The sequence below is a fragment of the Tenacibaculum aestuarii genome (assembly GCF_964510395.1).
Taxonomy (GTDB): domain Bacteria; phylum Bacteroidota; class Bacteroidia; order Flavobacteriales; family Flavobacteriaceae; genus Polaribacter; species Polaribacter aestuarii.
This window is the reverse complement of sequence record NZ_CAZEFY010000003.1, coordinates 576,716-1,038,088: the sequence shown is the minus strand read 5'-3', so window position 1 is coordinate 1,038,088 and position 461,373 is coordinate 576,716. Positions and strand designations below refer to the sequence as shown.

432 protein-coding genes, 8 tRNA genes, 2 other RNA genes, 1 pseudogene and 1 riboswitch (2 of these 444 only partly in view) are annotated in these 461,373 nt (G+C 32.2%); of the genes and pseudogenes, 259 read left to right on the top strand and 184 right to left on the bottom strand.

Annotated elements, in window-relative coordinates:
• From ACKTSU_RS11030 to ACKTSU_RS10980, 11 genes are all read left to right on the top strand, one after another.
• On the top strand, positions 1 to 768 hold the 3' portion of the coding sequence (locus ACKTSU_RS11030; RefSeq protein WP_408036434.1) for a hypothetical protein. 300 nt of this gene lie to the left of the window's left edge; the window shows 768 of its 1,068 coding nt (coding positions 301-1,068); its start codon lies beyond the left edge, outside the window; its stop codon occupies positions 766 to 768.
• Positions 769 to 1,121: 353 nt separating this feature from the next.
• Complete coding sequence (locus ACKTSU_RS11025; RefSeq protein WP_408036916.1) at positions 1,122 to 2,465, top strand: anthranilate synthase component I family protein; 1,344 nt, start codon at positions 1,122 to 1,124, stop codon at positions 2,463 to 2,465.
• 83 nt (positions 2,466 to 2,548) lie between these two features.
• Positions 2,549 to 3,127, top strand: a complete 579-nt coding sequence (locus tag ACKTSU_RS11020) for an anthranilate synthase component II (RefSeq protein ID WP_408036433.1) — start codon at positions 2,549 to 2,551, stop codon at positions 3,125 to 3,127.
• 69 nt (positions 3,128 to 3,196) lie between these two features.
• On the top strand, positions 3,197 to 4,183 hold the full coding sequence (gene trpD / locus ACKTSU_RS11015; protein WP_408036432.1) for an anthranilate phosphoribosyltransferase: 987 nt from the start codon (positions 3,197 to 3,199) through the stop codon (positions 4,181 to 4,183).
• Positions 4,184 to 4,260: 77 nt separating this feature from the next.
• A complete protein-coding gene (trpC, locus tag ACKTSU_RS11010) occupies positions 4,261 to 5,049 on the top strand; it encodes an indole-3-glycerol phosphate synthase TrpC (RefSeq protein WP_408036431.1) in 789 nt (262 codons plus the stop codon).
• Position 5,050: 1 nt separating this feature from the next.
• Positions 5,051 to 5,692: a phosphoribosylanthranilate isomerase gene (locus ACKTSU_RS11005; protein WP_456243494.1), complete on the top strand. Its 642-nt coding sequence runs from the start codon at positions 5,051 to 5,053 to the stop codon at positions 5,690 to 5,692.
• A 4-nt stretch (positions 5,693 to 5,696) separates the two neighbouring features.
• Positions 5,697 to 6,872, top strand: a complete 1,176-nt coding sequence (gene trpB, locus ACKTSU_RS11000) for a tryptophan synthase subunit beta (RefSeq protein WP_408036429.1) — start codon at positions 5,697 to 5,699, stop codon at positions 6,870 to 6,872.
• 63 nt (positions 6,873 to 6,935) lie between these two features.
• Positions 6,936 to 7,706, top strand: a complete 771-nt coding sequence (gene trpA, locus ACKTSU_RS10995) for a tryptophan synthase subunit alpha (RefSeq protein WP_408036428.1) — start codon at positions 6,936 to 6,938, stop codon at positions 7,704 to 7,706.
• Positions 7,707 to 7,772: 66 nt separating this feature from the next.
• Positions 7,773 to 10,931: a S41 family peptidase gene (locus ACKTSU_RS10990; RefSeq protein WP_408036427.1), complete on the top strand. Its 3,159-nt coding sequence runs from the start codon at positions 7,773 to 7,775 to the stop codon at positions 10,929 to 10,931.
• A gap of 74 nt (positions 10,932 to 11,005) precedes the next feature.
• Positions 11,006 to 13,111 carry a DNA helicase RecQ gene (gene recQ / locus ACKTSU_RS10985; protein WP_408036426.1) on the top strand — a complete coding sequence of 702 codons (2,106 nt, stop codon included), beginning with the start codon at positions 11,006 to 11,008 and terminating at the stop codon, positions 13,109 to 13,111.
• Between the two features lie 6 nt (positions 13,112 to 13,117).
• Positions 13,118 to 13,834: a hypothetical protein gene (locus tag ACKTSU_RS10980; protein WP_408036425.1), complete on the top strand. Its 717-nt coding sequence runs from the start codon at positions 13,118 to 13,120 to the stop codon at positions 13,832 to 13,834.
• 54 nt (positions 13,835 to 13,888) lie between these two features.
• On the opposite strand, the gene ACKTSU_RS10975 is transcribed toward ACKTSU_RS10980, so the two are convergent.
• Together ACKTSU_RS10975 and ACKTSU_RS10970 are read right to left on the bottom strand one after the other, a co-directional pair.
• Positions 13,889 to 17,329, bottom strand: coding sequence for a methylmalonyl-CoA mutase family protein (locus ACKTSU_RS10975; RefSeq protein WP_408036424.1), 3,441 nt, complete (start codon positions 17,327 to 17,329; stop codon positions 13,889 to 13,891).
• Between the two features lie 70 nt (positions 17,330 to 17,399).
• Positions 17,400 to 17,723 carry a hypothetical protein gene (locus ACKTSU_RS10970; RefSeq protein WP_408036423.1) on the bottom strand — a complete coding sequence of 108 codons (324 nt, stop codon included), beginning with the start codon at positions 17,721 to 17,723 and terminating at the stop codon, positions 17,400 to 17,402.
• Between the two features lie 298 nt (positions 17,724 to 18,021).
• On the opposite strand from ACKTSU_RS10970, the gene ACKTSU_RS10965 reads away from it, so the two are divergent.
• From ACKTSU_RS10965 to ACKTSU_RS10945, 5 genes are all read left to right on the top strand, one after another.
• Complete coding sequence (locus ACKTSU_RS10965) at positions 18,022 to 20,016, top strand: urocanate hydratase (RefSeq protein WP_408036422.1); 1,995 nt, start codon at positions 18,022 to 18,024, stop codon at positions 20,014 to 20,016.
• Between the two features lie 11 nt (positions 20,017 to 20,027).
• Entirely contained in the window at positions 20,028 to 20,555 is a 528-nt protein-coding gene (locus tag ACKTSU_RS10960; protein WP_408036421.1) for a DUF4136 domain-containing protein, read from the top strand.
• Positions 20,556 to 20,636: 81 nt separating this feature from the next.
• Positions 20,637 to 20,801 (top strand): DUF5522 domain-containing protein, encoded by a 165-nt coding sequence (locus ACKTSU_RS10955; protein ID WP_274633944.1) that lies wholly within the window; start codon positions 20,637 to 20,639, stop codon positions 20,799 to 20,801.
• 53 nt (positions 20,802 to 20,854) lie between these two features.
• Positions 20,855 to 21,562, top strand: a complete 708-nt coding sequence (locus ACKTSU_RS10950; RefSeq protein WP_408036420.1) for a DUF4197 domain-containing protein — start codon at positions 20,855 to 20,857, stop codon at positions 21,560 to 21,562.
• Between the two features lie 168 nt (positions 21,563 to 21,730).
• Positions 21,731 to 21,928 (top strand): hypothetical protein, encoded by a 198-nt coding sequence (locus ACKTSU_RS10945; RefSeq protein WP_125069320.1) that lies wholly within the window; start codon positions 21,731 to 21,733, stop codon positions 21,926 to 21,928.
• On the opposite strand, the gene ACKTSU_RS10940 is transcribed toward ACKTSU_RS10945, so the two are convergent.
• Both ACKTSU_RS10940 and ACKTSU_RS10935 read right to left on the bottom strand, forming a co-directional pair.
• Positions 21,911 to 22,669, bottom strand: a complete 759-nt coding sequence (locus tag ACKTSU_RS10940) for an ABC transporter substrate-binding protein (protein WP_408036419.1) — start codon at positions 22,667 to 22,669, stop codon at positions 21,911 to 21,913. The genes ACKTSU_RS10945 and ACKTSU_RS10940 overlap by 18 nt on opposite strands.
• A 26-nt stretch (positions 22,670 to 22,695) precedes the next feature.
• The gene (locus tag ACKTSU_RS10935) at positions 22,696 to 23,478 is read right to left on the bottom strand and encodes a LytR/AlgR family response regulator transcription factor (protein ID WP_408036418.1); all 783 of its coding nucleotides are present in this window, start codon (positions 23,476 to 23,478) and stop codon (positions 22,696 to 22,698) included.
• Positions 23,479 to 23,875: 397 nt separating this feature from the next.
• On the opposite strand from ACKTSU_RS10935, the gene ACKTSU_RS10930 reads away from it, so the two are divergent.
• The 4 genes from ACKTSU_RS10930 (at position 23,876) to ACKTSU_RS10915 (ending at position 33,166) form a co-directional block, all read left to right on the top strand.
• The gene (locus ACKTSU_RS10930; protein ID WP_408036417.1) at positions 23,876 to 26,950 is read left to right on the top strand and encodes a SusC/RagA family TonB-linked outer membrane protein; all 3,075 of its coding nucleotides are present in this window, start codon (positions 23,876 to 23,878) and stop codon (positions 26,948 to 26,950) included.
• 9 nt (positions 26,951 to 26,959) lie between these two features.
• A complete protein-coding gene (locus ACKTSU_RS10925; RefSeq protein ID WP_408036416.1) occupies positions 26,960 to 28,156 on the top strand; it encodes a RagB/SusD family nutrient uptake outer membrane protein in 1,197 nt (398 codons plus the stop codon).
• Positions 28,157 to 28,597: 441 nt separating this feature from the next.
• Positions 28,598 to 31,666, top strand: a complete 3,069-nt coding sequence (locus tag ACKTSU_RS10920) for a SusC/RagA family TonB-linked outer membrane protein (protein WP_408036415.1) — start codon at positions 28,598 to 28,600, stop codon at positions 31,664 to 31,666.
• A gap of 3 nt (positions 31,667 to 31,669) precedes the next feature.
• Complete coding sequence (locus ACKTSU_RS10915) at positions 31,670 to 33,166, top strand: RagB/SusD family nutrient uptake outer membrane protein (RefSeq protein WP_408036414.1); 1,497 nt, start codon at positions 31,670 to 31,672, stop codon at positions 33,164 to 33,166.
• 61 nt (positions 33,167 to 33,227) lie between these two features.
• Here ACKTSU_RS10915 and pyrF read toward each other — a convergent pair whose 3' ends face one another.
• Positions 33,228 to 34,043, bottom strand: coding sequence for an orotidine-5'-phosphate decarboxylase (pyrF, locus tag ACKTSU_RS10910; protein WP_408036413.1), 816 nt, complete (start codon positions 34,041 to 34,043; stop codon positions 33,228 to 33,230).
• Between the two features lie 63 nt (positions 34,044 to 34,106).
• Here pyrF and ACKTSU_RS10905 point away from each other — a divergent pair, with 63 nt between their 5' ends.
• The 8 genes from ACKTSU_RS10905 to ACKTSU_RS10870 all read left to right on the top strand — a co-directional run bounded on the left by ACKTSU_RS10905 (position 34,107) and on the right by ACKTSU_RS10870 (position 39,058).
• The gene (locus tag ACKTSU_RS10905; protein WP_408036412.1) at positions 34,107 to 35,183 is read left to right on the top strand and encodes an ABC transporter permease; all 1,077 of its coding nucleotides are present in this window, start codon (positions 34,107 to 34,109) and stop codon (positions 35,181 to 35,183) included.
• 1 nt (position 35,184) lies between these two features.
• Positions 35,185 to 35,658 (top strand): TlpA family protein disulfide reductase, encoded by a 474-nt coding sequence (locus ACKTSU_RS10900; protein WP_408036411.1) that lies wholly within the window; start codon positions 35,185 to 35,187, stop codon positions 35,656 to 35,658.
• 60 nt (positions 35,659 to 35,718) lie between these two features.
• Positions 35,719 to 36,477, top strand: coding sequence for a triose-phosphate isomerase (gene tpiA / locus ACKTSU_RS10895; protein WP_408036410.1), 759 nt, complete (start codon positions 35,719 to 35,721; stop codon positions 36,475 to 36,477).
• A complete protein-coding gene (gene prmA, locus ACKTSU_RS10890; RefSeq protein WP_408036409.1) occupies positions 36,477 to 37,310 on the top strand; it encodes a 50S ribosomal protein L11 methyltransferase in 834 nt (277 codons plus the stop codon). The genes tpiA and prmA overlap by 1 nt, the downstream gene beginning before the upstream one ends.
• Before the next feature lie 5 nt (positions 37,311 to 37,315).
• Positions 37,316 to 37,591, top strand: coding sequence for an ATP-dependent Clp protease adaptor ClpS (locus tag ACKTSU_RS10885; protein WP_120186442.1), 276 nt, complete (start codon positions 37,316 to 37,318; stop codon positions 37,589 to 37,591).
• Between the two features lie 2 nt (positions 37,592 to 37,593).
• Positions 37,594 to 37,878: a hypothetical protein gene (locus ACKTSU_RS10880; RefSeq protein ID WP_274633933.1), complete on the top strand. Its 285-nt coding sequence runs from the start codon at positions 37,594 to 37,596 to the stop codon at positions 37,876 to 37,878.
• A 415-nt stretch (positions 37,879 to 38,293) separates the two neighbouring features.
• Complete coding sequence (locus ACKTSU_RS10875; protein ID WP_408036408.1) at positions 38,294 to 38,629, top strand: hypothetical protein; 336 nt, start codon at positions 38,294 to 38,296, stop codon at positions 38,627 to 38,629.
• Between the two features lie 3 nt (positions 38,630 to 38,632).
• Positions 38,633 to 39,058 (top strand): TerB family tellurite resistance protein, encoded by a 426-nt coding sequence (locus ACKTSU_RS10870; RefSeq protein WP_408036407.1) that lies wholly within the window; start codon positions 38,633 to 38,635, stop codon positions 39,056 to 39,058.
• 40 nt (positions 39,059 to 39,098) lie between these two features.
• Here the strand turns inward: ACKTSU_RS10870 and ACKTSU_RS10865 are convergent, their stop codons facing one another.
• The 8 genes from ACKTSU_RS10865 to ACKTSU_RS10830 all read right to left on the bottom strand — a co-directional run bounded on the left by ACKTSU_RS10865 (position 39,099) and on the right by ACKTSU_RS10830 (position 45,194).
• Positions 39,099 to 39,359 carry a hypothetical protein gene (locus ACKTSU_RS10865; RefSeq protein WP_028890625.1) on the bottom strand — a complete coding sequence of 87 codons (261 nt, stop codon included), beginning with the start codon at positions 39,357 to 39,359 and terminating at the stop codon, positions 39,099 to 39,101.
• A 12-nt stretch (positions 39,360 to 39,371) separates the two neighbouring features.
• Positions 39,372 to 39,785, bottom strand: a complete 414-nt coding sequence (locus ACKTSU_RS10860; protein WP_408036406.1) for a VOC family protein — start codon at positions 39,783 to 39,785, stop codon at positions 39,372 to 39,374.
• Positions 39,786 to 39,795: 10 nt separating this feature from the next.
• On the bottom strand, positions 39,796 to 40,086 hold the full coding sequence (locus tag ACKTSU_RS10855) for a hypothetical protein (RefSeq protein ID WP_274633929.1): 291 nt from the start codon (positions 40,084 to 40,086) through the stop codon (positions 39,796 to 39,798).
• Between the two features lie 3 nt (positions 40,087 to 40,089).
• Entirely contained in the window at positions 40,090 to 41,058 is a 969-nt protein-coding gene (locus ACKTSU_RS10850; protein WP_274633928.1) for a deoxyhypusine synthase family protein, read from the bottom strand.
• Between the two features lie 74 nt (positions 41,059 to 41,132).
• The gene (locus tag ACKTSU_RS10845) at positions 41,133 to 41,993 is read right to left on the bottom strand and encodes an RMD1 family protein (protein ID WP_408036405.1); all 861 of its coding nucleotides are present in this window, start codon (positions 41,991 to 41,993) and stop codon (positions 41,133 to 41,135) included.
• Entirely contained in the window at positions 41,914 to 42,852 is a 939-nt protein-coding gene (speB, locus tag ACKTSU_RS10840; protein WP_408036404.1) for an agmatinase, read from the bottom strand. The genes ACKTSU_RS10845 and speB overlap by 80 nt, the downstream gene beginning before the upstream one ends.
• 16 nt (positions 42,853 to 42,868) lie before the next feature.
• A complete protein-coding gene (locus ACKTSU_RS10835) occupies positions 42,869 to 44,260 on the bottom strand; it encodes an arginine decarboxylase (RefSeq protein ID WP_408036402.1) in 1,392 nt (463 codons plus the stop codon).
• 406 nt (positions 44,261 to 44,666) lie between these two features.
• The gene (locus tag ACKTSU_RS10830) at positions 44,667 to 45,194 is read right to left on the bottom strand and encodes a mechanosensitive ion channel domain-containing protein (RefSeq protein WP_408036400.1); all 528 of its coding nucleotides are present in this window, start codon (positions 45,192 to 45,194) and stop codon (positions 44,667 to 44,669) included.
• A gap of 97 nt (positions 45,195 to 45,291) precedes the next feature.
• Between ACKTSU_RS10830 and ACKTSU_RS10825 the strand changes: the two genes are divergently transcribed.
• The 9 genes from ACKTSU_RS10825 (at position 45,292) to ACKTSU_RS10785 (ending at position 56,018) form a co-directional block, all read left to right on the top strand.
• Positions 45,292 to 46,125 carry a universal stress protein gene (locus ACKTSU_RS10825; RefSeq protein WP_408036398.1) on the top strand — a complete coding sequence of 278 codons (834 nt, stop codon included), beginning with the start codon at positions 45,292 to 45,294 and terminating at the stop codon, positions 46,123 to 46,125.
• A 2-nt stretch (positions 46,126 to 46,127) separates the two neighbouring features.
• Positions 46,128 to 46,502, top strand: a complete 375-nt coding sequence (locus ACKTSU_RS10820; RefSeq protein ID WP_408036396.1) for a hypothetical protein — start codon at positions 46,128 to 46,130, stop codon at positions 46,500 to 46,502.
• Positions 46,503 to 46,511: 9 nt separating this feature from the next.
• A complete protein-coding gene (gene corA / locus ACKTSU_RS10815) occupies positions 46,512 to 47,576 on the top strand; it encodes a magnesium/cobalt transporter CorA (protein ID WP_408036395.1) in 1,065 nt (354 codons plus the stop codon).
• 50 nt (positions 47,577 to 47,626) lie between these two features.
• The gene (locus ACKTSU_RS10810) at positions 47,627 to 48,046 is read left to right on the top strand and encodes an HYC_CC_PP family protein (RefSeq protein ID WP_303507996.1); all 420 of its coding nucleotides are present in this window, start codon (positions 47,627 to 47,629) and stop codon (positions 48,044 to 48,046) included.
• A 105-nt stretch (positions 48,047 to 48,151) separates the two neighbouring features.
• Positions 48,152 to 51,913, top strand: a complete 3,762-nt coding sequence (locus ACKTSU_RS10805; protein WP_408036394.1) for an efflux RND transporter permease subunit — start codon at positions 48,152 to 48,154, stop codon at positions 51,911 to 51,913.
• Positions 51,903 to 53,135 carry a TolC family protein gene (locus tag ACKTSU_RS10800; protein ID WP_408036393.1) on the top strand — a complete coding sequence of 411 codons (1,233 nt, stop codon included), beginning with the start codon at positions 51,903 to 51,905 and terminating at the stop codon, positions 53,133 to 53,135. Before ACKTSU_RS10805 ends, ACKTSU_RS10800 begins: the two co-directional genes overlap by 11 nt.
• Positions 53,136 to 53,139: 4 nt before the next feature.
• Positions 53,140 to 54,843, top strand: coding sequence for an efflux RND transporter periplasmic adaptor subunit (locus ACKTSU_RS10795; RefSeq protein WP_408036392.1), 1,704 nt, complete (start codon positions 53,140 to 53,142; stop codon positions 54,841 to 54,843).
• Positions 54,844 to 54,856: 13 nt separating this feature from the next.
• Positions 54,857 to 55,303, top strand: coding sequence for a heavy-metal-associated domain-containing protein (locus ACKTSU_RS10790; RefSeq protein ID WP_408036390.1), 447 nt, complete (start codon positions 54,857 to 54,859; stop codon positions 55,301 to 55,303).
• Positions 55,304 to 55,439: 136 nt separating this feature from the next.
• Complete coding sequence (locus tag ACKTSU_RS10785) at positions 55,440 to 56,018, top strand: YdeI/OmpD-associated family protein (protein ID WP_408036914.1); 579 nt, start codon at positions 55,440 to 55,442, stop codon at positions 56,016 to 56,018.
• Positions 56,019 to 56,089: 71 nt separating this feature from the next.
• Here the strand turns inward: ACKTSU_RS10785 and ACKTSU_RS10780 are convergent, their stop codons facing one another.
• Together ACKTSU_RS10780 and ACKTSU_RS10775 are read right to left on the bottom strand one after the other, a co-directional pair.
• On the bottom strand, positions 56,090 to 56,542 hold the full coding sequence (locus ACKTSU_RS10780) for a carboxymuconolactone decarboxylase family protein (protein WP_408036389.1): 453 nt from the start codon (positions 56,540 to 56,542) through the stop codon (positions 56,090 to 56,092).
• Between the two features lie 108 nt (positions 56,543 to 56,650).
• A complete protein-coding gene (locus ACKTSU_RS10775) occupies positions 56,651 to 57,631 on the bottom strand; it encodes a GlxA family transcriptional regulator (protein ID WP_408036388.1) in 981 nt (326 codons plus the stop codon).
• 135 nt (positions 57,632 to 57,766) lie between these two features.
• On the opposite strand from ACKTSU_RS10775, the gene ACKTSU_RS10770 reads away from it, so the two are divergent.
• From ACKTSU_RS10770 to ACKTSU_RS10750, 5 genes are read left to right on the top strand one after another with little or no spacing between them, the layout of a single operon-like run.
• The gene (locus ACKTSU_RS10770) at positions 57,767 to 58,270 is read left to right on the top strand and encodes a DinB family protein (protein WP_408036387.1); all 504 of its coding nucleotides are present in this window, start codon (positions 57,767 to 57,769) and stop codon (positions 58,268 to 58,270) included.
• Positions 58,271 to 58,274: 4 nt separating this feature from the next.
• A complete protein-coding gene (locus tag ACKTSU_RS10765; protein ID WP_408036386.1) occupies positions 58,275 to 58,685 on the top strand; it encodes a VOC family protein in 411 nt (136 codons plus the stop codon).
• A gap of 8 nt (positions 58,686 to 58,693) precedes the next feature.
• Entirely contained in the window at positions 58,694 to 59,149 is a 456-nt protein-coding gene (locus ACKTSU_RS10760) for an SRPBCC family protein (RefSeq protein ID WP_408036385.1), read from the top strand.
• Between the two features lie 23 nt (positions 59,150 to 59,172).
• A complete protein-coding gene (locus ACKTSU_RS10755; RefSeq protein ID WP_408036384.1) occupies positions 59,173 to 59,598 on the top strand; it encodes a VOC family protein in 426 nt (141 codons plus the stop codon).
• Between the two features lie 18 nt (positions 59,599 to 59,616).
• Complete coding sequence (locus tag ACKTSU_RS10750; RefSeq protein ID WP_408036383.1) at positions 59,617 to 59,844, top strand: hypothetical protein; 228 nt, start codon at positions 59,617 to 59,619, stop codon at positions 59,842 to 59,844.
• 56 nt (positions 59,845 to 59,900) lie between these two features.
• Here the strand turns inward: ACKTSU_RS10750 and ACKTSU_RS10745 are convergent.
• The 3 genes from ACKTSU_RS10745 to ACKTSU_RS10735 all read right to left on the bottom strand — a co-directional run bounded on the left by ACKTSU_RS10745 (position 59,901) and on the right by ACKTSU_RS10735 (position 60,447).
• Positions 59,901 to 59,974: transfer RNA gene (locus ACKTSU_RS10745), tRNA-Arg, on the bottom strand.
• A 74-nt stretch (positions 59,975 to 60,048) separates the two neighbouring features.
• Positions 60,049 to 60,282: a putative signal transducing protein gene (locus ACKTSU_RS10740; RefSeq protein WP_408036382.1), complete on the bottom strand. Its 234-nt coding sequence runs from the start codon at positions 60,280 to 60,282 to the stop codon at positions 60,049 to 60,051.
• 12 nt (positions 60,283 to 60,294) lie between these two features.
• Entirely contained in the window at positions 60,295 to 60,447 is a 153-nt protein-coding gene (locus tag ACKTSU_RS10735; RefSeq protein WP_274633914.1) for an SsrA-binding protein, read from the bottom strand.
• 587 nt (positions 60,448 to 61,034) lie between these two features.
• Between ACKTSU_RS10735 and ACKTSU_RS10730 the strand changes: the two genes are divergently transcribed.
• The 3 genes from ACKTSU_RS10730 (at position 61,035) to ACKTSU_RS10720 (ending at position 65,610) form a co-directional block, all read left to right on the top strand.
• Positions 61,035 to 63,419 (top strand): TonB-dependent receptor, encoded by a 2,385-nt coding sequence (locus ACKTSU_RS10730; protein ID WP_408036381.1) that lies wholly within the window; start codon positions 61,035 to 61,037, stop codon positions 63,417 to 63,419.
• Positions 63,420 to 63,508: 89 nt separating this feature from the next.
• Positions 63,509 to 64,582 (top strand): PepSY-associated TM helix domain-containing protein, encoded by a 1,074-nt coding sequence (locus ACKTSU_RS10725; protein ID WP_408036379.1) that lies wholly within the window; start codon positions 63,509 to 63,511, stop codon positions 64,580 to 64,582.
• Between the two features lie 86 nt (positions 64,583 to 64,668).
• Positions 64,669 to 65,610, top strand: coding sequence for a calcium/sodium antiporter (locus ACKTSU_RS10720; RefSeq protein WP_408036377.1), 942 nt, complete (start codon positions 64,669 to 64,671; stop codon positions 65,608 to 65,610).
• 76 nt (positions 65,611 to 65,686) lie between these two features.
• Here ACKTSU_RS10720 and ACKTSU_RS10715 read toward each other — a convergent pair whose 3' ends face one another.
• Positions 65,687 to 66,697 (bottom strand): glutamine synthetase beta-grasp domain-containing protein, encoded by a 1,011-nt coding sequence (locus ACKTSU_RS10715; RefSeq protein ID WP_408036376.1) that lies wholly within the window; start codon positions 66,695 to 66,697, stop codon positions 65,687 to 65,689.
• A 197-nt stretch (positions 66,698 to 66,894) separates the two neighbouring features.
• Between ACKTSU_RS10715 and ACKTSU_RS10710 the strand changes: the two genes are divergently transcribed.
• Genes ACKTSU_RS10710 through ACKTSU_RS10695 form a run of 4 tightly spaced genes read left to right on the top strand, consistent with a single transcriptional unit; the run spans position 66,895 to position 71,265 of the window.
• A complete protein-coding gene (locus ACKTSU_RS10710) occupies positions 66,895 to 69,075 on the top strand; it encodes a glutamine synthetase III family protein (protein WP_408036375.1) in 2,181 nt (726 codons plus the stop codon).
• On the top strand, positions 69,075 to 69,542 hold the full coding sequence (locus tag ACKTSU_RS10705) for a GNAT family N-acetyltransferase (RefSeq protein ID WP_408036374.1): 468 nt from the start codon (positions 69,075 to 69,077) through the stop codon (positions 69,540 to 69,542). Before ACKTSU_RS10710 ends, ACKTSU_RS10705 begins: the two co-directional genes overlap by 1 nt.
• A gap of 2 nt (positions 69,543 to 69,544) precedes the next feature.
• Positions 69,545 to 70,039: a GNAT family N-acetyltransferase gene (locus ACKTSU_RS10700; RefSeq protein WP_408036373.1), complete on the top strand. Its 495-nt coding sequence runs from the start codon at positions 69,545 to 69,547 to the stop codon at positions 70,037 to 70,039.
• A 47-nt stretch (positions 70,040 to 70,086) separates the two neighbouring features.
• Positions 70,087 to 71,265, top strand: coding sequence for an AIR synthase related protein (locus ACKTSU_RS10695; protein WP_408036372.1), 1,179 nt, complete (start codon positions 70,087 to 70,089; stop codon positions 71,263 to 71,265).
• Positions 71,266 to 71,321: 56 nt separating this feature from the next.
• On the opposite strand, the gene ACKTSU_RS10690 is transcribed toward ACKTSU_RS10695, so the two are convergent.
• A complete protein-coding gene (locus tag ACKTSU_RS10690) occupies positions 71,322 to 71,912 on the bottom strand; it encodes a hypothetical protein (protein WP_408036371.1) in 591 nt (196 codons plus the stop codon).
• Positions 71,913 to 72,035: 123 nt separating this feature from the next.
• Positions 72,036 to 72,473 carry a hypothetical protein gene (locus tag ACKTSU_RS10685; protein WP_408036370.1) on the bottom strand — a complete coding sequence of 146 codons (438 nt, stop codon included), beginning with the start codon at positions 72,471 to 72,473 and terminating at the stop codon, positions 72,036 to 72,038.
• Between the two features lie 76 nt (positions 72,474 to 72,549).
• Here ACKTSU_RS10685 and prfA point away from each other — a divergent pair, with 76 nt between their 5' ends.
• Both prfA and rpsU read left to right on the top strand, forming a co-directional pair.
• Positions 72,550 to 73,626: a peptide chain release factor 1 gene (gene prfA / locus ACKTSU_RS10680; RefSeq protein ID WP_028890665.1), complete on the top strand. Its 1,077-nt coding sequence runs from the start codon at positions 72,550 to 72,552 to the stop codon at positions 73,624 to 73,626.
• 313 nt (positions 73,627 to 73,939) lie between these two features.
• Positions 73,940 to 74,128, top strand: a complete 189-nt coding sequence (rpsU, locus tag ACKTSU_RS10675) for a 30S ribosomal protein S21 (protein ID WP_133534602.1) — start codon at positions 73,940 to 73,942, stop codon at positions 74,126 to 74,128.
• A 75-nt stretch (positions 74,129 to 74,203) separates the two neighbouring features.
• On the opposite strand, the gene ACKTSU_RS10670 is transcribed toward rpsU, so the two are convergent.
• Together ACKTSU_RS10670 and ssrA are read right to left on the bottom strand one after the other, a co-directional pair.
• Complete coding sequence (locus ACKTSU_RS10670) at positions 74,204 to 76,345, bottom strand: S46 family peptidase (protein WP_408036369.1); 2,142 nt, start codon at positions 76,343 to 76,345, stop codon at positions 74,204 to 74,206.
• 283 nt (positions 76,346 to 76,628) lie between these two features.
• Positions 76,629 to 77,024: a transfer-messenger RNA gene (ssrA, locus tag ACKTSU_RS10665) on the bottom strand.
• Between the two features lie 229 nt (positions 77,025 to 77,253).
• Between ssrA and ACKTSU_RS10660 the strand changes: the two genes are divergently transcribed.
• Complete coding sequence (locus tag ACKTSU_RS10660; protein WP_408036368.1) at positions 77,254 to 78,462, top strand: NAD(P)-dependent oxidoreductase; 1,209 nt, start codon at positions 77,254 to 77,256, stop codon at positions 78,460 to 78,462.
• A 39-nt stretch (positions 78,463 to 78,501) separates the two neighbouring features.
• Complete coding sequence (locus ACKTSU_RS10655; protein ID WP_408026627.1) at positions 78,502 to 78,717, top strand: DUF3820 family protein; 216 nt, start codon at positions 78,502 to 78,504, stop codon at positions 78,715 to 78,717.
• On the opposite strand, the gene ACKTSU_RS10650 is transcribed toward ACKTSU_RS10655, so the two are convergent.
• The 4 genes from ACKTSU_RS10650 to ACKTSU_RS10635 all read right to left on the bottom strand — a co-directional run bounded on the left by ACKTSU_RS10650 (position 78,697) and on the right by ACKTSU_RS10635 (position 81,521).
• The gene (locus ACKTSU_RS10650; protein WP_408036367.1) at positions 78,697 to 79,077 is read right to left on the bottom strand and encodes a ribosomal maturation YjgA family protein; all 381 of its coding nucleotides are present in this window, start codon (positions 79,075 to 79,077) and stop codon (positions 78,697 to 78,699) included. The two genes, ACKTSU_RS10655 and ACKTSU_RS10650, sit on opposite strands and share 21 nt — an antisense overlap.
• Positions 79,078 to 79,141: 64 nt before the next feature.
• The gene (gene creD, locus ACKTSU_RS10645; protein ID WP_408036366.1) at positions 79,142 to 80,527 is read right to left on the bottom strand and encodes a cell envelope integrity protein CreD; all 1,386 of its coding nucleotides are present in this window, start codon (positions 80,525 to 80,527) and stop codon (positions 79,142 to 79,144) included.
• A 57-nt stretch (positions 80,528 to 80,584) separates the two neighbouring features.
• Positions 80,585 to 80,881 (bottom strand): winged helix-turn-helix domain-containing protein, encoded by a 297-nt coding sequence (locus ACKTSU_RS10640; protein WP_330487346.1) that lies wholly within the window; start codon positions 80,879 to 80,881, stop codon positions 80,585 to 80,587.
• Between the two features lie 31 nt (positions 80,882 to 80,912).
• The gene (locus tag ACKTSU_RS10635) at positions 80,913 to 81,521 is read right to left on the bottom strand and encodes a hypothetical protein (protein WP_408036365.1); all 609 of its coding nucleotides are present in this window, start codon (positions 81,519 to 81,521) and stop codon (positions 80,913 to 80,915) included.
• A 78-nt stretch (positions 81,522 to 81,599) separates the two neighbouring features.
• On the opposite strand from ACKTSU_RS10635, the gene ACKTSU_RS10630 reads away from it, so the two are divergent.
• Positions 81,600 to 81,968 carry a DUF1801 domain-containing protein gene (locus ACKTSU_RS10630; RefSeq protein ID WP_408036364.1) on the top strand — a complete coding sequence of 123 codons (369 nt, stop codon included), beginning with the start codon at positions 81,600 to 81,602 and terminating at the stop codon, positions 81,966 to 81,968.
• Here ACKTSU_RS10630 and ACKTSU_RS10625 read toward each other — a convergent pair whose 3' ends face one another.
• Both ACKTSU_RS10625 and kdsA read right to left on the bottom strand, forming a co-directional pair.
• A complete protein-coding gene (locus ACKTSU_RS10625) occupies positions 81,969 to 82,919 on the bottom strand; it encodes a transglutaminase domain-containing protein (protein WP_408036363.1) in 951 nt (316 codons plus the stop codon). It lies immediately after the preceding gene.
• A gap of 39 nt (positions 82,920 to 82,958) precedes the next feature.
• Complete coding sequence (gene kdsA, locus ACKTSU_RS10620; protein ID WP_273694014.1) at positions 82,959 to 83,777, bottom strand: 3-deoxy-8-phosphooctulonate synthase; 819 nt, start codon at positions 83,775 to 83,777, stop codon at positions 82,959 to 82,961.
• A 67-nt stretch (positions 83,778 to 83,844) separates the two neighbouring features.
• On the opposite strand from kdsA, the gene ACKTSU_RS10615 reads away from it, so the two are divergent.
• The 3 genes from ACKTSU_RS10615 to ACKTSU_RS10605 all read left to right on the top strand — a co-directional run bounded on the left by ACKTSU_RS10615 (position 83,845) and on the right by ACKTSU_RS10605 (position 87,114).
• Positions 83,845 to 84,843 carry a M28 family peptidase gene (locus tag ACKTSU_RS10615; protein ID WP_408036362.1) on the top strand — a complete coding sequence of 333 codons (999 nt, stop codon included), beginning with the start codon at positions 83,845 to 83,847 and terminating at the stop codon, positions 84,841 to 84,843.
• 168 nt (positions 84,844 to 85,011) lie between these two features.
• Positions 85,012 to 86,496, top strand: a complete 1,485-nt coding sequence (locus tag ACKTSU_RS10610; protein ID WP_408036361.1) for a S8 family peptidase — start codon at positions 85,012 to 85,014, stop codon at positions 86,494 to 86,496.
• A gap of 102 nt (positions 86,497 to 86,598) precedes the next feature.
• The gene (locus tag ACKTSU_RS10605) at positions 86,599 to 87,114 is read left to right on the top strand and encodes a DUF4136 domain-containing protein (RefSeq protein WP_408036360.1); all 516 of its coding nucleotides are present in this window, start codon (positions 86,599 to 86,601) and stop codon (positions 87,112 to 87,114) included.
• A 69-nt stretch (positions 87,115 to 87,183) separates the two neighbouring features.
• Here the strand turns inward: ACKTSU_RS10605 and ACKTSU_RS10600 are convergent, their stop codons facing one another.
• The 4 genes from ACKTSU_RS10600 to ACKTSU_RS10585 form a co-directional block, all read right to left on the bottom strand.
• Positions 87,184 to 88,248 (bottom strand): phytase, encoded by a 1,065-nt coding sequence (locus tag ACKTSU_RS10600; protein ID WP_408036359.1) that lies wholly within the window; start codon positions 88,246 to 88,248, stop codon positions 87,184 to 87,186.
• A 2-nt stretch (positions 88,249 to 88,250) separates the two neighbouring features.
• On the bottom strand, positions 88,251 to 90,998 hold the full coding sequence (locus ACKTSU_RS10595) for a TonB-dependent receptor (RefSeq protein ID WP_408036358.1): 2,748 nt from the start codon (positions 90,996 to 90,998) through the stop codon (positions 88,251 to 88,253).
• Positions 90,999 to 91,264: 266 nt separating this feature from the next.
• On the bottom strand, positions 91,265 to 91,738 hold the full coding sequence (locus tag ACKTSU_RS10590) for a hypothetical protein (protein WP_408036357.1): 474 nt from the start codon (positions 91,736 to 91,738) through the stop codon (positions 91,265 to 91,267).
• 40 nt (positions 91,739 to 91,778) lie between these two features.
• Positions 91,779 to 97,844: an alpha-2-macroglobulin family protein gene (locus ACKTSU_RS10585; RefSeq protein WP_408036356.1), complete on the bottom strand. Its 6,066-nt coding sequence runs from the start codon at positions 97,842 to 97,844 to the stop codon at positions 91,779 to 91,781.
• A 185-nt stretch (positions 97,845 to 98,029) separates the two neighbouring features.
• Here ACKTSU_RS10585 and ACKTSU_RS10580 point away from each other — a divergent pair, with 185 nt between their 5' ends.
• Positions 98,030 to 99,382: a UDP-N-acetylmuramate--L-alanine ligase gene (locus tag ACKTSU_RS10580; RefSeq protein ID WP_408036354.1), complete on the top strand. Its 1,353-nt coding sequence runs from the start codon at positions 98,030 to 98,032 to the stop codon at positions 99,380 to 99,382.
• Here the strand turns inward: ACKTSU_RS10580 and ACKTSU_RS10575 are convergent.
• The 7 genes from ACKTSU_RS10575 to trkA form a co-directional block, all read right to left on the bottom strand.
• Positions 99,366 to 100,451 (bottom strand): nucleotidyltransferase family protein, encoded by a 1,086-nt coding sequence (locus ACKTSU_RS10575; RefSeq protein ID WP_408036352.1) that lies wholly within the window; start codon positions 100,449 to 100,451, stop codon positions 99,366 to 99,368. The genes ACKTSU_RS10580 and ACKTSU_RS10575 overlap by 17 nt on opposite strands.
• The gene (locus tag ACKTSU_RS10570; protein ID WP_408036351.1) at positions 100,441 to 101,559 is read right to left on the bottom strand and encodes a hypothetical protein; all 1,119 of its coding nucleotides are present in this window, start codon (positions 101,557 to 101,559) and stop codon (positions 100,441 to 100,443) included. Before ACKTSU_RS10570 ends, ACKTSU_RS10575 begins: the two co-directional genes overlap by 11 nt.
• Positions 101,560 to 101,624: 65 nt before the next feature.
• Positions 101,625 to 101,795 carry a hypothetical protein gene (locus tag ACKTSU_RS10565; protein WP_408036350.1) on the bottom strand — a complete coding sequence of 57 codons (171 nt, stop codon included), beginning with the start codon at positions 101,793 to 101,795 and terminating at the stop codon, positions 101,625 to 101,627.
• Between the two features lie 13 nt (positions 101,796 to 101,808).
• On the bottom strand, positions 101,809 to 104,775 hold the full coding sequence (locus tag ACKTSU_RS10560) for a T9SS type A sorting domain-containing protein (protein WP_408036349.1): 2,967 nt from the start codon (positions 104,773 to 104,775) through the stop codon (positions 101,809 to 101,811).
• A 143-nt stretch (positions 104,776 to 104,918) separates the two neighbouring features.
• Positions 104,919 to 105,509, bottom strand: coding sequence for a phage tail protein (locus ACKTSU_RS10555; protein ID WP_408036348.1), 591 nt, complete (start codon positions 105,507 to 105,509; stop codon positions 104,919 to 104,921).
• Between the two features lie 284 nt (positions 105,510 to 105,793).
• Complete coding sequence (locus ACKTSU_RS10550; RefSeq protein WP_408036347.1) at positions 105,794 to 107,293, bottom strand: TrkH family potassium uptake protein; 1,500 nt, start codon at positions 107,291 to 107,293, stop codon at positions 105,794 to 105,796.
• Positions 107,293 to 108,639, bottom strand: coding sequence for a Trk system potassium transporter TrkA (trkA, locus tag ACKTSU_RS10545; RefSeq protein WP_408036346.1), 1,347 nt, complete (start codon positions 108,637 to 108,639; stop codon positions 107,293 to 107,295). The genes ACKTSU_RS10550 and trkA overlap by 1 nt, the downstream gene beginning before the upstream one ends.
• 92 nt (positions 108,640 to 108,731) lie before the next feature.
• On the opposite strand from trkA, the gene radC reads away from it, so the two are divergent.
• Genes radC through ACKTSU_RS10525 form a run of 4 tightly spaced genes read left to right on the top strand, consistent with a single transcriptional unit; the run spans position 108,732 to position 112,226 of the window.
• A complete protein-coding gene (radC, locus tag ACKTSU_RS10540; RefSeq protein WP_408036345.1) occupies positions 108,732 to 109,418 on the top strand; it encodes a RadC family protein in 687 nt (228 codons plus the stop codon).
• 25 nt (positions 109,419 to 109,443) lie between these two features.
• Entirely contained in the window at positions 109,444 to 110,757 is a 1,314-nt protein-coding gene (locus ACKTSU_RS10535) for a DUF7033 domain-containing protein (RefSeq protein WP_408036344.1), read from the top strand.
• Between the two features lie 6 nt (positions 110,758 to 110,763).
• A complete protein-coding gene (locus tag ACKTSU_RS10530; RefSeq protein WP_408036343.1) occupies positions 110,764 to 111,438 on the top strand; it encodes a YjjG family noncanonical pyrimidine nucleotidase in 675 nt (224 codons plus the stop codon).
• 41 nt (positions 111,439 to 111,479) lie between these two features.
• On the top strand, positions 111,480 to 112,226 hold the full coding sequence (locus tag ACKTSU_RS10525; RefSeq protein WP_408036342.1) for a hypothetical protein: 747 nt from the start codon (positions 111,480 to 111,482) through the stop codon (positions 112,224 to 112,226).
• 172 nt (positions 112,227 to 112,398) lie between these two features.
• On the opposite strand, the gene ACKTSU_RS10520 is transcribed toward ACKTSU_RS10525, so the two are convergent.
• Complete coding sequence (locus ACKTSU_RS10520; RefSeq protein ID WP_408036341.1) at positions 112,399 to 113,670, bottom strand: replication-associated recombination protein A; 1,272 nt, start codon at positions 113,668 to 113,670, stop codon at positions 112,399 to 112,401.
• 76 nt (positions 113,671 to 113,746) lie between these two features.
• Between ACKTSU_RS10520 and ACKTSU_RS10515 the strand changes: the two genes are divergently transcribed.
• Positions 113,747 to 114,457 carry a rhomboid family intramembrane serine protease gene (locus ACKTSU_RS10515; RefSeq protein ID WP_408036340.1) on the top strand — a complete coding sequence of 237 codons (711 nt, stop codon included), beginning with the start codon at positions 113,747 to 113,749 and terminating at the stop codon, positions 114,455 to 114,457.
• 36 nt (positions 114,458 to 114,493) lie between these two features.
• Here the strand turns inward: ACKTSU_RS10515 and rlmB are convergent, their stop codons facing one another.
• The 4 genes from rlmB to ACKTSU_RS10495 form a co-directional block, all read right to left on the bottom strand.
• The gene (rlmB, locus tag ACKTSU_RS10510) at positions 114,494 to 115,231 is read right to left on the bottom strand and encodes a 23S rRNA (guanosine(2251)-2'-O)-methyltransferase RlmB (protein ID WP_408036913.1); all 738 of its coding nucleotides are present in this window, start codon (positions 115,229 to 115,231) and stop codon (positions 114,494 to 114,496) included.
• A 76-nt stretch (positions 115,232 to 115,307) separates the two neighbouring features.
• On the bottom strand, positions 115,308 to 116,189 hold the full coding sequence (locus ACKTSU_RS10505; protein ID WP_408036339.1) for a hypothetical protein: 882 nt from the start codon (positions 116,187 to 116,189) through the stop codon (positions 115,308 to 115,310).
• A 30-nt stretch (positions 116,190 to 116,219) separates the two neighbouring features.
• Positions 116,220 to 117,668: a SusD/RagB family nutrient-binding outer membrane lipoprotein gene (locus tag ACKTSU_RS10500; RefSeq protein WP_408036338.1), complete on the bottom strand. Its 1,449-nt coding sequence runs from the start codon at positions 117,666 to 117,668 to the stop codon at positions 116,220 to 116,222.
• Positions 117,669 to 117,680: 12 nt separating this feature from the next.
• Entirely contained in the window at positions 117,681 to 120,824 is a 3,144-nt protein-coding gene (locus ACKTSU_RS10495) for a SusC/RagA family TonB-linked outer membrane protein (protein ID WP_408036337.1), read from the bottom strand.
• Between the two features lie 400 nt (positions 120,825 to 121,224).
• Here ACKTSU_RS10495 and rpsL point away from each other — a divergent pair, with 400 nt between their 5' ends.
• The 37 genes from rpsL to ACKTSU_RS10310 all read left to right on the top strand — a co-directional run bounded on the left by rpsL (position 121,225) and on the right by ACKTSU_RS10310 (position 144,889).
• The gene (rpsL, locus tag ACKTSU_RS10490; protein WP_028890722.1) at positions 121,225 to 121,605 is read left to right on the top strand and encodes a 30S ribosomal protein S12; all 381 of its coding nucleotides are present in this window, start codon (positions 121,225 to 121,227) and stop codon (positions 121,603 to 121,605) included.
• Between the two features lie 32 nt (positions 121,606 to 121,637).
• Positions 121,638 to 122,114: a 30S ribosomal protein S7 gene (rpsG, locus tag ACKTSU_RS10485; protein WP_028890723.1), complete on the top strand. Its 477-nt coding sequence runs from the start codon at positions 121,638 to 121,640 to the stop codon at positions 122,112 to 122,114.
• 6 nt (positions 122,115 to 122,120) lie between these two features.
• Positions 122,121 to 124,238: an elongation factor G gene (gene fusA / locus ACKTSU_RS10480; RefSeq protein WP_408036336.1), complete on the top strand. Its 2,118-nt coding sequence runs from the start codon at positions 122,121 to 122,123 to the stop codon at positions 124,236 to 124,238.
• Positions 124,239 to 124,243: 5 nt separating this feature from the next.
• Complete coding sequence (rpsJ, locus tag ACKTSU_RS10475; RefSeq protein WP_024740605.1) at positions 124,244 to 124,549, top strand: 30S ribosomal protein S10; 306 nt, start codon at positions 124,244 to 124,246, stop codon at positions 124,547 to 124,549.
• Between the two features lie 288 nt (positions 124,550 to 124,837).
• The gene (gene rplC / locus ACKTSU_RS10470; RefSeq protein ID WP_028890725.1) at positions 124,838 to 125,455 is read left to right on the top strand and encodes a 50S ribosomal protein L3; all 618 of its coding nucleotides are present in this window, start codon (positions 124,838 to 124,840) and stop codon (positions 125,453 to 125,455) included.
• Positions 125,455 to 126,084: a 50S ribosomal protein L4 gene (rplD, locus tag ACKTSU_RS10465; protein WP_028890726.1), complete on the top strand. Its 630-nt coding sequence runs from the start codon at positions 125,455 to 125,457 to the stop codon at positions 126,082 to 126,084. The genes rplC and rplD overlap by 1 nt, the downstream gene beginning before the upstream one ends.
• 8 nt (positions 126,085 to 126,092) lie before the next feature.
• Positions 126,093 to 126,383 (top strand): 50S ribosomal protein L23, encoded by a 291-nt coding sequence (gene rplW, locus ACKTSU_RS10460; RefSeq protein ID WP_028890727.1) that lies wholly within the window; start codon positions 126,093 to 126,095, stop codon positions 126,381 to 126,383.
• Positions 126,384 to 126,394: 11 nt separating this feature from the next.
• Positions 126,395 to 127,219 (top strand): 50S ribosomal protein L2, encoded by an 825-nt coding sequence (gene rplB / locus ACKTSU_RS10455; protein WP_028890728.1) that lies wholly within the window; start codon positions 126,395 to 126,397, stop codon positions 127,217 to 127,219.
• A 6-nt stretch (positions 127,220 to 127,225) separates the two neighbouring features.
• Positions 127,226 to 127,504 (top strand): 30S ribosomal protein S19, encoded by a 279-nt coding sequence (gene rpsS, locus ACKTSU_RS10450; RefSeq protein ID WP_028890729.1) that lies wholly within the window; start codon positions 127,226 to 127,228, stop codon positions 127,502 to 127,504.
• A 9-nt stretch (positions 127,505 to 127,513) separates the two neighbouring features.
• Positions 127,514 to 127,918 carry a 50S ribosomal protein L22 gene (rplV, locus tag ACKTSU_RS10445; protein WP_028890730.1) on the top strand — a complete coding sequence of 135 codons (405 nt, stop codon included), beginning with the start codon at positions 127,514 to 127,516 and terminating at the stop codon, positions 127,916 to 127,918.
• Positions 127,919 to 127,929: 11 nt separating this feature from the next.
• Positions 127,930 to 128,652, top strand: a complete 723-nt coding sequence (gene rpsC, locus ACKTSU_RS10440) for a 30S ribosomal protein S3 (RefSeq protein ID WP_028890731.1) — start codon at positions 127,930 to 127,932, stop codon at positions 128,650 to 128,652.
• A gap of 19 nt (positions 128,653 to 128,671) precedes the next feature.
• Positions 128,672 to 129,103, top strand: coding sequence for a 50S ribosomal protein L16 (gene rplP, locus ACKTSU_RS10435; RefSeq protein ID WP_028890732.1), 432 nt, complete (start codon positions 128,672 to 128,674; stop codon positions 129,101 to 129,103).
• Between the two features lie 13 nt (positions 129,104 to 129,116).
• Positions 129,117 to 129,308, top strand: a complete 192-nt coding sequence (gene rpmC / locus ACKTSU_RS10430; RefSeq protein ID WP_028890733.1) for a 50S ribosomal protein L29 — start codon at positions 129,117 to 129,119, stop codon at positions 129,306 to 129,308.
• A gap of 18 nt (positions 129,309 to 129,326) precedes the next feature.
• Positions 129,327 to 129,584, top strand: coding sequence for a 30S ribosomal protein S17 (rpsQ, locus tag ACKTSU_RS10425; RefSeq protein WP_028890734.1), 258 nt, complete (start codon positions 129,327 to 129,329; stop codon positions 129,582 to 129,584).
• A 1-nt stretch (position 129,585) separates the two neighbouring features.
• The gene (gene rplN / locus ACKTSU_RS10420; RefSeq protein WP_028890735.1) at positions 129,586 to 129,954 is read left to right on the top strand and encodes a 50S ribosomal protein L14; all 369 of its coding nucleotides are present in this window, start codon (positions 129,586 to 129,588) and stop codon (positions 129,952 to 129,954) included.
• A gap of 14 nt (positions 129,955 to 129,968) precedes the next feature.
• Positions 129,969 to 130,277 carry a 50S ribosomal protein L24 gene (rplX, locus tag ACKTSU_RS10415; protein ID WP_028890736.1) on the top strand — a complete coding sequence of 103 codons (309 nt, stop codon included), beginning with the start codon at positions 129,969 to 129,971 and terminating at the stop codon, positions 130,275 to 130,277.
• Between the two features lie 2 nt (positions 130,278 to 130,279).
• Complete coding sequence (rplE, locus tag ACKTSU_RS10410; RefSeq protein WP_028890737.1) at positions 130,280 to 130,831, top strand: 50S ribosomal protein L5; 552 nt, start codon at positions 130,280 to 130,282, stop codon at positions 130,829 to 130,831.
• A gap of 4 nt (positions 130,832 to 130,835) precedes the next feature.
• Positions 130,836 to 131,105, top strand: coding sequence for a 30S ribosomal protein S14 (gene rpsN, locus ACKTSU_RS10405; RefSeq protein ID WP_028890738.1), 270 nt, complete (start codon positions 130,836 to 130,838; stop codon positions 131,103 to 131,105).
• Positions 131,106 to 131,490: 385 nt separating this feature from the next.
• Positions 131,491 to 131,889, top strand: coding sequence for a 30S ribosomal protein S8 (gene rpsH / locus ACKTSU_RS10400; RefSeq protein ID WP_028890739.1), 399 nt, complete (start codon positions 131,491 to 131,493; stop codon positions 131,887 to 131,889).
• Positions 131,890 to 131,904: 15 nt separating this feature from the next.
• Positions 131,905 to 132,450 (top strand): 50S ribosomal protein L6, encoded by a 546-nt coding sequence (gene rplF, locus ACKTSU_RS10395; protein ID WP_274635084.1) that lies wholly within the window; start codon positions 131,905 to 131,907, stop codon positions 132,448 to 132,450.
• Positions 132,451 to 132,469: 19 nt separating this feature from the next.
• Positions 132,470 to 132,820, top strand: coding sequence for a 50S ribosomal protein L18 (rplR, locus tag ACKTSU_RS10390; protein WP_408036335.1), 351 nt, complete (start codon positions 132,470 to 132,472; stop codon positions 132,818 to 132,820).
• Between the two features lie 8 nt (positions 132,821 to 132,828).
• On the top strand, positions 132,829 to 133,353 hold the full coding sequence (gene rpsE / locus ACKTSU_RS10385) for a 30S ribosomal protein S5 (protein ID WP_408036912.1): 525 nt from the start codon (positions 132,829 to 132,831) through the stop codon (positions 133,351 to 133,353).
• An 11-nt stretch (positions 133,354 to 133,364) separates the two neighbouring features.
• Positions 133,365 to 133,547, top strand: coding sequence for a 50S ribosomal protein L30 (gene rpmD / locus ACKTSU_RS10380; RefSeq protein WP_028890743.1), 183 nt, complete (start codon positions 133,365 to 133,367; stop codon positions 133,545 to 133,547).
• Between the two features lie 11 nt (positions 133,548 to 133,558).
• Complete coding sequence (gene rplO, locus ACKTSU_RS10375) at positions 133,559 to 134,011, top strand: 50S ribosomal protein L15 (RefSeq protein ID WP_028890744.1); 453 nt, start codon at positions 133,559 to 133,561, stop codon at positions 134,009 to 134,011.
• A 12-nt stretch (positions 134,012 to 134,023) separates the two neighbouring features.
• Entirely contained in the window at positions 134,024 to 135,343 is a 1,320-nt protein-coding gene (gene secY / locus ACKTSU_RS10370; protein WP_408036910.1) for a preprotein translocase subunit SecY, read from the top strand.
• A gap of 4 nt (positions 135,344 to 135,347) precedes the next feature.
• On the top strand, positions 135,348 to 135,563 hold the full coding sequence (infA, locus tag ACKTSU_RS10365; RefSeq protein WP_004568721.1) for a translation initiation factor IF-1: 216 nt from the start codon (positions 135,348 to 135,350) through the stop codon (positions 135,561 to 135,563).
• A gap of 12 nt (positions 135,564 to 135,575) precedes the next feature.
• Positions 135,576 to 135,692, top strand: coding sequence for a type B 50S ribosomal protein L36 (gene ykgO, locus ACKTSU_RS10360; protein ID WP_010181906.1), 117 nt, complete (start codon positions 135,576 to 135,578; stop codon positions 135,690 to 135,692).
• Between the two features lie 106 nt (positions 135,693 to 135,798).
• Complete coding sequence (rpsM, locus tag ACKTSU_RS10355; protein WP_028890746.1) at positions 135,799 to 136,164, top strand: 30S ribosomal protein S13; 366 nt, start codon at positions 135,799 to 135,801, stop codon at positions 136,162 to 136,164.
• A 33-nt stretch (positions 136,165 to 136,197) separates the two neighbouring features.
• The gene (rpsK, locus tag ACKTSU_RS10350; protein WP_028890747.1) at positions 136,198 to 136,584 is read left to right on the top strand and encodes a 30S ribosomal protein S11; all 387 of its coding nucleotides are present in this window, start codon (positions 136,198 to 136,200) and stop codon (positions 136,582 to 136,584) included.
• Positions 136,585 to 136,718: 134 nt separating this feature from the next.
• Positions 136,719 to 137,324: a 30S ribosomal protein S4 gene (gene rpsD / locus ACKTSU_RS10345; RefSeq protein ID WP_408036334.1), complete on the top strand. Its 606-nt coding sequence runs from the start codon at positions 136,719 to 136,721 to the stop codon at positions 137,322 to 137,324.
• Between the two features lie 103 nt (positions 137,325 to 137,427).
• Positions 137,428 to 138,420, top strand: a complete 993-nt coding sequence (locus ACKTSU_RS10340; RefSeq protein ID WP_408036333.1) for a DNA-directed RNA polymerase subunit alpha — start codon at positions 137,428 to 137,430, stop codon at positions 138,418 to 138,420.
• 62 nt (positions 138,421 to 138,482) lie between these two features.
• Positions 138,483 to 138,959 carry a 50S ribosomal protein L17 gene (rplQ, locus tag ACKTSU_RS10335; protein WP_408036332.1) on the top strand — a complete coding sequence of 159 codons (477 nt, stop codon included), beginning with the start codon at positions 138,483 to 138,485 and terminating at the stop codon, positions 138,957 to 138,959.
• 145 nt (positions 138,960 to 139,104) lie between these two features.
• A complete protein-coding gene (locus tag ACKTSU_RS10330; RefSeq protein ID WP_408036331.1) occupies positions 139,105 to 139,842 on the top strand; it encodes a hypothetical protein in 738 nt (245 codons plus the stop codon).
• 82 nt (positions 139,843 to 139,924) lie between these two features.
• Complete coding sequence (carA, locus tag ACKTSU_RS10325) at positions 139,925 to 141,034, top strand: glutamine-hydrolyzing carbamoyl-phosphate synthase small subunit (RefSeq protein ID WP_408036330.1); 1,110 nt, start codon at positions 139,925 to 139,927, stop codon at positions 141,032 to 141,034.
• A 75-nt stretch (positions 141,035 to 141,109) separates the two neighbouring features.
• Positions 141,110 to 142,399, top strand: a complete 1,290-nt coding sequence (eno, locus tag ACKTSU_RS10320) for a phosphopyruvate hydratase (protein WP_408036329.1) — start codon at positions 141,110 to 141,112, stop codon at positions 142,397 to 142,399.
• 186 nt (positions 142,400 to 142,585) lie between these two features.
• The gene (locus ACKTSU_RS10315) at positions 142,586 to 143,872 is read left to right on the top strand and encodes a citrate synthase (RefSeq protein ID WP_408036328.1); all 1,287 of its coding nucleotides are present in this window, start codon (positions 142,586 to 142,588) and stop codon (positions 143,870 to 143,872) included.
• A 63-nt stretch (positions 143,873 to 143,935) separates the two neighbouring features.
• A complete protein-coding gene (locus ACKTSU_RS10310) occupies positions 143,936 to 144,889 on the top strand; it encodes an arginase (protein WP_274634244.1) in 954 nt (317 codons plus the stop codon).
• A gap of 65 nt (positions 144,890 to 144,954) precedes the next feature.
• Here the strand turns inward: ACKTSU_RS10310 and ACKTSU_RS10305 are convergent, their stop codons facing one another.
• A complete protein-coding gene (locus ACKTSU_RS10305; RefSeq protein WP_408036327.1) occupies positions 144,955 to 146,814 on the bottom strand; it encodes a hypothetical protein in 1,860 nt (619 codons plus the stop codon).
• Between the two features lie 258 nt (positions 146,815 to 147,072).
• A riboswitch (TPP riboswitch) is annotated at positions 147,073 to 147,167 on the top strand.
• 65 nt (positions 147,168 to 147,232) lie between these two features.
• Here ACKTSU_RS10305 and thiS point away from each other — a divergent pair.
• The 8 genes from thiS to moeB all read left to right on the top strand — a co-directional run bounded on the left by thiS (position 147,233) and on the right by moeB (position 154,513).
• Positions 147,233 to 147,436 carry a sulfur carrier protein ThiS gene (gene thiS / locus ACKTSU_RS10300; protein ID WP_408036326.1) on the top strand — a complete coding sequence of 68 codons (204 nt, stop codon included), beginning with the start codon at positions 147,233 to 147,235 and terminating at the stop codon, positions 147,434 to 147,436.
• 45 nt (positions 147,437 to 147,481) lie between these two features.
• Positions 147,482 to 149,341, top strand: a complete 1,860-nt coding sequence (gene thiC / locus ACKTSU_RS10295) for a phosphomethylpyrimidine synthase ThiC (RefSeq protein ID WP_408036324.1) — start codon at positions 147,482 to 147,484, stop codon at positions 149,339 to 149,341.
• A 73-nt stretch (positions 149,342 to 149,414) separates the two neighbouring features.
• Complete coding sequence (locus ACKTSU_RS10290) at positions 149,415 to 150,017, top strand: thiamine phosphate synthase (RefSeq protein ID WP_408036323.1); 603 nt, start codon at positions 149,415 to 149,417, stop codon at positions 150,015 to 150,017.
• A 31-nt stretch (positions 150,018 to 150,048) separates the two neighbouring features.
• Positions 150,049 to 150,804, top strand: a complete 756-nt coding sequence (locus ACKTSU_RS10285) for a hydroxymethylpyrimidine/phosphomethylpyrimidine kinase (RefSeq protein ID WP_408036322.1) — start codon at positions 150,049 to 150,051, stop codon at positions 150,802 to 150,804.
• Positions 150,801 to 151,448, top strand: a complete 648-nt coding sequence (gene thiE, locus ACKTSU_RS10280) for a thiamine phosphate synthase (RefSeq protein WP_408036321.1) — start codon at positions 150,801 to 150,803, stop codon at positions 151,446 to 151,448. Before ACKTSU_RS10285 ends, thiE begins: the two co-directional genes overlap by 4 nt.
• A 10-nt stretch (positions 151,449 to 151,458) precedes the next feature.
• On the top strand, positions 151,459 to 152,229 hold the full coding sequence (locus tag ACKTSU_RS10275) for a thiazole synthase (RefSeq protein ID WP_330489060.1): 771 nt from the start codon (positions 151,459 to 151,461) through the stop codon (positions 152,227 to 152,229).
• A 106-nt stretch (positions 152,230 to 152,335) separates the two neighbouring features.
• Positions 152,336 to 153,448 (top strand): 2-iminoacetate synthase ThiH, encoded by a 1,113-nt coding sequence (gene thiH / locus ACKTSU_RS10270; RefSeq protein WP_408036320.1) that lies wholly within the window; start codon positions 152,336 to 152,338, stop codon positions 153,446 to 153,448.
• 9 nt (positions 153,449 to 153,457) lie between these two features.
• On the top strand, positions 153,458 to 154,513 hold the full coding sequence (gene moeB / locus ACKTSU_RS10265) for a molybdopterin-synthase adenylyltransferase MoeB (RefSeq protein ID WP_408036319.1): 1,056 nt from the start codon (positions 153,458 to 153,460) through the stop codon (positions 154,511 to 154,513).
• Positions 154,514 to 154,571: 58 nt separating this feature from the next.
• Here moeB and ACKTSU_RS10260 read toward each other — a convergent pair whose 3' ends face one another.
• Positions 154,572 to 155,036 carry a copper resistance protein NlpE gene (locus ACKTSU_RS10260; protein ID WP_408036318.1) on the bottom strand — a complete coding sequence of 155 codons (465 nt, stop codon included), beginning with the start codon at positions 155,034 to 155,036 and terminating at the stop codon, positions 154,572 to 154,574.
• A gap of 126 nt (positions 155,037 to 155,162) precedes the next feature.
• Positions 155,163 to 156,860 (bottom strand): S41 family peptidase, encoded by a 1,698-nt coding sequence (locus ACKTSU_RS10255; RefSeq protein ID WP_408036317.1) that lies wholly within the window; start codon positions 156,858 to 156,860, stop codon positions 155,163 to 155,165.
• A gap of 118 nt (positions 156,861 to 156,978) precedes the next feature.
• Here ACKTSU_RS10255 and ctlX point away from each other — a divergent pair, with 118 nt between their 5' ends.
• Entirely contained in the window at positions 156,979 to 157,914 is a 936-nt protein-coding gene (ctlX, locus tag ACKTSU_RS10250) for a citrulline utilization hydrolase CtlX (protein ID WP_408036315.1), read from the top strand.
• A gap of 106 nt (positions 157,915 to 158,020) precedes the next feature.
• Here ctlX and ACKTSU_RS10245 read toward each other — a convergent pair whose 3' ends face one another.
• The 4 genes from ACKTSU_RS10245 to hglS form a co-directional block, all read right to left on the bottom strand.
• A complete protein-coding gene (locus ACKTSU_RS10245) occupies positions 158,021 to 158,476 on the bottom strand; it encodes a hypothetical protein (protein WP_408036313.1) in 456 nt (151 codons plus the stop codon).
• Positions 158,477 to 158,538: 62 nt separating this feature from the next.
• Positions 158,539 to 161,451, bottom strand: coding sequence for an FAD-binding and (Fe-S)-binding domain-containing protein (locus tag ACKTSU_RS10240; RefSeq protein WP_408036311.1), 2,913 nt, complete (start codon positions 161,449 to 161,451; stop codon positions 158,539 to 158,541).
• Between the two features lie 101 nt (positions 161,452 to 161,552).
• Positions 161,553 to 162,011 (bottom strand): Lrp/AsnC family transcriptional regulator, encoded by a 459-nt coding sequence (locus ACKTSU_RS10235; RefSeq protein ID WP_274634258.1) that lies wholly within the window; start codon positions 162,009 to 162,011, stop codon positions 161,553 to 161,555.
• 130 nt (positions 162,012 to 162,141) lie between these two features.
• Complete coding sequence (gene hglS / locus ACKTSU_RS10230) at positions 162,142 to 163,563, bottom strand: 2-oxoadipate dioxygenase/decarboxylase HglS (RefSeq protein ID WP_408036310.1); 1,422 nt, start codon at positions 163,561 to 163,563, stop codon at positions 162,142 to 162,144.
• Positions 163,564 to 163,962: 399 nt separating this feature from the next.
• On the opposite strand from hglS, the gene ACKTSU_RS10225 reads away from it, so the two are divergent.
• Positions 163,963 to 164,685 (top strand): hypothetical protein, encoded by a 723-nt coding sequence (locus ACKTSU_RS10225; protein ID WP_408036309.1) that lies wholly within the window; start codon positions 163,963 to 163,965, stop codon positions 164,683 to 164,685.
• A 96-nt stretch (positions 164,686 to 164,781) separates the two neighbouring features.
• Here ACKTSU_RS10225 and ACKTSU_RS10220 read toward each other — a convergent pair whose 3' ends face one another.
• The 9 genes from ACKTSU_RS10220 to ACKTSU_RS10180 all read right to left on the bottom strand — a co-directional run bounded on the left by ACKTSU_RS10220 (position 164,782) and on the right by ACKTSU_RS10180 (position 172,821).
• Positions 164,782 to 165,555 (bottom strand): MBL fold metallo-hydrolase, encoded by a 774-nt coding sequence (locus ACKTSU_RS10220; RefSeq protein WP_408036308.1) that lies wholly within the window; start codon positions 165,553 to 165,555, stop codon positions 164,782 to 164,784.
• A 62-nt stretch (positions 165,556 to 165,617) separates the two neighbouring features.
• Positions 165,618 to 166,193 carry a Crp/Fnr family transcriptional regulator gene (locus ACKTSU_RS10215; RefSeq protein WP_408036307.1) on the bottom strand — a complete coding sequence of 192 codons (576 nt, stop codon included), beginning with the start codon at positions 166,191 to 166,193 and terminating at the stop codon, positions 165,618 to 165,620.
• Positions 166,193 to 167,158: a hypothetical protein gene (locus ACKTSU_RS10210; protein ID WP_408036306.1), complete on the bottom strand. Its 966-nt coding sequence runs from the start codon at positions 167,156 to 167,158 to the stop codon at positions 166,193 to 166,195. The genes ACKTSU_RS10215 and ACKTSU_RS10210 overlap by 1 nt, the downstream gene beginning before the upstream one ends.
• A gap of 142 nt (positions 167,159 to 167,300) precedes the next feature.
• A complete protein-coding gene (locus tag ACKTSU_RS10205) occupies positions 167,301 to 167,915 on the bottom strand; it encodes a MarC family protein (RefSeq protein WP_408036908.1) in 615 nt (204 codons plus the stop codon).
• Positions 167,916 to 168,083: 168 nt separating this feature from the next.
• Entirely contained in the window at positions 168,084 to 168,590 is a 507-nt protein-coding gene (locus ACKTSU_RS10200) for a nuclear transport factor 2 family protein (protein ID WP_408036305.1), read from the bottom strand.
• Positions 168,591 to 168,609: 19 nt separating this feature from the next.
• The gene (locus ACKTSU_RS10195) at positions 168,610 to 170,586 is read right to left on the bottom strand and encodes a PspC domain-containing protein (protein WP_408036304.1); all 1,977 of its coding nucleotides are present in this window, start codon (positions 170,584 to 170,586) and stop codon (positions 168,610 to 168,612) included.
• Positions 170,579 to 170,923, bottom strand: a complete 345-nt coding sequence (locus ACKTSU_RS10190) for a PadR family transcriptional regulator (protein ID WP_047789417.1) — start codon at positions 170,921 to 170,923, stop codon at positions 170,579 to 170,581. Before ACKTSU_RS10190 ends, ACKTSU_RS10195 begins: the two co-directional genes overlap by 8 nt.
• A 16-nt stretch (positions 170,924 to 170,939) precedes the next feature.
• A complete protein-coding gene (locus tag ACKTSU_RS10185; RefSeq protein ID WP_408036303.1) occupies positions 170,940 to 171,371 on the bottom strand; it encodes a DUF4870 domain-containing protein in 432 nt (143 codons plus the stop codon).
• A gap of 622 nt (positions 171,372 to 171,993) precedes the next feature.
• On the bottom strand, positions 171,994 to 172,821 hold the full coding sequence (locus tag ACKTSU_RS10180; RefSeq protein ID WP_408036302.1) for an XRE family transcriptional regulator: 828 nt from the start codon (positions 172,819 to 172,821) through the stop codon (positions 171,994 to 171,996).
• A 106-nt stretch (positions 172,822 to 172,927) separates the two neighbouring features.
• Here ACKTSU_RS10180 and ACKTSU_RS10175 point away from each other — a divergent pair, with 106 nt between their 5' ends.
• The 21 genes from ACKTSU_RS10175 to ACKTSU_RS10075 all read left to right on the top strand — a co-directional run bounded on the left by ACKTSU_RS10175 (position 172,928) and on the right by ACKTSU_RS10075 (position 183,490).
• A complete protein-coding gene (locus ACKTSU_RS10175) occupies positions 172,928 to 173,155 on the top strand; it encodes a hypothetical protein (protein WP_408036301.1) in 228 nt (75 codons plus the stop codon).
• Between the two features lie 12 nt (positions 173,156 to 173,167).
• Positions 173,168 to 175,255 carry a hypothetical protein gene (locus ACKTSU_RS10170; RefSeq protein WP_408036300.1) on the top strand — a complete coding sequence of 696 codons (2,088 nt, stop codon included), beginning with the start codon at positions 173,168 to 173,170 and terminating at the stop codon, positions 175,253 to 175,255.
• Between the two features lie 10 nt (positions 175,256 to 175,265).
• Positions 175,266 to 175,472 (top strand): hypothetical protein, encoded by a 207-nt coding sequence (locus ACKTSU_RS10165; RefSeq protein ID WP_408036299.1) that lies wholly within the window; start codon positions 175,266 to 175,268, stop codon positions 175,470 to 175,472.
• A 7-nt stretch (positions 175,473 to 175,479) separates the two neighbouring features.
• Positions 175,480 to 176,427 carry an AAA family ATPase gene (locus ACKTSU_RS10160; protein ID WP_408036298.1) on the top strand — a complete coding sequence of 316 codons (948 nt, stop codon included), beginning with the start codon at positions 175,480 to 175,482 and terminating at the stop codon, positions 176,425 to 176,427.
• Positions 176,417 to 177,091, top strand: coding sequence for a hypothetical protein (locus tag ACKTSU_RS10155; protein WP_408036297.1), 675 nt, complete (start codon positions 176,417 to 176,419; stop codon positions 177,089 to 177,091). The genes ACKTSU_RS10160 and ACKTSU_RS10155 overlap by 11 nt, the downstream gene beginning before the upstream one ends.
• Complete coding sequence (locus tag ACKTSU_RS10150; protein WP_408036296.1) at positions 177,091 to 177,429, top strand: hypothetical protein; 339 nt, start codon at positions 177,091 to 177,093, stop codon at positions 177,427 to 177,429. Before ACKTSU_RS10155 ends, ACKTSU_RS10150 begins: the two co-directional genes overlap by 1 nt.
• Positions 177,429 to 177,599, top strand: coding sequence for a hypothetical protein (locus ACKTSU_RS10145; protein ID WP_408036295.1), 171 nt, complete (start codon positions 177,429 to 177,431; stop codon positions 177,597 to 177,599). Before ACKTSU_RS10150 ends, ACKTSU_RS10145 begins: the two co-directional genes overlap by 1 nt.
• A 5-nt stretch (positions 177,600 to 177,604) precedes the next feature.
• A complete protein-coding gene (locus ACKTSU_RS10140; RefSeq protein WP_408036294.1) occupies positions 177,605 to 178,258 on the top strand; it encodes a hypothetical protein in 654 nt (217 codons plus the stop codon).
• A 71-nt stretch (positions 178,259 to 178,329) separates the two neighbouring features.
• Complete coding sequence (locus ACKTSU_RS10135) at positions 178,330 to 178,521, top strand: hypothetical protein (protein WP_408036293.1); 192 nt, start codon at positions 178,330 to 178,332, stop codon at positions 178,519 to 178,521.
• Positions 178,518 to 178,964 (top strand): hypothetical protein, encoded by a 447-nt coding sequence (locus ACKTSU_RS10130; RefSeq protein ID WP_408036292.1) that lies wholly within the window; start codon positions 178,518 to 178,520, stop codon positions 178,962 to 178,964. Before ACKTSU_RS10135 ends, ACKTSU_RS10130 begins: the two co-directional genes overlap by 4 nt.
• Positions 178,965 to 178,970: 6 nt before the next feature.
• Complete coding sequence (locus ACKTSU_RS10125) at positions 178,971 to 179,132, top strand: hypothetical protein (protein WP_408036291.1); 162 nt, start codon at positions 178,971 to 178,973, stop codon at positions 179,130 to 179,132.
• Positions 179,125 to 179,682 (top strand): 3'-5' exonuclease, encoded by a 558-nt coding sequence (locus ACKTSU_RS10120; RefSeq protein WP_408036290.1) that lies wholly within the window; start codon positions 179,125 to 179,127, stop codon positions 179,680 to 179,682. Before ACKTSU_RS10125 ends, ACKTSU_RS10120 begins: the two co-directional genes overlap by 8 nt.
• A gap of 22 nt (positions 179,683 to 179,704) precedes the next feature.
• Positions 179,705 to 180,244 carry a hypothetical protein gene (locus ACKTSU_RS10115; RefSeq protein ID WP_408036289.1) on the top strand — a complete coding sequence of 180 codons (540 nt, stop codon included), beginning with the start codon at positions 179,705 to 179,707 and terminating at the stop codon, positions 180,242 to 180,244.
• Entirely contained in the window at positions 180,171 to 180,737 is a 567-nt protein-coding gene (locus ACKTSU_RS10110; protein ID WP_408036288.1) for a hypothetical protein, read from the top strand. The genes ACKTSU_RS10115 and ACKTSU_RS10110 overlap by 74 nt, the downstream gene beginning before the upstream one ends.
• Before the next feature lie 198 nt (positions 180,738 to 180,935).
• On the top strand, positions 180,936 to 181,172 hold the full coding sequence (locus ACKTSU_RS10105; protein ID WP_408036287.1) for a hypothetical protein: 237 nt from the start codon (positions 180,936 to 180,938) through the stop codon (positions 181,170 to 181,172).
• A gap of 216 nt (positions 181,173 to 181,388) precedes the next feature.
• Positions 181,389 to 181,892, top strand: coding sequence for a hypothetical protein (locus tag ACKTSU_RS10100; RefSeq protein WP_408036286.1), 504 nt, complete (start codon positions 181,389 to 181,391; stop codon positions 181,890 to 181,892).
• 145 nt (positions 181,893 to 182,037) lie between these two features.
• The gene (locus tag ACKTSU_RS10095) at positions 182,038 to 182,412 is read left to right on the top strand and encodes a DUF2829 domain-containing protein (RefSeq protein WP_408036285.1); all 375 of its coding nucleotides are present in this window, start codon (positions 182,038 to 182,040) and stop codon (positions 182,410 to 182,412) included.
• 38 nt (positions 182,413 to 182,450) lie between these two features.
• Positions 182,451 to 182,576 carry a hypothetical protein gene (locus tag ACKTSU_RS10090; protein ID WP_408036284.1) on the top strand — a complete coding sequence of 42 codons (126 nt, stop codon included), beginning with the start codon at positions 182,451 to 182,453 and terminating at the stop codon, positions 182,574 to 182,576.
• 14 nt (positions 182,577 to 182,590) lie between these two features.
• Entirely contained in the window at positions 182,591 to 182,794 is a 204-nt protein-coding gene (locus ACKTSU_RS10085; protein WP_408036283.1) for a hypothetical protein, read from the top strand.
• Positions 182,795 to 182,954: 160 nt separating this feature from the next.
• Positions 182,955 to 183,143, top strand: coding sequence for a hypothetical protein (locus tag ACKTSU_RS10080; RefSeq protein ID WP_408036282.1), 189 nt, complete (start codon positions 182,955 to 182,957; stop codon positions 183,141 to 183,143).
• Between the two features lie 71 nt (positions 183,144 to 183,214).
• Entirely contained in the window at positions 183,215 to 183,490 is a 276-nt protein-coding gene (locus ACKTSU_RS10075) for a hypothetical protein (protein WP_408036281.1), read from the top strand.
• On the opposite strand, the gene ACKTSU_RS10070 is transcribed toward ACKTSU_RS10075, so the two are convergent.
• Entirely contained in the window at positions 183,479 to 183,811 is a 333-nt protein-coding gene (locus tag ACKTSU_RS10070; RefSeq protein ID WP_408036280.1) for a hypothetical protein, read from the bottom strand. The two genes, ACKTSU_RS10075 and ACKTSU_RS10070, sit on opposite strands and share 12 nt — an antisense overlap.
• 289 nt (positions 183,812 to 184,100) lie before the next feature.
• Between ACKTSU_RS10070 and ACKTSU_RS10065 the strand changes: the two genes are divergently transcribed.
• Complete coding sequence (locus ACKTSU_RS10065) at positions 184,101 to 184,640, top strand: DUF4468 domain-containing protein (RefSeq protein ID WP_408036279.1); 540 nt, start codon at positions 184,101 to 184,103, stop codon at positions 184,638 to 184,640.
• Between the two features lie 310 nt (positions 184,641 to 184,950).
• Here ACKTSU_RS10065 and ACKTSU_RS10060 read toward each other — a convergent pair whose 3' ends face one another.
• The 7 genes from ACKTSU_RS10060 to ACKTSU_RS10030 form a co-directional block, all read right to left on the bottom strand.
• Entirely contained in the window at positions 184,951 to 185,382 is a 432-nt protein-coding gene (locus tag ACKTSU_RS10060) for a hypothetical protein (RefSeq protein WP_408036278.1), read from the bottom strand.
• Between the two features lie 5 nt (positions 185,383 to 185,387).
• Positions 185,388 to 185,924, bottom strand: coding sequence for a hypothetical protein (locus ACKTSU_RS10055; RefSeq protein ID WP_408036277.1), 537 nt, complete (start codon positions 185,922 to 185,924; stop codon positions 185,388 to 185,390).
• Between the two features lie 120 nt (positions 185,925 to 186,044).
• Positions 186,045 to 187,010 carry a minor capsid protein gene (locus ACKTSU_RS10050; protein WP_408036906.1) on the bottom strand — a complete coding sequence of 322 codons (966 nt, stop codon included), beginning with the start codon at positions 187,008 to 187,010 and terminating at the stop codon, positions 186,045 to 186,047.
• Positions 187,011 to 187,360: 350 nt separating this feature from the next.
• Positions 187,361 to 188,626: a phage portal protein family protein gene (locus tag ACKTSU_RS10045; protein WP_408036276.1), complete on the bottom strand. Its 1,266-nt coding sequence runs from the start codon at positions 188,624 to 188,626 to the stop codon at positions 187,361 to 187,363.
• Positions 188,627 to 188,628: 2 nt separating this feature from the next.
• Complete coding sequence (locus ACKTSU_RS10040; protein ID WP_047789441.1) at positions 188,629 to 189,051, bottom strand: phage protein Gp36 family protein; 423 nt, start codon at positions 189,049 to 189,051, stop codon at positions 188,629 to 188,631.
• A gap of 2 nt (positions 189,052 to 189,053) precedes the next feature.
• Complete coding sequence (locus ACKTSU_RS10035) at positions 189,054 to 190,562, bottom strand: hypothetical protein (RefSeq protein WP_408036275.1); 1,509 nt, start codon at positions 190,560 to 190,562, stop codon at positions 189,054 to 189,056.
• Positions 190,562 to 191,020 (bottom strand): transcriptional regulator, encoded by a 459-nt coding sequence (locus ACKTSU_RS10030; protein WP_408036274.1) that lies wholly within the window; start codon positions 191,018 to 191,020, stop codon positions 190,562 to 190,564. Before ACKTSU_RS10030 ends, ACKTSU_RS10035 begins: the two co-directional genes overlap by 1 nt.
• Before the next feature lie 170 nt (positions 191,021 to 191,190).
• On the opposite strand from ACKTSU_RS10030, the gene ACKTSU_RS10025 reads away from it, so the two are divergent.
• From ACKTSU_RS10025 to ACKTSU_RS09945, 17 genes are all read left to right on the top strand, one after another.
• On the top strand, positions 191,191 to 192,153 hold the full coding sequence (locus ACKTSU_RS10025; RefSeq protein WP_408036273.1) for an HK97 family phage prohead protease: 963 nt from the start codon (positions 191,191 to 191,193) through the stop codon (positions 192,151 to 192,153).
• Positions 192,154 to 192,192: 39 nt separating this feature from the next.
• Complete coding sequence (locus ACKTSU_RS10020; protein WP_408036272.1) at positions 192,193 to 193,137, top strand: hypothetical protein; 945 nt, start codon at positions 192,193 to 192,195, stop codon at positions 193,135 to 193,137.
• Between the two features lie 15 nt (positions 193,138 to 193,152).
• Positions 193,153 to 193,503 carry a hypothetical protein gene (locus ACKTSU_RS10015; RefSeq protein ID WP_408036271.1) on the top strand — a complete coding sequence of 117 codons (351 nt, stop codon included), beginning with the start codon at positions 193,153 to 193,155 and terminating at the stop codon, positions 193,501 to 193,503.
• Positions 193,490 to 193,921: a M15 family metallopeptidase gene (locus ACKTSU_RS10010; RefSeq protein ID WP_408036270.1), complete on the top strand. Its 432-nt coding sequence runs from the start codon at positions 193,490 to 193,492 to the stop codon at positions 193,919 to 193,921. The genes ACKTSU_RS10015 and ACKTSU_RS10010 overlap by 14 nt, the downstream gene beginning before the upstream one ends.
• A complete protein-coding gene (locus ACKTSU_RS10005) occupies positions 193,918 to 194,382 on the top strand; it encodes a hypothetical protein (RefSeq protein WP_408036269.1) in 465 nt (154 codons plus the stop codon). The genes ACKTSU_RS10010 and ACKTSU_RS10005 overlap by 4 nt, the downstream gene beginning before the upstream one ends.
• Positions 194,379 to 194,813 carry a hypothetical protein gene (locus ACKTSU_RS10000; RefSeq protein WP_408036268.1) on the top strand — a complete coding sequence of 145 codons (435 nt, stop codon included), beginning with the start codon at positions 194,379 to 194,381 and terminating at the stop codon, positions 194,811 to 194,813. Before ACKTSU_RS10005 ends, ACKTSU_RS10000 begins: the two co-directional genes overlap by 4 nt.
• A gap of 28 nt (positions 194,814 to 194,841) precedes the next feature.
• Positions 194,842 to 195,330 carry a hypothetical protein gene (locus tag ACKTSU_RS09995; protein ID WP_408036267.1) on the top strand — a complete coding sequence of 163 codons (489 nt, stop codon included), beginning with the start codon at positions 194,842 to 194,844 and terminating at the stop codon, positions 195,328 to 195,330.
• Positions 195,330 to 195,803, top strand: a complete 474-nt coding sequence (locus ACKTSU_RS09990; RefSeq protein ID WP_408036266.1) for a hypothetical protein — start codon at positions 195,330 to 195,332, stop codon at positions 195,801 to 195,803. The genes ACKTSU_RS09995 and ACKTSU_RS09990 overlap by 1 nt, the downstream gene beginning before the upstream one ends.
• A gap of 209 nt (positions 195,804 to 196,012) precedes the next feature.
• Positions 196,013 to 199,990, top strand: coding sequence for a hypothetical protein (locus ACKTSU_RS09985; RefSeq protein ID WP_408036265.1), 3,978 nt, complete (start codon positions 196,013 to 196,015; stop codon positions 199,988 to 199,990).
• Positions 199,980 to 200,393 carry a hypothetical protein gene (locus ACKTSU_RS09980; protein WP_408036264.1) on the top strand — a complete coding sequence of 138 codons (414 nt, stop codon included), beginning with the start codon at positions 199,980 to 199,982 and terminating at the stop codon, positions 200,391 to 200,393. Before ACKTSU_RS09985 ends, ACKTSU_RS09980 begins: the two co-directional genes overlap by 11 nt.
• Positions 200,393 to 204,619 carry a phage tail protein gene (locus tag ACKTSU_RS09975; RefSeq protein ID WP_408036263.1) on the top strand — a complete coding sequence of 1,409 codons (4,227 nt, stop codon included), beginning with the start codon at positions 200,393 to 200,395 and terminating at the stop codon, positions 204,617 to 204,619. Before ACKTSU_RS09980 ends, ACKTSU_RS09975 begins: the two co-directional genes overlap by 1 nt.
• Positions 204,620 to 204,630: 11 nt before the next feature.
• Entirely contained in the window at positions 204,631 to 204,939 is a 309-nt protein-coding gene (locus ACKTSU_RS09970) for a hypothetical protein (RefSeq protein ID WP_408036262.1), read from the top strand.
• Positions 204,923 to 205,243 (top strand): hypothetical protein, encoded by a 321-nt coding sequence (locus tag ACKTSU_RS09965; protein WP_408036261.1) that lies wholly within the window; start codon positions 204,923 to 204,925, stop codon positions 205,241 to 205,243. The genes ACKTSU_RS09970 and ACKTSU_RS09965 overlap by 17 nt, the downstream gene beginning before the upstream one ends.
• Positions 205,244 to 205,402: 159 nt before the next feature.
• Positions 205,403 to 206,245: a DNA adenine methylase gene (locus ACKTSU_RS09960; protein ID WP_408036260.1), complete on the top strand. Its 843-nt coding sequence runs from the start codon at positions 205,403 to 205,405 to the stop codon at positions 206,243 to 206,245.
• A gap of 127 nt (positions 206,246 to 206,372) precedes the next feature.
• Positions 206,373 to 206,828 (top strand): DUF4442 domain-containing protein, encoded by a 456-nt coding sequence (locus ACKTSU_RS09955; RefSeq protein ID WP_408036259.1) that lies wholly within the window; start codon positions 206,373 to 206,375, stop codon positions 206,826 to 206,828.
• A gap of 6 nt (positions 206,829 to 206,834) precedes the next feature.
• Complete coding sequence (blaOXA, locus tag ACKTSU_RS09950; RefSeq protein WP_408036258.1) at positions 206,835 to 207,692, top strand: class D beta-lactamase; 858 nt, start codon at positions 206,835 to 206,837, stop codon at positions 207,690 to 207,692.
• 32 nt (positions 207,693 to 207,724) lie between these two features.
• Positions 207,725 to 208,525 (top strand): TIGR00266 family protein, encoded by an 801-nt coding sequence (locus ACKTSU_RS09945; RefSeq protein WP_408036257.1) that lies wholly within the window; start codon positions 207,725 to 207,727, stop codon positions 208,523 to 208,525.
• Between the two features lie 61 nt (positions 208,526 to 208,586).
• Here ACKTSU_RS09945 and ACKTSU_RS09940 read toward each other — a convergent pair whose 3' ends face one another.
• Positions 208,587 to 209,975: a TlpA family protein disulfide reductase gene (locus ACKTSU_RS09940; RefSeq protein WP_408036256.1), complete on the bottom strand. Its 1,389-nt coding sequence runs from the start codon at positions 209,973 to 209,975 to the stop codon at positions 208,587 to 208,589.
• A gap of 165 nt (positions 209,976 to 210,140) precedes the next feature.
• Between ACKTSU_RS09940 and hutH the strand changes: the two genes are divergently transcribed.
• Positions 210,141 to 211,646: a histidine ammonia-lyase gene (gene hutH / locus ACKTSU_RS09935; RefSeq protein ID WP_408036255.1), complete on the top strand. Its 1,506-nt coding sequence runs from the start codon at positions 210,141 to 210,143 to the stop codon at positions 211,644 to 211,646.
• 130 nt (positions 211,647 to 211,776) lie between these two features.
• On the opposite strand, the gene ACKTSU_RS09930 is transcribed toward hutH, so the two are convergent.
• The 3 genes from ACKTSU_RS09930 to ACKTSU_RS09920 all read right to left on the bottom strand — a co-directional run bounded on the left by ACKTSU_RS09930 (position 211,777) and on the right by ACKTSU_RS09920 (position 216,711).
• The gene (locus ACKTSU_RS09930; RefSeq protein ID WP_408036254.1) at positions 211,777 to 212,760 is read right to left on the bottom strand and encodes a DUF6624 domain-containing protein; all 984 of its coding nucleotides are present in this window, start codon (positions 212,758 to 212,760) and stop codon (positions 211,777 to 211,779) included.
• Positions 212,761 to 212,981: 221 nt separating this feature from the next.
• Positions 212,982 to 214,019: a methyltransferase gene (locus ACKTSU_RS09925; protein ID WP_408036253.1), complete on the bottom strand. Its 1,038-nt coding sequence runs from the start codon at positions 214,017 to 214,019 to the stop codon at positions 212,982 to 212,984.
• Between the two features lie 130 nt (positions 214,020 to 214,149).
• Complete coding sequence (locus ACKTSU_RS09920) at positions 214,150 to 216,711, bottom strand: ATP-dependent Clp protease ATP-binding subunit (protein ID WP_408036252.1); 2,562 nt, start codon at positions 216,709 to 216,711, stop codon at positions 214,150 to 214,152.
• A gap of 306 nt (positions 216,712 to 217,017) precedes the next feature.
• On the opposite strand from ACKTSU_RS09920, the gene gyrA reads away from it, so the two are divergent.
• Positions 217,018 to 219,519, top strand: a complete 2,502-nt coding sequence (gene gyrA, locus ACKTSU_RS09915) for a DNA gyrase subunit A (protein WP_408036251.1) — start codon at positions 217,018 to 217,020, stop codon at positions 219,517 to 219,519.
• Between the two features lie 17 nt (positions 219,520 to 219,536).
• Positions 219,537 to 220,775, top strand: a complete 1,239-nt coding sequence (locus ACKTSU_RS09910; RefSeq protein WP_408036250.1) for a tetratricopeptide repeat protein — start codon at positions 219,537 to 219,539, stop codon at positions 220,773 to 220,775.
• A gap of 72 nt (positions 220,776 to 220,847) precedes the next feature.
• Here the strand turns inward: ACKTSU_RS09910 and ACKTSU_RS09905 are convergent, their stop codons facing one another.
• Complete coding sequence (locus ACKTSU_RS09905) at positions 220,848 to 221,621, bottom strand: C40 family peptidase (RefSeq protein ID WP_408036249.1); 774 nt, start codon at positions 221,619 to 221,621, stop codon at positions 220,848 to 220,850.
• Between the two features lie 22 nt (positions 221,622 to 221,643).
• Positions 221,644 to 222,819: an acetyl-CoA C-acyltransferase gene (locus ACKTSU_RS09900; protein ID WP_408036248.1), complete on the bottom strand. Its 1,176-nt coding sequence runs from the start codon at positions 222,817 to 222,819 to the stop codon at positions 221,644 to 221,646.
• A 161-nt stretch (positions 222,820 to 222,980) separates the two neighbouring features.
• Here ACKTSU_RS09900 and ACKTSU_RS09895 point away from each other — a divergent pair, with 161 nt between their 5' ends.
• The 6 genes from ACKTSU_RS09895 (at position 222,981) to ACKTSU_RS09870 (ending at position 227,469) form a co-directional block, all read left to right on the top strand.
• Positions 222,981 to 225,023: an HD family phosphohydrolase gene (locus tag ACKTSU_RS09895; protein WP_408036247.1), complete on the top strand. Its 2,043-nt coding sequence runs from the start codon at positions 222,981 to 222,983 to the stop codon at positions 225,021 to 225,023.
• Positions 225,024 to 225,119: 96 nt separating this feature from the next.
• A tRNA-Ser gene (locus ACKTSU_RS09890) sits at positions 225,120 to 225,202 on the top strand.
• Positions 225,203 to 225,224: 22 nt separating this feature from the next.
• Positions 225,225 to 225,299: transfer RNA gene (locus ACKTSU_RS09885), tRNA-Pro, on the top strand.
• 8 nt (positions 225,300 to 225,307) lie between these two features.
• Positions 225,308 to 225,381: transfer RNA gene (locus ACKTSU_RS09880), tRNA-Arg, on the top strand.
• 202 nt (positions 225,382 to 225,583) lie between these two features.
• Positions 225,584 to 226,774: a site-specific integrase gene (locus tag ACKTSU_RS09875; protein WP_408036246.1), complete on the top strand. Its 1,191-nt coding sequence runs from the start codon at positions 225,584 to 225,586 to the stop codon at positions 226,772 to 226,774.
• Positions 226,775 to 226,803: 29 nt separating this feature from the next.
• Positions 226,804 to 227,469, top strand: a complete 666-nt coding sequence (locus ACKTSU_RS09870; RefSeq protein WP_408036245.1) for a hypothetical protein — start codon at positions 226,804 to 226,806, stop codon at positions 227,467 to 227,469.
• Positions 227,470 to 227,511: 42 nt separating this feature from the next.
• On the opposite strand, the gene ACKTSU_RS09865 is transcribed toward ACKTSU_RS09870, so the two are convergent.
• Positions 227,512 to 228,930, bottom strand: a complete 1,419-nt coding sequence (locus ACKTSU_RS09865) for a hypothetical protein (protein ID WP_408036244.1) — start codon at positions 228,928 to 228,930, stop codon at positions 227,512 to 227,514.
• Positions 228,931 to 229,103: 173 nt separating this feature from the next.
• On the opposite strand from ACKTSU_RS09865, the gene ACKTSU_RS09860 reads away from it, so the two are divergent.
• From ACKTSU_RS09860 to ACKTSU_RS09850, 3 genes are all read left to right on the top strand, one after another.
• Positions 229,104 to 229,973, top strand: coding sequence for an AAA family ATPase (locus ACKTSU_RS09860; RefSeq protein WP_408036243.1), 870 nt, complete (start codon positions 229,104 to 229,106; stop codon positions 229,971 to 229,973).
• On the top strand, positions 229,951 to 230,955 hold the full coding sequence (locus tag ACKTSU_RS09855) for a DUF3871 family protein (RefSeq protein WP_408036242.1): 1,005 nt from the start codon (positions 229,951 to 229,953) through the stop codon (positions 230,953 to 230,955). The genes ACKTSU_RS09860 and ACKTSU_RS09855 overlap by 23 nt, the downstream gene beginning before the upstream one ends.
• A gap of 81 nt (positions 230,956 to 231,036) precedes the next feature.
• On the top strand, positions 231,037 to 231,345 hold the full coding sequence (locus ACKTSU_RS09850) for a hypothetical protein (protein WP_408036241.1): 309 nt from the start codon (positions 231,037 to 231,039) through the stop codon (positions 231,343 to 231,345).
• On the opposite strand, the gene ACKTSU_RS09845 is transcribed toward ACKTSU_RS09850, so the two are convergent.
• Positions 231,328 to 231,501 (bottom strand): hypothetical protein, encoded by a 174-nt coding sequence (locus ACKTSU_RS09845; RefSeq protein ID WP_408036240.1) that lies wholly within the window; start codon positions 231,499 to 231,501, stop codon positions 231,328 to 231,330. The genes ACKTSU_RS09850 and ACKTSU_RS09845 overlap by 18 nt on opposite strands.
• Positions 231,502 to 231,621: 120 nt before the next feature.
• Here ACKTSU_RS09845 and dndC point away from each other — a divergent pair, with 120 nt between their 5' ends.
• From dndC to ACKTSU_RS09820, 5 genes are read left to right on the top strand one after another with little or no spacing between them, the layout of a single operon-like run.
• Positions 231,622 to 232,986: a DNA phosphorothioation system sulfurtransferase DndC gene (dndC, locus tag ACKTSU_RS09840; RefSeq protein WP_408036239.1), complete on the top strand. Its 1,365-nt coding sequence runs from the start codon at positions 231,622 to 231,624 to the stop codon at positions 232,984 to 232,986.
• Positions 232,983 to 235,070 carry a DNA sulfur modification protein DndD gene (dndD, locus tag ACKTSU_RS09835; RefSeq protein WP_408036238.1) on the top strand — a complete coding sequence of 696 codons (2,088 nt, stop codon included), beginning with the start codon at positions 232,983 to 232,985 and terminating at the stop codon, positions 235,068 to 235,070. Before dndC ends, dndD begins: the two co-directional genes overlap by 4 nt.
• Positions 235,054 to 235,452, top strand: coding sequence for a DndE family protein (locus tag ACKTSU_RS09830; RefSeq protein ID WP_408036237.1), 399 nt, complete (start codon positions 235,054 to 235,056; stop codon positions 235,450 to 235,452). Before dndD ends, ACKTSU_RS09830 begins: the two co-directional genes overlap by 17 nt.
• A gap of 7 nt (positions 235,453 to 235,459) precedes the next feature.
• Positions 235,460 to 235,987 (top strand): hypothetical protein, encoded by a 528-nt coding sequence (locus tag ACKTSU_RS09825; RefSeq protein ID WP_408036236.1) that lies wholly within the window; start codon positions 235,460 to 235,462, stop codon positions 235,985 to 235,987.
• A gap of 2 nt (positions 235,988 to 235,989) precedes the next feature.
• Positions 235,990 to 237,216, top strand: coding sequence for a DNA sulfur modification protein DndB (locus tag ACKTSU_RS09820; protein ID WP_408036235.1), 1,227 nt, complete (start codon positions 235,990 to 235,992; stop codon positions 237,214 to 237,216).
• On the opposite strand, the gene ACKTSU_RS09815 is transcribed toward ACKTSU_RS09820, so the two are convergent.
• Genes ACKTSU_RS09815 through ACKTSU_RS09795 form a run of 5 tightly spaced genes read right to left on the bottom strand, consistent with a single transcriptional unit; the run spans position 237,213 to position 243,109 of the window.
• Positions 237,213 to 238,031 (bottom strand): hypothetical protein, encoded by an 819-nt coding sequence (locus tag ACKTSU_RS09815; protein ID WP_408036234.1) that lies wholly within the window; start codon positions 238,029 to 238,031, stop codon positions 237,213 to 237,215. The two genes, ACKTSU_RS09820 and ACKTSU_RS09815, sit on opposite strands and share 4 nt — an antisense overlap.
• Entirely contained in the window at positions 238,021 to 238,503 is a 483-nt protein-coding gene (locus tag ACKTSU_RS09810) for a hypothetical protein (RefSeq protein WP_408036233.1), read from the bottom strand. The genes ACKTSU_RS09815 and ACKTSU_RS09810 overlap by 11 nt, the downstream gene beginning before the upstream one ends.
• Positions 238,503 to 240,695 carry an AAA family ATPase gene (locus ACKTSU_RS09805; protein WP_408036232.1) on the bottom strand — a complete coding sequence of 731 codons (2,193 nt, stop codon included), beginning with the start codon at positions 240,693 to 240,695 and terminating at the stop codon, positions 238,503 to 238,505. Before ACKTSU_RS09805 ends, ACKTSU_RS09810 begins: the two co-directional genes overlap by 1 nt.
• A 1-nt stretch (position 240,696) precedes the next feature.
• Complete coding sequence (locus tag ACKTSU_RS09800; RefSeq protein ID WP_408036231.1) at positions 240,697 to 240,912, bottom strand: hypothetical protein; 216 nt, start codon at positions 240,910 to 240,912, stop codon at positions 240,697 to 240,699.
• 1 nt (position 240,913) lies between these two features.
• The gene (locus ACKTSU_RS09795; RefSeq protein ID WP_408036229.1) at positions 240,914 to 243,109 is read right to left on the bottom strand and encodes a DEAD/DEAH box helicase family protein; all 2,196 of its coding nucleotides are present in this window, start codon (positions 243,107 to 243,109) and stop codon (positions 240,914 to 240,916) included.
• Positions 243,110 to 243,458: 349 nt separating this feature from the next.
• Here ACKTSU_RS09795 and ACKTSU_RS09790 point away from each other — a divergent pair, with 349 nt between their 5' ends.
• From ACKTSU_RS09790 to ACKTSU_RS09780, 3 genes are all read left to right on the top strand, one after another.
• On the top strand, positions 243,459 to 243,842 hold the full coding sequence (locus ACKTSU_RS09790) for a hypothetical protein (protein WP_408036228.1): 384 nt from the start codon (positions 243,459 to 243,461) through the stop codon (positions 243,840 to 243,842).
• Between the two features lie 75 nt (positions 243,843 to 243,917).
• The gene (locus ACKTSU_RS09785; protein WP_408036227.1) at positions 243,918 to 244,352 is read left to right on the top strand and encodes a JAB domain-containing protein; all 435 of its coding nucleotides are present in this window, start codon (positions 243,918 to 243,920) and stop codon (positions 244,350 to 244,352) included.
• A gap of 247 nt (positions 244,353 to 244,599) precedes the next feature.
• Positions 244,600 to 245,574 (top strand): hypothetical protein, encoded by a 975-nt coding sequence (locus ACKTSU_RS09780; RefSeq protein WP_408036226.1) that lies wholly within the window; start codon positions 244,600 to 244,602, stop codon positions 245,572 to 245,574.
• Here the strand turns inward: ACKTSU_RS09780 and ACKTSU_RS09775 are convergent.
• Positions 245,549 to 245,788 (bottom strand): helix-turn-helix domain-containing protein, encoded by a 240-nt coding sequence (locus ACKTSU_RS09775; protein WP_408036225.1) that lies wholly within the window; start codon positions 245,786 to 245,788, stop codon positions 245,549 to 245,551. The genes ACKTSU_RS09780 and ACKTSU_RS09775 overlap by 26 nt on opposite strands.
• 83 nt (positions 245,789 to 245,871) lie before the next feature.
• On the opposite strand from ACKTSU_RS09775, the gene ACKTSU_RS09770 reads away from it, so the two are divergent.
• The 5 genes from ACKTSU_RS09770 to ACKTSU_RS09750 are packed head-to-tail and all read left to right on the top strand — an operon-like array spanning position 245,872 to position 247,640.
• Positions 245,872 to 246,288 (top strand): hypothetical protein, encoded by a 417-nt coding sequence (locus tag ACKTSU_RS09770; RefSeq protein ID WP_408036224.1) that lies wholly within the window; start codon positions 245,872 to 245,874, stop codon positions 246,286 to 246,288.
• A 1-nt stretch (position 246,289) separates the two neighbouring features.
• Positions 246,290 to 246,541 carry a hypothetical protein gene (locus ACKTSU_RS09765; protein ID WP_408036223.1) on the top strand — a complete coding sequence of 84 codons (252 nt, stop codon included), beginning with the start codon at positions 246,290 to 246,292 and terminating at the stop codon, positions 246,539 to 246,541.
• A gap of 6 nt (positions 246,542 to 246,547) precedes the next feature.
• Positions 246,548 to 246,967, top strand: a complete 420-nt coding sequence (locus ACKTSU_RS09760) for a hypothetical protein (protein WP_408036222.1) — start codon at positions 246,548 to 246,550, stop codon at positions 246,965 to 246,967.
• Positions 246,967 to 247,191: a hypothetical protein gene (locus ACKTSU_RS09755; protein WP_408036221.1), complete on the top strand. Its 225-nt coding sequence runs from the start codon at positions 246,967 to 246,969 to the stop codon at positions 247,189 to 247,191. Before ACKTSU_RS09760 ends, ACKTSU_RS09755 begins: the two co-directional genes overlap by 1 nt.
• Positions 247,192 to 247,229: 38 nt before the next feature.
• Positions 247,230 to 247,640 carry a lipocalin family protein gene (locus ACKTSU_RS09750; protein ID WP_408036220.1) on the top strand — a complete coding sequence of 137 codons (411 nt, stop codon included), beginning with the start codon at positions 247,230 to 247,232 and terminating at the stop codon, positions 247,638 to 247,640.
• 281 nt (positions 247,641 to 247,921) lie between these two features.
• Here ACKTSU_RS09750 and ACKTSU_RS09745 read toward each other — a convergent pair whose 3' ends face one another.
• Complete coding sequence (locus ACKTSU_RS09745; RefSeq protein WP_028890824.1) at positions 247,922 to 248,278, bottom strand: winged helix-turn-helix transcriptional regulator; 357 nt, start codon at positions 248,276 to 248,278, stop codon at positions 247,922 to 247,924.
• Positions 248,279 to 248,389: 111 nt separating this feature from the next.
• Here ACKTSU_RS09745 and ACKTSU_RS09740 point away from each other — a divergent pair, with 111 nt between their 5' ends.
• The 3 genes from ACKTSU_RS09740 to ygiD all read left to right on the top strand — a co-directional run bounded on the left by ACKTSU_RS09740 (position 248,390) and on the right by ygiD (position 250,461).
• On the top strand, positions 248,390 to 248,902 hold the full coding sequence (locus ACKTSU_RS09740; protein ID WP_408036219.1) for an NAD(P)H-dependent oxidoreductase: 513 nt from the start codon (positions 248,390 to 248,392) through the stop codon (positions 248,900 to 248,902).
• A gap of 19 nt (positions 248,903 to 248,921) precedes the next feature.
• Positions 248,922 to 249,497, top strand: coding sequence for a YceI family protein (locus ACKTSU_RS09735; RefSeq protein WP_408036218.1), 576 nt, complete (start codon positions 248,922 to 248,924; stop codon positions 249,495 to 249,497).
• A 133-nt stretch (positions 249,498 to 249,630) separates the two neighbouring features.
• Positions 249,631 to 250,461, top strand: a complete 831-nt coding sequence (gene ygiD / locus ACKTSU_RS09730) for a 4,5-DOPA-extradiol-dioxygenase (RefSeq protein WP_408036904.1) — start codon at positions 249,631 to 249,633, stop codon at positions 250,459 to 250,461.
• A 69-nt stretch (positions 250,462 to 250,530) separates the two neighbouring features.
• Here ygiD and ACKTSU_RS09725 read toward each other — a convergent pair whose 3' ends face one another.
• The 3 genes from ACKTSU_RS09725 to ACKTSU_RS09715 are packed head-to-tail and all read right to left on the bottom strand — an operon-like array spanning position 250,531 to position 252,266.
• Positions 250,531 to 250,959 (bottom strand): DUF2147 domain-containing protein, encoded by a 429-nt coding sequence (locus ACKTSU_RS09725; protein WP_408036217.1) that lies wholly within the window; start codon positions 250,957 to 250,959, stop codon positions 250,531 to 250,533.
• Between the two features lie 43 nt (positions 250,960 to 251,002).
• Positions 251,003 to 251,530, bottom strand: coding sequence for a KdsC family phosphatase (locus ACKTSU_RS09720; RefSeq protein ID WP_408036216.1), 528 nt, complete (start codon positions 251,528 to 251,530; stop codon positions 251,003 to 251,005).
• Positions 251,514 to 252,266 (bottom strand): Rossmann-like and DUF2520 domain-containing protein, encoded by a 753-nt coding sequence (locus ACKTSU_RS09715; protein WP_408036215.1) that lies wholly within the window; start codon positions 252,264 to 252,266, stop codon positions 251,514 to 251,516. Before ACKTSU_RS09715 ends, ACKTSU_RS09720 begins: the two co-directional genes overlap by 17 nt.
• Positions 252,267 to 252,418: 152 nt before the next feature.
• Here ACKTSU_RS09715 and ACKTSU_RS09710 point away from each other — a divergent pair, with 152 nt between their 5' ends.
• From ACKTSU_RS09710 to ACKTSU_RS09700, 3 genes are all read left to right on the top strand, one after another.
• Positions 252,419 to 253,828, top strand: a complete 1,410-nt coding sequence (locus ACKTSU_RS09710; protein WP_408036214.1) for an MATE family efflux transporter — start codon at positions 252,419 to 252,421, stop codon at positions 253,826 to 253,828.
• Between the two features lie 76 nt (positions 253,829 to 253,904).
• Positions 253,905 to 254,627 (top strand): bacillithiol biosynthesis deacetylase BshB1, encoded by a 723-nt coding sequence (bshB1, locus tag ACKTSU_RS09705; protein ID WP_408036213.1) that lies wholly within the window; start codon positions 253,905 to 253,907, stop codon positions 254,625 to 254,627.
• 55 nt (positions 254,628 to 254,682) lie between these two features.
• Positions 254,683 to 254,758 (top strand) — tRNA-His (locus ACKTSU_RS09700).
• Positions 254,759 to 254,840: 82 nt separating this feature from the next.
• Here the strand turns inward: ACKTSU_RS09700 and ACKTSU_RS09695 are convergent.
• A complete protein-coding gene (locus ACKTSU_RS09695; RefSeq protein WP_408036212.1) occupies positions 254,841 to 255,749 on the bottom strand; it encodes a lysophospholipid acyltransferase family protein in 909 nt (302 codons plus the stop codon).
• Positions 255,750 to 255,837: 88 nt separating this feature from the next.
• Here ACKTSU_RS09695 and ACKTSU_RS09690 point away from each other — a divergent pair, with 88 nt between their 5' ends.
• On the top strand, positions 255,838 to 256,485 hold the full coding sequence (locus ACKTSU_RS09690) for a rhomboid family intramembrane serine protease (RefSeq protein ID WP_408036211.1): 648 nt from the start codon (positions 255,838 to 255,840) through the stop codon (positions 256,483 to 256,485).
• A 51-nt stretch (positions 256,486 to 256,536) separates the two neighbouring features.
• Here the strand turns inward: ACKTSU_RS09690 and ACKTSU_RS09685 are convergent.
• The 3 genes from ACKTSU_RS09685 to ACKTSU_RS09675 form a co-directional block, all read right to left on the bottom strand.
• Positions 256,537 to 256,609, bottom strand: a tRNA-Gly gene (locus tag ACKTSU_RS09685).
• Between the two features lie 48 nt (positions 256,610 to 256,657).
• A tRNA-Gly gene (locus tag ACKTSU_RS09680) sits at positions 256,658 to 256,730 on the bottom strand.
• A 238-nt stretch (positions 256,731 to 256,968) separates the two neighbouring features.
• Positions 256,969 to 257,415, bottom strand: coding sequence for a GNAT family N-acetyltransferase (locus tag ACKTSU_RS09675; RefSeq protein ID WP_408036210.1), 447 nt, complete (start codon positions 257,413 to 257,415; stop codon positions 256,969 to 256,971).
• 29 nt (positions 257,416 to 257,444) lie between these two features.
• Here ACKTSU_RS09675 and ACKTSU_RS09670 point away from each other — a divergent pair, with 29 nt between their 5' ends.
• Together ACKTSU_RS09670 and ACKTSU_RS09665 are read left to right on the top strand one after the other, a co-directional pair.
• Positions 257,445 to 257,879, top strand: coding sequence for a GNAT family N-acetyltransferase (locus tag ACKTSU_RS09670; protein ID WP_408036209.1), 435 nt, complete (start codon positions 257,445 to 257,447; stop codon positions 257,877 to 257,879).
• A gap of 40 nt (positions 257,880 to 257,919) precedes the next feature.
• A complete protein-coding gene (locus ACKTSU_RS09665; RefSeq protein ID WP_408036208.1) occupies positions 257,920 to 258,801 on the top strand; it encodes an MBL fold metallo-hydrolase in 882 nt (293 codons plus the stop codon).
• A gap of 34 nt (positions 258,802 to 258,835) precedes the next feature.
• On the opposite strand, the gene ACKTSU_RS09660 is transcribed toward ACKTSU_RS09665, so the two are convergent.
• A tRNA-Met gene (locus ACKTSU_RS09660) sits at positions 258,836 to 258,909 on the bottom strand.
• 104 nt (positions 258,910 to 259,013) lie between these two features.
• Here ACKTSU_RS09660 and ACKTSU_RS09655 point away from each other — a divergent pair.
• Together ACKTSU_RS09655 and ACKTSU_RS09650 are read left to right on the top strand one after the other, a co-directional pair.
• Complete coding sequence (locus ACKTSU_RS09655) at positions 259,014 to 259,397, top strand: START-like domain-containing protein (protein ID WP_274634585.1); 384 nt, start codon at positions 259,014 to 259,016, stop codon at positions 259,395 to 259,397.
• A gap of 106 nt (positions 259,398 to 259,503) precedes the next feature.
• On the top strand, positions 259,504 to 260,334 hold the full coding sequence (locus ACKTSU_RS09650; protein ID WP_408036207.1) for an aminotransferase class IV: 831 nt from the start codon (positions 259,504 to 259,506) through the stop codon (positions 260,332 to 260,334).
• On the opposite strand, the gene ACKTSU_RS09645 is transcribed toward ACKTSU_RS09650, so the two are convergent.
• The 11 genes from ACKTSU_RS09645 to ACKTSU_RS09595 all read right to left on the bottom strand — a co-directional run bounded on the left by ACKTSU_RS09645 (position 260,331) and on the right by ACKTSU_RS09595 (position 273,901).
• Positions 260,331 to 260,888 carry a YqgE/AlgH family protein gene (locus ACKTSU_RS09645; protein WP_408036206.1) on the bottom strand — a complete coding sequence of 186 codons (558 nt, stop codon included), beginning with the start codon at positions 260,886 to 260,888 and terminating at the stop codon, positions 260,331 to 260,333. The two genes, ACKTSU_RS09650 and ACKTSU_RS09645, sit on opposite strands and share 4 nt — an antisense overlap.
• A 95-nt stretch (positions 260,889 to 260,983) precedes the next feature.
• A complete protein-coding gene (locus ACKTSU_RS09640; protein ID WP_408036205.1) occupies positions 260,984 to 261,733 on the bottom strand; it encodes a LytR/AlgR family response regulator transcription factor in 750 nt (249 codons plus the stop codon).
• Between the two features lie 9 nt (positions 261,734 to 261,742).
• Positions 261,743 to 262,579 (bottom strand): metallophosphoesterase, encoded by an 837-nt coding sequence (locus ACKTSU_RS09635; RefSeq protein ID WP_408036204.1) that lies wholly within the window; start codon positions 262,577 to 262,579, stop codon positions 261,743 to 261,745.
• A gap of 11 nt (positions 262,580 to 262,590) precedes the next feature.
• Positions 262,591 to 264,585, bottom strand: coding sequence for a sensor histidine kinase (locus ACKTSU_RS09630; protein WP_408036203.1), 1,995 nt, complete (start codon positions 264,583 to 264,585; stop codon positions 262,591 to 262,593).
• A 160-nt stretch (positions 264,586 to 264,745) separates the two neighbouring features.
• Positions 264,746 to 265,840 carry a hypothetical protein gene (locus ACKTSU_RS09625; protein WP_408036202.1) on the bottom strand — a complete coding sequence of 365 codons (1,095 nt, stop codon included), beginning with the start codon at positions 265,838 to 265,840 and terminating at the stop codon, positions 264,746 to 264,748.
• 28 nt (positions 265,841 to 265,868) lie between these two features.
• Positions 265,869 to 266,084 carry a hypothetical protein gene (locus tag ACKTSU_RS09620; RefSeq protein ID WP_274634590.1) on the bottom strand — a complete coding sequence of 72 codons (216 nt, stop codon included), beginning with the start codon at positions 266,082 to 266,084 and terminating at the stop codon, positions 265,869 to 265,871.
• 210 nt (positions 266,085 to 266,294) lie between these two features.
• Positions 266,295 to 268,472, bottom strand: coding sequence for a PepSY domain-containing protein (locus ACKTSU_RS09615; RefSeq protein ID WP_408036201.1), 2,178 nt, complete (start codon positions 268,470 to 268,472; stop codon positions 266,295 to 266,297).
• A gap of 22 nt (positions 268,473 to 268,494) precedes the next feature.
• A complete protein-coding gene (locus tag ACKTSU_RS09610; RefSeq protein ID WP_408036200.1) occupies positions 268,495 to 268,968 on the bottom strand; it encodes a DUF2271 domain-containing protein in 474 nt (157 codons plus the stop codon).
• 67 nt (positions 268,969 to 269,035) lie between these two features.
• Positions 269,036 to 270,529, bottom strand: coding sequence for an ankyrin repeat domain-containing protein (locus ACKTSU_RS09605; protein WP_408036199.1), 1,494 nt, complete (start codon positions 270,527 to 270,529; stop codon positions 269,036 to 269,038).
• A gap of 11 nt (positions 270,530 to 270,540) precedes the next feature.
• Positions 270,541 to 272,964, bottom strand: coding sequence for a TonB-dependent siderophore receptor (locus ACKTSU_RS09600; protein WP_408036198.1), 2,424 nt, complete (start codon positions 272,962 to 272,964; stop codon positions 270,541 to 270,543).
• A gap of 34 nt (positions 272,965 to 272,998) precedes the next feature.
• Positions 272,999 to 273,901, bottom strand: a complete 903-nt coding sequence (locus tag ACKTSU_RS09595; RefSeq protein WP_408036197.1) for a DUF6607 family protein — start codon at positions 273,899 to 273,901, stop codon at positions 272,999 to 273,001.
• 93 nt (positions 273,902 to 273,994) lie between these two features.
• Between ACKTSU_RS09595 and ACKTSU_RS09590 the strand changes: the two genes are divergently transcribed.
• Together ACKTSU_RS09590 and ACKTSU_RS09585 are read left to right on the top strand one after the other, a co-directional pair.
• Complete coding sequence (locus ACKTSU_RS09590; RefSeq protein WP_408036196.1) at positions 273,995 to 276,130, top strand: TonB-dependent receptor plug domain-containing protein; 2,136 nt, start codon at positions 273,995 to 273,997, stop codon at positions 276,128 to 276,130.
• Between the two features lie 11 nt (positions 276,131 to 276,141).
• Entirely contained in the window at positions 276,142 to 277,227 is a 1,086-nt protein-coding gene (locus ACKTSU_RS09585; protein ID WP_408036195.1) for an HmuY family protein, read from the top strand.
• Positions 277,228 to 277,308: 81 nt separating this feature from the next.
• Here the strand turns inward: ACKTSU_RS09585 and uvrA are convergent, their stop codons facing one another.
• Positions 277,309 to 280,101, bottom strand: a complete 2,793-nt coding sequence (gene uvrA / locus ACKTSU_RS09580; protein ID WP_408036194.1) for an excinuclease ABC subunit UvrA — start codon at positions 280,099 to 280,101, stop codon at positions 277,309 to 277,311.
• A gap of 232 nt (positions 280,102 to 280,333) precedes the next feature.
• Between uvrA and ACKTSU_RS09575 the strand changes: the two genes are divergently transcribed.
• Positions 280,334 to 280,915, top strand: coding sequence for an RNA polymerase sigma factor (locus ACKTSU_RS09575; RefSeq protein ID WP_028890901.1), 582 nt, complete (start codon positions 280,334 to 280,336; stop codon positions 280,913 to 280,915).
• A 245-nt stretch (positions 280,916 to 281,160) separates the two neighbouring features.
• Here the strand turns inward: ACKTSU_RS09575 and ACKTSU_RS09570 are convergent, their stop codons facing one another.
• Positions 281,161 to 281,811, bottom strand: a complete 651-nt coding sequence (locus ACKTSU_RS09570; RefSeq protein WP_408036193.1) for an endonuclease III domain-containing protein — start codon at positions 281,809 to 281,811, stop codon at positions 281,161 to 281,163.
• A gap of 104 nt (positions 281,812 to 281,915) precedes the next feature.
• Here ACKTSU_RS09570 and bcp point away from each other — a divergent pair, with 104 nt between their 5' ends.
• Entirely contained in the window at positions 281,916 to 282,368 is a 453-nt protein-coding gene (gene bcp / locus ACKTSU_RS09565; protein ID WP_408036192.1) for a thioredoxin-dependent thiol peroxidase, read from the top strand.
• A 35-nt stretch (positions 282,369 to 282,403) separates the two neighbouring features.
• Here bcp and ACKTSU_RS09560 read toward each other — a convergent pair whose 3' ends face one another.
• From ACKTSU_RS09560 to ACKTSU_RS09540, 5 genes are all read right to left on the bottom strand, one after another.
• Positions 282,404 to 283,180 (bottom strand): sterol desaturase family protein, encoded by a 777-nt coding sequence (locus ACKTSU_RS09560; RefSeq protein ID WP_408036190.1) that lies wholly within the window; start codon positions 283,178 to 283,180, stop codon positions 282,404 to 282,406.
• A 230-nt stretch (positions 283,181 to 283,410) separates the two neighbouring features.
• The gene (locus tag ACKTSU_RS09555) at positions 283,411 to 284,049 is read right to left on the bottom strand and encodes an alpha/beta hydrolase (protein ID WP_408036188.1); all 639 of its coding nucleotides are present in this window, start codon (positions 284,047 to 284,049) and stop codon (positions 283,411 to 283,413) included.
• A 4-nt stretch (positions 284,050 to 284,053) separates the two neighbouring features.
• The gene (locus tag ACKTSU_RS09550; protein ID WP_408036186.1) at positions 284,054 to 284,380 is read right to left on the bottom strand and encodes a hypothetical protein; all 327 of its coding nucleotides are present in this window, start codon (positions 284,378 to 284,380) and stop codon (positions 284,054 to 284,056) included.
• A 4-nt stretch (positions 284,381 to 284,384) separates the two neighbouring features.
• A complete protein-coding gene (locus ACKTSU_RS09545) occupies positions 284,385 to 285,644 on the bottom strand; it encodes a dihydroorotase (protein ID WP_408036184.1) in 1,260 nt (419 codons plus the stop codon).
• Positions 285,641 to 287,569 carry a BatA domain-containing protein gene (locus ACKTSU_RS09540; protein ID WP_408036182.1) on the bottom strand — a complete coding sequence of 643 codons (1,929 nt, stop codon included), beginning with the start codon at positions 287,567 to 287,569 and terminating at the stop codon, positions 285,641 to 285,643. Before ACKTSU_RS09540 ends, ACKTSU_RS09545 begins: the two co-directional genes overlap by 4 nt.
• Positions 287,570 to 287,690: 121 nt before the next feature.
• Between ACKTSU_RS09540 and ACKTSU_RS09535 the strand changes: the two genes are divergently transcribed.
• Genes ACKTSU_RS09535 through rlmF form a run of 3 tightly spaced genes read left to right on the top strand, consistent with a single transcriptional unit; the run spans position 287,691 to position 290,805 of the window.
• Positions 287,691 to 288,353: a class I SAM-dependent methyltransferase gene (locus ACKTSU_RS09535; protein WP_408036180.1), complete on the top strand. Its 663-nt coding sequence runs from the start codon at positions 287,691 to 287,693 to the stop codon at positions 288,351 to 288,353.
• Positions 288,353 to 289,948, top strand: coding sequence for a bacillithiol biosynthesis cysteine-adding enzyme BshC (bshC, locus tag ACKTSU_RS09530; protein ID WP_408036178.1), 1,596 nt, complete (start codon positions 288,353 to 288,355; stop codon positions 289,946 to 289,948). The genes ACKTSU_RS09535 and bshC overlap by 1 nt, the downstream gene beginning before the upstream one ends.
• The gene (gene rlmF / locus ACKTSU_RS09525) at positions 289,948 to 290,805 is read left to right on the top strand and encodes a 23S rRNA (adenine(1618)-N(6))-methyltransferase RlmF (RefSeq protein WP_408036176.1); all 858 of its coding nucleotides are present in this window, start codon (positions 289,948 to 289,950) and stop codon (positions 290,803 to 290,805) included. Before bshC ends, rlmF begins: the two co-directional genes overlap by 1 nt.
• Before the next feature lie 218 nt (positions 290,806 to 291,023).
• Here the strand turns inward: rlmF and ACKTSU_RS09520 are convergent, their stop codons facing one another.
• The 7 genes from ACKTSU_RS09520 to meaB form a co-directional block, all read right to left on the bottom strand.
• The gene (locus ACKTSU_RS09520) at positions 291,024 to 292,865 is read right to left on the bottom strand and encodes a PLP-dependent aminotransferase family protein (RefSeq protein WP_408036174.1); all 1,842 of its coding nucleotides are present in this window, start codon (positions 292,863 to 292,865) and stop codon (positions 291,024 to 291,026) included.
• A 228-nt stretch (positions 292,866 to 293,093) separates the two neighbouring features.
• The gene (locus ACKTSU_RS09515) at positions 293,094 to 293,462 is read right to left on the bottom strand and encodes a VOC family protein (protein ID WP_408036172.1); all 369 of its coding nucleotides are present in this window, start codon (positions 293,460 to 293,462) and stop codon (positions 293,094 to 293,096) included.
• A gap of 200 nt (positions 293,463 to 293,662) precedes the next feature.
• Entirely contained in the window at positions 293,663 to 294,478 is an 816-nt protein-coding gene (locus ACKTSU_RS09510) for an AraC family transcriptional regulator (protein ID WP_408036170.1), read from the bottom strand.
• A gap of 252 nt (positions 294,479 to 294,730) precedes the next feature.
• Positions 294,731 to 295,129: a DUF6678 family protein gene (locus ACKTSU_RS09505; protein WP_408036168.1), complete on the bottom strand. Its 399-nt coding sequence runs from the start codon at positions 295,127 to 295,129 to the stop codon at positions 294,731 to 294,733.
• 119 nt (positions 295,130 to 295,248) lie between these two features.
• Positions 295,249 to 297,387 (bottom strand): amino acid permease, encoded by a 2,139-nt coding sequence (locus ACKTSU_RS09500; RefSeq protein WP_408036167.1) that lies wholly within the window; start codon positions 297,385 to 297,387, stop codon positions 295,249 to 295,251.
• A 145-nt stretch (positions 297,388 to 297,532) separates the two neighbouring features.
• Complete coding sequence (locus tag ACKTSU_RS09495) at positions 297,533 to 297,877, bottom strand: tRNA-binding protein (protein WP_408036165.1); 345 nt, start codon at positions 297,875 to 297,877, stop codon at positions 297,533 to 297,535.
• Between the two features lie 300 nt (positions 297,878 to 298,177).
• Positions 298,178 to 299,248, bottom strand: coding sequence for a methylmalonyl Co-A mutase-associated GTPase MeaB (gene meaB, locus ACKTSU_RS09490; protein ID WP_408036163.1), 1,071 nt, complete (start codon positions 299,246 to 299,248; stop codon positions 298,178 to 298,180).
• Positions 299,249 to 299,348: 100 nt separating this feature from the next.
• On the opposite strand from meaB, the gene ACKTSU_RS09485 reads away from it, so the two are divergent.
• The 6 genes from ACKTSU_RS09485 to lgt all read left to right on the top strand — a co-directional run bounded on the left by ACKTSU_RS09485 (position 299,349) and on the right by lgt (position 304,729).
• Positions 299,349 to 299,903 carry an RNA polymerase sigma factor gene (locus ACKTSU_RS09485; protein WP_408036161.1) on the top strand — a complete coding sequence of 185 codons (555 nt, stop codon included), beginning with the start codon at positions 299,349 to 299,351 and terminating at the stop codon, positions 299,901 to 299,903.
• Positions 299,896 to 300,462 (top strand): hypothetical protein, encoded by a 567-nt coding sequence (locus ACKTSU_RS09480; protein ID WP_408036159.1) that lies wholly within the window; start codon positions 299,896 to 299,898, stop codon positions 300,460 to 300,462. Before ACKTSU_RS09485 ends, ACKTSU_RS09480 begins: the two co-directional genes overlap by 8 nt.
• Positions 300,443 to 301,954: a hypothetical protein gene (locus ACKTSU_RS09475; protein WP_408036157.1), complete on the top strand. Its 1,512-nt coding sequence runs from the start codon at positions 300,443 to 300,445 to the stop codon at positions 301,952 to 301,954. Before ACKTSU_RS09480 ends, ACKTSU_RS09475 begins: the two co-directional genes overlap by 20 nt.
• A gap of 108 nt (positions 301,955 to 302,062) precedes the next feature.
• Entirely contained in the window at positions 302,063 to 303,544 is a 1,482-nt protein-coding gene (cysS, locus tag ACKTSU_RS09470; RefSeq protein WP_408036155.1) for a cysteine--tRNA ligase, read from the top strand.
• Positions 303,545 to 303,793 (top strand): membrane protein insertion efficiency factor YidD, encoded by a 249-nt coding sequence (yidD, locus tag ACKTSU_RS09465; protein WP_408036153.1) that lies wholly within the window; start codon positions 303,545 to 303,547, stop codon positions 303,791 to 303,793.
• Positions 303,794 to 303,877: 84 nt separating this feature from the next.
• Positions 303,878 to 304,729 (top strand): prolipoprotein diacylglyceryl transferase, encoded by an 852-nt coding sequence (lgt, locus tag ACKTSU_RS09460; protein ID WP_408036151.1) that lies wholly within the window; start codon positions 303,878 to 303,880, stop codon positions 304,727 to 304,729.
• A 60-nt stretch (positions 304,730 to 304,789) separates the two neighbouring features.
• Here the strand turns inward: lgt and ACKTSU_RS09455 are convergent, their stop codons facing one another.
• Both ACKTSU_RS09455 and ACKTSU_RS09450 read right to left on the bottom strand, forming a co-directional pair.
• On the bottom strand, positions 304,790 to 305,152 hold the full coding sequence (locus ACKTSU_RS09455; protein ID WP_408036149.1) for a DUF2200 domain-containing protein: 363 nt from the start codon (positions 305,150 to 305,152) through the stop codon (positions 304,790 to 304,792).
• 9 nt (positions 305,153 to 305,161) lie between these two features.
• On the bottom strand, positions 305,162 to 305,488 hold the full coding sequence (locus tag ACKTSU_RS09450) for a DMT family transporter (protein ID WP_408036147.1): 327 nt from the start codon (positions 305,486 to 305,488) through the stop codon (positions 305,162 to 305,164).
• Positions 305,489 to 305,727: 239 nt separating this feature from the next.
• On the opposite strand from ACKTSU_RS09450, the gene ACKTSU_RS09445 reads away from it, so the two are divergent.
• Complete coding sequence (locus tag ACKTSU_RS09445) at positions 305,728 to 306,636, top strand: S1 family peptidase (RefSeq protein ID WP_408036146.1); 909 nt, start codon at positions 305,728 to 305,730, stop codon at positions 306,634 to 306,636.
• A gap of 58 nt (positions 306,637 to 306,694) precedes the next feature.
• Here ACKTSU_RS09445 and ACKTSU_RS09440 read toward each other — a convergent pair whose 3' ends face one another.
• A complete protein-coding gene (locus ACKTSU_RS09440) occupies positions 306,695 to 308,392 on the bottom strand; it encodes a M23 family metallopeptidase (protein ID WP_408036144.1) in 1,698 nt (565 codons plus the stop codon).
• Positions 308,393 to 308,541: 149 nt separating this feature from the next.
• Between ACKTSU_RS09440 and ACKTSU_RS09435 the strand changes: the two genes are divergently transcribed.
• The 4 genes from ACKTSU_RS09435 (at position 308,542) to rny (ending at position 310,914) form a co-directional block, all read left to right on the top strand.
• The gene (locus tag ACKTSU_RS09435; protein ID WP_274633962.1) at positions 308,542 to 308,832 is read left to right on the top strand and encodes a hypothetical protein; all 291 of its coding nucleotides are present in this window, start codon (positions 308,542 to 308,544) and stop codon (positions 308,830 to 308,832) included.
• Between the two features lie 12 nt (positions 308,833 to 308,844).
• Positions 308,845 to 309,132 carry a cell division protein ZapA gene (locus tag ACKTSU_RS09430; protein ID WP_274633963.1) on the top strand — a complete coding sequence of 96 codons (288 nt, stop codon included), beginning with the start codon at positions 308,845 to 308,847 and terminating at the stop codon, positions 309,130 to 309,132.
• A 59-nt stretch (positions 309,133 to 309,191) separates the two neighbouring features.
• A non-coding RNA gene (ssrS, locus tag ACKTSU_RS09425) (6S RNA) lies at positions 309,192 to 309,299 on the top strand.
• Between the two features lie 49 nt (positions 309,300 to 309,348).
• Positions 309,349 to 310,914, top strand: coding sequence for a ribonuclease Y (gene rny, locus ACKTSU_RS09420; RefSeq protein WP_274633964.1), 1,566 nt, complete (start codon positions 309,349 to 309,351; stop codon positions 310,912 to 310,914).
• A 60-nt stretch (positions 310,915 to 310,974) separates the two neighbouring features.
• On the opposite strand, the gene ACKTSU_RS09415 is transcribed toward rny, so the two are convergent.
• Positions 310,975 to 311,682, bottom strand: coding sequence for a hypothetical protein (locus tag ACKTSU_RS09415; RefSeq protein ID WP_408036142.1), 708 nt, complete (start codon positions 311,680 to 311,682; stop codon positions 310,975 to 310,977).
• Positions 311,683 to 311,921: 239 nt separating this feature from the next.
• Here ACKTSU_RS09415 and ACKTSU_RS09410 point away from each other — a divergent pair, with 239 nt between their 5' ends.
• Positions 311,922 to 312,416 carry a DinB family protein gene (locus ACKTSU_RS09410; RefSeq protein WP_408036141.1) on the top strand — a complete coding sequence of 165 codons (495 nt, stop codon included), beginning with the start codon at positions 311,922 to 311,924 and terminating at the stop codon, positions 312,414 to 312,416.
• A 3-nt stretch (positions 312,417 to 312,419) separates the two neighbouring features.
• On the opposite strand, the gene ACKTSU_RS09405 is transcribed toward ACKTSU_RS09410, so the two are convergent.
• The 15 genes from ACKTSU_RS09405 to ACKTSU_RS09335 all read right to left on the bottom strand — a co-directional run bounded on the left by ACKTSU_RS09405 (position 312,420) and on the right by ACKTSU_RS09335 (position 328,559).
• Positions 312,420 to 313,598 carry a gliding motility-associated C-terminal domain-containing protein gene (locus tag ACKTSU_RS09405; protein ID WP_408036139.1) on the bottom strand — a complete coding sequence of 393 codons (1,179 nt, stop codon included), beginning with the start codon at positions 313,596 to 313,598 and terminating at the stop codon, positions 312,420 to 312,422.
• Positions 313,598 to 314,986, bottom strand: coding sequence for an immunoglobulin domain-containing protein (locus ACKTSU_RS09400; protein WP_408036138.1), 1,389 nt, complete (start codon positions 314,984 to 314,986; stop codon positions 313,598 to 313,600). Before ACKTSU_RS09400 ends, ACKTSU_RS09405 begins: the two co-directional genes overlap by 1 nt.
• A gap of 17 nt (positions 314,987 to 315,003) precedes the next feature.
• Positions 315,004 to 315,609, bottom strand: coding sequence for a hypothetical protein (locus ACKTSU_RS09395; protein ID WP_408036137.1), 606 nt, complete (start codon positions 315,607 to 315,609; stop codon positions 315,004 to 315,006).
• Positions 315,610 to 315,617: 8 nt separating this feature from the next.
• Positions 315,618 to 316,391 carry a hypothetical protein gene (locus ACKTSU_RS09390; RefSeq protein WP_408036135.1) on the bottom strand — a complete coding sequence of 258 codons (774 nt, stop codon included), beginning with the start codon at positions 316,389 to 316,391 and terminating at the stop codon, positions 315,618 to 315,620.
• Positions 316,392 to 316,436: 45 nt separating this feature from the next.
• Positions 316,437 to 317,393 carry a hypothetical protein gene (locus tag ACKTSU_RS09385; RefSeq protein WP_408036133.1) on the bottom strand — a complete coding sequence of 319 codons (957 nt, stop codon included), beginning with the start codon at positions 317,391 to 317,393 and terminating at the stop codon, positions 316,437 to 316,439.
• A 90-nt stretch (positions 317,394 to 317,483) separates the two neighbouring features.
• Entirely contained in the window at positions 317,484 to 318,536 is a 1,053-nt protein-coding gene (locus ACKTSU_RS09380) for an ATP-grasp domain-containing protein (RefSeq protein ID WP_408036131.1), read from the bottom strand.
• Entirely contained in the window at positions 318,523 to 318,765 is a 243-nt protein-coding gene (locus ACKTSU_RS09375; protein ID WP_408036130.1) for a DUF6095 family protein, read from the bottom strand. The genes ACKTSU_RS09380 and ACKTSU_RS09375 overlap by 14 nt, the downstream gene beginning before the upstream one ends.
• Positions 318,758 to 319,573, bottom strand: coding sequence for an N-acetylmuramic acid 6-phosphate etherase (murQ, locus tag ACKTSU_RS09370; protein ID WP_408036129.1), 816 nt, complete (start codon positions 319,571 to 319,573; stop codon positions 318,758 to 318,760). Before murQ ends, ACKTSU_RS09375 begins: the two co-directional genes overlap by 8 nt.
• 215 nt (positions 319,574 to 319,788) lie before the next feature.
• Positions 319,789 to 322,014 carry an NADP-dependent isocitrate dehydrogenase gene (locus tag ACKTSU_RS09365; RefSeq protein WP_408036128.1) on the bottom strand — a complete coding sequence of 742 codons (2,226 nt, stop codon included), beginning with the start codon at positions 322,012 to 322,014 and terminating at the stop codon, positions 319,789 to 319,791.
• A gap of 706 nt (positions 322,015 to 322,720) precedes the next feature.
• Positions 322,721 to 323,068, bottom strand: coding sequence for a 50S ribosomal protein L19 (gene rplS / locus ACKTSU_RS09360; protein ID WP_274633975.1), 348 nt, complete (start codon positions 323,066 to 323,068; stop codon positions 322,721 to 322,723).
• Between the two features lie 126 nt (positions 323,069 to 323,194).
• Positions 323,195 to 323,869: a tRNA (guanosine(37)-N1)-methyltransferase TrmD gene (trmD, locus tag ACKTSU_RS09355; protein ID WP_408036127.1), complete on the bottom strand. Its 675-nt coding sequence runs from the start codon at positions 323,867 to 323,869 to the stop codon at positions 323,195 to 323,197.
• Between the two features lie 30 nt (positions 323,870 to 323,899).
• Positions 323,900 to 324,760: an RluA family pseudouridine synthase gene (locus ACKTSU_RS09350; protein ID WP_408036125.1), complete on the bottom strand. Its 861-nt coding sequence runs from the start codon at positions 324,758 to 324,760 to the stop codon at positions 323,900 to 323,902.
• The gene (gene ggt, locus ACKTSU_RS09345; RefSeq protein ID WP_408036123.1) at positions 324,760 to 326,439 is read right to left on the bottom strand and encodes a gamma-glutamyltransferase; all 1,680 of its coding nucleotides are present in this window, start codon (positions 326,437 to 326,439) and stop codon (positions 324,760 to 324,762) included. Before ggt ends, ACKTSU_RS09350 begins: the two co-directional genes overlap by 1 nt.
• A 5-nt stretch (positions 326,440 to 326,444) precedes the next feature.
• Complete coding sequence (locus tag ACKTSU_RS09340; RefSeq protein WP_408036122.1) at positions 326,445 to 327,032, bottom strand: acyl carrier protein phosphodiesterase; 588 nt, start codon at positions 327,030 to 327,032, stop codon at positions 326,445 to 326,447.
• A 63-nt stretch (positions 327,033 to 327,095) separates the two neighbouring features.
• Positions 327,096 to 328,559 (bottom strand): aminoacyl-histidine dipeptidase, encoded by a 1,464-nt coding sequence (locus ACKTSU_RS09335; protein WP_408036120.1) that lies wholly within the window; start codon positions 328,557 to 328,559, stop codon positions 327,096 to 327,098.
• Between the two features lie 71 nt (positions 328,560 to 328,630).
• Here ACKTSU_RS09335 and recR point away from each other — a divergent pair, with 71 nt between their 5' ends.
• Positions 328,631 to 329,248: a recombination mediator RecR gene (gene recR, locus ACKTSU_RS09330; RefSeq protein WP_408036118.1), complete on the top strand. Its 618-nt coding sequence runs from the start codon at positions 328,631 to 328,633 to the stop codon at positions 329,246 to 329,248.
• 30 nt (positions 329,249 to 329,278) lie between these two features.
• Here recR and ACKTSU_RS09325 read toward each other — a convergent pair whose 3' ends face one another.
• From ACKTSU_RS09325 to ACKTSU_RS09310, 4 genes are read right to left on the bottom strand one after another with little or no spacing between them, the layout of a single operon-like run.
• A complete protein-coding gene (locus ACKTSU_RS09325; protein ID WP_408036116.1) occupies positions 329,279 to 329,869 on the bottom strand; it encodes a CopD family protein in 591 nt (196 codons plus the stop codon).
• Between the two features lie 2 nt (positions 329,870 to 329,871).
• Positions 329,872 to 330,900 carry a ferrochelatase gene (gene hemH, locus ACKTSU_RS09320; protein ID WP_408036114.1) on the bottom strand — a complete coding sequence of 343 codons (1,029 nt, stop codon included), beginning with the start codon at positions 330,898 to 330,900 and terminating at the stop codon, positions 329,872 to 329,874.
• Positions 330,901 to 330,913: 13 nt separating this feature from the next.
• Entirely contained in the window at positions 330,914 to 331,429 is a 516-nt protein-coding gene (locus tag ACKTSU_RS09315; RefSeq protein ID WP_408036112.1) for a TrmH family RNA methyltransferase, read from the bottom strand.
• Positions 331,430 to 331,484: 55 nt separating this feature from the next.
• A complete protein-coding gene (locus ACKTSU_RS09310; protein ID WP_408036110.1) occupies positions 331,485 to 332,369 on the bottom strand; it encodes a helix-turn-helix transcriptional regulator in 885 nt (294 codons plus the stop codon).
• A 210-nt stretch (positions 332,370 to 332,579) separates the two neighbouring features.
• Here ACKTSU_RS09310 and hemA point away from each other — a divergent pair, with 210 nt between their 5' ends.
• From hemA to hemF, 10 genes are all read left to right on the top strand, one after another.
• Entirely contained in the window at positions 332,580 to 333,851 is a 1,272-nt protein-coding gene (gene hemA / locus ACKTSU_RS09305; protein WP_408036903.1) for a glutamyl-tRNA reductase, read from the top strand.
• A complete protein-coding gene (hemC, locus tag ACKTSU_RS09300; RefSeq protein WP_408036108.1) occupies positions 333,835 to 335,421 on the top strand; it encodes a hydroxymethylbilane synthase in 1,587 nt (528 codons plus the stop codon). Before hemA ends, hemC begins: the two co-directional genes overlap by 17 nt.
• Before the next feature lie 6 nt (positions 335,422 to 335,427).
• On the top strand, positions 335,428 to 335,934 hold the full coding sequence (locus tag ACKTSU_RS09295) for a hypothetical protein (RefSeq protein ID WP_408036106.1): 507 nt from the start codon (positions 335,428 to 335,430) through the stop codon (positions 335,932 to 335,934).
• On the top strand, positions 335,931 to 336,752 hold the full coding sequence (locus ACKTSU_RS09290) for a tetratricopeptide repeat protein (RefSeq protein ID WP_408036104.1): 822 nt from the start codon (positions 335,931 to 335,933) through the stop codon (positions 336,750 to 336,752). The genes ACKTSU_RS09295 and ACKTSU_RS09290 overlap by 4 nt, the downstream gene beginning before the upstream one ends.
• 18 nt (positions 336,753 to 336,770) lie before the next feature.
• Positions 336,771 to 337,733: a porphobilinogen synthase gene (gene hemB / locus ACKTSU_RS09285; protein ID WP_408036103.1), complete on the top strand. Its 963-nt coding sequence runs from the start codon at positions 336,771 to 336,773 to the stop codon at positions 337,731 to 337,733.
• Positions 337,734 to 337,798: 65 nt separating this feature from the next.
• Positions 337,799 to 339,085 carry a glutamate-1-semialdehyde 2,1-aminomutase gene (gene hemL, locus ACKTSU_RS09280; RefSeq protein ID WP_408036102.1) on the top strand — a complete coding sequence of 429 codons (1,287 nt, stop codon included), beginning with the start codon at positions 337,799 to 337,801 and terminating at the stop codon, positions 339,083 to 339,085.
• Between the two features lie 78 nt (positions 339,086 to 339,163).
• Positions 339,164 to 340,195 (top strand): uroporphyrinogen decarboxylase, encoded by a 1,032-nt coding sequence (hemE, locus tag ACKTSU_RS09275; protein WP_408036101.1) that lies wholly within the window; start codon positions 339,164 to 339,166, stop codon positions 340,193 to 340,195.
• Positions 340,196 to 340,215: 20 nt separating this feature from the next.
• Complete coding sequence (locus ACKTSU_RS09270; protein WP_408036100.1) at positions 340,216 to 340,818, top strand: TlpA family protein disulfide reductase; 603 nt, start codon at positions 340,216 to 340,218, stop codon at positions 340,816 to 340,818.
• A 71-nt stretch (positions 340,819 to 340,889) separates the two neighbouring features.
• Complete coding sequence (locus tag ACKTSU_RS09265) at positions 340,890 to 341,636, top strand: EI24 domain-containing protein (protein WP_408036099.1); 747 nt, start codon at positions 340,890 to 340,892, stop codon at positions 341,634 to 341,636.
• A gap of 29 nt (positions 341,637 to 341,665) precedes the next feature.
• Positions 341,666 to 342,568 carry an oxygen-dependent coproporphyrinogen oxidase gene (hemF, locus tag ACKTSU_RS09260; protein WP_408036098.1) on the top strand — a complete coding sequence of 301 codons (903 nt, stop codon included), beginning with the start codon at positions 341,666 to 341,668 and terminating at the stop codon, positions 342,566 to 342,568.
• Positions 342,569 to 342,576: 8 nt separating this feature from the next.
• On the opposite strand, the gene ACKTSU_RS09255 is transcribed toward hemF, so the two are convergent.
• Positions 342,577 to 345,213: a DEAD/DEAH box helicase family protein gene (locus ACKTSU_RS09255; protein WP_408036097.1), complete on the bottom strand. Its 2,637-nt coding sequence runs from the start codon at positions 345,211 to 345,213 to the stop codon at positions 342,577 to 342,579.
• A 250-nt stretch (positions 345,214 to 345,463) separates the two neighbouring features.
• Between ACKTSU_RS09255 and ACKTSU_RS09250 the strand changes: the two genes are divergently transcribed.
• Entirely contained in the window at positions 345,464 to 346,774 is a 1,311-nt protein-coding gene (locus ACKTSU_RS09250; RefSeq protein WP_408036096.1) for a dihydrolipoamide acetyltransferase family protein, read from the top strand.
• Positions 346,775 to 346,821: 47 nt separating this feature from the next.
• On the opposite strand, the gene ACKTSU_RS09245 is transcribed toward ACKTSU_RS09250, so the two are convergent.
• Positions 346,822 to 348,795 carry an alpha-ketoacid dehydrogenase subunit alpha/beta gene (locus tag ACKTSU_RS09245; protein ID WP_408036902.1) on the bottom strand — a complete coding sequence of 658 codons (1,974 nt, stop codon included), beginning with the start codon at positions 348,793 to 348,795 and terminating at the stop codon, positions 346,822 to 346,824.
• A 143-nt stretch (positions 348,796 to 348,938) separates the two neighbouring features.
• Between ACKTSU_RS09245 and ACKTSU_RS09240 the strand changes: the two genes are divergently transcribed.
• From ACKTSU_RS09240 to ACKTSU_RS09230, 3 genes are all read left to right on the top strand, one after another.
• Entirely contained in the window at positions 348,939 to 349,679 is a 741-nt protein-coding gene (locus ACKTSU_RS09240) for a DUF6263 family protein (protein ID WP_408036095.1), read from the top strand.
• Between the two features lie 208 nt (positions 349,680 to 349,887).
• Complete coding sequence (locus ACKTSU_RS09235; protein WP_408036094.1) at positions 349,888 to 350,709, top strand: hypothetical protein; 822 nt, start codon at positions 349,888 to 349,890, stop codon at positions 350,707 to 350,709.
• Between the two features lie 57 nt (positions 350,710 to 350,766).
• On the top strand, positions 350,767 to 352,485 hold the full coding sequence (locus ACKTSU_RS09230; RefSeq protein ID WP_408036093.1) for a tetratricopeptide repeat protein: 1,719 nt from the start codon (positions 350,767 to 350,769) through the stop codon (positions 352,483 to 352,485).
• A gap of 8 nt (positions 352,486 to 352,493) precedes the next feature.
• On the opposite strand, the gene ACKTSU_RS09225 is transcribed toward ACKTSU_RS09230, so the two are convergent.
• Both ACKTSU_RS09225 and ACKTSU_RS09220 read right to left on the bottom strand, forming a co-directional pair.
• Positions 352,494 to 353,177 (bottom strand): GNAT family N-acetyltransferase, encoded by a 684-nt coding sequence (locus ACKTSU_RS09225; protein ID WP_408036092.1) that lies wholly within the window; start codon positions 353,175 to 353,177, stop codon positions 352,494 to 352,496.
• Positions 353,167 to 354,057, bottom strand: a complete 891-nt coding sequence (locus ACKTSU_RS09220) for a TIGR01777 family oxidoreductase (protein WP_408036091.1) — start codon at positions 354,055 to 354,057, stop codon at positions 353,167 to 353,169. The genes ACKTSU_RS09225 and ACKTSU_RS09220 overlap by 11 nt, the downstream gene beginning before the upstream one ends.
• A gap of 201 nt (positions 354,058 to 354,258) precedes the next feature.
• On the opposite strand from ACKTSU_RS09220, the pseudogene ACKTSU_RS09215 reads away from it, so the two are divergent.
• From ACKTSU_RS09215 to ACKTSU_RS09205, 3 genes and pseudogenes are all read left to right on the top strand, one after another.
• Positions 354,259 to 355,497 (top strand): annotated as a pseudogene (locus ACKTSU_RS09215) (DUF4331 family protein).
• 86 nt (positions 355,498 to 355,583) lie between these two features.
• Positions 355,584 to 356,879 (top strand): tetratricopeptide repeat protein, encoded by a 1,296-nt coding sequence (locus ACKTSU_RS09210; protein ID WP_408036090.1) that lies wholly within the window; start codon positions 355,584 to 355,586, stop codon positions 356,877 to 356,879.
• A 12-nt stretch (positions 356,880 to 356,891) separates the two neighbouring features.
• On the top strand, positions 356,892 to 359,126 hold the full coding sequence (locus ACKTSU_RS09205) for a TonB-dependent receptor (protein WP_408036089.1): 2,235 nt from the start codon (positions 356,892 to 356,894) through the stop codon (positions 359,124 to 359,126).
• Positions 359,127 to 359,244: 118 nt separating this feature from the next.
• On the opposite strand, the gene ACKTSU_RS09200 is transcribed toward ACKTSU_RS09205, so the two are convergent.
• From ACKTSU_RS09200 to ACKTSU_RS09180, 5 genes are all read right to left on the bottom strand, one after another.
• Positions 359,245 to 360,042: an anti-sigma factor gene (locus ACKTSU_RS09200; protein ID WP_408036088.1), complete on the bottom strand. Its 798-nt coding sequence runs from the start codon at positions 360,040 to 360,042 to the stop codon at positions 359,245 to 359,247.
• Positions 360,042 to 360,569, bottom strand: coding sequence for an RNA polymerase sigma factor (locus ACKTSU_RS09195; protein WP_408036087.1), 528 nt, complete (start codon positions 360,567 to 360,569; stop codon positions 360,042 to 360,044). The genes ACKTSU_RS09200 and ACKTSU_RS09195 overlap by 1 nt, the downstream gene beginning before the upstream one ends.
• A 34-nt stretch (positions 360,570 to 360,603) precedes the next feature.
• The gene (locus ACKTSU_RS09190; RefSeq protein ID WP_408036086.1) at positions 360,604 to 361,170 is read right to left on the bottom strand and encodes a YdeI/OmpD-associated family protein; all 567 of its coding nucleotides are present in this window, start codon (positions 361,168 to 361,170) and stop codon (positions 360,604 to 360,606) included.
• Between the two features lie 3 nt (positions 361,171 to 361,173).
• Complete coding sequence (locus ACKTSU_RS09185) at positions 361,174 to 362,502, bottom strand: M28 family peptidase (protein WP_408036085.1); 1,329 nt, start codon at positions 362,500 to 362,502, stop codon at positions 361,174 to 361,176.
• 91 nt (positions 362,503 to 362,593) lie between these two features.
• On the bottom strand, positions 362,594 to 362,977 hold the full coding sequence (locus ACKTSU_RS09180) for a DUF6249 domain-containing protein (RefSeq protein WP_408027786.1): 384 nt from the start codon (positions 362,975 to 362,977) through the stop codon (positions 362,594 to 362,596).
• A gap of 138 nt (positions 362,978 to 363,115) precedes the next feature.
• Between ACKTSU_RS09180 and ACKTSU_RS09175 the strand changes: the two genes are divergently transcribed.
• Together ACKTSU_RS09175 and ACKTSU_RS09170 are read left to right on the top strand one after the other, a co-directional pair.
• Positions 363,116 to 363,700, top strand: a complete 585-nt coding sequence (locus ACKTSU_RS09175) for an RNA polymerase sigma factor (RefSeq protein ID WP_408036084.1) — start codon at positions 363,116 to 363,118, stop codon at positions 363,698 to 363,700.
• Positions 363,687 to 364,100 carry a hypothetical protein gene (locus ACKTSU_RS09170; protein WP_408027784.1) on the top strand — a complete coding sequence of 138 codons (414 nt, stop codon included), beginning with the start codon at positions 363,687 to 363,689 and terminating at the stop codon, positions 364,098 to 364,100. The genes ACKTSU_RS09175 and ACKTSU_RS09170 overlap by 14 nt, the downstream gene beginning before the upstream one ends.
• 4 nt (positions 364,101 to 364,104) lie before the next feature.
• On the opposite strand, the gene ACKTSU_RS09165 is transcribed toward ACKTSU_RS09170, so the two are convergent.
• From ACKTSU_RS09165 to ACKTSU_RS09135, 7 genes are all read right to left on the bottom strand, one after another.
• Entirely contained in the window at positions 364,105 to 365,277 is a 1,173-nt protein-coding gene (locus ACKTSU_RS09165; protein WP_408036083.1) for a nuclear transport factor 2 family protein, read from the bottom strand.
• 169 nt (positions 365,278 to 365,446) lie between these two features.
• A complete protein-coding gene (locus tag ACKTSU_RS09160; RefSeq protein ID WP_408036082.1) occupies positions 365,447 to 367,261 on the bottom strand; it encodes a DUF885 domain-containing protein in 1,815 nt (604 codons plus the stop codon).
• A 49-nt stretch (positions 367,262 to 367,310) separates the two neighbouring features.
• Positions 367,311 to 367,931 carry an SGNH/GDSL hydrolase family protein gene (locus tag ACKTSU_RS09155; RefSeq protein ID WP_408036080.1) on the bottom strand — a complete coding sequence of 207 codons (621 nt, stop codon included), beginning with the start codon at positions 367,929 to 367,931 and terminating at the stop codon, positions 367,311 to 367,313.
• A 123-nt stretch (positions 367,932 to 368,054) separates the two neighbouring features.
• Complete coding sequence (htpG, locus tag ACKTSU_RS09150) at positions 368,055 to 369,944, bottom strand: molecular chaperone HtpG (RefSeq protein WP_408036079.1); 1,890 nt, start codon at positions 369,942 to 369,944, stop codon at positions 368,055 to 368,057.
• Positions 369,945 to 370,079: 135 nt separating this feature from the next.
• A complete protein-coding gene (locus ACKTSU_RS09145) occupies positions 370,080 to 372,500 on the bottom strand; it encodes an alpha/beta hydrolase family protein (RefSeq protein ID WP_408036078.1) in 2,421 nt (806 codons plus the stop codon).
• Between the two features lie 74 nt (positions 372,501 to 372,574).
• Positions 372,575 to 373,648 (bottom strand): phosphotransferase enzyme family protein, encoded by a 1,074-nt coding sequence (locus ACKTSU_RS09140; RefSeq protein ID WP_408036077.1) that lies wholly within the window; start codon positions 373,646 to 373,648, stop codon positions 372,575 to 372,577.
• The gene (locus tag ACKTSU_RS09135; RefSeq protein ID WP_408036076.1) at positions 373,639 to 374,532 is read right to left on the bottom strand and encodes a nucleotidyltransferase family protein; all 894 of its coding nucleotides are present in this window, start codon (positions 374,530 to 374,532) and stop codon (positions 373,639 to 373,641) included. The genes ACKTSU_RS09140 and ACKTSU_RS09135 overlap by 10 nt, the downstream gene beginning before the upstream one ends.
• A 70-nt stretch (positions 374,533 to 374,602) precedes the next feature.
• On the opposite strand from ACKTSU_RS09135, the gene ACKTSU_RS09130 reads away from it, so the two are divergent.
• On the top strand, positions 374,603 to 376,405 hold the full coding sequence (locus ACKTSU_RS09130; protein WP_408036074.1) for a sodium:solute symporter family protein: 1,803 nt from the start codon (positions 374,603 to 374,605) through the stop codon (positions 376,403 to 376,405).
• Between the two features lie 67 nt (positions 376,406 to 376,472).
• On the opposite strand, the gene ACKTSU_RS09125 is transcribed toward ACKTSU_RS09130, so the two are convergent.
• The gene (locus ACKTSU_RS09125) at positions 376,473 to 377,864 is read right to left on the bottom strand and encodes a Gfo/Idh/MocA family protein (protein WP_408036073.1); all 1,392 of its coding nucleotides are present in this window, start codon (positions 377,862 to 377,864) and stop codon (positions 376,473 to 376,475) included.
• A gap of 109 nt (positions 377,865 to 377,973) precedes the next feature.
• On the opposite strand from ACKTSU_RS09125, the gene ACKTSU_RS09120 reads away from it, so the two are divergent.
• Positions 377,974 to 378,984, top strand: coding sequence for a 3-oxoacyl-ACP synthase III family protein (locus ACKTSU_RS09120; RefSeq protein WP_408036072.1), 1,011 nt, complete (start codon positions 377,974 to 377,976; stop codon positions 378,982 to 378,984).
• 53 nt (positions 378,985 to 379,037) lie between these two features.
• On the opposite strand, the gene ACKTSU_RS09115 is transcribed toward ACKTSU_RS09120, so the two are convergent.
• Both ACKTSU_RS09115 and ACKTSU_RS09110 read right to left on the bottom strand, forming a co-directional pair.
• Entirely contained in the window at positions 379,038 to 381,407 is a 2,370-nt protein-coding gene (locus tag ACKTSU_RS09115; protein ID WP_408036071.1) for a TonB-dependent receptor domain-containing protein, read from the bottom strand.
• An 86-nt stretch (positions 381,408 to 381,493) separates the two neighbouring features.
• Complete coding sequence (locus ACKTSU_RS09110) at positions 381,494 to 383,941, bottom strand: TonB-dependent receptor domain-containing protein (protein ID WP_408036070.1); 2,448 nt, start codon at positions 383,939 to 383,941, stop codon at positions 381,494 to 381,496.
• Positions 383,942 to 384,043: 102 nt separating this feature from the next.
• On the opposite strand from ACKTSU_RS09110, the gene ACKTSU_RS09105 reads away from it, so the two are divergent.
• Positions 384,044 to 384,406 (top strand): CoA-binding protein, encoded by a 363-nt coding sequence (locus ACKTSU_RS09105; RefSeq protein ID WP_408036069.1) that lies wholly within the window; start codon positions 384,044 to 384,046, stop codon positions 384,404 to 384,406.
• On the opposite strand, the gene ACKTSU_RS09100 is transcribed toward ACKTSU_RS09105, so the two are convergent.
• From ACKTSU_RS09100 to pyrR, 5 genes are read right to left on the bottom strand one after another with little or no spacing between them, the layout of a single operon-like run.
• Entirely contained in the window at positions 384,403 to 385,344 is a 942-nt protein-coding gene (locus ACKTSU_RS09100) for a ribonuclease Z (RefSeq protein ID WP_408036068.1), read from the bottom strand. The genes ACKTSU_RS09105 and ACKTSU_RS09100 overlap by 4 nt on opposite strands.
• Before the next feature lie 4 nt (positions 385,345 to 385,348).
• Positions 385,349 to 385,669: a T9SS type A sorting domain-containing protein gene (locus ACKTSU_RS09095; RefSeq protein ID WP_408036067.1), complete on the bottom strand. Its 321-nt coding sequence runs from the start codon at positions 385,667 to 385,669 to the stop codon at positions 385,349 to 385,351.
• 43 nt (positions 385,670 to 385,712) lie between these two features.
• Positions 385,713 to 386,045, bottom strand: coding sequence for a hypothetical protein (locus ACKTSU_RS09090; RefSeq protein WP_408036066.1), 333 nt, complete (start codon positions 386,043 to 386,045; stop codon positions 385,713 to 385,715).
• A 2-nt stretch (positions 386,046 to 386,047) separates the two neighbouring features.
• Entirely contained in the window at positions 386,048 to 386,980 is a 933-nt protein-coding gene (locus ACKTSU_RS09085) for an aspartate carbamoyltransferase catalytic subunit (RefSeq protein WP_299002021.1), read from the bottom strand.
• 24 nt (positions 386,981 to 387,004) lie between these two features.
• A complete protein-coding gene (gene pyrR, locus ACKTSU_RS09080; protein WP_408036065.1) occupies positions 387,005 to 387,559 on the bottom strand; it encodes a bifunctional pyr operon transcriptional regulator/uracil phosphoribosyltransferase PyrR in 555 nt (184 codons plus the stop codon).
• A gap of 235 nt (positions 387,560 to 387,794) precedes the next feature.
• Here pyrR and ACKTSU_RS09075 point away from each other — a divergent pair, with 235 nt between their 5' ends.
• Complete coding sequence (locus ACKTSU_RS09075) at positions 387,795 to 389,687, top strand: SulP family inorganic anion transporter (protein WP_408036064.1); 1,893 nt, start codon at positions 387,795 to 387,797, stop codon at positions 389,685 to 389,687.
• A 56-nt stretch (positions 389,688 to 389,743) separates the two neighbouring features.
• Here ACKTSU_RS09075 and ACKTSU_RS09070 read toward each other — a convergent pair whose 3' ends face one another.
• Positions 389,744 to 390,685 (bottom strand): hydrogen peroxide-inducible genes activator, encoded by a 942-nt coding sequence (locus tag ACKTSU_RS09070; RefSeq protein ID WP_408036063.1) that lies wholly within the window; start codon positions 390,683 to 390,685, stop codon positions 389,744 to 389,746.
• A gap of 116 nt (positions 390,686 to 390,801) precedes the next feature.
• Between ACKTSU_RS09070 and ACKTSU_RS09065 the strand changes: the two genes are divergently transcribed.
• Together ACKTSU_RS09065 and ACKTSU_RS09060 are read left to right on the top strand one after the other, a co-directional pair.
• Positions 390,802 to 391,272, top strand: coding sequence for a Dps family protein (locus tag ACKTSU_RS09065; RefSeq protein WP_028890999.1), 471 nt, complete (start codon positions 390,802 to 390,804; stop codon positions 391,270 to 391,272).
• Between the two features lie 130 nt (positions 391,273 to 391,402).
• Positions 391,403 to 393,064 carry a serine hydrolase gene (locus ACKTSU_RS09060; protein ID WP_408036062.1) on the top strand — a complete coding sequence of 554 codons (1,662 nt, stop codon included), beginning with the start codon at positions 391,403 to 391,405 and terminating at the stop codon, positions 393,062 to 393,064.
• On the opposite strand, the gene ACKTSU_RS09055 is transcribed toward ACKTSU_RS09060, so the two are convergent.
• Together ACKTSU_RS09055 and ACKTSU_RS09050 are read right to left on the bottom strand one after the other, a co-directional pair.
• Positions 393,061 to 393,840 (bottom strand): sulfite exporter TauE/SafE family protein, encoded by a 780-nt coding sequence (locus tag ACKTSU_RS09055; RefSeq protein ID WP_408036061.1) that lies wholly within the window; start codon positions 393,838 to 393,840, stop codon positions 393,061 to 393,063. The genes ACKTSU_RS09060 and ACKTSU_RS09055 overlap by 4 nt on opposite strands.
• A gap of 46 nt (positions 393,841 to 393,886) precedes the next feature.
• Positions 393,887 to 394,807, bottom strand: a complete 921-nt coding sequence (locus ACKTSU_RS09050) for an AraC family transcriptional regulator (RefSeq protein ID WP_408036060.1) — start codon at positions 394,805 to 394,807, stop codon at positions 393,887 to 393,889.
• 199 nt (positions 394,808 to 395,006) lie between these two features.
• Between ACKTSU_RS09050 and ACKTSU_RS09045 the strand changes: the two genes are divergently transcribed.
• The 7 genes from ACKTSU_RS09045 (at position 395,007) to ACKTSU_RS09015 (ending at position 405,039) form a co-directional block, all read left to right on the top strand.
• Positions 395,007 to 396,506: an aldehyde dehydrogenase family protein gene (locus ACKTSU_RS09045; RefSeq protein ID WP_408036059.1), complete on the top strand. Its 1,500-nt coding sequence runs from the start codon at positions 395,007 to 395,009 to the stop codon at positions 396,504 to 396,506.
• A gap of 53 nt (positions 396,507 to 396,559) precedes the next feature.
• Entirely contained in the window at positions 396,560 to 396,898 is a 339-nt protein-coding gene (locus ACKTSU_RS09040; protein WP_408036058.1) for a DUF779 domain-containing protein, read from the top strand.
• 93 nt (positions 396,899 to 396,991) lie between these two features.
• Positions 396,992 to 398,899 (top strand): acetate--CoA ligase, encoded by a 1,908-nt coding sequence (gene acs / locus ACKTSU_RS09035; protein ID WP_408036057.1) that lies wholly within the window; start codon positions 396,992 to 396,994, stop codon positions 398,897 to 398,899.
• Positions 398,900 to 399,110: 211 nt separating this feature from the next.
• Positions 399,111 to 400,580 carry an alkaline phosphatase PhoX gene (locus ACKTSU_RS09030; protein WP_408036056.1) on the top strand — a complete coding sequence of 490 codons (1,470 nt, stop codon included), beginning with the start codon at positions 399,111 to 399,113 and terminating at the stop codon, positions 400,578 to 400,580.
• Entirely contained in the window at positions 400,580 to 402,373 is a 1,794-nt protein-coding gene (locus ACKTSU_RS09025) for a cytochrome-c peroxidase (RefSeq protein ID WP_408036055.1), read from the top strand. Before ACKTSU_RS09030 ends, ACKTSU_RS09025 begins: the two co-directional genes overlap by 1 nt.
• A gap of 113 nt (positions 402,374 to 402,486) precedes the next feature.
• A complete protein-coding gene (locus ACKTSU_RS09020) occupies positions 402,487 to 403,248 on the top strand; it encodes a hypothetical protein (protein WP_408036054.1) in 762 nt (253 codons plus the stop codon).
• 129 nt (positions 403,249 to 403,377) lie between these two features.
• Entirely contained in the window at positions 403,378 to 405,039 is a 1,662-nt protein-coding gene (locus tag ACKTSU_RS09015) for a sodium:solute symporter (protein ID WP_408036053.1), read from the top strand.
• Here the strand turns inward: ACKTSU_RS09015 and ACKTSU_RS09010 are convergent.
• A complete protein-coding gene (locus tag ACKTSU_RS09010; protein WP_408036052.1) occupies positions 405,036 to 406,523 on the bottom strand; it encodes an NAD(P)H-hydrate dehydratase in 1,488 nt (495 codons plus the stop codon). The two genes, ACKTSU_RS09015 and ACKTSU_RS09010, sit on opposite strands and share 4 nt — an antisense overlap.
• Positions 406,524 to 406,616: 93 nt before the next feature.
• Positions 406,617 to 407,303, bottom strand: coding sequence for a (d)CMP kinase (cmk, locus tag ACKTSU_RS09005; RefSeq protein ID WP_408036051.1), 687 nt, complete (start codon positions 407,301 to 407,303; stop codon positions 406,617 to 406,619).
• A gap of 277 nt (positions 407,304 to 407,580) precedes the next feature.
• Between cmk and ACKTSU_RS09000 the strand changes: the two genes are divergently transcribed.
• From ACKTSU_RS09000 to ACKTSU_RS08935, 14 genes are all read left to right on the top strand, one after another.
• Positions 407,581 to 409,755: a T9SS type B sorting domain-containing protein gene (locus ACKTSU_RS09000; RefSeq protein ID WP_408036050.1), complete on the top strand. Its 2,175-nt coding sequence runs from the start codon at positions 407,581 to 407,583 to the stop codon at positions 409,753 to 409,755.
• A 9-nt stretch (positions 409,756 to 409,764) separates the two neighbouring features.
• Positions 409,765 to 411,597, top strand: coding sequence for a PorP/SprF family type IX secretion system membrane protein (locus tag ACKTSU_RS08995; RefSeq protein ID WP_408036048.1), 1,833 nt, complete (start codon positions 409,765 to 409,767; stop codon positions 411,595 to 411,597).
• A gap of 45 nt (positions 411,598 to 411,642) precedes the next feature.
• Positions 411,643 to 425,433, top strand: a complete 13,791-nt coding sequence (locus tag ACKTSU_RS08990) for a T9SS type B sorting domain-containing protein (protein ID WP_408036047.1) — start codon at positions 411,643 to 411,645, stop codon at positions 425,431 to 425,433.
• A gap of 4 nt (positions 425,434 to 425,437) precedes the next feature.
• Positions 425,438 to 426,391: a PorP/SprF family type IX secretion system membrane protein gene (locus ACKTSU_RS08985; RefSeq protein WP_408036046.1), complete on the top strand. Its 954-nt coding sequence runs from the start codon at positions 425,438 to 425,440 to the stop codon at positions 426,389 to 426,391.
• 67 nt (positions 426,392 to 426,458) lie between these two features.
• Positions 426,459 to 427,310, top strand: coding sequence for a 23S rRNA pseudouridine(2604) synthase RluF (gene rluF / locus ACKTSU_RS08980; protein WP_408036045.1), 852 nt, complete (start codon positions 426,459 to 426,461; stop codon positions 427,308 to 427,310).
• Positions 427,311 to 427,380: 70 nt separating this feature from the next.
• Positions 427,381 to 428,511 (top strand): tRNA guanosine(34) transglycosylase Tgt, encoded by a 1,131-nt coding sequence (gene tgt / locus ACKTSU_RS08975; RefSeq protein WP_408036043.1) that lies wholly within the window; start codon positions 427,381 to 427,383, stop codon positions 428,509 to 428,511.
• Between the two features lies 1 nt (position 428,512).
• Positions 428,513 to 429,598 (top strand): LptF/LptG family permease, encoded by a 1,086-nt coding sequence (locus ACKTSU_RS08970; protein ID WP_408036042.1) that lies wholly within the window; start codon positions 428,513 to 428,515, stop codon positions 429,596 to 429,598.
• On the top strand, positions 429,585 to 430,484 hold the full coding sequence (locus tag ACKTSU_RS08965; RefSeq protein ID WP_408036041.1) for a DMT family transporter: 900 nt from the start codon (positions 429,585 to 429,587) through the stop codon (positions 430,482 to 430,484). Before ACKTSU_RS08970 ends, ACKTSU_RS08965 begins: the two co-directional genes overlap by 14 nt.
• Before the next feature lie 101 nt (positions 430,485 to 430,585).
• Positions 430,586 to 431,539, top strand: coding sequence for an acetyl-CoA carboxylase carboxyltransferase subunit alpha (locus tag ACKTSU_RS08960; RefSeq protein ID WP_408036040.1), 954 nt, complete (start codon positions 430,586 to 430,588; stop codon positions 431,537 to 431,539).
• Between the two features lie 123 nt (positions 431,540 to 431,662).
• On the top strand, positions 431,663 to 432,082 hold the full coding sequence (locus ACKTSU_RS08955) for a hypothetical protein (RefSeq protein ID WP_408036039.1): 420 nt from the start codon (positions 431,663 to 431,665) through the stop codon (positions 432,080 to 432,082).
• Positions 432,083 to 432,253: 171 nt separating this feature from the next.
• On the top strand, positions 432,254 to 433,336 hold the full coding sequence (locus tag ACKTSU_RS08950; RefSeq protein WP_408036038.1) for an efflux RND transporter periplasmic adaptor subunit: 1,083 nt from the start codon (positions 432,254 to 432,256) through the stop codon (positions 433,334 to 433,336).
• A 23-nt stretch (positions 433,337 to 433,359) separates the two neighbouring features.
• Positions 433,360 to 436,608, top strand: coding sequence for an efflux RND transporter permease subunit (locus tag ACKTSU_RS08945; protein WP_408036037.1), 3,249 nt, complete (start codon positions 433,360 to 433,362; stop codon positions 436,606 to 436,608).
• Complete coding sequence (locus ACKTSU_RS08940; RefSeq protein WP_408036035.1) at positions 436,598 to 438,049, top strand: TolC family protein; 1,452 nt, start codon at positions 436,598 to 436,600, stop codon at positions 438,047 to 438,049. Before ACKTSU_RS08945 ends, ACKTSU_RS08940 begins: the two co-directional genes overlap by 11 nt.
• Before the next feature lie 145 nt (positions 438,050 to 438,194).
• Positions 438,195 to 439,067 carry a cation diffusion facilitator family transporter gene (locus ACKTSU_RS08935; RefSeq protein WP_408036034.1) on the top strand — a complete coding sequence of 291 codons (873 nt, stop codon included), beginning with the start codon at positions 438,195 to 438,197 and terminating at the stop codon, positions 439,065 to 439,067.
• Positions 439,068 to 439,097: 30 nt separating this feature from the next.
• Here ACKTSU_RS08935 and ACKTSU_RS08930 read toward each other — a convergent pair whose 3' ends face one another.
• On the bottom strand, positions 439,098 to 439,730 hold the full coding sequence (locus ACKTSU_RS08930) for a 7-carboxy-7-deazaguanine synthase QueE (protein WP_408036033.1): 633 nt from the start codon (positions 439,728 to 439,730) through the stop codon (positions 439,098 to 439,100).
• Positions 439,731 to 439,789: 59 nt separating this feature from the next.
• Between ACKTSU_RS08930 and ACKTSU_RS08925 the strand changes: the two genes are divergently transcribed.
• From ACKTSU_RS08925 to ACKTSU_RS08905, 5 genes are all read left to right on the top strand, one after another.
• On the top strand, positions 439,790 to 442,219 hold the full coding sequence (locus tag ACKTSU_RS08925; RefSeq protein ID WP_408036032.1) for a hypothetical protein: 2,430 nt from the start codon (positions 439,790 to 439,792) through the stop codon (positions 442,217 to 442,219).
• A 56-nt stretch (positions 442,220 to 442,275) separates the two neighbouring features.
• Positions 442,276 to 443,796: a helicase HerA-like domain-containing protein gene (locus ACKTSU_RS08920; protein ID WP_408036031.1), complete on the top strand. Its 1,521-nt coding sequence runs from the start codon at positions 442,276 to 442,278 to the stop codon at positions 443,794 to 443,796.
• 49 nt (positions 443,797 to 443,845) lie between these two features.
• Positions 443,846 to 444,406 (top strand): hypothetical protein, encoded by a 561-nt coding sequence (locus ACKTSU_RS08915; RefSeq protein WP_408036030.1) that lies wholly within the window; start codon positions 443,846 to 443,848, stop codon positions 444,404 to 444,406.
• 65 nt (positions 444,407 to 444,471) lie between these two features.
• The gene (locus ACKTSU_RS08910; protein WP_408036029.1) at positions 444,472 to 445,029 is read left to right on the top strand and encodes a hypothetical protein; all 558 of its coding nucleotides are present in this window, start codon (positions 444,472 to 444,474) and stop codon (positions 445,027 to 445,029) included.
• Complete coding sequence (locus tag ACKTSU_RS08905; RefSeq protein WP_408036027.1) at positions 445,022 to 445,390, top strand: cupin domain-containing protein; 369 nt, start codon at positions 445,022 to 445,024, stop codon at positions 445,388 to 445,390. Before ACKTSU_RS08910 ends, ACKTSU_RS08905 begins: the two co-directional genes overlap by 8 nt.
• Here ACKTSU_RS08905 and ACKTSU_RS08900 read toward each other — a convergent pair.
• Positions 445,358 to 446,047 carry a ZIP family metal transporter gene (locus ACKTSU_RS08900; protein WP_408036026.1) on the bottom strand — a complete coding sequence of 230 codons (690 nt, stop codon included), beginning with the start codon at positions 446,045 to 446,047 and terminating at the stop codon, positions 445,358 to 445,360. The two genes, ACKTSU_RS08905 and ACKTSU_RS08900, sit on opposite strands and share 33 nt — an antisense overlap.
• Complete coding sequence (locus ACKTSU_RS08895; protein WP_408036025.1) at positions 446,044 to 446,772, bottom strand: class I SAM-dependent methyltransferase; 729 nt, start codon at positions 446,770 to 446,772, stop codon at positions 446,044 to 446,046. Before ACKTSU_RS08895 ends, ACKTSU_RS08900 begins: the two co-directional genes overlap by 4 nt.
• Positions 446,773 to 446,884: 112 nt before the next feature.
• On the opposite strand from ACKTSU_RS08895, the gene ACKTSU_RS08890 reads away from it, so the two are divergent.
• Positions 446,885 to 448,066, top strand: a complete 1,182-nt coding sequence (locus ACKTSU_RS08890; protein ID WP_408036024.1) for a THUMP domain-containing class I SAM-dependent RNA methyltransferase — start codon at positions 446,885 to 446,887, stop codon at positions 448,064 to 448,066.
• 31 nt (positions 448,067 to 448,097) lie between these two features.
• Here ACKTSU_RS08890 and ACKTSU_RS08885 read toward each other — a convergent pair whose 3' ends face one another.
• From ACKTSU_RS08885 to ACKTSU_RS08830, 12 genes are all read right to left on the bottom strand, one after another.
• A complete protein-coding gene (locus ACKTSU_RS08885) occupies positions 448,098 to 449,399 on the bottom strand; it encodes a serine hydrolase (RefSeq protein WP_408036023.1) in 1,302 nt (433 codons plus the stop codon).
• Between the two features lie 10 nt (positions 449,400 to 449,409).
• Positions 449,410 to 450,837 (bottom strand): serine hydrolase, encoded by a 1,428-nt coding sequence (locus ACKTSU_RS08880; RefSeq protein WP_408036022.1) that lies wholly within the window; start codon positions 450,835 to 450,837, stop codon positions 449,410 to 449,412.
• A 45-nt stretch (positions 450,838 to 450,882) separates the two neighbouring features.
• The gene (locus ACKTSU_RS08875; RefSeq protein WP_408036021.1) at positions 450,883 to 452,325 is read right to left on the bottom strand and encodes a serine hydrolase; all 1,443 of its coding nucleotides are present in this window, start codon (positions 452,323 to 452,325) and stop codon (positions 450,883 to 450,885) included.
• A 1-nt stretch (position 452,326) separates the two neighbouring features.
• On the bottom strand, positions 452,327 to 452,761 hold the full coding sequence (locus ACKTSU_RS08870) for a MarR family winged helix-turn-helix transcriptional regulator (RefSeq protein WP_408036020.1): 435 nt from the start codon (positions 452,759 to 452,761) through the stop codon (positions 452,327 to 452,329).
• 124 nt (positions 452,762 to 452,885) lie between these two features.
• A complete protein-coding gene (locus ACKTSU_RS08865; RefSeq protein WP_408036019.1) occupies positions 452,886 to 453,431 on the bottom strand; it encodes a cupin domain-containing protein in 546 nt (181 codons plus the stop codon).
• Positions 453,432 to 453,510: 79 nt separating this feature from the next.
• Positions 453,511 to 454,317 carry a helix-turn-helix domain-containing protein gene (locus tag ACKTSU_RS08860; RefSeq protein WP_408036018.1) on the bottom strand — a complete coding sequence of 269 codons (807 nt, stop codon included), beginning with the start codon at positions 454,315 to 454,317 and terminating at the stop codon, positions 453,511 to 453,513.
• A 163-nt stretch (positions 454,318 to 454,480) separates the two neighbouring features.
• Complete coding sequence (locus ACKTSU_RS08855) at positions 454,481 to 454,753, bottom strand: DUF4242 domain-containing protein (RefSeq protein ID WP_408036017.1); 273 nt, start codon at positions 454,751 to 454,753, stop codon at positions 454,481 to 454,483.
• Between the two features lie 210 nt (positions 454,754 to 454,963).
• Positions 454,964 to 455,734 carry a pentapeptide repeat-containing protein gene (locus tag ACKTSU_RS08850; RefSeq protein ID WP_408036016.1) on the bottom strand — a complete coding sequence of 257 codons (771 nt, stop codon included), beginning with the start codon at positions 455,732 to 455,734 and terminating at the stop codon, positions 454,964 to 454,966.
• 121 nt (positions 455,735 to 455,855) lie between these two features.
• The gene (locus tag ACKTSU_RS08845; protein ID WP_299002958.1) at positions 455,856 to 456,128 is read right to left on the bottom strand and encodes an HU family DNA-binding protein; all 273 of its coding nucleotides are present in this window, start codon (positions 456,126 to 456,128) and stop codon (positions 455,856 to 455,858) included.
• A gap of 187 nt (positions 456,129 to 456,315) precedes the next feature.
• Positions 456,316 to 457,260: a methionyl-tRNA formyltransferase gene (gene fmt, locus ACKTSU_RS08840; protein WP_408036015.1), complete on the bottom strand. Its 945-nt coding sequence runs from the start codon at positions 457,258 to 457,260 to the stop codon at positions 456,316 to 456,318.
• Entirely contained in the window at positions 457,261 to 459,147 is a 1,887-nt protein-coding gene (locus ACKTSU_RS08835; protein WP_408036013.1) for a RecQ family ATP-dependent DNA helicase, read from the bottom strand.
• The gene (locus ACKTSU_RS08830) at positions 459,140 to 459,682 is read right to left on the bottom strand and encodes an ATP-binding protein (protein WP_299002966.1); all 543 of its coding nucleotides are present in this window, start codon (positions 459,680 to 459,682) and stop codon (positions 459,140 to 459,142) included. The genes ACKTSU_RS08835 and ACKTSU_RS08830 overlap by 8 nt, the downstream gene beginning before the upstream one ends.
• Positions 459,683 to 459,798: 116 nt before the next feature.
• Between ACKTSU_RS08830 and ACKTSU_RS08825 the strand changes: the two genes are divergently transcribed.
• Positions 459,799 to 460,080 carry a DUF493 family protein gene (locus tag ACKTSU_RS08825; RefSeq protein ID WP_133534358.1) on the top strand — a complete coding sequence of 94 codons (282 nt, stop codon included), beginning with the start codon at positions 459,799 to 459,801 and terminating at the stop codon, positions 460,078 to 460,080.
• 9 nt (positions 460,081 to 460,089) lie between these two features.
• On the top strand, positions 460,090 to 461,373 hold the 5' portion of the coding sequence (locus ACKTSU_RS08820) for a peptidylprolyl isomerase (RefSeq protein ID WP_408036012.1). The gene runs 315 nt beyond the window's last position; the window shows 1,284 of its 1,599 coding nt (coding positions 1-1,284); its start codon is at positions 460,090 to 460,092; the stop codon falls past the right edge of the window.

The window sequence follows — 461,373 nt, the reverse complement described above, 5'->3', positions numbered from 1 at the left end:
AAAGTAGTAACAACTTCTGCGGTTACTGATCCTTCGTATTTAACAATGTTTTCTGAAACTGAAGGGTTAATGATTTCAACTGCTGGAAGTGGAAGAAGCAAAACATACAGCTTGTCATTTTTCAATATAAATGAAGGAATAAAAGATAAAATAGAAGGAATTTCAGATAAAGTATTGTTTTCTAAGTCGGGACTTTTAGTAGATGGTGAAAATATGTTAATTGCTGACGATAAAGAGTTGAAAGTATTAAACCTTAAAGATAAATCATTAAAAACAGCAGTAACATTTGAAGATGTTATTTCAGGAATTTTAAAAGATAAAAACAACCAAATTTGGGTTGGAACTGAGAAGAGAGTAGGTGAAAAAGCACAATTTGTAAGTCTTGCAAACGATTATTCAGTAGCAGAAACAATTACTCTAGATGGGGTAAATTTGTATAAAACAAGCATGCTTACAATGAGTTCTTCTAGTAATACTATTTATTGGGTTGAGGTGAATACAGGTTCAATTCATCGTTTTAATACAGAGAGCAAAGAAGCAACAGAGTTTGTAAATCCGATAATGGATGGAGTGATGCTTATAACCATCGTAAGAGAGCATCCTACAACAGGAAAAATATATGTTTTAGGAGCAGAAGATTTTTTTGATACAGATAAAAGTATGTTAGTAATTTATAACGAAGATGCTTCTGTTTTTAAAAAGGTAAAAGGAGTAGGAAATTCACCTATAGATATAGTCTTTTCTAAAGAAGATTTTTCAATTAACTAATTTTCTTTTTGTTACGGGCTAATTTTTTTAATCTAAAAAAATTTGTCAATTCAAAATCACTTTATACATTTGCATCATAATGATGAATCAACAATTAAATAACTGGTGGTGGAAAACTCATAACTTACGTTAGTGAGACCATCTTGTTATATCTATAATACAACGAAAAGGCTTATCTCATGATAAGCCTTTTTTTTTAGCCCAACCCAACCTTCCCAAAGGGAAGGAGAAGTAAAAAAAAACAAACAATGAATAATCAAAAAGATAAAAATATAAACGAATCATTTTCCCCCTTAAGGGGAATAAAAAGGGGGCTTAAGTTTACAACAGTTTCTAAAAAACAATTGGCGGATATGGTTACGCCAGTAAGTTTGTACTTAAGAACAAGAGATAAGTATGCAAATAGTTTGCTGTTAGAAAGTTCTGATTATCACAGTAAAGAAAACAGTTATTCATTTTTATGTATAGAACCTTTGGTTACGATTAAGGCAGAAAATGACGAACTGTTATTGTTTTATAAAAAAGAAGAAAAGAAAAGAGAATCGATTCAAGGAGATTTTTATGAAAAGTTTGATGCTTACAGTAACTTGATTGAAGTAAATTGTTCAGATGAAATCAAATCATTCAATGGGTTGTATGGATATACCACATTTGATGCAGTTAAATATTTTGAAACCATAAAGTTTAACTCAAAAAAAGCACCTTCCAACATCCCATTATTACAATACAGTTTTTTCCGATTTATTGTGGCTATCAATCATTTTAAAAATGAAATGATTTTAATAGAGAATATTCCTGAAGGTGAAGAATCTAGATTGTCTGAAGTAGAAAATTTAGTGAATTCTCAATCGTTTGCTCAATATGATTTTACTTTTCAAGGAGAAGAAACTTCTAACATTACAGATGAAGAATTTAAGCAGAATGTATTAAAAGCAAAAGAACACTGCAAGAGAGGAGATGTTTTTCAATTGGTACTATCGCGTCAATTTCAACAACAGTTTAAAGGAGATGAATTTAATGTGTATAGAGCTTTGCGTTCCATCAATCCGTCACCTTATTTATTCTATTTTGATTATGGAAGTTTTAAATTAATGGGATCTTCACCAGAAGCACAAATTAAAATTGACGCAGGTCAAGCAGTAATCAATCCAATAGCAGGAACTTTTCGAAGAACAGGAGACGATGAGAAAGATAGAAAATTAGCTAAAGAATTAGCTAATGATCCGAAAGAGAATGCAGAACATGTAATGTTGGTTGATTTAGCAAGAAATGATTTAAGTAAACACGCTACTAACGTAACAGTTGAAACCTATAAAGAAGTGCAGTATTTTAGTCATGTAATTCACTTGGTATCAACAGTAACAGGTAAAATTACAGGAAACCCTATAGAAATTGTAGGAGATACCTTTCCTGCAGGAACATTAAGTGGAGCTCCAAAATACAAAGCTATGGAATTGATTGATACCTATGAAAATCAAACTCGAGGGTTTTATGGCGGATGTGTTGGTTTTATTGGTTTAAACGGAAATGTAAATCAAGCTATTGCGATTCGTTCTTTCGTGAGTAAAAACAATACCTTGTTTTATCAAGCAGGAGCAGGAATTGTAATTAATTCAAAAGAAGAAAACGAACTACAAGAAGTAAATAACAAATTAGCAGCATTAAAAAAAGCATTAGTGTTAGCAGAAGAAATATAAAATTAGAATTGAGATGTTAGTATTTAGATGTGGGATATACATGTTTTATCAATACTCAAACCTCAATACTCAATACTATAAATATGAAGATATTAATATTAGATAATTACGACTCATTTACCTACAATCTGGTACATTATGTAGAAGATATCACAGGAAAGTTACCTGATGTATATCGTAATGATGAAATTTCTGTAGAAGAAATTAAAAATTATGATGCTATTATTCTATCACCAGGACCAGGAATTCCTGATGAAGCAGGTATTTTAAAAGAAACCATTAAAACGTATGCAGGTAAAATTCCAATTTTTGGAGTGTGTTTGGGTTTGCAAGCAATTACTGAAGTTTTTGGAGGAGAGTTAGAAAATTTAAGTGAGGTTTTTCACGGAGTTGCTACAGAAATGAAAGTAACCAAGAGTGATACAGTTACCTTTAAAGATATTCCAGAAGCATTTGAAGCAGCTCGTTATCATTCTTGGATAGCTTCTCATATTAATTTTCCAGAGGAACTAGAAGTAACAGCAATTGATGAAGATGGAGGAATTATGGCATTACGTCATAAAGAGTTTGCCATTGAAGCGGTACAGTTTCATCCAGAAAGCATTCTAACACCAGATGGAAAAAAGATGCTTCAGAATTTTATAGAAAGTATAAATAATTAATGTCATTTCGAGCGAAGTGAGAAATCTGTTAAAGGAGAGTCAACTTATTCTGTAGAAAACATAAAAGAAATGAAAAAAATACTAAACACTCTATTTGAACAAAAACGATTGACCAAAGAGCAATCGAAAGAAGTATTGATAAACATCGCACAAGAAAAATACAATGCTTCACAAATAGCTGCATTTATTACCGTGTTTTTAATGCGACCAGTTTCAGTAGATGAATTGTCAGGGTTTAGAGAAGCTTTGTTGGAGTTAGCGATTAAAGTAGATTTATCTGATTTTAATACCATAGACTTGTGTGGAACAGGAGGTGATGGAAAAAACACCTTTAATATTTCAACGTTAACTTCATTTATTGTTGCGGGAACAGGTAATAAAGTAGCAAAACATGGGAATTATGGAGTTTCTTCTGCTTCAGGATCCTCTAATATGTTAGAGTTTTTAGGATATAATTTTACGAACGACGAAACTACATTGAAGAGACAGTTAGACGAAGCAAACATTTGTTTTTTACACGCTCCGTTATTTCACCCAGCGATGAAGGTAGTAGCTCCCATTCGTAGAGAATTAGGGGTAAAAACATTTTTTAATATGTTGGGGCCGCTGGTAAATCCTAGTCAACCACAAAATCAGTTGGTTGGGGTGTTTAATTTAGAGGTGGCTAGAGTGTACAATTATATGTTGCAACAATCTAACGTAAATTATGCTGTGGTACATGCATTAGATGGGTACGACGAAATATCGTTAACAGGAGATTTTAAGTTATTCACAAAAGAGGCAGAGCAACAAGTTTCTCCGTCAGATTTAGGACAAAAACAAATCGCTCCATCAGCTATTTTTGGAGGGAATACCGTTAAAGAAGCTGCGGACATATTTGTGAACATAATCAAAGGAAAAGGAACAGAAGCGCAAAATAATGTAGTATTAACCAACGCGGCATTTGCCCTAAAAACTTTCAATAAAAATAAGAGTTTTGAAACCGCTTTTGAAGAAGCGAAAGATTCGTTATTAGGATTAAAAGCAAAACAATCGTTAGAAAAATTAGTAAATTAAAATAAAAAACCGTCACTCCGAACGGACACTGAGCGTAGTTGAAGTGAAGGAACCTCTCAATAAAAGAAGAAAATAAAATGACAATACTAGATAAAATAATAGCCTTTAAAAAACAGGAAGTAGCAAAAATAAAAGCTGAAGTTGCTGTTAAAAAATTGGTTGAAAGTCCGAATTTTAAAAGACAACCAATTTCTTTGAAAAAATCATTGTTGGAGCCTTATTCAACAGGAATTATAGCAGAGTTCAAGCGCCAATCACCTTCTAAAGGAATTATCAATGACAAAGCAACGATTACTGAAGTAACTAATGGATATTTAGACGCCAATGTAGCAGCACAATCTGTTTTAACTGATACTTCTTTTTTTGGAGGTGCGATGGCAGATTTGATGGAAGCACGAGTAATTAATCAGCAAAAACCCATTTTAAGAAAAGATTTTATTATTGACGGATTTCAAATAGTAGAAGCAAAAGCAATTGGTGCAGACGTTGTATTGTTAATCGTTGCTTGCTTAACAACAGAGCAGTTAAAGAATTACGGTCAGCTAGCAACTGATTTAGGATTGGAGGTTTTGTATGAAATCCATACCCAAGAAGATTTAGATAAAATTGGAGATTTGGACAATAAAATTATAGGAATTAACAATAGAAACTTAAAAACGTTTGAAGTTGATTTAGAACACTCAATAAACTTGGCAAGTCAAATTCCAGATACGGTTGTAAAAGTTTCAGAAAGTGGAATTTCAGATCCAAGAATTATAACAGGGTTAAAAGAACATGGTTTTCATGGCTTTCTAATAGGTGAAAACTTTATGAAAACTGAAAACCCAGGACAAGCATGCCAAGAATTCATTGATCAAATTAGATAATATGAAACTAAAAGTTTGTGGAATGAAATTTATAGAAAATATTCAGCAAGTAGCTGAATTGAAACCCGATTATTTAGGGTTTATTTTCTATGATAAATCACCAAGAAATTTCGAGGGAATCATTCCGAAGCTGCCCAGAGGAATCAAAAAAGTAGGCGTTTTTGTAAATGAATATGTAGAAATAGTAGTTTCATTAGTTGAAGAATATCAGTTAGAAGCAGTTCAGTTACATGGAGATGAACCTGTAGCATATATTAAAGAGTTAAAACAACATCTACCAAAAGTAGAAATCATCAAAGTATTTGGAATTAAAGGAGAATTCAATTTTGAGCTTTTAAAGCCGTACGAAGAAGTAGTTGATTACTTTTTGTTTGATACCAAGGGGAAAGAGCGAGGAGGAAATGGGATAACATTTAATTGGCAAGTTTTAAAAGATTATAATTCAACAAAAGGGTACTTCTTAAGTGGAGGAATAGGCTTAGAAGAAGTCGGAGAATTACAATCTTTTCTTAAAAGAAAAGAATCACAATACTGCTATGCAATTGATGTGAATAGCAAGTTTGAAACCAAGCCAGGAGTAAAATCAGTAGAAAAAATAAAACAGTTTAAGGCTCATTGCCAAAAGCTAACAGCTAAAAGCTAATTATATGAAATTTCAACCAGACAATAATGGGTATTACGGACAATTTGGAGGAGCATTTATTCCTGAATTATTGTATCCTAATGTAAAAGAATTAGAAGATAATTATATAGAAATAATAGAATCCGAATCTTTTCAAAAGGAATACAAAGATTTGTTGAAGCATTATGTAGGGCGTCCAAGTCCATTGTATTTAGCAAAGAGATTGTCAGAGAAATACGGAGCTACTATTTATTTAAAGCGAGAGGATTTAAATCATACGGGAGCGCATAAGGTAAACAATACAATTGGTCAGATTTTGATAGCAAAACATTTAGGAAAAACCAAAATTATTGCTGAAACAGGTGCAGGACAGCATGGTGTGGCCACAGCAACGGTTTGTGCTTTAATGGATTTAGAGTGTGTTGTTTTTATGGGAGAAACCGATATTAAACGTCAAGCACCAAATGTAGCTCGTATGAAAATGTTAGGAGCAAAAGTAGTGCCTGCTACTAGTGGCAGTAAAACACTAAAGGATGCTACGAATGAAGCAATTCGTTATTGGATTCAGCATCCAGATACCTATTACTTAATTGGTTCTGTGGTAGGGCCACATCCATATCCAGATATGGTAGCACGTTTACAAGCGGTTATTTCAGAAGAAATGAAAGTGCAGTTGAAAGAACAAACAGGTAAAGAAAATCCTGATACCATTATAGCCTGTGTAGGAGGAGGAAGTAATGCGGCAGGTGCCTTTTATCATTATTTAGATGAAGAGGAGGTTGAATTGATTGCGGTTGAAGCAGCGGGATTAGGAGTTGATTCAGGTGAAAGCGCGGCAACTTCTCAATTAGGAGAAGTAGGGGTAATCCATGGAAGTAAAACAATATTAATGCAAGATGAATATGGGCAAATCGTAGAACCTTATTCAATTTCCGCAGGATTGGATTATCCAGGAGTGGGGCCTTTGCATGCCTATTTGCATGAAACGAAACGAGCAAAATTTATGAATGCTACTGATAAAGAAGCTTTAGAAGCAGCGTATGAATTGACAAAAATAGAAGGAATTATTCCTGCGTTAGAAAGTGCACATGCCTTGGCAGTATTACCAAAAATGAATTTACAAAAAGATCAAGTAGTTGTAGTGAATTTATCAGGTAGAGGAGATAAAGATTTAGAAACGTATATAAAATATTTAGACTAACCTGTCATTTCGAACGAAGTGAAAAACCTCACATAATTTTAGATTTAAACAACACAGAAAATAATGAATTCAATTCAACATATATTCAATCAAAAGGAAAATAATTTACTATCAATATTCTTTACAGCAGGTTTTCCAAAATTAGAAGATACTACAAAAATCATTGCCGAATTAAGTAATAATGGAGTAGATTTTATTGAAGTAGGTTTACCGTATTCTGATCCGCTAGCTGATGGACCAACCATTCAACATAGTAGTGATGTAGCACTGAGAAATGGTATGAATCTCGATGTGGTTTTTGAACAATTATCTTCTATAAAAAACACCAACAAAACTCCTTTGGTATTAATGGGATATGTAAATCAGATTATAAAATACGGAGAAGATAAGTTTTGCCAAAAAGTAAAAGATTGTGGAATTGATACAGTAATTATTCCAGATTTACCAATGGTGGAGTATGAAAATCATTACCAACAGTTATTTGATAACTATGGACTCACAAATGTGTTTCTAATTACACCACATACTTCTGAAGAACGTATTCGTAAAATTGATAACTTAACCAAAGCATTTATTTATGTAGTTGCTTCAGCTTCTATCACAGGTGCGAAAGGAGAAGTTTCCGAAGAACAAATAGCTTATTTTAAAAGAATTCAAGCAATGAATTTGCAGAGTAAATTGATTGTTGGTTTTGGTATTTCAGATAATAAAACTTTTACAACAGCTTGTAATTATATGAATGGAGCTATAATTGGATCCGCATTCATTAAAGAGTTAGATAGAAAAGGAATTAATGGAGTTGTAAATTTTATATCAACTATTAAAACTTGTTAAGAAATTGCTAATTTTTATGTAGTTATAGTCCTAAACAAGTAATTTGGTCTTTTTAAAACAAACAACATGACAAAAAAAGTATTTTTAGGACTTGCACTTTTAGCAAGTAATTTCTTGTCAGCTCAAACTACATTAATACGTAAGCCAGCGATTAGCCCAGATGCTTCTCAAATGGCGTTTAGTTATTATGGTGATATTTGGCTGTACAATTTTACTAACAAACAAACAAAGAGATTAACAATTCATAAGGGGTATGAAAGCGATCCTGTATGGAATGAAAAAGGAACCGAAATTGCGTTTTCTTCTAATAGAAAAGGAAATGATAATGTGTTTATAACTTCTGTAAATGGAGGCGTTCCAAAGCAATTAACATATTATCCAACAGCCAACACACCAACGGATTGGACAAAAGAAGGAGATGTTGTTTTTACTACAGGGCGTGTGTTAAGAGGTCCGGAGTGGGATAAACAAATGTATGTGGTAAATGAAAAAGGAGAAACGCCTCGTCGTTTGTTAACAGCCTATGGAGAAATGGCGACAGTATCTCCTAACGGGAAATTAATCGCTTTTACTAAAGGAGCATGTCGTATTTCTCGTGAAGATTATACAGGTTCAGCTCAACGTGATATTTGGATTTACAACACGGAGACAAACCAATACGATCAAATAACTACAAGTAATAAAAATGATCATTCACCTGCTTGGGATGCTGCTGGGAATCTATATTATATAGGAGCTGAGAGTGGGCGTTATAATATTTACAAACAAGCAATTTCTGCAAACGGAACAGCAAACGGAACAGCAACTCAATTAACAAAACAAACTAAAGACGGTGTTCGTACTTTCTCAGTAAGTAATAACGGAACTATTGTATACTTAAGTGGAGTTGATGCTTACAAATTAGAGAATGGAAAAGCTGAAAAAATTGATTTAAAAATTATTTCAGATAATCGTTTTGCTGAAGAAGAAACAAAAACAGTTTCTAATGAAATAAGTAATTATGCTATTTCTCCTGATGGGAAAAGTATCGCTTTAGAGATTAATGGAGAAATTTTCGTAAAAGAAAACAACAAAGAAAAAAAATACTCTAACAATGTAAGTAAGCATCCGTATAGAGATATCAATCCACAGTGGTTAAATAACAAAACAGTAGTATTTTCTTCGGATAGAGACGGACATTTTGAGTTGTTTAGCGCTGTATCAACAGATACTTTAGTCGGATTACACCGTAGTTTAAAAACTAAAGTAGCAAAACTAACGAACAGTAAAGAAGATGTTGAATATTCATTAGTTTCTCCTGATGGAAAGAAGATTGCTTACCAAGTAGGAAGGGGTGTTTTAATGATTGGAGATATTAAAAAAGGAAAAATTACGAATGCAAAAGAGTACTCTAATTCTTGGGCAGAAACTGAAGGAGTTTCGTGGAGTCCAGATAGTAAATACATAGCATATTCTCAAGAAGATTTGAATTTTGATAGTGAAATTTTTATTCAGTCAGTAGCAAATCCAGCAATAAAAATGAATGTATCAATGCATCCAAGAAGTGATCGTAATCCTATTTGGAGTGCAGATGGTAAAAAATTAGCGTTCTTATCAAACAGAAGCGGAATCAACTATGATGTATGGATGGTTTGGTTGGAAAAATCTGACTGGGAAAAAACAAAGTTAGATCGTGAAGAAGGAGCATATTATCCTGAGAAAAAAGAAGAAGAGTCAAAAGATAAAAAGGATAAAAAAGCCAAGAAAAAAGTAGAAGTAAAAATAGATGAAGATAAAATTTATGATCGTTTAGTTCAAGTTACTTCTTTACAAGATAATGAGTATAGCCCGGTGTTTAGTGCAGATAGTGAGTTTATTTATTTCTCAGCTACTGATCCTGCAACACAAAAGAGAAGCACATATAAGGTAAAATGGGATGGAAGCAAGCCTCAACTAGTAAAAGGAGTAGCTGATGCAGGTAATTTCTCAGATAATAAAGGGAAAGTTTACTTTACTTCAAGAGGAAAATTAGCTCAGTTAGATACTAAATCAGATAAAATCACCAATCTTCCTCATAGCGCAACTTATACAGTAGATATTGAAAAGTTAAATCAACAAGTTTTTGAAGAAGGAATACGTGCTTTAACAGCTGGTTTTTACGATCCTGAATTCCATGGATACAATTGGAATGCTTTAGTGAAAAAGTACAAGCCTTGGGTGTTATCAGCAACTACCCATGAAGATTATACCTATATGTTTAACTTACTTTTAGGGCAGTTAAACGCAAGTCACATGGGGTATAGAGGAAGTGCTCCAAGAAACGAAAGTGATAGAGTAGGAGTATTAGGACTAGAGGTAGAAAACACCCAAAAAGGAGTAAAAATTTTATACGTATTACCAAATTCAGTAGCTGATAAATCTAATAGTAAATTGAAAGTCGGTGATGTTATTACTGCTGTTAATGGTAAAGAGATTGAAAAGAATACTAATTTTTACAGCTTATTAAAAAACACGCAATCAAAAGAGATATTATTAAGTTTAGATGGAGGGAAAGAAGTTGTATTGCGTCCAGAAAGATCTCTTAGAAATTTACAATATGAAGAATGGGTAAATTCAAGAAAGAAGTTAGTAGATGAATACTCTAACGGTCAATTAGGATATATTCATATTCAAGGAATGAACATGCCAAGTTTTGAGCGTTTTGAACGTGAATTAAAAGCTAGTGGTTATGGTAAAAAAGGAATTGTAATCGATGTGCGTTACAATGGTGGTGGGTGGACTACTGATAGATTGATGGCGGTGTTAAATGTAGATCAGCATGCATATACAATTCCAAGAGGAGCGGTAAATAGCTTAAAGAATCATAAGAAATTTGCTGATCACTATCCGTTTAATGAACGTGCTATTTTATCGGTTAACACTAAGCCAGTGGTAGCATTATGTAACGAAAACAGTTATTCTAATGCTGAAATTTTCTCACATGCATTCAAAAGCTTAGGATTAGGAAAATTAGTTGGTCAGCCAACATTTGGCGCTGTTGTATCTACAGGAAGTAAGCGACTAGCTAACGGAATGGTTCGTATGCCTTTTAGAGCGTGGTTTGTAAAGAAAACAGGAGAGAATATGGAAAATGAAGCACCAGCAACTCCTGATTATTTAGTAAAAAATGCACCAGGATGGAAAGATAGAGGCGAAGATGCTCAATTAAAGAAAGCAGTTGAGGTATTATTACAGGATATTAAGTAAGGATACTAAAATATAAAAGTAATGAAGCGTAGAGTAAGAGAACTCTGCGCTTTTTTTATTCCTATTTTTGCAAAATGATGCAGATTACAGAACAAGAGTTGTTAGAGAAATTAAAAGTAAACTTTGGATATGATAGTTTCCGTCTAGAACAGAAAGCTATCATTGAAAATATAATAGCAAAAAAGGATACCTTGGTTATTATGCCAACAGGTGGAGGAAAATCTATTTGTTATCAATTACCAGCACTGTTTTTTGAAGGAATTACCTTAGTGATTTCTCCATTAATAGCCTTGATGAAAGATCAAGTGGATAGTTTGAAAGCTAACGGAATTCCAGCTACCTTTTATAATAGTAGTCAATCAACCGAAGAACAAGAAGCGGTTTTTGAGGCTGTCATCAATAAAAGAATCAAACTGTTGTATGTGGCTCCTGAGAGTTTGTCTTTGCTTCAAAATATATTGAATCAAACATATATTAGTTGTATTGCGATTGATGAAGCTCACTGTATTTCTGCGTGGGGTCACGATTTTCGTCCTTCTTATAAACAGTTAGCATTTTTAAAAAAATCATTACCTGAAGTTCCTATTGTTGCATTAACAGCTACAGCAGATAAAGCAACGCAACAAGATATTTTAGAGCAATTAGCGGTACCTAATGCGACGCAGTTTATTAGTTCTTTTAACAGAGAGAATATAGCGTTAGAAGTTCGTCCTGCAAATGATAGAGTACAACAAATCATTAAGTTTATTAATGAGAAACCTAATGAAGCAGGAATTATTTATTGTTTAAGTAGAAAAGCTACCGAGCAATTAGCTAATAAGTTACAGCAAAACAATATTGAAGCTCGAGCATATCATGCAGGGTTATCTTTTGAGGAAAGATCCAAAACACAAGAGGCTTTTATTAAAGATGATTGTGAAGTCATTTGTGCTACTATTGCTTTTGGAATGGGAATTGACAAGTCGAATGTTCGTTGGGTAATTCATTATAATATGCCTAAAAATATTGAAGGCTATTATCAAGAGATAGGACGTTCTGGTCGTGATGGATTACCTGCAAAAGCCTTACTGTTTCATAGTTATGCAGATGTTATTCAGTTGCGTCAGTTTATTGAAAATACAGGGAATAAGGAGGTGCAAGAGGCAAAACTAGAGCGTATGAAGCAATTTGCTGAAGCTACGGTTTGCCGAAGAAAAATATTATTGAGTTATTTTGGAGAATTAATTGAAGAAAACTGCGGAAATTGTGATGTGTGTAAGAATCCACCGCAATTTTTTGATGGAACTGTTATCGCGCAAAAAGGACTATCAGCTATTTACCGACTAGAAGGAAAAGAAGCAATGGGAACGGTGATTGATGTGTTGAGAGGAGCTAAAAATACAGCAGTCTTAGATAAAAATTATGATAAGCTGAAAACCTATGGGGTAGGTAATGACGTTTCTTGGAGAGATTGGCAACATTATTTAATTCAGTTAACGAATCAAGGGTATTGTCAAATAGCTTTTCATTTAAACAACAGTTTACAACTTACTGATTTTTCAACTAAAGTACTTTTTGATGGGGAAAAAGTACAGTTAACCACTCCTGTAGAGTTTCAAAAGGAGGTAAAAGAATCAGTAAAAGAGAAAAGAAAGAAAGCTATTAAAGATACCTTGTTTGAGCGTTTACGAAAACTTCGTTATCGAATTGCTCAAGAAGAAGATATAGCTGCCTATTTGGTGTTTAATGATGCTACACTTAAAGAAATAGAAAGAGAAAGGCCACAATCTGACGAAGAGTTTTTGGCAATAAGTGGAGTAGGACAACGAAAATTAGAGGTGTATGGAGCTGAGTTTATGGAAGAGATTAAAACTTTTTTAAACGAAAAAAAGAAAACTAAAAAGGATACTACTTTAGAAACCTTTAAGTTGTATAAAGAAGGATTAACCGTTGATGAAATCGCAGAAAGTCGCGGATTAAAACCTGCCACCATTTTTTCTCATTTATCCAAACTATATTTAGAGGGAAAAGATGTGAGTTTAGATGAATTCATTGAGGCTGATGTTTTAGCGCTAGTGGCTAATGCTAAAAAAGTACTAAAAAACGAAACGGCCTTAAAACCTTATTTTGAATTTTTAGGAGAAAAAGTTCCGTATGAAAAAATACGAGTAGGTTTAACTATTTTACAAAGGAAAAGATAGTGCATTATGAAAGAGAACCATTTTTCTATTGATGCTAATGCGGACGCTATTTCAAACTTACAAGAGAAGATTGAAGCGTTAAAAGTTAAGATTGAAGCAATTGAGACTAAGTTATTTCCTTTTGAGCAATCGTTACGAAGTGAAATTGCCGATTTGTTAATAGAAGAAAGAGAATTAACGGTTTTATATAAGGAGCAAAAGAAAGCTAAAAAAGAGAAAAGGTTAGCACAAAAGCGAAAAGGTAAAAATTACAAAGAACCTACAGGTATTGTACCCATTTCAAAAAAAGAAGTAGCAGAAAAAATAAATCAAAAAGAGAAGAAGAGATTATATAAAGAAGCAATGTTGTATGTGCATCCTGATAAATTTTCGATGCAAGAAAATGAGCAACAAAAAGCATTAGAAACAACAATAAAATTGATTGAAATATATCAAAACGGAAGCTTGGAAGAGTTAGAGGCTTTTCATGCACATATCTTTGGAGGTAATACCACAATGAATTTTAACAAAGACATTTCATTAGTTAAGAAAACAACGAGTAATGCTACATATTTAAAAAATGAGATTGAGCGTTTAGAACAACAACTAATAGATTTGTTAGACAGTTATACCTACAAAGTTTTAACAACCTATAAAAGCCCGATGTCGTTTGTTGATGAATTGAAAGCCTATTATGATGATCGGATTTTTAAACTCCGAAAACGAACTAGAACAAAGAAATAAACCTCTTAGAAATTTCTAAGAGGTTTATTATACTTATCTGCAAACATTGTTTGCTTACATGTTTCGTCTGTATTGACCACCAACTTCAAACAATGAAGCAGTAATTTGACCCAACGAACAAACTTTGGTAGCGTCCATTAACTTTTCAAAAAGATTTTGATTGTTAATGGCAGCCGATTGCATTTCAGATAAAAGTTGCTCTATTTTATCTTCATGAGCTTTATTTAAGTTCTCTTTCGTTTTTATTTGGAACTGTTTTTCTTCCTCAGTAGCTCGAATCACTTCTTGCGGAGTAACTGTTGGAGAACCTTTAGAACTTAAGAAGGTGTTTACGCCAATAATTGGGAATTCACCTGTGTGTTTTAAGGTTTCATAGTATAAACTCTCTTCTTGAATTTTAGAACGTTGATACATGGTTTCCATCGCTCCTAAAACACCACCACGTTCTGTAATTCTATCGAACTCAGTTAATACAGCTTCCTCTACTAAATCGGTCAATTCTTCGATGATAAAAGAACCTTGAATTGGATTTTCGTTTTTAGCTAATCCTAATTCTTTATTGATGATTAACTGAATTGCCATCGCACGACGTACAGATTCTTCCGTAGGTGTAGTAATTGCTTCATCATAGGCATTCGTATGTAACGAGTTACAGTTGTCATAAATAGCATATAACGCCTGCAGCGTTGTACGAATATCATTAAAGTCAATTTCTTGTGCGTGTAATGAACGTCCAGAAGTTTGAATATGATATTTTAACATTTGAGCTCTTGGATTCGCTCCGTACTTATATTTTAAAGCTTTTGCCCAAATTTTACGAGCTACACGACCAATCACGGCATATTCAGGGTCAATACCATTTGAGAAGAAGAACGATAAGTTTGGTCCAAACTTATTGATATCCATTCCTCTTGATAAATAGTATTCTACGTAGGTAAATCCATTTGCTAAGGTTAAGGCTAACTGTGTAATAGGGTTTGCGCCAGCTTCTGCAATATGATATCCAGAAATAGATACCGAATAGAAATTACGAACATTTTTCTCAATAAAATATTCTTGAACATCTCCCATTAAACGCAAAGCAAATTCCGTAGAGAAAATACAAGTGTTCTGTGCTTGATCCTCTTTTAATATATCTGCTTGAACTGTACCACGTACTTGAGCTAAGGTATTTGCTTTAATTTCAGCGTATACATCTGCAGGTAAGATTTGATCACCTGTAACACCTAATAATAACAAACCTAATCCGTCATTACCTTCAGGTAAATCTCCATTGTATTTTGGTCTGTCGATTCCTTTATCGTCGTATAACTCTTTAAGTTTTGCTTCAACCTTTTTTTCTAACTTGTGTTCTTTGATGTACTTTTCACAATTTTGATCAATTGCAGCATTCATAAAGAATCCTAATAACATCGGAGCAGGACCGTTGATGGTCATAGAAACCGATGTCATTGCATGACTTAAGTCGAAACCGGAATATAATTTTTTAGCATCGTCTAAACAACAAATAGATACTCCTGCGTTACCAATTTTACCGTAAATATCAGGTCTGTGTCCTGGATCATTACCATATAAAGTAACCGAGTCAAATGCAGTAGATAAACGCTTTGCAGGCATACCTAAACTTACATAGTGGAAACGACGGTTGGTACGTTCAGGCCCACCTTCACCAGCAAACATACGTGTTGGATCTTCTCCCGTACGTTTAAAAGGATATAATCCTGAAGCATATGGAAATTCTCCTGGAACATTCTCTTGTAAATTCCAACGTAATAAATCACCCCAAGCTTGGTATTTTGGTAAGGCTACTTTCGGAATTTGTGTATGCGAAAGCGACTCTGTATGAGTTTCTATTTTAATTTCCTTATCACGTACTTTGAACGAGTATATAGGATCTTTGTATTTTTTTACTTTCTCTTGCCAGTTTAAAATAACTTCCCAGTTATAAGGGTCAAGATTAAGTTTGATTTTATCAAATTGAGCAAATAATAATTTTACGAAAGGTTGTTCGTCTTTTTGAACTTGTTTCAGGATTTCATCTTGATCAATCCCACTTTTTGTAAGGAAAGATTCCGTTACTTCGTTTGGAATGACAGATAAGATTGTTTGATAGATTCCGTAAAGTTTCTGAGCTACTTTTTCTTGCTCATCAACTTTTTTGTCGTAAGCGCGGTTGTTTTCTGAAATTTCAGATAAATAACGTGTTCTACTAGGTGGAATTACAAATATCTTTTCAGACATCTCTTTTGTAATTTCAAAAGTAGATTGTAAATCAGCTCCAGTTTTTTCAACCAACTTATCCATAATCGCTTTGTACAACGAATTCATTCCTGGATCGTTGAATTGAGATGCAATCGTTCCAAAAACAGGCATGTCATCCATGTGAACATCCCATAAGTTGTTGTTACGCATGTATTGCTTTTTTACATCGCGTAAGGCATCTAAAGCTCCTCTTTTATCAAATTTGTTGATGGCTACTAAATCAGCAAAATCAAGCATGTCGATTTTTTCTAACTGAGTAGCTGCACCAAATTCAGGAGTCATTACATACAACGAAGTATCAGAATGTTCAATAATCTCCGTATCTGATTGCCCGATTCCCGAAGTTTCTAAAATAATTAGGTCAAACTCCGCTGCTTTTAAAACTTCTACCGCTTCATTTACATACTTAGATAAAGCTAAGTTTGACTGACGTGTAGCTAATGAACGCATATACACACGTTCGTTATTGATAGCATTCATACGAATACGGTCACCTAATAAGGCTCCACCCGTTTTTCTTTTTGATGGATCCACAGAAATTAATCCGATAGTTTTCCCAGGAAAATCAATTAAGAAGCGACGAACTAATTCGTCCACTAAACTCGATTTACCAGCACCACCCGTACCAGTGATTCCTAAAACTGGGGTTTTAGAATTTTTATTTTTTTTGTGAATGGTCTCTAAAGCTTCTTTAGCAACTTCTGGAAAGTTCTCAGCAGAAGAAATTACGCGAGCAATACTTCCTATTTCTTTTTCTGCTAACTTATCTACTTCACCGTTTAATTTGTCTCCTATGGCAAAGTCTGATTGTTGAACTAAATCGTTAATCATTCCTTGTAATCCCAATTCACGACCATCATCAGGAGAGTAAATACGAGTAATTCCATAGTCCATCAATTCTTTGATTTCCTCAGGTAGAATTACTCCACCACCACCACCAAATATTTTAATATGTCCAGCTCCTTTTTCTTGCAATAAATCGTACATGTACTTAAAGTACTCGTTATGTCCACCTTGGTACGAAGTCATAGCAATTGCATTTGCGTCTTCTTGAATAGCACAGTTTACTACTTCTTCAACGCTTCTATCATGTCCTAAGTGAATTACTTCAACCCCAGTAGATTGAATAATTCGGCGCATAATATTAATGGCAGCGTCGTGTCCATCAAATAAAGAAGCCGCAGTTACAATTCGTACTTTGTGTTTAGGTTTATAGGGAGTTATTTGTTCCATTCGTAAATTGTCTTAATTTTCGGGTACGCAATTTACGGAAATCTTAAAAAATAGACGGATGTTTTAACAATTATAAATAAGAAAGGAAAGCCCACTTTTTTCGAGTAGAGATATAATCTAAATTATCTTCATTTTGATAGGCTTCTCGTTCAAAACTTAAATTGCTGTATGCTTTTGAAGTATTACGATAAATTAGCAGTTTGATAAACCATTCTAGAAAATAAAATAGGTAGAAGAAAACAATTAATAATTCTAACTGTTGCTTTAAATGAATTTTTTCATGGTTTATTAAAACAGGATTTCCTTTTAAATCTTCTCTTTTTAAAAAGATAAAAGGGTATAATGTCATTCCAGCAAAACCTTTTGGAATTATATGTTTTGAAATAAATATCATAAACCTGTTTATGCAATAAACTTACCAAAGGTACAATTTATTGTTAGGAATGTAAGAAGAAATAAAATAAGGATAAAATTTATACTTTTTAAAAGTACGGTTTTTAACAGTATAGACTTATATTTGTGCAAACTTCAAAGAAGATGGATTTTTTAACTTTAAAATATAAAAAGAGGATTGAAGCTCAGTACCACAGAGCAGATATCCGTTATCCATAGTTTTTTCATTTTTTACGCTTATCAACAACTTATAATTAACAAGTTTTCAGTTTTTTATTGAAAACTAAAAAACGTATAAAATGACTTTTAAAGAACAAATAAAACAAGGGATTCCAACAACATTACCTCCAAAGCAAGAGTATGATACTACCATAAATCACGCGCCAAAACGTAAAGAAATTTTAACTGACGAAGAGAAGAAATTGGCTTTACGTAATGCATTGCGTTATTTCGATAAAGAACATCACTCAGCATTATTACCTGAGTTTGCTGAGGAATTAGAAAAGTACGGACGAATTTATATGTATCGTTTCCGTCCTGATTATAAAATGTACGCTCGTCCTATTGATGAATATCCAGGGAAATCTGAGCAGGCAAAAGCTATTATGGTAATGATTCAAAATAATTTGGATTATGCAGTAGCGCAACACCCACATGAATTAATTACCTACGGAGGTAACGGTGCGGTGTTTTCTAATTGGGCACAATACTTATTAACGATGAAGTACTTATCAGAAATGACGGATAAACAAACCTTGGTTATGTATTCAGGACACCCAATGGGATTATTTCCATCACATAAAGATGCACCAAGAGTTGTGGTAACTAATGGTATGATGATTCCGAATTATTCAAAACCGGATGATTGGGAAAAATTCAATGCCTTAGGAGTTACTCAATATGGTCAAATGACAGCGGGAAGTTATATGTACATCGGTCCACAAGGAATTGTACATGGAACAACGATTACTGTGTTAAACGGGTTTAGAAAGATAGGGAAATCACCAAAAGGAAACTTATTTGTTACTGCTGGTTTAGGAGGGATGAGTGGAGCACAACCAAAGGCAGGTAACATTGCAGGCTGTATTACAGTTTGTGCTGAGGTGAACCCAAAAATTACGCAGGTTCGTTTAGATCAAGGTTGGATTGATGAAAAAATCACTGATTTAGATGAATTAGTAGCACGTGTTCGTAAAGCAAAAGAAAACGAAGAAGTAGTTTCTTTAGCATATTTAGGAAATGTAGTTGATGTTTGGGAGAAGTTTGCTGAAGAAGATGTGTATATTGACTTAGGTTCTGATCAAACATCATTACATAATCCATGGGCAGGAGGATATTATCCAGTAGATATGTCGTTTGAAGAATCAAATGAAATGATGGCTAATAATCCGGAGTTGTTTAAAGAAAAGGTGCAAGAAACGTTGCGTCGTCACGCAAAAGCGATTAATAAGCATACAGAAAAAGGAACTTATTTCTTCGATTATGGAAATGCCTTTTTGTTAGAAGCGAGTAGAGCAGGTGCGGATGTAATGAATCCAAATCCAACTTTAGGAAGAGAGTTTAAGTATCCTAGTTATGTACAGGATATTATGGGGCCTATGTGTTTTGATTATGGTTTTGGTCCTTTCCGTTGGGTATGTACTTCAGGAAATCCAGAAGATTTAGCTAAAACGGATGCGGTTGCTTGTAAGGTGTTGGAGAAAATCATGAAAAAATCTCCTGAAGAAATCCAACAGCAAATGGCCGATAATATTCAGTGGATTAAAGGAGCACAAGAAAATAAGTTAGTTGTAGGTTCACAAGCACGTATTTTATATGCGGATGCTGAAGGACGTATGAAAATAGCTGAAGCGTTTAATAAGGCAATTAAGAAAGGAAAGATAGGTCCAGTAGTCTTAGGTCGTGATCACCACGATGTTTCTGGAACTGATTCACCTTACCGTGAAACTTCTAATATTTATGATGGTTCGCGCTTTACCGCAGATATGGCAATTCATAATGTAATTGGAGATAGTTTTAGAGGAGCTACTTGGGTTTCTATCCACAATGGAGGTGGAGTAGGCTGGGGAGAAGTAATCAATGGTGGATTTGGCATGCTTCTTGATGGTTCTAAAGATGCATCAAGACGCTTAAAATCAATGCTTTTCTGGGATGTAAATAACGGAATTGCAAGACGTAGTTGGGCAAGAAATGAAGAAGCTGTTTTTGCTATTAAACGAGCAATGGAGGTTGAAAAGAAACTAAAAGTTACGCTTCCTAACATAGTGGATGATGCATTGTTAGAGAATATGTAAATCCGAAGAAAATGAAAAAAATAAAATTACTAGTATTACCAATTATCGCATTATTGGTAACTTCATGTAGCTCAGTAAGAGTAACAACTGATTATGATACACAAACTGATTTTAATCAGTACAAAACATTTGCGTTTTATAAAACAGGAATAGACAAAGCTCCAATTTCTGATTTAGATAAAAAACGTATTATGCGTTCTATTGAAGCAGAGTTGATGGCAAAAGGAATGACCAAATCTGCGTCACCTGATGTATTGGTAAGTTTATTTACAAAATCTCGTGAGCGTATCAATGTAAACGATAATTATTATGGAGGATTTTACTATCCTTGGTATTATGGACCAAGTCCTGTAACTGTTTCTCAATACACAGAAGGAACGTTGTTTATTGATTTGTTAGATGCTGATAAAAAAGAGTTAGTATGGCAAGGAATAGGAACGGGAGCTTTAAGTACAAGTAGTGTTGAACGCAAGGAAGCTCGTATTAAAGAGTTTGTAGCAGAGATAATGGCGGAATATCCTCCAAATGCTAAGAAGTAAAATTTTATTTTAGGGTATATATAAATACGTTAAGCAGGAATATAAAACCTGTTTAACGTATTTTTTTATGATATTTGTAGTATGAGAAAAGAGATATTAAAACCTACTCCTGACGAGTATTATACAAACGAACAAGGGTATAGAGTTTTTAAAGAAGCGTACCATTTACGACGCGGGTATTGTTGTAAGAGCGGTTGTAAACACTGTCCGTATGGATATGATAAAAATACCGATAGCTTCAAATAAATGTGACAATAATTAGTTTATTGTTTCTAATAGATAAAATCAAACAAGTAAACATGAAAAAAATTACAGTATTCTTTATTGCACTAACTTTTATGGGATGTGCAGAGTTACAAAAAGTAGTAAATCAATTACCACAAGGAGGAGTGTTAACACAAGAGCAGATAGGTAACGGTTTACGTCAAGCTTTAGATAATGGTATTCAACATCAGGTAAGTAAATTAACAGCTACTGATGGTTTTTATAAGAATGACTTGGTAAAAATCTTGCTGCCAGAAGAATTACAAGCGGTTGATAAAGGATTACGTAGTATTGGCTTAGGTAATTTAGCTGATGAAGGTTTAAAAGCAATTAACAGAACTGCTGAAGATGCTGTAAAAACAGCGACTCCAATTTTTGTAAATGCTGTTAAAGAAATTACATTTAACGATGCAAAGAATATTTTATTAGGGGCTGATAATGCTGCAACTTCTTATTTAGAAGGAAAAACAACTTCTGCATTATATGCTGAGTTTAATCCTGTAATTAAAAACTCGTTTGCTAAAGTAGGAGCGGATAAAATTTGGTCAAATTTAATTTTAAAATACAATAGTATTCCATTTGTTAAAAAAGTAAATCCAGATTTAACAGACTACGTAACAACTGAAGCATTGGATGGGGTTTTTACAATGATTGCAGTTGAAGAAAAAGGCATACGTAATAAAATAGGATTACGTGATACAGCATTATTACGACAGGTTTTTGCGTTACAAGATAACAGGTAGTGTACATACTGTCAACAACAAAAAAACTCTTGATTTTTCAAGAGTTTTTTTGTTGTTGGTAGGTGACAATTACGGGTGTTTTCCCCATTTTACATTTAATTGTTGTTTTATGTGGTTGTAAATCAAATAAATATGTATATTTATAATCCGTGTTAACCCAATTTAGAAATGTCAAGAATTAATCAATTACGAAGATATAGAAAACATCTTGAAGAAAGATATCGTAGATTGGTTGAGACAGCTAATGATTATAAATATGAAGATGAGTGTAAAAGTGATCGCTCAGCATTCAAAGCAATGAAGATATTGGAAAAGCTAAATAGAATAAAATATTTAGATGAAGATATGTCAAATCCTGTTGTGTAACTCCTCAAAATAATCAAAAGCTTTTAACAGTCTACTACCGTACCAAGAAAAGTACTCACCATCCACTAAAAAAGGAGTGCTATAGTTTGTGTGCTCTTTTATTTCAATTATGTGCTTTTCTTTAAAAGGGAAAGGTTCGGAAGATAGTAAAATCAGTTCTGGGTTTTTCTTATGGATATCTTTTAAGTTAACTTCAGGGTACCTTACTTCATTGGCATAAATATTTTCAAACTTATTTAATTCTAGCAAATGATTTATAAAAGTATTATTTGCAGCAACCATCCAAGGATTTTTCCAAATAAAATAAGCTACTTTCCTACTTTGTTTATTTTGAATAAAACCTTTAAAGTTGATTATTTTTGACTTTAATTCATGAATCATTTTATCAGCTTCTTTTCGCTTGTCAAAAAAGCTTCCGTATAAAGAAATAATATCAATAGTATCGGTAAGTGTAAAGATATCAGAAACGTGAGTATAAGCTATTTGCTGACAAGTTTCAACTATTTCTTTGGTGTTTTCTTCTTTGTTACATAAAATAATATCAGGTTGAAGTTCTTTTATTCTTTTAACCTTTATGTTTTTTGTACCGCCAACAATAGTTTTAGTTTTCGTTAGATGATTAGGATGGATACAAAACTTTGTAATACCAACGATATGTTCCTCCAGTCCTAAATCAACCAAAAGCTCTGTTTGACTTGGGACTAAAGAAATAATTCGAGTATATTTTTTTGGGTTATTCATTACACAAAAGTAATGAAAGGAAAATACTATTTAACTCCCATTAACTCTTGAAAATCTTTTTTGTAGCTTTTGCTAACTCTAAAGGTTTTATTATCGTTGATTTTTACGTCGGTTTCACCGTAGTTTGAAGTGATAATTTCGTCAATAAAATTAGAGTTGATTATGGTAGATCTATGAATTCTAACAAAAAGACTTGAGTTTAATCTTTTGATTATACTAGATAAAGACTCTCTTAATAAGTATTTTTTATTATCGGTAGTAAAAATTTCTACATAATATCCAGACGCTGAAATATACTTAATAGCGTTTCGCTCTAAGAAGATTATTTTGTTTCCTGATTTAATATTGATCTTGGTCCCTTTTACGGGCATTTCCATAGGGGTTCTATCTTTTACAAGTCCTATTATATTGTCGAGATTATTATTAAAGTTAGATAGTTCTACAATTTTCTTGTAATTAATTACTTTTTTAATAGAAGCGTAAAAACGATCTTCTTCTAATGGTTTTAAAAGATAGTCAAAAGCAAAATAATCGAAAGCTTTTACAGCATGTTCGTTTGATGAAGCTGTAAAAATGAATATAGGTTTTAAGGGTAGAGCTATTTTTTCAATAATATCAAAACCAGTCATATTATTGATTTTTGTATCAAGATAAACTACATCAGGCGACAAGGTGTTAATCTTTTCTATAGCACTCATACCATCAGAACACTCGCCTACAATTTCTATAAAACTATATTCGCTTACTAATTTTTTAAATCTCGATCGAGCAGCTTTTTCTTCATCAACGATTAGAATTGATATCTTCATTTATACTTTGTTTTCTTAATAACTATAACAACCAAATAAGAAAGCTCCCTAACTTGAAGTCTATTTAATTGTAGTTAAAATTTTATTAAAACTAGAGATGTATGTTAAAAGTAGATTTAGTAATTATTAAAAATGGTTGAAGGATGCCATAGTTATTAATAATTATGTTGATTTAAGATGCAAAAATAATGAAGAAAATTTAAGAAGTGCAGTGAAATAAAGGGGTTTTTAAAAAAATTAACATTAATTAACAGATGGTAAAGGAGTTGGTTTTTTGACTTACTTCTTGAAAATGTTTTTTCACATCAAATAAATAGTTGTTTACTTCAAACAAGTGCTAACAGAAACTTATAGCCTTTAGTTTTACAAATGTTAATTAATAAAAATTTAATAATTTATGAATCTACATTTAAAAAATGTGATCTGTGTGTTATTCTTTTTTAGCTTTTTGCTAAACATTAATGCACAGGAGAAGAAAATCACCGGTGTAGTATCTGATAGTTCAGGTCCTTTACCAGGTGTAAATGTAATTTTAAAGGGTACAACCATAGGTACAGAGACAGACTTTGATGGTAAGTATTCTATAAACGCTAAACAAGGAGATGTTTTAGTGTTTACTTTTGTTGGAATGCAAGCAACAGAAAAAACTGTTGGATTAGGTTCTGAACTTAATGTTTTAATGCAAGAAGATTCTAATTTATTAGAAGAGATTGTTATTGTTGGATATGGAACTAGTTCTAAAAAAGATTTAACAGGATCTGTAGCAACAATTGGAGTAGAACAATTGCAAGATAAGCCAGTAGCTAACGTAACACAGGCTTTACAAGGTAAAACTTCAGGATTACAAATTGTAAGTACTGGAGGTAGAGCAGGTGATGCTACTCAAATTAGTATTAGAGGTAACGGTTCTTTGAGTGCATCAAACAATGCATTATACATTATTGATGGTGTTCCTCAAGAAGATATGTCTGGAATTTCTCCTGAAGATATTAAAAGTATTAGTATTTTAAAGGATGCTGCTTCTACTGCAATTTATGGTTCAAGAGCATCAAATGGTGTTATTTTAATTCAAACGAATAGAGGAGGGTATCAACAAGATATTTCTGTGTCTTTCAACACTTCTTATGGTTTTCAAAATATTATTAAAAGACCAAATTTATTAGATGCTCAAGGATATAAGCAAGTATTAGATGCAGCAAGAGTAAACTATGAGCAAGATATTGCTTCTGGAGCTTTAGACGCACCAAAAGATCCTACAGTTTTAACTCCATTACCTAATAGTTCTTACAATACAGACTGGTTAAAGTTAGTGTTAAGAGAAAATGCAACTGTTAAAAGACATCAGTTTAGTATATCTGGCGGAGGAGAAAATACTAGAGCGTATTTATCAGCTTCTTTATACGATCAAGAAGGTATCATAAAAGAAGATACGTACAAAATTGGACGTGTAAAATTAAATTTAGAGCAAAAAATGAATGACTACATAAAGTATGGAGTTAATTCTTATTTCTCATATTCAGAGGCTACTCCTTTTGCAGACGATAATAGTACATATCAGCCATATTCAAGAGCATTAGGAGCAAGACCAGATGTTAGTCCTTACGATGCAGACGGTAAGATTGCTGTTCATAACTTTGTTAATCCATTGTTTGCTTTTGAAAGACAAGTAACTGATAAATGGCAAAACTTAGGAGGAACATTGTTTTTAGATGTGACGCCAATAGAAAGTGTTGTATGGCACTCTGCTTTTAGTGGTAATATTAGAAGTAATAGATATAACAGGTATGACGCTCCTAACACAAGAAGAGGATTAAATGGAGATGGAGTACCTACAGGATATGGTTTGTATAGTACAGAAAACAATAGAGATTACTTAATTGAAAATACTGTAACTTATACAGATAAGTTTGCTAATGATAAATTAAAGTTAACTTTATTAGGAGGTCACTCTTTCCAACAATGGGATTATGAAAGTGCTTATGTAGCTGGTGAAAACTTCCCGTCAAGTGATTTAAATTGGTTGATTTCTGCAGGAGAAATTAATCAAGGAGATAGTTTTTATAAGGCTATGGCATTAGAGTCGTATTTTACAAGATTACAATTGTCTTGGGATTCTAAGTATCACTTTATGGTATCAACAAGATACGATGGATCTTCAAAATTTAGAAAAGAAAACAGATGGGGTAGTTTCCCTGCAGCATCTTTAGGTTGGACAATTTCTAACGAAAAGTTCTTCAATGTACCAGCTATTACTGAATTAAAAGCAAGAGCTTCTTTTGGGTATACCGGTAACCAAACAGGTATTTCTTATGCTTCAGGACAAAGTTTAATTGGTTCAGGAGAGAATTATGATCAAGCACCAGGTTTGGCAGCAACTAATATTTTTAACCCTGACTTAAAATGGGAAAAAGGTGAAGCTTTAAACTTAGGTTTAGATCTTACATTATTTAACAGAATTGACATTAATTTAGATTATTATGAAAAAGAAACACAAGATCTTTTAAGTAGAATTAATGTACCACAAGAAAGTGGATTTGTATCGATGTTAGCTAACGTAGGTAATATTTCTAATAAAGGTTTTGAAGCTAATGTTAATGCTAGAATTATAGAAAAAGATGATTTCAAGTGGAACTTTGGAGCTAACTTTTCATATAACGACAATAAGGTATTAAAAGTAGGAGCTGAATCAGGGCAGTATACAACAGGGTTTGCATCTATTGTTAAAGAAGGTAGCCCTTTAGGTTCGTTCTTTATCTTAGAATCAGCAGGGGTAGCTTCAGAAGCTTATACATACAAGAAAGCTGATGGTACAGATGGTCAAACAGTGGCAGCTGGAGATATGATTTATGTAGATCATAATGGCGATGGACAAATTACTGATGCTGATAAAAAAGTATTTGAAGGAGGTATTGCTCCAATCTATGGAGGTTTTAATACTTCTGTTGAATTCAAAGGATTCGATTTAGCAATCAGTGGTCAATACTCTATAGGTAAAAAAGTATATGCACTTTTCAAGGAAGATGGATTAAATGGAGGAGCAGTTGGAGCACCATCTTATTCTGAAAACATGTTAACAGAAATGTTAGATTATTGGACGCCTACAAATACAAATGCTTCTAATCCAAGACCACACTTATCTTCTGAAATTTCTGCATGGAATACTCAAAGATCTACAAGGTACTTAGAAGATGCTGATTATTTAAGAATTTCAGATATTACTTTAGGGTACAACTTCGATTTCTTAAAAGATTCTGATGTTAAGTTTATAAAGAGTTTAAGACTTTATGCTCAGGTAAGAAATCCATTTACATTTACTAAGTATTCAGGAGCAGATCCAGAAGTAAGTTATGTAGACCAAGCAGCTCAGAGCAGTCAAGATAGAACAGATGGAAGTAAAGTTGGAGCAGGTGTTGATTTAGGGGGTATTCCTAACGTAAAATCGTTCTTAGTAGGTTTAAATGTTAAATTTTAAAAAATGAAGATGATTAAAAAAATTTCAAAAATACTTTTCATAGGGTTGTTTGCAATGTTAACTACATCTTGTAGTGATCAGTTAGACATACCTTCTGAGGCATCCCTTGATGCTAATTCTAATTTAGCTACAGAAGATGTAGATAAATTATTGACAGGATTATATAAAAAAATGAGACATCCTAATGTGTATGGTTATTTTGCGATAATGAATACTGAAATTATGGGTGATAACTATAAGCCTGTTAAATTTCAGTGGTTTCAAGTACAGAATTTTTATGAAAATAAAGTTCCTGCAAGTGATATCTTATTAAGTTATTTTTATGCTGATTATTATGCAGGTATTGATAGAGCGAATACTATATTAAAAGTGCCTTCAGCAAGTAATGCTCAAAAAGGAGCAGCACGTTATAATAGAGCTTTAAGTTACTTAAGACTTTATGATATGTTTGAAAGAGTTCCTTTAGTAGATGAAAGTTATGATAGAACACCTATAGCACCATCTTCTGCAGAGGATGTGTTAAACTTTATAGTGGAAGATCTAAAATATGCAAAAGAAAACTGTGTAAGTTTTAATGGACTTAGTTTGTTAGAAAGTCAAAAAACTCCTACAAAAGAAGCGGCAACAGCTCTTTTAGCAAGAGTTTACAGAGTGCAAGGTAATATTACAGCTGCAGGATTAGAAGCGGAAGAGTTAATTACATCAGGTAAGTTCTCTTTAGCAGCAAACCCTTTAGAGAGAGATCCAGAAGTAATCTTTATGTTTAAAGGTAATAAAGCAGAAGGTGTTGGTTCTTGGGGTTGGATTATGAGTCCTATGGCAAAAGATTGGAACTGTTTTGCAGCAGCAGATGATTTAACTACATTAGTAAAAGGAGAAGATACTCGTGAAATCTTATTCGATTTTGAAGGTAAAGATGAAAATGGAGGTTATATTTACTCAAAAAAATATAAAAGAGAAGATGATTCAGATTTATTAGTGTCAAGAATTGCTGAAATGTATTTAATTTCTGCAGAAGCAGGTAATACTGGAAGATTAACAGAATTACAAACAGCAAGAAAGTCTTCGTTAACATTAGCTGAAGAAAGACGTTTGGAAATGTCTTTTGAATGGACAAGATGGCAAGATTTAAAATTAGAAGGAAAGACTTCTTATGTTTTACCTTATCCAACTAGAGCGGTTGATTCTAACCCATTACTTCAATAATAAGTAAAATAGATCTTCCCTTAAACAGAAAAGAAGGCTGAGAATTAATTCTCAGCCTTCTTTATTTTTAAAATATAGTTTTCTTAAATCAAAAAACAGGTCATTCAAATCAAAGTTGTAAGTATGAAGTATTAAGCTTAATATTTTTGCATCAGCTTACATCAAATTTTGTTTTCATTGATGTAATTATTTGAATTAGTTATACAAAGTCAAGGAGTCATTAACCTTGACTTTTTTTGTTTAAAAAAGCATATGGTTGTTTTTTTTTAATACAATTAATGCTTTATTGTTTTATTATTATATTTTTTATGTTAAAAAACAATATGTAATGTAAAATAATAGTTAATTTTTTACTTTTATAAAAAGTAAATTTTTATAATTCAAATAATTTAATTTATGAAATTAAAAAACTACCTAACGCTAATGTTCTTGCTTATAAGTATGTCAATATTAGCACAAGAAAAAACAGTCACAGGAACTGTTACAGACCAGACTGGAGCATTGCCAGGGGTTAGTGTAATTATTAAAGGAACGAATAAAGGCGTTGAAACAGACTTTGATGGTAAATATGCTATCAAAGTAAATCAAGGGGCTGTATTGGTTTTTAGTTTTGTAGGACTTAAAACTATAGAAAAAAGAGTAGGGTCTTCAACAGCTATTAATGTTAAAATGGAAGAGGACAGTAGCTTGCTAGATGAAGTAGTAGTTGTAGCATATGGGACTAGTTCTAAAGAAGCGTTAACGGGTTCTGTGGCTAAGATTGATGCCGAGTCTTTAGAATCAAGACCCACAGCAAACTTATCAGCAGCTATTGAAGGAGCTACACCAGGTGTAGTTGCTACAGCTGCTAGTGGTCAACCAGGATCAGGTCAAAGTATTCGAATTAGAGGGTTTGGGTCTTTTTCAGCTTCTAATGCACCTTTATATGTTGTTGACGGTATACCTATTAATGGAGATTTAAGTAATATTAACACAAATGATATTGAGACTATTTCTATATTAAAGGATGCTTCATCAACAGCTTTATATGGTAATAAAGCGACAAATGGAGTTGTTTTAGTAACTACCAAAAAAGGTAAAAGTCAAGTAGGAGAAATAAACTTAAACATGTCTACAGGAGTTGTTGCAAGGGCTATTCCTGAATATGAAAGAATAAATGCACAGCAGTATTACCCTGTTATGTGGGAAGCTTTGAGAAATACGATGGCTATACCAGGTGTTGATTCTCCTGCTGATCTTTCAGCAGCTAATCAATCTGCTACAAACAATATTTACAGTGTTTTAGGCTACAATCCGTTTAATGTTCCTAATAATAACATAGTAGGTGTTGATGGTATGTTAAACCCTAACGCAAGTTTATTATACAATGATTTTGATTGGGAAGGAGCAATAACTAGAACAGGAATAAGAAGAAATGTAGACTTAAGTTACCAAGGAAGATCAGAGAAAGCTGATTTTTATGCATCATTAGGGTATTTAAAGGAAGAGGGTTATTTAATTAACTCAGATTATCAGAGAATAACATCTAGAATAAATGTAAACTATCAAGCAAAAGATTGGTTAAAATTAGGAGCAAATATTTCAGGAGCTTTATCTGAAGGAAATCAATCTAATATAGGTGGAACTAGTAGTTTTAGAAATCCTTTTAGGTTTACCCGAGGAATGGGACCTATATATCCTGTTTTTGCTCATGACCCTATCACGGGTGAATTTATTTTAGATGAAAATGGGAATAAGGTATATGATTTAGATGATAATAGACCAAGTGGAGCTAGTACAGGAAGACATGTTGTTGTAGAAAGACAGTTAGATATTGATTTTGATGAGATAACAGCTTTGAACTTGAAAACATTTGCAGATTTTCGTTTAGCTGAGGGACTTAATTTTACAACAAACCTTAGTTATGAAGAACAAAATAGATACAATACTTTTTTTTGGAACAAAACAGTTGGTGATGGGGCTCCTGATGGGTTAGGGTTTAAACAATATGTTAGAACTTCAACAATTGGATTTAATCAACTTTTAAATTATTCAAAATCATTTGGAGATCATAATGTAGAAGTATTGGCAGGTCATGAGAGTCAAAGTTTAACAATTGATGATTTTAGTGGAACTAGAAGAAAACAAATTGCAGAAGGAAATTATGAATTGATTAACTATGTGAATACTACAGATTTAGTTTCTCAAAGAGATGAAAATAATGATGAGAGTTATTTTGGAAGAATTAACTATAACTTTAAAAATAAATACTATTTAAGTTCTTCTATAAGAAGAGATGGATCTTCAAGGTTTTCTAAAGACACAAGATGGGGTACATTTTGGTCGTTAGGAGGGTCATGGAGTATTGATAGAGAAAAATTTATGACTAATGTAGATTGGGTAGACTTATTAAAGTTTAGAGCATCGTATGGAGAGCTAGGTAACAATAGAGGTATAGGGTATTATCCACACCTAGCTTTATTTCAGTTAGATAATAACAACCTAAGTGAACCAGGAATTGTTCGGTCAAGTTTAGGAGCACCAGATTTACTTTGGGAAACAAGTGCTAATTTTGATATAGCTTTAGAGTTCGAGTTATTTACTAGAAGACTTAGAGGATCAGTAGAATATTACAATAAAGAATCTCAGAACTTAATTTTTGATGTACCTGTAGCTTTTTCAGATGGAGCTGATAGTAAAAGAGAGAATATAGGAACTTTATTTAACAGAGGAGTAGAGGTAAGTTTATCATATGATATTATTAAAAAAGAAAATTTTAATTGGACGTTAAATATAAATGCCGCAACACTTAAAAATGAGTTTACAGAATTACCTCAAGAAGAAATTATTAATGGAACCAAAAAAATAAAAGTAGGTAAAGGTCTTTTCGATTATTGGATTAGAGATTGGTATGGGGTAGATCCAGAGGATGGGTCTGGATTGTTCGTGGCAGAAGACCCAACAGCAACGGGTGTAAGAACAATAAACGGTGTAGCTGTAACGCCTTTTTCTAATAACGCAAGATTTCATTATGCAGGTTCAGCTATTCCAGATTTAACAGGTTCAATATCAAATAGTATTGAGTATAAAGGGTTTGGTTTAACTACGCTTTTTACATATCAAATAGGAGGAGAATCATTAGATTCTAATTATGCAGGTATAATGGAATCTGGTGGTTATGGAACAGCAAAAAGTGTTGATATTTTAAATAGGTGGCAACAACCAGGTGATGTAACTGATGTGCCAAGAATGGATGCCGCATTATCTAGTCAATGGAGTGGTACATCAGACAGATGGTTAACCGATGCTTCATTTTTAAATTTAAGACAAGTGAACCTTTCTTATAATTTTAAACCTGAAATGATTGAGCGTATTGGTTTAACAGGATTAAGAATGTATATGAGTGCAGAAAATTTATTTTCTATTAATGCACGTAAAGGATTGAATGTTCAACAACAGTTTAATGGTAATACTAGTAATATTTATACACCGTCTAGAATTATTACTCTTGGATTAAACTTAAAACTTTAAAAAATGAAAAAAACGATATATTTATTAATATTAGGAGTCTTTGCATTTACAATACAATCGTGTGAAACAGACTTTTTAGATACAGTTCCAACTGATCAAGTTGCTGCTTCAGAAGCTGTAAAAAATACAACTAATGGTTATGCTGTTTTAAATGGAATTCATAGATCTTTATATCAGAGATGGAATGATACACAAGGTAATGCGGGTATAGGAGGTCATTATATTCATTTAGATTGTATGGGGGAAGACCAAGTGGTACATAGAGAACAATGGTTTAATAGGGTTTATAAGTGGACTGCAGGTAGAAGTGATACTGATTTTTATAGTGAATTTCCTTGGAGGACTTATTATATTATTATAGCAAATGCTAATGTTTTAATTAACGGTATAGATAATGCTGTAGGGTCTAATGAAGATAAAGCTAAAATAAAAGGTCAAGCATTAACTTATAGAGCTTGGGCACATTATCAGCTTGTTCAGGTATATGCAGAAAGATATAAGCAAGGAGGAGGAAACTCTCAATTAGGGGTTCCTTATAAGAAAAGTGCCTTAGAAGAAAAATTACCTAGAAATACTGTAGAAGAGGTTTATACAGAGATTAATAATGATTTAAATGAAGCTATTAGTTTACTAAACGGAACTAACTACGGAGGAGAAAGAAAATCTAATTTAGGTCAAGGAGTTGCACAAGGAATAAAGGCAAGAGTTTTATTAACTCAAGGAAGATGGCCTGAAGCCGCAAATATGGCGTCTTTAGCAAGAGCAGGCTATACCTTAATGAATTTTGATACTTATAAAAATGGATTCACTATTAATGCAGCATCAAATTCAGAATTTATGTGGGCTAGTATAATTGCTGAAGATCAAAACGATAGTTTTGGTTCTTTCGGAGGGTACATGTCTAGAAATTTTAGTTCTTCTGCAATTAGAGGTAATCCGAGATCTATTAACTCATTATTATATGATGAAATTTCAGATACAGATGTAAGAAAAACATTATGGGACCCTACAGGGCAACATAATGATCTACCTTCTGGTTATTCATTATTGTCAAATCATGCAAGATATCCATATACAAGTCAAAAGTTTTTAGCGGTTAGTGCTTCAGACAGTAGAGTGGATGTACCGCATATGAGAGCTGCAGAAATGTATTTAATAGAAGCAGAGGCTTTAGCAAGAGATAATCAAGATGGGGCAGCTGCTCAAGCATTATATGATTTAGTAATAACGAGAGATCCAAGTTACACGCTTTCAACAAATACAGGACAAGCATTAATAGATGAAATCATGATTCATAGAAGAGTAGAATTGTGGGGAGAAGGATTTAGATTTTTAGATTTAAAAAGGCTTAACTTACCTTTAGATAGAACCGGGGCTAACCATAGTGCTGCTTTAGCAGGGAATGTGTTACAAGTTCCAGCAGGTGATATTAGATGGGTTTGGCTAATTCCTATTGAAGAGATTAATGCAAATCCAAATATTGACCAAAACCCAATATAATATATAAGTAATTATTTGATTGAATAACAAAGCCAAGGAGTCATTAACCTTGGCTTTGTTTTTATTTTAGAATATTTTCCATTTGCTGTTGTAGTTCTGTTGCTTTTGTAGCAGCAACTTCAGCAAAATCATTTCCGTTAGAAGCATAAATAATTCCACGAGAAGAATTAATTAATAAGCCTACAGTGTCGTCAGTCATTCCGTATTTACAAACCTCTTCTAAGCTTCCACCTTGGGCACCTACCCCAGGAACTAATAAAAAGCTATCAGGAATAATTTTTCTAATATCCGCTAAATATTCAGCTTTAGTAGCACCAACTACATACATTAAGTTCTGTGAATTTTTCCAAGATTTAGAAGTTTCAATAACCTGTTTGTATAACTCTTTTCCATCAACTGTTTTTGTCTGAAAATCAAAAGCACCTTGGTTAGAAGTTAATGCTAACATAATGGTGTGTTTATCTTCAAAAGCTAAAAAAGGTTCAACAGAATCTTTTCCCATATATGGAGCAACCGTTACTGAGTCAAAAGCTAAGTCTTCAAAAAAAGCTTTGGCATACATAGTTGAAGTATTGCCAATATCACCACGTTTAGCATCAGCAATGGTGAAGATTTCAGGATGTTTTTCGTTGATGTAGTTAATGGTTTTCTCAAGAGATTTCCAGCCTTTAATTCCGTAAGCTTCATAAAAAGCAGTATTAGGTTTGTAAGCTACACAAAGATGGTGAGTAGCATCAATAATAGCTTTATTAAAAGCAAAAATTGGATCCTCTTCTTGAAGTAAATGAGCTGGAATTTTGTCTAAATCAACATCCAGTCCAATACATAAAAACGATTTCTTTTTTTTAATTTCAGATACAAGTTGTTGTGTTGTCATGTGTTGTAGTAAAAGTTAGGCAAAAGTACATAAATTTAGCAGTTTCTGTTATCTTTGTTATATATGTTTCAATATATAGTTAACAAAATTTTTTACGGATTCTTAACACTGTTCGGGGTGGTTACGGTAATTTTTTTACTGTTTAACATCTTACCTGGCGATCCTGCTCGTATGATGTTGGATCAGCGAGAAGATACAGAACAACTACAAAATATTCGAAAAAAATACGGATTCAATAAACCTGTATTTACGCAGTATTTGTATTATTTGAATGATGTATCTCCGTTGTCGTTTCACAGTAAAAATGCTGATAATTATACTTTCTTATCAGAGGGTAAATACAATGCTACATCGTTGTTTTCTGTTGGAAATACAGAGGTGGTTATAAAAACACCCTATTTACGTCAATCATTTCAAAAAAATGGAAAAAATGTTTCCGAAGTGATTAAAGAAACTTTACCGAATACAGCAATTTTAGCGGTGGTAGCCATAACTATCGCACTGTTTTTAGGGATTGTTTTAGGAATCTTTTCCGCCTTATTTAAAGATACTTTTTTTGATAGACTCATAGCAATCATAAGTACTTTAGGAATGAGTGTTCCCTCATTTTTTTCGGCAATTTTATTTGCTTGGTTGTTTGGTTTTGTATTACATAAATACACCCATTTAGAAATGACGGGAAGTTTGTATGAGGTAGATGATTTTGGTGAAGGAATGCATATTCAGTGGAAGAATTTAATATTGCCCGCAATAGTATTAGGTATTCGTCCGTTAGCAGTAGTAATTCAGTTGATGCGAAATTCATTGTTAGAAACCTTAAGTCAAGATTACATACGAACCGCAAAAGCGAAAGGATTAACCATGTATCAAGTAATTAAAAAGCATGCGTTGAAAAATTCGTTAAATCCGGTAATTACAGCGATTTCAGGTTGGTTTGCTTCTATGTTGGCAGGTGCGGTTTTTGTAGAGTATATTTTTAACTGGAACGGATTAGGAAAAGAAATAGTAAACTCGCTAAACACGCTAGACTTACCTGTAATTATGGGAGCTGTTTTAGTAGTAGCTACGTTATTTATTATCATAAATATTTTAGTAGATATTTTATATAGCTGGTTAGATCCAAGAATAAGATTGCAATAAAATGAGAATATTTTATTTATTAATTAGTATAACTTTTTTATCAAGTTGTGCTGTTTTTCAGCCAAAAGATTTTACCACCGAAGCCTTAAAAGAAGAATTATTGACCTTAGAACGAGAGTCAATTTCATTTCAAGAAATTTTAGATCAAAATCAAGGAAAGAAACTCTTTATACAAATCTTTGCTACTTATTGTCCTTACAGTCAACGTAGCTTTAAAGATGTACTTTTATTTCAGAAGCAAAATCCAGAATTTGAGTATGTTTTTTTATCCGTAGACCATTCATACCATGATTGGAAGAGAGGTTTAGAAAATATTCCTGTTAAAGGGCAGCATTACTATATTCAAGAGAAAGGAAAAGGAGAGCTTGGGAAATTTTTAAAATTAAAAACAATTCCAAGATTTTTAGTAATTGATGAAGATAGAAATATTAAGGTATTTAAGTCATCGAAGGTGTCGGATAAATTAATTCGTTAAAGCCTAGAAATAATGTAATTTTGCAAACAGAAAATCAATAACCAGAAAAAAAGAATAAACGTGAGACAAAAAATAGTTGCAGGTAACTGGAAGATGAATAAAAACCTTGATGAAGCTAAAGTGTTAATCAAGGAGCTTAAGAAAGAATTAAAAGATGGTTTGAGAGAAGACAAGAGAGTGGTTATAGCTCCTAGTTTTGTAAACCTGCACTATGCAGCTAAAAAGACAAAAAAATCGTCTATCGAAGTTGCTGCTCAAAATATGCATCAAGCAAAAAGCGGTGCTTTTACAGGTGAGGTATCTGCAGATATGTTAACAAATATTGGTGTAAATATTGTAATTCTTGGACATTCTGAACGCAGAGAATATTTTGGTGAAACCGACGAGTTATTGGCAGAAAAAGTAGATGCAGCTTTAGCAAACGGATTAGAAGTAATTTTTTGTTTCGGTGAATTGTTAGAAGATAGAAAATCAGGAAATCATTTTACAGTGGTTGAAAGCCAAGTAAAAAAGGCTTTGTTTCACTTAAAAGAAGAAGCTTTTAAGAATATTATTTTAGCGTACGAACCTGTTTGGGCTATTGGTACAGGAGAAACTGCTACCCCAGAGCAAGCGCAGGAAATACATGCTTTTGTAAGAGAGCTTTTTGTAAAAGAATACGGAAATAAAACAGCTGATGCTATTTCAATTTTATATGGTGGTAGTGTAAAACCATCAAATGCAGAAGAGATTTTCTCAAAACCAGATGTAGATGGCGGTCTAATTGGTGGAGCTGCTTTGAAAGCTGAAGATTTTGTTTTAATAATTAAATCAATTTAATGGATAATATTTATATAGAATATACTTTTGAAGTAACGCCAAAAGAACCAGCTACCGAAATTTTAATAGCTGAATTAGGAGAACTTGGATTTGAGAGTTTTGTTGAAAACGACAATGGTGTTATAGCGTATATTCAAAAAGAAGAATGGAATTCAGAGGTTTTAGATAACGTATTTGTTTTAAATTCTGAAGAGTTTTCAATTCAATATGATTTCAAAGAAATAGAACAAACCAATTGGAATGAAGAATGGGAAAAGAATTTCAATCCTATTCAGGTAGATGATTTGGTAAGTATTAGAGCGCCATTTCATGAAAACCCGAATTTGCCATACGATATTGTTATTGAGCCAAAAATGAGTTTTGGCACAGGGCATCATGAAACTACACACATGATGGTACAACATTTGATTAATTTAGATGTTGAAGGTAAAAAAGTGTTAGACATGGGCTGTGGAACAGGAATTTTAGCAATTTTTGCTGAAATGAAAGGAGCACAACCTATTGATGCTATTGATATAGATCCTTGGTGCTACGAAAATTCGTTAGAGAATGTAGAAAGAAATAATTGTAAACATATCTCAGTTTATGAAGGAGAAGCATCGTTGTTAGAAGGTAGAAATTACGATGTAATTATTGCAAATATTAATCGTAATATTTTATTAAATGACATGAAAACGTATACTGATTGTTTAAATGAAGAAGGAGTTTTATTATTAAGCGGATTTTATAGTGAAGATATTCCAGTGATTGATAATGAGGTTTCTAAGTGTGGTTTAACATTAAAAAATACCATAAAAAGAAATAATTGGGTAGCTTTGCAGTATCAAAAATAAAACCAATGAGTACGATAGAAAAAATTCAAGAAGAGCTTGATGTCTTATTGCAAGGAACAACAGAGCATGAAATTGTTTTGTACAATGATGATGTAAATACTTTTGATTTTGTAATTGATAGTTTGGTTACCGTATGTGATCATACATTAGAACAAGCAGAGCAGTGTACTATTTTAGTGCATTACAAAGGTAAATGTGCTGTTAAAACAGGTGAATATAAAGATTTAGAACCAAGATGTTCTAAACTATTAGAATTAGGCTTATCAGCAGAGATTGTGTAAGAATGGAGAATGTTTTTAGGTATTACGAATTTTCAGATTTTTTTATAGATAATTCTGGAACATTTCAAGAAAATGATATTTGTTTTTCAGAATTAAATGAGCAGCATTTTTTAATTTTTGAAAAACAAACTAAAGATACTGAGTTAACTTATAATTTATACGTGTCTAAATTCAACTCAAAAAAAGAAATAGGGCAAAAGCCACCAGAAATACTTGAGTTGTTGGTTGATAATTACGATAAATCTATTCCTGAACATAGAATAGTGTTAAGAAAATATTTGTATTAAATGTATAGTATAAAAACTCAAAAAAACTTTTTTTGAGTTTTTTTATGCGCTTTATGTGACGAGATAAGAAAAAGAGTGTCATATATAATGTAAGCACAAGAATAGAAAAAGTAAAAGACTTTAAAAATAGTAGTAGTTAGTTTTTATACTAAGTTTGGTTAGACGAAAAAGGCCTTGAACACTAGTTCTAGGTCTTTTTTAATTAAACGTTATTTTTTCTAAAAAGTTAAGAGAGGTCTACTAAATCAATGAAAAATAACGTATCTTTAGTAAGCTAAAATAGAAGCCTATGTAACATCATTTTCTTTATATCCACGAGCATAACCATAGAGGTTTTATGCTAAAAGCAACTTGGGCTTGTTGTGGTTAATAACCAAGTTAATTTAAAAAGTATTAATTATAATTTATAAAGAAAATGAAACAAGCAATATTAAAAGCAGTTTTTATATTATTCATAGGTGTAAACTTAGCATTAACAATAAACAAAGAGCACTTAACAGAACCAAAAAAGGTAGTGGCAACTTTTAACGGGTACGATGAAAATGGGTATACCTTTTCTTTTTTGAATGAAGATGATTATGAAGAAGCAATTACTTTTGAAAAAGTCTCAGAAAAGATATTAAGTGTTTATAATTTAAATGATAACAAATTTATAGATCAGGAGTTTGAGATCACCTACGATTATCAAATTACAGATAGTGACGATGAAACTGAAGTTCCTGTATTACAAACAATAAAACTAATAGAATAATTTATGGGTATAGTAGATTTATACGAGTCAAGCAAACACAGGAACAATGTAGCGCATTTTAGTGCTATAGTTAATATTGCTATGATTGATGGTGATTTAAATGAAAGTGAGGAAGCTTTAATAAACCGTTTTGCAAGGAAATTAGATATTACAGAAGCAGAATATGAGGATATAGTAGAAAACTCAAAAAAATATCCAGTAGTACCGCAAACAAAAACGGATGATAGACTTGAGCGATTACTAGATTTGTTTAAAATAATTTATTCAGATCACGAAATAGATGAGGCTGAGTTAAAATTAGTGTTAAAGTATGCTATTCAGTTAGGTTTTTCACAAGAAACTGCTGAAGAAATCATTATGAAAACGACTAAGATATTTAGTGGTAAAATAGATCTTGATCAGTATAAATCGATACTAAAAATTTTATAAGAAACTAAAAATCCCATTCTGAAAAGAATGGGATTTGTTTTTAAAGTAATTGTAGATCGTGTAATTTAAAAATAACTAAATCTTCATCATCTACATCATCGAAAATTTCTTTATAAGTTATTTCAAACTTTTTGTTTTTAAAGGCTGATGATTTTAAATCAAAATGCTCAAGATTCTTTTTATTAATTTGTTCAAAATCGATAATATCACCATTTTCCAATTCAAAAACGTAATAGCCATTTGTATATCCTTGATACACGCCGACTAAGGTAACTGTTTGTTGTGAGTTGTAATATGCCATTACTATTAGCGTTTACATCATAAACATTTCGTCGTCTTCTATAAAGGTTTTAAGTTCTAAAGTATATCCGTTTGGGTCTTTTATAAAGAAGGATACATGTTCTCCGTGTTTATCTTTTAAAAATGTTTTTTTTACGCTGTGATCTGATAACCAATAATTAACTCTGTCGTACATTTCTTCCCATACATCACTACTTACAATTACACCAAAATGAAAAGTAGGTAACGCATGGTTTTCAAACTGGTAGTTAGGATAATCAAATTTAAATTGATCAACTAATACAAAAGTTAGTTGATTATTAAAAAGATTAATATCTACCCATTCATTTGTTGCTCTCCCAACACTAAAACCTAATTCGTCAGTGTAAAATTTTATCGTTTCCTCAATACTTAAACAAGGAAGTGACATGTGAAATGTTGGGTTCATAACTGGTTAATTAATCATTGTCGAAATTATCAGATACTTCAATTTCATCAAACTCATCATCTCTATCATCGTCATCATCATCATCCGAATCATAATCTTCCATAGTTTGCTGTAATTGAGAACTAATTTTCACCAAAAATAAGGTGTCATCAGTACGTACTTCTACAGCTTTTACAGTTTCTCCTTTGCTATTTTTAAAGGAAATAATGTCTGAATGATCATATCCATCAGGATACTTTTCTACCAATAAATCCAAGATATCGGTAGTTAACTTTGAATAGTCTACAATAACTCGCTTCATGCTTTACATATTTAAAAGGTACGCAAAAATTAACGGAGCAACAATCGTTGCATCACTTTCTATAATATATTTTGGAGTGTCAATGTCTAGTTTACCCCAAGTAATTTTCTCGTTAGGAACAGCACCAGAGTATGAACCATAACTGGTTGTTGAGTCAGAAATTTGACAGAAATAGCTCCAGAAAGGAGTGTCTTCTCTTTCTAAATCTTGGTATAACATTGGTACTACACAAATAGGGAAATCACCTGCAATTCCACCACCAATTTGGAAGAATCCGATTCCTTTTTCTGAGTTGTCAGTGTACCAATCAGCTAAGAAAGTCATGTATTCAATTCCAGACTTCATAGTTGATGCTTTTAATTCTCCTTTTACCACATACGAAGCAAAAATGTTACCCATTGTACTATCTTCCCATCCTGGAACTACGATTGGTAAGTTTTTCTCTGCAGCAGCGTACATCCAAGAGTCTTTTAAATCGATTTCGTAATACTCTTCTAAAACTCCAGATAATAATAATTTGTACATGTATTCGTGTGGAAAATAACGCTCACCAGCTTCTTCTGCATCTTTCCAAATTTTGAAAATATGCTTTTGTAAGCGACGGAAAGCTTCTTCTTCAGGAATACAAGTGTCGGTAACACGGTTTAATCCTTTTAATAATAAATCCCATTCGTCTTGCGGAGTTAAATCACGATAGTTAGGTACTCTTTTGTAGTGAGAGTGAGCTACTAAATTCATGATATCTTCTTCAAGGTTTGCACCTGTACAAGAAATGATATCAACTTTACCTTGACGAATCATTTCTGCAAAAATCTTTCCTAATTCTGCAGTACTCATAGCTCCTGCTAGAGATACTAACATTTTAGATCCTTGCTCTAATTGTGCTTCGTACCCTTTAGCGGCATCTACTAATGCAGCAGCGTTAAAGTGTAAGAAGTATTTTTCTATAAAATTGGTTATAGGTTTGTCCATTTTATTATTTTTTGTGAGTTTATGAAATTGCTTCTGCTATGTTAGAAGGGATGATTTCATAAACTCTTGTGTTTTTAAATTAGTTTTTCAATAATTACTTGCACCACTTCAAAAAGGATTAAAATAATGATAATCCATTCTAGCATACTGCTATATCTGTGTTGTAGTATATCGTTGAATAAATCTAAATTTTCTTTAATTACGTTTAAACTATTTTCTATTCCTTGATGACGTTTTATAATATCTAATTCGTCTTTTAATTTGTAATCTAAATCAGACAAATCTTTATTATTCCACGCTACATCTGGTGAGTCAAAAACAAACAGGTTCTCGGCAATGTTATTTTTTAAATTTAAGGTTTTACCAATAAATTTTCTCATTTGAACTTTAGAAAGTTTAAAATTTCCTGTTCTTTCTAATTGCTTCGAGTACACTAATGTTTTATCGTGTAAATCAGATGTTTTGTTTACATAGTTCATCAATGCTACCGATTGTGCTAAATTGAGCATGATGGTATGTGCAACATCATCGTTTAATTCTTTAATTTGGATACTTCCAAAATCAACTTCAATCGTATCAGAAAAAGAAATGCTATATTTTTCTGATGGTAATTGACTGAGCGTTGCTGTTTCTTTTCCTGCTAAAAAATTAACAACTTCATTTATTATAACGTCTTCACAATTAATGAAAACAACACTTCCGTAGTCTTTTACATAAATATACGAGTTGTTTTCAGTCTTATATAGCAAAAAGGAATGCTCTCTTTTTACTAAGTTGAACGATTTAAATTGTTTACGGACTGTACTGAGTAAAATCCGCTTTTCTAAATGATACGCAATTGTTTCTAAGCGCATTTTAATAATCGTCGTCGTTACTTTTAAACTTTGATAATTTATTAAATGGTGAGCTATCATCATCGCTATAATCTTCTTCATCTTCCATGTTAGAAGTGAATTTATAACTCAACATTTTATAATATAATTTTGCTGCTAAAAAGTCTGAAGACTTTTCGTTTTCGTTAGGGCATAATTCTACGATATCAAAACCTACTACGTTTCTTTCAGTAAATACTTTCTTTAAGAACTCTAGTGTTTCGTAATAGAATAATCCTCCTGGTTCTGGTGTTCCTGTACTTGGTAATAAAGAAGGATCAATCGCATCTAAATCGAACGTAATAAAAACATTTCCTGTTAATTGATCAATCACATCATCCATCCAATATTCGTTTACAGCCATGTCATGAGCAAAGAATACTTTTTCCATATTCATTGATGACTTTTCTGTAATATCCATACTACGAATTCCTACTTGTACTAAGTTGGTAGTTTGACTTGCTTCATAAACAGCACAAGCGTGGTTACACTTTGTTCCTTCGTATTCTTTACGTAAATCGGCATGTGCATCAATGTGTAGTACAGTTAAGTTGTTAAAACACTCGTTAAACGCACGAATTGTTCCGATAGAAATTGAATGCTCACCACCAAAAAGAGTAACAAACTTATTTTTGTTGATATACTTTTTAGTTGTTTCGTGTACTGCATCAACCATAGCTTCTGGAGAAGCGTTTTCAGTAACAGCAGGAGCTAAATAAACACCTTCTTTGTAAACTTCGCTATCGGTTTCAATATCATACAATTCCATGTTTTCAGATGCATTTAAAAATGCTTCTGGCCCTTTGTCTGCTCCTTTTTGCCAAGTGCTAGTTCCATCATATGGAACAGGGATTAATACTACTTTTGCAGTTTCTAACTTTGCGTATTGATCAGGAATACCTGCGTAATTTCTTTTTTCCATTTTTATTAATATTAAACTAGTACCCTAGGATTGATAATAGTTCTTCGCTTTTTTGTTGTTCTTTAAATAGTTTAGTGGTGAAATCACCGTTTTCGTTTTTATCAATTAACACGTGTTTTGGTGTTGGAATTAAACAGTGTTGTAATCCGCCAAAACCACCGATGGTTTCTTGATAAGCACCTGTGTTAAAAAATCCTACATATAGTGGAGATTCTTTTTCGTACACAGGTAAATATATTGCATTTACGTGTTGCTCTGAGTTGTAATAATCATCGCTATCACAAGTTAATCCACCTAATAATACACGTTCGTATCTGTGGTTCCATTTGTTAACGGGAAGCATGATAAAACGCTTGTTAATAGCCCAGGAGTCTGGTAAAGTGGTAATGAAAGATGAGTTAATCATATTCCATTTTTCACGATCGTTTTGTCTTTTTTGATATAAAACTTCGTAAATAGCACCTCCAGCTTCTCCTACAGTAAAGCTTCCAAATTCTGTAAAAATGTTTGGAACGTCTACATCAGCTTGTTTACATGCTTCATTAATTTGGTTGATGATTTCATCTACCATATACTCATAATCAAAGTCAAAAGCTAATGAGTTTTTAATAGGAAAACCTCCGCCGATATTTAAACTATCTAAGGTTGGACAAACTTTTTTTAGTTTGATATATACACTTAAACATTTCATTAATTCGTTCCAATAGTAAGCATTGTCTCTAATTCCTGTATTGATAAAGAAGTGCAACATCTTTAATTCAACTTGAGGATTGTTAGCGATTTCACGCTCGTAAAAAGATACGATGTTTTTGTATCCAATTCCTAAACGGCTAGTGTAAAATTCAAACTTAGGCTCTTCTTCCGAAGCTATGCGAATACCTACCTTAAATTTACTTTTAGTTTCTTCTAAAATTAAATTTAGCTCTTCATAGTTATCTATGATCGGAATACAGTTTGTGTGTCCTCCATCAATTAGACTAACGATATTAGCAATGTATTGATCGCGTTTAAAACCATTACACAATACAAAAGCATCATCACTTAATTTTCCTTCTTTTTTTAATGACTTTACAATGTCAATATCAAAAGCAGATGATGTTTCGATGTGAATATCGTTTTTTAAAGCTTCATCTAACACATATTTAAAGTGAGAACTTTTAGTACAATAGCTGTAATTGTAGTTTCCTTTGTAATTATGCTTTTCAATAGCATTATGAAACCAGTTCTTAGCTTTATTTATGTTTTCAGATATTTTTGGTAAATACGTGAACTTCAAAGGCGCACCGTATTGCTTCACTAATTGCATTAAATCAATGTCGTGAAAAAATAAATTGTTGTTTTCTGTGTGAAATTCCTCTTGAGGAAAATCAAACGTTTGTTCTATTAAGTCTTTATATTTAGTATTCATTATTATTTTTAGTTGTATCTGTTTTTTGAGTACAGAAAGATAATTCAAAAAGCAGTTAAGGCACGCGCCAAAACTTTTTTAAATATATTGTATAACAAGTATCATTGTTGTTTTATAACAAGATTGTTAGACTAAAATAATATGAATAGTTAGACTCTTAAAGCTAAGCAATCACCGCACTGTTTATAAAAATTCAGTGGTAGAGAGTATTGAGGAATGGAAGAATCCTTAATTTTTTCGTTGTGTTTCCAAAACACTAAATAACTCTTAATCTTCCCGTAAAAGTTATTACCGAAATAAGTAAAACGTAACATTCGACTTATATAATAAGATGTCGTAAATGTAAACTATTTTTTAATACAATAAACTTTTTTTTATTTTTTTTAAAAAATTAATTTACAGTGAATTAGCTGTTGTTTTGTTTCTTAATTAGCTCTATTCCTTTGTATAAAATAATTGTATTAGGTACAGTTATTTCTCTTTTTTCTTCTGGCATATATAAAAGAACGTAAAAGCCTGTAATATTTTTTACCACACCTTGTAAATCGAAGTCTTTATCAATAATTTTTATGGTGTCGCCAATACGCATTGGGTGGTAAAAAAATAAGATAATACTAGCTGTTAGGTTTGATAAAATAGACCACTGAGCAAAGAAACCAACTCCAAGTACAGCAAGTATTGAAGAAGCAAAAACAATTACTTCTTTAAAATTAATACCAAAAATAATTAATGAAATAAAGAGAGCTAATGTGTAATATAAAAAATAGCTTAGGTTTAATATGAGTTTTCTCCTATGAGGTTCAATAGCGTTTTTTACGATATATGATCTAGTAAGTTTTTTAGTAATATGAATCAAAAAAAATAGCGTTGCTACTAAAAGCAAGAACTGTATAAAAGGATTGTAGAAAGACAATTCTAAAAAGCGATTTTTCATGATTAAGTTTTTTAAATACAAATATACTTCTGGTTTAGTAAATATAATATCGAAATAAAAAATTATATTTGATAGGTAATCATAATTCTATTCCGTTATGAAAAACATTTTGATTCCGTATAACTTTTCCGAAGCCGCTATTAATGCATTAAATTATACAAAGCAATTATTTAAAGGAGTTGAAGCAACTGTTTATTTGTTAGATGTTTATGTAAGTCAACCTTCTGAGCTATTAAGTGATGAAAAAAACGACAAATGGTTTAACGAAATGGATAATGAAATAGAAGATGAATTAAAGTATTTACTAGAGGTTCTAAATAGAGAAGAAAGTTCATTCACTTACCAAAGCTTAGTTACATCAAATTCATTAACTAAAGCAGTAACTAAAACAATAGAAGAAAAGAATATTGATGTAGTTGTAACAGGAACGAAAGGAGCAAAAAGTTTAGAAGAAACCTTCATAGGAACTAATACCATGAAAATGATTAATGCTATTGATAATTGCCCATTAATCGTAGTTCCAATGAACTATAAATACAAATCAATAGATCAAATAGTTTTTTCAACAAATTATAAAAGATTGTATGCAAAAAAAGAATTACAGTTTTTAATTAACTTAAGTCTTTTGAAAAAGAGTGGATTAGAAGTTGTAAATTTATCTGAGGAAACTTTTTTAACAGAAAATCAGCAAAGAAATAAAGTAAAACTACGAGAGTTATTGCAAGATTTAAACGTTACTTATAAAAAGATAGATTGGGAAGGTTCAGAAACTCAAACTATAGAAAAACATATAGATGAAACCCAAAGCGAATTGTTAGTGTTGTTAAATCATAAATACAATTTTTTTAATCGTTTATTAGAAGAAAACGTAATTAAAAAATCGGCATTTCACAGTAAAATACCGATACTAATATTACCAGAAATAGTTTAATTATGAATTTTACAGAAGAATTTCACGAAGGTTTAGCCAATTTGTTTTATGCTGTTTCAATGACAGATAAAAACATGACCGTAGAAGAAAAAAAGAGTATTGTTAAACGAGTTGAAAAGAACTGGTCTAATTCCGATAACTCTGGTAGCGAACAGGTTTATGAAACTTTAAGAAGCCTTGTAAAAGATAAGTTAAGTTCAGAGGAAGCCTATGAGAATTTCAAAAACTACTATTTAACACATCAAGAAGAGTTTCCTAAAGATGTAATTCACAATTTATTGGTGGCTGCACACGAAATTTCTAACTCTACAGCAGGTAAAAATAAATCAGAACTTATTATTCTTGCTAAATTATATAAGCTATTTAAGCTTGCTTAAAAAAGGAGGATGACGCGATTTATAACCAAACAAAAACACACAAAGCACGTAATTCCTGGGAACCCAATTTTTGTTGGAAATCAAAAGGAAGAAAATACACGAATACGATTAATAGGTTATGATACAAATACAATAGCCGAAGTAGAATTACAAACTGTAAGTGAACTTTCAGATTATTTAAATAAGTATGAAAAAATATGGATTAATATTGATGGGCTGCATGATGTTAAATTGCTTGGAGAAGTAGGAAAACTTTTTACTATTCATACACTTGTTCTTGAAGATATTGCAAATACAGGACAAAGACCAAAGGTAGATATTGGAGAAGATTACATTTTTACGAGCATTAAAATGATGTTTTTAGATGAAAAAATCCATCGACTAGAAGCAGAGCAAATTTCCATGTACTTAACAAAAAATATATTGATTACATTTCAGGAAAAGCAAGGAGATATTTTTGAACCAATAAGAGAAAGATTACGCAATAAAAAAGGAAGAGTTCGTAATTATAATATTACTTATTTAAAATATTGTTTATTGGATTTGATAGTAGACAATTACAATTTTTTAATGGAAACTTTTGGTGAAAAAGTAGAGGATTTAGAAGATAAAATTTTACTAGAGCCTAATAAAGATATTCTAGCAGAGATTAATAAAAACAAAATAGAACTTAATTATTTTAGAAAAGCAATACGACCAGCTCGTGAAGCAATAAGTAATTTTAAAGATTTTAAAACGGATCTAATCTCAAAAAAAGAACAGCCTTTTTTTAATGATTTACAAGATTTAATTCAACGAAGTTATGATTTGGTTGAAAATTACAAAAACATGCTAAGCGAACAACTTACTGTATACTCAACAAACGTAAACAATCGTTTGAATGATATTATGAAAATACTGACGATATTTTCGGTAGTATTCATTCCTATTACTTTTATAGCGGGTATTTATGGTACAAACTTTGAATATATTCCTGAACTAACTTATCGTAGTGGATACTTTGTAATGTGGGGTGTTATTCTGTTTACAGTAGTAGTAATGTTAGGGTATTTTAAATATAAAAAATGGTTTTAAGGATTGTTTAAGTTTTTGAAAATTAATTTTTTGTACTTTTGTGGAGTAAAATGAAAAAAGCATTTCATAAAATAGCATCTATTTTAATGACTTTTGTAGTATTATTATCTACGATGTCATTTACAGTTAACAGTCACTTTTGTGGTGATATGTTAGTGGGTACAAGCTATTTTGTAAAGGCTGAATCTTGCGGAATGGATATGAAGCAAGAATCAAGATCTGAAGAATGCTCAGTAATAAAGAAAAATTGTTGTCAAGATGTAGCTTCTGTAGTTGAAGGACAAGATACTTTAAAACATACATCTTTTGATCAATTATCTTTTGACCAACAAGTTTTTATAGCTTCATTTTATTATAGTTATATTAATTTGTTTGAAGGAATTCACGATAAAGTAATTCCTTTTAAAGATTATACACCTCCACTGGTCATCAAGGATATTCAGGTACTTGATGAAGTATATTTAATATGATTTTTAAATAATAACTATTCGTCCTTTTGAGAATTTCAATAGGATGATTTGTCTTATTCGATGTTTTTTTAACATCAATGTTTAATTGTTTAAAATCATTTTTTTATGCTAAATAAAAGCATCAAATTTTTAATAGAAAACAAACTGGTAGCAGTTATATTACTCGTTTTATTTGTAGGATGGGGAACTGTAAATGCACCATTTAATTTAGATACAGGTTTTTTGCCAAATGACCCTGTCGCGGTTGATGCAATACCAGATATTGGAGAAAATCAGCAAATTGTTTTCACAAAGCGGGATGGACAATCACCACAAGATATAGAAGACCAAATAACCTATCCATTAACAACATCTTTATTAGGAATCTCAGGAGTAAAAACCATACGTAGTTCCTCTATGTTTGGACTTTCAAGCATCTATGTAATTTTTGATGAAGGAGTAGATTTTTATTGGAGTCGTTCTCGAATTCTTGAAAAACTAAACTCTCTACCAAGTAATTTATTACCAGAAGGCGTAAGTCCTTCATTAGGACCAGATGCAACAGGTTTAGGTCAAATTTTTTGGTATACGCTTGAAGGACGTGATGAAGATGGAAATGTTACTGGCGGTTGGGATTTGAATGAGTTACGTAGTGTACAAGATTATTATGTAAAATATGCTCTTTCATCTGCAAATGGTGTTTCTGAAGTAAGTTCTATTGGAGGTTATGTACAGGAATATCAAATTGACGTAAATCCAGAGTTGATGCGTCAGTACAACATCAGTTTACAGCAAGTTGTAGCTGCCGTTAAACAGAGTAATCAAGATATTGGAGCACAAACGATAGAAATAAATCAAGCAGAATATTTAGTTCGTGGTTTAGGTTACATAAAATCAATTGCTGATATTGAAAATGCAGTTGTAAAAGCAGAGGATTATACATCTATTAGGGTAAAAGATGTTGCTAATGTAAAACTAGGAGCTGCGCCTCGTAGAGGAATTTTAGATAAAGAAGGGGCAGAAGTAGTTGGAGGGGTTGTTGTGTCTCGTTACGGAGCGAATCCTTTAGAAGTAATTACTAATGTTAAAGCTAAAATTAAAGAGTTAAGTGCAGGTTTACCAAGTAAAGAGTTAAAAGATGGTAGAACTTCTCAATTAACTATTGTTCCGTTTTATGATCGTACAGAGTTGATTCATGAAACGTTAGATACGTTGAATGAGGCACTTACGTTGGAGATATTAATTACAATTCTGGTAATTGTGATAATGGTATTCAATTTACGAGCTTCTGTATTAATATCTGGATTATTGCCAGTGGCAGTATTAATGGTTTTTATTGCAATGAAAGCTTTCGGAGTAGATGCAAATATTGTAGCCTTATCAGGTATTGCTATTGCTATTGGTACCATGGTAGATGTTGGAGTCATACTCTCCGAAAATATTATCAGTCACTTAGAGAGAGATGAGAATAAATTACCGATAAATACATTAGTTTACAATGCAACAGCTGAAGTTTCAGGAGCAATTGTAACTGCGGTAATGACAACTATCATCAGTTTTTTACCAGTATTTACGATGATTGGTGCAGAAGGTAAATTATTCCGTCCATTGGCGTTTACAAAAACCTTTGCATTAATTGCTGCTATTATAGTCGCATTGTTTTTAATACCTCCATTTGCAGCTGTCCTATTCAGAAAAAAAGACCTAACAAAAAACTTTAAGTATGTTTTGAATGGTCTTTTATTAGTGTTAGGTATCACTGCTGTTTTTTACGGTTATTGGTTAGGTATTGCATTAGTGGCTTATGGAGCTGTAGGACTTTGGAGTAATTACTCAGGCAAAGCAATAACTCATTTTTCGTTTTCCAACTATAATTTTACACTTTCAGTAAATACGATTAATATTATCATATCAGCATTAGTAATTGTTGGTTTATTGGCAGAATATTGGAGACCTTTAGGAGTAGACAAAAGTATCGTTACTAACCTTTTATTTGTAGCGCTTATTTGTTTCGGTTTACTAGGTTTTTTTAGTTTACTTCAGAAATATTACAACCAGATATTACAATGGGCGTTGAATAACAAGTTGTTGTTTTCAATGATTCCATTAACGGTATTAACCTGTGGATTTCTTATTTTTAAGAATACAGGAAAAGAATTTATGCCTTCGTTAAATGAAGGGTCATTTTTATTGATGCCGACCTCTATGCCACATTCAGGGGTAGAAGAAAACAAGCGAGTATTGCAACAACTAGACATGGCAGTTGCTAATATTCCAGAAATAGGAACGGTTGTGGGTAAAGCAGGAAGAACAGATTCAGCATTAGATCCAGCTCCTTTATCAATGTATGAGAATGTGATTAACTACAAGCCAGAATATGCGTTAAATTCTGATGGAGAACGTCAACGTTATCGAATGAATGAAGAAGGGTTATTTATGTTGAAAAATGGCAAAGCGGTTGCAAATCCAAATATGACAGATAAGACTTCAGAAGTTACTTTCTATGAAGTTTCTTCAAATGAATTAATAGAAGATGAAGACGGAGAGTTTTATCGTAATTGGAGACCAAATATTAAGTCTCCTAATGATATTTGGAACGAAATAGTAAAAGTAACTAAGTTACCTGGAGTAACATCTGCACCTAAGTTACAACCTATCGAAACTCGATTGGTAATGTTACAAACAGGAATGCGTGCTCCTATGGGAATTAAAGTGAAAGGACAAGATTTAAAACAAATTGAAGCTTTTGGAGTAGAACTTGAAGGAGTTTTAAAAGAGATTGAGGGAGTTAAAAAAGAGGCAGTTTTTGCGGATAGAATTGTAGGTAAACCTTATTTGTTAATTGATATTGATAGAGAAAAATTAGCGCGCTACGGAATTACGATTCAAACCGTACAAGATGTGTTGAAAGTAGCTGTAGGAGGCATGCAGTTGTCACAAACAGTAGAAGGAAGAGAGCGTTATGGTATTCGTGTTCGTTATCCTAGAGAGCTACGTTCTAACCCGACCGATTTAGAAAATATTTATGTGCCAGTAGCTAAAGGCGCTCCAATTCCGTTAAGTGAATTGGCGACGATTCGTTATGAACAAGGACCACAAATGATTAAAAGTGAGGATACTTTTTTAATCGGGTATGTGTTGTTTGATAAGTTAGATGGTTTTGCTGAAGTAAACGTCGTGGAAGATGCTCAAAAAGCCATTCAGCAAAAAATAGATTTAGGAGAACTAGTTGTTCCGAAGGGAATATCCTATCAGTTTACAGGAACTTATGAAAATCAATTAAGAGCGGAAAAAACATTGTCAGTAGTAGTACCATTAGCATTGATGATCATCTTTTTAATACTGTATTTCCAGTTCCGTTCAGTAGCTACTTCATTAATGGTATTTACAGGAATTACAGTAGCTTTTGCAGGAGGATTTATCATGATGTGGTTATATGGACAAGACTGGTTCTTAAACTTCAGTGTTTTTGGAGAGAATTTACGAGAATTGTTTCAAATGCATCCAATTAATTTGAGTGTCGCTGTCTGGGTAGGGTTCATTGCATTGTTCGGAATCGCAACTGATGATGGTGTGGTAATGGCAACGTACTTAAAACAAACATTTGATAAAGATAAACCTCAAACAATTGAAGCTATTCGCGCATCTGCATTACACGGAGGAAACAAACGTATTAGAGCATGTTTAATGACAACAGCAACAACCATTTTAGCTTTGTTGCCAGTGTTAACTTCAACAGGAAGAGGTAGTGATATTATGATTCCGATGGCAATACCAGCTTTTGGAGGAATGATTATAGATGTAACTTCATATTTTATAGTGCCTGTACTATACAGCTGGCGTGAAGAATTTTTATTAAAACGTAAAATGAAAAGAGATGAGTTTTAAGATAAAAAATAAAATAGTCCTGTTTCTATTTTCTAGTTTATTTGTTTTTACGGTTCAAGGACAAGATTTACAAGAGTACATAAATATAGCTTTAGAAAATAGCCCAGAAGTACAGCAGTTTGATGCACAATACAGGCGTATTTCAGAAAAAAAGGAAGAAGTAAATACTTTGCCTAATACTGAGTTTGGAGCAGGATATTTTGTGAGTGAACCAGAAACGCGTACAGGTCCGCAGAAATTTAAACTCTCTGTAAAACAAATGATTCCTTTTTTTGGAACTATATCAGCAAGAGAAAATTATGTGTCATCATTAGCTGATGCTAGCTATCAAGACATGATGGTTGTAAAACGTAAGTTAATGACCTCGGTAGCGCAATTGTATTATAAACTCTATGAACTTAAAGCAAAGCAAAACGTATTGGATGAAAATATAGAATTGCTTAAAACGTATGAAAAGCTAGCGTTGACTTCTGTAGGAGTGGGTAAGGCATCAGCGGTAGATGTGTTAAGATTACAGATAAGACAGAATGAGTTGAATCAACAAAAAGAAGTGTTAGTAGAAACTTTTTCAGGGATAGAAAAAGCATTTAATAAATTATTAAATCAAGATATTATGACTTCTATTAGCGTTGTAGATAGCTTACCGATTCCGGCAGAGGCTGCTAAAATACAGCCGAGTAATTTACAGTTGCACCCTGAGTTGGTAAAGTTTGATAAAATGTATACTTCTGTAGAAAAATCAGAATTATTAAATCAAAAAGAAAAACAACCTATGATTGGTTTCGGTCTTGATTATGTAAATGTGGCTGAACGTACAGATATGGATATGGCTGAGAATGGGAAAGATATTGTGATGCCAATGATATCATTATCAATACCTATTTTCAATAAGAAGAATACATCTGTAACAAAACAAAATAAGTTACAGCAAGAAGAAATTCTTTTCCAAAAACAACAACGATACAATACGTTAGAAACTGTATTGTATAGAGCTGTATCAGATAGAAATGCAGCGATGATAAGTCATAAAACACAACTTAAAAATTTAGAGCAAGCAAAAAATGCTGAACAAATTTTAGTAAAAAGTTACGAGACAGGTACAATCGACTTTAATGATGTGTTAGATATTCAGGAGTTACAATTAAAGTTTCAAACAAACATGATTACATCAGAAGTAACTTATTATACTCAAAGTACCATTATTAATTATTTAATAAAATAAACAGATGAAAAAATATATAGTTTATATAGTAATTTTAATTGTAGGGGTAACCTTAGGATGGTTGCTCTTTGGAGGTTCTTCTGAAGGAGGAAATCATAATCATGCAAGTGAAACTGCTGAAGGAAATAAAATGTGGACGTGTTCTATGCATCCACAAATTATGCAACCTGAACCAGGAGATTGTCCTATTTGTGGAATGGATTTAATTCCTGCGGAAGCTGGAGCAGAAGGATTAGCGGCAAATCAGTTTAAGTTGACTAAAAATGCATTAGCCTTAGCAAATGTTCAAACTACTGTAATAGGTAATGCTATGAGTATTGATAATACAATTATATTATCAGGAAAAATAGCAGAAAACGAAAAGTCGAATGCAGTACAAGTGAGTTATTTTGCAGGAAGAATTGAGCGTTTGAATGTGAATTTTACTGGAGAGAAAATAAATAAAGGACAGTTACTTGCAACAATCTATTCTCCAGAATTAGTAAAAGCACAACAAGAGTTACTAACAGCAGCTTCTTTAAAAGAAAATCAACCAGAATTGTACAAAGCAGTTAGAAATAAGTTGAAATTATGGAAGCTGTCAGAAAATCAAATTAATCAGATAGAGAAAACAGGAGTTGTAAAGGAAAACTTTCCTGTGTATGCAACGGTAACAGGTACGGTATCTGAAAAGCTAGTTGAACAAGGTGATTATGTAAGTCAGGGGCAAGCATTGTTAAAGCTAGCTAATTTGAGTACCGTATGGGCGAATTTTGACGTCTATGAAAATCAAATTAGTAATTTTAAAGTAGGTCAAAATATATCGATTACAACGAATGCCTATCCAAATGAAGTTTTCAATGCTAAAGTTTCATTTATAGATCCTGTTATGAACCCAGAAACTAGAACTATAACTATGCGTGCTGTGTTAAATAACAATAAAGGAAAGTTTAAACCAGCAATGTTTGTTACGGGGAAGGTACAGGCTACAGAAAAACATTCTGAGCAGCAATTAAGTATTCCAGCTACATCAGTTTTATGGACAGGAAAACGTTCAGTTGTATATGTGAAGCCAGAAGCAGATAAGCCTGTTTTTGAAATGCGCGAAGTCATATTAGGTGGAAGAGTAGGAGAGAATTATCAAGTAGAAAAAGGATTGAATCCAGGAGAAGAAATTGTAACGAATGGTGTGTTTACAATAGATGCCTCTGCTCAATTACAAGGAAAGAAATCAATGATGAATCATACCAAAGAGATTATAGAATCTTTTAGTACTCCTAAAGCCTTTAAAGAGCAATTGCAAAAAGCGTATGAAGATTATATAAAATTAAAAGATGCTTTGGTGAAGACCGATGCGAATAAAGCAAAAGAAAGTGCTGCTGAGTTAAATAAAAGTATTGAGCTAATAGATATGAAGTTGCTAACCAACGAAGCAGCACATAAACAATGGATGCAATTGATTCCTGTATTAAAAGAAGGAAGTGCAGATATGGCTAAAACAATAGATGTAGATGTGCAGAGAAAGTTTTTTAAAACAGTGTCAGATCATTTTATTAAGGCAGTTCAGTCTTTCGGAATTAATGAGGTGACCTATAAGCAATATTGTCCTATGGCAGATAGTGATAAAGGAGCCTATTGGTTAAGTAAAGAAAAACAAGTATTAAATCCGTATTTTGGCGATATGATGCTGAAATGTGGTGAGGTAAAAGAAACAATAAATAATAATTAAATATCAATTCAAAATGAGAAAAGTAATCTTAGGAGTAGCCATGTTAGCTACAATTGGTTTAGTAAGTTGTAAAAACGAAGCTAAAAAAGAAACCGAAACAAAAGACGTTCAAACAGAGCAAACAACAGCTCAAGAAGTAGCGATGACTACAACAACTTTTGGAGTAAGAGGTAACTGCGGAATGTGCAAAAGCACTATCGAAAAAGCTGTAAATGGTGTAGATGGAGTAGCATCGGCAGAATGGGATAAGTTAAGAAAGCAAGTTAATGTATCGTTTGATGGTTCTAAAACAAATGTAGATGCTATTCACAATGCTATTGCAGCTTCAGGTTATGATACTGATAAAGTAGCAGGAAATGAAGAAGCTTACGGAAACTTACCAGGATGTTGTCAATATGATCACGGAATGGAAATGAGCTTAAAAGGTGAAGTAAAAGCAGACGAAACGTCTAATCACTAATTCTAAAAAAAAGTGTAACGAAATTTTAAAATCGTTACACTTTTTTTTGTTTAAATTATACTCTCAAAAAAAATAATAATTTAAGAAAAACTTTTGTTGAAGTAGTATATTAAAAGTGAACACAAATAAAGTTGCAATGGAAAAAGTTGATAAATACACAGAAAACATTAAAAAATGGAAAGAAGAAACAAAGCTGTTACGACAAATTTGTTTGGACTGTGGTCTTGAGGAAGATTTTAAATGGAAGCATCCTTGTTATACATTTCAAGGAAAAAACGTAGTGTTAATTCATGGTTTTAAAGATTATTGTGCATTACTTTTTCATAAAGGTGCATTATTAAAAGATACAGACGAGGTTTTAATTCAACAAACAGAAAATGTACAATCAGCTCGTCAAGTTAGGTTTGTAAAACCTGAAGAGGTTATAGATTTGATGCCAAAAATCAAAAGATATATTTTCGAAGCGATAGAAGTTGAAAAAGCAGGTTTAAAAGTGAAAACTAAGAAAACTTCAGAGTTTGAAATGGTAAGTGAGTTTAAAGAAATTCTAGAAGAAAACTCAGCTATAAAAACAGCTTTTGAAGCATTAACACCAGGAAGACAAAGAAGTTATTTACTGTATTTTTCTCAAGCTAAACAATCAAAAACACGTTTATCGAGAATAGAAAAATCGATACCCAAAATGATTGAAGGTAAAGGATATAATGAAAGATAATAAAGCCACCCAAATTTAGGTAGCTTTATAGAAACTTAGATGAAAACTAGATAAATTAATATTATTACATATTACGAAACCTTAGAGGTAGCTTGAAACATTTGTGTAGACACGGCAATACGATTCCAAATATTAATTTCTCCTATTTGTATAATAATTTGTGCTATTTCATTATCGCTAAAGTAACTTTTAAGCTTTTGGAAGGTTCCTTCTGTTAATCCGTTGTTACTTACTTGTGTTATTTCATCAGTAGCAGCTAATAAAGCTTTTTCTTCTTCAGAAAATAAAGGTGATTCTCTCCAAGCACTCAACGCAAAAATTCTGTTTTGCCCTTCTCCATTTTTTAAAGCCTCCATAGTATGCATTTCTATACAATAAGCACATGTGTTAATTTGTGAGGCTCTTATTTTTATAAGATTTTTACTCTTTTTTGAAAGAGTTGTTGTTTCAAGGTATTTGTAAATTTCTAAGATTGCATTATAAGCATTAGGCTCTAATTCTTGAATGTTTAGTCTTTGTTTCATAATTTTTAATTTTATAAACCAAAGGTATTATTCCCTGTAAAGTTAAAACTTAAGCCAGTTTAAGAAACGTTAAGTATTGTAAAAAACAGAAAAACAGAATCGTTGAAATTAGATATAAACCGCCTTACGATATTTGTTAGCGTATTCAGAAGGAGTCATATTGGTAACCTTTTTAAAAACTTCTCTAAAGCCTTTAGGGTCATTATAACCAACTTCATACATAATTTCATTAACAGTTTTATTTCCTCTCTCAAATTCTTTTTTAGCAGCTTCTATTTTAACGCGTTGTACATATTCTATAACGGTATTGGAAGTTGCTTTTTTAAAGCGTCTTTCAAAAGTTCTACGACTTACAGCTATTTTTTCAGAAAGCTCATCAACAGTTATTTTCTGCTGATAATTTTGTTCAATATATTCTTGAACTTTTAAAATGTCGACATCGTTATGAGATTTTTGTCCTTTAAAAATAATGAAAGGAGATTGGCTATTACGACTAATATCTATTTCAAAAATTTTAGAAGAAAGCACAGCCATTTCACGACCAGCAAACTTTTCTATCAAATAAAGGTTTAAATTTAAAGAAGAATAAGCGCCGCCACTTGTATATAAGCCATTTTCATCAGTAATAATTCTATCATCTACAAGATTAACATCAGGAAACATTTTTCTAAATTCATCAGTAGCCAGCCAATGAGTGGCACAGTCTTGACCGTTAAGCAAGCCTGTGCTAGCTAATATAAAGGCACCTATACAAAGACTTGCTACTTCGGCACCGTTAGCATGTAGCTTTTTTATCCAAGGAATAAAAGCTCTGTTTTTAGAAATTGATTGAGCATAATTTCCATGAACAGCAGGAATGATAATCAAATCTGTTTTTTGTACATCAGCAATTGTTGTGTTAGGAATAATACTAAATAGTCCGTTACTTAACCTTGCCTTTTTATGTGTGCCAACAAGATGTGTTGTAAACATTGGTTGTTTGCCAGCTTTTAATAAAGCGTCATTAGCCATGGTAAACATCTTATAAGTAGCTTCTAAATTACTCAAACTAGAATCACCTTCAGGTACAAGAATAGAAATATGTTTCATGAGTTGTTTTTCAAGAGATTAAACCATTTCAAATATAAGATAAGCAATTGTCGCAATCAACCCTTGGTATTGTCGGGAACGTACCTTTGAAGTATGAAAAAGACCTTTTATATTTGGTTATCAAATAATTAAGGTATGGAAGAAGAAGTTTTAAATGAATATTATATCACAACCAAGGAACTGTTGAGGTTGCTATCATTGTTAACAGAAGAAGAACTGAATAAAAAGACAAAAGAAGGCGGTTGGACAGCAGCGCAAATAGGAGAGCACCTTAATAAATCGTATGCATTATCTGAAGTTTTGAAAGGAAAAGTGAAAGAAACTAAGCGTAGTCCAAATGAAAAGTTACAAGAAGTACAGAAGCTTTTTTTAAACCTTGATGTAAAGATGAGTTCACCTAAAGAAATTATACCTACTGAAGAATTTATTGATAAAGAAAACTTATTGATCGAGTTAAAAAGTAAAATACAATGGGTGAACGATTTCTCAAGGAAAGCAGATCTGTCAAAACTCTGTTTAGACTTTAAAATTCCTGAATTAGGGGCGTTTACGCGACTTGAGTGGATAGGGTTTAATACAGTGCATACAAAGCGTCATATTTACCAAATAAAACAAATTATTAGAAGTCTAAAATTATAAAATAATGAAAATATGGGCTAACTTAGGAGTAGAAGATGTAGAACGTACACAAAAGTTCTATCAAGGATTAGGTTTTAAACTTAATGGAACTCCTACGAACGAAATAGTAAGTTTTTTATTTGGAGATGATGAGTTTGTAATCCACTTTTTTAAAAAGGAAAAGTTAAAAGAAAGTTTTGAAGGAGAGATAACAAGCCTTAATAACGGTAATGAAATAATGTTTACACTTTCGGCAAAAAGCAAAGAAGAAATTAATGTATTAATAAGTAAAATAATTAAAGCAGGAGGAGATATTCGTTTTGACCCTAGAAAAGATAAGAAAAAATTTTACGACGATAACGGTTATTATATTTGTGTGTTTGAAGATTTAGATGGGCACTTATTCAACCTATTTTGTAATTTGAATAAAAGGTAATATTAGTTATGAAAGAACAACAAGAGTTTACAATAATTATAAATGCTAACCCCGAAAAGGTGTGGAAGGTTCTTTGGGATGATAAAACGTATCCTCAGTGGACAGCAATTTTCTCAGAAGGGTCTTATGCAAAAACAGATTGGAAAGAAGGTAGTAAGGTGTTATTTCTTACAACTGATGGTAGAGGAATGGTAAGTAGAATCAAAAAAAAGATTACAAATGAATATATGCTATTTGAGCATTTAGGAATTATTGAAAATAATATAGAAAGCCTTGAAAGCAAGGAAGCAAAAGAGTGGGCAGGAGCTACAGAAGCATATATGTTAGAGTCTGTTAAGAACAATAAAACGCAATTAACAGTTAAAATGGATGTAGTTGAAGGGTATAAAGACTTCTTTTTAAATACATGGCCCAAGGCAATGAGTAAAATAAAAGAATTAACAGAAAAGAAAAATTTAGAATAAAAATAACCTTAAAAACAAGAAAAATGAAAGTAAATCCTTATTTAAATTTTGACGGAGATGCAGAACAAGCATTCAATTTTTACAAATCAGTATTTGGCGGTGAATTCATTGCAAATATGAAAATGAGTGATGCTCCAGATGTAGAAAAATTACCAGAAAATGAGAGAAAACGTACAATGCATATTTCGTTACCATTATCAAAAGACACTATTTTAATGGCGTCAGATACAGTTCCTTCTATGGGGCATAAGCTAAACAAAGGAAATAATAATTATATTTCATTGCACCCTGAAAGTCGAGAAGAAGCAGATCGTCTGTTTAATGGTTTATCTGTAGATGGAAAAATTGAAATGCCTATGGAAGATCAGTTTTGGGGAGATTATTATGGAAGTTTTGTAGATAAGTTTGGTGTCCATTGGATGATTAATTATAACGAGCAATACAGTTAATTTTAATGCTGTTATTTAATGGTAGAAGTTTTTAAAACGTCAGTAGCATTAATTGAAGATGAAAAACATCTTTTAAGAGAACTTCAAAAGAAGTTTCCAGGTTGCCTAATTAATTTTGATCTGGAGGATTGCGATAATATTCTTCGAATAGAAATTGCTAACGAAAAAATTAACGTTGCTAGAATTATCAAATTAGTGAGGTCTTATAATTTTGATATAGAAGTATTGGAAGATGTACTAGGTTAAATATAACTTCAAGCTATTAAAAATAAAACCCTGTTAGAAAACTAACAGGGTTTTTGTGACCTCGGCAGGATTCAAACCTGCAACCTCTTGAGCCGTAATCAAGTGCACTATTCAGTTATGCTACGAGGCCGTTTTGCGGGTGCAAATATAAGAATGTTTTTTAAATTGTAAAGTAAAAAAATATTTTTTTTCACCTTTTTTAATTTATTTGTCTTCTGCTATTTCTTCTTTAAAACTATCAATAGTGCTCTGAGATTTTTCAAGGTCTGATTCATAGATAAATACATCAACTGAATTACCTAAAGTACCGAAACCAGCCAATCTCCCAGATTCTTTATTATCTTTAATTAAATATGGAACATTAATTTCATCAAGTAGTTGACTTAATCGGCCAACAAAGATTTGAGTTCCCGAAAAAACTTTTACATGCTTGTTCATAATATATAAGTTTTAGTCCAAAGAATTTATAGTAACATAAGCTCGCCATCCAATAATTGCCAACTGAAATTTTGAAGCTTTGGTAACATCCAACTCTTTTTTAGTAAAAGAGGGTAATAGCGCTTTGTTTAGCTTAGCTAATAACTTAAAAATGCTTTTTTTCATTAGTTGTGGATTCTATATCAAAAATAACGAAAAATAATGAGTTATGATGAGCGAAGCTCACTTTACTTCGCTCAAAATGACATCGTTTTGTAAATAATAAGAAAGATTAAAAAATCAAGTCTAATAGTAATTCAGCAATTTTAATTGTTAAGAGAATTAGTTTTAATGCGATTGTAATCATTTAAGTTTTAATGTTTTTTAGTTGATAATTCTTTATCAATTCCGGAATTGTTTTATGAATATATAGCAAGGAGAAGATGCTTACCAAATTTTCAGATAAGATTTAATTAATTAGAATATACAATTGAAGTTAAAAAAGTTAGTATAGTTTTAATGTGTAATTATTGATTCTTTATTTTTGTTTTTAATTGTAATTAAAAATTATACTTATTGTTTTAATTTGTAATGTTTTAAAGGCTGTTTTTTTCGGCTTTTTAAAAAGCAAAGGGAATTAGGTCTTTTTTTGCCTCATTTTTAGAGGTTTGATTTTTTTGTTTTAGTTAAGAAGGAAGTTTTTTTAATTAATGTTTGCTAATAAATTTAGAGAAGATATATTTGCAATTTAAATTAAATCTAAATAAAAAATAATGAGAATTTACGTATTGATAACTACGTTGTTATTAACCTCTGGGCTGTTTGCGCAATCTAGTTTAAAAGGACAGATAAAAGATGAGCAAGGTCAGCCAATTTATGGAGCGAATGTATTTATATCAGATCTTCAAAAAGGAACAACTTCCGATTCTAACGGTAATTTATTGTTAACAGGTATTAATGAAGGAGTTTGGAAGGTAACATTTAGCATGGTGGGATTTCAAACTGTAACAAAAGAAATAACATTTGCTCAAAATAGTACAGTTGAAATCGTACAAGTATTAAAAGAGAATGAAGAAAGTTTAAAAGAAGTAGTTGTTTCTGCAAGTAGACGTTCAGAATATCTTTCAGAGATACCAGCATCAATAACTGTAGTAAATCAAAAGCAGTTAGTAGATTTGTCAAACTCAACAACCAATATTAATGAAATATTAGAATTTACAGTTCCAGGTTTAGCTGTATCTACAGGAACTTTTTCTAACTGGGGTCAAACATTACGTGGTCGTTCTTTGTTGGTGATGATTGATGGTGTTCCGCAATCTACTCCGTTACGTAACGGTCAATTAGGAATAAAATCGGTAAGTCCTAACGATATTAGCAGAGTTGAGGTTATAAAAGGAGCAACATCTATTTTTGGAAATGGAGGAAATGGAGGTTTTATAAATTACATTACTAAAAAGCCAAATAGTAGTGAGAAAATTGAAGGAACAACTAATATTTGGGGAACTTCTAACTTAGCAAAAACGAAAGATGCTCTTGGGTTTGGTGCTTATCAATCACTACGAGGAAAAATAGATAAGTTCAACTACTATGTGAGTGGTAGTTATGAGGAAACAGGCAACAAGTACGATGCAGATGGTAAAGTTATACTTCCAACTTACGGGTTAGATAATACTAGAATTTATACTGCTTTAGCTAAATTTGAGTATGAAATATCTGATAGACAAAAAATAAGTATTGGAGGAAATTTATACAATTCATTACAAGATACGCCATTTATACCTGTTCCAGGGTCTTTTGAAGTATACAATGAGAATGGAGATTATACTTTAACACCTGGTTATGGTATTGAAGGGTCTATTGAAGGAGAAGAGCCTACCGGATCTAAACTGTATAATGGTAACTTGAAATATGATTTAAATAATATTTTTGATGGAACAACAGATTTTACAGCTGATGTGTACTATCAAAAAACAAAAAACATTTTCTTTTATTCAGATAAATTTGAAAATGGAGGTCAGTCTGTTATTAATGCAGAAAAATATGGTTTAAGACCAAATTTTAACACTACACTTACTCCAAATGAATCAATAGAAGTTTCGTTAACCTATGGTTTAGATTTATTAAAAGATAAAACCAATCAAGGGTTGTTAGATGGTAGGTTATGGGTGCCAAATATCGATATGTTTAGTTGGGCACAATACATACAGTCTACAGTGAAATTTAATGACGAATGGGTTTTAAAAGCAGGGTTAAGATATGACGATATGAATCTTACAATAGATGATTATAATACCTTACCATATTCACCTTTAGGAGGTGGTAATTTTAATCCTTCAGTAGCAGTAACAGGAGGAGAAATAGGGTTTGATAATTTAGCTTTCAATGCTGGTGTTAGGTATATTAAGCATCAAGAGTTTATTCCTTATGTAAGTTACTCTCAAGGTTTCTCTATTGCCGATTTAGGTTCTGTTTTACGCTCTGCAACTGCAGATAATATTGAAGATATTCAATTAGAACCAGCAGTAACTAAAAACTATGAGTTCGGATTTTTATCAAAGTTCAATAACTTCAGATTAGAAGCTGTGGGATATTACAGTGTTTCTAATTTAGGAACAGGAGTTACTTTTGATGAAAATATTAATTCTTTTGTACCTTCTAAAAAACCGCAAAATATTTATGGAGGAGAAATAGCAATAGATTATACTGCTTTTGATAATAAATTACAAGTAGGAACATCGTATTCTTATGTTGAAGGTGTTACTCACAATGTGGGTGATGAAAATAACTTAACCTATTTAGGAGGAGATGTTATTTCGGCACCTAAACTAACGGCTTATGTAACATGGTTACCGACAAACAAAATTAGTACTTCTTTACGTATGACTAATTTAGGAGATAGAAGTCGTTTTAATCCGTATTTAGATGCTAACGATAATTACACGTTTAGACATACACAATTTCCAGTAGAAGGATACACTTTACTTAATTGGTCTATGAACTATAAGTTGCAAGAAAATATATCAGTTTCATTAGCAGTAAACAATCTGTTAAATGAATATTATTTACCAGCAAGATCACAATGGGCAGCACCTTTAAGAACTTTTACGGGTACAGGTGAAGGAACGAACGCTAAATTAAGTGTGTTGTATAACTTCTAAGAGAGTTGATAACATCTTACATTTGCAAAATTATAAACTCAGTGTCTGTTTTATTTTAGACTCTGGGTTTTAAAAATAAAAGATATCAATTGCAGCAGATACATAAAATAATTTGGAAAATACACTTATGGCTAGGTCTTAGCTGTGGGGTTGTTGCATCATTTTCAGGCTTAACAGGGGCATTGTATGTTTGGCAGCCAGAAATAAATTCATTACTGAATCCGAAATTATTAAAGGTTGAAGATTTTTCTAAAATAAAAGAAAAAACAATTTTAAACTCTGCGTATTTTTTAGCTGTAAAAAATGAAGGAGGAGTAAGTAAGGTTTTTTTGCCTTATAGAGAGCAGCAAACAATTTCAATAAATTATAAAGATGGGAAAACATTGTATTATCACCCGAAAACTAGAGTTTTTTTAGGTGAAAAATCGGCGTCTATAACGTTTTTTGAAACACTTTTGAAACTACATCGTACATTAGGAATACCTACATTTGGTAAGTATATTATTGGTACAAGTGCTTTATTGTTCTGTTTTTTCTTGTTAACAACTGGGTTTTATATGTGGTGGAAAACATATAAAAATAACCTGTCAAAAGGATTTACGATGAAATGGAAGGTAAAAAAGAAACGATTTCACTTCAATTTACATAAAGTATTCGGAATTTATTTTTTGTTGCCTTTATTGGTAATAGCATTTACAGGAGGTTACTTCACGTATCATAAAACCTATAAATCAGCTTTATCTATTTTTAATAGTTCAGATAAAGTAGTCTTGGACGGAAAAGCAAAACAAGAAAAGATATTTTCATTAGAAGAAGCAGTTCTACAAACTGACGGAAAATATGCTTTAAGAGCTATTTATTATCCGAAAGATAGCTTAGGAGTATATAAACTAAGGTACATAAAAGATCGATTTATCAAAGCAGGATTTAGAAAGACAAAAGAAATGGAGTTAAATCAACATGGTAAATTACGAACACTATCAAGTTTTGATTTCGATTCCAATAATAATCGAATAGCGGCACAATTTTATCCAATACATATAGGAGAAATAGCAGGAATATTGGGTAGGTTTTTAGTGTTTGTTTCTGGTTTAGTGCCTTTGGTGTTATTAATAACAGGTTTTAAAGTTTATAGTGCAAAACGTAAGAGGTTAAAGAAGTAAATTAATTACGGTTTTATTGGTTCAGGAGCTTGAATTTGTTTTCATATTTGCTTGGTAAAAACCTTATCTTCGCCAAAAAATATTTTATGAGCATTCTATACATTATTATTGGTTTAACGTTGTTAGTTTTAGGAGGGAATTGGCTGTTAAAAGCGGCGGTAGGTTTGTCACTTAAACTACATATACCAAAAATAGTAATAGGTATGACAGTAGTGTCGTTTGCAACATCGGCACCAGAATTAATTGTAAGTATAAAATCTGCTTTAGACGGAGCCACAGGGCTAGCAGTAGGAAATGTTATTGGGTCTAATATTGCAAACTTAGGTTTGGTATTAGGTATAACAGTAATACTATCTTCAATTGATGTAGAAAAAAGTTTTTATAAGACTGATTGGCCAGTAATGATGATTGCTTCTGTAATGCTGTATTTTTTTATAGTGAATGATAAAACCATTCAGTTTTATGAAGGAGCTATCTTATTTGGAATGTTGGTAGTGTTTTTAATCTATTTATTACGTTTTCAAAAACAAGCTGTTGTTGATGAAATGCCAGAAGATGATGAGGATTTACCATTGTATAAAATAGCATTGTTTTTAGCTATTGGAGGTGTAGGTTTATGGGGAGGTTCAGAATTATTGATTAATGGTTCGATAACTATGGCGCAACATTTTGGGGTAAGTGATGCGATTATTGGAGTTACAGTTGTTTCAGTAGGAACAAGTGTTCCCGAATTAGCGGCATCAATTATTGCAGTATTAAAGAAAGAAAAAGCCATCTCATTAGGAAACCTTGTAGGATCTAATGTGTTTAATATCTTAGCTGTATTAGGAATCACTGCAATGATTACTCCAGTAGAAGTTAAGCCAGATGCTTATAGTTTAATTAATAATGATATTTATTGGATGTTGGGTGTTTCGTTTGCAATATTACCTTTAGTGTTTATTCCTAAAGGATTACGTTTAGGATGGAGAGATGGAGTTTTATTGTTAGCTTCTTATATTACTTTTGTGTATCTAACAATTTCATAAAGCAGAATAAAGACATAAAAAAAAAGCCGCTTTTAAGCGGCTTTTTTTAGTTAGTTGTGTTGTTGGTGTATGTTAATTATATCTTAGCACTTTTTACAGTCTTGATAATTCTTCCAGCTACTTTGTATGGATCAGCGTTTGAAGCAGGACGACGGTCTTCTAACCAACCTTTCCATCCTTTTTCAACTGTGATAATAGGAATACGGATTGAAGCACCTCTATCAGAAACTCCATAACTGAAATCAGATACGTGAGCAGTTTCATGTAATCCTGTTAAACGCTCATCATTATAAGCTCCATAAACATCAATATGCTTTTCAGCAACAGGTCTGAATGCTTCACAAATAGCTTCATAAGTTTCTTTAGAACCACAAGTTCTTAAAGTAGTGTTAGAGAAGTTAGCGTGCATACCAGAACCGTTCCAGTCTCCTTTAATTGGTTTAGGGTGGTATTCAATGTAGTAACCGTACTTTTCAGTTAAACGATCTAATAAATAACGAGCTACCCAAATTTCATCACCAGCTTTTTTAGCTCCTTTAGCGAATAATTGGAATTCCCATTGTCCTGGAGCAACCTCTTGATTAATTCCTTCGAAGTTTAATCCAGCTTTAATACATAAATCAGCATGCTCTTCAACAAAATCTCTTCCCCAAGTGTAACGACCACCTACAGAACAGTAATATTTTCCTTGAGGTCCAGGGAATCCACCACGAGGGAAACCTAAAGGTAAATCAGTTTTAGTGTCCATTAAGAAATACTCTTGTTCAAATCCGAACCAAAAATCATTATTATCATCGTCAATAGCAGCACGAGCATTAGATGCATGTGGAGTACCGTCAGCATTTAAAACTTCAGACATTACTAAGTATCCATTTTCTCTTGCTGGATCAGGGTAGATAGCAACTGGTTTTAATAAACAGTCAGAGGCTCCTCCAGATGCTTGCTCAGTAGAACTTCCGTCAAAAGACCACATAGAACAGTCTTCTAATTTACCGCTAAAGTTTTCTTCAACTTTAGTTTTACTACGCATGTTTTGAGTTGGTTCATGACCATCTAACCAAATGTATTCTAATTTTGATTTACTCATGATTTTTGTTTTTGTGTTGTTATGGAATTAAAATCGGTGCAAAAGTGAGTATTTTTTGTTTTCTGTCAAAATTTTATGGGGTATTTTTATTTAAAATTAACTTTAAGTTAATTTAACCCCTACTTTTTTAGGGGTGTGTGTTTTGAAAAGAAAAATTATGTACTTTTGAAATGTTTAACTTTTATACCTTATTATATATGTCAGTTTTAAGATTCAGTGCATTACAAGAGGTTTTACATAGAAAACCTATCGTTGTAGAAGAAAAAGAACGCCGTTCGGAATTGTTTGGTAAAAACGTATTTAACGAACAAGCAATGCGTCAACATATGACAAAAGAAGCATACCAAAGTGTTATGGATGCAATTGAGTTTGGAACGAAGATAGATAGAACAACTGCTGATCAAATTGCGGTAAGTATGAAAGATTGGGCCTTGTCTAAAGGAGCAACGCATTATACACATTGGTTTCAACCTTTAACAGGATCAACAGCAGAAAAGCACGATGCCTTTTTTGAAACTATAGATGGTGGTGCCATGGAAAAGTTTGATGGAGGTCAGTTAGTACAGCAAGAGCCAGATGCTTCTAGTTTTCCTAATGGAGGAATCCGAAATACATTTGAAGCACGTGGATACACTGCTTGGGATCCTACTTCACCAGCATTTATTTATGGTACAACTTTATGTATTCCTACAGTTTTTGTTGCATATACAGGAGAAGCTTTAGATAACAAAGCACCATTATTAAGAGCGTTACAAGCGGTAGATACTGCGGCTACAGCAGTATGTAAGTATTTTGATAAGAATGTAACAAAAGTAAACGCAACCTTAGGTTGGGAACAAGAATACTTTTTAATTGATACGGCTTTAGCAGCAGCGCGTCCTGATATTATGATGACAGGAAGAGCATTGTTAGGGCATGCTCCAGCTAAAGGACAACAGTTAGATGATCATTATTTTGGGTCAATACCAACACGTGTGTTGAATTTTATGCGCGATTTAGAGCATGAGTGTATGTTGTTAGGTGTTCCAGTTAAAACGCGTCATAATGAGGTGGCACCAAATCAGTTCGAATTAGCACCAATTTTTGAAGAAGCAAACTTAGCCGTAGATCACAATTCATTATTAATGGATGTGATGGAAAAAGTATCGCAACGCCATAAATTCAAAGTACTATTTCATGAAAAGCCATTTGCAGGAATCAATGGTTCAGGAAAACATAACAACTGGAGTTTATCTACCAATACAGGGGTTAACTTATTGAGTCCAGGTAAAACTCCGATGAAAAATTTACAGTTCTTAACCTTTTTTGTGAATACGATTAAAGCTGTTCATGATTACGAAGAGTTAATCAGAGCATCAATTGCGAGTGCTAGTAATGATCATCGTTTAGGAGCTAATGAAGCACCGCCTGCGATTATTTCAGTTTTTATCGGAACGCAATTATCAGAGGTGTTAGATGAGTTAGAAAATGTAACAAAAGGGAAATTATCACCAGAGGAGAAAACAGACTTAAAACTAAATATTGTAGGTAAAATCCCTGAGATTTTGTTAGATAATACGGATAGAAACAGAACTTCACCTTTTGCTTTTACAGGAAATAAATTTGAATTACGTGCAGTAGGATCATGGGCGAATTGTGCTGGACCTATGACCGTATTAAATACCATCATAGCAAGACAGCTTATTGAGTTTAAAGAAGAAGTTGATAAGTTAATTGATACAAAGAAGCTTAAAAAAGATGAAGCTGTATTTAATGTGTTAAGAGAGTACATTAAAGCATCTAAGAATATTCGATTTGAAGGAGATGGTTATGGAGAAGCTTGGGAAAAGGAAGCAAAAAAACGAGGGTTGTCGAATAATAAAACTACTCCAGAAGCTTTAAAAGCAAAAATTTCTAAAAAAGCAGTTTCACTTTTTGAAGAAATGGGAGTGATGAATAAGGTTGAAGTAGAAGCTCGACATGAAATTGAATTAGAAGAATATTCAAAAAAGATTCAAATAGAAAGTAGAGTATTGGGTGATATTGCAAGAAATCACATTATACCTACAGCGATTCAATATCAAAATACATTGATAGAAAATGTTAGAGGGTTGAAAGAGATTTTTGGAAACAACTTTGAAAAGTATGCTAACGAGCAAATCGATTTAATTCAAAAAATATCGCTTCATATAGCTGAAATCAATTCTAAAGTAGAACAAATGATTGAAGAGCGTAAAAAAGCGAATAAGCTAGAAGGACAAAAAAATGCAGATGCGTATTGCAATAAGGTAAAACCGTATTTTGATGAAATTCGATACCATTGCGATAAATTAGAATTAATGGTAGATGATAATCTTTGGCCTTTAACAAAGTATAGAGAATTACTGTTTACGAGGTAATGAATAACTTAGTAAACTTAAAGAGAACCAATTCCAGAGATGTGGATTTTATCGCTTTAGTACAAGAGTTAGATAAATATCTCTCTGGAATTAATGGTAATCAAGATGAATTTTTTAAACAGCTTAATACGGTTGATACATTACAACATGTAATTGTATGTTATATAGATGCAGTTCCTGTAGGCTGTGGAGCATTTAAAATAGTTGAGGATAAAACAGTAGAGGTAAAACGAATGTACGTTAAACCAACATGCAGAGGAAAACATATAGCAACACGTATTTTAAATGAGCTAGAAGAATGGGCAAGACAGGAACAGTTTGATATAATTATTTTAGAAACAAGTAAAACCATGGAGCCTGCGGTAAACCTGTATCAAAGAAATGGGTATATTATTACACCTAACTATGAGCCCTATAAAGAGGTGTCGTCAAGTATTTGCTTTAAAAAACGACTGTCAAGTATGTAATAATGATAAGTATAGAAAAACTCACTCAAAGCCATTGGCAAGAAGTAGCAGTCATATTTAAGGAAGGAATCCAGACTAAAAATGCTACTTTTAGAACTCAAGTTCCTAGTAGGGAAGAATGGAATGCGTCACACTATCAACACTCTCGGTTTATTGCTGTGGAAGTAAATGAAGTAGTAGGTTGGTGTGCTATAGCCCCAGTATCAACAAGGTTTGAATACAGAGGAGTAGCAGAAGTAAGTGTATATGTGAAACAAGGAGTGGTAGGGAAAGGAATAGGAAGTTTATTGATGGAAGCTGTTATAAAATCTTCAGAAGAAAATGGTATTTGGACTTTGTATTCAAGTCTATTTCCTGAAAACGAAGCAAGTGTTAATTTACATCTTAAATACGGTTTTCGAAAGATAGGATACCGAGAAAAAATAGCACAGTTAGATGGAGTGTGGAGAGATACCGTATTATATGAAAGACGAAGTAAAAAACAATATTTACTTTGATAGTTTCCTGTTTTTAAAGTAATTTCGCGGCAACAACAACACAACACATGAGTAACGAAGTATCTAAACGCTACGCACAACGCGGAGTATCGGCATCTAAAGAAGATGTACACAACGCTATTAAGAATATTGATAAAGGATTGTTTCCAAAAGCTTTTTGTAAAATAGTTCCAGATTACTTAACAAATGATGATGATTACTGTTTAATCATGCATGCTGATGGTGCAGGAACAAAATCATCTTTAGCATACATGTACTGGAAAGAGACAGGAGATATTTCTGTATGGAAAGGTATTGCTCAAGATGCTTTAATCATGAATATTGATGATTTATTATGTGTAGGTGCTACAGATAATATTATGTTATCTTCTACTATCGGACGTAATAAAAGTAATATTCCAGGAGAAGTTTTGTCGGCAATCATTAACGGAACAGAAGAGTTAATTAATGAGTTGAAGGAATTCGGAGTTACGATTCATTCAACAGGTGGAGAAACTGCTGATGTAGGAGACTTAGTACGTACCATTATTGTAGATTCTACAGTAACTGCTCGTATGAAGCGTTCGGATGTAATTGATAATGCAAATATCAAAGAAGGAGACGTAATTGTTGGTTTAGAGTCTTTCGGACAAGCTACTTACGAGAAAGAATACAATGGGGGTATGGGAAGTAACGGATTAACTTCTGCACGTCACGATGTATTTCACAACTATTTAGCAGAAAAATATCCAGAAAGTTTTGATGCTTCAGTGCCTTCTGATTTGGTGTATTCAGGAAATACAAAATTAACAGATAAGGTAGCAGATTCGCCAATTGATGCTGGTAAGTTAGTGTTGTCACCAACAAGAACCTATGCGCCAATTATTAAAGAAATTTTATCAAAATTCTCTTCGAAAGAGGTACATGGAATGATTCACTGTTCTGGTGGAGCGCAAACCAAGATTTTACATTTTGTAGATAATTTACACATTGTAAAAGATAATATGTTCCCAATTCCACCATTATTCAAATTGATACAAGAGCAATCAAAAACAGATTGGAAAGAAATGTATCAAGTATTTAACTGTGGACACAGAATGGAGTTATATGTATCTCCAGAAGTTGCTGAAGATATCATAGCGATTTCAAAATCATTCAATGTAAATGCACAGGTTGTTGGTAGAGTAGAAGCTTCGGATAAAAAGCAATTAACCATCAAAAGTGAATACGGAACTTTTGAATATTAATACAACAAGGTAAAAAGTAAAATCCTCAGATAAATTTGAGGATTTTTTTATTATTGTTAATTACAATAGTTATTTACAAGCTCAATTCTTTTTAGCATTTTCCAAGTTTTATGAGTAAACTTTTTAGGTGAAAATTTAAATACTAGTACTGTTTTTTTGTTTTCTTTACAGTAGGTACTTTCAATTAAAACATTCAAAGAAATTTTTTTATTTGTAGCAAACCGATCAAATGTTCTTATTCTTCCCTTAAAGAAAGATGTTGTAGCTTTTTTGTCTATTTTTAAAATTGTTGCTGTAGCTTTTTTATATTTATTTTTACCATCTACTCTATTTAGCCCATCAAAATATTTTTCTAAATTATTAGCTAATTCTTTTGCTGTAATTTCTTCAGTATGATTAATATTCCATACATAGGTATACGACCAAAAATTTTGATGTTTAGGGTCACTCCATCCTTTAGGTGGAAATCTAACTTCAGCCATTCCATCATAGTTGATATTTTGAGCAAAACTAATAGGGAAAGGAAAAACTTCTTTTGTCCAAGTATTATCAAGCTTAAGTAGATTTACTTCCTCTGGTTTTTGACTATAGAGATTTGTTGAATAAATAAGAAACAAAAAAGTTAGTGTGATAAAGGTGTTTTTCATCTGATTAATTTTAAATGTCAGATAAAATTATATCAGTATTTGAAGAAAAGTGTCAAAAAAACGTAAAAGAAGTGTCAAGAGTTGTAAAAAAGAGTGAATATAAAATCTCTCTCCTTATTTTACTTAATTATTTAACTTTTTAAATACAAAATCAATCGAAAATTCATCGTTAAAAACTTTAGCTTTTAGTTGATTTTTATCTTTCCAGTATTGTATCGTTTTAGGGAATTCGTTTCGTTGATTTTCCGCAGTAAAAGAATTGTCGGTTTGTTGTGTAAAAGCAAATAGTGTCGGGTTTTCATTCACGCCTGTAACTTGTAAAAACAAAGAATCGTTCTTGGTGATGATATGTAATACCTCTTTAAAAACAGTATCTTTCTCTTTTAAGGTGAAGCCAATTCCAGAAAAATCCTCACCCCAAAACTCATATGTAAGCTTATCAGTTTGATTATTTATACGATTCCATTTTCCGAATAACCAGGTAGGTTTTTTGATTTCTTCAGTATTCTGACAAGAAAAAAGTAGAAATCCAGTAATAAATAGTAGTAAAATTCGCATCATAAAAGACTTAAAGGATTAAAGATAATGAATAAAATTCGATAAAAAATCGTAAATTCGCACCCCAAGAAAAGATACTATGCTAGATAAATTACAGATAGTTAAGCAACGTTATGATGAGGTGTCAGATTTAATCATCCAGCCAGATGTTATCTCTGATCAAAAACGTTATGTGCAATTAAATAAGGAATATAAAGATTTAGGAAAGGTTGTAAAAAAAGCAAACGAGTACGAAACTTTATTAAATAATATAGAAGAAGCCAAAGAAATTATTGCTGACGGATCGGATGCTGAAATGGTAGAAATGGCTAAAATGGAAATGGATGAAGCAAAAACTCGAATTCCAGAATTGGAAGAAGAGATTAAGTTTTTACTAATTCCGAAAGATCCTGAAGATTCTAAAAATGCAGTAGTAGAATTACGTGCAGGTACTGGTGGAGATGAAGCGAGTATTTTTGCAGGTGATTTGTTTAGAATGTACACCAAGTACTGTGAAAGTAAAGGGTGGAAAGTTTCTACAGTAGATTTTTCTGAAGGTACGAACGGTGGGTTTAAAGAAATTCAGTTTGAGGTTACTGGAGAAGATGTGTATGGAACTTTAAAGTTTGAAGCAGGTGTACACCGTGTACAACGTGTACCACAAACGGAAACTCAAGGACGTGTACATACATCGGCAGCAACTTGTATGGTATTCCCAGAAGCAGAAGAGTTTGATGTAGAAATTAACCCAAAAGATGTACGTATCGATTTCTTCTGTTCATCAGGACCAGGAGGTCAATCGGTAAACACTACCTATTCAGCAGTACGTTTAACACACATTCCTACAGGATTAGTGGCACAATGTCAAGATCAAAAATCGCAGCATAAAAACAAAGAGAAAGCGTTTAAGGTATTACGTTCTCGTTTGTACGATATGGAGTTGGCGAAGAAGCAGGAAGCAGATGCAGCAAAACGTGGTTCGATGGTAACTTCAGGAGACCGTTCTGCAAAAATTAGAACGTATAATTACCCTCAAGGACGTGTAACCGATCACAGAATTGGATTGACATTATACGATTTATCAAATATTGTAAACGGAGATATTCAAAAAATTATAGACGAGTTAATGCTCGCAGAAAATACTTCTAAGTTAAAAGAACTAGGAGAAACAATTTAACAAAAAGGCGTTACCATATGGTAACGCCTTTTTTTATCAAAAAAGAATTACTACTCACAATCCTTGTAGAGCCGATAAAGAAACCCTACCTTTGCATCATATTAATGTTCTATCCTTTTAAGGAGAAAATCTACAAGTCTTTATACTATTTTCTGTTATTATCAGATTCCATAGTCTTCAGTTGCTTTACAAAGCATTTTCAATAGAATTTTTAATCTAAAAATAATATCATATAAAATCATAGACTGCATTGTATGTGGTACTATGAGGTGATTTGTATGATGTATAATGTATAATAATAAAACCTTATAGTATGTTAAGAATAGTTGTAAAAGAAGGTGAAAATATCGATAGAGCCTTAAAGCGTTACAAGCGTAAGTTTAGAAATGTAAAAGTTTTACAAGAGTTGAGAGAAAGAAAACAATATGTAAAGCCATCAGTTACTAGAAGAGCACAAATTCAAAAAGCAGCTTATAAAGAGCAATTGTTTAAAGAAGAATAGTTCTGAAAATTATATAGAAAATAAAAAACGCAACCAATTTGGTTGCGTTTTTTTATTGTTTACTAATAATTTAGATTATTCTATAATACTTAATTCGTCTACGATACGTTTAGCACCTGCATACTTATCAATTAACCAAAGTACGTATCTAATATCTACATTAATGGTACGTTGTAAATTAGAATCAAAAATAACATCACCAGCCATAGCTTCAATGTTACCATCAAATGCTAAACCGATTAATTCACCTTTTCCGTTTAAAACTGGTGAGCCAGAATTCCCTCCTGTAATATCGTTATCAGATAAAAAGTTAACAGGTAATTCACCTTTACTGTTGGCATATCTTCCGTAATCTTTCTTCTCATAGATGTCTAACATATCTTTAGATAAATCAAACTCGCTATCATTTGGCTTGTATTTTTTTACCATTCCTTTTAACGTTGTGTAGTTGTTAATACTAGCATCGTTTCTAGGATCTTTAGGTAGAGCTCTTACTTTTCCGTAAGTTAAACGTAAAGTAGAGTTCGCATCTGGATATTTAATATTACTTAAACCAGACTTACGTAAACCATCTACTAATAATCTGAATGATTTTTGGTAATCGTTTAATGGTTGTACTAAGTTTTCAGGTTGTTCTCTATATTTACCTAGTAATTGAGATGATAAAATATATAACGGATCGTTAGCTAATAATTCTTTATTAGGGTATTTTAAGAAAGCTGTTGCACGTTCTTTAGACGTAAAAATACTTAATTCGAAAATAGAATTGATGTAATCATTAATATCACCATCCTTTGCAATTTTAGCAACAACCTCAGGTAATTCGTAATTTGCTTTAGCTGAATATAACTTTAGTTGTTCTGCTAAAATTTCTTTCTCTAAAGGTAAGTGATAGTTTGTGTAACTACTTCCTATAAAAGCATTCAATCTAGGCATTAAGTTCTTACGAGCAGCTTCGTTAGCATTAATATAAGACTCAAATCCTTTACCAATTTGATATGGTAAAACAGCAAATTTACTAGAACGTAATAATAACATTAAGTAGTTGTCGTGCTTTGCTTTGTTGTTGGTTAAGCTGTAATAATTGTTGATGTTAGTAACAACATCTCCGTAAGTAGTTTTATTAGACTTTTTGTTAGCCCATTTGTCAAATTTCTTTTCAACTTTACGTTTAGTTTCGGCAGTTTTATGAGCTGTTAAAGCGTCAATCATACCTTGTCTGTTTTTCCAGTAGTTGGCAATTCTAGCATATTGAGAAGCATACATTAAGTTGATAGATGCATCTTCATCCATGTATTTCTTCATTACATCCATACTAAGTTTAGAACCTTCTACCCAAGCAGGATAAGCGTAGTTTACGTTTTGCTCGATTCCTTCTGCAGGCATCCAACGGTTTGTTCTACCAGGATATCCTAAAATCATAGCAAAATCATTCTCTTTTACCCCTTTAATGTTAACAGGTAAGTGGTACTTTGCTTTTAGTGGTACGTTATTTTCAGAGTACTCTGCAGGATTTCCTTCTGCATCAGCATATACTCTAAATAAAGAAAAATCTCCTGTGTGACGTGGCCATTCCCAGTTATCAGTATCTCCACCGTATTTACCAACTTTATCGGAAGGTGTACCGACTAATCGAACATCTTTATAATCTTCGTATACAAAATAGTAATATTCATTTCCTTGGAAAAAAGAACGTACAGAAACAGTGTATTTACCACCTTCATTGTTTTCTTGTTCTATTTTTGCAATTTCTTTGTTAATAGTAGCTTCACGTTCTTTTTCTGTCATAGAATCGTTTACTTTAGATAAGATACGTTCTGAAACGTCATCCATTCTTACAAAGAATCTTACAAAAAGACTTTCTGGTTTAAGCTCGTCTTTTAATGTTTTAGCCCAATATCCATTTTTAAGGTGATTTTGTTCTTCTGAAGATAATTCAGCAATGGCATCATAACCACAGTGGTGGTTTGTTAGTACTAATCCGTTATCTGAAATAATACTAGCAGTACAACCACCGTTAAATTGAACGATAGCATCTTTAAGGCTTTGGTTGTTAATGCTGTAAATTTCTTCGGCAGTTAACTGAAGTCCCATTTTTTGCATATCACGTTCGTTTAAACGTTTAATATGCATTAAAAACCACATACCCTCATTGGCAAACAATGAAGCTGGTAGTAAGATTAAAAAAGCAATTAAAAAAAGGCTTGTTTTTTTCATAATATAATTTAAATAATAAAAAATTAGGTTGATTTTGTTTTAGTTAGAATATCATCTTTTAAAAACTTAATAAGATTAAGGTATCTATTTCAGAGCTTCACTAATTAAACAATCAGCTTGTAAAAATACTCAATAATTCATTTAGGATAAGAAGGGGAAACGTTAAAAAATGAAGGAATATCTAAGTTGTTTTAGAATAATTTTAACAGTATTGATAGCTAGAAGTGAGTTTTATGAATTTTAAATAAAAAACCCTTACAAATACTGGGTTTATAAGGGTTAATAGTGGAGACGCCGAGAATCGAACTCGGGTCCAAACAAGTAGCTCAAAGGCTTTCTACATACTTAGTTTTTGTTTAATTTTCGATTAAGACCTGACCAAAAACTGCCCAATCTTAACTTATCTTCTTTAGTTTCGAAAACCTATCGAAGCCCTAAGTTTTCTATGTTTACTTTTACGATGCCCAAAAGTGAAACGCCGTAAACCAAGGCTTTTCGTGGACATTCAGCTTGCGCACCTTGTGCGCCGAGGCTCTATCTTACTATTAATTCAGATTAAGCAGCTAAAGCGTAGTTATCTTCGCCGTTTAAATGTTTGAAATAAGTTTAACGAGTTGTCATTTCACTCCTCGGTATGCTTACATTTTCACTAGTCTTGCTGTCAAAACCAGTCGTCCCCAATATGTCAAAGATGCTATAAGTATCCCTGCAAAAAATATACCAGATAATCTTTGTAATTCTATGCAATTTCGTTTGGCAGTACTATAAAACAATATTGCCGAAACAAGAGAATGCAAATATAAAAAAATACTACTTGTACAATCATTTTAAAACAAGTATTTTCGCTGCAATTGTTATAAACTATAACATTATATGTAAAATTGTTTAATTTTAATACAAGATCAATTATGAAATTCGGAATTATAAAAGAACGTAAAAATCCACCTGATAGAAGAGTCGTGTTTTCTCCAGAAAAATTGCAAGAGTTTAAGCAACAGTTTCCTCAAGCAGAAATAGTGGTAGAAAGTTCTGATATCCGAGTTTTTTCTGATGAAGCTTATAAAAAAGCAGGTTTTGAGGTAACAAATGATATTTCTGATTGTGATGTATTACTAGGGGTGAAAGAAGTACCTGTAGACAGTTTAATTCCCAATAAAAAATATTTTTTCTTTAGCCATACCATTAAAAAACAGCCATACAATCGTAAGTTGTTAAAAGCAATGCTTGAGAGAAATATAGAAATGTTTGACCATGAAACAATTATTAAAGAAAACGGAGCACGTTTAATTGGCTTTGGTCGTTATGCAGGTTTGGTAGGTGCTTATAATGGTTTTAGAGCATTAGGAATAAGAGAAGAGTTGTTTACTTTACCGAAAGTAGAAACCTTAGCAGATTTAGATGCTGTAAAGGCAGAGTTGGATAAAATTAGCTTACCTAGCATTAAAATTTTATTGACTGGAACTGGAAAAGTAGCAAAAGGAGCCCAAGAAATTTTAGATCATTTACAAATTAAGCAAGTAAGTGATGCATTGTATTTAACGTCAGAATTTACAGAGCCTGTGTATTGCATAGCAGATGTTATGGAGTACGCAAAACGAAAAGATGGTAAAGTAGGAGATAAGTTTGAATTTTATAAAGATCCAACAGGATACGAAAGTAATTTTATGGCTTATGCGAAACAAACCGATTTCTTTATAGCGGGACATTTTTATGGAGATGGAGCACCGTATTTATTTACACGTGAAGATGCAAAACACCCTGAGTTCAGAATAAAGTATGTAGCAGATATTTCATGTGATATTGATGGACCAGTAGCTACAACACTTCGTGCATCAACAATTGCAGATCCTATTTATGGTTATAACCCAGAAACAGAATCAGAAATTGACTTTAAAGATGAAAAAGCGATCACGGTAATGGCAGTTGATAATTTACCTTGCGAGTTGCCAAAAGATGCAAGTGAAGGTTTTGGAGAGATGTTTTTAGAGCATGTAATTCCTGCTTTTTACAACGATGATAAAGACGGAATTTTAGCTCGTGCAAAAATGACAACAAATACTGGTAAATTAACCGAACGTTATGCATATTTACAAGATTACGTTGACGGAAAAGAATAACACTCATTAACTCCCGCTTCGGCGGGATTTTTATTTAAGATGATACCAGACAAACAGTTTTTAATCGACACAGCAAACATGAAAATGCCTTTTGGTAAGTATAAAGGAACGTATTTAATTGAAATTCCTGAATATTATATTGTTTGGTATAAAAACAAAGGATTTCCACAAGGAAAACTAGGCACAATGTTAGAGCTAGTTTACGAATTGAAGTTAAACGGACTAGAAGATATTTTACGAAAGATTAGAAGATAATTTACGAGTTAAAAATTTTTCTAAAAGTAAAACGGTGATAATTCCTAAGGTATAAGCTACCAAATCAACAAAACTAAAAGTAGCACCAAATATGATTACTGCTAATCGGTTATTTTCCAAACCAAGAAATTCTAAAAGAGGAGTTAACTGTAAAAATTCTACTGCATAAGCAAAAATAAGTACTATAATCCCAATAGTTTTGTTAGAGAAGTTAAAGAACGCTTTTACTAAATAAAAAAGTAAGATAACTACTAAAAAGTCACCAAAAGTATGTCTTATAAATCCTGAAGTTTGAGCTATTATAATTTCTAGCAAAAGAAGAAAGATAAAGGTAAGGAAGTGTTTTTGATAGAATTTCATATTCATATTTTTAAGCAAACTACCACATACATAATATGATAGTTTGCTTATTTATTACTGCTAATTAACCGTTTTGCCAATCTATTTTTCTTGAAGCATACATCACTGAAGCAAGAATAATAAATAGTCCAACACTGCCCACTAAAAGCGCATAATTTTCAAGCTGAATAATTACAAAAATAAAGGCATATAATGTGGTAAGGGAAGCTCCAATAAACAATGGAAATTTAACACCCTTTAAAATTGATTTCGAATACAAAGAAATTAGCAATACCACAGCTATTGATGCTATTAAATAGGCTTTTAAAAAGCTACTATGTTCAGAAATAGAAATGAGTAAAGTATAAAACATGGTTAAGGCAACACCAATCATTAAATATTGAAAGGGATGAATGGAAATTTTACTCATTGTTTGAATTAGAAAGAAAATTAAGAAGGTAAGTCCAATAACCAAAAAGCCATATTTAGCAGATCGTTCACTTTTTTGATACTCATCTACAGGAATCATAAAGTTTACACCAAAAGCATATTCTTTTAAGTTAGGAATTCCAGTAAAAGATTGCTGAGAAAAAGGTCTATTAATATCTAATATTTTCCATTTGGCATCAAAACCATTATCAGAGATTTTGTCGGAATTAAAAGGAAGGTATTCTCCAATAAAATTAGCTGTTTTCCAGTCAGAATTTATATGAACAGCTGTTTCTTTTCCAATAGGAATAAAACGAATTTGTTTACTACCATTGATGCTTAGTGATAGACTAAAGTTCGTGTCTGATTTTTTGGGAAGGTCTTCTTCATTTAAAAATTTACTTTCTAATTTATGAAGGTTTAAATAGTTGTAGTATGCTTTTTCATTACTATTATTATCCTCATATTTAGAAGTAAAAGCGTAGTTGTTTTTATTCAGTTTTATTTCAACTAAATTGTTTACTCCCTTTAAATTAGAAGTTTTAATAATTAAGCGAGCTTTGTTCCAAATAATATCTTTTTCATTAATATCTTTTTCACTAAAATCAGGTGTTGTAAAACTCCCATCAATGTCTATTTTACTATTGTACACAGCAGTTTTATAAATACCACGCTTTTTTTCTTCAGGATTAATGGATGATTTGATATTTAGTTTCTTCGGAAAAAAGTAAGCATACTTGATTTTTTCTTCGATTTCAGTTTGAGTTTCTTTTGTTTTTTGATTTCTAACAAACTTCTCTTTATAGGTTTTGTAAGGAACTTTTAAAATAGGACCATATAATAAAACCTCTTTACCCCATTTTTGATTGATTTCTTGTACAACTTCTTGCTGTCGATTAATTCGCTCAACAATTAAGCTTTTAATAAAAGATAAAGGAATTAAAAGGATGAGAATTAAAAAACCAATCATTAACATTCTGGCTGTGATTGATGTTTTTACCCACTTTCCGAATCTTCCGTTTTGTTTGTTTGATATTTCCATAGTTTGTTGTTTTAAAAGAACTTTGAATTTCAAAGTTTAATAGTAAAAAAATTATTGTTATTTATTTTTAATCAGTTTTTCTAAAGCATCAATATGTTTTTTAAACTCCAGTTTACCAAGCTCAGTAGCATAATATCTAGTGTTGGGTTTTCTTCCAATAAATTGTTTTTCTATCCTAATAAATTCAACTTTCTCTAAGGCTTTGGTATGGCTTGCCAAATTACCATCTGTAGCACCTAATAATTCTTTTAGGGTAGTAAATTCAGCATATTCATTAACCATAAGAACAGACATAATTCCCAGTCTAATTCTATGGTCAAAAGCTTTGTTTATATTTAGAATAATGTTTTTCAAAAAAGAAAACTTAAGAGTGCGAAAATAGTAACTATTTTCTATCGTGTTTAAAATACATGAGTGTTCCGTATATGATATGCATTACACCAAAACCTAGTACCCAAAACCAAAATCCGTAACCAGGTAATGAGGCAGCTATAAGCCCTAAAACGACTTCAGTATATCCTAAATATTTAATGTCACCGACAGTATATTTTGAAGCGTTTATCAATGCCAATCCATAAAAAATAAGCATCAAGGCTCCAGTTTGCCCATATTTTTGATGATTTAAAATTATAATAATGTAAATAGCCCCAGCAACTAAAGGGATAAGGAAGTTTATTAAAAGTCGTTTAGTTGTTGCATCCCAAATTCTTTCTCCATTTCTCTTTGCCTTCTTTGTCGTTAGAAGTATAGCTGTGGAGATACTTAAAAAACCTATCAATAATAAATCAAAAATTATTAGTTGAAAAACTTTACCATTTAGCATCAAATAACCATCAGAACTATTAGCAACCAACCAATATGCATAAGCAGCTCCAATTAAGGCATACATTCCTGCTAAAACACCAGATAAACCACTCAATGAAATAAATCGAGATGATTTATTCATTAAGTTTTTAATTTCTGATATGTCTTTTAAGTAATTTTCTGAATTCATTTTTAAAGAACTTTGAAAAACAAAGTAAGTTTAATTTTGTGAAACAAACAAATAAAATTTTAATGTACTTTTGAAAGAATGAAACCAGCCGAAGAATATATACTCAAACAACCCGAGCCGTTCAAGTCTATTTTACTGCACTTACAAGTATTAATAGAAAGTAATTTTCAGGATTTAGAACTAAAGTATAAGTGGAAAATACCTGTATATTATATCAACGGGAAACAGTTGTGCTATATGAATGCATCCCATAAAAAAGGATTTGTAGATGTTGGTTTTTGGGCAAAAGGTATTTTACAAGATTTTGATGCTTTTTTAGTTTCAGAAGGGAGAACGGTGGTAAAATCACTTCGTTATACTTCAGTTGAAGAAATTAATGAAGAGATACTACTACAAGTTATAAAAGAGGTAGCAAAACACAATCATAAAGGTTTTTGGAAGAAATAATTACTGAATCAAAAACTCAAGCATAATCTCTTTATCTATAATTAAAAATAACTGTTTGCTATTTTCAAGTGGAGTTGTTGTAACTGTAGTAATATTATTTTTAGTAGATATTTTATCAGGTTTTACAGCATATCGATATCCACTATATCCTAAGAAAATTGATTGATTGGGATGTAGGTTTCTGATTTTTAGTTTAATAGTAGCGTTTTTATTTAATATCCCTTTTAAAGGTGAAATTAACTCTAGGTCAGATTGTAAAAAAGAAGCATCGTAAATTGGCTGATTGTAAAAGTCTTTTTTAACCATTCTACCAACTCTTAACTGCCAAAGTTTTTTTTCAGGAAAATGTGTTTTAAAATATTTTTCTTTTGGAAAGTTGAAGTAGTATGCATTAAATAAGGGTTGCCATCTGTTATTATTTACAACTCCAGCTGCCCAAGTAGCATCAATATAAATCCATTTACCATTCAATTTAACAGCATTCCAAGCATGATTTGAGTTGGTTTTAGGATTAGCTATATCGTTTGAGGAATTTCTGATATATCCTTTTATAACTTCATTCTCAATTTGAAGTATAGAGCATGTTTTAGCAAAAGTTTGCGCATAGCCCTCACAAATGGCTTTTCGAGTCAATAAAGTTTCGTTAACAATATCGTCTTTTATAGCCTGTAGCTTTTCTAATTTTTCTTGCTCATTCCTGTACCTAAAGGAAATTCTTTTTTGCTTCGGGTTGTAATATCCTTCTAAATCATATCTAATATTATGAGCAAGCCAATAAAACGCAGCCTGTACTTGCTGTTCTTCAGTTTTAAAATCGTTTGCGATCTGCTGAGCTAGACGTTCTACTTCATTAAATTTAGGGTAACTATTAACTTTCTCTTCAATTAAAGAAAAGTCTTGTGAACTTACGATAGTAGTAACTAGAAAGAATAAAAAAAGAAGTCGTTTCATATATGAGCTAAAAACAATTATATGAAACAAAAACTGTGCCTATAAATTATTAATAGTTTTTCTAATGGTAACCAAATTGGTTAATAAACCTTCTAAATAGTCAAGGTGTAACATGTTGGCTCCATCACTTTTTGCATTAGCAGGGTCAAAATGAGTTTCGATAAATAATCCATCAACATTATTAACAACACCAGCGCGAGCAATAGTTTCAATCATATCAGGACGCCCACCAGTAACACCACTTGATTGGTTAGGTTGTTGTAATGAGTGTGTAACATCCAATACCGTAGGAGCGTATTCACGCATAGTAGGAATTCCACGGAAATCAACAATCATATCTTGGTACCCAAACATAGTACCTCTATCAGTTATCCATGCTTTTTGGTTTCCCGCATCATGAACTTTTTTTACAGCATGTTGCATAGCTTCAGGACTCATAAATTGTCCTTTTTTCAAATTCACAACTTTACCAGTTTTTGCAGCAGCAACTACTAAATCGGTTTGACGAACTAAGAAAGCAGGAATTTGTAATACATCTACATATTGGGCTGCCTTTTCAGCATCAGAAACTTCATGAATGTCCGTTACGGTAGGAATATTAAAAGTTTCAGAAACCTTACGTAAAATTTTTAAGGCTTTTTCATCACCAATTCCTGTAAAACTATCTATTCTACTACGATTCGCTTTTTTAAAACTTCCTTTAAATACATAAGGAATTTCTAATTTATCAGTAATGGTAATCGCCCTTTCAGCAATACGCATTGCCATATCTTCTCCTTCGATGGCACAAGGACCAGCAAGTAAGAAAAAGTTGTTTGAATCAGTATGTTTTATGTTTGGAATATCAGTTAAAGCCATCCTTAAAAATTTTCAACAAAATTAAGAAATTAAATTGGCTATATTTAGGCTTTTAAATAAATAAAGAATGAAAAAAGTTTTATATCCATTAGCACTTGTAAGTGTATCAATTTTACTGTCGTGTAAGCAAACTAAAAATACTAGTAGCGAGGTTGCTATGAATACTGTTGAGGTAACTCAGAAAAAAGAAAATAAAGAAGAGTTAATTGATTCTATTTTAGTAAGAAAACACTTATATACACTTGCTTCAGATGAAATGGAAGGTAGAAAACCAGGAACTGAGGGAATGGAAAAAGCAACTCAGTATATAGAAAATGAATACAAAAGAATTGGTTTAAAAACTTTTGATACATTAACTACATATCGTCAAAATTTTGAATACAAGGGTATTATAATGAGCAATATTATAGGCTTGTTAGAAGGAAAGTCTAAAAAAGATGAGTTTGTTATTGTATCTGCACATCACGATCATTTAGGGGTAAAGAAAGACGGAGAAGGGGATAGAATTTTTAATGGTGCGAATGATGATGCTTCTGGTGTTACCGGTGTATTATCATTAGCTGAATATTATGCTAAAAAAGGAAACAATGAGCGTAGTATTTTGTTTGTATGTTTTACTGCTGAAGAAATGGGGTTGGTAGGTTCTGAGTATTTTGGAAAAGGAATTGATGCGAGTAAGTTTGTAGCTGGAATTAATTTAGAGTTAATAGGAAAACAACCTAAAACAGGACCAAAAACTGCATGGTTAACTGGTTTTGATAAATCGGATTTTGGAAAAATAATTCAAAAGAATTTAGAAGGGTCAGGATATAAGCTATTTCCAGATCCATACCCTAAATTTCAATTGTTCTTACGATCAGATAATGCTTCTTTAGCACGTTTAGGGGTGCCGTCTCATACATTTTCAACCACTCCAATTGATATTGATGCTGATTATCATAAAGTAACAGATGAGGCTGAAACCTTAAATATGACTGTGTTAACAGAAACTGTTAAAGCAGTTGCTAGAGGAACTCAAAGTATTATTGAAGGAAAAGATACACCTACTAGAGTAAATATGGAGTAAACATATTGAAAACTTAAAGTAAAGAAGGAGCCATGAGCTCCTTTTTTATTGGGATTAGATATTTTTTTAATAAAATGTTAATTTTTCGTTAGTTAAATTAGTTAAAGTGTTAAAATTATATTAAAATTTTACTATATTCGAAAAGTTTTAATTTAAATCCCTTCAAAAATGAAAAAAACACTTTTAAGCCTAACGGTTGTTTTAACTATTATCTCATGTTCTAATAATGATGAAACATTAGATATAAAACAAGATCAAGATTTACTTACCAAAAAAGAAATCAATTCAAAAATTAAGGAATCTTTACAAAAAACAGGAGATTTTAAATGGATGTCACAAGACGCACATACAATATGGAGTGCAGTGAATCATGGAGAGAATATCTTAACTATAGGCTACGGTACTTCAAAAAATAACTACGCGAAGAGTGAAGAAAGCGCTAATATTAAAAATGAGTTACTAGCCTTAGTAAGAAGCTTTGAACCTACTTCAGCAAAAGGAGAAACGGAACTATATGTAAACGAAAATATTAATGTATTAGACATTAAAGTTACCAACAAGGAAACAATAAATGTCTTATTAAAAGACAGTAGAGTTCGTTATATAGAACCAGGAGGGTATAGTTTTTTAGAGTCAACTGCTCAAGCTAAATCAGATTCATCAGGTTCTTCAGGATGTGGCTATGGTACTGCAACTTTAAATACAAGTGATTATCGTACAGTATCACCAGGTGCTAGATTACCATGGTCTTTCGATGCACACAATATTTCACAAGCTTGGAATTACAGTACAGGATCAGGTGTAACTGTAGCGGTGGTTGATTCTGGTTTATCACCAGAGCAAAAATGGATGAATCAATATTTTAACGATGGATATTCATCGGGAAGAACAGTTCAGAAATATGGAACCTTTGTAGATTCTTGGTGGGCATGGTCTAATAATTATGACGGAGTAAATGACAAGTGTGGTCATGGAACAAAAATGGCAGCAGTAGCTACAGCTCCAAGAAATAATGATAATTTACCTGTAGGTGTTGCTTATAATGCAAACTTAGTAACGTATAGAGCTGTTGAAAATGTAGTAATTGACGATTACCATGAAAAAAGAGGTGTTGTTGAAGCATTAACAGCATTGGCAAATAGGAGTGATGTAAAAGTTATTTCTATGTCATTAGGTTCTCCGTTTAGTATTGGTAATGTATCAGATGCAGTAAAGTATGCACATAGCAAAGGAAAGATGATTTTAGCAGCAGGAGGAACGTCTACTTCGTTTACTACTTGGTATGGAGTAATTTTTCCAGCAAGTATGTCTGAAACTGTTGCGGTAACAGGTGTTAAAGAAGGACAGTATAGCAAGTGTGATGTATGTCATACCGGATCACAAATTGATTTTACGGTACAAATGCAACGAACTAACGGAACTGATAATAAAATTCCTGTATTGAGTTATTATGATGGTCAAGCAAATTATGTAGGAGGTTCATCTGTAGCAACAGCTACCACAGCAGGTATTGCTGCATTGGTATGGGCTAAAAATCCTTCTTGGTCAAGAGAACAAGTTTTACAAAAAATGAAAGAATCCGCTGATTTTTATCCGAATAAACATTCAGAGTTTGGATATGGAAATATTGATGCTCTAAAAGCAGTTCAATAAAAATCAACTAACTAACCTTAGAAAAAAGTCTCGTGTAAACGAGGCTTTTTGTATTTTTATGAGGTATAGTTTTTGATTTAGTACACTGTAAAGAATTTATATATGAAGTATTACAAATATTTTTTTCTGTTAGTTATTATTGGCTGTTCCTCTTCTAAAGTAGTATATGACTACGATAGCCAAACAAATTTCAGTCAGTATAAGACCTTCAATTTTTTTGAAGATGCTGGTAAAGGTTTAAATGAGTTGGATATAAAAAGGGTTACTTATGAAATAACGGCTGCCCTAAAAGCTAAAGGAATGCAATTGACTGAAAACCCAGATATGTATATCAATATTTTATCTGAAGAACGAGAATCAGTTAATAGAAATACGATAGGTGTTGGCTTAGGAAGTGGAGGAAGGAATGTTGGTTTTGGAATATCAGGAGGTATCCCTATCGAAAGTAGAAAAATTAATCAGCAATTAACCATTGATTTTGTTGAAAGTAAATACAACCAGTTAATATGGCAAGGAATTGCTACTAGTGAAATAAGAGAAAAAGCTACTCCGGAACAAAAGAAACTACATTTTCAAAAAGTAATTGGTAAAGTGATTAATAATTATCCACCGAAATAAGGTAGTTAAAAAAGCCTCTTGGTTTTACCAAAAGGCTTTTCAAATTACACAACAAACACACTATGTATACTAATCTAAATTTAGATTTTTAGAAATTTTTAGCCAATCAATGATTTTAAAATTTTGATGTAAGCTGTCCTTACCTTGGGTATTAGCACCATCTTGTGCAATAAAGAATCCTTTAGGATATTTCGCGCCAAAATTAACAGAGGTTACATCAATTCCGTCCGTATCGTAGGTACCGTCAATAGCACCATCTTTTAATGAAAAGCTTCCTAGGTATTGATTGCTAACTCTATCGAAAACAGCATAACTGTTATTTCCTTGTGACGATAAAATAATATACCCTTTTCCGTTTCCAGCATCGTATAAGGTAACCCCTTCAAAATCATCTTTCATATTCAAGTCGTTGGTGCTGATAACCTTTACACGGTTGTTTTCAGCATTGGGTTCAGCATCGTATTTCCACAAAGCTTTGTTCTCTTCTCCAATATATACTTTGGCATGTACATCATCGGCAACAATACCTTCTCCTTGACTTCCTAATGAAAATTCACGGACTAACTTGGCATCAATTAGAGTGTTGTTTTCAAACAATTCCCATTGCTCAACACCGCCTTTTTTACCAACCATAAAAACATAAAACTTGTTAGTTTTAGGACTTTTATACATTCCTAAACCGTATACTTCTTTTAAGTTAGAAGTTATTTTTCTAGCAGCAACATCTTCTAGTTCACCTGTTGATTTTACAATTAGTATAGAAATAGTATTGTAGGTCCTATTACTGGCGGTAACTACCGAAACTTTTTTTCCGTTTAATAAGAATCCATCACGAATATCAACATTATTTACACGTCCTATTTTATAAGAATACAAACGTTCTCCTTCTAAATTATAAACTTCTAAACCTTCTTTTTTGTTTGTACCAATTATGGTTGATTTTGTTACATCAACAGGGTTTATCCATACACACGGATCATCAGCAGCGTCGTCAAAAGAAGTAACAGGATCTGTTTCAGCATCAGCAACTAAAGCTACTACTGGTTTAGCTTGCGGGTTTTGATGTATTATTTTTTCAACTTTACAAGCGCTTAAAATAAGGCAAGTAAGTATTATTCTGTATACTTTATTCATTCTTAAAAATTGTATTTTAAACCAGCATTCCAGTTATAGTTATAAAACTCAGCTTGCATTGTTTGATGCTTTGCTCCTTGGTAAAAGCGTAATTCTTGATTGGTTAAGTTTTTTGCTTCAGCAAAGATTTGTAAGTTTTTAGTAATACGGTAAGAAGCATTTAGGTCTACAAACAATTGTTCGTCATAAAATACATCCGTAAAAGCATCGTCTCCGTATTCAAAAATGTAATCATCAGCAAAGTTTAAAGAGGCTCTAATGGATAGTTTAGAACTTTCATAGGCCAACGATCCGTTAAACATGTTTTTAACAGCACCAGCCAAAGGTAATCCATCTTCTCTATCAGCAATTCCATCTGTTTTAGAGTCTGTATAGGTATAGTTACCATACACTGTTAAGTTTCTTAAGAAACCAGGTAAGAAGTTTAACTTACGTTGTAAAGCAACTTCAAAACCATAAATTTCGGCAGTACCTCCGTTGAAAGGTCGTGTAACATCATAGGTTTCTGTAACACCCCCAATGGTAATTGGTTCTTCAGTAACTGAATTGTAAATAAATTTATCTAAATCTTTGTAAAAAACTCCTGCTGATATAATACCTACATTACTAAAGTAGTGTTCAAACATTAAATCAAAGTTCATCGCTTCAGTAGGATCTAAATTAGGGTTTCCATACTCAGCTTCAATATCATCACTATTAATGTTTCTATAAGGTACTAAATCGTAATAATTAGGTCTCGCAATTGTGTTTGTCCAAGCAGCTCTAACAATGGTGTTTTTATCAATATTGTATTTTGCTTGTAAGTTTGGTAACCAGTTTGTGTAGTTTCTAGTTCCAGATGTTTTAGTTACGTCGCTTAAATCTTCAGCAGTTTCAACATCAATAGCAAAACCATTGTAGTCAGTTGTTGTTTTTTCAACTCTTACACCGGCAATAAAAGAAAAGTTATTATTGATGTTTTGTTGCAACATTCCATAAAAAGCATAAATATTTTCGTTTGCATTGTAGTTTTCAGGAACAAATTCATCTAGTACAAGTTCACCTCCTTTTAAGTTTAAACTTCCTAAAAATTCTTTTGAAACAAAAAGCCCTGATTTATAATCATCGCCTGCTAAATAACCATTAATAGTATAGTCTTTAGTAGTAGTGGTATTCATGGTTGGAAATTGATCTTCTAAATCATATTCATAAAAATTATTGTCTCTTACTTTTTCTTTGTATTTGTGCTTAAATCCAAATTTTAAAGAGTTTTTATAAGCTCCTGTAGCATTAATTGGAACTAAAACATCAAAATTAGAACTGATTTTACGCTCTTGTGTAAATCCTTGTTGTTGCGTTACTTCTTTATATTCAAAAGTTGAAGGATCGTTAAAGTTATTGTTTGTTGGACGTAATACTGGGAAGTTTGTTCGAGAGAAGTCTTGCATAACTTCAATGTCATCATTTTCAAAACTAATATAACGTTCGTCTGGACGCTCTTCTTTTGCTTTAGCAGTTCCTGTTTTCCAGTTCAACTTAATGTTCCCAAAAATAATATGTTCTCCACCTACAGATATATTATAAGTGCTCTGACGCTCTAAACGTGTGTTGTCATTCGTATCATTGTTGATACCTCCTTTAGTTTGACGACGCACTTCAGCTTTTGATAATCCTGTAGCATCTGGTTCATCTATTTTTCTAAAACGCACTCTATAACGGTTTTCATAGTCGTTTCTCTGATTGTACATTGACTTAAAGAAAAGCGTATTGTTATTGTCAGGTGTCCAGTCTAAGTTGGCGGAAACACTCATTCTATTTCTTTTTACATCGTAACGTCTAATATCGTGTTCACCAATGTATGTTTTGTTATTTTCTTTTTCCCATTCAAACTCAACATTATCTGAACCATAATCGTTAGAGTTATAAGAAGCATTGATAACATACCCTAGTTTGTCTTTAAAAGTTCTGTTGGCAACTAATGCAGAAACGTTATAGTTAGGCGTATTTCTTACAGGATTTTGTCCGTAAGAACCAGCAACGAAAGCCCTAAAAGTAGTAGGAGCAGAGCGTGTAACTAAATTAACGGAACCACCAATAGCGTCTCCTTCCATATCAGGAGTTACTGCTTTGTTAACCTCAATAGTTTGAATCATATCAGAAGGAATTAAGTCCATTTGAACTCTACGATTATCTCCTTCAGCAGACGGAATTCTATCACCGTTTAAGGTTACCGAGTTTAATTGAGGGGCTAACCCACGGATAACAATGTCTCTAGCTTCACCTTGGTCGTTTTGCATAGAAATACCAGGAACACGTTTTAAGGCATCTCCAATATTAGCATCAGGAAACTTTCCTACTTGATCGGCAGAAATAATGTTGGTTATATTTTCCTTGTTTTTTTGTTGATTTAAGGCTTTGGCTTGTCCTTTACCAATACTTCCTTTAATAACAACTTCATCCAATCTATCTATTTTAGGTGTTAGAGAAAAGTTTTTAGATTGAATGTTGTTTGTAAGCGTAATGGTTTCTGTTAAGGTTTGGTAACCTAAGAATGATATTTGAACTTCATAGCTTCCTATTGGTAAATTTAAAAGTTCGTAGTTTCCATTAAAGTCGGTAGAAAATCCAACTTGTAAAGAAGGAATGCTAATCGTAGCTCCAGGTAAAGGTTGATTGGTTTCGTCTAAAACTCTCCCTTTTAAACCAGATTTGTTTTGTGAGTATCCTAAAATACTTACAAAGCAAATAGTAATTAAAATTAATTTTTTCATTTTGAAATCTTTAGTGAATTATCCACGGCGAAATTATTTATGATAACTAGCAACCAGATTTCAATTTTGTTAGTAAAAAATTATTAAAACTTATACTTAAGGTTGATTATATGTTAATTGGTTGAGGTTTTTATAATGTTTAAGTGTTCTTTATTTAAAGTAAAAATTACTTTATAAAAACATTTGATATTTAATTTTAGAAGTTTTACAATAAAAAAAGCCTCCAAGATATCTTGGAGGCTTTTTTTATTGTAGTCTAGCGTTTTTTAGAATTGGTAACGGATACCTATACCGAAGTCAGAGTTAAAGTCTTTATAATAATCACCGAATCCTATATCAGGTCTGTAATCTAAAGAAATCATTAATGGAATATCAAAATTATATTCGATTCCAATTACACCAGAAACAAAAACGTATGTTTCAGATACATCAATATTCTTCGCGCTCCAGTGTCCTAAACCACCACCAGCACCAGCGAACCAGTTAAAACGGTTCTCTAACTGCCATACCCATTGGTATAAAGCTGTGGCTTTGAATCCATCATAACCACTACCATTTCTTAAACCTAAGTCAAGTTCTAAACGATTGTTATCGCTTAATCTACGTTGGTAAGAGATTTCAGCTCCAAAACCATCGTTATCTCCCAAACGAATACCAATAGCATTATCAGAAATTTCTTGGGCATTTGCTGTAAAAAACGAAAGGGTTAAAAAACCAATGAATAAAAATAATTTTTTCATAATTTTTAATTTAATGTTATGTGTTGCTAAGATAGTTATTTTATTTAATTAGTAATCTTTTTCCTTTTGAATGACTAGTGAATTCAGGGGCATACATACTTTGGATTGTGGTAATTCCATTGCTAAAGTTTCCTGAATTATTTACACGTACGTCATACTCAAATACATAGATTCCTTTAGGTAAACGATCAAAAAAGAAATTTGTTGCAGCATCTTTTGTACTTTCATAATAGCCCAAACCATCTAGCCATTTGTATTGTGATAATACGTTAATTGGCTCAACACCACTAGCTCGCATATCTTTCATATGAACGAATTCCATGTCTCTATCTGAACGAAGTTCTATTCTAACGGTGATTAAGTCTCCAATTTTTAGCTGGGTTTCTTTGGTGATTTCTTGTAGTTTTTTTCCTGTGTCAGTGTTGATTTTTTTGAACAGTTTCTTATTCAAATTTAACGGATTTTTAACAGAGGTAATCTTATCTAAATCTTCAAAATATTGCCAATATAAGCCACCCCAAGCAATACCTTTTCCTTTTTTTGTGATGTTTACTTTACTCATTTCAGGAGTAATTTCAGAACCATTCCAAGAGGTTTTAAAATAGCCAGTTCCAGCTTCAATTTTAGTGTCCTCCAACTGCGTCGGATTGATAATTTTATTTCCAATAGTTATATCTACCATTTCAGTTACTGAAATCCAATCACTACCTTGTAATAATAATGCATATACAGCTTCAGTAGTTGCTTTGGTAGTTTGCCAACGATTGGTTTGCTTGTTTTTTAATAACCAGATTTTTAGGTTATCAATGGTTTCTGTGTTGTTTTCAATTTCTGAAAAAGCTTCGATTAATAAAGCTTGTGTTTCAATAGGTGCTTGATACCAATACCAACTAGGTTTGTTTTCTTTCCAATACATCCCTAATTCTTCTGAAGTAATGCTGTTTTCTTTTAAAGAAGCTATAATTTTATTAGCTACGGAAGTATTTCCACTTCTAAATTGAAGCAAGGCGATTTGTCCTTTTCCGTATAAATTGAATTCTTTCCAATAGTTTTCTGTTTGATTTTTATAGTATTCAACAGCAACTTTGGTTTTGTCACTCATATTAATGTCTTTATAAAAAGAACGCATGTATAAATACTGAATGATAAAATAACTCAGGTGGTTTTTTTCTAAGTACTCTTCGTATTTCTTTTGCCCTTTTTCAGCTTTAATACGTTCAGCACTTTCTAATAACTTTTTATAAACTTCTTTAATTTCTAGATCTAAAAAGTGAACTGATTTTTGAACCATAGCTGTAGTTGAATTGTCAAAATCGACTACTCCCAATTTTTGTAAATGTCCGAAACCGGTAGCAATATGATTGGTAATAAAAGCATTCGGATAATCGCTACCCTTAAACCAAGGGAATCCCCCATTGCTTAGTTGCATTTCTGCTAATTTGTTGATTGCTTTTTGTTGTTCGTTTTTCATTTTATTTAAATCAAACAACAAGGCAATGCGTTTCTTTTGTTCTGTTTCTGATTGTGCATCTCGTAACCAAGGAGTTTCTTGAATGATCAAGGATTTTAATTCTTGATTTTTTTCTAAGTTGCTCAGCAAAGCATCAGAAGATTTCCACGCATTGAATACTTCTTGAATTCTCGGATTTGAATTTGCAATATGACTTGCCAAAGTGTTTGCATAATAACGAGCAAAGGTTTGTTCGCTACATTCATATGGATACTCCATTAAATAGGGTAACGCTTGTACAGCATACCACGCAGGGTTAGAAGTAACTTCTAAAGTAAGTTTGTGATTTTTTAAAGAGCTAGAAGCATTATTTTTTAATTTATCTAATGTAAATGTTTTCGTTTCATTTAAGCGAACCCAAATAGGTAGTGTTTCGGTAACCAACATTCGGTTAGATAATACAGGTAATACATTTTGTTCTCCATCAGAAAAATCTCCTGCTTTTGCAATTACTTTATATTGAATAGCTTGATAAGTATCAGGAATAGACAGGTTCCAAGAAACATGTGTGTTTCCATTTGAATCAACATTAAAAGGTTGATTTTTTAATGAATTAGCTAGCAAATCAATTTCCTTTCCAGTAATTGCGTCGGTTAGTACAAGTTGAGCTATACCTTTTAAGTTTTTATCAGAGATATTAGCAATTTTAGTACTGAAAGTAATTTGATCACCTTCTCTCAAAAATCTTGGTGCATTAGGTATCACCATTAACTCTTTTTGGGTAACAGTAGTCAATGTTTTTGTAGCGGATTGTAATTCTTTAGTATGAGCAAGTAATTGTAATTTCCATCTTGTTAACGATTCAGGAGTGGTAAAGCTAAAGGTTACATTTCCATTTTTATCAGTAGTTAAATGTGGATAGAAAAATGCTGTTTCTTGAAGGTTTTTACGAATTTGAACTCCTTCTAACGAAACTTTTTTTTCTTCTTTTTCTTGTTTTCCTAATCCTGTAACTACAACTTCTTGTAAGTCAGCTTCCGTTGATTCGATAATTGTTTCTTCAACTTCTTCTTCAACTTCAACAACTTCTAATTTTCTGGTAGTATTTACAGCGCCTCTTAAAAAAACATTTCTGTTTCTTCCGAAGCTAAATCCAAACCAATTTAAGCGATCGTATTGTTGCGTTGAATAATACCTGTTAGGGTAATTTATATTAAAAATCCTGAAATGTTCATTGCCAAAACTTTGGTAAGCATTTGCATTGCTGCCGTAAGAATAATAGGTTGAAGTTGTAATTGGATTGAATTGCCAATTATGTGCTTTGAATTCATCTAATGAAGCATCGTACATGCTCGCCAATACTTCTGCAGCTACTTTGTTGTTTTTATCATTTTTAATGGTGAAACTCCAAGTTTCTTCAGCTCCAGGTTGTAGTTTATCTCTAAATGTATTGGTTTCAATGGTAATTGTTTCTTGTTTGTTAGGTACAGAAATAGGAATCGTTCCGCTTACAAAACTGTTATAATTCACAAAGTAGTATTTGATAGCAAACCCATCAATATCTTCTTTTGTAACTGGAATTTTGATTGTTTTTAAATCATTATTTAAATGAATAAGTTTTGTTTTTACAATTTGATGATTCTTTTCTATTTGAATAACCACAGTTACATCTTTTGAAGCAGAACCAATTTGTAATTCTACATTATCACCTAGTTTGTAACTCGTTTTATCAGTATTGTAAACAAATAATTGATTATCAGTTACACTTTTCTCAGCTCTATTTGTAAATGTAAAACGAGTTTTATCGGTAACAATTTGTCCAAATTTATCTTTAGAGTTTAATATGATAACATACTTTCCAGAAGTCCATTTTGAATAATTTTTTAAGATAATTTCTTTTGATTTTTGCGTGTCAAAAGCTTGTTCAAAAACCAATTTTCCTTGTTTCCAAGTTGCAGGATTTTCTTCTTCTTTGGTATAAGCATCGTGTGGAAACAACTTTCTAAAATCAGCTTCTGAAATATCTTGATAATCAGGAGTGCTCCAAGGTCTGCTACGTAACGGACTTTTAGGCGCTTGTAGTTTGTATATTTTAAGGTTTCCTTCCGCAGGAACAAATTCTCCATTCAAATTTTTACTTGAGATTTTAAGGGTAGTTTCTTTATCTGATTTGTCTATTGTTGAAGGAGCTACTATTGAAGTAAGCAAGGAATGATATCCAACTTTTACGATAGAAGTGGCAGAACGAGTTTCGCCATTAATATCGGTAACATCAGCAGTTACTTCATATTCAAAAACAGGAAGATTTTCTTTGTTTACACTTTCGTCTGGAAGTGCTTTAAAAGTGATTGAAAAGTATCCTTGGGCATCAGTTGTCAATTCTCCATGCGTAATTTCTTGTGCTTCTGAAGTAAATTGAGGTCTACGCCAATACCACCAATTAGGATATTGCACTTTACGATGCACTCGATATACTACTTTAGCATCGGTAATGTTTGCTCCAGAAAATGCTTTGGCGAATCCGTTTACTGTAATGCTGTCGTTTACCTTATAAGTTTTAGTGATAGGTTTAAACTCAGTTTTAAACTTAGGACGTTTGTATTCTTCAACTTGAAAAGGGAAAAAGTTTAGTTGATTTTCTATGCTGGTTCTAATAGAACATTCACCAGTTAATCCATTGTTGGGAATAATAAATGTTCCAGAAAATGACCCAAATTCATTAGTTTTTAATTTTAAGTCTGTAATATTATTTCTTGAAGCATCAACAACTTTTATGTTTACATCTTTGTTAGATATGAGATTAGAATTGTTTTTAGAAAATTTAATGGAAATGCCTTTAAAATATACAGTTTGACCAGGTCTATAAATACTTCTGTCTGTAAAAATAAAAGATTTAATATTTATAGAATCATCATCATTAACATCAGATGTTTCGTGGTATTTGTATAAGTAATAATTCCCAAAAATAGCAGAATCATCTTTTGTAGTTACCGTAATATATACATTGCTAAAGTTGTCGTTACTTTTATAACTAGCAAAACCATTTTTATCGGTTGTTAATTTTTTATGAATTGATTTTCCGTGTCTACGTTGCTTGTTTTGTAATAATAATTCAGCATTTTTAATAGGTTTTCCAGTATTTCTATCTACCACTTGGTAGGTTCTGATACCGTTATTGTTGTTTTCAATCAATACTAGATTGGTTACTTGTAAGTTGGCGGTAGCGTATAGGTCAGCAGTGTTAAAAGTAGCATTTTTATGCGCTACGATTAAATAATTCCCCTGAGTTAATTTTGGAACAACAACTTCAGTCGTATGTTGTAAATAGTCTTTTTCGTTTCGTAAAGCACTATTCCAGGAAGCAGTTTTTTGTAGTTTTTTTATAAAGTTGATTTTCTCTTCGTCTTTATAAATTTTTTGAAGTTCTTCTAACTGCTTAGGAGTAATTTTATAAGCACTAAAATGCAGTTTATCAATGTTGTTGTAAGTAACTAATATTCTTGAAGGCTTGTTTATAGGAACAAATTTTTCTGAAAGAAGAGTTAATGATTCTAATTTGATTTGTTGCAGTAAAGTTTTACAATTTTTAGCAGCAATACTTTCAGGAAATTGTTCAATTACTTTATTACAAATAGCTAAAGCTTCTCGATTTTTAAAACGAACATCTTCGTTTTTATTAGCTTGAAATGAATTGGCTTGTAGAGTGTAAATCCTAGCAATTTCATATTGATATAAACCACTTACTTCGTTGTTTTTATAGTTGTTTGCTGATGTTTTTAAGGTTTGTAGCAACAACTCTTGTTTGTTGTTAAAAGTAGCATGCTGATTTACAAAATGAAGTCGTTGTATATCGGCATCAACCAAAGCATCTAGATTATTGTTTTTTAAATGAAAAGAAAGTAGGCTTTGATAAATTTTTAAAGCATTGAATTGTAGTGATGAATCATCTTTTGTAGTGAATTTTAGGTTTGAAAATGTTTTAACATCACTAATATATTTTGTTTCATCAATTTTAAATTGATAGACAGGTTTTGTTATGCTGGTTTCTGTAGTTTTATAAAACTCTAAGGCATTATGCGCTAAAAAATCGAATAGGGTAGGACGAAATTTTTTAGAATCTTTAACAGCATGGATAATTTCTCCAAACTCATATATGTCTACTTTTTGAAGCAGTGCTTCATTCTCTAAAGAATTTTGATAATGACAATGAATTTCAGTAAAAAGCGTGTCTAAATCCCATGTTCTAAAATCGTTTCCATCAACTTTTTGCTCCGTTTGTGTTCGATTGTAAAACTTCCATTTATTTTGATTGAAGTATTGCCAATACAAGTTGGCTAAAATATTTTCGAGCACATTTTTAGAAGGAAAGCTACTTTTATCAATTTGTTGTTTGAATTGATTGATGATTTTCAATTGCGCGTCTTCCTCTAAAGTCAATGAATATTTACTTTTATAGAATAGCGATTTTATAATTTGAGGTGAGTTGTTACTTTTTTCTGCCTTTTCATAAATACTTTCAACAACTTTTAAAGCTGATTTAGGCAGATTATCCAACTCAAATTGATTTACTTTTTCCCATAAATCTTTGTAGTTTTCTTGAGCGTTTACTGTGGTTGAAAATAAAATTAGTAGCAAAATAGAAGTCAATTTTTTCATAACACGATTTTTCATTTATAGATACAAAACACCAAAAAATGACGATTTATTACAAGTTAAACTTTGTAATAATAGTATTTGAGTGAGTGTGTGCAACTTTTCAATGAGTTTAAATTTAAAGATACTTAAAATTCTTACTTGGTTTTGTATTTTTGGGTTTTTATACATTACAGATAATTTACTACATGAGAATTCATTTTATAGCCATAGGGGGTAGTGCAATGCATAATTTAGCCATTGCTTTACAACAAAAAGGATACCAAATAACAGGAAGTGATGATACGATTCACGATCCATCAAAAACTCGTTTAGCTGATAAAGGGTTGTTGCCAGAAGAGTTTGGTTGGTATCCAGAAAAAATCACTAACGATTTAGATGCTATAATTTTAGGAATGCATGCAAAAAAAGACAATCCTGAGTTATTAAAAGCGCAGGAACTGGGAGTGAAAATTTATTCGTATCCAGAATTTTTATATGAGCAATCTAAAGATAAAACTCGTGTAGTTATAGGTGGTTCACATGGAAAGACTACTATAACTTCTATGATTTTACATGTGTTGAATTATCATGAAAGAGAAGTAGATTATATGGTAGGTGCACAATTAGAAGGCTTTGATACGATGGTGCATTTGACAGAGGAAAATGAATTTATTGTGTTAGAAGGTGATGAATATTTAAGTTCGCCGATAGATATACGTCCGAAGTTTCATTTATACAAACCGAATATTGCTTTGTTAAGTGGAATTGCGTGGGATCACATTAATGTATTTCCAACATTTGAAAACTATGTAGAACAATTTAAGGTTTTTACTGATTCTTTAACGAATGGAGGAATCATGGTATATAATGAGGAAGATGATGTTTTAAAAGAAGTGGTAGAAAGTTCTACTCATCCGATAAAGAAGTATCCATACGATACTCCTGATTATTTTATCGATAACGGAACAACTTATTTAGAAACTTCTGAAGGAGATTTACCGTTAGAAATTTTTGGAGATCATAACTTACAAAACTTAGCAGGAGCCAAGTGGATTTGTCAGCACATGGGAATAGATGAAGATGAATTTTATGAAGCCATTGCTAGTTTTAAAGGAGCAAGCAAACGATTAGAAAAGATTGCTGAAAACTCTTCATCAGTAGTGTTTAAGGATTTTGCACATTCACCATCTAAAGTAGCAGCAACTACAGCTGCGGTTAAGAATCAATATTCAGATAGAACTTTGTTAGCATGTTTAGAATTACACACCTATTCAAGTTTAAATGCTGAGTTTTTATCAGAATATAAAGGAGCTTTAGATAAGGCAGATAGAGCAGTGGTGTTTTATTCTCCTCATGCAGTAAAAATTAAACAGCTAGAAGAAGTTTCTGAAGCACAAATAGCGAATGCTTTTGAGCGAGATGATTTGATTATATATACTAATCCGCAAGAATTTAAAGAGTTTTTATTCAGTCAAAACTTAGAGAATACAGCTTTATTACTGATGAGTTCAGGTAATTATGGAGGGTTAGATTTTGATGAGGTTAAGGGCTTGGTTTAAAACCAAGCTTTCTTTTTAGCCAATTAACATCAGTTATTTTAGAGTAAACAAATAAAAAATAAGATTTATTAAATAGGGCTTTGAATAAAATTTGAAGTCTAGATAATAATTTTAAGTAGAGGCTTAACATCTTTTTCTTGGTTTTATTAGAGCTACTTGGAGTTAAGCTTTGTAAACAATCTTTAATGTATTGCTGACTTTTGTTGTCTGAAGTGTATTGTAGGTTCTGTGGTTTAGATAAAATAAAACTGTATAAATCTAAACCAGCATTTAATTCTTTAGATAGGTTTGTGTCTGTAATTATAGTTTCAGGTTTTAGTTTGTTCCCTAGAAGAAAAACATCATAAGCTCCTCTTAAGCTGATGCCTTTAAGAAAGTAAGCATTATCATTAATCAATTTAGAAAATACGGTTAGCTTGATTTGATTTTCAATTGATAAAACAGTAATGTTATTAGTTGTTAATAAAGAGTCTTTAACAGTTTTGTAGTTGAAAAATGTAGCCTTTTCTTTTCGTAACATGTCTTTATGAATTTCAATAGCCCCAATTTTTTCAGGATGTGTAATTCTAGGTATATGCCTGTGATCATCAAAAAGCTCAGAAACTCTATCAGTATAGCCGTATTTTTTTAGGGTATTAAAAGTAGCTTCAACATGATTTTTATCAACTAAAAAATCAATATCGCCCACCATTCTTTCAGCAATATCTTCATAAAGTCCTTCAAGTAAATTTCCTGTTCCTTTTAAAAAAAAGGGAGTGATGTTGTTTGAGAGTAAAAGCTCGTTGATTTCTATAGCTTCTTTTATAATTTGCTGATTTCGCTCTCTGTTTAAGTCAGTAATGTGTTGCATGTACTCGACTAAATCAGTAGGTAAGTAGTGTAAAAAATCAGCTCGTTTTAAATTGCAATACAATGCAGGAAACACATAGTGAGTTGTACTTACTTTAACTACAGTATCCCAATCAATCAATCCTGATTTAATTTTTTCTTCAACTAAATCTCTATTCGTTTTTTCGTGAGTAATAGTTAGACACTTCCCAATAAATAATAAAGCTTCTTTATAAGTCATCAGCAAAGATTTTTTTTACAGTTGAAATCATTTTCTCATTATCAGAGTAAGTTAGCTGATAGAAGGGTAACTTTTCAAACCAATTTAAAAAAAGTTTAGCATTTTCAGGGAGGGGAGATAACCACGAATCAGGTACTAATTGTTCAAAAGCTGTAATGTTTGAAATTTTATTAATTATTAAATCACTATTTTTTTGATACTTGATAAAAACTAAGGCTTTACAAGGAAGTTTTAAAGAGTAATTTTTGTTGTTGGTAGGTAAGTACCGAACAATTTTATTAAGTTTTTTAAAATGATACTCAGCAGATGTTTTTAATTCAGGATAAATTGGAAGTAGTGTTTCTAAACTGTTTTTTTTAATAGATATAGCAGAAGGAAAACTATGTACATTTAAAGAGTTGTCAACAGGTACAAAATCATCGGCTAAACAAGTAAATCCATTAGCTTGTAATAATGCTAATGAAGTACTTTTTCCGTTGCCAGAATCTCCTAAAAATAGAATAACATTATCACCATCGCTAACAGCAGATGCGTGAAAAGTACCTATCCATTCATCTTCATTTTTTTGATGTATTTTCTGCACTAACTCCATTGAAAACTTTCCTTGAAAAAAATGAACTTCATTTAAATTCCAAGTATCGATAAGAATATCATCTACCGAAAAAGAAATAGCATTATCGTTACTGTATACTTCAAACTGGTGGTCGATACTAGTAGTGTTTTTAATTTCTAAATGAGTAAATTTTGGATGTATTAAGAAAGCTTCCGCATCAGAAGCGTAGCTTACTTTAAAGTATAAATTGTTTATACTGTAGTATTTTACAACTTCAAAAGTTTTAGGTTTGGTTACTGGCGGTAACTTTTTATTGTTTTTTTCTTCTGAAGAAACAAGTAAAGTCTCAATATCTGCAACAAGGTCAATTGCTTGTTGAGAAGGTATGTTAACTTGCTTAGTTATTTGAGAAACAATTTCTTTTTTGCTGATTTTTTTGTTTAAAAGAGATAGTGTTTCGGCAACCAAAGGTTCTACAACAAGATATTCATTGTTGTCTTGGAACCAGATAATGCTTTTATCTTCAATGTTTTGTCTAATTGTATTATTCTTCATAACTTTTTAAAGTAAAAGCCTCGATAAATCTATCGAGGTCTTTTAGTATAGGTATTTAAATAAAATTAGAAATCTTGACCAGGATCTTCAGGACTTGCTGCCTGTGCTTTTTGCGGATTTAAAATCATATAGGTTCCTAAAGCTGTTAAAGCGGCATATTTACTGTAGCTTCCTATCTTCTTTAAAGCTTCTTTTCTAGTTATGTCTTTGTTGTTATGTTTAGTTTGTTTTTTCATAATTCTTAATTTTTTAGTCTAAAATAATTTTAGCATTCGTTTTTATAGAATCTGAAACTAACTCAACAAGGTAAACACCTGAAGCTAGTTTTGGTGCTGAAATTTCAGTATAACCATTTGAGTTAAAAGTGGTATTAAAAACTTGTTTACCTGATAAAGAGAACATTTTTAAAGTAGCTTTTTGATTTTGAAGCCCTTTAACTATAATGACTTGACTGTTTTTAGGTTTAAATAATTCTATACCTTTTGTTTCATTAGGTAGGTTTGGACTTAAGTTTTTAGCACTTGTGTGTAGATAGAACTGTCCTGTACTATTAGAATTTTTACTAAGCGTAGTAGTATAGTTTTTTTCAGACAAATTAGTGAAAGTGTTATTGTTTCTATCTTCTAAATATACTTTAAGGTTATCTGGTAAGTTTTCAAAATTCACAGAAAAAGTTATTTCTTCACCAGCATTAGCTCTTAAACCAATAGGAATAATCATCTTTTCATAATCATTATTGGGTAATGTTTGAATAGCTAATTGTTTTCCTTGATTATTTGTGAGTAGCTCAGTAAATACAGCTAAGCCAGAAGTATCTTCTCCAAACATTTTCGAGTCATAACTTCTATCATATCCTGTAGTTTTCCCTGATATATAAAAGACTTGCGTAGATCTCTTGATTTCGTTATTATTAACAGATAGCTCAATTGAAGGAATAGGTTCCTGCTTCATGAATGTATCTGAATTTTGATGACTTTGGTTTGAAAAAGCAAAGATAACATTGTTGCTTGCTGCAGCTTCCACGAAGAAAGCTTGACCAGGAGCAATTTCAATTGGGTTAGCTGCGTTTCGGGTAGTGTATTGCGTACCATTCCATAACCAAATGGTCTCACTAGTAAGTATAGATGAGTTTGCAGCTGTAAAACTAGCAGAATTAATATATGATGTATACGGGTTCCCTACAAGGTTGTAATTAGTTCTACTACCTGTAGAAATAGCTTTAGCAATATTAGAGGTATTAGCTGTTCCACTGATTGAAACCTCTCCGGGAGTAGCTAACTTAATAGAAACACCTGTTCCATTAGTTATTGTTCCTGTATTACCACTTTGGACATATAACCATGCAGGCCCAGTAATATTGCTATAAGGAGCTAATCCTAAATTACCACCAGTTCCAGAAGCCAAGGTATGGTTAGCAATAATATCCTCTAAAGTTTCACCAGCAACAGGAGGTGATACTAAGTACCAGTTTGTAGTTGGTAAGCTTCTTTTATAAGTAACAGTACCAGTAACAATACTTTGTGGTATGAAAGAAGCTCCATTGTTAATTGTTAAAGAATTAAAAGTAACAGCTGATGAAGCTGTTGGGTAGTTTGTTAAGCTAGATGGGATAATAACATTAGCATTGGTTGGAGGAACTACACTAGGATTCCAGTTTGATGCTGTATTCCAATCGTTATCAGTTGCTCCAGTCCAAGTAACAGTTTCTATACCAACAAGAACATTGGTGGTATTACCAATACTGTTTAATGTTAAAACAGCATCGTTAGAAACAGCATCTTTTAACGTTCCTCCATTTGCTGCTAATGTACCAACAGCTATACCGTCAGTATCTGAATCTCCCGATTGTATTGTGTATCTAAAAACTAAAGCACTTGTTCCGCTTCCGCTTAGGTAAACTGCTTGACGCGTATTTGCTCCAATAGTAATAGCTATTTGTGGAGTTCCACCTGTAGTGTTAACAGTTACACTTTCATCAAAATTTACAGTAAAATCTAAGTTTTGACTTGTAAGGTAATTACCGTTTGCGGGAACACTAACACTTGTTACAGCTGGAGCAGCAGCATCTACTAAAACCGCTGATGTAGATCCCACACTGTTTAAAGTTAGGATAGCATCTTTACCTCCTGCATCTTTTAAAGTGCTCCCATTTGCAGCTAACGAACCAACAGCAATACCGTTAGTATCAAGATCTCCTGTAAGAACAGTATGTCTAAAAACTAAAGCACTTGTTCCGCTACCGCTAATATAGGTTGCTTGGCGTGTAGTAGCGCCTATAGTAATAGCTATTTGCGGTATCCCACCTGCAGTATTTACAGTTACATTTTCATCAAAATTCACAGTGAAATCTAAATTTTGTCCTGTTATATAAGTAGCATTGGCAGGTACATTCACACTAGAAACAGAAGGTGCAACTGCATTTGAAATCACAGTTGTTGTGTTGTCTGTATCATTAGCAGTACCATCATTAATAACTACTGTAAAAGTGGTGGTTTCTGTTGTTGCTGTTCTATTGTCTGTTGGATTAAAAGATAAAGCTCTTAGTTTTGTTTGTAAATCAGTAGGTGTAGTACTAGCTATAGTATAAGGACCAGCACCAGAAAGTCCCGTACCTGTTAATAATCCTTTTGCATTATTATCTAAAGTAATAGTTGCTGATAAGTTATCTCCATCAGCATCTGTGGTTGTAATACTAGAAAAAGGAGAAATTGTACTATTATCATTTACATTTTGACCTGAAGTTGCTCCGTCTATTACCGGGGCTGTGTTTGCTACGCCAGCGGTAGTAATATCAAAAACAACTGTTCCCATATTTCCAAGTCCATAACCTTGGGCAAAGTCTTTATTTTGTATGCCAGATATAGTAACACTGGTAGCCGTAAAAGATGCTGAGACACCACTAGTATTTGTTCCTGTAGAAGCTCCAGAATTAAATGAAGCTCCTGTTATACTGCTAAAAGTTCCCCCAGAAAAGTTAAAAGTTATTGAGCTTACAGCAGATATTACAGTACCATTTCTAGCTCCAATAATTATTTTATCACCATCTACATCGACATAATAATTTTCTCCTGAAACTTTAAATTCTACATCATATGTTGCTTGTGCTGGAGTTGCATCAAGTGATTGATCAGAACCATTAACAGTTTTTGTTTGACCTAATTCTACAAACTCGACTGAAGCGCCTGAAAGAGTTTGTGAAAAACAAGGAACTGACATTAGACAAAGCATAATAAAAAAAGCAGGAGATAGCCTTTTTATATAGAAAACATAAGTAGTTTTTTTCATAATTTCCAGATTGATTCAATAAGATAAATAGATAAAAAAATACTCTTATCATGAATAAGAGTACTTGTAGACGTTTAATTTCTAGAAGGAAAAATACCTACCAAAGCAATAATATAATTAACAGCTAAATAAGGCTGTACGTTAGTATGTGGTAGATTTCCACCTGTATTAAGTATGTTTAAACCAGCGTTAGCACTAATGGTTTGTCCATTTACTGTATTTGTTGCAGGACCAAAGTTTTTTACTTTTTGGGTAGTTACCCCATCAGCAAAATTTCCTATAGCAGGAACATCTCCTGGAGCAGGTGTTTCATTTACAGCATCATCAGTACTTAATTGAATATGTTGGTCAGCAGCTGTGTTATTTTGAGTTGCATGATTATGACTTGGCATTTGAGTAATGTTTAAGGTAACCGTTTCTACACCACCTCTTTGACCTAATCTGTAATCAGATAAACCAGGTCCTTGTCTAGGACCTATTGGGGCTCTACCCCTTAAATCAGGTAAAGCAAAAGTTGTTCTTCCGTCTCCACCATAAGTGGTTCCTAAAATTGAAAATAAAGCAGTGTTTTGTGCAATTGATAATAATTGGCCATCGCAAAATGCCCAACCTCTTGGAGCGAAATTTCCTCCGAACATAACAATTTCTCCTATAAATGGATCCATAAGTAATAAAAGTTTAGTAGTTAATGTTTAGAACAACAATTTAGTAAAAAAAACAATATGCTTTACGTAACTATCTAATTATTTGTTAATTATAGTTTTGGTTGCAAGTTTGTGAAATTGCTAAATGTTGAATATTTGTTTTCTAAAACCAAATTTAAATACAAACTGAACTAAACTTTAATTCTATTGTTTAAGCGTGTTTGATTGGTATGTGAACGTATATTTTTAAGGCATATACGTTTAAAGTAGAAATAATATTTACTAGTTACTGTGTGTTATCTCGGTTAGTTTTTTCTCCAGAAAAAAGGTGTTAATAAAATTAAAACGGTAAATAATTCTAAACGACCTATAAGCATTAAAAAAGAGCAAAACCATTTAGCGCCCACAGAGAGGTGACTAAAGCTATCAACAGGACTTACACTTCCTATAGCAGGACCGATATTACCTAAAGAAGAAGCGCAGGCTCCTAAGGCAGATTTTATATCTAAACCTAAAAGGGCAAGAACAACAGTACCAATAATGAATATTAACATGTACAAAACAAAAAATGAAAGAATGTTAAATACAATAGTTTGGCTTACAGCTTTTCCGTCATAACGCACAGGTATTATGGCGTTAGGGTGTAGTGATTTTTTAAATTCTAAAAAACTGTTTTTAAGCATAATGATATGCCGAACAACTTTTACACCTCCAGAGGTAGACCCAGCAGAACCACCTAAGAAAAATAGAGAGAAAAATATAGCAGTAACAAAAAAGCTCCACATAGTAAAATCGGCAGTTACAAAACCAGTTGTGGTTACGACTGAAATTACAGAGAACAATGAATGGCGAATAGCACTTTCTGCATCTCCCCATACTTTTGGATGTGCTATGGTTGTTTGTAAATTCGGATCTTGAAAAAAGATAATCATAAGCGCTACAATAGCAGATATCCCTATAATTCCGAAAGAATAGTATTTAAATTCTTCACTTTGTATAACTTTTCTTACTTTTCCTTTTAATGCAAAATAGGTAAGTACAAAGTTGGTACCCGCTATAAACATAAAAAAGATTATGATGTATTGAATTAGAGGAGTATCATTCCAATGTGCTACGCTTGCGTTTTTGGTTGAAAACCCACCAGTACTTACTGTAGCCATTGCATGGTTTATGGCATCAAACCAAGTCATTCCCGCTACTTTTAATAATAAGAATTCAACAGCAGTCAATAAAACGTAAATTAACCACAAACGTTTAGCAGTATCGGTAATTCTTGGGTGGAGTTTATCTGCTGAAGGCCCTGGAGCTTCAGCCATAAAAAGTTGCATACCCCCAATACCTAATAAAGGTAAAATGGCAATGGTAAGAACAATGATTCCCATACCCCCAATCCAATGAGTAGCACTACGCCAAAATAAAATCCCTTTTGGCATTGATTCAATATCTGTTAAAATAGAAGAACCTGTTGTTGAATATCCAGAGATGGTTTCAAAAAAAGCATTCGTGACGCTAGGGATACTTTCAGTAAGTAAATAGGGTAACATTCCTGTAAAAGACAATGTTAACCATCCAAGAGTTACAATAAGGTATCCTTCTTTTTTATGGATATTATTATTGTCAGGTTTATTAAAAAAATATAGTAAAGCACCAAGGGTAATTGTAATGATTCCTGCATTTAAAATTCCTAGTTTAGCAGTTTCATTATAATATATACTAACAGGAACAGCAAGCCACATAAATAATCCATTTAAGATAGCTGTAACTCCTAAAAAGCGATAAACTAATTTTAGATTAAGATTTCCCATTAGTTAAATAAGTCTTCTACAATTGTTATTGCTTCAGGTAAACAAAAAACAATGGCCTTATCTCCGCTTTGTAATTGAAAATCTCCAAAAGACATTAAAGGTTCACCATTTCTAATTACACCTCCAATAATAGCCTCTCTAGGGAAGCGTAACTCACGGATTATTTTTTTGGTAACTTTTGCATTAGGCTTTACTTCAAACTCAAAAACTTCAGCATCAACATTATGTAAATTAGCTAAAGCAACAATTTCTCCTTTTCGAATATGGCGGAAAATATTACTAGCAGCAATTAGTTTTTTATTGATTAAAGTATCAATTCCTATGGTTTGAGAAATGTTTATGTAGTCCATGTTCTCAACCAAGGCAACCGTTTTTTTAACTCCTTTAGATTTTGCTACAAGACAAGACATAATGTTTGTTTCAGAATCACCAGTTACAGCTACAAAGGCATCCATTTCTCTAATGCTTTCTTCTTCTAACAACTCTAAATCTCTACCATCTCCGTAAATAACTAGTGTGTTTCGAAGATCTTCGGCTAATTGTAAAGCTTTGTCTTTGTCTTTTTCAATAAGTTTAACTTTAAAGTTGTCTTTGCAAAGTTTTCTAGCTGTTTTTCGTCCAACTCGACTTCCTCCTAAAATCATTACGTTGGTAATATCAATATGGTCTTTACCAATAATAGGGTAAAGCTTATCAATACTGTATTTTGGAACGGAAAAATAAACCTGATCGTTTATTTTATATTCGGTATCTCCTCTTGGAATAATTGTTTGCGATGTTCCTTCACGTTTTATAGCTATGGTAATAAAATCTACTAAACAATATTTTTCTTTTGTCTCTTTTACAGTAAGATCAAGAATCGGTGATTTATAGCCTAGAGTAGTTCCCATAATATTGAAAACACCATTTTCAAAAGCAACGGTATCGTTAAAGGAAGACTGATGTAAAAGCGATTTAATTTCTTCTGCAGCTAATTCTTCAGGAGAAATCATAAAATCTACACCATAATCTTTAAAATTAATACAAGGATTATTTAAAAACTCAGGGTTACTAATTCTAGCAATGGTCTTTTTTACTCCTAATGCTTTTCCTATTACAGAAATTGTGAAATTTGTATTAGGACTCTCAGTAACTGCCAATAAAAGGTCAGCCGAACTAATACCTATTTCTTTTAATAGTTTAATTGAGGTAGCATCACCTTTTTTTGTAATCACATCTAAGTGATTGTTTAGGTATTCTAACTTTTCACCGTCAAAATCTATTACATAGGTGTCTTGCGCTTCGTAAGAAAGGAGTTTAGCCAAATGAAAACCGACGTCTCCAGCCCCGGCTATTATAATCTTCATAGTTAAATTTAAAAAAAGACTGACTGCAAAGATACTGTGCTTCTTTTGGTTGTGCAAAAAATGTTATCTTTATAAATCTACTTAAGAAAAAAATGAAAAAGATTTCAATTAAATCATGGGCATTAGATGATAGACCAAGAGAAAAACTATTATTAAAAGGAAAAGTAGCTTTGTCAGATGCAGAGTTAATAGCTATTTTAATAGGATCAGGTAATAGAGAAGAGAGTGCTGTAGGTTTGGCTAAAAGAATTTTATTGTCAGTAAACAATGATTTAAGTTCGCTAGCAAAGCTATCTGTAGAAGAATTAATGAAGTTTAAAGGAATAGGGGAAGCAAAAGCAATATCAATAGTTACAGCTTTAGAGTTTGGAAAAAGAAGGCAGTTTGAAGAAAAAGTTGTAACGCCAAAAATAAGTAGTTCTAAAGATGTGGCTAAAATTATGCAACCACTAATAGGAGACTTGCTACATGAAGAGTTTTGGGTGTTGTATTTAAATAATTCAAACAAAGTTTTGGCAAAACACCAACTAAGTAAAGGCGGATTTACCGCTACTTTGGTTGATGTACGTTTGTTATATAAAAGAGGGCTTGAATTATCATCTGTCGGAATTATAGTATGCCATAACCATCCTTCAGGAAAGTTAGAACCTAGTAGAAGTGATATAGAGCTAACTCAGAAGATAAAGAAAGCAGGAGATACTCTAGATATTAAACTGTTAGACCATCTAATTATTACTGAAAAAGCGTATTTTAGCTTTGCTGATGAAAGCATCTTATAGTTGTAGGTTTTACAACTAATATTTAATGAGTATGATACTGATTTACACCCATAAAGTTACTCCTCGAGTTCGTTATATTTTTAAACAAATTTTTACACGTATTTTACAGGTTGAAATAGATTTTACAGGTAAAGTTGAAGAGTTTGTAGCCTTTAACGGACCAAAGTTTTCATATACCAACGTACCTTTAGGGAAAGAATTTTTTGTTCAGAGTAATGAGTTGTTATTTCAACAAGGGATAAAAGATGTTGAAATCAATATACAAGAATGGGAAGGAGTACCGTGCTTTTTTTCTACAATTGAAGCTTCAGAAATTCCGTTTGATATTTTTGCCGCAAGTTTTTATTTAATTTCTAGGTACGAAGAATATTTACCGCATATTAAAGATAAACACGGACGTTTTTCAGCAACTCAAAGCGTAGCTTATGAAAACGGATTTTTAGAAAAACCATTGGTTGATATTTGGGCGTATAAGTTTTTAGAAGTGTTAAAACATAAGTTTCCCGATTTTGAAAACGAAGAAAGAAGTTATCAATATATTTCAACAATAGATATTGATAATGCTTATGCATACAAACACAAGAGTTTTATAAGAACTATAGGAGGTTTCTTAAAAGATGCATCACAGTTTAAAATTTTTACAATTTGGGATAGGTTTGCAGTGCTTTTCAATCTAAAAAAAGACCCGTTTGATACTTTTGAAAAGATTATAGAATTAAAGAAAACGTATAATGTAAGAACCATTTTTTTCTTTTTAATAGGAGATTACACAACATTTGATACTAATGTTTCTACTTCAAAAAGAAAATTCAAGTTGTTGATAAAAGATATGGTAGATTATGCTCGAGTAGGGTTGCATCCGTCATATTACACCATGAACGATGTTTCTTTGTTAAAGAAAGAAAAAGAGCGTTTAGAGGCTATTACTAATATTCCTATTAAACGATCAAAACAACATTATTTACGAGTTTCGTTGCCTGAAACTTATCAACAATTGATTGATTTAGAAATAGAAGAAGATTATTCAATGGGGTATGCAAGTTATGTAGGTTTTAGAGCAAGTACATGTACTCCCTTTTATTTTTACGATTTAGATTTTGAAATTCAAACACCGTTAAAAATCTTTCCATTTGCACTTATGGATGCAACACTTAACGATTATAAGAAGTTTACACCCAAGCAATCGTTAGGAAAAATTAGAGATTTAAAAAACGAAGTAAAAGCAGTTAATGGTACTTTTATTACAGTGTTCCATAACGAAAGTTTGAGTAATTATTTGAGATGGAGAGGTTGGAGTAGATTGTATAATTCAATGCTTAAAATAGTTAAAGAAGCTTAATAAAATATGGAAATAAAGCATTTATTTTTTGATTTAGACCACACACTTTGGGATTTTGATAGAAATTCAAAACTGACTTTTCAGAAAATTTTCGAAGAGCAAAACATTACAATTCCTATTGATAATTTTTTAGAAGTGTACATACCGATAAACTTAAAATATTGGCGATTGTATAGAGAAGATAAAGTTGAAAAATCAGATTTAAGATATCATAGATTAAAAGAAACTTTTGATGTTTTAAATTATAAGGTTTCTGATGATATGATTGATGTGATTTCTGAAGATTACATTCGTTATCTACCTAGTTATAATTATCTATTTTCGGATGCTGTAGAAGTTTTAGAATATTTAGAAAATAAATACCATTTACATATTATAACTAATGGTTTTGAAGAAGTACAGAATTTAAAACTTCAAAAATCTGGGATTGATAAATACTTTAAGCAAGTAATTACTTCGGAATGTGTTGGAGTGAAAAAACCGAATCCTAAAGTTTTTGAATTCGCTTTAAGTAAAGCTGAAGCGGTAGCCCACGAATCGATTATGATAGGGGATAGCTACGAAGCAGATGTTATGGGAGCTCTAAACTCGGGGATGATGGCAATCCATTTTTCCGAAGAAGCTAAAAATAATGGAGTACAACGCGTAGCTTCATTAATAGAATTAAAAAATTATTTATAAGTTTATCAAGATTAAAGATATCATACCTAATAAGACCTAAAATGAAAAGAATACTTTTAATAGCATTGTTTATATCAACAGCAAGTTTTGCGCAGAAATCTATCAATAATTATAAATATATAATCGTACCAAGCAAATTTGATTTTGTTAAAGAGAAAGATAAATACCAAACAAGTTCATTAACTAAATTTTTATTCAATAAGTACGGATTTACCGCTTTTTTAGATGATGAAAATTTACCTGACGAAGTAGCTAATAATAGATGTTTAGCATTAATAGGAACTGTAAAAGATGAATCAGGTATGTTTACTACCATAAGTGTTATTGAATTCAGAGATTGTTATAACAACATAGTATTTACTTCAAAAGAAGGAAAAAGTAAAGAGAAACAATATAAAAAAGCATATCATGAAGCTATTCGTAACGCTTTTAAATCTATTGAAGCTTTAAAATATAAATATGTTCCTTTACAAGGAGGTGCTGTAACTAAAACCAAAGAAGTACCAGCCGTAGCTGTGGTACCAACGGTAGTAGAAAGTAAAGTAGCTGAGGTTGTTGAAAAACCAGCCAATGCTAAAGAACAATTATTTGCACAGCCAATACCTAACGGTTTTCAATTAGTTAATATGAAACCTGAGGTTGTTTTTCAAGTATTAAAAACCAATGTAAAAGATGTTTTTGTGATAAAAGATAAAAACGGAATCTTATACAAAAATGGAAATTCTTGGTTTGCTGAATACTATACAAATGATGGTAAAGTAATTGAAGAATACCAAGTGAAGTTTTAATTATTTTTCTCTTAGATATTTAATTATTGCTAAGAGAAAAAGGCTAAAACCAATAACTAAACAAGTATAATATAAATAGCTCCTTTCTTCTTTAAAGACTATAGAAGAAGGGAGTATTATTCCAGATAATAAGTACAAATAAACAGGTTTTATCTTTATTAAATTCATAGTTTTAATAGTTGTATTTATCCTTCCAACGTTGTTTTAACAATTCTCTAAATTGATTTTCACGAGCATTATTTCCTGGTTCGTATAGTTTGGTGTTTTTAATCTCATCAGGTAAAAACTCTTGATTCACAAAATTACCTGCGTAATTGTGCGAGTATTGATAGTCTTTTCCGTAGTCTAAATCCTTCATTAATTTAGTAGGAGCATTTCGTAAATGTAATGGAACAGACAAATCGCCAGTTGTTCTAACCAAATTTTGAGCTTCACCAATCGCCATATACGATGCGTTACTTTTTGCAGAATTTGCCAAGTATACAGCACACTGACTTAAAATAATCCTAGATTCTGGATAGCCAATTACAGAGACTGCTTGAAAGGTGTTATTCGCCAAAATCAAAGCTGTTGGATTTGCATTACCAATATCTTCCGAAGCAGAAATAAGCATTCTTCGTGCAATAAATTTTACATCCTCTCCACCTTCAATCATTCGAGCTAACCAATAAACAGTGGCATTGGGATCGCTTCCTCTAATTGATTTGATAAAAGCAGAAATGATATCGTAATGTTGCTCACCAGTTTTATCGTATCGAACAGTGTTTTTTTGAATCTTTTCTAAAACTAATTTATTAGTGATGTCAATTTCATCCTCCGCAGCAACCAACAACTCAAAAATATTTAAGAGTTTTCTAGCATCACCACCAGATACTTGTAACAAAGCATCGGTTTCTTTTAAATTGATTTTTTTCTGAGAAATAATTTCGTCTTTTTCCATTGCTCTGTGTAACAGCGCAATTAAATCCTCTTTATCAAAAGAATTCAAAATATAAACTTGACAACGAGAAAGTAGGGCAGGAATCACTTCAAAACTTGGGTTTTCTGTAGTTGCACCTACCAAAGTTACCCAGCCTTTTTCAACAGCACCTAATAAAGAATCTTGTTGTGACTTACTAAAACGATGAATTTCATCAATAAATAGAATAGGATTTTTCTGAGTAAACAATCCGCCACTTTTTTTCGCTTTTTCAATTACCTCACGAACATCTTTCACTCCCGAGCTAATTGCACTTAAGGTGTAAAATGGACGTCCAGATTCGTTGGCGATGATATTTGCCAAGGTAGTTTTTCCAATTCCTGGAGGTCCCCATAAAATTAATGAAGGAATAATTCCCTGCTTGATATGATTGGTTAAAATACCATTTTCGCCCACCAAATGTTGTTGACTAATATAATCGCTTAAACTTTGCGGACGTATTCTTTCTGCCAAAGGTTGATTCATTTTGTAAAAATAACAAAGATTTATGACAGAAATTCAGAAATGCTACTTTGGATTTATTTTTGTTATTTTCAGCATTATGAAAACAGAACAACAGCTAAAATTTTGCCCAACGGTATTTACCATTCCCCTCCTGTTTGTTTTTGCAATATGGTTTGTGTATTGGTTAGAAATTACATTTGGATGGAATTTTAACAAATTTGGAGTGTATCCAAGAAATTTTAGTGGTTTAAAAGGGGTTTTTAACTCTCCTTTTATTCATAGCGACACAAAGCATCTTTTTAATAATTCTGTTCCGTTATTTGTGCTTTCTGCGTGTCTTTTTTATTTTTATAAGGAAGTAGCGGTGAAAGTTTTGATTTATGGAGGAATAATTACTGGATTGTTAACTTGGATAATTGCTCGACAATCATATCACATCGGTGCAAGTGGAATTGTATACTTATTGTTCAGTTTTGTATTGTTTAGCGGAATTATAAAAAAGAATTATCGATTAGTAGCGGTTTCGTTTATCACGATTTTTTTATACGGAAGTATGGTTTGGTATGTTTTACCCATTAAAGAAGGAATGTCTTGGGAAGGGCATTTGTCAGGATTAATAACTGGATTTGTTTTTGCCTTGTTATACAGAAAAAGAGGAATTGTAAAAGAAAAGTTTGAATTTTCTCAAACAGAGTTTGATACAATGTTTGACGAAGATGGAAATTATGTACCACCTGTCCCTGAAGAAGAAACAGAGTTAAAAGAAATTAACTACAAGTATATTTATAAGGAAAACAAACAAGAGTGAAAATAAAAAAATCCTGCATTTAGCAGGATTATATTTTTATAAACGTTGTCGTACAGATTCATATAAAAATGCACCACAGGCAACCGATACATTTAGTGATCCAATTTCACCTAGTAGTGGTAATTTTGCTTTATAATCAACTAGTTTTAAAACTGAAGTACTAACACCTTTATGTTCAGATCCCATAACAATGGCTATAGGTTGATTAAAGTTGATGTCAAAAACAGAATCCTCCGTTTTTTCGGTTGCAGCAACTAATTTAATGTCTGCAGCTTTTAATTGAAAAATAGCATCTTTAATGTGATCTACTTTACAAATAGGTACTTTGAATGCAGCACCCGCAGAAGTTTTTATAGTTTCAGCATTTACAGGAGCACTACCACTTTTTTGAATGATAATTCCGTTAACTCCTGTACATTCAGCAGTTCTGATAATAGCTCCGAAATTTCGTACATCAGATACTTGATCTAACAATAAGAATAGGGGAGTGTTTTCAGAATCTAAAACGTCTTCTATCAAACTATCTAAATCTTGAAATTCAATAGGAGAAATTTTAGCTACTGCTCCTTGATGATTGTTATGTTTAGATAAGCGATCTAGCTTTTCCGTAGGAACAACACTAGTTGATATTTTATTTTTTTTCAATAGTTTGTCTAACTGAAAAAATAAGTCTCCTCGTAAGCCTTTTTGAAGATATACTTTGTTAATTGAAGCGCCACTCTCTATGGCTTCAATAATGGCTCTAATACCAAAAATGTTTGTGTTTTGTTCCATGCTGCAAATGTAGTTCATTTTATGGTATAAAAAAACCACCTCGTTAGAGGTGGTTTTATTTATTTATAAAAAATAATTATTGTCTAACGTAAGTTGATGTCCAAGAAGAAGGTCTAGTTGACCATAAACTTTGAGTATGATACATTATAAGTACTCCTGTATCTTGATTCCAAGTACCTCCACTTATATCACCGATATCATAAGTTCCACCAGCAGAACCAAAATCTAAATTACCTGTAGGTTGTACTTCTCCACAAACCACTAAAATATCAGCAGCATTTAATAATCCAGAATTCCCAGTACATAGACTCAAGAAACCTCCATCACCTCTTTCAATGTGCCAGCTACCATCAGCGTTTGCTTCAATAGTAGTTGTGAAATTAGGGTTACAAGCATCATTAGTAACTGCATAAGTACCTGATAAATCAGCAAAACAGTTTATCGTTACAGGAAACTTACCCATACTAGTATTAAAGTATAATATATTACCACCTTTTTGGTAAACTTTAATTCTGAAGTTAAATACATCTCCAATTCTTAATTCATCTTCAAGAACAGAAAAACCATCAAGATAATCAGAAATATCATTAAAACTAACAGTAAAAGGTAAAGTAGTTGATTCAGCAACCGACACTTCGTTAGTTGTAGGTGAAGTTTCATAATCATTGTTAAAGTACTTAACAAGTTCAACTTTTTCTACATTATCTAGAGAGCCAGAAACTAAATCTATAACAATATCTAAATTTGTGTCTGTGAAATTTATAATTGCATCTTCTAAAGGAACTCCATCTTCAGGAATACCAAAAACACCACCTTGAGATTGTGTTAAATCAACAATAAACCCTGCTTCAGTCTTAATCTCAGCAACAGTATATGCATCAGCATCTGAATTGAGATCACAGGAAACCATAGTTAGTAATCCTACTACAGTTATTAATATATATTTGAATTTTTTCATTTTTATTTGTTTTAAGTTACTCTAACCAGATTATTGCCACCATAAAGGTGTAGTTAATAAATCAGCTCCTTGACTCGATACAGCATCTGTATAATTAACATTGTTAACAGATTGTTGAGAAATTGGGTAGTTTAATCTAGATGGAATTGAAGATTCAACAGCATCTATAGCTAAAGGTAAATTAGGAATTTTTGTTCTGTTCCACTCAGCAAAAGCTTCAAACCCTTGCATGTATAAAGCAACCCAAGATTGTTCAGCAATTAGTTTTAAACCATTTGCACCACTAACATAGTTAATATTGAAAGGAAGTACTCCATTAGCTAGACAAGAAGCTTCTACTCCTTCTTCAAAATAAGTCGCAGCATCAGAAGGAGAACCAATATATCCTCTTTCAGCAGCTTCAGCCATTAATAACTTAAGTTGAGCATAACTCATAAGGTAAGCAGGTTGTTCAGCTTCTAAGTATTTTTCACCTATTAAAGATACATTATTAGAATCTCCGTAAATAGAACTACCGATATCTTGAATACCCGCTGGTTTCCCTACATATCCGTTTCCAGAACCATTACCACCAACTTCTTGTGCATAAACAGGTAATCTAGTATCATTAGTGTTTAACATATGATTAACTAACTGCTCGTTAAGACACCACTCTGTAGATCTACCTCCGTTAACTAATGCTTCAAAATAAGGGTTAGCATTAGGTTCACTAGATAAGTATACTAATTTAGCGTCTTCTAAATTACTAGTAAATAAATTTCCAGAGTTTACTAAACTTTGTAATTGATCAGGAATATTACCTAAAGAAGAAGTACCAGAAGTAGAAGCTCTCATTAAAACTCTAAATTTAAGAGAACCCGCAAATTTTTTCCATAAATCAGTATCTCCACCATATAATAAATCTTGATTAGCATCTATCTCACCCGAACCGTCTAATAAAGTGATAGCTTCATCTAACATCTCTATTATTCTTGGGTAAACTTCTGTTTCACTATCATCATATATAGGTGTAATATTCCCTTCATCACCTTTAAGAGCTTCAGACATCGGAATATTACCAAAAGAGTCTGTTAAGATATGGTATGCATTTGCTTTCATAATTAAAGCAACACCTTGTAAATCAGAGTTACCTTCTAGAGCAGCTAATTTTTGCATAACATCAGCGTCTTTTAACACATTTGAGTATAATCCTGTCCAATGAGCTTCAATTGAATTTTGTCTTGGAATATATAATTCATTAGTGTTGTATACTGGTTTCGCTAAATGTTGAACCCAGCAAGAACCTGCTTCACCAGCTAAAAATGGGGTTTGTACACGATTACCAGTGTTGTATATTACACTAGCTAATAATAGGTTTGCAGGAACCTCTAATGGATTATTAGGGTCTCTATTGATTTCAGCAAAATCATCAGTACAGCTAGTTGTAACTAATAACTGAGCTATAACTAGTATTGCTAATATATATTTATTTAATTTCATTTTTTATCTTTTTTAAAATTTAACATTAAGGTTAAATCCGAAACTTCTAGTAGAAGGTATTTGAGCATACTCTAAACCTTGTTGACCTGTGTCACTACTAAATGCTGTCTCAGGATCAATATGTGGAGTTTTTCTATATAAAATTGCTAAATTTCTAACAGTAAATCCAACAGAAATTTGATCCACACCTGTATTGTCTAAAAACTTGTTAGGTAAGTTATAGAATAATGCTAATTCTCTCCATTTTACGAAAGAAGCATCATAAACAGATGATTCACCAATGTTTTGAGAGTAAGCTGTCTTAAAAAAGCTTTGAGCTGAGGTAACAACATTGTTAGGAACATATCCTCCGTTTCCATCAGACATTACTCCTTGTCCTACAATACCTGTTTCACGACCTTGAACAGTTTCTTCTAAAATACCTGCATATTTACCCCAAGAGTTTGTTTGAGAATAAACATCACCACCCATTTTAACATCAAATAATGTAGTTAAAGTTAGGTTTTTATATGACATATTAAGACCTAAACCTCCTGTCCAATCTGGTTGAACATTACCTAAAACTTTTGAAGTAGGATCTCTTTGAGGAAGACCATTAACATATATAATTTGACCACTATCATCTCTTAAGAAACCAGGTCCTACTAATGCTCCGATTGGTAAACCTTCTCTAGCAACAACGTCTACGTTCCATAATCCACCCATTACAACTTGACCTTCGTTAGTAGTAGGATCACTATCAATATTCATTGCTTCGTTATCGTTTTTAGCAAAGTTAATATTCATACCTAAATTAAAGTCTTCACTTCTAACAATATCAGCAGTTAAAGCTAATTCAACACCTTTGTTTGAAATGTCAGCAACGTTATCCCAGTAACCAGTATTACCACTTGCAGGGTCGATATCTTTTAACATAATAACATCAGTTGTTAATCTGTCATAATAAGTAAAGTCAACAGTTAACCTACTTTTAAATAACCTAGCTTCAAAACCAACTTCATATTCCTCTGTATCTTGGTTTTTAATATTTGGGTTCCATAATGTACCAGGATAAACAGCAGCAGGAGTTGTTCCCCATTTTTCACCGTAAGCATATTTTGGCTCAATAGAATAAGGAGCTAAAGGACCAGCACTACCAACTTTAGACCAACCTCCTCTTACTTTTAAGTAAGAAATAGTTTTACCTTTAATGTCAAAAATATCACTAACTATAGCTGTACCTGTAACACTTGGGTAAAAGAAGCTATTGTTATTAGATGGTAATACAGAAGCCCAGTCATTTCTACCTGTAATATCAAGGAATAAGAAATCTTTATAAGAAAGGTTAACAAAACCAAATAAACTGTTTATTTCACGGTTAATTTGACGTTGAGTTAAAAGAGGGTTAACTCCATCTTTTGTGTTCGAAATATTGTATAAGTCAGGGATTTGTAATTCAGGAGCTGTCATAGCTAATGTATGATAGTTGTTTTTCATTAAGTTACCTCCTACACTAGCTCCAATATTAAAGTCTTCTCCAATTTTAGAATTGAAATTTAACATCGCCTGAGTGTTAACTTCATATCTAGTACGTTGTACTTCACTATAATAACCTCTAACGAACTCATAAGTACCAAAAGCACGTCTTCTAGTATCTAATGAAGAAAAATAGTCAAGACCAGTTTGAGCTGTTACGTTGAAATTATCATTGATAGTATATCCCAAAGAAATATTTCCTAATAATCTATTTCTATCAAAGGTATTTGTGTTTGTATCTAAAGCCCAGTAAGGGTTGTTGTTATATGCTAGGTTCCAGTTAATAGGAGTAGCCACATCTGCTCCAGAAGCAAATCCTAACGGTAAGTTTTTCCAGTCTTTTAAAGCTTGGAAATCAACGTTTCTTGCAGCCCATACTAACTGACCTAATTGGTTGTTTGAGTCTCCATATCCTACAGAAGGTAAGTTATCACTTTCTGTTTTAATATAGTTAGCACTAAAACCAACGTTCCATTTGTCAGATAATTTAAAATCAAATCGACCACTAATATTATATTTTGTTAAATCTGTATTGTATAAAATACCTGTTTGATCAGTTAAACCAAGAGAAAGTCTAGCATTGTAATCTTCTCCTCCTTTTGTAAAAGAAACATTATTGTTTGTTGTAACTCCAGTTTCATAAAAATCTTTTACGTTATCAGGTTTTGAAACCCAAGGAGTTGGATTACCATCAAAAGAGTTCCACTGGATAAATTCTAAACCAGCATCAAGTCTTGGCCCCCAACTTTCATCAATACCACCATCACCTGAAACACCATCAACATATTCAAAGTTTGTTGAAGAAAATCCTTGACCATAAGAATTTTGGTAATCAGGTAAAATGTAAGCGTTATCAAATGAAATGCTTGAAGCTATTTCAATTCCTAACTTATCAGACTTTTTATTTCCAGATTTCGTAGTTACTACAAGAACTCCATTAGCTCCTCTCATACCATACAGTGAAGTTGCAGCACCACCCTTTAATACGTTTATAGATTCTATATCATCTTGGTTTAAATCTGCTAAACCATTAGGGGTACTGTTACCACCACCGGAACCAGAATTACCATAAGCTGAGTTGTCCATAACAATACCATCAACTACAACTAAAGGTTGAGCACTACCACTGATGGTAGAAATACCTCTAATAACAATTCTACTTTCAGCACCAACAGCACCAGAAGAACTAGTTACATTTACACCAGCGATCTTACCACTTAAAGAGTTAACAATATTTGCATCCCTTACAGTTGTTAAGTTTTTAGAATCTACACTTTGAGTAGAATACCCCAAAGCTTTCTCTTCTCTTTTTATACCTAATGCAGTAACAACAACTTCATCAAGGACATTGTCACTAACCATAGATACATTAATAGTATTAGACGTCCCAATAATTCTTTCTGTAGTTTTCATTCCAACGAAACTGAATACTAAGACATCTCCAGTTTTGGCTTGAATTGAGAATTTCCCATCGAAATCCGTCTCGGTACCTTGAGTAGTACCCTTTTTTAATACTGTAACACCAGGTAATGGGCCTGATTCGTCAGAAACAGTACCTGAAATTGTTCTGTCTTGTGCAAAGGATATCTGCACAATAAACGCTAGAAGTAGCGTTAAAATTCCATTAAACTTTGTTTTCATTGTGTAATTATTTGAATTAATTAGGCGCTAAAATCTTAAATTAATCTTAAAAGAACAACTTTTTAACAAAAAAAAACTTAAAAAAATCAAAGGTTTGTTAATAGAATGTTTTTTTTGGTGATAGAAAACAATTAGGGATGTTGGTGAAGAAGAGGTGTAGTGGAATATTTGTTAGGTTTTTTGTATGGTAAATTCCAATATGGTGTAAAAATGAGTTAAATAAATAAGTATAGGATACTTGGTTTATATTAGTTTAATACTTACTTATAAAACAGGTTGATTATAAGTTGTGTGAAAAATAACTTCTTGATATTTGAATAATTAGAAAATAGTCGTACATTTGCACTCTCTTAAAATTAGAGTAATTTAAGTACAAATTAAAAACAAGTAATAATTTAGTATGCCAACTATTCAACAATTAGTTCGTAAAGGAAGAGCCAAAATAACTAAGAAGAGTAAATCGGCTGCTTTACAAGCATGTCCACAAAGACGTGGAGTTTGTACGCGTGTGTATACCACTACACCTAAGAAACCTAACTCAGCGATGCGTAAGGTTGCAAGGGTGCGTTTAACAAATGGTAACGAGATCAACGCGTATATTCCAGGTGAGGGACATAACTTGCAAGAGCACTCGATAGTATTAGTTAGAGGTGGAAGGGTAAAAGATTTACCAGGTGTTAAATATCACGTGGTACGTGGAGCATTAGATACTGCAGGAGTTGAGGGTAGAACCCAACGTAGATCTAAGTACGGTGCAAAACGCCCAAAAGACAAAAAGTAAAAAATAATTAGTAACTTTTTTAATGTAAAGACATGAGGAAAAGAAGAGCTAAAAAAAGAGTTTTGTTACCGGATCCAAGATTTAACGATCAATTAGTTACACGTTTTGTGAATAACTTAATGTGGGACGGTAAAAAATCTGTAGCGTTCAAAGTGTTTTACGATGCAATGGATATCGTAAATGAAAAGAAAACTGACGAAGAAAAGTCAGCTTTAGAAGTGTGGAAAGATGGTTTGTCTAACGTGATGCCTCACGTAGAAGTACGTTCTCGCCGTGTAGGTGGAGCTACATTCCAAATTCCAATGCAAATTCGTCCAGACCGTAAGGTTTCTATGGCGATTAAATGGATGATTTCTTATGCGCGTAAGCGTAATGAAAAAACAATGGCACAACGTTTAGCTGCTGAGATTTTAGCTGCTGCTAAAGAAGAAGGTGCAGCTGTTAAGAAAAGAGTTGATACTCACAAGATGGCTGAAGCTAACAAAGCATTCTCACACTTTAGATTTTAATAAGAAATGGCAAGAGATTTAAAATATACAAGAAATATCGGTATTGCTGCTCATATTGATGCTGGTAAAACAACAACAACTGAGCGTATCCTTTTCTATACAGGAGTGTCTCACAAAATTGGAGAAGTTCACGATGGTGCTTCTACAATGGACTGGATGGAGCAAGAAGCTGAAAGAGGTATTACAATTACATCTGCAGCTACAACTTGTACATGGCAATTCCCAACAGAAAATGGAAAGCCTACCGCTGATGCTAAAGGATACCATTTTAATATTATTGATACTCCAGGTCACGTTGACTTTACCGTAGAGGTAAACCGTTCGTTACGTGTATTAGATGGATTAGTGTTCTTATTCTCTGCAGTAGACGGAGTAGAGCCACAATCTGAAACTAACTGGCGTTTAGCTGATAACTATAAAGTGCCTCGTATCGGTTTCGTTAACAAAATGGACCGTCAAGGAGCAAACTTTTTAGCAGTTTGTCAGCAAGTAAAAGACATGTTAAAGTCTAACGCAGTGCCAATCGTTTTAAATATTGGTGATGAAGCAGACTTTAAAGGGATTGTTGATTTAGTTAAAAACCGTGCTATTGTATGGCATGATGATAACTACGGATCAACTTTTGATGTTGTAGATATTCCAGAAGATTTAAAAGAAGAAGCTCGTGAGTTACGTGGTAAGTTAATCGAAGAGGTTGCTGCTTATGACGAAAACTTATTAGAGAAGTACATGGAGGATGAAGATTCAATTACAGAAGAAGAAGTGCATGCTGCATTAAGAGCTGCTGTGATGGATATGTCTATCATTCCAATGGTATGTGGTTCTTCATTTAAAAATAAAGGTGTTCAGTTCTTATTAGATGCTGTATGTCGTTATTTACCTTCTCCAGTAGATAGAGAAAATATCATCGGTACTAACCCTGATACAGGAGAAGAAGAAACTCGTAAGCCAGATGCAAAAGCACCATTCTCAGCTTTAGCATTTAAAATTGCTACCGATCCTTTCGTAGGGCGTTTAGCATTCTTCCGTGCCTATTCTGGTCACTTAGATGCAGGTTCTTACGTGTTAAATAACCGTTCAGGTAAAAAAGAGCGTATTTCTCGTATTTACCAAATGCACTCTAACAAGCAAAATGCAATCGATTTTATTGAAGCTGGAGACATTGGAGCTGCTGTAGGGTTTAAAGATATTAAAACAGGGGATACGTTATCTGACGAAAAACATCCAATCGTTTTAGAATCTATGGATTTCCCAGATCCTGTAATTGGTATCGCTGTTGAGCCAAAAACTAAGGCTGACGTAGATAAGTTAGGTATGGCTTTAGCAAAATTAGCTGAAGAAGATCCAACATTTACTGTAAAAACAGATGAGGCTTCAGGTCAAACTGTAATTTCAGGAATGGGTGAGTTACACTTAGATATTATTGTAGACCGTTTAAAACGTGAGTTTAAGGTTGAAGTAAATCAAGGACAACCACAAGTAGAGTACAAAGAAGCTATTACTGCATCTGCAGAACACAGAGAGGTTTATAAGAAACAATCTGGTGGACGTGGTAAGTTTGCTGATATCGTATTCAAAATAGAGCCAGCTGAAGAAGGTAAGCAAGGTTTAGAGTTCGAATCTATCATTAAAGGTGGTAACGTTCCTAAAGAGTTTGTTCCTTCAGTAGAAAAAGGATTCAAAGAAGCAATGAAGAATGGTCCATTGGCAGGATACGAAATGGATGCACTGAAAGTTACATTAGTTGACGGTTCATTCCACCCTGTAGATTCTGATCAATTATCATTCGAATTAGCTGCTAAAATGGGTTATAAAGCTGCTGCAAAAGCTGCAAGAGCTGTAATCATGGAGCCAATGATGAAGTTAGAGGTGTTAACTCCAGAAGAAAATATGGGTGACATCGTTGGAGATTTAAATAGAAGACGTGGACAAGTTAATGATATGAGCGACCGTGCTGGATCTAAAGTAGTAAAAGCTATCGTTCCATTATCAGAAATGTTTGGATATGTTACTTCATTAAGAACATTATCTTCAGGTAGAGCAACTTCTACTATGGAATTCTCTCACTATGCAGAAACTCCTAGTAACATTGCAGAAGAAGTAATCGCTAACGCTAAAGGTTAATTAAGATGAGTCAAAAAATTAGAATAAAGTTAAAATCTTACGATTATAATTTAGTAGACAAGTCTGCTGAAAAAATCGTAAAGACAGTAAAGAGTACTGGAGCTGTAGTAAACGGACCAATTCCTTTACCAACAAATAAAAAGATTTTTACAGTATTACGTTCACCACACGTAAACAAAAAATCTAGAGAGCAATTTCAATTATCTGCTTACAAAAGATTATTAGACATCTATAGTTCATCATCAAAAACTATTGATGCTTTAATGAAACTTGAGTTACCAAGTGGAGTTGAAGTTGAGATCAAAGTATAAGTAAATCAATAACTTTCGGTTTAATTTTGTTAAGCCGAAAGTTTTTTATACTTTTGCACACCGAAATTTAGGTTTCGGCGTGTAAATATTTCTGTAAAGTATACAGAAATGACATGTCCTGAGGGTTTCGCGAAGGAAAAATGGTAAAAACAAATTCAGAGTGAAGATGTTTTTCGCTCTTTTTTTTTGAAAAATTCAAAGGAAAAAACAGAAACATTCGTTTCAAATAATCATTTATTAATAGACGCGCTGGATAAAAGATATCTATTCGTCTGAAAATTAACAAATATGTCTGGGTTAATAGGAAGAAAAATTGGAATGACCAGCTTATTCGACGAGAACGGGAAGAATATTCCTTGTACTGTAATCGAAGCAGGTCCTTGCGTTGTTACCCAAGTCAGAACCGAAGAGGTTGACGGCTATAACGCTTTACAACTTGGTTTCGATGACAAAAAAGCAAAAAGCTCTAATAAAGCTTTAGATGGTCACTTTAAAAAAGCTGGTACATCTGCTAAGAAAAAAGTTGTTGAATTCCAAGAGTTTGATGGTGAGTACAAATTAGGTGACTCAATTACTGTTGAATTATTTGCTGAAGGAGAATTCGTTGATGTGTCAGGGATTTCTAAAGGTAAAGGATTTCAAGGTGTTGTTAAACGTCATGGTTTTGGCGGAGTTGGACAAGCAACTCACGGTCAACATAACCGTTTAAGAGCTCCTGGTTCAATTGGTGCAGCATCATACCCTGCAAGAGTATTCAAAGGAATGCGTATGGCAGGACGTATGGGTGGAGACAAAGTAAAAGTTCAAAATTTAAGAGTTTTAAAAGTGGTTGCAGATAAGAATCTTATCGTAGTAAAAGGAGCTATTCCTGGTCACAAAAACTCTTATGTAACTATCGAGAAATAATGAAAGTAGCAGTATTAGATATTACAGGAAAAGATACTGGTAGAAAAGTTGAACTTTCTAACGAGGTATTCGGAATTGAGCCAAATGATCATGCAATTTATTTAGATGTAAAGCAGTATTTGGCTAATCAAAGACAAGGTACTCATAAATCGAAAGAAAGAGCTGAGATTGCTGGTAGTACAAGAAAGATTAAAAAACAAAAGGGAACTGGTACAGCTCGTGCGGGTAGTATCAAATCTCCAGTTTTCAGAGGTGGTGGACGTATTTTTGGTCCAAGACCAAGAAATTATTCTTTTAAATTGAATAAAAACTTAAAGCGTTTAGCACGTAAGTCCGCTTTAAGTATTCAAGCAAAAGAAAACAATTTAGTTGTAATTGAAGACTTCAATTTTGAAGCTCCAAAAACTAAAGAGTTTATCAATGTATTAAAAGCTTTAGAATTAGACGCTAAAAAGTCTTTATTTGTATTAGGTGAAGAAAGTAAAAATGTTTACTTATCATCTCGTAACTTAAAAGGTTCTAAAGTAGTAGATGCTTCAGGAATTAACACGTATAGCGTTTTAAATGCTAATAAAGTGGTAATCGCTGAGAGCTCTCTAGAAGGAATTGAGTCTAATTTAAGTAAATAGGGAAGAAAATGAGTATTTTAATTAAACCTATTATTACAGAAAAAGCTACAAATGATAGCGAGTTAAACAACCGTTATACATTTGTTGTAAACAAAAAGGCTAACAAGTTAGAAATCAAAGGAGCTGTTGAGGCTGCTTATGGTGTAGCGATCGAGTCTGTAAAAACTATGAACTATCCAGCATTAAGAAAAACTAAATACACTAAAAAAGGTTTAGTTACTGGATTAACAAGTGGATACAAGAAAGCAATCGTTCAGTTAGCTGAAGGAGAAACTATTGATTTTTATAACAATCTTTAAGAAAAGACAGAATGTCAGTTAGAAAATTAAAACCAATAACACCAGGTCAGCGTTTTAGAGTTGTAAATGGGTTCGACACCATTACTACTGATAAGCCGGAGAAATCTTTATTAGCTCCGAAAAAACGATCTGGAGGTCGAAACAACCAGGGTAGAATGACTACACGTAATATCGGTGGAGGTCATAAACAAAAATACCGTATTATCGATTTTAAAAGAGATAAGCAAGGTGTTCCTGCAACAGTAAAAACTATCGAGTACGATCCAAACCGTACTGCATTTATTGCATTAGTTAGTTATGCTGATGGTGAAAAACGTTATGTAATTGCACAAAACGGTTTAAAAGTAGGTCAAACAATCGTATCAGGAAAAGAAGCTACGCCAGAAGTTGGTAACGCTATGTTCTTAAGCGATATTCCATTAGGTACTACAATTTCTTGTATTGAGTTACACCCAGGACAAGGAGCTGTTATGGCTCGTTCAGCTGGTTCATTTGCTCAATTAATGGCAAGAGATGGTAAGTATGCAACAGTAAAGTTACCTTCAGGAGAAACAAGATTAATCTTATTAACTTGTATGGCAACTATCGGAGTTGTGTCTAACTCTGACCACCAATTATTAGTATCTGGTAAAGCAGGTAGAAGTAGATGGTTAGGTAGAAGACCAAGAACGAATGCTGTTCGTATGAACCCAGTTGATCACCCAATGGGTGGTGGTGAAGGACGTTCTTCTGGAGGACATCCAAGATCTAGAAACGGTATCCCAGCTAAAGGATTCAAGACTAGATCTAAGACCAAAGCTAGTAACAAGTATATTATAGAACGTAGAAAGAAATAATAAACCATGGCAAGATCATTAAAAAAAGGACCTTACGTTCACTATAAGTTAGAGAAAAAAGTGTTAGCTAACGTAGAAGCAGGAAGTAAATCAGTTATCAAAACTTGGTCTAGAGCAAGTATGATTACTCCAGATTTCGTAGGGCAAACAATTGCAGTTCACAACGGACGTCAGTTTGTACCAGTTTACGTTACTGAAAACATGGTAGGTCATAAATTAGGCGAATTTTCACCAACACGTTCTTTTAGAGGGCACGCTGGTGCAAAAAATAAAGGTAAAAAATAGTAGGAAATTATGGGAAGTCGTAAACATAACATGGCAACACAGTTAAAAGAAGCTAGAAAGTCTAGAGCTTTTGCTAAATTAACTAATTGTCCTACATCACCAAGAAAAATGCGCTTGGTAGCAGATTTAGTAAGAGGGGTTGAAGTTGAAAAAGCTTTACAAATCTTAAAATTCAGTCCAAAAGAAGCATCACGTAACTTAGAAAAGTTATTGTTATCAGCTATCGCTAACTGGCAAGCTAAAAACGAAGATGCTAGCATCGAAGATGCAGGATTATATGTAAAATCAATTTGTGTTGATAGCGCAGGTATGTTAAAAAGGTTAAGACCAGCTCCACAAGGTCGTGCACACAGAATTCGTAAGCGTTCTAATCACGTAACTTTAGAGTTAGGAACTAAAAATAACAGTAATTAATCAAAGTAGAAATGGGACAAAAGACAAATCCAATAGGAAATCGTTTAGGAATTATCAGAGGATGGGAATCTAACTGGTATGGTGGAAATGACTACGGAGATAAGATTGCTGAAGATGATAAGATCAGAAAGTATATCAATGCTCGTTTATCAAAAGCAAGTGTTTCTCGTATTATTATTGAGCGTACTTTAAAACTTGTAACCGTTACTATCACTACTGCACGTCCAGGTATCATTATTGGTAAAGGAGGTCAAGAGGTAGACAAGTTAAAAGAAGAGCTTAAGAAGATTACAGGAAAAGAAGTTCAAATTAACATTTTCGAAATTAAGCGTCCAGAATTAGATGCAAACCTAGTTGCAGCTAGTATCGCACGTCAAATCGAAAACAGAATTTCTTACAAGCGAGCTACTAAGATGGCGATTGCTGCTGCAATGAGAATGAATGCAGAAGGAATTAAAGTGCAATTATCAGGTCGTTTAAACGGAGCTGAAATGGCACGTTCTGAGCATTACAAAGAAGGAAGAATTCCTCTTTCTACCTTCAGAGCAGACATCGATTATGCACTTGTTGAAGCACATACTACATACGGAAGAATCGGTGTGAAAGTATGGATTATGAAAGGTGAGGTTTATGGAAAACGTGAATTATCTCCATTAGTAGGATTATCTAAACAAAAAGGTAACTCTAACAAAGGTGGTGGTAATGCAAAACGTCAACCTCGCAGAAGAAAATAATTTTTAAAAGAAATTAAAAATGTTACAGCCAAAAAGAGTAAAATACCGTAAGGTACAGAAGGCGAAAGGAAATATGAAAGGTAACTCTGGTAGAGGTACTCAACTTTCTAACGGAATGTTTGGTATCAAATCATTAGACCAGAACTTACTTACCTCTCGTCAAATTGAGGCAGCTCGTATTGCGGCAACTCGTTATATGAAAAGAGAGGGGCAACTTTGGATTAAAATTTTCCCAGATAAACCTATCACTAAGAAACCATTAGAGGTACGTATGGGTAAAGGAAAAGGTGCACCTGATCATTTTGTTGCTGTTATTAAACCAGGTAGAATTTTGTTTGAAGTTGGTGGAGTACCAATGGAAGTAGCAAAAGAAGCTTTACGTTTAGCAGCTCAAAAACTTCCTGTAAAAACGAAGTTTGTAATAGCAAGAGATTTTGATTATAACGCTTAATTCTATTTAGATCATGAAACAATCAGAAATTAAAGAATTATCAACAGCTGACTTACAAGAAAAGCTTGGAGCGTTGAAGAAAAATTATACTGATCTTAAGATGGCCCACGCCATAACTCCATTGGAAAACCCATTAGAGTTACGTAGCTTAAGAAAAACTGTGGCAAGAATTGCTACAGAGTTAACTAAAAGAGAATTACAATAATTCTAGTCAGTTTTAAAGATGGAAAAAAGAAATCTTAGAAAAGAGAGAATCGGTGTAGTATCTAGCAACAAAATGGAGAAATCTATCGTAGTTAGCGAGGTAAAAAGAGTAAAGCACCCAATGTACGGAAAGTTCGTATTAAAGACTAAGAAGTACGTTGCACATGACGAGAATAACGATTGCAACGAAGGTGATACTGTAAGGATTATGGAAACACGTCCTATGAGTAAATCTAAACGTTGGAGATTAGTAGAAATCCTAGAAAGAGCTAAATAATATGTTACAGACAGAATCAAGATTAAAAGTCGCAGATAACACTGGAGCAAAAGAAGTTTTAGTGATTAGAGTTTTAGGAGGAACAAAAAAGCGTTACGCTAGCGTTGGAGATAAAATCGTTGTTACGGTAAAATCTGCAACTCCAAACGGAACTGTAAAGAAAGGTCAAGTATCTCGTGCAGTTGTTGTTCGTACTAAGAAGGAAGTTAGACGTAAAGACGGATCATATATCAGATTTGATGACAATGCTTGTGTACTTTTAAATCCTTCAGAGGAAATGAGAGGAACACGTGTATTCGGTCCTGTGGCTCGTGAATTACGTGAGAAACAATTTATGAAAATAGTATCATTAGCACCTGAGGTGTTATAAAATCAGATTTTAAAATGAAAAAATTTAAAATTAAATCAGGAGATACTGTTAAAGTTATAGCAGGAGATCACAAAGGATCTGAAGGTAAAGTTTTACAAATCATCAAAGATAAGGATAGAGTTGTAGTAGAAGGTGTAAACATGGTGTCTAAACACACTAAGCCTAGTGCTGCAAATCCACAAGGAGGAATTGTAAAAAAGGAAGCTCCATTACATATATCAAACGTTGCTTTAGTTGAAAACGGTGAAGCAGTAAGAGTAGGTTATAAAGTAGAAGGAGATAAGAAAGTAAGAGTGTCAAAAAAATCAGATAAAGCAATATAACCATGAGTTACGTACCAAGATTAAAAGAAGAGTACAAGAGCAGAGTTATCAAAGCTCTTACTGATGAATTTGGTTATAGCAATGTAATGCAAGTACCTAAATTACAAAAAATCGTTGTAAGTAAAGGTGTTGGTGCAGCTATAGCAGATAAGAAATTAATAGAATATGCTATTGATGAGTTAACTACAATTACAGGTCAAAAAGCAGTTTCTACAATCTCTAAGAAAGACGTTGCAAACTTCAAATTACGTAAAGGAATGCCAATTGGTGCAAAAGTTACGTTAAGAGGTGACAAAATGTACGAGTTTTTAGATAGATTAGTTACAGCTTCTTTACCACGTGTAAGAGACTTTAACGGAATCAAAGCAAACGGTTTTGATGGTAGAGGTAATTACAACTTAGGTATTACTGAACAAATCATCTATCCAGAGATTAATATTGATCAAGTGAAAAAAATTAGTGGTATGGATATTACTTTTGTAACATCTGCTAACACTGATAAAGAAGCTAAATCATTATTAGGAGAATTAGGATTACCATTTAAAAAGAATTAATAAGATGGCTAAAGAATCAATGAAAGCGCGTGAGCGCAAAAGAGCTAAAATGGTTGCTAAGTATGCTGAAAAGAGAAAAGCTTTAAAAGAAGCTGGAGACTACGAAGCATTACAAAAGTTACCAAAAAACGCATCACCAATTAGAATGCACAACCGTTGTAAGCTAACTGGACGTCCTAAAGGATATATGCGTCAGTTCGGAATTTCACGTGTTACTTTCCGTGAAATGGCTAACCAAGGATTAATTCCAGGAGTAAAAAAAGCAAGCTGGTAACAGCTCTTTACTATACAAGCAAAAGGTGTATAACGATAAAACGTTATGCACTTTTTTGTGTTTAAAAAGGTAGCTTTTTATAGAATTATCACACTATTTTAAAGGATGGAATTTAGTTTTTAAAGGCTGAAAATACCACAATAAATTAGTACTCAAAATGATAATTATTAAAATGGTTTGATTTTTAAAAAGTTTATGTATATTTGCACACTGTTTTTATAGGGTAAATTGTGCCTTGTAAGTAAATACTTGTAGCAAGTATAATACCTATGAGATTTTACCCAAAAAACGAACTAAATAAATATTAACTGGTTTCAGGTTTAGTATCAGTAGTTTACCTAGTAAAGTAAGGGAGCTAAAAACCAAAACCGCAATTTAATTAACTATGTATACAGATCCAATCGCGGATTTTCTTACTCGTGTGAGAAATGCTATTGCAGCTAACCACAGAGTAGTTGAAGTTCCTGCTTCTAAATTGAAGAAGGAAATGACGAAAATTTTGTTCGATCAAGGTTACATTTTAAGTTATCAGTTCAATGACGATAAGGTTCAAGGAACTATCAAGATAGCTTTAAAATACGATCGTGATACGAAAGAATCAGTAATCAGAAAGATTCAAAGAATTTCAACACCAGGTTTACGTAAGTACGTTGGCGCTAAAGAAATGCCAAGAGTATTAAACGGTTTAGGTATTGCTATTGTTTCTACATCTAAAGGTGTAATGACAAACAAAAAAGCAAGACAAGAGAACGTTGGTGGAGAGGTGTTATGTTACGTTTACTAAAAAACATTTTGTAAGATGAGTAGAATAGGAAAAAATCCAATCGCATTGCCACAAGGTGTTGAAGTAAAAGTAGACGGAAACGTGGTAACAGTAAAAGGTAAATTAGGAGAGTTAACTCAAGAGTTATCTTCTGATATTACTGTGAAAGTAGAAGATGGTACAATCACTTTAGAAAGACCATCAGATAGTAAAGATCATAGAGCTGCACATGGTTTATACCGTGCTTTAATCAATAATATGGTTGAAGGTGTAAGCAAAGGATTTACTAAAGAGTTAGAGTTAGTAGGTGTTGGATATAGAGCATCTAACCAAGGACAAAAATTAGATTTAGCCTTAGGTTTCTCTCATAACATTATTTTAGATTTAGCTCCAGAAGTTAAGGTTGAAACAGTATCTGAAAAAGGTAAGAATCCAATCGTAAAATTAACTTCACATGACAAGCAATTAGTTGGTCAAGTTGCAGCAAAAATTCGTTCTTTCCGTAAGCCAGAGCCTTACAAAGGAAAAGGAATTAAGTTTGTAGGAGAAGTATTAAGAAGAAAAGCAGGTAAATCTGCATAATAAATTAAGAGAAATTATTATGGCATTATCAAAGCTTGAAAGAAGACAACGAATTAAGCATAGAATTAGAAAGATTGTTACTGGTACCGCTGAAAAACCAAGATTATCAGTTTTTAGAAGTAACAAAGAAATCTATGCTCAGTTAATTGATGACGTTGCTGGTGTAACATTAGCATCTGCATCTTCAAGAGATAAAGAAATTACATCTAGTTCTAAGGCAGATGCAGCAACAGCAGTAGGTAAAGCTATCGCTGAAAAAGCTGTAAAAGCTGGTGTTGATACTGTTGCTTTCGATCGTAACGGGTATTTATACCACGGTAGAGTTAAAGTATTAGCAGACGCTGCTAGAGAAGCTGGTTTAAAATTTTAAGAAATTATATTATGTTAGGATATAAAAACGTAGAAAGAGTAAAACCAAGCGGATTAGAGCTTGTAGATAAATTAGTAGGAGTACAACGTGTTACTAAAGTAACTAAAGGAGGTAGAGCATTTGGTTTCTCTGCAATCGTAGTAGTTGGTGATGGTAACGGTGTTGTAGGTCACGGATTAGGGAAATCTAAAGATGTTTCTTCTGCAATTGCAAAAGCAGTAGAAGATGCAAAGAAAAACTTAGTGCGTATTCCTATTTTAGACGGAACATTACCACACGAGCAAAAAGGTAAATTTGGTGGAGCTAAAGTATTCATCAAGCCAGCTTCACACGGTACTGGGGTTATCGCCGGGGGTGCTGTACGTTTGGTATTAGAATCTGTTGGAGTAAAAGACGTATTATCAAAATCTCAAGGATCATCAAACCCTCACAACGTAGTAAAAGCTACTTTTGACGCTTTATTACAATTACGTAGCGCAGCAACTATTGCTAAGCAAAGAGGAATTTCTTTAGAGAAAGTTTTTAACGGTTAAAATTTAAGACGATGAGTAAAATTAGAGTTACACAAGTAAAAAGTCAAATCGGTCGCCTTAAAAATCAAAAAAGAACGTTAGAGGCGTTAGGTTTACGTAAAATGAACCAAACTGTAGAGCATGATGCAACAGCTACAATTTTGGGTATGGTAAATAAAGTTTCACACTTAGTTTCTGTAGAGGAAATTAAATAAGACAATAAAAGATGAGTTTACACAACTTAAAACCAGCAGCTGGAGCAACTAAGAACAAAGGGAAGCGTGTAGGACGTGGAGAAGGTTCTGGTAAAGCTACTACTGCAGGAAGAGGACACAAAGGAGCTAAATCTCGTTCTGGTTATTCTCGTAAAGTAGGATTTGAAGGAGGACAAATGCCACTTCAAAGACGTGTGCCTAAATTTGGATTCACTAACATTAACCGTAAAGAGTATGTTGGTGTGAATTTAGACAAGTTACAATCATTAGTAGATAACGGAAAGATAACAGATACAGTTAATTTAGATGTTTTAGTTGAAAACAGATTAGCTCGTAAAAACGACTTAGTAAAAATATTAGGTGGTGGAGAGTTAAAAGCTAAATTAAATATAACTGTACATAAGTATACAGCATCAGCAAAAGCAGCTATTGAAGCAGCAGGAGGTGAAGCAGTAACTTTATAATAATTGTAAATGATGAATTTTATAAATACTTTAAAAGACATTTGGAAGATAGAAGAGTTAAAAGAAAAATTACTTTTAACCTTAGGTTTAATTGCTGTTTACCGTTTTATGGCAGCTGTTCCATTACCAGGAATTGATCCAACTCAATTAACAGCATTAAAAGACAGTACTTCTGATGGACTTTTAGGTTTATTAAACGCATTTACAGGTGGGGCATTTGCTAGAGCGTCAGTAATGGCACTTGGTATAATGCCTTATATTTCTGCTTCTATTGTAGTACAGTTAATGGGTATCGCGGTACCTTATTTACAAAAGCTACAAAAAGATGGAGAAAGTGGACGTAAGAAGATTACGCAAATTACAAGATGGCTTACAATTGCTATAACCTTGTTTCAAGCACCTACTTATATTGGAGTTATCCAAAATCAAATGGGATTACCAGCTGAAGCATTTTTAGTAACAGGAGCAACATTTTGGGTATCATCTATTATTCTTTTAAGTGCAGGAACAATTTTTGCAATGTGGTTAGGAGAGCGTATTACTGATAAAGGAGTTGGTAATGGTATATCATTATTAATTACTGTAGGTATTATTGCAAACTTCCCAGCAGCATTCATTCAAGAATTAGTTGCTAAACAAACTGCAGGAGCAGGAGGAATTATGATGATTTTAATCGAATTAATAGTTTGGTTTGTGGTAATCTTGTTAACCGTATTATTAGTTACAGCAGTACGTAAAGTAGCAGTTCAATATGCACGTCGTACAGCAGTTACAAACATTAAAGATGTTGATGGCGCAAGACAGTACATTCCATTAAAATTGAATGCAGCTGGTGTAATGCCAATTATCTTTGCTCAAGCAATTATGTTTTTACCAATTGCATTAGGGCAAAAATACCCAGCATTAAACAGTTTAACTGATATTAACGGTTTATGGTATAACGTTATATTTGCTTTATTAATTATTGTCTTTAGTTATTTTTATACTGCTATTACTATTCCAACGAATAAAATGGCAGAAGACTTAAAGAGAAGTAATGGTTTTGTTCCAGGTTATAAACCAGGTGAAGAAACAGCTAACTTTTTAGATTCAGTATTGTCAAAAATTACATTACCAGGATCAATCTTCTTAGCAGCTTTATCTATTTTACCAGCAATCATTGTAAAGTTTGGAGTTACTCAAAACTGGGCAATGTTTTACGGTGGAACTTCATTAATCATTATGGTAGGAGTTGCAATAGACACCATTCAGCAAATAAACTCGTATTTATTAAATAGTCGTTATGACGGTTTAATGAAAACTGGTAACAGTAACAGAAAATCATTAAAATAATAATATGGCTAAACAATCAGCAATTCAACAAGACGGAACTATTACAGAAGCTTTATCAAACGCTATGTTCCGTGTAGAATTAGAAAACGGACATATTGTTACGGCACACATTTCAGGAAAAATGCGTATGCACTATATCAAATTATTACCAGGAGACAAGGTAAAATTAGAAATGAGTCCGTATGATTTATCAAAGGCAAGAATTACTTACAGATATTAAAAACACACACTGATGAAAGTAAGAGCATCATTAAAGAAAAGAAGTGCTGACTGCAAAATTGTACGCAGAAAAGGCCGTTTATACGTAATTAACAAAAAGAATCCTAGATTTAAACAAAGACAAGGATAATTAATAAGACACTAGTCATTAGTAATTAGTAGTTAGATGAATCTGCTTGAAATAGAAATGTTTAGGATTCTAACAACTAAAAGCTAACAGCTAAAAACTAAATTATATGGCAAGAATCGCAGGTATAGATATTCCAAAGAATAAAAGAGGTGTTATCGCTTTAACATATATCTTTGGTGTAGGAAGAAGCAGAGCTAAAGAGATTTTAGCAGCTGCTAACATAGACGAAAGTATCAAAGTTCAAGATTGGACTGATGATCAAATTGCAGCAATTCGTGAGCAAGTAGGAACTTACACTATTGAAGGTGAGTTACGTTCTGAAGTTCAATTAAACATTAAGCGTTTAATGGACATCGGATGTCAAAGAGGTATTCGTCACAGACTTGGTTTACCATTAAGAGGACAAAGAACGAAGAATAACTCTCGTACAAGAAAAGGTAAGAGAAAAACTGTAGCTAACAAGAAAAAATAATCATTGATTATTTTTTACTAATAGTAAAGAATTATGGCAAAGTCTAAAGTAACAAAAAAACGTAAAGTTATAATTGAATCAGTTGGTGAAGCTCACGTAACTGCATCATTTAACAATATTATTATTTCTTTAACAAACAAAAAGGGTGATGTAATTTCTTGGTCATCTGCAGGTAAAATGGGCTTCAGAGGTTCTAAAAAGAACACTCCTTACGCAGCTCAATTAGCAGCAGAAGATTGCGCAGAAGTTGCAAAAGAAGCTGGTTTACGTAAAGTAAAAGTGTATGTTAAAGGACCAGGTAACGGTAGAGAATCTGCTATCAGATCTATTCACAATGCTGGTATCGAAGTAACTGAAATCATCGATGTTACTCCAATTCCACACAACGGATGTCGTCCACCTAAAAGAAGAAGAGTATAAGTTGAAGTAATTCAACTTATACTTTAATTTAGTGTACCTTTGTACACAAAAATTAAGTATTTTAACAACAGTAGGATTAAAAGATTATCGAAGGAGTACGCCTTAATTCATAATCCCTACTAAATTAATTAGAAATGGCAAGATATACAGGACCAAAAACTAAGATTGCTCGTAAGTTTGGCGAGGCAATTTTCGGAGATGATAAAAACTTCGAAAAAAGAAATTACCCTCCAGGACAACACGGTGTTGCTAAACGTAGAGGTAAAAAATCGGAATATGCTATCCAGTTAATGGAAAAGCAAAAAGCTAAATATACGTATGGTATTTTAGAGCGTCAATTCCGTAACATATTTAAGAATGCACAAGCATCAGGAGGAATTACTGGTGAGGTGTTATTACAATTATGTGAGTCTCGTTTAGATAACGTTGTTTACCGTTTAGGTATCGCTACTTCACGTAGAGCAGCTCGTCAATTAGTATCTCACCGTCACATTACAGTAAACGGTGAAATCGTAAACATTCCTTCTTATAGATTACAAGCAGGAGATGTTGTTGCAGTAAGAGAGAAATCTAAATCATTAGAAGCTATTGAAAATGCATTAGCAGCTAACAGCGCAGTTTACGAGTGGTTAACTTGGAATGCTGATTTGAAATCAGGAACTTTTGTAAAAGCTCCAGAAAGATTACAAATTCCAGAGAACATTAAAGAGCAATTAATCGTAGAATTATACTCTAAGTAATAAATTAATTATATTGGTATTCAGCCAAAGGGTTTATTCGAACTTCTTCAAACTTATAAACCGCGCAACTGATTAACAATTAAAACGAAGAAAACAAATTAATATGGCAATTTTAAATTTTCAAAAACCTGATAAAGTAATCATGATTGAATCTACTGATTTTTCAGGAAGATTCGAATTTAGACCTCTTGAACCAGGTTTTGGATTAACAGTTGGTAATGCTTTAAGAAGAGTATTATTATCTTCATTAGAAGGATTCGCTATTACATCATTACGTATTGATGGAGTAGATCACGAATTTTCAACTATCCAAGGTGTTGTAGAAGACGTAACTGAAATCATCTTAAACTTAAAACAAGTTCGTTTTAAGAAGCAGATTGAAGAATCTGATAGAGAAACAGTTTCTATCGCAATATCAGGACAAGAGCAATTAACAGCTGGTGATTTACAAAAATTTATCTCAGGTTTCCAAGTATTAAACCCAGAGTTAGTACTTTGTAACATGGATAAATCAGTAACGTTAAATGCTGAAATTACCATTGAAAAAGGTAGAGGTTTCGTACCAGCAGAAGAAAACAAAAGAGCTGGTGCACCTTTAGGAACAATTTTCACAGATTCTATTTACACTCCAATTAAGAATGTAAAATATGCAATCGAAAATTTCCGTGTAGAGCAAAAGACCGATTACGAAAAATTAGTTTTCGATATCGATACTGACGGTTCTATCAATCCTAAAGATGCCTTAACCGAAGCAGCTAAGATTTTAATCCACCACTTTATGTTATTCTCAGATGAGCGTATCACTTTAGAGGCTGATGAAATTGCACAAACTGAAACATATGATGAGGAATCATTACACATGCGTCAGTTATTAAAGACGAAATTAGTTGATATGGATTTATCAGTTCGTGCTTTAAACTGTTTAAAAGCTGCAGAAGTTGATACTTTAGGAGACTTAGTATCATTTAACAAAAGCGATTTAATGAAGTTCAGAAACTTTGGTAAAAAATCATTAACTGAATTAGATGAGTTAGTGGCTAACAAAGGTTTAAATTTCGGAATGGATTTAAGTAAATACAAATTAGATAAAGATTAACCTTTCATATTTTGCTCCCCTAAACTAGGGTAGTAGCAAGATGAGAGCTAAAACCAAATGTCATGAGACACGGAAAGAAATTTAATCATTTAGGTAGAAAGACAGCGCACAGAAAGGCGATGTTATCTAACATGGCTTGTTCTTTAATCGAGCACAAGCGTATCAATACTACAGAAGCAAAAGCGAAAGCTTTACGTAAGTTTGTTGAGCCTTTAATTACAAAATCTAAAGACGATACAACTCACAACCGTCGTGTAGTATTTAGTTACTTACGTAACAAAGAGGCTGTTACAGAATTATTCAAAGAAATTTCTGTAAAAGTAGCGGATAGACCAGGAGGATATGTACGTATCATCAAATTAGGAAACCGTCAAGGAGATAATGCTCCTATGGCTATGGTTGAATTAGTTGATTACAACGAGTTATACAATCCAAAAGGAGACAAAGCTAAAAAGAGTACTCGTCGTAGCCGTCGTGGTGGAGCGAAGAAAACTGAAGCAGCTGCTGTTGAAACTCAAACTTCACAAGAAGAAGAATAAAAATGAAAGTTTTTATAAATTAAACGAAAAAGGACAAACATTTAATGTTTGTCCTTTTTTTTAAACTTTAAATTATTTTAATAAAAAAAATGATAGGAGTAAACTTTTTGTATATTTATAGCTATTAATTATTAATTTTTAAAATATGAAAAAGATAATGACGCTACTAATCCTAGTAGCATTTTGTTTAAACGCGTTAGGTCAAAGAGGTAATTCAGGAAGGGCGTTTAATGTAGGACAAGGATCTAATGGCCTTGGTAGTTCTAATAATTTTTTGAGCATCAGAGCAGGAAACTCTGGCAAATGGGTAAAGCAAACTAAAAATGAAGAGTTAACTGGTTCTGTTTATTTGTTTGATGATTGGAATAATAGAGGTGTGATTTATTCAAATGATGGTAAAGGGTATAAGTTAGATGGGTTAAACCTTAATTTAGAATTGAATAGATTAGAGGCTAAATTTGAAGATAAAAGTAAAAATTCAGTTTATGCTTTTGATCCAGAATCTGTAAAAAAGGCTACTATAGGTAACAAAGTTGTTAAGAGGATAAGGTTAAGTGATAAAGAAGGAGAGTTTTTTCTTGAGGAGCTGAGTATAAATGACAAAGTAGGTTTTTATAAGTTGTATTCAGTATCTATTAAATATGCTAGACTAAACCCTATGACTCAAAAGAAAATGGGTAATAATCAATATATAAAAGAAGAGACATACTATATAGAGTTTAATGGTAGAGGTTTAGAGGCAATAGAATTAAAAAAATCTAAAATTTTAAATAAACTTAAAGACAAAAAAGAAAAAGTTAAAAAGTTTATAAAAGAAAATAAACTAAATGTTAAAGAAGAAAATGATTTTATAAAACTCTTAAATTATTACAGCTCTTTATAATGATGATTTATAAAAAGGACAAACATTTAATGTTTGTCCTTTTTTTATATATTTTTGCAACCAAATTACACAACACCACTAAATGAAATATCAAACACGTAAAAAAGCATTAGTCTTATTAGCAGACGGAACTATTTTCTATGGAAAATCTATTGGGATAGAGGGAACCGCTACAGGAGAGATTTGTTTTAACACAGGTATGACAGGGTACCAAGAAATTTTTACTGATCCTTCTTATTATGGGCAACTTATGGTAACTACCAATGCACACATTGGTAACTATGGAGTTAACGATGATGAAGTAGAATCAGAAGGAATTAAAATTTCAGGATTAATTTGTCGTAATTTCAGTTTTACACATTCTCGTGTAGATTCTGATGGGAATTTATTAGATTGGTTTAAAAAACACAATTTAGTAGCTATTTCAGATGTAGATACTCGTGCATTAGTATCATATATTAGAGATAACGGAGCAATGAATGCTATTATTTCTACAGAAGTAGATAATATTGAAGAATTAAAGAAGCAGTTAGCTGAAACTCCGAATATGGAAGGATTAGAGTTAGCTTCTAAAGTATCTACAAAAGAGCCTTATTTTGTAGGAGATGAAAACGCACCGATTAAAATATCAGCTTTAGATATTGGAATCAAGAAAAACATTTTAAGAAACTTAGCAAAAAGAGGCGCTTATATTAAAGTGTACCCTTATAATGCAAGTTTTGAGCAAATGAGCGATTTCAAACCAGATGGGTATTTTATTTCAAACGGACCTGGAGATCCAGAGCCTTTAGAAGAAGCTCAAAAGACAGCAAAACAAATTATCGAAAAAGATTTACCATTATTTGGAATTTGTTTAGGACATCAGGTAATTGCATTGGCCAATGGAATCTCTACTTATAAAATGCATAACGGTCACCGAGGAATTAACCACCCAGTTAAGAATTTACTGACAGGAAAAGGCGAAATCACTTCTCAAAACCATGGGTTTGCTATCAATAGAGAAGAAACAGAAACGCATCCAGATGTAGAAATTACACATGTACATTTAAATGATAATACGGTTGCAGGTATCAGAATGAAATCAAAAAACGTATTTTCTGTACAGTATCATCCAGAAGCAAGTCCTGGACCTCATGATGCAGAATACCTATTTGATCAGTTTATTGAAAACATCAAAAAAGTAAAGGCATAATAAAATCTAAATAAAAATATACAACATTCCCGTGGGTTATAAACTTACGGGAATGTATCTTAAAAATAAACAACTATGAGTATGATAATCAACATTCACGCACGTCAAATTTTTGATTCAAGAGGTAACCCTACCGTAGAAGTAGATGTGACTACTGAAAATGGAGTCGTAGGTAGAGCAGCAGTACCATCAGGAGCTTCTACAGGAGAACACGAAGCTGTTGAATTACGTGATGGAGGAAATGATTACATGGGTAAAGGTGTGTTAAAAGCTGTTGAAAATGTAAACACTGTTATTGCTCAAGAGTTATTAGGAGTATCAGTTTTTGAACAAAACATGATCGATCAAATGATGATTGATTTAGACGGAACTCCAAACAAATCAGTATTAGGAGCGAACGCTATTTTAGGTGTTTCATTAGCAGTAGCTAAAGCAGCAGCAAATGAATTAGCTTTACCATTGTACCGTTATATAGGTGGTGTATCGGCAAATACGTTGCCAGTTCCTATGATGAACATCATTAATGGAGGCTCTCACTCAGATGCACCTATCGCATTCCAAGAATTTATGGTTATGCCTGTAAAAGCTCAAAATTTTACAGAAGCAATGCAGGTTGGTTCAGAAATTTTCCATCATTTAAAAAAGGTATTACACGATCGTAATTTATCTACAGCTGTAGGTGATGAAGGTGGATTTGCACCTACTTTAGACGGGACTGAAGACGCTATTGAAACAATCGCTTTAGCAACTAAAAATGCTGGATATAAATTCGGAGAAGAAGTAATGATTGCATTAGATTGTGCTTCAGCTGAGTTTTATGTAGATGGAAAATATGACTACACCAAGTTCGAAGGAGATAAAGGAGCTGTAAGAACATCAGAAGAGCAAGCTGCTTATTTAGCAGAATTATGTGAAAAATATCCTATTATTTCTATTGAAGATGGAATGGATGAAAACGACTGGGATGGATGGAAAATGCTAACAGATAAAGTTGGTGATAAAGTTCAATTAGTAGGAGACGATTTGTTTGTAACGAATGTTGAGCGTTTATCAAGAGGAATTGAAAACGGTATTGCGAATTCAATCTTAATTAAAGTAAACCAAATTGGTACGTTAACTGAAACGATTGCAGCAGTAAATATGGCGCACAATGCAGGATATACTTCTGTAATGAGCCACCGTTCAGGAGAAACTGAAGACAATACTATTGCAGATTTAGCGGTAGCGTTAAATTGTGGACAAATTAAAACGGGTTCAGCTTCACGTTCAGATCGTATGGCAAAATACAACCAGTTATTACGTATTGAAGAACAATTAGCAGATGTAGCTTATTATCCGAAAGAAAAAGCGTTTAAAGTAAAATAAATGTTTTTTTATAATATTTATTTACCCCTTGTTAGAGTTTCTAATGAGGGGTATTTTTTTGAGTATTTTTTAATAAAAAAAAGTTATGTTTTTATATCAAAAATCTATCTACTCACTCTTTCAAAATAATTCAAAAAATGGTATATTCGCAACTCACTTCAATCATTAAAATTTAAGAAATTTAAAATGTCAGATATAGCAAAATTACAAATTGGCGAAAAAACGTATGAGTTTCCTTTAGTAAAGGGAACAGAGAATGAAACTGCAATTGATATTAAAGCCTTAAGAGGAGCCACGGATGGTGTTATTACCATTGATCCAGGTTATAAAAATACAGGTTCATGCCAAAGTGCTATAACATTTTTAGATGGTGAACAAGGAATTTTAAGATATAGAGGATATTCTATTGAAGAATTAGCTGAAAAAGCAGATTTCTTAGAAGTAGCTTACTTGTTAATTTTTGGTGAGTTACCAACAAAAGAGCAGTTAGATAAGTTTTATGCAGATATATTAGATGAAGCTATTGTAGATGATGATATTAAGAAAATTATCGATGCTTTTCCTAAAAATGCTCACCCAATGGGAGTGTTATCATCGTTAACATCTGCACTAACAGCTTTTAATCCTTCTTCTGTAAATGTTGATTCAGAAGAAGATATGTATAAGGCGATCGTTAAAATTATGGGTAAATTCCCTGTTTTAGTAGCTTGGACGTTACGTAAAAAACAAGGATTACCATTACACTATGGTTCTCGCAAGTTAGGATATGTTGAGAATATCTTAACAATGATGTTCCAAAAGCCAAATGATGAGTATGAGTTAAACCCTATTATGATTAATGCTTTAGATAAGTTATTAATCTTACATGCAGATCACGAGCAAAACTGTTCAACTTCAACAGTACGTATCGTAGGTTCTTCTCATGCAGGTTTATTCGCATCATTATCAGCAGGTATTTCTGCTTTATGGGGACCTTTACATGGTGGAGCGAACCAAGCAGTACTTGAAATGTTAGAAGCTATCAAAGAAGATGGTGGAGATACTAAAAAGTACATGGGTAAAGCAAAAGATAAAGAAGATCCATTCCGTTTAATGGGATTCGGACACCGTGTATATAAAAACTTTGATCCAAGAGCAAAGATTATTAAGAAGGCAGCCGATGAAGTATTAGGAGATTTAGGAGTTGAAGATCCAATTTTAGATGTAGCTAAAGGTTTAGAAAGAGAAGCTTTAGAAGATCAATACTTTGTAGATAGAAAATTATATCCTAACGTAGATTTCTATTCAGGTATTATTTACCGTGCAATGGGTATTCCAGTAGAAATGTTTACTGTAATGTTTGCTTTAGGACGTTTACCAGGATGGATTGCTCAATGGAGAGAAATGCGTTTACGTAAAGAACCAATCGGTCGTCCACGTCAAGTATACGTTGGAGAGAATTTAAGGGAGTTCGTAGAGATAGATAAAAGATAAAACATGAAAAAAAGTGTCATTTAGTAATTTAAATGACATTTTTTTTATTTAATATAATTGATGATGAAAGAAATTAAAATTATCAAAAATAGATCAGATATTGGAGCAGGAACTCGTGGTTCTGATATGGGAGTTGATGCTATTGAAATAGCAGCGATAAATAAAAAAAGTAATTACTTTGATTCACATGACTTTGAAGATGTTATTACCGAAAATGAATCAATTTATAATAAAGTAAACAATTCATTTGCTAAGCGAATAGACAGTGTTTTTAATCAGTGTAAGCGTTTAAGTAACCATGTAAAAGTTAATTTACAGGAAGGGAAATTTCCAATTGTATTGTCAGGAGATCATTCTTCAGCATTAGGAACAATTAGTGGAGTGAAGGCAGCTTATCCAACACAAAGAGTAGGTGTAGTTTGGATTGATGCTCACGGAGATTTACATTCACCTTATACTTCTCCTTCAGGAAACATTCACGGAATGCCTTTATCGGCAGCTATATCAGACGATAATTTAGATTGTCAAATTAACGATGTAAGTAGAGAAACTTCTGAGTTGTGGGAACGTATGAAAAACATCGGAGTTCCAGGGCAGAAAGTATTACCAGAAGATATTATTTTCTTTGGTGTTCGAGATACTGAAGAACCAGAGGATAAGCAAATGGAGAAATATGGTATTAAAAACTATATGGTTGCTGAAGTTCGTTATCGTGGATTGGATGTTTGTGTAAATGAAGCTTTAGAAAAGTTATCAAATTGTGATGTAATTTATGTATCGTTTGATGTAGATGCAATGGATTGCGATATGATTTCTTACGGAACAGGTACTCCAGTGCCAAAAGGATTTGATCAACATGAAATTATTGATATAATCAACGGATTATTAGCAAGTGAAAAAGTAGCTTGTGTAGAGTTTGTTGAAGTAAATCCGTTACTAGATTTCAAAGGAAACAAAATGGCAGAAACTGCTTTTGAAGTTCTTGAAGAAGTAACTAAGAAGGTTAAAAGTCTGTAGTTTTAAAAGATATTTTAAAAAAGCGAACTTCTAGAAGTTCGCTTTTTTTATATGCTAAAAGTACTTTAACTTTTTACGGTTAGAAGTTCAAGTTCTGTTTCAAGTTCTGTTTCAAGTTCTGTTTCAAGTTCTGTTTCAAGTTCTGTTTCAAGTCTTTTTAAAGAACTTTCTTCATTATTAAGTATTTGTAATATCTCTTGTTTATTTTTTTCAAAACTATGTTTAAGTTGCGTAAATAATGCTTTATAATAAGCAATACCAGTTTGCATATTTGTTATAAAAGTGAGTAAGTGTTTTTTTTCTTTTAAGGTGATTTCTTTTCTGTTGACCTCAACTTTTTTCTTTAGGTAATCAACGTAAATAAATAACTCTTTTATAAAAACATGAGGTCTTTTGGTTTCAGTAATCACATTATCACGACCATAAATATGATCAACCATTGTTTTTAAACTAGTTACTTTAGAATAATATGCCATATTAGGTCCTGGACATATAGAAACTCCTTTTCCTTCTACTTTTGTATCTAAATTATAAGCTAGCAAAGCAGAGGTGCCTAAACCTACACAAGTACATGATTTTTCTACAATGCTGTTATAACGATTTTTATAATCATCATCTGCTAAATTCTGTGAGTCTAATTCCTTAATTTTTAAATATTGGTATTCACGTGATGCGGTACAAATACCAGTTTCCTTAAACTCTTTGTTTAATGCAACAAATTTTTTAGGACAAGAACTTCCTGGTCTTCCTTTGTTGATTAAGGTTTCTTTTTCTATGTCTTTTGTGTTGTTTTTTAAATTGTGAAAGGGCACTCCTAATGGTGAGATATTGCTTAAATACAAATCATCTTCTTTGGCCTGCGCCAATTTATTTAAGGTTTGATTATCTACCGTTGTGGCTTCTGGTACTAACAAGAATGGAGAACCCCAACCAACAGCATCTAACTGATATTCTTTGATTAAAAAGTTGTGTTCTTCATGAGTACCAACACCGCCTTGTGCAGTAATTTTTATATCTAATGGTTGTGTTGGAACAACTCTGTTTTGATTTTTAAGTTCTTGTTTTAAAACAGTTTCAATAGTCGTTTTTAAACTTTCTCTCTGTGCTTTAAATTCCGCTAAAACAGGACCAAGCAAATACCCATCGGTAGCAAAAGCATGTCCACCACAATTTAAACCTGATTCAATGCGATATTCAGAAACCCACAACCCTTTTTTAGCTAGAAACTTACCTTGTATTAATGCCGATCTATAATCGCTTACTTTTAAAATAATTTTCTTTTTAAAAGTTCCGTTTGCTGTAGGATAAAAATCATCAAATGTACTCATATAAGCATATAAACGAGGATTCATCCCTGCTGAAAGGACGACAGAAGTACTTAAATTACTTTTAGCAAAACCTCTTAAGGCAGCATGTGCATCGTTATATTCTACAGGTAATTGTTCTCCTTTAATGTAATTATCTTTATCAACCTTGGTCATAATATTTACATCAATAGCCCCTTTTACCAAATGTGTATCTAACCAAGATTTAATTTCAGATAAGGTTATATTGCTTTCAGTTAATTTTTTAAACTCTTTTTTTAGTGTAGAACCAGAAGGTAACATCTCTAAATAAGTTTTAAAGGCTTTTCCTTTGTCTAGTGCAGATTCTTTAAGTTCTTCATATTTTTTATCTACAGCAGTATTTATCAAGTTAAGATATGCAGTAATACGTTTTGCCCTAAAATCATCCACTTTATTTGTGATTTCTTGATAAGGTATTTCAAATTTATCACTATACATCTTTCTTAATTTTTCAATAAGAATATCATCAACAAGAGAGATGACAGAATCGATACCATATTGGGCAACTTTTAAGGGGGAATCTATTGTAAAACCAATACCCATAACAGGTATGTGGAATGAGTGTGCTTTTGTGAGCATGAAGTAGTGTTTTTTTAGATTACGTTACTTTATTAACGTGCTAAAGTAAGTTGATTAAAAACCATCAGTTATGATATTTATCATGAATATGACATTGTAAGTTTTTTTAAAAAAATAGACAACTTTTCTCTTGAAGAAGAAAAATAAACGATTACATTTGCGAGTATAGATTCTGTATGTAAAAATGTACAAATAAAGAATTTATAAAAGTAATTTATTTCGAGAGAAAGCATTGATGCTTAAATCTCTCGATTATCGAGTAAACTTTAGGAGTAGCTAGTTCGCTAGTTTGAGAAAGATCCTTTGAACCTGATATGGTTAACACCAGCGTAGGGAAAAGTTGTAAAATCATGTTTTAGAATCGTTTTATAGAACGATGCTAAACTTCTTCTACAGTTTACTTTAAATATATGTTAGTATGATAACGATAAAAGTAAACAATAATAAACAAGAGTTTTTAAGCCCATTAGCATTGCAAGAATTAGTAGATAAACTACAAATTCAAACCAATGGAATTGCTATTGCTGTTAACAACAGTGTGGTAAAAAAAACAGATTGGTCCTCAAAATTACTCCAGAACAATGATGAAGTTTTAATCATTAAATCTACACAAGGAGGATAATATTTTCAGCAAACAAAATTCAAAGTATAAACAAACAACCTTAAAATGAAGAAAAAAGATACAGCTCCAAAACAAGATGGTGTAACAAGACAACCATTTCCGAATTCAAAAAAAATATATGTTCAAGGAAAAATTCATCCGGAGATAAAAGTAGCAATGCGAGAAATCGAATTGAGTGATACTGTGGATTCGATGACAAAAAAAAGAACTCCTAATGAACCTGTAACGGTATATGATACTTCAGGTCCTTATACAGATCCGACCAAAGAAATTAATATTCATAATGGGTTAGAACGTATTCGAGAACAATGGATTTTAGAGAGAGGAGATGTAGAAGAGTTAAATGAATTTACTTCGGATTATTGTAACGAACGTTTAAATGATAAGAGTTTAGATCATTTACGATTTAACTTAAAACATAAACCTAAGAGAGCTAAAAAAGGGCAAAATGTAACACAGTTACACTATGCAAAAAAAGGAATTATTACCCCAGAGATGGAATACATTGCTATTCGTGAAAACCAGCGAATAGATGAAATGACACGTTTGTCTAAACAACATCCAGGACAAGATTTTGGAGCGAGTATTCCAGCAAAAATAACACCAGAATTTGTTCGAGAAGAAGTAGCAAGAGGACGTGCAGTTATTCCTTCAAATATCAATCATCCAGAAGCTGAGCCTATGATTTTAGGTCGTAATTTCTTGGTGAAAATTAATGCAAATATTGGAAATTCAGCTACCACCTCATCAATAGAAGAAGAAGTAGAAAAAGCAGTTTGGGCATGTCGTTGGGGAGCAGATAATATTATGGATTTATCTACAGGTAAAAACATCCATGAAACTCGTGAGTGGATTATTCGTAATTCACCTGTACCTGTAGGAACCGTACCTATTTATCAAGCTTTAGAGAAAGTAAATGGGATTGCTGAAGACTTAACATGGGAAATTTTTAGAGATACTTTAATTGAACAAGCTGAGCAAGGTGTAGATTACTTTACGATTCACGCAGGAGTTCGTTTACGTTATGTACCTATGACAGCAAAACGTATTACAGGGATTGTATCTAGAGGAGGTTCTATTATGGCAAAATGGTGTTTAGCACATCATAAAGAGAGCTTTTTATATACTCATTTCGAAGAGATTTGTGAAATTATGAAGGCTTATGATGTTGCTTTTTCGTTAGGAGATGGTTTACGTCCAGGTTGTATTGCTGATGCGAATGATGAAGCTCAATTTGCTGAATTAGAAACTTTGGGGGAATTAACCAAAATAGCACGTAAACATGAAGTACAGTGTTTCATTGAAGGCCCTGGTCATGTACCAATGCACATGATTAAAGCAAATATGGATAAACAGATAGAAGCTTGTGATGAAGCTCCGTTTTATACTTTAGGACCTTTAACTACGGATATTGCCCCAGGATATGATCATATTACTTCAGGAATCGGAGCAGCGATGATTGGTTGGTATGGTTGTGCAATGTTGTGTTATGTAACTCCAAAAGAACATTTAGGGTTACCCAATAAAGAAGATGTTCGTACAGGGGTGGTTACCTATAAATTAGCAGCCCATGCTGCTGATTTAGCAAAAGGACATCCAGGTGCACAACACAGAGATGATGCTTTAAGTAAAGCACGTTTTGAGTTCCGTTGGGAAGATCAATTTAACTTAGGGTTGGATCCAGAACTAGCAAGAGAGTATCATGACGAGACTTTACCTGCAGAAGGAGCTAAAATTGCACATTTTTGCTCTATGTGTGGGCCAAAATTCTGCTCTATGAAAATATCTCAAGAAGTACGTGATTTTGCAGCTGAAAACAAAGTAGAAGGAGATGAAGTTTTTGCGAAAGGAATGGAAGAAAAATCAAAAGAATTTAAAGATAAAGGATCAGAAGTATATCTGTAAATACTAAACTTAGAATTATGAATTACGAGTTGATAATTTCTAAATTCGTAATTCATAATTTAAAACTGATTATATGATTGTTCTAATAGCTCCAGAAAAAGATATTCCCAATGAGATAGAAATCCTTCAACAATTATTTAAAGAAGGGTTGGACTATTATCATTTCAGAAAACCTGATAAGAATTATGAAGAGCATGTGGCTTATTTGAGTCAGATAGATGAAAAGTATCATAATAGAATAGTTACTCATTATTTTCATGAGCTTATCAACGAATTTAACCTGAAAGGAATTCATTTTCAAGAGCAAAAAAGAATCGATGTTTTAGAGAATGGAAGTGAATATTTTATTGGTTTAAACATGATAGGAAAAACAATGAGCAGTTCTTTTCATGAACCTTCAGCCTCAGCGAATTGCGACATCGAATTTGATTACCATTTATTGAGTCCTGTTTTCTCTTCTATTTCAAAAAAAGGATATGAAGGGAGAGGTTTTGATGTAAATCACATTGATAAAACCATTGTTGGTATGGGAGGAATTAATACCGAAACCATTCAAAAAACGGTAGCATTAGGTTTTCAAGGAATAGGTGTTTTAGGTGGCGTTTGGAATACAGAAAATCCAGTAGAAAGCTTTAAAAATATCAAACGTCATTACGAGGAGTGCACGACGAAGTAATCTTTTTGTCAAAAGAAAGTATAGTAAAATAATGAAGCAAAAAAACTACATACTAACAATTGCAGGATTTGATCCATCAAGTGGAGCAGGATTGACTTCGGATATCAAAACTTTTGAAGCACATGGGTTGTATGGATTATCTGTATGTACAGCAGTTACAGTTCAAAATGATATCGATTTTAAAGACTGTGTTTGGGTTGATAAAGAAACCATCATCAATCAAATAGAAATTTTATTTGAACGCTTTGAAATATCAGTAGCAAAAATAGGAATCATCCAATCTTGGAATGTATTATTGGAGGTTATTCAAACGCTAAAAAAATACAATTCATCCATAAAAATAGTTTTGGATCCTATTTTAAAAGCCAGCGCTGGATTTGATTTTCATTCCGAAGAGAATTTAAAGGTGTTTGAAGAAGTATTGCAACACTGTGATTTTATCACTCCAAATTATGATGAAATCAAAGCTTTGTTTTCTAATAAATCGATTGAAGAAACCATCGAATTTATTTCAGAGAAGACTAATGTCTATTTAAAAGGTGGACATAGAGAAGCTAAAAAAGGATGGGATGAAGTATATCACAGTAAGATAGTACAGCTCAATATTCCACCGAAAGCTATAGCTGTTTTTGAAAAGCATGGAAGCGGTTGTGTGTTGTCTTCAGCTTTAGCTTCAAATATAGCAAAACAACTTCCTTTAGAAGATGCATGTATAAATGCGAAATGGTATACAGAACAATTTTTAAACTCTAATGAAACGCTCTTAGGAGAGCACAACTATAAATGATAAGTAAATTACACTATATAACACAAGGAAAAACGCCAGAAGAGCATTTAGAAAATGTTCAAAGAGCCTGTGCTTCTGGAGCAGAATGGGTGCAACTTCGATTAAAGAATCTGGATCCGAAAACTATTTTAGAAACAGCTCAAAAGGCAAGAGAAATTACGAGTCATTTTCAAACTCGTTTAATTATAAACGATTATTATAAAGCAGCGAAAGAAGTCAAAGCAGATGGAGTTCATTTAGGTAAAACAGATACGTGTCCGTTAAAAGCAAAAGCATATTTAGGTGATTTATATATCGTAGGAGGAACAGCAAATACTTTGGAAGATTGTAAAAAACTCTTAGAAAAGGGAGTAGATTATATCGGTTTAGGCCCTTTTCAGTTTACTGAAACTAAAAAGAATTTAAGTCCAGTTTTAGGAGTTGTTGGCTATCAAGTGCTATTAGAAGAGTTGAAAACAACCACTCCAATAATAGCCATTGGAGGAATTACTATAGAAGACGTATCAGAAATTATAAGCACAGGAGTATATGGTATCGCTGTTTCAGGAGCGATTACTCAGAATTTTAACTCGATTCCTGCATTACACAAAATTTTAAAAGCACCAAGTACCAACGAACAAGTGTACAAAATAGGAGCGCAATAAATCAGTAACAATGAATACCAACTTAACAATAGCCGATAAAACATTTACCTCACGATTATTTACAGGGACAGGAAAATTCAGCTCCTCACAATTAATGAAAGAAGCTTTGTTAGCTTCAGAAAGTGAACTGATAACAGTTGCTTTAAAAAGAGTAGATGTTCAAAACGAAGAAGATGATATTTTATCACACTTAAGTCACTCAAGAATCAATTTATTACCGAACACTTCGGGAGTTCGTACAGCAAAAGAAGCTGTTTTTGCAGCAGAATTGTCTAGAGAAGCATTAGAAACAAATTGGGTAAAATTAGAAATACATCCAGATCCAAGATATTTATTGCCTGATCCTATAGAAACCTTAAAAGCAGCAGAAGAGTTAGTAAAAAAAGGATTTGTAGTGATGCCTTATATTCATGCAGATCCGGTTTTATGTAAGCGATTAGAAGAAGTAGGAACACAATGTGTAATGCCTTTAGGAGCTCCTATTGGAAGTAACAAAGGATTGAAAACGTTAGAGTTTTTAGAAATCATTATTGAACAATCTACTATTCCAGTAGTGGTAGATGCTGGTATTGGAGCACCTTCCCATGCGGCATATGCTATGGAGTTAGGAGCGGATGCTGTTTTGGTAAACACAGCGATAGCAGTATCACAAAACCCAGTAGCCATGGCACAAGCCTTTAAGATGGCAGTGGAAGCAGGAAGAATGGCATATGAAGCAAAACTAGCTCCTGTAAGAAAACAAGCAGAGGCAAGTAGTCCGTTAACGAGTTTTTTAAACTAATATAACGTCATTACGAGGAGAAAAGGACGAAGTAATCTGTTTGTTGAGAACCTAAAAAGTTAAAGATTGCTTCACTTCGTTCGCAATGACGAATAAAAATTAAAAGATGAGTAAAACATTTAAAACTATATTCAACCAATACAATTGGGATGAAACTTTACAAAGCATATTCGATAAAACATCCATTGATGTAGAAAGTGCTTTATCAAAGGATAAACCCGATTTAGAAGATTTTAAAGCGTTGATATCTCCTGCAGCAAAACCATTTTTAGAGCAAATGGCACAGAGAAGTCGTATGCTCACTAAAAAGCGATTTGGAAATACCATTCAAATGTATGCTCCGATGTATTTGAGTAACGAGTGTCAGAACATATGTACGTATTGCGGATTCAGTTTTACAAACAAAATTCCGAGGAGAACCTTAACCGATGTAGAGATATTGAAAGAAGTCGCTTTCTTAAAGGAAAAAGGTTACGATCACATTTTGTTAGTAACAGGAGAAGCTAATAAAACAGTTGGAGTTGATTATATTAAAAATGCAATTCAACTCATACGTTCTCAATTTTCAAATATTACTATTGAAGTGCAACCTTTAGATCAAGATGAATATGAATTGTTAATTGAAAGCGGATTATACGCGGTATTGGTATATCAAGAAACGTATCATCAACAAGAGTATAAAAAGCATCATCCAAAAGGGAAAAAATCAAATTTTGAATATCGTTTGGAAACTCCAGATAGATTAGGGAAAGCAGGAATTCATAAAATAGGTTTGGGCGCTTTATTCGGGTTGGAAGATTGGCGTGCTGATAGTTTTTTTACCGCATTGCACTTAAAATATTTACAGAAAACCTACTGGAAAACGAAGTATTCTATTTCATTTCCACGTTTAAGACCTCATTCAGGAGGATTGGAACCCAAAGTAGAAATGACTGATGCCGATTTGGTACAATTAATCTGTGCATTTAGGATGTTAGATGAAGACGTAGAGCTTTCAATGTCTACCCGAGAAAGTGAAGTTTTTAGAAATAATATTGTTAATTTAGGAGCTACCTCAATCAGTGCAGAATCTAAGACAAACCCTGGAGGATATAGTGTTGAATCACAATCGTTAGAGCAATTTGAAATTTCAGACGAAAGAAGCACCGAAGAAATTGTTCAGATGCTAAAAGGTCAGGGATTAGAAGTAGTTTGGAAAGATTGGGAGCAGTTTGGTTAAATTAGAAGTATGAACTTGACAAAAGAAGAACAAAAGCAATATAATCGCCATCTTATTCTAGATAAAATAGGAGAAGAAGGGCAACTAAAACTAAAACAGGCCAAAGTATTGGTAATCGGTGCTGGTGGATTGGGTTGTCCTGTACTACAATATATAACGGCAGCAGGTGTTGGGACGATTGGAATTATTGATGATGATATAGTAGATCAAAGTAATTTACAGCGTCAAGTTTTATATACGATAGATGATATAGGAAAGTCTAAAGCAGAAACAGCAGCAAATCGTTTATCTAAATTGAACCCTTTTGTTCAATTTCATGTGTATAAAGAAAAATTGACTAACCAGAATGCTATTTCTTTATTTGAGAAATATGATGTAGTTGTAGATGGTAGCGATAATTTTGCTACTCGTTATTTAACTAACGATGCAGCGGTACTCACTCAAAAACCGTTGGTGTACGGTGCTATTTTTAAGTTTGAAGGACAGGTAAGTGTGTTTAATTATCAAGGAAGTGCTACGTACCGATGTTTATATCCAACTCCTCCAAAACCAGAGGAGTCACCTAATTGCTCAGAAATTGGTGTAATAGGTGTATTACCTGGAATTATAGGAAGTTTACAAGCAAATGAAGCTATTAAGATTATTTGCGGAATAGGAGAGGTGTTAGCCAATAAATTATTGATGTACGATACCTTAAGCATGCGTCAAATGATATTGAAGTTTGAAAAGACAGACAAAGCTGAGGTTATTGAATTAGATAGTGACTATGAATTTTTCTGCGGAATTAAAACTGCTGCTAATGAGATAACTTTAGAGGAATTACAAAATAATCCGTCAGCTTATAATTTATTGGATGTTCGTGAAAATTGGGAACGGGAACAACATCATATAGGAGGGCAACATATTCCGCTAGGAGAGCTTGCGCAACGATATGATGAAATAATCACTGAAAAGCCTGTGGTTGTTTATTGTAAATCAGGAGTACGTAGCCAACGAGCAATTGATTTTTTAGAGCAACAATTTGACACCGTTACTTTTATCAATCTAAATGGAGGACTAGGATAAACACAACATCAGGCTAACAAATTATTAGGCTGATGTTGTAGTATAAAAAGTAATATTCTTACTCTTTTTTTGAAAGAATATAAAATTTAGAAAGTTCTCCTTCAATTACTTTTCCTTCAGTATCTAATGAAATTAAAGAACCTTCGATACATTTGTATTGAGGATTTCTATCAGGAATATTTAAAGTAATGTTTGTTCCTTTTTTGTCCCATGTAAAACTTCCTTTTTCAACAAAATTGTTTTGTTCTTCATCTAAGTATACTTCAGTCAATTCAAACGTTAAATCAGCGTTTAATTTAAGTGTAGTGTTAATTCCAGGACAGCTAGCACAAGGTAGTGTACCTTCATAGATTCCGGCCCAATCTAAAGAGTTTTTAGCATTGTGCTCATCAACAAATTCTTGTTTGGGTTGTTGTTCAACTTTGTTTTCAGTAGTACTATTGCCTTGGTTTTTACAAGAGAAAAATACTAACGAAGTCATGGCTAAAATAGCAGCCGATTTTTTAATTGTTTTTCTAGTCATTTTTAAACAGTTTTATCAAAGTTTTTACTAGCAGTTATTATGCAATAAATTACTTTTAAATAAGAGGAAATAACATTTAATTAGATACAGCGTAAAAACAAAAACTATAATATACTTTTTCGCTTGTTAGTTTTTTTGAAGTTTATTTTCTTTGATGATTGTTACTGCTTTATCTATATAAGGTTTTGAATCATAGTCTTTGATGTTTTCTTTTATATAATAGTCTATATGCAACCCCTTTCTTTGAACCATATCACCATTTGGGTAAAAAGCACCAATACCAGTAAAATAAAACTCTTGTTTGTCTGGTAAAATAGCAGATGTAATATTCATTACAGCACCCATGGTTTGTTCGCCAATAGTAATACAATTTGGAGATTGTTGTATTGCCATACCAAAATATTCGGCCATACTACCTGTTTGTCTATTTACAAGAAGTATAATTTTACCTTTAAAGTAATTAGAGTTGTTTTTCCCAATTTCAAATGGGTTTGAAATAAATTTTAAAGGAGCTGAAGCAGGATATTCTCCTAAAGAAGGAGCTTTGTCTAAAGGAATTAATATTTTAATAAATTCTTTTTTTTCAGGGAACAAATACTTAGAAAAATCTTTGAGTTTAAGATTTCTTGGATAATTTCTTAAATCTAAAATAATGCCATCATCGTTTTCATTTTCTTTCAAAACTTTAGAAAATTCTTTAGAGTTAATATTAGCTAAGTTTATGTAAGTTATTTTAGAAGAAACCTTTTTCCAATCCGCTTTTTTGGTTTTAATTAGGGTTTTATATCCATCTACTTTAAACGAATTGAATAATTTTATTTTTTTTTCTTTTAAATTACCGTTTTTATCTAGACTATGAATTTTTAAGGAATCTGAACTGTTTCTTAATATAAGTCTATTTAATCGGTGCTTTAAATAAGTTTCATTTGAGACAGATATAAGTTTAGAAAAATTAGTCTTAATATAATCGGGTATGTTCTGATTATTAACTTTTACTATTATTTCACCTAAGTCAATATTGTTGTTTTCTGCTAATGTTTTGTTATATATTGATGTTACAAGTAATGAATCATTAATTATTTTTATTCCAAATGGGGGTGAATATTTAAAAAGCGATTCGTAAAAGTAGGTAGATGTTTTATATGAATGAGAATCATTTAATAAGGCAAACATGTTGAGTTTAGAAATTTCGTATTCTTCAATAGTATTAGCATTTACAAAGTTTTTAATTAATTCGTCTAAGGTATCTACCCAATTAATATCTGTTAAATATTTATTTACATTCCAATATTGAATAATGTTCCAATAACTATATAATTCTAATAGTCTATGGTTTTTTAATTGAGCATTAAAATTAGGGAGCCCTTTTTCATTATTGAATGAAATCATCTTGTTTAACTTACTAGAAGAAGCATAATAATCTCCAATGTTACCATTGTTCTTTAGTTTAGTTAGCTTGTTTTTTATTTCAGGTGTAAACCCAAATTCATTTATCCAATCATAATTAAAATTTTTTCTAAAAATTTTTTCAGAATCAATTTTTAATGGGATGATCTTATATTTTGTAGTCGATTTGTCATATTTAGAAATGAAAGAATCTAATTTTGGGTTTAGTTTTTCTTGTTCTTCAATATCTTCTATAGAATTTAAAAAAGATATCAATTCTAAGTCCCAATTATATTCCCCCTTACTAATGTCTGGGTGATGATACTTTAGTAAGCCCCAAACTAAACCTACTTGTTTATACTTTTGAGTTTGTGTAATTTTTGTTTGAGAATAAATAACAAAAGGAAATAAGAATAGTATGATTGTTTTTTTTAGCATCAGTAATTTTTGTTTTAAAAGTAACTATTGAAACCATAATTTCTTGATTTAGATTAGTTAAAACAGAGTTAAATAAATAGGCTGCAAAAGATATCTGATTTTACTTTACCTTCGCAGTATGCAACAAACAACGAATACAATTTTAATGGTTCGTCCTGCTAGTTTTAGGATGAACGAACAAACAGCAGTAAATAATTATTATCAACAAGAGTTGTCGGGTATGTTACCTGCTTCTATTAATGCTAAAGCTCAAGAAGAGTTTGACGCTTTTGTAGAAAAATTAAGAGCTGTTGGTGTTGAAGTCGTAGTGATAGAAGATACCAAAGAACCTGATACTCCTGACGCGTTGTTTCCTAATAACTGGATTTCCTTTCATGAAAATGGAGATGTTGCTATTTATCCAATGTTTGCAGAAAATCGTCGTTTAGAGCGAAGAGAAGATGTATTAGAGATTTTGGAAGAAAAAGGCTTCTCAATAGAAAATGTAATTGACTATTCTGAGGCTGAAGAAGAAGAAATTTTTTTAGAAGGTACAGGAAGCATGATTTTAGACAGACAAAATAGAAAGGCTTATTGTGCGTTGTCTCCCCGAGCGGATGAAGAATTATTTATTGAATTTTGTGAAGATTTTGAATTTACTCCTGTAATTTTTGAAGCGAACCAAACAGTTGAAGGACAAAGAGAAGCAATTTATCATACCAATGTCATGATGTGTGTTGCAGAAACTTTTGCTGTAGTGTGTTTAGATTCTATAGATGATAAAAAAGAAAAGAAAAATCTTTTAAAGCATTTAAAGTCAGATAAAAAAGAGGTGATTGCTATTTCTGAAGAACAGGTAACTCAGTTTGCGGGGAATATGCTGCAAGTTAGAGGGAATAATAATGAGCGCTATTTAGTAATGAGTACCTCCGCATACGAATCGTTGACAAATCAGCAGTTGAAAAACTTAGAAAAACACACAAAAATATTGCATAGTTCATTACAAACTATTGAAACCTGTGGAGGCGGAAGCGCACGCTGTATGATGGCTGAGGTGTTTTTACCAAAAAACTAATCAGCTACTTTGGGATAACCTCACAAGATATTTAAAGAAAACTATTTTCAGTTTTTAGAGGCAAGATTTGACTTAGGGAATTAACCCCTTGGCTATCGACCCGCGATTAAATAATCATGCTATTATTTGGGACTTTATAGTTTTTATAGTATTGCATTAAGATAAAAGAACAAATTACCGAAGAGGCAATTCCTTCAATAGCCAGTGCAAATACAACTAGAGGTAAACTTAACTTTTGCCCCCAAAAAGAAGATTTTTCAAGAACATTCATAAAGCTTGGGTCAATAAAGTCTACATAAATAATTAAACTTACAATAGTTAATGCTACAGCAACAATAGAAGTTCCTATTCCCAATAAAAAATTGCTGAAGTATACTGACTCATGATTTCTAATAATGTTTGTTTTAATAGCTCTGTTAATGCCATACAGAACAAAAGCAAAGTTTAAAAAACGTAGTTCAGCAACATCTTCTAACCCAAAAATTTTCATAACTAAAAAGTAACCAGCAATGCCTGCAAAAATTAGCAAAGCATTGCTGAATATAATTCTATTGCTCGCCATAATATACTTTTTAAGATTTAGTAGTCTTAAAAGTACGAAATAATCGAATGAAAATCAACAATTTATAGCAAAGCTTCTCTTAAAATTGTTATAGGATGTTTTGCAATGCGTTTGGTTCCATCATAAATTTGATGACGACAACTAGTACCTGCAGCCACTATCTCTGTATCGTTTGAACAGTTTCTAACTTTAGGAAATAGTGTGTCTTCACCCACTTGCATACTTACTTTATAATGCTCTTTTTCGTATCCGAAAGAACCAGCCATTCCGCAACAACCCGTATTCATAATAGTCACTTTATAATTTTCAGGAATGTTTAAAATTGAAAAGGATGCATGGGTACTTGATAAGGCTTTTTGATGACAGTGTCCGTGAATTTTCAATGTTTTAGTTTCATTTGTAAAAGCATTCGTGTCAATATTTCCTTTTGAATGTTCTGAAGCTAAAAATTCTTCAAGAGTAAAACAGTTCTCAGAAAGTTTTTTCGCTGCTACCTTATCACTTGCGATTCGTAAGTACTCATCTCTAAAGGTTAAAATAGCTGAAGGTTCAATTCCAATAAGAGGTGTATCTTCAGAAATTAAATTTTTAAAAGTAGCCACATTTTTGTTTGCAATGTCTTTTGCTTCTTTTAAAAATCCTTTGGAAATATAACTACGTCCACTTTCTTCGTGATTGGTTGTTTTTACTTCATATCCTAGTTTTTCTAATACAACTACAGCATCTTTACCTATTTCAGCATCGTAGTAGTTCGTAAACTCATCGTTAAATAAGTAAATTGTTTTTTGAGACTTCTCGACTGCGCTCGAAGTGACATTATGGTTTTTTAACCAAGTACTTAAAGGCTGTTTAGCCAATTTAGGAACCGAACGTTGTGTCGCAACTCCCATTACTTTTTTAGCTAACGTAGTATTGGTAAAGAAGTTTGTTAATGCAGGAAATTTGCTTCCAAGCTTGTTGTATTTTGCATTGTTAGCAAATAATTTACTACGGAAAGAATAACCGTTAGTTTCTTGATATTGATATAAAAATTCCGCTTTCATCGAAGCAATATCTACATTACTTGGGCATTCACTTGCGCAAGCCTTACAGCTCAAGCATAGATCAAGAACTTCTTTTAATTCTTTAGAATCGAATTTGTTTTGAGCGGTGTTATTAGTTAAAACTTCACGTAGTGTATTAGCTCTAGCACGAGTAGTTTCTTTTTCGTTTCGTGTTGCTCGGTAACTAGGGCATAAGGTTCCACCAGCTTCGGGAGATTTACGGCAATCACCTGAACCGTTACATTTTTCAGCTAATTTTAATATACCTTCACTATCTGAAAAATCTTGTATAGTTTCAATGTTAGGTTCAGTTCTATCTATCTCATAACGTAAGCTTTGATCCATAGGAAAAGCATCGGTGATTTTTCCTTTGTTGAACACGTTATTAGGGTCGAACGCTTTTTTAATTCTTCGCAATAACTGGTAGTTTTTATTACCAATCATCAATGGAATAAACTCTGCACGTACAATTCCATCACCATGTTCACCACTAAAAGAACCTTGGTATTTCTTAACCAATTCTGCAGTTTCAGTAGTTATTTTTCTGAACAGTACAACATCTTCCTGTTTCTTTAAATTTAAAATAGGACGTAAGTGCAATTCACCAGCTCCAGCATGCGCATAATACACCGCATCTTGCTGATATTTATCCATAATTTGCGTAAACTCCTCAATATATTCTGGTAAATCTTCAAGCGCTACAGCTGTATCTTCAATACACGCCACCGCTTTCATATCACCTACAATATTACCTAATAAACCTAAGCCTGCCTTACGCAACTCATGTACTTTGGCAATATCGTTTCCGTATACTTTCGGATAATGATATCCGAAGTTATTTGCTTTTAAATCTTCAATTAAATTATTAGCCAATACTTCAGCTTCTTCAATAGTATCAGCAGAAACTTCTAACATCAACACCGCTTCTGGATCTCCTTGTAAAAAGAAACGGTTTTTAGTTTGTTCCCTATTGTTTTTGGTACAGTCTAAAATTACTTTATCCATCAACTCACAAGCATATAATTTGTGATTCATGGCAATTACCGTAGCTTTTAAACTTTCATTAATACTATTAAAATGCGGACATACCATAATACTTTTCGCTGGAGGTAAGTCGTCTAATTGAATAGTAATTGCAGTAGAAAATACTAAAGTACCTTCACTACCTGATAAGAATTTAGCAGGATTGATAGTAGGTTCTGTTCCTCCGAATAAATCAGAGGTTAAAAACTCATCAACAGCATATCCTGTATTTCTTCTATGAATGCTTTCCTTTGGAAATTCATTTTTAATTTCTTGTTGAGCCGCTTCTGAAATAAGTTCAGTGTAAATTGCTCGATAGATATTTCCTTCTAGGGTGTTTTCTATTTTCTTCTGATTGAATTCTGCTGAAGTAACTTCAGAAAAAGTTACTTCGCTACCATCACTCAACAATCCTTTGATAGCGATTACTTTGTCGCGAGTAACACCGTAACGAATAGAGGTGCTTCCTGAAGAATTATTACCAACCATTCCTCCAATCATACAGCGGTTAGAGGTTGAGGTATTCGGACCAAAGAACAAGCCGAAAGGTTTTAAAAATCGGTTTAAATCGTCACGAATAATTCCAGGCTCTACTGTAATCGTTTTGTTGATTTCATCAAAAGCTAAAATATTTGTAAAGTGTTTAGATACGTCAACTACAATTCCGTCTCCTACACATTGCCCCGCTAAGGAAGTTCCTGCTGTACGAGGAATTAAGGTGATATTATTTTTAATAGCAAAATCAATTAATTGCTGAATATCTTTTATATCCTTAGGATACGCCACAGCTAAAGGTATTTTACGATATACCGATGCATCGGTAGCGTAAATGTTTTTATGTAAATCGTCAAAAAACAATTCTCCTGTTAACGATTTTTCTAGGGCTTGTAGTTGTGTTGTTTGTGTCATTATCTAAATCACCTAAAAGGCTATTGTATTGATTGGGTAAAGTATTACTTTATCGTTACAAATATCTATAATTAAATTTTGTAAAAGTGTTTAATTGAGGTTTACTCTATGGGAATGTTTCTTTTAAAACAGGTGTCAAAACATATAAAAGTATCGGTACCCGCTACTCCGTTTATCAAATGTACTTTGTCGTAAAGTATTTTTTGTAAGTGTTGATTGTCTTTTGCGTAAATTAAGATGAAAATAGCGTAATTTCCTGATACAAAATTACATTCTGTTATCTCAGGAATTTTTTCTAATTCACGCATTACATCTTTCGCAAAACGAGCTTCACGTAAACGAATACCTGTGTACGATTTAGTTTTGTAGCCTAAGCTTTTTTCTTCTAAAACAAACTCTGCATTTTTAATTACACCTTCTGCTGTTAGTTTTTTAATACGTTGATGAATTAGTGAGTTAGAAACCTTTAATTCATCTGCAATTTGCGAATAGGCTTTACGAGCATCTAAACGAAGTTTTGATAGTATTTGTTTGTCTATATAATCAAATTGATTTTCCAAAAGAATAATATTGTTTAGTTAGAATAAACTCAATGTAAGCTACAAGATAAAGAATCTCTTTAATGAAAAAAAGCGTAGCCATAAATTTACATTTACAGCTACACAATTTTTTTAATATTTGATTTTATGATTAAGCATTTATTTCTGCCAAGCAGTTTTGTATGCTTTCATCTTGCATATCTTCATACCATTTTGTTAACGTATAAACAGGTTCACCTAAATCTTTTTCAAATAAATTTTGATTAGAAGTACCTTGGTATTCACGTTTAGCATCATCTGTTCCTAAGTTTGAAGCAAAAATTCCTGCTGCACTTACAGGTAAGAAATCTTCGTAAACCATAGGCTCAATGCTTAAATAACCATCCTCTAATAATTGGTTTACATCTATTTTAGTATATACTTTATCTTTAGGTAAAGTTGCTGCTTTATCAGTAGTGAAATAATGGAAATAAGCCAATTCTTCAGAATGTAATTCTTCATAGTTATCAGGGAAAACTTTAAAATTTTCTGCTAATAATTTATTGTATTCTGAGGCATTTTCGGCAGTTGGTGATCCACCAATAGCTTTACGTGTTTTATTTAACAACTCGTGATACAAGTCAAGACCTTTTTGAGTTAATGCTGCACCACGTTGTTCAATCTCACCAAAACGAGCTTTGTGTTCGCCTATTTCTTCTTTTTCAACATTGTTTTTAAAAGTTACTTTTTCAGTCAATGCTTTAAAACTTGTTTGACGTAGTAAAATAGGGCATTTTCTAGCAGGAGGTCCTTCTATATTATCTTTTGGTGGAATATTACGAGCCTCCATGCTTACTTGCACCTTATCTATATCTAAAGTTCTAGGAGTTAGGTGGTTGATGTGAGGTCCTTTGAAAGCAACTACATCAGCAATTAATCTGTGTTGATGTAGTAAGGCTTCGTACATTTCATAATCTACGGTAGCAGTATCATGCCAACGAAAAGTTTCTAATGCTTCTAGAACAAAGGTTTCGGCATCTTCTTTATTTAACCCTCCTTCTTTTTCAGATTTATCAATAAGTTGTAAAACTTTTTCTGTAAAAATTTGACGTTTTTCTAAAATAGTTTCAACATTGTTACGAAGCTGAGCGTTATCAATTAAATCTATACGTAATAAAGAGGTAAAAACTCTGAATGGAGCTTGATTAAGAGCGGTGCTTTCAATAGCTCTAAACGCTGTAGAATGAACAGGAACACCAGCTGGGGCTAAATCATAATAACCAACAGAATACATTCCCATTACTTTAAACAGACGTCTCATCGTAAATAGTTCGTAGGGTTTACCTAAACGAATTGCTCCGTGACGTTCCATATTTAATCGAGTTAATTCACCAGTATGTGCTAACTGCTCTTCAATTTCTTTAGACTCTGAAAGAACATTTTCATTTATGCCATGAACCAAATCAAGAAGTTCACCATAAAGAGGTACCTCTTTTTTATACATATCAGACATAATTTTAGAAAAGCGGTTACGAATGTATTCTGGAGAGACAAATTCTTCAGTTGTATATTTTAGTTTATTTTTTGAGGACATAGTTTATTAAAATTTGCCGCAAATTAAATGAATTTAATCTTTTTTAGTGTTTATAAAAGTAAATTTTGTTTTATAGATGTTTTTTTTAGGTTAATTTAATTCCTTGAAAGCAGTTTTTTTAATCCAAAAGACAATTTTCACAAAAAAAGTGTTTTTAAAAGTCAATTTGACTTTGTTCCAATTATAATCCTTAGCTAAACAATTCAGCGTTTTTTTCGTTTCAATTATGTTATTGATAACTATAAGTTTTGTATTGTAATTATATTTTTTTGTTAAAATTTGGGTTGTAATATGTTTAATATCAAGGGTAAAGGTTTTTGTTTTAAAAAAATAAACTTTAGAGGGTAGGTAATTTAAAGATAGGGTTGTCTTAAGGATATAAACAAAATAAATAAAATCATGAAAACATTACAAAGAACAGTATTACTATTAAGTGCAACCTCATTAATGTTATTAGGAGCTTCTTGTACTAGCGACGAAGGAACTAGTGAAAATTTAAGAATTAAAGCGTCTTCAACTAATACATTTAGTCAAAGTAAAACTGCTGCAAGAACTGTAAATAATGCTGAAGTTACTATTTCTGAATTTAAACTAAATATCTCAGAAATTGAATTAGAGTTTGATGATAGCTACTACGAAACTACGAATGATAATTTTATAGATTCTGATGATGAAATTGAATTAAGAGGACCGTTTGAGTTAGATTTGTTAACTGGAACAACAAACATCACTTCTTTAGAGTTACCAAAGGCTAGTTACGAAGAAATTGAGTTTGAATTTGATAAAAATACAGACGCAACTAGTGATATGTTTAACAAAACGGTTGTTATTGAAGGTACTATAAATGCTGTTCCTTTTATTTTTTGGCACGATTTTGAAGAAGAAATTGAAGTAGATTTTGAAAATGCAGTGACTGATATTGTAGTTTCTGAGAGTTTAACAGATGTTACTATTAATTTTGATTTGAATGCTATGTTAAGTCAAGTAGATTTATCTTTAGTTATTGATGATAATGAAGATGGTACTATTGAAATTAGTCCAGAAGACCTAGATGGAAACAAAGATTTAGCAGATCAATTAAAGGAAAAGCTTAAACAAACAGCAGAATTATTAGATGATTAATCATTAGTGTTAATTCTATGTATTAAACCCTGTGAAAATTATTTTCACAGGGTTTTTTATATTGTTGAAATTAAATTTAGAAGAATGAACTCTGTTTTATTTACTAATAGTTATAAGTTCTCCGTCTTCTGGAATGGCAACTTTTTTTTCTAGATCGTTTTGAATTAATATTTCTTTTAATTTTTTTCGAGTTAAAGGGCAGTGGTTTATAGATTCCATGTGATTTGCTATAACCAAACCAGATGAATTTCTAACAAATTTGATGATATCATCTACATTCATAATAAGGTTTTTAAATACATCAAATTGAGCAGCGCCACTAGCTAGCACACTAATTTCAGGTTTATATTCTTCTAATACTTTATGTACAGCATCAGTATATATAGTATCTGAACTAAGATAAATAGATTTTTGATTTGGTAATTTAATATAGAAACCGAGTACATTTCCCATAAGTTTAGCAACAAACCCGTAGCCATGTTTAGCAGGTATTCCTTCAATTTCTCCTCCTAAAAAAGATTGTTTTTCCCAGTATTTTAAACTTTGAACAATATTTAATCCTCTTTTTTTAAATGCTTTTTCATCCTTTATACTACAGGTGACAGGTATATTATTTTTAATTAAAAATTTAACAGCAGCATTGTCAATATGATCTGGATGTTGATGTGTTATTAAACAGTGGGTTACTTTTTTTAGAAGGGAATATGTATTATTAGGAAGTGGAACAGTTGGGTTTTTTCTAGCTTTATGTCTAAAGAGTGTAAAAGGAGGCATGATTCCTTGATTACCCAACATGGGATCCACAAGGATTACATTTTTATCAGTTTCAATAATTATGGTGGCATTTCTTATTTGATGTATTTGTAACATTTTGTAACGTTTTAGTTGTTTACAAATGTCCTTTATACCATGTCTTTTTTCATTGATTCAAATCAAGAAATACGCTTTTTAATTCTACTTAGTGTTTCTGGAGTTACGTTTAAGTACGATGCTAAATGGTATTGGGGTATATACTGTATCCATTCGGGTTTGTAAATAAACAGCTCATTGTACAATTCCTCAGGAGATTTTGTAATACGATTAAATTCTAGTTTTTCTTTTTGTTTTAAAAGTTTTTGAAAAGAAGCTTCGACAAAGGTTTTACCACATTGATACTTTTCAAGTAAGTCAAAAAAAGGTTGTCTTTCAATACTTAAGATTTCTACAGTAGTTAAACTTTCTTGGTTTTTCTTTGTTAAGGTATTTTGATTGAAAGTTAGTAAATCGGAAATAAACTGAGGCTTTGTGTAAAAGTTGATATTGATTTCTTTTTCCTGATTTGCGTAATACTCTCTTACAATTCCGTTATTCAAAAAACGCAATTGTTTTTCTTTAGAATTTTCTTGAAGTAAAATACTTCCTTTAGCATGTTTTTCAACCTTAAATAAAGAAAATAGTTCATCAAGCCCATGTTGATTCAACGGGAATTCTGTTTTGAAGAATTTTGAAATCTCTGTAAACTGTTCCATTAATTCTGTTTTTCAATTCCAAAAACTAACGGTTTAGAATCTTTATCTAACAAAAATAAAGATAGGGTTGCTAAAGAAAAAATCATATTAATGACAGAAAAAATACTTAAAGAAAAATTAATGTAATTCAAATTATCAGTGTTTGAAGCAATAGTTAAGACAGCTAAAATACCAAGAGTATATAAGATAAAACTTAAAAAGTAATAGAGAAAGGGTAGCGTTGTGTTTTTTAATCTCATATAAACTAGTTTTAAATACCATATTATAATAAAAAGAGCAACAAAGCCCAATATGACTAATTGCCAGAGTATGTTATGGTTTCTAAATCCAAAAGAGTTGCTATTATAAATGCCAAAAGAAATAATAAATAAAATAGAAAAAATAAAAACAGCGATTAAAAGAATTCCTAGTTGTGTAATAAATTGATTAATGGTTAGGCTTCTTTTTTTAGAAATATCTTTTATATAAGGTTTAGCTCCTTTAAGTGTTGAAAGGTAGGATATTGATCCTATTCCTAAAATAAAGAAAAAAGCTAAACTTAGAGTTTGTAGTTTTTTTATGTTATTGTCAATTTCGATCCCTACTAAATCAGAAAATAAACTCATATTAGTAGTTGTTTTAAAAAAAACAGTATCAAAAAACAAAAAGATAGATATTCCAGTTAGAATTCCAATCCATAGCTTGTTCTGTAAATCTTTTACTCTTTTAATAGCTATAGTTACAGCGCTATAAAATAAAATAAAACCAATAGGTAAACTAGGTATAATGAATGGTTTTACAACTTGATGTGTTGCTAGTAAATGCGCACCTTTAGAACTTATGATTGATATTACACTAGTATTTATAATTAAATCACTAATGGTACTACAAGCTAATAAGAATAAAATTATTATACCCAATAAAAATTCTTCCTTATTAATTGTTTCTCTTGGGTCAAATAGTAGTTTTAGTATTTTGTAATTCATAGCAGTTTCTTTTTAGTTATTGTTTAGTTTTTTAGTCTTTTTCCTTAGGAAACAAAATACAATCTAATCATATAAAGTAGTAATAAATGAAAAAGGCTTAGCAATTTGTTTCGTGTAGTTTTTCTCAAAAAAATATAAAAATTTAGTTAGCAGTTAGAAAAAAATCTTTTAATCCAGTAAGTATACTCTGTACAGCGTAAGACGCTAATATAAGTCCCATAACTTTACTAATAACTGTAATTCCGTAGTTGCCAATTCTTTTTTGAATACGTCCTGCTAATAAGAGAATTATCATAGTAAGCATTACTACTAGAAAAACTAATAAAGTAGTAAGAGTTTGTTGCTGAATAGTGTATAAATGATTATCGGTTAGTAATACCACAGCCATAATAGCACCTGGAGAAGCTATAGATGGAATAGCAACAGGGAAAATAGTAACATGTTTATAATCGGTAATTAGATGTTTTTCAGATTCTGGTTTTCCTTCACCAAAAATCATGGTAAGCGCAAAAAGAAATAGAATAACTCCTCCAGAAATTTGAAATGCATCTAGAGTAACCTTCATTCCTTCCAAAATAATTTGTCCAACGACGATAAAAAATAAAAGAATTAAAAAAGCCATAAAAGAAGCACGAATAGCAACTTTTCTTTTATGATGTTCGTCTAATTGTTTTGTAGCTTCTAAATATACAGGAACGGTTCCTAGTGGGTCTATAACAGCAAATAGAAAAAGTATGGTTGTAATGATTTCTGCTATCATAATTGATGTTTTTTGAGTAACGAAGTTACTTTTTTCAATTGTGGTATCAAACAAAAAAATAAAAAAGCCAAAGCTGTATAGCTTTGGCTTAACTAATAAAACCAAGTATTAGTGTCATCGGAGTTAGCTAACCAATGAACTAATGTTGTTAGTGTCAACTATATTTTAATGAAGACTGATAATTCTTGTCATTTGCCATTTATTATTCTCTCTTTTCCAAATAGCAATAAACTTACTTGGAACCGATTTAGCATCTGGTTCTTGATTGTTGAAAAACTTATGATATCCAATTTGCACTGCACCATATTGATTTATGGGATATACCTCTATACTTCCCTCAATTAATGTGCGTTTAACCTTGTTGCAAATATTCTTTTTTGTAGCAGCTATAATTTCACTTTTAGAAGTAGATAAACCTCCCATATCATGAAAAAACTCAATATCCTCACTTAAAATATCTGCTTGTGTTTTCATGTCACAAGTATTGTAAGCGTTAAAGTATATGCTATCCATTTTTACAATTTCGTTGTGTAACTTAATATCAACAGGTTTGTAATCTGGAATTTCTTGTACTTGTCCGTTCATTACCCATGATAGTAATAAGGTATAGAGTAGTGTAACTATTTTCATAAAGAAGTTACCTTTAAAAAAGAAGTCGAATAAATCATTCATAGTTTTTCAGTTTATGAGATTACCAAGTTTTAAAAGCTAATTCTCCGTCTTCATCATACAATCTACGGAAACCTTTAGAGATGTTATCTAGCGTGTTATTAGCGATTGTAATAGTTCCTGCATGTCCATCGTTACAGTCTACTTCTAAAACAAGTTTATCAATTGTTTTGTTCTTATTGAATTCAGAGCTGATAACGTTTATATTTATGTTTTTACGATCTTCAAACCAATTAATTAATTTGTTAAGCTCATCTTCAGTAGTTTTTTTAGAAATGATAAATTCAGCTTTTATATCATTTATAGTACTGTCAAAAAGGAAACTTACTTCATCATTATTGTCAGAATTCCAATCTTCAGACTCTTCATTATTGTTGATATCCTCTTCATCACAATCCATACATTCAAAGCCTTTAGAAGTCATTTTAAAATGATGATTAGCCATATCTCGATCATATATATTCTGCGTGTTTTTTACACCATCTAAGAAATTACGAGACGATCCTTCAAAATAAATAGTTGTTCCTTCAGGAATGTATATTACTACATTTATCTCTTCATCTTTCCAAATATTTTTAAAAGCACTTAAAAAGAAGGCGTCAAAAACAATAGTATTGTTATCGCTTTTATAAGCATATTTTATAGCTTCTGCATTATTGTTTGCATCATTTCGTTTTTTTCCTTCAGATGTTTTTTTAATTTCAATATATGCGCTATCAGTTTCACTTTTACGAACATCAATATTAATATTGTTAGAATACTTTAGTTCTTTATCGTCAACATTTACCAACATAGCGTTATCACGATTTCGTAAATTATGTAGATAATGAATGTTATCATCGTTAACAACTCGAATCTTTAAAGGTTCTTGTTGATTGTAGGTAATGCTATGTTTAGTAACGTGTGTACCATCATAAGCATGAGATGTAGCAAACTCTATTCCTGTAAAGCCTATTGCTAATAATGAGATTAACCATAAACCGAATAAGGTTAAAATAGTAGCAGTACTTAATTTTTTAATATTCGGAGATAAAATTCGTAACCCTAAAATAAATAAGACTACAAAAGGAATACCGATTAAGAAAAACAGGAAGGTCATTAATAACCATTTAGGCATTACTGAGTCGTAGAAAAATGGTGGGTATTGAACCATGTCTCCATCGAAATTTAAAATTTCTAAGCTTCCTACAGAGAACAAACCTAACAATAATGAAATGATAGTAATACCTGCAATGAAAATTAGTAAAACGCCCATGAATTTACCGAACACTTTGAATAGTGTTAGTAAGATTTTACCCATTGTGTCTAAAAAATCTTGTAATCCTGATTTCGTTTGGTTACGTAGTTTTTGGTAATCAGCATTCGAAATTTTATCAGTTAAATCATGGGCGCCTTCCTTTACCTTTGATGATAAGTTTTCAAATTCGTTACGAATTTTTTTTTCAATATTATCAATGTTTACGGCTTCACCTTCCATTTGTAATTTCTCAGAGGTCGTTTTAGCTTCAGGTAGAATGACCCATAAAATAATATATCCGATGATTCCAAAACCGAAACCAGCTAAGGTTAGAATAAGAAAAGCCAAACGAATCCAAACAACATCTATATTAAAATAATGTCCAAGTCCAGAACAAACTCCTCCTAAAAACTTATCATCACCATCTCTAAACATTTTTTTGCTAGCGGTGTTTCTTTTATAGTTGTAAGAAGTGTTTTCGTTATACGCTTCTTCAGCTTCAGCATAATCTTCAGGTTGCCCCATGATAGCGATGATTTCTTCAATATCGCTTTCATTTACTACTTGACGAGTGTCTGTAATTCTTTCTGATAATAATTCACTAATACGTGCTTCGATATCGGCAATGATTTCGTTTTTTCCTTGCGGATCATCACTTAACGAACGAGCGATAGCGTCTAAGTATCGTTTTAATTTCTGATAGGCAGTTTCATCTATGTGGAAGAAAAATCCGCCCAGGTTTATATTTATTGTCTTATTCATCTTTAGTTGATTTTGTACTTGTTACTTGGTTTACTGCGTTTACTAAATTATGCCATGTTTTGTCTAATTCTTTTAAAAACATTCCGCCATTTTCGGTGAGTACGTAATATTTTCTTGGAGGTCCAGAGGTTGATTCTTCCCATCTGTAACTTAATAATCCTGCGTTTTTTAAGCGGGTAAGCAACGGATATATGGTTCCTTCAACCACAATCATTTCTGCACTTTTAAGGTTAGAGAGTATCTCAGAGGTATAAGCATCTCCTTTTTGTAAGATTGATAAGATGCAGTATTCTAAAACACCCTTACGCATTTGTGCTTTTGTGTTTTCTATCTTCATGTAATGCGGTTTATGGTTATTTTATAAATTTTATTGTAAAAGGGTAGTGATATAGTTCACCTTTATTTGCCTTCATAGCAGCGATAATTATCAATGCTATTTTTATAATTGATATAAGCAACGCTAAAGAGGTTATGCCTAGAAAACCAAATAATCCTCCATAACCATGATGTCCTCCAAAGTCAATGTCAATTCCATTAAATCCATGGAATATGTTTCTAAATAAGAACGGTAAAAATGAAGCACTAACTATAAAAATGTATAACCCGAAACTAATATTAAAGTTTACGGCTTCTTTACCGTGATCATCTAAAAATGCACTTCTCTCTTTTAAAGTTTGCCATAAGATTAAAGGAGTAATGATACTTCCTCCTAGAGGGAATAAATATCCTGCAAATGCAGATATATGTATTAAAAAGGCATTGGTATTTTGATTATTGTGTTGCATAATAAAATGAATTATATAATACTTTACAATGCAAATATATGTCTTTTAAAAGGTATTATGCAATACATAGTACTAAAAATTAACGAAATTTAACATTTACTTAAAGAGAAATAATTAAATAAAAAGCCGTACATTGTATACCCTTAAAAAAGAAAAATACATAAAAACGATTTTATAAAAACACGCTCAACGTCAATGATAGCAACGCTTTAAAGAAATTTAAGGCGTTTTTTTGTTTTTTAAAGAAATGTACATTAAGTACTATTAACTACCACTTAACTACTTTTTTTTATTGTTGAAACTACTATAATGGGTGTACTAAGTATAATTTTGTTTTATTTAACCTTATTTTTCTACTGTTTCAAGGGGTTTTAAACTTGTTTTATATAATGTTTAAAGAGGATTTTAAGTAAGGTTAGTGTACTTTTCTAATTTTATAAAAAAAAGTACTGGATGTACTAATGGATGAACTAATGGGTGAACAAAAATTAGTTTAATGTATAAAGATAATTAACCCTATAAAGTGTCAATTTGTGGGTTAATTTGTTAAATTACATGTAAAATGCACCCTATAAAACAAGGGTTTGTTTTGTTAGTGTTCTGTTATTCAGTTTTTTAGGTGTTATTTTTTATATTTTTTTGTTGGTTCAGCTACTTTTAAAGGAGATTCAGGTTCTGAAGTGTACTTTTTAGTGGTAGTTATAATGTTTTTTATATGAAGTAACTCAGCTTCTAAGTCATAAACTTTGTCATATAAGTCAGCAGGATCAGGTAGATTATAAAGAAAAGCACCTTTAACTTCCCAAACTTCTTTTATATTTTCTTTTTCTATGTTGTAACTAGGGTATTCTTTTCTATTATCGGACTTAGCAAATAGATTTCCGTATTTTTCAATACGGTTTAAACAGCGTTTAACAACCACACCATCTTCTTCGCTAATTATAACATAAATACGATTGTCTTTAATGTCAGTGATCCAATTTTCAACAAATTGACCAACCACATAAGAGTTTTGATGTAGAGTAGGTATCATAGAGTGTCCTTTAACTTGAAACATTCTAAAAACACCATTTGAAACGTTTGGCAGTCTGTATGTTGGTAGTTTACTTATAAATTTTTGATCTCCGTAGCCATTAAGATATCCAGCTTGAGCTTTAGCAGGCACCATCACCACATTGTCGTTGTCATTACTATCAACAGTAATTACTTGTGGTACTTTAGATTCTATGTTTGTTTCTTTTGGCTTGTTTTGTTCTTTTCCGAGCAATAAATAATCAATTGATACTCCAAAAATGGAAGATATTTCTATTAATTGCTCTAAAGTAGGTTTTAAAACGCCTCTTTCGATCTTCCCATATTGACTACTATCAATCTTTATCAAGGAAGATAATTCCTTTTGACTTAAATTTTTTTCTTTTCGTAACTCTTTTAATTTCAGTGATATAACCATAGTAATTTAGTTGTTTAGGAAAAATATTCCTAAATTAATTTGTTTAAAAGGAATATTCTTCCTTAAATTTGTCCTGTCAAACGGTCAAAAGAAACACATCAAATATATGAATCAAAATGAAATTGACCTTGTAAAAGGTCAAATAAAATGCAAAATAAGAAAGGGAGATTATATTACTCTAGGTGAGATGATTAGTGAGAATCAAGAAACGGCAAGAAGTAGATTTCGTAGGGGAAACTATGAAGCTGTTATGGCTATGAAACAAATTGTTGAGTCAAGAGAAAAGCTGATAGAGGACTTCAATTCTGAACAAAAAAAGGAAGATAATTCCTAAAACAAAATTACTATGTCTGTAGAAACCCCATACGAATATCATAAAAGTAAACTAGGAGTAAAGCTAAAATACTTAGTTTCTGATGTATCTAAATCGCATTTAGACGGTTTACGTCTTATTTCTTATAGAGCTTTAAAGAAGCGTATGGATAGTAATACGTGTTCTGAAAAACAATTGCGAAGAGGTTCACTAGGTTATGAGGCTTTAGTGGAGTTTAACTCATTAAGCCAAGAGTGGAGAGATAGGTTATCGGTAAAATTTGGAGCTCCTAAACCTGAAGCAACAAAAAGTTGGTTTTCGCAACATTATGTAACAGACAAAGATGCTTTTGATTTTTACATAGCACATCGTTATGGTGCTGATAACGATAAAAAGTTAACACCTGACACTATTGAAAGATACGTTTATAACGCTTCTGTTTTGAATACAGTTATCAAGTTGAAAAATAACCGTAAAGCCTATGCAAAAGCTTTAGGAGGTGTAAAAATTAACATTTGGGATAGTTTAAGTAAAGATGTAAATGCTTTTCAAGATGTAAAGCACAATTTACCTACAACATCAGGTAGTTTAAGACACAAGGTTACACGTTACCAAAAAGAGGGGTACATCTCTTTGGTATCAGGTAAGTTAAAACTTAAAAACGCACAAAAAGTAAAAGATAAAGAGCAAAGAGCCATACTTGATGAATTGGTTAATAAACATACCAATTTAGATAATAAGATGATTGCTGACTTATACAACATGATTGTTGGTAAGGTTGAAATGGATTGGGAGGAGATAACACCAACTACTGTTTTAAACTTTAAAAAGGAGCGTAATCTTGAAACGTTTGCAGGTAGAAATGGTAAAAAGGCTTTAAAAAATAGCTTAACAATGCAACGTCGTAGGATAGCGCCTACAGCATCAATGTTGTATTGGACTTTAGATGGTTGGACAGTTGAGTTATTGTATCAAAAAAGGAATGACAATAATGTAATTACCTACCATAACAGGCTTACTATGGTTGTTGTATTAGATCCTTTTAATAAATATCCTGTTGGATATTCAATAGGTTATAATGAAACACCTGAATTGATTAAAGCTGCAATGCAAAATGCTATTAATCATACTAAAGAATTGTTTGGAAACTTCTTTAAACCTTACCAATTACAATCAGATAATTACGCTATTAAAACCTTAACACCATTGTATGAAGCTTGTACTCCAAACTTCACACCTGCAAGTGTTGGTAATGCAAAGGCAAAAGTTGTAGAGCCATATTTTAAATACCTAAACACTAAACGATGTAAGTTGTTTGATAACTGGAGTGGACACAACGTAGATAGTGGCTCAAAGAATCAACCAAACGCCGAAGTAATGAACTTAATAAAAAAGAACTTCCCTGATGAAGAGGGATGTCGTCAACAAATTAGGAGCATTATTGAAATGGAAAGGTCTGTTAAAAGAGAAGAGTATGTAAAAGGATGGTTGAAAACTAAGAACGAGTACAGACAATTAATGAGTTATGAAAGTTACTTATTAACCTTTGGTAGTAAGACTAACAGTAACAAGTTAAGAGGTGAGGGGTTACGTGTAACTATCAACGGATCATATCAATTCTATGAGTGTTTTGATATCAACTTTAGAAAACATGCACTAGAAGATTGGACGGTACACTATAACCCTGAAAACTTAGAAGAGGCAATGGCAGTGTCCTCAGACGGAACATTACGCTACATGCTAGAACCTGCACCATTTGAACACATGGCTTTAGCTGATAGAACTGAGGCAGACGATGAAACTGGTAACAGAATTCAAAGCTATAACAGAAAACTTATCAAGCATATATCAGAAGAGCGTCAAGATAATGCTGAAATAGTTGAGGCTTTCTTTGGTAAGCATCCTGAGTTAAACGATACGGTTGCTAAACACCTTTTAACTGATAGTAACGGAAACCATAAAATACACAAAAGAAGAGAAAGCGATGCAGTTAAGTCGGCTCGTAAAATTGAAAAGAAACAAGAATTAAAAGAAGCAAAAAAAGAGGAACAGAGTTTCCAAACTTCACAGCAAGAGTACTACAAGAGTAAAGTAGATGTAAATAAATATTTAGACGAATAAACCCCATTAAATGGAAGCAATTTTAACAAAACTAGAAAAGACAAGAGAACAATTAGTAAAAAAGGCAAACGAAAGAGATAGCAAGTTTGTAAACCGTTCAGAAAAATGGCAAGACTCTGATAAAGGAGTAGCCTTTGAAGTAAACACCAGTTTAATAGCAGACATCGTTCAAAACCTAGATGATGCTATTGAAAATGCAAAACTATTTTTAAAGTAAACCAACTATGAAAAACACAGTAAAGCAAGCGATAGCTTCAGCAGTACAAAATTACATTGATCTACATGACATTAATCAAGCTATTGTATCAAGAAGGTCAAACGTACCAAAGGAACATTTAAGCAATATTTTAAAAGGTGTTTTTACTTACAACGCAGGTAATGATAAAGTAGGAGATATTCCTGAAAAACACTTTAAATCATTAGCAGAGTTAGTTGAGTATGAAATTGAAAAAAAGTTATGGGCAACTCAACCAACTGACCAATTAACACAAATGTTAGCGATTTTAGAGGAGGCAAAAGACGAAGCTTTTACACGTGTAATCATAGGAGTAACAGGATCAGGTAAATCTAAAACAATTGATTTGTACAAACGTAAAAATCCTGCTGATGTATTCTCTGTGAAAGTAGGACACACAGATACTTTAAAAGATTTGCTTTGGAAAGTAGCAGAAGCACTAAGAGTACCAAAACGCACACAGAAGTCACAACAAATACGTGATATTTCTTTAACGCTTAAAGCCTTATGGCATAAAGGTAGAAAGCCTCAGTTAATTTTTGATGAGAGTGAGTATATGAAAACCTCGGCTTTATGCTCAATAAAAGAATTTTACGATCACTTAGATAAATACTGTTCAATAGTATTAATTGGAACAGAGCAGTTAATTAAAGAGATTGATAAACTACGTAGAAGAGATGCTAAAGGAATACCTCAATTATACCGTAGAATTAAGTTTGGTATTCGTCGATTACCAACTATTGACAGAACCTTCTCTTTGTTTTTAAAAGATGTAAAGGATAAGAAGTTAGTAAGATGGTTGCAAGATAACTGTGCTAATTATGGAGAGTTGCACGATGTGCTAGTTCCTTCAATGTTAGAAGCTGACAGACTAGGACAACCATTAACACTAGGATTGGTTAAACAAGTTTTAAACTTACCTGATTATGCAGCCTAAAACTGAACAACCAAAGTTAAAGCGAGTTCTTACAGTTGCAAACATTCTTAATCAAAATATTGTAAGAATTCCATTTGAAGATGATAGCGATTGGTATAAAGCTTATAAAAGACCGCAAAACAGAGGTATTTGGTTTATGTGGGGAGGATCAGGTAGCGGGAAAAGCACAAAAGCTATGATGACAGCAAAAAAGCTAGCACAATACGACAAAACACTTTATGCAACCCAAGAAGAGGAAACCGATGATAGTGATTTTGTAGATAGAGTAGAGTTGTTAAAAATGCAAGATGTTAAAAATAATTTTCATGCTCAAAGCTATACGCTTCAAGAACTAGATGAATACTTAGAAAAAAGAGGAAGTGCACACACTGTTGTTATGGACTCTGCACCATATTACTTTAAAACGTGGGAAGAGTATTACCTATTTAAGAAAAAATGGGCAACTAAAAAGTTAATCATAATAATAGGACATGCAGAAGGTAAAAACCCTAGTACAGAGTTGCAAAAACGAATAATGTATGATGCAAAAATGAAAATTTTTATAAGTGGCTATTTGGCTACATGTAAAGGTAGAACAATCGGACCGAATGGAGGAAGATTTATTATTTGGAAAGAAGGCTATGAAAAATTACACGGAGCAAATTCAACTAAAAAAGAAAACTAATGAAACCAGTACACACAATTTTAGAAGCAAGTAAACAAGAGTACGACCTTATGGTTTGGAATATCTTTTTGAACTGGGCAGGCTTGTATGCAAAAGACAGGTTAACATTACAAAAGATGATAACATCTAAACAAATTGCTAACTGGTTTAACGCTGAATACTTGAAACTTATTTATGAGTTTAAAAAAGTAGTAGAACCCTATGAGCAACTTGATGCAAAGTCAAAAAGAAAGCTCTATGTAGAAATTGTAACTAAAGTGTACGAACATTATCCAAAGCCTTTAATACAAGAATGTAAAGCAACAAAAATTATTAACCAAAGCTATAACCTTAACTAATGATAATAACTAAACCCGCTCTAGAAAGTAAAGTAGATAACCTTAACAGTTGGCTACAGCATCACCCTGAAACACATTACCTGTACAGGCAGCAAACACAAAAGCGAGATTACTATGTAAACAAGCTTTGTGACATGGACGATTTAGGATTAAAAACAATTAAAATTTAACAACGATGAATATAGATATAACACAATTATCACCTGAAGAAAAAAGAAAGTTACAAGAACAATTTGCAGCTGAAGAAAAAGCTGCAAAGCAAAAAATAAAAGAAACCAAAACTACCTATAAAGAATTAGCTGAAGAGTTCGTTATCGGAAACATTGACAATTTAGTATTTCATAAAACACTTACAGAGAAGCTTGTTAATAGTGTAATGAACGACTTTAATACGGTTAAAGAATTGAAACAGGAAGCTTTTGGTGTAAAAGAACAAGATAGCCATACAACTACGCTCAAAGATGGTTCTGCAAGTATAACCATTGGTCATAACGTTGTTATAAAATTTGATGGAACTGAAAGTGCAGGAATTGAGAAAATAAAAGACTATATGAAGTCATTGTCTTCAGATAGTGATAAAGCTCAAAAGCTTGGAAAGATAGTAGACAAGAAACTTAAAGTAAATCAAAAAACGGGTTTCTTAAATCCGTCCTCAATTATTGATTTAAACAGTTTACGTGATGAGTTTAACGATGAACGTTTTTCAGAAGGTTTAGATATCATCATAGCAGCACAAATACGCACAGTTAATAGTATGTATGTAAGCGGTTGGAAATACATTAAAGAAGACGGAGTACCAAAAAAACTAGACTTCCGATTTACAATATAACCTTTCCTAGAAGTATCCCGAGAGGCACACGCCGAGGTTCGAGTCTTCGGCGGGAGCTAAATCATAGAATTATGAAAAATAAAAAAAACTCCTCAAAAAAAGCAGTAGAGAAATTTAAAGGAGAGAACTTATCCTTTAATACACCTGAGCAAAAAAAAGAAGCAAACAAAGCACTTGCAGCAGCAAAAGCAAAAGAGAAAGACGAAATAGCTCAAGGAAAAAAAACAATACGATTAAACCCAAGAACCATAGTATTACGATGACAGCAACCTTAGAACCACAACAGTTAAAAAAGATACAAGCCAACTTAACAAAGCAGTATCCTGACCGTGAAGAGCGGTTGTGTTTTGTTTCTCAGTTCTTAGGTCGTGATATAACAAGCACTAAAGAGTTAACAGTAACCGAAGCAAACGAGTTGTTGAACAATTTGTATAACAACAACTACACTCGTGATAATTGGGGCTTGTTTAATAGGAGAAATGAGAAGTACCGTAGCGAACGCAAACTATTATGGAGCTTATTATACCAAGCACAATGGACAGTACCAAACCAACCGCATGGAGAAGTACCCGACACCCAACGTTTGAGTAATTTTTTAAAGTCGCCAAAAAGCCCAGTTAATAAACCACTAAAGCAATTTGAAAAGGAAGACTGGGAAAAGATACTACGAGTATTTACCAACATAGTTAAAGGAACATTTAAGTAAACAAATATGAGCTACACATTTATACCAAAATCACCTACAGAATTTGTTGTAAAAGGACATCACATTTATAAGGATGGCAACAACCAATGGGTAAGCAACCCACCAGTAGAAGATACAAGGTTGCAAAAAGCAGTTAATAACTATATAAGTGCAATAGATAATGGATAATTTAATGATTGATATTGAAACTTTAGGAACAAAGCCTAGTTGTGTTATACTAAGTATATCAGCAGTTTCATTTGATTTAAAAACAGGAAGAATAGGTGATGTTTTTCATCAGAATATATGTGTTGAAGATTCAGTTAAACAAGGTTTAAAAATAGACGAACAAACATTTTTTTGGTGGTTAAATCAAAGTAAGGAAGCTCAACAAAAAATTGTGAACTTGAGCGATCAGCGTAAACTTAAAAACACATTAATTAGGCTTCATCAGTTTGTTTACAACTACACATCAAACGATGTAAAGGTTTGGGGTAATTCAGCAAGGTTTGATTTAGGGATTTTAGAGGCTGCTTTTGATTTGTTTGATTATGAGTTACCATGGAAACACTACAACGAAAGAGACGTAAGAACACTAGTTGCTTTTGCTCCTGAAATAAAAGATGAACAAAAGTTTGAAGGAGTACCTCATTATGGTATTGACGATTGTAAACATCAAATAAAGTACTGTAGTAAGATATTTAATAAACTAAATATTGCCGAAAACCCGAATACGTAATAATTCGTTTTTACACCCGAATATGACCCGACATTACACCGTAGAAATAACAGAAACAACCGCTAAGCTTAAACTTACCTATCGCAATGGTAAGTTTAAACGCTTAGAGCATTTATCAGGACAAATCAATAACAAAACAATTAAAGAGATTGGTCGCATTATACCGCCAAAAGAAACCGATTTAGAAGCTTTTAAGCAAAGCTTTGAAGGTAAAATAACTTATACCGCAGAAGTAAAAGAAAAGACGCTTTATACTCATTTTTTAGAAACGTGGTATCAGTTTTACGAACGTGCTACAGGAGTACCTCCAAAGTTTACTGGAGCAGATGGTAAAGCTCTGAAACAAATCATTGCCTACCTAAAGCAAATTAACGGAGGTAATGAGCCAATAGCACTTCAAAATTGGCAATTGATCCTTTCTAAGTGGGAAACTTTAAAAGAGTTTCACCAAGACAATACCGATTTAAAATATATTAATTCAAGATTAAATGTCATCATCAGAGAAATTATCAAAAACAACGGTTCCAGCACTACTGGAACTAACAGCAGCGTCTCAATATAACAACAGGCTTGTTGTTAAGTACTATAATAATTTAACGATGCGTAAAGCTTTCTTATCCACTACCCCTAGCTTGGGCTTGTTGTCTAAGGAAAATGAAGACAAGGTAATTACTTGTATTACCAATTTGTTTAAAGCAGTATCAATGTATTTTGATAGCCCACTTAGCCAAGAAAAAGCTGAAGTAATAGCTGCGGAACTGTTATCTAAATACGAATATCGCAGTTTAAAACTTGAAGACTTGGTGGTAATTTGTAAAGAGATTAAAGAAGGCGATGTATTTAAAATAACCCCTGCACGCATATTACGACAAGTTAAAAAGTATTCAGACGATCGTCAAAAATTAGCAATAGCAATTAACAGAGAATTGTCCGAAAGCTCAAAAACAGCACTTAATAATCAACTTCAAGAAAGGCTAAATGATCATTTTAAATCTACAGCTAATGTAGACAAATTGGCAAGTCGAAGAAATCAAATAGAAAGTCGTTTTAAATAGCTTTTAAAGGCTTTTTAAAAACAGATTATATAAAACTATTTCAAATAACTAAAAACAAGAACTATGTTAAAAACTTACATTAAAGAGTGTTTGTTATTTCAAACAAAAGACCGTGTAATAATCGTTTTGGGTATTATGCATTGGGTCGCAATTTTATACCTCATTTATGCAACATACATTTTTATAAAATAGTAGGTTATGAACTATTTAGTAAAAATATTATGTGATGATAATGGAGAACCTAGAGACAAATATCTTCAACATTGGCATTATGTAAAAACTACTTGTGGTGATAGTGCTACACTATGTGATGGAGAGTATTTTGGATTTGGAGCTAGTGGCTGTGAGTATGAAACCAAAAGTGTAAAAAAAGGAGGAATTACTTGTCCTAAGTGTCTTGACTTTATAAGAGAAATTAAATCAATCAAACTGTAGTTAAGATTTTTTTTGAAAGATATTCATTTCGAATTTTAGATTAAAATCGTTAACCGAAATGCATTTATAAATCCATTTATTAACATCATAAAATTTATACACAATCATATCAGTATTGTTGTCAGTAAACTTATTAACAACAGTACAATCTAGTTCAAGATGTTTATCATGAAAAATCATAAATCAAATATATAAAAATAGAGTAAATAAAGAAATATGAAAAATATAGATTGGTCAAAACAACACTGTGGAGTGCATAGAGCTACATTTAATCAATTAGTAGAGCTGATGCCTGATTTATCGTTAATCAAAGAAAGCTTCCCTGAAAATGTAAATGATTTTTTTTGGGATGTAAAAGTACATATGCTTATGCCTAATCAGTTTCCATGTATTCCAAATTGGCATTTTGATAATATTCCACGTATAAATAATAAGCAAGATTTTGATGCAGTTAAACTTGACAAACCAATGTATTTATGGATTTCAAATGCGCCATTAACAGAGTTTAGAAAAGGAGATAAAACATGGGGGATACAACCGCAAGAATGGTATAAATTCACACAAAAGGATGAGCATAGAGGAACTATGAGTAATGATTTTCAATGGCGTGGATTTATTAGAGCAACACACAAAGATATTTTGGCTCAAAATGGAAACGGACACAATCCGTTAAGGCGTCATTGTCAAGTCTATTTAGATGCAAAAAACTTTAGTTGGTAATCAATTTAACAGTAATTAAACGAATAAGGCGGTTCTGGTCGGTTGATGCTTATATCCCGCAACGAGGGGCTTAGAAACCTAAGAAGGAAGTCCAGACTGAAAGTTCGAATCTTTCCCGCCTATCTAATTTAAAAACCAATATAAAATGCAAGAAGCAAACGAAACGGTAGGTACTGCCAATCAATTAGTATCATTTGGTAAAGCAATTGACGCTTTAAAATTAGGAAAACGTGTTGCACGTAAAGGATGGAATGGTAAAGGAATGTTCATTTTTATGCAAGTGCCTAGTAGTGTTAGTATGGAGATAGTGTCTAAAATGACAAGTTTACCGCAATCGGTAAAAGATGAATTTACAAGAAGGCATGAAGATAAAAACTGGTTAGAGGCTGTTCATCAATCAAGCTTTGATTCTATTAGTTATCAAAATCAATTAGCTATGGTTTACCCAAATAACAAAATTTATGGTTGGGTTGCCAGTCCAAGTGATGTTTTAGAGTCTGATTGGATAATCTTAGACTAACCGAATGCCCTTCGGGGCATTTTAAAACTGTAGAAATTATGAGTAAAAAACAGAAGGCGTACAATAAAGGTTTCCGTGATGGAATGATTGGTTTACCATTTGCAATAATTGGAGGTTTGATCGCTTCTAAACTGGTTGTAAAATTTTTCACATGGTTATTTTAATAAAACAGTAGATAATGGAAACACCAGATTTAAAATTTTTAGACTACCTGAATAATAGTGAAATTAAATGTCCTCATTGCAATCATGAATTTACTGATAGTTGGGAGTATGAAGATAGTGGAATGATTGAATGTGAATCATGTGGCGAAGAATTTCATTTTGAAGTTAATCATTATGTTACTTATACAACCTCAAAAAGAAGAATTATAAAACAGTAGGTTAAGAATTAGCCCACAGGAATAGAAAAGTAAGAGCTTCAGCTGCAATAATGGCTGCAATTAAAATTCCAAGCTCTTTTAAAAAGTTTAAAACTGATTTTAACATACACAAAAATAGAGAATTTATAAGTAGCATTTCTGTTACACAAAACTAAATATTATGAATATAGCAACATTAAAAGAAATTATTAAAGATTTACCTGACAATATGGAGGTGTTAGTGTCAGATGCTGATACAGATTTCACTGTTCAACCTGCTACTTTAGCCCAAGTTACAAATGTAGTTTGGTCTGAGGATGGTACTCGTTCAGAACCTTTTTCAGAAGAAGATTGTTTGATAATAAAGTAGATAATTGATGCTAATGTCATTACTATAATAATTGATATAATTTAATTACTTTAGCTTAAAAAAATAAAAGTATGACATTAGAACAGAAACAAAACATTGCAAAAATACGAGCAGAAGCTTTTTTTGAACAGAATAGAATTAGTTTAGAAATGGAGAAAATTGCTGAAAAATCTGATATGATTTTTTTTAGAAATAAAGTTGAAGAGCTAGAAAAAGAAAAAGTACTTGAGTTACAAAACGAGTACCAAACTAATGAACTAAAGGCTTATTCAAAAATTTATTTGATAAATCTGTTTAATCTTGAACGTCTTAATTGTTATGGGAAATTTAAACATTTAATACCTTAAGTTTTTTCGTTCATTTAAATTAATTATGATACCGTATTTGTTTTTCACCCAAAATAGTGAAGTTTTTACAATTGTTTCCTTATAACGTTTAATAATTTGATTAACAGCATCAATCTGAGCTTTCGAGTTCAGATTGTTTGTTTTAATCCATTTGCTTAAAACACTTCTTCCAAACTCTTGGTTAATTTCAAACTTTAAACTATCGGTAATAATACCTTTATTAACCTTACCAAAAGGGTTGTTTTCTACCGAGTTTTTAAACTTCTCAAATACTTTTCTACCTTCCTTTTTACAAAGCTCTTCTAAGAGTGTTACATTCATTCTTTTGTTATGGTTTTCCGTAAGACTTTGCCAATAATACAGTTTAAATTTGTTGAAACAACAATAAGTTAACAAGTTTGAAGAGATCAAAAATATTAAATATTGGCATTAGGCTTATTAAGATAGTCTTTTTTTTAATAACTATGATTGGTTTCATTTTGTTGATGGTGCCATCATTTTTATATTGGATTTTTACTGGTGTTAGTTTATTAGATAAGTACGTTGATTATATAGAATGTATTGAATTTAAAGAAATTGAAAAATAGTATATTTGATAAAAATTACACACATGAAAAAATTAACACTTTTACTATTATTAATTTCAACAGTTTGTTTTGGGCAGCAATTTGAATTAACTACAGATGGTTTTAAGAACGATGAAAAAGATTATATAGTTGTTGAAGTGCCTAATAAAAATGCTTTAAACCTTTTTAACGAAACAAAGCTTTTTATTACTGAGAACTATAAGTCTGCCAAGGAAGTAATGAGTGTAGTAGAAGGTGAAATGATTACAATTTCAGGAAGAGAGCTAAACAAGATCAGACGAAACTCTTTCCATGTTTTTGATATAGATTATAGCCTAACAATTAAGTTTAAAGATGGTAAAGTACGATTTGATGCGCCAACTTTTAAGCTTACTACATTTACTCATAAGCATCAAGTACTTCATTTAAACTGGGATAAAGGAAGTTTAACTGGAGATAACTTAGGTATTTACAGAAAAGGTAAGTTAAAGTCTAAAAAGGCAAAAGCAGATTTAGAATTGTTTTTTAATACTTTAATAGAAGCCATTTCAAAAACCTATACAAAAGAGGTAGAAGACTGGTAATAACACCAAAAAGACAATAAAATGAAACCACGCCTTGTAAAATTGCGTGGTTTTGTTATTTTTGTATAGATGAGCAAAGGAAGAAGTCAACAATGCATACAGCACCGCAATTTAAAATTGGCAGCCCGATTTTATTTCTACTCTAGTTTAATAGGTTTAAAGTTCTCAGTATGTTTAGATCATTTACATGAAGAGTTTGATATAAAAGAGGCAACTATTACCGATGTGTTGGCAGATAACTCTACTATTATTAATAACCTAGAACGTAAAAACGTATCTATTGCTCAATTAAAAAAGTCTTTTCCCTATCTTAACTGGCAGTATAATCATGCCAAGAGGTATCATAATACTGAGCAACTACTTTTAGTTCTTTCTTAATATTTTCAGGTCGTTCACTAGTTCTACTAAACGGATAAAAATTGTCGTTAGTAAACCCTTGTAATTCCTTGTAGCATTTAGTTGCTATTCTAAAATATTCAAGTGCATTACTTCTTGTTGGTAAGTCAGTTGTACTATTCGTTTCACCATAAGCTTTAAAAGCTAACGTAATTTTAAACCTACCTGATACTTGTTGGGTATGGTTTTCTATATCTTCAGCTTTGTCTGCGCTAATTTCAATTAAAGCACAAGGATAAAGTACAGGAGGGTGATCTTCTTGTAATTGTCCTACGTCTAAATCTATCCACTTTAGTTCAGGTACATTGCTTAAAAGTTGTATAAGTTGCTCGTATAATAATTCCATAGTTGTTATTTAAAAATAGTTCTTAATTCGTGTACTGTAGCTCTTTTTAAGCGAGCTTTTAAATAGGGAGATTGCTTTTGTCCGCCAATAAACATACGCTTAGGAATGTTTTGGTTAATGGTTCTTGTAAAGCCTTTTACCTTTTGAGTTTTACCTGTACTCATTTTTCTAGAAAAAGGTTGTACGTTTTGGATTACTTTACCTCTAAAACCAAAGTTATGCGCTCTCATGTATGGAGCTTCAGCACCACCTGCCACTATAAAAACCTTGTCTTTAAGCACTCTGCTCACACGTATACTTCGTTTACCTCTTCCTGTTTTAACCAGTAAAGCTCTTCCTACTTCATCTTTTTTGCCCCATTTGGTTGGGTTTTTTCGTTTCTTCCATACTTCTTGGCTATATCCACTCCAAGCTTCTTGATCAAAACTTTGTAAAGAGAAGTTAACAGCTTCCTCTCCAAGTATAGCAGGAAGCTCTCTAAGGGTTTGTGCTAACCGCTGTTGTACTTTTTTATTAAATAGTTCTGCAATACTTCTTGCCATTTTAAAAGCTGTTTAAAAGTGCTTTAAATTTTGTATATTTGTAATGTGATAAGTTTCGCGGGTAATTCCAAGAATACAAACTCACATATAAAAACAGCAGCTTTTACGTTGCTGTTTTTTTTATCTCCTAAAATCTCTAAAGTCCGTCATGTCCTTAGAAATTAAAATCACTCTTTTAATCTTCGGATAATTTGTTGGGTTCTTTAGTTTTTTACTAATCTCATTTAGCATTACATCAATACTGTTATTGTTGTTCTCTAAGTCTAAAATCAGTACTTCACAGTTTTGTTTGTTGTGTGCCTTACGTAACAGGTTTTTTAAGTTTAAACCTACTGGAGACTTTCTGTCTGCAATTAAACCATCAAATACATACTCAGGGTTTGGTTCGTTTAAATACTTACCGTCAGTATGTGGTCTTAGTTTTATGTTAGCATTAAACTTATTAGCTATGTGTTTAGCAACAACTAGGTTTCTTGGCTCAGTAGCATCGTGCCATAAACTAACCTCTACAAGTGAATTATCTGTTTTTTGATACAACGGATATTTTAACTTGTATAACTCTAATTGTTTACGAAATTTAGGACTTGCATCCTTAAAAGCTTCTTTTAGGTTGTTAGCGTATAAAGTTCCTGCTGCTGCCAATACATCGTTAGGCGTGTTTTCGATATATGAATTGTCTTCACTAAAGACTTTGCCTGTAATTGCAGGATTGTTTTTAAATGCTTCAGGAATATCAGGACGAATCCAGTCTTTAGTTGGTTTACCTCTTCGAAGCTTTTTAATTGTTGTACGACAATTAAAATGATTAGGCGGAAAATATACCAACAACATAGGATCATCTACCGAAACAATTACATTGTGTAAAGGTGAACATATTTCGCTTGTATGATTGTCTTTAACAACGATAAACTGCACATACGGAAATATATGTTTGTCTCGCTGAATTTCATCCCATAAACGAGCCATTTGCGCACTGGCAACAATTGTATTGTATTCAGTTTTTAAATAACGTGTTGAATCTCCTACGACTTTCAGTGCTTCTCTTTTAAACTCATTCCAGTTGCGTAAGCTACCGTCTTCATGCAGTAAAGAGTTATTTAAACGAGTAAGATCGTTGTAGTTTTTAGCTGCTGAAAAACGCCAAACATTTTGCTTTAGCTTTTCTCGTACTCCATAATCAGGAGAATCAAAATCAACTGCATCAAATACCTCGTCAATAGCATTGTTAAATGCTTTACCTTGTTTTTCTACAATAACATCTACAAGTTTGTTTTCAGGTAGCTTTTTGTTTTTGTAAACGTCTTTAAGAGCATTTAACCAATCGCTTACTAACTCATCCGCCCAATCAGGAGGAGTATCATTTAAGTTAACACTACAACAGTTTTTATACTCTTGTTCTAAAGCTGACCAATTCAGCTCCTCGTATAGCGTAAGTTCTATCGAGGAGCGTTTGCGAAAAAATCTAAGAACTTATCATAAAAAGCTAGCTTTTTAGTGGTTACTCTTTTTTGTGTTTCCTCTTCTTCATCCTCCTGGTCTTTTTTCTTTTTTTTAGAATTGATAGGAGGTTCTTCTTCAGTAGTCTTTCCTTTGCCTTTTGGTAGGTTGAAGTTCTCAAAGAAGTAATCTTCATGCACACCGCTTTCTGTAATTTTATCAACTTTTAGGGCAATATCTAATTGCTTTTCTTTAGTAAGTTTTTCGCCTTTTTCAGCAAATACAAACTTACCACCAGTAACAGGATAACCTCGTTTTTCTAACCTAGGTAACAACTCAGTGTTTAAAATACGTTGAATGTAGCGTCTGTCTGCTTGGTTTAAATCGTCTTCGGTTTCTCCATGAACTTTTGCTTGAGCTAAACTACTACCGTCTTTAGTAGTCATTGTTTGACTGTTTACACCAATAATAATTTGCTCATCACACCATTTTAAAAAGCGTTCATGTACATCAACATTTCCAGTTGCACCTTGTCCTATAACCTTTACGTCTGCATTTTTACTCATTGTCATAGAGCCACCAGAACCACGGTTTTTAAATGCAGTTTCCATCTCCTCACGTCCGTTATCATCATCAGGATCATACAAACCTACCATTTGCGGAATACCAAAGATTTCACAGAACTGAGCAAAGTCAGAACCACCATTCCGTTTAAAAATTACAAACGGAGCAGTTTTGTTAAACAAACCAAGATCGTTGTCTTTACCAAGGTTTATGATCCAATCATCATTTTCATAACTCCAACCAGTCTCTGTGTCGAAACGATTTTTAAGAATTACTTTTCTGTGTGTATCTAAATGTTGCCTTGGTATTATAAAAGGTTTAAACTTACCATCAACCCAGTTTAACTCAATTACAGTTTTACCATAAAACTTGGTAAACATGAATTCAGTTATTACTTCTTCAAATTCAGGAGTATCAATAAACTCCATCATTGGTTCAACCTCCTTTTTATCTTTTTGAAATAGAATTTCGGAGTTAGTAATAGCACGTATTCGTTTACCAATAGCATCAGACAAGATTAAATCACTCAATAACTCTTCAATCAAATCGTAATAGGTAGCTCTACGACCACGATAGGCTGCATTCATAGCACTACGCCATTTTTCAACTGCTACACTACTTGCTTTAGGCGGTTGAACTACTAATACCTGACTTAGGTTTATTGCTTTGTTTTGTGTTGTTGTTTTCTTCTTTTTAGCCATAATTAATAGTGATTTTGACGTTTAGGGTTTGAGTGATATGTGAATGAGGTTGTTTTTACCTCTTCTTCTTCAGTTACCTGAATTTTATCTAAAGTGGTTTTCATACCGCCATAAACAGCCTCTAACCAATCAACAGCTTGTTGGTACCTGAATTTCTTATCATCATAATCAATACTTGGGTTTCCTAAACCTATAAGTTCCCAAATAGCAATGTCTTTAACTATTTTAAGTAGTAAAGGGTTACGATCAGTTCCTGTTTTAGAAAATATAAGGTCGGTATCATATTGTTTTAATAATTTACTTGTAGCAAATTCAATAGCGATATCTATACATGCTAAAGCAATAGTTTCGTCACCTTCAATAATTGCTGTTATTTCGCTTTGTTTAGCGTGTGTTTTTAATTCTTCTTTTGTTAAGTATGCCATAGTTAATATCGTTTTGAGTTGGTTGGTTTAGCGTAGGTTTGAGGTGGTGCTGTGTTTTGTTTGTTTTTGTGATTTACACAAAACACACCTCCTTCTACAGCATCTGGACCATCATCGTTAATTCTACTTTTTGCTGACAAGCCTAAGAATTGAAACTCCATTGCTTTCATGTCGTCAGTACCTTCTAGTTTTTCGTTAAAGATGAGTTTGCCATTACTATTTAAAGGCTCTAGGTTACTTTCTATACGGTAAAACTTGTCGGGTTTTGTTCGTTCGTCTGCTTTTAGTTTTAAGGTTTGGTTATGCCTTTTGTTAGCTGCTTTAATTTCTCGTTTAATGGTATCATCAATCCATGGCCACTCTATGAGTAAATAGACTGCTGTTTTATCATTTACAAAATCTAAGAGTTCAAACTGCCAATCAATCATGGCACGTGTAGTAGTTTGCCTACAACGTACCCATAGTACATGGTATTCATCTTTGTACTTACCAATAAGAGCTGTAGCTTTATAATCTGCGTTCTTTTTATAAGAAGGGTCAGTGTAGCCAATTAAGTACTTGTAACGCTGCAATGGTTGCATTTTGCCGTAGTGTAGCTTTTTAAAAACTTTACCTAATACTACAGGATTGTTGAAGTACTCTTTTTGCGCACTAGCAGATGATATTTTTGAAAGTACTCTGTCAATATGTGCCTCTGTATTTTTAGACCAAGTTGATTTACCTTTTTTATCACGAATATTTATGATAGTATGCTTATCGGCAATAGCTATTGCTTTTTTTATGCAGCAATAATCTGCAATGATGTTACCGTTAAAAATTACTAGGAAAGGATTGGATATAGAACGAGCACCATATACTGCTTGTTCAAACCATTCCCACTTTTTATCAACTCTGTCAGGGTTGCGGCAATCTTCATCAGTGTCAAAATCATCTAGGATTGCACTATCAGGTCTTATCTCTTCATTTCTAGCACCACGAGGAGATTGACCAGCTCCAAGAGCTATAAACATACCACCACTTTGAGTTACAAATGATTCTTCAGTCCAATTACCCAGTGTTACTTGTTTTCCGTAATCATGAATAAGTCTTCTGTTTCTTTCAAAGCTTAGCTTGTAAGGTCTTAATAAGCGAATAGCTGCTTCTTTAGTAGCAGATATCATAAATGTAAATTTCTTCTTTCCAGTAAGATGCAAATAAGTCATTTCCATCATGGTAAGCCCAGTTTTAGAAAGTTCACGAGACCATGCCCTTACTTCATACCATTCAGGGTTGTTTAAAACTCTGTTAGAAGATGCTTTGTGAAAATCAGGAGTTTCAGCAGTACAATACTTATCAAAATAGTATTGTTTCCATTTTTCAAAGTCAGCTTCAAGCTCTTTTTTTCTAGCTTCAATATCTTCTTCACTTTCAAATAAATCAACATCATCTGTACTTTGAAGGTTGTCGTAGTAGTTTTCCCAAAAATCTAACGCAACTTTATCGTCTCTACTATGTTTTAATTTACTAATCATTAATTCAATAATTTTTTAATAAATACGTTGGCATAGTTTCCAATTTTTAAAGCATCATCTGTATTCTCCTTTTTTACAAAATCAATAAATACAGTTAAAGAGTTTACATGCTCTGATACCAAAGCTTTAGTTTCTAGGTCTTTAATGTCTTTTATAAGTTGCCTTCGCACTTGGGCAAGCTTAAAGTCAGCAAAACGAGCACCGTCAGGTTTCTCATGTATAGAGGTGTTTATTTGCTCTAACTCTTCAAGCATTAACCGTAATTGTTCGCTTCTTGTTAAAACAATATTCTTTTTGAATTTATCTAGCTTAAGTTCTACAATCCATTTACGAATTGTCTTTTCAGTTTTACCAACTTTCAAGACCAATTCATCAATGTTAGTTATACCTCTATCAACATAATACAGCTCTAACAGCTCCTGTGCTTTCTTTTTTTCTTTACTACTTAATCTCGCCATTTCTATGTGTTTACAAAACAAAAGTCGCCAAAGAAAACACCTTATAAAATTTGTGTTTTTATGATACCCTTTAGGTTGGGGTATGATACTGTAAATATCTCGGTATCATAGTTTTTGCATTTTTTAAACGTAGATTCTTGTTGCACTTTTGCCTTGTTAATCGAAACGAAATGAGCAAAAAGAAAACCTTTACAATTAATGATGAAGCACAGAAAAACTCTTACGGTTTTTACGTACAAACTTCAGGTATTGGAACACAACGTTTTTTAAAAAACCCAATCTGTTTAGCAGATCATTCTAATAAAACAAAAGATGTCTTAGGGGTTTGGACAGAGTTAAAAGAAACTGGTGTAATCTTATCAGGTATTCCAAACTTTGATACAAAAGACCCTGAAGGTTTAGAAGTAGTTAGAAAAGTAGAAGGAGGTGTGATTAAAGGTTGCTCTATGGGTATTCGCTTTAATCCGAAAGACTTAAAAATGATTAATGGAAAGTTGATGTTAACTAAGTGTGAGTTAACAGAGGTTTCTATTGTTGCTGTTCCAAGCAATGCCAATGCAGTTGTTTTATATGATAATTCAGGGGAAGTATTATCTGACGAAGCCATTCAAGAATTATGCTTATCGGCTCAAAAATCACAAAAACCATTTAGAACTGAAAATATGAAAGAAGTAACGAAACACTTACAATTATCTGACGATGCTTCAGGAGAGGCGATTGTTGGCGCAATAAAAGGCATTGAAGTTAAATTGTCTGATGCACTTAAAGAAAGAGATAGCTACAAAACAAAGTTTGAAGGCTTGGAAAAAGAAAAAACAACCAAGTTACAAGCTGATTTTGATGCTGAACTAGCTCTTGCTAAAAAAGACGGTCGTTTAGATGCAAAAGGAGAAACTGCATTGTTAGAGTTAGCTGAAAATAAGCTAGAAAATGCATTGACTTTCTTATTAGCATTGCCAAAACGTAAGACTATTAAAGACAATTTAGAAGACGAAGAAGCTACGTTAGCTGCTTTTGATAAGATGACTTGGGAAGAGTTAGATAAAAACGAAATGTTAGCTGATTTAAAACTAAATCATACTGAATACTACAATGAGCGTTTTAAACGTGAATTTGGAAAAGAGCCTTCATAAAGGTAGTAAGTAACTAATTAATCAAAAAACGAATAAACAATGGGTTTAGAAGTAGAAATTTGGCAAAAAGCCATTCATGAAAAATTAAGAGATGATAACTCTTTTTTAAATCACGTAGCTAATGTTTCAGACAGTAATATTTTAGCTGGTAAAATTGTACACATACCTCAAGCAGGTGCACCAAGTACTGTAGTGAAAAACCGTCAAACTTTACCTGCTCAAGTAAAGCAGCGTACAGATGGACAAGTGCTTTATCAAATTGATGAGTACACTACTGATCCTGTACATATCAAGCATGCAGAAACAGTTGAATTGTCTTATGACAAAAGGCGATCTGTTTTAGATCAAGATATTGCAAACCTTTCAGATGAAGTAGCTGAAGGTATGTTAACAAACTTTGTAGTGTCTCCTGTAGGTGATAATGCAGCTTTGCCTACTAACAATATACTTTTAACTGATAGTGCTGAGACAAGTGCACCAATCCTAGATGGAGCTACTGGAGTTAGAAAGAACTACCGATTAAACGATTTACAACGTATGCGAAACTTCATGATTTATGCAAAAGCATGGAGTGAAGGAAATATGTACGCTTTGTTAACTCCTGAAGCAGCTGTGCAAATGTTTCCTGCTGAAAGTGCTATAACAGCAGCTTATATGGCAGCAACTAGTGAAGCTGAACGTAGAGCAGGAATTATGTACAAAGTACAAGGTTGGAATATTATGGTGCGTTCAACTGTGTATCATTTAGGTGCGGATAAAAGCTTTAAGGCTTTTGGTTCTGTAGCAGCAGTAGATGATACCGAAGGATGCTTATTCTGGAATAAAAACATGCTTGAAAAAGCTATTGGTACAACAGAAGCTTTCAGTAATGAAGGTGACCCAACTTGGTATGGTGATGTGTATTCATTCTTAGTAAGAATGGGTGGGCGAGCTAGACGTAAAGGTTACGAAGGAGTTGGTGTGTTAATGCAGGCTAACGGATAAACACCCTAACCTCTCATGTTAGACAACGTCCTCTTAATTTTTGGAAGTGCAGCAGTCACTGCTTTTTTGCAGTGGCTACTGTATATCCGAAAGCACAAAGCAGAAGCCAATTCTGTAGAAAAAACGAACGACGCCACCGAGATAGAGAACCTTGTTAACATGGCTAAAGAGTGGCGAGAGACAGCACAAAGTTGGAAGAGTTTGGCTGATGAAACTCAAAAAGAGTTAATACTGTGTAAAAAATCTGAGCAAAGTACTACCGAAAAGTTAGAAGCCTTAGAACGTAAAGTAAAGCTTTTAAACTCGAAACTAACAAGAGCTTACAAGCGAATTGAAGAATTAGAAGATCACGATGGTAACAAGTAAACAATGCATTCAAAAATATGGAGAGCCTAATGTACAAATGGAGTACAAACACATGGTGCTATGGGATGTTCCTGATTGGATAAACAAAGAGTTACCTGTAATACCAAACAAGATTTATTGTAATAAAGACTTGGTTAAGCCTTTACAGCAAGCCTTTGAAAACATCATAAAAAGAGGTTTACAAAAGGAGTTAAAAACGTGGGATGGTTGCTTTAATATTCGTAAGAAGCGAGGTTTAAAAAGTTGGTCGTTGCACAGTTGGGCAATAGCCATAGATATTAATGCAGCTTGGAATGGCTTAGGTAAACAACCTTTAATGAGTTTAGCATTGGTAAAGTGTTTTACAGATGCAGGCTTTGATTGGGGTGGAACATGGACTAGAAAAGACGGAATGCATTTTCAATTAAAACAACTATGAAGTATATAGGATATTTACTATTAACTGTTTTGTTATTTTCTTGTAGAGGTACTAAAAACACTGTAAAAGTTAAAAGTGAAGACAAGAGTACAATACAGCTTACCGCTAAAAAAGAACAGCTTATTGAAGTTGTTAACGATACACTAACAGGTATTGTACCAATACCAAAATTGAGTAACAAACCTATAAAATTGGTTTTTGGAAGTTCAGGCACAAAATTGAATTTGCACTTAACAGATACCAGTGCTGCCTATCAAGTAACTACTAAAGTAAACAAGCGTACTTATACCAAAGAACAAACCGATACTGATATACAAAAAGATGAAAAGTTAGCAGTTGAAGTTGTAGAACAAAAGATGCCTTGGCGTCCTCCTTGGTGGTTAGGAGGAGTAATTGTGTTATTACTCATAGCAATTAGGTACATCATAAAAAAGTATAAAAAAATAACAACAATCGTATGAGCAAACAAGCCCTACAAACCAAAGCAAACGAGTTATTTGCAATTCACAAATTAGAGGTGTTGCATTTAACAGCAGATGGTCAAGGTTTTTCAGAAGAAAACAAGCACCATGCACAATCACATGCGCAAACGTTGAAAGACAAGAAAGTGTACACTTTCGAGCGCAATTTTGAACCTGAAACTACTGAGACTAAAACAGCGTCAACGGATACTAATCGTGAGGCATTAGTTGAGGAGTACACGAAATTGTTTGATAAGAAGCCAGCGCACAACATGAAAGCTGACACCTTACAAGCAAAAATCGATGCAAAAAAAGCTGAATTAGCAGCGTTACCTGTGCAAACTGAAACAGTAACAGCTACAAAAGTAGAAGCTGCTGAAACCGATAACAAGGATACTACTTCTGACACTTCAAGCGAAGAAGAAGAGTAATTAAATAACCTTTAAAACCCATTTAAACATGGCAGAAATTAAAACATACGGATTGCAAATGGTAAAAGTTGGTGATCCAGTTGCAGACGGAAGTTTCCCTTTAGAAGCTAATATGAGTGAGCTTTGTAAGACATACAAAAATTCATGTGAGTTTGTTGAGGAAGACCCAACCATTACCGATGAACATTCCGACCAACAAGACGACCCGATTCATACGTTTATTGAAAAAGGAAGTAAGTCAATTAAGTTTTCAACTTATGACTATTCACCAACCACTTTAGTTGAGTTAAAAGGAGGTACAGTTTTAAACGATGAATGGTCAGAACCAGTAAGTCAAACAGAAATTGTAAAAGCTATTCAATTAGTGTTGAATAGTGGTAATTCGTTTAAGTTTCCTAAAGCTAGAATTACAGCAAAGTTTAATGCTAAGCTAGTTAAAAACGGTTTAGCCTTACTTGATGTAACTATTAAACCTTTATCTCCAGCAGCTGACAAACCTGCGGTAATCTTTGGATAATGGATAATAAAACAGAAAAGCGAGCAGCTGATATATTATTAAAAAGAGGTGTTAAGGTGACTATTAAGGCACCTCTTTTTTTACGTTGGTTTGGCAAAAAAACAATAGCATTGGTAGTTCAAGCACCTACCTTATATACGCTTATTCGTATTGCTGAAGAAAGTTTGAGTATTGATATTGAACTTGAAAAGGATATGCAGTTAAATAACGCTATAAGTGTAGTAAATGAACACGGTACAACACTTAGTAAAATTGTGGCTTTAGCTGTGTTAAATAGTCCTAGAAAGCAATGGCGTGTTGGTTTGTTGTCAAGGTATTTATTGAGAAACATTGAAGTTAAAGAATTGTTTTACCTGTACCAGTTAATACTGTTGTATGGCGGGTATGAGGATTTTATCAATACTATCAGATTTACACAAACAACGAGGATAACGAAGCCGATGAATCTGAGTCAAGAGGAAAAGAGGAGTTAACAAGCGAAAGCTTTCATAGCCTTTTTGGATTTATAGGTTACATCGCAGAGAAAACTGGCGGATGGACTAAAGATGAAATATTAAACAGCACATTTTTAGAGCTGAATTTACTACTGGCAGACGCACCAAAACTAATTAAGAAAAAACGTAAAAACGAGTTTAAAAACGACGATGAACTTAAAGCCTTTTTTGGCGTTCAATAATAAACCATGGCAGACTTTGATCCAATAGAAATAGAAATCGCTTTAAATTCTCCTGAAGCTTTGCAAGATGCAGCAAAGATTGAAGGAGCTTTAAAAGGTTTAGATGCAAGCGTAAGTAACACAGAATCTCGTTTTAAAGCTTATGTAGCAGAGAAGTTACGAGCTAATGGTGTATCGGTTGAAAGTATAAAACTTACAGAGCGTGAAGTAACTGCTTTAAAAACGTATATAAACTCTTTACGTGGCGTTAAGGAAATGATGGATAAAGCCACCGATCCAACACAATTAGGTGTGTACAACCATAAATTAGGAGAGCTACAAAAAAAGATTGATGCGTTACTTACCAAAGGAGCGGCACAAGGATTAGAGAATACTACAACATCAGTAGAAAATCAAGGTAAAAGAGTACAACAAACAAAACGCAAATGGGATGGCTTAGGTAATTCAATTAATCAGCTTACAAGAGAGCTACCTGCTTTTACTTATTCTTTTCAAACTGGTTTTATGGCTATGTCTAATAACTTCCCAATATTAGCTGATGAAATATACCGTTTAATCACAAGAAATAAAGAACTTACAACATCTGGGCAAAAATCAGTTCCAGTATGGAAGCAAGTAGCATCAAGTTTTTTAAGTTGGAATACTTTAATGTCAGTAGGAATAACGTTATTAACTGTTTACGGAAAAGACATTGCAATTTGGTTTAATAAGATATTAAAAGGCGAAAAAGCGGTTAAGAAGTTAACTGAAGCAGAAAAGAAATTACAAGAGCAAAAGAAGAAGTTAGTAAAACAAATTACTAAAGAGTATGCCGAGTTAAACGTTTTGGTGGCAAGAATAACCAAAGCTAACACTACACAGAGTCAACGTTTAAAACTTATTGAACAGCTAAACGAAAAGTACCCTTTTTTCCTGAAGAACCTTAACAAAGAAAAAGTTACCAATCAAGAGCTTTCAGATAAGTTGCGAGAGGTAAATAGTCTTTATGTAACTCGTATTGCATTACAAAGTCAACAAAAAGAAATTGAGGCACAATTTAACAAGTTAGCAGAAAAGCAACTAAAGTTATCTAAAGATCAAATCTATACTGAAGACCAGTTGTTAAAACTAGTTCAGAAGATAAATAAAGACAGAAGTAGTGAAAGACGTTTAAATCAAATTGACCTTGAAAACAAGTCGTATGAGGAGCAGGTTAAATTGGTAAAGCAAGCTCTTGAAAGTGAGGTTAATTATTTTGCGCAAGCATCCGCTCAAGGAGGTAAAAACGAGCAGGCATATAAAGAACGTTTGGCTAACCGTAAACGAGAGTTAAATTTACTTAGAGAATATGAAAAGTATAACAATAGAACTCGCTTTGGTTTACAAGATGAAAACGAGCTGTTAAAGGAAAAGCAAAATTTATTAACTCGTTTAGAGAAGAAACATAAAATAACACTAGAAGAGATAAATCAGCTATTTCAGGTTGATGGCTATAAAGGTTCAGGAGCAAGTGCTAAAGAATTGGATGAGCGTAAACGTTTACTTGAAAAGCTACTTGCTTTAGATCAAGAATACAGTCGTAAATCGTTAACTAAAGACGAAGAAGAGTTACAAGCGTTAAGAGATAAGTTTGGTAAAATTAGAAAGTTAGTTGAAGCCTTTAACGCTGACCCAAAAAACAAAGCGCAACTTATAAGTTTAACAGGTTTAGATGCTTTACAAGGAAGAGCTGAAAAATCATTGTTATACAGGCAAGATACTAGAAAATTAGCGGAGCAATTAGCACAAGAACAAGACTTATTTGCAGCCTATGAAGTACTAAAAACAAAAGTTAGTACTGAAGAGGCTACTAAACGTTATGGAGCTTTATTAAAAGGTTTTCAAACTTATGGAGAACGTTTGCAAGCAGAATACCAAAAGCTTCAAGATAAATTATCTAGTAAAGAACCTACAGAAATAACAGGTGCAGAAACAGAACGCTTGTTGTTATTAGAGCAAAAAATTAAAGAGTTTGAAGTAGAACAAAATAGTGTTGCTGAACAACGATTTATTGATGCGTATAATTCAGCAATAACTCATAAAGAACTCTTAGTTCAAATAGAGCGTGATTTTGCAGCTCAAAAAAAAGAGATCAACCTCATAAGTGATCAGCAACTTCGAGAAGCTAAGATAAAAGAACTCAATTACCAAAAACAGTTAGCTGTTGATGCTGCTAATGCAGAAGCTTATGAGAAAGCCACAATTTTTGAGAACCTAAGTGTTAATCTAATAGATATTACTAGAAGAGAATTAGCAGTTCGTATAGATTCAATAGAAGATTATTTACAAAAAACAAAAGGTCTACTATCTAAGGAACAAGAAGCTTATGTTCGTGGAGAGTTGGAAAGAGCCAAAGCAATTAAAGCAGCAACAACTTTAGGAGTACAAGAAAAAGCCTTGTTACAAGAAAAGGAGCGTGTTCTTAAACGTATTGTGCAATTACAAGCCAAAGGAATTGCTAATATAGGAGATGAGTTGGCGGCTTTAGAAGAGGTTAACGGTAAACTAAAGCAATTATCAGAAGCAAAGTTAAACCAGTTAGCTAATGGGCTTGCTGAAATAGGAGGAGCTTTAAAAAGTTTAGCAACTGCTTTAAAAGATTATGATGAAAGTTTAGCAGATACAATTGATACATTAGGCGATTTAACAAATGTAACATCTGATGCAGTAGGTGCATTTGCTTCGTTTGCTTCAGGTGATATTTTAGGAGGTATCACAGGATTGATAAATGTGGTTGGTGGTTTGTTTTCTTTAGGAGCTAAGGCACGAGAGAGTGAACGTAAAGCACGTGAGGAGATAAAGAAGTGGCATCAAGAAATTTTTGAAAGTCAATTAGCATATAATTCGGCATTGCGTCAACGATTATCAGATGAGATAAAACTAAATGATTTATACAAGTCGAGAGTTGATAATATTAAAGAAGAAATTGAAGCTAATAAAAAGAAACATGAAAGTGTAATAGAAGACCAACAAGAGGTATTTAAACGTCTTTTAAATGCTCAAACAATTATAGGTAAAAGAACAAAAAAGTATGGTGGTTTTTTAGGAATAGGTAGAAAAACCAAAGTAGTTGATGTTAAAAAAACTATAGGAGAACTATTAGGAATTGGAGAGTTAGTAACAAAGCAAATTAAGTTTGGAACAGGGTTCTTTTCTTTTAAAGCCAAAATAAAAGTTTTTGAACCAGGGGAGCTTGAACTCACAGATGAAATATTTGAGAAGCTTGAAAAGTTGAACCGTGATAAACCTTTAACTGGAGATGCTAAACTAGCGTATGAACAACTCAAAAAGTTACGTGATGAATATGGTAGTATTGAAGAAGCACAACGCCAGTTAGAAAAGCAATTAAAAGACGCTGTTACAGGAACAACTGCGCAGGCACTTGCAGAAAGCATCAAGCAAGGAATAGCAAGTGGTAAAAAGAGCTTTGCAGATTTTGCTGAAGATATTGAACGCTTTTTACGTGATGCTATTTTAGCAGGTATGAGTGCCAAGGTGATAGAACCTGAAATGCAGAAATTACAAGATTTGCTTTATGATTTTTTAGGTGATGGTGTTTTAACCGAAGATGAAAAGCAACAGTTTCAAGAAATGTATATGCGAATTGCTGAAGAGGCACAGGAGTACTTGAATTTGATTAACTCGACAGGTATTGGTATTGGAGATACTATTAATGAAGCTAATTCTTTAAAAGGTGCTGTAAAAGGAATTACTGCTGAACAGGCTGATTTGTTAGCAGGACAATTTGGAGGTTTACGCCTAACACAATTAGAAACCAATACTATTTTAAAAGTAAACCATGCAGCACAATTGGAAGTTTTGAGTAGACAAGCAGGTATTCAAATTGATATAGAAAAGAATACCCGAAGAACGGCAGACAATACTGAGAAGTTAAAATCAATTGATACGACTTTAAAAGAAATAAAAGACGGAGATAATACAAGCGCACGAGCACATGGCATTTAACGATACTTTAAATACACGCAATTTATACACAGATTTCGGTTTGGTTATACAAACAGGAACAGCAGATTTATTGGCTTTTCCTGAGCGTAAAAAAACACTAGAAAACGATTGGAGAGAACATAACGGAAAAGAATACGATTTGTCGTTACCAAGGTTTAAGGACAAAGAAATAAACCTAAAGTGTGCTATGATGGCGGATACTGATGTGGATTTTTGGACGAACTACGAAGCACTTTTTTTAGAGTTATCAAAACCCGATTGGCAAAACTTGTTTGTAGCGGACCATGGTAAAACCTACACGGTTTTTTATTTAAAAACTAGTAACTGGCGTAAGAAGTCAAAACGTTTAAAGGATGTTGATAAAGTGTTTGTGCAATTTACCTTAATACTACAAGTACAATAATGCAATACGAAATTAAAAGAGGAGCAGCTGTAATAGCTACGGTAAGACCAGAAGGAAGTATCACCACTAAAATAATGGGCGAAGAATTAGTATCTATGACCTTTACTTTAGCTAATAATGTTGTTTTTAAAACAAACGATACTGTTGTAGTGTATGGTAATACGTATTACTTGCTAAACGAGCCTATTGTAGAAAAGCGTAGTACTAAAGAGTATCGTTATCAGTTGCAATTTGCAGGTATAAAGTATGAGCTTTCTAAGGTGCAGCTCTTCTTTCCTGATGCAGATAACAACTTAACTCTTTCAGAGTTTTCAATTACAGGAACAGCAAATCAAATGCTTAATTTGGTAGTGCAAAATGCTAACCGTGTTCAAAGTGGTTGGTCGTTGGGTGTGATAGATGATTTAGATGGTAAGCAAGTAGATTTTAACGGACATAATTGCTTAACAGCCATTTCTAAAATAGCAGAAGAGTTTGATGCTGAATACTGGATTGATGGAGATAAAACCATTCATTTAACAGAACGAAAAGCTATTAGTGGTTTATCACTTGAATATGGAAAAAACAAAGGTTTGTTGTCTATTTCTAGAACTCCGTATGATAACAGCAACATTGTAACACGTTTGTATGCGGTAGGTTCAGAAAACAATATTCCTGCTGATTATAGAAACTATACTAAGAGACTTCAAATGCCCGTAGCGTATTTAGAAAAGAACGTTGCTAAGTATGGAGTTATAGAGCATGTGCAAACCTTTGAGGATATTTATCCGAAACGTATAGGAACTGTTACTAGCGTAAATTCAGAAAGTCCTTTGCAGTTTACTGATGCCAATATTGACTTTGATTTAAACGAAACTGATGCTAACGGTACCGTAATTTTAATTAATGACATTCCTGCGAAAATAACTTTTAATTCAGGACAGTTAGCAGGTTATACTTTTGAGATTAAAAAGCATGGTTACAACACAGCAACGAAAACCTTTGAGCTAATACCGAATAAAGACGAAAAAGACTTGACTGTGCCTAGTGAGTTGTTACGCCCTTCTGTTGGTGATACTTATGTAATTACTGATATAGCAATGCCACAAAGCTATATTACCAATGCAGAAATTTTATTACAGAACGAAGCACAGGCATACTTAGATGAAAATAGCGAACAACGCAATAAGTACTCGGTAGCTCCTGACCCTTTTTACTTTGAAGAAATTAACGCAAATATTGTGTTGGGTAACACAATTAACTTTAAAGACGTTGATTTTAGTTTAGATGATGATTTGCGTGTGGTTTCACTAACAAAAGACTTACAAAACCAATATAATGTAAGTTTTGATATTGCAGAACGAGCAGTCTTATCTACAATTATTAGAGAGTATATTGAAGAGGAGAAGAAAAACACCGCTTTACTAAAAACATTGACATATAATGCAGATATGGCTCGTAGAAGCTATCTCTTTGCTAAAGAATTTCATGACAACGTTTTTGATGGAGAAGGCTATTTTGATGCTGATAGAATAAAACCGTTAAGTATTGAAACAAAAATGTTAAGTGTTGGTAGTAGAATGCAGCAGTTTAATTTACCTGATGTTTCGTTTACTGTTTCAGAAGATAATACTACGGTAAGTAATACCACAGGTACATTGGTACACCTAACGCTTGAAGATACACCAAGAGAGTGGAACATACCACAAAACACGGTTACAGGCATAGGAACTGCCTTTCATTACATTTATATAAAAGCACAAAAAATAGGCTCGAATGCTTCGGTATATATTTCTACAGAGCAAATAATGGTTGATAATGACCCCGATTGGTATTATTTTGAAGCAGGATATTTATCGTCTGTAATAGACAATGTTCGACGCATAAAAACAACCTATGGATTTACACAGGTTAGCCCAAGTGAAATAAGTACAGGTCGGATAGCCTCACCAAACGGTAACAACTATATAGAGTTGTTACAGGATAATATTAACATTAAAGCCAATGTAACTTTTGAAAGTAATTCACCTGCTTTTCAACAGGTTTCTGATAGTCTAGAGATTGGCGGTAGGAATTTATTAAGTATTGATAATGTTAAAGGAGATAGAGGAGCAATAGTTGACACTGGTTTTTATATGAAAACAGGAGAGGTAAAATTATTTGTTCCAGAAGAAAGTACAACAGCAGGTATACGTATAGATAAAATTTCACTAGAACCATTAAAGCCCTATGTTTTATCATATAAATACAAAAAAGAGAGTGGAATTTTAACAACTATTTATGGTCATACATCTTTAGGTTATGCCAATAAAGTCAAATTAGTTGTTGATGGTGTTTTAGTAAGTGAAGCATACGCTTCTTTAGATTCCCTTTTTGTGGCTGATGATGAGTTAGAACATAGTGTTGAGTATTATTTTATTACACCTGCTGATTTTTCAACTAATGACTCAATATGGGTACAGCCTAATAAAGGAGCAAACCCAGCTGTAGAAGTTAGTATTTTTGATCTAAAACTAGAAAATGGAAACAAAGTAACTGGTTGGTCACCTGCTCCAGAGGATATAACAAAAGAGATTGTAGATACAAGTTTAGCAGCAGAAGCAGCAGCTATTGCTGAGGCAGAGGCAAAAGTAAATTTAGCTAAAATTGAAGTAGAAGCCTATGCCGATGGAATTGTAAGTGCTGAAGAAGATAGAGCAATTGCTGATGCACAAAACAAGTTACAAGCAGCCAAAGATTATGCTGATGCACAAGATAATTTAAAAGAAACCACTATTAAAGTTTATGCAGATGGTAAAGCAGACGAAGCAGAACAAGCAGCTATTGCTGAGGCGGAGGCAAAAGTAAATTTAGCTAAAACAGAAGTAGAAGCCTATGCTGATGGAATTGTAAGTGTTGAAGAAGCTAGAGCAATTGCTGATGCACAAAACAAGTTACAAGCAGCCAAAGATTATGCTGATGCACAAGATAATTTAAAAGAAACCACTATTAAAGCTTATGCAGATGGTAAAGCAGATGCCGCAGAACAAGCAGCTATTGCTGAGGCAGAGGCAAAAGTAAATTTAGCTAAAACAGAAGTAGAAGCCTATGCTGATGGAATTGTAAGTGCTGAAGAAGCTAGAGCAATTTCTGATGCCCAAACTAAGTTAGATGAAGCAAAAGCATATACTGATAGTATTGAGGTTGGTAGTAGTAATTTAATTACAGTTTCAAATGTTTTTACTACGGCTACAGTTATTGTAGATAAATCATTATTTATAACAAGTGGTGTAATTGAACTACAAGTTTTAGAAGATGATTTTAATGGTGGTATCTATATAAAAAATCTAGCATTAAAACCATTACAAGATTATGTGTTGTCTTATAGATATAAAAAGAAATCAGGTATTCTAAATACTTTTGGAGGGCATACAGCGCCTACTTATTCAAATAAACAAAAATTAGTTGTTGATGGAGTTGAAATATCATCTCAATATAATTCAACTTCTTCTGTTTTTGTTGATGATGATGAGTTAGAACATCATGTTGAATACTATTTTAAAACGCCTTCTAACCCTTTACTAACTGATTCTATATATATACAACCAAACAGAGGTAATAATTCAGCTGTAGAAGTTAGTATTTTTGATTTAAAACTAGAAAGAGGAAATAAACCAACCGACTGGACACCTGCTACTGAAGATGTACAAGAAAGTATAGATAATGCTATACAAGAAGCGCAAAATGCAGCAGCAGACGCTTTAAACGCTTTAAATACAGCCCAAACTACCGCCAATAAAACCAATTTTTTACAAACAGACATAGACGGTAATGTAATAAGTACAGGTACTATGCAGGTAGGAGCACTTAATAATGCTAATGCAGGTGTTACAGGTGTAACAGATGCAGGTGCTAATAGTGTGCGTTTCTTTGCAGGTTCAGATTACGCAGGAAAAAACAACGCACCTTTTAGGGTGTTGGATGATGGGAGTATTTTTTCTACAAAAGGATCTATTGGAGGTGTTAGTATTACCCAAAATGGACTTGGAGCTGTAGAGCTTGTTAATGGAGGTCTTTTAGCGGGGAATAGTATATGGTTGAGTACAGATGGGTTGATAGTTTCAAGAACTTATTACCAAGATATAGGAACAGGAACAGATACACAATTTGTTCCTGTAACCTTAAAAGCACTAATAAGTGCAGATAAAATTGTCATGTCTAGAGATTTTAATGGAACAATTACACAAAAAGAATATAAATATTATTAAATAAATTTAATATGAGTACAGTAACAATTATTAGAAAACAAGTGCAAGAAACAGCACAACAAGTAGTTAATGGTAACACGATATTATATAGTTATAATTATCAAGAGAACGAGCAACCAACATTAATTGGTTTTTCGGTAATTAGAGGTGTAAGTGGAGATGCTAATTATACAGGAAATGTATTAATAACAGGAAGTGTTAGAAATGGTAATTTTGATGTAAAAAACCAAAGCTACCAACCTGAAGACGCAGCACTTTACGATGTTATTCATACTACTTGCCAAGGTATTTTAAATCCAACCAATGAAATTGTTGAGTAGTTGGATAGTACCAAAAGGATATACAGCTATTACGATATACCCTTTTATATTTTTTCGGGATAAGACTTGTATGACGCCCAAGATAATCAATCACGAAAAGATTCATTTAAGGCAGCAAATAGAGCTTTTGCTTGTCTTTTTTTACTTGTGGTATGGTATAGAGTACTTGTATTACTACTATAAGTTTAGAAACTGGAAAACAGCGTATCTCAGTATTTGTTTTGAACGTGAAGCGTATAAGAATGAAAACGATATGAGTTATCTAAAAAGACGTAAGCTGTTTGCTTATGTAAGAGGGGAGTAAAAGAGTCCCCCAACAATTAAAAAACTTCTCACGGTAATTTAATTTTAGCATCAAAGCCCAGTTGGAGGACATAAGTCTTCTGATTGGGCTTTGCTAGTTATTAAAATATTACCGTGAGAGCTACAAAAGTAAAACATTAATCAAAAAGCAGAATAGAAAATGAGTAAAAATTATGTTACATCACCTTTGCCGTTTCAAGGTCAAAAACGGAATTTTATTAAACAGTTTAAACAGGCTTTAAAGACGTATCCTACGGATGCAATTTACGTGGATTTATTCGGTGGTAGTGGCTTGTTAAGCCATACGGTAAAGAAAGAAAACCCAAAAGCAAAAGTAATTTATAACGATTATGACAACTTTAAACAGCGTTTAAAAGCTATTTCAAGAACAAATAAACTACTTGAAGAATTACGTCCTTTGGTTGAAAATGTACCTAATAAGAAGGCTATACCTGATAATATCAGATATCAAATACTAGATATCATAACCCAAGCTGATAAGCAAGGTTATGTAGATTATATCTCGTTATCGGCTAACTTATTATTTAGTATGAACTATGTGCAGAGCTTAGAGGAACTTAAAAAGCAACGCTTTTATAATAGAATACGCAAAAGTGACTATGATGCTACTTGCTACTTAAAAGATGTTGAGTTTGTGCGTTACGACTATAAAGAGTTGTTTGATATGTATAAAGATATTCCGAATGTTGTGTTCTTGGTTGATCCGCCATACTTATCAACGGATTGTTCTACTTACAAAAACTACTGGAGGCTTTCAGACTACTTGGATGTGTTAAAGGTATTAATGAATACCAACTACTTTTATTTTACGTCAAATAAATCAAGTATTGTAGAGTTATGTGAATGGATTGAAACGAATACAGGAGGAATAAATCCGTTTAACAAAGCAAAGGTTGTATATCATTACAATAGTACAAGCCATAATACAGGGTATACCGATATAATGTTACATAAAAGGTTTACAACTGATACTACGTTTTAAAAAGGTTTAAATTGTGTATTTTTGGTGGTAAATAGCAATAGTAAAATTGGCAAAAAAATGTACATTTCTATTTTAAAGAGTGTACATTTTTATTTTGCGATTATAATTGCTTGTAAATACTGAAAAAATGAAGTTTACACCTAGAAAAGTTAATGCTTTTTTATTTTTTAAATTACCCTCAGCTTTTTTTACTGGAGTACGTTTAAAATCACTTACTGATGATACTGCTGAGGTAAAAGTTACCTACAAATGGGTAAATCAAAATCCGTTTAAATCAATGTTTTGGGCAGTGCAAGGAATGGCGTCTGAATTAGCCACAGGAGTTTTAGTAATGAAAGAGATTGCAGCGTCAAACAGAAAAATTTCGATGTTAGTAACCAACATGAATGGGACTTTTACAAAAAAGGCAACAGGAAAAATCCGTTTTGAATGCGATCAAGGGCAATTAATAAGAGAAACGATTCAAAAGGCGATTGAAACAGGTGAAGGGCAAACAGTAATTGTTACTGCTGAAGGTTTTAATAAGGAAGGAATTTCGGTATCGAAATTTGAGTATGAATGGAGTTTGAAAGTTAAAGAGTAACTAACGATGAGGTTTAGCTTTTTTTTAATAATTGCTGTGTTATTTTTTTCTTGTAAAAATGAAGAAAAATCCAAAAGTATTAAAGCTGAAACGAAGTATGTGGTTAAAGATGATTTTCAAGAAATTATTTATAAAGCCAAACTAGAGGGAGCTATTCTTATTTATGATTTAAACAATGACACTTTTTACTCAAATGATTTTGATTGGTGTAACAAAGAAAATTTACCAGCATCAACATTTAAAATACCCAACTCTATTATTGGTTTAGAAACGGGAGTTCTAAAAAATGAGAATGTCGTTTTTAAATGGGGTGGAGAACCCAGATATTTAAAAATTTGGGAGAAAGATTTAACGTTACAACAAGCTTTTCATTTTTCTTGTGTACCATGTTATCAAGAAATTGCCAGAAATATTGGGTTAGAAAGGATGAAAACTAACTTAACAAAGTTAAATTTCGGTTTAATGGATGTAAATGAAGGGAATTTAGACAGTTTTTGGCTACAAGGAAACTCTAAAATTAATCAATTTGAGCAAATTGATTTTTTAAAACGACTTTATAATTCAGAATTACCAATTTCTAAACAAACTGACAGTATTATGAAAAAGATGATGGTAATTTCTGAAAATAACCTCTATGTGTTAAGAGGTAAAACAGGATGGTCAATTAGGGGAGAAGAAAACAATGGCTGGTTTGTTGGATATATTTTGGTTAAAAAGAACGCTTACTTTTTTGCGACCAATATTATTCCTAAAAAGAATTTTAACATGAAGTTTTTTAATAAAGAAAGAAAAGAAATAACTTTTAAAGCTTTAAATATACTTAAAATAGTAGGAGAAAAGGAATTGTTTGTAACAAAACAATAAAAAGTTCTTCTTATATATAAAAACTAAAAAATATGAATGCACACGAAATAGATTATCGCATTTTTGGAGAAGAAATGCAGTATGTAGAAATAGAATTAGATCCGCAAGAAGGAGTAGTTGCCGAAAGTGGTAGCTTTATGATGATGGATTCTGGTGTAGGAATGAATACCATTTTTGGAGATGGTTCAAATCAGGAGAAAGGTTTGTTGGGAAAGATTTTTTCTGCTGGAAAACGAATTTTAACAGGAGAAAGTTTGTTTATGACGGTGTTTACGAACGAAGGTCAAGGAAAAAAACAAGTTTCTTTTGCTTCTCCATATCCAGGAAAGATTATTCCAATCGATTTAACTGAATTTGGTGGAAAGTTTATCTGTCAGAAAGATGCTTTTTTATGTGCAGCTAAAGGCGTATCGATAGGAATTGAGTTTTCAAAACGTTTAGGCAGAGGGTTGTTTGGAGGAGAAGGATTTATTATGCAAAAAATGGAAGGAGATGGTATCGGTTTTGTGCATGCTGGGGGTACGATGGCAAAGAAAGTATTACAACCAGGTGAAGTATTAAAAGTAGATACAGGTTGTATCGTAGGTTTTACTCAAAGTGTTGATTATGATATTGAGTTTGTAGGCGGAATAAAAAATACCATATTTGGTGGAGAAGGATTATTTTTTGCTACTCTTAAAGGTCCTGGTACCGTATATATTCAATCGTTACCGTTTAGTAGGTTAGCAGGAAGAGTATTGGCGATGGCACCTCAAACAGGAAAAGGAGATAGAGGAGAAGGAAGTGTTTTAGGAGGTTTAGGTAATCTTTTAGATGGAGACAATCGATTTTAGAAAATAAGTTATATAAAAAAAGCCGCTAAATTTAGCGGCTTTTTTTATGTGTATAGGTTGTTTATATTCCTAATTCATCAAACATGTTGATTAATTTTTCTCCTTCAGATGGAGCAGGAGCATTAGGGCTTACAATATTTCCGTTAGGATCAACTAAGATAAATCTAGGCAACCCTTTAATTAAGAAGTTTTGAGCCCAGTCTAATTTTAAATGACTATCTCCAGCCATTAATTGAATACCAGTCATTTCTCTATCTTGGATTGTTTCTTTCCATTTCTCGTCATTTCCTTTATCGTCAACATTAATACTAACAAACTCAATGTTTTTACCGTGGTATTCTTGCTCTAATCTTTTTAATAAAGGAATTTCTCTTTTACAAAAAGCACACCAAGTAGCCCAAACATCAATGTATAAATATTTACCTTTACCTAATAAGTCATCCATTGAGGTTGTTCCTCCGTTATAATTAACGTAATCCTTAAATTTAGGTGCAGGTTGTCCTTTTGCTGTAGTCTTTAAAAGGTCGTAGTCTTTGGTAATTTCTTTTTTATGAGCTTCATTAGTAGAGTAAGCCATGAACTTTCTATAAAACTCTTTTAAATCACTAGTATATGTAATACTGTTTTGAGCACTTTTGTATAATAAATCATTTTTAGCGACTGTATCAGTTACTTCTGTTTGAACAGTTTCTAAATAAGTTAAATATAAATCTTCACCTTCCTTGTTCTTTTCTTTAGCTATTTTATTAAGCTCGTCTTCTAACATAGTTCTGTAGAAGTAAGAGTGTACGTAATCGTTACCATTACTATAGTTAAAGTTTTCTAAAGGATTAGGGAAGTTTTCAGAAACTTTAAAATCTTTATCACCTGTTAATGTAATATGGTAATCCGTATAGTTGTATAAGTTTCTTAAACATTCATAATCAATGTTTTTAACTTCTTGCTTTAAGAAATCGGCAGGTAATTGTTTAGAAATAGAAAGTTCAGTAACTGCGTCTTTATACTCATCAGTTTTTTCTAAGAATTTTTCTTCGTCTAAAACAAAGTATTTGTTCGCATTTTCAAGTACCTCAAACCAAGTTTTTCTTTTTTCTAAAAGGTAACTATTAATGTTCGCATGTGAACCTTCAAAGTTAACAATGTCTGCATTTTTATAGTCAAAAACTAAACCTGCATCTTCTGTTTTTGTAAGGTATAAGTTAATAGGTGTTTTATTGAAGAATAAAGTGTAGTAACCGTCTCTATCAATTTTAAGCGTATCAACAAAAGAACCAGTTTGTTTATCAAACTTTATTTTTTTCTCAAATTTAAAGCCAGATAAGGTAACATCTCTCTTTTTATAATTTTCAACTTTACCAGTTAAAATCAGATAGTCTTTTACAGGCTGTTCCTCTTTTTTACATGAAATTATTGTAACTCCTATGAGGGCTAAAAGTACTAGTTTTTTCATTGTTTCTCGTTTAATAAATATGGTGTTTAAGGCGCCGAAGTTAGTTTTTTTAACGTTTTTATCAAAGAAATTAACATATTATTTAAGTAGCGTTACTTTTTTATAAGAAAAGATCTTGAAAATTTATCTTTTTTTAGGTTCTTTGTACACCTCAAAAATATTAAAATGGATACTACACATATAATAAGTTCACAACCAATAGGTTTAGAAGATATTCATAGTATTGTATTACTAAATAAAAAGCTTTCACTATCAGAAGAATCAAGACAAAAGATACAAAAATGTCGTACGTATCTTGATGAGAAAATGAAAACACATAGCGATCCTATTTATGGAATTAATACAGGATTTGGTTCGTTGTGTAATGTGAAGATTAGCGGAGAGAATTTACAACAATTACAAGAAAACTTAGTAATGAGTCATGCTTGTGGAACAGGTGATGAAGTGCCACAAGAGATTGTAAAATTAATGTTGTTGTTAAAAATTCAATCGTTAAGCTATGGGCATTCAGGTGTGCAATTAGCAACAGTTGATCGTTTGATCGATTTTTATAACAACGATATTCTTCCAGTAGTTTATACCCAAGGATCATTAGGTGCTTCTGGAGATTTAGCTCCGTTAGCACACTTATCGTTACCGTTAATTGGTTTAGGAGAAGTATATGTTGATGGAGAGCGAATTTCAGGAGAAGCGTTGTTAGCAAAGTTTGGATGGGAAAAAATCAATCTACAATCTAAAGAAGGATTAGCCTTGTTAAACGGAACTCAGTTTATGAGCGCTTACGGAGTACATAATTTATTAAAAGGGTATAAATTATCGTACTTATCAGATGTTATTGGAGCAGTCTCGTTAGAAGCTTTTGACGGAAGAATAGAGCCTTTTAATGAGTTGATTCATTTAGTGCGTCCACATAACGGACAGTTAGCTACAGCAAAACGTATTTCTGAATTGTTAGCAGGAAGTGAGTTGATCGCGCAACCTAAAGAGCACGTGCAAGATCCGTATTCGTTTAGATGTATGCCACAAGTTCACGGAGCAACGAAAGATACCTTAGAGTTTGTAAAGAAAACATTTGTAACAGAAATTAATTCGGTAACTGATAATCCAAATGTGTTTGTAGATGAAGATATCGTGGTTTCTGGCGGAAATTTCCACGGACAACCGTTAGCGTTAGCCTTAGATTATTTAGCGATTGCGATTGCTGAATTAGGAAATATTTCTGAAAGAAGAACCTATCAGTTAATTTCTGGTTTACGCGGATTACCAGCGTTCTTGGTTTCTAACCCAGGATTGAATAGTGGATTTATGATTCCACAATATACAGCGGCAAGTATTGTAAGTGCTAATAAGCAGTTCTGTACACCATCGAGTATTGATTCTATTGTGTCGAGTAACGGACAAGAAGATCACGTAAGTATGGGAGCAAACGCAGCGGTAAAAGCTAAAAAAGTAATTGATAATGTGTGCTCGGTTTTAGCTATTGAGTTAATGAATGCTTCACAAGGATTGTCTTTTAGACAACATAACACTTCAGAGTTCTTAGCTTCTTTTGTAGGGATGTTTAGACAAGATGTACCTGTAGTAAATGACGATAGAGTATTGCATAACGATATTAAAAATGCAGAAAGCTTTATTACTAACTTAACTATTGAAGTAGAAGAGTTGTTTTAAAAAACAATAAATCATAAAAAAAACTCCAACTGTAATTTATAGTTGGAGTTTTTTTGTTTTTAACGTTTAGTATATGAAGCGTAGCCTGCCGATAGGCGGCTATGATTTCATATACATTGTTAGCATTTCGTTATTCTTTATTTTCAGATTCAATCTTTTTGATTCTTTCCTTGTGTTTGTCCAAATCCCAAGTCATATCCCAATTTTTGATATATTCTTCAATTGTGCCAAGACCGACTTCTTTTCGCCTTTCATTAACATTTTCAGGCTCAATAAGAGGCGACACATAATATTCACCTGTTTCTTGGTCTCTTCCTATTTGACTACCGTAAATTTGTCTTTTCCCTTGTCGTAGAGCAACTCTATCTTCTAATAGTGCCAAACTACTTGCACTTGCATTCCCAACCTTAACTGCTTCACGCATCATTGGTAAATATTTGAGTTGGGTTTCTAAATCAGAATGTTGAATAACCAAAAATAATGTGCTGTTTCCCTGATTACCTATAACTTTTGGACCTAACCAACCACGTTCGTCCAATATTTTTTTGATTTTTATGAGGTTCATTGAATCGGTTTCATTGATTAACTTCCAATGTGCTTTCATCTCAACAGATTCTCGTCCATACTTTTCTTCGATATCTCCGATTTGCCTTCTATATCCCTGGTCAGATTGATAAATTGTGTCAAGAATTGCGACTAAAGGCTTATCTAAATCTTTCTCATATTCATCTTTGTTTGCCTTAATTTCAGAAATTAGCTTTTCCCATAAAACATTCTCGTGAAGTGAATTTAAATCAGGGTCAGTTGTTATATGACCATAGTTCTTATATTTTATTCGAGGGTGAGTTGCTGAATATAGTAAATGATAAAATGCTTTTTCAGTTTCTTCTGCTAATGCAAATGAACAAGCAGCATTATACCTGTCATTTGGAAAGGCTTTACCATTATTTGAATCAAAGGCTTTTTGATACTCGATTGCCGAGTTTTTGTAATCTTTTGCGTCATACAAAGAATCTGCTTTTTGAACATATAAATTGTATTCGCTCATATCCTTTTGACCAAAGGAAAAGTTTGAGATTGTTCCGATTAAAAGAACTAAAATTATTTTTTTCATGCGATTTGTTTTTAATGAATGCTAACTAGTTTATATACGTAATAAAATTACTGTTATATTCTCTTAACGGTAGGATATGCGGAATTTTTAGCAATTTTATTCTTTTTCAATTTTGAGAGTTCAATATACTAAAAAAACCTAAGCGGTTACTTAGGTTTTTTATTCTCAGTGTTTTTATGCTGTTTTGGTTTGTTCTAGTATGAGATTTTTTAGTTTTAAAATTATTTAACGGCAATAATGGCGCTTGCAGGTCCTGTTAAATGCATCATTCTGGTGTTGTTAAAACCAGTCTCTTGTGCCCACTGCTTAAAATCTGAGAGCGTAAAATCGTAGCCTTCATCGGTTTCAATTGCCATATTTAGCGACATCATTAAGCCAAAAGCATTTTTGTTTCGTTCGTCATCAATAATGTTTTCAATAATAATAAGTGATCCTCCTTCAGGTAGTGCGTTGTAGGCTTTTTTTATAAGCATCAATTTATCTTTTGTTCCCCAATCGTGTAAAATGTTTCCCATAGTAATAACATCTGCTTTGGGTAATTCATCAGTAAAGAAATCACCTGAGCGAGTTTCTATTTGGTCGTTTAAACCAAAATGGGTTACATTTTCCTTAGCTATAGGTTCTACAGCAGGAAGATCGAAAGAAATACATTTTATATGTGGGTTGTTTTTTGCGATAAGTATAGATAGCGTTGCACCAGAGCCACCAATATCACAAAGCGTGTCGTATTTAGAAAAATCAATATCACGAGCTAACTTCATAAAATTTCCTATCTGAACACCAGACATTCCATGTATAAATTCTCGGAGCCTGTTTTCATCGGCATAAATCGCTTCAAAGAGCGGTTTACCACCATTTTTAGTTTCATTCTGTGGTTTTCCGGTTAGTAAAGCTTCCTCTAAATTATTCCAAAAAGGATACAATCGGTTGTTAGACATTTCTAAAATACCACCGATATAACTGGGTTTGTTTTTGTCTAAAAATACGTTGGAGTCTTCAGAATTACTATAAGTTGCATTTTCTTTTAATCCATCACGATTTAAAAAACCTAAGGCAACCAAGGTGTCAAGAAAGTCGAATAAGGATCTGTCGTGAAGCTTGAGTTTGTCTTGAATTTCTTTTCCTGATAGTTCACCATTGGCTAAATGTGTAAACAACCCCATTTTAACAGCGGTAAGTAATGTTTTGGAAGCCCAAAATCCCATACCTACTTCCATAATTCTTGAGGGTGTAATTTGATTTTCAGTAGTAGAGTTCATAGTTTAGTAATTATAGTTAATAATTTAGTTAAGCTCAATTATTAGGGATCAATCAAACTATTTTATGAATGAGGGAAAATCAAGGGAATAAAAAAATCCCAAGTACTTTAGTGCTCGGGATTTTTATTTTTTAATTGTCTTCGTCTATTTCTGTTCTAGACTCTTTAGGTTTTTCACCTTTTTCTATTTTGATGAGTAGTTTTTGATCTTTCTCATCTAAATCCATAAAAATGGTGTCGCCTTCGTTTAGTTTGGAGTTTACAATCTCTTCAGCTAAAGCATCTTCAATATATTTTTGAATCGCTCTTTTTAAAGGACGTGCTCCATATTGTTTGTCAAAACCTTTGTCAGCGATATAGTCTTTAGCTTTTTCACTTAAGGTAAGCTTGTAGCCTAAATCGTCAATACGTTTTAATAACTTGTCTAATTCAATATCAATAATCTTATGAATGTCTTCACGCTCTAATGAGTTGAAGATGATAACATCATCAATACGGTTTAAGAATTCAGGTGCAAACGACTTCTTTAAAGCGTTTTCAATCACGCTACGTGCATTGGCGTCTTCTTGTTCTTTTTTAGAGGTAGTACCAAAACCAACACCACCACCAAAGTCTTTCAACTTACGAACACCGATGTTAGAAGTCATGATAATCACCGTATTTCTAAAATCGATTTTACGACCTAAACTATCGGTAATATGTCCGTCATCTAACACTTGTAATAACATGTTAAATACATCAGGATGTGCTTTTTCAATCTCATCTAATAAGATTACCGAGTAAGGCTTACGACGCACTTTTTCGGTTAATTGTCCACCTTCTTCGTAACCAACATATCCTGGAGGCGCACCAATTAAACGAGAAATCGCAAATTTTTCCATGTATTCACTCATATCAATTCTGATAAGAGAATCTTCAGAGTCAAATAACTCACGAGCCAATACCTTTGCTAATTGCGTTTTACCAACACCAGTAGAACCTAAGAAAATAAACGAACCAATTGGTTTGTTTGGGTCTTTTAATCCTACACGGTTTCTTTGAATGGCTTTTACCACTTTAGTAACCGCTTCTTCTTGACCAATTACCTTACCTTTAATTAATTGAGGTAACTCTGCCAATCGACTACTTTCAGCTTCGGCAACACGATTTACAGGAATTCCTGTCATCATCGATACTACTTCAGCAACATTGTCTTCAGTAACCGTTTCACGGTGTAGTTTAGAATCTTCTTCCCATTGATGTTGCGCAGATTCTAAGGCAGTTTCAATATTTTTTTCATCATCACGAAGCTTAGCAGCTTCCTCGTATTTTTGCCCGCTAACCGCTTTGGTTTTACGATCACGAATCTCTTCAAGTTTAGATTCTAGTTCTAAAATTTGTTGAGGTACTACGATGTTTGTAATATGAATTCTCGATCCAGCTTCATCCAACGCGTCAATTGCCTTGTCTGGTAAAAAACGATCGGTCATATAACGGTTCGTTAATTTTACACAAGCTTCAATAGCTTCATCAGTAAAGGTAACATGATGATGTGCTTCGTATTTTCCTTTGATGTTGTGTAAAATTTGAATGGTTTCTTCTACGGTAGTAGGATCAACAATTACCTTTTGAAAACGACGCTCTAATGCACCGTCTTTTTCAATATTTGTTCTGTATTCATCTAGAGTAGTGGCACCAATACATTGAATTTCTCCTCGTGCTAAAGCAGGTTTCAACATGTTAGATGCATCTAACGAACCTGTTGCTCCACCAGCACCAACAATCGTGTGGATTTCATCAATAAAAAGAATGATATCGTCGTTCTTTTCAAGCTCATTCATCAACGCTTTCATACGCTCTTCGAACTGACCACGGTACTTTGTACCCGCGACTAAGCTAGCCAAATCTAAAGAAACGATTCGCTTGTCGAATAAAATTCGAGACACTTTTCTGTCAACAATACGCAACGCTAATCCTTCTGCAATGGCAGATTTACCAACTCCTGGTTCACCAATTAGCATTGGGTTGTTCTTTTTTCTTCTACTTAAAATTTGAGAAACGCGCTCTATTTCTTTTAAACGACCTACTACAGGGTCTAACTTACCTGCAATGGCTAAAGCTGTTAAATCACGCCCGAAATTGTCTAAAACAGGTGTTTTAGATTTCTTTACTTGCTTGCCTTTTTGAGGTTGTTGCCCATAAGGATTTGTTTTATCGTCAGCAAAATCATCTTCAGAAGGCGTTTCACTTATAGGAGAGATGTACGTGTCGTCATCAACATGTAACTCTTTGTATAAGCTTTTTGCTTGCTCGTAATCTACATCATACTTTTGAAGTAGTTTTGTTGTAGGGTCGTTCTCGTTACGTAAAATACATAACAATAAATGAGCCGTGTCAATAGCATTGCTTTGATATAATTTAGCTTCTAAAAACGTTGTTTTTATAGCTTTCTCTGCTTGTCTTGTAAGGTGTAAACTCTTTCTTTGTGAGTTTGCTAAAGATGGGGTTGTAGGGTTTAACTTCTCTAATTTATTGCGAACTAAATCTAAGTCTACATCGAAAGTAGTTAATATTTCGATGGCTTTCCCGTCACCTTTCCTAATCAAACCTAACAATAGATGCTCTGTTCCAATAAAGTCATGACCTAGTCGTAATGCCTCTTCTTTACTGAAAGTAATTACATCTCTTACTTGTGGTGAAAAATTATCGTCCATAAATTTATTTTCTGTCTCTGTAAAGTTAGTAAGTTTTTTTCTTAAAAATTACAAAAAAGGTGCCAATAGTTTTTAACTGACATTATGACGATTAAAATAAGCGTTTTTAATGTTTAAAACCCCTTTAAATTGTTAATAAGTATCTTAAAAGAATAGGGATATTTTTTGTGTAAAACTGAGGGTTGTAGTATCTTGCAATGTTTTAGAAAATGCGACAAATAAAATTGCATTTTAAAAGTGAGTTTTATCGAGTGTAAAATTCACTTTTTTAACGAAAATAAATACTAATATTTTAAAAGAAAATATATGGCAGATGGCGAAAAGTTGATCCCTATCAACATTGAAGAGCAAATGAAGTCGGCATACATCGATTATTCAATGTCGGTGATAGTATCTAGAGCATTACCAGATGTAAGAGATGGTTTAAAACCAGTACACAGAAGAGTGTTGTTTGGAATGCATGAATTAGGAATAAAAGCTACAGGAGCATATAAGAAATCTGCAAGAGTTGTAGGAGAAGTGTTAGGTAAGTATCATCCACATGGAGATACTTCGGTATACGACTCTATGGTGCGTATGGCACAAGACTGGAGTGTGCGTTATATGATGGTTGATGGACAAGGGAACTTTGGTTCGGTTGATGGTGATAGTCCAGCAGCAATGCGTTATACAGAGGTGCGTATGCAAAAAATATCAGAAGAAATGTTATCTGATATTGAAAAAGATACGGTAGACCACAAGTTAAACTTCGATGATACTTTACAAGAACCAACGGTTTTACCAACACGTATTCCTAACTTATTAGTAAATGGTGCTTCGGGTATTGCAGTAGGTATGGCAACTAATATGGCGCCACACAACTTGACAGAGGTTATTAATGGTACTGTTGCTTACATAGACAATCGTGATATCGAAATTGATGAGTTAATGCAGCACATCAAAGCTCCTGATTTTCCTACAGGTGGTATCATTTACGGATATGATGGTGTAAGAGATGCTTTTCATACAGGGCGTGGTCGTATTATAATGCGAGCTAAAGCTACAATTGAAGAAGTGAAAGGTCGTGAGTGTATCGTAGTGACAGAGATTCCTTACCAAGTAAATAAAGCAGAGATGATTAAGAAAACTGCTGACTTGGTTAATGAAAAGAAATTAGAAGGTATTGCGAGTATTCGTGATGAATCTGACCGTAAAGGGATGCGTGTTGTGTACGTATTAAAGCGTGATGCAATTCCTAACATTGTTTTAAATAAGTTATTTAAATATACACAGTTACAAACTTCGTTTAGTGTAAACAATATTGCCCTAGTAAAAGGTCGTCCAGAGCAATTAAATCTGAAGCAATTAATACATTATTTTGTAGAACATAGACACGAAGTAATTGTACGTAGAACAGAGTTTGAATTAAAGAAAGCAGAAGCTCGTGCGCATATTTTAGAAGGGTTGATTATTGCTTCTGATAATATTGATGAAGTAATTGCAATTATTAGAGGTTCTTCTAATGCAGATGAAGCACGTGAAAAATTAATGGAACGTTTTGAATTGACAGAAATTCAAGCACGTGCCATTGTTGAAATGCGTTTACGTCAGTTAACAGGACTGGAGCAAGATAAATTACGTTCTGAGTATGATGAAATCATTAAAACTATTGCAGATTTAAAAGATATTCTTGCTAATGAACCTAGACGTTACCAAATTATTAAAGATGAATTACTACATATTAAAGAAAAGTATGGAGATGATCGTCGTTCGGTAATTGAATATGCAGGAGGAGATATGAGAATCGAAGATATGATTCCTAACTCTAAAGTAGTAGTTACTATTTCACATGCTGGTTACGTAAAACGTACAAATTTAGACGAGTATAAAGTACAGAATAGAGGAGGGCGTGGACAAAAAGGAGCAACGACTCGTAACGAGGATTTCTTAGAGCACTTATTTGTTGGCACAAACCACCAGTATATGTTGTTCTTCACTCAAAAAGGAAAAGTATTCTGGATGCGTGTATACGAAGTGCCAGAAGGAGGTAAGAGTACAAAAGGAAGAGCGATTCAGAACTTGATCAATATTGAACAAGATGATAAAGTAAAAGCATTCTTAGTAACTGGTGATTTAAAAGATGAAGATTACATCAACAATCATTACGTTATTATGGCTACAAAACGTGGTCAGGTTAAAAAAACTCCTTTAGAGCAATATTCTCGCCCAAGAGCTAATGGTATCAATGCTATTACTATCAAGGAAGGAGATGAGTTGTTAGAAGCGAAGTTAACTACAGGAGATAGCCAAGTAATGTTAGCGTTACAATCAGGAAAAGCAATTCGTTTTGAAGAAGAGAAAACACGTCCGATGGGTAGAACAGCTTCTGGAGTTCGTGGTATTACCTTAGCACATGATAACGATGAGGTAATTGGTATGGTTGCTGTAGATGATGCTGAAAGTGATATCTTAGTGGTTTCAGAAAAAGGATATGGAAAACGTTCTAAATTAGAAGATTATCGTATTACCAACCGTGGAGGTAAAGGTGTGAAAACATTGAATATCTCTGATAAAACAGGTAATTTAGTAGCTATTAAGAATGTAGATGATTCTAATGATTTAATGATTATTAACAAATCTGGGTTAACCATCCGTATGGCAGTAGAAGATTTACGTGTTATGGGACGTGCAACTCAAGGAGTTAAGTTGATTAACATTAAAGATAATGATGATATTGCAGCAGTAGCAAAAGTGATGCATGAAAAAGATGAAGAAGAAAATGGCATGGAAATTGAAAATGAATCAAACGAAAATCAAGAACAACAATAAATAAATCATAACTAAAAATGAAAAATCAATTTATAGCCCTTTCTTTAGGATTGATGTCGTTAGGGGCAGTGGCTCAAAAATCAGAATTAAAAGAAGCTGAAAAAGCTATTAAAAAACAAGATTTTACTACGGCATTAAGTACTCTTAAAACTATTGAAGGGTCTTTAATGATGAATGGTGAAGATAAGTATAAGTCTAAGTTTTACTTTTTAAAAGGTAAAGCGTTAGCAGCACAAAAAGATTATAAAGGAGCAGCAGAGTCTTTAAACGCGCTATTCGCAATGAACGAAAGTAAATATGGAGATGAAGCTCGTCCTATCTTAAATCAAATGATTCAAGAAGTATCAAACAAAGCTGTTGATTTTTATAACAATAAGAAAGATTACAAAAACGCAGCTGAGAATTTTTACTTAACCTATCTTTTAAGCCCTGCAGATACTTCTTTTGCTTATAATGCGGCAGTTTCAGCTACACAAGCTAAAGATTATAATAAAGCAATTGAATATTATAGGGAGTTACAAAAAGTAGGTTATACAGGAATAGAAAAAGAGTTTGTTGCTACAAATAAAGCTACAGGTAAAGTAGAGAGTTTTGGTAGTGATAAAGCCCGAAGAGATTTGATGGTAAAATCAGGAGGACATGTAAAACCTGATACCAAATCTACAGAGGCTAAAACAGCAACCATTGTTAAAAACGTGGCTTTAATTTTAAAAGAACAAGGAAAAACAGAAGAGGCAATTGCAGCTTTTAAAGATGCTCGAGCGTCTAATCCAAAAGATCTTAACTTAATTTTAAATGAGGCGCAGTTATATGTAGAAATGAATAAGATGGATAAATTTGGAGAATTGATGAGCGAAGCAGTAGCTTTAGATCCTGAAAACCCTACATTATACTATAACTTAGGAGTAGTAAACTTCAATCAAGGTAGAATGGAAGATGCTAAGAAGTACTACGAAAAAACAATCGAGTTAAAGCCTGATCATGCAGATGCTTATATGAACTTAGCTGTAGTAGTTTTAGATCAAGAAAAAGCGATTGTAGAAGAAATGAACAAGAACTTATCTAACTTTAAAAAGTATGACGAGTTAGCAGCTAAACAAAAAGAAGTTTATAAGGAAGCTTTACCATTTTTAGAAAAAGCAGATAGTTTGAACAGAAGTGTTGATACTGTTAAAACGTTAATGAACTTATACGAAGTTTTAGAGATGACTGACAAAGCTTCTGAGTACAGAGAGTTATACAAGTCTATGCAATAAGATAATTGCAGAAAAAAAAGCGGAACTAAATTTAGTTCCGCTTTTTTTTGATATAAAGTTAAATGTTTGTTTTTAGTCAACTAAACGTTTAATAACTCTTAATTTATGTGTGTGTTGGTGTGTGTCAACATTATAAATACCACTATGATCTAATTTGTCAATACGAACTTTTCCGTGGGAGTGAATAATGTTGTAATCGTTCATGATAATTCCAACATGGGTGATAACACCCTCTTCATTATCAAAAAAAGCTAAATCACCTGGTTCACTCTCTTCTATAAAACTTAACACTTCACCTTGAGTAGCTTGTTGTTTAGCATCTCTAAGAAGGTTATATCCGCATAGTTTATAAACTGTTTGTGTAAATCCAGAACAGTCGATTCCAAATGGAGATTTACCTCCCCATAAGTATGGTACATTTAAAAACAAAAAAGCGGTTTCTACAATGGTAGATTTTTCTAGTTTATTACCACAAACTTTACCGTCGTAAAAAAAAGAAGTGTTGTTAATGTTGATTTTATTTTCTTTGAATAATGGAAGACGAGCTCCCATAGGAATTGTTGTTAGATTACTATTGTTATCAGTAATAAAATCAATTAATTCACCGGCATACTGCTTTTTTTCTTTTGATAAAAGCATATGTGTTTCTTCTGAAATTTCTTCGTATTGCTTGTTATCGATATATCCTTCGTAGCTATCAAAATCTAAACGGATTTTACTCCATTTTTTTGACTTTTCTATAACTTCAAAGTGTTCTCCAAAAAGAACCTGACTAACCATTTCTGAAGCATCAGAAGGTTCTAATCGAAGAGGAACAATACTTAAATTACAAATTCCAAAGGGCATTTACGAATGAGGGCTTTAAAAATTAAATTCTTTCAATTACCATTGCGCTAGCACCACCACCACCGTTACAAATACCAGCGGCACCAATTTTAGCATTGTTTTGTTTTAAAATTGAAGTTAAAGCAATGATAATTCTAGCTCCTGAAACTCCTAAAGGGTGTCCTAACGAAACAGCACCACCATTTACATTTACTTGATCAGCTGATAATCCTAAGATTTTCATGTTAGCTAACCCTACTACAGAGAATGCTTCATTTAATTCGAAATAATCAACATCTTCAATAGCAACTCCAGCTTTAGCTAAAGCTTTAGGTAGTGCTTTTGCAGGAGCAGTAGTAAACCATTTTGGTTCGTGAGCAGCATCAGCATATCCTTTAATTTTTGCCAAAGGAGTTAACCCTAATTCAGCAGCTTTATCAGCAGACATTAATACTAAGGCAGCTCCACCATCATTAATAGTTGATGCATTTGCAGCAGTAACTGTTCCTTCTTTAGTAAATGCAGGACGTAAAGCAGGGATTTTATCCATTTTTACGTTTTTGTATTCTTCATCTTCAGAAAAAATGATAGGCTCTCCACGACGTTGAGGTATTTCTACAGGAACGATTTCGTCTGCAAATTTTCCTTCGCTCCAAGCTTTAGCTGAACGGTTGTATGATTCAACAGCAAAAGCATCTTGGTCTTCTCTAGAAAACTCATACTCAACAGCACATTCATCAGCACAAACTCCCATTGCTACTTGCTCGTAAGCATCAACTAATCCGTCTTTTTGCATTCCATCTTCCATCTTAATAGGTCCGAATTTAGAACCTGTTCTAGCGTGTTGGTAATGAGGAATCATACTCATGTTTTCCATACCGCCAGCTACTACGATTTCAGCATCACCTAAAGCGATGGTTTGCGCAGCTAACATGATAGATTTCATTCCTGAAGAACAAACTTTGTTTACAGTAGTACAAGGTACAGTATCAGGAATTCCAGCAAAAATAGCAGCTTGACGAGCTGGTGCTTGACCTAAACCTGCCGAAACTACATTTCCCATAAAAACTTCTTCAACCATTTCTGGCTTTAAGTTAATTTTACCTAAAGCTCCTTTAATAGCTACCGCACCTAACTTCGGCGCTGGTATAGTTGATAAGGATCCTAAAAAACTACCAATTGGAGTTCTAGCTACTGATACTATTACTACTTCTTTCATTTGTTATATTGTTAATTGTATTCTTTTTGATAAACCTTTTAAGGGGTAGGTTTATTGTATTGAATATGTTGTATTAAGATTTGCTTTGCGAAAATAACCATTTTATAGTAAGTACTCAAATAATAGAGAAAGGTTATATTTACATTTTATAAACATCTAAAATGAACGATTTAATCAATAGGTTATATAAAAACAATACGATAATTTACAAAGTGCTATTATTTTTAATAACAGTAATAGCTATCGTGTATTTGTTTCCGAAAGGAGGGCAGTTTAAGTACGATTTTCCACAAGGTAAACCTTGGCAGTATGATAATTTATATGCTCCTTTTGATTTTGCTATTCAAAAAACTCCTGAAGAAATTACAACTGAGAAAAAGGAAATTGAATCAAATTCAAAAAAATATTTCGAAGTTGATACTTCTGTAAAAAATGATGTACTAAATTCTTTTTCAAAAGATATAAACTCATTAGATTCACTATCAACTTACACTATAAGAGATTTAGTTAAAGAAGGAGAAAGGATTATCGATAAGATTTATACCTATGGTTTTTTAGATGATGCAAGTAATGATAAAGCTAGTATAAATGATATCGTAGTTTTAAGAAAAGGAAATTCGATAGATGATGTTCCGTTCTCAAAATTGATACAATCGAAAGAAATATTAAAGTTTTTACGGGTAAATACAGAAGCGTTTCCTTATTACAAACAAAGAATACTTATAAACTATTTGTCAAGTAATTTAAAACCGAACGTAACGTATGATTATAAGTTTAGCGAGAAAGAATTAAACGAGCTTTTGAAAAGTGTATCTTATGCAAAAGGAAAAGTATCAAAAGGAGAATTAATTATTTTAAAAGGAGATATTGTTGAAGGAAGAAAATTCAATGTTTTAAAATCGTACGAAGTAGCTTCTAGCTCTCTGATTTGGACAAAGTCTAATTACAACTGGATTGTTTTCGGCTATACCATTTTGGTGGCATTTGCGCTTTTGATGTTATTACTTTTTTTAGAAAAATACAGACTTGAAATTTTTAATGATAACAACAAAGTAACGTTTATCTTCTTCAATGTCTTTTTGATGATTTTGGTGCAAACCATGGTAGTAAAGTACAATTCGGATTATTTGTATGTTGTTCCACTGAGTATCTTACCAATTGTTTTAAAAGCCTTTTTTGATGCGCGTTTAGGAATGTTTACACATGTGCTTACAGTGTTGCTACTTGGGTTTATAGTGCCTAATAGTTTTGAGTTTATTTACTTACACATTATTGCGGGAATTGTAACTATCTTAACGGTTTCAGAACTGTATAAACGTGCAAGCTTATTTATGTCTATAGGGCAAATTACGTTGATCTATATGCTAACTTATTTTGCGTTTTCTATTCTGAAAGAAGGAAATGCAGATAAAATAAATTGGGAGTATTTCGGGTTGTTTGCAGCTAATGGATTGCTGTCTTTTTTAGCCGTATTCTTTATCTATTTTTATGAAAAACTTTTCGGATTGGTTTCTGATGTCACATTATTAGAGTTGTCTAATACAAATTCTAAGTTATTGAGAGATTTAAATGAAAAAGCTCCAGGAACTTTTCAACATTCTATGCAAGTAGCAAACTTAGCAGAGGCAGCAGCGAATGAGATAGGAGCAAACTCTATGTTAGTGCGTACAGGAGCTTTATACCACGATATAGGAAAGATGGTGAATCCGATGTACTTTACCGAAAATCAATCTACAGGAGTGAATCCACATAACGATTTGTTACCTGTGGATAGCGCTCGTATTATTTTAGATCATGTAATTAACGGAATAGAAATAGCTAAAAAGAACAAGTTACCAGATAGAATCATTGATTTTATTCGAACGCACCATGGAACAAGTGTTACGTATTACTTTTATAAAATGGAGTTAGAGAACAACCCTGAAGTTGATATTAAGAAGTTTCAATATCAAGGACCGATTCCTTTTTCTAAAGAAACAGCTATTTTAATGATGTGTGATGCAGCTGAGGCGGCTTCTAAGAGCTTAAAAAATCCAACAGCACAATCTATAGATCAGTTAATAGATAGGATAGTTGACAAGCAAAAAAACGATAATCAGTTCATAAATTCGGATATTACGTTTAGAGAAATAGAAAAAATAAAAAAAATAATAAAGAATAAGTTAATGAATATCTATCACTTACGTGTTGAGTATCCAGAATAGCGAATTTTTTTCGAGAAAAAGTTTGTAGAAACGTATTTATAGTTATACATTTGCACTCGCAATTTTTAATTCACGCTTCGGCACAGAATTAAGGAAGGAGAGGTGGCAGAGTGGTAATGCAGCAGCCTGCTAAGCTGTCATCGTTTTTCGATGCCCGGGTTCGAATCCCGGTCTCTCCGCAAAAATTGTAGATGACCCAATCGGGGTGTAGCGTAGCCCGGTCATCGCGCCTGCTTTGGGAGCAGGAGGTCGCAGGTTCGAATCCTGCCACCCCGACTGATAATGGTCGCGTAGCTCAGCTGGATAGAGCATCTGCCTTCTAAGCAGACGGTCACAGGTTCGAATCCTGTCGCGATCACAATAAGCCTTACTAATTTTAGTAAGGCTTTTTTGTTTTTGTAGGTTTTATGGTGCTTGCAGAGCTGTTTTTATATTTTATCCTTATCACTTCTCTTAAATAAATTACCTATAATAAAAGTATTTCTAGGTGTCCTTTTAGGTGCCCCACTTTTATATTCTGGGTGTCCCATTTTTTACTAACATAATAGAGTATATATATTATGAGTGTCAATAAAATAAATATCCTGTTTATATGTAATGGGAGTAAAATAAATAAGAAAGGATTGTGTCCTTTGAAATGTAGAATAACTTTTAAAAAGAAAAGAAAAGAATTTGCAATTGGTTTGTTTGTAGATTTAAAACTATGGAGTAGTAAAAAACAAAAGCTTTTAGATAAAGCAGGAAATTCTAAAATTGTAAACACACAATTGAGCCTTATTGGTCAGAAGATTAATGAGGCTTTTTTATTACTTCAACTTCAACAAAATGATTTTAATGTTGATGATATATACAGTCAATATAAAGGAGAGAATACTAGAGTAGAAAAGACCTTGTTAGAGTTGTATGATATTCATAATGAACAAACCAAAAAACTTATAGGGATTGATTTCAAAGAAATTTCTTGGAATAGGTATATAGAGAATAAGAGAAAGGTAGAAAAGTTTATAAAGTTTAAATACAAAAGAAATGATATAAAGCTTAATAAACTAGATTTAAAATTTATAAAGGATTTAGAGTATTATTTTAAAACAGAACTTAAGTTAAGTCAAGCTACAATAAATAGGGGCTTACAAAGAGTTAGAAAGATAGTTCAATTTGGAATAGATGAGAATTATTTAGACAAGAATCCTTTTTCATTATACAAGCCAACCAAGTATAAAATTGACTTGGTTTATTTGACTTCAGAAGAGCTGAGAAATTTAGAAAGTTTTAAGTTTAAACAAAGTAAACTAGAGGTAGTAAAAGACTTATTTATATTTTGCTGTTATACAGGCTTAGCTTATCAAGAGATGATAAATTTAAATTCTAAGCACATTGTTATAGGATTTGATGATAATATTTGGATAGAAATGTATAGGCAAAAGACAAACTCTAAAATTTCAATTCCATTACTTCCAAAAGCTAATGATATATTAGGTAAGTATAAAGGTGTACTTCCTAAAATTTCTAACCAAAAGATTAACTCTTATTTAAAAGAAATTGCAGATATAGTTGGGATAGAAAAGAGATTAACTCACCATGTAGCTAGGAAAACCTTTGCAACTACTGTATTACTCTGTAATGGGGTTTCTATGGAAGTAGTTTCTGAACTACTTGGTCATTCTAGATTACAAGTTACTCAAGAGCATTATGCTAAGGTTTTAAAAGTTAAAATAGTGGATGAACTAGGTCGATTTTATTTGAATAATTAAATTTAAAAACTCTTAATAAATAAGTTAACATGGGGAAATTTGATTTGAATAATATATACTTTTATAAATGTGGTGATTTTTATTACGTTGAACAAGAGATTAGAATAGGATTGTATGCGATTAGTGACTTAGTAAAATATCAAGAGGAAACTTATAAGGAAAAGAGAAAAGAGTTTCTGAATAGAAGAGAAGAAAAATTAGCTGTTATTGAAGAGGAGTTTAAAGGTCAATATGATAGACAGTTCTTTCAAGAAGAAGACATGGGATTTAATGAGCTTAAATATATTCAAAGAAATGCTGTGTGTCTAGTGTTTTTCTCTTTCTATGAATCACAATTACTGAAGTTATTTAGGTTAGCAAAAAGTCAGATGGGAGAAGAAGTAAAGGAAGAGCCTCAACAAGGGATTATTAAAGCATTAAATAGATACTTTATTAAAGAGTTAAAAATAGATAATGAGAATGTAGAAAAGTTTTATACTAAGATAGCTAGTCAAATTAATGTAAGAAATGCAATTGCTCATACCCAATCACAATTATCCAATCCTAAAAAGTTTTGTAGAGTTGAAGGTTTAGAGTTATATGGAAGTAAAGTTAATATTGTAGAGTCAAAATATTTGATAAATTTAATTAACTGGGCAAATAGGTATTTTGTTGAGTTGTTAGAGGCAATAGATAAAAAAATAGCATCCAAATAACACTTAAAAAAGGAGAGGTTTTTAGCCTCTCCTTAGATAAGATTAAGCCCATTTTTCTACTTTCAAATTAGGAGAAATCCCAATTTGCTTTTCTAGAACAACTGACAATATAAGTTTCACTAACTCTACATTTTCTTTTGTAGTAATTATAGAGTCATGAATAGTAAAAATTGGAGCTCTTGGCTTTAAGATATGTAAAATTTTACAAGCTTTGAGAAGTACTAATTCAGCCTCTAATCTCTGTAAAGCAATAGCTAAAGAATTATGTTTATTCCTTCCTTTTTTTATAAAGCTAAATACTTTATAAACATTAGGAAAGCTAACTTTAAAAATTTCAATAGCTTCATTATATGCAATTGAAGTATTAGGGCTAAAGAATGTAAAAAAAGTTATGTCTTTTGCTTCGTCTCTAATTTCTTTTTGAGATGATTTTTTAATAAGATTTTTTTCTACTAAAGTAGCACCAAAGCATTCATAAAACTTTCCACTTGAAACAATTTTTTTAAACTCAATTACATCAGGTTCATTCTCTATTTCAGAAACTAAATTTGATAATTCACTTTCAGTAATATTAGAATTTATAATCTTTTGATGTATTTTGTTTTTTATCAAGCCTCCTCTTTCTAGCAAAGAAACAGATAGTAAAGGTTGGCAGTTAACAATATCAACTGCATATAAGTCTTTACCATTATATTTAGTATATTTTCTTAAGCTAGATTTTAATTGAGTCAAATTTGTATGAAGTCTATATCCCTTATTATCTACATGAAAACTATAATTGTTATCATGAATTTTTAAAAAAGGTACTAGTCTAGTATTGTATCTTTGACCCGGAGTTGATTTTAAATCTTTTTTTAGATCTTTTTTATATTCTTGTCTAAGATGCCTTTTTCCAGAAATAAAATCTACTTTTAAATTTTCATCATACCAACTTCTTAAGAATTTTAAATCTTCAGTTTTACTATTATTTATTTGACCGTTATTTTTTTGGATACTTTTGATAAGTGTCCATTTAGTAATTTCAATAGAAACAATAGCAGAATTATATTGATTGGTGAATTTATATCCATAGGACTTTTTCCCTGGTATATAATTAGGGCTTCTAACAATTATTCCAAAATCTCTTAGATAAGTTATATACTTTTTATAATCATGTATTCTTTTTTGTAAAAGTTTACCATTAATAAGAGTATATTCATTTGAATTATCTAAAGAGTTTTTTCTTTTTGAAGGAATAGAAAAAATTAAATGTAAGATGTATACAAAACAATCTCTATGATATTTAAAATCTGGAGGGTTTTGTTCAAGTATCTCATCAATTTTTACTTTTCTAGGAACATATAATGTCAATGAACTTTTTCTATTGCAACCATTTTTTACAAGTAATTCATCTAAACTTGGGTTGCTGACCTGATTTAAGTGAGATATAGATGAATTTCTCACTTCTTTGGTTTTTACCATATCCTCTACCTCAAGGGTAGAGCTTCTTTATAGTAAAGAAGGTGTTTCTTTAACACGGATGGTAACCTTCACTTAGGTCAAAGTGTTTGATTATCAAATCAAAAAGTGTACCCAATAACTTATTTATTAAAAAACTGACATATTAACATTAACAATTTTAAATATAAAACTTTATGGAATTAAAACAAAGTAAAAGAGCAAATGTAAAACTTCGAATAGGTATCTCTGGAGCAAGTGGATTTGGTAAAACTCATTCAGCATTGTTATTAGCTTATGGAATAACTAATGATTGGAATAAAATAGCAGTTATAGATACTGAAAATTCTTCAGCTTCTTTATATTCAGATTTAGGGAACTTTAATGTAGTGGATTTACAAGCTCCATATAGTCCTGAGAGGTATAAGGAAGCAATAGTGCTTTGTGAAAAGGCATCTATGGAAGTTATCATAATAGATTCTATTAGTCATGAATGGAATGGTACAGGAGGATGCCTACAAATACATGAACAATTAGGTGGTAGATTTCAAGATTGGGCTAATGTAACACCAAGGCATCAATCTTTTATTGATAAGATTCTTCAATCTACTTGTCATATAATAACAACAACAAGGAGAAAAACTGACTACTCATTGGACTTAGGAAATAATGGCAGAACAAAAGTAGTAAAACATGGAACAAAAGAAATAACACGAGAGGGGTTTGAATATGAACTCACAGTTAATTTTGAACTTGTTAATGATGAACATTTAGCTAGGGCAAGTAAAGACAGGACAGGGTTATTTATGAATAAACCTGAGTTTGTCATTACAGCTAAAACAGGAGAAAGATTGTTGAAGTGGTGTAATGTAAAGCATCTTACTTTACAAGAAATGATTAGTAAAATTAACAATTCACTATCTATATCTGAATTAACAGAATTATACAATGATAACCTAAAATATCAACAAGTATTACAACCTCAATTCAAAAGTAAAAAAGAGCAGTTAGAAAAATTAAGTAATCTTCAAAATTTTAGTACAAATGGAACTTCAACTAATACCTAATAAAGAAAAAATAGAAAGTCACAAAACTACTACCATAATAGAGTATAATGATTTAAATATTTTAGATAGATCACCATTTATAGAGGCTAATACAAAAAGTGTTAGTCTTTCTCATTTACAAAAGGATTGTATTATACCTGTTTTTAGTAAAGACAATGAAAAAACTATTGCTCATCAAGAGTTTATTGAAGTAGTTCAGAATTCTGTTGGTAAAGTATTTTCACACCATAATATAGATGCCCCAGAAGTACGTATTAGTCATCAGATTAAGGGTAGAACACCAAGTGCAATACATAAATCTGCTAAAGATTTATTGGATCATGAGAAAACTATATATTATGAAAGGATGGCTTTTATAATTCGTGTGCCTAGTATTACTGAAACTATAAATGGAAATAAATTGGCTTTAACAATTGGAGGAGTACGTGCTTATAATAAGGAAAACCTATATAGTAAAAAATCTGTTGAGAAATTTCAGGTGTTTATAGGTTTTCAAAATATGATATGCTGTAACTTATGTATTAATACTGATGGTATGCAATCAGAAATGCGTGTAGGTAGTGTAAATGAGTTATCAGTTAAAGTACAAGAATTAATAGCAAATTATGATGCAGAAAAGCATTTAAAAGAAATGTTAGCTTTAACTGATTACAGCCTTACTGAAAGACAGTTTGCTTTACTAGTAGGGAAGGCAAGACTTTACAATTTTCTACCAAAGAATCAAAAGATGCAGATTCCACAATTACTATTAAATGATGGGCAAGTTTCTACTATAGCTAAGGATTACTATCAAGATGAGAGGTTTTGTAAAAGTCAAGATGATAATATTAATCTATGGAATGTATATAACCTATTTACATCAGCAAATAAGAGCAGTTATATTGACACTTTTAGTGATAGAAATGTAAATGCATTTGAATTCACAAATGGACTTAAAAATACCCTGAATGGTGATTCTAACTATTCTTGGTTTTTGAGTTGATTATTGTGTCTTGATTTATTTCAAGACACATTTTTATAATTTTGTTTATTTGTCTTATTTTTAGATAAAAAAATAATTAACATGAAAACTGTAAGTAAAGAAGGTTTAGGTGTGGAGTTAGTTAATATTCCTGAAGGGTGTATAGTTGTAATAAATAGAGATGAAGTTGATTACGATAATGAAGACAAAGTTTTTCAACTTGTTTCAAAAGCTGAACTTGAAAATGATTTGGTAAATGTTTATTTACTAGATTATGATAAGGAAAATCATATAGTATTACCTTTTTACCATTATACTATAAATGATGAAGGCTTTTTTGTAAAAAGTAAAAGTTCTTCTTTTCCATTTATATATGCTAAAGAAAAAGTGAATTTAATTTTTGTTGTTTGATTTTAAGTTTAGTAAGTCATTTTCAGTGTAAAAGAAAGAGTTGCCCTCTTTCTTGTATTCAAGTTTTCCAGTAATTCTTAGATGCATTAAATCACAACTTTTAATTTTAGCTAGTTTGATAGCTTCTTTACTTGTTATCCATTTTTTACTTGTCATGTTAGGTTAGACGAGTTTTTTAGATAAACTTACATGTTAATAAATACTATATACATAAGTAGAGCTTAGGTTGAATATTGAACCAATTTAAGTTAATTTTGAAAGATTTTATATTAAACTATGATTAAAATTAAAAGCAAGAAAATTGAGGGTATTATATCTGAAATAATAGATCAATATGCTTATGCAGATAAAACTGAGAGACCTTGGATTATAGGGTTTAGTGGAGGTAAAGATTCTACTGTGTTATTAACCTTGGTGTGGATAGCTCTCCAAAGGATAAAAAGAGATTTGCCTTTTCCATATCAGCTGAGAAGACCTGTTTATGTTGTTTGTAATGATACAATGGTTGAAAATCCAATAATTTCAAGTTACATAGATGATGTTTTAGTAAAAATTGAGGAAGGAGCTAGAGATCAAGGCATTCCTATAATAGTAAAAAAAACAGTACCTAAGTTAGAGGAGTCTTTTTGGATTAATGTAATAGGTAAAGGATACCCTGTCCCAAACAACACTTTTAGGTGGTGTACTGATAAGCTTAAAATTAGACCAACTTCTAACTTTTTGTTAGAGCAAATAGATGAAAAAGGGGAAGCAATAGTTTTGTTAGGAACTAGGTATGAAGAAAGTGTTACTCGTGAAAGATCTATGAAAAAACATGAGATTAAAGGAAAAAGACTTTCAAAGCATAATACTAATGCTAATACTTATGTCTATGCCCCAATAAAAGAATTAATGTTAGAAGAAGTATGGTATATAATTAATACTGTTTCTTCTCCTTGGGGATTTGATAATTCAATATTATTTCAAATATATGCTGATGCAAGTGCTGATGATTATGAGTGTCCTACTGTAGTTACAAATAAGGCTCATTCATCATGTGGACAAAGTAGGTTTGGTTGTTGGACATGTACTGTAGTTAAAAAGGATAAATCTATGACAGCATTAATAGGGAATGGTCAACATTGGATGCAACCTCTTTTAGATTATAGAAATAGATTAGTAGAGAACAGGAACATTAGTAAAAATAGATCTACAACTAGAAGAAATGGGATGCCAGCAATTAGTGAAGATGGTCATAGATCAGGTAATTACGAAGCTCATTATAGAGCTACAATGTTAAGAGAACTATTAGAAATTCAGAAACAAATTCAAGTAGATAGACCTCACGTAGCTTTAATAACAAATCAAGAGTTAATTGCTATTCAGGTTACTTGGAATAGGGATCTCGAATTTGATTATAATGTTGGAGATATTTATAAAAAGGTTTATAACAAAGAGATAAGCACTAATAATATCAAATCATTAGATGATACTGAAAGAAGAATTTTAAAAGATATTTGTAAAGAAGATACATCTTATTATCACTTAATAGATAATCTGATAACTTTACAAGAAACAAAGACACTAATGATTTCTAAGTATGGATTACATAATGATGTAGAAAATAGAATAGAGTCTTTTGTAAAAGAAAATGAATTATGATAATTAGTAGAATAAAGCTTAATAATTTTAGAATATATAAAGGAGAAAATGAGCTTAATCTCAGAAGTAATGGAGATAAAAATATTAGTATTATAGCGGGTAAAAATGGTTTTGGAAAAACTACTTTTTTAACATCTTTAATATGGTGCTTTTATGGAAAACTTATGGTTCAAGTAGAAGATAAGTATAAGAAAGATGTGAAAAATATAGGAGGCTATGATAATTATTTATTATCATTAGTTAATAGAGAGATTAAAAATGAATCACAAGAACCATTTTTTTCAGTGGAAGTTGAATTAGAAGATTTATTAATACCTTCTATACCTTGTAGAACTGTCAGTATAAAAAGAACTTATAATCTAAATACAAAACAAGAAAAGTTACAAATACTTATTGATGGAGATGAAAATGAATTAACCAAAGATGTAGGTTTTGAGGTGTTTATAAATGATTTTATCTTACCTAGAGAGATAGCTAAATTCTTCTTCTTTGATGCTGAAAAAATAGTATCTCTTGCAGAAGCAAAGTCTAAATCAGAATTAAGAAGTTTGAGCAAAGCTTATTCTGAAGTTCTAGGAATTAAAAAGTATGAGGAATTAAAAAATAACTTAGAGTCTTTATTAACAAAGTTAAGGAGGAATGGAGTATCAGAATTAGAGGAGTCAGAGTTAAAAAAGTTATTATCAGAAGAAGAACAGTTGGTTAAGATAATTAATCATAATCAAGATAAGCTAGAGGAAATTGATAAACATGTTTCTATTTTAAATTCTGAAAGTGACTCACTGCAAGAAAAATTAATTAGAGAGGGAAATTCAATAACACTAGAAGAATTAAAAGAATTAAAATTAAAGCGTGATGAATTAAAAGAAGAGTCTAAACAGATAAAACAAAAATTAAAAAAACTTTTAGACCTTGTACCTCTTGTAATAGCGGGTAAACATCTTAGTAAATTATATAATCAATTAGTTTTAGAAAATGATGAGTTGTATGGAGCTCTGTCTGAAAAGATATTGGAAAAAGAATTAAACTCTTTTTCTGAAAAATTACTGGCTTGTAAAGAATTGGTTGATATTGAATCTTCAATAAAAATTAAATTAGAAGAAGCTATTAATTTTTCAATTAAATCAAGGTTTAATAAAGAAAAAAAAGGTTCTAAAGTAGGTAAGGTGTATTTAGAATTTAGTGAAGAATCTTTTAGAGAGTTTGAAGCTATCTATAATAATATTAAGACTACTTTTTTAAGTCAGTTTAAGGTAATTGTTAAAGAAGAGAATGTAAATAAAACCTTGTTAAATAATGTGATAAAAAAAATTAAACAGGGAGAAGCAAGAAAGGATAATCATTTAGCTAAACAATTTAGGAAAGAAAAAATTGATGTTGATACAAAAATTAAGAGTTTACAAGAAGATAAGTACAAAATAACTGAGGAATTAGGAGCTCTAAAAACTAAATTGAATTCACACAAGAAAGTTAGATCAGAGTATGAGAAGAAGTTTAATTTAGTTGAAACAGATAAGAAAAAGTATGAAGTAACAAGCAATCTTTTAATTAAAATTAATGAATTAATAAAAAGAGTTAAACAAGATAAAAAATACTCTTTACAGAAATCTGTTTCATTAGGACTTAAAAAGTTAATGCATAAAGTAGATTTTATATCTAATGTAAAAGTTAATATTGTTGATGATGTTATGGATATTGATTTATTAGATGTTAATGGTGAGGTAATAGATAAAGATTCATTATCAAAGGGTGAGCAACAATTGTATGCTACAGCTTTGTTGAAGGCACTTGTTGATGAATCTGGAATTAAATTTCCTGTTTTTATTGATAGTCCTTTACAGAAGTTTGATAAATACCATTCAAAAAATATTATTAAAGAATTTTATCCTTTCATATCTGAACAAGTAGTACTATTCCCTCTTTTAGAAAAAGAGCTTTCAGAGGTTGAATATGAACTTTTAAAGCCTAATTTGAATAAGACTTTCTTGATTCGGAATAGGAATAATAGTTCGGAAATTACTTCTACCCGTGTGAATAATTTATTTAGAGAATTTAAAAAAGAGAAAGATGTTTACGCACATTAGGACTAGTAAAGAAAATAGAGATATAGTAGCTCAACTAACAAGGAAGCTAAATCTTGGTACAGAAAATATAATATCAAGAATTGCTTTAACGTACTCTTTATCATTAGATAGAAAATTAGATGTTAATGATATTCAAAACTCTAGTGGTAAAGAGTATTCAAGTAAAGTGTTATTTGGAGATTATATAGATTACTATACAGGTATGGTGGCTTTGCACTATAGCTTACATATATCTGATAAGGATCTAGCTAAGTATGTAAAGCTCCATATTGATGATGGCTTACAGCTTTTAAATGAAGAAATTAATTCCAATAGTAATGTTGATGGGTTTGATTTTTTAACAGAAAAAATTAAAGATAGTCTAACAACAATTGTAATTTAGTTAATCTATGAGCTATCTTACACTTGATGAGGTCAAATTAGCTACTATTGGAGGACCTCCATACTTATTAGCAAATTATCACTCTCCTGATTGGTGGAAATTAATTAAAAATCATAATCTTCCTAAGCCAGTTAAAATTAAGTTTGATGATAAAATTAGGTCTAATATGTCTAGTAATCTTAAGGTAGCTAAAGGAATTTATATGTTTTTTTTGGAGACAACTCACTCATTTCCGCCTGATATTTATATGAGACACATTTTATATGTTGGTAGAGTTATAGAGGGGGCTTCTGGTCATAATTTTCATAAGAGAATGTATCATTATGTTAAAGATATTGGAAATAAAAAAGCTGCAAGAAATAGAATGAGGTTAGCCAATCTATGGCCAGATAATACTTATGTCTATTTTTTTGATTTATCTAAGAGAGATGATAAGGATATAAAAGATATCGAAACAAATATTTACAATCACATAGTCCCTCCATTAAATGAAGAATTACATGGAGAATCAAGAATGACTAGAAAACTTTATTAATTATGATTCATTTAGCATGTACTTTAGGAAATTTAGGGTATTGGGATTATTACTCGACTTTAATGAAGGTTAAAGATATAGTTTCAAACCAAAGGATAATTACTGTAGCTGAATCAGAAGAGCTATATACTAATAATATTAATAAAGTTTTACAAAGAGAAATATCTGAAAATAGAATTAAAGCTTTGTCAGAATACATACTAGGAACTGATGAAAGGTTTTTCAGTAGTTTGGTAGTGGCTATTCATAAAGGAAGTCCCAAATGGACTGAAATAGATATTTCTAACACCTTTGATATTGAAGGTAAAACTTTGGATGAGAAATCCATAGATTTTTTAAGTAGTAAATTTGGAGTATTGTCTCTGTCTGGAAATGAACAAATATTTGCTCTAGATGGGCAACATAGATTAAAAGGATTAAGAAAAGCTTTCAAAGATGATAATACAATAGGAGAATTAGAAATCCCTGTAACATTCGTAATCCATAATCAAAAAAGACTTGAAAAAACCAGAAGATTATTTACTGTTTTAAATAAATATGCAGAGAAGCCAAAAGGAGCAGAATTAATAATATTAGATGAAGATGATGCAGCTGCAATTATAACTAGAAGATTGGTGACTGAACATCCTATATTGTCATTAGATAATGCCATATCTAGTTCAAAAACTGGTGCCATTCCTAAAAATGATTATAAAAGTTTTACAACCTTAGTTACAATAAATAAGATAAATAAAATTCTTTTTAAGAAGACTAAAAGTTTTTACACTAAAAGACCTTCTGATAACGAGTTAGATGAATTATATAAAGTTTCATCTGGTTTCTGGAATAGTGTTTTTAAAACCTTTCCTAATATTGAAAAGTATATTAATGGTGGGAATGATGTAAAAATTGATAATAAGTTAATATCAAGAAAATCAAGTAGTGGAGGGAGTTTGCTTTTAAGACCAATAGGGCAGGAATTAATATCAATAGCTTATTCTAAATTTGATGATAGTGAAATTGCTAACTTTGAAAAGAAATTGGTTAAAATTGATTTCAATTTATCTAATGATTATTGGAAATATGTATTCTGGAATGACAAGATGTTAGGTAAAGAATTACGTTTAAAGAAAGGAATTATTCTAAAATTGATGGGAAAACCTATAAAAGGTTATAATATTGATAACGAAATGAAAAGAATATATAAGTTATATAACAAAATTTATAATTTTTCAATTAAAGAAGTTTAATTGTCCAATTCAAAATAAGGCTTATCAAATAAAGTGATCCTCATATCTGTTAAAGGTATTTTCTTTAAATGGATTCTGCTCATTATATAATCCAATTTAAATATATCATCTCCATAGTTTTCATAATTAATATTTTCAAATAGATTGTCAAAAAAAGAATACACGTACCTTTCTTCACTATGGTAGCTAATAATAGCTTGAATGAAAAATAAAACTAATCTAGAGCAAGTGTTAATGAAGGTGAATAAGTATTTTGGGTTTAGTTGTTTTAAAAAAAAGAAGTCCTCATCAGGAAATAATAAAGAGCCATGAGCTAATTGATTTCTTATTTCATAAATTATTTCAAGCTCATTGTTGTAGTCTTTATTTCTTAACTTAATGAGTTTGCTAGACTTGATTATAGATAATAATTTGAAAAATGTGTTTTTTTCACAATTAATACCATAGAGTGGTAGATTACGTGGTCTAGAATTTAAAAATTTATTGATGCAATTTACCTTACCATATTTCTTAATCTGAGTTCTAGTGAATATTTTACTACTTAAAGCCTCTAGTCCACCCCATATATAATTGAATATTGTTAATTCTTTGATATAGTTTTTTGTTATTCTTTCTTTTGATAAATCACTTTCATATGCTGGTCTACACCACTCTCTTTGAGATGTTTTATCAAATCTATTCCAAGAGATATCTATTTCATTAACACCAGAAGAGATCATAAGCCAGTCATTTAAATCATGATAACCAATTTGATTAATAATTAAAGCTAAATCAGAACAATGCTCTTGTAAATCTTTTAATCTTTTACAAGCCATTGTATAAATCTATAAACATATAATGGGAGTTATCAAGTTTGCCATTTTCCCATAATTCTTCAAGATATGCTAAACCACCATTAGCATATTCTTCTATTAAGTTTACAACTCTTGAAATTACTTTATTTAGGTCTTCTTGTTCCATATCTTCAAGCTCATTCCAGTCAATTTGTAAATCATCTGTTTGAGTGAAAATCACCATCAATAGAAAATCTATAAGAGAAGAGTCTCTTTTCCATTTTCCCATTTCAATAAAGTCTTTAGTAAGGTCTCTAGGAGGTAATGGCAGTCTTTGTTTTTTCTTTATACCTAGCATCATGGCATAAATATAAATTTCATAATAAGGTCCAAATCTGCTATAATCTGTACTTTTGCTTCCTTTTTCAGAAAAGGCATCTAGCACAGGTATTCTACTAACTGCGTATCTAGGTCTTTTAAGAAGTAAATTATTTCTAAATTCTTGACTATTCATTATTTTCTTCTTTCAATTTTAGTGGTTCTTTCTATCTGTGGTAATTCCTCATCTACCTCATTTAGATATAATGTTTTTATAGTGCTACTTTCCAATAACTTTTGTCCCAAATCTGTGAGCTTACCATCTAGGTCTTTATCATATAAATCCTTTACAAGAATTATACTCTGTGGGAATACATCTGGTATAGCTTCAAAGAATCCTTTATTAAAGGCTTTTCCAAATGCAGATAATGGTGCATCAGCTAATAGAGGGTAATTGTATTGAGAAGTGTTTGCTGAAATTATAGCCATAACTACTGCAAACTTTTTCATTCTCTGGAAGCCTTCTGAAGCTCCAGAAACTTCATTACCTAACTCATCTATATAGTCTAATGAAATACCACCAGAAGGTGTCTTTTCAAAGCTTAAAAAACCTCCTTTTATGTCATTATACTTAATGAGGCTTTCAAAGTGTTCATTAGCATGACTCTCTAACAGACTTACCATTTTGTCAAATACTCTAGCTTGAGCCTTATTAGTTGCTTCAACTAAATCTTGACTTATTTCATAATTTAATGTGTAGCCTTCAGGAATATCTTTTGGTCTTAAATTAGTTATCTCTTTATCAGTATTAGTGATTTTTGTTTTAAGCTCACTAATATTATTTTGTAATCTTTCAATCCTACCAGAAGCTTGTTCTATTCTTCTTATAGAACCTTTGTATTGGTTGATAATATCTGAAGCATTGTCTGCACCTTCAGATTCTGTCCCAGCAATCAGAATATCCTTTCTACGTGCTTTTAGAGCTTTTAATTCTGAATAGAGTTTATCTAACCTCTTTTTTAATTCTAGTTCTTTTTCACGTGTCCTTAAAACACTTTGAGGTATTGCCTCAAACTTGTTTAGAAATGGAGATGCATTAATTTGTAGGTTACCAAAAAAATCTTCTAAATCATTCTTAACAAATTCCTTTTTTGAGTCAGCTTCATTAGGTCTATTCTTTAATTTCAAAAGATAATTATGTGCATCAGAACCTCTTTCAGCAGGTCTATCACAAACATGACAGTGTTCACTTTCTATCATTTGTTGTAATGTCACTGCATCTGGTGAATCTGATGGAAGTATAGTGAAGTAATCATTTGGATTTTCAGTAGCATTTAATAATGCTCTTTTCTCATACCTTTTTTGTCTAAAGTTTTTTATTTTGTCTTTGAAGTCAACTATAGATTGCTCAAATCCTAAAGAAATCCAAGAGAAACTACCATCAAAAAATCTACTATTAATACCCTCTAGGAAATTGTCATAATCTTCTTTAACTCTTTTTAAAACTTTACTCTTATCAGAAATTTTGTCATCTAATTCTTTTCTTTTTTCAGCATTAGCAAAGTTCTGTTCTAGGTTGTTTTTTTCTTGTTCTGCTGTTTCATAAAGTTCTTTCTGAATATTCAGTTTTTCAACCTCTTGCTCTAGCTGGGTTTCAAGAGATTTTTTTAACTCTATAGCACTATCAAGTCTGTCATTATGATCACTAGTAGATTTAGTTTGTTTATTTAAATCATTATAGGCTTTACTGGAAATGTCCTGAACAATTTTAGCAATATCTTCATATTTACTAATGTTAGTAAGAGTTCTTACAGCATCTTCAATGCTAGACTTCTTTGTAAAATCTATCATTTTATCAACCTCTTCACCTTGGAAAAAAGAGTACTGTCTTAAAGTAGGTAGTATAAGTTGATTAATTACCCTATGCTTTTCTTCTGCATCATAGATAGGCTTATATTTTGGTAACACATGGTCAGTTTTATCAACTTCAACATCATTTAGAGTTATTTGCCAATTATCAAAATCAGATAGCTTTTCTCCAATTCTAGTTGCTACAAATGATTTGATAATTTGAAATTTATGTCTATTGGTAGAATACTCTATTTTAATACCTGTTTCAACAGAGTCACCTATTGATGTTTCATTTTTAGCCTTATCTGATATAATCTTAACAGCAAAATCTTTTACAGGATATGTTTTTTTATCATCTGAATTAAGTACAGTATCATAGAATAACCATAAGAAAGCATTGAAAAATTTTGATTTACCAGCTCCATTATCAGCTACTACAATATTGACACCTTCTTCAAAGTCGTATCTTGTAGTGTCATAGTCACCATAATAATTGAAGAAGTTTTTAAATGAAATACTATTTATAATTGATGCCATACTATCCTATGTTATGTACTTTTTTAATCTTTTTATAAATCATTGAGCTATTTAAATGATTGTCATTTTCATTAATAATAACAGATAGTACTTCAATAACTTTCTTATTATAAGGAGCACTTGTTGTTAATTCTTTAAGGTCTTTTTCCTTGATATCATATTTTTCCATCAAGTCAGGGTCTGATAGAATTTCTTTTAGTATGTCATTTCTTTTCATATTATAAATCGTTAATTATGGTATCTAAATCTAGATTATATTTTTTACAAACACTTAATAATGTATCTTTTGAATCATAAAAATTCATTGATAAGCTTGAAAAATAAGCAACTCTATTCAACTCATTGCGAACAAGACTCTTTTCTATATTAAAAAAATCATCTGAATAAGATTCTAATTTAGGTATAACTACCATATCATAAATAGTTGAATAAGCTTTGTCTTTGTGTTTTCTTAAAAGTCTACCTCTTCTTTGTATAAATTGTCTTGGGTTACCAGTGCTACTAGCAAATATGCCTACTTCTGCTCTTGGTACATCAACTCCTTCATCTAGCATTTTCATTGCAAAAAGTATTTCAATCTTTCCTTCTTCAAAACCTTTTAAGATATCATTTAGGTCTTGGTCTTCAGAGGTGTAGGAGTTCATTTTTGTTTCAGGGAAATCTTTATGTACTCTTTTTAAATATTCATTTAATATTTTAGTTGATTCACCTTCTTCATTATTTGTATATCCTTCTGGAATGTAGGCAAAGACATATTTGTCTTTATTAGTTTTCTTAAGTTCTTGAACAACTGTACTAAATAAATCTATTTTGTTATGAGCTTTGTGAATTATGTTTTTTCTTCTTAACAAAAGAATTTCAACCATTGGATCATCCCTAAAGACACCATTTTTAAAGTCAAAATATTTTAAGAGGCGTTTTGAAATTAAAGAATATTCTTCAAACTCTTCTTCTGTTAACTCAACAATTAAAGGGTAGTATTTATATCCAGTAAGAAAGCCAAATTCCATTGCTTTTTCCATACTGAAATTATAGGTGTAAGGAGGACTATCATTGAAAAAGTTATCTATTGCTAAAGTTCCTTCTGGGTCATAAATTCTTTTTGGTGTAGCTGATAAACCAATTTTTCTGCTAACATTAAGATTAGACAATTTACTCTTTATATTGTTAGCTCCCATATTATGAGCTTCATCAGCTATAAGTAGAAATTCGGATTGAATTTTTTTATATAAATTTTGGAATCTATCTAGTGTGAAACTACCATAAGTAGAGATTATTACTAGGTCTTCTTTTAGCCCCCAAGAATAATTACTACAATAGTTTGCAAAATCTCTTTCCCAATTGTTTCCTCCTCCAACTTTTAAGATGTTTCTAAAATTAAAGGATTTTACTTCCTCTTCCCATTGATTTAAAAGAGCTATTGAAGGAACAAGTATTATAGCTCTATAATTTCCTTCATTAGTGTATATGTTCAATAAACAGTTTAGTGAGGTTATGGTTTTTCCAGTACCTGTTGCCATTGCAAAAACACCAGAATAACTGTTTTCTTTCCAAGCTATATAAGCATCTTTTTGATAATCTCTTGGACCTTGTGGAAAAGGGAATTTAGGAGTTCTTTCTATTTTATCTATTAAGGCTTCAAACCTCTCTTTTTTAAGTTTTTTTATTTTAATTACTTTATTACTGTATAAATCTAAACCTAGCTGTAAAGAATCATCTAGTAAATCTTGTAAGTTCTTATTCTGTCCTAATTGATTTACTACTCTAATAATTTCACTCTTGTCTATATGCTCATAGTTAGGGTGTTTATTTTCATAGATTTTTTGGAAGTTATTTTTTTCCTCTTCAATTCTAATTTTACTTACATCACTAACCCAAGGTGCATCTACCTGTAAACTTTCAGAATTTTTGATTAAAGCAGATAAAGTAAAATTAATACTGCCATCTGTTGATATATAATCATTACCATCAAATAAAATAATCTTTTTACAATGTGCAAGATCAAATTTGTTAAACTTTACAGGTATTAGTTCGAGTCTCTTATTATTGAGTAAGTATTTTAAACAATCAAAAAAATGTTGCCCCTCCTGACTTAAATTTTTCTCAAGTTCTACTATATCTTCAAAAATATTGATGATTTTATCTTCATTATTAATTTTTGTGTTGTTTAGTAGATGATTATAGTCAGAATTACTATAAAAATGATTAGTAACTAATCTCATTTTTCCTCCATTATAGATGAATTCAGCAAAGCTTTTAGATAAAACCTTTATTGCATTTGAGCTGAAATAACCTAATAACAAGTCTATGGTTTTACTAATAGGAAAAGTGTCTTCATAAAACTCTAAAGGAATATTGTCTGAATCTGAACTATATTTATATGTATTAGGGAATTTTAAATCTTTGAATTTCATTTTCTTTAGCGCAAACAGTAAATTTATTTATTTTTTTTGGAGGGAGCAAATGAAATTTTTTTTTAAGTTCAAATGACTAATGATTTAACTTGAGTAGCATATCTTTAAATGTTAACCCTCAATATAAAAAAAATAAAAATTTTATAAAAAAAATTGAGAGTACTTTTCTAAATGTATGAATCTCTTCTTCCTAAGTACCCCCACTTATTCTTGATTTTAAAACACCCCGCGTGTTTCTCAGTAGAAAATATTTTTTGAACCCTATATATAAAAGCAAGGTGATAGCTGTTTTTAAAGTAACTTATATTTTCTAGAATCAACTTATTTATCAACTCAAAAAAATAAAATTATGGTACAAATTGTAGGCTACAGAGAGTGTAGCAAAGAAGATGGTTCTAAATTCTATTTATTGGAACTACAAGGAGGTATAGAAATGGTAGTAAGCAAAACTACAGGTCAATTCTACGCTACAGCAAAAAAAGCAATGATAACTTCTACTTTTGATGAGGTTACTTGTAAAGCTTTAATAGGAACTCAAATGAAAGGAAGCATTGTTAAACAAGAGGTTGCTCCTTATGAGTATGTTATTAAAGAAACAGGAGAAGAAATAATTTTAACTCACAAATGGGTTTACACTCCTGATGAAGCTCCTAATGTTAATAAGCTTTTTAAAGCAGACCATAACGTATTTTCACAAAATGGCATTAATAAATTAGAAGAAGAATTAGTTTAACTTAATCTGTCCAAACTTTGTATTTACTATAATAGCTAATTACGAATTCTGGACAGATTTATAATTTATATTTAGATGGAAGTTACTGAAATAAAAGTTTCTTATTCTACTAGAAAAGGAATCAAGTTTAAAGTTAATAATAGTTCTGATGCATATAACCTAGTTCTTGAGAAATGGAATAAAGACTTGATTGAACTACAAGAAGAAATGAAAGTGATTTTATTGAATAGAGCTAATATTGTACTTGGAATATTTGAATTATCTAAAGGAGGTACAAATAGTACTGTAGTAGATGTTAAATTAATTCTAAGCGTAGCTTTAAAATGTAATGCGCACAGTATTATTATGTGTCACAATCACCCTAGTGGTAATTTAAAAGCAAGTAAGGCTGATATTGAAATTACTAATAAAGTTAAAAAAGCATGCAGTTATTTTGATATAATACTACTAGATCATTTAATAATTACTAAAGAAGAGTATTCTAGTTTTATTGAAGAAGGATTATTATAAATAATACTATATTATGTTAGTAAAAATGTAAGCATGGGAGCCAGTATAATTATTCATAATTATAGATGTAATTGTATTTTAAAAATAGGGTAGATAATTAATAATAGCTTTTTTTGTTAGAATCTCTTTATCATTTTTTAATAATGCTAACTACTAAACCTTTGTAAACTTAAAAGTGGGGTTTACGAATAGTTATGTATATAATAGCTAAAATTTAATTACTATTTTAGTAATTAAAATAGCTTAGATGAAAGTTTTTATAACTGATAGAACATTTAATAATTTAGTAAAGAAAATAGATATTGATGATTTGTCTGACTACATATCATTAAGTGAGTTTAGAAATAAAATTTTTGATGATGCGGGGTTGTATTCTTTATTTAATCAGCTTGATTTAAAAAGACTGTTAGTTTACAAAGAAATACTTATTAATGATGGAAAGTTTCAAGGTTATAATTTCTTAGAACCTGAAGAAGATTCAAAGCAATTTGTTTATAGTAGAGGAGGGACTTTTAAATATCATTTGTCTTTTAAATGTGAAGCTCTAAACAGAAGTTATATAGATGTTTTTATCCCTGAAGAGGTCAAGGAAAATGAATTAGAAGATGATTTTAGAGATTGGTTTGTAGAATTAGATAAAGAAAATAAATATATAAACAGGATTAGAGGAAATAGTGTAAATAAAGAAAAAATACACAAGGAGATATTAAGAGAGTATATTAGATCCTTTGCTAAGGATAATGGATTAAAAGGGAATAAGTTTAATGATAAATTCCAGTTCATTATTGAAGGTAAAGTTTCATATATAGAAAATGATTATTCTTTTGATTTGGAGGTCTTTCATGAGAAAATTAATCATTATCAAAGATTAAAAGAATGTTTACCAATTGGACCTGTTATAAATTATCTGTACAAACATGATTATTTGAATAATAGGAAAGTTGATAAATTAAAAGAAGAAGTAATTAGACTACTTGAAAAAAATAATATTGAGTTTGGGAAAGATTTTTTTAAAAACTGTCCTATTGAGTATGTAAAAGAAATCTTAGTAAAGCATTATAAATACAAACAAGAAGTTATTAAACTATTGAAAGCTTTTTTCAGATGGACTTATAGTTTCGATAAAATTGATTTTAAAATAGTTGATTTAGAAAAGTTAGGATTAAAATGCTGTGGTATATGCGCTAAAAATCAATCTAACTTCTTACAATTTCTTCCATAGACACTTCTAAAGCTTCACTAATTCTATATAAGGTGAAAAGTGTAGGGTTTGTTCTACCAGATTCAATTCTAGAAATGTTAGTAGTATCAAACCTACCAAGCATCTTACTAGCCAAATCTACTTGTGACAAACCTTTTTCTTCTCTAATATTCTGAATGTTAATACCTATTTTTTTCTGAATTGAAATTTGTAGCTGTTTTAAATCTTGATTCATTATAACTTGTCTTATTTGACAAGTCAAGAAAAGGGTTATATTTGTTTAGGTTAATGTCATATATGACATCAAAAGTAATTATTATGAAAATCACACTATTTATTATTTCATTGATTTTATTACATCATCCTTTTGGTTTATTTAAAGATACCTTGAGGAGATATAATAGAATGAAAATGTATGGAAAAGAAGAAAACTATGAAGTTAAAAATGGAATTTTACCTTACAGTAATAGTAATCCAATTTTTAATTTCGAGGGTTTTTACTTATCTCTTATAGGTGCTTTTATTATAGCGTTATATCCAGCATTTAAAATTTTTAATTTTTCATGGTTTTTTATTGTGTTAATTAATTTTGTAATACCAATTATAATTTCACCAACACTAGCCTTTTTAACAACTCCAGCTTTATCAATAAAAAATAGAAATCAATTAGGTAAGGAATCATACTTATATATTGTTGTTGGTGTATTTTTAAGTATTGTAGCTAGTTTTTTATAAAATGAAAGAAGACCCAAAGAAAAAAGAAAGTAGAGGATGTCTAGGTGGTGCTCTAATATTCTTTTGCTTGACTGCATTCTATCCATTATTAACTTTAATATTTGGAGGAGACCCAAGAAGCTTAGAGGGGGTTGATTATGATACAGGGGAAACTTATAGTGTTTTATCTAACCTTAGATTAGCTTTTATAGTATTAATAATAGCATTAATTTATTATGTCTGGGCACATTTCATAAAAAATGACAAAGAGTAAAAAGCTATGTTAGAAGATTATATCTCTTATAAATTAAAAAGTTATCTAGAAGAAATTAATATTGATTTAATTCATTTAACAACTGATTCAAATAATGTTGAATACTATAAAAGTAATAGGTGTAATGAATTACACTTACCTAATAACATAATAGTAGTTGAAACTTATTTAAGCTTTTATGAAAATGAACTATTAGCCATAACATATAACACAAGCCAATACAATCTTAACTACTTAATTGAATTTATAAATTCATTTGCTAGTAGTGAAGATGAGCTTTTATTTGAAGATGTGTTAGGAGGTAACTCAGATTTGTTCTGCATTCAAAAGGATATAGCTGTCCATCTAGACAACAAAACAGACTGCACTATAGATTTCAAAATAGCTGTCCCAATAAATCAAAGAAAAAATAAAGTTTTTGTGTAATGACTAATAAACTACCATTTAAAATTGGGATGGAGTATGAAAATTGGGAGTTTGATTTAGAACTAGTAGATACAAAGAAGAGTTATGAAATTTACAACTATACAAAAGGTAATATTAAAGTATTTAATGATGAACTAATTGATTATATCCACTTATACTTTGAACTAGATATTTTATTCAAAATTAAAATCAAAACCCAATACAATATATTTACTCTATTATGATAGTAAATTTTAAAAAGTAACAATCAAAAATTAGTTATATGAAAAAAGCAATTTTATTTTTAATGACCACCTTAATTCTATCCTCATGTGGGGGAAGTGATGATAATTTACAATCAGGAATTATTGGGAAATGGAATAAGATAAAAGAAACTAAAGAATACTCCAATGGAAGTATTGAAGAAGTAAACTTGTCAACTTGTGAATTAAAAGAAACTTTAGAATTAAAATCTAATGGACAAGTTATACTTACTAAGTACTCTGGAACAAATTGTGTAGATGCTAGAACATCTGAGGGAGCTTACTTTTACAATGAATCAAATAATGAATTAACCCTACCAGGAAATAACAAACAAATAGTTGAGGTTAATGGAAATGATATGAATTTTAAATTCACTGTAACTGGTATTGAAAATTATATTAAGACAGTTTATTTTAAACGTATAAATTAAGGTTAAAAAGGGATAAGAGGGGTAGATTAAGGAGGAGGTAAATTTTATAACTTCTAGAAGTATTATAAGTACTAGAGGTATACTCACAGGTTCGAATCCTGTCGCGATCACTTAAAGCCTTGCTAGAAATAGTAAGGCTTTTTTGTTTTTGTAGGTTCCATAATAGTTGTGACTAGTTTTAGCTATTTAGGATTTATATTTACTTTTTTAAAACAACCTCAAAATTAATTGAAACTGTTTTAAAGTTATTAGGTGTACTAAATTGTTCTTTCCTTTTTTACTTATTTCAATGTCATTTCTCGATGTTCAATTCCCCAAGTAACCATTACGTCTAAAGCAGTATGTAGTCTCATTCCAGATTCTGTTAATTCATATTCAACAGTAACAGGAGTCGTGTCATAAATGGTACGTTTGATAATTCCGTTAGCTTCTAAATCTTTTAATTCTTTTGATAACATTCTTGGAGAAATTTTTCCAATATTACGTTGTAGCTCTTTAAAACGCATTTTCCTATATAAAAGACTTCCAATAATAGATAGTTTCCACTTTCCACTTATTACATTTAGAGTGTCTCTTAAAGCTAATACATATTGAACAGAACATCTTTTAAGTTCTTCTATTTTAGTACTTGTTTCCATTCTTATTTAGGTTGGTATACTTTTGTATACTGGTATACAAAAGTATAGTAGTTACTTTTGTATAGCAAATATACATATTTTTGTAGTGTTAAAACAAGTAAATATAAAATAATGAAACACTCAGTAATTGTAACACACCCAAATATTGAGGAGTCAAAAGTTAATAAGTCTTGGGTAAATGAGCTACAGCAACACGATGATAAAATAACTATTCATCAATTATATAATGAGTATCCAGACTTAAATATCGATGTAACAAAAGAGCAAGAATTACTATTAAGTCATGATAGTATTATTATTCAATTTCCGTTGCACTGGTTCAACACGCCTTTTTTATTAAAAAAATGGATGGATGAAGTTTTAACCTATGGTTGGGCTTTTGGTCCTGAAGGAGATAAGTTAAAAGGAAAAAAGTTTCGTCTATCTGTATCAACAGGAGGTACTGAAAAAACCTATGATAGTTTCGTATCTTTAGAAGACCTATTAAAATCAGTAACAGTTTCGTTTCAATTTTGTGGATTGGAAATGTTACCAACACATGTGTTTTATGGGGCAAATGACAATCTAGAATTCAAAGACATACAAATAAATTCAAAACAATACTCAGATTTAATTTTACAATAAATAATAAAAACCAGAAACAATGAAAAATTTAAAAAATCCATTAGTGTTTATGTTAATAGCATTAACAACATTATCATTCACAACCATTATTAAAGAAGTAAAAAAAGTAAATACGAAAGAAAGTAAAGTAGTATGGAAAGGGTATAAAGTAACTGGTTCTCATGAAGGAACAGTTAATTTACAATCGGGTACATTAAACTTTGAAGAAGATAAATTAGTAGGAGGAGAGTTTACTATAGATATGACTTCTATTGCAGTGACTGATTTATCAGGGGATTATCAAAAGAAGTTAGAAGGGCATTTAAAATCGGATGATTTTTTTGGAATAAATAACCACCCAACTTCAACTTTAGTATTTACTAAGGTAAAAGCAAAAGGAAAAAATTCATATGAAGTAACTGCTAATTTAACTATTAAAAATAAAACCAATCCTGTAACTTTTGAAATTTCAGTATATGGAAAAAAAGCAACAGCAGCGTTAAAAGTAGATAGAGCTAAATATGATGTAAAATACGGTTCTACAAGCTTTTTTGATGGTTTAAAAGATAAAGCAATTTACGATGAATTTGATTTAGTAGTTGATTTGGTTTTTTAAAACCAATTTAGATTGTATGCATATCCTAAATTAAGGTTTGGGATATGTTTTAATTATATAAATAAACAAGAATACCCTTATGAAACGATTAGCGTTTTTACAATTACTAGGGTTAGCATCAGTAAATTTGAGTATGGGGTCATTGAGTGGATTAAAAAAGTTATCAGATAGTTTACCGGTTTCTCAGACAATGCCAGTGTTGTTTTTGGGACATGGTAGTCCTATGAATGCTATTGAAGAAAACGAGTTTACTTTAGGTTTTAAAAATATTTCAAAAACACTACCTAAACCTAAGGCTATTATCTGTATTTCGGCACATTGGTTTACTAAAGGAACCAAAGTAACTGCGATGGAAATGCCTAAAACCATTCACGATTTTGGTGGTTTTCCTCAAGAGTTATTTGAACAGCAATATCCAGCAAAAGGAAATCCAGAATTGGCAAAAGAAACCAAACAATTGTTACATCCTAATTTTGTTGAGTTAGATGAGTATTGGGGGTTAGATCATGGTACTTGGACCGTATTAAAATATTTATTTCCAAAAGCTGATGTACCCGTAATTCAATTAAGTATTGATTACACCAAAGATGCTAATTATCATTTCGAATTGGCTAAACAGCTAGCTTCTTTAAGGCAAAAAGGAGTATTGATTATAGGAAGTGGAAATATTGTTCATAATTTACGATTGGTCGACTGGAAGAATTTTGATAAGGATAACTATGGATATGATTGGGCTATTGAAGCAAGAGCAACGGTTAATAAATATTTATTAGAAGGAAATTATCAACCTTTAATAGATTATACGAAACAATCAAAAGCTTTTCAGCTTGCAATTCCAACACCTGATCATTATTTGCCTTTGATTTATAGTTTAGGGTTGCAACAAAAAAATGAAGAGGTTCAGCTTTTTAATGATAAGTTATTAGCGGGGTCTTTAAGTATGACTTCTTTAAAAATAGGTTAGAAGTAAACGTTGTAATAATAAAAAAAGCTCTAGCAAATTTGCTAGAGCTTTTTTATAATGAGAATATTGTTATTGCTTTCTATGCCAGTAAGCTGTTCTACCAAAGGCAGAAAAACCAACATAACCTCTAATTTTAAGTTTGTTTTTTCCGTCTAGTTTTATGTAGCATTTGTATTCCTTACCATTTTTAGGATCCAAGATTTTTCCACCACTCCATTCGTCACCATCTTTAGATAATCCTGTTAAAATATTCATTCCTAAAATAGGATTGTTTTTTCTGTTGCCGCTACATTTATCGCAAACAGCTTTTTGACGGTTTTTATCTGTTATTTCAACAATTTTAGCGTAAGCTTTTCCGTCTTTTTCATATACTTCAATAACAGAGTCTACTTTGTTAGTTTCTTCGTCACGGTTTTCCCATTTACCAAAAATAGTTTGTGCGTTTACAGAAAAACTAAGGGTAGTAAGTACTAAAGTAAAAAGTAATTTTTTTATCATTGTTATCAATTTTAGTAAAATGTTATTTCAAAAAATATTCCAATTAATCGTATTGAGCGTCAAAGTTGCTATCCCATTTTCCTTGTACGCGTAAAACTTGTTCAATAATGTCGCGAGCACAACCATTACCTCCTGTTTTATCAGAAATGTATTTAGAAATTTGTTGAATTTCACGAGCAGCATCATTTGGGCAAGCTGGCATTCCTACAAGTTTCATTACAGGGTAGTCTGGTATATCATCACCCATATACATCACATTTTCTGGATTTAACTTGTACTTTTCAATTAATTCGTTGAATTGTTGGATTTTATTATGAGCACCTAAGTAAATATCGGTTATACCTAAATCTTCTAAGCGAGTACGTACACCTTCGTTTTTACCTCCAGAAATAATGCATACTCTAAAACCAGCTTTTACGGCAGCTTTTAAAGCATATCCGTCTTTGATGTTCATTTGGCGAACTAACTGTCCATCAGGAAAAACAGTAACAATTCCGTTTGTTAAAACACCATCTACATCAAAAATTAATGTATCTATTTGAGGTAAGTATTCTTTATAGCTTTTTTCCATTCTGTTGGATTGATTTTGTAATAAGTTTATAAATTTCTTGTTGTTCGGTATTCAATAACGCTAAATGGTTTTGAATGGTTTTTTGGTCATTTCTCTTTGCAGGACCAGTTTGTGCTGCTTCAGGATTTAGTTTCGTAATCTTTTCGGCAGTTTCTTGTATTAAAGGATATAAGATTTCAAACGGAACTTGATATTCATTGCAAATATCTGCTCCAATTTTATACATATGGTTGGTAAAGTTGTTCACAAAAACAGCAGCAACATGCAATCTTTTTCGTTGCTCTGAATTGATATGATATATTTTTTTTCCAATAGTTTTAGCTAAAGTTTCTAAAAGTAGCGAGTCTTGCTCATTTTCAGCTTCTAAGCAAAATGGAATTTCATCAAAATTCACTTCTTTATCTTTAGAAAAACTCTGTAATAAGTAAAAAATACCTTTACGACCAGCATTTTGTAATGACTGCATAGCTACACTACCAGAAGTATGTACAACTAAGCTATTTTTAATTTTACTTGAAACATGAGAAATAGCATCATCAGAAACAGCTATGATATACACGTCAGCTTCTTTTAATAACTCTATGCTATTTGTTATAGAAGTTACATCTTTTAAATGCTCTATTTGTTTTATATTTCGAGCATAAACTTGTACCAATAACACATCATTAGCTTTACTAAAAGCATTGGCTAAATGTGTAGCTACATTACCACCTCCTATAATGACAACTTTAATCATAGTACGAAGATATTGAATTTAATTAAAAATATTTTCGCATATTTGTTTCATTATGATTGTATGAGTCGCATAAATAGCACGGTTGATTGAGCAACAAATAGTTACCTCTTAAGAATTTCTTAAGAGATATTTCTTATTTTAAAAATTTAACAATGACTGAAAACAATCAAACTTCAAAACAAACTATATTTTCTCTTTTTAAAGATGCCATTTTAGGTAGACAACAAGATTTTACGCAAGGAAGCATTCGTAAAGCAGTTTTTTTATTAGCAATTCCCATGATTTTAGAAATGCTAATGGAGTCTATTTTTGCTTTGGTAGATATTATTTACGTTTCTAGAGTTAGCGTAAATGCTGTAGCTACTGTAGGATTAACAGAATCGGTACTAACCTTGGTGTATGCAGTAGCTATTGGTTTAAGTATGGCAGCAACAGCTTTAGTTGCTCGAAGAACAGGAGAAAAAGATAATGAAGGAGCAAATCAAACAGCTGTACAAGTAATTTTTTTAGGAATCTTTATTTCAATTCTGATTAGTATTGTGGGGATTTTGTACCCCAAAGAAATCCTCGAATTAATGGGGGGCGAACCTGATTTAATAGAAGAAGGATACAGATATACTCAAGTACTTTTAGGAGGAAACATAACGGTAATGTTACTCTTTTTAATCAATGCAATTTTTAGAGGAGCAGGAAATGCATCTATAGCCATGTGGACTTTGATTTTATCTAATGGATTAAATATTATTTTAGATCCTATTTTTATTTTCGGATTAGGACCAATACCAGCTTATGGAGTAGAAGGGGCAGCCATAGCAACAACTATTGGTAGGGGCACTGCAGTAATAGCACAGTTATTAGTACTTTTTTTTGGAGCAGGTAAAATAAAATTAGCAGTAAAAGACTTAGTAATACGAGTTGCTGTAATGGTAAACTTAATAAAAGTATCATTAGGAGGAATAGGGCAGTTTATTATAGGAACTTCTAGTTGGGTATTTTTGATGCGAATTATGTCAGAGTTTGGTAGTGAAGTACTAGCAGGTTACACAATCGCTATTAGAATAATGATGTTTACACTTATGCCTGCTTGGGGAATGAGTAATGCAGCGGCTACTTTAGTTGGTCAAAATTTGGGAGCAAAACAACCCGAAAGAGCAGAAAAATCAGTTTGGATAACCAGTAAATACTGTGCATATTTTATGGGGTCTGTATCATTGGTTTATATATTCTTTGCACCAACTTTTCTAGGATGGTTCTCAGAGAATACCTTGGTGGTAGAAAATGGAGCTTTATGTTTACAAATTATCGCAGCAGGATATATTGCGTATGCATATGGTATGGTGGTAATTCAATCGTTTAATGGTTCGGGAGATACGAAAACACCAACCTATGTTAACTTTGTATGTTTTTGGTTATTTCAATTACCGTTTGCGTATATAATGGCAATTACTTTAAATTTTGGTCCTGTAGGAGTGTTTACAGCTATAACATTAGCAGAAGTTTTAATTGCTATTGTGGGCGTTTGGCTCTTTAAAAAAGGAAAATGGAAAACAGTTCAAGTGTAAACTTCATTTAGTAAATTAGCTGTAATTATTTTTAAGGAAATAATTATTGAATGATTTGTAGAAAACAATAAAATAAATGAAACTAGATATATTAGCTTTTGGCGCGCATCCTGATGATGTAGAATTAGGATGTGCAGCTACTATAGCCAAAGAAATTTCGTTAGGAAAAAAAGTAGGAATAGTCGATTTAACTCGAGGAGAATTAGGAACAAGAGGTTCCGCTGAATTACGTGATAAAGAAGCTGCGAATGCTGCTGAAATCCTTGGAGTTTCAGTACGTGAAAACCTAGGTTTTGCTGATGGTTTTTTCAAAAATGATAAAGAGCATCAATTAGAAATCATTAAGATGATACGAAAGTATCAACCGGAAATAGTATTATGTAATGCTATTGATGACCGTCATATTGATCATCCAAAAGGAAGTCAGTTAGTATCGGATGCTTGTTTTTTAAGCGGATTATTAAAGATAGAAACAGTATTGGACGGAGAGCAGCAGCAGCAAGAAAAATGGCGTCCAAAACAAGTGTACCATTATATTCAATGGAAAAATATAGAACCAGACTTTGTAATTGACGTAACTGGTTTTATGGATAAGAAAATAGCTTCTGTTATGGCGTACTCATCACAGTTTTATGATCCGAAAAGTCATGAGCCAGAAACACCAATAACAAGTAAAAATTTTACAGATAGTATAGAGTATAGAGCAAGAGACTTTGGGAGGTTAATAGGGGTTGATTATGCAGAGGGCTTTACATCAGAACGTTACGTGGCAATAGAAAGTTTTAGTAAATTAATTTAAAAAAAAGTTTTGCCACAATGTAAAAAGCTTGTATATTTGCACCCGCAAGTTACATGGTGATTGTAGCTCAGCTGGTTAGAGCGCCGGATTGTGGTTCCGGAGGTCGCCGGTTCGAACCCGGTCTTTCACCCAAAACCTTCTCAATTTGAGAAGGTTTTTTTGTGTTTTAAATTTACTTTTTAAAATTAGTATTGAATAAAAAAGCTTCTCAGTTTATTGAGAAGCTTTTTTGTTTTTTAGCCATTCTTTGTATTTGTCTTTATGCTTAAAACGTTTATGTGTCCATAAATAAAACTCTGGTTGAGTTTTAATATGGGCTTCAGTAATTTTTAAGTACTTATCAGTAATTTCAAAGTTTTCAAACTCTTTTGGAGTTTCAGTTATGGTTTGTAAGTTGGCTTCATAATAGCCTCTTTTGATTTTGGTTACATTCATGTTAACGATAGCGAAATTGTATTTTTTTGCTAAAATTTCCATTCCGGTATGAACAGGTACCCAGTTATTTAGAAATGTAGCCCAATATTTTGTTTTTTGTACCTGAGGTGATTGGTCGCTTAATAAAATATATAAGCTTTGTATGTTGTTTATTACTCGTTCTTCCAGTTTTTTGTTGAATAGGTAAGTAGGGACTCCGTCGTATCCAAATTTAGTTCTTGAAGATTTAATAGCTTTTTCAAAGTAAGGGTTTTGGATTTTAGTGTAAGCACCGTAACAACTAATGTTGGTTTTTAAAGGAAGTCCGAAAGAGAGCTCCCAATTTGATTGATGAGCTCCTGTTAAAATAATACTCCTTCCTTTAGAAGCTAAATCATTTATAATGTCAATGTTTTTGTAAATATATCTTTTTTCAATTTCTTTTTTACTAATGGTGAATGATTTAATACTTTCAAAAATTAAGTCGACAAAGTGTTTGTAAAATTTCCTTGCTATTTTTTTTATTTCATCGTCGCTTTTATCAGGAAAAGCCATTTTAATGTTTTGAAGAACTACTTTTTTACGGTAACCAATAAGATTGAAAATAAGGATACGAAAAATATCAGAGATTATGTATAGTACTCTCATGGGGAGTATTGAAAGTACCCATATCAAAGGATATACAAGAATAAATATAAAAAATTTCATTAAGTCATGTTTTTGGCAAATATCGCATTAAATTATCAATCTTTACTTTGTAAACTTTTGTTTATGTTTGTGAGTATATATTAGAGATATGAGTCAAATTATTATAGGATTAATTATAGCAAATGTGTTGATGTCGATTAAAGGATTTAGTGATCCTGTTTTTTTTGATCGATACAAGTTTCAGGTGCAAAGAGTGTTGGGAGGGGAGAAGATAAGAATGATATCGTCAGGTTTTCTGCATGTAGATTGGTTGCACTTAGGGTTTAATATGTATGCTTTGTATCTGTTCGGGAAAGTAGTGGACTCTAGTTTCGGAACGCTTAATTTTGTATTGATTTACTTTGCTAGTTTGTTAGCGGGAAGTATGTATTCGTTGTATCAACATAAAACAGAGCCGTATTATAGTGCTGTAGGTGCTTCTGGGGCGGTTTCAGGAGTTATCTTTTCTTCAATAATGCTGTATCCAAGTATGGAGCTTATTATGTTGCCAATTCCGATTCCAATTCCAGGGTACGTGTTTGGTATTGGGTATTTATTGTATTCTATTTATGGAATGAAGAATCAAGTAGGTAATATTGGTCATTCGGCGCATTTAGGAGGTGCTATAGGTGGATATTTAATTACTTTGGTGTTACGACCAAGTGTTATAGCGAATCACACGATAATGGTAGGAATAATGGCGTTAATTATAGTTGGATTGTTCTTCTTTGGAGATAAATTAAAGCTTAATAGATAGCGTAAAATATAAAGAATAAAAAAACCGAAACATTTGTTTCGGTTTTTTTTGAGCGGGAGACCGGGTTCGAACCGGCGACATTCAGCTTGGAAGGCTGACGCTCTACCAACTGAGCTACTCCCGCGGTAAAGCTTTTGCTTTTTTATGTAATTACTTACACTATGTAAATTTGAGCGGGAGACCGGGTTCGAACCGGCGACATTCAGCTTGGAAGGCTGACGCTCTACCAACTGAGCTACTCCCGCAGTAAAGCGGTTGCAAATATAATACAGTTTCTAGAATCTGCAAGGGTTTTTTAGAAAAAAATGAATAAAAAAACGAAGGTTTTTTCTAACTTTCATAAAATGAATATAATAGCTGGATTGGTTTTTTGAACTTTTTGTTTTGCTCTATACATGTTAGATTAAATCTCTTGAAAATAATAGAAATTGAGCATGAAAAAAGTGGAGAGAGTCCGCTTCTAATATTGTTTCTAAAAAAAAACTAATAAAAAGTCTTATCATCTCGTAAAACCTTAACAAAATGAAATCCATATATTTCAAAGCCTTCATTGTAGTAAAATTTATGAGATTTCCTATTACCTGTATAAGTGTTTAACTCAATAGCTTCATATCCTTTTTCCTTGGTGTAGTTATAGATCCAGTTAAAAAATTGTTTACCAATATTGTTTCCTCTGTAGGTTTCATCAATAACAACATGGTCTGGTTCTACACTTTTTCCTACATAATGTCTAACACTATACCAAAGACCAGAAATTCCGATAAGTTTATCTTGGTCAAAAGCACCTACACATTCATAGTTATAACAGTCAATCATTTCTAAAACTCTTGTTTTTAAAATATCATGAGGAGTGGTGGTGTTCAACTTTTGTAAAAGAGGAAGAATATCGAGGATATCTTTTTTGTCAATTGCTTTAAAATGTATATTCATTCTGTATTTTTGAGTTAAAAGAAATTAAGATGATAAAAATAAAAAATATATTGGCTCAAGAAACGTACGATATACGATTGTCGGTACTAAGAAATAATATCGATTTACCTTATAAGTTTGAAGGAGATGAAGAAGGAAGTACCTTTCATTTAGGAGCTTTTTATGAAAAAAAACTAGTAGGTATTGCTACGTTTATGAAAAGTAACCTAGAAGCTTTTGATGTGGAGCAATATCAGTTAAGAGGAATGGCAACTTTACCTGAAGTAAGAGGAATGGGAGCGGGGAAAAAGTTAATTAATAAAGCAATAGAAATATTAGAAGAAAGAAGGATAACTGTTTTATGGTGCAATGCAAGAAAAGAGGCTGTAGGATTTTATGAAAACTTAGGTTTTAAAATTACGGGAGAAGAATTTGAAGTTCCAAAAGTAGGAGCTCATTTTAAAATGTATTATCTTGTAAACTAGATTTTTATTTTAATAATAGCTTAGATAAATCCTTAAGAATATGAAAGCATTACAATTAGTACTAATAATCTTCTTTGTTAATTCATTTAACTTGTTGTCACAAGAAAAAGAAGTGAAAATAACTACAGAAAAGCTTACAGATCGTGTTTATGTTTTAAAGGGGCAAGGAGGAAATATAGGACTCTTTATTGGAAACAATGGTGTTTTTATGATTGATGATCAGTTTGCACCTTTAAGTAAGAAAATACAAGCTGCTATAAAAACGATAACGGATAAACCAGTAACTTATTTAATAAATACGCATTGGCATGGTGACCATACAGGGGGAAATGCCAATTTTCAAAAAGAGGGTGCTATCATTGTTTCTCATGAAAATGTGCGAAAACGCATGAGTGTAGATCAAGTTGTTAGAGGAGAGAAAAGGTCTGCATCGCCAAAAGAAGCATTGCCAGTTATTACTTTTTCAGAAGATATGCAGTTCTATATGGATGAAGAGCCTGTCCTGGTCACGCATATTCACAATGCACATACGGATGGAGATGTTTTAGTGTATTTTGTTAATAGCAATGTGTTGCATGTAAGTGATGCTTATTTTCAAGGGAAGTTTCCTTATATAGATATAGATTCAGGCGGAAGCATTGATGGTTATATAAAAGGAATAAAAACGATAATGAGAATTGCTGATGCTAGTACTAAAATAATTCCCGGACATGGAAATGTGACTACAAAAGAAGAATTAAAAGAGTATTTACAAATGTTGGAAGATTTAAAAACGCAAGTTTTAAAAGAAGTTGAAAAAGGAGCGAGTTTAAAAGAGGTAAAGAATAACACTAAAATAACTGAAAATTATAAAGGTTATAACGGTTGGATAACAGAAGATAAAATTAAAGAAGCAATCTATAAGAGTTTGAAAATGAAGTAAAAATAAAAACCCAAATCGAATGATTTGGGTTTTGTAGCGAAGACGGGATTTGAACCCGTGACCTCAGGGTTATGAATCCTGCGCTCTAACCAACTGAGCTACCTCGCCTGATTGCGGGTGCAAATATAATTACTTTTTGGATTACGGCAATAAAACATTAAATTTTTTTTTAAAAAATAATTATCTATATTGGCAATCAAACAAAAAAATAGATGAGCAAAGTAAAATTTGAGTTAGAGTTTCCTATACATGCTTCGCCAAGCATGTTATATCAATATTTTGCAACACCTGCTGGATTAGAAGAGTGGTTTGCAGATAAAGTAAATTCAAGAGGTAAAATCATTACTTTTTTTTGGGATGATTCTGAAGAAGAAGCTAAAATTTTAACCAAAAAAACGGATGAACGTATTAAGTTTAAGTGGACAGAAAGTGAAGATGATGACAGTTATTTTGAATTTAAAATACAAGTGGATCCATTAACAAAAGATGTAGCGGTTATTGTTACTGATTTTGCTGATGATGAAGATGATGTTGAAGAAGCAAAAATGCTTTGGGAAAATCAAATAGAAGCATTAAAACATAATATAGGAGCTTAATCTTGGTAAGATTCCTTTTTAAAAAGATTAACTCGGCAAATTGTCGAGTTTTTTTGTGGCTAATACTTCCCTAAATTGTAAGTTTGCATTTAAATTTTTTAAAGAAATGGTAAATTTTAACGGAGCTTTAATTGCAGAGAACGAAGTACAACTTTCAACCCAAAATAGAGCGTTTAAATACGGTGATGCTATTTTTGAAACCATTAAAGTAGTAAATGGGAAAGTAGTTTTTTTAGAAGATCATTATTTTAGGTTAATGGCTTCGATGCGTATGCTTCGTATGAAGATTCCAATGGAGTTTACTCTTGAATTTTTACAAGAAGAAATTACTAAAGTGGTAAAAGAATTATCAGAGGCTTCAATGTATAGAATTCGATTGACTGTTTTTAGAAAAGATGGAGGTTTGTATACACCTATAACGAACGAAATTGATTATATCATTGAAGGTAGTTCGTTAGGATATACTGATAAAGAAGTGTATAAAGTTGATGTTTTTAAAGACTTCTATAATTATTCAGGATTGTTATCTACAGTAAAAACAACGAATAGAATGCTAAATACATTAGCGGCTGTTTTTGCCGAAGAAAATGATTTAGATAATTGTATCTTATTGAATGAAAGAAAAGGAGTTGTAGAAGCGATTAATGGGAATCTTTTTATAGTTAAAGGAAACGTTGTGAAAACACCAGCTTTAACAGAGGGTTGTATTAAAGGAATTGTTAGAAAAAAAGTAATAGATATTATTGAAAAGCATCCTGACTATACAATTGAAGAAACGGCTATTTCTCCTTTCGAAATTCAAAAGGCAGACGAAGTTTTTATCACAAATGCAATCATAGGAATTCAATCGGTTACCAATTACCGAAAAAAAGAATTCTCTACAGAAATAACCAATAAAATAAAGAGCAGTTTACAATTAGCAATCGTAACAAGTTAGTTCATTTGTATATCGCTAGGAGCATTTGCCCAAATTTTATATTTACCACCACGTTGTAATAATTTGTCTTTCCAAAAATTTTGATCGTTGGTGGTTAAAATATTGTCGTAGTCATTTTCAGTAATAAACCAAGAATTCATTACAAGTTCTTCATCTAATTGATTACTACTCCATCCAGAGTACCCTAAAAAGAAACGAATGTCTGTAGCTTCGAGTTGTTTTTTATTAAGTAACTCTTTTAAAAGTTCAAAATTCCCCCCCCAATAAATTCCTTTAGCAACTTCAATGCTATTAGGAAGTAAATGAGGAACCTTGTGTATAAAGTATAGGTTGTCTTGCTCTACAGGTCCACCTTGATAAACGGTAAAATCACAGTCAATTTCAGGAACTAAATCACTAAGAACATGATCTAAGGGTCTATTTAAAATAAATCCTACCGAACTTTTTTTAGTATGCTCAGTAAGTAAAATAATAGTTCTCTTAAAAGAGCTATCATTTAATATTGCTGGATCTGCAATTAGTAACCTACCTTTTTCTGGTTTAAGTGCAACCATAATTTTTAATTTATAAGCACTAAGTTAAATAAATTTTTAATAAAAATTTAACATAAGTGTTAAAAATAGTAGGAAAATCAGGAAAAAAACGGTGGTTACATTTTTTCTAATACCTGTATAACTTCGTTCTTTTTTCTTACGGAAACAGGAATAGTTGTTTTATTTTTTAAAACTAAATATCCACCATCTGATTTGATGAATTCTTTAATAAACTGAATGTTAATAAGATGGCTTTGATGAACTCTTAAAAAATCAAATTCTTTTAACATGTCAGCAAAGTGTTTAAGCGTTTTACCAACCAGTATTTTTTGCCCATCATTCATGAAAAATTCGGTATAATTATTATCGGACTGACAACGAATAATATCGTCTAAATTTACCACCATAATCTTATCAGAGGTGTTTAAAGAGATTTTTTTAGGGCGTTGATTTGGTTTTGCGATGGATTGTTGCAGTACAGTTAACTGCTCTTTGTCGGGTTTAATTTGATCTTTAGCTTTGTTAATAGCATTTGTCAAATCTTCATTTGAATAGGGTTTTAATACATAATCAATCGCCGCAAATTTAAAGGCTTTAATAGCATACTCATCACTAGCAGTAACAAAAATAATTTTTGAAGAAAGGTTAGGGTGAATTTCAAGGACATCAAACCCAGTACCGTCACCTAGCATAATATCTAAAAACAGAATATCTGGTTGTTGTTTTCGTAATATTTTAGAGGCTTCTACTACGCTTTTAGCAGTGCCAATAACCTCAATTTCTGGATGAAATTGTGTCAAATCATTTTGCAGCATATCTAAAGCTGTTGGCATATCGTCTACTAAAATTGCAGTAAGTTTTTTCATAGTGTATTTTTAAATCAACTCAAAAAGTGTTATTTCTGGCCTAACATTAAATCTCACTTGCCATAAGTGACCTAATGCTCTATTTATATATAAGGTTCTACCGTCTTCTAAATCTATTTCTCCCGAAGCATATTTTTTATTTTTTACGGGTATGATAAATGGAGGTAAAAAAGGAGGTTTTACTTGTCCTCCATGTGTATGACCAGCAAGAATCCACCCTTTGTAATTGTTCCAAATATCTAAATCACAAACGTCAGGGTTATGGCATAATACAAGGTTAGCTATATTGTTGTTATATTGACTCATAATTGGTTCTGGATTAAAATTTGTTCCCCAATAATCGTCAAGCCCAATAAAATTTAAACCGCTATATTCTTTTTGTTCATTCCTTAAAACTGTTATTCCGGATTGGTTTAATAAATCGGATATTTTATTAGATACGCTCGTTTCTTTCCAGTTTTTTCCATAGTCATGATTCCCTAAGATACCAATTGTAGCAATTTTTCCTTTTACAGAAAATCTTAAAACTTCTTTTAATTGTTCAAGCTGCTCTTTGTTATCATAACTAACATAATCTCCTGTATAAACTACAAAATCAGGATTTAAATTTTGTGCTTTTTTAAAAGAATCTATAATGTAAGTGTAATCAAATCTGTTTCCTATATGAATATCACTTATTTGCATAAGTGTTTTACCTACTAGACTTTGAGGTAGATTTTTAATTGGCATTTTTTTTCTAACAAACTCTAACCAGTTAGGTTCTATTTTCCAACTGTAAAAACCAGTTAACAAGCCTGTTCCAACAATACTGAGTAGTGATTTTTTAACAAATTTTCTTCTTTTCATAGCTAACTTTTTTAAAAATCAGTTTTTAAAGGAATTTTAAAAGCAACTTTTGTGCCTTTAACCTGTTTGTTTTCGATTATTTCATCAATATGAAAAGTACTCTTTTTTGATAAACTTTCAATTCGTTCTTGCGTAACTTTTAATGCAACCGATTGATGTGTACTTGTGGTCTTTATTTTTTTTGATTGATGAAATCCAATACCGTTATCTACTATTTCACAATGTAAAAAATCGTTTTTCACAGAGAAATGAATATCCACTTTTCCGTTCTCTACGGAAGATATTCCATGTTTGATACTATTTTCAACAAAAGGTTGAATAAGCATAGGAGGAATTAGGATTTCTTCAGGATCAAGAGTAAGGTTTGTTATTATTGAATATTCGAAAGGTTTCGGATTCATTTGCTGCTCTAATTCAATATAATTTTTTAGCGTGGTAATTTCTTCTGCCAAACATATTTCTTCTTGTCTTGAATTGTGTAAAACACCACGTAAAAGAGTAGCAAACCTACTAATTGTAGTATTTAATTCAACTGATTTTCCTGAATTACCTAAGGCTTTTATTCCGTTTAAAACATTGAAAATAAAATGCGGATTCATTTGTAATTGCAATGCTTTTTGCTCAAGTGATAATAAATGATTTTCTAATTGTAGTTTTGCTACTTTAGCTTTATTTTTAGCTTGAATTCTGCGAACATACAACCAAATAATACTTCCTAATAATAAACTCGCTAAACCAATAACAGACCAGATAAACCATTTTTTTTGATAGATGGGAGTATCAATAAAAAAGTTAAATTCAATAGGATCGCTTTCTAGTTCTCCAATTTTTGATTGGGCGGTAAAAGTGTAATTTCCTGGAGATAAATAAGCTAAATCGATAGAACTTTTCTTACTCCAAGGACTTGCTTGATTATTTAAGGTATAGCGATATTCTAAATTATTAGAATTGCCAATATCTACTGTTTTGTAATAAAATGAAATATGATTTTTATCTGCAGGAAGCTGTAACGTTTTTTCGTAACCATTTATATTGATACTATCAATAGATTTAAAAACTACTTCTATATTTTCAAAAGATATAGTAGGTTTTTTCTGGGTAGGTCTATCACTTTTAATAAAATAAATTCCTTTATCTTGTGTGCCAATCCACGTATTTTTGTCGGAATCTTGAAAAGCTGTAGAAATTTTATTGGTAGTAAGGGTGTTGTATTTGTTGATAGTTCTTTCAAAATTGAAATTAGCATCTAGTACTTCAATACCTTCATCTTCAGAAATAATCCAAAATTGATTGTTGATTTTATTGATTCCCTTAATGTTTTGTGAAGTGATGGTTTGTGTCTCTATTTCATCATTTGTTATGAATTTAAGACCGTTATTATAGGTGGTGGCAACAATGGTTTTACTATCAATTAAGATAGAAGTGTAATTGTTAACATCAATTCTATCTAAAACTTCTGGATTGATAAGTTTATCTAGTCTCCATAAAGATTTGTTAGTTGCTATCCAATAAAATTTTCCATCAAACTTAATGTCATTTACTTTGTTTAAATCTATTTGAAAATTAGTGCGAAGTGGAGAAAGATAATCTTCACGGACTCTAACGATTCCTTTATCTGTTCCTAAAAAAGTATGATTGTTAATAGTTAAAACACAGTTAACGTTGTTTCCTTCAAAATTATTGAAACCGTTATGGTTTTTGATACTTAAACCTTTATCAGTTCCGATAAAAAGAGTATTGTTATTTGCTTTGACAACGTTTATGTTGTTGGATATTAATCCGTTTTGAGTTGTGTAGGTTATAAATGAGTTTCCATTATATTGAATTAAGCCTTTATCCGAAGCTAACCATAAGTAACCTGTACGATCTTGAACTCCGTCTTTAATATGTAAACTTGGAAGTCCGTCATTTTTATTGTAGGTTTTTAAGGGTTGATTTTGAGCAGAAATACTTATTAACCCACAAAAAAAGAAAATGAAAATTGTGTAAGCGAAATTTTGTATCAAGAGATTTTTGGTTCTTGATACAAAGCTATTTTTAGAGCAAATTTTTGTTGAATTAAGGTTTAAAAACTTCATCATAACAAACATACTTAAATTAAACGTCATTACGAAGGGCAGGAGGGAATTGCTTTATTCGTAATGACGTTTGTTCAACAATTATAAGTTATTTCATAGCATATAAGCGTTTGTTATTAGGATCTGGTTTTACATGTTCTAATTCACCGTAAGGTTTTACTAAAGGTTTTAAAACACACAGAGCAGATGCTTTTCCTGTGATTGTTAATTGGTTGTTTTTAACAATATAAGTCCATCTAAACTTTTCTAGAGGAATGTTTGTTTTTTGTACTTCTTTCATCAAGTTTTCTTCTCCAGCAATAAAATCCATAATTTCTTCTTGCATTACAAAGTGTGGAATTTCATTATCAGAATTGTGATAATCTAACTCTAAATTCACAGGAATGCTGTATTGAACAGTGTATGGCTCTCCTACATAGCGCTCTCTTTCGTTATTTAAAGCATCGTACCAATCAATTTCTTTTTCTTCTGGATACTTCTTAGCAATTTCTTTAGATAAATCTACTTTTCCAGGAGAATTTGCTGTTGGATAAAACACATAATACGGTTGCGCTAAATAGTGGTTAGAAAACTCTCCACCAAAAACATTGTAATAGGGTGATGCAACTACTTGTGGTATTTTATTTTCAGTAATGAAAGCACTTTTTAGCGTGTTAACTAAATCACTGTTTGATGCCAACTCATTGGTATGAAAGATAATTTTTGTGTCATCTGTAATAGCATCACTTTTTAGTAAAGGTAATCTACCTTGATCAATTGTTTTTTGTAAGCTGTTAGCAGTTATTTTCTCTCCATTTACAACCGTTTCTAAATTCATTGCTTTAAACGGATTGTTGTTGTTTACAATATGAATTTCTCCATAAGGGTTTTCACTAGCATTACTATTTATCCAAGTAATGATTTCTTCAATAGAGTATTTTCCGTTGATAACATCATAGTTTTTTTCTTTAAAGTATACGCGCGCACTGTCGTAAAAATGACTGTTACCTTTGTCATTTCCTGTAATGAAAACTACAGGGTTTCGGTATTCTACCACAGAATTTTCGATAATTTCATCTAGTTTAGCAATATTTCCCAGTTTTTGGTTTTTGTTTTCTTTTTTTGTTTCATTGCAGCTCGTAAATACTCCGATAAGTAGTAGTAATCCCATTACTGTACCTACTTTTAAAATGTTTTGTTTCATAGTTTTTTGTTTTAAGGTTATTATAGTTTTACTGTTGTAAGATGATGGTTACATCTCTACCTAAATTAAAATCGGTTGATAATTTATTTAAGATATTAGGTAGGTTTCTATCGCTAATCCATTGACCGTTTTCTTGCTTTTCAACTGAAGCGATTAATCCATTATTACTGATTTGTAATTTTAAACTTGTGTATTTTTCCAAATACATTTTTAATACTGATGAATAATTGTTGTTAGACCACATAATTGTTGTTTTTATATGATCAAAATTACCACAGATGTATAGGTGAATTGGGAGTAAATTAGAATTCGTAGTAGATAAATTAGAATTCGTTATCGTCAGTTACTAGACAGTAGACGTTAGCCAGTAGTGAGTGGTTAGTTTATAGAAATCTTACTAGATAAAAGGAATTGGCTGAAAGCTTAAAGAATACAGTCTTCAGCCAATTTCCTATTAATAACAATCCGTTTTAATTTGATTGTTCTTTTTAAAGTGATTTAAAGAAGCGTTCAGCTTTTTTGAAACAATTTGTTCTATAGAAGTTTCAACACCTTTCAACATTTTGATAGAACCGCAAATCATAATTGTTCCACCGTTTTGTAAAACAGAAGCAATTGTACTTTCTTCTTTTACCAATAAGTCTTGAACGTACTCTTTATTTTGTTCTTGAGAGTAAGCAATATGAATGTTGTTTTGTTCAATGTTGTTTAGTAAAGGAGTATAAATCTCCAAAGATTCTTGAGTTCTACCACCCCAAAACAAATGTGTTTTTATGCCATTTTTTTGTTGAAGCATTCCTAAAAAAGGAGCAATTCCTGTTCCATTAGCTATTAAAATAACTTCTTTGTTCTTTTTCGGAAAATGAAAATCTTTATTTGGTTGAATAGTTGCTTGAATTGGTTCGCTTTCCTCTAATTGATAAAGTAGGTTAGAGCAAATTCCTAATTCATGTTTTTTTATACTTAATAGAATATCGTTATCAATTTTTCCGACAGAATATAAACGTTCAATATTGTCTTCTTTAGGAGTAATAGCGAGTAAATCTCCTGAATTAAAGCGGAGTTTTTTTGTAGGTTGTAAGCGAACTAAAAAAGAATTGTCGTTGTTTAAATCGGTTTTAGAAACTGTAGTAAAAGTTTGTTGCTTTTTAGGTTTTTTAATTATTTGAACTAGTTCTAAATCAATTCCTGTTTTGTTGCTCCATTGATGCCCCCAAGTTTTAAAATCTTGAAATGATTGATTGTTGATTTTATATACAGGTACTACTGAGTTAAATTTTGGATGTTGTTGTAATACAGCATCAATATCAATAGCAAATTGACAAAATTTAGGGTATGCTCTAGAACCAAAACCAATCACCGAATAGTTAATCGTATTCTGACTATTTATTTGCTGAATTAATTTTAGAAACTTGTTCGCATTTGAAGGTGCCTCTCCGTCTCCGTAAGTTGAAGTTAGTACAATTAAATGTTTTGCATTCGTGTAAGAAGTATAGTTGTTTAAAACATCAATAAAAATAGAGTTGTTTGTTTTAACTAATGAATTGTACAATGCAGAAGCAAACTGAAAAGTGCTGTTTGTTTCAGATCCTACTAAGATGATAATTTCTGCTTTGTCTTTGCGAATGTTGTTTTTAGGTAGTGAGCTTTTTTTAGTTCTACTAAGAGTCATAGCAAACCCTGAATAGATAAAAAACAGGATTGAGATTGAAGAAAGCAACAATACAATCGACCAAATAATGGTTCCATTTCCTGTGTGTAATAATAAACTCCAGTTTAAGAGTATGCTAGTTAATGAAAGGTTTTCTTTACTAATAATTGCACCGGTATATTGATGAACCAGCAATTCGCTGTCGGTTAGTTTTATAAAAAAGAAATCTTCTTCGTCTTCAGAAAAAGGGAATTCGACACTTTTTACGGTATTTAAAGTGATGTTTTTAAAAGTGGAAAATTCAGCAATCGCTAATTTCTCATCCGAGGTAGAAGATGAAATATCAAAAGAGTGATTGATTTTTTCCGCAGGTAAAAGAGAAAACTTATCTAAAGATAAATACACACCTGTTAAGGTGATGATAATAATAGGAATCAGTGTATATCTTCCGATAATGATATGGTAATATTGAGCAAAATCTTCTTTTATAATCTTAGAAAAGAGATGTTTTATACCACCTTGTCGTTTGACAATCAATATAAGTCCCGTAATAGCTATTAAACTCAGTAAAAAAGAAACGAAACCAACAATGAAACGTCCTGTTGATTTTAAAAATAATGACCTGTGTAAACTCGTTGCAAATTGAAAAACAGGATGTTTTTTTTCTGGTTCTCCTAGTTCTTCACCAGTAAACGGATTTACATAAAAAGTAGCACTTTTTCCTTCTTTAGTAATTACCGAAGCGGTTACAAAATCATTTTCATCAACTGTAATAGAAATAACTTCATCATACTGTTTTTGTAGTTCAGAAATTGTTTCAGCTAGGGTGATATTTTCTGTATTAGAAATGCTGTATTCTGATAGCTGTTTTGATATAGGTTCAAACGCTAAAATAATACCTGTAACTGCAGCAAGAAGTACGAATATAGAAGAAGATATAGCCAAGGTTAAGTGGCTATATCTCCAAATTGAGGTGGTCATTTTTGTTAGATGTTTGTTTAAACTATTGAGGCATTAGACGTATGTAACGGATAAAACCTTTTCCTTCAAATTTGTTTTTAAGATTTTCGGTTGTTAATTCAAATTCTACATCGTCTTTGTAGTATTCTTGGTCTTCTACAGCCGATTCAAATCTGATTTTATAGCCTTTGTCAATCTTGTTGTTATCTATGTTTAGTACACTAATAGTTCTACCACCACCGCTAACTGTAGCGCCAGTTATAGCATCGATATCAGCGCGAACTTTTCCTTGAAATTTCCACCATTCGGTAATGTCAGAATACCATTCTTCATCATCACCTATTACATATAAGGTTTTATCATATTCTCCTTTCGGATTCAATAATGAAATAGTGATGTAAGCGCCTTCACCCGTATAATTTTTTAGTTGAATCATACATTTGTAACTAGCGCTATTTGTTGATGTAAAAGCCATGGTAAGCATAGCTATTAAAAGAACTGGAATTATTTTTTTCATCTTAATTTGTTTTTTGCTTCTTGATACAATTTTGATTGTTTTTCTCAAAATCACTCGATGTGATGTTTTATTTTAAAAAGTTAATATTGATGTTTTGGTTCTTAAGAACTTCGTTTTCTTTAGCTAAATCATAAACTGTTTCATCAAAATCTGTAGTGATTGATTTTTCCGCGCCAATACTTAATAAATAATTGATTACATCTGTATTGTTAGCTTGCATCACAGCTAAATGCAATGGAGTTAATCCGTCGCTGTTTTTAGCATTTACATCAATTTTTAAAGTGTTGATTTTTTGTAACAAGTCAACGCTATTTTTTTCAATAGCTATATGGAACAAGTTGTTTTTGTCTGCTTGAAGTTGTGTTAATTTTAATCCGTTATTCGCTAAAAGCTGCATTTTTTTGTTGAAATCCTCTGATTTTTTCGGATGGTAACTTTTCACTAAATAATAAGCCAACGAATTCTCTTTATTATCCTTTACTTGAATATCAGCTTTGTTTTTGATTAAATAATCAACAATAGCTTCTGAATTGTATTCAACTGAGTAGGTAAGTGCTGTATGACCTTTTTCATTAGCGTGATTAATGTTGGTTGTTTTTTCTGATAACAACTGAACAATCTCTAAAGTGTTTCTGCTAGTAGCAATTAGTAGTGGAGTGTTTCCGTTTTCATCAACTTGATTAGGATCTACTCCTTTATTAAGGAAATAGTTAAAAGTAGCTAGGTCCTTGTTTCCACGAGCTAGATTATGAAGCGGTGTTTTTCCGTTATCATTAGTAATGTTTGGATTGATTCCTAAACTTTCTAAATACTTGAAAAACTCAAGTGAATTATAGCCTGCTCTAGAACCTTGTGTAGCTAGCAACATTGCATTTCCTCCTTTTTTGTTTAAGTTTTTATGAGGTATACCTTTCTTGATAAGAAGTTCTAAGATGGTTTTATTCCCTTTTTTTGCAGCATAGTTAAAGGCACCGTTTCCATCATGGTCAAGACTTTGTAAGCTTAATCCTTTAGTAGAAAGGTATTCTACAAAAGACAAGTTTTTCAAACTAGGTAGCACTAATAACAAAGCGTTCGCACCGTGTTCGTCAACATCTGTTTTGATATCAATTCCGTTTTTAATGCATAACTCATAAATTTCTTTATTGGTTTGTCCTGCATTAGCAGCAAAAGTTAATGGAGAAAATCGATGAGAATCTTTTAAATCCATACAAGCATTGTTTACTATTAAATGTTTCATTATTTCAACATTGTTTTTGTAAGCAGCCCAGAAAATATAAGTTCTTTTATCGTGGGTAATTTTGTTAACATCATTTCCTTTTTTGGTAAGCAAATACTTGATTACAGTATTAGGAGCTTCACCTAAAATAGCATTGGTAACAGCATCAAATCCATTTAGGTTCAATGCTGTAGCATTATTACCTTCTTTTATCTTTTGCTCAACAAGTTCAATCGTAGGGTTGTTTTGCCAAAAGGACCTTTCAAAAAATACATTTTTTGTTTGTGCATGTATTGTACTAACGAGTAGTGTTAGTATAAGAGTGATTTGTAATTTTTTCATGTTTTAATTTTTTAGAATCTATATCGTAAGGTTGAACCAAAACTAGCAGGTTCTATTCTGTTTATGTAGCTAGTACGGTATGCATTGTAGCCTACTTCATTAAAAATGTTGTTACCAAAAACATCAATACTTAATTGCTCATTGAATTTATAAGATGCTTGTAGGTTAACAGTGGTGTATGCTTTTAAATCGAAAGGTTTTACACCTGGAACAACACCAGCATGTGTATAGTTTCTAGACCATACGTTATGAGGGCGTTCTCCTAAGTAATAAGCACCTGCACCAATTGATAATCCGTCTAACGAGTTGGTAAATGCATAGCGAGCCCAGAAATTAGCTGTGTGTTTAGGAGTGTTCATAGGGCGTGAGTTATAGTAGTAAGATACATGGTCTTTATATCTTGCGTCTAAATAAGAATACCCTCCAATAACTTCTAAGTTAGGTAATACTCGACCGATTAATTCAATCTCTACACCGTTTCTAACATCTTCTCCACCTTTCATATAATAACCAAGAGAGTTACCGTTTTCATCAATAGCTTCTAAGTTTAAGTTTTTACTGCTGGTATAAAAAGACGTAATATTGAAACGTAAAGCATTGTTTAACCAAGAAGATTTAATTCCTGTTTCAATTTGATCCCAACGCTCAGTTCCTAATTCATTTCCGTTAATATCGGTATAAAAAGAACTTCTAGGGTTTGAATTACTAGCATATGAACCAAAAACAATGATATTTTCTGTTGGTTTTATGTTAAAACCAATTAACGGATTAAAAGCATCATCTCTTTTAGCACCTGTTAAACTACTGCCTAAAAAGTTACCTTTGGTTCTTTCAAGTGTGGTATAACGTAAACCTAAAAATACATCTGCCCAGTTGTTAATGGTAATTTTATCTTGAATGGTAAAACCATATGATTTTGTTTTAGAACCACTAGCACCATTAGTATTTAAAGCTACACTAACTCCAGAAGAAAGTTTGTTGTCAATAGTTTCTCTAACGTCAATAATGTCAATATAATTTCCGTTGTCATAGGTAGTTGTGTAAGACTCATTGCTAAATTCAGATGTTCTATAATCTACACCAATTTGGAATGTATGTTTAAGAAAACCAGTTTCTACATTTTTACCAACAAGGTCTAATTGTAATACACTGTTATTATCTTTTCTTCCTCCAGCTCTATATTGACGATAACGCTCTGTTGCTTCTAAAAGAGGTAAATTAGATCTTCCTCCTCCTTGTGTTAAAGAAACAGATTCATTATAAGTTTCTAAATCAGATGAGAATAAACCTGCTTTAACGGTAAGCTTATCACTAATTTCTCTATCAAAACGAATAGCATAGGTTGCGTTTAAAGTTGAGCTTCTGTCAGAGTCAAATCCTAAAAACTTATTATTTGAAAGTAATAAAATGTTGTTTACATCATAGGTTCCTAAGTTGATAGTTCCAGGATCTGGAGTACGGCTATCATCCATATAATCCATTTCTACAATTAAAGTAGTTCTTTCATTAGGTTTCCATGCTAATGAAGGATTGATATACATGCGTTCTGAATTTACAACAGCTCTGTAACTATCAGCTCTATCATAAGAACCAGCAATTCTAAAAGCTACGGTTTCGTTTTCATCAAGAGATCCATATACATCAAAAGTAGGACGAAATTTACCAAAACTACCGGTTCTTAAACTTACTTCACCACCACTGTAGAATTTTGGAGTTTTAGTAACTACATTAATAACTCCACCAACAGAACCTAAATCTCCCCCTAAACCTTGACTAATTGCCGAAACACCTTTCAGTACTTGAATGTTATCAACACCTGCCATATCGGTGATAATTCCAGTTCCTCTAAAATCAGAGTTAATACGAACACCATTCTTTAAGAGAGGAATTCCTCTAAATCCTCTCAAAGACATACTCTCTTTAGTATTACCATAGGTAGCAAAGGTGTACACACCAGCAACATTTTTAGTAACATCACTTAAGTTTAGTGCATTTTGTTGATTGATAAGTTTGTTTGATAATACTGAAATACTTTGTAATTGCTCATTCGGAGCTAATGGTAAACGAGTAAGTGTTTCTAGTTTTTCAGCTCTTTTATTTCTTGCTCCGAAAAGTTCAACTTCTTCTAGTTGCGTGTCAGGTTTCAAAATAAAAACAACGTTGTTGATATTACCTTCAGTTACAGTAATTTTTTGAGATGCTTGAGAGAAACCTACCGCACTGGCTATAATTTTGTAAGTTGAAAAAGGTACGTCTTTTAAGATGAAATTTCCTTCATTATTAGTTTCTGTACCGATTTTAGTTCCTTTGATAAAAACACTTGCATATGGAATGGCTTCGTCGTTTTCTGATTTTACAATTCCTTGTATGGTTGTTTGGCTATATATTGATTGAATACAACTACATATAAGTAGTAGAGATACTATGATTCTCATTTCTTTTTTTATTTGAGAGGTTTTAAATTTTAGCTTATTTTTTTATAAAAGATTCAATGGTTTTATCAATTTCATTTTCTTGTGAAGTCTGTTCTGAAAATAAATGTTTATAAAGGGGTTTGTTGTCTACTTTATTTTCTAGAGAAAGATTGGTATTTCTACCGTACACTTCATCCCATTTATTTCTTACTAGTTGCCATTTATTTTGATTTTCTTTCCACCAATTTTTTGCTGCTTTGCATTTACTATCTGGTACTTTAACATAGGTGTTGTAACCTTTTTCGTGAGCAACAACAATATCTTCTTTGCCAGTTTCTCGTATAATTTTTCTGTTGTCTTGGTCATGTAACCAACCATATTCTGTAATTTCATGACGATTACCTCTTTCTGTAACATTGTAGTCACTTCTTTTGGTATATTCTCTTCTCGGTAAAGGAGCGTCTGTAGTGTTTTCCCAGTAACTTTTTCCATCAACATGTACCCAAGTTCCTGAGCCTTCATATCTAGGGCTGTCATCTACTTGATATACTTTTTGAGTCCACTGTTTTTTAACCTCTGACTTAGGTTTTGTTTGAAATAACCAGTTATTATCACCATTATACATGTAAAAGGCAGTGTTTTCGTATAGCCAATCTTGTCTCCAATGCTTAACTATATGTGGGTTAGCAGGGTTTCCAACTTGTAATAAGTGTTGAATAGAGATTTTATTATTCTCATCAACTATTAATTCTGCCCACTCTAAACCTTCGTCTTTTTTTGTCTTAGAAGGCTTGTAAAGAGAGTCTTTACTGTTGTTAAAAGTTTCAGCAAAATTGAAAGTTACTTCATAGCAACCGCACATGTTTTTTATGGCTTGTCTATCTTTTTTCTTTTTGCTTTGAGCATTAATGGTAAGTGTAAATAGTAATATAATACTACTCAATAATATTTTTTTCATTGTGAGTTTTGTTTGAATTTATTTTCGACAAAAATATAAATTTTATTTAGACTGATTAAAAATAAAAAATATATTTGCAAAAAATTATTAAGAATGTTTCTAAATAAAACTATTGGATTTTTGTTGTTGCTTGTTACTATATCGTCTTTTTCTCAAGAAGAAATTAAGCAGGATAGTGTTTATTATAATAAGCTTGAAGAAGTTGTAATCACAGGACAATACAATCCTCAATCAATAAAAAAGTCAGTATATAACGTAACAGTTATAGATAAAAAACAAATAGAAAAACAAGCAGCTAATAATTTAGCAGATTTGCTAAACTTCAAATTAAACTTAACAGTTGTGCCAAATGCTCAGTCAGGGAAATCTACTATTTCGCTATTTGGTTTAGACTCTCAATACTTCAATATTTTGATTGATAATATTCCTTTAGTGAGTGATAATGGACTGGGAAATAATATTGATTTAACTCAAGTGAATTTAGATGATGTTGAGCGAATTGAAATCGTTGAAGGGGCTATGGGAGTGGAGTATGGAGCAAATTCAGTATCTGGAGTTATTAATATTATAACAAAAAAATCTGCTCGAAGTAAATGGAGTATAAAAACATCGTTACAAGAAGAAACAGTTAGCAATGAATTTGCTTTTTTTAATAAGGGAAGACATATACAAAGTGTAAATATAGCACATAACTTTTCTGATAAATGGTTTGGTAGAGTTAGTTTTAATAGAAACAATTTTGCTGGTTTTTATGATAATAGAAAAGGAAGAGATTATTATAAAAACGATAGTTTAAGAGGTTATAGCTGGTTGCCAAAAGAACAGATTAATACTAACGGGTTTTTAAACTATAAAAATGCGCGATTTAATTTAAGTTATCGATTTAATTACTTTAATGAACTTATAAATTACTATAATCCAAGTGTAAGAGCTAATATAAATACAGACACACAAACTAGTAATCCGTCTGCTACAGATAGAGTTTTTAAAACTAATAGGTTTGTAAATAACTTAAACGTAAATGGTAATTTAAAATCGGGAAGTTCATATTCTTTCTCAGCTTCATATCAAACACAACATAGGTACTTAAACGAGTTCAATTATTATATTTTGAATGGAGATACAACTAATAAAATAGATGAAGTTTATCAGTCAAGTGAAGTCTTCTTTTCAAAAGGAACTATTTCAAATTTCATAAAAAGCAATCGCCATAATTTTCAATTAGGATACGAAACACGCTACATAAGCGGTTTTGATACACAAGCATCAGGCAGTGTTACACAACAGGATAAAAAACGAACACAAAATAATTATGCGTTATATGGTTCTTCTGAAATTAACTTTTCAGACTCTTTTATGGTTCGTCCGGGGTTACGATTTGAATATAACTCTCTATTTCGTTCAAAACTTTTAGGTTCATTAAGCCTTCGTTATCTATTAAAAAATGGCATTGAACTTAGAGGTAACGTAGGAACCTCGTACAGAACCCCAAATTTTGAAGAATTATACTACTATTTTGTAGATTCTAATCATGATGTAAGAGGGAATGAAGATTTAAACCCAGAAAATGGATATTCCGCTTCATTGAGTTTAAAGAAAAAAAGTTGGTTTAATGGTTCAAGTATATCATTATTAAATAGCGTAAAAATTGACTATATAGATGTTGATGATAAAATTGATTTAGCAATTATAAACTCTTCACCATTACAATATCAATACATAAATATTGATGCATATAAGCTATGGGGAATTTCATCAACTAATACTATAAAAGCTAATAATTGGGCATTTAATTTAGGGGCAACTGTACAAGGAATATCTAGAATAGCTAATTATGAAGCGAATGCAGAAAATGATTTTTTATACTCATTTCAGCTAAATACAAGTGCTACTTATGAAATAGAAAAGTGGCAAACAGCATTCACAGTTTTATTAAAACATAACGGAAGACAACAAAACTATGTTGCTTCGGGTACAGATAATGAAGGGAATTCAATTTTCTCAAAATCTACGATAGCATCCTACAACTGGTTAGATGCTTCTATGAAAAAATCATTTTTTAAGAACAAGTTAGAAACAACTTTAGGTGCTAGAAACTTATTTGATGTTACGAATGTAAATGTCAATAACGTAAGCAATGGAGGAACACACTCGGCAAATAATAATACTCTTTTGTTGGGGTATGGACGATCATACTATTTAAAACTATTATATAATATCAATTTTTAAAATTAATAATCATGACAAACAAGATTTTATCATTTTCTTTATTAGTAACAGCTTTCTTATTAGCAAGTTGTTCTAGTGATAATAATTTACCCTCAGAACCTATAAAAGTAGTAATAGAAGGGGCAACCGTAGCACCAGAAATAGGAGGGCCTAACCAACCTAATCAAGTGTATGTAGATTTAAGTACAAACACTACAACAAACGTAAAAAGAGATTCATGGGATTTAGGCTTTTACTCAGGAGATAAGTTTAAGGTTACTTTAAATGGAGCTATTTATATGGCTGCAGCTCAGTTATCTTCTACAGATATAAATGCTGTAAACTCTTTAAATCAAGAGGTTAAAGATTTACAGCCTAAAGTAGCTGTGGGTACTTTTGACCCTGAAAGCTCGACGTATATTGATGCTCCTAATGGAGATATAAATACTACTGCAATAGCAGAAGTATCAGATAATGATGAAGATAATAAAGTGTACTTAATAAATTTAGGATACGAAATAGGTACAGAAACTCTAGCTGTAGGAGGAGTAGATATTTCTGATGATTCTAGAGGTTGGAAAAAAATTAGAATTTTAAAAGATGGTAGTACTTATGTTTTACAATATGCAGATTTAGATGCAACTACACATAATGAAGTTGTAATAACTAAAACAGAAGATTCTAATTTTACTTTTTTTAGTTTTAATACTGAAAATACTGTAAATGTTGAGCCTAAAAAAACTGAATGGGATTTAAATTTTACAGTTTTTACGAATGAAATTCCAGGTTACGGGGCATATGGTTATTCAGATTTTGTAGTAAATAATTTAAAATCTAATGTAAAAGTGTATATGATTGACACAGAAACAGAAGATTATACATACAACACTTTTTCATTGACAGATGTAAATTTAGACAGCTTTGAAAATGACCAACGTGGTATTGGTAGTAGTTGGAGAAAAGGTGGAGGACCAGGAACTTTACCGTCTCTTAAAGAAACTGTTTTTTATGTGTTAGAAGATACCGATGGTAATTTATATAAACTAAAGTTTTTAGCATTAACAAACGAAGCAGGAGAAAGAGGTTACCCTGAGTTTGTGTATAGCTTATTAAAATAATTAAGAGTTCTTTATTTATTAAATTTTGTTAATTTTTGTTTTGAAAAGCTATCTGACTGAGAGGTTAGATAGCTTTTCTAATTAAAAAACTAGTTTTTCTTTTAAGTATTTAGAAGTGTACGACTCTTTATTTTCAGCAAGTTCTTCAGGAGTACCTGTAAAAATTAAATTTCCACCTTTTTTTCCACCTTCTAAACCAAGGTCGATTATGTAATCAGCACATTTAATTAATTCAATATTATGCTCAATAACAATGATTGAATGCCCTCTTTCTATCAAAGCATTAAACGATGCTAATAGTTTTTTAATATCGTGAAAATGCAGTCCAGTCGTGGGTTCATCAAAAATAAATAAGGCTTTGTCTTTTGTGTTTCCTTTCACTAAAAAAGAAGCTAATTTGATACGTTGTGCTTCACCACCTGATAATGTAGAAGATGATTGTCCTAATTGTACATAACCTAATCCAACATCCTGTAAAGGTTTTAGTTTTCTGGCAACTTTTGTTTGATTGTGTTGTGTGAAAAAAGCAACAGCATCGTCAATGGTCATGTTTAAAATATCATCGATGTTTTTTCCTTCAAAAGTAACTTCTAAAACTTCCTTTTTAAAGCGTTTTCCTCCGCAAGTTTCACATTCTAAATGTACATCGGCCATGAATTGCATTTCAATAGTCACTTCACCTTCTCCTTTACAAACCTCACAACGACCGCCTTCAACATTGAAAGAAAAATGTTTAGGTTGATAATTTCTAATTTTCGAAAGTTTTTGATCTGATAATAGCTTTCGAATATCGTCGTAAGCTTTAATGTAAGTTACAGGATTGGAGCGAGAAGAGCGTCCAATAGGGTTTTGATCAATAAATTCTACATGTTTTAAGGTGTCAAAACTTCCTGTAATTTCTGTATGTTGCCCTAATTTATCTCCATACCCTATGAGTTGTTTTTGCATCGCAGGATATAAAATTTTCTTTACCAACGTACTTTTTCCACTTCCTGAAACCCCAGTAATAACCGTTAAGTTGTTTAGGGGAAAAGCAACATCAATATTTTTTAAATTGTTTTCACGAGCACCAATAACTTCAATAAAATTCTTAGAGTTTCTTCGTTTAGTTGGAACTTCAATTTTTAATTCTTCGGAAAGATATTTGCCTGTTAATGAGTCAGATTTTAGAATTTCATCAAAAGTTCCTTCAGCTACTACATTTCCACCATAAGTTCCCGCTTCAGGACCGATATCAATAATATAATCGGCTTCTTTCATGATGTCTTCATCATGTTCAACTACAATTACGGTATTTCCTAAATCGCGTAGGTTTTTTAAAACACCAATGAGTCTTTCAGTATCTTTTGGGTGTAACCCAATACTTGGTTCGTCTAAAATATACATCGAACCAACTAGCGAACTTCCTAAGGATGTAGCTAAATTAATTCGTTGACTTTCTCCACCAGATAGCGTGTTTGATGTTCGGTTTAAGGTTAAGTAGCTTAAACCAACATCGGTTAGAAACTGTAAACGATTGTTGATTTCAGTTAATAAGCGTTTCCCTATTTTTTCTTCGTATTTGTTGAGCTGAATACTATTGAAAAATACCGCTAATTCGTCTAGAGGAAGCGTAACTAATTCAGAAATTGTCTTTCCATATACTTGCACATAATTTGCTTCTTTGCGCAAACGTTTTCCTTCACACTCGGTGCATTTAGTTTTTCCGCGATAGCGAGAAAGCATTACACGGTTTTGAATCTTGTAACTTTTCTCTTCTAATTTTTTGAATAGATGATTGATTCCTTTGAACTTTTTGGTTCCATTCCAAATAAGACTTTTATGCTCTTCAGAAAGTTCAAACCAAGGTTTATGAATCGAAATTCCAAATTCTTCGGCATGAAGAATCAAGTCGTTTTTATATTTTTTATAGCTGTCTGTTTTAAACGGGAAAATAGCATCCTCGTAAATAGAAAACCCTGTATTAGGAATAACTAAATCTTCATCAATACCAATTACATTTCCATAACCTTCACAGGTAGGGCAAGCTCCGTACGGGTTGTTAAAACTGAATAAATGTGTGTTCGGTTCAAAAAAAGAAATTCCGTCTAATTCAAATTTATTACTGAATTCTGTAGTAGTTTCGTCAGATAAGTTTTCGATGTAACAAATTCCTTTTCCTTCAAAAAAAGCAGTTTGAACAGCATCTCCCAAACGATTGTAAAAATCTTCCTCGTTTTTAACCACAATTCTATCAACCACTAAGAATAAATTATCACCGTTAAAATCATCCACAGGAAATTCATCAATTCTATAAACGGTGTCTTTGTACTTTAAACGAGCATATCCTTGTTGTGTTAATACCTGTAAAACTGTTTTAATGTCTCTCTGTTCGTTTATTGTAATAGGAGCAAGTAATAAAAGTTTGGTACGTTCTTCAAATGTTTTTACATGATTGATGACATCTGAAACGGTATGTTTTTTTACTTCTTCTCCAGAAATAGGAGAGAAGGTTTTACCGATACGAGCATACAATAATTTGATATAATCGTAAATTTCTGTTGAGGTTCCAACAGTAGACCTCGGATTGGTAGAGTTCACTTTTTGCTCAATAGCAATAGCAGGAGCAATTCCTTTTATATAATCAACTTTTGGTTTATGTAGTTTTCCAAGAAACTGACGAGCATATGAACTTAAACTTTCAACATAACGACGTTGCCCTTCGGCATATAGAGTATCAAATGCTAAAGAAGACTTTCCAGATCCCGAAAGCCCAGTAATAACAACTAGTTTATTACGAGGTATAACCACATCAATGTTCTTTAAATTGTGTAGTTTAGCTCCTTTTATTATGATGTTTTCTTTAGGGTTTACAGTTGAAATGTCAGTCTTCATGTGCTCAAAAAATAAACGATAAAAATACCAATTTTTAAGTGATTTTAACGTGGTTACAACAGTGTTTTTCTCTTTTTTGTGAGTTTTTTTTGCTTTTATTAATAAAAAATTCAATATTTGTAATTCATTATTAATCAATAAATAAAGGCCTATAGCATAATAATTACTTTATAACTTAATATCCCTTAACAAGAAGATAACTAGTAAGTTATTCTTCAAAAAAGTAATTATTATGAAAGACATAATCGACGATAGTGTTTTAGTAAAAAACTACATTAACGGTAACGAACTGGCCATTGAATTATTGATTAAACGACACCAACAGAGATTGTATAGCTTTATTTATAGCAAAATACAAGATCGAGATACTACAGAAGACATTTTTCAAGACACCTTTATCAAGGTAATAAGAACGCTAAAAAAAGGAAATTATAACGAAGAAGGTAAATTTTTACCTTGGGTTATGCGTATTGCTCATAATTTAATTATAGATTATTTTAGAAAGAACAACCGTATGCCAACGTTTAATAATACAGAAGAGTTTGATATTTTTTCGGTTTTAAGTGACGGAGCGTTAAATGCAGAAAGTAAAATTATTAAAGAGCAAATTTTAAACGACGTAAAAGAGCTAGTTGAAGAATTACCAGAAGAACAAAAAGAGGTTTTAAAGATGCGTATATATAATGATATGAGTTTTAACGAAATATCAGAAAATACGGGCGTTAGCATTAATACAGCATTAGGAAGAATGCGTTACGCTTTGATTAATTTGAGAAAAATAATAGAAAAAAATAAAATTATTTTAGCAAGTTAAACAATATTTGAAAAAAAGCATCGTTAATTCATTGATTATAAGTTATAAATAAGGGGTTATATGATGCAAATTTACTCAGAAAAGTCTTCAGACTTTACTATGGAACCAAAACAAGAAACAGTTCAATATTTGATTAATTTTTCTAAATCGCTAAAAGTAGTTAAAACGAAATCAAACTATCTCATTGAATTGAATTTGAATTAAGAGTGGAAAAAGCTTCAACAAGGTTGGGGCTTTTTTTAGGCTCATTTTTTATAATAATCGTCCATTACCGACTTTCTACCTACCGTTTTCGTAATAATATCATTTTCTAATTTCCAACCACGAGCAGGAGAGTACTCACGTCCGTAATAGATAATTTGTAAGTGTAATTTATTCCATAATTCTTTTGGAAATAATCGCTTAGCATCCTTTTCGGTTTGTGTTACACTTTTTCCGTTTGATAAATTCCAACGATACATCAATCTGTGAATGTGAGTGTCTACAGGAAAAGCAGGAATATCGAAAGCTTGCGCCATAACAACACTAGCAGTTTTGTGTCCCACAGCAGGTAATTCTTCCAAAGCTTCCATATCAATAGGAACTTCACCATTGTGTTTTTCAATCAAAATTTTAGATAAACCATAAATCCCTTTTGATTTCATAGGAGATAAACCAACAGGTTTAATAATATCTCGAATTTCATCTACAGAAAGTTTTACCATATCATAAGGATTATCAGCTTTATCAAATAATAAAGGCGTGATTGTATTTACACGAGCATCAGTACTTTGAGCAGACATCAGTACTGCAATTAATAAAGTGTAAGGATCTTTATGATCTAAAGGAATGGGTGTTTCAGGGTATAATTCTTCTAAAGTATCTATAACAAATTGAACTTTTTCTGCTTTGGTCATTTTATATAGTTTGATGACTCAAAGGTACAAAGAAGCTACGTATGTTTATGGAAAATCAAAATCAACTTTGTAACTTTGACATTGTAACTTTGAAACGAAATAATATGACAACATTAAAAGCAGGAGATAACGCACCAAATTTTGAGTCGGTTGATGAAAAAGGTAATGTAGTAAAGCTTTCTGACTATAAAGGAAAGAAATTAGTTTTGTTCTTTTATCCTAAAGCAAGCACACCGGGTTGCACAGCAGAGGCATGTGATTTACGTGATAACTATCAAACATTTTTAGCTAAAGGATATGATGTATTAGGGGTCAGCGCTGATTCAGCGAAACGCCAACAAAATTTTATCAATAAAAATGAATTGCCTTTTCCGTTGTTAGCAGATGAAGATAAAGAGGTAATCAATGCATTTGGAGTTTGGGGACCTAAGAAATTTATGGGAAGAGAGTATGATGGAATTCACCGTACTACTTTTGTAATTGATGAAAAAGGTGTGATTGAAGATGTTATTACAAAAGTAAAAACTAAAGAACACGCCAATCAAATATTAAGTTAATAGCTTAAAATATATCAAAATAAAAGTCGAGTAATTTACTCGACTTTTATTTTTTCTAAACGCACCTCTTGAGTTGTGTTTTTTAGTTCTCGTTGTAATTCTTTACTTGTTTTAGAACTTCCGTCATGACTCCAACCAGGTGGCATAAACACATATTTTAAACGAATACTTAAAGGGAGATGTTTTTTTCGATGGAAAAAATCGTTGTAAATTTCTTTCCATTCATGAAAGATAATATTAATAGGACCTTTGTCTTCTAAAGGTTTTGTAAGTCCATATTTTATTTTCTCATAGTCTTCCTCATTTTCTTCAGCTTGAAAAGTGCCAAACATTTTATCCCAAATAATTAAAAACATACCCATGTTTTTGTCTAGGTATTTAGTGTTTGAAGCATGATGAACTCTATGATGAGAAGGAGTAACGAAAAGAATTCCCCACCACTTAGAAAATTTATTATTAATAAAATTGGTATGACATAAAGTTCCATAGTTTTGAATCATAGCATAAGCAAATATGATATGAAGTGCTTCAATACCAAGAAAAGCCAAGGGAATAAAGAAAATATACCTGTATAAAGGTTGTAAAACAGATGATCTAAAACCTGTAGAAATATTGTAGTATTCTGAATTGTGGTGGGTTACGTGTATTGCCCAAAAAAAGCGAGAACTATGATCAAAATAGTGTTGAAGGTAATATAGAAAATCTTGCCCTAAAAAAGCCAAAGCCCAATATGCCCAATATTGATTTCCTTCCCAATCAATAATTCTTTTTTGATAAAAATAACTAAGAACAAAGAAGGAAATTCCCTTCATTAACAGATCTAAACTAAAATTAATGAGGGCAAAATAGAGGTTGGTTGCTGTATCTTTAAACTCATAATTTTTGACTCTTGCTTGATAACTAAAAAACATTTCAAGAAAGATAATCAAGATAAAAAAAGGAGTACTCCAATAATATAGTATATCTTGGTTAAATAAGCTATTAATATTAATTGAGCTAGATAGCAAAAAACAGTTAACTTATGTTTTTATAACAGCTAAAACTATAGTCTTTTCTCAATCCAGTTTTTGAAACTATAAAAGTTTTGAGGAGCAACTCCATGTCCGACCGGATATTCAGAGTATTCGTTTTCTAAATTAAAGTTTTCTAGTAGAATAGGAGCTTTTCTAGCCCAATCTACAGGAAGCACTTGGTCAACCGTTCCGTGAGAAATATAATAATCGGTATTCATTATATTATGTATCTCAGAAGGTAATAGTTCCTCGTTAATATAACCACTTAAAGCAACTACATGCTGCACTTTATTAGGGTACTTAAAACTTAGAGCGTAACTTAAAATGGCTCCTTGGCTAAAACCTAATAAGAAGGTTTTGTCAGGATTGGTATTATATTTTTCTTTGATTTCATCAATAAATATAGCAATTTTATCTATTGATTCATCAGCTTGAACTAAATCTGAAAATTTTCCGTTAATAGCATCGAAGTTGATAGCATACCAAGCATAACCTCCGTAGCCCATATCATGTGGAGCTCTAGCGCTTACTATTAATAAATCGTCAGGTAATTCTTCTGCAAATGAAAATAAATCTTCTTCATTACTTCCGTATCCGTGTAATAAAATTAATAGAGGCGGATTAGAAGTTGAAGTTTTAGGTTCTCTTACAATATATTGTAAACTCATGTTCTTATATTCCTTTAAACAAGTTTTGAAATTGTTCTCCTACCACAGGAACTAGCTTTTTTTCTCCCTTTAAAACAGCTAAAAGGCTAATTATCCAAAGAGCAAACAACAATACTCCTACAGCCCAACCTATTGTATTTCCTAAGTATCTATATACAATCCAGATATTTGCCATGTACAATATGTTCAGTCCTAGCATTTGTCTGATATAAAAACTGGCAAAGGCATTTTTATTGTTCATGTTTAAAACAAAAGCAACAATAAGTCCTATTACTGTAAAATGACTGATAATCGCAGCGGTTTTTCCTTCGTTCACTGTCAGGTTTTTCATAATTTTATGAATTTAAAATTAGTTGATTTTTAGAAAAAACTCCGTAGGCTTTACCTTTTAATTTTTTCTCTAAAAAGATACTGTTTTTCGAGGTAGAAATAATGTTTTCTTCAGAAAAAGTATATTCTCCTTTAGGATTAAATATAGATAAAGTAGCTTTTTCATTCTCTTTAATAGTAACAGAATCAACTCCGAAACGTTTCCTAGGATTGTCAGATAAACAGTTTACAATTGTTTCAATATCTAACACGGTATTTAATGCTCCGAAAGCACTTTCTAAACCAATAGTTCCGTCTTTTGCAGTAGAATATTCTACTTTTTTATGCTCTACATCAATCGGATTATGGTCGGTAGTAATAATATCAATACTACCGTCTTTTACTCCTTGTAGTAAGGCTATTCTGTCTTCTTCGGTACGTAGAGGTGGGGTTACTTTTTTATTCGCGTCAAAACCATGCAATTCATCATCTGTTAAAAATAAATTATGAACTGCAACGCTACACGTTACATTTAATCCTTTTTCTTTAGCGTCTTTAATCAGTTGAACAGATTTAGCGGTAGAAATTGTAGGTATATGCAATTTTCCTCCAGTATATTCTAACAAAAATAAATCACGAGCAATTTGAATTTCTTCTGCCAAAGCAGGAATTCCCTTCAACCCTAAAAGAGTGCTGTTCTTACCTTCATTTGCAACACCTTCACCAGCAATTAAATTATTTTTTGGAAAGCTTAAAACTAATCCGTCAAAATTTTGAGCGTACAGTAACGCAATTTTTAACAAATTATCATTGCTAACTGGTTTATTATAATCTCCAAAAGCAATAGCGCCTGATTGTTGCATGTCGTACATTTCTGACATTTCAATACCTTTACTTTGCTGTGTTAAAGCTCCGATTGGGTGAATGCTGGTAGCGGCTCCGTTTACTTTATTAATTAAAAACTCAACAGCCGATTTATTGTCAACTATAGGGTAGGTATTCGGGTTGATGGCTACATCGGTAAATCCGCTTTTAGCAGCTACTTGCACACCGTGTTGTAAGGTTTCGCGTTCTTCATATCCAGGTTCACCAAAAGATACACTAGTATCAAACCATCCTGTTGAAACGTGTAGATTATCGAGTTCTATAACTTGACAGTCTTCTTTTGGTTCGATAGCATCATCAATTGTAGTGATTATTCCGTCAGTAATTAAAATATCTTTGGTTTGCTTGTGGTAAGGGCTAGAAGCATCTATAATTGTTGCCGATTTAAGCAGCGTTGTCATGGTTTAAAGAATTTTAAAATCAAAATTTCTAACAGCAAAGATACAATAGCTAGTGCCAAAAACCATTTCCAAAACCATTGAATTTTATTTTCATTATTAATATTTTCTAAAGTGTCTTTAACTGAAGTAGAAATAGTAGTGTTATCAATACCTGAAAGAGTTAAAAAATCTAATGAACTTTCACTTTTTGGATAGTTAAAAGCGCAGTTTTTTATCAGGTTATTTTGTTGTTTAATTTGATAAAAACCAGCAACTAAAGGTTCTTCTTTAGTGGTAATTCGTACTTTATTTTGAAAGGTTTGTTGTAAGGGAATGAAGGAACCAGTGTTGGAAGTGATGGTTAAAATTTCATCTTTTCCTAAGTGTTTATCAATGTCGATTGTATTTTGTTTGTCAATCGTGTAGTATAATTCTGAAAGTTGTAAACTCTGTTTTCCGATGTTGTAAAAAACGGGAACTATTAATGGAGAATTGATAAAATTGCTATTTTCTTTTTGAAGTGAAGCAGCTACCCAATACAAGGAAGCTTTTGGTAAATGAACTTGTTGAATAAAACCTTGTTTGTTTTCAAAAGAAATAAGATTGGAAGCGTTTTTGAATGTAGTATTGAACAACGTTTTTACAAAGGGATATTGAAAATTAGTAACCTTTTTTTCAAACACATTTTTTAAAAGCGGGTGATTGTAATTAATATCTGTAATTTTTAAACTGTCATTTTTTTGTGAAAGTAGACTTCCAATATTCAATTTGTTGAATAAGTTATTGTATGAATTAATGGTTGAATTTTGATTCGGAATAACAATAATATTTCCTCCATTTTCTACATAAGATTCTAAGCTATTGATAAGTGTTTGCGGAATGTTTTCTAATTCATTTAAAATTACGAGATGTTGCTTCGGAATTTCATTATAATTCACATTTTGAAACGAAGAAGCGGTAAAGTTAAATTCCTCTTTCGTGTAGATTCTACTCAGAAAATCGGCCGATTCACCTACGCTTAACACATTAGTTTTTTCGTTGGTGTAGATGGTAAAGTAGAATGAGTTGTCAAAGCTATAGGTGTCTTTAAAATTAAGATCAATTTTTCCTAAGAAAATAGGTGATTTTACAATAGAAAAAGTGATTTGTGTAGTGTTGTTTTCTTCTATTGAAAAAGTTTGTTTGTTAATGAGTTTGTCGGCATTATAAAGAGCAATCGGAATATCTTTTTTAGCACCTCCTTGATTTCTAACAGTGATATGAATATTGAAGTTTGAAGAACCATTGTCGTTAACAAAAACACTATCAATAGAAATATTGCTTTTTTGTTCAGGACTTACTTTAACCAAAGTTGTATTGGAAGGAAAATTAGTAATATCTTCTTTTTTGATGTTTTGAAAATCAGAAATAAGGATGTTTTTGGTATTGTTTGAAGTGTTTTCATTTGCCGCTTTTAACAACACATCTTTTAAGTTCGTTTTTTTAGCAGTATTGCTAACTTTTAACAAAATGTCTTTAAGTTCAGAAGCTGTTTTGTTTTTATAAAAATTATCTTGAGTAGCTAACGAGTAGTTGGCTTTATCTGATAAGTTTTCAATAATTTCTTGCGAAGCTATTTGTAGTAAGTTTCCTTTTTCACCAATAGCAGCGGTACTTAATGAATTATCTAAAAAAATAAAAAAGTTTTGCTTTTCATCTGCTTTATGATTGCTAAAATAAGGTTGGGCAAACGCAAAAATTAAAGCAGTAAGTAATAATAATCGTGTAGCTAAAATCAACCATTTTTTTATGCGAGAGCTTTTACGAGTTTGCAACACTAACTTTTGTAAAAAAGCTACATTGGTAAACGGAACTTTTACAAATCGCTGTAATTGGAACAAATGCACCAAAATAGGAATGAGCAAAAAAGCTAAGAAATATAAAACTTCTGGTTGTTTAAACTGCATACTCGTGTTTTACCAATTGTAAAAATAGCCAAATTGATGGTTTAAAAAAGAATGTAGTTAAAAATCTGTTAGAAGGAAGTTTCTTTTTCGACAAAGAAGTAAAATTTCCTATTTTTGAACTATGACTACAAAAGAGAGTGAATGTACACTTCCAGAAAATTTATTAAAAGAACACTGGGAAACTGCGTATAAAAAAAATCCTACTGAAAAACTGGGTTGGTTCGAAGAAAATTCGAAAGAAACCATTGAATTAATAGAGAAATCAGGTGTTGCTAAAGATGCCAAAATTTTAAATGTAGGTGTTGGGTCATCAATGTTGATTGATGAATTAGTCAACAAAGGGTACTCCCAATTAATAGCTAACGATTTATCGGAAAAAGCACTAAATGATATAAAAAATCGGCTAGGAGAAAATGCTTCGAAAGTTAGTTTTATTGCTGATGATATTATTAATCCGACACAACTTCAAGGGATAGAAGAAGTAACTGTTTGGAACGATAGAGCTGTACTACATTTCTTTTTAAAAGAAGAAGAACAAAATGCCTATTTTAACCTGCTAAAGAAGCTTGTAAAAGTAAACGGATTCGTAATTATTGCTGTTTTTGCTTTAGACGGAGCAGAAAAATGTTGTGGACTGCAATTACAACGTTACAATACGGAAATGTTACAAGAAAAATTAGGAAACGATTTTGTTTTAGTCAATAGTTTTAATCACACATTTGTAAATCCGTACGGAGGAGAACGTCCGTATGTTTACACATTATTTCAAAGAGCCAACAAGTAATGAAAGTAACTAATATACCTTATAGAGATACAGGATTCTTTTCTAAAACAATGGAGGACTATTTAAAGGCTGATGAAAAGATTCAACCTTTTTATAATCACTATCCGAGTTTACGAAACTTTGAAAAACAGTTAGAAGAAAAGAAAGCAACCCCTATTTCAAGCACTCAAAGGAAAAGGTTAGTTGAAGTATTGAGAAAACAATACAAAGACGTTGATTTATCTTTTGAGACACAAAAAAATATAGAAAGTTTACTAAAAGAGAATACGTTTACAATAACAACAGGCCATCAGTTGAATTTGTTTACGGGTCCGTTATATTTTCTGTATAAAATTATATCAACCATAAACATGTGCGAGCATTTATCAATGCAATTTCCTAATGAGAATTTTGTACCTGTATATTGGATGGCAACTGAAGACCACGACTTTGAAGAAATTAACTTCTTTAACTTTAAAGGGAAAAAAGTACAGTGGAACTCTGATCAAAAAGGACCTGTAGGACGTTTTACAACCGAAGGGTTACAAGATGTTTTTGAAGTATTTGCTGAACATTTAGGAAGTTCAAAAAATGCTATTCAAATAAAAGAACTTTTTGAAAAAGGATATTTACAGCACAAAACATTAGCAGGTGCAACCAGATATATAGCCGATAAACTTTTTGGAAAGTATGGTTTGGTAATTTTAGATGCTGATGAAAGAGAATTAAAAAGAGCACTAACACCTTATGTAGAACACGATTTGTTACACGAAACCTCTTATAAAGAAGTATCGAAAACAATTACAGAACTAGAACAATCATATAAAATACAAGTAAATCCGCGTGAGATAAACTTATTTTATATTACCGATAGGATTCGCGAACGTATTGTTCTTGAAAACGGAATTTACAAAGTAAACAATACAGATATTTCTTGGACAAAGGATGAAATCTTAGACCATTTACATAGTCAGCCAGAATGCTTTTCGCCAAACGTAATTATGCGTCCACTATATCAAGAGGTAATTTTACCGAACTTATGTTACATAGGTGGAGGAGGAGAGTTAGCTTATTGGTTAGAGTTAAAGGCATATTTTGATAAAGTAAATGTTCCGTTTCCTATTTTATTATTGAGAAATTCAGCTCAAATACTTTCAGAAAAGCAGTTAGGTAAGTTAGAAAAACTAAACGTTTCAGAAGAAGAACTCTTTTTAAAACAAGATGACTTACTAGCAAGAAAAGTGTTAGCTAACGGCGATACTAAGGTAGATTTTACCAAGCAAAAACAGTTTTTACAACAACAATTTGATGATTTACGTGAGCTAGCTAAAAAAACCGATGTTTCTTTCTTAGGAGCTGTAAATGCACAAGAAATAAAACAGGTGAAAGGATTAGAAAACCTTGAAAAAAGATGGTTGCGAGCAGAAAAACGACGTCAAAAAGAAATGGTTGAAAGAATCGTAGCTTTGCAAAACGAATTATTACCTAATCAAAGTTTAGAAGAGCGTCAACGTAATTTTTCAGAGTTCTATTTAGAGTATGGAGCAGACTTCATTACAATTCTAAAAGAAAACTTACATCCGTTACAACTAGAGTTTACCCTTATTACACTTTAATGAGCGCAAAAAAAGGATTACATCCTAAAAACATACACAATCAAGGATACGACTTCACGCTATTAGTAGAAAAGTATCCGAAACTTTCTGAATTTATCATTGAAAAGTTTGAGAAAGAGACCATCGATTTTTCTGACCCAATAGCTGTAAAAGAGTTTAATAAGGCATTATTAGTAGCTCATTATGATATTAAACACTGGAATTTTTCTGATGAGAACTTATGTCCACCCATACCTGGAAGAGTAGACTATGTTCACCACTTAGCTGATTTGGTAGCAGGTGAGGAAAACGTAACGGTGTTAGATATTGGTACAGGGGCAAGTTGTATTTATCCTTTGTTGGGAATTGCAGTATACGATTGGAATTTTGTAGCAACCGATATCGATTTAGATTCGTTAGATTATGCTCAGGATATTATAGATGATAATGGTTTTACTGATAAGGTTGAATTAAGGCAACAGTTTAAAGAAGAACATATCTTAGAAGGAATTATAGAAGAAGGTGATGCATTTACGATAACTATGTGTAATCCGCCATTTTATAAATCGGCAGAAGAGGCGAGAGGAGCCAACCGAAGAAAATCGAGAAACTTAGGGAATAATGCAGTACGTAACTTTGCAGGAAACTCTAATGAGTTATGGTATATAGGCGGAGAGAAAGCTTTTTTGCATACCTATTTATATGAGAGTTCTAAATATCCGAAAGTAAGTAAATGGTTTACGAGTTTGGTTTCTAAAAAAGAAAACGTAGAAAGCTTACAGAACTCAGGAAAAAAGTTAGGAGTTAAAGAATTCAAAGTAATTCCTATGCACCAAGGAAACAAGGTAACACGTATAGTGTGTTGGAGGTTTTTGTAGTTAGGTGTTAGGATACAAGTAGTTAATAAACGTCATTTCGAGTGATAACGAGAAATCTCATCAAGGGAAGTAACTCCCATCGTTAAGATTTCTCAGTCGTAGATTCCTTCGAAATGACGTTTTGTTTTGTCGTCATTACGAGTGATAACGAAGTAATCTTTTTGTAGAAAGTGAGATAGCTACGTCGTTATCACTCCTCGCTATGACGTTTATAGTTCTTAAATACTATTTACAAAGTCTAAGAAAACTTTTTTATGAAGCGCTAAATCCATATTAGGAGATAGTGCTACACGAGCAATATAATCTTTATCCCCTTCTTTGGTAGTTCCTTGTGTTGAGGTTGCAGGAATTGTCCAGTAACAACCTTTTAACTGTCCGTAGCTTACACAATACTTACTTTCATTTGGAATTTCAGTAATCATTAAATTGATAAGCTTTAAGTTTAAGGCTCTTTTATAGGCTTCTTTTTCTTCTGCAGTATTTCCTTTGGTAGGAAGGTCTAACGAAAATACAGATGGCGTAAATCCTTGTGCTGCTAGTTCTTCTGAAACAAAATTGATTTTAGCATCAGGTAAAACTTCATGAATAAAGTTTACAAACTCACGCGTATTCTTGTAAGCATCACTAATTCGTTGCGTCATAGAAGGCATTTGTGTAGCTAATATTTCGTATTGAAGCGGAGTAGCTTCGTTATCGCAAATATGTAAGTGCTTTTCTATTTTTTCTATTAACGCATTGGTTGTTTTATTTCCAACACAGTACCCAGCAGTACATTTTCCACCACTAGGGAATTTAGAACCACTAGCAAACGAAATAGTTCTAATATTGGCTAACATGTCTGTATCTCCTAAAAAGTGAACATTCGGACAGAAAGTTTGGTCTAAAATAAACACAGGATCAACCGCTGTTTCACCAGTAGGAGTTGTACGTTTTTTACTCAAAACATCTCTTAAATCGGTAAGATTAGGTACTTCTACTCTTGGGTTGGTCGGAATTTCAGCAATGATATACGGAACCGCATCTTGTGCTGCAATGTTAGTTAACACAGTGTCAATACTTTCTACCATGTCGTTGTCACCATCAACAGGTAAATCAACAATGTCTACGTTGTTTAAACAAGCAGCAACACGTCTCGCTTGGTCGTTTGTACCACCATAACAGTTTGGAGGTACAACAATTTTAATAGCTTTTCCTTTATGGTTTTCAAGAGCATCGTCAATCAATCCCATTAAAATGGCGTATTGTATTGAAAGTCCACTTGAAGCTACTAACGCTTTTGTGCTGGTATTGGTAATTTCATTGATGAGTTTCTCAACCTTCGCTTTGTTTTGTGCTACGTCAGTTACTGTAACCTCATACGGCTCATCGATAAGACTTTTTAACGCTTTTAATGAATTAGCAGGAGTTATGGCAATAGTTTCTCTTCTTCTTACATGTTGAATGTCTGAAATATAAGAATCGTTTTGCTCACCGTTAACTAATAAAAAGCTTCCTAATTCTGGGTGTGTGTTGATGTAAAAATCAACGTTTGGTACAATGGTAAAGTTGCAAATAGCTTCTTGTTCAACAATCAATACTGTGCTACCATCAAACTCAGGAATAGCTTCAACACTATCTACTTTTTTTAATTCAAACTGATATCCGTATACGCTCTTAATTACCTCTGCATCAAAAAAGCTAGGAATTTCATTGGTGTACACTATTTGCGTGTTTTTATTAGCAAACAAATTCGCTCTTAACACAGCCAATACAGGAACTGTTTGTGACGAAAAACTAATTACATTTGCTGCTTTAGTGTTGTATAGTTTGGCTATCGTCCACTCTAATACAGACGATAACGGATGCCCTAAACGAATATAATCGTATGCAGTTGGCAACTCGCTTAAAGCTGAAGCAGTAGCATCGTTGTTTTTATACAAATCTTCAAACTGCTCTAAAAACTGAGTTTTGGCTAGCTTTTCTACATAAATATCCAGACGGTGCGTGGTTAGGTTTAACCAATCTGCTGGCATATTTTCTACAACATTTTTTATATAGGTATGTAAGTTTTTGTCTTGCATTATAGGTGTCTTTTAATAAGACTGCAAGATACGTTAATTAGATTTTTTTAGAAAGGGTTGAGAGAATGGTTTTATACAGGGAGTTTTGCTTTTGGTTTGGTAGATGAGCTGTAGCATAGACTACAAATTAGGTGTTCAACTTTCAAGACACTTTAATAAAAAGAAATAACGGTTTGAGTTAGTACCCAAACCATTATTACTTCCCTTTGTTGTTAGGAGTTTGTTTTTTTAATTTGGCGAATGAAGCCCAATTTTATTTCCTTCTGAGTCGAGAAAAATAGCAAAGTACCCGTTTTCGTCAGCATGAGGTGTTTTAGGTATCACAATATTTCCACCATGTTCTTCTACTTTATCAATAATAGTTTGTAGGTTGTCTCCACCATTAAGATAAATGGTAACCCCACTTGCAGAAGGTTCATAACCTTCGCCTTTTATAATTACTCCTGTAACCATTTGACCTTGGTAGGGAAATAAACCCATTTCCATTCCTGGAAAATCTAATCTTTCAATTTCTATTCCTAAAATTTCTTTGTAAAAATTAACGGCTCGTGTAATGTTGGTTGCAGGAATTTCAAAAATTGAGACATAACTTTTCATCTGTTTTATGCTTTTAGTGATTGATTCTTTAGATTGTGTTGTTTTAGAGACTGAAGTGCCTTTGTTTTTGCAAGACACAATGCAAAAAAGTAGGGCAATAATGGTAATAAGTGTGTTATTTTTCATTTTCAGCTTAGTATTATTGATGCAAAACTAAGAGCAGAAAATTAGTTGAAATTGTAAAAATGCGACACCTTAGCTTATTTGTAAAATAGAGTAGAAAGCTTCAAGCTTTCGTCAGTAAGAAACTCTTTGGGGTTTATTCCTGTAAATTCTCTAAAGTCTTTAATGAAGTGGGCTTGGTCGAAATAGTCGCTTTTATAGGCAACATCGGTTAGGTTTTTAGACTTTTGGTTAAGCATCAATTTTAAAGCTGTTTGTAACCGAATTATTTTTCCTAATTGTTTGGGACTTACTCCAATTTGTTTTTTGAAGTTTCTTTCAAGCTGTCTTCGTTTAGACAGGTTATTTTCGAGGATTGAGTTTATAGGAGCACTTCCGTTTGTAGATAGTAGGGTATCCACAGTGTTTTTTACTATTTTATGAATCGTTTTTTGGTCGTTAAAGGTATGTAAAAGAAGCTTTTCGATTATGTCTATACGTTGTATCGTATTTTCAGCGTTGATTATTTTTTGTTGCAAACCATCTGCGATTTCCTTGTCAAAAAGTAGGTTTAGGGGTGTTTCTTTATTTGCCAAGTTGTTGATTGGTTCAGAAATAAAATTAGCAAACCCATAAGGATAAAATCTAATAGCAAAAGTATTGACATAACCTGTTGGTTCAATATAAAATGGCTCAATTGTTTGCCCCAATATCATTGCCCGTGGTTGAAGTATAAAGTCATTTTCGGAAGTGTATCGTTTTATATCGTCTCCAAGAATAAATGCCATTTCTATACAACCATCTGGTACAATTCGTTGTTTTTGTGGTTCGGTATGTATGGGGACTTCCAAAGTCCAATAACAACTAATAATTGACTTTAAATTTGTATGTGGTTCGTATGTTTGGTAGTCCATTTTGTCGTTTAATCTTTTTCAGCATGAGACATGGTTTACCAAAGATATAACTTAAGAAGTATAGACTAATAGAATAAGACTATTAGATACGTTAATTAGATTTTTTTAGAAAGAGAGTAGAGGGCAGTTTTTACTGTTTAGTTATTGGGTTAAAAAGAATGGTTTTTGTTTAAGAATTTGTATTAGTGATTCTGAGTAAATTTGGGTATAGTTGAATTCAAGGGAATTATAATTGTGGATTATAGTATAACATTATTTATACCCATATAATCTTAAAAATCCATTATATTTCTCTATATCAAAATCTCCAATTTTATTAATCAAATTTTTAATTTTAGTAATGTCTTGGCTATGTTCAGAAATTGTTTGTTTTGAAATTCGTTTATTATTAATCATTAGTGTTTTTTCAGGAAATTCAACCCATTCAATTTCTTTATATAAAATAGGTTCTATGAAAAAAGGATAGAAATCAACAAAGTTAAATTCAGTTTCCAGAACTTTTTCCCGTCCAATAAGTTTATACTTGATAAATACGGAATCAAATTCCTTAACTAAACTATCAAATAGTTTTTCCCATTTTGAATTATTCATAAATGATGAAAAATTACTTTTTTGGATGATATCATCTATATTTTTTTCTGTTAAGTTCACTTTTTGAGCTCAGCTGTTTTTATTATTTAAAAAGGGTTTAAGATATCTTCCGTTTTAATAAACCGATATAGTCAGGTAGCGAATATAGCTATTTTAAATCCTAGAAACCAAACCAAAAATTAACTAGTCTCCTCCGTATCCAGTTTATCTATTTCATAACTCATGTATTCCTTATACAGTTTCGCGATAGATTTGGTTTCTCCAAGTATGGTAAGCACATCATCTGTTAGTAAAACCGTAGAACCGTTAGGCGTAAACGTTTTGTCGTTTCTTTCAACCAAAGCCACTAAAACATCTTTTGGTAACTGAATTTCCTTTAGCTGTTTTCCTATCATGGTGTCTTGCGGAGTTCCTTCGAGTAGTTTGATGCTTACAAATCGCTCGTTTTGTAATAAAAACTCTTTAATTTCTCTGTGACTGTTCATTTTAAGCAAGGTTTTTACGATTTGCTCTCGTTCTAAAATATCAAGAAGTCTCGATAGCATACGCAATTGCTGTTTTGGGTTTTCATCAGAGTTAATTAGAAAAGCACAAATTTGTATGGGCTTTTTAAACTCATAGTCTTCAGACGGAAGCGTTCCTTCAATTGGTTTTTTAGAAATCACAATCTTCATGGAAGGATGTGAAACACTCTTAAACTTGGCATGAAAAACCAAAATACCAGGTAAAGTGATGACAGATTCATCAGGTATAGACTGAAAAAACTTGTGGAGTACTCCTTCTTTGTTGAGGTCTAATTCCCTACAAAAGTAATCGGAAGCAATATTTAAGACTTTGTCAAAATTAGTAGTATCCTTAATTATTTTTATTTTCGACTTAATTACGGTTTCATCAAAAGGATCCCCTTCACGAAGTCCTTTTTCTTTTAAAATGGTCATTAATTCATTCTCCAATTCATCGTATTGGTGTCTTCCTAAAAGTGCAAACCAATGAAAAATAGCGCCTTCTCGTTTTACTTTTCCTTTAGAATAGAAGTGATACCAAAGTAAGCCTATAACAATAATACCAGAGGTAAAAAGTATGGGCATCCATCCTAAATAAATAATAAGGATGAATGAAATAACAATTCCGATAACTTGCATAAATGGGTATAATGGAGACAAATACCCAGGATCGTATGATTCTATTTTACTTTTTCTAAAAACAATAACAGAGAAGTTAATAAAGATAAAAATTAACAGTTGAAAGGTACTAGCAAGCTTTACAATACCTTCTTCTGATAGTACTAGAATGAATACTATAATTAATGCTGTGGTTAAAAATATAGCGACTACAGGACTTCCTTTTTTACCAATTTTGGCTAGAATAGCAGGAAACAGTTTATCGCGTCCCATGGCAAACGGATATCGTGATGCAGATAATAGTCCTGCATTCCCTGTAGAGGCAAAAGCGGCAAGTGCTGCTACCGACATTAATAACACTCCTACATTATCGGGTAACCATTTAAAAAGTTGTTCAGCGGCTGTAGCAGCTGGTGCCAATTCGTTAGCAAAGGCAGTAGGTTCAATAAGAGTTACCATAATAAAAACACCTAAACCATAAATTAATCCAGTAACGACTAATGAAAGTATCATTCCTAAAGGAATATTTCTTTCAGGGTTTTTAATTTCTTCTGCAACGCTTACTATTTGAGTGAGCCCTAGGTAGGAAACAAAAACAAAACCTATGGTAGTAAACATCCCTCCAAATCCGTTTGAAAAGAAAGGAGTAAATTGTTTGTTAATAGATTCATCGGTGATAGTATCTGAGGTGAAGATGGAAAAAAGACCATCTGCAATAAAACCAACTAAAATGACTAATAGAAATATGACAAACACCTTTTGAAAGGCGGAGGTTTTTTTAGCCCCCACTAAGTTTAATGCCATAAAAAAAAGAGTGGCTACGATAGCAACTACCTTGGTAGGAACTTCCCAAAATATAGCGGCATAAGCACCAATACCAATAATAGCAAAGGCTGTTTTAAGCATTAAAGCAAAATAGGTACCCAGTCCGCCAATGGTTCCCATAAGTGGACCTAAACTTCTGTCTAAAAAAAAGTAAGCACCTCCTGATCGTGGTAAAGCTGTTGATATTTCAGCAATACTAAACATGGTAGGTAGTATTAATACACCTGCAAGTAAATAGGCTAAAAACACAGAGGGTCCTGTGTAATGTGAGGCGATTCCTGGTAGTAAAAAGAAACCAGAGCTAAACATAGCTCCAGTACTTATGGCAAAAACATCAAATAATCCTAAGTCTTTTTTTAGTTTGTTCCTCATGGTTTTTGTGTTTAAGGCTTATTATTAAGTGGTTAGACCATGAGAAGATATGAAAAAAATTACACTTTTTAAGAGTGGCTTTTGTCAGAATAAAACTTATAGTGTTCTGTTTTACAGTATTGTAAAAGTACTTTGGTAAGAGCTTTTATGCAATTTTAGTCCCATTTTTAACCGCACGTTCAGCCGTTAAGAGTGTCACTTCTTTATCATCACCTAATCCTCCCAAAACCAAACATTCACTCATCATATTGGCAATTTGTTTTTTAGGAAAGTTCACTACTGCAACCACTTGTTTTCCTATTAATTCTTGTGGTTGGTATAGTTTGGTAATTTGTGCAGAGGTTTTTTTAATTCCATAGTCGCCAAAATCTACTTGCATTTTATACGCAGGATTTTTTACTTCTTCAAAAATTTCTGCAGAGATAATGGTGCCAATGCGCATTTCAACTTTTGTAAAATCGTTCCAAGTAAGTGTATTATTGTTTTCCATAGTTTAGTTTTTTGATAAGGTCTTTTTATAGACCCACGCAAGAAAGTAAATAATTAAATGTAACACAAGAAATGAGCCTCCTAAAAAAATAACAATAAGAGATTTTCCTTCTATAAAATTATCTTTATCACTAAAAATATAAATCAAAATTCCAGTGTATATAGAGAAGAAGATTAAGTTAGAATTAAATGTTTTCTTTTTTTTAGAATATATCAAACCACTAACTAAAAAAAGGAACAGGGCTATATATAATATATATAAAATAGAAAACTCAGAGTCTATAGGAATCATAAGAGAATTTTAACCTTTTAACAATCGTTTTGCAGCTGTAAACGGTGTGGTTTTTCCACTTTCCAGTTTGGCAACTTCTTGCTGTAACAAGTCTTTAATTTTAGGGTTGTTGTAAAAATTACTTTTTAGTTGTTGATTAATAGTTTCTAACAACCAATAGTTATTCTGTTCATTTCTTTTTTGTTGAAAATAGCCTGAATTTTTAGCTAAAGCAATATACTCATCAATCATCGTATATATAGCGTCAATTCCTTGATGTTGAAGTGCACTTGCCAACAATACTTTGGGTTGCCAACCACTATCTTTAGGCGGATATAAATGTAAGGCTCTGTTAAACTCAACTTTGGCAATCTTCGCATTTTTCTCATTACCACTGTCTGCTTTGTTAATCACAATGGCATCTGCCATTTCAATAATCCCACGCTTAATTCCTTGTAATTCATCACCAGCGCCTGCCAACTTCAACAATAAAAAGAAATCGGTCATCGAATGTACCGCAGTTTCTGATTGACCAACGCCTACAGTTTCAATAATAATGGTATCAAAACCTGCAGCTTCACACAAAATAATACTTTCGCGTGTTTTTTGAGCAACACCACCTAGTGAAGTCCCAGAAGAAGAGGGGCGGATAAATGCGTTTTCATCAGTAACCAATTCTTCCATACGAGTTTTATCTCCTAAAATACTTCCTTTATGTACCGAGCTACTTGGATCTACTGCTAATACCGCGACTTTTTTACCTAGTGAAGTTAAATGTTTTCCGAAAGATTCGATAAACGTACTTTTTCCTACTCCAGGAACTCCCGTAATTCCAATTCGTGCCGATTTATTGGCATGTGGCAAACAAGCTTCTAAAATTTCATTTGCTTGTTCTTGGTGTTTTGGATTGGTACTTTCTACTAAGGTAATCGCTCTACTTAAAAAAGGAATGTTTCCTGCCAATATTTGGGTTACAAATTCTTCTGTAGAGGTGCTTTTTCTTCTGCTACGTTTTATTTTTTCTGCGGATGATTTGCTAGTGGTTTCAGGTTGTGAAACTCCATCTTTTTCAGTAAGTGCAGATTTGTTTTTATCGGTCATTGTATAGCTAAAACAGAATAATAATGTAAATTTAGAAATAAAAATGCAGGAAAATGCAACGGAGTATAAAAAGACTCGTCTTTAGGGTAAGAAATCAAGAATGAAATCAACCAAACAGATACATCAACCGGTTATAGATGCCTGTAAAAATAATGATGCAAAAGCACAAATGCAATTGTATGATCTGTATTGTGATGCTATGTATACAGTGGCGTTGCGCTATGTAAAAGATTCATTTACTGCGGAAGATGTGATGCAGGAAGCGTTTATAAAAGCGTTTAAAAATATGGATGCCTATAAAGAAGAAGTAACGTTTGGGGCTTGGTTGAAAAGAATTGTGATCAATCAAAGTATTGATTATTTAAAAAAGAGAAAATTAGAATTGATTTCAATTAATGAAGAAACTACCACATTGGTAGATGACGATCATGAGAATTGGAATGTAGCGTCGACCATATCATATCAAGATATTGTAAACTGCATTCAACAATTAAAAGAGAAGTATAGGGTAGTGTTGACGCTGTTCTTATTAGAAGGGTATGACCACGGAGAAATTTCACAAATATTAGGGATTTCGGAAGTGAGTTCGAGAACACATTTATTACGAGGAAAAAAACAAGTACAAGAGCAATTAAAAGCAGTACATCATGTCTAGAGATCTTAGAGAAATACTAAAAAAAGAGGTTGAAAACTCAACGGAGTTATCAACAAATCACAGACAGCGTTTTCAACAAAAGTTGCTAGATGAATTGCACGAAAAACCATCAACAAGAAAATCATATCAATGGTTATTTGTAGCTGCATCAATTATGTTATTGGTGAGCATAGGGATTAAATTTTACCCGACAAATAATATAGAACCAGTTATAAAAGAGATTCCAGAAGAATATCGAAATCAAATTAGTTTAGGTTCTATTTCACCAGAATTAAAAACGGTGGAAGATTATTATGTAAATACAATTAATTACGAGTTAAGTCAATTAGAATTAACAAGTGCTAATAAAGAACTTTTTGATGGTTATTTAACTAAGATAGGTGAATTAACCAAAGAATATAAATCGCTAACTCAAGAGCTCAATACAAAAGGAGTTAACGATGATACTATCAATGCATTGATTGGAAATCTGCAACTACGTTTACAGCTGTTAAAACGTATGCAAAAACAATTACAAGAATTTAAAAATCCAACTCAAAATGACATTCAAACAATTTAAAATTAGTGTTTTTTCACTGTTTATAACTGGAGTTGTAGCTGCACAGCAGTACAATAAAAAGTTTAGTGAAAATTTTAAAACCAATAAAGATGTAGTGGTTAATATTAATGCGTCTAACGCTGAAATAGATGTAACCACATGGAACAAAAACGAAGTTTTGGTAGAGGCAATCGTAGAGATTGAAGGGCTCGATAAAAAGGAGGCTCAAAAATATTTAGACAATTGGAAATTTGAAGCTTTAGGAAACAAAAGTAAAGTGCAAATTAATGCCAACCGAAGTACTTTTCGTTCTGTAGGAAGTGAGAATATTGTCTTTTTTAATTCGTCGGATAATAATTACCCAAGAGTGTTTCAATTTGATAGTGATGATAAGGTAGTCGTAGTACCTGAAATGCCTGAGTTACCAGAGGTGAGAATTCCAGAAATGCCAGAGATGCCAGAGATTCCTGAAATTGAAATTCCAGAAATTAATTTTGAAGAAATTGTTACTGGTTTAGAAGAGGTAGAGTTTGATTTTGATAAGTATGCAAAAGACGGTGATAATTACTTTTTTCAATGGAAAGACGGTGTAAATGATATTACAATTAAATCGAAAAAAGAATGGGAAGAATTCAAGAAAACAGCTAAATATAAGGAGTTTAAAAAGCTTCAAGAAGAACGAAAAAAAGAAATTCAAGAAGAATTAAAAAAGATTAAAGTAGAAAGAATTAATCAAGAAGAACTAAGAAGAGAAGTAGCGAAAGCGAGAGCTGAGGTTCGAAAAATTAATAGAGAAGAGATTCGAAAAGAGATGGCGAAAGCTAGGGAAGAAATGCACAAGGCGAGAGAAGAGATGCATAAAGCAAGAAGAGAAATGAATAAAAATCGCGTTAGCTACTCGTTTTCATCAGATAGTAACAACTTTATGGTAAATGGTAAAAAAGTAAAAGTTACCAAAAAAATTATGGTAAAAGTACCAAAATCAGCAACGTTTGATTTAAATACACGTCACTGCAAAGTTACGCTACCTAAAACTAAGGCTTCAGGAAAAGTAAGTTACGGAACTTTTAAAGCAGATGCCTTAGATGGAGGTAAGTTAACCGTATCATTTTCACCAGTAACTATTAATTCATTAAACGCTTGTACGTTGTTTTTAAATAATGTAACCGATGCTCAATTAGCGTCGGTTACTAACGCAACGGTTAACTCAAACTCATCAGGAGTTGTAGTTAATAATGTATATAACGACGTAGAGGTAACTAATAAATTTGGTAATTTAACGATTGCAAAAGTGCATCCAAACCCAAACAGTTTTAAAGTGTTTTTAAATTATTCAGATGCCACTGTAAACCTTTCAGAATTAAAGGATAAGTTAGATTTTAAAGTTTCTAATGAAATTCGAAATTCTAAAAATGGAAGTGTAGAGTATAATGGAGATTTCACACTAACTTCAAAAGATAAAAAGATTGTAATAGATGGAAAATACAGTCAACTAGAACTGAAAAAACAGTAGATATATGTAAATAAAACTACTTTTTTCTTAACAAAAATACTGCTAAATTCCATTTCTGTATTCTTTTTAAAGTGCCTATCTTAGCGTTTGTAAATAGTCACTTTTACTATGGAATTATACAAAGAAAATCAACTTAAAATATATAACTCTTTAAGCAAATCAAAAGAGCTTTTTAAACCAGTAACTGAGGGGCGCGTAGGAATGTATGTGTGTGGACCAACAGTTTATAGCAACGTGCATTTAGGGAATATTAGAACCTTTATGTCGTTTGATATGGTTTTTCGTTATTTACTACACTTAGGCTATAAAGTACGTTATGTACGTAATATTACCGATGCAGGTCACTTAGAAAATGATGCAGATGAAGGTGAAGATAGAATTGCTAAAAAAGCGCGATTAGAAGAAATTGAACCTATGGAAGTGGTTCAGCGCTACACGGTAGATTTTCATACAGTAGCCGCAAAATACAATTTTTTACCACCGAGTATAGAGCCAACTGCAACAGGACACATTGTAGAGCAAATAGAAATGATTAAAGAAATCATGGAAAAAGGTTTTGCTTACGAAGTAAACGGATCGGTGTATTTCGATGTGTTAAAGTATAATGAGAAGAATAACTACGGAATCCTTTCAGGGCGTTCTATTGAAAATGCTATTCATAATACAAGAACTTTAGACGGACAATCAGATAAGAAAAATCCACAAGACTTTGCACTTTGGAAAAAGGCAGATGAGCGCCATATCATGCGTTGGCCTTCTCCTTGGAGTGATGGTTTTCCTGGTTGGCATTTAGAGTGTTCGGTAATGAGCACAAAATATTTAGGAGAACAATTTGATATTCACGGTGGAGGAATGGATTTGAAATTCCCGCATCATGAATGTGAAATTGCACAATCACATACTTGCTCAGGAGTACAACCAGTTAATTATTGGATGCACGCTAATATGTTACTGTTAAACGGTCAGAAAATGGCAAAATCTACAGGAAACTATATTTTGCCTGATGAAATTTTAACAGGAACAAACGCTATTTTACCAAAGGCGTTTAATGCAGGTGTGGTACGTTTCTTTATTATGCAGGCGCATTATCGTAGTATCCTAGATTTTTCAGGAGAAGCCTTGTTAGCTTCTGAAAAAGGATATAATAAATTAATGGAAGCTATAAATGCTTTAGATAAAATAACTGCTGGCGCAACTTCAACATTTGATATTACTCAATGGAAAGAGGATTGTTATGCTGCTATGAATGATGATTTTAACACACCTATTTTAATTTCTCATTTATTTGAAGCCGTTAAGGTTATCAATCAAATAAAAGAAGGAAATGCTAGTTTAATTGAGGAAGATTTAACAATGTTAAAAGAAACCACCAAGGCATTTGTTTATGATGTTTTAGGATTGTTAAATGAAACTTCTGAAGGAAATAATTCTGATAAATTAGACGGTGTGGTAGAAATGTTAATTACCATGCGTAAAGAAGCTCGCGAGAACAAAGATTGGGCATTGTCAGATGAAATTCGTGATAAGCTACTTGCTTTAGGTATTCAGTTAAAAGATGGTAGAGAAGGAACAACATTTACAGTTAATTAATTGAAAAAAATCCTAACATATCCATTTATAGTATTGGTGCGATTTTATCAAACTGCAATTTCACCGTTTACACCCGCTACGTGTAGGTATTCGCCAACCTGTTCAAGCTATACTATTGAAGCATTGCAAAAGCATGGTTTGTTTTATGGAGGGTGGTTAGCGTTGAAAAGGATTTTTAGCTGCCATCCATGGGGAGGTAGTGGTTATGATCCTGTTCCAGAGAAAAAAGAAAAAAATAATCGTCATTAATAGAAAGAATGACTAAGTAATCTCTCTTTTTTAAGATTGCTTTATTACATTCGCAATGACGATGTTAAAAATAAATAATAATAGATGAATTTTTTATCCATAGTGTGGGATTGGAACCCAGAATTAATAAACATTGGAGGTTTTGGTATTCGTTGGTACAGCTTAATGTTTGTGGCAGCATTTGTATTAGGACTTCGATTAATGAAAAAGATTTACATCAATGATAACATTTCTGTAGAAAAATTAGATCCGTTATTTATGTACGTATTCGTTTCTATGTTGATAGGAATGCGTTTAGGAGATGTGTTTTTTTACAGTTGGGATTATTACCAAAACCACTTACTAGAAATTATTTTACCAATTAAAAAGCAAGAAGGAGCTTCTGCTTTATTTGGTTTGTTAGATGGATGGAAATTTACAGGATTTACAGGGTTTGCAAGCCACGGAGCAGCGATTGCTATTCCGATAGCAATGTATTTCTACGCTAAAAAACATTTAAACAAACCATGGTTGTTTATTTTAGATAGGTTAGGAATTATGGTTGCCTTAGCAGGATTTTTTATCCGCTTTGGAAACTTCTTTAACTCAGAAATCTATGGAAAACCAACAGGTAGTAGCTTTGGAGTAATTTTTAAGCTAGCAGGAGAAACGGTACCACGTCATCCAACACAATTATACGAAGCATTTAGTTACTTAGTCTTGTTTTTTGCATTGTGGTATTTCTACTGGAAAACAGATAAAAAGAATCAAACAGGGTTCTTATTTGGGTTGTTCATGGTCGTTTTATGGTCGTTACGTTTCTTTATCGAGTTCTTAAAAGAAGCACAAGTAGAAGGACGTGAAGATTGGGTGTTCAACTCGTTAAATACAGGTCAAGTATTGAGTATTCCGTTAGTGTTAATCGGTTTCTGGTTAATGTTTAGAAAAACGAAGTAAAAAAATATATAAAAAAAACTCCAAGTGAAAGCTTGGAGTTTTTTATGGAAAGTAGTGGTATTATTCTCGTAAAATTTTCTCCATTTTACGTCCTTTAGCTAATTCATCTACTAGTTTATCTAAATAACGAACTTGTTTAGTTAACGGAGTTTCGATTTCTTCAATTCTGTAACCACAAATAACACCAGTGATTAAATTAGAATTAGGGTTGAGAGTCGCTTCTTCAAAGAAAGTTTTAAAAGTAACTTTTCTATCAATCAGCTCATTTACTTTTTCAATATCAAAACCAGTTAACCACTCAATTACTTGATGTAGTTCTTCTTTAGTTCTGCCTTTTTTCTCAACTTTTGTAATATAATGAGGGTATACAGAAGAGAAGGTTATTCTGGCTATTTTTTTGTCGTGTTCTGGTGTTGTTTTCATAATGCTATATTAATTCGAAACAAATTTAAGTCCTACTATTGAAACGATTAATGTTGTGATAAAGAACAAGCGCCAAAAGGTAGCAGGTTCTTTAAAAACTAAAATTCCTATTAGTGCAGTTCCTACAGCACCGATTCCTGTCCAAACAGCATAAGCCGTTCCAATAGGTAATTCTTGAGTAGCTTTCATAAGAAGTAACATACTTATCGATAAACAAACTAAAAAGCCGATATACCAGTAAGTAGCTTCAGCTCCTGTGGCCTCTTTTGCTTTTCCTAGGCAAGTGGCAAATGCGACTTCAAAAAGCCCCGCAATAATTAATAAAATCCAATTCATTTTTGTTCAGAAAGAAAATAAATTCAGTATTCACTATACGAAAATAACTAATTAATAGAAACAAATTAGCGTAAGTCTATAAACTTCTATAAGATCAGTATATTTTGAATTTAAAAAGTTTAACAAGAAAGAATCAATTAGTTTAATTTAAGAGAGATTTCCTTGGTTTTGGCATGAATAATGTACCTTGCGTCCTTATTAAACACAACATTTTATAGATACATTATTTCCCAATAATTATGAAGCACTTTTTAAAGATATTTTTTATAGTATCACTAGTTTTTTCTACGGTTACGGTTAACAGTCAGAATTTTAAAAATAATATTAGAGATTACAAAGTAAAGTTGGCAGGAAACTCTGCTGATTTAATAGACTCTGGAGATGTGGTTTCAGCAGACTCGCTCGCTCCGTTCTTTAAACCTGTCGGTTATGAACCTCTGGCTTTAAACCTAAATCCAATGAAAAAGAAGAAACTGAGCCCGAAAAAAATATATGATCGTGTATCAGAGGCTACAGTTATTGTGTCTTCTGCTGGTAGATGTGGAGAGGTTAATGCAAAAGGAGTTGAGTGTAAACGTATTCATACCTATCCAGCTTCTGGGTATATTATTAATTCAGAAGGTGTAATAGTAACGAATTACCATGTAGTAAACGGGTATGTTACTAAATATAATAAGACTTCGAGAGATGCTTTAGTTGTAATGTTGAAAGATGGAACAACTTTTCCTGTTAAACAAGTATTGATAGCAGATAAATCTAACGATTTAGCAGTGATAAAAATAGATACTAAGGGAGTAAAACTTCCTGCGTTACCAGTAGCGACAAAAGATGCTGAAATTGGAGATTCAGTATATATAGTAAGCCATCCTAAGAAATATTTCTATGCGTTTTCTTCCGGTATGGTTACTGATAAATTTAGCGAGATAAATGCAAGTAAGTATAGAAATATAATGGCTATTTCAGCTGATTATGCTGCTGGATCGAGTGGGGCTGCTATTATTGATCAATACGGAAACGTGATAGGTACGGTTTCGTACACGAAAACTTTACAGCATTCAGATGATACAAGTAAAACTCAAATGGTTTTAAAAGCAACCGTTCCTTCCTCTAGCTTTTTAAAGTTGATTAACGAAGGAAACAAAAAATAAAGTAAAATAAAAAAGTGTAGCTTTCGCTACACTTTTTTTATGCGTTGCTTTAAAGAGTTTAGTTTACTTTTTTAAAGAAAGTAGCAGATACAGTTTCAGTATTTCCAACATTATCAGAAACTACAATTTTAAAAAGATGTTTGCTTCCCTCTAATTTTTTATCACTAAAATCATAGGTTAAAATTCCTTTTTTGTGGTTTAATTCCATTAAAATCCACTGACCATTAATAGTAGCTCGGTAGTTTTTTATACCCGTTTCGTCATCTTTAATTTTAACTTTTAAGGTCTTATTTTTAGAAATCCACTGATTATCGCTAAAGTTATACAGTTGAATAGTCGGTTTTTTAGTGTCAAAACGTAAAGCATAGTTACCTAAAACCTTAGTGGTAGTATAAACCTTGTCTATTTTCTTCTTGGTAGAAGTATATCTAGGATATTTAGGATTGGTAACATTAGCAATGTATACATGTTGTTTTTGATCTTCTGTTAAAAAAGAAGTTTCAAAAGTAAGAGTGTATCGTTTATCAAGTGGAATGGTAGGTTCATGAATTTTAGCAGTACCGTTTTCTACCTTAAAGTCGATAAAACAATCAGTATAAAATGTGTTTTTAGGAAAGGCTACTGTAACATTTTTTTGATGAAATTTATTGAACTCAGCAGCAGTAATTTTGTAATTGGTTGTGTCTTTTTCTTTAAAAACTAAATTAGTTTTTACTCCTTGTACAGGAATTATAATTTTAGAAGTGTTATTATCAAAATCTTTGGCTATAATTTCAATATTGTAATTAGCATTTTCTTCAATATGAATTTTACCATTATTTATAAGTTCTTCATATAAACTAAGTCTATTAGCAGTAACTTTATGAGTTTTTTGAAGTCGATTTTTATATTTTTTGTAGTGTTTGTAATCAATTAGTAAATTAATGTATTTGCTTTCTGCAAATGAAAAGGTTTCTACATCGTGGTAGTATACTCTTTTACCATTTACTTTCATTTCTAAGCTATAAATTCCATTTTTATTTAAAGCCCCATTAAGTCTATCAAAAACACTAATACCAAAACCAATGGTACCACTCGCTGTAATTTTTTCAGCAACGTAGTTACCATTTTTATTGTTTTTAAAAGAAATAATAGATTCTATAGAAGAGTTATTAATTCGAGCATCATCACTTAATGGATAAGCCATCAGTTTTTGTATGGTAGGAGGGGTGTCATCATGTGCAGTTAATCCAAAATGCATTGGATTAATAATGTTTTCTGTTTTAGTGTCTCTAATTTCATAATGTAAATGCGGGCCTCCAGAGCTACCAGTATCACCAGTATACCCTACAAGCTGACCTTTTTTAACAGGAAATTTATCAGAAGAAAGAAAAAGATTTCCAGTACTATAATTTTCTTTCTTATACTGAATATCTTTCACATACTTTTGAATTTTTGGTTCAAAACTCATTAAATGTGCATATACGGTAGTATAACCGTTAGGATGTGTAATGTACAAAGCTTTTCCAAAACCATATTGTTGTACTTTAATGCGAGAAACATAACCATCTGCAGGAGCATAAATAGGAATCCCTTCTTTACCTTGTGTTTTAATGTCAATACCCGAATGAAAGTGATTGCTGCGCAGTTCACCAAAAGTACCTGATAGTACCACAGGAATTTTTAAAGGGTTTGAAAAATAGTTTTTAGGGTACTGTGTTTGTGCATTAACAGTTGTGATAAATAGTAATAAAATAAGTGAAAAATAAAGCTTCAAAGTACAATAGTTTTCAAACAAAAATAGTAAAATAATACTAAGTTGTTAAAGGGTTAATAAACAGTGTTTTGGTAAAAAACACTAAAAGTGTTGCTAATTATAAGTTATATTAATAACTTTGTGAATATAGTTTTATTCTCTACAAATAAATGAGTAACCCTTTAGAAGCAATTCATTTACTGGAAGATAAGTTGAAGAACTTACTTGCTAACTATGAATTTTTAAAAGAAGAAAATCAAGTATTACTTCAGAATAACGCGGAGTTACAGGTTTTATTACAAGAAAAAGAGAAGCAATTAGAAAAACAGCAAAAAGAATATGCTTTGCTTAAAGTTGCTAAAACTATTGAAGGCAGTAACGAAAATACAAGAGAAACAAAACTCAAAATAAATACTTTAGTTCGAGAGATAGATAAATGTATTTCTCTTTTGAACACATAAAAGGTTCTTTACATGGCAAAAATAAAAGTTAATGTAGTCATTGCAGGAAGAACGTATCCGTTGAGTGTTAATGACACCAATGAAGAAGAAGGGATGCGAAAAGCGGCAAAGAATATTAACGAGCTAATAGCTAAGTTTGAACAAAATTATGCGGTAGCAGATAAACAAGATGTATTGGCAATGTGCGCATTGCAATTTGCATCGAAAGCAGAAATAGTATCGTTAAAAAATACTAAAGAAAACACCGAAGTATTGGAAAAAATAAATGAATTGACTAACTTGCTAGAAAATCATTTATAATACGTTCTTTAAAATATAATATTTAAACATACTGCCTACATTAGTACATCGTTTGTTAAACTCAACGTTATTCAATTATAAAGGATGAGTCATGGTTAGTAAAGCATGCCGATTTTACCTCGGATCCTTGATCAGCCAGTTAATCCTAAACTTGTTTTTTGGAGTTTATGATAACCCTATTAATGTAGGCTTTTTTTATATAATCAAATCACAATTATGGAGGGAATATTATTTCCTGTTTTAGCAGGAATTATAGGTATAGCAATAGGTTTTTTTATTGCTAAGATGTTAGAGAAATCTAACGCGAATAAATTAATACAAGAAACAAAAAAAGAGGCAAATAGCATTTTAAAAGAAGCTAAAGTTGAAGCCGAAGCGATAAAGAAAGATAAGATTTTACAAGCTAAAGAAAAGTTTATAGAGTTAAAATCTGAACATGAAAAAGTAATCTTATCAAGAGAGAAAAAAGTTTCTGATGTAGAAAAGAGAATAAGAGACAAAGAAAGTCAAGTATCTTCAGAGTTAGATAAAACCAAAAAACTTAACAAGCAATTAGAAAAGAAAGAAGCTGATTTTGACTACAAAATAGAATTCTTAGAGAAAAAAGAATCCGAAGTTGAAAAAATGCACAAGCGCCATGTAGATATGCTTGAGCAAATTTCTGGTTTATCGGCAGATGAAGCTAAAACAGAATTAGTGGCTTCCTTAAAAGATGAAGCAAAGGCTGATGCGATGTCTTTTATTCAAGATACGGTTGAAGAAGCTAAAATGACTGCACAACAAGAAGCTCGTAAAGTAGTATTAAATACAATTCAACGAGTAGGAGTAGAGCAAGCAGTAGAAAACTGTGTATCGGTATTTAACTTAGAGTCAGATGATGTAAAAGGAAGAATTATTGGTCGTGAAGGACGTAATATTCGTGCGTTAGAAGCAGCTACAGGTGTTGAGATTATTGTAGATGATACTCCAGAAGCAATTATTTTATCGTGTTTTGATCCTGTTCGTAGAGAAATTGCTCGTTTATCAATGCATAAATTAGTAACTGATGGTAGAATTCACCCTGCGAGAATTGAAGAGGTTGTTAAAAAGACTGAAAAACAAATAACTCAAGAGATTATTGAAGTAGGTAAACGTACGGTTATCGATTTAGGAATTCACGGTTTACATCCAGAATTAATAAAAACAGTTGGACGTATGAAATACCGTTCTTCTTACGGTCAAAACTTGTTACAACACTCTCGTGAGGTAGCAAATCTGTGTGGAATTATGGCGGCTGAAATGGGCTTAAATGCAAAAGCAGCGAAACGAGCTGGTTTATTACATGATATAGGTAAGGTGCCAGAAACAGAAAGTGAATTACCACACGCATTATTAGGTATGCAATGGGCTGAAAAGTATGGTGAAAAACCAGATGTATGTAATGCTATTGGAGCGCACCATGATGAAATAGAAATGAAGAGTATGCTATCTCCAATTGTTCAGGTTTGTGATGCTATTTCTGGTGCAAGACCAGGAGCTCGTCGTCAAGTGTTAGATTCGTACATCCAACGTTTAAAAGATTTAGAAGACATCGCTTTTGGATTTAACGGAGTACAAAAAGCATACGCTATTCAAGCAGGACGTGAGTTAAGAGTTATGGTTGAAAGTGCTAAAGTAAATGATACCAAAGCAGCTGAATTATCATTTAACATTTCTCAAAAAATTCAAAATGATATGACGTATCCAGGTCAAGTAAAAGTAACTGTAATTCGTGAAACTAGAGCTGTGAATGTAGCTAAGTAATTACACGAAATTAAATAGAATAAAAAAATCCCTCATCAATTTTGATGAGGGATTTTTTTATTAATCATGGTTTCTTCTAGATTTTCCTCTTTGCTCAGACTTCCCTTTTTTGTAATATTTATTGTCTTTGTTTTTACGTCTTTTAATTATTTTACTCTTTTTACCAATCTTAGCATTAGGTACGGCTCTGTAGTAGTAAAAATCATTATCCTCTCTAAACTGACGATAGTTTCTAGTAAAATCTTTTCTGTAAAAATAAACATCGTTATAATCAAAAATATCACCAATGTTTATATCAATATTCACCCCAAATCCATCATCGTAATAGTAATGATCATCGTCATAATGGTGGTGGTTGCCTGGTTTTACAAATCCTCTGTATCTAGGATTTCCCCATCTATCATATTGAACACGCAGGTTACCGACTTTAAATAAATTTCCGAATTTGTACTTCATATATACACTACCTATTCGGGTAACATTACCTCTACGATCATAATTAATATGTACATTACCTACACTTCTAACACGTCCGCTTCTATCTCTGTTAATTCGTACTCCGTAATCAGAATATCTGTTGTAATGTGTGTTAAAATCGAAATCACCATTTAAAAATACATGAAATTGAATTCCTCTTTCAACAAAGGTAACAGCGTCGTTGTGGCGAATAGTAACCCCAATTTTGCTAGTTGATTTTGTAATGTTGTCGTTTGCTTTTACTGTGCTTAAAGACATCATTGCTAGTAATAATAGTATCCCTGTTCTCATAATTGCTAATTTTAGGGTTATGCTTACTCTATATGCTTTTCGGCTTCCGCATTTGTTAGAGTAATTTTCAAAGAGCGTGCCAAAAAATGAAAAGAATGCTTTTTTGAGTTTAACTTTAGGGATGGTTGGTTTGTTATATTGTTGTAATTCAGGTTGTTATTTTGAGTTAAAAAATAATTTACATCTCCAAGTAAAAAGTTCTATATTTATACGACTTACTTTAAAACTTATATATACGAATGGTTGAAGCTATCGAGAAAAATTTACAACGAGGAATTAAACTATTAACAGCAATAACAGATGAACAATATAGTGATAAATCAATACCTCCGTACTATTCAAGCATAGGAGCGAATATGAGACATATATTAGATGTTTTTGCTTGTGTTTTTAACGGACTCGATAAAAAATGTGTAGATTTTTCTGATAGAGAACGAAACCAATTAGCAGAAGAAAAAACAACGTATGGAATCGCTTATTTTAATGAAATAATTGCTCAATTACATTGTTTACAATCAGAAGATTTTGATGAAATTATCTCTGTTACAGATGATTTGGGCACAGGAAAAGTAACAGCAAATTATACCTTAGGAAGCGCATTGATACAAGCACATAGTCATGCAATACATCACTTTGCAAGTATTGGGTTTATCATACATCAATTAGGAATAAAATTGCCTGATGCAGATTTTGGTTATAATCCAACAACTCCAAAGAAAATATTAGTTGAGTAAGTATTATCGGTTAATATAAACCCAACCTTTTTTAAGCTTTTGATATGCATTAGGTTTGTCACCTAATTCTAAATAATAGAAGTAAGTAGCAGCAGGAAGTTTGTCTTCTTTATTAATGGTAGCTCTTCCATTAGAAGTTCCATCCCAGTTATTTTTGTAATCTTCTGTTTGGTATACAATAGTTCCCCAACGATTGTAAATAACTAATTTATTGTGAGGGTATTCTTCAACTTCATCAAAAACTAAGAAATCGTTCAAATTATCACCATTAGGAGAAATTAAAATATTGTTATTGTCTGTTTTAATTTCATCTTCAAGTAAAGAACCAATGGTAATTGCTTCATAGTTATCAGGAACAAAGGCAGCTGAGGTAATTGTACCTTCTGATAGATTTCCTGTAACATTCAACACATCTAAGTTAACCCATTGATTTTCTGTTTTACTCCAAGCTACGACAATAAGTTGAGAAATGTTATTAGCTAAGGCAGAAATATCACTACGAGAATTCCATGTTAAGGTAATTCTGGTTTCATTTCTACCATCTAAGTCCCAAAATTCTGTTTGACTAATATTTTCAATAATCGCTTGTTTTTGATCAGTTAAAAAATTAGCGGTAAAAGTTGTTGGAAAATTAGGGTCTTCATAAAAATAAGCTCCTTTAAACGTATAATATCTATTGGCATTCGGAATAGTCATCGGACGTAACATCGTGCCATCTCCCACAGGAAAGGTAAAATCTGCGGTGTTTTTATTTCCTTGTTTTAAAGAGGTGTAGCCGTTTACATGTCGCTCATTATCTTCACCTGCATAAAAATCATAATCGATAAAATCGAGTGTGATATTGGTATTGTTTCTAGGTGTAATTACTTGTCCGTTAATAAAGTCTAATTGATTGCGTACCCCAAGAGAATTGAATAACTCTAGATTTTGTAGTGCATCAATTTCAACATTAAAAAAAGTAATTTTATTAGTTCCTGAAATAGTTCTAATTTCAGTATCGGCATAAAAACCAGCAAATCCAGTATAATTATCTAGAGTACCATTGTTTACTAAATTGGTATGAAAACCTACTTGAGCACTATCGTGTAATTGTACGTTTCCTGTGTTGAAAAATGCGTTTTGAGCAAAAACAATAACATTAGTCAAGAGAAAAATAAACGATATGTACTTTTTATACTTCATTATTTTTTAACTCTGTAGGTTATACGACGGTTTGTGATTACTCTACAGCCATTAACGCTTACAGCTACCGCTAAACGACTTGAACTTTCACAGTTTGTATCGGATTGACTAGCGTAATAGGTGTTAGTAGTTAAGGGAGTTGTATTTGCTAAAGGAGTACCTCCAGTTGCAGTGGTGTACCACTGTATATTGTCTCCTGTAACTATTAAATTAGCTATCGTAGGGTTGTTTACTGAACAAAATTTTTGCTCAGTATTGCCTGTTGGGGCAATTGGTAATGAGTTTATGGTTAGATTAACTGGAGTTCTTGTACTGGTACAAGTACCATCGGAATATTCTGCATAATAAGTTATTGTGTCTTCAGTAGCTAATGTTGGATTACTTACAACATTTCCATCAGTCATAGCATCGTACCAAGTAATAGTACCTGAAGATGTAATAGCATCGTTAGCATTTAAGGTCTGTATTGGGTTTGTAGCACATTCTGTTATATCACCAGAGCTAACTGGAGCATTAGGTAAAGGATTAACGATTACGGTTACTGATTTAGTATCTGTAATATCATTGCTTTCAGCTTTTACTTCATATAAATAGGTTCCAGTTTCTGTAGGGGTATCTGAAGCAGTATCTATAGTTGAAGAAAGTGTGTAAGTTGCATTAGATGGAGAGATTGCTGTCCAAGTATAAATGGCAGAGTTAGCTTCCACCCCGCTAGGGTTTGCTGATAAATTTACAATATCTCCTAAACAAATAGGAGAGTTAGATGTAGGAGATACAGATAAATTACCTCCTCCGTTGTTTATAGCGTCAAAAGACGGTCTACTTCCAGTTCCGGCACAACTAGAGTAAATAATACCTCCAATTATAACTTTATCAGAATTATCTTTACAATCTTGTCCTTTATGATTTTGATTGTATAGTCCATGCTCAATACCAAGTGTAGCAGCAGGTGAAGGATCAATTGTTATACTAGTATTTGCAGGTAGATTAATTTCATCATTACCATTTGAAGCAAATCGAAGTAGTCCATCACTTAACATATTAAGTTCTGTGGTGTTGATTCCTCGACTACCACTAACAACTAATTCTTCAATAAGGCCATTTCCATCACCAATAGTTATAGAATTAATGAATTGTGTTGACCCTATAGTAGTGTTAAGTGTGATTTTAGCACCGTTAATTATTGTAACATCATTGGTTCCAGTTACTTGCCCTGGGTAGTAGGTGGCAGGTACCCAATTTGTACCATCGTAAACCTGCCAATTAGAAACAGTAGTCCAATTTCCTGTAGCATTTGTAACAGTTCTATAATCATTTAATGATTGCGAGAAGGAATTGCTAATTATCCCTACAAAAAAGAAAAAAAATACTGTTTGTAACCACTTCATATGGTGTCTTTTTTGAGTTATTTAACTACAAACACAACGTTGATAATGGCATTATCATCAGTTGGTATATTTGAAACACTATAATTAAGAACTCCTGTACTAGAGATAGTGATGCTGCTTAAATCAAATACAGTAGCATCTGCTTCTGTAACAAAATAATAAAGTTCGTTTCTTTGGTAAATTGGTATTGTGGCTGTAGCATCAGATGATGCTATAGGGCTTGTAAACTGACTAGAATACATGTCATATAGATCAATAGGGGCTTGAGCGCCAGTTGTAGACGCTGGAACTACAATAGATGGTGGATAAAACACTCTAACAGCTTTTGTTGGAGCTATCATATTCCACTCAGTACCATCAAAAACATAATATACTTTTTCTCCTGTAGCAGGTTTGTAAATAAAAGTATCGTTTTCTATAGGTGAGTAAGTTGTTTCTACATTTGCGATATAGCTAGCAGGTGTGCTTTGTACATCAGAAGTTTTTACAACGTTATTGTTAATTTTTTGTATAGTTCCCTTATTATCAATAACCCTAACTTCTTGTGCATTGGCACTTAAAGTAAAAAGTACCAATGCAAAAGTTAGTATAAGTAAAGTTATATGTTTAACGTTTTTAGACATTAATATTATTAATTAACATAGTGAACTTCAATAACATCTCCGGTATATAAAGTCCAGTCATTTGGAGCAGGTGCTGATACATCTAGCACAACTGTGTTTCCTGAGATTGTATAATCAACTCCAGCAACTAATTTTGCTCCATTTCTATATACATATACATTGTCGAAAATAGGTAGTGAGGCAGCCATGGTAAATGTTAGCTCAGCTACAGTTGGATTATCTTCATCTGCAACAGCGGCAGTAAACACCTCTTGCCCAGCTTGAACTTTTAATAAATCAGAAGCTAACATTTTTTTTACTATTCCAGTAGCTTCGTCTCTTACTATAATTGTGAAACCTGTATTAGCGATTCCATCTGGTTCACCAGCATCAGCTACAGCAGCTATTCCATTTACTCCATCAGTAGTATCTATAGCATCTGTACCTAGTAAAGTAAAAGTGTCACCATCAATAGTGAATGTTTGGTCACTAGTTCCATCTGAGTCAGCATCTGCCATAGTAATAGTAGTATCATCTGTTAAAGTACCTCCTAATTGCCAAGTAGAAACTATACCTCCGTCTGGTGTTTGATCTGTTAATAATGTTAAACCATTCTTAACTTGTAAGTACTTTTTGGTACCCTTGTTATCAATAACTCTAATCGTACCATTTAATTCAGATGATTTTCCTACTTTTTCTTGCGCAGCATAAGTACCAGATGTTTGCTGTGCACTTACCGTACCAACAGCTAACAAACCAACGGCAGCTAGCGCGATTTTAAACTTGTTTGTAATTGTTTTCATAATTTGATAATTGATTGCGTTATTAAACTTTTTTTATTGGTTATTTTAATATAATTGAACGATTCGTATTTCATCCCCTACATAACATGCTGCATCAGGTTCTATGGTTATGGTGGTGGGGTTAACTAATGTAAAATCGATGCGTACTCCATTTCTAAATACATTAATTTTATCAGTGGTATATAATGTTAATCCTGTAAAAGTTACTTGTCCGTTAGTATCAGCTATAATTTTGGTAACCTCTTCTCTCAGTAAGTTACTGGCAGGAGCTCTTTTAAGGACGCCTGTGGTTCTATCAACAGTTACGATGTCATCTGTAGTAACACCTCCATTTTGTAAACCTGATATAGCTAAGGTATTGGTAGCATCGGTTTCAATAACCGTAGGTTGTATTAAAACGCCGCCTAACTGAAAGGTGTTATTAGCGTTCACTAAAAGACCGTTATTGGCAGAAGCTGTTCCGTTAGATGTTACCCAAGCAGTACCATTGTAGGCATAAATAATTCCTGTAGTACTATCAACATACACATCACCCGAAGTAGGGTTAGGGGCAGTGACTGTATCAGGAATTCCATTCCCTCTTCTTGGGTTGTTATCAATAGCAATCCAGTTACTTCCATCCCAAATATGTGTTTTGTTATTTAGTGTGTCATTTATCCAAAAATCACCGATACCATTATCAGATGGAGGAGTAGCAGAAGTAGTAACCTTAATCGCTTCTCTAGTATTTCCAGAACCATTGCATAAACTTACCCATGAAGCTCCATCATACATAAATACACAATTCTGATCTGTGTTAAATACTAACGCACCTTGTAAAGGTTGAATGGTATTCATTTGAGTGTCAGTCATTCTACTAATAACTAAAACCTTGTCTGAACTTTCTAATTCTAAAATAGAGTTTAAATGTATAGAAGAAGGATTGTTCCCAATTTTCACCTGAGCAAAAATAGGGGTTAACAGAAAAATAAGAATCAAAGAAAAGAGTAGTTTTCTTTCCATTCAATGAGTTAGTTAATTGGTTTTTAAGACTCGGGGGGATTCTTATAATACGGGTTCTGTATCAGAAACAAAAGTAATAAAAAGTTCTATTTATTTTGAAAGATGCTTGATTTTTTTTGTGTATTTTTTTAAAACGAGTATTTCATTTAAGAAATGAAAAGGGTTTTTATAAGGCGTGTTAAAATCAGTGTGATTTGTGGTTGCAATGGTAAAAAGAGACTTCCAGTGCATTCTGATTGCTTTTAAAGCTTTTAAATAGGTGTAGTTTTCAGAATCATAAATATGCGTAGGTTCAGCAATGATTCCGTTAATTTCTAAGATTTTAAAATCGGTACCGCTTTCTAGTTCTTCAAACGTATTGTATTTTAAATCGACTCTTCCATAATACCATCCAGGAATAGCTTTACTTAGTTGATCGAAAGTGCTCACTAACTTTTTACTGATAAGGTGATTACCATTAATAAATTGTGTTCCTTTAGAATGGTTTCCTACTGCTGTAAGTTTTATGATTTTGTTTTTCTTCGGAATAGAAGTTAGTTTTTCTTTATGGATTTCAGCAAATAAATCTAGGTATAGTTTAGCTCTATCATCTGCAAGGATTAATTCTTTTAAACTAGATGTACCATCTCCAGTTACTGATAAAAAATGTTTTAGTGTTAATGAAGAAATTTGCCCCGTGTGTTCACTAGGGTTTCTATGATAAAAAACACCACATTCATTTTCGTAATCTAAAAATTCCTGAATAATGATATCGATAGGATACTTCTTAAGATACTTTTTAAGTTCTTCTTTAGAAGCTATTTTTTGAACTAACAAGCCTCTGAAACCTACATCTGGTTTCGCAATTAAAGGAAAAGTTATTTGTTGTTGATTGATAGCAAAAAGAACGTCCTCAAATTTAGTAGTAGCTTTAACTAAAGTTGATTTAGGGCGGTGTTTTTCAGGAACCAATAAAATGGTTTCGTATTTACTTTCTGTTCCGTTTCCTGAACTTTTTATACATGGATTCGTAGCGCTGAAAAAAGTTAAATGTTTTGCTCTTAGTGCTAAGTAAAAAGCATAGGGTAGGTTAGGGAGGTAAAACATGGCAGAAGGCCAATGCTCCCAATTCGTAAGTTTTTGTATGGTGTTACTTTTTTTCAAAAAGGTAATCTAGCAAGGTTTTAAATGTTTTAAAACCGAAATATACGGTAAAAAGGGTTAGCAAAATACCAATAGCCAATAAACCATAAGCAAAGAAAACTTTTGGAGCTTCTTTAAATATACGGATTGCTTTAAAAGCAATGCTTAATATCAGTGGAGATGCAATAAGTAATCCTAAAAAGATTAGGAGTTTTTTAATGCCTTTTTCTAAAGTAGAAGTGTTATTCATTGTTGAAATTTTTAATAGCTTCTCGAACACTTCCGTGTTTTTTTAATAAATCTGCTGCAGTTTTTTGGTCAATCTGTAACTCAGTCATTAACATTTTTTCGCCTCTATCAACTAGTTTGTTGTTTGATAGTTGCATGTCTACCATTTTATTTCCTTTAACTCTTCCTAACTGAATCATACTAGCTGTAGAAAGCATATTTAATACCAGTTTTTGTGCTGTCCCAGCTTTCATTCGAGAACTACCCGTTACAAATTCAGGTCCAACAACAGCTTCAATAGGAAATTGTGCTGTAAGTGCCAACGGACTTCCTTCATTACAGGTTATGCAGCCTGTAATTATGTTGTTTTCATTACATTTTTCTAGAGCTGATATTACATACGGAGTGGTACCAGAAGCAGCAATACCTACTACCACATCTTTAGAAGAGATATTGTGTTTTTGTAAATCATCCCAACCTTGTGTGGTAGAATCTTCAGCAAATTCTACCGCTTTTCTAATAGCATAATCTCCTCCGGCAATCAAACCAACAACTAATTCGTGAGGTACTCCGAAAGTAGGAGGGCATTCACTTGCATCAACAATTCCTAATCTACCGCTGGTTCCTGCTCCCATATAAAATAATCGTCCACCTTCTTTTAGTTTTAGAACGATTTTTTGGGTTAGTTTTTCTATTTGCGGTAAGGCTTTTTCAACAGCTAAAGGAACTGTTTTGTCTTCATTATTAATGTTTATCAATAATTCAGAAATACTCATCTGCTCTAAGTTGTTGTACTTAGAATCTTGCTCGGTCGTTTTGGTAAACTTCATGCTTCAAATTTACTAATTTAAAAGGATAAGGGTAAGGTGTGACGTTTATAATTTTTTAGTGTCTAATTAGATGAATTAAGCAATGTTTCCGAGAGATTAATTATATGATAATTCAGGGGTAATTATTGTTTAACAATTTGTTTAGTTTCCTTATTTTAAACAAAAAAGCAGGTGAGAAATCACCTGCTTTTTAATTTTATAAGTTTATACACTAATTAAATACTCTGTAAAATTGTATTAAAAGTAGTGCTAGGACGCATAATATTGTCAGCTAAACTGTCATTAGGTTCGTAGTAACCACCAATGTTTACTGCTTTTCCTTGAACAGTATTTAATTCATTTACAATTGCAGTTTCTTCAGTAGCCATTTTTTCAGCAATAGGAGCAAATTGAGCTTTTAATTCTGCATCATTGTCTTGAGCAGCTAATGCTTGAGCCCAGTACATAGCTAGATAAAAGTGAGAACCTCTGTTGTCTAACTCTCCAGTTCTTCTTGAAGGACCTTTTTTGTTGTCTAACAGCTTGCTTGTTGCATCGTCTAAGGTTTCTGCTAAAACTTTTGCTTTATTGTTGTCATTCGTTTCACCTAAGTGTTCTAAAGAAACCGCCAACGCTAAAAACTCACCTAAAGAATCCCAACGTAAGTGATTTTCTTCTACTAATTGCTCAACGTGTTTAGGAGCAGATCCACCAGCACCAGTTTCAAATAATCCACCACCATTCATTAATGGTACGATAGATAACATTTTAGCTGAAGTTCCTAATTCTAAAATAGGGAACAAGTCAGTTAAATAGTCACGTAATACGTTTCCTGTAACAGAAATAGTATCCTTTCCTTCTTTAACTCTTTCTAAAGTGTATTTAGTAGCTTCTACTTGCGATAAGATTTTAATTTCTAAACCAGTAGTATCGTGATCTTGTAAGTATTTTTCTACTTTTTTGATGATTTCTGCATCGTGTGCTCTTTCTTTTCCTAACCAGAAAACAGCAGGAGTTTGTGTAGCTCTTGCACGAGTAACGGCTAACTTTACCCAGTCTTGGATAGGAGCATCTTTGGTTTGACACATTCTCCAGATATCACCAGCTTCAACAGTGTGCTCTAATAAAGTAGTTCCGTTTGTATCAATAACTTCAACTTTTCCATCAGTAGTGATTTCAAAAGTTTTATCATGAGAACCATATTCTTCAGCTTTTTGAGCCATTAAACCTACATTAGGAACGGTTCCCATAGTAGTAGGATCAAAAGCACCATTTTTAATACAAAAATCGATGGTTTCTTGATATAATCCAGCATACGAACTATCAGGAATCACCGCTTTGGTGTCTTGTTGTTTTCCTTCTTTATTCCACATTTGTCCTGAAGTACGAATCATTGCAGGCATAGAAGCATCAATAATAACATCTGAAGGAACGTGTAAGTTGGTAATTCCTTTGTCAGAATTTACCATTGCTAAATCAGGGTTGTTAACATAAATAGCTTCGATATCAGCTAAGATTTCTGCTTTTTTATCTGCTGATAATTCTTCAAGATTACTTAACAAGTTTCCAAATCCGTTATTAACATCTACTCCAATCTCTTTAAAAGTTTGGCTGTGTTTAGCATATAAATCTTTAAAGAAAACACGAACAGCATGTCCAAAAATGATAGGGTCAGAAACCTTCATCATTGTTGCTTTCATGTGTAAAGAGAATAGTACTCCTTTATCTTTAGCATCCTTAACTTGCTCTTCTAAGAAAGTTAATAAAGCTTTTTTACTCATTACTGAAGCATCGATAACTTCTTCAGCTAGTAAAGAAACTTTTTCTTTTAAAACAGTTTTGTTTCCGTTAGCATCTGTATGTACAATTTGTACATCAGTTGCATTAGGTACAGTAACTGATTTTTCACTGTGTGCAAAATCTCCTTCTGTCATTGTAGAAACATGAGTTTTAGAGTCTGAACTCCAAGCTCCCATTGAGTGAGGATTCTTTTTCGCGTAGTTTTTTACAGCTTTTGGAGCTCTACGATCAGAGTTACCTTCACGTAACACAGGGTTTACTGCAGAACCTTTTACTTTATTATAACGTGCTAAAATTGCTTTTTCTTCATCGGTGGTAGCTTCTTCTGGGTAATCAGGTAATGAGTAACCTAAAGCTTGTAATTCTTTAATAGCAGCTTTTAACTGAGGAACAGAAGCAGAAATATTAGGAAGTTTAATAATGTTAGCTTCTGGTTTTGTTGCTAAGTCACCTAAAAAGGCTAAGGCATCTTCTACTTGTTGTTCTTTTGTTAAGTAGTCTGAAAAATTAGCAAGAATACGACCCGCAAGAGAAATGTCTTTGGTTTCTATTTCTATGTTAGATGATTTTGTAAAAGCTTTTACGATAGGTAAAAACGAACGAGTAGCTAATGCTGGAGCTTCATCCGTTTTAGTATACATAATTTTAGCAGTCTTATTCATATTTATATGTAATAATTAAATTATATTTTGAAGTGATGCAAATTTAAGAATTACGAATGAGTTTTTCGCTGATAAATTATTATTAATTAAGGTGTTTTATTGTGAAAATGATAATATAATTATTGGAAATGGAGATTTTGTTATTAAAAAAAAAGCCATATCAAACAATTTCTTGTAATTAACATGGCTTTCCTGAAATAGTAAGGGCACTGACTTGTATTGCTACATCATCAAATAAAACAGTGTTTATGTTTCTTCCGTAGAAAAAACTACATTACTACTTCAAATTTGAAGCTTCATTTTATAAAAAATCTATTTATAAAACTACTACTTCGATGTTTTTAAACGGATTCGCTAAATTTAAAACCAATAATACTTATAAACTTATAACTAGAAAATTATAAATTACTAATAACTTACAATTAATCAAAAATTACGATGGTATTTAGCTTTTCTAAGCTTAAAAACAAAATATATAAAGAACGTTACTTTAAATGGTTTACTTTGTGTGATTAATATAGTTTAACTATTTTCTGACGTCACTTATTTGTAAACTCTTTCTCAAATATAAGAAGATTTTTTGGAATTTCATTGGTTTTAACTAGTTAGTTATCAACAGGTTGAAAGGGTGAGTTTATTAACAAAATGTGCATAAAAAAAGCACTGTGAAACCACAGTGCTTTTACTTCTTAAATGAAAGAAAATCTTAGTGTCTTCTTTCTTTAATTCTTGCTTTCTTACCAGTAAGACCTCTAAAGTAGAAAATACGAGCTCTACGTACTTTACCTCTTTTGTTAACTTCGATCTTTTGAATAGATGGTAAGTTGATTGGGAAGATACGCTCAACACCAACAGTACCAGACATTTTTCTGATAGTAAATGTTTCAGAAGCTCCACTACCTCTTTTTTGGATAACAACTCCTCTAAAGAACTGAGTACGAACTTTATCTCCTTCTCTAATTTCGTAGTACACTGTAATAGTGTCTCCAGCTGCGAATTCTGGTAATTCGTTTTTTGTTACAAATTCGTCTTGAACAAATTTTACTAAATCCATTTCTATAATTATTTATGGTTGTGTAAAAGCAACATACACGATTTTTTCGTCAGAGGTTGATTTTAGTGGCTGCAAATTTAAGATTTTTATTTCGATAAAAAAAATAAATAAAAAGCTGATTATTAGTTAATCTAACAAGTCAGGGCGTATTTCTTTGGTGCGTTTATAGGCTTGTTCTGATCGCCATTCTTCAATTTTAGGAAAATTACCTGATAGTAACACTTCTGGTACTTTCATGCCTTCATATTCAGATGGTCTTGTGTATACGGGAGGTGATAACAAATTATCCTGAAAACTATCCGTCAAAGCAGAAGTTTCATCACCTAAAACACCAGGGATTAATCGAATTACGGCATCACATAAAACTGCTGCAGCAAGTTCGCCTCCTGTTAATACATAATCGCCAATAGATATTTCTTTGGTAACATATTTATCACGTACACGTTGGTCAACACCTTTATAATGTCCCGTTAAAATGATAATGTTTTCTTTTAAAGAAAGTGTGTTTGCAGTAGCTTGATTTAAAGTTTTAGCATCAGGAGTCATGTAAATAATTTCATCATAAACTCTTTCCGATTGCAGCTTATCAATACATTTCGCAATGGGTTCAATCATTAAAACCATGCCTGCACCTCCACCAAATTGGTAGTCGTCCACTTGACGATAGTTACCAAAACCGTATTCTCTTAAATTGTGAAAATGAACTTCAGCTAAGCCTTTTTCAATAGCTCTTTTCATCATTGAGTTTTCAAAAGGGCTTTTAATTAAGTCGGGTTCTACTGTGATAATATCTATTCGCATGCGGCAAAGATATATTTTTTAAAGGAGATTTTACTGAGAGAATATTTTTTTGAATTTCTTTGGAAGTTCTTTCGTAATCGTTATTTTTTCTTCGGAAAAAGGATGTGTAAAATCGAGTGTAGAAGCATGAAGAAATAACCCTTTTCCATTCAAGATAAGATCTTCTAAAAAGTATTCTTTGTCACCTAAAATAGGATTGCCAATAGCGAAAAGATGCTTGCGTAGTTGATGTTTTCTCCCTGTTTGAGGTTGAAGTTTAACTAGATTCAAGAACTCAAATCTTGGAGAAGTGACTGTTTGAAGAGTTTCATAACTAGTGAAAGTATTTTTACCGTCAATAGGTGAATCGATTTCTCCGTTTCGTTTCATTTTACCAATACAAATCGCGTGATATGTTTTTTGAATTTCTTTTTGCTCAAAAAGTTTATTCAATGCAATGATACTTTCGGTTGTTTTTCCGATGAGTAACAATCCACTAGTCGGATAATCTAATCGATGTACTGGTCTGGGACGAGTAGCAGTTGGTAAGCTGCTTTTTTGTAGATTTTGAGTTAGTGCATTATCAATCGTAGCAAAAGAATTTCCACTAACTAAAATTCCTGCTGGTTTGTATACAATAGCTAAATAATCATCTTCAAAAAGAATTTCTAAAGGAAAATTGAAGTGTTTTTTATTAGTGTTGTTTTCGGCTTGAAATAATTCAATGATTTCATAACCTCTAATAAATAAGGCGGTAGTTGAAGGTTTTCCGTTAACAAATATCAAATTATTTTTAATAGCCTTTTTTAGTCCAGATTTTGTGGGTAATGAAGCAAAAATACCAGCTCCATATTCTTGTAATCGAATAGGAGTTTTTAAAAGAGGAACTTTATGAGTTTCAATTAAAATCATTAAAAACCAACAGCTGTATCATCACCTCTAGGATCAGCACCGCCTTCTAATTTTCCATTTGGGAGCATTAAGATAGCGTCTACTTTACCAATTATAGGAGAGTTGGTTTCGTCTAATTCATATCCGAGTTGTCGTAGTTTATTTTTTACTTTTTTGTCAAAACCTGTGGGCTCCATTTTAATTACATCAGGTAACCATTGATGATGAAAACGAGGCTGATTAACTGCTTCTTGCATTCCCATGTCAAATTCATGTACATTTAAAATGGTTTGTAATACAGATGTGATGATGGTTGAGCCTCCAGGGGTTCCTACAACCATATACAAGTTTCCGTTTTTCTCTACAATGGTAGGAGTCATAGAGCTTAACATACGTTTTTCAGGTTCTATTTTATTAGCTTCAGCTCCAACTAAACCAAACATGTTTGGTATACCTGGTTTGCTTGAAAAATCATCCATCTCATTGTTTAGGAAGAATCCTAAATCAGAGCAGTACAACTTGGAACCATAAGCTCCGTTAATGGTTGTGGTGGCAGAAATAGCGTTTCCAAATTGATCAACAATAGAGTAGTGGGTAGTTTCGTCGCTTTCAAACATAGTGATACTTCCGTGTGAAACATCGGTTGAAGGAGTTGCTTTGTCAAAAGAAAAATCAGCCATTCGATTTTTTGTGTACTCTTTACTTATAAGTGTTTTAATAGGGATTTCTACAAAATCAGGATCCCCTAAATAAAAACTTCTATCTGCATAAGCTCTACGTTCTGCTTCGGTGATTACTTGCATCGCTTTTGTTGAATTATGCCCGTATTTATCTAAATCAAATGGTTCAATTCCATTCATAATTTGTGCTAAACAAATACCTCCGCTAGCGGGTGGTGACATAGAAATGATTCGTAAATCGTCATAGGTAAAAGTGACTGGAGTTCTCCATTTGGCTTCGTATTTAGCTAAATCTTCTTCAGTTATAATTCCGCCATTGTCTTGCATAAAAGCAACTAAGCGTTTAGCAGTTTCTCCTTTGTAAAACTCATCACGACCATTTATTGCAATACGTTCCAAAGTTGCTGCTAAAGCAGGGTATTTGATGGTGTCTCCCTTTTTCCAAGGTTTGTCAAAAAGAATAGGATCTTTATTTACTTCTAAAAAGTAATGTTGATATTTTTTTATACGGTCTTCTTGTTTTTGAGTAACTATAAGGCCTCTTTTAGCTAAGGCTATAATTGGTTTTAAAATTTCTTGAATAGGTAATGAACCGAATTTTTCATGGGTAGCAAAAACTCCAGCTACTGTACCAGGTATTCCAACTGCCATAGCGCCCAAGGTGCTTTTGTTTTCAATTACATTTCCTAAGCTGTCTAAATACATATTTTTATGAGCGGCAAGTGGTGCTTTCTCACGGTAATCTAACGCGCCAATTTCTCCTGAATTTTTGCGGTAGACCATGAATCCGCCACCTCCAATATTTCCTGCATATGGATAAGAGACTGCCAATGCTAGTTCGGTAGCAACCATGGCGTCGAAAGCATTTCCTCCTTTTTGTAAAATATCTGATCCAATTTTTGAAGCTTCTTTACGAGCAGAAACAACCATTGCTTTTTCGGTAATTACACCCGTAACTTTATCTTTTTTACAACTGTATAATGTTATAAATGCAGTAAAAAGTAATAATGTTTTTTTCATGAGTTTTAACTTAATTCTTCTAGTTTTTGGTGTGAAAAAGTGCGTAAATCTTCAAAAAAAGTGGTAAAATCGTTTTCAAAAATAGTATAGTGTTCTAGTAGGTCTTCCGTGGCTAAGTTCATGTGAGATTTACCATTGGTGCGCCTGTTCATTCCATTTAATACTTCTTGAATGCCTTTAGCAAACTGATAATTGTATAACCAGTTGTATTCAATCATGTATGGAAGCATCTCTTGAGTTCTTTGAGGAAGAATGTTGAAATTTTTTTGTAGTAAATTATAGACAGAATTTACATAAACGTCTAACGGAATTTGTGAGTAATTTTTCCAGTTTTTAGATAAAAAATGATCGTAGAAAATGTCAATAATAACTCCGTCGTAGTGTCGGTAACGTTCATGTAAACGTCGTTTACTTATTCTAACAATTTCATGCGCATCTGTATAGGTGTCTATTTCTCGGTGTAGTAAAATGCCTTTTTGAATATCTTCATGATAGTGAGAAAAGTTTTTTCCTTTTACATGATCGGCAATAAAGTTACCAATCATTACATTGGTGATATTATCGGAAAGATATAAATGCGCTAAAAAATTCATTTTATAAATGTAAACAAAAAACCACAACAGAAAAGTTGTGGTTTAAAAGTTTATGTGCAAAATTTAGTTTTTTACTGGAGTGTTCTTTAAAATCTCTAGTAAAAACTTCCAGAATTTTTGCGTTGATGATATTTGCGCACGCTCATCAGGTGAGTGTGCACCTTTAATATTTGGACCGAAAGAAACCATATCTATTTCTGGGTAGTTTTGACCTAAAATACCACACTCTAATCCAGCATGACATGCAGCCACAATAGGTTTTTCGTTGTGTAATTCTTCGTATAAGTTAGTTACAGTTTTTAAAATTTCAGAATTTACGTTTGGTAACCATCCTGGATACGAACCAGAAAATTCTACGTCAAAACCAGCTAATTCGAAAGCTGAACGTAATGAGTTAGCTAAGTCCCATTTATTAGTTTCTGATGAAGAACGTGTTAAACATCCAATTTTAATAGCACCGTCTTTTACAATAATACGGGCAATGTTGTTTGATGTTTCTACTAAGCCTTCAATATCAGGATTCATACGATACACGCCATTCAAAGCAGCGTAAACCGCTTTAATTAATCCTTCTTGAACACCTAAGTCCATTACAGTTTCAGGAGTGTCAACTTCTTTTAATTCAATAGTTAGATTAGGTTCTAGTGTTGAAAACTCAGCTTTGATGTTGTTGATAAGCTCATGAATTTCAAATAAGAAAGGTTCTTTGGAAACAGTGTCAATCACAACTGATGAAAAGCTTTCACGAGGAATAGCATTACGTAAACTACCTCCGTTTATTTCAGCAACACGTAATCCAAAGTTTGTAAAACCATCAAATAATAAACGGTTCATAATTTTGTTAGCGTTCCCTAATCCTTTGATGATGTCCATTCCAGAGTGACCACCATTTAGTCCAGTAACAGAAATTTCATAAGCGATTGTGTTTTCAGGAGTAGCTTCTTCACTATAACTTCTTGTAGCTGTAACATCTACACCACCAGCACATCCCATTCCTATTTCGTCATCTTCTTCTGTGTCAAGGTTTAATAAGATTTCACCTTCTAACAATCCACCTTCAAGTCCCATTGCACCTGTCATGCCAGTTTCTTCATCAATTGTGAATAAAGCTTCAATAGCAGGGTGAGGAATATCAGTAGATTCTAAAACTCCCATAATAGCAGCAACACCTAAACCGTTGTCAGCTCCTAAAGTAGTTCCATCAGCCTTAACCCAATCACCATCTACAAACATTTTAATTCCTTCAGTATCAAAATCAAAAACTGTATCTGCATTTTTTTGGTGTACCATATCTAAGTGGCTTTGCATAACTACTGTTTTACGGTCTTCCATTCCAGCTGAAGCAGGTTTGCGAATAATCACGTTTCCTACTTTGTCAACCATGGTTTCAAGGTTTAATTTTTTACCAAAATCAACCATGAATTGAATGACTCTTTCTTCTTTTTTTGATGGACGAGGAACAGCATTTAAATCGGCAAAGTTTTTCCAAATAGCTTTTGGTTCTAGGTTTCTTATTTCTGAATTCATTGTGAATTGAATGTTTAATTTTAAAGCTACGAAGATACTTAATCCTTATTGAAAAATTGTAAATTCGCAGTATGGATTTTTCGTCGAAATTATTAGAAAATGCAGTAAATGAAGTAAGTCGATTACCAGGGATTGGTAAACGAACAGCACTTCGTTTGGTATTACATTTATTGAAGCAACCGAAAGAGAATACGAAGTATTTAACAGAAGCATTAACGCATCTACGTAACGATGTAAAATCATGTAAGAAGTGTCATAATATTTCAGATACGGTGCTGTGTGATATTTGTAGTAATCCGAAGCGAAATGCAGAGATTGTATGTGTGGTAGAAGATATTCGTGATGTGATGGCGATTGAAAATACAGCACAATACAGAGGTTTGTATCATGTGTTAGGAGGGAAAATTTCACCTATTGAAGGAATTGGTCCTCAAAACTTACAAATTGAATCCTTAGTAGAAAAAGTAAAAGAAGGCGAAATTAAAGAGTTGATTTTTGCCTTAAGTTCTACGATGGAAGGTGATACAACCAACTTTTATATTTACAAGCAAATAGAACAATACGGAATTACAACCTCTACGATTGCTAGAGGAATTTCGGTAGGAGATGAGTTAGAATATGCAGATGAGGTTACACTTGGGAGAAGTATTGTGAATAGGATACCGTTTGAACAATCGATAAAGGGATAAAAAAAACGAAGTTTTAAACTTCGTTTTTTCCTAATTATCATTTTTTTTATCCTCATCAATCAATTCTTGTTCGTATTTATCCCACGATTTCTTAGCTCTCACTTTTTTATAATAACGAATACCAACCATCAATAATACTCCAAATAAGATAATTCCTACAACGCCCCAAATCCAGTTAATGGCACTTTTTAAAACGACTAAAAATACAACAGCGAATAAAATTACAGTTGGAATTTCATTAAATATGCGGAGTTTATTAGGTGTGTATTTAATCTCATCACGTTGTAGTTCTTTGTAGATTTTGTGGCAAAATCCGTGGTAAAAATACAGCGCTAATACAAAGGCTAATTTCACATGCATCCACGGCATTTTTAAATAATAAGGATTTTTATATAGCATCCAAAAAGCAAAAAAACTTGCTAAAAATAAAGAAGGCCAAGTAATAATGTACCATAAACGTTTAGACATTAACTTGTATTGGGTTTGTAATATAGACTTGGCTGGTTCGTCTTTTTTTTCTGCCTCTACATGGTAAATAAACAGACGACCTATATAAAATAAACCAGCAAACCAAGTTACTACAAATATAATGTGTAATGCTTTTACGTAATAAAAATCCATAATTAATCCTTATTGAAATCGTTAATCCATCCTGCTAATACATCCACCCATTCGTCGTTGTCGTTAATACAAGGAACTGTATGGAATTCTTCACCACCAGCTTCTAAAAACTCGTGTTTACCTTCCATTGCAATTTCTTCTAAGGTTTCTAAACAATCAGAAACAAAAGCAGGAGTTACAATAGCTAATTTTTTAATGCCGTCTTTTTCTGCTTTGTTAACAATAGTTCTATCGGTATAAGGTTGTAGCCAAGGGTCTACACCTAAGCGAGATTGAAATGAAGTTGATACTTTATTTTCGTCTAAACCTAATTCAGAAATCACATTTTTAGTAGTTTGATAACATTGATGACGGTAGCAATACTTATGAGCTTCTGAAGGAGTATTACAACAACTTAAATTTCCTGCTTCAGGGTTACAATGCGATTTAGTGATGTCAGATTTTCTAATGTGACGCTCTGGAACTCCATGATACGAGAATAAAATATGGTCGTAATCTTTATCAGATAAATAATCCTTTATACTATTAGATAATGCTTTAATATATTCTGGTTTGTTGTAAAAAGCAGGTACATCAGTAATTTTCATGTTAGTAAAGAGTTCTTTTCTTAATTCTTCAGCTAATATCAAAATAGTTTCAGTAGTTGCCATGGCAAACTGAGGGTATAACGGAACTAATAGTACTTCTGTAACACCCTTATCATGTAGTTCTTGTAATCCACTTTTAATTGAAGGATTTCCATAGCGCATGGCTAAAGCAACAGGGAGTTTTGTTTTTGCTTGTACCTTATTTTGTAAACGTTCTGATAGTATAATTAAAGGAGAACCTTCTTCCCACCAAATTTTTTCATAGGCTTCTGCCGATTTTTTAGGACGAGTATTTAAAATAATACCTTTAACAATAAATGTTCTTAACCAATAAGGAACGTCAATAACACGTTCATCCATTAAAAATTCCCCTAAGTATTTTTTTACATCTTTTGGGTTTGTACTTTCTGGTGATCCAAGGTTTACTAATAAAACTCCTTTCATATTTTGGCTGAATTTATTTCAGAATCTTTTTATTTAATTGGTTTGTTGTTTCGTATAGAGCAATAGCTAAACTATGAATTACATTCATGCTAGAATTTCGACCGTACATTGGTATAGCAACTGTTGCGTCTACCAAATTAACGTTTTCTATACCGTTTCTTTCGCTACCCAAAAGTAACACAATTTTCGAATGTGGACTGAAATCGTAATCGCTAATATCTATACTTTCATCGGTAATTTCAATTCCAATAATCGTGTTTCCTTCTTCTTTTAATTGATGGATAAGTTGTTCAAAATTCCCATATGTATTATGTGGTATTTGTTGAACCGTATTTCGAGCAGTTTTCTTAACAATTCTGTTCTCTATAGAAGGAGAGCTTTCGTGTAAATAGATTTTAGATACCCCAAAACTTTCTGAAATTCGAAAACACATTCCTATGTTTTCAGGAGTTCGGATAGCGTCGCAAACAATAGTTATAGGAAAACTTTGTTGGTTGTTTTCTATATCGTAATGAGTTAGTTGTTTCATTTGTTTTTAGTTGAAAAGTTAGAAGGTTTAAAAGTTTCTAAAGTTTATATTTTGCCTACTGACTCAAACTCATTACATATTGTTTAGGTGTAGTGCCAAATTTCTTTTTAAAAGCAGCAATAAAGTGACTAGAAGTGCTGTAACCAACATGTAATCCAACCTCATTTACATTGTATTGGTTACTTTCTAGAAGTTTACGGGCATGATCCATTTTGTAATCAAATAAGAAACTATATACAGTATCTCCATAAATTTGTTTAAAACCTTCTTTTAATTTTTTAAGGTTTAATCCTACTTCATTAGCTAGGTCTTGTAAACTTGGTGGTTCACTCATTCTAGAGATAATAATGTCTTTTGCTTTTCTAATTTTTAAAACTTCTCTGTCATCAACTAAGAAAGGACAGTATTCTTCGTTAGTATTTTCTCCACTATCAAAATGTAAACTCAGTAATTCGTATGTTTTTCCTTTAATATAAAGGTCTCGCATAGAACTTTGGTTTTGAGCTGTTAATATTTGCTGAAGCACAAATAATACATTTGGATTTATTTCAGCGTTGTCATAATACTTTTTATTCTTGTTGTTTTCACTTAAAAAAGGAATGTAGCTCGCTTCTTTAGAAAAAAAAGTGTGGAACTTTTCAATAGAAATCAACACAGAAACTAGTGAGGTTTTTGGTAAAATCTCTAAGTTAATTGGAAGGTTTTGCTGAGGGTTGTATAAGAAAATAGAATGCTTATCTAATACGTTAAAAGTATAGCTGTTGTTGTTAAAATGAAACTTACAATTACCTTTAACACAGTAGTGTAGTTGTATGTAAGAGTTGTCTATATCTCTTTTGTAAAACTCAGTTTCATCAGAGTTGTTTTGAAATTTTAGTACAAAAAAACCCTTTTCTAGCGAAACTTCTCTAAATGTACTTTCTGCGATATTTTTTGACATAGATTCTATGTTTTTTTAAAGCTTGTTATTTAGAATGATTCTAAAATAATATATCTCTACAAGCCTAATTTACTGCAAAAATACACTTTTGAATAGGTTTTTGGTGTGTTTTTAGGTGAAAAAGCAAATAGCGACATTAAAAGTTCTTTTAGCGATACTTTTTTTTATTCAATATTTATATTTTTGACCGACTTTTTTGAAGAAGACTCAATGACAGTAGAAAACAAACAACAAGGCAACTTATACAACATAGGTGTTAGTTATAAAAAAGCTGATGCTGCAATTAGGGGGAAGTTTAGCATTTCTAAAGAAAATCAGAAAGCACTTTTAAAAGAAGCAAAGCAAAACGGTGTAGACGGTATTTTTGTATTGTCAACCTGTAACAGAACAGAAATCTGTGGTTTTGCCGAACATCCTTTTCAGCTAATTAGTATGTTGTGTAAATATTCAAACGGAACTGTTGAAGAATTTGCAGGCGTATCTAACGTATATAAAAACAACGAAGCTATTAACCATTTATTCAGAATGGGGACCGGTTTAGATAGTCAAATTTTAGGAGACTATGAAATCGTTGGTCAGTTACGTCAAGCTTTTAAACAAGCAAAAAAGTTAGGAACTACCAATGCGTATTTTGAGCGTTTGTTAAATCACGTTATGCAAGCGAGCAAGCGTGTTAAGAACGAAACAAAATTAAGTTCAGGTACCACTTCAGTATCTTATGCTGCGGTACAGTACATCATTAGTAATTTACCAGATTACAATTCGAAAAATATTTTAGTTTTCGGATTAGGTAAAATGGGGAAACACACCTGTAAAAATTTAGCAGAATACACGCAAAACAAATCGGTAAGTTTAATTAATAGAACTGAGGAAAAAGTTTCGGAGTTTGTAAAAGAACATCCATTAATTAGAGATGCTAAGTACGCTGATTTAACAGCTGAGGTAAATAATACAGATGTGTTAATTGTCTCTACAGGAGCTAGTTTTCCAACAATCACGAAAGAACACATTCCTGCAGATAAAGAATTATTGATTTTAGATTTATCGATGCCTGCGAATGTTTCTAAAGAAGTAGCTGAGTTAGAAAATGTAACTATTGTAAATGTTGATGATTTATCTAAAGTTACTGATGAAACTTTAGCAATTCGCCAACAAGAAGTTCCAGTTGCTGAAGCAATTATCGATACTCACAATCAAGAGTTTCAAGAGTGGTTAAATCACAGAAGATTTACACCAGCTATTACAGCGTTAAAAGAATCATTACAAACGATTCAACAAGACGAAATAGCATTCCATAAAAAGAAAATTAAAAATTTTGATGAAGAACAAGCAGAAATATTAACATCAAGATTTATTCAAAAAATAACTACACAATTTGTAAAACACTTAAAAGACGAAGAAACTTCGGTAAATACAAGTATTGAAGTAATGGCTAAAGTGTTTGGTGCAAATTTACAAGCAATCCATGCAGAAGATAATTAGAATAGGTACACGTGATAGCCAATTGGCTATGTGGCAAGCAACAAAAGTTCAAAAACTTTTAGAAGAATTAGGACATGAAACTAAAATAATACCCGTTAAATCAGCGGGTGATTTAATTTTAGATAAACCCCTTTATGAGTTAGGAATCACAGGGATTTTTACTAGAAATTTAGACATCGCTATGTTAAATGATGATATTGATATTGCGGTGCATTCAATGAAAGATGTTCCTACAATATTGCCAGAAGGTATCATACAAGCTGCAGTTTTAAAACGTGCTAATTATAACGATATTTTGTTGTTAAAAGACAATGAGGAATTCATGTCGCAACCAAATGGAGTAATTGCAACGGGTAGTTTACGTAGAAAAGCTCAGTGGTTAAACCGTTATCCAACACATAAAGTAGAAGGGTTACGAGGAAACATTAATACACGTTTACAAAAGCTAGAAGATAATAATTGGAACGGAGCTGTTTTTGCTGCAGCAGGATTAGAACGTGTAGGATTACGACCAAAAGGAGCAGTGAACTTAACATGGATGATCCCAGCTCCAGCTCAAGGTGCAATCATGATTACTGCTTTAGATGAAAACGAAGAAATTAAAGAGATATGTGCCGAGTTAAACGATAAAGATACCGAAATCTGTACGGGTATAGAACGTGAGTTCTTGAATCGTTTAGAAGGAGGTTGTACAGCACCTATCGGAGCTTTGGCTTTTATAAATGAAAAGGAAGAAGAAATTAACTTTAAAGGGATTTTACTAAGTAGAGATGGTAAGAAGAAGATTGAAGTTAGTAAAAAAGTAAAAGTTGGTAAGCATAAGTATGTAGCAAAAGATTGTGCAAATTATGTGATAGATAAAGGAGGAAAGCTAATTATGATTGAAGATGAAGGAATTGAAAAACAATTTTCAGTTTATTCAACCAAAAAATTATCAGAAGCACAAAAGAAACTATTACCAACACATATGCATGTTGAGGATAGTGATTTTATTAAAATCCGTTTTAATAGAATTGCTCCTAAGGTGATTAAAAATGGAATAGAGAACGTAATTATCACCAGTAAAAACGGAGTAGAATCAATATTAAATTCTTTTACTTCAGAAGAATTACAGTTCAAAAATATTTACTGTGTTGGTCGAAGAACCAAAAAGTTAATCGAGCAACGTATAGGTAAAGTAACACATTCAGAAAGAAATGCTAAAAAACTATCTGAATACTTGTCAAAAGAATTAAAAGGGCAAGAAGTTACTTATTTCTGTAGTGATTTACGTTTAGATACCCTTCCTATGCTTTTAAAAGCAAACGGAGTTACGGTAAATGAAGTAGAAGCTTATAAAACCATGTACAGTCCAACTAAGGTTGATGAGAAGGTAAATGGAGTATTATTCTATAGCCCATCAACAGTAGAAAGTTATATGGAAGAAAACGCTGCTGATAAAATTGCATTTTGTATAGGTGAAAGTACGGCGAATGAAGCTAAAAAGCATTTTAAAGAAGTACAAATAGCAAAGATGCCAACAGTAGAAAGTGTTATTGAGCTAGTAAACTTACACTTTGTAAAATCTTAACATAAGATGAAAGAGGTATTTTATTTTATGTGTTTTCTTTTTCTTGTAAGCTGTAAAAAGCAGAGTACAGAAAAAGTTACTTATCCACGCCAAATAGGTGATATTAGTTACGATGTCAAATTAGACAATCCAAATTTTATCCCGTGTAATGGAGATGATAAAATACTTCAATATTTTAATACAGGTAAAGGGTTTGAGTATGAAGGAGGTAAAAAAGAATTAGAAGATTTATTTGAGAAAAAGTATACTCATATAAAGGTAGATGAAAGCGGACTGATAAGGATTCGTTTTATTGTTAACTGTAAAGGAGAGACAGGAAGGTTTAGAGTTATACAAATGAATGATAACTATAAACAATTTACTTTTGATGATAGAATAACTAATCAGTTGTTGACGATAACTCAAAGTTTAGATGGTTGGAAAGTGAAAGAAAATAATGGTGCTGAAATAGATTATTATCAATATTTGATTTTTAAAATTGAAAAAGGAAACCTTATTGAAATTTTACCATGAGATTAATCATAACGTATTTTCTATTTTTTTTTGCAAGTAAAATTTTTGCTCAAAACTGTGAAGCTTATAAGTTGGAAGGCAATTTAAAAAAATACGAAGCCTGTAAAAAACAAAAAGAAGCATATAAATATTATCAATTCACAAAAGAGTATCAAGAGTTATTAGACGAGGTTATACAGATAGATTCTACTTATGATAATGCTTATTGGGCTAAATCAATTGCATATTTAAAAAGTGGTGATTTTTTATCATGGAAACCATTAATTGATAAGGCAGTAGAGTTAAACCCTAAAATGCATTTAGGTTATAGAGGATGGTGTAGATATCAATTTTTTAGAGATTATAAAGGCGCTATAAAAGATATAGAAGAATTCGAAAAGCTAATAAAAGATGATATAGGATATTGTCAAAATGGAGATTATCATTTGCTGATAGCAAAAGCAATATGTTATAAAGCAATTGATGAAAAAGATAAGGCAATAAAAATAATAGAGAATTATTTAAAAGAGAATGATGGTGAACCAGACTTGTATAACTATTATCACCTTGGAGTTTTGTATTTCGAAAAAGGAGATTATCAACAAGCTTTAATAAAATTTAATAAACAAGGAGAAAATAATGATTTAGCGAGTAATAGATATTATATGGCTATGTGTTATAAGTATCTTAAAAATATTCATAAATACAAGCAAGAAATATTAAAAGCTAAAAAGTTATCAGATGAAGGTTATGTGTTGAAAGACCCTTACACACATCATTATGACAAGGTTTATTTGTCTCAAATAATAAAAGAAATAGATATAAGTAAAGAGTTTTAAAACTTTTAAACTAAAACTATGTTTAGAACACGCAGACTAAGAAAAACAGAAAATATTCGTCGTTTAGTTAGAGAAAACAAACTATCGGTTGATGATTTTGTATATCCATTATTTATTGAAGAAGGAACAGGTATCGAAACTGAAATTCCTTCAATGCCAGGAATCAACCGTTATTCGTTAGATACCATTTCTAAGGAATTAGATGAGGTTGTAGCATTAAAAATTCCAGCAGTTTTGTTATTTGGAATTCCATCTAAAAAAGATGATGAAGGTACCGAAACATGGAATGATAACGGAATTATGCAAGAAGCTATCCGATTCATAAAAAAGAATTATCCGAGTTTATATGTAATTACCGATGTATGTTTTTGTGAATATACCTCACATGGCCACTGCGGAGTAATACATGATAATGATGTAGATAACGATGCTACTTTAGTAAATTTAGCGAAGCAAACAGTATCGCATGCCAAAGCAGGAGCAGATATGGTAGCACCATCAGGAATGATGGATGGAGCTATAGTAATGATGCGTGAAGCATTAGATAATACAGGTTTTGCAAACTTACCAATCATGGGGTATTCAGTAAAATACGCTTCAGGATTTTATGGGCCTTTCAGAGAAGCGGTAGATTCAGCACCATCATTTGGAGACAGAAGAACCTATCAAATGGATCCTTCTAATAGAGATGAAGGTTTACGTGAAGCAACTTTTGATGATGAAGAAGGAGCAGATATTTTAATGGTAAAACCAGCTTTGTCGTATCTAGATATCATCAGAGATTTAAAAAATAATTTTGATAGACCTATTGCTTGCTATAATGTAAGTGGAGAATACTCAATGATAAAAGCAGCTGCTGAAAAAGGCTGGATTGATGGTGAAAAAGTAATGATGGAAAGCTTATTGTCTATGAAAAGAGCAGGAGCAGATATTATCATTACCTACTTTGCTAAAGAAGCAGCAAGAGTTTTAAATAAATAGCTATTAGTTATTTGCTGTTGGCAATTTGCTAATAGCTAAAGGCCAATAGCCAAAAGCTAAATAAAATGTTCAAAAAATCACAAGAATTATATAACAAAGGATTAGTAAACCTAGTAGGAGCGGTAAATTCACCAGTACGTGCATTTGCATCCGTAGGAGGTAATCCTTTATTCATAAAAAAAGCGAAAGGAAGTAAAATTATCGACGTTGATGATAATTCGTATATCGATTTAGTATTATCATACGGTCCAATGATTTTAGGTCACCGTCATAAAAAGGTAGAAAAAGCTGTAAAAAAAGCGTTAAAAAACGGATACTCTTTTGGGGCGTCAACAAAAGGTGAGATAAAACTTGCAAAAATTGTTTGTGATGCTTTCCCTGGAATGGACAAAGTACGTTTTGTAAATTCTGGTACAGAAGCGGTATTAAGTGGAATTCGTTTAGCGAGAGCGTATACAGGAAAAGATAAAATTATCAAGTTTGCTGGTTGTTATCACGGGCACCAAGATGCTTTATTAGTAGCTGCAGGTTCTGGTTTAGCGACCTTGAGTTTACCAGGAAGTAAAGGGGTGCCAGAAGGAGCTGTAAAAAATACGTTGATAGCGAATTATAATGACTTAGAAAGTGTAAAAGCACATTTTGAAGCGCACGATGATATTGCAGGAGTTATTTTAGAACCTATTGCAGGAAATATGGGGGTAGTAACTCCTCAAAACGATTTCTTAAAAGAGTTAAAAGAGTATGTAAACTCGAAAGGAGCTTTATTAATTATTGATGAGGTTATGACAGGTTTCCGTTCTAAGTTTGGAGGAGCTCAAGAATTGCTAGGAGTAGAAGCTGATATTACTTGTTTAGGAAAAGTAATTGGTGGAGGATTCCCAGTAGGAGCTTATGGTGCTCGTAATGAAATTATGGAAATGGTAGCCCCATTAGGAGGAATGTATCAAGCAGGAACTTTATCAGGAAATCCAATTGCCATGGCAGCAGGAATTTCTACTTTAACAGAATTGAAGAAACAAAATCCGTATGAAAAGTTCAACGAAATCGCTCAAATTATTGAGGTATTCTTGTTAGAGTCAGCTAAAAAATACGGAGTAGAAATTACAGTTAATCGATTTGGTTCGATGATTAATCCATTTTTCACGAATAAGAAAGTAACTAATTTTGAAGAAGCACAAACTTCAGATACAAAGAAGTATGCTACTTTCTTCTGGGAAATGACTAAAAACGGAGTGTTTTTACCTCCAAGTCAGTTTGAAGCATGGTTCTTGTCTTCAGCGTTAACTGAAAAAGATATTCAAAAGATTACAAATGCCATTGATAAGTCGATGGAAGCTGTATCAAAAATGTAGAACAAATAAATAGTTATTACAAAGAAATGAAGTGAGTGTAAAATTACTTCAGTCTGTTAGTAATGGCGTAGAAGAGATATGATAAAAAACGATTTATTTTTAAGAGCGTTAAAAGGAGAAACTGTCGATCGTCCACCAGTATGGATGATGCGTCAAGCAGGAAGATATTTACCAGAATTTATGGAATTACGTGAAAAGTACGATTTCTTTACACGTTGTAAAACTCCTGAATTAGCTTCTGAAATAACAGTGCAGCCTATCCGTAGATATGGAATGGATGCAGCTATTTTGTTTTCAGACATTTTAGTAATTCCACAGGCAATGAATATTGAAGTGGAAATGAAGCCAAATTTTGGTCCTTATTTACCAAATCCTGTTAGAGATAGAAAAGGGTTAGATAACGTAATTATTCCAGATATTCATGAAGAGTTAGGTTATGTAATGGATGCTATTAAAGCAACCAAAGAAAAACTAAATGATGAGATTCCATTAATTGGTTTTGCTGGTTCACCTTGGACGATTTTATGTTACGTTGTACAAGGGCAAGGATCTAAAAATTTTGATAAAGCAAAAGAATTTTGTTTTACGCAACCAGTTTTGGCACACGAATTGCTTCAGAAGATAACCGATACCACTATTGCGTATTTAAAAGAAAAAGTAAAAGCAGGTGTAAATGCTGTACAAGTTTTTGATTCTTGGGGAGGAATGTTATCTCCAACCGACTATCAAGAATTTTCATGGCAGTACATCAATCAAATAATAGAAGCATTAAAAGATGATGCTCCAGTTATCGCTTTTGGTAAAGGATGTTGGTTTGCCTTACATGAAATGGCACAATCAAATGCATCAGCCTTAGGAGTAGATTGGACATGTTCAGCAAGAAATACACGTTATTTAACAGGAGGGAATATTACTCTACAAGGTAACTTTGACCCTTCAAGATTGTTGTCTCCACCAGCTGAAATAAAAAAGATGGTACACCAAATGATTAATGAGTTTGGTAAAGACAAATATATTGTTAACTTGGGGCACGGAATTTTACCTAACATCCCGCTAGAGAATGCCAAGGCATTTATTGATGCGGTTAAAGAGTATAAAGCCGATAGATAACCCCCTTTAAATAATTAAAAATGAAGAACTTATTTTTTGTTTTGACGTGTTTTTTAACGACTGTTAGTTTCGCTCAAAATAAAACGTATTACAATTTTGCAGTAAATAATTGTGTAGAAGAAAGTACCGAAGGTTTGATTGATAAGTGCATTAAAGGCTCTTATTTGTTAAATTACAACTTTACTACAATAGATAGCAAAACGGTAAGTACAGACAAAATTAACAAGCCAATCGTACTTATAGCCAATGCTACTTGGTCAGCTCCTTGTTGGGGAGATGTACCAGCTTTAAATGCTATGGTTGAAAAATATCATAATAAGTTAGAGTTTATTATGATTTTTTGGGACAAAGAGGCAAAAGTTAAGAAAATGGCTGAAAAGCTAGATAAAAGAGTTAAGCTAGTACCTGCAAGAGATATAGATAAGGTTGAAAAAGGACATTTAGATATTAGCGGTTTTGTTCATAAACTAGATTATCCTACAGCTTACTTAATTGATAAAGACAAGCAATTTATCAATGTTAAAAGAGGAGCAGCTACACCAACAAAAGAAGTTGGTTGGGATGAAGTAAACGAAATTAATACTAAGAATTTCGAAGACTTTTTAGCACCAATTTTAAAGTAGTTTAAATAACAATATTTTTTAAACCTCTTTCCTAATCGAAAGAGGTTTTTTATTTTCACACAAAAAAAGAAATGATACAAAATATTGTAAAAGGAATTCAAGCATACTTCGGAGCATTTGGACTAATATCTAAATTAAAGCTATGGAAATATTTTATCATACCAATGTTTATAAGCTTATTAACAGCAACGTTTGTAGGTTTCATTGCTTATACCTTTTCAGATAATATAGGTCATTATGTAGCTAATTTTTGGAAATGGGAATTTGGTAAACAAACCTTTGAGGTAATTAGCACTTTTATAAGTGGATTGATAATAGTCGTAATAGGATTGGTATTGTATAAACATATCGTAATGGCATTATCAGCACCTTTTATGAGTCCAGTTTCAGAAAAAATAGAAGATCATCTTAGAGGTGAAGATCATACTCATAGAATAACTTCTTTTCAAGAACAATTAATTAGAGGGATACGAATAAACCTAAGAAATTTAACAAGAGAATTGTTGTTAACCATTCCTATCCTATTATTAGGATTCATCCCTGTTATAGGTATTATTTCAACCGTATTATTGTTCTTAATGCAAGCCTATTACGCAGGTTTTGGTAATATGGATTATACGCTTGAACGTCATTTTAAGTATCGAGAAAGTATTAATTTTGTAAAAGAGAATAAAGGATTAGCAATAGGAAACGGAATAGTATTCATACTTTTTTTATTAATCCCTATAATCGGAGTAATCCTTGTATTACCATTATCAGTTACTGCAGCTACTACTGAAACTATTAAGAAAATACAGCTTAAAAAATTACCAGAATAAGTACTTTTGCACTTCAATAGAATCAACACATGAAAGAACAATTTTACGCCTATATCCAACAATTACAAGACACGATCACTTCAAAATTAGAAGAAGTAGATGGTAAAGCGAAGTTTCAAGAAGACTTATGGGATCGTACTGAAGGTGGTGGAGGTAGAACTCGTGTGATTGAAAATGGAGACATTTTTGAAAAAGGAGGTGTAAATATTTCAGCAGTATATGGTGAATTACCAGAGGTGTTAAGAAAGCAGTTTGGAGTAGAAAGTGGAGATTTCTTTGCCTGTGGGTTGAGTTTGGTAATACACCCTAAAAATCCGTTTGTACCTACGGTACATGCCAACTGGCGTTATTTTGAAATGTATGACGGAGAAGGAAATATTGTTACCCAATGGTTTGGAGGCGGACAAGATTTAACTCCGTATTATTTATTTGAAGAAGATGCAGTGCATTTTCATTCGGTTTGTAAAGAAGCCTGTGATAAACACCATCCTGATTTTTATCCGAAGTATAAAGAAACTTGCGATAACTATTTTTGGAATGCACATCGAAATGAAGCCCGTGGTTTAGGAGGTTTGTTCTTTGACTATTTAAAAGAAACAGAAGAGTTTTCAATGCAAGATCGATACGATTTTGTTACTGAAGTAGGAAACAGCTTTTTAAACTCGTATGTGCCTATTGTAGAGAGAAGAAAAGATATAGAGTATACTCAAGAGCATAAAGATTGGCAAGAAGTGCGTAGAGGTCGTTATGTCGAGTTTAATTTGGTACACGATAGAGGAACATTATTTGGATTGAAAACCAATGGACGTATTGAAAGTATTTTAATGAGTTTACCACCTACGGTACAATGGAAATACAATCACCACCCAGAAGAAGGTTCGGAAGAAGCGAAATTATTAGAGGTATTAGCAAAACCTAAAAATTGGGTGTAAGTCTAAGATTATTTCCAAACAATATTTTTCTTAGTAAGCTCATTATTCACATTGTGAATATGGAAAAGGCGTGCTTTTAGCAGAAACTTTCTTCCATTAATTGTTCGTGTATACACTAATTTAGACTTACCAAGGTGTTTGTTCCAACAAGTTTGAAAAATTTCGGTTTCTTTTTTACGAGCACTAAAAATTTCTGGAACCGAAAAGAAGTTGTTCAATTTTAGTTTTTTACGAAACCAGTTCGTTTTTATTAATAAATATTTCGGATTGTTGATAGGCTGTAATAATTCATCCAAAGCTTTTATAAATAAAGTACTTTCGTATCGATTGGTGCCATGAATGGTGCAAGAAACATTTCCTTTAGCTAATAATTCAGTCTTAATTTGTATTTCGTTGAGAGGTGTTGTTAAGTGATTTAATCTATTGAGTGATTCTAAAATAGCAGATGCCATTTTATCTATTTTCTTATGAACCAATCCAAAGTATAAATACAGTTGAACAGACTTATAAATTTTGTAGCCAAAAGTTAATCCTAAAGCTGATGATAGCACAAATAGGAAGTAAACAATTCCTTTTTGTAATAAAATATTAAAGTTTTTAATGATAAATTCAGGAAGAAAAAAGGACAGTCCAATAATAATTTCTCCAACGGTATATTTCACAATATCTTGATAATACAATTTTTTCAGTTGAGGATATTGTTTGTTTTTTTCATTGTAAAAGGTAAGTTCTTTAATAACTCCTTTTCCATTATTAACGGCATTTTCCCATCGTTGAGCGATTAAATTCCTATTTTTAGAAAGTGCTAAAGTCTTTTTGTTTTGTTGTTGAATATCTTCATCGATAAAATTAGTTGGAAGCTGTAAACGATCAATTCCGTTAGAAATAACAGTGTTATTATTGTTATTGATACCTAAAAAGGCATTAAAACGACGAGCAAGAATTTCAAAATCTCGTCCTCCAAATTCACTTGTGGTATCTATACATGCTAAATGCCAAATCAAACCCACTTTATGAGGGTTTTGATTATCTATCCGAATTGCACGACCTCTCATTTGATTTGAAGTAACAAACGAGCCAACTACGGAAGCTAAAATTAAACTGTTGATTGAAGGTGCATCCCAACCTTCTCCTAATAGTGATTTGGTACCAACTAAAATTTTGATATGACCAATCTCAAAAAGTTTTGTAATAACTTCGACAATAGTAAGTTTAGAAGCAGTAGTACTTGTAAGAATTACAAATTCAGTATCAGATTTTATAGGCGTGTAGTTGTAGTTTTGAATGTTATCAATCAATCCTAATTTAGCAATAAGACTACTATGAAAAACAACCAAACTACCAGATAGAATAGCTAAACTGGTTTTGTCTCTTGTTGAAACCCGCACATGATGAAAAATAGGAACAACTCCTAGTTTTTTGATTTCTTTAATTTCTGATTGAGGACAATTCAGATATTCTTTCCTAATGTAATCAGATAAAATAACACAACGTAAATCGTCTTGTAAGTTTTGCTGTTCTTGTTGAACAATGGTAGTAATGCTTTTCAGTTTACTCGGACTACTACTCAGTGATTTATATAAAAGTTCATTTCCTACTAGATTGACTTTATTTTTGCTAAAAACAGCCAACTCTCGAAGTCTTTTTTCTAAAATTTCAAGATACGTTTCATGTTCAACAAGGTTTTTACGGTCAATCACTAATAAGTGTTGAAATAAAATTTGAATCCATTCATGGGTTATTGAAGGAAATTCAATTGTTTCCTTTTTATCAAAACCTAATACTTCTAATTTCTCAATAGGAATAGTTTCTCCTGATTCGTGTAAGAAAATTAAAAGAGAAGAAAAGAAGTCAGAAAACTTGTAAAGTTCTTCTAAGTTTTCTTCAGTTTTAGCATAAAAACGATGTTGTTTTAAAAAAGAGATAAACTCAGTATTTTTTAAAATATCGGTAACAAACAGAGCAATTTTTAACCGAAATTCAGCAATAAAATTAATTTCCTGATTTTCTGGTTTGGATAGAAATACTAAATCTTGATGTGGGCATAAATTATGTTCTTTAACTAAATCAGGAACTACAATTTCATCATCGATTTCTCCACACAGTTTAAAATATTTTTGAATTTCAGAATTGTCACTATCATAGGGTGGAGTAGCTGTTAAAGCAACTACTGTTTGAATGTGTTGCTCTTTCAAATTATATAAACATTTCCACCATTCATTTTTTAAATGATGCGCTTCATCTAATAATAAAACCTCAATTCCATGCTTTTTAAAGAAGTTATAATAAGCTTCTTTATCCTCAAAAGACTTATAAAAGCTATGTAATGCTTGATAGGTAGTAAATGTTATGTCAGACGGTTCTTTTATGTTGAATGACACTTGCGTAAAATTGCAATCTGTTGTAAAAAAGTTTTGCAATCGGTCTTCCCACTGATTTCTAATGGTTAACGTAGGTGCAAGAACCAAGGTTTTTTTACTAATTCGTTTAATGATTTCTATTCCTAAAATTGTTTTTCCAGAACCAGGAGGCGCCACGATATGAAAGTGATTATCATCTATATGTGAAGAGAAATTCTCTAACACTTTCGCTTGATAGGGTCTCCAATTGAATAAGAAATTAAGATTAGCAATAGAAGTGCTCAATAATTTTGATTTAGGTTAAAGACTTCAAAAATAGAATTTTGTATGGATAAACAAAACTTTGAGCATTGATTAGGTAATTCGTAAGAATATGTTGTTTTTAAGAAGATAAATGTAATTGATGTGTGGTTTTTAAGTGTTGTATTGTGAATAATTTAATAGAAGAGAAAAAAAGCAAAAATAATTAATGGATAAAAACGTGAAAAAATCATTGCTTTTTAGTAACTTCGCAAGCGTTAAAAATATATACACTATGGCTAGATACGAATTGAAGTTGCCTAAAATGGGCGAAAGTGTTGCAGAAGCAACGATTACTTCTTGGGTAAAAGAAGTTGGAGAAACTATTGATATAGATGATACCGTTGTTGAAGTAGCTACTGATAAAGTGGATAGTGAAGTACCTAGTGAAGTTGAAGGAACCTTAGTTGAAATCTTATTTGAAAAAGATGCTGTTGTGCAGGTAGGGCAAACAATTGCTATTATCGAAACAGAAGGTGGAGAAGGAGCAGCTACAGAAGCTCCGAAGAAAGAAGAAGCACAACCAGCAGCTGTTGAAGCGGTAGAAAAAACAGTTGAAGCAGCAAAAGAAACTGTTGCCACATCAATTGATACTTCTTCTAGCGATCGTTTTTACTCGCCATTAGTAAAAAGTATTGCACAAACAGAAGGAATTTCTGTTGAAGAATTAGACTCTATTTCAGGAACAGGAAAAGAAGGAAGAGTTACTAAGAATGATATTTTATCATATTTAGAAAATAGAGGAAGTCAACCAAAAGTAGCTGAAAAGTCTGCTGTAGCTCCAGTAAAAGCAGCCCCAGCTGAAAAAGTAGTATCAACACCTATTACCTTAGGAGGACAAGATCAAGTAATTGAAATGAGTCGTATGGGTAAATTGATTGCGAAGCATATGGTTGATTCAGTACAAACATCGGCACATGTTCAGTCTTTTATTGAAATAGATGTTACCAATATTGTAAACTGGAGAAACAAAGTAAAAGACGCTTATTTTAAGAGAGAAGGAGAGAAGTTAACCTTTACTCCAATCTTTATGCAAGCGGTAGCGCAAACAATCAAAAAACACCCATTAATCAACATTTCTGTTGATGGAGATAAAATCATCCAAAGAGGAAATATCAACTTAGGAATGGCAGCTGCTTTACCTGATGGAAATTTAATTGTTCCTGTGATTAAAAATGCAGATCAATTAAGTTTAGTGGGAATGACTAAGCAGGTAAATGATTTAGCAAACAGATCAAGAGCTAATAAATTAAAACCAGACGAAATCCAAGGAGGAACTTACACGGTAACAAACGTTGGAAGTTTTGGTTCAATTATGGGAACTCCGATCATCAACCAACCACAAGTGGCAATTTTAGCTTTAGGAGCTATTAGAAAAATGCCTTCGGTTGTTGAAACTCCAGAAGGAGATTTCATCGGAATTCGTCATAAAATGATTGTATCGCATTCATACGACCATAGAGTAGTGAACGGAGCTTTAGGAGGTATGTTTATCAAAACATTTAAAGAAATTTTAGAATCTTGGAGTGTAAATCAAGATTTTTAATAAAAATATAGATATTAAAAAAGCTCACTGAAAAGTGAGCTTTTGTATTAATAAGCGATTAGCTGTAGTAATTCTTCTTTAAAACGTTCTTTGGGTAAGTATTCCTTTTCTAAATTTCCTGCGAAAGGAATAGGAGTTTCAATACTTGCCACTCTTTTTACAGGAGCATCTAAATACTCAAAACAATTTTCCATAATAAGAGAAGAAATATCACTAGAAACACTTCCAAATAAAGAATCTTCTTGTAAAAGAATTACTTTTCCTGTTTTTTTAACCGAGTTGTAAATAGTTTCGGTATCTAAAGGTTGTAAGCTTCGTAAATCAATTACATCAGCTGATACGGTTACTTGCTCTAAGGTTTCTAAAGTCCAATGTACCGCAGCGCCAAAACTAATAATCGTAACCTCATTTCCTTCTTTTAAAACAGCCGCTTTACCTAAAGGTAGTGTGTAATAATCGGTAGGTACATCTTGATACGTGCTTCTATATAAGCCTTTATGTTCAAAGAATAACACAGGATTCGGATCGTTAATAGCAGCGGTTAATAATCCTTTTGCATCGTACGGAAAAGCAGGATATACTACTTTTAACCCTGGTGTTTTTGTAAACCATGCTTCATTAGTTTGTGAATGAAAAGGCCCCGCACCCACACCAGCGCCACAAGGCATTCGTATGACAATATCAGCTTCTTGGTTCCAACGATAATGCGACTTGGCTAATAGATTGACAATAGGATTAAAGCCTGTAGAAACAAAATCGGCAAATTGCATTTCCATTACAGCTTTCATTCCGTTGACCACCAATCCGTAAGCCAAAGAAACAATTGCGGATTCACAGATTGGCGTATTGCGAACTCTGTCTTTCCCAAAAGCTTCTACAAATCCTTCAGTAATCTTAAATACACCGCCATATTCTGCTACATCTTGTCCCATAATGACTAAATCGTCGTAACGCTCCATAGATTGCTTTAAGCCTTGTGAAATGGCGTCAATTAGGCGAATATTTTCAGTTACCGAATTAGGAGCTATAATATCTGGAGAAGAAGTTTTATATACATCATTTAATTCGTTTTCGATAGAGGAAGTAATAACTGGTTCATCAAAAGTAGTATTGAGATGTTCTTGGATGATATCTTTAAACTCATTGGTGAATTCTTCATTTTCTTCAGGAGTAAGAATTTTTTCTTTAATAAGGAAATTTCTATAATTTTCAATAGGGTCTTTTAAAGCCCATGTGTTCATCAATTCTTCAGGTACATACTTAGTTCCACTAGCTTCTTCGTGTCCGCGCATTCTGAAGGTTTTAAACTCCAATAAAATAGGTCTCGGATTTTCACGAATGCTCTCAGCTAGTTCAGAAACTTTGGTGTACACTTCTAAAATATTATTTCCATCAATGATATGAGATTCCATTCCGTAGCCAATACCTCTATCGGAAATATGTTCACAATTATATTGTTCTGAAGTAGGGGTGGAAAGCCCGTATCCGTTATTTTCTACACAAAATAAAACAGGTAAATTCCATACCGAAGCTACATTTAATGCTTCGTGGAAATCACCTTCGCTGGTACCACCATCGCCTGTAAAAACAGCGCAGGCTTTTTTATCATCTCTAAGTTTATTTGCAAGAGCGATTCCGTCAGCAATCCCTAATTGAGGACCTAAATGAGAAATCATTCCTACAAGTTTATATTCTTGAGTTCCGAAGTGAAAGCTACGATCTCTTCCCTTGGTAAAGCCGTTAGCTTTTCCTTGCCATTGAGAAAATAATCGGTATAAAGGAATTCCTCGAGTGGTGAAAACACCTAAATTTCTATGCATTGGTAGGATATATTCGTCACTTGTTAGCGCAGAAGTAACTCCTACAGATACTGCTTCTTGACCAATACCACTAAACCATTTTGATATTTTTCCTTGACGTAATAGGATTAACATTTTCTCTTCTATGAGCCTTGGTAAAAGCATTTGTTTGTATAGCTTAATTAGTGTATCATTGGTAAGATTTTCTTTTTTATAAAGCATTGAAACTTCGTTGTTTGTGTTAAGAATTGTTTTCATGGTTAAGTTATAGTTCTTCAAATGTGGCTAAAAAAAAAATAGAATCAAAATGAGAAATGAGAAATTTTAATTATATAAATTCGTAAAAAATTAAAACTTGATAAAAAATGACTAAAAAAATTATAGTATTGTTATTATTTATATCAACAATAACATTTGCGCAAGAAAAGGTGCTACTTCGTTTAAATTATGAAAAAGGTCAAAAGTACACTATGGACATGAAAATGGCTCAAGTAATAGGTGTTGATGTAATGACAAACAATATGCATATTCAAATGAAATATGATGTAACAGGAGTTTCAGATGATACTTATGAAAGTAGTGCTAAGATTACCAAAATGGTAATGGATATGAAACAAGGAGGAGTGAACGTATCATATGATTCAACCAAAAAGGATGAAGAACTAGATGAAATAGGTAAAATGATGAAGTCTAAAATGCAGCCAATGTTATCTGCCACAATTATAACAAAAGGTGATAATTTAGGAAATATTTTAGAAACTAAGGTTGAGCCTAGTAATATTAAAGGAGCGGAAGATTTTACAAAACAATCGAGTAGTGTAATTTATCCTAAAGAAGCAGTTGCTGTAGGTGATACTTGGACAAAAACTAAAAATGATGGCACATTGAATTTTAGTTTTATCTATAAAGTAAAATCAATTTCACAAAAAAATGTTTTAATAGATATTTCAGGAAAAATAACAGGAGCAGCAGAAGGTGATATCACTGGATCTATGGATATTGATAGAAGTACTGGTATGCCTTCAGAATCAAAAATTAATATGACAATGAATATACAAGGTCAAGATGCCACAACAAATATGACAGCTAAGTTTACAAAAGGATAAAATGTAAAGTAATCTAAATAGACATAAAATAAAAGCTCAGGTTTTCCTGAGCTTTTTTTGTTAAAAAACAGTTAAAATACTTTAAGTAAGTGTTTTATAATTTGGTAACTTTGTTAATCTCTCACTAAACCTCTCATACGTAGAGGTATGTTTACTTTTTTTAAGTGAGTCCTCTAGCAATTTTTTTATAACTAAAACTACTACAATTATGAAAACATCTAAAGTAATGTTGCTATTTGGGCTCTTGCTGTTAATGGTAATTCCAAGTACTATTTTTGCTCAGAACGAAAATCAACGTCCAGCTTACATCACTGTAACTACTGGACATTGGAACATGGACTATGAAAATTTTGATAGGAAAGAATGGATTGCTGTAGAAAAAGAGTTTTTAGATAAAGTTGCTAAAAAGAACGAGTTTATAATTAGGTCTTTTGTGTTTTTACATCGTTTTACGCCAGACAACACAGAGATAATTTTTGTAACCACCTATTCTTCTTGGGATAATATTGATAAAGCTTCTCAAAGAAATGATGAATTAGCAAAAGAAGCATGGCCAGATGAAGCAGAAAGAAAAGCTTATTTTAAAGAGAGAAATGCCTATTACGCAGATACTCATTCAGATGAAATTTATGTACCTATTGCAGGAGCAAAAATGTTGGCTCCATCAGATAAAGAGATGATATGGCTGGTTGTAAAAGGTCATTTTGCTTTTCCTGAAGATGGTTCTAGAAAAGAGTTTGATGCTCTTAGTAAAGAATATCTTGATAATGTGATTAATAAAAATGAATATATAAAAGGTTATTATCAACATGGACATGCTTGGGGAGCGGATAGAACAGAATATGTAAGAGCATTCGTAATAGAATCAATGGGGGATTTAGATAAAATGGGAAAAAGAAGTACCGAACTTTTTAAAGAACATTGGTCAGATGAAGATAAAAGGAAAGAGTTTGGTAAAAAAATGGGGAAATATTTTACAGGTAAACACGGAGATTACATTTATACCTCTGTGCCAGAACTAACCAAATAATAGGTAAAAGCTCAGAAGAAATTCTGAGCTTTTACTTTTTAGATTAAAAATAGAGATATGAGATATTCTATTGTAATAATTATATTCCTTATTTTTTCATTTGGATGTAAAGACTCAAGTAAAAAGAAAGAAAAAGTTGTAATCACCTCTACAAAAGCATGTGTTCCAATAACATCAGATAAAGAGTGGTATAACAATGACAACAAGGCTCCTTTGTTTGAAGGTCTTGGAGATTTGTATTACCCCATTTCTACGAATGATTCATTGGTTCAAAGATATTTCAATCAAGGTTTAACCTTAGCCTATGGTTTTAATCATGCTGAAGCCGCTCGTTCTTTTTATTATGCAATTAAGCTAGATCCTAATTGTGCTATGGCTTTCTGGGGTTATGCTTATGTACTTGGACCTAATTATAATGCGGGTATGGAAAGTGATAATTACGAACGTGCTTATAAAGCTATTCAAGAGGCGAAAAAACTGTCAAAATATAATACAACTGAAAAGGAAAGAGATCTTATTGAAGCTCTTTCTAAAAGATATGCGGATAGAATCCTAGAAGACCGTAGTTCATTAGATCAGGCATATGCGAATGCGATGAAAGCACTATATGTTAAATATCCTGATGACTCCCAAATAGGAGTGCTATATGCAGAATCTTTAATGAATTTACATCCTTGGGATTTACAAGATAAAAATGGGAAAGACAAAGAATGGACTCCAGAAATTATTTCCACTTTAGAAGATGTTATAGAAAAATACCCTAAACATCCCGGAGCTCATCATTTTTATATTCATGCTGTAGAAGCGTCAGATACACCTGATAGAGCATTGACAAGTGCTGAATTATTTGATAAAGGACTTGTGCCTAACGCAGGTCATTTGGTACATATGCCTTCTCATGTATATATTAGAACAGGTGATTATAATAAAGGTACTTTAGCTAATTTACAGTCTATAAAGGTAGATAGTGCCTATGTAACAGCGTGTAATGCGCAAGGTGTATATCCCCTAGCATATTATCCTCACAACCAACATTTCATGTCAGCTACTGCTACTTTGGAAGGAAACAGTAAATGGGCGTTTTATGCCGCTGAAGCTCTGCAAAGAAACACTAATAAACAGCTAATGAAGGAACCAGGTTGGGGTACTATTCAGCATTACTATACGATACCTTTTTATATTTATGTGAAGTTTGGTAAATGGGATGATATACTTACGATAGAAAATGAGGTTCCCGAACTGGATTACCCGACAGCAATATTGCATTATGCTAAAGGAATGGCTTATGTAGATAAAGGAAATATAAAAGCTGCCAAAAGCGAGCTTCAAGCTTTAGAAAGAATAGCTTCGAATGAAGAGTTACGAGCAATTACTATTTGGGAGATTAATTCTGTCTACGAATTGTTACAAATAGCAAGTAAAGTGCTTAAAGCAGCAATACTTTCACAAGAAAAAAACTACGATCAAAGTATTGTTTTATTAAAAGAAGCTGTAGCTATTGAAGATGCTTTAAATTATAATGAACCACCTGATTGGTTTTTCTCTGTTAGGCATCATTTAGGAGCCGTACAATTAGATGCAGGGAAATACCAAGATGCGATAAACACATATACTCAAGATTTAAAAAATCTACCTAAAAATGGGTGGGCGCTAAAAGGCCTAAGTATAGCCTACTCAAAATTAGGTGATGTAGCAAATCAAGTAGAAACAGAAAATAAATTTAATGATGTATGGAAAACTTCTGATATTGAGTTGAAATCATCCGTGGTAAAATAAATTATTAGTTAGATTTTAGTTGAATGGTAGTACCACCAATTCATATCACGGGTAAGTTGGTATCCCAATTTTTCATAAAGTCCAATGGCAGGATTTCCTTTGGTGGTATGTAACATAGGATGTTTTCCATCTTTGATAATTTCTTGAGTAACAAAATGAGTAAGCTGTTTTGCTAATCCTCTTCTAGTGTAGTTAGGGTGAGTAACTACGGCACTAACTTCGACAAAATTATCTGTTTGCATACGTTGTCCAGTAATAGCTACAAGTTGATTGTCTTTAAAAACACCAAAGTATTTTCCCATATCAAAAGTTCGTTTTTTGTAATATCCAGGCATTACTAACCAAATCAAATTATAAATTTCATCGATATGATTTTCGGTTAGTTGAATAATTTCTTCTGAAATTTCTAGCTCAACCAAATTATCAAGAACCATTTGGCAACCGTCAATTTTTTTATCTAACTTAATGTAGTTGTTATTGAAGGTTGGAGTCTCATTTTCAGAAACTAAAAAGAATTTATCAGTTAGTTTAGCATATTCATTAAGAGCCGCTGCAGTTTTAGAACTATTTGTAAAAGCTCCAAAAGGACAAATTTTTGGGTCGTAAAATTTTACTTCATCATAATCAATTACAAACTTTTGATGTGTTTCACATAGTGAGTGCCAAACAGGATTTTTAAGCTTATTTTCCATTATAAACATTGTTTAAAGCTGATTGTAAATCAGGAAAATTAAACGAATAGGATTTACTTACTTTTTTAGCAGAAACTCTACTGCCATTTAACAAAATATAAGCCATTTCACCTAACGCAGTTTTTAAAACAAAAGAGGGAATGTTGAAGGGAAATAGAGTTTTTTTTAACGTTGTAGCCAACGTTTTAGTAAAAATTTCATTGGTTTGATGCTCTGGTGCAACAGCATTAAAAATTCCTGTAAACTTTTTGTCTTCTACAGCTTTTATATACAAAGCACATAAATCATCTATGTGAATCCAAGGCATGTATTGTTTTCCACTACCAAGTGAAGATAAAAATAAAGGAGTATTCATTTTTTGCAAAGCACCATCGCTTTTAGTAAGCACAATGCCTGTTCTTAAGATAGTTACAGGAATATCTAAATGTTCAAATTTAAGAGCTACATTTTCCCATTTTACACAAACTTTTGAAATAAAGTCATTTTCAGGATCGTCTTCTTCAGTAAAAATTTCATTTGATGTAATAGCTCCATAATAACCAATAGCCGATGCTGAAATAAATGCTTTTAGAGGTGTTTTATATTCTTGTACTTTATTAAAAAGTAAACTGGCAGTTTTTACTCTACTGTCAATTAGTTCTTGCTTTCGTTCGTTCGTCCAGCGTTTATCAGCAATTCCAGCCCCAGCTAAATGAATAATATGGCTCACATTAGTAAAAGCATCTTTATCAATAAAATTTTCTTTAAGACTCCAACGAAACTCATTGTTTTTTTTAGGATTCCTACTAAGAATGTTTACAACATGTCCTCTGTTGGTTAATTTTTTAGTTAACTCTTTGCCTATTAAACCGGTTCCGCCTGTAATTAAAATAGTAGCCATAGTACTCAAAAATAAACAATCCTTTTTTAATAAAAGAAAAGAGCTTAGTGAAGTTTTTTTTAAAAAGAAGAAAATAGAAATTGATTGTTTTAGGAGGTGTGAAATTTTATTTTTTGAAAAAAATGAAAAAATAAAAAACCGTGATTGTGTTTTTCTCGTAAGTAAGGTTGAAAGAGTAATTAACTATTAAAATTCTTAACAATGAAAAAACTAAAATTAATTATTGGAACAAGTGCTCTAGCACTAGCAGGATTAATGTTATTAGCAGCCGATCATATTGATGCTCCTGATGTTACAGGAGGCTCAAGTGATATTACTGATTTTTATGCCTTTCAGGGAGAAAACACAAACAATCTTGTATTTGTAGCAAACATTCAAGGTTTGTTAAGCCCTATGGCAACCGCGTCAGCAGAATTTGATGAAAATGTATTGATTGAATTTAACATCGATAACAATGATGACAAAGTTGAAGATTTAGTAATTCAAGCAATTCCAAGAGATGGGAAAATGTATTTTTTTGGCCCTTACAGTCCATCAACAACAGGTTTAACAAGTACGTTACCACAAGATGGATCAGAGTATGGGGTTTCTGTTACACCTTACGGAGCTAATGCTATTATTGGTAGTAAAGGAGGGATGCAATTTTTTGCAGGACCTAGAGACGATCCTTTCTTTATGGATTTTGCGCAATATGGTGAAATTATAGCAGGAAATGCTGGTGGTTTTAACGATCCTGGTGCAGATACTTTTGCAGGTACAAATGTATTATCAGTAGTAGTAGAGGTTCCAAAATCTATGATTGGAGGCTCAGGAACTATTAATACTTGGGTAGAAACTAAAACAAAGCAGTAAAAACAATCAACTTTAAAAATAAAAGATATGAAACTTAACAATATAAAAATCTTAGCAATTTCAATCCTATCAATTTTAGCCTTAGCAAGTTGTAGTGATGACGATAATAATATGCCACCAATGGCTTCAATAGACTTTTCAGGAAGCTATATGCAAAAAGACCAAATGGGTAGACCAGCAGTAAATACTGTTTTTGTTAATAGTAACATGAAAGATGCGTTTAATGTAACAATTCCGTCAGAGCAAGGAGCAAACTTTGCTGCTATGTTTGAAACAAATTTAAAGGCATTAAGTCCTGCTTATGCTAATATGGGAGATACGAATGCTTTGGGGTTAGATGCTGCAACTTTTGCTAGTGTTTTGGCTACCGATGTATTAACTGTTTCGTTAGACGGTACAACTACTTTTTATGACGGCACAAATGTATTAACAGGTAGAGCTTTAGCTGATGATGTAATTACAGTTGAATTATTATTGATTTTTGGAGGAGAAGATTTTTCTGAAAATCCATCGTTGTCAGATGATCATGTAGATGCTAATGATAAAAACTTTTTAACATCTTTTCCTTATTTAGCCAATCCATGGTAAAAGAAGTATTCCAACTTTATATAATTAAAATTGGTTGCTGATAAGCAACCAATTTTTAAGAAAAAACTAACTTAAAACCTTCGACAATGAAAACTTTTAAAATAATTATATATACTATTTTAACTAGTGTTATAGTAGGTTGTTCAACTTCAAAAAAAACACAAATAGCAGATAAAAGAGATTATAATAAGTATATCCAAAACATAGAAACTGCATCAACATCTTTAGCTCACACTGAACTTAACTTTTGGCAAGAAAAGTTAAAAGATCAACCAACACAGTATCCGTATTTAAGTAAGCTAGCAAAGGCAAACACATTATTGTTCTCAGAAAAAGGAGATATTTCTTATTTGATAGAAGCAGAGCAAAAGTTGCTAGAAATCAATCAAAAAACTAACTACAATAAAGCATCCCATATAAGATCTTTAGCAAGAAATTATATTTCTCAGCATCGATTTAAAGAATCGTTAGAGCTATTAAAAAAAGCAGAAATAAACGGAGAAAACCTTAATGCTACTCAGAAAATGTTGTTTGATGTTTATTTAGAGTTGGGAGATATTCAAAATGCTTCTGAATACTTAGCAAAAATTGAAGATTACTCTGATTTTGATTATTTAATAAGAGTTTCTAAATGGTATGATCATAAAGGATATTTGTCTTCTGCAATTCGTTTTATGGAAAAAGCAATGAAGAAAGCAGAAGAAGCAAACGACAAAGATTTAAAAGTTTGGAGCTATACTAATTTAGCTGATTTTTATGGGCATAATGGGCAAATACAAGACTCGTATAATTTATACCTGAAAGCATTAGAGCTAGATAATAGTAATGCTTATGCAAAAAAGGGAATTGCATGGATAGCTTATTCTCACGATAGAAATGCAGATGAAGCGTTACGTATTTTGAAGGCAATCACTAAAGAACATTCAGCACCCGATTATTATTTGTTAAAGGCAGAAATAGAAGAGTTTAAGAATAATTTAACAAAAAGAGACAGCTATCTTGAAGTATATTTAGCGTCTGTAAAAAATAGCTTATATGGTGTAATGTATCATCAGCACTTAGCTAAGTTGTATTTAGAAGAGTATAACGATACAACAAATGCATTATCATATATAGAGAAAGAAATAGATAGTAGACCTACCCCCCAGTCATACGATTTATTAGCTTGGTATTATTATAAAAACAGAGAGTATGAAAAAGCTTTGGATGTTGTTAATACCTATGTTGTAGATAAAAGTTTTGAACCAGAAATACAGTACCATATAGCTGAAATTTACAAGGCAAATGGAATTTATGATAAAGCCATAACTTTAAAAAATGAACTATTAGAAAGTTCTTTTGAGTTAGGCCCTCTAATGACAGAAAAAATTTTAAATATTTAATCCCCTTATAGTTTGAAATTAAAAGTTTTACTTCTTGTAGTAGCGCTATTCGTATGTAGCACTCAGTTATTCTCGCAGCAATTCAAAGGAAAAGTATTCAATTCTAACAATAAACCTTTAGAGGATGTTTATGTGTACAATACAACTAGTAATACCCATACACATACTAACTTAAAAGGAGAGTTTACCTTAGATAATTCAAAAGAAGGTGATAATGTAGAGTTTGGAATTTTAGGATACAAAAAAATTAATATTGAATTAAAGAAAGAGGATTTAAAAGATTCGAAAACAATAGTTTTAGAAATGAAAGATTTCTTGTTAGATGAAATGGTTTTGTCTAATAAGAGAGATCCGTTACAAACTATTGTTAAGGTAGATTTAGATAAAAAACCAGTAAACTCATCTCAGCAAATTTTACAACGAGTACCTGGACTCTTTATAGGGCAACATGCAGGAGGAGGAAAAGCAGAACAAATTTTTTTAAGAGGTTTTGATATTGACCATGGAACTGATATTGCATTATCGGTAGATGGAACTCCTGTTAATATGGTTTCTCATGCACACGGACAAGGATATAGCGATTTACATTTTATTATTCCTGAAACCATTGAGAAAATTAACTTCGGAAAAGGGCCTTACTATGCTAATAAAGGAGATTTTAATACGGCAGGATATGTTGAGTTTAAAACAAAAACATTTTTAGAAAATAGTCAGGTTGAAGTAGGTTTAGGACAGTTCAACACTTTTAGAACTTTAGGAATGTTTAATTTGTTAGATAAAAACAGCACAGATAATGCGTACGTAGCAATTGAATATTTAGAAACAGATGGTTTTGTCGAATCTCCACAGAACTTTAGCAGAATCAACTTGTTTACAAAGTATAGAACCTTTTTAAAAGATAATAGTAGTCTAGCATTATCAGCATCGCATTTTACCAGTAAATGGGATGCATCGGGTCAAATACCACAAAGAGAAGTAGACAATGGTAATATTACTCGTTTTGGCGCTATTGATGATACTGAAGGTGGAACAACATCACGAACAAACATAAATTTAGAACACTCAAAAGTTTTAAAGAATGATGTTAGTGTAACCTCAAATGTTTTCTATTCAAATTATAATTTCAATTTATTTTCAAACTTTACTTTCTTCTTAGAAGATCCTGTGAACGGAGATCAAATAAAGCAAACTGAAAACAGGGATGTTTTCGGATTTAACACACAGTTTAAAAAGAAAACATATTTATCAAATACTCCTGTAGAACTTACTTTTGGAACAGGTTTAAGAGCTGATATTGTTGATAATTTAGAGCTATCGCATACACTTCAAAGAAAAGAAGTATTAGAGCAGTTACAGTTGGGTAAGGTGAATCAAACAAATTATTATGCTTTTGTAAATAGTGAGTTTGAGCTTGGAAAATTTATGGTAGCACCAGCAGTACGATTGGATTATCTAAAATTCAATTACAACGATTACTTATTAGATGAATATGAAACATTTTCAAAGTCACAAGTAGTTGTAAACCCTAAAATTAATGTAACCTACACTCCAAGCACTAAAATTCAATGGTTTTTAAAATCAGGAATTGGGTTTCATTCAAACGATACAAGGGTAGTGGCTACCCAACCTAATAAAAAAACATTACCAAGAGCTTACGGTATTGATTTAGGAACTGTTTGGAAACCTACACAAAAGTTAGTTTTTAATACAGCGTTATGGTATTTATTGTCAGAAGATGAATTAGTTTATGTTGGAGATGCTGGGATAGTAGAACCTTCAGGAGAGGCTCAACGTTATGGTATCGATTTAGGACTTAGATATCAATTAACAGATTGGTTATATTTTGATAGTGATGCAACTTTTACAAAAGCAGAAAGTGTTGATGATCCTTCAGGAGAAAATAATATTCCTTTAGCACCTAAAGTAACGGTGACAGGAGGAATATCCTTAAATGATTATAAGAATTTTTCAGGAGGAATACATTACAGATATATAAGTGATAGACCTGCAAATGAAGATAATTCAATTGTTGCTGAGGGGTATTTTATTACTGATGCAAATCTTAGTTATAAAATAAATAATATAACATTAGGAGTTGCACTAGAGAATATTTTTGATGTAGCTTGGAACGAAACACAGTTTGCTACGGAATCAAGATTAGAAAATGAGCCAAATCCAGTAGAAGAAATTCACTTTACACCAGGAACGCCTTTTTCAGCAAAAGCTACAATACGATATACTTTTTAACAATAATGTTGTCCGGGGGGACTTCTAGTAACGTTGTCATTTTTGAAGGTTAAATGGCAACAAAGATATAGCCGCTTTATGCGGCTATATTGATTTATAAAGTTTAAGGTAAATAATATTATACTGCTCCTAAAGTGTATAATTGTTCTAAGGTTGGTGTTTTACTACCACCAGCAGGTTCTAATGTTATTCCAAACGCTTGGGATTCGTTAGGGTTATTAATAGTGAATATTTTACTATCGTTCGCTGTAAAGTTATCTATGGTGCCTAAACTAGTAGGAGAAAGCGGATCAAGTTTTAAAGACCATACTTGATAAACTTTTCCTTCTGGAGGATCAGGTAAACCTTGAACATCTAAATAAATATTTTTAGAGTTTTTGTTCCAGTATACTTTTGCATAAGCTTCAGGGTATACTTTCTGTCCTTGTAAAGGAACCGTAACTATGTCTTTATTTCTTATTACTGCTAAAAGTTTTTTATTTTCAGCTAAATCAGCATTAGTTTCATCTAACTGAATTTCATATTGTTCTTTAGCTTCATTTATAGTGTCTATTTTACCTTGTAAATTAGCACTCTTATTTAAAGATAAAACTAAAGAACTACCAACAACCAATACCGCTGCCCATCCTGTATAAGTACTCCAGTTTTTTCTTGTTATTTTTAAAGAAAGCATTTTTATAGCGTCTTCCTTTTCTTGTAACATTTTAATTAAAACATCTTTAAAAGATGTTGCACTATTTTTTGGAGCAACATGAGCAGTAAGGGTTGAAATTGTTTTTTCAATTTCTTTAATTTCCTCTAAAATTTCAGGATGCTTCATCATTAAGCTATATACTTGCTCATTTTCTTTTTCAGAAAGTGCACCAGCTATGTAGAGTTCTAATATTCCAGATTCTATGTGTTTATCAGCTTCCATTATTTCAACATAATTCTTAATTCGTTAATACAATTTCGATTCCTAGTTTTTACAGTTCCAAGAGGTATATCTAAACTTTCAGAAACTTCTTTTTGTGTAAAACCTTTAAAGTACAGTAGTTCTATTACTTTAATGCAAGTTTCTTTTAATTTGTTTACAAAGTTTTTAATACCAATAGCATCGGTTTTTATATCTAAACTATCGTGATTCTCTAATATATCTACGAAAAATTCGGCATCAAGGTTTTTAGCATTGTTCTTAAAATTTTTAGACCTCACTTTATCTATAGCTGCGTTTCGAGCAATATTGATAATCCAAGTAAAAAAACGTCCTTTTTTTTCTGAATAAGATTCGGCATTATTCCAAGCTTTTATAAAAACGTCTTGGGTTACTTCTTCGGCAATGGATTGTTCTCTAACAATGTTAAAAACGACACCTTGCACACTTTCGTTGTAAAGATCGTACAGCTTTTCAAAAGCTTTAACGTCTTTAGCTTTAAATTTTTTGACGAGGGATTCTAGTTGCATATAGTTAATTGATTGTACAACAATATACTAAAAATCACCTAGACTTTTTATTGATAGCACACAAACGTATGATTTCATAAATTCGCTTTGTTCTTGTAGTTTCTCTTTTAGCTTGACTTAACCAATATAAATAGCCTTTACGGTAAGAAGGTGCAAAATTTTGATAGTTGTCAAATGCTACTGTATTTTTATCAAATTCAACTTGTAAATCTTCTGGAACAATTAAATTTTCTACGGAATCTAAGGCAGACCAAGATCCGTTCTCTTTAGCAATTTTTATAGAAGAAATTCCAGAAGCATGCATTAAATCTTGCGTTATTAATTCTTCAATGTATTTTTTATTTAGAGCACTCCAAACACTTTTAGGTTTTCTAGGAGAAAAATATTGTCGTCGTTTACCATCACCTAGGCTTTTTACTGTGCTATCAATCCAACCAAAACATAGCGCAACTTTAACCGCTTCTTCCCAACGCATACTAGGTATATTAAGGTCAATTTTATAAAGAATGAGGTGTACACCATCACTTTCATTGTGGTTTTCTAACAACCATTCTCGCCATTCAGTGTCTGTTTTAAAATAAAGATGAGGTTTGTTATCCATGAATTAACGTATAATTTTTGAAGGAAATGAAACAATACTTTCGTGCCCGTTTTTTCCTACTGTACTTACTCCAAAGAAATAATTATCAATAACAATTCCGTCTAAAGTAAATTCAGTAATGTTTTCTACATATTTAAAATTATCCCAAGTTGGAGAAGTAGTATCTCTCCAATAAATTTTGTAGCCTTTCGCACCATCAACTTTATCCCATTGTAATTTAGCAGATGCTTCAACAATACCACCAATTCCTACATTTTTTGGTGAGGGTGGGGCAGCAGCAATATTCGCTAGGTTGATAGCATTTACAGCTGTTAATTTTTTAGCATATTCAAAATTCACAAATTGTAAGCGATCTCCGTATTCAATACCATTTTCAGTTCTAATATCTTGGTGTTGTTGCGTATAATTTTCGTGAGCTTCCATAATTCTAATACCCGCAAAACCAGCATCGTTAAAAGGTCGGTGATGCCCACCTCGACCAAATCTATCTAAACGATAAATCATTTTCGGATTCATTTCAGGCATATAAGTTCTGGTTGTTGTATAGATATAGCGAGCTAACTGACGTGAAATACCGTCCACCTCACCACCATAAAAACGACGAGCTTTTCGTTGTTGTTCAGTTTCGGTTGGAGGTACAGGTTCAGAAAAGATTCTAAACGTACGATTGTCAATTACACCATCAACCCCTTTAATATTTCCAATCATATCGTTGTTTAGTACTCCAATGATATTCCAATTATTTTCGTTAGCATAATTAGCTAAACCTTTTCCACCAAATAAACCTTGTTCTTCACCTGATAGTCCTACATAAATAATACTGTTTTCAAATGTATAATTACTTAAAACTCGAGCTGCTTCAATAGTTCCAGCCATTCCAGAAGCGTTATCATTAGCACCAGGTGCATCATCAGTGAAATTATTAGGATCGGAAATTCTTGAATCAATATCACCACTCATTACAATGTAATTGTTTGGATATTTAGTTCCTTTTTGAATAGCCACTACATTCACCACCCAAACATCTTTGGTAATTCTACTGTTGGTTCCTTTTTTAACCAAGTCTTTTTGATAAAATACCCCCAAGCAGTTATTACAATCAGAAGAAATTTTGTCAAATTCAGCTTTTATCCAACGACGAGCAGCGCCAATTCCACGTGTATTAGAAACAGTATCACTTAAAGTATGACGTGTACCGAAGTTAGCTAATGTTGTGATATCTGTCTTAATTCTTTCAGAAGAAACAGCATTGATAATATCATATATTTTGGGATCTGTTTGCGCTGATAATGTTATAGAAATTAATAAAAAGAATATGGCTAGTTTTTTCATGTTAAAGAGTTTAGCTTACTAAATTACAAAACAAAAAAGAGAATGAAATTGCATTCATTCTCTTTTTACTTATTTATTTGGAGAGTTAGGTTTATTCGTTGTCCAATTTTTTAGTTTGATTAAATCCGATTAACAAAGCACCACCAGCACATAGAAAAATAGAAGCTACAAAGAAAATTTCAGAATCAATAGCATCTGTTGGGCGTGTTTCCCAAGGACCACTGTAACCAAAGAAAGAACTTAAAATAGCACCTAATAAAACGCCGACACCTATTCCCATAGCTAATAAGGCCAAGTTTAAGATAATAACTCTTCCTGTTAATGTAGAACGCTTTTTTTCGCCTTGCATAAAAATTTTGGCATCTACACCTTTTTCAATTAAAGCTAAACGTTCTTTATTTCTTGTTGAATAGAATAAATAAAAGATTCCGAATATTACTGCAAACAAAAACATAAATACAATTGCTACTTCCATATTTTTAAGTTTAAAATGATTATTTTTAATGTGTTTGCAAGTATGACAGTTGTACTTTAAAAAAGGTTACAGAAAATTTTCACTTTTTTTTGATAAATACTTGTAACCTTTTCTAAAAAGATACGGTCATAGTATAAAATGACTATTATTAACGATCAAACTTACATAGATAAAACTCTTGAAGGAGATGCTAATGCTTATGCTTTTTTAGTAGAAAAGTATAAAGTAATGGTTTTTTCGTTAGCGTTAAAAATGGTAAAGAGAAGAGAGGAAGCTGAAGAAATATCGCAAGATACTTTTATCAAAGCTTATAAGAATTTAAGCAAGTTTAAAGGAGAATCAAAATTTTCTACTTGGTTATATAAAATAACGTATAGAACTTGTTTAGATAGTTTGAAAAAGAATAAAGAAAGATATAATACTGATGCAATTGATGAAGTTACTATTAATAGAATAAAATCTACGGATAGTATTTTAGAAGGTATTGAACAAAAGGAAAGAGCACAAGTAATAAATAATTGTTTGTTAAATTTGTTAGAAGAAGAACGTTCTATATTGTGGATGTTTTATTTTGAAGAACTAAGTTTAAAGGAAATAGTAGAGATTACAGGCTTTTCTGAAGCTAATGTTAAAGTAAAATTACATAGAGCGAGAAAGAGTTTACTGAGTATAGTAGAGAAAAAAGTAGAACCAGAATTGATTAATCATTATGGGAGAAAATAAAAACATAAAGGAGTTAGACGCTTTTATAAAAAAGTATATCAACGAAATAGAAGAGGAAACACCATCTATTGATTTTACTGCAAATATTATGGGTACTATTTTAAAAGAAGAGCAATCTTCTATTTATAAAGCTACACCATTAATTTCTAAAGAAGTATGGGTTGTTTTAGCTAGTGTGTTAGCTGTTAGTATGTTGTTTGTGTCAAAAGGAACTTCATTGAATTGGTTGAAAATACCCAAGATGAGAATAGATTACTTATCAAATATTCAAATACCTAATTTATTTGAAAACATTACAGTATCTAATCTAATGCTGTGTGCGTGTTTCTTTTTTACTGTAATGGTTTTTGTACAAATCTATTTTTTAAAAAATCACTTTACTAAAAGATTAAAAATGTAAACTATTACCGAACAAACCTAACCACACTAATTTTTCCATTAACTATTTCATAAATGGCAACAGCATGAAAGGTAGCTCCGTTTGCTGTAACTTCTTCTTCATCTATCACTACATTTCCTTTAACTACTCTACTAATAATTTTACAGTGTAAATCTTTTGTAGCTTCAAACTTAGGAGCATATCGTTTACGCATTTCTTCAATACCTTCATATTCTAATTTATTTGGGTAGCTATACACTTTTACATCCTTAGCGTAAGGTTTTAAAAAAGCGTCTATATCTCTTTTATTATAAGCCTCTAATTGTTCTTGTGCTAAAGATCTAGGTGATACTTCTGCTACGATTGCTAGTTTTGTTCCCTCAGGATTTGCCATAATTCTTGAAATATTATTGATGTTTTCATTTTTAAACTGGTGAAAAACAGATACCTTTTTGTTAGTTCTAGGGTTGTATTGAAAAATCATGTTTTGATAAGCAATTAACAACGTACCATCAGGAAGCCAACAAACATCTTGACTTGTTCCTGTTGAAATGATTTTTTCAGTTTTTTTAGAAATAGGGTTTAATGACCAAACTTCCCATTTTTTACTATTTTGTTTCATAAAGCTGACCAAGTTAGAGTTTGGAATTTTATGAAATGAACGTCCAGTTTGTTTAGCTACAGAGATGTTTGTGTTCTTTTTTAAGTCACTAATATAAAGTTCAAGAGTATCATTTACAATTACTGAAGAAATTATAAGGTTTTTATTATACCATATAGGGTATGCTACTACTAATTCTTTAATTACTTCTTTACTTTTACCTGTTTTAAAGTTATACTGATAAAAACGTTGTAAGCCATTATCATCTAAACGTACAGCAGAAACATCTTTTGAGTTGGGAATTCGTTGAGGAGAATATTCACCTCCATTAGGCGTATAATTAATAAAGCTCTTAGTTCTGTTATCAATAGAATATTTTACAATATCGGTTTGTCCATCTCTATTGGAAGCAAACAGTATAGTGTTGTCATCATAAAAATAAGGTTGGCTATCATATCCTTCATTATTTGAAATGTTTTTTCCATTGGTCACCTTCCATTTTCCATCTTCAGAATTGATATCAAATAAATGAATTTCGGTATTTGTTTGAGCAAAAGTAAAGGAAGTAATGAATAGGGAGTATAATAGCTTTTTCATCTGTTTATTTTTATCGTTTTTTATTGGTCCGATGTAATTCGCCAACAAAAATTTTGATAAGGGTCAATATTCCTTATGGCTCATTTCATAATAAATAAATTCAGGTCTAAAATACTAAAAAAGTCCGCTCTGAATAGTTAGAACGGACTTTTTATGAAGATTTACAAAGTTACTTTTGAGAAGCTATCCATTTGTCGATTTTGTTTTCTAAAAGCGCTAGAGGAATACATCCTGTTTCTAAAACCTGATTGTGAAATTCTTTAATGTCGAATTTATCACCTAATTCCTTTTTAGCCTTAGCACGTAATTCACGGATTTTTAATTGTCCGATTTTATATGATAATGCTTGTCCAGGATTTGCCATATAACGCTCAATTTCAGAGATAATACTTGCTTCACCTTCCGCTTCATTATCTAATGAATATTGAATCGCTTTTTCACGACTCCAACCTTTAGCATGTATTCCTGTGTCAACTACTAAACGAATCGCTCGGTGCATTTCCATACCTAACATTCCGAAGTATTGATAAGGATCGGTATATAAACCTAATTCTTTTCCTAAATTTTCAGTATACAATGCCCAACCTTCACCATAAGCACTGTACCATAAAGTTTTTCTAAAATCTGGTAAGTCTTCATTTTCTTGCGTTAATGAAATTTGATAATGGTGCCCCGGAATAGCCTCATGCAAAAATAAAGCTTCATCAGAAAATACATTGTATTTAGTAGCATCAGGAATTGGTGTATAGAAAACTCCAGGACGAGTTCCGTCTAACGAACCAGGGTTGTATTCAGCACTTGCTGATGCCTCTCTGAATTTTTCAGTTTGCTTTACCACAAATGGAGTTTTTGGCTTGTTACCAAATAACTTTTCTAATTGTGGCTTCATTTTTTGGTGAATCGCATTAAAATTATCAATAATTTGTTGCGGCTCTGTATATGGCATTAACTCTTTGTTATTACGAACAAAATCAAAGAATTCTTTTAAACTTCCTTCAAAACCAACTTGTTCTTTTACTTTTTCCATTTCTGATAAAATTCGAGCAACTTCTTTTAGTCCTAATTCATGAATTTCATCAGCAGTCATATTGGTAGTTGTGTAGTTTTTGATAGCGTGTTGGTAATATTCTTTTCCATTAGGAATATCAGAAATACCACTACTTTCTCTACCAGCAGTTAAATAATCATTTTTCAAGAATTCATACATGGCTTTGAATGACGGAATTAATTTATCATTCAAAATATTGGTATATGCTTCTGTTAGTCTAGTTTTATCAGCATCAGAAAAATCAGCTGGTAAAGCGTTTATTGGAGAATAGAACAAATGCTCAGAAAAATCTGTGATTCCTTCAGATGATTTTTTAACAACAGTTAGGCTTTCAAATTGAGGAATTACTTTTTGGATTAATGATTTTGGTAATACATATCCTTCTTCGACTCCTTGTTGCATACGTTCTTTAGCTGATTGTAACCACGTATTGTATTTGTCTAATCTACTTAACCAATTGTCGTAATCTTCAACTGTTTTAAATGGTTGTGCACTACTACCACTAGCCAATTGCCCCATAGTAAGGTTAATTGTCCACATTTGGTTAATAGGCATTAATAAGTCATTTTTATAACTAGCTTGTGCCAATGCCATATCACAGTCCCAATCCAATACAGCTTTACTCATTTGTTGACTTTCGGTTAAGTCAGCATCATTAAAATTGCTAAGTTTTGTTTTGTAGTTTTTGAAAAACTCATTGCTTTTCGCTTGATATTCGTCTGAAAGTGTGTTAGGAAACTGATCGTTAAAACGATTGTCACCAGCAAAAGTTGCATTTACAGGGTTTAATTGTAATTTTCCTTCGTTATAGTCTTTTAGTAACTGATTAAACTCCATATTTTCTGGAGTAGTAGTGTTAACCGCTTCTTTTTTTTCTTGTTTGCAAGAAGAAAGAAGAGTAGCGGTAGCTACAATGGTTAAAAGGATTTTCTTCATGATTATATTTTTGAATGTGAACAAATATATCAAAAAGAAAAAGAGAGGGTTAGGTTGTTAATTGTGATTTACTAAAAATAGCCTCTTTAATTAGGTTAAAAGCTTTTTCATGTCCCTCTGCGTTAGGATGAACCCCATCATAGGTAAGTAAATTCTCTTTAACAATGTCAAATTTGCTATGTACATCAATAAAATGAATGTCTTGCTTTTGAGCTATTGATAATAAAATGTCATTATATCTTAAAATATCTTTTAGTAACCTCTTTTTAATATTATTATCGTCTTCTATAACTGGAAGTATATTGATTAAATAGACAGTTGCATTGTGTTTTAAGGCATGTTCTATACATAAATTAAGATTGTCGCGAAATTTTTCTAAGGAAACTGCGTTTTTACCATTTAATAAAGCAATATCGTTAGCACCATATGCCAATGTTACAATATTGTTCCCGTCTTTCAAAAGTCTTGTATTGAATTCGTTAGCAAACCTTTTAACTAAGCCTTCTGTTGTTTCTCCTCCAATACCCATGTTGAAAACACAAATCTCATCTTTTCTGGTTTTTAGAAAAAGTTTCATGCAGTGAGCTTTTAAACGATCTGCCCAACCACCTTTATCACTGTCATTTTCGCCTCTAGTAATACTATCTCCAAAACAAATAATATGCGTCATAATCTCAGTTTATTGCTGTTTTTTTAGTGAAACGAATCTAATGTATTTTGTAGAGAATTAAAAACAAAAAACCTCTCTGTACATACAAAGAGGCTTTTTAAATTTATCTATGGAAGTTTACCATTATTTAATTAGTTCATATGAACGTTTAATAAAGTTGGTTAACTCTTCACCATGTAATAGGTTTTGAGATAACTTAGCTAAATCAAATGCTTGTGTAACTAATTGTTTCTGCTTGTCTTCATCAGCATTTAAAATTTCCGATACTAACTCGTGATTAGTATTTACTACTAAGTTGTACATTTCTGGCATGTTACCCATTCCCATCATTCCGCCACCACCAGTAGCACTCATTTCTTTCATACGGCGCATGAATTCTGGTACAGTAATTATGAAAGGAGAAGCATTAGAATCCATTGCCTCTAGCTGTACTGTATAGTTTGTGTTGTTTACAGCTCCTTCAATAACTGGCTTTAATTTCTCTTTTTCTTCGTCAGAAAGTTTAGAAATTACTGTATCGTCTTTCTTAATTAAATTGTCAATATGGTCAGCATCTACACGTTTGAACTGCACTTTAGCTTCACCAGACTCCATTTCTAACTTTTGCATTAAATGCGAAACGATAGGAGAGTCTAACAACAATACTTCGTATCCTTTTACTTTTGCATCTTCAATATAACTATGTTGCGCATCTTTGTGGGCAGCATATAAAACGATATGATTTCCGTCTTTGTCAGTTTGGGCATCTTTGGTTTTTTCAACTAATTCGTCAAACGTAAAGAACTTGTTATCAACAGTAGGGTATAAGGCAAACTTCTTCGCTTTATCAAAGAATTTTTCTTCCGATAACATTCCATACTCAATAATAACCTTGATATCGTTCCATTTTTGTTCAAAATCTTCACGGTTATTTTTGAATAAAGAAGAGAGTTTGTCTGCTACTTTTTTAGTAATGTATCCAGAGATTTTTTTAACGGCTCCGTCAGCTTGCAAATAAGAACGAGAAACATTTAAAGGAATGTCTGGAGAATCAATTACCCCTTTTAACATTTGTAAGAAATCAGGAACAATTCCTTCTACGTTATCCGTTACAAATACTTGGTTTTGGTACAATTGGATTTTATCCTTTTGCATATCCAAGTTCTGCGTTAACTTAGGAAAATATAAAATTCCTGTTAAGTTGAATGGATAGTCTACATTTAAGTGAATGTGGAATAAAGACTCTTCAAATTGCATTGGATACAATTCACGGTAGAAGTTTTTATAGTCTTCATCTTCTAAATCCGCAGGTTTTTTTGTCCAAGCAGGATCTGTGTTGTTGATAATATTATCAACAGTTATTGTTTCTGGTTTTGCATCTTCAGCAGCATCTTCTGGTAAAGGTAAAGTTTCTTCTTTAGTTCCAAATTTAATTGGTACTTGGTTAAAACGGTTGTATTTAGTTAACAGCCCGCTAATTTTACCTTCTTCTAAAAACTCAGTAGAATCTTCAGCAATATGTAATACGATTTCAGTACCTCTGTCAGACTTGTCGTGTTCCACTAAAGTATATTCTGGCGAACCATCACATGTCCAGTGAGCAGCAGGTTCGTCTTTGAACGATTTAGTGAAAATTTCTACTTTATCAGCCACCATAAAAGCTGAATAGAAACCTAATCCAAAGTGACCAATAACACCTGTTTCGTTTTTATCGTCTTTATACTTTTCTAAGAACTCTTCAGCTCCAGAAAAAGCAATTTGGTTGATGTATTTTTCAACCTCTTCCATTGTCATACCAAGACCTTGGTCTTTGATAGTTAAGGTTTTGGCATCTTTATCAATGCTTATTTCAATTTTAGCGTCGCCTAATTCTGTTTTAGCTTCACCAATAGAAATAAGGTGTTTTAATTTAGTAGTAGCGTCAGTTCCGTTAGAAATTAACTCACGTAAAAAGATTTCGTGGTCAGAATACAAGAATTTTTTAATCAGTGGAAATATATTTTCAACCGATACATTAATGTTTCCTTTACTCATAAGTATATATTTTGTTTGATATTATTTTCTGTGGATTGAATAGTCAAAAAAAATACCAATTAAAAAATTAGTGACAAGATGACATAAAAAACGCCTTTACTTTGAGGTAAAGGCGTTCAGCTTAATTTTTATGGGTTAGTTTATTTTTCTGTTTTTAACATGTTTTTCTAACCATTGATCTTGTTCCCAAAGCATATGCATAATAGATTCTTTAGCTCTATAACCATGACTTTCTTTAGGAAGCATAACAAGTCTAACAGGAGCTCCAAGTCCTTTTAATGCGTTAAAATAACGCTCACTTTGTAAAGGATAAGTCCCTGAGTTGTTATCTGCTTCTCCATGAATTAATAAAAGAGGTGTTTTCATTTTATCTGCATGCATAAAAGGAGACATGTTATAATATACTTCTGGAGCTTCCCAATAATTACGCTCTTCACTTTGAAAACCAAAAGGAGTTAAAGTTCTGTTATAAGCTCCACTTCTTGCAATACCAGCTGCAAATAAGTTAGAATGTGATAATAGGTTTGCAGTCATAAAAGCACCGTAAGAATGCCCGCCAACAGCAACTTTATTACGATCAATATAGCCTAATTCATCAACAGCATCTATTGCTGCTTTCGCATTTCCTACTAATTGTTTTATAAAAGTATCGTTAGGCTCCTCTTTTCCTTCACCTACAATAGGAAAAGAAGCATCATCTAAGACTACATAACCTCTAGTTACCCAATAGATAGGTGATCCGTACCAAGGGTAGGTAAATTCATTTGAACTAGATGTACTTTGTCCAGCACTACTTTTATCTTTAAACTCTCTTGGGTAAGCCCACATAATCATAGGATACTTTTTTCCTTTTTCATAGTTACTTGGTAGGTATAAAGTACCAGATAACTCTAATCCATCCTCACGTTTGTACTTAATAACCTTTTTATAAATATTTTGAAGACTTTTGAAAGGGTTTTCAAAGGTTGTTAATGGGGTGATAGGAGTAGATTTCTTTTTAATATTTCTTACAAAATAATTAGGGAATTCACTTTTAGATTCTATACCAACTATAATTTCTCCTTTTTTCATATCTAAAGAAGTTACTATACTTTCAACTTTATCCGTTAGTTTAGATTGGTATAATCTTGATGTTTTTAATGTTTTTAAGTTTAACTTATCAACAAAAGGAAATTTTCCTTTTTTGCTATAACCATCTCCAATTAAGAAAACATTGTTATCAATTATATCTAGTGTATATTGACCATACTCATTACGTTTCGTAACGAATGAACCTGGATCACTGTATCTATCTTGATAATTTCTGTCATAAATAGTAACAGGTTTTATAGAGTTTTTTGAAGGGTTGAAGAAATAAGATTTTGTATTTCTTGTGTTCCACCAATAATCTTCTGCTATTGCAGTGTTGTTATTACCCCAATTTATATTACTAAAACGACCAACCGTTTTAATTAACGATTTTGCTTTACCATTAAATGGTGCTTCTAATTCAAAAACTTCATCTCTGTAAGGTACTTCGTTTTCAGGGTCTCCTTCATCTAAAGCTTCAGCCCAGAAAATAGTTGAAGGTTTATCTCTACGCCAACTTAAATTTCTTTTACCTTTTCTTACAGCCATAAAACCTTTAGGTAAATCTTCTATTAAAGGAACTTCAAGAACCGTAGTAATTAGATTGGCATTTGTATCATAAATGTTAGTTTTGGCAGGGAATCTAAAATAAGGGACTAAATACGAAAAAGGCTTTTGAATAATGGTAATCATAACATAATTTCCATCAGGAGAAAAAGAAACACTTCTATACATATTATCTTCCATCCAAGTACTTTTATTCCCGTTAAGGTCTACTTTTTGTAGTTCAGACAAAGCTAACTGCTCAAAATTATGTTCGTCAGTTTTGTTTTTAAGAAGGTCTTGATAAGTTCTGTTTTGCGCTTTTTTTCCTTTTTGATTAACTGAAACAGTTGGCCCAGAAGGAATACTAGTTTTAGTATCAATTAATTCTTTTCTTTCTTTAGAAATAAATTTAACTAATAAAGAGTTACTATCTTTAAACCAAGAAAAAGGTCTTCCCATATTAGCATTAAGGGTAGCTGAAGTAAGTTTTTTTGCTTTTTTAGCATTAATATCTAGAATCCATAATTCTACACCAGTAGAAGTTGTATTCGTGAAAGCCATTTTTTGTTGATCTGGAGACCAAGAAAAGTTCGCATAACGACCTTTAGCTGGTAGCCCAGTAACAGCACTTTCAGTTCCTTTTTTACCAATTCTGACTTTTATATCATTGTAATAACTTTGTCTACTGTTGATATTGGTTTTAGGATTAATTCTTAATCCTCCCAAACGCATTTCTGTTTCTGATAAGGTTTCAATACTCTTATAATTGTTAGAATATAAAAACACAATGTTTTCAGCATTTTCGCTCATCCTTATTCTAGGAGTAGATGGAGCATCAGCAAGGTTTAAAATTTCTTTAGGCGGTTCTTGATATCCTATGTTTTCTTGAGAAAAACTAAAAAAGGAAATACCAATAAATAATAGTAAGCTAATTTTTTTCATATTAATTGTAAATGTTTAACTTCAAATATAAGTCCTTGATTTATAGATGAAAATTTGTGGATGTTAAAATAAACTTAAGGTTTGTTATAAATGGTTTTTATAAAGGTTTCAATAAAAGCTTTTTGTTCTCTAATTTTTTCTACCAAGGTAAATTGGTTAATAGCTCTATCTAAATTATGTTCAGGATGTTTAGTTTTATAATAAACATCATTATTTAAGTAATCAGTTAAAAAACGTAGCCCCATAATAAATGTCATAATTTGAATACTTATTGGAAGGTAGTTTACTTCTTGTTTAGAAATATTGCTAGCTAAATTTTTTAGAAAACCTTCCGTATAACTTTTGAAATAATCGGTATTAAATTTTATCTTAGAAAGAGTAGCTTCATCTTCCTCAGCAGTGTTGCAGATAGTGCGTAAAGCATCACCATAATCAAAATGTATACATCCTTTCATTACAGTGTCTAAATCAATCATACAAATAGCTTTATCGTTGGTGTCGAATAAAATATTTGAAATTTTAGTATCATTATGAGTTACTCGTAACGGAATTTCTTTTTGATTGATAGCACGGTCAAGTACCATCATTTCTTTTTTGTAGGCTAACGCGAAATCAATCCATTTTTTGGCTTGTTCTTTTCTTGTTTTTGAAGCTGAAACTAGAGCCGCTTGAAATTCTTGAAAACGGAAAGACATCGAATGAAAGTTGGGTAATGTTTCTACCAAATCGTTTTCGTAATCTGATGTCTGTGCTAAAAACTCAGCAGTAATTAAGCCAGCTTGATACGCGATATCGTTGGATTCGACTTTTAAATAGGTTTGAGAGTTTTCAATAAACTCAGACAAGTTCCAAAGATGGTTATCATCATCTATCAGATAATAGCTATTTTCTTTGGAAGGAATAAAATGAATTGTCTGTATCCCTTTTTTTGATAAATGTTGGGTGATTTTTATTTTGTTACGAATAACATCGGTAGCTTTCTTAAAAACATTTGTGTTTATTCTTTGCAGTACATAATTTACTCCTTTTTGAGTAATAATTAAGAAAGTATCGTTAATATGCCCAGAATTGAACGTTTCAAAACGTTTAAAGGTATGTTTTGTTTGAAATTGCTGAAAAATAGCGGTTAATTTTTTTTCTAACTCCATAAACTTTCAGGATATATACCGTCTTTTTTTAATTCAGTTATTTTAGAAATCACCGCCGATTTATCTTCCTTATAGGTAACTCCTAACCAGCTTGAGTTAGTCTCTAAAACTTTTACGGTTGCTTTTTGAATTTCTAGTAAATGATTTACTACACTAGGTAGGAAAAATTCTTCTTTTTCCGTTTGATAGTTTTTCTTCAAAAATTGATAAAACAGTGTATCCATTTCTTGAAAAATAGTTGAAGTAAATCCCCAAAAATTCATTGAAACTAAACTGTTTTTTTGAATTTCCTTTTCTTGATTGTTTTCAGAATAAACGATATGGTTGTTGACTAAACTAATATTGGTACGTTCAATAACTCTTTTTAAATAATTATCTGAGTCGAGATAACATTCTCCTCTTGAAACGCTTCCGTTTTCAGAAAGTGTATTTTGAATTTTAAATCCGACCATGGCATATTCACTAGAAGAAGGATCAGTTTTTTTTAAAAACTCAGCCATTTTTAAAAAAGCATTAGCTCCATAAAAGTCGTCTGCGTTGATTACACAGAAGTTCTCCTTAACTACATCTTTAGCGGTTAAAAGAGCGTGAGCTGTTCCCCAAGGTTTTACTCTGTTATTATTTTTAAATTCTTCCGGAATATTGGTTACTTCTTGACAAACAAACTCTACCTTAATTTTGTTTTGAAGTTTAGGTAAATACAAGGCTTTTATGGTTTCTAAAAAATCTTGCCGAACTACAAAAACTACTTTTTTAAAGCCACATTTCACAGCATCATATATAGAAAAATCTATAATAGCTTCATTTTTATTACTAATAGTGTCCAATTGCTTTAATCCGCCATATCTAGTTCCCATACCAGCAGCAAGAATAACTAAAGTCATAATATTTATTTAAAAAGCCCAATATAATTTAATATGATTGATTATTTTGGTCGACATTAAATTTTATTTCATGAACTTAACTACGATTGATTATACTTTTATCTTTATTTTTTTCAGTATTACATTAGGAATAGGGATTTGGGTTTCAAAAAAATCAAAGCAAAGTACTTCTGAGTATTTTTTATCGGGTAGAAATATGCCATGGTGGTTGTTAGGAGTTTCAATGGTTGCCACAACTTTTTCGACAGATACTCCTAATTTGGTAACAGATATTGTTAGAACCAATGGTGTTTCTGGAAACTGGGTTTGGTGGGCTTTTTTGCTAACAGGAATGTTAACCGTTTTTATTTATGCGAAATTATGGAGAAAGAGTCAATCAACGACAGATTTAGAGTTTTATGAACTTAGATATGGAGGAAAACCAGCTAAATTTTTAAGAGGATTTCGTGCACTATATCTTGGAATATTTTTTAATGTTTTAGCAATGGCTGGTGTAACCTTAGCCGCTATAAAAATAGGGGAGGTAATGTTAGGTTTAACTCCAATTCAAACAATAGGAATTGCTTCGGTAGTTACAGTGATTTTTAGTGCTATAGGTGGATTTAAAGGGGTGGTGTACACCGATTTTTTATTGTTTTTTGTTGCTATGATTGGAGCTATTGGAGCTGCATTTGTAGCAGTAAACCATCCTGAAGTAGATGGTTTAGAAAATTTGTTAACGCATCCTAATGTAGTAGATAAATTATCAATACTACCAGATTTTAATAACAAAGAATTATTGATTTCAATTTTTATTATTCCCTTAGCAGTACAATGGTGGAGTGCTTGGTATCCTGGAGCAGAACCAGGTGGAGGAGGGTATATAGCCCAAAGAATGCTAGCTTCTAAAGATGAAAACCACGCTATTGGAGCAACTTTTTTCTTTAATATTTTACATTATGCTTTGCGTCCATGGCCGTGGATTATTGTAGCATTAGCTTCATTGGTGGTATTTCCTGATTTAGCGAGTATAAAAGAAGCTTTTCCGAATGTATCAGATGACAAATTGGGGCATGATTTAGCATATCCAGCTATGTTAACATTCTTACCTAGTGGATTAGCAGGTGTTGTGCTTACATCGTTAGTAGCAGCATACATGAGTACAATTTCTACTCATTTAAATTGGGGAGCTTCTTATATAGTAAATGATTTTTACAAGCAAAATGTAAATCTGGATGCTAGTGAAAAAACATTGGTAAATGTAGGGAAATTAGCAACCGTAGTTTTAATGATTTTTAGTGCAATACTAGCTTTACTATTTACCAATGCGTTAGAGATTTTTAAATTTATATTAATGTTTGGTGCAGGTACTGGACTTATATTTTTATTGCGTTGGTTTTGGTGGCGTATCAATGCGTGGAGTGAGATTTCGGCAATGATAGCATCAGGGATTTTTTCACTGATATTTTATTTTAATGCTGAATATTTATTTGGAACAGAAGGAGTGTTTGAAAGCTATTGGCAATTTCCATTAGTGGTGTTGTGTACTACTATTGTTTGGGTGTCGGTTACTATGTTAACGAAACCGGAAGATGATGAAGTACTGATTAATTTTTATAAGAGAATTCAACCTAAAAAAGCTGGATGGATGTACGTGTTAGCAAAAGCAAAAGAGAAAAATATTGAAATAGATGAGCAGAAAGAAACGGTTAATTTAGGTAATGGTTTATTAGCTGCTTTTACGGGTTGTATTTTAGTCTTTAGTAGTTTGTTTGCAACTGGAAATTGGATTTACGGAAATTATACAATTGCTATGGTGTTAACAGGAATTGCATTCGTAACAGTATATATTCTACTGGGGTTGTGGAAGAAGATTAAAGTGAATTTTCTATAAAACAGATAAAAATAAATATTAAAAAAAAACACTAACTCGTTACAAGTTAGTGTTTTTTGATTATAGATTAAATATCTCTTAACATTTCTGATTTGTTGTTGTTTTTCCAGGTTCCACCTGTAAAATCTGGAACTTTAATAGAGCTACTGTTCTGTGCTACAGATAACTCAGAAAGAGGTGTAATAGCACTCCATAAAACACTATCATAGACATTAATATCTAATGGTAATCCTTGATTTAAACATTTAATTAAGCGGTAAATCATCACAAAGTCCATTCCTCCGTGACCTACAGAGTTGTCTGAAATTTGAGTTTTTAGTTTGTCCCAAAGTGGATGGTTGTATTTTTCTCTGTATTCTTTGTATTCTTCTGGCTTTAACCATTCATGCCCCCACCAAGCTAATTCTTCATCATTAATATACAATTTAGAAGGGTATCCTTCATGTACAGCTTTTGTACCTACTACAGTATTTAAACGATCGTAAGGTCTACCTGTATGTACATCAAACTGCAGCATAATAGTTTTGCCTAATTTAGTTTTTATCATTGTGGTATTCATATCACCACATTTAATATTAGAAAACTTATTTATTCCTGCATGTTTGGCAGCGTCGCTTAAACTTTTTTCACGAGAACTCATAGATACCACATGGTCGTAGGTATCACCACGTCCAATATCCATATACTGGCTTATTGGCCCTAATCCATGTGTAGTATAAAAGTTACCATCTTTATTTAAGTGGTGTTTTATTCTCCATTGGTCTTCGTAGTATTTTTCATCTAATAAATGCTTACGTAAATCATGAATATAAGCGCCTTCAGCATGCGTTAAATCACCAAATACACCTTGGTTGACCATATTCAGTACCCAAAGTTCTTCATTATTAAAACAACAGTTTTCTAACATCATACAATGTTTTTGGGTACGTTCTGCGGTTTCTATCAACTTCCAACAATCTTCTAAGGTATAAGCTACAGGAACCTCGCAGGCTACATGCTTGCCTTGTTCCATTCCATATAAAGCCATTGGTGTATGCCATTCCCAAGGAGTAGCAATTATTAATAAATCGATATCATCACGTTCAACAACCTTTTTCCATTCTTCAGGATTTCCATAATAAGCGTCAGCTGTTTTACCATGTGTTTTTTGAAGATGTTCGTTTAGCTTGTCTGTTTTTTCTTTGCGTAAATCAGAAACAGCTACAATTTCAGCGTTATTATTTTTTACCAACCAATCAAACATTTGCACTAATACTTGTCCTCGGTTTCCACAGCCAATAATTCCAACATTGACTTTGTCTATTTTAGGAGCAGCTAAACCAAAAGCACTTCCTTTTGCGGTTTTATTTAATAGAGGAATGGTTTTTTCGTTTGTTTCTTCTTTACACGAAATAGCAGTTGATAAACCAAAAAACATAGCAGCTTTGGTTGATAATGAGAGGAAATCTTTTCTGTTCATAAATAATTAGTTAATATTTGTAGTTTTATGTCTTTTTGTAAAGGTATTAATTAATTACTATTTTTACGGGCTGCAATTGACAACAACAAAATAATCAACTTTAAAAAATATGTATAATTCAAAAATTACAGGATTAGGTTATTATGTTCCTGAGAACGTAGTGACTAACGATGACTTGACTCAGTTTATGGAGACGAGTGATGAATGGATACAAGAAAGAACTGGTATTAAAGAGCGTCGTTGGATCGACTCAAAAACTTCTGATGATTCTACATCGGTAATGGGAGCAAAAGCCGCTAGAATTGCCATTGAGCGTGCTGGATTGACTAAAGATGATATTGATTTTATCATTTTTGCTACGTTGAGTCCTGAATTATATTTTCCAGGAGGTGGTGTGCAAATTCAAGATTTGTTAGATATGCCAACTGTTGGAGCATTAGATGTTCGTAATCAATGTTCTGGATTTATTTATTCGCTTTCTGTAGCTGATCAGTTTATTAAAACAGGAATGTATAAAAATGTTTTAGTAATTGGTTCTGAAAATCACTCAGGTGGTTTAGAGCGTTCTACGCGTGGTCGTGGGGTTACTGTAATTTTTGGAGATGGAGCAGGGGCTGCCGTTTTATCACGTTCAGAAGAAGAAGGAAAAGGAATTTTATCTTCTCACTTACATTCTGAAGGAAAATATGCGAAAGAATTAATGTTAGAAGGTCCTTCAACAGGACGTTGGGTTCCTGAAATTATGGAAGCAAATGATCCGGATGATACTTCGTATTATCCATATATGAACGGTCAATTTGTATTTAAACATGCGGTTGTTCGTTTTTCAGAAGCAATCGTTGAAGGTTTACAAGCAAACGGATTGCAAAAAGAGGATATTGATATGTTAATTCCACATCAAGCGAATTTGCGTATTGCACAGTTTATTCAAAAAAAGTTCCAGTTGTCTGATGACAAGGTGTATAACAATATTATGAAGTATGGTAATACTACCGCAGCTTCTGTTATTATAGCACTTACTGAAGCTTGGGAAGAAGGAAAAATAAATGATGGAGATTTGGTAGTATTAGCTGCCTTTGGTAGTGGATTTACTTGGGGATCAGTAGTGATTCGTTGGTAATTTTACTTTATATATAAAATAAAAAAGCCGAAGTGTTAACTTCGGCTTTTTTATTAAAACATACCTCCTTGAGACTCATTGTCGTCTCTGTATTTTCTACTTTTACTCTTATTTTTACCACTTCCAAAATTATAGGAGAAGCCTAGATAGATAGAGTTATACTCCAGTGTATATTTTCCTTTTTGGATAAAAGGAGTATTAGACGTATAGTCAAAGTTTACATTATTAAAAATGTCAGTACCCCTTAAAGTAATACTCCCTTTACCATCAAATACCTTTAATCTAGCTCCTGCATTAATCATTGTATAAGGTTGTACAGCATATTGTATATTTTCACTTTTACCTCTAAAAATTGCTGATAATTGAAAGCTTAATTTTTTAGATGCTTTTATAGAGTTGCTTATACGTCCTTTTACTAAGGTGTTTTTTACCGTTTCAAAGTTACCATTTAAAACACCTTGAGAGTCTTGAATGTACGTTTCAAAAGAAGAATTGAGTGTCCACCATTTTTTTGGTTTAAAACTAGAAGAAAGTTCAATACCATAACTATCTGCATAATCGTAATTGGTAAACGAAGTAATGACTTTGTCAGGATTTTGTTCATCTTGCTGCAATAGTCGACCAATTTTATCATTTGTTCTTCGATAAAATGTTCCGAATGATATATAGCCTTTAGCGATTGTTTTTGTATAATTAAGTTCTAGAGAGTTTGTAAATTGCGGCTGTAAATTAAGGTTTCCTCTTGATATAGTTAGTGGAGAAAACCATTCTTGAATTGGCGTTACTTGATATGCAGAAGGTCTGTCAACTCTCCTACTATAGGCAAGTTGTAACTTATCTTTTTCAGTAAAGCTGTATAGAATTGATGCTGAAGGATACCAACTAAAAATATTATCTTTTAAAGTAGTGTTTCCTTGTTCAGTATTCGAAAAAAGAGCATCTAGGTAAAAATGTTCTAGTCTTAAGCCTGTCTGAATTGAAAATTTTTTGAACTCCTTGTTAAAATTTATATACCCTGAATAAATATCTCTATCATAATTTAACGTTGTATTTCCTACAGGTTCAAGAGAAGCAGAATCGTTTATCTTTTCTCTATCGGTAAGTATTAGATTGTAAAAATCTTGCTTTCTAAATTCAAATCCTAATTCTAGTTTTCCTGACTTTATAGGTTTTACATAATCAATGTTCAGTAACCAAAGTTTACGTGTGTCTTTAATGTCATTTGTATAATTATATTCTTTTGAATTGGTATTTATAAACTCTTCGTTAGTTGTTTTTTCAGGGTTTTTGGTTAAAGAGTGATTAAATTCAATTTCTAAATTCTGTCCTTTATCATCAAAATTGTAAACATAATCAGCATTATAGGTTTCGTTTTTTTGATTGTAATTAGAAAAACTTCTATTGTCAAAAGTCAAAGAATTGTTTTCGGTAACCAGTGTATTAGTTGTTAAACTATTGTTGTCAAAATTTTGAGATGTATATACCGATAATATACTTTGAGAAGTAATGTCTATATCTACACCAAATTTAATATTATGATTATTTGAGTTATTTAAGAAGTCAATGTCTTGAGTTAAGTTAATGTCAGTCCTTTCTAAATCATTAAAAGTTTCATAATCACCCCAACTAGTATTGTAGTTTAGATAAAAATTAGTAATTCCTGTCTTGTAATTGGTGTTTAAGATTATGTCGGGTTTGGTGTTTCTACTATGTTTAACACCTACAACCAAATTACCGTTAAAACCAATTTTAGTGTTCTTTTTTAGAATTAAATTGATAATACCACTCATACCTTCAGGAGTATATTTTGCTGAAGGATTTGTAATTATTTCAACACTTTTTACTGAATTAGAAGGTATTTGTTTTAATAACTGAGCTGTATTTACGTTGGAAGGTTTTCCATTTACTAAAACTCTAACATTTTCATTTCCTCTTAAACTTACAGTCCCAGAGAGTTGATTAACATCTACAGAAGGAATATTTTCAAGCATTTCTAAGGAGGTAGCTCCAGTTGCTGTTAAGTTGTTACCGACATGAATAATTTTTCTATCAATTTTTTGAATAATAGTTGAAGTTTCTCCTTGTATTTCAACTTCATCTAATTGAGTAGTATTTTCTTCAAGAAAGACTGTTCCTATTTTACTATTCTTTTTTAAGTCGATTTTCTTTTCAAAAGTTTTGTAACCAATAAATTGAAAAGTTAAAAGTAAATTTTCTTTAGGAAGTTTTTCAATTTTAAAATTACCTTTTTCATCAGAAATTGCACCTGTTAGTATTTCGTCAGAAGTATTTTTACAAGTAATAGTAACGAAAGGTATTGGTTGATTGTTTTTTTTGTCTAAAGTGGTTCCTGTAAGCTGTGAGTTTTGAGCTAGACACAAATAAGTGTTTAGGAATGAGATTAGTATTAGCAATTTTTTCATATGTTGAAGGGAATGAAATTGAGCTAAAAATAAAAAAAACGAAGTAAAATACTTCGTTTTTTCTAATAATTAATTAAAACTTAATTTTATAGGAAACCTCCGCCTCCTTGGTTTTCGTTATTATCGCGTTGTTTTCTAGCACGAGCTTTGTTTTTTCCTCCACCAAAATTGTAGTTAAATCCGATATACGCAGTTCTACTTTCCCATTTGAAACGTCCGTTTTGAACAAAAGGTCTTTCAGAGTTAAATTTAAATCTCATATCATTAAAAATGTCATTAACTCTAAGGTTGATATTTCCTTTTCCTTTAAGAATAGTGTAGTTGGCACCTATGTTAACCATTTTCATAGGGTCTACATCCCATTGAATGTCTTCTCTTGGACCTCTGTACATTGCAAATAACTGTAAACGTAATTTTTTAGATACTGTAAAACTATTGCTTATACGTGCATTAAAAATGTCTGTTTTAACTTCAAGAGTAGGAGCGTTAGGATCACTAAAATCGGTACTTCCAAATTGTTTTTGAGAATAATAATCCATACTAGCATTAGCTCTCCACCATTTTGCAATTTTATAGTTTACAGAGAATTCTAAACCATAAGCATCTGTGTCATCAAAATTGGCAAAAGTTAATATCTGTTTAGTATTTGTTTCATCTAAAGAATCCATGTAAGTAGCTCTATTGATTACATCGGTAATATTTCTATAAAAACTACCTAATGTTATCGATCCGCCTTTTATCTTTCTTGTATAGTTAAATTCAACCGAGTTTGTAAATTGAGGTACAAGATCAGGGTTACCAACTGAAGTGATTAAAGGAGTACTCCATTCTCTAATAGGGTTAACTTGTTGTATTCCAGGTCTGTCTACTCTTTTGCTATAGCTTAACTGAAATTGATCTGCTTCATTAGGATTATAAGTGAAAAAAGCAGAAGGATATACGCTGAAAATATCATCAGTAACTTTATCATTTTTTACATCACCATTTACGTCCAGTCCTGTAAAGTTTCCTTCAATTTTATATTGCTCAAAACGAGCTCCTAATTGCATAGATAGTTTACCAAATTGGTGACCATAGTTTACATAAGCAGAATAGATATCTCTGTCGTAAGTAAAATAAGAGTCTCCTACGTCTCTATATGTTTTATTACCATTAATATCTTCTAATACGATTTGTTGGTTTGTAAGGTTAATATTATCTGTACTGTTTACTCGATACTCTAATCCTAGTTCAAGTTTACCGTTTTTAGAGATAGGGTTTGTATAATCTAAATTTACTAATATACTTTTTCTATCATTATTAATATCATTGAAGTAGTCAGGTTGAGTACCTTCTAAGAAATAGTTATTTAAATAGTTTGGTGCATTGTTTTTAGAATAGTTAGCTTCAAATTCTATGTTATGACCTTCTTTAGCAAATTCATGTTTATAATTTACATTGTAAGCTTGATTGTGATTTTCATTGTTTTGAGTGTTAGGTGAATGCTCAATTAAATCACCATTATTATCTGTAATTATAGCACGTCCACTTGCATCACTAGTAAACCAATTTTGAGTTGTGTATAATGATAAAGTGTTTTTATCATCTAAATAAATATCAGCTCCAATTTTAAACAAGTGAGATTCATTATCGTTTGTAAAAACAAAATCTTGATAGTTTGTTCCAGGTCTATTAACATACCCAAAGTTGTAGCGTTCACCACCATTATATCCGTAGTTACCAAAGAAGTTTACTTTTCCTGTTTTATAATTCATGTTAGTAGAAGCATTGTAACGTACGAAATGACCAGCTTCAACCCCTGTGTTTATAGAACCATTAAATCCCATGTTGGCATTTTTATTAAGAATGATATTAATAATACCACTCATTCCTTCAGGATTGTATTTAGCTGAAGGGTTCGTGATTAACTCAACGCTTTTGATAGATGAAGAAGGAATTTGTTTTAATAATTCAGAAGCAGGTATGTTTGTAGGTTTTCCGTCTACAAGTACACGTACGTTTTCATTACCACGTAGGCTAATATTTCCTGATTGGCTATCCACACTTACCGATTGTACGTTGTTTAATAACTCAGAAGCAGTAGCTCCTGCTGAGGTTAAATCCTTACCAACATTAATTACTTTTCTGTCTACTTTTTGAGTTACAGAAGAAGTTTCAGCTCTAACTTCTACTTCATCTAAAGTAGTGCTGTCTTCTTCAAGAGAAATGACACCTAAGTCTATTTTATTTGATTTATTACTAACTGAAACAGGTTTTGAGAAAGTTTTATATCCAATAAATTGAACTTCAACAAAACTATTTCCTTCAGGTATGTTTTTTATTGAAAATAATCCAGCATCGTCGGTAATACCACCAGTCACAATTTTTTTAGCAGCATCTTTGATTATAATATTAACATATGGTAATGGTTGTTTAGTTGTTTGATCAACTACTTTACCAGAGATGATTCCCGGTTTAGGAAGATTACTCTTAGGCATTTGGGCAAACACGCTTGTGCTTAATACAGTTAAGAGTATTATGAATATGTTTTTCATTTGGTTGTTTTTTAGATTTAGATTGTTTTGATGCTTAATAGACTGCCCATAGAGTATTTTTGTTACTTTAGTTAACGTTGTTTAACGTAATATTAACATAAGATGAAAAAACGGACTTTAGTTCTTGGAGCTTCTTTAAATCCTACGAGATATTCCAATATTGCTATTAAAAGATTGATAAGTAGTGGTATAGAAACCTTGGCGTTAGGTGCTAGGGAAGGCAGAGTAGGTAATGTTGTTGTTGAAGTAGAGAAGAAACTTTTTTCTGATCTTGATACGGTAACTCTCTACCTGAATCCTGAACGTCAGAAAGAGTATTATGATTATATAGTTAGTTTACAACCACAAAGAGTTATTTTTAATCCAGGGACTGAAAATGTTGAGTTTATTAAAATTTTAAAAAATAGCGGGATTGAAGTTGAAATAGCCTGTACTTTAGTGCTTTTATCAACAAAGCAATATTAATTCAAAATTTCGATAGGAAAATCGTCTGTGCTATATAACTTTCCTGCTTCCGCTAGTTCTACATTTTTAAAAATAGTTTGAGCTTCAGCTTTAAAATCTTCTAAATTATTATACCTGCTAGAATAATGTCCAATAATTAATTTTTTTGCATTTGCTTGATTAGCGATAGAAGCAGCTTGTTCGGCTGTAGAATGTTTTGTTTTCTCACACAAATCTTCTCTATCTTTTAAAAAGGTAGCTTCATGATAGAGTAAATCAACATCTTTAATAATAGGAGTAATATCTGGTTTGTAAGCTGTATCACTACAAAAAGCGTAGCTTAATGGTTTAGGCGGATCAATGGTGAGTTCTTCGTTGGGAACTATTTCTCCTGTAGAAAGAACAAAATCTTTACCAGCTTTTATATTATGAAAATCACAAGTTTCTATCTCTTCATATTGCTGAATATTTTCAATATGTAACTTTCTAGGCTTAGGTTTTTCCGTGAACAAAAAGCCGTTTGTATATATTCTATGATCTAACGGAATGGTTCTCACAGAAACCTTGTCGTCTTCAAAAATAAGTTCACTTTCTTTAGAATCTAATTCATGAAAGATAATAGGATACTTAGTCCACGATTTTGAAACTTTTAATTGAAGTATTGTAACCTCTTTTATTCCTTTAGGACCGTAAATATGCAACTCTCTTTCACGGTTTAAAATACCGAAAGTTGAGATTAAACCGACTAAACCAAAGAAATGATCGCCATGTAAATGAGAAATGAAAATATGGTTGATTTTAGAAAAACCAACCTTGTATTTACGCATTTGTCGTTGAGTACCCTCACCACAATCAATTAAAAAATGTTGATTGTTAATTTCTAAATATTGGGCAGTAGGGTAGGCATTAACTCTAGGGGTTGCAGAATGACAACCTAAAATAGTCAAATGTAAACTCATTCATTTATTTTATTACAAAGCGTTTTGAAATAATTTCTTTATTGCTTTGTATTGCGTAAATGTACATTCCAGATTTTAAATCGTTACGTTGAAAAGGAAAAGAATTACGTCCTTTAACAACTTTTAATTCTTTATTATAAACTGTTTTACCTAACACATTTCTAACAGTTAAAATAACTGTTTGATCATTTTTAGCGTTAAAATAAATAGTAGTACTGTTCGTAAAAGGGTTTGGGGATGCAACCAACTTCTCTATTGATTTTTCTTGAGAAAAACCAACTGAAATTGCCAAGAAGAAAGTTAAAAATAGTATTTTTTTTACCATAGATTATCATTTAGGGGGAATGAATAATTACTAAAAAATAAGGTTAAAAACCTAAATCACGTTGAATATTTTCCATCTCAATAACATCTTTTGCTTCAATTAAAGTAGGAACGATGTTAAAAGTTTCAGGAAACTCATCAATATCTACATCTTTAGATACAACTACAAAAGACATGCCATTGTCTTGATGTTTATGAGCGTATTCCAAAAATAGCAAAATATTTTTGTTAGAGGCATTAAATTGCTCTGAAATTACAAGAATCAGGTTTTTTCCTGTAAGAGTAACATATTCTTTTTCAAAACTTTCAAAGAAATCTGAAAAGGAATTTTCGTCAGAGGTTATTAATGTATAATCTGTTTTGTGTTCTGTATTCATGGTTACCTTTTTATTTGTTGTGCTAACAAATAAATTACTGCCATACGTACAGCAACTCCGTTTTCTACTTGATTTAGAATAATAGATTGACTACTGTCGGCAACATCACTTGTTAGTTCTACACCACGGTTTATTGGCCCAGGGTGCATGATAACAATCTTTTTATCAAGGTTGTCTAAAATTTCTTTGTTGATACCAAAAAGTTGTGTGTACTCTCTTGTTGATGGGAAATATTTAATATCCATACGTTCGTGTTGTACACGTAAAACATTTGCTACATCACACCATTCTAATGCCTTTTTAAGGTTGGTTTCTACTTCAACTCCTAAGCTAGAAATATAACGAGGAATTAAAGTGGTAGGCCCACAAACTTTTACCTTAGCACCTTGTAATTGTAGCGCAAAAATATTTGATAAAGCTACACGTGAGTGTAATACATCACCAACAATTAAAATCTTTTTCCCTTTTAAATCGCTATTTAAAGCTTCACGCATTGAAAAACTATCTAACAATGCTTGTGTTGGATGTTCATGAGTACCATCACCAGCATTGATAATTTTAGCATCTACGTGTTTTGATAAGAAAATTCCAGCACCAACATTTGAATGACGCATCACAACAATATCAACTTTCATTGATAAAATGTTATTAACGGTATCAATTAGTGTTTCTCCTTTCTTTACAGATGATTGACCAGCAGAGAAATTAATAACATCTGCAGATAGACGTTTTTCAGCTAATTCAAAAGAAAGTTTTGTACGTGTACTATTTTCAAAAAATAAGTTGGCAATAGTAATATCGCGTAATGAAGGAACTTTTTTTATAGGTCTGTTAATGACTTCTTTAAAATGAGCAGCGGTTTCAAAAATAAGCTCAAGGTCATTTTTGTTAAGGTATTTAATTCCTAATAAATGTTCAACGCTTAACTGCTTCATCTTAGTTTGTTTTTTTAATCATAACTAATCAAGCTTTGAGGGCTTGGGTTCAAGGTAAATAGTATCTTCTTTATGAGTTTCTTGCCAACAAACAACTACTTTTTCTTCGTTGATGGCATCTACTTGTCTTCCACGATAATTAGGTTGAATTGGTAAATGACGACTAAAACGGCGATCAATTAATACCAATAACTCGATGTTGTCAGGTCTTCCGTACGATTGTAATGCCGTTAAAGCACTTCGTACGCTTCTTCCTGAGTATAAAACATCGTCAATAATTACCACTTTTTTGTCTTCAATTAAAAAGTCTATTTGAGTTGAAGTGGCTTCTAATGGTTCTTGTCTTCTGCGAAAATCATCACGATAAAAAGTAATATCTAAAAGACCTAATTGTAAGTCTTTTATATTGTATTCCTTTCTTAGTAATTTAGCTAATCGATTAGCTAAATAAGTACCTCTAGGCTGTAATCCTATTAAAACGGTATTAGAAAAATCGTTGTGATTCTCGATTAACTGACACGCTAATCGATGCAGAATGATTTCAATTTCTTTCGAAGTAAGTAGTGTTTTTCTGCTCATTTGTTGCTACCAAATTGGTTTGATAGTTCAACGTTCAAAATTACGGTAAAAAATTACGCTGACAAAATTAAACTTAATGAAACATCCAATAAATTTCAATCATAAAATAAGGAATTAATTAAGGTGTTCCATGTGATCTTAGAAGAATAATTAATAATTAAGACAAGAAACGTAAAACTTGGTCTATAAAATTATCTTTACATTTGCGCACTTTTACAAAAGACTCTTAGAAATTATGATGAAATACATTAAAAGTAAGAAGATTAACATAAAAGATGATTCGTTAGCAGGTATAACAGTATCGTTAGCCATGATACCAGAAGTAGTAGCTTTTGCTTTCGTAGCTCAAATAAGTCCTATTGTAGCGTTGTTTGGTGCTTTTGTTATAGGAATCATTTCTGCAATTTTTGGAGGTAGACCAGGATTGATTTCTGGAGCAGCAGGAGCTGTAGCTGTAATTTTTGTTACGATGATACAAGAAGGACATGCAAAAGGGTTATTATTTGATACACCTGTTGAAAATATGGGATATTTCTATTTATTAGCTGCTGTAGTTTTAATGGGAATCATTCAGGTTTTAGCAGGAGTATTTAAGCTAGGAAAGTTAGTTAGATTAATTCCACACCCTGTAATGATGGGATTTGTAAACGGTTTAGCAATAGTTATTTTTATAGCGCAATTAGGAATGTTCAAAGAAAATAAGAAAGATATTTTCGGACAAAATATGCGTAATACTGAATCGAAAGAATTGGTATATAAAGTAGCAGACAATGAAGTGCAAGATTTAGTATCAAATGCGGCTTTGTTTTCAATCAAAGGAAACTCAATTATCAACAATCAAACAAACCAAGAAGTCTTTGTAAAGTCAGATACACAGGTTTTTGATGCGAAAACTCAGAAAGTTGTTTATAACATAGAACAAGATGGATTCTATTCAGTAAAAGATAGTGGGGTTGTAAAATCTACTTTACAAGGAACAAAGTTGTATACTATGGTTGGACTAGTGTTGTTAACGATGTTAATTATATGGTTGCTTCCTAAAGTAACAACGAAAGTACCAGCGGCATTAACGGCTATTTTAATTGTAACATTTGTGTCTATTATTGGAGGATTAGAGTCTATCAATGTTGGAGATTTTATTAGAGATGGTGGTGGAGCTGGTTTAAATGGTTTTGACGAAATTTCTAAGAAAATGAATTTAGCAGAGCTTTGGAGTCATTTACCATTCAATTTAGATACGCTGAAATTTATTGTGCCGTATGCCTTTTTAGCAGCTTCAGTTGGGTTGATTGAAACTTTGATGACGATGAATTTAGTAGATGAATTAACAGATTCGAGAGGAGATGGTAATAAAGAATGTATAGCACAAGGAGCAGGAAACATGTTAAGCGGAATGTTTGGAGGAACTGGTGGTTGTGGTATGATTGGACAAACAGTAATTAACATTAATGCAGGTGGTAGAGGACGCTTATCAGGAGTTATGATGGCGGTTACTTTGTTAATTTTTATCCTTTTTGCAGATAAATATATCGAACAAGTACCTATTGCTGCTTTAGTAGGAGTAATGTTTATGATGGTGATCGATACGTTTGCGTGGTCAAGTTTTAGAATTATGAATAAGATTCCAAAATCGGATGCAATTGTATTAATCATAGTATCTGCGGTGACTGTAATTTTTGATTTAGCAATTGCTGTATTTGTTGGAGTTATTATTTCAGCATTAGTTTTTGCATGGGAAAATGCCAAGAAAATTAGAGCGAGAAAACGATTTAAAGAAGATGGAACCAAGATTTACGAAATTTGGGGACCTTTATTCTTCGGAAGTATCACTGCTTTTAATGAAAAGTTTGATATAAAGAATGATCCAAAGAATATAGAGATTGATTTTGTTGAGTCTCGCATCTCAGATCACTCAGCTATTGAAGCTATTTTTATACTAGTTGAAAAATATCAAAAGGCAGGAAAAAAGGTAACGTTAAAGCATTTAAGTGAAGATTGTAAGGTGTTGCTGTATAAAGCAAGCCCGATTTTTTCAGATGTTATTGAAGAGGCGGTAGATGATCCTCGTTATCATTTAGCAGCAAATCCAGAAGATTTTCCAAAGCCATTATCAGAATATAGTTTTTAAATAAAAATCCCGCAATTGCGGGATTTTTATTTTGATATAAATCGTTTTTTGTACAACTAGCTTTTTTGAAGTGGACTTATAATTTCTACATCACTAAAAGCGATAGCACCCCTAATAACACTATCAATAGTGTTTTTTAAAGCTTCAATCAGTTGCATTTTTAATTGTGATTTATGATAAATTAAACTTACTTCACGTGCAGGAGGTGGAGTTTCAAATTCTCTTAAATGAGCTTTGTCTCTATCATTTAAATCTAAGGTGTTTAAATAAGGAAGTAAGGTCATTCCTAATCCATCTTTAGATAACTTGATAAGTGTATCAAAGCTTCCGCTCTCTAGTTGAAAATGATGTGTAGCACTTCTTTTATTTGTTCTACAAAGGTTAATTACGCTGTCTTTAAAACAATGCCCGTCTTCAAGTAATAATATATCGTCGACTTCTAAGTCGTCTACCTTTAGTTTCTTTTGCTTGTATAAGCGATGCTCACTAGGAACTAAACCAACAAAAGGTTCATAATATAAAACACGTTCTTTAATAGCTTCATTTTCTAATGGAGTGGCAGCAATGGCAGCATCGATATATCCATCCATTAACTTTCTAACTATTTCTTCAGTAGTCAACTCTTCAATGATTAATTTTACTTTAGGATAGTTTTTACTAAAAGTTTTTAAGAACATAGGAAGTAAAGTAGGCATAATGGTAGGAATAATTCCTACTCTAAACTCTCCTCCAATATATCCTTTTTGTTGGTGAACAATATCTATAATACGGTTACTTTCATCAACAATAACTTTAGCTTGTTCTACAATACGTTTTCCTACTTCTGTTAGCTCTATAGGTTTTTTTGAACGATTAAAAATTTTAGCATCTAATTCTTCTTCTAACTTTTGAATTTGCATACTAAGAGTTGGTTGTGTTACAAAACAATGTTCTGCAGCAATCGTAAAGTTTTTATATTCAGCAACAGCAAGTGTATATTTTAATTGCGTTATAGTCATTTGTATAATAATTTTCGATAAAGATATTAAAACAATCAATAACCTTTATAGTTTAAGTGTGAAAAGTTGCGCTAAATTTGCAGTAGAAAAAGTAAAAAACTTAAAATCAACATACTATGACAACTACAATTCTAGGGTTAGACAAGCAAAAAACGACAACATTAGTAAATGAGTTAAATACTTTGTTAGCTAACTTTCAAGTATATTATCAAAACGCAAGAGGTTTACACTGGAATATTAAAGGGAAAAACTTTTTTGAGTTGCACATGAAATTTGAAGAGTTTTATACAGATGCGCAAGAAAAAGTAGATTTAATCGCAGAGCGAATTTTAACGTTACAAGGAACTCCTTTACATACTTTTGATGATTATACAAGTGTATCTAAAGTTCCTGTAGGAAAAAACATTTCAAACGATGTCGAAGCAGTTAAATTAATTATTAGTTCATTGTCTGAATTATTAAAAATAGAACGTACAATTCTTGATTTGTCTGATGAAGCAGAAGACGAAGGAACAAACTCAATGATGAGCGATTTTATTGCAGAACAAGAGAAAACGATATGGATGATGAATGCTTGGTTAGGCTAAGAAAGAATCATCTATTTTTTTAGGGGATATAAAAGCAACGTGTACACGTTGCTTTTTTGGTTTTAGGTAAAGCTATGTAACCTTTTTGCTTTTTTGTCGTCCTAAATGTAATAATCATGAAAAAAAACAAATGAAAAACCGAATCCAAATTAAAAAACTACAGCTCTTCTCTTTATGTTTTTTATTAACAAGTATAGTTTCTGCTCAAAGTTTAGAGTCAAAAATTGATAAAGTTTTAAAAGCTCAATTTAAAGATAATGAAAGTGGAGTTGTTGCTTTGGTTGCTAAAAAAGGAAATGTTCTTTACAGAAAAGCCTATGGAAAGGCGAATCTAGAATTAGATGTAAATATGAAACCAGAAAATGTTTTTGAGGTTGGTTCAATTACCAAACAGTTTACAGCAGTTTCAATATTAATGTTGTTAGAAGAAGGAAAATTGAGTTTAGAAGATGACATCACAAAATATATACCTGATTATCCTACTAAAGGAAAACAAATTACCATACACCACTTATTAACTCATACATCAGGGATTAAAAGCTACACTTCAATGCAAAAATTCGGAGAAGTAACAACTAAAGATATTGAGCCTTTAAAATTTATCGATTTTTTTAAAAATGAACCGATGGATTTTGAACCAGGAGAAAAATATTTATACAACAATTCAGGATATTTTATTTTAGGGTACATTATTGAAAAGGTAAGTGGAATGAGCTACCCCAAATTTGTTGAAGAGCGAATTTTCAAGAAATTAAATATGAATTCTTCTTATTACGGAAGTCGTACAAAACTGATTAAAAACCGAGCTAAAGGGTATCGAATGAGAAATGGGGAATATTCAAATGCTCAATATATAAGTATGTCATTACCATATGCAGCAGGGTCAATTATGTCAAATGTAGATGATATGTTAAAATGGCAAACTGCAATTAGTAGCAATGTATTGGTGAAAAAAGAAACAATTAATAAAGCTTTTACCAATTACACATTAAACAATGGTAGGAAAATTAATTATGGATATGGGTGGCACCTAAATGAAATAAATGGATTACAAACTATTGAACATGGTGGGGCAATACCAGGGTATAAATCTATGGGAGTATATGTACCGAGTGAAGATGTGTATGTAATTGTATTTTCTAATTGTGGGTGTAAATCTCCAACAGACTTAGCTATAAAAATAGCAGGGTTGGCTATTGATAAACCTTTTACTGTAGCTGAAAGTAGTTTTTCTATACCAAAAGAAGAATTAAATAAATGGGTCGGAGCTTATAAGTTTGAAGACGGAGCGGTTCGTTTTATTACGTTAAAAGGAAATCAATTATATAGTCAAAGAGAAGGTAGTTCAAGTAGCTTTAAGATGTATCCAACATCACCAAATAATTTTTCTTTTGAAGATGGTTTTTATACCTACAAGTTTTCAGAAAAACAAGGAAAGAAAACAGCTGTTTTTCAAAATAGAATTAATAAAGAAATAGGTGTGTTTACTGATAAAGAAGCTCCGAAAGAGAAGAAGGAAATTTCAGTAGCTCCAGAAGTTTTAAAAAGATATGAGGGTAAATATGAGTTGCAACCAGGTTTTGTTATTACTATAACGTCTAAGGAAAGTAAGTTATTTGCACAAGCTACAGGACAACCACAGTTTCAGTTATTTGCTGAAGCTCAAACAAAATTCTTTTTAAAGGTTGTACAAGCTAGTATAGAATTCCATCAAGATGATAAAGGAAACACTCATTCATTAACACTATATCAGGGAGGAAGAGAAATGAAAGGTGTTAAACAACCAAATTAAAACAAATATTTAATTAAAATACGAATACTTACAAAGGCAATCAAAATAGCGGTTGCCTTTTTTAGTTGTGTAGGGGTAAAAAATTGGTTACTCATTCTGCTACCAATTTGACCTCCAATAAAAACGGTGATTAATAAAATAGAAGTAAGTTTCCAGTCGATAGAAAACTCAGGGTTCGTATACTGACCTATCAATCCGGATATAGAGTTTACTAAAATGAAAAAACTTGCTGTAGCTGCTATTTTTTTAGGAGTATCCCAATTGGTTAAATGAAGTAGCGGAGCTAAGAAAATACCACCACCAATACCGACCATTCCAGAGATAAAACCAATAACCCCACCATAACCAGCATTTTTTGCAAGGTTTAAGTCATTGGTGTTGTTGCTATTGGTAACTACTTTGTTAGAAATCCACATGGTAATAGCAGCAAAAAGTAATGTAAAGCCTAAGAGAATAAAGAAAAACGTTTGACTTATTCGTAGGTATCCACCTAAAAAAGCTAAAGGAATACTAAATAAAGTAAGCGGAATAACCTTTTTCCAGTTGTATTGCTTTTGTTGTATGTATAGTAAAACATTTCCGGTAACGACCATCACATTACATAGTAAAGCAGTAGCTCTTATTTGTGTGAAAAGTAATCCTGTAAGCGCTAAAACAGCTAAATAACTTGAGCCTCCACCAAAACCAACTGAAGAGTATAGAACAGCTACAATAAAAAAAAGTAAGATTATGTACCAATTAGTACTTAAAACATCTAAAAAAAGCGTGATTACCATAGTAAACAAATGTAAAGATAAAAGCTTTTTGAAAAAGAATAGAGACTTATCCTTTTATAAAAGACTTTTTAAACTGCTGAGGAGTAATCATCTCCATTTTTTTAAACTGTCTGTTAAAATAGCTAATATTATTAAACCCTGATTTGTAGGCTATTTCAGAAATACGTAGGTTTTTAGATTGTTTGATAAGCTTTTTTGAAAATTTAATTTTTTCAGAATTGATATAGTCTATAGGAGAAATACCTAAGGTGTTTTTAAATTTTTTATGAAAATGAGAGGTACTCATACAAGCCTTTTCAGCTAAAAGCTCAACGGTAATATCTTTATTAGTAAGGTTGTTTTTTATAAATTTAATAACCATACCTATACGAGTATCAGAAAACGTATCTGTAGGATTATTTAAAATGAATGCTTTAGCTTTGGTTTGTAACAGCCTAACAATCAGTTCTTGTATCATAAGATCAAGAAGAATGTCTTTAGATTTGTTTTGATCAGTAAATGTATGAACTAAACGCCCTACTAAGTGATTAATATCTGTATTATGAACTAAGTGTGATGAAGTGTCATTCAAATTCCAGTTATTATTTTCACGTTCTATAGCTACGTTGTGGTTGAACTTTTCAACAATTTCTTCTATTTTATGTGAATCGATACCTAGTGCTAAGCATTGAGTAGGGTTATTTTTATCTGCCAAAGGAAAATCAATAATCATTTCTTTGTTTTTAGGCATAACCACAGATTCTCCCGGAAAAAAATCAAAAGGATCCATTCCTTCTAGATGCATTATTTTCTTACCAGTTAGCATACTGGCAATAACAGGAAAGTCAAAAGTTAATGAAACTTGTTCAGCATGCTTATGAGTTTCAAAAATATTTAACTCAGCATATTCTGCATTATAGGTGGTTCTATTTTCAACTAAAGTTGTGAGTTTTCGGCTTTCCTTATGTCTACTTAATAAATGATTCATAATCAATAGTACAAAATTCTATTTGTGTTTTTTGGGGAATAATAGATATGTGTTACAATTTAATAAATATGTTCAATGTATTGGTTATGTGATATTATAAATTTACCAAAATTACGAAATATTCATTTTTATGTATGATTAATTAAGAAAATGTTATTTCACTAACTAAATTCAAATAAAACACAAAAATACAAAGTTTATGAGTTATACTAAACCAAAGTTTAAAGACACGTATGCTAATTTTATTAATGGAGAGTTTGTAGCTCCGTTAGGAGGAGAATACTTCGAAAATAGATCTCCAGTAGATAATAGTATCATAGCAAAATATCCAAGATCACAAAAAGAAGATGTAGAGTTAGCGTTAGATGCTGCTAATGCCGCTAAAGAAAGTTGGGGAAATACTTCTGCAGCAGAAAGAGCTTCGTTATTAAATAAAGTTGCGGATATTATTGAAGCGAATTTAGAAGAGTTTGCGCTAGTTGAAACTTGTGATAACGGAAAACCTATAAGAGAAACCTTAAATGCAGATGTTCCTTTAGCGGTAGATCATTGGCGTTATTTTGCTGCAGCTATTAGAGCTGAAGAGGGTAGTGCTACAGAACTTGATAAAAACACCTTATCAATGAACATTAAAGAGCCTTTAGGGGTTGTAGGGCAAATTATTCCATGGAACTTCCCTCTTTTAATGTTGTCATGGAAGTTGCCTCCTGCATTAGCAACAGGAAACTGTGTGGTATTAAAACCAGCAGAGCAAACTCCATCATCAGCAACATTGTTAATGGAAAAAATAGCAGGTGTTTTTCCTCCAGGAGTGTTAAACGTAGTGCATGGTTTTGGACCTGAAGCAGGAAAACCATTGGCATCGAGCCCAAGAATAGATAAAGTAGCTTTTACAGGTGAAACTACTACAGGACAGTTGATTATGCAGTATGCTTCTAAAAACTTAAATCCTGTTACAATGGAGTTAGGAGGGAAGTCTCCAAACATCTTCTTTAATAGTGTAATGGATGAAGATGATGCGTTTTTAGATAAAGCAATTGAAGGGGCAGTTTTATTTGCATTTAATCAAGGTGAAGTTTGTACCTGTCCATCACGTATTTTAGTACAAGAAGATATTTACGACAAGTTTATGGAACGTGTGGTAGCAAGAACAGAAGCTATTGTACAAAATAGTCCATATGATGTAAATACAATGGTTGGTGCACAGGCATCTAACGATCAATACGAAAAAATTCAAGCATATATAAAAATAGGAAAAGAAGAAGGGGCAAAAGTATTATGTGGTGGAGAAGCTAATAAGCTAGATGGAGATTTAGCAAATGGTTTTTACATCAAGCCAACTATTTTAGAAGGGCATAATAAGATGCGTGTGTTCCAAGAAGAGATTTTCGGACCAGTAGTTTGTGTTACAAAGTTTAAAGATGAAGCAGAAGCTTTAGAGATAGCAAACGACACAATGTACGGATTAGGAGCAGGAGTTTGGACACGTGATGCGCATCAATTATATCAAATTCCAAGAGCGATTAAAGCAGGTAGAGTTTGGGTAAATTGTTACCACGCATACCCTGCACATGCGCCTTTTGGAGGTTACAAAAAATCAGGATTTGGTAGAGAGACCCACTTAATGATGATGGACCACTATCGTCAGACTAAAAACATGTTGATATCGTACGATAAAAACAAGTTAGGGTTCTTTTAGTTGTTTGAAAATACTGAGCTTTTTCAAGCTCAGTATTTTATAATTAAAAAAAGATGGAAAGAGTAGCAATAACAGATGCGGCAAAAGCGATAGTCGAAAAACTAAAAAAACAACATGGAGATTTGATTTTTCATCAAAGTGGGGGTTGTTGTGATGGTTCATCACCAATGATTTTCCCTAAAGACGAAATGTATTTAGATGAAAGTGATGTTTTGTTAGGAGTGTTAGAAGAAGTCCCTTTTTATATGAATAGAGACCAATTTGAATATTGGAAACATACGCATTTAACAATAGACATAACTGAAGGCAGAGGTTCTAGTTTCTCATTAGAAATACCTTTAGGAGTTCGTTTTATTGTGCATTCTCGCTTATTGCAAAATGAAGAAGATTGATTTATGTTTTAAGAAGAAGAAATTAATAAGTTGATAAACAATTAAAAATGATTTATTTTAGTGGCTTAAGCTAAAATAAAAAGGTGTATAAGAATGAGTAACTATCACGTAAAAACATTAGAAGAATATTTTCAATTATATAGAAAGTCAGTAAGAAATCCAGAATTATTTTGGGAAGAAATAGCAGAAGAGCACTTCGTTTGGAGAAAAAAATGGGATACAGTTGTAGAGTACGATTTTTCAAAACCAGAGTTTACATGGTTTGAAGGAGCAAAACTAAATATTACAGAAAACTGTATAGATCGTCACATACATATTAGAGGAGATAAAACAGCTATTTTATTTGAACCTAATAATCCTGATGAAGAAGCAGAGCACATTTCTTACAAGGAATTACACAAGCGCGTATGTAAGTTTGCGAATGTGTTAAAAGAACAAGGAATTAAAAAAGGAGATAGAGTTTGTATTTATTTACCGATGATTCCTGAGTTAGCAATTTCTATTTTAGCTTGTGCTCGAATAGGAGCAGTACATTCTGTAGTGTTTGCAGGGTTCTCATCTACAGCTTTAGCTACCAGAATTAACGATTGTGGAGCAAAAATGGTGATTACTTCCGATGGCTCTTACAGAGGAGCGAAAACAATCGATTTAAAAAGTATTGTAGATGAAGCCTTAGAGAGTTGTCCATCCATAGAAACAGTATTAGTAGCGAAACGAATTCATTCTGATATAGAATTAAAAGAAGGTCGTGATAAATGGTTAGCACCTTTGTTAGAAGAAGCTTATCAAGATTGTGTTCCTGAAATTATGGATGCTGAAGATCCGTTGTTTATTTTGTATACCTCTGGTTCAACAGGAAGTCCTAAAGGAATGTTACATACCACAGCGGGGTACATGGTGTACACGGCATATACGTTTAAAAATGTATTCAATTATAAAGAAAACGATATTTATTGGTGTACGGCAGATATTGGTTGGATTACTGGGCATAGTTACATTGTATACGGTCCGTTAGCCAATGGAGCTACAACAGTAATGTTTGAAGGAGTACCTAGTTATCCTGACTTTGGTCGTTTTTGGGAAATTATTGAGAAACATAAAATAACTCAGTTTTATACTGCACCTACAGCCATTAGAGCTTTGGCAAAAGAGAATTTAGATTTTGTAGATAGTCACGATCTATCGTCATTAAAAGTATTAGGTACGGTAGGAGAACCAATTAATGAAGAAGCGTGGCACTGGTATAATGACAATGTAGGAAAAAAGAAAAACCCAATTGTAGATACTTGGTGGCAAACGGAAACAGGAGGAATCATGATTTCACCGTTACCATATTTAACACCAACCAAACCAACGTATGCAACGTTACCACTTCCTGGAATTCAATTAGCGTTAATTGATGAGAATGGAAAAGAAATTAAAGGAAATCAAGTAGACGGTCGTTTGTGTGTAAAGTATCCTTGGCCTTCTATGGCAAGATCAATTTGGGGAAATCATCAACGTTATAAAGAAACTTATTTCTCTGCGTATGATAATATGTATTTTACTGGAGATGGAGCACTACGTGACGAAGTTGGGTATTATAGAATTACTGGTCGTGTAGATGATGTAATTATTGTTTCTGGTCATAATTTAGGTACTGCACCTATTGAAGATTCTGTAAATGAGCATCCAGCAGTAGCAGAAAGTGCCATTGTAGGTTTCCCTCACGATGTTAAAGGAAATGCGTTGTACGGTTATGTGATTTTAAAAGAAACAGGAGAAGAAAGAAATCAAGACAATCTTCGAAAGGAAATAAATCAAATAATAACCGAACATATTGGTCCGATAGCAAAATTAGATAAAATTCAATTTGTTGAAGGATTGCCTAAAACACGTTCAGGAAAAATTATGAGACGTATTTTACGTAAAATAGCACATAATGAATTGAGTAACTTAGGAGATGTTTCAACATTATTAAATCCAGAAGTTGTAGAAAACATCATAAAAGAAAGACTTTAGTTATAGAAAATAAATAGTGTATTAAAAATTGTAAAACCAACATATTTGTTAATGTGTTGGTTTTCTTTTGTTTAAAACTTTAGGATTGAGATTAGTTAAAGATTTGTTAAAGCAGTTAACGTTTTGTTGAGGTAGATTTAAACTGGAGCTAAAATATTCTTAAAGTTAGTGTTGTTGATTTGCGCCTATAAAAACTAAATAAAATTTAACAATGAAAAATTTATTGAAATTAGGATTTTTAGGTGTTTGTACAGCAGTTACATTAACATCTTGTGATTCTGAAAGTGGGTCTAATACACCAGGAAGTGGAGAGTCAGTTGAGTTAAAAGCACACTCTAAAACCCCTAATTTTTTAAAATTAGAATCTGAGTTTTCAGGAGTAAAAATTTACCCTTTATTATCTTCAGAAGATAAATTAGAAGAGACTCCAAACTTTATCTATGGTTCTATGGCAGATGGTGCTGGGTTAATGAAGAATTCAGATGGAACATTTACATTAATCAATAATATTGAAGCTGATTACTCAATCGCTCGTATCAAATTAGATAAAACGTTTAAGCCAGTTCATGGTGAATATATTTTAAATGCAAACGCAACTGCAAGTACAGCTCAATGTTCAGGTTCTTTGGTAACTATGGAAGAGCATGGTTTCGGACCATTATACTTATCAGGAGGTGAATGGGGAGGAGCATCTAAAGGTGTTTTCGCAACTGATCCTTTCAAGGAAGCTTCAGCAGCAAGTACTCCAAATATGTTAACTGCAATGGGACAATGGTCTACAGAAAATGCTGTAGTAATTGGTAAAGATGCTTATGCAGATAAAACAGTTTTATTTATTGGTGATGATCACTCTGATAACGAAGTTCCTTCTGGGCAATTAGGAATGTACGTTGGTGAAAGAGGAGACTTAAATGGAGGTAAATTATACGGTTTAAAAGTTACTGACGAAGGAGTTACTTACGAAATGGATATGGCTGAAGGTCAAACTTACAATGCTACTTTTGTTGAGTTAACTGAAAAGAACATCGACTTATTAGATGCTGAAGCAAAAGAAAAAGGAGTAATGGGATTCTCTCGTTTAGAAGATATCGACTGGAGAAGAGGTTCTGCTAAGAACAACCGTGAAATCTATTTTTGTGTTACAGGTCGTAAAAAAGATGGTTTAATGGGAAAAGGAACTATCTACGGACGTGTATATAAAGTAGAATTAAACGAAAACGATCCTACTGGTGCTGCTAAAATTACTTGTGTGTTAGATGGTGATAAGTTAGATGGTAAAGCGAAAGATTTCCATAGTCCAGACAACATCGTAGTTACTGATAATTATGCGTATATTCAAGAAGATCCTAACGGATATTTTGATGGAGATAAAAACCACGCTGCAAGTTTATATCAATATAACTTAAACACAGGAGAGGTTAAAAAAGTATTAGAATGTGATCAAGTAGCTGCTACAGCTGCAGGTTACGGAGCTTCTTATCAAGAAAGTGCTTGGGAAATTACAGGTATGATCGACATTTCTGAAACTATCGGAGTAAACGATACATTCTTATTAATTACTCAAAACCACGGATGGGTTCCTGCTGATGGTGGTGCGTTTACAGATGCTTTAGCAAATGACGCTGCTGAAACAACAAAGGAAGGAAGTCAATTATATATTGTTCAAGGATTAAACAGATAATGACAAACAGTTTAAGTAAAATAAAAAAGGCACATGTTATAATGTGTCTTTTTCTGGTATCTATAGTTGGTTGTAAACAAGAAAAAACAGCTAGATATGCGAAGGTTGATAATCAAGCTTTGGTGTTGAAAATTCAAGAGTATTACACACAACACCTCGATAGTTGTATTGTGCTGTTAGAAGAATTAAATACTGTTGAAACAGTTTCAGAAAAACTAAAAAAATACAAATTAGCAAGGAAAGAATTCAAGCTAATTGAACCTATTTTGGCTTTTGCAGACAAAGAAAATTACAAGAGTTTAAACGCTCCTAATATTTTAAAGATTGAAGAAGAAGACGCTACGGATATTAAAATAAGAAATCCTTTCGGATTTCAAGTTATTGAAGAATTATTACACGAAGATGAGGTAGATGTTGCTGAAGTGAATAACATCGTTAAAACTACAGCAAACAGACTTAAATTAATAGCAGGAAACAACACATTGTATTTAAAAAAATACCATACGTTGTGGTTGCTACGCGATCAAATTGCAAGAATAGCTTTGGTAGGAATTACAGGTTTTGATTCGCCTGTGTTAGGGCAGTCGTTAACTGAGGCTAAAACAAATTATGAAACTATACTTTTCATTATAAATACCTATAAAAAAGAATTTTCAAATGAAAATTTATATACTGATTGGTTGAATGAAATACAAGCAACTCAAAAAGTATTAGAAGAAGGAAAATTTGCTACGTTCAATCGTTTCGATTTTATTCAAAACCATGCGCATAAGCAATTAGAATTGTTAGCAAATACTGCGGAAGACTGGAAAGTAGAGTTTCCGTTAACTTTGGCGTTCAACAACAACATCACTTCGTTGTTTTCAAAAGAAACATTTAATATGGATTTCTTTAACGATTACCATCAGTTAGAAAATGCAATGTCAGATGAAAAAATAGCGTTGGGGAAGAAGCTGTTCAACGATAAAAGTTTGTCAAAAGACGGAGTAATGAGTTGTGCTACTTGTCATATCAAAGACAAAGCATTTACTGATGGATTAGCAACTTTTCCGAAGCAGTTAAGAAACACGCCAACAGTATCGTATGCAGCCTACCAACAAACTTTTTTTCATGATGGAAGAGCAGGTAGTTTAGAAGGTCAGATTGTAGGCGTTGTTGAAAACAAAAATGAGTTTCATACCAATTTAAAAAATCTAACAGAAACGGTTGAGAAAGATAGTGCATATACAAAATCGTTTACCGATTTATACGGAAAAGTAAGTGATTTCAACATCCGAAATGCGATGGCAAATTACATTAGAAGTTTAGGTGATTTTAGTTCTAAATTTGATAAAAACATCAATAAAAAAGAAAACACGTTAACTACTTCTGAGGTCAACGGATTCAACCTTTTTATGGGGAAAGCAAAATGTGCAACTTGTCATTTTCCACCAGTATTTAACGGAACGGTTCCACCTAATTTTACAGAGACTGAAGTGGAATCTATCGGGGTTCCAAATTTAGCTGAAACGGAGTTGGATGGAGATTTAGGAGTCTATAATGTATTTAAAACAGAGGAAAGAAAATACTTTTTTAAAACTTCTACCGTTCGTAATATTTCAAAAACGGCTCCGTACATGCATAATGGAGTTTATGAAACATTAGAGCAAGTTGTTGAATTTTATAATAAAGGTGGAGGTGAAGGTTTAGGGTATCACGTCCCAAACCAAACGTTACCAGCTGATAAATTGAATTTATCAGACAAAGAAATTCAAGACTTAATTGCTTTTATGGAAAGTTTAACGGATGAGTAAGTTTATTCAGTTTTTATAGTTAACAAAAAACTCTTTGAAATTTTTTCAAAGAGTTTTCTTTTTTAAGTGTAATTTTAAATGATTGTTTCGACAATTACAACAAATCTACTATCATGAAAAATATATTATTAATCATTACGATGGTCTCCATATTGTTGGCTTGTAAGAATGAACAAAAAAAAGGAATTGTTCAAAAAGAAGAGGTCAAAGAGGTAAAATATCCAAAGGCTATTAGTGAAGTTTTTGAAACTCATGGAGGTTTGAATCAATGGAAAGAGATAAAAACTTTGTCGTTTACATTGAATAATGAAGCTTACACCGTTGATTTGCCTTCTAGGAAAACAATTCTTAATTCATCAAATTATTCTTTAGGATTTGATGGAAAAGAAGTGTGGTTAAAGCAACAAGATTCAGCAGCGTTTAAAGGAAATCCTGATTTTTATTACAATTTATACTTTTACTTTTATGCGATGCCTTTTGTATTGGCAGATGAAGGAATTGTGTATTCAGAAACAAAACCATTAACTTTTGAAGGTATAACATATCCTGGGGTTAAAATTTCTTATAAAGCGAATGTGGGAACTTCACCAGATGATAATTATTTTATATTTTACCATCCTGAAACTAAACAAATGACTTGGTTAGGGTATACAGTTACCTTTTTTAGCAAAGAGCCTACAGATAAGTACAGTTTAATAAGATATAGCGATTGGGAAAATGTTAACGGTTTGTTATTGCCAAAATCTATAACTTGGTACGCTAAAGATGAAAACGGGCAACCAAAAGAACCGGTAAAAGAGCCAGTGGTATTTTTAAAAGCGTCATTAAGTAAAGATTCTTTAGCGGATAGTTTTTATCAAAAACCAAAAGAATAGTCAACTAAAAAATAAGTAAAGTATGGATAAAAAGTATATATGGAAAAAAGAATACACGGTTGTCTTGGTGGCTAACCTAATTTACATCGTGTTGTTTTACATAATTACTAACCTATATACAAAATAACCATGCAAGATATAGATTGGATTGTTCTTTCGCTTACCTTATTATTTATTGTTTTATACGGAGTTTGGAAAACCCGTGGAAGTAAAAATGTAGAGGATTACATAAAAGGAGGAAATGAAAGTAAATGGTGGACGATTGGTTTGTCAGTAATGGCAACACAAGCTAGTGCAATAACTTTTTTATCAACTCCAGGGCAAGCATTTCATAGCGGAATGGGGTTTGTGCAGTTTTATTTCGGATTACCAATCGCAATGGTAATTATTTGCTTGGTGTTTATTCCTATTTATCACAAATTAAAAGTTTATACAGCCTATGAATATTTAGAAGGAAGGTTTGATCAAAAAACTCGAACCTTAACAGCTATTCTGTTTTTAATTCAACGAGGATTAGCAGCAGGAATTACCATTTTCGCCCCAGCTATTATTTTGTCGGCTGTTTTAGGGTGGGATTTAATTACTTTGAATATTATCATTGGGGTTTTGGTAATTATATATACCGTTTCCGGTGGAACCAAAGCAGTAAGTGTTACGCAAAAACAACAAATGGCAGTGATTTTTGCAGGAATGTTTGTAGCATTTTATTTGATACTGCAATATTTACCTGATGATATTACGTTTACGAAAGCATTAGAGATAGCGGGAGTTTCCGATAAAATGCAAGTACTAGATTTTTCTTGGGATTTAAATAATCGATATACTGTTTGGACAGGTATTTTAGGAGGAACATTTTTAATGTTATCATATTTTGGAACTGATCAAAGTCAGGTACAACGATACTTGTCTGGAAAATCATTACGAGAAAGTCAGTTAGGATTAATTTTTAACGGGTTGTTAAAAGTACCGATGCAGTTTTTTATTCTGTTAGTAGGAGTGATGGTGTTTGTATTTTATCAGTTTAATCCGTCTCCGTTAAATTTTAATCCAAAAGCAGGAGAGGCTATAGCAAATTCTAACCTTGAAACAATAGAGCAATATGTTAAGTTAGAAGAACAACATCGTTTTATTGAAGAAAGAAAAAAAGCATTGATTTTTGAAGGATTAACTCCTGAAAATGTAGCGCAAATTCAAGAATTTAATGAGCAAGATAAAGAGTTAAAAGAAGAGGCTAAAACCATTATTTCAAAAGCTGATGCTCAAGTAGAAACGAACGATAAAGACTATGTGTTTATTCACTTTATTCTGAATAATTTACCAAAGGGATTGATAGGATTGTTGTTGGCTGTAATTTTATCTGCAGCGATGTCATCTACAGCCTCTGAATTAAATGCTTTGGGAGGCACTACCGCAATTGATTTATACAAACGAAATACCGCAATAGAATATAGCGAAGAGCATTATGTAAAAATGTCAAAATGGTTTACGTTAGGTTGGGGTATCATGGCAATTTTAGTTGCCTGCGTAGCTAATTTGTTTGATAATTTAATTCAGTTGGTAAATATTATCGGTTCTATTTTCTACGGAAATGTACTAGGAATCTTTTTACTCGCCTTTTTTTTAAAATATGTAAAAGGAAATGCAGTGTTTATCGCAGCAATAATTACACAAATTATCATTATTGCAGTTTGGTATATCGATTGGTTGCCGTACTTGTGGTTAAACGCTTTAGGTTGTGGATTAGTAATGTTGTTAGCAATACTAATCCAAGCATTTTCTAAAGAAAATTAATGTTTTTCTATACGTAAAGCGTCAATAATATCCGAAGCTATTAAAGCATTGTGTCCTTTTTTACTAGCAGCTTCGTCACCTGCTTTTCCGTGGAAATATACCCCTAATAAAGCAGCGTGTAAAGACGAATAATTTTGCGCTAACAGGCCAGTGATAATTCCTGTAAGTACATCGCCACTACCACCAGTTGCCATTCCTTGGTTTCCAGAAGTGTTGAAATATAAATTTCCTTGAGGAGAAGAAATCACGGTATAGGCATTTTTTAAAACCACCACACATTGGTGTTTTGCAGAAAACTCAAGTTGTTTTTGAAAACGTTCTGTTGAGGTGTTAGATTTTCCTACTAATCTGTCAAACTCTTTAATATGCGGAGTTAAAATAGAATTTTTGGGAAGTAGTGATATTAACTCTTCATTTTGTGAAATAATATTAATAGCGTCGGCATCAATAACTAGTGGATTCTTACTTTCAGAAAGTAGTTTTTTTACAACTTGTGCTGTTTTTTCGTTGGTGTCTAACCCAGGACCTATCCCGACAACGTCGTATTTGGAAATTTCTGGTAGTTGGGTCACGAATTCTTCATTCTCGTCGGTTAAGCATATGGCTTCTGGAATTGAAGATTGTATAATTTGATAGCCACATTTTGGTACATATGTGGTTAACAATCCTGTACCACTTCTTAAGCAAGCTTTAGAAGAAAGTGTCGCAGCTCCCATTTTACCGTAAGAACCAGTAATTAGTAAGGTGTGTCCATAATCTCCTTTGTGAGATTGACGAGGTCTAGTAGCTAAAACCTCTACAATTTTCTCATTTAGAATAAAGTGTTTGCTGTCTTGTCGTTGAACAAATTCTTCGTCTAAACCAATATCAACAGTTTTCCAGTTTTTTACATAGTTTCCATTTTCAGGAAAAAAGAAAGAAAGTTTTGGGCGTTGAAAGCTAACTACGATGTCTGCTTGTACGATAGTTTCAGAATCAGGTAGTGTGTCACAGTATAATCCTGAAGGTACGTCAACAGCATATACTGTTTTTTTAGCTTTGTTGATGTTTTCAATAACTTGTTTTGTAAAACCAGTAATAGGTCTTGAAAGCCCAAAACCAAAAATAGCATCAATAATAACATCGTATTCGGAAAAACTAGGGATTTCACGAGTTGAATTTATGACAATTGTATCGTGTAATTTTTCATAATTAATAATACAATCGGGTGTAAGAGTATCTTTAAATTGAACTAAAAAGGGTTGTATATTGTACTTTTTATTTCTTAAAATTCTAGCAATGGCAAATCCGTCACCTCCATTGTTTCCAGAACCTCCAATAATGGCAATTTTTTGTGAACGTTGTAATAAAGGTTCGATGGCTTTAACAAATGCAAGAGAAGCTTGCCCCATAAGAGCAAAAGAGGAAATTTCTTCTTTTAAAATTGTGTGTTTATCTGCTTCTCGTGTTTGAGAAACATTAAGGATTTTTTCTAGTATTTTCATGTAGGGAATATACAATTTTATACATAGTAACCAAAAAAGAACCTTGCAAAAATTTTACAAGGTTCGGTAATATATTATGTGGTTTTAAGAATGTTAAATTCTAGCATTTACAAGGCTCATAATGCGATCAAATTGTTCTTTAAGTCCCATGTCTGAATTGTCAAATTCAATAGCGTCTTCTGCTTTGATTAAAGGAGAGTCTTCTCTGGTAGAATCAATTCTATCGCGTTCTTGTACGTTTTGTAAAATTTCTTCATACTTCACTTTATCACCACGATCCAACAATTCTTTGTAACGACGAGTTGCACGCTTATCGGCTGAAGCGGTCATAAATAATTTTAATTCAGCATTAGGAAAAACTACTGTTCCAATGTCACGACCGTCCATTACAATTCCTTTATTTTTCCCCATTTCTTGTTGTTTCTTCACTAGTTTTTTTCGTACTTCAGAAATGGCAGCAACTTTACTTACTAGTTTAGAAACTTCAATAGTTCTAATTTCTTTTTCAACATTGGTGTTGTTTAAAAACATTTCAGCAAAACCAAGTTGCTCGTTAAAGGTGAAAGATAAAGAAATATTGTCTAGATCAGCGACTAAATCATTAGGGTTGAAAAAGGTTTCAGAAATATAATTTTGTTGCATAGCGTACAGTGTAACAGCTCTATACATAGCGCCAGTGTCAACATAAATATATTCTAATTTTTTGGCTAATTGTTTAGCAATCGTGCTTTTTCCTGTTGATGAAAAACCGTCGATAGCGATAGTTATTTTCTTAGTCATAAATTGTAAAATGAATAACAAATATACGGTAGATTTTTAAAATGATTGTAACGATTTGAATGTTGAAGTTAAAGGGGAAAATAACCTTTTTTTAAGGTTTTGTTAATTAGTTGTTTACGGGTTTTATTGGGAGATGAGAGGAATGGTTTTTTTGAAGAAAAAAACTTTAGTTGTTAGTTAGGAATAGATTTTATATATTTCCCTATTAATTTAACAGGTTTTATTATACTTTTGTTAAGAAAAACTATAAATTTGGCAACCCCTAAAAACCCCTTAAATGAAAAGAAAAACTAAAAGCATATTAATACTTTTAGCATTACTTCTCTTTTGTGTCAATACAAGCGTATTATCTCAGGTTTTATTGAAGCCTGAGCTGCAATTTACGAATGCTTGTAATGGTGCTCAGACTGATTTTTCTGTAACTTTTAAGGTAACAGCATTGCCTAATGGTGATAACACTTACACTATTGAACTGTCAGATGCTGACGGAAATTGGGGGACACCAAAAAATGTAGGATCCTTTACTAATGCAAATTCATTATATACTTTTTCAAGGTCTTTTCAGCTACCAGATAATACTTATGGTGCCAATTATAAAATAAGATTAGTGTCAAATTCGCCGGCTATGACAAGCCCTGATTCTGATCCATTCGAAGCATATAAATTTTCTACACAGCAGTTAGTGTTAAATAACTATGAAAATGAGATATTGTGTGGTTCAGGTACAGTAGAGCTCACATTAAACACCAATCAAAATGGAGCATACCAGTGGTATAAAGATGATGTATTAGTAGCTACAACAGAAGAACCAAGGTTGGAAACATCGGAGTCAGGAACGTATCAAGTAAAAATTGATTATGGTGTATGTGGTTATAATGACTCTACTTTTATGAAAGTTATTGTTTTAACACCAGCTGATAGCCAAATAGATGCTCCTTCAACAGTTGAAATATGTGGTGATGAATCTTATGAGTTTAAATCCAAAGTTTCATATCCAGAATTGATATATAAATGGTATCAAGACGGTGTTTTAAAACAATCATCTAATTCACCTACCTATACAACACCAACTACAGGGCAGTTTGGTACCTATCACTTAGTGATTGATACAGGGGAATGTACAACTACTTCAAATAATGTGGTGTTACAACAACAAACTACTGCAGGTTTTAATGTAAATACAGTAGGTCCTTTAACAGCAGTAATTTTATCAGGAGAAACAATAGAGTTATGTATTAACCATGATGCTTCTTCAGGAACTGTTCAATGGTATAAAGATATTGATACTCCATTAGCGGCAAGGACTCAACTTTGTATGAATGCTAATGAACCAGGAGAATATTATGCTAGAGTAACTCAAAGTACCGGTTCATCATGTGATGCTATAGTTGATTCAGATAAATACACACTTTTAGATGTTAAATCATTTAAAGCAACAATTAGAACATCTGAAAACTATGAAGCGTGTAACTCTACTAGTACGACTTTAAGTATTGTAGGTGTAAAAGCTATAGCTACAGATGATAATGAATATGATTTAACAGCAGCACAAGTTGCTATGTTAAATTATCAATGGAATAAGGATGGTGTTGCTATTTCAGGAGCAACAAATGAAGAGTTGTCGTTGGGCTCTTATTTAGATAGCGGTTCATATGACTTAACAGTTAAAGTAGGTTTGGTAGAAGGAATCTCAGGTGTATTACCTGTGCAATTGGTAGAGGTGCCTAATGTTTCTTCAGATACTAATTCGAATTCTTTGTGTTCAGGATCTTCAATTACGTATACAATAAATAATATTATTGCAGGTTATACGTATCAGTGGATAAAAGATGGTACAGAAGATGTAACGCCTGCAAATCCGCAAACATTAACGGTAACAGAAGTAGGAGAGTATGTATTACGATACTCTGGTTTTGGTTGTGATAAAGAGTTGAATCCTATAAATGTAATTCCATTTGATGATTCAGCAGTTACCATAACACCATCAGAAAAAGTTGTTATGGAAGAAGGAGGTTCGGCTGTAGTAGTTGCAGCTGGAGGAGAGTCTTATGAATGGTATCAAGGAGAAGGTACGTCAGGAACATTATTATCAACAACAGAAGAGTTAACAGTAACCACTTTAGGGTTTTATACAGTACTGGCTAAAGTAGGAAACTGTTCGGTAGAAAGAACAATAGAAGTAGTTGAACCAGACGATCAAATTATAGTGCCAAATACCTTAACTCCTAATGGAGACGGTAAAAATGATACGTGGAAAATATCAAACAAATATGCGTTTCAACCATTAGTAACAATAATGTTGTACAACGCAAATGGTAAAGAAATTTTTAAAACAACCGAATATAGAAATGATTGGCCAACAGGAGATTTAGGAAATCAAAAAGTCTTTTATTACAAGATAATAAGAGAGGATAAGTTGATTAAAGCTGGAACTATATCTGTTTTACACTAAAAAGTTAGAATGATTAGAAAAATTACCTTACTTATAATACTCGTACTAAATGTGTTTGCTGTGCAAGCACAAACTTCTGGTAATGAACAGCAATACAATAGCTTCAGTTCTCGTAACTTTATGAAGTTTAATCGCTTCTTAACAGTTCCTACCTTTTCTGCATTGCGCGAAAATAAAACGTCACTTTCAGCTATTGTAAGAAATAGCAATGTAGATTTTGAAGACAATCCTCGTTTATATGTGCTTGCTTATTCAGGAAAAATGAGAGAAAATGTTGGGGCGGGAGTTGCTGTTTATCAACAAGATGTAGGATCCGTAAAAGATTTTGGCGCTTTAGCAAATTATGCACATCGTTTACAATTAAATGAAACCATGGACTTAACCTTTGGTTTTAACTTTTTGTATAGTAGAAGAAGTTTAAACTGGGGTAAAGTTTTGGTAACTGATGATGACGATACTTTTTTAAGTAATTACCAAGATGATCCAGTAGTTAATTTTCAACCAGCAGTAACTTTATCTATAGGGAAATTTGATGTTGGAATTTTCTTTGAAAATTTAGTAGATTTTAATCTTAAAAGAAGTGAAATGGCTACTTCTTTTGGAGAAAAAACATTTTCGGGGCACTTAATGTATTCTCATGAATTTACGTATGCATCAGGACTTTTTGAAGGTGCTGATGTTCGATTTTTGGCAACCGCTAGAAAACCAGGAAATGATGATTTTGGTATAGGTGGAAGTGCTATAATAGACTTACCTAAAGCAGGTTGGATAAAAGCAGGTTATGATAATGCATATGGTATTTCTGCAGGAATGGGAATCAACTTGTCAGAAAATTTAGCCATAGGAATCAGTTATGAAAAAAGTAGTTTTGCAGCAACAAATGAGGTAGGGCTAATTTATAATTTTGGTAAAAAATCATTTACAAGAGAACGTCCAAAAAGAAGAACAGGTAATGTAAAAGTTAGTTTACCTGAAAGAGCTCCAAAAAAAGAGGTAGAATATAAAAATCAGGAACATAACGATTTATCAGATGAAATTCAACAAGCACAAGACTCTATCGATATTTTAAATAAAAAGATAGATGAAGTGTTACGAATCTTAAAAAATCAACCAGCACCTAAAACAATAACTAATAATGTAATTATTAGAGATAGTGTTGAGGCAAAAGACACTTCATTGAAAAGAAGGTCAAATAAACCATGGCGTAGAAGTACAATAACACGTTCTGGAGGAGGTGGTACTATGTACTATGTTATTTCAGATCAGTTTAGAAGTAAAGAAAATGCAGAAGCCTTAATAGAAAAATGGAAGCGTTTAGATATTGAAGCAAAATATGTGTTTGAGCCAAACAAAAAATTATACTATGTGTATATAGATCGGTTTGCTAAAGAGGAAGATGCAATAGAAAAAGTAGATGATTTTAATGATAAAACTCGTTTGTTTGAGAAGAATGATGAGAAAAAAGATAATTCAACGATAAAAGTTAAAAAAAACACGAAAGACCCTGTATACGTGGTGAAGATTACTTTAGGAGGAGAGGTTAAGAATTATGAAGAACCTAAAACCCAGCCACCTGCAAGAGTTTACCCTATGGAGGCAGCAGGAGTAGAACCAGGATATTATTTACGAGTATATGTTAACTCTCAAAAAGCTTTAGCTGATAGAAATGTAGATGAGTTACGAAATGATGATATAGACGCAGATTATTTTGTAGATCCTAAAACAGGATTTATGCACATTTACATTTTTAAAACCACCGATAGAGATGAAGCAATAAAAATGTACAAAACAAATTTAAATGGAACCTTTTACGATCGTAAAGCAATCATACAGATCAAATAAGATATAATAGAAAAACTTGATTAATTAATTCCCCCAAATGATATTATGAAAAGAATAATTACCCTACTAATAATTCTCCTGCAAATAACCACTTTATCTTCTCAAGAAGTAAGAAGAAGTGAAGGTCGTTTACAAAAAGGAGAAAAAAAAGCTGATCAACCTTTTAAGCTAAGAACTGAGAGCTCTTTAAAAGGTAATATCACTTTTATAGCCAATAACACATTGAATAGGGATGGACAAGGTAATGGAAGTTCAGCAGCAGAAAATGCCTTTGACGGTAAAGGAAATAATGATGATAATGGAAATAAATACATGGATTACATCGATATCGATGCGTTCGTTGATGAAAATAACGATGGTATTGATGATACGTTTTCTTCGTCATCAGCTACTTTAAATCTTCCTAATTGTTCAAAAGTAACTTATGCCGGATTATATTGGGCTGCCATATACCCTTATCAGTTTTGGGATGAAAAACCAGGAGCTAATACAAGAGATGATGACTTTAATGAGATGAAATTTAAGTTACCTGGGACAAGTAATTATGTAGATATTGTTGCAGATAAATTTGATGCTACAGCAAGAGAGTTGATATACGATGATGGAATTACTATTGAAAAACCTTATGTATGCTATAAAGATGTAACAGGTTTATTACAAGGATTATCTGATCCAAATGGGGTATACTATGGAGCTAATATTAAGGCAACTAGAGGAAAAGATGTTCACTGGGGGTCTAGACTAGGTTCTTCAGCTGGTTGGGTGTTAGTTGTTATTTATGAAAATGAGACAGAGTCAAGAAAGAAATTTTTTGTTTTTGATGGTTTTGCAACAATAAAAGAGCAAAGTAATGGTGATGCAGGAACGTATGACGTGCCTTTTTCTGGTTTTACAACCATACCCACAGGCTCTGTAGGTGCTAACTTTTTAGTTGGTGCTTTAGAGGGAGATGTTAATATTGATGGAGATAGTTTTCAGATACAAGATACTTCGGGGAGTTTTCAAGCTTTAAGTACTCCTTCTATTAATGATTCTGATAATTTTTTTAATAGCACCATAACAATAAATGATAATTATTTAGGAGGTAGAAATCCGGATAGTGAAAATACTTTAGGTTTAGATGTTGATTTTTTTGAGTTGAATAACATAGGGAATTCTTTAATAGGAAACAATCAAACAAATGGAGTATTACGCTTTTCTTCTGAAGGAGATACTTATTGGCCTTTCTTATTAGGATTATCGGTAGAAGTAATTGAGCCTAGTATCCGTTTAGTTAAAACAATTGATGACGGTATAGATCAAGGATCAAATAACCTAGGAGGGGCAGATGTAACTTTAGGAGATTACTTATGGTATGATGTTAGTTTTCAAAATACAGGAACGGATGACGCTACGGGAACAGGAATACCTTCACCTACTGATGATGGTACAAAAGTAGTAATTGTTGACAAATTACCTAGGAATGTTTATTTACAAGAGAGTGATATTATTATGCCTCCTGGTGTTGCTTACACATATGAGGAGCCAACAGCAGCTAATGATTTTAGAGGGGTGTTACGATTTACGATTCCAGATGAATTAGTTAAAAAAGATTTACCAGCAGATTATCATATAAGATTCAGAGTTCAGGTAGCTCCAGATTGTACTCAGTTACGAGATGTATGTTCTAATAAAATTGAAAACCAAGCAACAGCAAACTATAAAGGAGTAGTTTCTGGTATAGTGGTAAATGGAGAAGAAAGTTTTGCTGATATAGATGATTGTGGTTTTGGTGTAGTAGGAGCTTCTAATTTTTTAATAGATGCTAATGGGTGTATTTTTGAAAGAGACCAAGTAATTTGTGGAAATTCTACAACATTAGTAGCAGGTAGCGGTTTTGATTCTTATTCGTGGGTTAATACAGCAAACCCTAGTCAAATTATAGGTAGAGATCAAACTCTTGTTGTAACAGCACCAGGAACATACCAAGTAACAAGAGTCGCTCCTGTAGGTTGTATTGGAGAAACAGAAACAATAAATGTAATTTCATACGATACAGAACCAAATCCAATTACACCATTTGCAGATCAAACACTTACTTGTGCTGATAATGGGTTAGAATTGGCAGAGATTTATTTATGTACAGGAGATAATCGTACAATAAATTTACCTTTTGACCCTTCTACAGCAACTTATGTTAAATGGTTTCAATTAGATGAAGCTTCTTGTACAGATACAGTAACACAAGGGTGTCCAAATTTAAACACAGATTGTACTTGGAATGAAATAGGAAATGGAGAGTTTTCTAGAGATTTTTCAGAAGTTGGTGAATTCCGTTTAGATGTTGTTTATGATGGGCAATGTCCTAAAAGCTATTATTTTAATGTTTACAAAGCTACTTTAGCTCCAACAATTGTGGTTGATGATATTATTTGTAACACCACAGGTACTATTACTGTAAATAATATTCCATCAACATACCAATACAGCTTAAGTGGAATTCCAGGTACTTCAACAGATGGATATTTTGTTGATTTTCAAGATAGCAATGTGTTTACAGTAACACAGGCAGGAAATTATAATCTAACAGTACGTTTAAATCCGGCAGAAGTTGGAGCATCTTGTACCTATTCATTCGATTTAATTTATGTAGGAACAGTAGATATAAGTTTAGTAGTAGCTGCGGAAGAAATGAGTTGTGCTAATGAGCCAACAAAAATCACAGCGCAAGTAAGTAATGTACCAGGTCCTTATACCTATACTTTAACTCAAGGGGGTAGTACCATAGGTTCACCAGTAACAACTAACAGTAATGTTCATGAATTTACAGTAACAGATGGAGGAGATTATATAGTTCAAGTCACTACTCCGAATTGTACAGTTTCAGGTACAGCAACTATAGTAGAACCAGCTGAATTAACTTTAACAGCAGTTAAAACAAAAGATATATCATGCATAAATGGTAGTTCACCTGGAATTATTGAGTTAACAGCAGGAGGAGGAACTATTGATATACCTGGAAATTCTTACACTTTTGCAGTATGGTCAAAAGACGGAACAGATTTATATACTGATATTTCACAAATTCAAACTACTGAACGTTTAACATCAGGTACAAATACTTATAGTTACAGTGTGCCAATGGGAAGTGAAGGTATTTATGAGTTTGTTGTAATTGATCATAAAGGATGTTATGTAATATCAGGTCCTGTAGAGGTGGTTGTTGAACCAGAATTACAATTTACACATACTGAAACCAATGTTTCATGTAATGGTTTAACTGATGGTACTATCAATGTTAGTGTTGATGGAGATAATTTAGGGTACTCTGTAGAATATAGTCTTGATAATAATACATGGAATCTTCCTAATGATGGTTATTTTGACGGTTTAGCAGCAGGTACTTATACAATTTATATAAGAGCAACAAAGAGTTCATACCAATGTTTATATGAAATTCCGAATGTAGTAATTGATGAGCCTTTAGCATTAACTGGAGGAACAGCTACAGGAACTGATTTAGAGTGTAATACTTCTGGAGGTACTACCTACGGAACAATTACATTTGCAGATGTATCAGGAGGAACTTTAGATTATACATATGAATATAGGTTAGTAGGCGCTGCAAATTATACGCAAGCTAGTTCAAACCCAGTTACTGGTCTTTCAGGAGGAACTTACGAAACAAGAGTAGTAGATGCTAATGGTTGTACCTTAGACTTAAATCAAGTAATTATTGTTGGTTTACCTACAGTACCAACATTAAGTAGCTCAGTAACTTATAACTGTGACGGAACAGGAAATATTACTGTTACAGCAAGTCCAGTAGGAAGTTATACCTATACTTTAGGAGCAGATTCTAATACAACAGGAGTATTTAACAATGTAGCAGTAGGTTCTCATACAATTTCTGTAGCTTATGGAAGTAACTGTACAGTTGAAATTACAGAGAATGTAGTAGCAGGTAATGAATTCACAGCAACAATTACAGGTAGTACACCAAATGTTTGTTATGAAAGTGAAAACGGAACCATTACTATAGATGCTTCTAATTATGGAGGTGTTTCTTATGAATACTCAACAGATGGAGGTACTAATTGGGTTACCACAACTAATAACCCAACAGTAGTAACTGTTCCAGACGGAACTTACAATGTTCAAGTGCGTCCTAATGATGCTTCGGTAGTAGCTTGTACGTTACCTATTGGTACAATTACAATTGCAAACCCAACACCAGTAACAGTTACAGCAACGGTAACAAAAGAAATTACTTGTGATCCTGCTACAGGAGCAACAATTTCACCAGTTGGTGATGGAGGTAACGGAGCACCATATTCGTACGAATTATTTTTAGTAGGAGGTGGATCTCAAGGAACTACAACAACTACTTTTACAAATATAGCAGCAGGTGATTATACAGTTGTAGCAACAGATTCACAGGGTTGTGAGTCTGATCCATTCCCTATCAGTGTTAACCCAATAACAGCATTAACATTTACTTTAGATCCAGTATTGTGTTATGATGGTACAAATGGAACTATAACAGTAAATGTTGCTACAGGAAATGGAGGTTATTCATATAGTAGTGATGGAGGAACAACTTGGCAAACATCTAATGTGTTTACCAATTTAACAGATGGTACTTATAATATCACAGTATTAGATAGTAGAGGATGTACAGATACGCAACAAACAACGATTCTTCCGCAGGTAACTGCTACAGTAGTACCAGTTAGCGCTACATGTAATCCTGGGCAATTACAAATAAGTCCAAATGGTGGAAACGGAAGTTATGTTTTTGTAGTAGAAGACTCATTAGGTGCACAAACTACCTATAACTCTAGTCCGATAGCAGTACTAGCAGGTACTTATACGGTGTATGTAAGAGATAAAGATGGAGGAACTGATTATTGTGAATACAGTGAAACAGTTACAGTAAATCAAATTGCTGACCCAACAGTAACCGTTACAGCAGTACAACCAAATTGTAGTGGACAAACAGGTGAAATTAATGTTACTGTAGCTAACGGAGTAGCAGATTATACGGTAACAGTAGAAGGAGATTTAGGCTCTTCTACATCACAAACTTCAAATGGATTAACGTATTCTTTTACTGGTTTAGGAGATGATACTTATACCGTTACAGTAACTGATGTTAATGGATGTTCTTCATTTACAAGACAAACAATTACAGTACCACCAGCATTAACAGGTGGTAGTGTAGCAGCAACTGATTTAATGTGTAGCCCTTCAGGAACTATTTTAGGAACAATTACATTTACAGCTCCAAGTGGAGGTACAGAACCATACACATATTTTTATGCAGTAGCAGGTTCAGGAACATATACACAAGCAGCTACCACTACGGTAACAAATTTAGACCCTGGAACTTATGATACAAGAGTAATAGATGCTAACGGATGTTTCTTAGACTTAAATCAAGTAACGATTGCAGATTTACCAGCAGAACCAACATTGGCAAGCTCAATAACTTATAATTGTGATGGAACAGGAAATATTACGATTGATCCTTTAGATCCAAGTTACATTTATACTTTAGATGGAGGTGCGCCTCAAACAGGAAACAATGTATTTAACAATGTAGCAGTAGGTGCACATACTATTTCGGTTGAATACGGAAGTAGTTGTTCTACAGAAATAACAGTAAACGTAGAGCCTAATAATCAATTTACAGCAGCGGTTACAGCACAAACAAACCCTAGATGTATTGGGAACTCTGATGGAACCATTACTATTGAAGGAGCTAATTTTACTGGGAATTTAGAATACTCTATAAATGGAGGAACTACGTATAATCCTGTAGCTTCAAATCCATTTACTATTTCAGGTTTATCAGCAGGAACGTATGATGTTTTAGTACAACCACAAGGAACAACGTTAGATTGTGACGTACCTTTAGCAACAGTAACATTGGTAGACCCTGATCCATTGGTGTTAACATTACAATTAACCAAAGAACTTACTTGTGCTGCACCTACGGGGGCTAGTATTAGATTAAGCTTATCAGGTGGTACAGGAGGTGCAACATATACTTATGAATTGTTTGACCCAACAGGTATTTCATTAGGGGCACCAAGTGGTTTAGAATATAACAATGTATTACTACAACCAGGTGTCTATACTGTAACTGCAACAGATGCAGTAAACGGTTGTAGCGTATCAGAAACAATTACTATAGCCGCTATTGAAACAGTAACTTTTGATGCCGTAGCACAATGTTATGATGGTTCTAACGGGCAAATTGATGTAACGATTAATACCGGTAACGGAAATTATTCATATAGTTTAGATGGAGGAACAACTTTTACTTCAGTAAGTTCAACTTCATTTACCATTTCAGGATTATCACCAGATGATCATACTGTAAGAATACAAGATGGTAAAGGTTGTTTTGCAGATGTACCTGTAACAATTAATCCTCAATTATTTGCTACACCAGATGTTACCGATGCAAGTTGTAACGATGGAGAAATTTCAATAAATGCAACTGGAGGAACTGGTGCAGGAACATACGTGTACTCAGTTGTAGATAACGGCTCTCCTGCAGGAACTTTTGATACAGCAAACTCTGTTACTAGAGCAGCAGGAACTTATGATGTATATGTAAGAGATAATAACGGAGCAGCACCATATTGCGAGTATATTATTGAAGATGTGATAGTAGGTACTACACCAGCTCCGCAAATTGCAGTTACAGATAACTCACCAAGATGTTTCGGTGAAAATGCAGTAGTAACAGTAAATATAACAAATGGTTTAGCGCCATATACTGTAGAAATTTCTAATGCAGGAGGAGTAGTAGATAGTGCAACTACAAGCAATACTTCGGTAAATTTTGCAGGATTACCTTCTGATACTTATACAGTAACATTAGTAGACGCTAACAACTGTCCTAGTGTTCCAGAATCAATTACAATTAATGAGTTACCAGAGATAGATGCGACTATTGATGATGTATTACCTGAGACTTGTGTTGGTTATGCAGGTAATGAAGATGAATTTGGTTTCAAATATATTTTACCAGCATCATTAACTTCAATAGCAGCTCCTTATTCAGTAGAAGTAAGAGACGGAAATGGAAACTGGGTTGCTGATAACGGAGTAAATGAGTTTACAAGTATAGAACCAGGAACTGTAGTATCTCCAGCTGTACGTATAGTAAGCGGAGCCACACAAATATGTATAAAAGTATTTGATGATTATGAAATACCATATAATATAAATACTCTGTTTATTAGTATTACTTATGATAGTGGAAACTGTCAAGATGGTATGGCTATAGAAATAGGTGCTACAGGAGGATCAGGTGATTATGGTTTTGCTATAGATGAAGTACCTGCAACCGTTGCAGGTTGGGAAGATCCTGATGTAGTTGGAGGTATAACAAAAACATTTCCAGACTTAATACCAGGAAGAACCTATACATTCTATGTAAGAGATATGAATAATGGTTGTATTGAAATGGAAACAGGGGAGTTTACTCCTCCACAACCAGAAGATAATGTACCTATCGTACCAACAGTAACTACCCAAGGATGTGGTATCAGTTCAGGTGTAATAACATTTGCTGTAGATAATTCATACGGAAATGCAGCAGTAGGTTCTGCTTGGCATGTTTACAATGTAAATTCATCTGTAGCTATTGAGAGTGGAACAATACCTGCAGGGGCAACATTTGATATTACAACTACAGTAGGTCTAGGAGCAGGAACTTATTATTTAGTTATAGAAGATCCTACTTCATTCCCAACATGTAAATGGGGAAGTGGTGATGTTGAAATTAAAGATGGAGAACCCCTTACAGGTACTTTAAATGTAATAGATAATATTACTTGTAGTGCCAACGGAGTATTAAGTATTGACAGTATAGGTGGAGGTTTCCCAGGATATACATATAATTTAATATCGGCATCAAATACAACGTTAACGTCTACAACGATAACAGGAACTACTTTTGAAGTAGCATACGGAGATTTAGTTGACCCAACACTATCTGTTGATGTAACTATTGAAGTAGTAGATTCTAAAGGTTGTACATTAACCCTAACAGAAACGTTAACTGTAAGTCAACCACCAGCAATTAATTTAGATAATGTGGTAAGTTGTAACGTTAATAAATCAATAACAGTTTCAGCATCAGCTGGTTTAGCACCTTATAGATATTCTATAAATGGAGGAAGTTTTTCAGCACCTACATCTAGCGCGCATACCTTTAACGGATTAACACCAGGTAGCTACAACATAGTTGTTAGAGATACGAATGGTTGTACCGATACTTTAAATGGAGTTATTGTACACCCTAATGTTGATTTTAGTTTAACACCAGTAAGTAATGCTACTTGTGTTCCGGGTAACGACGGAGAAGTACAAATAAATGTAACCTTAGGAACAGGTGGTGATTATAATTATTCATTCGATACAGGTGCAGCAGGAACCATTCCAGCAGGTACTAATATCGAGAATGTAGGTTCATTAGCTCCAGGAGTACATAATGTTACCGTAACTGATGTAACTTCAGGATGTTCACAAACAAAACAAATTACAGTTCAAGATCCTGTAAGACCTAATTTTACGGCTCAAGTAGGAAATAGCTTATGTTTTGGAGATAATTCAGGAACTATAAAGTTATTACCAGTTATTAACGGTTCAGAACCAATAAATTATTCAATATTACCATTACCAACTAATCCAGAATATAGTTTTAACGGAACAGATACATTCTCTGGCTTACCTCCAAATACCTATTCGGTAACAGGAACAGCTGCTAATGGATGTACGTTTACGGTAAGTAATATTATAGTTGAAGAATATTTAGAAATTATACCAGCTGAGCCAGTGGTAGATCCGTTTGGATGTAGTTCTGGTAACACACCAGATGTTGCTACTGTAACGGTACCAAGCGTAGCAGGAGGTTCAGGAAAATACATACGTTATGTGTTTACTTATGCGCCAGCAGATGGTACAGGACCAATAACAGTAGATACTACTAATGAAAGTTTTAGTACCACAAATACTTCAGGAGGTTCGGTAAACATTACAGTGTATGATGATAAAGGATGTTCAGGATCTGTTTCAACAAGCATACCAGCTTTTGAAGCAATGACAAGCTTAAGTGCAACTCAAGTTGCAGGTACAGCAATTACTTGTACTACACTTGAAAGTATTGAAGTAAAAGTATCTCCTGATATTGCTAATGTAACATATACAATAGTAGAAACTGGTCAATCACAAACAATTGCAGACCCAGCATTATCAGCAACGTTTACAGGGTTAGATACAGGAAGTTATACAATAACAGCTGCACACCCAACAACAGGTTGTATACTAGAAACGTATTATACAGTAGCACCAGCACCAGTATTTGACTTATTAATTACTGATGTTCAAAATGAAACCTGTAGAAATAATGATGATGGTAGTGTACTTATGGACTTTAGTCCTTCAACACCATATACTGGGCAATATGATTATGTTGTGTACGACGCTAGTGATGATTCAGTTTATAGAGAGGTATTTGATGTAACATTAGAATCTCCTATAGCTAACTTAGATGGAGGACTTGGTACTTCTCGTACATATTACGTAATTGTAACTATGGATAATTCACCTAATTGTGTGGTAAGAAGTCCTAATTTTACCATTTACCAACCTGAACAACAAATACAAGTTACAGCAGACGATGTATCAGTAACCTGTAATAACGGTTCAGACGCTACCATTATAGGAAATGCAACAGGTGGTTGGGGTAATTATGAATATCAATTAGAACTATATTCAACACCTTATGTTGCTTATGGAGGATTTACATTTGGTAGTAATAATAGGTTTGAAGGAGTTCCTCCAGGAGATTATAGAGTACGTGTAAGAGATGGTAGTGGTTGTTCAATATCTGATCCTGTAACAGTAAATAACCCACAACCAGTAACATTTACTATTGCAGAAAATGATAATGTGTGCGATCCTTCAACAGGAGGTAGTATTACGGTAAATGCTAATGGTGGTACAAATACATATAAGTATACTATTTCTGGTACCTTAGGATATTCAAATACACAAACGTTAAATGCAGCGTCATATACGTTTAGTAATTTACCAGCAGATACTTATACGATTAGTGTTGCAGATACTAACGGATGTCCTGCACCAGATGAAGATATAACAATTGATCCAGAACTAAACTTTACACCGTTAGTAGTTAAAAACTTTGATTGTACGGCTACAGAAGCAGCGACTGTACGTGTAGAGTTAGTTAATTTCTCTATAGGTAAATATACCTATGATGTTGTAGGACCTACAGGTGCTGTGTCAGGAGTAGCGATAACTGCAAATCCATTTAATATTACAATACCGTATGATGCAGTTATTAATGCAACTACGCAAACGTATACAATAAACGTAAACGATGTAACAGCAACACCTAATTGTTCTGTTTCAAAAGACATTTCTATTGATCCAAAAATCACGCCTGTATTTACAGCTACGGCAACAGTAGATAATATCTGTTTTGGAACTTCTACAGGAGAAGTAACGGTTTCGGCAACTAATAATGGAATTTTACCATTATCGTATGAAATTAATAATACAGCAGGAACTTTCAATGCTGTGTTAACAGGAACAAATACTGTATTTACAGGTTTACCTGCGGATAGTTACATTGTAACAGCAACAGGTACCAACGATTGTACAACAGATATTCCTGTAACAATCAACCAAAATGACGAGATTAATGTTGCAAATGCAATTAATGTAACTCAGTTTGCTTGTACAACAGGTAATATTACTAACAATGCAACGATAACGGTAGATAAATCAGCTATTATTGGAGGTACAGGTAATTACACAAGAGCAATATTTGTGTACGACAATAATACACCAGGAAATACTTCTGATGATGTTACGCAAGATGGAGGAAGCTTTAACTTCTCTGTAAGTAATGTAGCAGGAGGTAGTGTAGAGGTAACTGTATTTGATAGCTCAGGATGTTCGGATACTGAAACGGTAATAATAAATCCGTTTATAGCAATGACCGATGCTACAATTAATGTAACCAAAGCTATTGATTGTGCAACAGGAGAGGATATTACAGTAAAAGTAAATCCTGATATTGCAGGAGCACAGTATACGATTACAGGAGTGAATACAGGAACATACCCAACGGTAATAGTTGCAACTCCTGGAGATGTAGCTGTATTTACCGATTTACCAGCAGACAATTACACGATTGCTATTTTAAATCCAGCAACAGGTTGTGTGTTAGAAGTATACCATACAGTAGCACCAGCACCAGTATTTGATGTATTAGCAACAACTACAAGAGCATGTTTTGGTGGTACAGGAACAGCAACTATCGATTTTGGTACAGCAACTCCTTACACAGGTGCTTATACGTATGAAGTATTTGTAGCAGGTGGAGCTTCAACAGGAATAACAGGAAACGGAACAGGAGGAACACCGACAACGATTGGAAATTTAAATCCTGGAACGTATTATGTAGTGGTAGAGATGTCAGCTTCACCATATTGTGAGCCAACAACAGCTAATTTTGAAATTGTACAACCAACAGCAGATTTAACATTAAATGGAGCGCCAACATACATTAACTGTAATGTGTCAACTTCAGGAGAAATCTTATTAACTGCTGCAGGTGGTTGGAGTGGTTACCAATACGAATTGGTAAATAATGCTACACCAGCAACGCCAATTCAAAACTTTAGTACAAATAGAAGAATTACAGGATTAGCTGCAGGTAGTTATACAGCAACAGTGCAAGACGCTAATGGTTGTTTAGCTACATTTGATTTCACGTTGAATGATCCAGTAGCTATGAATGCTGATGTAAATGTAGTAGAGAATGATTGTGAAGGAGAATATACAGCAAGTATTGAAGTAACCAATGTAACTGGAGGTCAGATACAAGATACTACGATTAGCTATACTTATATCTTAACATATCCTAACGGAACACAAGTAGAGCAATCGTCTAACATCTTTACAAACTTGCCAGCAGGTACAGGATATCAAGTAACAGTTAGAGATAACAAGTATAACTGTCAGTTCACTGTTTCTAGAGATATTATTGATCCTTCAGAAGTAGTCGCTTCAGCAAATATTACTTCAGATATTACGTGTAATAATCCACAAGCAACAGTTGAAGTATCAGCTATTGGTGGAACAGGAGCTCATGAGTTTAGTGATAATGGAGTTACTTATAGTCCTGTAAACATTTTCAGCGTTGGTGCAGGTACACATACATTCTATGTACGTGATGAGCATAACTGTGTAGATGAAGTTGTAGTAAATGTAGCCGCTTATGAAGATTTAATGCCAACATTAAATATAGAGTCAGGTTTTGTTACATGTTTTGGAGATGCTAATGGAGTATTATCAGCTAGTGTTACAGGAGGTTTCGGTAACTACGAATACCAATTATTAGATGGTAGCGATACGCCTGTTGACGGAACATGGCAAACATCTAATATGTTCGGAGGTTTAGATATTGGTACATATAAGATTAGAGTAAGAAGTACGAATAGATTTGGTGAAGTGTGTATTGCAGATACCACTCCTCATACGATTGAACAACCAACACCTTTAGTTATTGATGAAGATCATACAGATGTAACATGTTTTGGAGGTAATGATGGTACTATTACTGTAGTAGCTTCAGGAGGAAACTTAACAGGGTATGAGTACAATATTAGTACTGATCCAACGAATAAGTTCGTAACTAATAACGTGTTTACAAACTTAACAGCTGGTACGTATATAATTACTGTTAAAGATAAATTAGGATGTCTTGAAGCTATTGAGATAGAAATTGAGCAACCTGAAGAGTTTACAGTAACATTAGTAGGAGTAACTGATCAAGTTTGTAGTACAGATCCAACACCAACAATTGAGTTAGATGTTCAAGGAGGTACAAATCCTTACTATGTAAGTATTAACAATGTTGAGTTACCAAACGCTTACACAACAAACACAATTGTATTAGGAGCTGCTGAAAACATTCAAGGAGGTATGTCTTACTATATTACAGTAAGAGATGAAGCAGGATGTAATCCAGCGACACCTATAACTTTAACAACTCAAGAACCGGTAGATTTACAATTAACAGTAGATTTCGCATATACATGTGAGGTAGGAAGCGTTATCAAAGCAATAGTTGACGATAAGTATAAGAATTCGATGTCTTATACGTTATATGATGGTAATGGAAATCCAATAGCAACAAATAATGAAGGAGAGTTTTTCGATACACCAGCAGGAATAGGTTATTATGTAGCTGCTACCCATACAACAACAGGTTGTAATGAAAGTTCTATGAGTACACCTATTAGTATTGAAGACATTCAACCATTAACAATGACTATTGATGATTCGGTTAAGAATACATTAATTGCCAATCCTGAAGATGGGTTACCACCGTATGAGTATAGTGTAGATGGAGGAGATTTCGGACCAGATAATGAGTTCACAATTTTACAAACAAAAGACTATACTATAACAGTTAGAGATGCAAGAGGTTGTGAGGTTACATTAACAGTAAGAGGAGAGTATATTTCTATTTTTGTACCTAATTTATTTACACCTGACGGTGATGGAATAAATGATTATTGGTATCCTCGTGAGGTAGAAGACTATCATGACATCAAAGTATTTATTTATGATAGATATGCTCGTCAGATAATAAACTTTAAAGGGGTTGTTGAAGGATGGGATGGTAATTACGATGGCAAACCATTACCTTCAGGTGATTATTGGTATACGATTTATTTTAAAGAGTTATCAGGACAAGAGAAAAAAATAATGGGACATTTTACACTATATAGAAAGTAGAAAAATGAGAAAGATTTTAATAATTTTAAGTGTAGTATTTTGTAGTGTAAAGTCAACTGCACAAGAAATAGAGTTACCAACATACGTAAATCATTTAGCAGATAATCCGTTTGTAATCTCACCAACCTATGCAGGAATTGGTCCAGGTTTACAAATACGCTTAAATGGTGTAAGCCAATGGATAGGTGTTAAAGACGCACCTGATACACAATCATTAACTGTTGAAGCACGTATCGCTGATACTTTTGGAGGTGGTATTTCATTGTTTAATGATAGTAATGGATTTACCACTCATAAAGGAGCGAAATTGTCATTTGCAAGTCACTTAACATTAAGTGACTTTCACGACAGTTTTTTATCATTTGCTTTAAGTTATAGTTTTATTCAATTTGGAATTGACACTTCAAACAGTAATGTAACAGATATTGAAAATGTACCTTCAATACAAGAGAATCATTCTAATTTCGATGTAGGTTTATTATACCGATTTGAAAAATTCAGTATTACAGCGAATGTAGTGAACATCTTAAATAGGGATATTAAAAATTTTAGAACAGGTGATCCTGAAGAGTTAAGAAAATATACTCTTTTTGCCTCTTATATTATGTCAAGAATTAGTAGAGATTATGAACTTGAACCTTCTATTTTGTATGAATATAGAGAAGCGACTGGACGTTCTAAAACTGATATGAACATTAAAGCTAGAAAAGGTATTAGAGGAGGGTATGTCTGGGCAGGTTTAAGTTATACCTTCTTAAACGATCAGTTTTTTCAACCAAATGCCATTGCGCCATTATTTGGTTTAAAGAAAGATAATCTTTATTTGTCATACGGATTTAGTGTTAACATGAACAAGACACAAGACTTTAATTACGGTACACACATGATAACGTTAGGGTTTGATTATGAAAGAAGACAAAGTTTAGCACGTTGTACACAAAAAATGATTATGTTTTAATACTTTAAAAGTATAAAATATCAAATCCTCAAGTGTTAGCTTGGGGATTTTCTTTTTCTTTGCATTAATGGAAAATAATAATGACACATCAATAAATCTTAACAAGTACATTAGTAGTACAGGAATCTGTTCACGACGTGAAGCAGAACGATTTATTACTGAGGGTAGAGTAACTATAAATGGTAAACCTACACAGTTAGGAAATAGAGTGCATGAAGGAGATGTGGTAAAAATTGATGGGAAACCATTAAAAGCTAAGCCTAAAACGATATATATAGCTCTAAATAAACCTGTAGGAATTGTTTGTACTACCGATAGCAAAGAGCGTAAAAATATCGTGAAATTCGTTGGGCATCCACAAAGATTATTTCCTATTGGACGTTTAGATAAGCCTTCGGAAGGATTGATTTTTTTAACCAATGATGGAGATATTGTAAATAAGATTTTACGAGCAGGAAATAATCATGAAAAGGAATATATAGTTTCGGTAGATAAAACTTTTGATGAACGTTTTATAAAAAGAATGAGTAACGGAATCCCAATTTTAGGAACAGTTACCAAAAAATGTAAAGTAGAACGTATTAATGATACTACCTTTAAAATTGTTTTAGTACAAGGTTTAAATCGTCAAATTCGACGCATGTGTGAATATTTAGGTTACGAAGTAAAAAAACTCAAGCGCACACGTATTATGAATGTAACTTTAGGAAACCTAAAAGTAGGGGAATGGCGTGAGTTAACATCTAAAGAGATGAACGAGATTAATAAACTTGTAGAAAATTCATCAAAGACACAGGAAACATCAGAAAAGAAGAGCTCTTCAACGGATACTAAAAACAAAAATTTTTCAAAAAATAATACAACTTCTAATAAAAAAAGAGAATTTAAGAACAAGTTTGGGAGAAGGAGAAAGAATTAAAAATCAGTAATAAGAAACTTTTAACTTTCTACTTTTAAACATTCAACTTACATGTGTATCTTTGCCACTTATGCAATTTGATTTAAAAATAACCGATCCTAAAAGTAAAGCACGAGCAGGTGTTATTACTACTGATCACGGAACCATAGAAACTCCAATATTTATGCCAGTAGGTACTGTAGCTACGGTAAAAGGAGTACACCAATCAGAATTAAAAGAAGAGATAAACCCTGATATAATCTTAGGAAACACTTATCACTTATACTTACGTCCACAAACCTCTATTTTAGAACAAGCAGGAGGGTTACATAAGTTTATGAACTGGGATCGTAATATTTTAACTGATAGTGGAGGGTACCAAGTATACTCATTATCAGGAAGAAGAAAAATTAACGAAGAAGGAGTAAAGTTTAAAAGTCATATAGATGGATCAACTCATTTTTTTACTCCTGAAAATGTAATGGATACACAGCGTTCCATAGGGGCAGATATAATTATGGCTTTTGATGAGTGTACACCTTATCCATGTGATTATAACTACGCAAAACGATCTATGCACATGACACATCGTTGGTTAGATCGTTGTATAAAACACTTTAATAATACACCGCCAAAATACGGATATAATCAAACGTTATTTCCAATTGTACAAGGAAGTACCTATAAAGATTTACGTAAACAATCAGCAGAGTATATCGCAAATTCAGGAGCTGAAGGAAATGCAATTGGAGGGTTATCAGTTGGAGAACCTGCTGAAGAAATGTATGCAATGACCGAGGTGGTAACAGCAATTTTACCAGAAGATAAACCTCGTTATCTGATGGGGGTAGGTACACCAATCAATATTTTAGAAAACATTGCTTTAGGAATAGATATGTTCGACTGTGTAATGCCTACACGTAATGCTCGTAACGGAATGTTGTTCACTGCACATGGTAGTATTAACATTAAAAACAAGAAATGGGAAAATGATTTTTCTCCTATTGATGAAATGGGAATTACTTGGGTAGATACTATGTATTCAAAAGCCTATTTACGCCACTTGTTTGCTTCAAGAGAAATGTTAGGAAAACAAATAGCCTCTATTCATAATTTAGGATTTTATTTATGGTTGGTGCGTGAAGCACGTAAACATATTATAGCAGGAGACTTTGCTACATGGAAAGATAAAATGGTAAAACAAATGGATAAACGTTTGTAACTTGAAAAAACTAGATTGGTACATATTAAAGCGTTATCTGGTAACTTTTTTGTTTACCTTATTAATTCTAATACCTATTGCTGTAGCGATTGATATTGCTGAAAAAATAGATAAGTTTTTACGTCATGAAAACTTAACTTTTTTTGAGGTAGCAAATGATTATTACAAGAATTTTATCATTTATTACGCTAATACTTTTATGCCACTAGCGTTATTTATAGCAGTAATTTTATTTACTTCAAAACTGGCTAGTAATACAGAAATTATAGCAATTAATAATGCTCAAGTATCATTTACTCGTTTTCTATATCCTTATTTTATAGGAGCTTCTATTGTATGTTTGGTAGCGCTTTCTATGAATCACTTTTTTGTTCCTAAAAGTAGTAAAACAAGAAAAGCATTTGAAAAAGAGTACCTAAAAAAGCAAAAGTACTCAGATACTTCAATACAAGAGTTTAGTTTACAATTGAATGATAGTACTTATGTATATCTTCAGAGGTATGATTTAAAGCGAAACTCAGGATACAATTTTTCAATAGATTTATACGATGGTATAAAGCTAAAAAGTAAGTTAATGGCAGATAACATTAACTGGAATGGGAATGATAGTACGTTTAAATTGAGTACATGGAAACTTCGTAAAATTTTTAAAGATAGAGATAGTATTTTTTCAGGAAGAAGTTTAGATACAACTTTTACTTTTACCCCTACTGATTTAAATTATAAAAATGTAATGGCACAAGAAATGAATTCACCAGAATTAATGAAATTCATAGATGTGTCTAGAAAGAGAGGTATCAAAAACTTAAATGCTTATTTAGTAGAATTGTATAAACGGACTAGTTTGCCTATTGCTAGTTATATTTTAACAATGATAGCTGTAGCTTTAGCCTATAAAAAAACTCGTGGGGGTATTGGAGCTAATTTAGCAATAGGAATAGCAGTAATGTTTATTTACGTGTTCTTTTTAAAAGTAGCAGAAGTATTAGGTGCAGTAGCAGGAGCTAATGCTTTGTTAAATGTTTGGGTGCCAAATATTGTTTTTGGTCTATACGCTATTTACTTATACATAAATGCAAGGAGATAAATTAAGAAACTACCTACACCTACATTTAATCGTTTTTATTTGGGGATTTACAGCAATACTAGGAGCATTAATATCAATTGATGCTGTTCCACTAGTTTGGTATCGAATGTTTTTAGCAGTTATTTTTATAGCTGTGTATTTTTTAATCAGAAAAAAAACATTTAAAATAGAGAAGAAAGCTTTAGTAAAGTTTGCTATTTCAGGAATAATTATAGCAGTACATTGGATAACTTTTTTCAAGGCGATTAAAGTATCGAATGTATCAGTAGCATTAGTAACAATGAGTACAGGAGCTTTTTTTGCTTCATTAATAGAACCTTTCTTCTTTAAGAGAAGAGTAAAGCTTATTGAAATTGTTTTAGGCTTACTTGTAATTGCAGGTTTGTATATTATATTCAATTTTGAAAGTCAATATACTTTGGGAATCGTTTATGCTTTGATATCGGCTTTTTTATCAGCATTATTTTCGGTATTAAACGGATTATTTATCCAAAAACATGATGCAAATACGATTTCTTTTTATCAGTTGTTATTTGGTGTTTTAGGAGTAACATTATACATGTTGTTTACGCAACAATTTTCAATAGAATTTTTCCAAATTAAAACCACCGATTGGATATATTTATTTGTGTTAAGCAGTATTTGTACAGCGTATGCTTTTATAGCTTCTGTTAAAGTAATGAAGTATTTAACTCCTTATACAGTAATGCTTACCATCAATTTAGAACCTATATATGCTATTATTTTAGCACTCATAATTTTTGGTGAAAAAGAACAAATGAATCCAGAGTTTTACTACGGTGCTTTCATTGTTTTGTTTGTGGTGTTGCTTAACGGAGTTTTAAAAAATGCCTCTTCCATAAAAAAGAAAATGATTAAAAAATAGTATTTTAAGAAAAACGATCAAGGTAAACTGTACAATTTTTTAGTATGTTTGCCTTTACAAACGACTAACTAGAAAATTAGAAAATCAAATTATATACAATAATGGAATATTTAGATTTTGAAATGCCAATTAAAGAACTACAAGATCAGTTGGCAAAATGTCAGATTATTGGAGAAGAAAGTGAAGTAGATGTAACGGAAACATGTAAAAAAATCGAAGAAAAATTAGAAAAAGCAAAGAAAGACATATATAAAAATTTAACTGCATGGCAACGTGTACAGTTATCTCGTCACCCAAATCGTCCGTATACATTAGATTATATCAAGGCGCTTTGTGGAGATACTTTTATGGAGTTGCATGGTGATCGTAGTGTAAAAGATGATAAAGCCATGATAGGTGGTTTAGGTAAAATAGGAGATCAGTCTTTTATGTTTATCGGTCAACAGAAAGGATATAACACAAAAACACGTCAATACCGTAATTTTGGTATGGCTAACCCAGAAGGATACCGTAAGGCGTTGCGTTTAATGCGTATGGCTGAAAAATTCGGAATCCCAGTAGTTACTTTTGTAGATACTCCAGGAGCTTACCCAGGATTAGAAGCAGAAGAACGTGGACAAGGAGAAGCAATTGCTCGTAATATTTTTGAAATGACTTGTTTAAAAACTCCAATTATCACTATAATTATTGGTGAAGGAGCTTCTGGTGGAGCTTTAGGAATTGGAGTAGGAGATAGAGTATACATGTTAGAAAATTCATGGTATTCAGTTATTTCTCCTGAAAACTGTTCAACAATTTTATGGAGAAGCTGGGAGCAAAAAGAAAAAGCTGCTGAAGCATTAAAGTTAACAGCTAAAGATGGAATGAAATTGAATATCGTTGATGATATCATTAAAGAACCATTAGGAGGTGCTCATTCTGATAAACCAACTACTTTCGAAGCAGTTAAAGAACAAATTTTAAAAGCTTATAAAGAGTTAAATGAGTTAACTGAAGCTGATTTAGTAGCTCAACGTATGGAAAAATATGCAAACATGGGAGTATTTAAAGAGTAGTCTCTAATATGCCCTTAATACAAATTAAAACTCGCCAATTGGCGAGTTTTTTTATTGGTTATTATTTTTTACCAAAGTATTTGTTTGTCATATGAATATATATATATAATTTTGCCGGTCGAAATGAGTAATGTATTCAATAAATATCTTTTTTTAGTAGTATTCTTATTAAAAGGATGGTCTACATCATATGCAGATTATGGCCAATTTAATAAGAGTATCTCTGTTCCTGTATTAAATACAGCCTGTGTAGAAACTCAATTCATTACTCAAAACATAAATGACTTAGTTTTTGACAAAAATCATGAAGATTCTGAAAGAGAAAATTATTTTGAAATCAACGAAGTTGAAGACAAAACTCAAGAAGAAGATGAAATAGACAGAAACTTATCTAAGTTTGGCGGTTATTTTTCTGCCATTTTACATGCGCAATTTTTTGAAAATCAACTTTGTGTAGTTAAAGAAAAAACACAAAGATGTAAAGAGTATCTTTTTACTTCTATTTTAAAATTGCATGTAAAATATCAAGTTTTTATAATTTGATGCACTCCTTTTTTTAAGTAAAACCTAAGTGCTTTTATAGGTTTTTACTTTAATTTCTCAAATCTCAAGAAATCAATTAAATCTTTTGGGCAATCATTCTGTGTGAATAATTGCAATGATTTTACGTGTTTGGTTGCCCATCCTACTAATTTTTTAAATACATATATAAAAATGAAAAAAAGCTTCATTTTAATGAGCCTGTTTGCGCTATTCATTCATGTTAGTTGCGAATCAAAAAAGGAATCTAAACACCCTGAAACAAAGTTCCTTGTAACCAACCCAATTAAAAAAGACACATCCATTACAAAAGACTATGTAAGCCAAATTCATGCTAGTCAGCATATAGAATTAAGAGCTTTAGAGAAAGGATATTTGAAACAAATATTTGTAGATGAAGGACAACATGTAAAAAAAGGACAACGCATGTTCCAAATTTCACCAAATGTATATAAAGCAGATTTACAAAAAGCTACCGCTGAAGCTAAAGCTGCTGAAATTGAATATAAAAATACTCAGTTATTAGCAGAAGGAAATGTAGTTTCTGAAAACGAGTTGGCTTTAGCAAAAGCAAATTATGAAAAAGCATTAGCAGAAGTAGAGTTAGCTAAAACCCATCTTGGTTTTACAAGCATAAAAGCTCCTTTTGATGGAATAATGGATCACTTACATGCTAGAAATGGTAGTTTGTTAGATGAAGGAGAGCTTCTAACAACATTATCAGACAATAGTAAAATGTGGGTATACTTTAACGTACCAGAAACTGAGTATTTAGACTACATCATGAGTCAAGATAAAGACAAGAAAAAAGAAGTAACACTTTTAATGGCAAATAACAAACCATTCAGTCAAAAAGGAATAGTAGAAACGATTGAAGGTGAGTTTAATAATGAAACAGGAAACATTGCGTTTAGAGCAACTTTCCCAAATCCTGACGGAATTTTAAGACACGGAGAAACAGGAAGTATTTTAATGAAAGTTCCGTATAAAGGTGCTCTAATCATTCCTCAAAAAGCAACTTTTGAAGTACTAGATAAAAAATATGTTTTTGTGGTAGATAAAAACGATACCGTAAAACAACGAGAAATTACTATTGAAGCAGAGTTACCACATTTGTTTTTAGTTGAAAAAGGACTAACAGAAAATGATAGAATACTGTTAGAAGGAATTAGAATGGTAAAAGACCAGCAAAAGATTCATGTTGAGTTTGAAGAACCAAATGCAGTTTTGTCAAGTTTAGACTTGTATGCAGAGTAATTAAAAATTAAAATCAACGAAACATGTTTAGTCAATTTATAAAAAGACCCGTACTAGCAATTGTTATTTCGGTAATGATTGTTTTTACAGGATTGTTAGCCATAAAACAGCTTCCTATTTCACAGTTTCCACAAATTGCACCTACTACAGTAAATATCTTTATTGCATACCCAGGGTCAAGTGCAGATGTATTGGTAAACTCAACATTAATTCCATTAGAAACTGCTATAAACGGGGTTCAAGGTATGCGTTATATTGCTTCAGATGCTACAAGTGCAGGAGAAGGAACCTTACGTGTAATTTTTGAGCCTGGTACAGATCCTAATCAGGCAGTGGTGAGGGTAAAAACAAGGGTAGACCAAGTAATGCCTTTATTACCTGAATTAGTACAGCGTGAAGGGGTAATTATTACTCCAGTACAACCAAGTATGTTAATGTATGTGAACCTTTTCAGTAAAGAAAAAAACAATGATGAAAAGTTCCTATACAATTATGCTTATACGAAAATGGTTCCAGAGATTCAACGAATTGATGGTATTGCGAGTGCTCAAATATTAGGAAGTAGAAAATACGCAATGAGAGTTTGGTTAAAACCAGACAGAATGAGAGCTTATAATATTTCTGCCGAAGAAATTTTAGAAGCAATGGAAGAGCAAAGTATTTTAGCAAGACCAGGAAGACTAGGTAGAAGTTCAGGTATAGCTTCACAATCGTTAGAATATGTGCTGACTTACCAGAACAGATATAATGAACCAGATCAGTATAAGGACATTATTATCAGAGCCAATAAAGAAGGAGAAATTTTACGATTAAAAGATGTTGCTGAAGTAAAATTAGGAAGTGAGTTTTTTGATATTTACTCAAATTTAGATGGACATCCATCAGCATCAATTGTATTAAAGCAAACGTTTGGAAGTAATGGTAGCGATGTAATAGCATCAGTAAAAGAAAAGCTGAAAGAATTAAAAGAAGATTTACCTCCAGGAGTTGATTTTCAAATAAGTTATGATGTATCTAACTTTTTAGATGCTTCTATAGAACAAGTATTACACACGCTTAGAGATGCCTTTGTATTAGTAGCAGTAGTAGTGTTCTTGTTTTTAGGAGATATACGCTCTACTTTAATTCCAATTATAGCAGTACCTGTATCTTTAATCGGAGCCTTTTTTGTAATGCAATTGTTTGGATTATCAATCAACTTAATCACCCTATTTGCATTAGTGTTAGCGATTGGTATTGTGGTAGACGATGCCATTGTAGTTGTAGAGGCTGTCCATTTAAAAATGGAACAAGAACACATGACACCTTATCAAGCTTCGAAAGCAGCGTTAGGAGAAATTGGTGGAGCTATTTTAGCAATTACTTTAGTAATGGTTTCGGTATTTATTCCTATTTCTTTCATGACAGGTCCTGTAGGAGTTTTCTACAGACAGTTTTCAATAACCATGGCAGGATCCATCATTATTTCAGCAATTGTAGCACTTACTTTAACACCAGTATTATGTGCAATGATGCTAAAAAATAATCATGGAGAGGAAAGAAAAAAATCTATTGTAGATAAGTTTATTGACTGGTTTAACAAAGGATTTGAAAAGCTTACAGGAAAGTATGTAAAAATATTGAATAAGATTGTAGCTAGAAGATTTTTAACCTTTGGAATATTAGCAGCTTTCTGTGCAGGAATTTTTATCACGAATAAAACATTACCGGCAGGGTTTATTCCTAACGAAGATCAGGGAATGATCTATGCTATTATTCAAACACCTCCAGGAGCTACGTTAGAACGTACCAATGAAGTAGCAAGAAAATTACAACAGATTTGTGAAGAGACTGAAGGAGTTGAATCAGTTTCATCATTAGCAGGGTATGAGATTATGACTGAAGGTAGAGGGTCAAACGCAGGTACCTGTTTAATTAACTTAAAACCTTGGTCTGAACGTCATCATTCTGTACATGAAATCATGGAAGAATTAGAGGAAGAAACCAAAGACTTAGGAGCGGTTATAGAATATTTTGAACCACCAGCAGTACCAGGTTTTGGGTCTTCAGGAGGATTTTCAATGCGTTTGTTAGATAAAACAAATTCAACTGATTATCATGAGTTTGAACGCATCAATAACAAGTTTATGGAGTCGTTGTTGAAACGAAAAGAACTAACAGGGTTATTTACTTTTTATTCAGCGAATTATCCGCAGTATGAGTTGAAAATAGATAACCAAAAGGCAATGCAAAAAGGAGTAACCATTGGTAAAGCCATGGAGAACTTAAACATCTTAATAGGTAGTACTTATGAGCAAGGTTTTATTCGTTTTGGTAGATTCTTTAAAGTGTATACACAAGCAGCTCCTGAATACAGAAGAATTCCTTCAGACTTAGAAAAACTATATGTAAAGAATGAAGAAGGAGAAATGGTGCCTTACTCTGCATTTATGAGTTTAGAAAAGAAATTAGGACCTAACGAAATAACACGTTATAACCTCTATAATTCTGCGGCAATTAGAGGGTTACCAGCTAAGGGTTATACAAGTGGAGATGCTATTAATGCGATTAAAGAAGTAGCAGCAAAAGAACTTCCTAGAGGGTATGATATTGCTTGGGAAGGACTTACCTACGATGAAGCACAAAGAGGTAATGAATCTGTGTATATTTTTATCATTGTATTAGCCTTTGTATACTTTGTATTGGCAGCACAGTATGAGAGTTTTTTACTACCATTAGCTGTAATTCTTTCACTTCCAGTAGGAATTTATGGGTCATTCACATTACTTAAATTAATGGGATTAGCCAATGATGTATATGCGCAAATTGGAATAATTATGCTGGTTGGTTTACTCGGAAAAAATGCCGTGTTAATTGTAGAGTTTGCAGTACTAAAACGCAGTCAAGGAGCTACAATTTTTGAAGCTGCTATTGAAGGTGCTAAAGAACGTTTTAGACCTATTTTAATGACTTCTTTTGCGTTTATAGCTGGTTTGGTACCATTAGTAATAGCTCACGGAGCTGGGGCGATAGGAAACAGAACCATTGGAGGATCTGCACTAGGAGGAATGTTAATAGGAACCATTTTCGGAGTTTTAATTATACCAGGTCTCTATTACATATTTGCTAAAATGAGCGATGGTAAGAGTTTGATTAAAGACGAATCTATTGAGCCAGTTTCAGAAGAATTTATAAGACTTAATGAAGTAGAAGGAAGTAAGACAAAAGCTAAAATAGCAGAGCTTAAAAAACTTTTGAAAAAAATAATTAAAAGACAAAATGATGAAAACTAATTATATAAGTTTATTTACAATAAAAAGAGTGTACCTTTTGGGTGTGCTTGCTCTCTTGGTTTTAAGTTCATGCGTACCTAGTCAAGTAGTAAGGGAAGAAAATAAAGTAGTGCCAGAAAATTTTAACAATCAGTCTGTTGATACAGTAAGTACTGCAAATGTTCAATGGCGTACATTTTTCTCTGACCCTTCCTTAATTTCATTAATAGATACTGCATTATCAAACAATCAAGAATTGAATATAATGTTACAACAGGTAGCTATTTCTAAAAATAATATCAAAGCAAAAAAAGGAGAGTATTTACCATTTGTAAATTTGTATGCGGGTGCTGAAGTAGAGAAAGTAGGGAAGTATACCAGAAATGGGGCTGTTGAAGAAAATTTGAATATTCGAGAAGATGAAAAATTCCCAGAGCCATTAACTGATTTTTCAATAGGTCTTTCAGCTTCTTGGGAGTTAGATGTTTGGAAGAAGTTACGAAATGAAAAGAAAGCAGCTGTATTAGAATATTTAGCTACTGTTGAAGGTAAAAACTTTATGGTAACTAATTTGGTTTCAGAAATTGCAAATTCATATTACGAATTAGTAGCATTAGATAATGAATTGTCTATGGTTTCACAAAACTTAGAAATTCAAAAAAATGCATTGCAAATGGTAAAACTTCAAAAGCAAGCTGCTAGAACCACCGAGTTAGCTGTACGAAGATTTGAAGCAAGTGTACTTAAAAATCAAAGTCATTTATATGAGCTTCAACAAGAAATAGTAGAAGCCGAAAATAAAATTAACTTTTTAGTAGGTAGGTATCCGCAACATGTCGATAGAGATTCAGAAAATTTTATTGATAAAACAATAGAAGGAATAGATACAGGAATCCCTTCACAGTTGTTGAAAAACAGACCTGATTTAAGAAGAGCAGAGTACGAATTAGCTGCTGCTAAATTGAACACTAAAGTAGCACGAGCTAATTTTTATCCTTCAATAGGTATAAAAGCAGGAATAGGTTTACAGGCATTTAAACCTAAGTTTTTAACATCAACGCCAGAGTCGTTAGTGTATTCTTTAGCAGGAGATATGGTAGGGCCTTTAATCAACAGAAATGCTATAAAAGCAGCCTACAAAACAGCAAACAATAAACAATTACAAGCTGTTTATGAATACGAAAGAGCTATTTTAAATGCGTACTTAGAGGTAGCCAATGAACTTTCAAAAATTGAGAATTTAAAAAATAGTTACGACTTAAAAAAGCAACAAGTTGAAGCATTAAACGAATCTATAGAGCTTTCAATTCGATTGTTTAAATCAGCAAGAGCAGAATATACAGAAGTGTTGTTAACACAAAGAGAAGCATTAGAGTCTAAAATTGAAATCATAGAGACGAAAAGAGATCAATTGTTGGCAAATGTAAAAGTATATAAAGCCTTAGGTGGAGGCTGGAACTAATTTTTTATTCGTTATTAAATATTTAATTGTTGTTAAAAGGTAGTTTATATTAACTATCGAAAGGCTCACCAATAGGTGAGTCTTTTTTTTTCAATAGTTTTCAAGTACCTTCGTAGTATCTCATAAAAAGAGAAAGATAAACTTCATGAGTAAAGAAGAGTTAGCTATAAAAACCACTTATTTTAGTATTTTAAGTAATACTAGCTTAGCAATTATTAAAGGATTGGCAGGTATTTTTGGAAATTCATATGCCTTAATAGCAGATGCAATTGAATCTACTACTGATATATTTTCTTCGCTTTTAGTGCTATTAGGGTTGAAATATGCGAAAAGACCCGCAGATAAAAACCATCCTTACGGACACGGAAAAATAGAACCCTTAATCACTTTTGTGGTAGTAGCCTTTTTGGTAACTTCAGCTACAGTTATAGCCTACGAAAGTATACAGAACATTCAAACACCTCATAAAACTCCAAAAGCATGGACATTACTAGTTTTAGGAGCAATTATCATTTGGAAAGAAATATCTTTTCAAGTAGTTATCAGAAAAAGTAAAGAAACCAATAGTTCTTCTCTTAAAGCAGATGCTTGGCACCATAGAAGTGATGCAATTACTTCTATCATGGCATTCATAGGAATTTCGATAGCACTCATTTTTAAAGAAGGTTATGAAACAGCTGACGATTGGGCAGCTTTATTAGCTTCTTTCTTTATTTTATACAATAGTTACCTGATTTTTAGACCAGCTTTGGGTGAAATAATGGATGAGCATGTATATGATGATTTAATAGATGAAATAAGAGAAAAATCGTTGGAAGTAAAAGGTGTTTTAGGAACTGAAAAGTGCTTTGTACGTAAAGCAGGAATGAAATATCATGTAGATTTACATGTTATTGTAGATAGCACCATTACAGTAAAAGAAGGGCACGATATTGCCCACAAACTAAAAGACTATTTAAGAGAAAAACTCCCAGATTTGGGTCATGTTTTAACTCATATAGAGCCTAATGAATACTAAAAAAGCAACCTACTAAGATTGCTTTTTTATTTATGGTATATTTAAATATTTATGAGTTTGTAGGGATATTTTCCATTTCGGATTTTCCATTACATAATCAATAATTTGTGGAGTCATTTTTTCTTTTTTACTCCATTCAGGTTGTAAAAATAATTTACACTTTTTACCAACTTTAGCAGCTTGTTCTTCTGCAAACTGAAAATCATTTTTGTTATGAATAATCATTTTCAATTCATCTGCCTCTTGGTAAGCACGCTCTAGTGGTAATTTTGTTTTTTTAGGAGATAAACAAAACCAATCCCAAACTCCAGAAAAATCATAGGCTCCAGAAGTTTCAATATGTGTTTTAATACCTTCTTTTTGTAATTGTTGGGTAATATGATCTAAACTCCACATTAAAGGTTCTCCACCTGTAATTACCACAGTTTCGGCATATTTTTTAGCATTCTCAACAATAACATCTGTTTTAGTAGGCGGATGTAAATTTGCATCCCAACTTTCTTTCACATCACACCAGTGGCAACCAACATCGCAACCACCAATACGAATAAAATATGCAGCAGTACCTGTATGCGCACCTTCTCCTTGAATTGTATAAAATTCTTCCATTAACGGAAGCATTTCTCCCGTATTAATTAACTCTTGTACTTCTTTTTTCAACATAAGATTTGCAAAGGTATTAACAATACAGTATATTTATCGTAATTATTCTAAAAAATGCTATGAAAAAAATATTCTTATTACTTCTTTTATGTTCTCTAAGTTATGTTAGTCTAAGCCAAGAAAAAAATGAAAAAGAACTTATTCAGTTTTTTTTAGAGAATAATGATTATTTACATAGTCAATTAAAAGAAAAATTCTTTTTGCATACTAATAAGACAACTTATTTTTCAGGAGAAAAAGTATGGTTTAAGGGATATATAGTTAAAGATATTGATAACAAACCTTATAACACTACTACAAATTTATACGTTAATTTATTGTCATCTACAGGTAATCAAATTAAAAGTAATTTGTTTTTTGTGGAAAGAGGTAAGGTTTATGGAGAAATAAAACTTCCAGAGAATATAAAAAGTGGAGAATATTTTATAGAAATTAATACATTATGGAATACAAATTTTGAGCAGACAGGAAGTTTAACAAAAATTTCAGTTGTAAACTTAAAGGATCAGAATTATGTAAAAAAAGTTGAAAAGGAAGTAAAAGAAGAATTAAATATTCAATTTTTTCCTGAAGGAGGAAATTTACTTAAGAACACTCATAATATTGTTTATTTTAAAATAAAATTAGGTAATGAGCCAGTAAAAACTAAATTATATGTCTTCGATAACGAAATAGGAGAAAATATAGGAGAGTTTCAAAGTGATTCTTTTGGTTTAGGTAAATTAAAACTTTATGTAGGAAGCAATCAAAATAAATCTATTAAACTTAATTATAGAGAAAAAGAATATAGGTTTAATTTACCTGAAGCAAAGGATTATGGCTTTACTATAGAAAAAGAAGAAGATAAAATAAGTAATGGTTTTGTAGTTTTAAGGGTGAAGACAAATAGTAATACTTTGAAAAGAGATAAAGGACAAATATTTTATGCAGTTTTACAGCGTAATGGTTTTGTCATATCTGTGATTCCTATAAAATTAGAAGAAAAGTATGAAAGCTATAAAATAAAGTACGGTAAAGAAGTTTTATTTGATGGCGTAAACACTGTAACGTTATTTGATAGTAAAAATAGAACTATAGCTGAGCAAACTTTTTTTTATGAAAAAGAAAAAAAAATAAAAGTAAGTGCTTCGGTAATAAAAGAGACAGTAGATTCTATATATTTAGGGCTGAAATTACTAAATTTTTACAAAAAAGTGAATACAAGTGCGTCTATTTTATCAAGTGAGACAAGAGTTAATGAAAATAATCAGAATATACTTACAGATTTTTTGGTTTCTCCTTATATAAAATATGTTGGAGCTGATATAAATAACGTTTTTAATAAAGATTATTCTAATGAAGATGTTAATAGAATAATAAAAACAATACCTCTTCGAAAAAGTAAAGCACTTAGTTTATCAAAAAAGAAATCTTTTGAACAAGGAATAAATATAAAAGGAAATATTAATATCGTTTTATCGAATAATGAAAATTATAGTGTGTTATTGTCTTCAGAGGAAAATTCACTTATTTTAACTGAAGAAGTGGGAAAGGACGGTAATTTTTCTTTTAAAAACTTATATTTAATACACCCTTCAAAATATGAATTATCTTTATTAGATAGTAAAGGAAAAATAATTCCTTGTACATTTAATATTCATAAAGAACAAGGTTATATCAATTCAAAAATAGAAGTAAGAGAGAAAAATAAAAAGGTAGTTTTTAAAACTACCAAAAAGGCAGAAGTTAATAGTACTGTTAAAGAACATTTTTTAGTTAAAAGAGATGATTTTACAGAACTTGAAGAAGTAGTTGTTAAAGGAAAAAGAATCAAAAGTGGAGAGGCAGAAGTCAGAGCTGAAAATAAATTCATTGGAGGAGATTTTGTAAGGACAGTAAAGATAGAAAACGAAAGACTAACACCATTTAACTCTATTGCTGATATAGTAAATACTTTGTCAGGAGTAACTTATGTTAAAAGAAGTAATCAAGTTGTTTTTCATGGTAGAGGACCAAATACTATTTTAGGAAGTATAAAAGCTTTGGTCATTATTGATGGGATAGTTATTACTGATCATTCAGTTTTGGAAGATCTTAATGCTTCATCATTAGATGGAAGAATTAAGGTAAATAAAGCTGGAGCAGGTTTTGGTTCTAGAGGGGCTAATGGAGTTTTAATAATTAAAACTAAAGAGAATAAGAATAAAGAGAAAACAAAAGTTGAGTTAGGTGCTAAAAGAGACGTAAAATATTACGACACTGATTTCGGATATACAACACCAACAAAAGTTTATGAAAAAGAACTAATTAGTTACATGAGTGCTAGTTCAGAAAGGTTCTATGGAACTATAGATTGGATTCCGAATTTAGATTTAAATCCAAATACCTTAAATATATTAAAAATAGAGAAAACGAGTAATAATTCTATAAAACTAATTATTAACGGCTTTAGCGAAGATGGAAGATTAGTTTCTGAAGTTTTTGATATTATACTTCCAAAGTTGAAATAACCTAAATGATTTTTGTTACTTTTACGTGTTTTTATCACAAAAAAGTTCAAAAAAGAATGAGTAAAACCGAAGAGTTTTTCAATTACATCAACAAAGGATATACCACTAAAGGAGAGTTTATTACGTTAGGGGCAGGAATGTTAGGTGAAGAAACCGTAACCAATGCCTTGGTAAATATTCCTTTAAAAACGTTAAATCGTCACGGATTAATAGCAGGTGCAACAGGAACAGGAAAGACAAAAACCTTACAAGTATTGGCAGAAAATATGTCAGAAAAAGGAATTCCTGTATTGTTGATGGATGTGAAAGGAGATTTGAGTGGATTAGCACAACCGAGTCCGGGGCATGCAAAGATTGATGAACGTCATGAAAAAATCGGGATACCATTTACAGCAACAAAATTTCCAATAGAAATTTTATCTATTTCTGAACAAGATGGTGTGCGTTTACGTGCTACGGTTTCTGAGTTCGGACCTGTGTTACTATCTCGAATTTTAGATTTAACTGAAACACAATCTGGTATTGTAGCCATCATTTTTAAATACTGTGACGACCATCAGTTACCGTTGTTAGATTTAAAAGATTTCAAGAAAATCCTTCAATATATAAGCAATGAAGGAAAAGAGGAAATTCAAGGAGAATACGGACGAATTTCTACGGCAAGTACAGGAGCAATTCTTAGAAAAATAGTAGAGATAGAGCAACAAGGAGGAGACTTATTCTTTGGAGAAAAATCGTTTGATGTTGATGATTTAACTCGTATTGATGAAAACGGACGAGGTGTTATTTCTGTGCTACGTTTAACAGATATTCAAGATCGACCAAAGTTGTTTTCAACCTTTATGTTACAGTTGTTAGCAGAGGTGTACGAAACTTTTCCTGAGCAAGGAGATAGTGGTCGACCTGAACTAGTTATTTTTATAGACGAAGCTCATTTAGTGTTTGATGAAGCCTCAAAAGCACTTTTAAGCCAGATAGAAAGTATTGTAAAGTTAATTCGTTCAAAAGGAATCGGATTGTACTTTGTAACGCAAAATCCGAAGGATGTTCCAGAAGATGTGTTAGCACAATTAGGAATGAAAATTCAACATGCTTTACGTGCATTTACGGCAAAAGATAGAAAAGCAATTAAATTGGCTGCTGAAAACTATCCTGATTCTGAATACTATGATACTAAAGAAGTATTAACGCAGTTAGGTATAGGGGAAGCATTGGTTTCAGTATTGAATGAAAAAGGAATTCCAACTCCGTTAGCAAGAACCATGTTACGTGCTCCGATGAGTAGAATGGATGTGTTAACAGAAAAGGAAATTAAGCAAGTATTAGACAATTCTAGATTAATTCCTAAGTACAATGACACGATTGATAGAGAAAGTGCTTATGAAATACTAAATAAGAAAATTGAAAAGATAAATAAAGAAGAGGAAGAAGTAGCAAAAAGAGAAGAGGAGGAGAAAGTAATAAAAAGAACCTCTTCAACCCGAACTAGCACGCGTATGAATCCGGTGGTAAAGGTGTTAACCAGTGCTACATTTATAAGAGCTGCTTTTGGAATTTTAAAAAAGGTTCTAAAATAACAAATAGAAAAAATAGACGTTTTAAATATTATATTATAAAAGAAGAACAATGAGAACATTAATGAAACCTTTAGTAGTTGCTGTAATGGCAGTAGTATTTGTACAATGCGGTAATAGTAAGTTTGATATTGCTAAAGGAAAAGTAGGGGAATTAACTACAAAAACAACTGTGAAAGAAATCGAAGGTATTTTCAAGCAAGATTCAATAGTAAAAGTTTTGAGTGAAGGAGCTAAAGGAGATAATCTTTTTCAAGAAGATGATAAATATTTAGTGTACGAAAAAGGAGGAAAGCATTTGTTAACGATTACTCCTAAAGAGCAGTTAGACTCTACTTCAACAATTAAGAGCATCGAAATTTTTGATGAGCGTTTTAAAACAAAATCAGGAGTAAATATTAAATCTACTTTCCAAGACATTAACGCAAATACAAAAGTAAATAAAGTAGAATCGTCTTTTTCATCAGCAACGCTATTTATAGATGATTTAAACGCGACAATTACAATTGATAACGAAGACTTAGGATTAAAAGAGTTTAGTACTCAAAAAGTAACTAAAGAGCAAATTCCTGATTTAGCAAAAATTAAATCGTTTACTATTTGGTTTAACTAAAATGTACGAAGCCGAAACAACTGTTTCGGCTTTTTAATTAATAATAGCTATGTAAATTTTAAAAGATGGAAGTAATAAAAATAGTGTTTTTTGTATTGGGTGTTTTTTTTGGTGAAGACAGTAGAATAGGAGCAGAGAAAGCAACAGTAACAGTAAATTCAAAAGAAAAAGAGGTAGTAATTGTTCAAGAAGGGGTGTTTGCACTTATAAAGAATAAACAAGACAGCATACAAGTTAATTCGGAACTAGAGAAAATCATTGCTAGAAATTGGAGAAAAGAAATTAAGAGTTATCCGTCAAAGTCATGTACTTTTCATACTACTGAAGAGGGGAATTTAAACGCAACAATCATTTTAAATTATTCATCAGTAAAAGACTTAAAAGATTTTGCTCTAGAATTTAATGAAGAAACCAATGAGTTTTCGTTAATAAACATTCCTAATTGGAATATTGAAACAAAGCAAGGTGAGTTAAATGGCAACTATTGGAAGTTTAAAGGAAACAACGAGTTTACTTTTATTGTTACACCTTTTAAAAACATGCCCGAACAGCTTATAAGTGCTAAAAGAAATTTTAGACCAATTTTGGAAGCTAAGACTTCAAAAATAAAACAAGATGAGTAAAAAATATATCATTCAAAAAAGCCCGTTTGTAGTACCAACTACTGATGGAAAGTTAATTGAAGAACATTTTGGAAATGCTACTGACGGAAATCCAAAAATTAGTATTGCACACATGATAGCGCCTCCAGGTTGGAGCGAACCTTTTCAAACGCCAGAATTTGAAGAATTCACGTATATTATTAAAGGAAAAAAACAATTCAATATTGATGGAGAAATTGTTGTGCTAGAAGCAGGACAATCTATCAAAATTGAAAAGAATGTGCGTGTACAGTATTCTAATCCTTTTACAGAACCTTGTGAGTATTTAGCCGTTTGTTTACCAGCTTTCTCAATGGGGTTGGTGCATCGTGAAGATAGTTAACAATACTCCTAAAATAATAGCCACAAACTTTTTGTAGTTGAATTTGTGGTTTTCAGTACTTTCAAAAAGGATAATAGTTGAAATATGTAAAAACACCCCGATAATTAACGCAGTAATTTCAGTGTTATACTCCATAATTACAGGTACTTTATCAGCCACTAAAATTCCCAGCGGACTCATCAACGCAAATACCGTTAAAAAGAAAAAGATTGTTTTTTTCGAATAGTTAGCGTGTAATAAAAAGGTGGTTAATACAATAGCAATTGGAATTTTATGTACAATGATTGCCCACAATAAGTTATCATCAGCATGATGAATTGGTAGCCCTTCAGAAAACGCATGAATACATAAGCTTACAAATAACATCCAAGGAAATTCAGAAGAATCTGAATGTAAATGAATATGTCCATGTTCAGCACCTTTAGAAAATGATTCTAATATCGATTGTACAATGATTCCTACAAGAATCAAAATACCCACTAATTTAGTGTTGTCGGTATGATGGTATACTTCTGGTAATAAATGTAAAATAGTAACAGAAAGAAGGTAAACACCACTAAAAGCTAATAACAAACGAACGAGGTTATTGCTTGGTTTTATCATAAAAACTAATAAAACACCTAATAAAACAGCTGAAATTAATAAGAAGTAACTCATTTAGCAACGATAATTAAACGATCAGAAGATTGTGAATTGAATTTATTCAGGCTATAGTCGCCAAAAATATGTATTATTTGCAAATTCACTTTATCAAAGTACGATTGCAATTTTTCTAAGGTTAAAAACTTTACGCGTTCGGTATACAAATGTGATTTTTCTTCCGCAGTAAAAGAAATATGTTTTAAGATAAATCCGTCTTTGATTTCTTTTTGAATGTGGAATTCAATACCGTCAATAGTTTTTACTTCCTCTTTTACCAAGGTATTTTTTACCTTTTCAACATTTAAAAAATCTAATACAAAAACACCGTCTTCTTTTAATCCGTTTTTAATACTTCTTAAAACAGCAATGTCTTCATTGTCATCTTCAAAATAACCAAAACTAGTAAATAGATTAAATACGGCGTCGTATTTATTCTCTATTGGTTTTCGCATATCCCAAACTTCAAAATGAAGCGTATCATTTTCAAATTGTTTGGCATGTTCAATACTCTTTTCACTCAAATCACCACCAACAACATCATAACCTAATGAGTTTAAATAAACTGCATGTCGCCCTTTACCACAAGGTAAATCAGCGATCTTACTCGATTTTGGTAATTGTAAAAAAGAAGTAATGTTTCGCATAAAAAACTGAGCGTCGGCATCGTTTCTATGCTTGTATAAAATATGATAGTATGGTGTGTTAAACCAAGAAGTAAACCAATCTGTTGTTGTATTCATAACTCTAAGGTCTGCAAAAATACATAAAACTTACGTTTTTTGTATTCAAAGTAGAAAAGATTGATAACAACCCAAAATTAGCTGTACTTTTGCAGTGAAATTTTACAGTTACATGGAAAAAGATTTTAAAATGACCGCCGTTACCATGGCAGGTTTAGAAGGGGTTTTAGCAGACGAATTACGTCAGTTAGGAGCAATGGAAGTGAAAGAAGGGATAAGAAGTGTTGCTTTTAGAGGTGATAAGGGCTTTATGTATAAAGCCAACATTGCGTTGCGTACTGCTATTCGCATCTTAAAACCAATTAAACGTAGTAAAATTTATGATGAAGAAGATTTATATGAAGCTATTCAACGTGTAAAATGGGAACGTTTTTTAGATGTTGACGGAACATTTGCTATCGGAGCGGTAGTAAATTCGAATAATTTCACTTCTAATTCACATTATATCAGTTTAAAATCGAAGGATGCCATTGCTGATTATTTTATGCATAAGTATAAAAAGCGTCCAAATGTAGATTTAAAATATCCTGATGTTAAGATTCATATACATATTCATAAAGAATGGTTGACTATTTCGTTAGATTCTTCGGGTGAATCGTTACACAAACGTGGATACCGTAGTGCTACGAATATTGCACCGATTAATGAGGTACTAGCAGCAGGGTTAATTTTACTTTCAGGATATAAAGGAGAAGAAAATTTTATCGACCCGATGTGTGGTTCTGGTACTATTTTGATTGAAGCAGCAATGATTGCTAATCAAATTCCAGCAAACATTAACCGTAAACATTTTGCTTTTGAAAACTGGAACGATTATGATGAAGATTTATATTTCATTATTCAAGATTCATTATTGAAGAAAATACGAAGCTCACACTTTAAAATTATGGGCTTCGATAAAGCTCCATCTGCAGTTAGAAAGGCTCAACAAAACATTATCAATGCAAATTTAGATGAGTTTATAGGTGTGCATCATGTGAATTTCTTTAATTCTAAAAAAGAGGTTTTTGGTAAAACAACAATTTTATTCAATCCACCTTACGGAGAACGTTTAAATATTGATGTAGAAGAATTTTATAGAAAAATAGGAGACACTTTAAAGAATAACTATCCGAATTCAACAGCGTGGTTAATTACGTCGGATATTCAAGCATTAAAGTTTGTGGGATTACGAACGTCGAAAAGAATTCCGCTTAAAAATGCCGATTTAGATTGTCGTTTTGTAAAGTATGAACTGTATGAAGGTAGTAAGAAAGAAAAAAAGAATTCTTCATTTAACGATGAGGAAGAATAAAAATAAAACTCCGCTGAAAAGCGGAGTTTTTTTATGAGTTGGTTTTCTTTTTAATTTCTGGAACTCCAGCTTTTCTTGTTATAACTTGAGTAACTTTTCCTTTTTTGTTTTTAATAAATTCAACTGTTCTATCATTATCATCAGAACGAAAAAACTTCACATCCGATTCTGGTAATAATTCATAATCATTATAGTATAACTTTCCATTCTTTTTAAGAATAGTAATATTCTCATATTTTCCAACATACTCATCATATATTGTAGTATCTATTTTTACTTGTTGATGTTTGTACGGAAGTTCAACAGGTTTGTTAAAACAAATTGCAGCAAGTGCGTAGGCAATTAAATAAGAGGGAGATTGATTGTTGGATAAAACGGTAATAAAAATATCATCATCAGTATATTTATTAAAAGAAGTCATAGCTCCATAAAAACCTCCATCATGAGCAATTAATTCATGATTTTGATTGTAAAAAGGATTGATCATTAAGCCAAACCCAAAATCTTGGTTATTGTATGATGTAAACATTTTCTTTTTAGAAGCTTCATTTAGTAAAATAGTACTGTCAAACAATGCTTTATTCCAGAGATATAAATCTTCTACAGTAGAATAAATTCCATCATGTCCAATATTGAAATTCCAGTTTATGTAAGGATTCTTTATAATTTTACCATCCTTTTTATAATAGCTTTTAGCAGATTTTACAACTATTGAATCATTAGTACTTACTCCCGTATTGCACATTTTAGCTTTATCAAACAAATTTGTTTTGAGATAAGTTGCATATGACTTATTGGAAACTTTTTCAATAATTCGCGCAAGTAAGTAATATCCAATATTACTATATGATGTGTTGGAATTAGGATTAAATAAAAGTGGTTTTTGCATAATATAGTTTGCAACTGAGTCTTTATTTAAAGAAGTTTTAGCAAGATATAATTCATCATAATCCATTTGAAAACCAGCGTTATGAGTCAACATCATTTTAATTGTGATTTGGTCTCCTTTTGGAAAGTTCGGATAAAACGTATTAAGTTTATCGTTAAGCGATATTTTTCCTTTTTCGATTAACTGCATTATGGCAACAGCTGTAAACTGTTTAGAAACGGAAGCTAAACTAAATTTAGTGTCTATTGTATTTGGAGTGTTCCATTCATAATCGGCTAAACCGTATGCTTTTTTTAGTAAGATACTATCATGTTTTGTAACTAACACTGTCCCTGAAAAATTATTGATGCTTGCTTGAGCATCCATATAACTTTCTAATGTTGACTTTTGTTGAGGAAAAGCCAACGTTGTGATTAGTATAAGAATAAGTGTGAAATATTTCATTTAATTATAATTAAACAGACCTTAATTTTTTTAGTTTTTCCACCGCATTTGTATTTTCAGGATTCAGGTCTAAACTTTTTTGATAATTTTCAATAGCTTTTTTCTTTTGTCCATCTTTCAGATACGCTTCTCCTAAAGAGTCGTAAGCATCATATGATTCGGGAAAGTATAGTACTTCAAGAGTAAATAAGTCAATAGCTTTTTTATAAAAACCTCTTTTTATCATTTCATAACCTTTAGCATTTAAGTTTATTTCAGAAAGCTTAAAGCTTGAGTTTTTAATTACTGTTTTTGCTTGTTGAATCCCTTGATCTAAACAAGTTTTAGCTACTTCTTTAGTAAAAAAGTAATTATCTAGCTTAGGTGTGGTACCCGAAATAGTTTTCTCTATAAAAAAACGAGCGTCAAAAAAACCTTGATCTAAATCTTTGTTAGTTAAAAGTATAACGGTGCAATTTTGCTTTTCAAAAATCCTCCATTCTGCACCAGTACCATAATGTCCACCACTATGTCCATAAATTCCAGAGCCTTTAGCACCCGCAAACTGCATTCCATATCCATACCAATCGCTTTTAGGTTCTTTTTTCATCATATCAGTATACTTAGCATTTAGTAGTTGATTATTTTTAAATGCTTTAGAAAATTGATACAAATCATCTACGTTAGAGTAACCACCACCAGCAGGACTTCCTTTTACAGAGCCCATAAAAATGGTTTTCTGTAATTGATTAGGAAAAAGATCTGATAATGTATAGTTTTCAGCTGCGTTTTCAATAGTGAGATCAATGTCATAATTACCAGTATTTTGCATGTTAGCTATTGAAAAAATATGCTTTTCAATATATTTTTCATAAGGCATTTTTGTAATAGCTTCTATAATTCTACCTAGAACAATATAATTGGTGTTTCTATAAGCAAATTGTTGATTTGGTTTAAACTCTAAAGGTTCATTTTCGTATAAGTTTGTTAGACTTTCCATAGTTCTAAATTGCTCTTTAGAGGTATTTAAGAACTTTTCTGAATGAAAGTAGTTAGGTAGCCCACTCCTATGTTTTAGCAATAATTCTATGGTTACGGAGTCTCTTGCTGCCTTATTTGCATAATTTGGAAGGTATTTTCCAATGTTATCTTGTAACGTTAGTTTTCCTTTTTGTATTAATTGAAGTATGGCAACTGCAGTGAATGATTTACCAATAGAAGCATACGAAAACTTAGTCTCAGTATTGTTTTTTACTTTGTGCCCTAGATGTGCATACCCGTATGCCTTTTTGAATAAAATACTATCATTTTTAGCTATTAGAACAGTACCGCTAAATCCATCTAATGAATCTAAATAGTTAGTTATTTGGGTTATTTTTTGGTCTTTAATAGGTGTGTTTTTTTTCTTTGTGCAAGAAATAGCGATTATAAGTACTAGTAGATAGATTAATTTCTTCATTTTTAAAAATTACAATTTTTAGTTATTTTTTAAGGTAAACAGTTTTTAATTCGAGTTATTTATGGATAATAATTCGTTTAATTTTTCTTTACCATTTGTGTTCTCAGGATTTATTTCTAAGCTTTTTTGATAATTTTTGATAGCATTTTTTATTTGCCCGTCTTTCATATAAGCTTCTCCTAAAGAGTCAAAAGCGTCATATGATTTTGGAAAGAATAGTACTTCTAGAGTAAAAAGATCAATTGCTTTTTTATAAAAGCCTCTTTTAATCATTTCATAACCTTCAGTATTTAACTCAATTTCAGAAAGTTTAAATTTTGAGTTATTAATCATAACTTTTGTTTCTTCAAATCCACTATTTAAGTAGGTTTTAATCACGTTTTTGGTGAAAAAATAATTATCGAGTTTAGGTGTAGATCCTGCAATAGTTTTTTCTATAAAATAGCGAGCATCTAAAAAGCCTTTGTTGGCATCTTTATTTGTAAGAATTATAACAGTATATCCTTCTTGTTTATAAATTCGCCATTCATTACCAACACCGTAGTGCCCTCCAGTATGACCATATATAGTGCCTCTTTCTGGATTTGAAAATTGCATTCCATAACCATAATGGCTGTTTTTGTTTAAAGGTGTGGTATAAAGGTTTGTGTATTTTTTATTTAGAAGTTCATGATTTTTTATGGCTTGTGAAAATTTATAGAGATCATCTAATGTTGTATAACCACCCCCGTGAGCACCACCTCTTACAGGGTAAGTGTGAAAGTTTATTTTTAGTTTATTTGGATAAATATCAGAAACGGTATAACCTTCAGCAGCACTTTCAATAGGATGGTCTAAGTCATAATTACCAGTGTTTTTCATTGAAGCTTTAGAATAGATATTATTTTCTAAATAAGTATTGTATTCTTTACCAGATACAGCTTCAATAATTCTACCTAGTATAACGTAATTGGTGTTACGATATGAAAATGTTTCACCAGGTTTAGATTCCATAGGTTCATTTTCATAAAGTGAACTAAAGTCTTTTGAAAATCTATATAAATCTTTTGATCCTTCAATAAAAGACTTCCTAACAAAAAAATAAGGTAGTCCACTTGTGTGGGTTAATAGATGTGCTATAGTAACTGAATCTCTAACAGTTTTATTCGGGTAGTTTGGAAGATAGTCACCTATTTTGTCTGTTAGTTTTAATTTGTTTTGTTGTATTAGTTGTAAGGTAGCTACAGCTGTAAAAGATTTTCCAATTGAACCTTGATTAAATTTTGTGTCTGTTCTATTTTTAATTTTATGACCTATGTGAGCGAAACCATATGCTTTTTTGAATAGAATACTATCATTTTTAGCAACTAAAACGGCTCCACTAAATCCATCTAAAGAGTCTAAATAATTTGCAATTTGAGTGATTTTTGGATCTTTTAAAGTAGTAGTTTGCTTTTTAGAACATGAGATAGTAATTAAAAGAGCTAGGAAATAGGTTAACTTTTTCATTTTAAGAATTACAATTTTCAGTTATTTTTTTTAAGGTTTTATAGAGTTGTTCTAGCTCATCAATAGAAATGGTATTTAAGGCAGTTTCTCTATTTTTTTGTATTACAGGCTTTAGTTTCTTGATGATTTCTTTTCCTTTCTCTGTAATTTCTAATTTAGCTTTTCGTTTGTCATTATTGTCTGTAGATTTTACCAAATAATCTTTCGTTATCATCAATTTTACAATTCGTGTCATTGAAGCGTAGTCTTTAAAAACTAAATCGGCAATTTCGGTTTGAGACTTATCATTATTTTCAAGTAATAATAAAATTAAGCCCTGATCCACAGTAATATCAGGTACAACTTCTGATATATTATGTTGACTTAATTTGCGGTATGCTTTTATAGCTTCCTCTATAGAGTATAGTACTGTAGTGGTTGGTGTATTAAAATTCATTTTATTTGATATATCAAGCAAATATATAATTTTATTTGACATATCAAATAAAACTTTTTAAAAAGAAAAACCTTACATGTATTTATGTAAGGCTGTAGTAATTAGTTTTAGTTGTTGTTATGGATTACACAAATCGAATTCCGTGTTTACCACAAATTTCTGTTACTTTTTTAAAATCAGGAGGACCTGCAGGAAGCTTTGCTAACTCTCTAAACATATGTTCTATACCAGCAGGAAATGCTGAGGTTATCATTTTAGCTTTTTCTGTTCCAATTACTTTCCAAGAATGTGGAATGTTTTTTGGAGCAAAGGCAATATCGCCTTCTTTTAAAATGGTAGTTTTTCCGTCAACCATAATAGCTACCTCACCTTTTATAACTCTAAATATTTCATCTTCTTTGGTATGAATATGAGGTGGAATTCCAACACCCGGTTCAACATTATCTACCCATTCTACAATTTGGTTTCCTGTATCGCTACCTACCAATTTATGAGTTTGTATGTCGCCAATAACATTTAAAATATCACCTTCAGAATCTTTAATAATTTTAGAATTAGTATCATTTGAAGAATGCTTTTTTGAAATAGAAGTTTGCCCCTGAAGTATTCCCGGAAATAGAGCAAATGCTAGTCCTATTCCAGAAGTTTTAATAAAATTCTTTCTGTCCATGATTTAGTTTTTCTGCAATTTATGTCACAAATTGTAGGTTAACAATGCGAAAATCACGGTAATTACTTAGGTTTTACGCTTAGTTAGCTTTTCTTAAGAGAGAGGGACTCATTCCTGTATGCGTTTTAAAGAAGTAACTAAAATAATCAGGAGAGGAAAAACCTAATTCAAAACTAATTTCTTTTACAGATTTGTTTGAAAATTTTAAAGCATATCTAGACCTCATTAAAAGTTGTTCGATAATAATACTTTTTGGCTTTACACTTAAAACTTCTTGTACACATTCGTTTAAGTACTTTGGAGAAATATTTAAAAGACTAGCATAATCTGTCACTTCATGATGTTGAAAGATGTATTTGTCTACTAGTTTTTTAAAATTGTAAACAATATTAGTTTTAGCGTTGTTATTTGAAGCAATAGACTTGATGTTACATTGTCCGTCACAATACACAAAAAAAGTGTTTAAAAGCGATAAAATAGCGTCGTCTTTGTGGTTAAGGTGTGATCCTAAAAGTTCGTCAATCATTTCCAGGATAGCTTGTGTTCTTTTTTCAATACCAGGACTAAGTTTAAATAGCGGAATTTCGCCAGAATTAAATAACCTAACTTTATTAATATGGAGATTGCTCAGCATAGGATTGTTTAATATTTCATTTGAAAGAAATAAAACATAACCAGAATTACTTGTATGATTATTATTAGATATTTTCCATTGGTATTTAGGATCGAGAAAAAAAATTGAATTGGAAACATTTTGATATAAAGAGTGATTTATTTCAATGCTTTTTACTTCTTCTTTAATCCAACAAACAGCAAAATACTCATCGTTATATTTAGCAGTGGTTTCATTACTAATTTGTACAATTTTTACAGCATTTGGTTTCATTTAATAAGAATCTCTAATCGTTATTTAATATCTATATTGTTGATAACTAATATAGTGTATTTTAAAATTTAAACAAAAAGAACGTTTATTAACAAGAAAAGCCTTATAAATAATAAGGCTTTTGTTAATTGTTTAATTAAAGAAAGTAGAAGGGTTGTTTCAGTTATTCTGCAGTGATAGGATCAATAATCGTTGCAACTTTACTGATTTTTGTCAAAGGAAAACCACCTTTTTCAGCATGCTCACGGATTTTTGATTCATTAGGAGCATTATAGATACAATATATTTTATTACCTGTAACATAACTATGTACCCACTGAATTTTTGGTCCTAATTCTTCTAAAACATTACAAGAGGTTTGTGAGATTTCTTTTAATTGCTCAGGCGCTAAGTCGCCAGCTCCTTCGAGCTCTCGCTCAATAACATACTTTGGCATAATTTAAAGATTTAGTTCCTACTCGTTTGGTTTTTCGGATTTACCCCGTTTTTAAATGGTTTCTGGACTCCATTAGTAGTTGTTTTTTTTGAGGGTAAGAAGTTGTATACTAAGTTACTACAATTAGTAAAGAAAGACAACCTAAATTTTTAAAAAGCAAAAACTCGTAATAAAATTACGAGTTTTTGCTTTAAATGAAAGTTTTTTAAATTATTTTTTCAGTAAGTATTTGTTAAAACTTTTACCATTTATTTTAGTGTATTTTGAATCAATATCAAAGGCGACTTCCATACCTGTTATATCAAATTCGCCTGATACTTTGGTGTATTTTATGTTTAAGTCTTCTTCAAACTTTACATTTCTAAATGATACCCCGTCTTTAAAATCAGTGTATTTAAAAATAGCACTTTCGTTAAATATTGAGTTTTCAAAACTTACAAAACGCTTAAAGTTTGCATATTTAAAAGTAGATGGTTCTTCAAATAAGGTGTTTTTAAAAGAAATGTCTCTATTAAACTTAGCATATTTAAAAGTTGAGTCTCCTTTAAACTTAGAGCCAGAAAAGTCTGTGTTTTTCTCAAAGTCAGAATATTTAAACATTGCTTTTTGTTCAAAGGTGCAATCCTTAAAAATTACGAAGTCTTCAAAATTAGCAACAAAAGTATATCCGCTTTTTTCATCAGGAATATAGGCTAACACATCATCTTCAAAAACACAGTTTATAAATGAAACTTTATTGGTAATTTGTTTTTCAATAGTGTTAGATCCGCCATTGTTCCACCAATTTTTTCTGGTAGGAAGTTTAGGAAGTGCTTCTTCCATAAAAGTAAAATCTAGTGTCCCTTTAATTGTAGTATTTGAAATGGTTACAGCTTCACCGTTTTTAACATCTTTTATAATATCAGATGCATCTATAGTTTTTTGAGCAAAAGTAGTTGAGAAACAAAATAGCAGTACGATAAGAGTGGCTATATTTTTCATTGTATAATTGTTTTAAGTTCTATTTTAAAGACAATAGCTGTATGTTTTTTGTGACACTAGAGATAAAAAAAACAGCATTTAGTTGCCTAAATGCTGTTGTGATATGTCTTGAGGGAGGATATTAGTTTACAGAATCACTTAAACCAGCACCTGCTTTAAATTTAACTACGTTTTTAGCAGCAATTTTGATTTCTTTTCCAGTTTGAGGGTTTCTACCAGTTCTAGCAGCTCTCTCAGAAACAGACCAAGTTCCCCATCCAACTAAAGCAACTTTACCACCTTTTTTTAAAGTATTAGTTACGTTAGCAGTTAAAGAATCTAATGCAGCTTTAGCAGCAGCTTTTGAAATTCCTGCATCAGCAGCCATCGCATCGATTAAATCTGATTTGTTCATAATTTTAATAGATTTTAAAAATTAATTAATATTTTTTTGCTTCAATAGCTCAACAAATATAGACGGAATGCGGGATTGTGCAAGATTTGGCCTAAAAAAAACACTCTTTTGTTAATAAGTTACTTCGAATTGTTAATAACCCTGATTGTTTTTTTGTTAAAAACGCTAAAACCTTATAAATAAAGGGCTACAGCATTTTAGCCCCTTTTTCAAATTGATAGCCGTTTAATAAACTCTGAGCATCCATTAATTTTTTACCTGAAATTTTAATTTGATGAATATTTAAGTAACCATCTGTAACCGCTACTTTTAACTCTTTTTTTGAGGTGATAATTGTTCCGTTTTCTAAAGAGTGTGAAGTGTTTTCTTTTGAAACCCCATAAATTTTAGCTGAAACTTCCTCTTCACCATTTATAATGGTTGTCCAAGCGGCAGGATATGGGTTTAATCCACGGATATGGTTGTATATATCTTGTAATGGCTTAGACCAATCAATTTTGCAGTTGTCTGGAAATAGCTTAGGAGCTAATTTTTCTTCTAATTCTGGTTGCTTGGTAGTTGTTACGTCACCTTTTGCAATTAAATCAACTGTCTCAGCAACTAAGTTGGCCCCTAAATGCATAAGCCTGTCATGCAATTCACCTACAACTTCATCTTCTTTAATATCAACTTCACTTTGTAAGATGATTTCACCTGTATCAATCTTATCATCAATAAAGAACGTAGTAACGCCCGTTTTGGTTTCACCATTAATAATTGCCCAGTTAATAGGTGCTGCTCCACGATATTCTGGTAATAAAGAAGCGTGTAAATTAAACGTACCATATTCTGGCATTGCCCAAACTGATTTTGGTAACATTCTAAAAGCAACTACTATTTGTAAGTTGGCGTTCCATTTTTTTAATTCTTCTTGAAATTCTTCACTTTTTAAATTTGTTGGTTGAAGAATAGGCAAGTTTTGAGATAGCGCATATTTTTTAACTGCAGATTGATTTAGTTTACGACCTCTTCCTGCAGGTTTGTCTGCCGCGGTAATAACTCCCACAACATTATAATCATTCTCTACTAAGTGTTGTAAAATAGTAGCAGCAAAATCTGGGGTTCCCATAAAAACTATGCGTAAATCTCTCATTTATATCAAATAATATTTATTGTTATTCGTGTGTATTTTTTCTTCAGCAAGTAGCTCACGCAAAAGTATTAAAATGTTCGCTTTTTTTTCATTTAGAAGTGAGCAGATTTCAATAACTGTATAGCTTTCTCCATCTTTAAATAGCGATAATACATCTTGCTGATTTACATTAGTTCTTGTTTTCTTCTGTAAACAAACATCACAAATTCCACAGTTTTGAGCATCCTGTTCATTAAAGTAGGAGAGAAGTTGTATACTCCTGCAAACTGTATCGTTTTGAATAAACTGAAGTAAATCGTTGTTTTTTTGTTCTTTCTGCTTAATGTATTGCTGAATATTTACTGAAATTCGGTTAATGGTTTTGTCATCTTCTCTAGGGTGTAAAAAGAACAATTCAGCATTGTTGGTTGATTTTGTATAGGTAATCAATTCTTCTTGAGCCAGTTTTTCTAACATACTAATAACAGACCAAGAAGTTGAACCTAGTTTTTTAGCGATATAGAATTCATCAATTTTTACAGGGTTTTCAAAAATTCCACCATACAAACGTAAAATTTGCTGGATAAAGTTTTTAAGCTGCGTGTTTTGATGTGTTTGAGAAATGACTTGTTTACTCGTAGCTAAAAACTGAATGGTAGATTTTTGTTGAAAATTATGATTGAGTTCAATAATTCCATTATTAATGAGTATTTGAAGCGCATTAAAGGTTTTATTGGGAATAAAACTGTATTTACTACAAAAATCTAAAAAGTTGAAGTCAAAAGCAGATTCGATTAATTCTCCCTTGGCAATCTGAAAATGTTGATATAACTTTTGATGAACAATTTTTATTTCATCAATAGTAGGAAGCGATTTTTTAAGTAATTCACTACTTAGCGAAATGTCGCTGTTATTTGTTAATACTACAGAAAAAGCTTTGTTTCCATCACGACCGCCACGACCTGCTTCTTGAATGTAATTTTCGATAGAAGAAGGTAAATTGATATGTACAACTACTCGAACATTTGGTTTGTCAATTCCCATTCCAAAAGCATTGGTAGCAACGATTACGGGAGTTTTTTCTGTCATCCAATTATCAAAAGCAAGTTTTTTTTCTACAGAAGATAATCCACCATGATAAAACGAACTTTTAAACCCTTGAGCATTTAGGTAACTACTAATCTCTTTTGTTTTGCTACGTGTATTTACATATACAATTGCAGGAGCTTTTGTTTTGGTGAAAATTTGATTTAGCTTACCAAGTTTGTCTTCTGTCTTATAAATTTGATATGCTAAATTCTTACGATAAAATGATTGTTTGAACACAGTTGGGCTTTCCAACTCAAGTGAACTAGCAATATCTGAAATTACTTTTTGTGTAGCAGTAGCGGTTAAGGCAATTATAGGGGCAGAAGGTTGTAATTCTTTTAAAATTGTAATATTCTGATACGACGGACGAAAATCATGTCCCCATTCAGAAATACAATGTGCCTCATCAATAGCAATCAAATTAACATCTAATTGCTTAATTTTCTCTTGAATAAAACGAGATTGTAATCGTTCAGGCGAAAGGTATAAAAACTTAGTTTTTCCAAATCGGATGTTGTCAAAAAGCGTAATGATTTCATCTTGGGTACTTCCAGAAGGAATTAAAGTAGCTTTAATACCTCTTTCAGTAAGATTAGCAATTTGGTCTTGCATTAAAGCAATTAAAGGAGAAATGACAATGCAAATGCCTTCTTTTGCTAAAGCAGGTACTTGAAAACAAATAGATTTACCACCACCAGTAGGAAGTAGAGCAACTACGTTGTTTCCTGCTAATACTTTTGTAATTATTTTTTGTTGAGGTTCTCTAAACGAGTTGAATCCCCAGTAGTGTTTTAGTATTTGAAGTGCTGTATCATACATCGTGTTTTAACGTATGTAAAATAAAATCGCAACGCTCATGTACCGTTCCAAAAGGAACATCAATTATATGATAGCCTATTTCTTCGTAAGCTTCTTTTAAAAAAGTGTCAATTTTTACTGACTGTTCAAACGTTTCATAACGCTCGTTGTCAGATTTATAAATGTCTTCCCAAGGAGCACACATAAATACTTTAGTGTATAAGTATTTATTGCTTTTTTCTATAAAAATATCAGGAAAGTCAGAACCCAAATAATTCATATACGCATGTACATCAGGAATTCCTCTATCAAAAAAGATAATTTCAGCATCACTTTGGTGTGCATCTATATATTGTTGTTCTCGTCCTTCTAATAAAAGTTGACTAAATAGTAAAGGTTGCTCTAAAAAAAGTTGGTCTATTCCATCTTTTTGAGCTTTTAGGGTAACCTCTCTTGAAATCTCTGGCATACATTCATATCCACGCTTAATAAATTCTCTTAAAATAGAGGATTTACCCGTACCAGGACCACCTATTAAAACTATTTTTTGTTGCATGGGGCAAAAATAAAAGTTTCAAGTTATAAATATAATAAATAGTGTAATTTTGTGCTTCATCATCATGAATTCTATATTTTTTGATGATTTTTAATAAAAACAGTAATAATTGAGTTATGCAAGATAGAGAGGCTTTTTACGCAAAATTAAAATCACAGTTAGAAGATACTACAACTTTTCCAGCTAAATACTTATACAAGTTTATTGTTCCTACGGATGGAAATCAAGTACAAGAAGTACAAGATTTATTCAATGAAGGTGGAGCGGTTATTGATACCAAAAAATCTAAAACAGGTAAGTATGTAAGTGTTTCAATACACTTAACGGTTAAAAGTTCTGACGAAGTTATTTCTTATTACAAAAAAGCAGAGGCTATAAAAGGGATTATTTCTTTGTAAATTTATGGCATGAAAAATCTACTTTTCATACTAGCTGTTTCATGTACGATTCTTCCAACTTTTTCACAAAGAGATCAGGAATTGTTTCGGATTAATGATACTCCTGTATTAGTTTCGGAGTTTAAGCAAGTGTATGAAAAGAATTTACCTTTAGTAGAAGACGGAAAAGATAATGGTCTTGATGATTATTTAGAGCTTTTTATTAACTATAAATTGAAAGTAAAAGAAGCCTATAATTTACGCTTAGATACTGTAAAAAGTTATCAAGAAGAGTTGGAAATATATAAGAATCAACTCATTATTCCATATTTATACGATAAAGAGACGCTTAATGAATTGGTAAAGGAAGCCTATGAACGTACCAAAACAGAAATTAAGGCGAGTCATATTTTAGTGAAATATCCGAGTAATGGAATAGCTGTTGATACTTCGTTTTTAAAAAGCAAAATTGACAGATATAGAAGCAGAATAATACAAGGAGAAGATTTTGCTAAAGTTGCAAGAGAAGTGTCTGAGGATCAGTCTGCTAAAATTAATGGAGGAAATTTAGGGTACTTTTCTGCTTTTCAAATGATATATCCTTTTGAAAATGTAGCTTACAAAACAAGAATAGGAGAAATTTCAGAGCCTTTTCAAACCAAATTCGGACTCCACATCATAAAAGTAACAGGAAGTAGATTATCTAAAGGAGAATTTGATGTAGCCCATATTTTAGTAACGAATTCAGCAAAAGGTAAGTCTAAAATAGAAGAGATCTATCAGCTTTTAGAATCAGGAGCTTCTTTTGAAAAGTTAGCAAACGAACATTCAGATGATTTAGGCTCTGCAAATAATGGAGGAAAGTTACCAAGGTTTGGAACTGGAGAAATGGTAGAGAAATTTGAGAATGAGGTATTAAAACTTGAAAAAATAGGAGATTATAGTAAACCTTTTAGAACAAAATACGGTTGGCATATAGTTAAGCTATTAAAGAATTACCCTATAGCTTCTTTTGAAGAAATGAAAGAGGAGCTAACAACAAAAATAAAAAACTCAAGTAGGGCAAAAGCTTTAAGTATTGGAAGCATAGAAAAGATAAAAAAGAACTACAAAGTAAAAGAATATCCTCAAGCACTTAATATTCTTAAAGAAGCTATAAAAGTAGAAAAGAATGGAAAGCTAGATAAGAGAGTACTTTCTATCAACGGAAAAGAATGGTTGCAAAAAGATTTAGTTATGTTTGCTACCTCTAAAAACCAGCAAGTAGATCAAAAGCTGTTTAAAGAGTTTGTAAATAACAAAGTGATAAACTAT

Excerpts from the sequence above, each read along its gene's own strand:
- lgt (WP_408036151.1), top strand. The coding sequence starts at position 303,878 with ATGAATTTTTTATCCATAGTGTGGGATTGGAACCCAGAATTAATAAAC.
- ACKTSU_RS10340 (WP_408036333.1), top strand. The coding sequence starts at position 137,428 with ATGGCAATTTTAAATTTTCAAAAACCTGATAAAGTAATCATGATTGAA.
- ACKTSU_RS09815 (WP_408036234.1), bottom strand. The coding sequence starts at position 238,031 with ATGGCTTGTAAAAGATTAAAAGATTTACAAGAGCATTGTTCTGATTTA.
- ACKTSU_RS10775 (WP_408036388.1), bottom strand. The coding sequence starts at position 57,631 with ATGAAACATATTTCTATTCTTGTACCTGAAGGTGATTCTAGTTTGAGT.
- ACKTSU_RS10055 (WP_408036277.1), bottom strand. The coding sequence starts at position 185,924 with ATGGCAAGAAGTATTGCAGAACTATTTAATAAAAAAGTACAACAGCGG.
- ACKTSU_RS09970 (WP_408036262.1), top strand. The coding sequence starts at position 204,631 with ATGAGTACAGTAACAATTATTAGAAAACAAGTGCAAGAAACAGCACAA.
- ykgO (WP_010181906.1), top strand. The coding sequence starts at position 135,576 with ATGAAAGTAAGAGCATCATTAAAGAAAAGAAGTGCTGACTGCAAAATT.
- creD (WP_408036366.1), bottom strand. The coding sequence starts at position 80,527 with ATGGAAATATCAAACAAACAAAACGGAAGATTCGGAAAGTGGGTAAAA.
- rplR (WP_408036335.1), top strand. The coding sequence starts at position 132,470 with ATGGCATTATCAAAGCTTGAAAGAAGACAACGAATTAAGCATAGAATT.
- ACKTSU_RS10155 (WP_408036297.1), top strand. The coding sequence starts at position 176,417 with ATGCAGCCTAAAACTGAACAACCAAAGTTAAAGCGAGTTCTTACAGTT.
- ACKTSU_RS10845 (WP_408036405.1), bottom strand. The coding sequence starts at position 41,993 with ATGAAGAAGATTATAGCGATGATGATAGCTCACCATTTAATAAATTAT.
- ACKTSU_RS10520 (WP_408036341.1), bottom strand. The coding sequence starts at position 113,670 with ATGAATCAACCTTTGGCAGAAAGAATACGTCCGCAAAGTTTAAGCGAT.
- acs (WP_408036057.1), top strand. The coding sequence starts at position 396,992 with ATGAGTAACTATCACGTAAAAACATTAGAAGAATATTTTCAATTATAT.
- ACKTSU_RS08870 (WP_408036020.1), bottom strand. The coding sequence starts at position 452,761 with ATGAATTTTAATACACCAACCACTACAGTACTATACTCTATAGAGGAA.
- rplC (WP_028890725.1), top strand. The coding sequence starts at position 124,838 with ATGTCTGGGTTAATAGGAAGAAAAATTGGAATGACCAGCTTATTCGAC.
- ACKTSU_RS09335 (WP_408036120.1), bottom strand. The coding sequence starts at position 328,559 with ATGAATTCAGAAATAAGAAACCTAGAACCAAAAGCTATTTGGAAAAAC.
- ACKTSU_RS10820 (WP_408036396.1), top strand. The coding sequence starts at position 46,128 with ATGAATTTTACAGAAGAATTTCACGAAGGTTTAGCCAATTTGTTTTAT.
- rplF (WP_274635084.1), top strand. The coding sequence starts at position 131,905 with ATGAGTAGAATAGGAAAAAATCCAATCGCATTGCCACAAGGTGTTGAA.
- ACKTSU_RS10825 (WP_408036398.1), top strand. The coding sequence starts at position 45,292 with ATGAAAAACATTTTGATTCCGTATAACTTTTCCGAAGCCGCTATTAAT.
- ACKTSU_RS10940 (WP_408036419.1), bottom strand. The coding sequence starts at position 22,669 with ATGAATAACCCAAAAAAATATACTCGAATTATTTCTTTAGTCCCAAGT.
- ACKTSU_RS09010 (WP_408036052.1), bottom strand. The coding sequence starts at position 406,523 with ATGAAAATACTAGAAAAAATCCTTAATGTTTCTCAAACACGAGAAGCA.
- ACKTSU_RS09105 (WP_408036069.1), top strand. The coding sequence starts at position 384,044 with ATGAAAAAACGGACTTTAGTTCTTGGAGCTTCTTTAAATCCTACGAGA.
- ACKTSU_RS10880 (WP_274633933.1), top strand. The coding sequence starts at position 37,594 with ATGGAGAATGTTTTTAGGTATTACGAATTTTCAGATTTTTTTATAGAT.
- trpA (WP_408036428.1), top strand. The coding sequence starts at position 6,936 with ATGAATTCAATTCAACATATATTCAATCAAAAGGAAAATAATTTACTA.
- ACKTSU_RS10830 (WP_408036400.1), bottom strand. The coding sequence starts at position 45,194 with ATGAAAAATCGCTTTTTAGAATTGTCTTTCTACAATCCTTTTATACAG.
- ACKTSU_RS09180 (WP_408027786.1), bottom strand. The coding sequence starts at position 362,977 with ATGGAAGTAGCAATTGTATTTATGTTTTTGTTTGCAGTAATATTCGGA.
- ACKTSU_RS08865 (WP_408036019.1), bottom strand. The coding sequence starts at position 453,431 with ATGGACAGAAAGAATTTTATTAAAACTTCTGGAATAGGACTAGCATTT.
- ACKTSU_RS10720 (WP_408036377.1), top strand. The coding sequence starts at position 64,669 with ATGAGCATTCTATACATTATTATTGGTTTAACGTTGTTAGTTTTAGGA.
- ACKTSU_RS09850 (WP_408036241.1), top strand. The coding sequence starts at position 231,037 with ATGAAAACTGTAAGTAAAGAAGGTTTAGGTGTGGAGTTAGTTAATATT.
- ACKTSU_RS10015 (WP_408036271.1), top strand. The coding sequence starts at position 193,153 with ATGTTAGACAACGTCCTCTTAATTTTTGGAAGTGCAGCAGTCACTGCT.
- ACKTSU_RS10755 (WP_408036384.1), top strand. The coding sequence starts at position 59,173 with ATGAAAGTAAATCCTTATTTAAATTTTGACGGAGATGCAGAACAAGCA.
- ACKTSU_RS09930 (WP_408036254.1), bottom strand. The coding sequence starts at position 212,760 with ATGAAAAAAATAATTTTAGTTCTTTTAATCGGAACAATCTCAAACTTT.
- ACKTSU_RS10605 (WP_408036360.1), top strand. The coding sequence starts at position 86,599 with ATGAAGTATTACAAATATTTTTTTCTGTTAGTTATTATTGGCTGTTCC.
- ACKTSU_RS10115 (WP_408036289.1), top strand. The coding sequence starts at position 179,705 with ATGACCCGACATTACACCGTAGAAATAACAGAAACAACCGCTAAGCTT.
- ACKTSU_RS08965 (WP_408036041.1), top strand. The coding sequence starts at position 429,585 with ATGCAAGGAGATAAATTAAGAAACTACCTACACCTACATTTAATCGTT.
- ACKTSU_RS10225 (WP_408036309.1), top strand. The coding sequence starts at position 163,963 with ATGAAAACATTACAAAGAACAGTATTACTATTAAGTGCAACCTCATTA.
- ACKTSU_RS09250 (WP_408036096.1), top strand. The coding sequence starts at position 345,464 with ATGGCTAGATACGAATTGAAGTTGCCTAAAATGGGCGAAAGTGTTGCA.
- ACKTSU_RS10685 (WP_408036370.1), bottom strand. The coding sequence starts at position 72,473 with ATGATGCGAATTTTACTACTATTTATTACTGGATTTCTACTTTTTTCT.
- rpmD (WP_028890743.1), top strand. The coding sequence starts at position 133,365 with ATGAGTAAAATTAGAGTTACACAAGTAAAAAGTCAAATCGGTCGCCTT.
- ACKTSU_RS09065 (WP_028890999.1), top strand. The coding sequence starts at position 390,802 with ATGACAACTACAATTCTAGGGTTAGACAAGCAAAAAACGACAACATTA.
- ACKTSU_RS10905 (WP_408036412.1), top strand. The coding sequence starts at position 34,107 with ATGTTTCAATATATAGTTAACAAAATTTTTTACGGATTCTTAACACTG.
- ACKTSU_RS10740 (WP_408036382.1), bottom strand. The coding sequence starts at position 60,282 with ATGAACAAGCATGTAAAAGTTTTTTCGGGAACTCAAATCTTTGTTGGC.
- rpsK (WP_028890747.1), top strand. The coding sequence starts at position 136,198 with ATGGCAAAGTCTAAAGTAACAAAAAAACGTAAAGTTATAATTGAATCA.
- ACKTSU_RS09415 (WP_408036142.1), bottom strand. The coding sequence starts at position 311,682 with ATGAGAACAGGGATACTATTATTACTAGCAATGATGTCTTTAAGCACA.
- ACKTSU_RS09910 (WP_408036250.1), top strand. The coding sequence starts at position 219,537 with ATGAAAAATCAATTTATAGCCCTTTCTTTAGGATTGATGTCGTTAGGG.
- ACKTSU_RS09050 (WP_408036060.1), bottom strand. The coding sequence starts at position 394,807 with ATGAATCATTTATTAAGTAGACATAAGGAAAGCCGAAAACTCACAACT.
- ACKTSU_RS09750 (WP_408036220.1), top strand. The coding sequence starts at position 247,230 with ATGAAAAAAGCAATTTTATTTTTAATGACCACCTTAATTCTATCCTCA.
- ACKTSU_RS10750 (WP_408036383.1), top strand. The coding sequence starts at position 59,617 with ATGGTAGAAGTTTTTAAAACGTCAGTAGCATTAATTGAAGATGAAAAA.
- thiC (WP_408036324.1), top strand. The coding sequence starts at position 147,482 with ATGAAGAAAAAAGATACAGCTCCAAAACAAGATGGTGTAACAAGACAA.
- ACKTSU_RS09040 (WP_408036058.1), top strand. The coding sequence starts at position 396,560 with ATGGAAAGAGTAGCAATAACAGATGCGGCAAAAGCGATAGTCGAAAAA.
- trkA (WP_408036346.1), bottom strand. The coding sequence starts at position 108,639 with ATGAAGATTATAATAGCCGGGGCTGGAGACGTCGGTTTTCATTTGGCT.
- ACKTSU_RS09130 (WP_408036074.1), top strand. The coding sequence starts at position 374,603 with ATGAACTTAACTACGATTGATTATACTTTTATCTTTATTTTTTTCAGT.
- ACKTSU_RS08925 (WP_408036032.1), top strand. The coding sequence starts at position 439,790 with ATGAAAAAAATATTCTTATTACTTCTTTTATGTTCTCTAAGTTATGTT.
- rplX (WP_028890736.1), top strand. The coding sequence starts at position 129,969 with ATGAAAAAATTTAAAATTAAATCAGGAGATACTGTTAAAGTTATAGCA.
- ACKTSU_RS08845 (WP_299002958.1), bottom strand. The coding sequence starts at position 456,128 with ATGAACAAATCAGATTTAATCGATGCGATGGCTGCTGATGCAGGAATT.
- ACKTSU_RS09070 (WP_408036063.1), bottom strand. The coding sequence starts at position 390,685 with ATGACTATAACGCAATTAAAATATACACTTGCTGTTGCTGAATATAAA.
- ACKTSU_RS09755 (WP_408036221.1), top strand. The coding sequence starts at position 246,967 with ATGACTAATAAACTACCATTTAAAATTGGGATGGAGTATGAAAATTGG.
- prmA (WP_408036409.1), top strand. The coding sequence starts at position 36,477 with ATGGATAATATTTATATAGAATATACTTTTGAAGTAACGCCAAAAGAA.
- ACKTSU_RS10630 (WP_408036364.1), top strand. The coding sequence starts at position 81,600 with ATGAAACCAGCCGAAGAATATATACTCAAACAACCCGAGCCGTTCAAG.
- recQ (WP_408036426.1), top strand. The coding sequence starts at position 11,006 with ATGATGCAGATTACAGAACAAGAGTTGTTAGAGAAATTAAAAGTAAAC.
- ACKTSU_RS10580 (WP_408036354.1), top strand. The coding sequence starts at position 98,030 with ATGAGAATTCATTTTATAGCCATAGGGGGTAGTGCAATGCATAATTTA.
- ACKTSU_RS10925 (WP_408036416.1), top strand. The coding sequence starts at position 26,960 with ATGATTAAAAAAATTTCAAAAATACTTTTCATAGGGTTGTTTGCAATG.
- ACKTSU_RS08985 (WP_408036046.1), top strand. The coding sequence starts at position 425,438 with ATGAGAAAGATTTTAATAATTTTAAGTGTAGTATTTTGTAGTGTAAAG.
- ACKTSU_RS09555 (WP_408036188.1), bottom strand. The coding sequence starts at position 284,049 with ATGAGTTTACAATATATTGTAAGAGAACCTAAAACTTCAACTTCTAAT.
- rpsN (WP_028890738.1), top strand. The coding sequence starts at position 130,836 with ATGGCTAAAGAATCAATGAAAGCGCGTGAGCGCAAAAGAGCTAAAATG.
- ACKTSU_RS10010 (WP_408036270.1), top strand. The coding sequence starts at position 193,490 with ATGGTAACAAGTAAACAATGCATTCAAAAATATGGAGAGCCTAATGTA.
- ACKTSU_RS09085 (WP_299002021.1), bottom strand. The coding sequence starts at position 386,980 with ATGAAGCAGTTAAGCGTTGAACATTTATTAGGAATTAAATACCTTAAC.
- ACKTSU_RS09575 (WP_028890901.1), top strand. The coding sequence starts at position 280,334 with ATGAAAGACATAATCGACGATAGTGTTTTAGTAAAAAACTACATTAAC.
- ACKTSU_RS10025 (WP_408036273.1), top strand. The coding sequence starts at position 191,191 with ATGAGCAAAAAGAAAACCTTTACAATTAATGATGAAGCACAGAAAAAC.
- ACKTSU_RS09055 (WP_408036061.1), bottom strand. The coding sequence starts at position 393,840 with ATGGTAATCACGCTTTTTTTAGATGTTTTAAGTACTAATTGGTACATA.
- ACKTSU_RS09800 (WP_408036231.1), bottom strand. The coding sequence starts at position 240,912 with ATGAAAAGAAATGACATACTAAAAGAAATTCTATCAGACCCTGACTTG.
- ACKTSU_RS08910 (WP_408036029.1), top strand. The coding sequence starts at position 444,472 with ATGGAAGTAATAAAAATAGTGTTTTTTGTATTGGGTGTTTTTTTTGGT.
- ACKTSU_RS08895 (WP_408036025.1), bottom strand. The coding sequence starts at position 446,772 with ATGAATACAACAACAGATTGGTTTACTTCTTGGTTTAACACACCATAC.
- ACKTSU_RS09550 (WP_408036186.1), bottom strand. The coding sequence starts at position 284,380 with ATGAAAAACCTGACAGTGAACGAAGGAAAAACCGCTGCGATTATCAGT.
- ACKTSU_RS09520 (WP_408036174.1), bottom strand. The coding sequence starts at position 292,865 with ATGCAAGACAAAAACTTACATACCTATATAAAAAATGTTGTAGAAAAT.
- ACKTSU_RS09665 (WP_408036208.1), top strand. The coding sequence starts at position 257,920 with ATGAAAGCATTACAATTAGTACTAATAATCTTCTTTGTTAATTCATTT.
- ACKTSU_RS10020 (WP_408036272.1), top strand. The coding sequence starts at position 192,193 with ATGGGTTTAGAAGTAGAAATTTGGCAAAAAGCCATTCATGAAAAATTA.
- ACKTSU_RS10695 (WP_408036372.1), top strand. The coding sequence starts at position 70,087 with ATGAGTAACGAAGTATCTAAACGCTACGCACAACGCGGAGTATCGGCA.
- ACKTSU_RS09020 (WP_408036054.1), top strand. The coding sequence starts at position 402,487 with ATGAAAAATATATTATTAATCATTACGATGGTCTCCATATTGTTGGCT.
- ACKTSU_RS08825 (WP_133534358.1), top strand. The coding sequence starts at position 459,799 with ATGCAAGATAGAGAGGCTTTTTACGCAAAATTAAAATCACAGTTAGAA.
- ACKTSU_RS08960 (WP_408036040.1), top strand. The coding sequence starts at position 430,586 with ATGGAATATTTAGATTTTGAAATGCCAATTAAAGAACTACAAGATCAG.
- ACKTSU_RS10175 (WP_408036301.1), top strand. The coding sequence starts at position 172,928 with ATGAATCAAAATGAAATTGACCTTGTAAAAGGTCAAATAAAATGCAAA.
- fmt (WP_408036015.1), bottom strand. The coding sequence starts at position 457,260 with ATGAGAGATTTACGCATAGTTTTTATGGGAACCCCAGATTTTGCTGCT.
- hemL (WP_408036102.1), top strand. The coding sequence starts at position 337,799 with ATGTTCAAAAAATCACAAGAATTATATAACAAAGGATTAGTAAACCTA.
- ACKTSU_RS10615 (WP_408036362.1), top strand. The coding sequence starts at position 83,845 with ATGAAAAAAGTTTTATATCCATTAGCACTTGTAAGTGTATCAATTTTA.
- rplB (WP_028890728.1), top strand. The coding sequence starts at position 126,395 with ATGTCAGTTAGAAAATTAAAACCAATAACACCAGGTCAGCGTTTTAGA.
- rplO (WP_028890744.1), top strand. The coding sequence starts at position 133,559 with ATGAGTTTACACAACTTAAAACCAGCAGCTGGAGCAACTAAGAACAAA.
- ACKTSU_RS09400 (WP_408036138.1), bottom strand. The coding sequence starts at position 314,986 with ATGAAGTGGTTACAAACAGTATTTTTTTTCTTTTTTGTAGGGATAATT.
- ACKTSU_RS10330 (WP_408036331.1), top strand. The coding sequence starts at position 139,105 with ATGAAAAAGATAATGACGCTACTAATCCTAGTAGCATTTTGTTTAAAC.
- ACKTSU_RS09435 (WP_274633962.1), top strand. The coding sequence starts at position 308,542 with ATGAGTAACCCTTTAGAAGCAATTCATTTACTGGAAGATAAGTTGAAG.
- ACKTSU_RS08995 (WP_408036048.1), top strand. The coding sequence starts at position 409,765 with ATGATTAGAAAAATTACCTTACTTATAATACTCGTACTAAATGTGTTT.
- ACKTSU_RS09310 (WP_408036110.1), bottom strand. The coding sequence starts at position 332,369 with ATGTCAAAAAATATCGCAGAAAGTACATTTAGAGAAGTTTCGCTAGAA.
- ACKTSU_RS10730 (WP_408036381.1), top strand. The coding sequence starts at position 61,035 with ATGAGAATTTACGTATTGATAACTACGTTGTTATTAACCTCTGGGCTG.
- ACKTSU_RS09225 (WP_408036092.1), bottom strand. The coding sequence starts at position 353,177 with ATGGAAAATAAGCTTAAAAATCCTGTTTGGCACTCACTATGTGAAACA.
- ACKTSU_RS09795 (WP_408036229.1), bottom strand. The coding sequence starts at position 243,109 with ATGAAATTCAAAGATTTAAAATTCCCTAATACATATAAATATAGTTCA.
- bcp (WP_408036192.1), top strand. The coding sequence starts at position 281,916 with ATGACAACATTAAAAGCAGGAGATAACGCACCAAATTTTGAGTCGGTT.
- ACKTSU_RS10040 (WP_047789441.1), bottom strand. The coding sequence starts at position 189,051 with ATGGCATACTTAACAAAAGAAGAATTAAAAACACACGCTAAACAAAGC.
- ACKTSU_RS09865 (WP_408036244.1), bottom strand. The coding sequence starts at position 228,930 with ATGGTAAAAACCAAAGAAGTGAGAAATTCATCTATATCTCACTTAAAT.
- ACKTSU_RS10965 (WP_408036422.1), top strand. The coding sequence starts at position 18,022 with ATGACTTTTAAAGAACAAATAAAACAAGGGATTCCAACAACATTACCT.
- ACKTSU_RS11005 (WP_456243494.1), top strand. The coding sequence starts at position 5,051 with ATGAAACTAAAAGTTTGTGGAATGAAATTTATAGAAAATATTCAGCAA.
- ACKTSU_RS10780 (WP_408036389.1), bottom strand. The coding sequence starts at position 56,542 with ATGAAACAAAGACTAAACATTCAAGAATTAGAGCCTAATGCTTATAAT.
- ACKTSU_RS09485 (WP_408036161.1), top strand. The coding sequence starts at position 299,349 with ATGAAATCAACCAAACAGATACATCAACCGGTTATAGATGCCTGTAAA.
- ACKTSU_RS08835 (WP_408036013.1), bottom strand. The coding sequence starts at position 459,147 with ATGTATGATACAGCACTTCAAATACTAAAACACTACTGGGGATTCAAC.
- ACKTSU_RS09615 (WP_408036201.1), bottom strand. The coding sequence starts at position 268,472 with ATGACCACCTCAATTTGGAGATATAGCCACTTAACCTTGGCTATATCT.
- ACKTSU_RS10635 (WP_408036365.1), bottom strand. The coding sequence starts at position 81,521 with ATGAATTCAGAAAATTACTTAAAAGACATATCAGAAATTAAAAACTTA.
- kdsA (WP_273694014.1), bottom strand. The coding sequence starts at position 83,777 with ATGGCTTTAACTGATATTCCAAACATAAAACATACTGATTCAAACAAC.
- thiS (WP_408036326.1), top strand. The coding sequence starts at position 147,233 with ATGATAACGATAAAAGTAAACAATAATAAACAAGAGTTTTTAAGCCCA.
- ACKTSU_RS10240 (WP_408036311.1), bottom strand. The coding sequence starts at position 161,451 with ATGACACAAACAACACAACTACAAGCCCTAGAAAAATCGTTAACAGGA.
- ACKTSU_RS09315 (WP_408036112.1), bottom strand. The coding sequence starts at position 331,429 with ATGAAACAACTAACTCATTACGATATAGAAAACAACCAACAAAGTTTT.
- ACKTSU_RS10285 (WP_408036322.1), top strand. The coding sequence starts at position 150,049 with ATGAAGCAAAAAAACTACATACTAACAATTGCAGGATTTGATCCATCA.
- thiE (WP_408036321.1), top strand. The coding sequence starts at position 150,801 with ATGATAAGTAAATTACACTATATAACACAAGGAAAAACGCCAGAAGAG.
- ACKTSU_RS10065 (WP_408036279.1), top strand. The coding sequence starts at position 184,101 with ATGAAAAAATTAACACTTTTACTATTATTAATTTCAACAGTTTGTTTT.
- ACKTSU_RS10145 (WP_408036295.1), top strand. The coding sequence starts at position 177,429 with ATGATAATAACTAAACCCGCTCTAGAAAGTAAAGTAGATAACCTTAAC.
- rpsH (WP_028890739.1), top strand. The coding sequence starts at position 131,491 with ATGTATACAGATCCAATCGCGGATTTTCTTACTCGTGTGAGAAATGCT.
- ACKTSU_RS10585 (WP_408036356.1), bottom strand. The coding sequence starts at position 97,844 with ATGAAAAAATTGACTTCTATTTTGCTACTAATTTTATTTTCAACCACA.
- ACKTSU_RS10960 (WP_408036421.1), top strand. The coding sequence starts at position 20,028 with ATGAAAAAAATAAAATTACTAGTATTACCAATTATCGCATTATTGGTA.
- rpsS (WP_028890729.1), top strand. The coding sequence starts at position 127,226 with ATGGCAAGATCATTAAAAAAAGGACCTTACGTTCACTATAAGTTAGAG.
- ctlX (WP_408036315.1), top strand. The coding sequence starts at position 156,979 with ATGCAACAAACAACGAATACAATTTTAATGGTTCGTCCTGCTAGTTTT.
- ACKTSU_RS10305 (WP_408036327.1), bottom strand. The coding sequence starts at position 146,814 with ATGCTCACAAAAGCACACTCATTCCACATACCTGTTATGGGTATTGGT.
- ACKTSU_RS09610 (WP_408036200.1), bottom strand. The coding sequence starts at position 268,968 with ATGAAAAAAATAATTCCAGTTCTTTTAATAGCTATGCTTACCATGGCT.
- rpsD (WP_408036334.1), top strand. The coding sequence starts at position 136,719 with ATGGCAAGATATACAGGACCAAAAACTAAGATTGCTCGTAAGTTTGGC.
- ACKTSU_RS09190 (WP_408036086.1), bottom strand. The coding sequence starts at position 361,170 with ATGGATAACAAACCTCATCTTTATTTTAAAACAGACACTGAATGGCGA.
- ACKTSU_RS10060 (WP_408036278.1), bottom strand. The coding sequence starts at position 185,382 with ATGGAATTATTATACGAGCAACTTATACAACTTTTAAGCAATGTACCT.
- dndC (WP_408036239.1), top strand. The coding sequence starts at position 231,622 with ATGATTAAAATTAAAAGCAAGAAAATTGAGGGTATTATATCTGAAATA.
- ACKTSU_RS09940 (WP_408036256.1), bottom strand. The coding sequence starts at position 209,975 with ATGAAAAAACTAGTACTTTTAGCCCTCATAGGAGTTACAATAATTTCA.
- ACKTSU_RS09115 (WP_408036071.1), bottom strand. The coding sequence starts at position 381,407 with ATGAAAAAATTGCTAATACTAATCTCATTCCTAAACACTTATTTGTGT.
- hemA (WP_408036903.1), top strand. The coding sequence starts at position 332,580 with ATGACAGTAGAAAACAAACAACAAGGCAACTTATACAACATAGGTGTT.
- rpsC (WP_028890731.1), top strand. The coding sequence starts at position 127,930 with ATGGGACAAAAGACAAATCCAATAGGAAATCGTTTAGGAATTATCAGA.
- carA (WP_408036330.1), top strand. The coding sequence starts at position 139,925 with ATGAAATATCAAACACGTAAAAAAGCATTAGTCTTATTAGCAGACGGA.
- ACKTSU_RS09240 (WP_408036095.1), top strand. The coding sequence starts at position 348,939 with ATGACTAAAAAAATTATAGTATTGTTATTATTTATATCAACAATAACA.
- ACKTSU_RS10625 (WP_408036363.1), bottom strand. The coding sequence starts at position 82,919 with ATGAAACGACTTCTTTTTTTATTCTTTCTAGTTACTACTATCGTAAGT.
- ACKTSU_RS09270 (WP_408036100.1), top strand. The coding sequence starts at position 340,216 with ATGAAGAACTTATTTTTTGTTTTGACGTGTTTTTTAACGACTGTTAGT.
- ACKTSU_RS09125 (WP_408036073.1), bottom strand. The coding sequence starts at position 377,864 with ATGAACAGAAAAGATTTCCTCTCATTATCAACCAAAGCTGCTATGTTT.
- ACKTSU_RS08950 (WP_408036038.1), top strand. The coding sequence starts at position 432,254 with ATGAAAAAAAGCTTCATTTTAATGAGCCTGTTTGCGCTATTCATTCAT.
- ACKTSU_RS09410 (WP_408036141.1), top strand. The coding sequence starts at position 311,922 with ATGGTTGAAGCTATCGAGAAAAATTTACAACGAGGAATTAAACTATTA.
- ACKTSU_RS09875 (WP_408036246.1), top strand. The coding sequence starts at position 225,584 with ATGAGTGTCAATAAAATAAATATCCTGTTTATATGTAATGGGAGTAAA.
- ACKTSU_RS10715 (WP_408036376.1), bottom strand. The coding sequence starts at position 66,697 with ATGAGTAAATCAAAATTAGAATACATTTGGTTAGATGGTCATGAACCA.
- ACKTSU_RS09735 (WP_408036218.1), top strand. The coding sequence starts at position 248,922 with ATGAAAAATTTAAAAAATCCATTAGTGTTTATGTTAATAGCATTAACA.
- ACKTSU_RS09510 (WP_408036170.1), bottom strand. The coding sequence starts at position 294,478 with ATGGACTACCAAACATACGAACCACATACAAATTTAAAGTCAATTATT.
- ACKTSU_RS10670 (WP_408036369.1), bottom strand. The coding sequence starts at position 76,345 with ATGAAAAAAACAAGCCTTTTTTTAATTGCTTTTTTAATCTTACTACCA.
- ACKTSU_RS10915 (WP_408036414.1), top strand. The coding sequence starts at position 31,670 with ATGAAAAAAACGATATATTTATTAATATTAGGAGTCTTTGCATTTACA.
- rplW (WP_028890727.1), top strand. The coding sequence starts at position 126,093 with ATGAGTATTTTAATTAAACCTATTATTACAGAAAAAGCTACAAATGAT.
- ACKTSU_RS10005 (WP_408036269.1), top strand. The coding sequence starts at position 193,918 with ATGAAGTATATAGGATATTTACTATTAACTGTTTTGTTATTTTCTTGT.
- rplQ (WP_408036332.1), top strand. The coding sequence starts at position 138,483 with ATGAGACACGGAAAGAAATTTAATCATTTAGGTAGAAAGACAGCGCAC.
- ACKTSU_RS09340 (WP_408036122.1), bottom strand. The coding sequence starts at position 327,032 with ATGAATTTTTTAGCGCATTTATATCTTTCCGATAATATCACCAATGTA.
- trpB (WP_408036429.1), top strand. The coding sequence starts at position 5,697 with ATGAAATTTCAACCAGACAATAATGGGTATTACGGACAATTTGGAGGA.
- ACKTSU_RS10190 (WP_047789417.1), bottom strand. The coding sequence starts at position 170,923 with ATGAAGATAGAAAACACAAAAGCACAAATGCGTAAGGGTGTTTTAGAA.
- rpsG (WP_028890723.1), top strand. The coding sequence starts at position 121,638 with ATGAGGAAAAGAAGAGCTAAAAAAAGAGTTTTGTTACCGGATCCAAGA.
- ACKTSU_RS10515 (WP_408036340.1), top strand. The coding sequence starts at position 113,747 with ATGAAAACAGAACAACAGCTAAAATTTTGCCCAACGGTATTTACCATT.
- ACKTSU_RS09590 (WP_408036196.1), top strand. The coding sequence starts at position 273,995 with ATGTTTCTAAATAAAACTATTGGATTTTTGTTGTTGCTTGTTACTATA.
- rplP (WP_028890732.1), top strand. The coding sequence starts at position 128,672 with ATGTTACAGCCAAAAAGAGTAAAATACCGTAAGGTACAGAAGGCGAAA.
- ACKTSU_RS09775 (WP_408036225.1), bottom strand. The coding sequence starts at position 245,788 with ATGAATCAAGATTTAAAACAGCTACAAATTTCAATTCAGAAAAAAATA.
- ACKTSU_RS10215 (WP_408036307.1), bottom strand. The coding sequence starts at position 166,193 with ATGGAACAGTTTACAGAGATTTCAAAATTCTTCAAAACAGAATTCCCG.
- ACKTSU_RS10555 (WP_408036348.1), bottom strand. The coding sequence starts at position 105,509 with ATGGATCCATTTATAGGAGAAATTGTTATGTTCGGAGGAAATTTCGCT.
- ACKTSU_RS09605 (WP_408036199.1), bottom strand. The coding sequence starts at position 270,529 with ATGAAAAAATTACAAATCACTCTTATACTAACACTACTCGTTAGTACA.
- ACKTSU_RS10220 (WP_408036308.1), bottom strand. The coding sequence starts at position 165,555 with ATGTTACAAATACATCAAATAAGAAATGCCACCATAATTATTGAAACT.
- ACKTSU_RS09760 (WP_408036222.1), top strand. The coding sequence starts at position 246,548 with ATGTTAGAAGATTATATCTCTTATAAATTAAAAAGTTATCTAGAAGAA.
- ACKTSU_RS10565 (WP_408036350.1), bottom strand. The coding sequence starts at position 101,795 with ATGAAAAAACAAACTAAACATAACAACAAAGACATAACTAGAAAAGAA.
- ACKTSU_RS10525 (WP_408036342.1), top strand. The coding sequence starts at position 111,480 with ATGAAAAGAATACTTTTAATAGCATTGTTTATATCAACAGCAAGTTTT.
- ACKTSU_RS11025 (WP_408036916.1), top strand. The coding sequence starts at position 1,122 with ATGGTTACGCCAGTAAGTTTGTACTTAAGAACAAGAGATAAGTATGCA.
- ACKTSU_RS09365 (WP_408036128.1), bottom strand. The coding sequence starts at position 322,014 with ATGAATAAGACTGCTAAAATTATGTATACTAAAACGGATGAAGCTCCA.
- ACKTSU_RS09905 (WP_408036249.1), bottom strand. The coding sequence starts at position 221,621 with ATGCCCTTTGGAATTTGTAATTTAAGTATTGTTCCTCTTCGATTAGAA.
- ACKTSU_RS09655 (WP_274634585.1), top strand. The coding sequence starts at position 259,014 with ATGAGCAAAGTAAAATTTGAGTTAGAGTTTCCTATACATGCTTCGCCA.
- ACKTSU_RS10610 (WP_408036361.1), top strand. The coding sequence starts at position 85,012 with ATGAAAAAAACACTTTTAAGCCTAACGGTTGTTTTAACTATTATCTCA.
- ACKTSU_RS10655 (WP_408026627.1), top strand. The coding sequence starts at position 78,502 with ATGATACCAGACAAACAGTTTTTAATCGACACAGCAAACATGAAAATG.
- ACKTSU_RS09100 (WP_408036068.1), bottom strand. The coding sequence starts at position 385,344 with ATGAGTTTACATTTGACTATTTTAGGTTGTCATTCTGCAACCCCTAGA.
- ACKTSU_RS10075 (WP_408036281.1), top strand. The coding sequence starts at position 183,215 with ATGACATTAGAACAGAAACAAAACATTGCAAAAATACGAGCAGAAGCT.
- ACKTSU_RS09385 (WP_408036133.1), bottom strand. The coding sequence starts at position 317,393 with ATGGAAAGAAAACTACTCTTTTCTTTGATTCTTATTTTTCTGTTAACC.
- ACKTSU_RS09515 (WP_408036172.1), bottom strand. The coding sequence starts at position 293,462 with ATGAAAAGTTATGTCTCAATTTTTGAAATTCCTGCAACCAACATTACA.
- ACKTSU_RS09230 (WP_408036093.1), top strand. The coding sequence starts at position 350,767 with ATGAGATATTCTATTGTAATAATTATATTCCTTATTTTTTCATTTGGA.
- hemF (WP_408036098.1), top strand. The coding sequence starts at position 341,666 with ATGAAAGAACAATTTTACGCCTATATCCAACAATTACAAGACACGATC.
- ACKTSU_RS09185 (WP_408036085.1), bottom strand. The coding sequence starts at position 362,502 with ATGAAAAAACTAGCCATATTCTTTTTATTAATTTCTATAACATTATCA.
- ACKTSU_RS09860 (WP_408036243.1), top strand. The coding sequence starts at position 229,104 with ATGGAATTAAAACAAAGTAAAAGAGCAAATGTAAAACTTCGAATAGGT.
- ACKTSU_RS09265 (WP_408036099.1), top strand. The coding sequence starts at position 340,890 with ATGATACAAAATATTGTAAAAGGAATTCAAGCATACTTCGGAGCATTT.
- ACKTSU_RS09545 (WP_408036184.1), bottom strand. The coding sequence starts at position 285,644 with ATGACAACGCTGCTTAAATCGGCAACAATTATAGATGCTTCTAGCCCT.
- ACKTSU_RS10875 (WP_408036408.1), top strand. The coding sequence starts at position 38,294 with ATGAAACAAGCAATATTAAAAGCAGTTTTTATATTATTCATAGGTGTA.
- ACKTSU_RS09210 (WP_408036090.1), top strand. The coding sequence starts at position 355,584 with ATGAAAACTTTTAAAATAATTATATATACTATTTTAACTAGTGTTATA.
- ACKTSU_RS09045 (WP_408036059.1), top strand. The coding sequence starts at position 395,007 with ATGAGTTATACTAAACCAAAGTTTAAAGACACGTATGCTAATTTTATT.
- ACKTSU_RS10870 (WP_408036407.1), top strand. The coding sequence starts at position 38,633 with ATGGGTATAGTAGATTTATACGAGTCAAGCAAACACAGGAACAATGTA.
- ACKTSU_RS09120 (WP_408036072.1), top strand. The coding sequence starts at position 377,974 with ATGTATAATTCAAAAATTACAGGATTAGGTTATTATGTTCCTGAGAAC.
- ACKTSU_RS09675 (WP_408036210.1), bottom strand. The coding sequence starts at position 257,415 with ATGAATATACATTTTAAAGCAATTGACAAAAAAGATATCCTCGATATT.
- ACKTSU_RS10070 (WP_408036280.1), bottom strand. The coding sequence starts at position 183,811 with ATGAATGTAACACTCTTAGAAGAGCTTTGTAAAAAGGAAGGTAGAAAA.
- ACKTSU_RS09350 (WP_408036125.1), bottom strand. The coding sequence starts at position 324,760 with ATGATTTTAATTGAAACTCATAAAGTTCCTCTTTTAAAAACTCCTATT.
- ACKTSU_RS08905 (WP_408036027.1), top strand. The coding sequence starts at position 445,022 with ATGAGTAAAAAATATATCATTCAAAAAAGCCCGTTTGTAGTACCAACT.
- ACKTSU_RS09480 (WP_408036159.1), top strand. The coding sequence starts at position 299,896 with ATGTCTAGAGATCTTAGAGAAATACTAAAAAAAGAGGTTGAAAACTCA.
- ACKTSU_RS09845 (WP_408036240.1), bottom strand. The coding sequence starts at position 231,501 with ATGACAAGTAAAAAATGGATAACAAGTAAAGAAGCTATCAAACTAGCT.
- ACKTSU_RS08855 (WP_408036017.1), bottom strand. The coding sequence starts at position 454,753 with ATGCCAAAGTATGTTATTGAGCGAGAGCTCGAAGGAGCTGGCGACTTA.
- ACKTSU_RS10950 (WP_408036420.1), top strand. The coding sequence starts at position 20,855 with ATGAAAAAAATTACAGTATTCTTTATTGCACTAACTTTTATGGGATGT.
- trmD (WP_408036127.1), bottom strand. The coding sequence starts at position 323,869 with ATGCGAATAGATATTATCACAGTAGAACCCGACTTAATTAAAAGCCCT.
- trpD (WP_408036432.1), top strand. The coding sequence starts at position 3,197 with ATGAAAAAAATACTAAACACTCTATTTGAACAAAAACGATTGACCAAA.
- ACKTSU_RS09975 (WP_408036263.1), top strand. The coding sequence starts at position 200,393 with ATGCAATACGAAATTAAAAGAGGAGCAGCTGTAATAGCTACGGTAAGA.
- ACKTSU_RS10500 (WP_408036338.1), bottom strand. The coding sequence starts at position 117,668 with ATGAAATTAAATAAATATATATTAGCAATACTAGTTATAGCTCAGTTA.
- ACKTSU_RS09170 (WP_408027784.1), top strand. The coding sequence starts at position 363,687 with ATGGGAGAAAATAAAAACATAAAGGAGTTAGACGCTTTTATAAAAAAG.
- ACKTSU_RS09175 (WP_408036084.1), top strand. The coding sequence starts at position 363,116 with ATGACTATTATTAACGATCAAACTTACATAGATAAAACTCTTGAAGGA.
- ACKTSU_RS10180 (WP_408036302.1), bottom strand. The coding sequence starts at position 172,821 with ATGGTTATATCACTGAAATTAAAAGAGTTACGAAAAGAAAAAAATTTA.
- ACKTSU_RS09600 (WP_408036198.1), bottom strand. The coding sequence starts at position 272,964 with ATGAGAATCATAGTATCTCTACTACTTATATGTAGTTGTATTCAATCA.
- ACKTSU_RS09645 (WP_408036206.1), bottom strand. The coding sequence starts at position 260,888 with ATGGTTGCACTTAAACCAGAAAAAGGTAGGTTACTAATTGCAGATCCA.
- ACKTSU_RS09430 (WP_274633963.1), top strand. The coding sequence starts at position 308,845 with ATGGCAAAAATAAAAGTTAATGTAGTCATTGCAGGAAGAACGTATCCG.
- ACKTSU_RS10990 (WP_408036427.1), top strand. The coding sequence starts at position 7,773 with ATGACAAAAAAAGTATTTTTAGGACTTGCACTTTTAGCAAGTAATTTC.
- ACKTSU_RS10660 (WP_408036368.1), top strand. The coding sequence starts at position 77,254 with ATGAAATTCGGAATTATAAAAGAACGTAAAAATCCACCTGATAGAAGA.
- ACKTSU_RS09375 (WP_408036130.1), bottom strand. The coding sequence starts at position 318,765 with ATGAATAACACTTCTACTTTAGAAAAAGGCATTAAAAAACTCCTAATC.
- meaB (WP_408036163.1), bottom strand. The coding sequence starts at position 299,248 with ATGACCGATAAAAACAAATCTGCACTTACTGAAAAAGATGGAGTTTCA.
- ACKTSU_RS10505 (WP_408036339.1), bottom strand. The coding sequence starts at position 116,189 with ATGAAAAAATTCAAATATATATTAATAACTGTAGTAGGATTACTAACT.
- ACKTSU_RS10980 (WP_408036425.1), top strand. The coding sequence starts at position 13,118 with ATGAAAGAGAACCATTTTTCTATTGATGCTAATGCGGACGCTATTTCA.
- ACKTSU_RS09110 (WP_408036070.1), bottom strand. The coding sequence starts at position 383,941 with ATGAAAAACATATTCATAATACTCTTAACTGTATTAAGCACAAGCGTG.
- ACKTSU_RS10865 (WP_028890625.1), bottom strand. The coding sequence starts at position 39,359 with ATGGCATATTACAACTCACAACAAACAGTTACCTTAGTCGGCGTGTAT.
- ACKTSU_RS09980 (WP_408036264.1), top strand. The coding sequence starts at position 199,980 with ATGGCATTTAACGATACTTTAAATACACGCAATTTATACACAGATTTC.
- hemE (WP_408036101.1), top strand. The coding sequence starts at position 339,164 with ATGATAAAAAACGATTTATTTTTAAGAGCGTTAAAAGGAGAAACTGTC.
- ACKTSU_RS10255 (WP_408036317.1), bottom strand. The coding sequence starts at position 156,860 with ATGCTAAAAAAAACAATCATACTATTCTTATTTCCTTTTGTTATTTAT.
- rplE (WP_028890737.1), top strand. The coding sequence starts at position 130,280 with ATGAGTTACGTACCAAGATTAAAAGAAGAGTACAAGAGCAGAGTTATC.
- ACKTSU_RS10090 (WP_408036284.1), top strand. The coding sequence starts at position 182,451 with ATGAGTAAAAAACAGAAGGCGTACAATAAAGGTTTCCGTGATGGAATG.
- ACKTSU_RS09625 (WP_408036202.1), bottom strand. The coding sequence starts at position 265,840 with ATGAAACAAAACATTTTAAAAGTAGGTACAGTAATGGGATTACTACTA.
- eno (WP_408036329.1), top strand. The coding sequence starts at position 141,110 with ATGAGTATGATAATCAACATTCACGCACGTCAAATTTTTGATTCAAGA.
- ACKTSU_RS08915 (WP_408036030.1), top strand. The coding sequence starts at position 443,846 with ATGAGAACATTAATGAAACCTTTAGTAGTTGCTGTAATGGCAGTAGTA.
- ACKTSU_RS09160 (WP_408036082.1), bottom strand. The coding sequence starts at position 367,261 with ATGAAGAAAATCCTTTTAACCATTGTAGCTACCGCTACTCTTCTTTCT.
- ACKTSU_RS10160 (WP_408036298.1), top strand. The coding sequence starts at position 175,480 with ATGAAAAACACAGTAAAGCAAGCGATAGCTTCAGCAGTACAAAATTAC.
- ACKTSU_RS08920 (WP_408036031.1), top strand. The coding sequence starts at position 442,276 with ATGAGTAAAACCGAAGAGTTTTTCAATTACATCAACAAAGGATATACC.
- ACKTSU_RS10955 (WP_274633944.1), top strand. The coding sequence starts at position 20,637 with ATGAGAAAAGAGATATTAAAACCTACTCCTGACGAGTATTATACAAAC.
- pyrR (WP_408036065.1), bottom strand. The coding sequence starts at position 387,559 with ATGAGCAGAAAAACACTACTTACTTCGAAAGAAATTGAAATCATTCTG.
- ACKTSU_RS08830 (WP_299002966.1), bottom strand. The coding sequence starts at position 459,682 with ATGCAACAAAAAATAGTTTTAATAGGTGGTCCTGGTACGGGTAAATCC.
- ACKTSU_RS09015 (WP_408036053.1), top strand. The coding sequence starts at position 403,378 with ATGCAAGATATAGATTGGATTGTTCTTTCGCTTACCTTATTATTTATT.
- ACKTSU_RS10560 (WP_408036349.1), bottom strand. The coding sequence starts at position 104,775 with ATGTCAGTTCCTTGTTTTTCACAAACTCTTTCAGGCGCTTCAGTCGAG.
- rpmC (WP_028890733.1), top strand. The coding sequence starts at position 129,117 with ATGAAACAATCAGAAATTAAAGAATTATCAACAGCTGACTTACAAGAA.
- ACKTSU_RS09805 (WP_408036232.1), bottom strand. The coding sequence starts at position 240,695 with ATGGCATCAATTATAAATAGTATTTCATTTAAAAACTTCTTCAATTAT.
- hglS (WP_408036310.1), bottom strand. The coding sequence starts at position 163,563 with ATGTCCTCAAAAAATAAACTAAAATATACAACTGAAGAATTTGTCTCT.
- ACKTSU_RS10030 (WP_408036274.1), bottom strand. The coding sequence starts at position 191,020 with ATGGCGAGATTAAGTAGTAAAGAAAAAAAGAAAGCACAGGAGCTGTTA.
- ACKTSU_RS09000 (WP_408036050.1), top strand. The coding sequence starts at position 407,581 with ATGAAAAGAAAAACTAAAAGCATATTAATACTTTTAGCATTACTTCTC.
- ACKTSU_RS09925 (WP_408036253.1), bottom strand. The coding sequence starts at position 214,019 with ATGAACTCTACTACTGAAAATCAAATTACACCCTCAAGAATTATGGAA.
- ACKTSU_RS10790 (WP_408036390.1), top strand. The coding sequence starts at position 54,857 with ATGAGAAAAGTAATCTTAGGAGTAGCCATGTTAGCTACAATTGGTTTA.
- gyrA (WP_408036251.1), top strand. The coding sequence starts at position 217,018 with ATGGCAGATGGCGAAAAGTTGATCCCTATCAACATTGAAGAGCAAATG.
- ACKTSU_RS11020 (WP_408036433.1), top strand. The coding sequence starts at position 2,549 with ATGAAGATATTAATATTAGATAATTACGACTCATTTACCTACAATCTG.
- ACKTSU_RS09475 (WP_408036157.1), top strand. The coding sequence starts at position 300,443 with ATGACATTCAAACAATTTAAAATTAGTGTTTTTTCACTGTTTATAACT.
- ACKTSU_RS09640 (WP_408036205.1), bottom strand. The coding sequence starts at position 261,733 with ATGAAAAAACTTACTGCAATTTTAGTAGACGATATGCCAACAGCTTTA.
- speB (WP_408036404.1), bottom strand. The coding sequence starts at position 42,852 with ATGGAAAAAAGAAATTACGCAGGTATTCCTGATCAATACGCAAAGTTA.
- uvrA (WP_408036194.1), bottom strand. The coding sequence starts at position 280,101 with ATGAAGACTGACATTTCAACTGTAAACCCTAAAGAAAACATCATAATA.
- ACKTSU_RS09500 (WP_408036167.1), bottom strand. The coding sequence starts at position 297,387 with ATGAGGAACAAACTAAAAAAAGACTTAGGATTATTTGATGTTTTTGCC.
- ACKTSU_RS09895 (WP_408036247.1), top strand. The coding sequence starts at position 222,981 with ATGAACGATTTAATCAATAGGTTATATAAAAACAATACGATAATTTAC.
- ACKTSU_RS10650 (WP_408036367.1), bottom strand. The coding sequence starts at position 79,077 with ATGAAATTCTATCAAAAACACTTCCTTACCTTTATCTTTCTTCTTTTG.
- fusA (WP_408036336.1), top strand. The coding sequence starts at position 122,121 with ATGGCAAGAGATTTAAAATATACAAGAAATATCGGTATTGCTGCTCAT.
- ACKTSU_RS09025 (WP_408036055.1), top strand. The coding sequence starts at position 400,580 with ATGACAAACAGTTTAAGTAAAATAAAAAAGGCACATGTTATAATGTGT.
- rpsQ (WP_028890734.1), top strand. The coding sequence starts at position 129,327 with ATGGAAAAAAGAAATCTTAGAAAAGAGAGAATCGGTGTAGTATCTAGC.
- ACKTSU_RS09635 (WP_408036204.1), bottom strand. The coding sequence starts at position 262,579 with ATGAAAAGAAGAAAATTTGTTAAAAAATCACTACTCAGTATTGTTGGA.
- ACKTSU_RS09960 (WP_408036260.1), top strand. The coding sequence starts at position 205,403 with ATGAGTAAAAATTATGTTACATCACCTTTGCCGTTTCAAGGTCAAAAA.
- ACKTSU_RS10795 (WP_408036392.1), top strand. The coding sequence starts at position 53,140 with ATGAAAAAATATATAGTTTATATAGTAATTTTAATTGTAGGGGTAACC.
- ACKTSU_RS10575 (WP_408036352.1), bottom strand. The coding sequence starts at position 100,451 with ATGACTTATAAAGAAGCTTTATTATTTATTGGGAAGTGTCTAACTATT.
- rny (WP_274633964.1), top strand. The coding sequence starts at position 309,349 with ATGGAGGGAATATTATTTCCTGTTTTAGCAGGAATTATAGGTATAGCA.
- rpsJ (WP_024740605.1), top strand. The coding sequence starts at position 124,244 with ATGAGTCAAAAAATTAGAATAAAGTTAAAATCTTACGATTATAATTTA.
- ACKTSU_RS10035 (WP_408036275.1), bottom strand. The coding sequence starts at position 190,562 with ATGATTAGTAAATTAAAACATAGTAGAGACGATAAAGTTGCGTTAGAT.
- ACKTSU_RS10195 (WP_408036304.1), bottom strand. The coding sequence starts at position 170,586 with ATGAATAAGACAATAAATATAAACCTGGGCGGATTTTTCTTCCACATA.
- ACKTSU_RS09095 (WP_408036067.1), bottom strand. The coding sequence starts at position 385,669 with ATGGTAAAAAAAATACTATTTTTAACTTTCTTCTTGGCAATTTCAGTT.
- ACKTSU_RS10095 (WP_408036285.1), top strand. The coding sequence starts at position 182,038 with ATGCAAGAAGCAAACGAAACGGTAGGTACTGCCAATCAATTAGTATCA.
- ACKTSU_RS10315 (WP_408036328.1), top strand. The coding sequence starts at position 142,586 with ATGTCAGATATAGCAAAATTACAAATTGGCGAAAAAACGTATGAGTTT.
- dndD (WP_408036238.1), top strand. The coding sequence starts at position 232,983 with ATGATAATTAGTAGAATAAAGCTTAATAATTTTAGAATATATAAAGGA.
- ACKTSU_RS09090 (WP_408036066.1), bottom strand. The coding sequence starts at position 386,045 with ATGAATACAGAACACAAAACAGATTATACATTAATAACCTCTGACGAA.
- ACKTSU_RS10135 (WP_408036293.1), top strand. The coding sequence starts at position 178,330 with ATGAAAAATAAAAAAAACTCCTCAAAAAAAGCAGTAGAGAAATTTAAA.
- ACKTSU_RS09405 (WP_408036139.1), bottom strand. The coding sequence starts at position 313,598 with ATGAAGTATAAAAAGTACATATCGTTTATTTTTCTCTTGACTAATGTT.
- ACKTSU_RS10855 (WP_274633929.1), bottom strand. The coding sequence starts at position 40,086 with ATGAAGCGAGTTATTGTAGACTATTCAAAGTTAACTACCGATATCTTG.
- ACKTSU_RS09670 (WP_408036209.1), top strand. The coding sequence starts at position 257,445 with ATGATAAAAATAAAAAATATATTGGCTCAAGAAACGTACGATATACGA.
- ACKTSU_RS09785 (WP_408036227.1), top strand. The coding sequence starts at position 243,918 with ATGGAAGTTACTGAAATAAAAGTTTCTTATTCTACTAGAAAAGGAATC.
- ACKTSU_RS09715 (WP_408036215.1), bottom strand. The coding sequence starts at position 252,266 with ATGATTAAAGTTGTCATTATAGGAGGTGGTAATGTAGCTACACATTTA.
- ACKTSU_RS10570 (WP_408036351.1), bottom strand. The coding sequence starts at position 101,559 with ATGAAGAATAATACAATTAGACAAAACATTGAAGATAAAAGCATTATC.
- hemH (WP_408036114.1), bottom strand. The coding sequence starts at position 330,900 with ATGAAAGGAGTTTTATTAGTAAACCTTGGATCACCAGAAAGTACAAAC.
- rpsM (WP_028890746.1), top strand. The coding sequence starts at position 135,799 with ATGGCAAGAATCGCAGGTATAGATATTCCAAAGAATAAAAGAGGTGTT.
- ACKTSU_RS10785 (WP_408036914.1), top strand. The coding sequence starts at position 55,440 with ATGGAAAAAGTTGATAAATACACAGAAAACATTAAAAAATGGAAAGAA.
- ACKTSU_RS09295 (WP_408036106.1), top strand. The coding sequence starts at position 335,428 with ATGAAAGAGGTATTTTATTTTATGTGTTTTCTTTTTCTTGTAAGCTGT.
- moeB (WP_408036319.1), top strand. The coding sequence starts at position 153,458 with ATGAACTTGACAAAAGAAGAACAAAAGCAATATAATCGCCATCTTATT.
- ACKTSU_RS09395 (WP_408036137.1), bottom strand. The coding sequence starts at position 315,609 with ATGTCTAAAAACGTTAAACATATAACTTTACTTATACTAACTTTTGCA.
- ACKTSU_RS08885 (WP_408036023.1), bottom strand. The coding sequence starts at position 449,399 with ATGAAATATTTCACACTTATTCTTATACTAATCACAACGTTGGCTTTT.
- ACKTSU_RS09195 (WP_408036087.1), bottom strand. The coding sequence starts at position 360,569 with ATGCAACTAGAATCCCTCGTCAAAAAATTTAAAGCTAAAGACGTTAAA.
- ACKTSU_RS09720 (WP_408036216.1), bottom strand. The coding sequence starts at position 251,530 with ATGGAAAAAAGCTATAAAGAATACTTACCTCAAATAGATACATTAATT.
- ACKTSU_RS09820 (WP_408036235.1), top strand. The coding sequence starts at position 235,990 with ATGATTCATTTAGCATGTACTTTAGGAAATTTAGGGTATTGGGATTAT.
- pyrF (WP_408036413.1), bottom strand. The coding sequence starts at position 34,043 with ATGACAACACAACAACTTGTATCTGAAATTAAAAAAAAGAAATCGTTT.
- ACKTSU_RS09830 (WP_408036237.1), top strand. The coding sequence starts at position 235,054 with ATGTTTACGCACATTAGGACTAGTAAAGAAAATAGAGATATAGTAGCT.
- ACKTSU_RS10805 (WP_408036394.1), top strand. The coding sequence starts at position 48,152 with ATGCTAAATAAAAGCATCAAATTTTTAATAGAAAACAAACTGGTAGCA.
- ACKTSU_RS10935 (WP_408036418.1), bottom strand. The coding sequence starts at position 23,478 with ATGAAGATATCAATTCTAATCGTTGATGAAGAAAAAGCTGCTCGATCG.
- ACKTSU_RS10765 (WP_408036386.1), top strand. The coding sequence starts at position 58,275 with ATGAAAATATGGGCTAACTTAGGAGTAGAAGATGTAGAACGTACACAA.
- ggt (WP_408036123.1), bottom strand. The coding sequence starts at position 326,439 with ATGAAAAAAACATTATTACTTTTTACTGCATTTATAACATTATACAGT.
- ACKTSU_RS09540 (WP_408036182.1), bottom strand. The coding sequence starts at position 287,569 with ATGCAGTTTAAACAACCAGAAGTTTTATATTTCTTAGCTTTTTTGCTC.
- ACKTSU_RS09955 (WP_408036259.1), top strand. The coding sequence starts at position 206,373 with ATGAAGTTTACACCTAGAAAAGTTAATGCTTTTTTATTTTTTAAATTA.
- ACKTSU_RS10700 (WP_408036373.1), top strand. The coding sequence starts at position 69,545 with ATGATAAGTATAGAAAAACTCACTCAAAGCCATTGGCAAGAAGTAGCA.
- hutH (WP_408036255.1), top strand. The coding sequence starts at position 210,141 with ATGGATACTACACATATAATAAGTTCACAACCAATAGGTTTAGAAGAT.
- rlmB (WP_408036913.1), bottom strand. The coding sequence starts at position 115,231 with ATGGAACAAAACACAAACATTTTTGGTATTAGAGCCATTATTGAAGCC.
- rplV (WP_028890730.1), top strand. The coding sequence starts at position 127,514 with ATGGGAAGTCGTAAACATAACATGGCAACACAGTTAAAAGAAGCTAGA.
- ACKTSU_RS09810 (WP_408036233.1), bottom strand. The coding sequence starts at position 238,503 with ATGAATAGTCAAGAATTTAGAAATAATTTACTTCTTAAAAGACCTAGA.
- ACKTSU_RS10970 (WP_408036423.1), bottom strand. The coding sequence starts at position 17,723 with ATGATATTTATTTCAAAACATATAATTCCAAAAGGTTTTGCTGGAATG.
- ACKTSU_RS10165 (WP_408036299.1), top strand. The coding sequence starts at position 175,266 with ATGGAAGCAATTTTAACAAAACTAGAAAAGACAAGAGAACAATTAGTA.
- ACKTSU_RS10110 (WP_408036288.1), top strand. The coding sequence starts at position 180,171 with ATGTCATCATCAGAGAAATTATCAAAAACAACGGTTCCAGCACTACTG.
- ACKTSU_RS09165 (WP_408036083.1), bottom strand. The coding sequence starts at position 365,277 with ATGAAAAAGCTATTATACTCCCTATTCATTACTTCCTTTACTTTTGCT.
- ACKTSU_RS09060 (WP_408036062.1), top strand. The coding sequence starts at position 391,403 with ATGAAAAACCGAATCCAAATTAAAAAACTACAGCTCTTCTCTTTATGT.
- ACKTSU_RS09900 (WP_408036248.1), bottom strand. The coding sequence starts at position 222,819 with ATGAAAGAAGTAGTAATAGTATCAGTAGCTAGAACTCCAATTGGTAGT.
- cysS (WP_408036155.1), top strand. The coding sequence starts at position 302,063 with ATGGAATTATACAAAGAAAATCAACTTAAAATATATAACTCTTTAAGC.
- prfA (WP_028890665.1), top strand. The coding sequence starts at position 72,550 with ATGCTAGATAAATTACAGATAGTTAAGCAACGTTATGATGAGGTGTCA.
- ygiD (WP_408036904.1), top strand. The coding sequence starts at position 249,631 with ATGGGGTCATTGAGTGGATTAAAAAAGTTATCAGATAGTTTACCGGTT.
- ACKTSU_RS10900 (WP_408036411.1), top strand. The coding sequence starts at position 35,185 with ATGAGAATATTTTATTTATTAATTAGTATAACTTTTTTATCAAGTTGT.
- recR (WP_408036118.1), top strand. The coding sequence starts at position 328,631 with ATGGATTTTTCGTCGAAATTATTAGAAAATGCAGTAAATGAAGTAAGT.
- ACKTSU_RS09695 (WP_408036212.1), bottom strand. The coding sequence starts at position 255,749 with ATGAAATTTTTTATATTTATTCTTGTATATCCTTTGATATGGGTACTT.
- ACKTSU_RS10595 (WP_408036358.1), bottom strand. The coding sequence starts at position 90,998 with ATGAAAAAATTAATTTTAATTACTATTTGCTTTGTAAGTATTTTAGGA.
- ACKTSU_RS10710 (WP_408036375.1), top strand. The coding sequence starts at position 66,895 with ATGTCAGTTTTAAGATTCAGTGCATTACAAGAGGTTTTACATAGAAAA.
- corA (WP_408036395.1), top strand. The coding sequence starts at position 46,512 with ATGACGCGATTTATAACCAAACAAAAACACACAAAGCACGTAATTCCT.
- murQ (WP_408036129.1), bottom strand. The coding sequence starts at position 319,573 with ATGAAGTTTACCAAAACGACCGAGCAAGATTCTAAGTACAACAACTTA.
- ACKTSU_RS08875 (WP_408036021.1), bottom strand. The coding sequence starts at position 452,325 with ATGAAAAAGTTAACCTATTTCCTAGCTCTTTTAATTACTATCTCATGT.
- ACKTSU_RS09495 (WP_408036165.1), bottom strand. The coding sequence starts at position 297,877 with ATGGAAAACAATAATACACTTACTTGGAACGATTTTACAAAAGTTGAA.
- ACKTSU_RS08860 (WP_408036018.1), bottom strand. The coding sequence starts at position 454,317 with ATGAAACCAAATGCTGTAAAAATTGTACAAATTAGTAATGAAACCACT.
- ACKTSU_RS09030 (WP_408036056.1), top strand. The coding sequence starts at position 399,111 with ATGAAAAATTTATTGAAATTAGGATTTTTAGGTGTTTGTACAGCAGTT.
- infA (WP_004568721.1), top strand. The coding sequence starts at position 135,348 with ATGGCTAAACAATCAGCAATTCAACAAGACGGAACTATTACAGAAGCT.
- ACKTSU_RS09745 (WP_028890824.1), bottom strand. The coding sequence starts at position 248,278 with ATGGAAACAAGTACTAAAATAGAAGAACTTAAAAGATGTTCTGTTCAA.
- ACKTSU_RS10705 (WP_408036374.1), top strand. The coding sequence starts at position 69,075 with ATGAATAACTTAGTAAACTTAAAGAGAACCAATTCCAGAGATGTGGAT.
- cmk (WP_408036051.1), bottom strand. The coding sequence starts at position 407,303 with ATGACTAAGAAAATAACTATCGCTATCGACGGTTTTTCATCAACAGGA.
- ACKTSU_RS08945 (WP_408036037.1), top strand. The coding sequence starts at position 433,360 with ATGTTTAGTCAATTTATAAAAAGACCCGTACTAGCAATTGTTATTTCG.
- rplD (WP_028890726.1), top strand. The coding sequence starts at position 125,455 with ATGAAAGTAGCAGTATTAGATATTACAGGAAAAGATACTGGTAGAAAA.
- ACKTSU_RS09780 (WP_408036226.1), top strand. The coding sequence starts at position 244,600 with ATGAAAGTTTTTATAACTGATAGAACATTTAATAATTTAGTAAAGAAA.
- ACKTSU_RS10885 (WP_120186442.1), top strand. The coding sequence starts at position 37,316 with ATGAGTACGATAGAAAAAATTCAAGAAGAGCTTGATGTCTTATTGCAA.
- ACKTSU_RS10735 (WP_274633914.1), bottom strand. The coding sequence starts at position 60,447 with ATGAAAAAAAGCATTTTTAAGTTATTAGCTAAGCTAAACAAAGCGCTA.
- ACKTSU_RS09235 (WP_408036094.1), top strand. The coding sequence starts at position 349,888 with ATGAAAACATCTAAAGTAATGTTGCTATTTGGGCTCTTGCTGTTAATG.
- ACKTSU_RS10275 (WP_330489060.1), top strand. The coding sequence starts at position 151,459 with ATGAATACCAACTTAACAATAGCCGATAAAACATTTACCTCACGATTA.
- ACKTSU_RS10810 (WP_303507996.1), top strand. The coding sequence starts at position 47,627 with ATGAAAAAAGCATTTCATAAAATAGCATCTATTTTAATGACTTTTGTA.
- ACKTSU_RS09140 (WP_408036077.1), bottom strand. The coding sequence starts at position 373,648 with ATGGAGTTAGAAAAAAAATTAACCGCTATTTTTCAGCAATTTCAAACA.
- ACKTSU_RS09740 (WP_408036219.1), top strand. The coding sequence starts at position 248,390 with ATGAAACACTCAGTAATTGTAACACACCCAAATATTGAGGAGTCAAAA.
- ACKTSU_RS09595 (WP_408036197.1), bottom strand. The coding sequence starts at position 273,901 with ATGAAAAAAATATTATTGAGTAGTATTATATTACTATTTACACTTACC.
- ACKTSU_RS09725 (WP_408036217.1), bottom strand. The coding sequence starts at position 250,959 with ATGATAAAAAAATTACTTTTTACTTTAGTACTTACTACCCTTAGTTTT.
- ACKTSU_RS10850 (WP_274633928.1), bottom strand. The coding sequence starts at position 41,058 with ATGGACAAACCTATAACCAATTTTATAGAAAAATACTTCTTACACTTT.
- ACKTSU_RS08900 (WP_408036026.1), bottom strand. The coding sequence starts at position 446,047 with ATGAGTTACTTCTTATTAATTTCAGCTGTTTTATTAGGTGTTTTATTA.
- ACKTSU_RS10835 (WP_408036402.1), bottom strand. The coding sequence starts at position 44,260 with ATGAATACTAAATATAAAGACTTAATAGAACAAACGTTTGATTTTCCT.
- rluF (WP_408036045.1), top strand. The coding sequence starts at position 426,459 with ATGGAAAATAATAATGACACATCAATAAATCTTAACAAGTACATTAGT.
- tgt (WP_408036043.1), top strand. The coding sequence starts at position 427,381 with ATGCAATTTGATTTAAAAATAACCGATCCTAAAAGTAAAGCACGAGCA.
- ACKTSU_RS10245 (WP_408036313.1), bottom strand. The coding sequence starts at position 158,476 with ATGGCGAGCAATAGAATTATATTCAGCAATGCTTTGCTAATTTTTGCA.
- ACKTSU_RS10495 (WP_408036337.1), bottom strand. The coding sequence starts at position 120,824 with ATGAAAACAAAGTTTAATGGAATTTTAACGCTACTTCTAGCGTTTATT.
- ACKTSU_RS10975 (WP_408036424.1), bottom strand. The coding sequence starts at position 17,329 with ATGGAACAAATAACTCCCTATAAACCTAAACACAAAGTACGAATTGTA.
- radC (WP_408036345.1), top strand. The coding sequence starts at position 108,732 with ATGAAAAAGATTTCAATTAAATCATGGGCATTAGATGATAGACCAAGA.
- htpG (WP_408036079.1), bottom strand. The coding sequence starts at position 369,944 with ATGAGTAAAGGAAACATTAATGTATCGGTTGAAAATATATTTCCACTG.
- ACKTSU_RS10945 (WP_125069320.1), top strand. The coding sequence starts at position 21,731 with ATGTCAAGAATTAATCAATTACGAAGATATAGAAAACATCTTGAAGAA.
- bshC (WP_408036178.1), top strand. The coding sequence starts at position 288,353 with ATGAAAGTAACTAATATACCTTATAGAGATACAGGATTCTTTTCTAAA.
- ACKTSU_RS09990 (WP_408036266.1), top strand. The coding sequence starts at position 195,330 with ATGGATAATAAAACAGAAAAGCGAGCAGCTGATATATTATTAAAAAGA.
- ACKTSU_RS09445 (WP_408036146.1), top strand. The coding sequence starts at position 305,728 with ATGAAGCACTTTTTAAAGATATTTTTTATAGTATCACTAGTTTTTTCT.
- ACKTSU_RS10920 (WP_408036415.1), top strand. The coding sequence starts at position 28,598 with ATGTCAATATTAGCACAAGAAAAAACAGTCACAGGAACTGTTACAGAC.
- rplS (WP_274633975.1), bottom strand. The coding sequence starts at position 323,068 with ATGGATTTAGTAAAATTTGTTCAAGACGAATTTGTAACAAAAAACGAA.
- rlmF (WP_408036176.1), top strand. The coding sequence starts at position 289,948 with ATGAGCGCAAAAAAAGGATTACATCCTAAAAACATACACAATCAAGGA.
- ACKTSU_RS09390 (WP_408036135.1), bottom strand. The coding sequence starts at position 316,391 with ATGAAAACAATTACAAACAAGTTTAAAATCGCGCTAGCTGCCGTTGGT.
- hemB (WP_408036103.1), top strand. The coding sequence starts at position 336,771 with ATGTTTAGAACACGCAGACTAAGAAAAACAGAAAATATTCGTCGTTTA.
- ACKTSU_RS09765 (WP_408036223.1), top strand. The coding sequence starts at position 246,290 with ATGAAAGAAGACCCAAAGAAAAAAGAAAGTAGAGGATGTCTAGGTGGT.
- ACKTSU_RS10085 (WP_408036283.1), top strand. The coding sequence starts at position 182,591 with ATGGAAACACCAGATTTAAAATTTTTAGACTACCTGAATAATAGTGAA.
- ACKTSU_RS09145 (WP_408036078.1), bottom strand. The coding sequence starts at position 372,500 with ATGAAAAAAATTAGCTTACTATTATTTATTGGTATTTCCTTTTTTAGT.
- ACKTSU_RS09870 (WP_408036245.1), top strand. The coding sequence starts at position 226,804 with ATGGGGAAATTTGATTTGAATAATATATACTTTTATAAATGTGGTGAT.
- ACKTSU_RS09825 (WP_408036236.1), top strand. The coding sequence starts at position 235,460 with ATGAGCTATCTTACACTTGATGAGGTCAAATTAGCTACTATTGGAGGA.
- ACKTSU_RS08935 (WP_408036034.1), top strand. The coding sequence starts at position 438,195 with ATGAGTAAAGAAGAGTTAGCTATAAAAACCACTTATTTTAGTATTTTA.
- ACKTSU_RS10130 (WP_408036292.1), top strand. The coding sequence starts at position 178,518 with ATGACAGCAACCTTAGAACCACAACAGTTAAAAAAGATACAAGCCAAC.
- ACKTSU_RS10125 (WP_408036291.1), top strand. The coding sequence starts at position 178,971 with ATGAGCTACACATTTATACCAAAATCACCTACAGAATTTGTTGTAAAA.
- bshB1 (WP_408036213.1), top strand. The coding sequence starts at position 253,905 with ATGAAACTAGATATATTAGCTTTTGGCGCGCATCCTGATGATGTAGAA.
- ACKTSU_RS09995 (WP_408036267.1), top strand. The coding sequence starts at position 194,842 with ATGGCAGAAATTAAAACATACGGATTGCAAATGGTAAAAGTTGGTGAT.
- ACKTSU_RS09245 (WP_408036902.1), bottom strand. The coding sequence starts at position 348,795 with ATGCTTTATAAAAAAGAAAATCTTACCAATGATACACTAATTAAGCTA.
- ACKTSU_RS09965 (WP_408036261.1), top strand. The coding sequence starts at position 204,923 with ATGAAATTGTTGAGTAGTTGGATAGTACCAAAAGGATATACAGCTATT.
- ACKTSU_RS09855 (WP_408036242.1), top strand. The coding sequence starts at position 229,951 with ATGGAACTTCAACTAATACCTAATAAAGAAAAAATAGAAAGTCACAAA.
- ACKTSU_RS09155 (WP_408036080.1), bottom strand. The coding sequence starts at position 367,931 with ATGACGCATATTATTTGTTTTGGAGATAGTATTACTAGAGGCGAAAAT.
- ACKTSU_RS09290 (WP_408036104.1), top strand. The coding sequence starts at position 335,931 with ATGAGATTAATCATAACGTATTTTCTATTTTTTTTTGCAAGTAAAATT.
- ACKTSU_RS10860 (WP_408036406.1), bottom strand. The coding sequence starts at position 39,785 with ATGAACCCAACATTTCACATGTCACTTCCTTGTTTAAGTATTGAGGAA.
- ACKTSU_RS09770 (WP_408036224.1), top strand. The coding sequence starts at position 245,872 with ATGAAAATCACACTATTTATTATTTCATTGATTTTATTACATCATCCT.
- ACKTSU_RS08880 (WP_408036022.1), bottom strand. The coding sequence starts at position 450,837 with ATGAAGAAATTAATCTATCTACTAGTACTTATAATCGCTATTTCTTGC.
- ACKTSU_RS09620 (WP_274634590.1), bottom strand. The coding sequence starts at position 266,084 with ATGTGGTCTAACAACAATTATTCATCAGTATTAAAAATGTATTTGGAA.
- ACKTSU_RS08940 (WP_408036035.1), top strand. The coding sequence starts at position 436,598 with ATGAAAACTAATTATATAAGTTTATTTACAATAAAAAGAGTGTACCTT.
- trpC (WP_408036431.1), top strand. The coding sequence starts at position 4,261 with ATGACAATACTAGATAAAATAATAGCCTTTAAAAAACAGGAAGTAGCA.
- ACKTSU_RS10080 (WP_408036282.1), top strand. The coding sequence starts at position 182,955 with ATGAATATAGCAACATTAAAAGAAATTATTAAAGATTTACCTGACAAT.
- ACKTSU_RS09690 (WP_408036211.1), top strand. The coding sequence starts at position 255,838 with ATGAGTCAAATTATTATAGGATTAATTATAGCAAATGTGTTGATGTCG.
- ACKTSU_RS08850 (WP_408036016.1), bottom strand. The coding sequence starts at position 455,734 with ATGAAAAATATAGCCACTCTTATCGTACTGCTATTTTGTTTCTCAACT.
- ACKTSU_RS09985 (WP_408036265.1), top strand. The coding sequence starts at position 196,013 with ATGGCAGACTTTGATCCAATAGAAATAGAAATCGCTTTAAATTCTCCT.
- ACKTSU_RS10800 (WP_408036393.1), top strand. The coding sequence starts at position 51,903 with ATGAGTTTTAAGATAAAAAATAAAATAGTCCTGTTTCTATTTTCTAGT.
- ACKTSU_RS09570 (WP_408036193.1), bottom strand. The coding sequence starts at position 281,811 with ATGACCAAAGCAGAAAAAGTTCAATTTGTTATAGATACTTTAGAAGAA.
- ACKTSU_RS10000 (WP_408036268.1), top strand. The coding sequence starts at position 194,379 with ATGAGCAAACAAGCCCTACAAACCAAAGCAAACGAGTTATTTGCAATT.
- ACKTSU_RS10140 (WP_408036294.1), top strand. The coding sequence starts at position 177,605 with ATGAATATAGATATAACACAATTATCACCTGAAGAAAAAAGAAAGTTA.
- ACKTSU_RS10105 (WP_408036287.1), top strand. The coding sequence starts at position 180,936 with ATGAACTATTTAGTAAAAATATTATGTGATGATAATGGAGAACCTAGA.
- ACKTSU_RS09455 (WP_408036149.1), bottom strand. The coding sequence starts at position 305,152 with ATGAAAACAACACCAGAACACGACAAAAAAATAGCCAGAATAACCTTC.
- ACKTSU_RS09450 (WP_408036147.1), bottom strand. The coding sequence starts at position 305,488 with ATGAATTGGATTTTATTAATTATTGCGGGGCTTTTTGAAGTCGCATTT.
- ACKTSU_RS10690 (WP_408036371.1), bottom strand. The coding sequence starts at position 71,912 with ATGAAAAACACCTTTATCACACTAACTTTTTTGTTTCTTATTTATTCA.
- ACKTSU_RS09710 (WP_408036214.1), top strand. The coding sequence starts at position 252,419 with ATGACTGAAAACAATCAAACTTCAAAACAAACTATATTTTCTCTTTTT.
- ACKTSU_RS10210 (WP_408036306.1), bottom strand. The coding sequence starts at position 167,158 with ATGAATTACAAAATACTAAAACTACTATTTGACCCAAGAGAAACAATT.
- ACKTSU_RS10185 (WP_408036303.1), bottom strand. The coding sequence starts at position 171,371 with ATGCAACACAATAATCAAAATACCAATGCCTTTTTAATACATATATCT.
- ACKTSU_RS09920 (WP_408036252.1), bottom strand. The coding sequence starts at position 216,711 with ATGGACGATAATTTTTCACCACAAGTAAGAGATGTAATTACTTTCAGT.
- secY (WP_408036910.1), top strand. The coding sequence starts at position 134,024 with ATGAATTTTATAAATACTTTAAAAGACATTTGGAAGATAGAAGAGTTA.
- rpsL (WP_028890722.1), top strand. The coding sequence starts at position 121,225 with ATGCCAACTATTCAACAATTAGTTCGTAAAGGAAGAGCCAAAATAACT.
- ACKTSU_RS10260 (WP_408036318.1), bottom strand. The coding sequence starts at position 155,036 with ATGACTAGAAAAACAATTAAAAAATCGGCTGCTATTTTAGCCATGACT.
- ACKTSU_RS09200 (WP_408036088.1), bottom strand. The coding sequence starts at position 360,042 with ATGGAAGCTGATAAACACATAGAATCTGGAATATTAGAACTCTACATA.
- ACKTSU_RS10200 (WP_408036305.1), bottom strand. The coding sequence starts at position 168,590 with ATGAATGATTTATTCGACTTCTTTTTTAAAGGTAACTTCTTTATGAAA.
- ACKTSU_RS10150 (WP_408036296.1), top strand. The coding sequence starts at position 177,091 with ATGAAACCAGTACACACAATTTTAGAAGCAAGTAAACAAGAGTACGAC.
- hemC (WP_408036108.1), top strand. The coding sequence starts at position 333,835 with ATGCAGAAGATAATTAGAATAGGTACACGTGATAGCCAATTGGCTATG.
- ACKTSU_RS10530 (WP_408036343.1), top strand. The coding sequence starts at position 110,764 with ATGGAAATAAAGCATTTATTTTTTGATTTAGACCACACACTTTGGGAT.
- ACKTSU_RS10770 (WP_408036387.1), top strand. The coding sequence starts at position 57,767 with ATGGAAGAAGAAGTTTTAAATGAATATTATATCACAACCAAGGAACTG.
- ACKTSU_RS08930 (WP_408036033.1), bottom strand. The coding sequence starts at position 439,730 with ATGTTGAAAAAAGAAGTACAAGAGTTAATTAATACGGGAGAAATGCTT.
- ACKTSU_RS10760 (WP_408036385.1), top strand. The coding sequence starts at position 58,694 with ATGAAAGAACAACAAGAGTTTACAATAATTATAAATGCTAACCCCGAA.
- ACKTSU_RS09650 (WP_408036207.1), top strand. The coding sequence starts at position 259,504 with ATGGTAAATTTTAACGGAGCTTTAATTGCAGAGAACGAAGTACAACTT.
- ACKTSU_RS10550 (WP_408036347.1), bottom strand. The coding sequence starts at position 107,293 with ATGGGAAATCTTAATCTAAAATTAGTTTATCGCTTTTTAGGAGTTACA.
- ACKTSU_RS09560 (WP_408036190.1), bottom strand. The coding sequence starts at position 283,180 with ATGAAGGGAATTTCCTTCTTTGTTCTTAGTTATTTTTATCAAAAAAGA.
- ACKTSU_RS09075 (WP_408036064.1), top strand. The coding sequence starts at position 387,795 with ATGATGAAATACATTAAAAGTAAGAAGATTAACATAAAAGATGATTCG.
- ACKTSU_RS10590 (WP_408036357.1), bottom strand. The coding sequence starts at position 91,738 with ATGAAAAAATTATTTTTATTCATTGGTTTTTTAACCCTTTCGTTTTTT.
- thiH (WP_408036320.1), top strand. The coding sequence starts at position 152,336 with ATGAGTAAAACATTTAAAACTATATTCAACCAATACAATTGGGATGAA.
- ACKTSU_RS10535 (WP_408036344.1), top strand. The coding sequence starts at position 109,444 with ATGAGTATGATACTGATTTACACCCATAAAGTTACTCCTCGAGTTCGT.
- rplN (WP_028890735.1), top strand. The coding sequence starts at position 129,586 with ATGTTACAGACAGAATCAAGATTAAAAGTCGCAGATAACACTGGAGCA.
- ACKTSU_RS10045 (WP_408036276.1), bottom strand. The coding sequence starts at position 188,626 with ATGGCTAAAAAGAAGAAAACAACAACACAAAACAAAGCAATAAACCTA.
- ACKTSU_RS09135 (WP_408036076.1), bottom strand. The coding sequence starts at position 374,532 with ATGACTTTAGTTATTCTTGCTGCTGGTATGGGAACTAGATATGGCGGA.
- ACKTSU_RS10170 (WP_408036300.1), top strand. The coding sequence starts at position 173,168 with ATGTCTGTAGAAACCCCATACGAATATCATAAAAGTAAACTAGGAGTA.
- ACKTSU_RS09220 (WP_408036091.1), bottom strand. The coding sequence starts at position 354,057 with ATGGCTACTATTTTAATTACAGGCGGAACCGGTTTAATAGGCAAAGAG.
- ACKTSU_RS10930 (WP_408036417.1), top strand. The coding sequence starts at position 23,876 with ATGAATCTACATTTAAAAAATGTGATCTGTGTGTTATTCTTTTTTAGC.
- ACKTSU_RS08990 (WP_408036047.1), top strand. The coding sequence starts at position 411,643 with ATGAAAAGAATAATTACCCTACTAATAATTCTCCTGCAAATAACCACT.
- ACKTSU_RS10290 (WP_408036323.1), top strand. The coding sequence starts at position 149,415 with ATGATTGTTCTAATAGCTCCAGAAAAAGATATTCCCAATGAGATAGAA.
- ACKTSU_RS08890 (WP_408036024.1), top strand. The coding sequence starts at position 446,885 with ATGGAAAAAGATTTTAAAATGACCGCCGTTACCATGGCAGGTTTAGAA.
- ACKTSU_RS10600 (WP_408036359.1), bottom strand. The coding sequence starts at position 88,248 with ATGAATAAAGTATACAGAATAATACTTACTTGCCTTATTTTAAGCGCT.
- ACKTSU_RS09325 (WP_408036116.1), bottom strand. The coding sequence starts at position 329,869 with ATGGATTTTTATTACGTAAAAGCATTACACATTATATTTGTAGTAACT.
- ACKTSU_RS09790 (WP_408036228.1), top strand. The coding sequence starts at position 243,459 with ATGGTACAAATTGTAGGCTACAGAGAGTGTAGCAAAGAAGATGGTTCT.
- ACKTSU_RS10310 (WP_274634244.1), top strand. The coding sequence starts at position 143,936 with ATGAAAGAAATTAAAATTATCAAAAATAGATCAGATATTGGAGCAGGA.
- ACKTSU_RS10120 (WP_408036290.1), top strand. The coding sequence starts at position 179,125 with ATGGATAATTTAATGATTGATATTGAAACTTTAGGAACAAAGCCTAGT.
- ACKTSU_RS09945 (WP_408036257.1), top strand. The coding sequence starts at position 207,725 with ATGAATGCACACGAAATAGATTATCGCATTTTTGGAGAAGAAATGCAG.
- ACKTSU_RS09585 (WP_408036195.1), top strand. The coding sequence starts at position 276,142 with ATGACAAACAAGATTTTATCATTTTCTTTATTAGTAACAGCTTTCTTA.
- ACKTSU_RS09535 (WP_408036180.1), top strand. The coding sequence starts at position 287,691 with ATGACTACAAAAGAGAGTGAATGTACACTTCCAGAAAATTTATTAAAA.
- ACKTSU_RS10100 (WP_408036286.1), top strand. The coding sequence starts at position 181,389 with ATGAAAAATATAGATTGGTCAAAACAACACTGTGGAGTGCATAGAGCT.
- blaOXA (WP_408036258.1), top strand. The coding sequence starts at position 206,835 with ATGAGGTTTAGCTTTTTTTTAATAATTGCTGTGTTATTTTTTTCTTGT.
- ACKTSU_RS08955 (WP_408036039.1), top strand. The coding sequence starts at position 431,663 with ATGAGTAATGTATTCAATAAATATCTTTTTTTAGTAGTATTCTTATTA.
- rpsU (WP_133534602.1), top strand. The coding sequence starts at position 73,940 with ATGTTAAGAATAGTTGTAAAAGAAGGTGAAAATATCGATAGAGCCTTA.